The 457,107-nt window shown below is 66.2% G+C and carries 407 protein-coding genes, 7 pseudogenes and 1 riboswitch (2 of these 415 cut by a window edge); of the genes and pseudogenes, 197 read left to right on the forward strand and 217 right to left on the reverse strand.

Annotated features, from left to right (window positions below):
- The 4 genes from KCG34_RS10000 to KCG34_RS10015 form a co-directional block, all read right to left on the reverse strand.
- On the reverse strand, positions 1–2,010 hold the 5' portion of the coding sequence (locus KCG34_RS10000; protein WP_211940216.1) for an ATP-dependent helicase. 1,404 nt of this gene lie to the left of the window's left edge; the window shows 2,010 of its 3,414 coding nt (coding positions 1–2,010); the start codon lies at positions 2,008–2,010; its stop codon lies off the left edge, out of view.
- 9 nt (positions 2,011–2,019) lie between these two features.
- Positions 2,020–2,661 (reverse strand): hypothetical protein, encoded by a 642-nt coding sequence (locus KCG34_RS10005; protein WP_211940217.1) that lies wholly within the window; start codon positions 2,659–2,661, stop codon positions 2,020–2,022.
- The gene (locus KCG34_RS10010; RefSeq protein WP_211940218.1) at positions 2,658–3,449 is read right to left on the reverse strand and encodes a sigma-70 RNA polymerase sigma factor region 4 domain-containing protein; all 792 of its coding nucleotides are present in this window, start codon (positions 3,447–3,449) and stop codon (positions 2,658–2,660) included. The genes KCG34_RS10005 and KCG34_RS10010 overlap by 4 nt, the downstream gene beginning before the upstream one ends.
- 364 nt (positions 3,450–3,813) lie before the next feature.
- Entirely contained in the window at positions 3,814–4,752 is a 939-nt protein-coding gene (locus tag KCG34_RS10015) for a sensor histidine kinase (RefSeq protein WP_211940219.1), read from the reverse strand.
- Between the two features lie 543 nt (positions 4,753–5,295).
- Between KCG34_RS10015 and KCG34_RS10020 the strand changes: the two genes are divergently transcribed.
- Positions 5,296–8,922 carry a beta strand repeat-containing protein gene (locus KCG34_RS10020; RefSeq protein ID WP_211940220.1) on the forward strand — a complete coding sequence of 1,209 codons (3,627 nt, stop codon included), beginning with the start codon at positions 5,296–5,298 and terminating at the stop codon, positions 8,920–8,922.
- A gap of 205 nt (positions 8,923–9,127) precedes the next feature.
- Here KCG34_RS10020 and KCG34_RS10025 read toward each other — a convergent pair whose 3' ends face one another.
- Genes KCG34_RS10025 through KCG34_RS10035 form a run of 3 tightly spaced genes read right to left on the reverse strand, consistent with a single transcriptional unit; the run spans position 9,128 to position 11,175 of the window.
- Positions 9,128–10,045: a ferritin family protein gene (locus KCG34_RS10025; RefSeq protein ID WP_211940221.1), complete on the reverse strand. Its 918-nt coding sequence runs from the start codon at positions 10,043–10,045 to the stop codon at positions 9,128–9,130.
- An 18-nt stretch (positions 10,046–10,063) separates the two neighbouring features.
- Positions 10,064–10,831 carry a methanethiol S-methyltransferase gene (mddA, locus tag KCG34_RS10030; protein WP_211940222.1) on the reverse strand — a complete coding sequence of 256 codons (768 nt, stop codon included), beginning with the start codon at positions 10,829–10,831 and terminating at the stop codon, positions 10,064–10,066.
- 59 nt (positions 10,832–10,890) lie between these two features.
- Positions 10,891–11,175 (reverse strand): DUF4242 domain-containing protein, encoded by a 285-nt coding sequence (locus KCG34_RS10035; protein ID WP_211940223.1) that lies wholly within the window; start codon positions 11,173–11,175, stop codon positions 10,891–10,893.
- 108 nt (positions 11,176–11,283) lie between these two features.
- Between KCG34_RS10035 and KCG34_RS10040 the strand changes: the two genes are divergently transcribed.
- Entirely contained in the window at positions 11,284–12,264 is a 981-nt protein-coding gene (locus tag KCG34_RS10040; protein WP_211940224.1) for a LysR substrate-binding domain-containing protein, read from the forward strand.
- Positions 12,265–12,386: 122 nt separating this feature from the next.
- On the opposite strand, the gene KCG34_RS10050 is transcribed toward KCG34_RS10040, so the two are convergent.
- Positions 12,387–12,719: a winged helix-turn-helix transcriptional regulator gene (locus tag KCG34_RS10050; RefSeq protein ID WP_211940225.1), complete on the reverse strand. Its 333-nt coding sequence runs from the start codon at positions 12,717–12,719 to the stop codon at positions 12,387–12,389.
- Positions 12,720–12,838: 119 nt separating this feature from the next.
- On the opposite strand from KCG34_RS10050, the gene KCG34_RS10055 reads away from it, so the two are divergent.
- A complete protein-coding gene (locus KCG34_RS10055; protein ID WP_211940226.1) occupies positions 12,839–13,948 on the forward strand; it encodes an oxidoreductase in 1,110 nt (369 codons plus the stop codon).
- Between the two features lie 299 nt (positions 13,949–14,247).
- Here the strand turns inward: KCG34_RS10055 and KCG34_RS10060 are convergent, their stop codons facing one another.
- Positions 14,248–14,445 carry a hypothetical protein gene (locus KCG34_RS10060; protein ID WP_211940227.1) on the reverse strand — a complete coding sequence of 66 codons (198 nt, stop codon included), beginning with the start codon at positions 14,443–14,445 and terminating at the stop codon, positions 14,248–14,250.
- Positions 14,446–14,752: 307 nt separating this feature from the next.
- On the opposite strand from KCG34_RS10060, the gene KCG34_RS10065 reads away from it, so the two are divergent.
- Entirely contained in the window at positions 14,753–15,463 is a 711-nt protein-coding gene (locus KCG34_RS10065; protein WP_211940228.1) for an alpha/beta fold hydrolase, read from the forward strand.
- A gap of 390 nt (positions 15,464–15,853) precedes the next feature.
- Here the strand turns inward: KCG34_RS10065 and KCG34_RS10070 are convergent, their stop codons facing one another.
- Both KCG34_RS10070 and KCG34_RS10075 read right to left on the reverse strand, forming a co-directional pair.
- A complete protein-coding gene (locus tag KCG34_RS10070) occupies positions 15,854–16,297 on the reverse strand; it encodes a response regulator (RefSeq protein WP_249138284.1) in 444 nt (147 codons plus the stop codon).
- Positions 16,281–18,773, reverse strand: a complete 2,493-nt coding sequence (locus tag KCG34_RS10075) for a PAS domain S-box protein (protein WP_211940229.1) — start codon at positions 18,771–18,773, stop codon at positions 16,281–16,283. Before KCG34_RS10075 ends, KCG34_RS10070 begins: the two co-directional genes overlap by 17 nt.
- Before the next feature lie 423 nt (positions 18,774–19,196).
- On the opposite strand from KCG34_RS10075, the gene KCG34_RS10080 reads away from it, so the two are divergent.
- A complete protein-coding gene (locus tag KCG34_RS10080) occupies positions 19,197–19,427 on the forward strand; it encodes a hypothetical protein (RefSeq protein WP_211940230.1) in 231 nt (76 codons plus the stop codon).
- Positions 19,428–19,760: 333 nt separating this feature from the next.
- Here KCG34_RS10080 and KCG34_RS10085 read toward each other — a convergent pair whose 3' ends face one another.
- The 3 genes from KCG34_RS10085 to KCG34_RS10095 all read right to left on the reverse strand — a co-directional run bounded on the left by KCG34_RS10085 (position 19,761) and on the right by KCG34_RS10095 (position 21,886).
- Entirely contained in the window at positions 19,761–20,258 is a 498-nt protein-coding gene (locus KCG34_RS10085; RefSeq protein WP_211940231.1) for a YybH family protein, read from the reverse strand.
- A gap of 118 nt (positions 20,259–20,376) precedes the next feature.
- Entirely contained in the window at positions 20,377–21,117 is a 741-nt protein-coding gene (locus KCG34_RS10090; protein WP_211940232.1) for a hypothetical protein, read from the reverse strand.
- A gap of 406 nt (positions 21,118–21,523) precedes the next feature.
- A complete protein-coding gene (locus tag KCG34_RS10095) occupies positions 21,524–21,886 on the reverse strand; it encodes a winged helix-turn-helix transcriptional regulator (protein ID WP_249138285.1) in 363 nt (120 codons plus the stop codon).
- 95 nt (positions 21,887–21,981) lie between these two features.
- Between KCG34_RS10095 and KCG34_RS10100 the strand changes: the two genes are divergently transcribed.
- The gene (locus tag KCG34_RS10100; protein ID WP_211940234.1) at positions 21,982–22,998 is read left to right on the forward strand and encodes a zinc-binding alcohol dehydrogenase family protein; all 1,017 of its coding nucleotides are present in this window, start codon (positions 21,982–21,984) and stop codon (positions 22,996–22,998) included.
- Positions 22,999–23,102: 104 nt separating this feature from the next.
- Complete coding sequence (locus KCG34_RS10105) at positions 23,103–23,540, forward strand: GlcG/HbpS family heme-binding protein (protein WP_211940235.1); 438 nt, start codon at positions 23,103–23,105, stop codon at positions 23,538–23,540.
- A gap of 215 nt (positions 23,541–23,755) precedes the next feature.
- Here the strand turns inward: KCG34_RS10105 and KCG34_RS10110 are convergent, their stop codons facing one another.
- Positions 23,756–24,136, reverse strand: a complete 381-nt coding sequence (locus KCG34_RS10110) for a hypothetical protein (RefSeq protein ID WP_211940236.1) — start codon at positions 24,134–24,136, stop codon at positions 23,756–23,758.
- Between the two features lie 107 nt (positions 24,137–24,243).
- A complete protein-coding gene (locus KCG34_RS10115; RefSeq protein ID WP_211940237.1) occupies positions 24,244–24,516 on the reverse strand; it encodes a PadR family transcriptional regulator in 273 nt (90 codons plus the stop codon).
- Positions 24,517–24,907: 391 nt separating this feature from the next.
- Here KCG34_RS10115 and KCG34_RS10120 point away from each other — a divergent pair, with 391 nt between their 5' ends.
- Both KCG34_RS10120 and KCG34_RS10125 read left to right on the forward strand, forming a co-directional pair.
- Entirely contained in the window at positions 24,908–25,777 is an 870-nt protein-coding gene (locus KCG34_RS10120; protein ID WP_211940238.1) for an alpha/beta fold hydrolase, read from the forward strand.
- A 263-nt stretch (positions 25,778–26,040) separates the two neighbouring features.
- On the forward strand, positions 26,041–26,511 hold the full coding sequence (locus KCG34_RS10125) for a hypothetical protein (RefSeq protein WP_211940239.1): 471 nt from the start codon (positions 26,041–26,043) through the stop codon (positions 26,509–26,511).
- A 261-nt stretch (positions 26,512–26,772) separates the two neighbouring features.
- Here the strand turns inward: KCG34_RS10125 and KCG34_RS10130 are convergent, their stop codons facing one another.
- The 4 genes from KCG34_RS10130 to KCG34_RS10145 form a co-directional block, all read right to left on the reverse strand.
- A complete protein-coding gene (locus KCG34_RS10130; RefSeq protein WP_211940240.1) occupies positions 26,773–27,552 on the reverse strand; it encodes a DUF805 domain-containing protein in 780 nt (259 codons plus the stop codon).
- A 55-nt stretch (positions 27,553–27,607) separates the two neighbouring features.
- Positions 27,608–28,315, reverse strand: a complete 708-nt coding sequence (locus tag KCG34_RS10135; RefSeq protein WP_249138286.1) for a 2-hydroxychromene-2-carboxylate isomerase — start codon at positions 28,313–28,315, stop codon at positions 27,608–27,610.
- On the reverse strand, positions 28,236–28,439 hold the full coding sequence (locus tag KCG34_RS26115; protein WP_367576027.1) for a glutathione S-transferase family protein: 204 nt from the start codon (positions 28,437–28,439) through the stop codon (positions 28,236–28,238). Before KCG34_RS26115 ends, KCG34_RS10135 begins: the two co-directional genes overlap by 80 nt.
- An 864-nt stretch (positions 28,440–29,303) precedes the next feature.
- On the reverse strand, positions 29,304–31,547 hold the full coding sequence (locus KCG34_RS10145) for a TonB-dependent receptor (protein ID WP_211940241.1): 2,244 nt from the start codon (positions 31,545–31,547) through the stop codon (positions 29,304–29,306).
- Between the two features lie 570 nt (positions 31,548–32,117).
- On the opposite strand from KCG34_RS10145, the gene ribB reads away from it, so the two are divergent.
- Together ribB and KCG34_RS10155 are read left to right on the forward strand one after the other, a co-directional pair.
- On the forward strand, positions 32,118–33,326 hold the full coding sequence (gene ribB, locus KCG34_RS10150; protein WP_211940242.1) for a 3,4-dihydroxy-2-butanone-4-phosphate synthase: 1,209 nt from the start codon (positions 32,118–32,120) through the stop codon (positions 33,324–33,326).
- On the forward strand, positions 33,323–33,820 hold the full coding sequence (locus KCG34_RS10155; protein WP_211940243.1) for a flavin reductase family protein: 498 nt from the start codon (positions 33,323–33,325) through the stop codon (positions 33,818–33,820). The genes ribB and KCG34_RS10155 overlap by 4 nt, the downstream gene beginning before the upstream one ends.
- A gap of 67 nt (positions 33,821–33,887) precedes the next feature.
- On the opposite strand, the gene KCG34_RS10160 is transcribed toward KCG34_RS10155, so the two are convergent.
- From KCG34_RS10160 to KCG34_RS10195, 8 genes are all read right to left on the reverse strand, one after another.
- On the reverse strand, positions 33,888–34,568 hold the full coding sequence (locus KCG34_RS10160; protein WP_211940244.1) for a hypothetical protein: 681 nt from the start codon (positions 34,566–34,568) through the stop codon (positions 33,888–33,890).
- A gap of 10 nt (positions 34,569–34,578) precedes the next feature.
- Entirely contained in the window at positions 34,579–35,400 is an 822-nt protein-coding gene (locus KCG34_RS10165) for an SDR family oxidoreductase (RefSeq protein ID WP_211940245.1), read from the reverse strand.
- A 121-nt stretch (positions 35,401–35,521) separates the two neighbouring features.
- A complete protein-coding gene (locus KCG34_RS10170) occupies positions 35,522–36,298 on the reverse strand; it encodes an IclR family transcriptional regulator (RefSeq protein ID WP_249138287.1) in 777 nt (258 codons plus the stop codon).
- Between the two features lie 27 nt (positions 36,299–36,325).
- Positions 36,326–37,135, reverse strand: a complete 810-nt coding sequence (locus KCG34_RS10175; protein WP_249138288.1) for a DUF8021 domain-containing protein — start codon at positions 37,133–37,135, stop codon at positions 36,326–36,328.
- Between the two features lie 26 nt (positions 37,136–37,161).
- Positions 37,162–38,418 (reverse strand): acyl-CoA dehydrogenase family protein, encoded by a 1,257-nt coding sequence (locus KCG34_RS10180; RefSeq protein ID WP_249138289.1) that lies wholly within the window; start codon positions 38,416–38,418, stop codon positions 37,162–37,164.
- Between the two features lie 5 nt (positions 38,419–38,423).
- Complete coding sequence (locus KCG34_RS10185; protein WP_211940247.1) at positions 38,424–39,329, reverse strand: SDR family oxidoreductase; 906 nt, start codon at positions 39,327–39,329, stop codon at positions 38,424–38,426.
- An 81-nt stretch (positions 39,330–39,410) separates the two neighbouring features.
- Positions 39,411–40,520 (reverse strand): LLM class flavin-dependent oxidoreductase, encoded by a 1,110-nt coding sequence (locus tag KCG34_RS10190; RefSeq protein ID WP_211940248.1) that lies wholly within the window; start codon positions 40,518–40,520, stop codon positions 39,411–39,413.
- Positions 40,521–40,574: 54 nt separating this feature from the next.
- Positions 40,575–41,885, reverse strand: a complete 1,311-nt coding sequence (locus tag KCG34_RS10195) for a GntR family transcriptional regulator (RefSeq protein WP_211940249.1) — start codon at positions 41,883–41,885, stop codon at positions 40,575–40,577.
- 561 nt (positions 41,886–42,446) lie between these two features.
- On the opposite strand from KCG34_RS10195, the gene KCG34_RS10200 reads away from it, so the two are divergent.
- Together KCG34_RS10200 and KCG34_RS10205 are read left to right on the forward strand one after the other, a co-directional pair.
- Positions 42,447–43,919, forward strand: coding sequence for a carotenoid oxygenase family protein (locus KCG34_RS10200; RefSeq protein WP_249138290.1), 1,473 nt, complete (start codon positions 42,447–42,449; stop codon positions 43,917–43,919).
- A gap of 1 nt (position 43,920) precedes the next feature.
- Complete coding sequence (locus KCG34_RS10205) at positions 43,921–44,694, forward strand: SDR family oxidoreductase (protein ID WP_211940250.1); 774 nt, start codon at positions 43,921–43,923, stop codon at positions 44,692–44,694.
- A gap of 127 nt (positions 44,695–44,821) precedes the next feature.
- Here the strand turns inward: KCG34_RS10205 and KCG34_RS10210 are convergent, their stop codons facing one another.
- The 5 genes from KCG34_RS10210 to KCG34_RS10230 all read right to left on the reverse strand — a co-directional run bounded on the left by KCG34_RS10210 (position 44,822) and on the right by KCG34_RS10230 (position 52,004).
- Positions 44,822–45,958, reverse strand: coding sequence for a GntR family transcriptional regulator (locus KCG34_RS10210; RefSeq protein ID WP_249138329.1), 1,137 nt, complete (start codon positions 45,956–45,958; stop codon positions 44,822–44,824).
- 164 nt (positions 45,959–46,122) lie between these two features.
- Positions 46,123–47,370 (reverse strand): MFS transporter, encoded by a 1,248-nt coding sequence (locus KCG34_RS10215; protein WP_249138291.1) that lies wholly within the window; start codon positions 47,368–47,370, stop codon positions 46,123–46,125.
- A gap of 206 nt (positions 47,371–47,576) precedes the next feature.
- Positions 47,577–47,999, reverse strand: a complete 423-nt coding sequence (locus KCG34_RS10220) for a nuclear transport factor 2 family protein (RefSeq protein WP_211940252.1) — start codon at positions 47,997–47,999, stop codon at positions 47,577–47,579.
- Positions 48,000–48,107: 108 nt separating this feature from the next.
- A complete protein-coding gene (locus tag KCG34_RS10225; protein WP_249138292.1) occupies positions 48,108–50,423 on the reverse strand; it encodes a TonB-dependent receptor in 2,316 nt (771 codons plus the stop codon).
- Between the two features lie 660 nt (positions 50,424–51,083).
- Positions 51,084–52,004, reverse strand: a complete 921-nt coding sequence (locus KCG34_RS10230) for an alpha/beta hydrolase (RefSeq protein WP_211940253.1) — start codon at positions 52,002–52,004, stop codon at positions 51,084–51,086.
- Between the two features lie 182 nt (positions 52,005–52,186).
- Between KCG34_RS10230 and KCG34_RS26120 the strand changes: the two are divergent.
- Positions 52,187–52,534 (forward strand): annotated as a pseudogene (locus KCG34_RS26120) (VOC family protein); the annotation flags it as partial.
- A 21-nt stretch (positions 52,535–52,555) separates the two neighbouring features.
- Here KCG34_RS26120 and KCG34_RS10240 read toward each other — a convergent pair.
- From KCG34_RS10240 to KCG34_RS10250, 3 genes are all read right to left on the reverse strand, one after another.
- Complete coding sequence (locus KCG34_RS10240) at positions 52,556–53,335, reverse strand: site-specific integrase (protein ID WP_211940254.1); 780 nt, start codon at positions 53,333–53,335, stop codon at positions 52,556–52,558.
- A 171-nt stretch (positions 53,336–53,506) separates the two neighbouring features.
- Complete coding sequence (locus KCG34_RS10245; RefSeq protein ID WP_211940255.1) at positions 53,507–54,328, reverse strand: DUF8021 domain-containing protein; 822 nt, start codon at positions 54,326–54,328, stop codon at positions 53,507–53,509.
- 77 nt (positions 54,329–54,405) lie between these two features.
- A complete protein-coding gene (locus KCG34_RS10250) occupies positions 54,406–55,890 on the reverse strand; it encodes a carotenoid oxygenase family protein (RefSeq protein ID WP_249138293.1) in 1,485 nt (494 codons plus the stop codon).
- 187 nt (positions 55,891–56,077) lie between these two features.
- Between KCG34_RS10250 and KCG34_RS10255 the strand changes: the two genes are divergently transcribed.
- Complete coding sequence (locus KCG34_RS10255; protein WP_211940256.1) at positions 56,078–57,100, forward strand: GntR family transcriptional regulator; 1,023 nt, start codon at positions 56,078–56,080, stop codon at positions 57,098–57,100.
- Between the two features lie 41 nt (positions 57,101–57,141).
- Here KCG34_RS10255 and KCG34_RS10260 read toward each other — a convergent pair whose 3' ends face one another.
- The 6 genes from KCG34_RS10260 to KCG34_RS10285 all read right to left on the reverse strand — a co-directional run bounded on the left by KCG34_RS10260 (position 57,142) and on the right by KCG34_RS10285 (position 63,516).
- The gene (locus KCG34_RS10260; protein ID WP_211940257.1) at positions 57,142–58,635 is read right to left on the reverse strand and encodes an FCD domain-containing protein; all 1,494 of its coding nucleotides are present in this window, start codon (positions 58,633–58,635) and stop codon (positions 57,142–57,144) included.
- Between the two features lie 200 nt (positions 58,636–58,835).
- Positions 58,836–60,059, reverse strand: a complete 1,224-nt coding sequence (locus KCG34_RS10265) for an acyl-CoA dehydrogenase family protein (protein WP_249138294.1) — start codon at positions 60,057–60,059, stop codon at positions 58,836–58,838.
- A gap of 471 nt (positions 60,060–60,530) precedes the next feature.
- Positions 60,531–60,770, reverse strand: coding sequence for a response regulator (locus tag KCG34_RS26125; RefSeq protein ID WP_367576034.1), 240 nt, complete (start codon positions 60,768–60,770; stop codon positions 60,531–60,533).
- Positions 60,771–60,878: 108 nt separating this feature from the next.
- Complete coding sequence (locus KCG34_RS10275) at positions 60,879–62,177, reverse strand: MFS transporter (protein ID WP_211940260.1); 1,299 nt, start codon at positions 62,175–62,177, stop codon at positions 60,879–60,881.
- Positions 62,178–62,212: 35 nt separating this feature from the next.
- Positions 62,213–63,013, reverse strand: coding sequence for an SDR family NAD(P)-dependent oxidoreductase (locus tag KCG34_RS10280; protein WP_211940261.1), 801 nt, complete (start codon positions 63,011–63,013; stop codon positions 62,213–62,215).
- A gap of 119 nt (positions 63,014–63,132) precedes the next feature.
- Positions 63,133–63,516, reverse strand: a complete 384-nt coding sequence (locus KCG34_RS10285; protein ID WP_211940262.1) for a nuclear transport factor 2 family protein — start codon at positions 63,514–63,516, stop codon at positions 63,133–63,135.
- A 328-nt stretch (positions 63,517–63,844) separates the two neighbouring features.
- Between KCG34_RS10285 and KCG34_RS10290 the strand changes: the two genes are divergently transcribed.
- Positions 63,845–65,317: an aldehyde dehydrogenase family protein gene (locus KCG34_RS10290; RefSeq protein ID WP_211940263.1), complete on the forward strand. Its 1,473-nt coding sequence runs from the start codon at positions 63,845–63,847 to the stop codon at positions 65,315–65,317.
- Positions 65,318–65,662: 345 nt separating this feature from the next.
- Here KCG34_RS10290 and KCG34_RS10295 read toward each other — a convergent pair whose 3' ends face one another.
- Positions 65,663–66,556, reverse strand: coding sequence for an acetoacetate decarboxylase family protein (locus KCG34_RS10295; protein ID WP_211940264.1), 894 nt, complete (start codon positions 66,554–66,556; stop codon positions 65,663–65,665).
- 2 nt (positions 66,557–66,558) lie between these two features.
- A complete protein-coding gene (locus KCG34_RS10300; RefSeq protein ID WP_211940265.1) occupies positions 66,559–67,785 on the reverse strand; it encodes an MFS transporter in 1,227 nt (408 codons plus the stop codon).
- Between the two features lie 347 nt (positions 67,786–68,132).
- On the opposite strand from KCG34_RS10300, the gene KCG34_RS10305 reads away from it, so the two are divergent.
- Positions 68,133–68,705: a TetR/AcrR family transcriptional regulator gene (locus KCG34_RS10305; protein ID WP_211940266.1), complete on the forward strand. Its 573-nt coding sequence runs from the start codon at positions 68,133–68,135 to the stop codon at positions 68,703–68,705.
- A gap of 104 nt (positions 68,706–68,809) precedes the next feature.
- Here the strand turns inward: KCG34_RS10305 and KCG34_RS10310 are convergent, their stop codons facing one another.
- The 3 genes from KCG34_RS10310 to KCG34_RS10320 form a co-directional block, all read right to left on the reverse strand.
- Positions 68,810–69,481, reverse strand: coding sequence for a 4Fe-4S dicluster domain-containing protein (locus KCG34_RS10310; RefSeq protein ID WP_211940267.1), 672 nt, complete (start codon positions 69,479–69,481; stop codon positions 68,810–68,812).
- A gap of 173 nt (positions 69,482–69,654) precedes the next feature.
- Positions 69,655–72,648, reverse strand: a complete 2,994-nt coding sequence (locus KCG34_RS10315) for a molybdopterin-dependent oxidoreductase (RefSeq protein ID WP_211940268.1) — start codon at positions 72,646–72,648, stop codon at positions 69,655–69,657.
- A 99-nt stretch (positions 72,649–72,747) separates the two neighbouring features.
- On the reverse strand, positions 72,748–73,734 hold the full coding sequence (locus KCG34_RS10320; protein WP_211940269.1) for a VOC family protein: 987 nt from the start codon (positions 73,732–73,734) through the stop codon (positions 72,748–72,750).
- Positions 73,735–73,940: 206 nt separating this feature from the next.
- Here KCG34_RS10320 and KCG34_RS10325 point away from each other — a divergent pair, with 206 nt between their 5' ends.
- Positions 73,941–74,795: a fumarylacetoacetate hydrolase family protein gene (locus tag KCG34_RS10325; RefSeq protein WP_211940270.1), complete on the forward strand. Its 855-nt coding sequence runs from the start codon at positions 73,941–73,943 to the stop codon at positions 74,793–74,795.
- Between the two features lie 465 nt (positions 74,796–75,260).
- On the opposite strand, the gene KCG34_RS10330 is transcribed toward KCG34_RS10325, so the two are convergent.
- Together KCG34_RS10330 and KCG34_RS10335 are read right to left on the reverse strand one after the other, a co-directional pair.
- The gene (locus KCG34_RS10330; RefSeq protein ID WP_211940271.1) at positions 75,261–76,655 is read right to left on the reverse strand and encodes a HAMP domain-containing sensor histidine kinase; all 1,395 of its coding nucleotides are present in this window, start codon (positions 76,653–76,655) and stop codon (positions 75,261–75,263) included.
- The gene (locus tag KCG34_RS10335) at positions 76,652–77,338 is read right to left on the reverse strand and encodes a response regulator transcription factor (protein WP_211940272.1); all 687 of its coding nucleotides are present in this window, start codon (positions 77,336–77,338) and stop codon (positions 76,652–76,654) included. The genes KCG34_RS10330 and KCG34_RS10335 overlap by 4 nt, the downstream gene beginning before the upstream one ends.
- Before the next feature lie 181 nt (positions 77,339–77,519).
- Between KCG34_RS10335 and KCG34_RS10340 the strand changes: the two genes are divergently transcribed.
- From KCG34_RS10340 to KCG34_RS26130, 4 genes are all read left to right on the forward strand, one after another.
- Entirely contained in the window at positions 77,520–78,941 is a 1,422-nt protein-coding gene (locus tag KCG34_RS10340; RefSeq protein WP_211940273.1) for an efflux transporter outer membrane subunit, read from the forward strand.
- The gene (locus tag KCG34_RS10345; protein WP_211940274.1) at positions 78,938–80,023 is read left to right on the forward strand and encodes an efflux RND transporter periplasmic adaptor subunit; all 1,086 of its coding nucleotides are present in this window, start codon (positions 78,938–78,940) and stop codon (positions 80,021–80,023) included. The genes KCG34_RS10340 and KCG34_RS10345 overlap by 4 nt, the downstream gene beginning before the upstream one ends.
- Positions 80,020–83,142, forward strand: coding sequence for an efflux RND transporter permease subunit (locus KCG34_RS10350; protein WP_211940275.1), 3,123 nt, complete (start codon positions 80,020–80,022; stop codon positions 83,140–83,142). The genes KCG34_RS10345 and KCG34_RS10350 overlap by 4 nt, the downstream gene beginning before the upstream one ends.
- A gap of 370 nt (positions 83,143–83,512) precedes the next feature.
- Positions 83,513–83,806 (forward strand): fumarylacetoacetate hydrolase family protein, encoded by a 294-nt coding sequence (locus KCG34_RS26130; RefSeq protein ID WP_367576035.1) that lies wholly within the window; start codon positions 83,513–83,515, stop codon positions 83,804–83,806.
- Here the strand turns inward: KCG34_RS26130 and KCG34_RS10360 are convergent.
- The 9 genes from KCG34_RS10360 to KCG34_RS10400 form a co-directional block, all read right to left on the reverse strand.
- Positions 83,734–85,326, reverse strand: coding sequence for a tannase/feruloyl esterase family alpha/beta hydrolase (locus tag KCG34_RS10360; protein WP_211940277.1), 1,593 nt, complete (start codon positions 85,324–85,326; stop codon positions 83,734–83,736). The two genes, KCG34_RS26130 and KCG34_RS10360, sit on opposite strands and share 73 nt — an antisense overlap.
- Before the next feature lie 68 nt (positions 85,327–85,394).
- Entirely contained in the window at positions 85,395–86,069 is a 675-nt protein-coding gene (locus tag KCG34_RS10365) for a nuclear transport factor 2 family protein (RefSeq protein ID WP_211940278.1), read from the reverse strand.
- Positions 86,062–86,613 (reverse strand): gluconokinase, encoded by a 552-nt coding sequence (locus tag KCG34_RS10370; RefSeq protein ID WP_211940279.1) that lies wholly within the window; start codon positions 86,611–86,613, stop codon positions 86,062–86,064. The genes KCG34_RS10365 and KCG34_RS10370 overlap by 8 nt, the downstream gene beginning before the upstream one ends.
- On the reverse strand, positions 86,610–87,491 hold the full coding sequence (locus KCG34_RS10375) for an NAD(P)-dependent oxidoreductase (protein ID WP_211940280.1): 882 nt from the start codon (positions 87,489–87,491) through the stop codon (positions 86,610–86,612). Before KCG34_RS10375 ends, KCG34_RS10370 begins: the two co-directional genes overlap by 4 nt.
- Positions 87,488–88,555 (reverse strand): LacI family DNA-binding transcriptional regulator, encoded by a 1,068-nt coding sequence (locus KCG34_RS10380; protein WP_211940281.1) that lies wholly within the window; start codon positions 88,553–88,555, stop codon positions 87,488–87,490. The genes KCG34_RS10375 and KCG34_RS10380 overlap by 4 nt, the downstream gene beginning before the upstream one ends.
- The gene (locus KCG34_RS10385) at positions 88,552–89,448 is read right to left on the reverse strand and encodes an SMP-30/gluconolactonase/LRE family protein (protein WP_249138295.1); all 897 of its coding nucleotides are present in this window, start codon (positions 89,446–89,448) and stop codon (positions 88,552–88,554) included. The genes KCG34_RS10380 and KCG34_RS10385 overlap by 4 nt, the downstream gene beginning before the upstream one ends.
- Before the next feature lie 5 nt (positions 89,449–89,453).
- Positions 89,454–89,798, reverse strand: a complete 345-nt coding sequence (locus tag KCG34_RS10390) for a hypothetical protein (protein ID WP_211940282.1) — start codon at positions 89,796–89,798, stop codon at positions 89,454–89,456.
- Complete coding sequence (locus KCG34_RS10395; RefSeq protein ID WP_211940283.1) at positions 89,795–90,925, reverse strand: L-idonate 5-dehydrogenase; 1,131 nt, start codon at positions 90,923–90,925, stop codon at positions 89,795–89,797. The genes KCG34_RS10390 and KCG34_RS10395 overlap by 4 nt, the downstream gene beginning before the upstream one ends.
- A complete protein-coding gene (locus KCG34_RS10400; protein ID WP_211940284.1) occupies positions 90,900–91,757 on the reverse strand; it encodes a cytochrome b561 domain-containing protein in 858 nt (285 codons plus the stop codon). The genes KCG34_RS10395 and KCG34_RS10400 overlap by 26 nt, the downstream gene beginning before the upstream one ends.
- 102 nt (positions 91,758–91,859) lie before the next feature.
- Between KCG34_RS10400 and KCG34_RS10405 the strand changes: the two genes are divergently transcribed.
- The 10 genes from KCG34_RS10405 to KCG34_RS10450 all read left to right on the forward strand — a co-directional run bounded on the left by KCG34_RS10405 (position 91,860) and on the right by KCG34_RS10450 (position 103,288).
- On the forward strand, positions 91,860–93,089 hold the full coding sequence (locus KCG34_RS10405; protein WP_211940285.1) for an MFS transporter: 1,230 nt from the start codon (positions 91,860–91,862) through the stop codon (positions 93,087–93,089).
- Between the two features lie 160 nt (positions 93,090–93,249).
- Positions 93,250–93,414, forward strand: coding sequence for a hypothetical protein (locus KCG34_RS10410; RefSeq protein WP_211940286.1), 165 nt, complete (start codon positions 93,250–93,252; stop codon positions 93,412–93,414).
- A gap of 10 nt (positions 93,415–93,424) precedes the next feature.
- Entirely contained in the window at positions 93,425–94,399 is a 975-nt protein-coding gene (locus KCG34_RS10415; RefSeq protein ID WP_211940287.1) for an SMP-30/gluconolactonase/LRE family protein, read from the forward strand.
- 26 nt (positions 94,400–94,425) lie between these two features.
- Entirely contained in the window at positions 94,426–95,187 is a 762-nt protein-coding gene (locus KCG34_RS10420) for an SDR family oxidoreductase (protein WP_211940288.1), read from the forward strand.
- A 4-nt stretch (positions 95,188–95,191) separates the two neighbouring features.
- Positions 95,192–96,130 (forward strand): 2-hydroxyacid dehydrogenase, encoded by a 939-nt coding sequence (locus KCG34_RS10425; RefSeq protein WP_211940289.1) that lies wholly within the window; start codon positions 95,192–95,194, stop codon positions 96,128–96,130.
- Between the two features lie 12 nt (positions 96,131–96,142).
- Entirely contained in the window at positions 96,143–96,886 is a 744-nt protein-coding gene (locus tag KCG34_RS10430; RefSeq protein ID WP_211940290.1) for an SDR family oxidoreductase, read from the forward strand.
- Positions 96,887–96,941: 55 nt separating this feature from the next.
- Positions 96,942–99,152, forward strand: coding sequence for a beta-glucosidase (locus KCG34_RS10435; protein WP_211940291.1), 2,211 nt, complete (start codon positions 96,942–96,944; stop codon positions 99,150–99,152).
- A gap of 290 nt (positions 99,153–99,442) precedes the next feature.
- Positions 99,443–101,698 carry a TonB-dependent receptor gene (locus KCG34_RS10440; RefSeq protein WP_211940292.1) on the forward strand — a complete coding sequence of 752 codons (2,256 nt, stop codon included), beginning with the start codon at positions 99,443–99,445 and terminating at the stop codon, positions 101,696–101,698.
- Positions 101,699–102,037: 339 nt separating this feature from the next.
- Entirely contained in the window at positions 102,038–102,247 is a 210-nt protein-coding gene (locus KCG34_RS26135) for a hypothetical protein (protein ID WP_367576036.1), read from the forward strand.
- A 135-nt stretch (positions 102,248–102,382) separates the two neighbouring features.
- The gene (locus KCG34_RS10450; RefSeq protein WP_211940293.1) at positions 102,383–103,288 is read left to right on the forward strand and encodes an SGNH/GDSL hydrolase family protein; all 906 of its coding nucleotides are present in this window, start codon (positions 102,383–102,385) and stop codon (positions 103,286–103,288) included.
- A gap of 301 nt (positions 103,289–103,589) precedes the next feature.
- On the opposite strand, the gene KCG34_RS10455 is transcribed toward KCG34_RS10450, so the two are convergent.
- From KCG34_RS10455 to KCG34_RS10465, 3 genes are all read right to left on the reverse strand, one after another.
- On the reverse strand, positions 103,590–105,056 hold the full coding sequence (locus KCG34_RS10455) for an MFS transporter (protein ID WP_211940294.1): 1,467 nt from the start codon (positions 105,054–105,056) through the stop codon (positions 103,590–103,592).
- A 42-nt stretch (positions 105,057–105,098) separates the two neighbouring features.
- Entirely contained in the window at positions 105,099–106,283 is a 1,185-nt protein-coding gene (locus KCG34_RS10460; RefSeq protein WP_211940295.1) for a hypothetical protein, read from the reverse strand.
- A gap of 68 nt (positions 106,284–106,351) precedes the next feature.
- Entirely contained in the window at positions 106,352–107,629 is a 1,278-nt protein-coding gene (locus KCG34_RS10465; RefSeq protein ID WP_211940296.1) for an aminotransferase class III-fold pyridoxal phosphate-dependent enzyme, read from the reverse strand.
- A gap of 258 nt (positions 107,630–107,887) precedes the next feature.
- Here KCG34_RS10465 and KCG34_RS10470 point away from each other — a divergent pair, with 258 nt between their 5' ends.
- Together KCG34_RS10470 and KCG34_RS10475 are read left to right on the forward strand one after the other, a co-directional pair.
- Positions 107,888–109,120, forward strand: coding sequence for a four-carbon acid sugar kinase family protein (locus KCG34_RS10470; protein WP_211940297.1), 1,233 nt, complete (start codon positions 107,888–107,890; stop codon positions 109,118–109,120).
- A 15-nt stretch (positions 109,121–109,135) separates the two neighbouring features.
- On the forward strand, positions 109,136–109,783 hold the full coding sequence (locus KCG34_RS10475) for a class II aldolase/adducin family protein (protein WP_211940298.1): 648 nt from the start codon (positions 109,136–109,138) through the stop codon (positions 109,781–109,783).
- Positions 109,784–109,798: 15 nt separating this feature from the next.
- Here KCG34_RS10475 and KCG34_RS10480 read toward each other — a convergent pair whose 3' ends face one another.
- Positions 109,799–110,548: a TetR/AcrR family transcriptional regulator gene (locus KCG34_RS10480; protein ID WP_211940299.1), complete on the reverse strand. Its 750-nt coding sequence runs from the start codon at positions 110,546–110,548 to the stop codon at positions 109,799–109,801.
- Between the two features lie 352 nt (positions 110,549–110,900).
- Here KCG34_RS10480 and KCG34_RS10485 point away from each other — a divergent pair, with 352 nt between their 5' ends.
- On the forward strand, positions 110,901–112,202 hold the full coding sequence (locus KCG34_RS10485) for a cytochrome P450 (RefSeq protein ID WP_211940300.1): 1,302 nt from the start codon (positions 110,901–110,903) through the stop codon (positions 112,200–112,202).
- 359 nt (positions 112,203–112,561) lie between these two features.
- Positions 112,562–114,922: a TonB-dependent receptor gene (locus KCG34_RS10490; protein WP_211940301.1), complete on the forward strand. Its 2,361-nt coding sequence runs from the start codon at positions 112,562–112,564 to the stop codon at positions 114,920–114,922.
- Between the two features lie 376 nt (positions 114,923–115,298).
- Here the strand turns inward: KCG34_RS10490 and KCG34_RS10495 are convergent, their stop codons facing one another.
- The 4 genes from KCG34_RS10495 to KCG34_RS10510 all read right to left on the reverse strand — a co-directional run bounded on the left by KCG34_RS10495 (position 115,299) and on the right by KCG34_RS10510 (position 121,051).
- Positions 115,299–116,585, reverse strand: a complete 1,287-nt coding sequence (locus KCG34_RS10495) for an MFS transporter (protein WP_211940302.1) — start codon at positions 116,583–116,585, stop codon at positions 115,299–115,301.
- Positions 116,582–118,774, reverse strand: coding sequence for a TonB-dependent receptor (locus tag KCG34_RS10500; RefSeq protein ID WP_211940303.1), 2,193 nt, complete (start codon positions 118,772–118,774; stop codon positions 116,582–116,584). Before KCG34_RS10500 ends, KCG34_RS10495 begins: the two co-directional genes overlap by 4 nt.
- Before the next feature lie 251 nt (positions 118,775–119,025).
- On the reverse strand, positions 119,026–119,478 hold the full coding sequence (locus tag KCG34_RS10505; RefSeq protein WP_211940304.1) for a response regulator: 453 nt from the start codon (positions 119,476–119,478) through the stop codon (positions 119,026–119,028).
- 112 nt (positions 119,479–119,590) lie between these two features.
- Entirely contained in the window at positions 119,591–121,051 is a 1,461-nt protein-coding gene (locus KCG34_RS10510) for an aldehyde dehydrogenase family protein (RefSeq protein ID WP_211940305.1), read from the reverse strand.
- A 194-nt stretch (positions 121,052–121,245) separates the two neighbouring features.
- Between KCG34_RS10510 and KCG34_RS10515 the strand changes: the two genes are divergently transcribed.
- The 6 genes from KCG34_RS10515 (at position 121,246) to KCG34_RS10540 (ending at position 126,972) form a co-directional block, all read left to right on the forward strand.
- Entirely contained in the window at positions 121,246–122,100 is an 855-nt protein-coding gene (locus KCG34_RS10515; protein ID WP_211940306.1) for a fumarylacetoacetate hydrolase family protein, read from the forward strand.
- A gap of 24 nt (positions 122,101–122,124) precedes the next feature.
- The gene (locus KCG34_RS10520; RefSeq protein WP_211940307.1) at positions 122,125–122,892 is read left to right on the forward strand and encodes an IclR family transcriptional regulator; all 768 of its coding nucleotides are present in this window, start codon (positions 122,125–122,127) and stop codon (positions 122,890–122,892) included.
- A 25-nt stretch (positions 122,893–122,917) separates the two neighbouring features.
- A complete protein-coding gene (locus KCG34_RS10525; RefSeq protein ID WP_211940308.1) occupies positions 122,918–123,688 on the forward strand; it encodes an SDR family NAD(P)-dependent oxidoreductase in 771 nt (256 codons plus the stop codon).
- 1 nt (position 123,689) lies between these two features.
- On the forward strand, positions 123,690–124,448 hold the full coding sequence (locus KCG34_RS10530) for a glucose 1-dehydrogenase (RefSeq protein WP_211940309.1): 759 nt from the start codon (positions 123,690–123,692) through the stop codon (positions 124,446–124,448).
- Between the two features lie 17 nt (positions 124,449–124,465).
- Positions 124,466–125,308, forward strand: a complete 843-nt coding sequence (locus KCG34_RS10535) for a VOC family protein (RefSeq protein WP_211940310.1) — start codon at positions 124,466–124,468, stop codon at positions 125,306–125,308.
- Between the two features lie 80 nt (positions 125,309–125,388).
- Complete coding sequence (locus KCG34_RS10540; RefSeq protein ID WP_376788219.1) at positions 125,389–126,972, forward strand: bifunctional 3-(3-hydroxy-phenyl)propionate/3-hydroxycinnamic acid hydroxylase; 1,584 nt, start codon at positions 125,389–125,391, stop codon at positions 126,970–126,972.
- A 17-nt stretch (positions 126,973–126,989) separates the two neighbouring features.
- Here KCG34_RS10540 and KCG34_RS10545 read toward each other — a convergent pair whose 3' ends face one another.
- From KCG34_RS10545 to KCG34_RS26140, 4 genes are all read right to left on the reverse strand, one after another.
- Complete coding sequence (locus tag KCG34_RS10545; RefSeq protein WP_211940312.1) at positions 126,990–127,544, reverse strand: VOC family protein; 555 nt, start codon at positions 127,542–127,544, stop codon at positions 126,990–126,992.
- Complete coding sequence (locus tag KCG34_RS10550; protein ID WP_367576028.1) at positions 127,537–129,228, reverse strand: thiamine pyrophosphate-binding protein; 1,692 nt, start codon at positions 129,226–129,228, stop codon at positions 127,537–127,539. Before KCG34_RS10550 ends, KCG34_RS10545 begins: the two co-directional genes overlap by 8 nt.
- Before the next feature lie 126 nt (positions 129,229–129,354).
- The gene (locus tag KCG34_RS10555) at positions 129,355–130,032 is read right to left on the reverse strand and encodes a fumarylacetoacetate hydrolase family protein (protein ID WP_211940314.1); all 678 of its coding nucleotides are present in this window, start codon (positions 130,030–130,032) and stop codon (positions 129,355–129,357) included.
- A complete protein-coding gene (locus KCG34_RS26140) occupies positions 129,950–130,246 on the reverse strand; it encodes an Rv2993c-like domain-containing protein (protein ID WP_211940315.1) in 297 nt (98 codons plus the stop codon). Before KCG34_RS26140 ends, KCG34_RS10555 begins: the two co-directional genes overlap by 83 nt.
- A gap of 118 nt (positions 130,247–130,364) precedes the next feature.
- Here KCG34_RS26140 and KCG34_RS10565 point away from each other — a divergent pair, with 118 nt between their 5' ends.
- From KCG34_RS10565 to KCG34_RS25845, 10 genes and pseudogenes are all read left to right on the forward strand, one after another.
- Positions 130,365–131,021 (forward strand): TetR/AcrR family transcriptional regulator, encoded by a 657-nt coding sequence (locus KCG34_RS10565; RefSeq protein WP_211940316.1) that lies wholly within the window; start codon positions 130,365–130,367, stop codon positions 131,019–131,021.
- 126 nt (positions 131,022–131,147) lie between these two features.
- Positions 131,148–131,678 (forward strand): FAD-dependent monooxygenase, encoded by a 531-nt coding sequence (locus tag KCG34_RS10570; protein ID WP_249138296.1) that lies wholly within the window; start codon positions 131,148–131,150, stop codon positions 131,676–131,678.
- A 53-nt stretch (positions 131,679–131,731) separates the two neighbouring features.
- Positions 131,732–134,026 (forward strand): TonB-dependent receptor, encoded by a 2,295-nt coding sequence (locus KCG34_RS10575; protein WP_211940318.1) that lies wholly within the window; start codon positions 131,732–131,734, stop codon positions 134,024–134,026.
- A gap of 139 nt (positions 134,027–134,165) precedes the next feature.
- Positions 134,166–134,510, forward strand: coding sequence for an acetoacetate decarboxylase family protein (locus tag KCG34_RS10580; protein ID WP_249138330.1), 345 nt, complete (start codon positions 134,166–134,168; stop codon positions 134,508–134,510).
- 496 nt (positions 134,511–135,006) lie between these two features.
- Positions 135,007–135,864: a VOC family protein gene (locus KCG34_RS10585; protein WP_211940320.1), complete on the forward strand. Its 858-nt coding sequence runs from the start codon at positions 135,007–135,009 to the stop codon at positions 135,862–135,864.
- Between the two features lie 29 nt (positions 135,865–135,893).
- Positions 135,894–136,742 (forward strand): fumarylacetoacetate hydrolase family protein, encoded by an 849-nt coding sequence (locus KCG34_RS10590; protein WP_211940321.1) that lies wholly within the window; start codon positions 135,894–135,896, stop codon positions 136,740–136,742.
- Between the two features lie 343 nt (positions 136,743–137,085).
- A pseudogene (locus KCG34_RS26010) lies at positions 137,086–137,748 on the forward strand (aldehyde dehydrogenase family protein).
- Positions 137,738–138,439, forward strand: a pseudogene (locus KCG34_RS26015) (aldehyde dehydrogenase family protein). Before KCG34_RS26010 ends, KCG34_RS26015 begins: the two co-directional pseudogenes overlap by 11 nt.
- Positions 138,440–138,635: 196 nt before the next feature.
- Positions 138,636–139,190 carry a riboflavin kinase gene (locus KCG34_RS10600; RefSeq protein WP_211940322.1) on the forward strand — a complete coding sequence of 185 codons (555 nt, stop codon included), beginning with the start codon at positions 138,636–138,638 and terminating at the stop codon, positions 139,188–139,190.
- A 165-nt stretch (positions 139,191–139,355) separates the two neighbouring features.
- A pseudogene (locus tag KCG34_RS25845) lies at positions 139,356–139,974 on the forward strand (transposase); the annotation flags it as partial.
- A 375-nt stretch (positions 139,975–140,349) separates the two neighbouring features.
- Here the strand turns inward: KCG34_RS25845 and KCG34_RS10615 are convergent.
- Both KCG34_RS10615 and KCG34_RS10620 read right to left on the reverse strand, forming a co-directional pair.
- A complete protein-coding gene (locus KCG34_RS10615) occupies positions 140,350–140,772 on the reverse strand; it encodes a GlcG/HbpS family heme-binding protein (protein ID WP_211940324.1) in 423 nt (140 codons plus the stop codon).
- A 180-nt stretch (positions 140,773–140,952) separates the two neighbouring features.
- The gene (locus KCG34_RS10620) at positions 140,953–141,660 is read right to left on the reverse strand and encodes a MerR family transcriptional regulator (protein WP_211940325.1); all 708 of its coding nucleotides are present in this window, start codon (positions 141,658–141,660) and stop codon (positions 140,953–140,955) included.
- A gap of 338 nt (positions 141,661–141,998) precedes the next feature.
- Between KCG34_RS10620 and KCG34_RS10625 the strand changes: the two genes are divergently transcribed.
- From KCG34_RS10625 to KCG34_RS26145, 11 genes are all read left to right on the forward strand, one after another.
- Positions 141,999–143,546, forward strand: a complete 1,548-nt coding sequence (locus tag KCG34_RS10625; protein WP_211940326.1) for a gamma-glutamyltransferase — start codon at positions 141,999–142,001, stop codon at positions 143,544–143,546.
- 99 nt (positions 143,547–143,645) lie between these two features.
- Positions 143,646–144,194, forward strand: coding sequence for a MarR family winged helix-turn-helix transcriptional regulator (locus tag KCG34_RS10630; protein ID WP_211940327.1), 549 nt, complete (start codon positions 143,646–143,648; stop codon positions 144,192–144,194).
- Between the two features lie 16 nt (positions 144,195–144,210).
- A complete protein-coding gene (locus KCG34_RS10635; protein WP_211940328.1) occupies positions 144,211–145,665 on the forward strand; it encodes an amidohydrolase family protein in 1,455 nt (484 codons plus the stop codon).
- Positions 145,666–145,783: 118 nt separating this feature from the next.
- On the forward strand, positions 145,784–146,605 hold the full coding sequence (locus KCG34_RS10640) for an MBL fold metallo-hydrolase (RefSeq protein WP_211940329.1): 822 nt from the start codon (positions 145,784–145,786) through the stop codon (positions 146,603–146,605).
- Positions 146,606–146,770: 165 nt separating this feature from the next.
- Positions 146,771–147,145 carry a winged helix-turn-helix transcriptional regulator gene (locus KCG34_RS10645; protein ID WP_211940330.1) on the forward strand — a complete coding sequence of 125 codons (375 nt, stop codon included), beginning with the start codon at positions 146,771–146,773 and terminating at the stop codon, positions 147,143–147,145.
- 79 nt (positions 147,146–147,224) lie between these two features.
- Positions 147,225–148,367: a CDGSH iron-sulfur domain-containing protein gene (locus KCG34_RS10650; RefSeq protein WP_211940331.1), complete on the forward strand. Its 1,143-nt coding sequence runs from the start codon at positions 147,225–147,227 to the stop codon at positions 148,365–148,367.
- 83 nt (positions 148,368–148,450) lie between these two features.
- Positions 148,451–149,221, forward strand: coding sequence for a type 1 glutamine amidotransferase domain-containing protein (locus tag KCG34_RS10655; protein ID WP_211940332.1), 771 nt, complete (start codon positions 148,451–148,453; stop codon positions 149,219–149,221).
- Positions 149,222–149,478: 257 nt separating this feature from the next.
- On the forward strand, positions 149,479–149,826 hold the full coding sequence (locus KCG34_RS10660) for a YciI family protein (RefSeq protein ID WP_211940333.1): 348 nt from the start codon (positions 149,479–149,481) through the stop codon (positions 149,824–149,826).
- Between the two features lie 44 nt (positions 149,827–149,870).
- Complete coding sequence (locus KCG34_RS10665) at positions 149,871–151,052, forward strand: RNA polymerase sigma factor (RefSeq protein ID WP_249138297.1); 1,182 nt, start codon at positions 149,871–149,873, stop codon at positions 151,050–151,052.
- 107 nt (positions 151,053–151,159) lie between these two features.
- Entirely contained in the window at positions 151,160–151,615 is a 456-nt protein-coding gene (locus tag KCG34_RS10670) for an ester cyclase (protein WP_211940335.1), read from the forward strand.
- Between the two features lie 520 nt (positions 151,616–152,135).
- Positions 152,136–152,474 carry a MerR family transcriptional regulator gene (locus KCG34_RS26145; protein ID WP_367576037.1) on the forward strand — a complete coding sequence of 113 codons (339 nt, stop codon included), beginning with the start codon at positions 152,136–152,138 and terminating at the stop codon, positions 152,472–152,474.
- Here the strand turns inward: KCG34_RS26145 and KCG34_RS10680 are convergent.
- The 4 genes from KCG34_RS10680 to KCG34_RS10695 form a co-directional block, all read right to left on the reverse strand.
- Positions 152,440–153,372, reverse strand: a complete 933-nt coding sequence (locus tag KCG34_RS10680) for a LysR family transcriptional regulator (RefSeq protein WP_211940337.1) — start codon at positions 153,370–153,372, stop codon at positions 152,440–152,442. The two genes, KCG34_RS26145 and KCG34_RS10680, sit on opposite strands and share 35 nt — an antisense overlap.
- A gap of 102 nt (positions 153,373–153,474) precedes the next feature.
- Positions 153,475–153,954 carry a VOC family protein gene (locus tag KCG34_RS10685; RefSeq protein ID WP_211940338.1) on the reverse strand — a complete coding sequence of 160 codons (480 nt, stop codon included), beginning with the start codon at positions 153,952–153,954 and terminating at the stop codon, positions 153,475–153,477.
- Positions 153,947–154,984 carry a WD40/YVTN/BNR-like repeat-containing protein gene (locus tag KCG34_RS10690; RefSeq protein ID WP_211940339.1) on the reverse strand — a complete coding sequence of 346 codons (1,038 nt, stop codon included), beginning with the start codon at positions 154,982–154,984 and terminating at the stop codon, positions 153,947–153,949. Before KCG34_RS10690 ends, KCG34_RS10685 begins: the two co-directional genes overlap by 8 nt.
- A gap of 58 nt (positions 154,985–155,042) precedes the next feature.
- Positions 155,043–156,545, reverse strand: a complete 1,503-nt coding sequence (locus KCG34_RS10695) for an aldehyde dehydrogenase family protein (RefSeq protein WP_249138298.1) — start codon at positions 156,543–156,545, stop codon at positions 155,043–155,045.
- Positions 156,546–156,711: 166 nt separating this feature from the next.
- On the opposite strand from KCG34_RS10695, the gene KCG34_RS10700 reads away from it, so the two are divergent.
- From KCG34_RS10700 to KCG34_RS10750, 11 genes are all read left to right on the forward strand, one after another.
- Positions 156,712–157,533 (forward strand): 2-keto-4-pentenoate hydratase, encoded by an 822-nt coding sequence (locus tag KCG34_RS10700; protein WP_211940341.1) that lies wholly within the window; start codon positions 156,712–156,714, stop codon positions 157,531–157,533.
- On the forward strand, positions 157,518–158,315 hold the full coding sequence (locus KCG34_RS10705; RefSeq protein WP_211940342.1) for an SDR family NAD(P)-dependent oxidoreductase: 798 nt from the start codon (positions 157,518–157,520) through the stop codon (positions 158,313–158,315). The genes KCG34_RS10700 and KCG34_RS10705 overlap by 16 nt, the downstream gene beginning before the upstream one ends.
- A 12-nt stretch (positions 158,316–158,327) precedes the next feature.
- The gene (locus KCG34_RS10710; protein ID WP_211940343.1) at positions 158,328–159,758 is read left to right on the forward strand and encodes an NAD-dependent succinate-semialdehyde dehydrogenase; all 1,431 of its coding nucleotides are present in this window, start codon (positions 158,328–158,330) and stop codon (positions 159,756–159,758) included.
- 142 nt (positions 159,759–159,900) lie between these two features.
- Positions 159,901–160,509, forward strand: a complete 609-nt coding sequence (locus KCG34_RS10715; protein ID WP_211940344.1) for an amino acid synthesis family protein — start codon at positions 159,901–159,903, stop codon at positions 160,507–160,509.
- A 14-nt stretch (positions 160,510–160,523) separates the two neighbouring features.
- Positions 160,524–161,447 carry an alpha/beta fold hydrolase gene (locus tag KCG34_RS10720; protein WP_211940345.1) on the forward strand — a complete coding sequence of 308 codons (924 nt, stop codon included), beginning with the start codon at positions 160,524–160,526 and terminating at the stop codon, positions 161,445–161,447.
- The gene (locus KCG34_RS10725; RefSeq protein WP_211940346.1) at positions 161,444–162,817 is read left to right on the forward strand and encodes an aminotransferase; all 1,374 of its coding nucleotides are present in this window, start codon (positions 161,444–161,446) and stop codon (positions 162,815–162,817) included. Before KCG34_RS10720 ends, KCG34_RS10725 begins: the two co-directional genes overlap by 4 nt.
- A complete protein-coding gene (locus KCG34_RS10730) occupies positions 162,814–164,370 on the forward strand; it encodes an acetolactate synthase large subunit (RefSeq protein WP_211940347.1) in 1,557 nt (518 codons plus the stop codon). Before KCG34_RS10725 ends, KCG34_RS10730 begins: the two co-directional genes overlap by 4 nt.
- 4 nt (positions 164,371–164,374) lie before the next feature.
- Complete coding sequence (locus KCG34_RS10735; RefSeq protein WP_211940348.1) at positions 164,375–165,568, forward strand: MFS transporter; 1,194 nt, start codon at positions 164,375–164,377, stop codon at positions 165,566–165,568.
- A complete protein-coding gene (locus KCG34_RS10740; protein WP_211940349.1) occupies positions 165,565–166,383 on the forward strand; it encodes an SDR family NAD(P)-dependent oxidoreductase in 819 nt (272 codons plus the stop codon). Before KCG34_RS10735 ends, KCG34_RS10740 begins: the two co-directional genes overlap by 4 nt.
- Before the next feature lie 25 nt (positions 166,384–166,408).
- A complete protein-coding gene (locus tag KCG34_RS10745) occupies positions 166,409–166,969 on the forward strand; it encodes a cytochrome b (RefSeq protein WP_249138299.1) in 561 nt (186 codons plus the stop codon).
- Between the two features lie 28 nt (positions 166,970–166,997).
- A complete protein-coding gene (locus tag KCG34_RS10750) occupies positions 166,998–167,627 on the forward strand; it encodes a trimeric intracellular cation channel family protein (RefSeq protein ID WP_249138300.1) in 630 nt (209 codons plus the stop codon).
- 25 nt (positions 167,628–167,652) lie between these two features.
- Here the strand turns inward: KCG34_RS10750 and KCG34_RS10755 are convergent, their stop codons facing one another.
- The 6 genes from KCG34_RS10755 to KCG34_RS10780 all read right to left on the reverse strand — a co-directional run bounded on the left by KCG34_RS10755 (position 167,653) and on the right by KCG34_RS10780 (position 173,797).
- Positions 167,653–168,066 carry a carboxymuconolactone decarboxylase family protein gene (locus tag KCG34_RS10755; RefSeq protein ID WP_211940350.1) on the reverse strand — a complete coding sequence of 138 codons (414 nt, stop codon included), beginning with the start codon at positions 168,064–168,066 and terminating at the stop codon, positions 167,653–167,655.
- Between the two features lie 245 nt (positions 168,067–168,311).
- The gene (locus KCG34_RS10760; RefSeq protein WP_211940351.1) at positions 168,312–170,699 is read right to left on the reverse strand and encodes a TonB-dependent receptor; all 2,388 of its coding nucleotides are present in this window, start codon (positions 170,697–170,699) and stop codon (positions 168,312–168,314) included.
- A gap of 483 nt (positions 170,700–171,182) precedes the next feature.
- Positions 171,183–171,881, reverse strand: a complete 699-nt coding sequence (locus KCG34_RS10765; RefSeq protein ID WP_211940352.1) for an IS6 family transposase — start codon at positions 171,879–171,881, stop codon at positions 171,183–171,185.
- Between the two features lie 169 nt (positions 171,882–172,050).
- Positions 172,051–172,485: a type II toxin-antitoxin system VapC family toxin gene (locus KCG34_RS10770; RefSeq protein WP_211940353.1), complete on the reverse strand. Its 435-nt coding sequence runs from the start codon at positions 172,483–172,485 to the stop codon at positions 172,051–172,053.
- A gap of 112 nt (positions 172,486–172,597) precedes the next feature.
- Positions 172,598–172,873, reverse strand: coding sequence for a hypothetical protein (locus KCG34_RS10775; RefSeq protein WP_211940354.1), 276 nt, complete (start codon positions 172,871–172,873; stop codon positions 172,598–172,600).
- 240 nt (positions 172,874–173,113) lie between these two features.
- Entirely contained in the window at positions 173,114–173,797 is a 684-nt protein-coding gene (locus KCG34_RS10780) for a TetR/AcrR family transcriptional regulator (RefSeq protein ID WP_211940355.1), read from the reverse strand.
- An 83-nt stretch (positions 173,798–173,880) separates the two neighbouring features.
- On the opposite strand from KCG34_RS10780, the gene KCG34_RS10785 reads away from it, so the two are divergent.
- The 5 genes from KCG34_RS10785 to KCG34_RS10805 all read left to right on the forward strand — a co-directional run bounded on the left by KCG34_RS10785 (position 173,881) and on the right by KCG34_RS10805 (position 180,294).
- Positions 173,881–175,332 (forward strand): flavin monoamine oxidase family protein, encoded by a 1,452-nt coding sequence (locus KCG34_RS10785; protein WP_211940356.1) that lies wholly within the window; start codon positions 173,881–173,883, stop codon positions 175,330–175,332.
- A 32-nt stretch (positions 175,333–175,364) separates the two neighbouring features.
- Positions 175,365–175,745 (forward strand): c-type cytochrome, encoded by a 381-nt coding sequence (locus KCG34_RS10790; RefSeq protein ID WP_211940357.1) that lies wholly within the window; start codon positions 175,365–175,367, stop codon positions 175,743–175,745.
- A 92-nt stretch (positions 175,746–175,837) separates the two neighbouring features.
- Positions 175,838–178,123, forward strand: coding sequence for a TonB-dependent receptor (locus tag KCG34_RS10795; RefSeq protein WP_211940358.1), 2,286 nt, complete (start codon positions 175,838–175,840; stop codon positions 178,121–178,123).
- A gap of 30 nt (positions 178,124–178,153) precedes the next feature.
- A complete protein-coding gene (locus KCG34_RS10800; RefSeq protein WP_211940359.1) occupies positions 178,154–178,573 on the forward strand; it encodes a hypothetical protein in 420 nt (139 codons plus the stop codon).
- Between the two features lie 56 nt (positions 178,574–178,629).
- The gene (locus KCG34_RS10805) at positions 178,630–180,294 is read left to right on the forward strand and encodes an acyl-CoA dehydrogenase family protein (protein ID WP_249138301.1); all 1,665 of its coding nucleotides are present in this window, start codon (positions 178,630–178,632) and stop codon (positions 180,292–180,294) included.
- A 264-nt stretch (positions 180,295–180,558) separates the two neighbouring features.
- On the opposite strand, the gene KCG34_RS26150 is transcribed toward KCG34_RS10805, so the two are convergent.
- Both KCG34_RS26150 and KCG34_RS10815 read right to left on the reverse strand, forming a co-directional pair.
- A complete protein-coding gene (locus KCG34_RS26150) occupies positions 180,559–180,885 on the reverse strand; it encodes a nuclear transport factor 2 family protein (protein ID WP_211940360.1) in 327 nt (108 codons plus the stop codon).
- A gap of 297 nt (positions 180,886–181,182) precedes the next feature.
- On the reverse strand, positions 181,183–182,055 hold the full coding sequence (locus KCG34_RS10815; RefSeq protein WP_211940361.1) for an alpha/beta fold hydrolase: 873 nt from the start codon (positions 182,053–182,055) through the stop codon (positions 181,183–181,185).
- A gap of 215 nt (positions 182,056–182,270) precedes the next feature.
- On the opposite strand from KCG34_RS10815, the gene KCG34_RS26155 reads away from it, so the two are divergent.
- Positions 182,271–182,906 (forward strand): Ros/MucR family transcriptional regulator, encoded by a 636-nt coding sequence (locus KCG34_RS26155; protein WP_211940362.1) that lies wholly within the window; start codon positions 182,271–182,273, stop codon positions 182,904–182,906.
- 70 nt (positions 182,907–182,976) lie between these two features.
- Here KCG34_RS26155 and KCG34_RS10825 read toward each other — a convergent pair whose 3' ends face one another.
- From KCG34_RS10825 to KCG34_RS10835, 3 genes are all read right to left on the reverse strand, one after another.
- Positions 182,977–183,432 carry a response regulator gene (locus tag KCG34_RS10825; RefSeq protein ID WP_249138302.1) on the reverse strand — a complete coding sequence of 152 codons (456 nt, stop codon included), beginning with the start codon at positions 183,430–183,432 and terminating at the stop codon, positions 182,977–182,979.
- Positions 183,433–183,602: 170 nt separating this feature from the next.
- Positions 183,603–184,040 carry a DUF3617 domain-containing protein gene (locus KCG34_RS10830; protein ID WP_211940364.1) on the reverse strand — a complete coding sequence of 146 codons (438 nt, stop codon included), beginning with the start codon at positions 184,038–184,040 and terminating at the stop codon, positions 183,603–183,605.
- A gap of 152 nt (positions 184,041–184,192) precedes the next feature.
- Positions 184,193–184,339 carry a hypothetical protein gene (locus KCG34_RS10835; RefSeq protein WP_211940365.1) on the reverse strand — a complete coding sequence of 49 codons (147 nt, stop codon included), beginning with the start codon at positions 184,337–184,339 and terminating at the stop codon, positions 184,193–184,195.
- A 92-nt stretch (positions 184,340–184,431) separates the two neighbouring features.
- Between KCG34_RS10835 and KCG34_RS10840 the strand changes: the two genes are divergently transcribed.
- Positions 184,432–185,187 carry an SOS response-associated peptidase family protein gene (locus KCG34_RS10840; protein WP_211940366.1) on the forward strand — a complete coding sequence of 252 codons (756 nt, stop codon included), beginning with the start codon at positions 184,432–184,434 and terminating at the stop codon, positions 185,185–185,187.
- On the opposite strand, the gene KCG34_RS10845 is transcribed toward KCG34_RS10840, so the two are convergent.
- The 3 genes from KCG34_RS10845 to KCG34_RS10855 all read right to left on the reverse strand — a co-directional run bounded on the left by KCG34_RS10845 (position 185,188) and on the right by KCG34_RS10855 (position 187,154).
- Positions 185,188–185,523 carry a hypothetical protein gene (locus KCG34_RS10845; protein WP_211940367.1) on the reverse strand — a complete coding sequence of 112 codons (336 nt, stop codon included), beginning with the start codon at positions 185,521–185,523 and terminating at the stop codon, positions 185,188–185,190. It lies immediately after the preceding gene.
- A gap of 27 nt (positions 185,524–185,550) precedes the next feature.
- Complete coding sequence (locus tag KCG34_RS10850; protein WP_211940368.1) at positions 185,551–186,102, reverse strand: hypothetical protein; 552 nt, start codon at positions 186,100–186,102, stop codon at positions 185,551–185,553.
- A gap of 143 nt (positions 186,103–186,245) precedes the next feature.
- Entirely contained in the window at positions 186,246–187,154 is a 909-nt protein-coding gene (locus KCG34_RS10855) for a 3'-5' exonuclease (RefSeq protein WP_446686565.1), read from the reverse strand.
- 129 nt (positions 187,155–187,283) lie between these two features.
- Here KCG34_RS10855 and KCG34_RS10860 point away from each other — a divergent pair, with 129 nt between their 5' ends.
- Both KCG34_RS10860 and ctrA read left to right on the forward strand, forming a co-directional pair.
- Complete coding sequence (locus KCG34_RS10860) at positions 187,284–188,153, forward strand: S1/P1 nuclease (RefSeq protein ID WP_211940369.1); 870 nt, start codon at positions 187,284–187,286, stop codon at positions 188,151–188,153.
- 372 nt (positions 188,154–188,525) lie between these two features.
- The gene (gene ctrA, locus KCG34_RS10865; protein WP_211940370.1) at positions 188,526–189,227 is read left to right on the forward strand and encodes a response regulator transcription factor CtrA; all 702 of its coding nucleotides are present in this window, start codon (positions 188,526–188,528) and stop codon (positions 189,225–189,227) included.
- A gap of 607 nt (positions 189,228–189,834) precedes the next feature.
- Here the strand turns inward: ctrA and KCG34_RS10870 are convergent.
- On the reverse strand, positions 189,835–191,463 hold the full coding sequence (locus tag KCG34_RS10870; RefSeq protein WP_211940371.1) for an ABC-F family ATP-binding cassette domain-containing protein: 1,629 nt from the start codon (positions 191,461–191,463) through the stop codon (positions 189,835–189,837).
- A gap of 135 nt (positions 191,464–191,598) precedes the next feature.
- On the opposite strand from KCG34_RS10870, the gene KCG34_RS10875 reads away from it, so the two are divergent.
- Positions 191,599–191,835, forward strand: a complete 237-nt coding sequence (locus tag KCG34_RS10875) for a hypothetical protein (RefSeq protein WP_211940372.1) — start codon at positions 191,599–191,601, stop codon at positions 191,833–191,835.
- A 212-nt stretch (positions 191,836–192,047) separates the two neighbouring features.
- Here KCG34_RS10875 and KCG34_RS10880 read toward each other — a convergent pair whose 3' ends face one another.
- The 3 genes and pseudogenes from KCG34_RS10880 to KCG34_RS26160 all read right to left on the reverse strand — a co-directional run.
- Positions 192,048–193,397 carry an amidohydrolase family protein gene (locus tag KCG34_RS10880; protein ID WP_211940373.1) on the reverse strand — a complete coding sequence of 450 codons (1,350 nt, stop codon included), beginning with the start codon at positions 193,395–193,397 and terminating at the stop codon, positions 192,048–192,050.
- A 48-nt stretch (positions 193,398–193,445) separates the two neighbouring features.
- Positions 193,446–193,955 carry a TetR/AcrR family transcriptional regulator gene (locus tag KCG34_RS10885; RefSeq protein WP_249138303.1) on the reverse strand — a complete coding sequence of 170 codons (510 nt, stop codon included), beginning with the start codon at positions 193,953–193,955 and terminating at the stop codon, positions 193,446–193,448.
- Between the two features lie 15 nt (positions 193,956–193,970).
- A pseudogene (locus KCG34_RS26160) lies at positions 193,971–194,072 on the reverse strand (TetR family transcriptional regulator); the annotation flags it as partial.
- A 232-nt stretch (positions 194,073–194,304) separates the two neighbouring features.
- Here KCG34_RS26160 and KCG34_RS10890 point away from each other — a divergent pair.
- Entirely contained in the window at positions 194,305–195,048 is a 744-nt protein-coding gene (locus tag KCG34_RS10890; RefSeq protein WP_211940792.1) for a FadR/GntR family transcriptional regulator, read from the forward strand.
- A 103-nt stretch (positions 195,049–195,151) separates the two neighbouring features.
- Complete coding sequence (gene araD1, locus KCG34_RS10895; RefSeq protein WP_211940375.1) at positions 195,152–196,144, forward strand: AraD1 family protein; 993 nt, start codon at positions 195,152–195,154, stop codon at positions 196,142–196,144.
- A gap of 15 nt (positions 196,145–196,159) precedes the next feature.
- On the opposite strand, the gene KCG34_RS10900 is transcribed toward araD1, so the two are convergent.
- Positions 196,160–197,476: a sugar MFS transporter gene (locus tag KCG34_RS10900; protein ID WP_211940376.1), complete on the reverse strand. Its 1,317-nt coding sequence runs from the start codon at positions 197,474–197,476 to the stop codon at positions 196,160–196,162.
- Positions 197,477–197,600: 124 nt separating this feature from the next.
- On the opposite strand from KCG34_RS10900, the gene KCG34_RS10905 reads away from it, so the two are divergent.
- The gene (locus KCG34_RS10905) at positions 197,601–198,731 is read left to right on the forward strand and encodes an aldose epimerase family protein (protein ID WP_211940377.1); all 1,131 of its coding nucleotides are present in this window, start codon (positions 197,601–197,603) and stop codon (positions 198,729–198,731) included.
- The gene (locus tag KCG34_RS10910; protein WP_211940378.1) at positions 198,728–200,533 is read left to right on the forward strand and encodes an IlvD/Edd family dehydratase; all 1,806 of its coding nucleotides are present in this window, start codon (positions 198,728–198,730) and stop codon (positions 200,531–200,533) included. The genes KCG34_RS10905 and KCG34_RS10910 overlap by 4 nt, the downstream gene beginning before the upstream one ends.
- A gap of 122 nt (positions 200,534–200,655) precedes the next feature.
- On the opposite strand, the gene KCG34_RS10915 is transcribed toward KCG34_RS10910, so the two are convergent.
- Positions 200,656–203,181: a glycoside hydrolase family 3 C-terminal domain-containing protein gene (locus tag KCG34_RS10915; protein WP_249138304.1), complete on the reverse strand. Its 2,526-nt coding sequence runs from the start codon at positions 203,179–203,181 to the stop codon at positions 200,656–200,658.
- Positions 203,182–203,378: 197 nt separating this feature from the next.
- Positions 203,379–205,304, reverse strand: a complete 1,926-nt coding sequence (locus tag KCG34_RS10920; protein WP_211940379.1) for a sialate O-acetylesterase — start codon at positions 205,302–205,304, stop codon at positions 203,379–203,381.
- 385 nt (positions 205,305–205,689) lie between these two features.
- Between KCG34_RS10920 and KCG34_RS10925 the strand changes: the two genes are divergently transcribed.
- A complete protein-coding gene (locus tag KCG34_RS10925) occupies positions 205,690–208,362 on the forward strand; it encodes a glycoside hydrolase family 2 protein (RefSeq protein WP_249138305.1) in 2,673 nt (890 codons plus the stop codon).
- Here the strand turns inward: KCG34_RS10925 and KCG34_RS10930 are convergent.
- The 3 genes and pseudogenes from KCG34_RS10930 to KCG34_RS10935 all read right to left on the reverse strand — a co-directional run bounded on the left by KCG34_RS10930 (position 208,292) and on the right by KCG34_RS10935 (position 211,561).
- A complete protein-coding gene (locus tag KCG34_RS10930; protein ID WP_256440781.1) occupies positions 208,292–209,998 on the reverse strand; it encodes a glycoside hydrolase family 97 catalytic domain-containing protein in 1,707 nt (568 codons plus the stop codon). The two genes, KCG34_RS10925 and KCG34_RS10930, sit on opposite strands and share 71 nt — an antisense overlap.
- Positions 209,999–210,020: 22 nt before the next feature.
- Positions 210,021–210,275, reverse strand: a pseudogene (locus tag KCG34_RS26165) (hypothetical protein); the annotation flags it as partial.
- Between the two features lie 155 nt (positions 210,276–210,430).
- Positions 210,431–211,561, reverse strand: coding sequence for an SGNH/GDSL hydrolase family protein (locus KCG34_RS10935; RefSeq protein WP_211940380.1), 1,131 nt, complete (start codon positions 211,559–211,561; stop codon positions 210,431–210,433).
- Positions 211,562–211,725: 164 nt separating this feature from the next.
- Between KCG34_RS10935 and KCG34_RS10940 the strand changes: the two genes are divergently transcribed.
- Positions 211,726–213,294, forward strand: coding sequence for an alpha-L-fucosidase (locus KCG34_RS10940; protein WP_211940795.1), 1,569 nt, complete (start codon positions 211,726–211,728; stop codon positions 213,292–213,294).
- A gap of 25 nt (positions 213,295–213,319) precedes the next feature.
- Here the strand turns inward: KCG34_RS10940 and KCG34_RS10945 are convergent, their stop codons facing one another.
- Together KCG34_RS10945 and KCG34_RS10950 are read right to left on the reverse strand one after the other, a co-directional pair.
- Complete coding sequence (locus KCG34_RS10945; protein WP_211940381.1) at positions 213,320–214,897, reverse strand: alpha-N-arabinofuranosidase; 1,578 nt, start codon at positions 214,895–214,897, stop codon at positions 213,320–213,322.
- Between the two features lie 41 nt (positions 214,898–214,938).
- Entirely contained in the window at positions 214,939–217,377 is a 2,439-nt protein-coding gene (locus tag KCG34_RS10950; RefSeq protein ID WP_211940382.1) for a glycoside hydrolase family 2 TIM barrel-domain containing protein, read from the reverse strand.
- 265 nt (positions 217,378–217,642) lie between these two features.
- On the opposite strand from KCG34_RS10950, the gene KCG34_RS10955 reads away from it, so the two are divergent.
- A complete protein-coding gene (locus KCG34_RS10955; RefSeq protein ID WP_211940383.1) occupies positions 217,643–219,874 on the forward strand; it encodes a WD40/YVTN/BNR-like repeat-containing protein in 2,232 nt (743 codons plus the stop codon).
- A 29-nt stretch (positions 219,875–219,903) separates the two neighbouring features.
- On the opposite strand, the gene KCG34_RS10960 is transcribed toward KCG34_RS10955, so the two are convergent.
- The 3 genes from KCG34_RS10960 to KCG34_RS10970 form a co-directional block, all read right to left on the reverse strand.
- Positions 219,904–220,665 carry a FadR/GntR family transcriptional regulator gene (locus KCG34_RS10960; RefSeq protein WP_211940384.1) on the reverse strand — a complete coding sequence of 254 codons (762 nt, stop codon included), beginning with the start codon at positions 220,663–220,665 and terminating at the stop codon, positions 219,904–219,906.
- Positions 220,666–220,759: 94 nt separating this feature from the next.
- The gene (locus tag KCG34_RS10965) at positions 220,760–222,268 is read right to left on the reverse strand and encodes a tryptophan halogenase family protein (RefSeq protein ID WP_211940385.1); all 1,509 of its coding nucleotides are present in this window, start codon (positions 222,266–222,268) and stop codon (positions 220,760–220,762) included.
- Positions 222,269–222,351: 83 nt separating this feature from the next.
- Complete coding sequence (locus KCG34_RS10970) at positions 222,352–225,714, reverse strand: TonB-dependent receptor (protein ID WP_211940386.1); 3,363 nt, start codon at positions 225,712–225,714, stop codon at positions 222,352–222,354.
- Positions 225,715–226,123: 409 nt separating this feature from the next.
- On the opposite strand from KCG34_RS10970, the gene KCG34_RS10975 reads away from it, so the two are divergent.
- On the forward strand, positions 226,124–226,711 hold the full coding sequence (locus tag KCG34_RS10975) for a recombinase family protein (RefSeq protein WP_211940387.1): 588 nt from the start codon (positions 226,124–226,126) through the stop codon (positions 226,709–226,711).
- A 120-nt stretch (positions 226,712–226,831) separates the two neighbouring features.
- Complete coding sequence (locus KCG34_RS10980) at positions 226,832–227,866, forward strand: FadR/GntR family transcriptional regulator (RefSeq protein ID WP_211940388.1); 1,035 nt, start codon at positions 226,832–226,834, stop codon at positions 227,864–227,866.
- A gap of 35 nt (positions 227,867–227,901) precedes the next feature.
- On the opposite strand, the gene KCG34_RS10985 is transcribed toward KCG34_RS10980, so the two are convergent.
- Both KCG34_RS10985 and KCG34_RS10990 read right to left on the reverse strand, forming a co-directional pair.
- On the reverse strand, positions 227,902–228,324 hold the full coding sequence (locus tag KCG34_RS10985) for a LytR/AlgR family response regulator transcription factor (protein ID WP_211940389.1): 423 nt from the start codon (positions 228,322–228,324) through the stop codon (positions 227,902–227,904).
- 61 nt (positions 228,325–228,385) lie between these two features.
- Positions 228,386–230,695 (reverse strand): glycoside hydrolase family 31 protein, encoded by a 2,310-nt coding sequence (locus KCG34_RS10990; RefSeq protein ID WP_211940390.1) that lies wholly within the window; start codon positions 230,693–230,695, stop codon positions 228,386–228,388.
- Positions 230,696–230,899: 204 nt separating this feature from the next.
- On the opposite strand from KCG34_RS10990, the gene KCG34_RS10995 reads away from it, so the two are divergent.
- The 6 genes from KCG34_RS10995 to KCG34_RS11020 all read left to right on the forward strand — a co-directional run bounded on the left by KCG34_RS10995 (position 230,900) and on the right by KCG34_RS11020 (position 242,085).
- A complete protein-coding gene (locus tag KCG34_RS10995; RefSeq protein WP_376788220.1) occupies positions 230,900–232,882 on the forward strand; it encodes an MGH1-like glycoside hydrolase domain-containing protein in 1,983 nt (660 codons plus the stop codon).
- Positions 232,883–233,115: 233 nt separating this feature from the next.
- On the forward strand, positions 233,116–235,092 hold the full coding sequence (locus KCG34_RS11000) for a beta-galactosidase (protein WP_249138307.1): 1,977 nt from the start codon (positions 233,116–233,118) through the stop codon (positions 235,090–235,092).
- Positions 235,093–235,210: 118 nt separating this feature from the next.
- Complete coding sequence (locus KCG34_RS11005; protein ID WP_211940796.1) at positions 235,211–237,451, forward strand: glycoside hydrolase family 3 C-terminal domain-containing protein; 2,241 nt, start codon at positions 235,211–235,213, stop codon at positions 237,449–237,451.
- Between the two features lie 690 nt (positions 237,452–238,141).
- The gene (locus KCG34_RS11010) at positions 238,142–239,395 is read left to right on the forward strand and encodes a glycoside hydrolase family 27 protein (protein ID WP_367576030.1); all 1,254 of its coding nucleotides are present in this window, start codon (positions 238,142–238,144) and stop codon (positions 239,393–239,395) included.
- 40 nt (positions 239,396–239,435) lie between these two features.
- Positions 239,436–241,031 carry a GH39 family glycosyl hydrolase gene (locus tag KCG34_RS11015; protein WP_249138308.1) on the forward strand — a complete coding sequence of 532 codons (1,596 nt, stop codon included), beginning with the start codon at positions 239,436–239,438 and terminating at the stop codon, positions 241,029–241,031.
- 259 nt (positions 241,032–241,290) lie between these two features.
- Positions 241,291–242,085, forward strand: coding sequence for a polysaccharide deacetylase family protein (locus tag KCG34_RS11020; RefSeq protein ID WP_249138309.1), 795 nt, complete (start codon positions 241,291–241,293; stop codon positions 242,083–242,085).
- Positions 242,086–242,459: 374 nt separating this feature from the next.
- Here the strand turns inward: KCG34_RS11020 and KCG34_RS11025 are convergent, their stop codons facing one another.
- From KCG34_RS11025 to KCG34_RS11060, 8 genes are all read right to left on the reverse strand, one after another.
- On the reverse strand, positions 242,460–242,852 hold the full coding sequence (locus tag KCG34_RS11025) for a DoxX family protein (RefSeq protein WP_211940395.1): 393 nt from the start codon (positions 242,850–242,852) through the stop codon (positions 242,460–242,462).
- 17 nt (positions 242,853–242,869) lie between these two features.
- Entirely contained in the window at positions 242,870–243,898 is a 1,029-nt protein-coding gene (dmpG, locus tag KCG34_RS11030) for a 4-hydroxy-2-oxovalerate aldolase (protein ID WP_211940396.1), read from the reverse strand.
- On the reverse strand, positions 243,895–244,830 hold the full coding sequence (locus KCG34_RS11035; RefSeq protein WP_211940397.1) for an acetaldehyde dehydrogenase (acetylating): 936 nt from the start codon (positions 244,828–244,830) through the stop codon (positions 243,895–243,897). Before KCG34_RS11035 ends, dmpG begins: the two co-directional genes overlap by 4 nt.
- Entirely contained in the window at positions 244,827–245,627 is an 801-nt protein-coding gene (locus tag KCG34_RS11040) for a 2-keto-4-pentenoate hydratase (RefSeq protein ID WP_211940398.1), read from the reverse strand. The genes KCG34_RS11035 and KCG34_RS11040 overlap by 4 nt, the downstream gene beginning before the upstream one ends.
- A 3-nt stretch (positions 245,628–245,630) precedes the next feature.
- Entirely contained in the window at positions 245,631–246,464 is an 834-nt protein-coding gene (locus tag KCG34_RS11045) for an alpha/beta fold hydrolase (RefSeq protein ID WP_211940399.1), read from the reverse strand.
- A gap of 33 nt (positions 246,465–246,497) precedes the next feature.
- Positions 246,498–247,376, reverse strand: coding sequence for a VOC family protein (locus tag KCG34_RS11050; protein WP_211940400.1), 879 nt, complete (start codon positions 247,374–247,376; stop codon positions 246,498–246,500).
- Between the two features lie 11 nt (positions 247,377–247,387).
- On the reverse strand, positions 247,388–247,837 hold the full coding sequence (locus KCG34_RS11055) for a flavin reductase family protein (RefSeq protein WP_211940401.1): 450 nt from the start codon (positions 247,835–247,837) through the stop codon (positions 247,388–247,390).
- A 92-nt stretch (positions 247,838–247,929) separates the two neighbouring features.
- Positions 247,930–249,138 (reverse strand): acyl-CoA dehydrogenase family protein, encoded by a 1,209-nt coding sequence (locus KCG34_RS11060; RefSeq protein ID WP_211940402.1) that lies wholly within the window; start codon positions 249,136–249,138, stop codon positions 247,930–247,932.
- Between the two features lie 123 nt (positions 249,139–249,261).
- Between KCG34_RS11060 and KCG34_RS11065 the strand changes: the two genes are divergently transcribed.
- On the forward strand, positions 249,262–250,218 hold the full coding sequence (locus tag KCG34_RS11065; protein ID WP_211940403.1) for a LysR family transcriptional regulator: 957 nt from the start codon (positions 249,262–249,264) through the stop codon (positions 250,216–250,218).
- A 248-nt stretch (positions 250,219–250,466) separates the two neighbouring features.
- On the opposite strand, the gene KCG34_RS11070 is transcribed toward KCG34_RS11065, so the two are convergent.
- Positions 250,467–251,063 carry a TetR/AcrR family transcriptional regulator gene (locus KCG34_RS11070; RefSeq protein WP_211940404.1) on the reverse strand — a complete coding sequence of 199 codons (597 nt, stop codon included), beginning with the start codon at positions 251,061–251,063 and terminating at the stop codon, positions 250,467–250,469.
- A 153-nt stretch (positions 251,064–251,216) separates the two neighbouring features.
- Here KCG34_RS11070 and KCG34_RS11075 point away from each other — a divergent pair, with 153 nt between their 5' ends.
- The 5 genes from KCG34_RS11075 to KCG34_RS11095 all read left to right on the forward strand — a co-directional run bounded on the left by KCG34_RS11075 (position 251,217) and on the right by KCG34_RS11095 (position 256,977).
- Entirely contained in the window at positions 251,217–252,611 is a 1,395-nt protein-coding gene (locus KCG34_RS11075; RefSeq protein WP_211940405.1) for an efflux transporter outer membrane subunit, read from the forward strand.
- A 40-nt stretch (positions 252,612–252,651) separates the two neighbouring features.
- Positions 252,652–253,755, forward strand: a complete 1,104-nt coding sequence (locus KCG34_RS11080) for an HlyD family secretion protein (protein ID WP_211940406.1) — start codon at positions 252,652–252,654, stop codon at positions 253,753–253,755.
- An 18-nt stretch (positions 253,756–253,773) separates the two neighbouring features.
- Positions 253,774–255,318 carry a DHA2 family efflux MFS transporter permease subunit gene (locus KCG34_RS11085; RefSeq protein WP_211940407.1) on the forward strand — a complete coding sequence of 515 codons (1,545 nt, stop codon included), beginning with the start codon at positions 253,774–253,776 and terminating at the stop codon, positions 255,316–255,318.
- 237 nt (positions 255,319–255,555) lie between these two features.
- The gene (locus tag KCG34_RS11090; protein WP_211940408.1) at positions 255,556–256,215 is read left to right on the forward strand and encodes a TetR/AcrR family transcriptional regulator; all 660 of its coding nucleotides are present in this window, start codon (positions 255,556–255,558) and stop codon (positions 256,213–256,215) included.
- Between the two features lie 297 nt (positions 256,216–256,512).
- A complete protein-coding gene (locus tag KCG34_RS11095; protein ID WP_211940409.1) occupies positions 256,513–256,977 on the forward strand; it encodes a hypothetical protein in 465 nt (154 codons plus the stop codon).
- A 116-nt stretch (positions 256,978–257,093) separates the two neighbouring features.
- Here KCG34_RS11095 and KCG34_RS26170 read toward each other — a convergent pair whose 3' ends face one another.
- Together KCG34_RS26170 and KCG34_RS11105 are read right to left on the reverse strand one after the other, a co-directional pair.
- On the reverse strand, positions 257,094–257,399 hold the full coding sequence (locus tag KCG34_RS26170; RefSeq protein WP_211940410.1) for a type II toxin-antitoxin system RelE/ParE family toxin: 306 nt from the start codon (positions 257,397–257,399) through the stop codon (positions 257,094–257,096).
- 3 nt (positions 257,400–257,402) lie between these two features.
- Complete coding sequence (locus tag KCG34_RS11105; protein ID WP_211940411.1) at positions 257,403–257,684, reverse strand: type II toxin-antitoxin system ParD family antitoxin; 282 nt, start codon at positions 257,682–257,684, stop codon at positions 257,403–257,405.
- 377 nt (positions 257,685–258,061) lie between these two features.
- On the opposite strand from KCG34_RS11105, the gene KCG34_RS11110 reads away from it, so the two are divergent.
- The 3 genes from KCG34_RS11110 to KCG34_RS11120 all read left to right on the forward strand — a co-directional run bounded on the left by KCG34_RS11110 (position 258,062) and on the right by KCG34_RS11120 (position 261,793).
- On the forward strand, positions 258,062–259,447 hold the full coding sequence (locus KCG34_RS11110) for a peptide MFS transporter (protein WP_211940412.1): 1,386 nt from the start codon (positions 258,062–258,064) through the stop codon (positions 259,445–259,447).
- 311 nt (positions 259,448–259,758) lie between these two features.
- Positions 259,759–260,385, forward strand: a complete 627-nt coding sequence (locus KCG34_RS11115) for a PAS domain-containing protein (RefSeq protein WP_211940413.1) — start codon at positions 259,759–259,761, stop codon at positions 260,383–260,385.
- A gap of 730 nt (positions 260,386–261,115) precedes the next feature.
- Positions 261,116–261,793, forward strand: coding sequence for an SDR family NAD(P)-dependent oxidoreductase (locus tag KCG34_RS11120; protein WP_211940414.1), 678 nt, complete (start codon positions 261,116–261,118; stop codon positions 261,791–261,793).
- A 266-nt stretch (positions 261,794–262,059) separates the two neighbouring features.
- Here KCG34_RS11120 and KCG34_RS11125 read toward each other — a convergent pair whose 3' ends face one another.
- Positions 262,060–262,875 carry an SDR family NAD(P)-dependent oxidoreductase gene (locus KCG34_RS11125; protein ID WP_211940415.1) on the reverse strand — a complete coding sequence of 272 codons (816 nt, stop codon included), beginning with the start codon at positions 262,873–262,875 and terminating at the stop codon, positions 262,060–262,062.
- Positions 262,872–264,167, reverse strand: a complete 1,296-nt coding sequence (locus KCG34_RS11130) for an acyl-CoA dehydrogenase family protein (protein WP_211940416.1) — start codon at positions 264,165–264,167, stop codon at positions 262,872–262,874. Before KCG34_RS11130 ends, KCG34_RS11125 begins: the two co-directional genes overlap by 4 nt.
- 80 nt (positions 264,168–264,247) lie before the next feature.
- On the opposite strand from KCG34_RS11130, the gene KCG34_RS11135 reads away from it, so the two are divergent.
- Complete coding sequence (locus KCG34_RS11135) at positions 264,248–264,802, forward strand: nuclear transport factor 2 family protein (RefSeq protein WP_211940417.1); 555 nt, start codon at positions 264,248–264,250, stop codon at positions 264,800–264,802.
- On the opposite strand, the gene KCG34_RS11140 is transcribed toward KCG34_RS11135, so the two are convergent.
- The 7 genes from KCG34_RS11140 to KCG34_RS11170 form a co-directional block, all read right to left on the reverse strand.
- Positions 264,771–266,249: a class I adenylate-forming enzyme family protein gene (locus KCG34_RS11140; RefSeq protein ID WP_211940418.1), complete on the reverse strand. Its 1,479-nt coding sequence runs from the start codon at positions 266,247–266,249 to the stop codon at positions 264,771–264,773. The two genes, KCG34_RS11135 and KCG34_RS11140, sit on opposite strands and share 32 nt — an antisense overlap.
- 2 nt (positions 266,250–266,251) lie before the next feature.
- Positions 266,252–266,560: a hypothetical protein gene (locus KCG34_RS11145; protein ID WP_211940419.1), complete on the reverse strand. Its 309-nt coding sequence runs from the start codon at positions 266,558–266,560 to the stop codon at positions 266,252–266,254.
- Between the two features lie 18 nt (positions 266,561–266,578).
- The gene (locus tag KCG34_RS11150) at positions 266,579–267,484 is read right to left on the reverse strand and encodes a TIGR03619 family F420-dependent LLM class oxidoreductase (protein WP_211940420.1); all 906 of its coding nucleotides are present in this window, start codon (positions 267,482–267,484) and stop codon (positions 266,579–266,581) included.
- A gap of 64 nt (positions 267,485–267,548) precedes the next feature.
- Positions 267,549–267,950, reverse strand: coding sequence for a Zn-ribbon domain-containing OB-fold protein (locus KCG34_RS11155; RefSeq protein ID WP_211940421.1), 402 nt, complete (start codon positions 267,948–267,950; stop codon positions 267,549–267,551).
- On the reverse strand, positions 267,950–269,158 hold the full coding sequence (locus KCG34_RS11160; protein WP_211940422.1) for a thiolase C-terminal domain-containing protein: 1,209 nt from the start codon (positions 269,156–269,158) through the stop codon (positions 267,950–267,952). Before KCG34_RS11160 ends, KCG34_RS11155 begins: the two co-directional genes overlap by 1 nt.
- Positions 269,155–270,384: a CaiB/BaiF CoA transferase family protein gene (locus KCG34_RS11165; protein WP_211940423.1), complete on the reverse strand. Its 1,230-nt coding sequence runs from the start codon at positions 270,382–270,384 to the stop codon at positions 269,155–269,157. The genes KCG34_RS11160 and KCG34_RS11165 overlap by 4 nt, the downstream gene beginning before the upstream one ends.
- A 2-nt stretch (positions 270,385–270,386) precedes the next feature.
- A complete protein-coding gene (locus tag KCG34_RS11170) occupies positions 270,387–271,700 on the reverse strand; it encodes a CaiB/BaiF CoA transferase family protein (RefSeq protein WP_211940424.1) in 1,314 nt (437 codons plus the stop codon).
- Positions 271,701–271,945: 245 nt separating this feature from the next.
- Here KCG34_RS11170 and KCG34_RS11175 point away from each other — a divergent pair, with 245 nt between their 5' ends.
- Positions 271,946–272,743, forward strand: coding sequence for a FadR/GntR family transcriptional regulator (locus tag KCG34_RS11175; protein WP_211940425.1), 798 nt, complete (start codon positions 271,946–271,948; stop codon positions 272,741–272,743).
- Here KCG34_RS11175 and KCG34_RS11180 read toward each other — a convergent pair.
- The 10 genes from KCG34_RS11180 to KCG34_RS11225 form a co-directional block, all read right to left on the reverse strand.
- Positions 272,694–274,058, reverse strand: a complete 1,365-nt coding sequence (locus KCG34_RS11180; protein ID WP_211940426.1) for a spinster family MFS transporter — start codon at positions 274,056–274,058, stop codon at positions 272,694–272,696. The genes KCG34_RS11175 and KCG34_RS11180 overlap by 50 nt on opposite strands.
- 164 nt (positions 274,059–274,222) lie before the next feature.
- On the reverse strand, positions 274,223–276,529 hold the full coding sequence (locus KCG34_RS11185; protein ID WP_211940427.1) for a TonB-dependent receptor: 2,307 nt from the start codon (positions 276,527–276,529) through the stop codon (positions 274,223–274,225).
- 214 nt (positions 276,530–276,743) lie between these two features.
- Positions 276,744–277,523 carry an SDR family NAD(P)-dependent oxidoreductase gene (locus KCG34_RS11190; protein ID WP_211940428.1) on the reverse strand — a complete coding sequence of 260 codons (780 nt, stop codon included), beginning with the start codon at positions 277,521–277,523 and terminating at the stop codon, positions 276,744–276,746.
- Positions 277,520–278,548, reverse strand: a complete 1,029-nt coding sequence (locus tag KCG34_RS11195) for an NADP-dependent oxidoreductase (protein ID WP_211940429.1) — start codon at positions 278,546–278,548, stop codon at positions 277,520–277,522. Before KCG34_RS11195 ends, KCG34_RS11190 begins: the two co-directional genes overlap by 4 nt.
- Before the next feature lie 27 nt (positions 278,549–278,575).
- Complete coding sequence (locus tag KCG34_RS11200) at positions 278,576–279,652, reverse strand: phosphotransferase family protein (RefSeq protein ID WP_211940430.1); 1,077 nt, start codon at positions 279,650–279,652, stop codon at positions 278,576–278,578.
- An 8-nt stretch (positions 279,653–279,660) separates the two neighbouring features.
- Positions 279,661–280,404 (reverse strand): SDR family NAD(P)-dependent oxidoreductase, encoded by a 744-nt coding sequence (locus KCG34_RS11205; RefSeq protein ID WP_211940431.1) that lies wholly within the window; start codon positions 280,402–280,404, stop codon positions 279,661–279,663.
- Positions 280,405–280,484: 80 nt separating this feature from the next.
- Positions 280,485–281,660, reverse strand: coding sequence for an amidohydrolase family protein (locus KCG34_RS11210; protein WP_211940432.1), 1,176 nt, complete (start codon positions 281,658–281,660; stop codon positions 280,485–280,487).
- 136 nt (positions 281,661–281,796) lie between these two features.
- A complete protein-coding gene (locus KCG34_RS11215) occupies positions 281,797–283,017 on the reverse strand; it encodes an acyl-CoA dehydrogenase family protein (protein ID WP_211940433.1) in 1,221 nt (406 codons plus the stop codon).
- Positions 283,018–283,020: 3 nt separating this feature from the next.
- Entirely contained in the window at positions 283,021–284,163 is a 1,143-nt protein-coding gene (locus KCG34_RS11220) for a thiolase family protein (RefSeq protein WP_211940434.1), read from the reverse strand.
- 40 nt (positions 284,164–284,203) lie between these two features.
- Positions 284,204–284,614, reverse strand: coding sequence for a Zn-ribbon domain-containing OB-fold protein (locus tag KCG34_RS11225; RefSeq protein ID WP_211940435.1), 411 nt, complete (start codon positions 284,612–284,614; stop codon positions 284,204–284,206).
- Positions 284,615–284,846: 232 nt separating this feature from the next.
- On the opposite strand from KCG34_RS11225, the gene cofE reads away from it, so the two are divergent.
- Genes cofE through KCG34_RS11265 form a run of 8 tightly spaced genes read left to right on the forward strand, consistent with a single transcriptional unit; the run spans position 284,847 to position 292,909 of the window.
- Positions 284,847–286,286, forward strand: coding sequence for a coenzyme F420-0:L-glutamate ligase (gene cofE, locus KCG34_RS11230; RefSeq protein ID WP_211940436.1), 1,440 nt, complete (start codon positions 284,847–284,849; stop codon positions 286,284–286,286).
- Positions 286,283–287,263 (forward strand): 2-phospho-L-lactate transferase, encoded by a 981-nt coding sequence (gene cofD / locus KCG34_RS11235; RefSeq protein WP_211940437.1) that lies wholly within the window; start codon positions 286,283–286,285, stop codon positions 287,261–287,263. Before cofE ends, cofD begins: the two co-directional genes overlap by 4 nt.
- A complete protein-coding gene (gene cofC / locus KCG34_RS11240) occupies positions 287,260–287,910 on the forward strand; it encodes a 2-phospho-L-lactate guanylyltransferase (RefSeq protein WP_211940438.1) in 651 nt (216 codons plus the stop codon). Before cofD ends, cofC begins: the two co-directional genes overlap by 4 nt.
- Positions 287,907–288,632, forward strand: coding sequence for a DUF2889 domain-containing protein (locus KCG34_RS11245; protein WP_211940439.1), 726 nt, complete (start codon positions 287,907–287,909; stop codon positions 288,630–288,632). The genes cofC and KCG34_RS11245 overlap by 4 nt, the downstream gene beginning before the upstream one ends.
- Positions 288,633–288,649: 17 nt before the next feature.
- Positions 288,650–289,495, forward strand: a complete 846-nt coding sequence (locus KCG34_RS11250) for an enoyl-CoA hydratase-related protein (protein ID WP_211940440.1) — start codon at positions 288,650–288,652, stop codon at positions 289,493–289,495.
- Complete coding sequence (locus KCG34_RS11255) at positions 289,492–290,481, forward strand: enoyl-CoA hydratase/isomerase family protein (protein ID WP_211940441.1); 990 nt, start codon at positions 289,492–289,494, stop codon at positions 290,479–290,481. The genes KCG34_RS11250 and KCG34_RS11255 overlap by 4 nt, the downstream gene beginning before the upstream one ends.
- A complete protein-coding gene (locus KCG34_RS11260) occupies positions 290,478–291,506 on the forward strand; it encodes a CoA transferase (RefSeq protein WP_211940442.1) in 1,029 nt (342 codons plus the stop codon). Before KCG34_RS11255 ends, KCG34_RS11260 begins: the two co-directional genes overlap by 4 nt.
- Entirely contained in the window at positions 291,503–292,909 is a 1,407-nt protein-coding gene (locus KCG34_RS11265; RefSeq protein ID WP_211940443.1) for an amidohydrolase family protein, read from the forward strand. The genes KCG34_RS11260 and KCG34_RS11265 overlap by 4 nt, the downstream gene beginning before the upstream one ends.
- Positions 292,910–293,141: 232 nt before the next feature.
- Here the strand turns inward: KCG34_RS11265 and KCG34_RS11270 are convergent, their stop codons facing one another.
- Complete coding sequence (locus tag KCG34_RS11270) at positions 293,142–293,714, reverse strand: TetR family transcriptional regulator C-terminal domain-containing protein (RefSeq protein WP_211940444.1); 573 nt, start codon at positions 293,712–293,714, stop codon at positions 293,142–293,144.
- A gap of 282 nt (positions 293,715–293,996) precedes the next feature.
- Here KCG34_RS11270 and KCG34_RS11275 point away from each other — a divergent pair, with 282 nt between their 5' ends.
- From KCG34_RS11275 to KCG34_RS26020, 6 genes are all read left to right on the forward strand, one after another.
- Positions 293,997–295,502, forward strand: coding sequence for an aldehyde dehydrogenase family protein (locus tag KCG34_RS11275; RefSeq protein WP_211940445.1), 1,506 nt, complete (start codon positions 293,997–293,999; stop codon positions 295,500–295,502).
- A gap of 66 nt (positions 295,503–295,568) precedes the next feature.
- Positions 295,569–296,057 carry a nuclear transport factor 2 family protein gene (locus KCG34_RS11280; protein WP_211940446.1) on the forward strand — a complete coding sequence of 163 codons (489 nt, stop codon included), beginning with the start codon at positions 295,569–295,571 and terminating at the stop codon, positions 296,055–296,057.
- Between the two features lie 81 nt (positions 296,058–296,138).
- The gene (locus KCG34_RS11285; RefSeq protein WP_211940447.1) at positions 296,139–298,646 is read left to right on the forward strand and encodes a TonB-dependent receptor; all 2,508 of its coding nucleotides are present in this window, start codon (positions 296,139–296,141) and stop codon (positions 298,644–298,646) included.
- A gap of 13 nt (positions 298,647–298,659) precedes the next feature.
- Entirely contained in the window at positions 298,660–299,877 is a 1,218-nt protein-coding gene (locus tag KCG34_RS11290) for an aromatic ring-hydroxylating oxygenase subunit alpha (protein ID WP_211940448.1), read from the forward strand.
- 22 nt (positions 299,878–299,899) lie between these two features.
- Positions 299,900–300,211, forward strand: a complete 312-nt coding sequence (locus KCG34_RS11295) for an NIPSNAP family protein (RefSeq protein WP_211940449.1) — start codon at positions 299,900–299,902, stop codon at positions 300,209–300,211.
- 7 nt (positions 300,212–300,218) lie between these two features.
- On the forward strand, positions 300,219–300,350 hold the full coding sequence (locus KCG34_RS26020) for a hypothetical protein (protein WP_256440789.1): 132 nt from the start codon (positions 300,219–300,221) through the stop codon (positions 300,348–300,350).
- 95 nt (positions 300,351–300,445) lie between these two features.
- On the opposite strand, the gene KCG34_RS11300 is transcribed toward KCG34_RS26020, so the two are convergent.
- The 10 genes from KCG34_RS11300 to KCG34_RS11345 form a co-directional block, all read right to left on the reverse strand.
- Positions 300,446–300,835 carry a response regulator gene (locus KCG34_RS11300; RefSeq protein WP_211940450.1) on the reverse strand — a complete coding sequence of 130 codons (390 nt, stop codon included), beginning with the start codon at positions 300,833–300,835 and terminating at the stop codon, positions 300,446–300,448.
- A gap of 108 nt (positions 300,836–300,943) precedes the next feature.
- Positions 300,944–301,954: an alpha-ketoacid dehydrogenase subunit beta gene (locus tag KCG34_RS11305; RefSeq protein ID WP_211940451.1), complete on the reverse strand. Its 1,011-nt coding sequence runs from the start codon at positions 301,952–301,954 to the stop codon at positions 300,944–300,946.
- Between the two features lie 15 nt (positions 301,955–301,969).
- Positions 301,970–302,941 (reverse strand): thiamine pyrophosphate-dependent dehydrogenase E1 component subunit alpha, encoded by a 972-nt coding sequence (locus KCG34_RS11310; RefSeq protein ID WP_211940452.1) that lies wholly within the window; start codon positions 302,939–302,941, stop codon positions 301,970–301,972.
- Positions 302,942–302,954: 13 nt separating this feature from the next.
- The gene (locus tag KCG34_RS11315) at positions 302,955–303,725 is read right to left on the reverse strand and encodes a ThuA domain-containing protein (RefSeq protein WP_211940453.1); all 771 of its coding nucleotides are present in this window, start codon (positions 303,723–303,725) and stop codon (positions 302,955–302,957) included.
- 8 nt (positions 303,726–303,733) lie between these two features.
- Positions 303,734–304,495, reverse strand: a complete 762-nt coding sequence (locus KCG34_RS11320) for an SDR family NAD(P)-dependent oxidoreductase (RefSeq protein ID WP_211940454.1) — start codon at positions 304,493–304,495, stop codon at positions 303,734–303,736.
- Positions 304,496–304,652: 157 nt separating this feature from the next.
- Positions 304,653–305,768 carry an acetoin dehydrogenase dihydrolipoyllysine-residue acetyltransferase subunit gene (locus tag KCG34_RS11325; RefSeq protein WP_211940455.1) on the reverse strand — a complete coding sequence of 372 codons (1,116 nt, stop codon included), beginning with the start codon at positions 305,766–305,768 and terminating at the stop codon, positions 304,653–304,655.
- 59 nt (positions 305,769–305,827) lie between these two features.
- Complete coding sequence (locus tag KCG34_RS11330; protein WP_211940456.1) at positions 305,828–306,235, reverse strand: nuclear transport factor 2 family protein; 408 nt, start codon at positions 306,233–306,235, stop codon at positions 305,828–305,830.
- Positions 306,216–307,259 carry a thioredoxin-disulfide reductase gene (gene trxB, locus KCG34_RS11335; RefSeq protein WP_211940457.1) on the reverse strand — a complete coding sequence of 348 codons (1,044 nt, stop codon included), beginning with the start codon at positions 307,257–307,259 and terminating at the stop codon, positions 306,216–306,218. The genes KCG34_RS11330 and trxB overlap by 20 nt, the downstream gene beginning before the upstream one ends.
- A complete protein-coding gene (locus KCG34_RS11340; protein WP_211940458.1) occupies positions 307,252–308,052 on the reverse strand; it encodes an SDR family NAD(P)-dependent oxidoreductase in 801 nt (266 codons plus the stop codon). The genes trxB and KCG34_RS11340 overlap by 8 nt, the downstream gene beginning before the upstream one ends.
- A gap of 150 nt (positions 308,053–308,202) precedes the next feature.
- The gene (locus KCG34_RS11345; protein ID WP_211940459.1) at positions 308,203–309,027 is read right to left on the reverse strand and encodes a TetR/AcrR family transcriptional regulator; all 825 of its coding nucleotides are present in this window, start codon (positions 309,025–309,027) and stop codon (positions 308,203–308,205) included.
- Between the two features lie 95 nt (positions 309,028–309,122).
- Here KCG34_RS11345 and KCG34_RS11350 point away from each other — a divergent pair, with 95 nt between their 5' ends.
- Together KCG34_RS11350 and KCG34_RS11355 are read left to right on the forward strand one after the other, a co-directional pair.
- On the forward strand, positions 309,123–309,713 hold the full coding sequence (locus tag KCG34_RS11350) for a nuclear transport factor 2 family protein (protein WP_211940460.1): 591 nt from the start codon (positions 309,123–309,125) through the stop codon (positions 309,711–309,713).
- A 47-nt stretch (positions 309,714–309,760) separates the two neighbouring features.
- Positions 309,761–310,357, forward strand: a complete 597-nt coding sequence (locus tag KCG34_RS11355; RefSeq protein WP_211940461.1) for a carboxymuconolactone decarboxylase family protein — start codon at positions 309,761–309,763, stop codon at positions 310,355–310,357.
- Between the two features lie 68 nt (positions 310,358–310,425).
- Here the strand turns inward: KCG34_RS11355 and KCG34_RS11360 are convergent, their stop codons facing one another.
- On the reverse strand, positions 310,426–311,661 hold the full coding sequence (locus tag KCG34_RS11360) for a cytochrome P450 (protein WP_211940462.1): 1,236 nt from the start codon (positions 311,659–311,661) through the stop codon (positions 310,426–310,428).
- Between the two features lie 120 nt (positions 311,662–311,781).
- Here KCG34_RS11360 and KCG34_RS11365 point away from each other — a divergent pair, with 120 nt between their 5' ends.
- The 7 genes from KCG34_RS11365 to KCG34_RS11395 all read left to right on the forward strand — a co-directional run bounded on the left by KCG34_RS11365 (position 311,782) and on the right by KCG34_RS11395 (position 320,969).
- Positions 311,782–312,192, forward strand: a complete 411-nt coding sequence (locus KCG34_RS11365) for a putative quinol monooxygenase (protein ID WP_211940463.1) — start codon at positions 311,782–311,784, stop codon at positions 312,190–312,192.
- 49 nt (positions 312,193–312,241) lie between these two features.
- Positions 312,242–312,976, forward strand: coding sequence for a glucose 1-dehydrogenase (locus KCG34_RS11370; protein ID WP_211940464.1), 735 nt, complete (start codon positions 312,242–312,244; stop codon positions 312,974–312,976).
- Between the two features lie 13 nt (positions 312,977–312,989).
- A complete protein-coding gene (locus tag KCG34_RS11375; protein WP_211940465.1) occupies positions 312,990–314,390 on the forward strand; it encodes an aromatic ring-hydroxylating oxygenase subunit alpha in 1,401 nt (466 codons plus the stop codon).
- Positions 314,391–314,664: 274 nt separating this feature from the next.
- Positions 314,665–316,890, forward strand: a complete 2,226-nt coding sequence (locus KCG34_RS11380; protein ID WP_211940466.1) for a TonB-dependent receptor — start codon at positions 314,665–314,667, stop codon at positions 316,888–316,890.
- A 681-nt stretch (positions 316,891–317,571) separates the two neighbouring features.
- Positions 317,572–319,788, forward strand: coding sequence for a hybrid sensor histidine kinase/response regulator (locus KCG34_RS11385; protein WP_211940467.1), 2,217 nt, complete (start codon positions 317,572–317,574; stop codon positions 319,786–319,788).
- 287 nt (positions 319,789–320,075) lie between these two features.
- Positions 320,076–320,294: a carboxymuconolactone decarboxylase family protein gene (locus KCG34_RS11390; protein WP_249138337.1), complete on the forward strand. Its 219-nt coding sequence runs from the start codon at positions 320,076–320,078 to the stop codon at positions 320,292–320,294.
- A gap of 144 nt (positions 320,295–320,438) precedes the next feature.
- Entirely contained in the window at positions 320,439–320,969 is a 531-nt protein-coding gene (locus KCG34_RS11395) for a helix-turn-helix domain-containing protein (RefSeq protein WP_211940468.1), read from the forward strand.
- Here the strand turns inward: KCG34_RS11395 and KCG34_RS11400 are convergent.
- The 14 genes from KCG34_RS11400 to KCG34_RS11465 form a co-directional block, all read right to left on the reverse strand.
- Positions 320,886–322,733 carry a DUF3363 domain-containing protein gene (locus KCG34_RS11400; RefSeq protein ID WP_211940469.1) on the reverse strand — a complete coding sequence of 616 codons (1,848 nt, stop codon included), beginning with the start codon at positions 322,731–322,733 and terminating at the stop codon, positions 320,886–320,888. The genes KCG34_RS11395 and KCG34_RS11400 overlap by 84 nt on opposite strands.
- Positions 322,734–323,175: 442 nt before the next feature.
- Positions 323,176–324,018, reverse strand: a complete 843-nt coding sequence (locus KCG34_RS11405; RefSeq protein ID WP_211940470.1) for a lytic transglycosylase domain-containing protein — start codon at positions 324,016–324,018, stop codon at positions 323,176–323,178.
- A 1-nt stretch (position 324,019) separates the two neighbouring features.
- Positions 324,020–324,535, reverse strand: a complete 516-nt coding sequence (locus KCG34_RS11410) for a S26 family signal peptidase (RefSeq protein ID WP_249138310.1) — start codon at positions 324,533–324,535, stop codon at positions 324,020–324,022.
- Complete coding sequence (locus tag KCG34_RS11415) at positions 324,532–325,008, reverse strand: DUF2840 domain-containing protein (RefSeq protein ID WP_211940471.1); 477 nt, start codon at positions 325,006–325,008, stop codon at positions 324,532–324,534. The genes KCG34_RS11410 and KCG34_RS11415 overlap by 4 nt, the downstream gene beginning before the upstream one ends.
- Positions 325,005–326,063, reverse strand: coding sequence for a replication initiator protein A (locus tag KCG34_RS11420; protein ID WP_446686566.1), 1,059 nt, complete (start codon positions 326,061–326,063; stop codon positions 325,005–325,007). The genes KCG34_RS11415 and KCG34_RS11420 overlap by 4 nt, the downstream gene beginning before the upstream one ends.
- A 10-nt stretch (positions 326,064–326,073) precedes the next feature.
- Entirely contained in the window at positions 326,074–326,361 is a 288-nt protein-coding gene (locus KCG34_RS11425) for a helix-turn-helix transcriptional regulator (protein WP_211940472.1), read from the reverse strand.
- A gap of 133 nt (positions 326,362–326,494) precedes the next feature.
- On the reverse strand, positions 326,495–326,989 hold the full coding sequence (locus tag KCG34_RS11430; RefSeq protein ID WP_211940473.1) for a DUF2285 domain-containing protein: 495 nt from the start codon (positions 326,987–326,989) through the stop codon (positions 326,495–326,497).
- 61 nt (positions 326,990–327,050) lie between these two features.
- On the reverse strand, positions 327,051–327,242 hold the full coding sequence (locus tag KCG34_RS11435; protein ID WP_211940474.1) for a transcriptional regulator domain-containing protein: 192 nt from the start codon (positions 327,240–327,242) through the stop codon (positions 327,051–327,053).
- 188 nt (positions 327,243–327,430) lie between these two features.
- Positions 327,431–327,754 (reverse strand): DUF736 domain-containing protein, encoded by a 324-nt coding sequence (locus KCG34_RS11440; RefSeq protein ID WP_211940475.1) that lies wholly within the window; start codon positions 327,752–327,754, stop codon positions 327,431–327,433.
- A gap of 596 nt (positions 327,755–328,350) precedes the next feature.
- Positions 328,351–328,851 (reverse strand): hypothetical protein, encoded by a 501-nt coding sequence (locus KCG34_RS11445; protein WP_211940476.1) that lies wholly within the window; start codon positions 328,849–328,851, stop codon positions 328,351–328,353.
- A 429-nt stretch (positions 328,852–329,280) separates the two neighbouring features.
- Entirely contained in the window at positions 329,281–330,222 is a 942-nt protein-coding gene (locus KCG34_RS11450; RefSeq protein ID WP_211940477.1) for a DUF2493 domain-containing protein, read from the reverse strand.
- 311 nt (positions 330,223–330,533) lie between these two features.
- Complete coding sequence (locus tag KCG34_RS11455) at positions 330,534–331,589, reverse strand: DUF7146 domain-containing protein (RefSeq protein ID WP_211940478.1); 1,056 nt, start codon at positions 331,587–331,589, stop codon at positions 330,534–330,536.
- Positions 331,590–331,661: 72 nt separating this feature from the next.
- Positions 331,662–333,734, reverse strand: a complete 2,073-nt coding sequence (locus KCG34_RS11460; protein ID WP_211940479.1) for a ParB/RepB/Spo0J family partition protein — start codon at positions 333,732–333,734, stop codon at positions 331,662–331,664.
- Between the two features lie 148 nt (positions 333,735–333,882).
- Positions 333,883–335,085, reverse strand: a complete 1,203-nt coding sequence (locus KCG34_RS11465) for a DUF932 domain-containing protein (RefSeq protein WP_211940480.1) — start codon at positions 335,083–335,085, stop codon at positions 333,883–333,885.
- A gap of 327 nt (positions 335,086–335,412) precedes the next feature.
- On the opposite strand from KCG34_RS11465, the gene KCG34_RS11470 reads away from it, so the two are divergent.
- The 4 genes and pseudogenes from KCG34_RS11470 to KCG34_RS26175 form a co-directional block, all read left to right on the forward strand.
- Positions 335,413–335,850, forward strand: a complete 438-nt coding sequence (locus KCG34_RS11470) for a helix-turn-helix domain-containing protein (protein ID WP_249138311.1) — start codon at positions 335,413–335,415, stop codon at positions 335,848–335,850.
- Positions 335,847–336,176, forward strand: coding sequence for a HipA domain-containing protein (locus KCG34_RS11475; RefSeq protein ID WP_211940481.1), 330 nt, complete (start codon positions 335,847–335,849; stop codon positions 336,174–336,176). The genes KCG34_RS11470 and KCG34_RS11475 overlap by 4 nt, the downstream gene beginning before the upstream one ends.
- A gap of 176 nt (positions 336,177–336,352) precedes the next feature.
- Positions 336,353–336,862 (forward strand): helix-turn-helix domain-containing protein, encoded by a 510-nt coding sequence (locus KCG34_RS11480; RefSeq protein WP_211940482.1) that lies wholly within the window; start codon positions 336,353–336,355, stop codon positions 336,860–336,862.
- Between the two features lie 455 nt (positions 336,863–337,317).
- Positions 337,318–337,695 (forward strand): annotated as a pseudogene (locus tag KCG34_RS26175) (tyrosine-type recombinase/integrase); the annotation flags it as partial.
- A gap of 276 nt (positions 337,696–337,971) precedes the next feature.
- Here the strand turns inward: KCG34_RS26175 and KCG34_RS11490 are convergent.
- A complete protein-coding gene (locus KCG34_RS11490) occupies positions 337,972–339,384 on the reverse strand; it encodes an HlyD family type I secretion periplasmic adaptor subunit (RefSeq protein WP_211940483.1) in 1,413 nt (470 codons plus the stop codon).
- Positions 339,381–341,153 carry a type I secretion system permease/ATPase gene (locus KCG34_RS11495; RefSeq protein WP_211940484.1) on the reverse strand — a complete coding sequence of 591 codons (1,773 nt, stop codon included), beginning with the start codon at positions 341,151–341,153 and terminating at the stop codon, positions 339,381–339,383. Before KCG34_RS11495 ends, KCG34_RS11490 begins: the two co-directional genes overlap by 4 nt.
- Positions 341,154–341,466: 313 nt before the next feature.
- Between KCG34_RS11495 and KCG34_RS11500 the strand changes: the two genes are divergently transcribed.
- The 7 genes from KCG34_RS11500 (at position 341,467) to KCG34_RS11530 (ending at position 350,000) form a co-directional block, all read left to right on the forward strand.
- Positions 341,467–341,994, forward strand: a complete 528-nt coding sequence (locus tag KCG34_RS11500) for a hypothetical protein (protein ID WP_211940485.1) — start codon at positions 341,467–341,469, stop codon at positions 341,992–341,994.
- A complete protein-coding gene (locus tag KCG34_RS11505; RefSeq protein WP_211940486.1) occupies positions 341,991–343,544 on the forward strand; it encodes a TolC family protein in 1,554 nt (517 codons plus the stop codon). Before KCG34_RS11500 ends, KCG34_RS11505 begins: the two co-directional genes overlap by 4 nt.
- 48 nt (positions 343,545–343,592) lie before the next feature.
- Positions 343,593–343,683, forward strand: a riboswitch (glycine riboswitch).
- 115 nt (positions 343,684–343,798) lie between these two features.
- On the forward strand, positions 343,799–345,181 hold the full coding sequence (locus KCG34_RS11510) for an L-serine ammonia-lyase (protein ID WP_211940487.1): 1,383 nt from the start codon (positions 343,799–343,801) through the stop codon (positions 345,179–345,181).
- 354 nt (positions 345,182–345,535) lie between these two features.
- Complete coding sequence (locus KCG34_RS11515) at positions 345,536–347,419, forward strand: methyl-accepting chemotaxis protein (protein WP_211940488.1); 1,884 nt, start codon at positions 345,536–345,538, stop codon at positions 347,417–347,419.
- 93 nt (positions 347,420–347,512) lie between these two features.
- Complete coding sequence (locus tag KCG34_RS11520; protein WP_211940489.1) at positions 347,513–347,938, forward strand: CHRD domain-containing protein; 426 nt, start codon at positions 347,513–347,515, stop codon at positions 347,936–347,938.
- Positions 347,939–348,029: 91 nt separating this feature from the next.
- Positions 348,030–348,311: a hypothetical protein gene (locus tag KCG34_RS11525; RefSeq protein ID WP_211940490.1), complete on the forward strand. Its 282-nt coding sequence runs from the start codon at positions 348,030–348,032 to the stop codon at positions 348,309–348,311.
- A gap of 219 nt (positions 348,312–348,530) precedes the next feature.
- A complete protein-coding gene (locus tag KCG34_RS11530; protein WP_211940491.1) occupies positions 348,531–350,000 on the forward strand; it encodes a Do family serine endopeptidase in 1,470 nt (489 codons plus the stop codon).
- Here the strand turns inward: KCG34_RS11530 and KCG34_RS11535 are convergent.
- Both KCG34_RS11535 and KCG34_RS11540 read right to left on the reverse strand, forming a co-directional pair.
- Positions 349,997–351,070 (reverse strand): SO2930 family diheme c-type cytochrome, encoded by a 1,074-nt coding sequence (locus tag KCG34_RS11535; RefSeq protein ID WP_249138313.1) that lies wholly within the window; start codon positions 351,068–351,070, stop codon positions 349,997–349,999. The genes KCG34_RS11530 and KCG34_RS11535 overlap by 4 nt on opposite strands.
- A 10-nt stretch (positions 351,071–351,080) precedes the next feature.
- Complete coding sequence (locus KCG34_RS11540) at positions 351,081–352,304, reverse strand: parallel beta-helix domain-containing protein (protein WP_211940492.1); 1,224 nt, start codon at positions 352,302–352,304, stop codon at positions 351,081–351,083.
- Positions 352,305–352,560: 256 nt separating this feature from the next.
- Here KCG34_RS11540 and KCG34_RS11545 point away from each other — a divergent pair, with 256 nt between their 5' ends.
- The 7 genes from KCG34_RS11545 (at position 352,561) to KCG34_RS11575 (ending at position 360,183) form a co-directional block, all read left to right on the forward strand.
- Entirely contained in the window at positions 352,561–352,905 is a 345-nt protein-coding gene (locus KCG34_RS11545) for a DUF805 domain-containing protein (RefSeq protein WP_249138314.1), read from the forward strand.
- A 93-nt stretch (positions 352,906–352,998) separates the two neighbouring features.
- A complete protein-coding gene (locus tag KCG34_RS11550; protein WP_211940494.1) occupies positions 352,999–354,555 on the forward strand; it encodes a D-aminopeptidase in 1,557 nt (518 codons plus the stop codon).
- 109 nt (positions 354,556–354,664) lie between these two features.
- A complete protein-coding gene (locus KCG34_RS11555; protein ID WP_305825982.1) occupies positions 354,665–355,687 on the forward strand; it encodes a sulfate ABC transporter substrate-binding protein in 1,023 nt (340 codons plus the stop codon).
- Positions 355,688–355,693: 6 nt separating this feature from the next.
- Positions 355,694–356,569 (forward strand): sulfate ABC transporter permease subunit CysT, encoded by an 876-nt coding sequence (cysT, locus tag KCG34_RS11560; protein WP_211940495.1) that lies wholly within the window; start codon positions 355,694–355,696, stop codon positions 356,567–356,569.
- The gene (gene cysW, locus KCG34_RS11565; RefSeq protein WP_211940496.1) at positions 356,566–357,402 is read left to right on the forward strand and encodes a sulfate ABC transporter permease subunit CysW; all 837 of its coding nucleotides are present in this window, start codon (positions 356,566–356,568) and stop codon (positions 357,400–357,402) included. Before cysT ends, cysW begins: the two co-directional genes overlap by 4 nt.
- A complete protein-coding gene (locus KCG34_RS11570) occupies positions 357,368–358,468 on the forward strand; it encodes a sulfate/molybdate ABC transporter ATP-binding protein (RefSeq protein WP_211940497.1) in 1,101 nt (366 codons plus the stop codon). Before cysW ends, KCG34_RS11570 begins: the two co-directional genes overlap by 35 nt.
- Positions 358,469–358,659: 191 nt before the next feature.
- Positions 358,660–360,183, forward strand: coding sequence for a hypothetical protein (locus tag KCG34_RS11575; RefSeq protein WP_211940498.1), 1,524 nt, complete (start codon positions 358,660–358,662; stop codon positions 360,181–360,183).
- 88 nt (positions 360,184–360,271) lie between these two features.
- Here KCG34_RS11575 and KCG34_RS11580 read toward each other — a convergent pair whose 3' ends face one another.
- The 4 genes from KCG34_RS11580 to KCG34_RS11595 form a co-directional block, all read right to left on the reverse strand.
- Positions 360,272–361,033 carry a Coq4 family protein gene (locus KCG34_RS11580; protein ID WP_249138315.1) on the reverse strand — a complete coding sequence of 254 codons (762 nt, stop codon included), beginning with the start codon at positions 361,031–361,033 and terminating at the stop codon, positions 360,272–360,274.
- Positions 361,034–361,063: 30 nt separating this feature from the next.
- On the reverse strand, positions 361,064–361,702 hold the full coding sequence (locus KCG34_RS11585) for a TetR/AcrR family transcriptional regulator (RefSeq protein WP_211940499.1): 639 nt from the start codon (positions 361,700–361,702) through the stop codon (positions 361,064–361,066).
- Between the two features lie 134 nt (positions 361,703–361,836).
- Positions 361,837–362,043: a hypothetical protein gene (locus KCG34_RS11590; protein WP_211940500.1), complete on the reverse strand. Its 207-nt coding sequence runs from the start codon at positions 362,041–362,043 to the stop codon at positions 361,837–361,839.
- A gap of 108 nt (positions 362,044–362,151) precedes the next feature.
- A complete protein-coding gene (locus tag KCG34_RS11595; protein WP_211940501.1) occupies positions 362,152–363,831 on the reverse strand; it encodes a SulP family inorganic anion transporter in 1,680 nt (559 codons plus the stop codon).
- A gap of 109 nt (positions 363,832–363,940) precedes the next feature.
- On the opposite strand from KCG34_RS11595, the gene KCG34_RS11600 reads away from it, so the two are divergent.
- Both KCG34_RS11600 and KCG34_RS11605 read left to right on the forward strand, forming a co-directional pair.
- Positions 363,941–365,665, forward strand: coding sequence for a tetratricopeptide repeat protein (locus KCG34_RS11600; protein WP_211940502.1), 1,725 nt, complete (start codon positions 363,941–363,943; stop codon positions 365,663–365,665).
- Positions 365,666–365,682: 17 nt separating this feature from the next.
- The gene (locus KCG34_RS11605; protein ID WP_211940503.1) at positions 365,683–367,149 is read left to right on the forward strand and encodes a cobyric acid synthase; all 1,467 of its coding nucleotides are present in this window, start codon (positions 365,683–365,685) and stop codon (positions 367,147–367,149) included.
- 233 nt (positions 367,150–367,382) lie between these two features.
- Here the strand turns inward: KCG34_RS11605 and KCG34_RS11610 are convergent, their stop codons facing one another.
- Both KCG34_RS11610 and purU read right to left on the reverse strand, forming a co-directional pair.
- Positions 367,383–368,261: an aldo/keto reductase family oxidoreductase gene (locus KCG34_RS11610; protein WP_211940504.1), complete on the reverse strand. Its 879-nt coding sequence runs from the start codon at positions 368,259–368,261 to the stop codon at positions 367,383–367,385.
- Between the two features lie 783 nt (positions 368,262–369,044).
- Positions 369,045–369,923 carry a formyltetrahydrofolate deformylase gene (gene purU / locus KCG34_RS11615; RefSeq protein ID WP_211940505.1) on the reverse strand — a complete coding sequence of 293 codons (879 nt, stop codon included), beginning with the start codon at positions 369,921–369,923 and terminating at the stop codon, positions 369,045–369,047.
- A 159-nt stretch (positions 369,924–370,082) separates the two neighbouring features.
- On the opposite strand from purU, the gene KCG34_RS11620 reads away from it, so the two are divergent.
- From KCG34_RS11620 to KCG34_RS11635, 4 genes are read left to right on the forward strand one after another with little or no spacing between them, the layout of a single operon-like run.
- Positions 370,083–371,339 carry a sarcosine oxidase subunit beta family protein gene (locus KCG34_RS11620; protein WP_211940506.1) on the forward strand — a complete coding sequence of 419 codons (1,257 nt, stop codon included), beginning with the start codon at positions 370,083–370,085 and terminating at the stop codon, positions 371,337–371,339.
- On the forward strand, positions 371,339–371,596 hold the full coding sequence (locus KCG34_RS11625; RefSeq protein ID WP_211940507.1) for a sarcosine oxidase subunit delta: 258 nt from the start codon (positions 371,339–371,341) through the stop codon (positions 371,594–371,596). The genes KCG34_RS11620 and KCG34_RS11625 overlap by 1 nt, the downstream gene beginning before the upstream one ends.
- Before the next feature lie 8 nt (positions 371,597–371,604).
- On the forward strand, positions 371,605–374,610 hold the full coding sequence (locus KCG34_RS11630) for a 2Fe-2S iron-sulfur cluster-binding protein (RefSeq protein ID WP_211940508.1): 3,006 nt from the start codon (positions 371,605–371,607) through the stop codon (positions 374,608–374,610).
- Positions 374,603–375,094 (forward strand): sarcosine oxidase subunit gamma family protein, encoded by a 492-nt coding sequence (locus KCG34_RS11635; RefSeq protein WP_211940509.1) that lies wholly within the window; start codon positions 374,603–374,605, stop codon positions 375,092–375,094. The genes KCG34_RS11630 and KCG34_RS11635 overlap by 8 nt, the downstream gene beginning before the upstream one ends.
- Here the strand turns inward: KCG34_RS11635 and KCG34_RS11640 are convergent.
- Positions 375,091–375,924 (reverse strand): sulfite exporter TauE/SafE family protein, encoded by an 834-nt coding sequence (locus KCG34_RS11640; RefSeq protein WP_446686567.1) that lies wholly within the window; start codon positions 375,922–375,924, stop codon positions 375,091–375,093. The genes KCG34_RS11635 and KCG34_RS11640 overlap by 4 nt on opposite strands.
- 57 nt (positions 375,925–375,981) lie before the next feature.
- Between KCG34_RS11640 and KCG34_RS11645 the strand changes: the two genes are divergently transcribed.
- From KCG34_RS11645 to KCG34_RS11655, 3 genes are read left to right on the forward strand one after another with little or no spacing between them, the layout of a single operon-like run.
- On the forward strand, positions 375,982–376,455 hold the full coding sequence (locus KCG34_RS11645; protein WP_211940510.1) for a DsrE family protein: 474 nt from the start codon (positions 375,982–375,984) through the stop codon (positions 376,453–376,455).
- Positions 376,456–376,471: 16 nt separating this feature from the next.
- On the forward strand, positions 376,472–377,338 hold the full coding sequence (locus tag KCG34_RS11650) for a c-type cytochrome (RefSeq protein ID WP_211940511.1): 867 nt from the start codon (positions 376,472–376,474) through the stop codon (positions 377,336–377,338).
- Positions 377,339–377,342: 4 nt separating this feature from the next.
- On the forward strand, positions 377,343–378,977 hold the full coding sequence (locus tag KCG34_RS11655; protein WP_211940512.1) for a gluzincin family metallopeptidase: 1,635 nt from the start codon (positions 377,343–377,345) through the stop codon (positions 378,975–378,977).
- A gap of 3 nt (positions 378,978–378,980) precedes the next feature.
- On the opposite strand, the gene KCG34_RS11660 is transcribed toward KCG34_RS11655, so the two are convergent.
- The gene (locus KCG34_RS11660; RefSeq protein WP_211940513.1) at positions 378,981–380,669 is read right to left on the reverse strand and encodes an amidohydrolase; all 1,689 of its coding nucleotides are present in this window, start codon (positions 380,667–380,669) and stop codon (positions 378,981–378,983) included.
- A gap of 152 nt (positions 380,670–380,821) precedes the next feature.
- On the opposite strand from KCG34_RS11660, the gene KCG34_RS11665 reads away from it, so the two are divergent.
- Positions 380,822–381,592 (forward strand): VOC family protein, encoded by a 771-nt coding sequence (locus KCG34_RS11665; protein WP_211940514.1) that lies wholly within the window; start codon positions 380,822–380,824, stop codon positions 381,590–381,592.
- 21 nt (positions 381,593–381,613) lie between these two features.
- On the opposite strand, the gene KCG34_RS11670 is transcribed toward KCG34_RS11665, so the two are convergent.
- The 5 genes from KCG34_RS11670 to KCG34_RS11690 all read right to left on the reverse strand — a co-directional run bounded on the left by KCG34_RS11670 (position 381,614) and on the right by KCG34_RS11690 (position 385,937).
- Entirely contained in the window at positions 381,614–381,841 is a 228-nt protein-coding gene (locus tag KCG34_RS11670; RefSeq protein ID WP_211940515.1) for a hypothetical protein, read from the reverse strand.
- Positions 381,842–381,932: 91 nt separating this feature from the next.
- Positions 381,933–382,655, reverse strand: a complete 723-nt coding sequence (locus KCG34_RS11675; protein WP_376788217.1) for a 2OG-Fe(II) oxygenase — start codon at positions 382,653–382,655, stop codon at positions 381,933–381,935.
- A 93-nt stretch (positions 382,656–382,748) separates the two neighbouring features.
- Entirely contained in the window at positions 382,749–383,198 is a 450-nt protein-coding gene (locus tag KCG34_RS11680) for a DUF4148 domain-containing protein (protein WP_211940516.1), read from the reverse strand.
- A 156-nt stretch (positions 383,199–383,354) separates the two neighbouring features.
- A complete protein-coding gene (locus KCG34_RS11685; RefSeq protein WP_211940517.1) occupies positions 383,355–385,397 on the reverse strand; it encodes an amidohydrolase family protein in 2,043 nt (680 codons plus the stop codon).
- A gap of 63 nt (positions 385,398–385,460) precedes the next feature.
- Positions 385,461–385,937 carry a glutathione peroxidase gene (locus KCG34_RS11690; RefSeq protein ID WP_211940518.1) on the reverse strand — a complete coding sequence of 159 codons (477 nt, stop codon included), beginning with the start codon at positions 385,935–385,937 and terminating at the stop codon, positions 385,461–385,463.
- A gap of 152 nt (positions 385,938–386,089) precedes the next feature.
- On the opposite strand from KCG34_RS11690, the gene KCG34_RS11695 reads away from it, so the two are divergent.
- Complete coding sequence (locus tag KCG34_RS11695; protein WP_211940519.1) at positions 386,090–387,106, forward strand: aldo/keto reductase; 1,017 nt, start codon at positions 386,090–386,092, stop codon at positions 387,104–387,106.
- A 175-nt stretch (positions 387,107–387,281) separates the two neighbouring features.
- Here the strand turns inward: KCG34_RS11695 and KCG34_RS11700 are convergent, their stop codons facing one another.
- From KCG34_RS11700 to lepB, 5 genes are all read right to left on the reverse strand, one after another.
- Positions 387,282–388,118 carry a class I SAM-dependent methyltransferase gene (locus tag KCG34_RS11700; RefSeq protein ID WP_211940520.1) on the reverse strand — a complete coding sequence of 279 codons (837 nt, stop codon included), beginning with the start codon at positions 388,116–388,118 and terminating at the stop codon, positions 387,282–387,284.
- An 18-nt stretch (positions 388,119–388,136) separates the two neighbouring features.
- Complete coding sequence (locus KCG34_RS11705; RefSeq protein ID WP_211940521.1) at positions 388,137–388,853, reverse strand: SDR family NAD(P)-dependent oxidoreductase; 717 nt, start codon at positions 388,851–388,853, stop codon at positions 388,137–388,139.
- A gap of 25 nt (positions 388,854–388,878) precedes the next feature.
- Positions 388,879–389,709, reverse strand: coding sequence for a helix-turn-helix domain-containing protein (locus tag KCG34_RS11710; protein ID WP_211940522.1), 831 nt, complete (start codon positions 389,707–389,709; stop codon positions 388,879–388,881).
- Between the two features lie 66 nt (positions 389,710–389,775).
- Positions 389,776–390,141: a nuclear transport factor 2 family protein gene (locus KCG34_RS11715; protein ID WP_211940523.1), complete on the reverse strand. Its 366-nt coding sequence runs from the start codon at positions 390,139–390,141 to the stop codon at positions 389,776–389,778.
- Positions 390,142–390,262: 121 nt separating this feature from the next.
- Positions 390,263–391,393 (reverse strand): signal peptidase I, encoded by a 1,131-nt coding sequence (gene lepB / locus KCG34_RS11720; protein ID WP_211940524.1) that lies wholly within the window; start codon positions 391,391–391,393, stop codon positions 390,263–390,265.
- Between the two features lie 231 nt (positions 391,394–391,624).
- Between lepB and KCG34_RS11725 the strand changes: the two genes are divergently transcribed.
- Complete coding sequence (locus tag KCG34_RS11725; protein WP_211940525.1) at positions 391,625–391,852, forward strand: hypothetical protein; 228 nt, start codon at positions 391,625–391,627, stop codon at positions 391,850–391,852.
- A 122-nt stretch (positions 391,853–391,974) separates the two neighbouring features.
- On the opposite strand, the gene KCG34_RS11730 is transcribed toward KCG34_RS11725, so the two are convergent.
- Both KCG34_RS11730 and KCG34_RS11735 read right to left on the reverse strand, forming a co-directional pair.
- Positions 391,975–393,378 carry an amino acid permease gene (locus tag KCG34_RS11730; protein WP_211940526.1) on the reverse strand — a complete coding sequence of 468 codons (1,404 nt, stop codon included), beginning with the start codon at positions 393,376–393,378 and terminating at the stop codon, positions 391,975–391,977.
- Positions 393,379–393,438: 60 nt separating this feature from the next.
- A complete protein-coding gene (locus KCG34_RS11735; RefSeq protein ID WP_211940527.1) occupies positions 393,439–394,353 on the reverse strand; it encodes a LysR substrate-binding domain-containing protein in 915 nt (304 codons plus the stop codon).
- 99 nt (positions 394,354–394,452) lie between these two features.
- Between KCG34_RS11735 and KCG34_RS11740 the strand changes: the two genes are divergently transcribed.
- The 10 genes from KCG34_RS11740 to KCG34_RS11785 all read left to right on the forward strand — a co-directional run bounded on the left by KCG34_RS11740 (position 394,453) and on the right by KCG34_RS11785 (position 404,829).
- Positions 394,453–395,472: a 2-oxoadipate dioxygenase/decarboxylase family protein gene (locus KCG34_RS11740; RefSeq protein WP_211940528.1), complete on the forward strand. Its 1,020-nt coding sequence runs from the start codon at positions 394,453–394,455 to the stop codon at positions 395,470–395,472.
- Between the two features lie 5 nt (positions 395,473–395,477).
- Positions 395,478–396,899, forward strand: coding sequence for an FAD-binding oxidoreductase (locus KCG34_RS11745; protein WP_211940529.1), 1,422 nt, complete (start codon positions 395,478–395,480; stop codon positions 396,897–396,899).
- A gap of 299 nt (positions 396,900–397,198) precedes the next feature.
- Entirely contained in the window at positions 397,199–398,248 is a 1,050-nt protein-coding gene (locus KCG34_RS11750; protein WP_211940530.1) for a sterol desaturase family protein, read from the forward strand.
- 73 nt (positions 398,249–398,321) lie between these two features.
- Entirely contained in the window at positions 398,322–398,927 is a 606-nt protein-coding gene (locus KCG34_RS11755; RefSeq protein WP_211940531.1) for an RNA polymerase sigma factor, read from the forward strand.
- 11 nt (positions 398,928–398,938) lie between these two features.
- Positions 398,939–399,625: a S8 family serine peptidase gene (locus tag KCG34_RS11760; protein ID WP_211940532.1), complete on the forward strand. Its 687-nt coding sequence runs from the start codon at positions 398,939–398,941 to the stop codon at positions 399,623–399,625.
- Positions 399,625–400,881 carry a S8 family peptidase gene (locus tag KCG34_RS11765; RefSeq protein ID WP_211940533.1) on the forward strand — a complete coding sequence of 419 codons (1,257 nt, stop codon included), beginning with the start codon at positions 399,625–399,627 and terminating at the stop codon, positions 400,879–400,881. The genes KCG34_RS11760 and KCG34_RS11765 overlap by 1 nt, the downstream gene beginning before the upstream one ends.
- A gap of 25 nt (positions 400,882–400,906) precedes the next feature.
- Positions 400,907–401,578, forward strand: coding sequence for a TorF family putative porin (locus tag KCG34_RS11770; RefSeq protein WP_211940534.1), 672 nt, complete (start codon positions 400,907–400,909; stop codon positions 401,576–401,578).
- A 299-nt stretch (positions 401,579–401,877) separates the two neighbouring features.
- Positions 401,878–402,996, forward strand: coding sequence for a TIGR03118 family protein (locus tag KCG34_RS11775; protein WP_211940535.1), 1,119 nt, complete (start codon positions 401,878–401,880; stop codon positions 402,994–402,996).
- Positions 402,997–403,135: 139 nt separating this feature from the next.
- Positions 403,136–403,699 (forward strand): C39 family peptidase, encoded by a 564-nt coding sequence (locus KCG34_RS11780; RefSeq protein ID WP_211940536.1) that lies wholly within the window; start codon positions 403,136–403,138, stop codon positions 403,697–403,699.
- On the forward strand, positions 403,696–404,829 hold the full coding sequence (locus tag KCG34_RS11785) for a hypothetical protein (protein WP_211940537.1): 1,134 nt from the start codon (positions 403,696–403,698) through the stop codon (positions 404,827–404,829). The genes KCG34_RS11780 and KCG34_RS11785 overlap by 4 nt, the downstream gene beginning before the upstream one ends.
- Before the next feature lie 12 nt (positions 404,830–404,841).
- Here the strand turns inward: KCG34_RS11785 and KCG34_RS11790 are convergent, their stop codons facing one another.
- From KCG34_RS11790 to KCG34_RS11800, 3 genes are read right to left on the reverse strand one after another with little or no spacing between them, the layout of a single operon-like run.
- A complete protein-coding gene (locus KCG34_RS11790; protein WP_211940538.1) occupies positions 404,842–405,063 on the reverse strand; it encodes a hypothetical protein in 222 nt (73 codons plus the stop codon).
- Positions 405,064–405,122: 59 nt separating this feature from the next.
- Positions 405,123–406,598 carry an efflux transporter outer membrane subunit gene (locus KCG34_RS11795; RefSeq protein ID WP_211940539.1) on the reverse strand — a complete coding sequence of 492 codons (1,476 nt, stop codon included), beginning with the start codon at positions 406,596–406,598 and terminating at the stop codon, positions 405,123–405,125.
- Positions 406,599–406,637: 39 nt separating this feature from the next.
- Positions 406,638–408,251, reverse strand: coding sequence for a DHA2 family efflux MFS transporter permease subunit (locus tag KCG34_RS11800; RefSeq protein ID WP_211940540.1), 1,614 nt, complete (start codon positions 408,249–408,251; stop codon positions 406,638–406,640).
- A gap of 62 nt (positions 408,252–408,313) precedes the next feature.
- Here KCG34_RS11800 and KCG34_RS11805 point away from each other — a divergent pair, with 62 nt between their 5' ends.
- From KCG34_RS11805 to KCG34_RS11825, 5 genes are read left to right on the forward strand one after another with little or no spacing between them, the layout of a single operon-like run.
- Positions 408,314–408,907, forward strand: a complete 594-nt coding sequence (locus tag KCG34_RS11805; RefSeq protein ID WP_211940541.1) for a TetR/AcrR family transcriptional regulator — start codon at positions 408,314–408,316, stop codon at positions 408,905–408,907.
- Positions 408,904–409,353 (forward strand): PaaI family thioesterase, encoded by a 450-nt coding sequence (locus KCG34_RS11810; RefSeq protein WP_211940542.1) that lies wholly within the window; start codon positions 408,904–408,906, stop codon positions 409,351–409,353. The genes KCG34_RS11805 and KCG34_RS11810 overlap by 4 nt, the downstream gene beginning before the upstream one ends.
- Entirely contained in the window at positions 409,350–410,483 is a 1,134-nt protein-coding gene (locus KCG34_RS11815) for an HlyD family secretion protein (protein ID WP_211940543.1), read from the forward strand. Before KCG34_RS11810 ends, KCG34_RS11815 begins: the two co-directional genes overlap by 4 nt.
- 35 nt (positions 410,484–410,518) lie before the next feature.
- Positions 410,519–411,103, forward strand: a complete 585-nt coding sequence (locus tag KCG34_RS11820; protein WP_211940544.1) for a 2-hydroxychromene-2-carboxylate isomerase — start codon at positions 410,519–410,521, stop codon at positions 411,101–411,103.
- A complete protein-coding gene (locus KCG34_RS11825; protein WP_211940545.1) occupies positions 411,100–411,795 on the forward strand; it encodes an SDR family NAD(P)-dependent oxidoreductase in 696 nt (231 codons plus the stop codon). Before KCG34_RS11820 ends, KCG34_RS11825 begins: the two co-directional genes overlap by 4 nt.
- A gap of 3 nt (positions 411,796–411,798) precedes the next feature.
- Here KCG34_RS11825 and KCG34_RS11830 read toward each other — a convergent pair whose 3' ends face one another.
- Entirely contained in the window at positions 411,799–414,063 is a 2,265-nt protein-coding gene (locus KCG34_RS11830) for a DUF3772 domain-containing protein (RefSeq protein WP_249138338.1), read from the reverse strand.
- 132 nt (positions 414,064–414,195) lie between these two features.
- Entirely contained in the window at positions 414,196–414,474 is a 279-nt protein-coding gene (locus KCG34_RS11835; protein ID WP_211940547.1) for a metal/formaldehyde-sensitive transcriptional repressor, read from the reverse strand.
- Positions 414,475–414,645: 171 nt separating this feature from the next.
- Between KCG34_RS11835 and KCG34_RS11840 the strand changes: the two genes are divergently transcribed.
- Complete coding sequence (locus KCG34_RS11840) at positions 414,646–415,587, forward strand: hypothetical protein (RefSeq protein ID WP_211940548.1); 942 nt, start codon at positions 414,646–414,648, stop codon at positions 415,585–415,587.
- Between the two features lie 6 nt (positions 415,588–415,593).
- Here the strand turns inward: KCG34_RS11840 and KCG34_RS11845 are convergent, their stop codons facing one another.
- The 4 genes from KCG34_RS11845 to KCG34_RS11860 all read right to left on the reverse strand — a co-directional run bounded on the left by KCG34_RS11845 (position 415,594) and on the right by KCG34_RS11860 (position 420,183).
- Positions 415,594–416,967, reverse strand: coding sequence for a M28 family peptidase (locus KCG34_RS11845; RefSeq protein ID WP_211940549.1), 1,374 nt, complete (start codon positions 416,965–416,967; stop codon positions 415,594–415,596).
- Positions 416,968–417,019: 52 nt separating this feature from the next.
- On the reverse strand, positions 417,020–418,612 hold the full coding sequence (locus tag KCG34_RS11850) for a cisplatin damage response ATP-dependent DNA ligase (protein WP_211940550.1): 1,593 nt from the start codon (positions 418,610–418,612) through the stop codon (positions 417,020–417,022).
- Complete coding sequence (locus tag KCG34_RS11855; RefSeq protein ID WP_211940551.1) at positions 418,612–419,631, reverse strand: ligase-associated DNA damage response exonuclease; 1,020 nt, start codon at positions 419,629–419,631, stop codon at positions 418,612–418,614. The genes KCG34_RS11850 and KCG34_RS11855 overlap by 1 nt, the downstream gene beginning before the upstream one ends.
- Positions 419,632–419,709: 78 nt before the next feature.
- Positions 419,710–420,183, reverse strand: coding sequence for a DUF983 domain-containing protein (locus KCG34_RS11860; RefSeq protein ID WP_211940552.1), 474 nt, complete (start codon positions 420,181–420,183; stop codon positions 419,710–419,712).
- An 84-nt stretch (positions 420,184–420,267) separates the two neighbouring features.
- Here KCG34_RS11860 and KCG34_RS11865 point away from each other — a divergent pair, with 84 nt between their 5' ends.
- On the forward strand, positions 420,268–421,650 hold the full coding sequence (locus KCG34_RS11865; protein ID WP_211940553.1) for an aminotransferase-like domain-containing protein: 1,383 nt from the start codon (positions 420,268–420,270) through the stop codon (positions 421,648–421,650).
- A gap of 1 nt (position 421,651) precedes the next feature.
- Here the strand turns inward: KCG34_RS11865 and KCG34_RS11870 are convergent, their stop codons facing one another.
- Complete coding sequence (locus tag KCG34_RS11870) at positions 421,652–422,476, reverse strand: alpha/beta fold hydrolase (protein ID WP_211940807.1); 825 nt, start codon at positions 422,474–422,476, stop codon at positions 421,652–421,654.
- Between the two features lie 253 nt (positions 422,477–422,729).
- On the opposite strand from KCG34_RS11870, the gene KCG34_RS11875 reads away from it, so the two are divergent.
- From KCG34_RS11875 to KCG34_RS11890, 4 genes are all read left to right on the forward strand, one after another.
- A complete protein-coding gene (locus KCG34_RS11875) occupies positions 422,730–423,275 on the forward strand; it encodes a DinB family protein (RefSeq protein WP_211940554.1) in 546 nt (181 codons plus the stop codon).
- Entirely contained in the window at positions 423,272–424,153 is an 882-nt protein-coding gene (locus tag KCG34_RS11880) for an alpha/beta hydrolase (RefSeq protein ID WP_211940555.1), read from the forward strand. Before KCG34_RS11875 ends, KCG34_RS11880 begins: the two co-directional genes overlap by 4 nt.
- 91 nt (positions 424,154–424,244) lie before the next feature.
- Positions 424,245–424,655, forward strand: a complete 411-nt coding sequence (locus KCG34_RS11885) for a nuclear transport factor 2 family protein (protein WP_211940556.1) — start codon at positions 424,245–424,247, stop codon at positions 424,653–424,655.
- Positions 424,656–424,659: 4 nt separating this feature from the next.
- Positions 424,660–425,004, forward strand: coding sequence for a putative quinol monooxygenase (locus KCG34_RS11890; RefSeq protein WP_211940557.1), 345 nt, complete (start codon positions 424,660–424,662; stop codon positions 425,002–425,004).
- On the opposite strand, the gene KCG34_RS11895 is transcribed toward KCG34_RS11890, so the two are convergent.
- Positions 425,001–426,143: a thiolase family protein gene (locus KCG34_RS11895; protein ID WP_211940558.1), complete on the reverse strand. Its 1,143-nt coding sequence runs from the start codon at positions 426,141–426,143 to the stop codon at positions 425,001–425,003. The two genes, KCG34_RS11890 and KCG34_RS11895, sit on opposite strands and share 4 nt — an antisense overlap.
- A gap of 15 nt (positions 426,144–426,158) precedes the next feature.
- A complete protein-coding gene (locus tag KCG34_RS11900) occupies positions 426,159–426,572 on the reverse strand; it encodes a Zn-ribbon domain-containing OB-fold protein (RefSeq protein ID WP_211940559.1) in 414 nt (137 codons plus the stop codon).
- A gap of 150 nt (positions 426,573–426,722) precedes the next feature.
- On the opposite strand from KCG34_RS11900, the gene KCG34_RS11905 reads away from it, so the two are divergent.
- The gene (locus KCG34_RS11905) at positions 426,723–428,303 is read left to right on the forward strand and encodes a fatty acid--CoA ligase (RefSeq protein WP_211940560.1); all 1,581 of its coding nucleotides are present in this window, start codon (positions 426,723–426,725) and stop codon (positions 428,301–428,303) included.
- A gap of 12 nt (positions 428,304–428,315) precedes the next feature.
- On the opposite strand, the gene KCG34_RS11910 is transcribed toward KCG34_RS11905, so the two are convergent.
- From KCG34_RS11910 to KCG34_RS11960, 11 genes are all read right to left on the reverse strand, one after another.
- A complete protein-coding gene (locus KCG34_RS11910; RefSeq protein ID WP_211940561.1) occupies positions 428,316–430,499 on the reverse strand; it encodes a molybdopterin-containing oxidoreductase family protein in 2,184 nt (727 codons plus the stop codon).
- Complete coding sequence (locus tag KCG34_RS11915) at positions 430,496–431,302, reverse strand: ThuA domain-containing protein (RefSeq protein WP_211940562.1); 807 nt, start codon at positions 431,300–431,302, stop codon at positions 430,496–430,498. Before KCG34_RS11915 ends, KCG34_RS11910 begins: the two co-directional genes overlap by 4 nt.
- A 10-nt stretch (positions 431,303–431,312) precedes the next feature.
- Positions 431,313–432,317, reverse strand: a complete 1,005-nt coding sequence (locus KCG34_RS11920) for an NADP-dependent oxidoreductase (RefSeq protein WP_211940563.1) — start codon at positions 432,315–432,317, stop codon at positions 431,313–431,315.
- Positions 432,318–432,334: 17 nt separating this feature from the next.
- Positions 432,335–433,114 carry a glucose 1-dehydrogenase gene (locus tag KCG34_RS11925; RefSeq protein ID WP_211940564.1) on the reverse strand — a complete coding sequence of 260 codons (780 nt, stop codon included), beginning with the start codon at positions 433,112–433,114 and terminating at the stop codon, positions 432,335–432,337.
- Positions 433,111–433,647 (reverse strand): VOC family protein, encoded by a 537-nt coding sequence (locus KCG34_RS11930; protein ID WP_211940565.1) that lies wholly within the window; start codon positions 433,645–433,647, stop codon positions 433,111–433,113. The genes KCG34_RS11925 and KCG34_RS11930 overlap by 4 nt, the downstream gene beginning before the upstream one ends.
- A complete protein-coding gene (locus KCG34_RS11935; protein ID WP_211940566.1) occupies positions 433,644–434,861 on the reverse strand; it encodes an aromatic ring-hydroxylating oxygenase subunit alpha in 1,218 nt (405 codons plus the stop codon). Before KCG34_RS11935 ends, KCG34_RS11930 begins: the two co-directional genes overlap by 4 nt.
- 33 nt (positions 434,862–434,894) lie before the next feature.
- Positions 434,895–435,905, reverse strand: coding sequence for an alpha-ketoacid dehydrogenase subunit beta (locus tag KCG34_RS11940; RefSeq protein ID WP_211940567.1), 1,011 nt, complete (start codon positions 435,903–435,905; stop codon positions 434,895–434,897).
- 15 nt (positions 435,906–435,920) lie between these two features.
- Complete coding sequence (locus tag KCG34_RS11945) at positions 435,921–436,892, reverse strand: thiamine pyrophosphate-dependent dehydrogenase E1 component subunit alpha (protein WP_211940452.1); 972 nt, start codon at positions 436,890–436,892, stop codon at positions 435,921–435,923.
- Between the two features lie 13 nt (positions 436,893–436,905).
- Positions 436,906–437,688, reverse strand: a complete 783-nt coding sequence (locus tag KCG34_RS11950; protein ID WP_211940568.1) for an SDR family NAD(P)-dependent oxidoreductase — start codon at positions 437,686–437,688, stop codon at positions 436,906–436,908.
- Entirely contained in the window at positions 437,685–438,383 is a 699-nt protein-coding gene (locus tag KCG34_RS11955) for an SDR family NAD(P)-dependent oxidoreductase (RefSeq protein ID WP_211940569.1), read from the reverse strand. The genes KCG34_RS11950 and KCG34_RS11955 overlap by 4 nt, the downstream gene beginning before the upstream one ends.
- A gap of 75 nt (positions 438,384–438,458) precedes the next feature.
- On the reverse strand, positions 438,459–440,825 hold the full coding sequence (locus KCG34_RS11960) for a TonB-dependent receptor (RefSeq protein ID WP_211940570.1): 2,367 nt from the start codon (positions 440,823–440,825) through the stop codon (positions 438,459–438,461).
- A 238-nt stretch (positions 440,826–441,063) separates the two neighbouring features.
- Here KCG34_RS11960 and KCG34_RS11965 point away from each other — a divergent pair, with 238 nt between their 5' ends.
- Genes KCG34_RS11965 through KCG34_RS11975 form a run of 3 tightly spaced genes read left to right on the forward strand, consistent with a single transcriptional unit; the run spans position 441,064 to position 443,509 of the window.
- Positions 441,064–441,831, forward strand: a complete 768-nt coding sequence (locus tag KCG34_RS11965) for an SDR family oxidoreductase (protein WP_211940571.1) — start codon at positions 441,064–441,066, stop codon at positions 441,829–441,831.
- Between the two features lie 11 nt (positions 441,832–441,842).
- A complete protein-coding gene (locus KCG34_RS11970) occupies positions 441,843–443,132 on the forward strand; it encodes a cytochrome P450 (protein WP_211940572.1) in 1,290 nt (429 codons plus the stop codon).
- Positions 443,133–443,140: 8 nt separating this feature from the next.
- The gene (locus KCG34_RS11975) at positions 443,141–443,509 is read left to right on the forward strand and encodes a limonene-1,2-epoxide hydrolase family protein (protein ID WP_211940573.1); all 369 of its coding nucleotides are present in this window, start codon (positions 443,141–443,143) and stop codon (positions 443,507–443,509) included.
- Between the two features lie 6 nt (positions 443,510–443,515).
- Here KCG34_RS11975 and KCG34_RS11980 read toward each other — a convergent pair whose 3' ends face one another.
- Genes KCG34_RS11980 through KCG34_RS11990 form a run of 3 tightly spaced genes read right to left on the reverse strand, consistent with a single transcriptional unit; the run spans position 443,516 to position 445,363 of the window.
- The gene (locus KCG34_RS11980) at positions 443,516–443,824 is read right to left on the reverse strand and encodes an NIPSNAP family protein (protein ID WP_211940574.1); all 309 of its coding nucleotides are present in this window, start codon (positions 443,822–443,824) and stop codon (positions 443,516–443,518) included.
- Positions 443,821–444,591, reverse strand: coding sequence for a ThuA domain-containing protein (locus tag KCG34_RS11985; RefSeq protein WP_211940575.1), 771 nt, complete (start codon positions 444,589–444,591; stop codon positions 443,821–443,823). The genes KCG34_RS11980 and KCG34_RS11985 overlap by 4 nt, the downstream gene beginning before the upstream one ends.
- Before the next feature lie 10 nt (positions 444,592–444,601).
- A complete protein-coding gene (locus tag KCG34_RS11990; protein ID WP_211940576.1) occupies positions 444,602–445,363 on the reverse strand; it encodes an SDR family NAD(P)-dependent oxidoreductase in 762 nt (253 codons plus the stop codon).
- A gap of 134 nt (positions 445,364–445,497) precedes the next feature.
- Between KCG34_RS11990 and KCG34_RS11995 the strand changes: the two genes are divergently transcribed.
- Positions 445,498–446,706 carry an acyl-CoA dehydrogenase family protein gene (locus KCG34_RS11995; RefSeq protein WP_211940577.1) on the forward strand — a complete coding sequence of 403 codons (1,209 nt, stop codon included), beginning with the start codon at positions 445,498–445,500 and terminating at the stop codon, positions 446,704–446,706.
- A gap of 72 nt (positions 446,707–446,778) precedes the next feature.
- The gene (locus KCG34_RS12000) at positions 446,779–447,444 is read left to right on the forward strand and encodes a TetR/AcrR family transcriptional regulator (RefSeq protein ID WP_211940578.1); all 666 of its coding nucleotides are present in this window, start codon (positions 446,779–446,781) and stop codon (positions 447,442–447,444) included.
- Positions 447,445–447,457: 13 nt separating this feature from the next.
- On the opposite strand, the gene KCG34_RS12005 is transcribed toward KCG34_RS12000, so the two are convergent.
- Complete coding sequence (locus KCG34_RS12005; protein ID WP_211940579.1) at positions 447,458–448,579, reverse strand: acetoin dehydrogenase dihydrolipoyllysine-residue acetyltransferase subunit; 1,122 nt, start codon at positions 448,577–448,579, stop codon at positions 447,458–447,460.
- Positions 448,580–448,616: 37 nt separating this feature from the next.
- Positions 448,617–449,939, reverse strand: coding sequence for an aromatic ring-hydroxylating oxygenase subunit alpha (locus tag KCG34_RS12010; protein ID WP_211940580.1), 1,323 nt, complete (start codon positions 449,937–449,939; stop codon positions 448,617–448,619).
- A 199-nt stretch (positions 449,940–450,138) separates the two neighbouring features.
- On the opposite strand from KCG34_RS12010, the gene KCG34_RS12015 reads away from it, so the two are divergent.
- A complete protein-coding gene (locus KCG34_RS12015; RefSeq protein WP_211940581.1) occupies positions 450,139–450,948 on the forward strand; it encodes an SDR family NAD(P)-dependent oxidoreductase in 810 nt (269 codons plus the stop codon).
- Between the two features lie 8 nt (positions 450,949–450,956).
- Positions 450,957–451,793: an enoyl-CoA hydratase-related protein gene (locus tag KCG34_RS12020; RefSeq protein WP_211940582.1), complete on the forward strand. Its 837-nt coding sequence runs from the start codon at positions 450,957–450,959 to the stop codon at positions 451,791–451,793.
- A gap of 346 nt (positions 451,794–452,139) precedes the next feature.
- Here the strand turns inward: KCG34_RS12020 and KCG34_RS12025 are convergent, their stop codons facing one another.
- Together KCG34_RS12025 and KCG34_RS12030 are read right to left on the reverse strand one after the other, a co-directional pair.
- Complete coding sequence (locus KCG34_RS12025; protein WP_249138316.1) at positions 452,140–453,027, reverse strand: copper resistance protein B; 888 nt, start codon at positions 453,025–453,027, stop codon at positions 452,140–452,142.
- Between the two features lie 62 nt (positions 453,028–453,089).
- The gene (locus KCG34_RS12030) at positions 453,090–454,901 is read right to left on the reverse strand and encodes a copper resistance system multicopper oxidase (RefSeq protein WP_211940584.1); all 1,812 of its coding nucleotides are present in this window, start codon (positions 454,899–454,901) and stop codon (positions 453,090–453,092) included.
- Between the two features lie 197 nt (positions 454,902–455,098).
- On the opposite strand from KCG34_RS12030, the gene copC reads away from it, so the two are divergent.
- The 5 genes from copC to KCG34_RS12055 all read left to right on the forward strand — a co-directional run.
- Positions 455,099–455,461: a copper homeostasis periplasmic binding protein CopC gene (gene copC / locus KCG34_RS12035; protein WP_211940585.1), complete on the forward strand. Its 363-nt coding sequence runs from the start codon at positions 455,099–455,101 to the stop codon at positions 455,459–455,461.
- 4 nt (positions 455,462–455,465) lie between these two features.
- Positions 455,466–456,377: a copper homeostasis membrane protein CopD gene (gene copD / locus KCG34_RS12040; protein ID WP_211940586.1), complete on the forward strand. Its 912-nt coding sequence runs from the start codon at positions 455,466–455,468 to the stop codon at positions 456,375–456,377.
- Between the two features lie 62 nt (positions 456,378–456,439).
- On the forward strand, positions 456,440–456,757 hold the full coding sequence (locus KCG34_RS12045; RefSeq protein WP_211940587.1) for a copper-binding protein: 318 nt from the start codon (positions 456,440–456,442) through the stop codon (positions 456,755–456,757).
- 47 nt (positions 456,758–456,804) lie between these two features.
- On the forward strand, positions 456,805–457,095 hold the full coding sequence (locus KCG34_RS12050) for a hypothetical protein (RefSeq protein WP_211940588.1): 291 nt from the start codon (positions 456,805–456,807) through the stop codon (positions 457,093–457,095).
- Positions 457,092–457,107, forward strand: the 5' end (the start) of a protein-coding gene (locus tag KCG34_RS12055; RefSeq protein WP_211940589.1) for a Spy/CpxP family protein refolding chaperone. 425 nt of this gene lie beyond the right edge of the window; only the first 16 of its 441 coding nucleotides appear in the window; the start codon lies at positions 457,092–457,094; its stop codon lies off the right edge, out of view. The genes KCG34_RS12050 and KCG34_RS12055 overlap by 4 nt, the downstream gene beginning before the upstream one ends.

A 457,107-nucleotide genomic window follows, 5' to 3' on the forward strand; every position in this document is an offset into this window, starting at 1 on the left:
CAGCGTCTGCAATCCGCTCCGTCCAGCATCAGAAAGTTCGGGTAGGCTGGTGAGGTCTGCGAGCGCCTTCAGGGCCGGCCGGTCGCCGCCAGCCAAAGCCCCGACAAGCTTGGAGACGTCGTTCAGCGGGATGGAGTACCGTGGCTTGGCCGCGAGACGCACAAGACCCGCCCCGAAGGGATCACCTACCAGGCTTAGCAGCGCCAAGAGGTCCCGCACCTCTTCTCTCTCGAACAGGCTTCCCAGGTGTAGAACCGGTATCCCCCGGGCTTCCAGCCCAGCGGCGATGGCGTTGAGGCGCGCGTTCGAGCGGCACAGGACGGCCTGGTCGCGGAGGCGCACGCCGGCCGTCTCCAGTTCCCGCACTGCAGCCGCCACGCCTTCAGTCTCGTCGTCCTGGGTCTGAAAGACCCGCAGTTCAGGGCTGACACCGCTCGGGCCGGCACGCGCGGTCAGCTTAAGCGGCAACATGCCCAGCGACGCGCTCATCTTCGGGGCGAAGGTGACGAAGGTGTCCACCACCTCCTTGGACGAGCGGTAGTTCACCTCCAACTGGTCGATCACCGCACCGGGGTAGTCTTGAGCGAAGCCGGTCATGTTCGCCGGAGAGGCACCGCGGAAGCGATAGATCGACTGACGCGCGTCGCCCACCACCCAGAGGCGCTTGCCATCGCCGGCGACCGCCTTCACGAGGCGCGCGCTGGCGCGGTTTATGTCCTGATATTCGTCGACGAGAACGTGGCGGTGCCGGAGGCGGACCATGGTCCGCACAGTCTCATCCGCCTCCAGCAGCCGCGTGGGTCTGGCGATCAGATCGCCAAAATCCACCCCACCGCTTTTCGCAAGCGCCGCCTCGTAGAGCTCGTAGACTCGGGCGACTTCCAGGGCTTTGGCCGCGACCTGAAGGGCGTCTTCATCCTCGCCGGCGGCCTCGCGCATGGCTTCGCACAGGCGGCGGTACTCCACGGGCCCCACCATTTCGTCCTTAGCGCTGGAGATCGCAGTCAGCATTTCCCGCAGGATGAGTTCGGGATCCCAGAGGTTGCGGTAGTGGGCCAAGGCCAACGTCGGCAGGATTTCTTCCAGCACGGCGATCGCGTCACTGCGGTCGAACAGGGGTGGGTCCGCCGAGAGAGCGAGTTTCTCATGATGCCGCCGCGCGAGATCCAGGCCGAACCCATGGAAGGTGCCGATCCAGATCTGGGCCGCGGCCTGTGGCGCCGCTTTCGCCAAGCGCTCTGAGAGTTCGCCGGCCGCCCGGTTGGAGAACGTCAGGACAAGGATGGAGGCCGGATCGACGTTCTCGTCCAGCAACGACTGGACCCGCCGGACAAGAGTGCGGGTTTTGCCGGTCCCCGGCCCAGCCTCCAGCAGGAACGGTGAGCCACGGTGGGCGACCGCCCGGTCCTGACTGGCGTCGGCCGTGACGGTCGGCGCTACGACGTCGTCTTCGACCGAGCCGGCCGGCGGCAACAGCAGGGCGTCGAACATCTGCTGCCGGACAAGGTCCAGCGGAAGCTGGGTGGCCGTCGAGACCACGCGGGCGCCCTCGCCGGCCTGATGACGATCGCGGGCCGCTGGACGAGGCAGCAGGAATTCGCGCGCGAACACATTGGCCTGGAGTTCGCGCCGTTCGTGGGCGCCGTAGTCCTCGACCTTTTGGAGGCCGACGGGCGCGGCCTCCTGGCTCTGGGTGGGATCGACGTCGCGCTCGCGACACACGGCTGACTCTGCATGTAAGGCCGCGTGACCGATCTCATGGCCGACGAGCACGGCGCGGTCGCCGTCGCTCCCCGCGTTCGACGCCATGATGACGCCAGCCTGTTCGTCGAAAAGCGCCCGCGCCCCGTCCAGGGCCGAAGCATCCGGCGCGAGCCAGACCAGCTCCAGGTCGAGCAGCTCTATTGCGGCATCGATGAGCGCCAGCGGCTTCGACGGATCGGCTCCGGCCGCCACCGCACGCTCGTGCAGGTCTTGGGCGGCAACGCGGACCGGTTCGAAGGAATCCAAGTCGGCCGCTCACAAGCCGAGGAGAAAAGCCGTTTGTTCAGGGCTAAGCCCCGAACCGTGAACGGCTTCCTCAAAGGTTTCCTTCTCCGCCGCCTCGGGCGTCACATCCGATTTGTATCGTCGTCGGCCCGCCATCGCCCTTGGCGCGCCGACGTAGTCGCGAAAGTCGTCGTTGGCGGCGTTCAGGGCGTGGGCCGCGGCGACAAGAAAACCTGGCGTCATGGTCTCCGGACGGATTCTCCTGTCGCGCAGCTTCATGACAAAGACGGTGTTGGCGTTCAGCGCCCGTGCGACCGCACGCATGCCGGCCTTGTCCAGACCTGCGAAAGGGTCGATCGGGGCCGGCGCATCGGACGCCGCCCGGGTGGCGGCCGGCTCTTGGGTTTGGACGAACAGGCCGTTCTGAAAACGGCTGATCGCACGCTCAAGAGCCATGTCGTCGTCGTCCGTGCGCGTGATGACGGCGTCTTCAACAGCGCGCAGCCGGGCTTCGATCACTAGGTCGATGGCGAGCTCGGTCAGCTCGCGGGCATACTGCGGATAGTCGCGCGCATAAGCCTCGACGTCGTCGGCGTCCGGCTGGGGATGCGCCAGGGTGAATTGGTAAAGCACGTCTTCAAGAGCGTGCCCGCGGGTGGCAGCTTGGATCATTGGTCCTCCTTGGCCTGGGCGCGCAGTTTCGCTTCAGCGCTCGCCAGCCAGTTCTGAATGGTCCGGCGCGTTACACCGAGTTTCTGCGCAATAGTGGCTTCCTTGGGTTTGATGGAGTCGATCCTGTAGCCCATCGCCTGCAGGACGACCGCGTCCCGTTCGTTGGGCGTCAGGATCTTCAGCGACCGCTCGAGATCTTGAGCGTTCAGCGCGCTTTCCTGAAGGGCCGGCGTCTGCGTGAGTTCCTTCGCCCGTTGCGTCACGTCGTCCGCTCGAGCGGGCTCTTCGGTGTCGGACTCGGCGTCCTCGGGAAGCTGGGTGTTGCGTTTGAAGTCGCGATCCTCGGCGCGGCGCACCGTGCTGCGCAACTTCTTGAGCGCATCGGCGAAATTGACCTCATAATAGTCCAGTCGATCAGGGATCTCGCCCGAACCGTCGCTGAGCATCAAGTCACAGAAGTCGCTCAGCGCGTCGTCGCGCAGCTTTTTGGCGTTCGCGTAGACCCCATCGGGCATGGCCCGCTTCAGGCGCGCTTGGCACCGGATGAACAGCGGGCGGATGAGAGCGTTGCGTTCGTCTTCCGCGCCCCTTCGGTGGGCGTCACGGACCAAGTACAGCAGGGCTTCGTCGCTCATCGAGTCCGGCGACTTCAGATCGCCGTTCCGCGCTCGAGCGAGACGGGTTCCAGTGGGCAGCCGAAGGAGGACTTCAATCTCCTGCTCCACCTCGGGACGCCGGGAATAGAGCTCCCCGGTCTTGATATGGCGCTTCGTCAGCGGCTGAACCATTTCGTCCCCTTGTCGCGGACCTGTCTCTGAGGAGCCGCGGGGGCTCTCAGGGTCGTATCGCGCCAGGCTGCGAAAATCGGAAAAGCACGGTGAAATTATTTTGGAATTGGTCTCGCGCAGCCAACCCCGAGCATAGAGCCTAGATTCGCTCATTGCGAGAAATGGCAGGCCGCAACGCCGACCTTCCGAGTATCAGCAAGAGGTCAAAGCCCACCGACTCGTGGCGCGGCCGCGATGTCAGCTATGTGGAATCAAACGCTGCTGTGGGCTGCGCAGCGGCAATGTCCGGAAATGCTATCGATTGCCTCAAAGATTCATGAAATCCTTGCAGGCGTCCGCCGTGCAGGATCTTTGTTTTTCCTGTTCAAGTTTCCTCTGCACGCCGGACAAGCTCCGAACCTAAAGCATCCGCGGCCTTTCGGTCTGTTGGTGGAATCTGAATCTCACACACGAGTCCGTCCGCTTCGAAGCGGCGCTCCACCTTTCCGCCTTGCGGCACGAGCGCAACTTCAGCGAGCTTGGCGCCGAACCCGTGCCGCGAAGGCGGTTCGACTCTGGGGCCGCCAATCTCGCGCCAGGTAACGTGCGCACTTTCGTCCGCCAGCCGCCAGTTCAAAATGACCGCGCCCCCCGGCGCCGACAAGGCGCCATATTTAACGGCGTTGGTCGCCAGTTCGTGGAACAACAGACCGAGCCCTGTCGCCAGGTCACCGTCCAGCGGAAATTTCGAGGCCCCCTCGATCCGGAATCTCGCGAGATCGAAGGGCTCGAGAACCAACCCGATCACGGAGCCCAGATCCGCCACTGCGTCATCGGTCGCCAGAAGCGCTTCCTGAGCACGGAGCAGAGCCCGCAAACGGCCGTTGATGACCCGCTCGGCCTCGGCGGCGGAACTAGCGGCGCGAGCGCTCTGGCTCACGATCGCCATGATCACGAACAGCGCGTTGCGATTGCGATGGGCCAACTCGCGAACAACGGTTTCGAGGCGCGCTTGGGCCTCGTTCTGGCGCCGCTGACTGATCTTCAGCAGACGCACGCTGTCGGCCAGTCCTTGGGCGGTCGCGATGGCGAGCCCTCCAGTGGTCCAAAAGCCGACAAAGGCCCAGACGGGTCCGACGCCCGATGGCGGCGGCAGCAGCACAGCCGTCAGGCTCGCGATCGCCAGGCAGGTGACGCCGCTCACGGCGCCGCCGCTCGCCGTCGCTAGGATCAGGACGGGGAAGAAAGGATAGAACCGATAGGGCTCGCCGGCGGCTTGGCTCAGCACCAGGCGCAGAACTAATCCGGCCGCGCCGAAGCCCACCCCCGTAAGGAGAGATTCCCAGGGGCGCAACGTCCTTTCAGGTAGCCACGCTCGCCAAGCCAATGTGCGCCTCCCGCCCAAGGCCACCAAACCACAACACATCTTGTTGAACCGCGAAAGCCGACAGTGATCCCTGCCTGCTCGCCGTTGTCAGCGGTTTCGAGCATTGGGCGTCAGGACTGTCGGCCCTGCCATCACGAAGCTGAGACGTGTGGCAGCCGACGAATCCCTCTGACCATTACGACCGCTATCCGGGCCAAGGCCATACACTTCCCTCCAGCGTCGCGCCGGGGTCCAGCAGTACGACCGCTTCGAAGAAGCAGGCTCAGCTTTTGGCTCACCGTTCCCAAAGACCACTTGGAGCGAGACCTAGCTCAGCGAAGTCGACAGGGCGTTTCCTGCCGATGGTCAATTTGCGCCGCCGAGGATCGCCAGCTTTACGATAGCTGCGCGCGATTGACTCGCGCCTTGCTATGCGAGCTTCATACAAGCCGTCGGTGATAATTCTCTAAAGCTTTGCCTTAGATTGAGCTGGGGACGGCGATGTCTGACGTGGCTGTGACGGGCGCCGCGGGCGCTAACGGAACCGATGGCGCGACACCTGGAGCCGATGGCGGCGCCGGCGATCCTGGGATCGGCGCCGTTGCGACCAACACCACCTCGACGGACCTGGCCAATTCCGCCGAAGCGAACGGCGGTGCTGGCGGAGACGGCGGGAACGGCGCCGCGGGAACAACGGATCCCAGTACCGGCGCCTTTACGGGTCCCGGCGGGGCGGCTGGCGCCGGCGGGGATGGAGGATCGGCTACAGCGACCACGATCACTTCGGCCGCCTCCTCGCAACTGGCCGCGGCGCGCAGCACCGCGATCGGGGGCGAAGCAGGCGCTGCAGGCGTCGCCGGTCCCGGCGCACCGGCCGGGGCGGCGTCGACGGACGGCGAAGGCGGCGCGGCCCTCGGGACAAGCCAGGCCAGCAACCGCCTTGGCGACGCCTATGCTCACTCTACGGTAACCGGTGGCGATGGCGGACCGGTAAGCGATTGGACTCAGCGGCCAGCAACGGGCGGCGCGGGCGGCGGCGCCACAGCGTCCGCGACCGTATCGAGCGGCGCCTCCGCCGCCGGCCTGGCGTTCGCAAAGGGCGGAAACGGCGGTGTTAGTCCGACCACCGGCGCGGCGGTGACCGGTGGCAATGGCGGCGGCGCCGCAGCAGCGGCGATGGGAACCGGCGCCAGCGTCTCAGTGGTCGCCCACGCCGTGGGCGGTCGGGGTGGCGATGCCTACGGGGTCGGAAATGGCGCCTCGGAAAGCACGACGGCCTCGGGCGGCGCGGGTGGCGGCGCCACAGCCCAGGCCAGCGCTTTCTCCACTGGCGCAGGGGCCGCATCCGCGACGGCGATCGCCCAGGGCGGGGCTGGTGCAGACGGGGGCTGGGACTTTTACGACAGTCATGGACCGGTCGGCCAAGGCGGTACCGGCGCTTCCGTCACCCTGACCAATGCTGTAACGGGCGAGACAAAGGCCGGTCGGCTTACATTGAACCAGACCGCCATTGGTGGAGACGGCGGAAATGGGATTCGCGGCACAGCGGGCGCCGCAGGATCGGCGACCTCCGCTCTGACTTTCGACGACACCCTGAACGCGACCCAAAGCAACCAAGTCCACGCCTCAAGCACGGCCCAGGGCGGCAACGCTGGCGATAGCTCAATCCAGTACAACTACGCCGATCCAGGTGGGACTTCCGCTGGCGGCGCAGCCGATGCATCCGTTGCGGTCAACGCCGCCCACCTCGCCACTGCCTCCGCAACGGCTGTCGGTGGCGGCGGCAGCGCCGCCGTCGATCTAACTCCATCTCCGAACGGGGTCCAGGTCGGTGGCGCGGGGGGGAACGCAACGGCGAGCGCTGTCTCGACGGCGGCGGACTCGACCGTATCAGCCAGCGCCTTCGGAGGCGCAGGAGGCTTCGCTCAAGGCGACTCGGTCGCCGGGGCCGGCGGCGACGCAACCGCCTCGGCCGTCGGAAGCTCGACCGGATCCCACACCACAACCGTCTCGGCAATCGCAACGGGCGGCGCCGGCGGGGCCAGTTACGGCGGCGACGGCAGTGTCAGTGGTCATTCTGGCGGCGGAGCCGGAGGGAAGGCCACCTTGATCGATGCGGCAAGCGGCTCCACCTTCGGTGGGACCTTGGTGCTGAATCAACTGGCGACAGGCGGCAACGGGGGGGCGGCGAACTTCTCCTACTTGGGCCCTGCGACGGCCAACCCTGGATCGGCCGGCACGGCAACATCGATCCTGACGGATGATGATACCGCGAACACGGGAAAGAGCGCGGTGATCAGCGCCACAAGCGCCGCCGTAGGCGGTTCCGGCGGCGGCATCAGCGGCGGGCCGGAGGGCGCCGCCGGCGGCTATGCCGACAGCGAACTTGACCTGAAGGGTGTGGGTCAGGTCAGCGGATCCTCAACGGCCACTGGCGGAAATGGCGGCGACGCGTCGCCCTACAATGCCGGCGTTTCCCAAGGCGGGAACGGCGGCGCGGCGCTGGCGCGAGACGGTGTCCTGGGCGCGGGAAACACCACTGCCGCCGCCACGTCCGATGGCGGGACCGCAGGCGCAGCCAGCATAGGTGACGGCGGCGTGGGCGGCGACGCCTTCGCCTCGGCCTCGGCGCGGAGCGGCCTTGCGCACGCAACCGCCAGCGCCATCGCGACCTCCGTCGGCGGGACGGGCGGCGCGGGAGCCGGGCTGGGCTATTTTGGCGGCGCCGGGGGCGGCGCAGGCGCTCACGCCTACGCCCGCAGTTCAGGGGTCGATGGAGAAGCGGACGCCACCGCCAGCGCCACCGGCGGCGCCGGGGGCGAGGGCCTGGCCACGACCGACGTCGCCTTTGGCGGTGACGGTCACGGCGCCTATCTGGTCGATGCTGTCAGCGGCTTCACCAACGCGGGCACGCTACGCTTGACCCAGAAGGCGACCGGCGGCGAAGGCGGCGATGCGAATGGCGCCAGCGGCCAGGCCAGCAATGTCGATGTGGCCGGCGACGGCGGCCAAGCCGTCTCAGAGGAGACCTTCGACGATACCGCGCAACCCTTCCAGAGCACGTCTGTCTACGCTGCAAGCGTCGCGACCGGCGGCGATGGGGGTTTGGCCTATGGCGGATTTGAAAGCGAAGGCGGCTCTGGCGGCGTGGCGATTTCCAACCTGAACATCAAGGCGAGCGGGTTCTTGTCGGCCCGATCGATCGCGCAGGGCGGCTCAGGGCGGACCAACTTCGACCTCGGCGCCGCGCCGGCCGGCGCCGGTGGAACGGCGACATCCAACGTCACCGCGCAGAGCGCCGGGGAGGTCGAGGCCTTCTCGCAGGCGATCGGCGGCTATGGCCTGCAGTCCGGCGCCGCGATGGCGACCGACGATGCGACAGGCGCTTCCGGAACGGTGGAATCGTCGGCCAGAGCCCTGCGCGCAGGCGGCCTGATCCCCTCCGTCAGCGCCGACACCTCCGCCGTGGTCGATGGGGCGAGCGATACGATCGCCAAGGCCGCCATAGGCGCCGCCGCCGCGACCTTCGTCACCGGCCTCCAAGGCGTGGCGCTGGTGTCCGGCGAACCTAGCGCCGGCGCCAAATCGGTGCTGGAGGCCAATAGCGCTATCGCCGCCGCCTTCGGCTCGACTCCGACCTATTTCGCCATCGGCGAGCTGGGAGGCGCGCACTCGGTGGCGGGTTCAGACGCCCAGACCGTGACGAGCGAGATCGATGTCACGGTGAACTCCGCCGGGCGACACTTGATACTGGGTCTCTTTGATCCGACAGCGGTGGGCGCCGGCTTCTCTAGCCTGAGTGTCCAGCTCTGGGTGAACGGATCCGAACTCTTCGACGCAACGTACACCAACGCTGCCGACGCTGTGACCGGTATGACCGACGAGGCCCAAGACCTGGGCGCCACGTCGACAGGTGACATTTCAATCAGGGCCGTTTTGAGCCTCACGGGCTCTGGCGCCGAGGGCGGCTTCGACGTGGGCCTGCTGATTGGCGATCAAGGTGCAAACGCAAGCGTGCAACGCTTTGCCCAGGCCGCAGCGGGATTTGGGAGTTCCGGCCTTGCAGGGGCCAGCACACAAACCCACTCGAACCCGCCCATGCACGCGGTTTTGGCCGTACCGGCCTAGTTCTTCGCGATCGCCACCGGCGCGCCTCTTGTAGCCGGGCATGCCTTCTGGGGGATCACCACATTCACTGACCCGGTTACGACCGCTCTCGGGTAGCAAGCACGGCTTTAGACCGCATCCCGCTGATGACCGCACCTGGCGATTACACCGCTGGGCCGCCGTCGCAACAGGCAAGTCCTGCTCATCGGAACAGTCGAGCTGAGGATTAGTGCAGGACAAAAGCGCCGGCAGCCGCTTCCACGCGCGAGCGGATCGGCGCGCCCAGATCGTCAAGGGCGGCCAGGAAGTTCGCGTTGCTCATCGCCGTCCCCAAAAATGTCCAGCAGAGCGCACGATGCTGGCTTCGGACAAACTGAGCGCGCTGGTCGGCGTCCAGGACGCGTCTGGCCGCCCGCTCGAAGGCGGCGAGATCCAACTCCGCCTGCTGCGCGAAGCCGGCGTCGAAGAAGGCGCCGATCTCGAAATACTCATCCACCGCCCGATTGATCGCCTCAGGGTCGCAATCCGCCGCGAGCGCCCTCAGCATCAGCCGGTCGAGCTCGGCGTGCTGCGCCTCCTCGGCCCAGTGGTGCTTGAGGAGATTCTTGAACTGCGGATCCAGCGCCTCGTTCCCTTCGACGCTCCCGACATAGTGCCCCTGCGACATCCACTCGAGCCCCAAGACCGCGATAGTCACAGCTAGCGGGCTGTGAGCCAGGAAGGCGCGGGCGATGTCGTCGGCCGGACCGATCAATTCACAATCACCGCCGAAGCCTTCATCGAACTCCTTGAGGAAGCGCCGGAACAATTCGCGGTGCTTGTTCTCCTCACGGACGAACTGGCGCAGGGCCGGGGCGCGATAGGGGTCCTCGTCCAGTTTCTCGGCCGCCTGGCCGGAGACGAACGGCACGATGGCCCGTTCGAGCAGTTCGAAGAGGGCTAGATACTCGCGAGCCCGGATGTGGTTCAGCTTCAGCTTCTCGTCCGGCGACAGGAAGGCGAGATCCTCGGTTCGCGCGAAGGTCTCCGGCAGGAAGGGCCTGGAGAAGTCGAGGCGGCGCTCGCCCCCGATCAGGTCGTCCACCCGCCAGTTGACGCTGTGCGACCGCTCAAGAAGCTCCTGGTAGCTGAGATGGTCTGACATTGGGACAACCCTCTCCGATTATCGGGCGCGCGGCGCGTCCAGGCCGCGCGGCGCGCCCGGCGCCCGCAGTCGGGGAAACAGCATGCCAACGCTTTGCCGATAGACGAGGTAGCGTTGGCCGAAATGGGCGACGAGGTCGCGCTCCTCAAACCAGATGCCAACCAGGATGTAGCCTGTCGTTGCTATGGCGAACACCAGGTGGCCGAGGCTCATGCGCGGCGCGGCCCAAAAGGCCAGGATGAAGCCGAGATAGAGCGGGTGGCGGATCCAGCGATAGAATAGCGGAGTGACAAAAGCCATCTCCTCGGGCGTCTGCTTCAGCATCCGCGCAAAGCCCTGGCTGAGGCCGAAGAGCTGAAAATGGCTGATCAGGAAGGTGCTGGCCAGCAACAGCGCCCAGCCCGCCCACGACACGGCGAGCAGCATCGCCGACCAGACCGGAGCCTCGACCGACCAGACCAGCGCGGGCATCGGTCGCCACTGCCAGACGAGGAGCCCGAGCGCCAGGCTCGCGCAGAGCACGAAGGTGCTGCGCTCGGCCTCGGCAGGGATGACTTTCGTCCAGGCCCGCTTGAAGGTCGGCCGCGCCATCACCGTATGCTGAAGGGCGAAGAGGCTCAGCAAGGCCGCATCGACGGCCAGGGCGGCGAGAAGGCCGCTGGCGGGCCCGGAATCGATGGTCTTGGGCACGCCGACGCCCTCAACGAAGGCGATGGCGTACACGAACACAGCGAGGAAGAAGACGTAGACGCAGGCGCTGTAAAGCGCCAGGAGCAAGCTTCTCATGGCGAAGGCCTCTTGGGCTGGCAGGTTATGGTCGAACGCGGATGCGCTCGCCTTCAGGGTCAGTTGTTGGCGGTCAGCGGATCAATGACCTGCGGCACCTCGGTGATACGGGTGACCGGTATGCCGCTGAGCTCCGCGTGCCGGAGGATCGGTTCCTCGCTCTCGGCGAGATAGATGCAGAAGGTCTTGTCTCCGGCGACATAGCTGTGCTGCCACTGGATGGCGCCGCCTACCTGCTCGATCGCCCGGTTGGACGCCCGCGCCGCGCCGCAGAGTTCGACGATCGACATGCCGCCAATGCCGGGAATGTCGCGCTCGATCAGGTACCGCTTCAGTTGAGCCATTGGCTCGCCCCGTCGATGTTCTGTTGAGCCGGCATTGTCACGCCGCCGGGTCGACGCGCCAAGCTAAATGATCTTGTTGTAGATAAAGCCCACCTTTAGCATCGCCCCATGACAGCCACCCCGCACCTGAAATCCTTGCAGGCGCTGGAACTCGCAGTCCGCACCGGATCGCTGCGAGCGGCGGCCGGCGCCCTGGCGATCACGCCCGCTGCGGTCGGTCAGCGGATCAAGGCGCTGGAAGACTATCTCGGCATCGATCTGCTCACGCGCGCGCGCTCCGGCCTGAAACCAACGCCCGCTCTCGCCGGCGCCTTGCCGCATCTGGCGGCGGCGTTTCACGAACTCGAGGCGGTATCGGCGCTGCTCGACCTGCAGCGCGGACAGGAGATTCACATCGCAGCGGCTTCCGACTTCGCCGAGCTCTGGCTGAAGCCGCGCCTCGCCGCGTTCAGGTCCGAACAGCCGAACACGCTCTTCTGCGTCAATGGCGAGGGCGAGGTGGCGCTAAGACTCGGCCCTGTCGATTGCGAGATCAGTTTTGGCCCGCCTCGCGAAAGCGGCGACCGGCTTTTCGGCGATTTCGTGCTGCCGATCTCCTCTCCGGAGAACACGGCGAGGATCACCCGCCTGAAACCGCAGGACCGGCTCGAGGGCTTCCCCCTGCTGCATCTCGACTTCTACAAGGACGATCCCTCGGCGCCAAACTGGTCCAAATGGATCGCAGCCCACCGATTGAGGCGCACTGCGCCGGAACGCGGCATCCGGTTTCAGAGGATCACGCCCGTGCTGGAGGCCGTGCTGGCGGACGCCGGACTGGCCATCTGCGGCGCCGCCCTGATCGCGCCCCTGATCGACGATGGTCGGTTGTCACTGCCCTTTCCGGTCTCCACGGGCACATGGACCGAACACGCCTTCCACGCCCGCTTCCGCCCGGACGCCCTGTCGCGCCCGCAGGTCAAGCGATTTCGGGATTGGCTGCTGAGCCAGGCGACGGCCACCGGGGCCTGGCTGCAGCACCGGTTCGGCCGGCATGGGCGGTCTGGCCAGCTCGTGTTGAAGCCGGATCGTACCGATCCGAATGTCCGTTAACATGGAATTGGCCTATCGATGGGCCGTCCTTTGCAATGTCCTCACTTGGCGAGCCAGGCCCGCTGTCTACGGGAGAAGATGGACCGGGAACGGTGGTTGAGAGCCAGGCCCGAGGCCGACACTCAATCAGCGCATGGCGCCGGACCGGCTTTTGGTGGCGGCCTATGAGCCGCCCATTCCAAGAGCGCGTCGAGCGCCGGGCACATCGCCTGGCCCCACGGGGTGAGCCGATATTCCACCTTCGGCGGCACCTGCGGATAGACCACCCGCTCGACGATGCCGTCGCGTTCCAGATCGCGAAGTTGCTGGATGAGCATCTTCTGGGAGACCCCGGGGATCGCGCGCTCCAGCTCCGAGAACCGCAGCACCGCGCGATCGAACAGGTGGAAGATGATGACCATCTTCCAACGCCCTTCCAGCATCCGGAACGCCGCCTCCACGCCCGTGGCGGCCATATCCGGCGTCACGTCTTCTAGCTTACCTGTAGGTGAGTATCCTACTTTTTTGTCGGTTCTTGTCATGTGAGCAGTATAGCGCCAGATCGAGGGCTCAAGCCAATATGGAGCGCGGGTCGATGACCGTGAAGCTTCCCCTCCCGATCGCCAGATACTTCCAGGCGGCCAATGGCGACGACGCCGATCTTGTGGCGGCGGGCTTCGCGGCCGACGCCCGCGTCCGCGACGAAGGGCGTGACCACCTTGGACGCGACGCCGTCCGCGCATGGGCGGATGACGCGCGCCGGCGGTATCGATTCCAGGCCGAGCCGCGGAGCCTCGAGCCCGGACCGGACGGGGGCGTGGTGACCGCCCACCTCACGGGCGACTTCCCTGGCGCGCCCGCCGATCTCCGCTATCGCTTCACCCTGACCGGCGACGAGATCGCCAGCCTGGAAATCACGCTGCGCCCGCCGGAGGCGGAGTTCTGCGGCCGGCGCGTGCTCGTCACCGGCGGCGTCCAGGGCATCGGCGCCGCGGTCGTGAGCCGGCTGCGCAGGGCGAGGGCGAGCGTTTTCACGACCGCCCGCACCGCACCGCATGACCTGGAGGAGCCGGATGGGTTCGTCGCCGCGGACCTCAGCGCGCCGGAGGGCGTAGCGCGTGTCGCCGAGGCCGCGATGCGGCGGCTCGGCGGCCTGGATGTGCTGATCCACAACGTCGGCGGATCATCAGCGCCGGGCGGCGGATACGCCGCCCTGACGGACGACCACTGGACCGATGCGCTGAACGCGAACCTGCTGTCAGCCGTGCGCCTGGACCGGGCGCTGCTGCCGACGATGATCGACCAGGGCTATGGCGTCATCGTCCACGTCTCGTCCATTCAGCGCGTGCTTCCGCTTTACCAGTCCACCCTCGCCTATGCAGCCGCCAAGGCGGCGCTCAGCAACTACAGCAAGGCCTTGTCGAATGAGGTCGGCCCTCAAGGCGTCCGCGTGGTCCGCGTCTCGCCGGGTTTCACCGAGACCGACGCGGCGAGCCGCATGATCGAGCGCCTGGCGCGGGCGGAGGGCGTGGAGACCGGCGCTGCGCGCGAAGGGTTGATGCGATCGCTCGGAGGGATCCCGATCGGCCGACCGAACCGCCCCGAGGAGGTCGCCGACCTGATCGCCTTCCTCGCCAGCGACCGCGCCAGCGCCGTGCACGGGGCGGAATACATCATCGACGGGGGCACGGTTCCCACGGTCTGAGGGCGCGAAAAGCAGACCTTTCAGGATCCGCACGGAGTCACAAATCCCTGTCTGGAATGTCGGGTTTGGAGAAACAAACGTGGCGTTAGTGCGGTCCCGCCAACGACAGGAATTGGCGGGACCCCGGAACTGGAAGGTTTGCAGTCCCCGACGGGCTGGCCCGTCGGAGCAAACAAGGCGAGTTTCGTTCCAGGTCGAGTGGGCGCAACGGCGTCAGCGTACGTGAGACGACTGGCTGGGCAAGCGACATGGTCGCTGTCGCGTTGATCGTGGCGACGGTCTTGCGTGGCGTCTGGGGCCTAGGGCAACCCAAACGGCGCCGAAAAAACCCCAGAGAAACGAGCGACAAGCTGACCTTCGCGCCAGATTTCCGCCCCGCCCCGTGGATCAAGTCGACCGACATAGTCGATGGCGGCGTCATCGTCAGGGAAGGTCGCATCCTCAAGCTGGATGCAGGGCGGCTCGATGACCAAGAGGCGAAGCTGATAAACTGGCATCTGACGGGCGCCTGGGTGGAGACCCAACACATTCTCCTCGTTGTTGAAGATCCCGCATTGATCCTGCGCAAACGGGCTGGGGCGACGATAGCAATTGGCGAGACGTGTTCGCCAGGCGAAAGGGCAAGAAGCGTCCCAAGCGGATACTGGGACCGCTCCGGAAACGAGACCTTCAGGCGACGGCGGCCGGCGATCAGGTCCGACCCCGCTCGTTCGAGTCCGAATTCTGGATGGATCGCCAGCATTCGTCGCGGCAGGCGGAAAACTCATGATATGACTGCTGGCGCTGGCGGGCAGGAGGCGGGCGATGACGACTTTCGTGTTGGTCACAGGGGCCTGGCACGGCAGCTGGTGCTGGAAGCGTGTGCGCGATGCGCTGATCGCCCAGGGACACGCCGTCTTCACCCCAACCCTGACCGGCTTGTGCGAGCGGAGTCATCTGCTGTCGCGCGATGTCGACCTTCATACGCACATCAACGATGTCACCAATCTGATCCGCTGGGAGGAGCTGACGGACGTTGTCCTGGTAGGTCACTCCTATGGGGGTTGCGTGATCAGCGGAGTCGCGGATCGGATGGGCGAGAGGATCGCGGCGCTCATCTACCTGGACGCGTTCGTGCTGGAAAACGGCCAGTCGCTACACGACGTCTTGCCGGTGGAACATCGTCATGGCCAGCTGGTGGCCGCCGAGACGTTCGGCGACGGATGGCGCGTACCGCCTATCCCAGCGGAGGTCTTCAACGTCAACGCCACCGACCGAAGCTGGGTCGACGCCCAATGCACCGATCAGCCACTGGCCTGCTTCCAGCAGAAGCTGCGTCTGGACAACAGCGCTCCTGCCGCGCGGTCGATCCACTACATCTACGCATCGGATTGGGAGGCGACGCCATTCACCGGCTTCTACGAGCGCGCCAAGGTGCGGGGTTGGTCGACGAGTGAGATCGCCTGCGGCCACGACATCATGCTCGACCGGCCGGAGGAACTGACGGCGGCGCTGTTGCGGGCGGCTGCCTGCTGAAAGTGTGATAGGTCCGTTCGCCTTCGGAGCGGGCGCCAACGTCGTTACCCGCGCTATCCTTCATCTCACCGTCCCCGCACGCCCTGGCTATGACCGCAATGCGGAAGCAAGCTCGGCTGTAAGTCGCCTAGCCAGTATGTCTCCTACTGGCGAAACTGACGGGCGACCTTACCGGCCGGGGCCCCATAGAGGAATTAGTCGTACCAGTCGAACAAGGCGCCAAGTGAACTGCTGGGCATCATCAGCGCCGCGTTGGACTTGCGTTCGACGCCACCTACCGGCGGTAAGGCTTCGACAATGACCTTCATGGGGCGCCTACCGCGACGTCGATCCCGAAGGCCAATCGACGTCCTTCGAGATCGTCAACCTGCGACGTCCGTAGCGCTGAGATCAAATGAGTTGGCTCTGCGACCCCGTTTCCGGGTTGGACGCCGGCGCCGACCTCGGGGGCCGCAGCAGCCTCGCGACCCGCAGCAACAGGGTCTGGTCTTCGAATGGCTTGGTCAGGAAGTCTCGCGCGCCCAGGGAGATGGCGCGCTTGACGTCGGCCGCCTGGTTGCGGGCGGTCAGCACCATGGTCGGGGTCTTGGCCAGGAGCCCGCTCGCCTTCATCTGCTCCAGCACCTTAAAGCCGTCCATCACCGGCATATTGATGTCGAGCACCAGGGCGTCGGGCCGGGTTTCGGCCAGCCGCTCCAGCCCTCCGCGGCCGTTGCGGGCGTAGAAGGTCTGATAGCCGCTCACCTCAAGCCGCGTGGTGATCAGATCCACCATCAGCGGCTCGTCATCGACCACCAGCACGCGTTTAGGGCGCGCTTCAGCAACCATGCTCATGCCGGAACTCTGATACGGGCTGCGGCCCGAACGCCGCTTCGGAAACGGCCTGCAGGAAGTCACGCGTCTCAATCGGCTTGCGGACCACGCCGTCGAAGCCGGCGGCCAGGTAGCCGCTGACGTCCGCGTCGGCGGTGAAGCAGAGCACCGGCACGGTCTGGTTGGGGCCCTCAGCCACTCTCAGCCGCTCCAGCGTCGCCGGGCCGTCGAGCCCCGGCATGCGGACGTCGAGCAGGATCACGTCCAACGGCGTCCATGCGGCGGCTTCCAGGGCGGCGAGCCCGTCGGCGGCTTCGCTGACCTCGGCGCCGATGACTTCCAGGGTCGCGCGCGCCAGGTCGCGATTCGATGGGTTATCGTCGACCACCAGCACCCGCACACCAAGCAGCGACTCGGCCCCTGCGGTCGAGTCGACCCTGTCGATCGTCGATACGTCGGGGATCGGGGCCCTGATCCAGAAGCGGAAGCACGAGCCTTCGCCGAGGGTCGAGGTCACGTCGATACCTCCACCCATGGCTTCGGACAGCCCCCGGCAGATGGCCAGGCCGAGACCCGTGCCGCCGTGACGGCGGGTCGTGGAGCTGTCCAGCTGGGTGAAGCGCTGGAACAGGCGGCCGCGATCCTCCTCGTTCATACCCGGTCCGGTGTCGCGCACGCTGACCTCGAGCTCATCGCCAGCGTGCGCCACGCTGATGGTCACCCCGCCGCGATCGGTGAACTTGACGGCATTGCCGATCAGATTGACGAGGATCTGGCTGAGCCGCTCGGGGTCGAGCAGAAGCAGGCGCGGAAGCCCATCCTGCAGTGCGAGCGACAGGTCCAGCCCCTTGTCCGCAGCCAGGGATTCGAACATGGCGATCACGTTTGCGACCACATCGGCGGGGACTACGGCGCGGGGCGTCAGCTTGTATTGGCCGGCCTCGATCTTGGAATAGTCGAGGATGTCGTTGACGATCGCGAGCAAGGCCCGCCCGGCGCCGCCGACGCGCTCCGCCAATCCGCGGTCGGCGTCGGTCAGCCCGCCGCTATCGAGCAGGAGCTTATTGAACCCGATGACCGCGGTCAGGGGGGTGCGGATCTCGTGGCTCATGTTGGCCAGGAATTCGGTCTTGGCCGCCGAGGCCGCCTCGGCCGCCTGTGTCGCCTCTTCCAGCGCCTGCTCCTGGGCCACCTGGGCCGAGATGTCTCGGACCACGTCGACGAACAGCGGCTGGTCGTCTTCGCTTGTCAGGAGCGAAGGGCTCGATTCCAGCCAGATCCAGCGGCCGTCTGCGTGGCGCCCCCGCCAGCGCACGCGAAGGCCGCTTTCTCCCGCCGCCGTGCGCGCGAACACCTTCTGCAGGCCGGGCAAATCGTCCGGATGGGCGAAGTCCGCCGTATTGCGGCCGAGAGCGCCCTCGACCGTCCAGCCGGTCATGGCCGTGCAAGCGGCGGAGACGAAGGTCGGGCGTCCGCGCATGTCCGAGGTCACGATCATGTCGGTCGTGTTCTCGGCCATCAGCTGATAGCGCGCCTCGGCCTCCATGCGCTTGGTCAGGTCCAGGACCTGGGCGATGTAGTGCTTGGGTTCGCCGGAACGTTCGCGCACCAGTGAGACGGAAAGGCTGACCCAGACCATGCGGCCATCCTTGCGGATGTAGCGCTTGTCCATCTGGTAAAGCTCGATCTCGCCAGCCGTCAGCTTGGCCAGCTGGCCCAGGTCGCGATCCAGGTCGTCCGGATGGGTGAGGTGCTGGAAATCGAGATCCAGCATCTCCGCTTCCTCATAGCCGACCAGGGCGGTGAAGGCCGCATTGACCTTGATGAAGCGTCCGTCGAGGCCGACCAGGGCTTTGGCGATGGGGGCGTAGCGAAAGCCGTTTTCGAAAAGCTCGGTCTGGGCCCTGGCGTGCGCCTCGCTGGCTCGAAGCGAGATTTCCAGCCGCCGGCGGGCCTCGGTCTCGCGCTGCAAGGCTTCGTAGGCGAGTTGCTTGGACAGCGCCGCCGCCAGCGAGCGCGCCAGAAGCGAGAGTACTTCCACGTCATCGGGCGTGAAGTGGTCGGGCTTTGCCGACAGCGCCTTCAGAACCCCGACTGCGCGTCCATGCGTCAACAGGGGCGCGCAAACCATCGACCGGGCGCCGACCTTGTCGCAAGCGTCCTTGTTGACCCGAGGATCGGACCGGGAATCGCGGCACAGCAGGGTCCGCTGTTGTTCGACGCACAGACCAGAGAAGCTGTCCGCTCGCGGCAGCCGCAGGTTCAGATTCCGGCGAAGATGCGCGCTGGTCGCGCGATAGACCATGTCCTGGCCTTCGACGAGCTCGACGACTACGCCCTCGGCGTTGGTGAAGCGGGGAACACGCTCGACCACCGCGGCCATGAAGCCGTCCAGGTCGAAGTCGAAATCGGCGAGCCAGGTCTGGGTCTCGCTGATCGCTTCGAGCCGCATCAGCCGCTGCATCGCCGAGGCCTGGGTAGACCCTGGCTGGCCCATTTCCTTGCCTCTGACCTGCAACGGCGACATCAAAACCACGCTCACTCGTGTCCGAGACCAGACAATCGCAGATGACGGCTTAGCCTAGCGTGAACACGTTGCGATCGATTCGCGACTTGGCGTCGCACCGTTCGCCAAATTCGAGTATCCCCCACTCAGTGAGGGGGCAGCGCGATGCATTGGAACATCAGCGCCGGTGCCACCGCCGCGCCCGTGTCGAGTTGGCCGACGGCGAAGCGGTCGATTGCTGCCAAGGCGCAGCGCCGAACGGATCGAACGTTGGCGGCTCCGTTTTGCGGCGCGCGATCTCGAGCTCGTTTCCCACGGCGTCGTAGCAGCCGGTTGGCGCAAGGGCGTCAGCGTAGGTGAGACGCCGGGCTGGGCAAGCGATGTGGTCGCTCTCGCGTTGTCGGAACGATGGTCTTGCGCGGCGCCCGGGACCTATGGCGATCCAAACGGCGCCGAAACAACCCCGGAGAAACGAGCGACAAGCTGACCTTCGCGCCAGATTTCCGCCCCGCCCCGCGGATCAAGTCGACCGACATAGTCGATGGCAGCGTCATCGTCAGGGAAGGTCGCATTCTCAAGCTGGATGCAGGACGGCTGGCTGACCAAGAGGCGAAGCTGATAAACTGGCATCTGACGGGCGCGTAGGTGGAGATCGGACGCATACTCCTCGCTGTTGAAGATCCCGCATTGATCCTGCGCAAACGGCCCGGGGGGACGATGGCGATTGGCGAGATCTGCTCGCAAGGCGAAAGGCGAGGTGCGCTACCCCGGGGCCGTTGGGACTGGCGCGGTTTTGCGCCGTCGACCCGGTTCCCGGCTCCGCGGCCGTCGAGGAGCGACTATCCCCGCGGAAACCGGCGGTCGAGAATGAATCAGACCGGACCGCCGTATCGCGAAGCTGATCCGTCCATACCCGGATGGCTCAGCGGGCCGCGGGTTCTCGGACGCTGGTTTAGCGAGGGCGGACGGGCCGAGCCGCTACTTCCTATGCGGCTTCTCCATGGGCGCGACCATCGACCAAGTCACCCGCCACACGCCATCCGCCTTGCGCTTGAAACCAGCCAGGAAGTTCATTTTCTCGATCATCGGCGCGCCGTCCGCTGATGTGAACTCCTGGTTCGCTGTGCAGCGATAGACCGCAAGTTCGCCGCTGTCGGCCACGTCTACGGTTTCGTCGACTACCGTCACGCGCCAACTTGGCTCATATTTCATCACCATCGCCAGTCCGGCCCGGTCGGCGTCAGCGCCGAAGGATGACGGCCGGCCAGCCTCCATCGACACCATGTCGGGCGCGTCGAACTTGGTCGCCTCACCGGCATCGTGCGCGTTAATTCCCGCAATCATCCGGGCAACGTCCGCTCGGATGACGGCGGCGATCGCCGCTTTGTCGTCCGGCGGCGCGGCTGAGGCTGCGGCCGCCCAACCGAAAGAGGCCGCCAGGCCCAGGGCGGCGGCGACAAGGACGGCGCGGGACATGGGTTTCTCCAGTCTTTGACAGGCAACTTAGGCGTGCGGAGGGATGCGAGCCAGAGGGTGTAAGTGCTTTCCGCTCGGTGCAGGGTCTCGCCAAGGCACGCAAATCTGCGCTCGATGCTTATCGCACAGACTGGACCCAAAAGTGTACCCAAGCTTCATTCGTGCCAATGACCTGCGCGATGACCATCGCTCCGATAGTGATCGGTACACCCGTCGCGAAGGTTGGGTGCAGTTTACGAATACGGAGACTATCGGCGGCGACGAAGCCGAGAACCATTACTGCCCAAACCGTCAGAAACTGCCAATTGTATTCGAATGGAAGCACGCCTATCAGCGCGAGCCTCACGATCGCGTTGGGCAAGATGCTTAACGTCGCCAACAGCATGAGGCGCTTGTGAACGGCGGCTCTATTGCGTTGCATTATGGCCACCGCGAAGAGCCCACCAAACAACAGCATTTGGGTGGTTTCCAGCGCCACCACGTTCAGCCGCTGTAGCATGTCCGGCGTTTGCCGAAGAATGGCTCGTTCGGCCGGTATTAGGGTCGAAACACAGCCGGTCGGCACAAGCAGGAACGCAAGAGCAATGGCTACAACGCCCAACTTCTTGTGCCAGGCAAGCCGGCGCGAGGTAATCAGCAAAGACTGCAGCAGGAAGATCGCCATCCAGCTAGCCATCAACGCTGCGTGGAAGATAAGCAGCGGGGTCAGCGGCGCGAACATCCCGGGAAACGCATTCGGCATGAAATAGTGCGGGCTGAAGCCGGCAATCGTCAGTAACGCGAGCAGGATCGCCGAAATTGTGAAGTATCGTCTCTCGCGGCGCAGGTCGGGCGTTCCCTCTGGCATCGCATCTCCCATGCTAAACGATCACAAACCTTGCGTTATCGCGCCAGCACAGCCGAGCGCGAGTGCACTCTACCGATTGGCGTCGACGACGCCAGAGCAGGGGGTTCTCCAGCCCCCAGCACTAAGGAAATGACATCGACAACGCCGGTGGTGGAGCGTTCGACGTGACCTGCCCCCCGCCGGTCGCCGCCCGTAAATACTCACCCTTCCCGACCCATCGGCTTATGACTGCAATGTGGAAGCAAGCTCGGCTTTAGACCGGCAGTACGGCATGTCGGCTTGTGGCGAGCCTTGTCGGCCTCTGCAAACAGCAGGCTTTGCCGCTGATCCGCCTCTTCCGGACGGAGATCGCGACGGGCTCGGCCTCGGGCGATATTTGGCCGGAGCGTCGTTGCACCGATCGCCTGACCGCTCGAACTCATGCAGCCTTTCGGGACGGCTTTGCGAACCGATGGATATTCGCGTCGCCCCACGTCTTCAGCGCCTGCAGGACCGGGGTCATGCTGCGCCCGAGCTCGGAAAGGCTGTATTCCACCTTTGGAGGCACCTGGGCGTACACGGTCCGCTCGATCAGCCCGTCCATCTCCAATTCGCGCAACTGGTTGGTCAGCGTGCGCTGCGTCGCGCCCGGAATCTGACGCCGCAGTTCGTTGAAGCGGGCGGTCCCGTTCAGCAGGTGGAAGAGGATCACGCACTTCCATTTGCCGTCGATGAGGCTGATGGCGGCCTCGACGGCGCAACCAGGCGCGCAGTCGAAGTTCGAGTGGCGCGGCTTGACCAAGACGGTATCCTTTTCGACACTATAGGCAGATTTTGTGCGTATCGCAGGATGAAGCGATACCGAATACATTCGCTCCAAGCAAGCAGGAGCGCGAGATGAAAGCCGTTGGCTACAAGATCCCCGGGCCGATCGATGCGGAAGCGTCCCTGGTGGATATCGACCTTACGGAGCCCTCGCCGACCGGGCGCGACATCCTCGTCGAGGTGAAGGCTGTGTCGGTGAACCCCGTCGACTACAAGGTCCGGCGCAGCGCGCCGCCAAACGGCGGCGATGACTGGAAGGTGCTCGGCTGGGACGCGGCCGGCGTCGTGCGCGCCGTAGGCCCCAGCGCTACGCTGTTCCAGCCGGGCGATGCGGTGTTCTACGCCGGCTCGATCACGCGTCAGGGGACCAACGCCGAGCTTCACCTGGTCGATGAGCGCATCGTCGGCAGCAAGCCGCGTTCGCTCGACTGGGCTGAAGCCGCCGCGCTGCCGCTGACGGCGCTGACCTCGTGGGAAGCGTTCTTCGACCGGCTCGATGTGACCAGGCCCGTCCCGGGCGGCGCGCCGGCTATCCTGATCATCGGCGGCGCGGGCGGCGTGGGCTCGATCGCGATCCAGATCGCCCGGCAGCGCACCGATCTGACCGTGATCGCGACCGCCTCGCGACCCGAGACGCAGGACTGGGTCCGCGCGCTCGGCGCCCACTACGTCATCGACCACAGCCAGCCGCTGGCCCCGCAGGTCGAGGCGCTCGGCCTCGGCGCGCCCGCCTTCGTGTTCTCAACGACCCAGACCGCGGCGCATGTTCAGGACGTCGCCGAGCTGATCGCGCCGCAGGGCCGCTTCGGCCTGATCGACGACCCGGCTGGGTTCGACATCATGCTCTTCAAGCGGAAGGCGGTCTCGATCCATCACGAGCTGATGTTCACCCGTCCGATCTACCAGACGCCGGACATGGGGGAACAGGGCCGGATCCTGAACGAGGTCAGCCAACTGGTCGACGACGGCAAGCTGCGCACGACCCTCACCGAGCGGCTGTCGCCCATCAACGCCGCCAATCTCAAGCACGCGCATGCGCTGATCGAGAGCGGCAAGGCGCGCGGCAAGATCGTCCTCGAGGGTTTCTGAGCAACCGATCGCATCGACGACTTCCCCCCACTCTATCCCCGAAATCCACCAACGCCCGAATCCAGAAAGGCATGGGCGTTCGCTTCCCGAAGAAAGGAAAGGTCATGAGCACCAAGTCCATCCCCACCGCCTCCATCAACCGCGAAACCGCCGTCGCCCTGATCGAGGCCGCACTGGCCGCGGCTCGCGAGATCGGTATCGAGGCGGCGGTCGCCGTCACGGACGCCACGGGCCATCTTCGCGCGTTCGAGCGGACCGACGGCGCGCCGTTCCTGACCGCTTCCGTAGCGGTCGATAAGGCCTGGACCTCCGCTTCGTTCGGCTTCCCGACGCATGTCTGGAATGACTACGTCACGAACGATCCCAAGGTCGCGCCGCTCGCCCATCTGCCGCGCATGGTCGCGGTCGGCGGCGGCTATCCGATCACCGAGGACGGCAAGCTGATCGGCGGCATCGGCATCTCCGGCGGCAACTATCAGCAGGATCAGGACGCCGCCGTCATAGCCCTTCGCAAGCTCGGCTTCGAAGTCGCCGACGCCTGACTGCCCCCTCGCAACGTCCGGCTCCGGGAAGCTGACTCTGCTGAGGCCGCCCTCCCAGGAGGGCGGCTTCTGGCGAGCGGCACTCGGCCATACGAAGGGCGAGCTCCGGCACCGAACCTCGCGGCAGAGTCTGACCCACTGCTGCCATTCGCTGGGGCGTGAACGGCGGGCCAGCTAAGGGGTCACAACGATGATCCGGGGCCTATATGCGGCGGCTAGAGACCGAAGTACCAGACCGGAAATAGCGCCGCGGCGATCGTGGCGGCCTGGATCGCCAGGATGGTCAACGCCGCCCGCACGTTCTTACGCAGCCACTTGAGGACGAAGAAGCCCAGCACCGGCAGCTCCCCTGCGATGAGCAGCTGAAACAGGTGCGCGACGGCGCCCTCGTCCGGCTCCCGCGCCGCGCCGACTACGGCGATCCTCCCGAGCACGAGCGAGGCGGCGGCGAGGGACATCAGGACGGGGATGAATGCGCTTGGCCGTCTCGCCAAGGCCATGACACTTGCCGGATAAGCAGCCATCGAGACGGTCTCCAATCCAGAGAGGTTGAAAAGGCGCTCGGCGAACGCGGCGCCGAGAACGTCCAGCAGCACGTGCGATCCCAGCGCCTCGCCTTCCAGGAGGCGTACAAATTCGACACCAAACCGCGCACGCCAGGCCGGGGGATAGAGCCTCGCCAGCCCCTGGGCCGTACGTCGCCTCATGCGATCCCGAGCCTCTGCTCACCGGCGGCGACGAAGCGCCGGAGGGTCGACATTTTAGCGACGAAGGCTGCGCGCCCCGCCGTCGTCAGACGATAGGGCCTGCGGCGGTCTTCCATCGGCAGGGCCTCGATCCAGCCTTGCTTCTCCAGCCGCACGATGGCCCCGTAGAGGGTACCGGGTCCAAGTCGGCTGCCGCACATCTGTTCGATGTCGTCGAGCATGGCGTGGCCGTGCTTGGCGCCCGCCGCAAGGCTGGCGAGCACGAGCATCGGCGGATCCGAGTAGTGACCAGGGTCGACCATCTTTGCTACGTTTCGCGTACTACGCATGACGTAGTATTATTATCAGGAGTTGCCATCCTTGCAAGGCCAAGGGGCTCAAGGATCACAGGCGGTCGTGCCGACCGGCGCTGAGCGTATCGTGTCGGTGCGCGGCGAGATCACCGGCTGCGGCCGGCGCAGCGCCTGGAGCTGGGACCAAGACGCGCGACGGCGACTTGGAGATTCGTTGCGGCCCCGGACCATTGATGACGTACACTCCCCCCGCCAATTTCGCTGGCCGCGCCTTGTCTCGCGCGATGAGCGCCGTGATCAAAGCCCAGTCGCTTATGGCAAGGCCTAAGGAGGTACGAATCTGACTCAGTCGATCGTCAGCGAGGTGATGGTGCGCACGGCCGACATCACGCTCTCGGGTCTTGCCAGCCGCGCACAGGGCTCCGCCCGCGGCCTGATCCTCGCACTGCACGGCGGCGGCTATTCGGCGGGCTATTGGCATTGCCCTGTCGAGGAGGGACGCTACTCATTGCTGAATCTCGGCTCCCACCTCGGTTTTCACGTCCTGGCCGTCGATCGGCCGGGTTACGGCGCTGCACACGATTTAGACCCGGCGCGCATCGACAACAAATCCCAGGTCTCGTTTCTGTTTGACGTCATCGACTGTTGGAAGGGAGAGCTTGGGTTTGACGGACCCGTCTTCGTCATCGGCCATTCGATCGGCGCCATTCTCACTCTGCTGATGGCCGCCGACCCGCGCAGCGCGCGCCTGGGTGGCGTGGACGTGCTCGGCGTTCCTCTGGCCTATCCGCCCAGTTCTGGTGGCGATGAGGTCACTTCCTGGACCATGGCTGGCGCCCATTTGCCGGCGCTCAGCGATGAACTGCACAAATGGCTGCTGTTCGGCCCCGATGACAGCTATTCGGCCGAAGCGTTCGCCAACGACCACACCCTGTTGCAGCCCATGCCCTTGGCGGAATATCGCGACGCCCTGGCCATGCCGGCGGCCTGGCCCGAAATCCTGCCGACCATCCGCATCCCGGTGCAATTGACGGCCGCTGAGCATGAAGTCATGCAAGTGACGGGGCGGGAGGCGCTTGACATGGCTGAGTCTTTAATGCGCGACAGCCCCAACGCCCGCTTTCACCTCCAGCCCAGGTCCGGACACAACGCCAGCTCTCATCACATTGCGCGCGCCTATCACATGCGAGCCATCGCATTTTTCGAGGAATGCATCGCCCTGAAGATGGCGGGTTAGGCAGCCGGTCGAAGGCGATCCCCGAACGCCGCAAAGGGCCAAGGCCGCTCCGTTTGGACTTGATCGGGCACCTTGTTCGAAAACCGATCGGTTGACGGCTCCAAGACGCGCAATTCGCCGGCGGAGATGCGTTGCGATATGTCCGCTATCGAGATCTGCGGATGGCTCCGGCCCGTCGAAGCCAATGACAGGTTCTGGCGAGGCACTGGCGGGGGATCCCAGACGGCGGCTTGACCCAGGGAGGCGGCTCTGAGGGTCGATAAATGGGTCTGTTGGACGGCGGATCTATCAGCCGGCACAATAGGACAATGGCCCGAGGATTTTCCCACCTGCTTCCCAGTCTTTCGTTCATGCTCTTCAACGCGGACATGATCTATCCGCTGGCTGTGGCGGCGCTCGCGACCCTGGCCGCACTCGCACTCAGAAGAGTAAGGAATTCCCTGCGCGACCGCTGGGCGTTGATCGCGTTCCTGGCGGTGCCAGCACTATGGGCGGCCTTGATCCCATGGTCAGCATTGTTTTTGGACGCAATGGATGTGAGGTATGCAAGCCCGAAGTGGGCGTTTTGGCCTGTTTCGGCAGTATTGTTCGGATGGCCGATTGTTGCCGCGGCCCTGGTCATCCGTACGCGAGGCTCTCGCGATCTGAGTGCGCTGTTTGTTATTTTGAACATTCCTGGCTGGCTGCTCGGCTGCTTCGTCAGCTCGATGGCAATCAGCGGCGACTGGATTTAGCGAGGCGGAGGCCCGCCCCCTTCACGAGGTGAAAAAGAACTTTCGTTGATGGCTTCCCTGCCAGTCGGGAGGACCGCTATGCGGAAGCAGGCGCTGCTTTGGGGCCATCCTTCGGCAGGGCGGCTTATGGCGAGCGGCTGGCTGGGCGAGGTGAACGGCGAGTTGTCGCGGGGGCGCCGCCGGCGAACATCGACCCAACTGCGCAGTTCGAAACGGCCGGTTCTGGCGCTGATCCGCCCAGAACCGCAGCCTTGAGCTGCCTTAGGCGACCGTTGCGGAGCCAAGATCTTCGAAGGTTACCCCAGTGATCCCCTTTGGTGAGGGGCCATACCGATTGGGGCCCAAGGATCCCTCAAGAAAGCCGCACTCAATGCCCTGCCACATCCAGCCGATGATCGGAATGAAGCCCAGGAGCGCCCACGCTCCGGATTTGCCGCGGTCGTGCCAGCGCCTGACAACGAAAGTCAAACTAACCCAGAAAGCTAGAGCCAGGACACCCAGGAGAATCAACATCACGATCAAGGCGAGCGAGGCTAAGCCCAATGATGAGGATGCACCCTCACCGTGCTGACGTAGCCCTTCACTCAGGGCGCGGCACAAATACGCAACAAGTTGGGAGGCGATGATGCAGCCAATTTGACTGAGCCAATAACTCAATCGCGGAACGCGCCCTTCGAAGCTGAATAGCAGCCCAATGAAGCTGGAAGTGCTCGAACCAGACTGGCGTTCAAGTCCGGGATCGCCAGCCGCCTTCGGCGGTGCGTCAGGCGATGCAATACCTCGTCGTCCGAATCCCGATGTCGAAGGCATATCGATGGGTCCGCAGTTGATCTCCGCCAGCTTGATTGGGAATGATTTCACAACCCTGAAAAGAATGCGGTAAATTTTCACCGACGGTTTGAAAGCGAGGATGAACGGCAACTTTCCGGGAGGAACCTCGCGACAGCCCACCACCCTCCCCTGCCGGCCCGTATGTCCGCTTCCTGGAAGCTGGCGCTGGCGTAGCCCGCCTGATCGGGACGACAGGAAATTGGCGATCATTTCCGTTCGCGATGACGGAGTTCGGCCGAGGACCACAGGAGCAAGTGAAGCTCCGTTAGGATGCTCTCGCCACGGATTCCTGGAGGGCGAGCCGCACGATCGGCAGCTGGTCGTTCCCAAAATAGAGGTCCGTCTTGTTGATGAAGATGGATGGAGATCCGAAGCCGCCGCGGTCGATAACCTCCTGGGTGTTTGCCCGCAGCCTCAGCTTGACCTCATCTTGCTCAGACCGGCGCAGCAGCGCCGCCCCGTCAAAGCCAGCGGCGTCGGCGACCTGTGTCAGGACCTCGGCGTCGTCCAGATTCATCTTATCGCCGAAATAGGCGTTGAAAGCCGCTTCAGCGAAGCGGAACAGCGCGGCCTGATCGTCTTCCAGCGCGCAGCAGGCGCGCATCGCCCGGACCGATTTCAGCGGATGGTGACGCGAAGGAAAGTTCATCGGAACCTCCGCCAGGCGCGCCCAGTCCTTAAGCCATTTGAAGGTGTTGCGGTGCTTGGGATTGTCGGCGTCAGCGCGGCCAGCATAGACGGTCGGGTTCACCGCGTTGAAGACCCCCCCGACGAGGAACGGCCGCCAGACGATGCTCGCGCCTGTTTCCAGGGCGATGGGTTGGATGTTGTGGAAAGCGAGCCTGGTCCACGGAGAGGAAAGGTCGAAGAAGAACTCGATCTCAGCCAACGGGTCAGTCCTTCTTGATGCCGAACAAGATTTCCCGGGTCGTGGCGTCGGCTTGCGGGTTGCGGTTGATCCGATCGCGACCAAAATCCATGCCTCTCCGCAGGCCGGGCCGGACCTTCAACACATCATACCAACGGCGGATGTTCGGGAAGTCGTCTATGGCGATCTCCTGCGCCTTATAGGTCTGGATCCAGGGAAAGCAGGCCATATCGGCGATGGTATAGTCTGCCCCAGCGATGTAGGCGCCAGTCTGCGCAAGCGGACCGTCGCCGCCGCAGGCTCAAGTTCGAACAAGAGCGCCAGATACCTGTTCGATCGATGGGCTGAAGTACGACACCAGGGAAACAAAGTCGCGGCCGCCGTCATCGACCTAGAAATCAGAACTCGGGCGTCAACCTCCAAAGTCGGCTGGATTTTTGTTCTTGCGCCTCGAAAAGGCCGCCGCATCGGTCGCCGGACTCGCCCGCGCCGCCGAGCCGCCGACGCGCCGAACCTGTAAGGCAAGCATTCCAAGGAAAAGCGGGCGATGGCCGCGCGGGCCTACCTTCGTCAACTCGTCCGCTGCGTGGGTCGTCTGAGGCCCTGATTTGTCCTGATCCTGACGTTACTGCTCCTCTATTGCGTGAACCTCGCGCACATCGCACCACGGGAGATGAGCTTGGGCCGAGCCCGCGACCACAGAACCGACGAGCGAACCGGCGAGCGGCCGCTCGCGCACCTCGGCAGCTTCCGGGGTGTGCTGCAGGTCGCCGCTAGCAGCGGCCATGGCAAGCTTACCCGGACCGATGGCGAAAGCCTGGTCTTCTGCTGGAGTGACCTGCAACGCGGGGGCAGGCGGCCGACAGATATCGTGGGCGTTTACGGCGCTCAGCAGGAGCACGCGGGGTCGTCCCCAGTCGCTGAGCAGGCCATCGAACTTGGGCGTAGCCCACGCGCGAGCGGGCTACGCCTTGTTCGAAGCCACCCCGTTGCGCCTGAGGCCGACGGGGCGCCCTCGACCTAGACCGCGTAGATCGAGGGGGAGAGACAGATGCCGGCGGCCGAAAGCCACCGCGATGGGATCCCGTACTGTTCAGAAGTTCACGTTCAGCACGATCCCAAAGGTTCGCGGATCATTGTACCTCGGCTGGTATTGATAGGATGGCCCCGACGAGTCGAGAATGATTTTGGTGAAGTAGCGAAGATTGCTGAGGTTGCGCACATAGGCGCTGACAGAAAAGCGGTCGTTCGGCGTCCATGTGGCATTCAAGTTGCCGGTCACGGCGGAATCGATGTGCACCAAGGGCTGTTGGCCGTTGGCTTGCTCCGCGGCGTTGAGGTGCCCGCCATGACCCGAGGAATACAGCACCTCTGCGCGCAACCTCAGCGTTGAATCGCCCGGCAGCGTAAAGACGTGCTGGTACGCAAACGACGCGCTGACCGGAATGGGCGCCACCGACCCCCACGCGCCGCTGTCGGTTACCTCATCCTCCGCCACGAAGCGGGCGAAGAGGGGCGGCTTGTTGAAATAGAGCGATTTGATCGCACTGAAGTTCAGGCTCAGCAAATCCGCCGGCGTAATCTTGTAGCGCGCCTCGATTTCCACGCCGTAGGATTTCATTGGCGAAGCCAATGGCGCGAATGCCGGCGGCCCGGCGCCTTCGTTTACGTTGATTGCCCCAGACTGGAACGCGCCATAGGTGGAATAGAACACATCCCCGTTCACCTGCAGTTTATCGTCCAGGAACCGGTTTTTTGAGCCAATTTCGTAGCTCGTGAGCGTCTCAGCCTTGAGCTCTATAGGGCAAGGCGGGGTGAGGCTGATCGATGCGGGACAGGATGCCGCCACCACCACGTCGCCCGGCGAGAAACCCGTCGAGACCGAAGCGTACAGCAGGTTGGTCGGCGCGAGGTCGTGCTCCAAACGCAGCTTGTAGGTCACATTGTTGAATTTGCGCTTGCCTGCGGCGCCCGACAAAACAAAGGGCGGCGGCAGCGGAGTGTTCGGCGGGAAGAGGAACGGGCCAAGTTGATATATTTCCCCGGTCGACACCGTGGTGTGGTCGTAGCGCACACCGGCCGTGATGCGCGTCGTCTCAGTTACCGGATAGGTTGCCTGTGCAAAAACGCCTAACGCTTCCGTCTGCTTAGTCTCATCGACCCCAAACGCCATTTGGCCGTTGAAATTGGAGATATTGGAATTGACTAAGTCATTTTTATAGTACGCGATGCCCGCCTGCCAGATCAACTTGGAGCCCGGACTGGACGACAGGCGCAGCTCTTGAGTCAGAAAATTGTCTTTCGGTGTGCTCAGGGGCTGAGTCCCAACACCGAGGGGGGTCACGCTGTTTATCACGCCGGCCTGCTTCCAGGTCCGGTATGCTGGCTGATAGGTCAGGGTCCCAAACCCGAGGTTGACATTGAGCTCAGCCCAATATTGCCGGAAGTTATTGTTGACTTTTCCCACAGGCACATCGACATACGTCACCGCCCCCGGGACGAGCGACGCGCCGATTTCATGGCCACCGTTGTGGTCGACATTGTCCTGCAGGGCCGCACCGGCCAGAAGCGAAACGTTGTCGTTAGGCTTGTACAATACTTTTATTCTGGCATCGCTGTTGCGAATGGCGCCCCCCAAAGGGTCGATGTAGCCATCGCGTTTGTAGAGATTGCCGCTCACGCGGATGGCCAACTGATCGCTGACGATCGGCAGGTTCACCACGGCGGTGTAGTGCTGCAGATTGAAGTTGCCGGCTTCGAGCGTCGCGCTGCCGCCGAGATCCTTCAGATTGGGATTGCGCGTGGTTATGGCGACTAGACCGGATGTGGCGCTGCGGCCGTAAAGCGTGCCTTGCGGGCCGCGCACGACTTCCACCCGGTCGATGTCATAATCGCCGCCAATGCCGCTGTAGACGCCGTCCACGTAAACCGCCGCCGCGGACGCCGTGGAGGTGGTGGAACCGCCCGCCCCGATGTTTGACGGGATGCCCCGAATGACCAGGCCGGCGGCCGGCGTGTCGGTTCCGCCCCCGACGACACCAGCCGTGGCGCTAGCCGCGCCACCGGTGATGCCCGGCACGTCTTCCAGAATCGCTTGCAGCGTGAATCTGCCTTCTTTGACCAGATCCTGGCCCGCGCGCACCGTGACCGAGGCGCTCGTCTTCTGCACGTTCTCGACCCGGCGCTCGGCGGTGACGACGATTTCGCCGAGCGCGGCGGGTGCGGTCGCAGCCGGTGCGTTTTGCGCATCGGCCGTGGCCGGGGCAAGCGCCGATACGACCCCGAGCGTCACCGCAAAAAGCGATGTGGAGCAGAGAATTTGGGTCTCAACAGACATATGCCCCCCTTGGATCAGCCGGTTTGATCATCGGCCTGTGGGGTCAATCTGCCAGGTAGCGGCGTCTAATCCAGACGGCATTATTCACGGGCGACGGGGATCGAGCCGATGTAGGGGCGACATGCGCCCAAGACACAGTGATGCCCACCGACCCCGGGAAAGCGAAGGGATCCCGGCCTGGCTCCGCTTCCTGCGATGGATATTTGCGCATAGCCCGTGCACAGATCGGTTCCAGGCGCGCCTATGGCTTGTTCAAAGGAAAATACTTTCGGCTGGCTCATCCGATGAGTCTGCGCCACGTTCGGCTTGGCCCCCGAGCAGCGCCCTCCCCCTTCGTCTGGTCTAGCCCGGCCCGGTTGGACTGGCCCGGAAAAACGCCACACATTGCCTTATGATGACAATTATCGCACAATGACGTAGCCGCCCGGGAACGGTCGAGCCGCAGGTTGGGCCGCCTCTCTGCAAGAAGCATAGTGACGCCCGTTCCAAACAGATGCGGTCCCGCTCGGCTTCGATGGGGATTACTGAGCAGTCGCCGCCTCTAGTTCAGGGACCGCCGGAGAATATTCCATGTCAGTCCAAACCTTAGCGGTGAACGATCTGGACGGCCCGGGCCTCGGCGCTTGCAAGGATGAGTTCACGTCGCTTGCCACGCCCGAAGAGATCATCAACGAGGCGCGCAAGGGCCGCATGTTCGTCCTGGTCGACGATGAGGATCGGGAGAATGAGGGCGACCTCGTCATTCCCGCTCAGATGGCGACGCCCGAGGCGATCAAATTCATGGCCAAGCATGGCCGCGGGTTGATCTGTCTGGCGCTGACCCGCTCCCGCTGCGACCAGCTTGGGCTCGAACTGATGACGCGCAATAATGGCACGCGGCATGAAACGGCCTTCACAGTCTCGATCGAAGCGCGGGAGGGCGTGACAACCGGCATTTCGGCCGGGGACCGGGCGCGCACCATAGCGGTGGCGGTCGACGCGGCGAAAACCCGTGCCGACATCGTCACGCCAGGCCACGTGTTTCCATTGATGGCGCGCGAGGGCGGGGTTCTGGTGCGCGCAGGCCACACCGAGGCATCGGTTGATATCGCACGCCTGGCCGGCCTGAACGCCTCAGGGGTCATCTGTGAAATCATGAATGAGGACGGCTCGATGGCGCGGCTTCCGCAGCTCATCCCGTTCGCCCGGGAACACCGATTGAAGATCGGTACGATCCGCGACCTCATCGCCTATCGCAGGCGTGTCGACCATCTGGTCGAATGCGTGTCCAGCACCTCGTTCACTTCCGAGCATGGGGGCGAATGCCGCCTCCTGACGTATCGCAACACGATCGACGGAACGGACAACTTCGTCCTTCAGAAGGGCGTCGTGTCCCCGGGCAGGCCGACCCTCGTGCGAATGCACACCGCGTCGCTACTCTCTGATCTGCTCGGTGAAGAGGGCGCCCGCAGCAGGGCTATACCGCGCGCCATGAAGCAGATCGCACGGGCGGGGCACGGGCTTATCGTGCTCATGGCGCCTCGGACCGACGCCGGCCTCAGCCTGTTGAGCGCACGTCCCGCTGACCTGGACTTGGATCGCCGCACTTGCGGGATCAGCGCGCAGATTCTCGCCGATTTAGGTGTCCATGACATGGTCCTGTTGACCAGCTCCGATCACCTCCAGCCGGTGGGACTCGACGGTTATGGGCTAACGATTGTCCGCAACCAGCCGTTCGGCCCTGACGAACCGTTTGCGACGGCTCCCCAGGAGATGGAATTCGAAGGACTGCTAGGGTGAAAATAGATTCCGCACAATTTCGCACTGTCATGGGCCATTACCCAACAGGCGTCAGCGTGGTCACCAGCACGACGGCAGAGGGCGAGCCCATCGGAATGACGGTGGGCACCTTCACCTCCGTGTCTTTGGATCCGCCGTTGATTGGTTTCTTTCCCGACAAGCGCTCCACGAGCTGGCCAAAAATCGCCGCGACAGGCCGTTTCTGCGTGAACATCCTGGCGCAAGACCAGGAATTGATTTGCCGCAAATTCTCCGGCGGAGATCGGGACCGATTTTCTGACGTCGTCCATCGGCTCACCGCAAATGGCATGCCGATCCTCGACGGCGCAGTGGCCTGGATCGATTGCGACCTCTATTCGGTACAGGAAGCCGGCGATCATTTCTTCGTGCTTGGCGAGGTCAGGGCGATCACCGCCGAGCGGGCCGAGTCTCCGCTGATCTTTCTGCGTGGGAAATTTGGACGGGTCATCGACATCGAGGCTATTTCGGCCTAGGCGTCCCTCACGACAGCCGTTGGCTGACCACCTCGCCGGAGGTAGCTGAACGGATAGACGGCGGGTATCAACGTCGCGGCGCGCCAATGAGAGCGAGATCGTAGACCGCCCCCATAGGCCCGATGTCCGGGAGCGGCGCCCCTGCCGTGGCTTGGTCGATCGCCTGCAGCATTGGACCGACATAGGCGTTGATCCGCTCGCGGGTGATGTCGCCGGAAAAGCTGTACATCCGCGTGGCGGAAAGCGCCCTCGCCAAGCGCCGCGCGAGTCCGTCGTAGGAGCTATCTGCGCTGTCGTAGAACACCAGGCCGACGCTGATTGCGGAATCTTGAAGCTCAGCACGCAGAGCTTCGGTCATGCCGATGATCGAGCGCTGCAATACGAGCTGCGGGGTAGCGATCTCTGGCGGCCCCAGCGCCCCGGACGGTGTCACGACGACGATCGTACCCCGCCCTTCCCGGCGAAACCGCCGCCCCGCGCCGGTGAGCAGGCCAAAGGCTCGTCGAAGTGGAACGAGCACCTGCGCTTGCCAGTCGGTGTCGGCAAGCCCCTGGCTGGCGTCGCCTGCGCCCACGATCAAAAGAAAGGCTTCGAGCGGTCCCTCGGCGTCTTCGAGTCCGCGGCGCAGGGCCGAAACATCCGTTTCATCTCCGCGTATTGAAAGGCGTTCCGCCGGCGTGGGCAGCGCCGCGAGCAGCGAGGCGAGCGAAGCGTCGTGGTCTTCGAGCGCGGCATACAGAGTGGTCATCGTGGTCGCCTCAAGTAAAAGCCAGCAAGGCATCGCGTCGGCGGACCAGCGTTTGCATGACATTTTGGTCGGTGAATATATAGGTTTCGTCGGCCTCGATCCCCGCCTTCACCATCTTGCCGACCTCGAGGGGATCGCGACCCTGGGCCAGAACTGTCTTGGCGAAAGCCTCCATCCTTTCCAATTCGTCCTCATCTTGCGCATTCTTCCCGAACGTCGCCGGGCGCATGCGTTCATGATCGAAGATGTTGGTGTTGACGGCCGCCGGGCATAAGATAGAGACGCTGACATTCTGCCCCCGAAGGTCTCGCCGGAGCCCCTCCATCAGGGCTACGACGCCGAACTTGGCCGTCGAATAGATGCCGCCATCATTAGCCACGACCAGCCCGCCCATCGAAGATGTTGCGACGATGTGGGCCGGCTGACCGTGCGCCAGCAGATGCGGGAGAAAGGTCTCTACGCCCAAGAGGGCCCCATCGAGATTGACCGACATGATCCAGTTCCAATCGGCGTCACTGCTCTCAAGCATGGATCCGAGCACGCCAACGCCGGCGTTCAAGCAGAGGACATGCAAATCTCCGAACCGTTCCTCCACGAGGCGCCTGGCGGCGCCCCATTGGCCGCGGTCGGAGACATCGAGCGGTACGAAGGTGGCCCGGCCGGCCATAGTCCCCAGCGCCTGTTGGGCCCGTTCCATATGGTCTGCGCGCACGTCGGTGACGATCACCTGAAGCCCGGCTTCCATCAGCACCTGGGCGATTCCAAAGCCAATGCCGCTGGCGCCTCCGGTAACGAGAGCAACGCGGCCGGGCTTGATGGGATGGTTATGCATGTGCCTGATCCATCCTGGGATTGACGGCTGCGGAAGGCGTCGCCCCGACTAGACTGACTGGGCAGGTCAAACCAGGGGCGCCGATAACGATGGGTGTGTGATCCGCGAAAAAAGAGGCGGCTCAGCTCGCTGAAGCTGTAGCGCGACAGCCCATCTGTGCCGCAGATTCGACCAGCCTCGAGCCTATAGTGGCGATCAACGCCGTATTGTCCGAGCTGCTCGGGAGCGACAGGCTGAGGCTCCCAGCTATGCCGCCGTCGTCGTGCTTCAAGGGGACCGACACGATCAGAAAGCCTGGATCGGTATCGTCGATGCTGGCGGCGTAACCGAGGGCGCGGATCGTTCGCATTCGACGCTTGATCTCCAACCACTCGGTATCGTCGCCGGAGGTTTTCTGAAACATGGCGCGGACCGCCCGCACTTCCAGAAAGGCCAAGATTGCGAAGGCCGGGGGACCGCAGAACAGTGGCGCCAACCGTCCCCTCGCAAAGGTTCCCTCAGGGAAAGGCGTTACCCCGAGGCGATGCTCGTGCATCGTCATGACGTGATCGCGATAGATCCGGCTGATGAAGATCATGCCGGGCCCTTGATATTCGCAGGACAGCTCGGCGAAGGTCGGCTCCGCCGCGCGCAGCAAGGGATCGGAGATCCGCAACTGGCGGTCGTAGTGGACGATTCCGGGGCCCAGGAGATAGCACCCCGGCCTGGCGCTAAAGATCAGACCCGCCGCGACGAGACTGCGAAAATAGCGATAGATGGTGCTCTCAGACTGCCCCAGCGCGATGCAGGCGTCATCCACTGTCCACTCCGGCCGTTCGGGCGTGAACAGATCCATCACCGACAAGGTCTTGTCGGAACTGGTCCCGGGCTTGCCGCCGCGCACTCGATCCTGGGTCACGGCTGCGCAGACACGCGGTGAAATCCGCTATCCAAGCCGGGGCGCGCCCTTGTCGGCCCAGCCAGAGGAGCCGCCCAGGGGCAGGATTTCCCGTATCTCGTCGACAATGCGAAGCTCCCCGTCCACGACCTTGAACAGCCCGAGCATATACATCGAGCCCGCGTCCGGCCTAGGGTGGTCTGGGATTGGGTGGAAATCCACGACGACGAAGCTGCCAGCGACCCCGAGCTCTGTGTCCAGGACCGGATAGCGCCGTTCGCGCGCGCGCGGTCTCGCGGCGCGCGTATCATTCAACGCCGAGGCGCAGGTGTGCACCTTGCCGTCCGGCGACAAGAGCGTACGCAAGGTGTTCGTCGTCTTGGCGCCGTTGTCATACTTGTCGCAACGGTAATTGAAGCGGGGGATGAGGCCGTCACTCTGCTCCAATCCTTCCCAATACCTGTCCGCTGCGTCACGCAAACCGTCACGATCAACCCGGCGGTGCGGGGGAACCACAGCGGAGTAGATGATGTCCGGCTTCAGCAACTGTTCGACGTCGGCGAAATGCCCTTTCGGATCCGAACTGATGATGGCCTCGGCGTCCGTCAGGGCTCCCTCCTCCACCCGGAGACGCTGGGCGAACGGGCGGGCTTGATTGTCGAGAAACGCGACGCCCATGGCCACCACCTGGCCGGTCGTCGCGTCGGCGAAGCGCTGGATGCCTTCAAAGCGCGGCGCTCGCTCCCATAAGCCTTCGCCAGCGTCGAGCGAAGCGCCGTTCTCGGTATAGCGAAAGTCGGACGCCAGGTTGAGCGCCGCGGGAGCGCCGTCCGCGACCGCAGCCAGATAGACATCCATTTGCCCGAGCAGCTGATCCCTATCCATCATGCGATGCCAACGGGGGGCTGTCCGAAGTGGATCCGGCCATAGTTGATGGCCGCGCTGTCAGACTGGTGGGCCAGATGGCCGCGCAGCACGCCGACGTTGCGCCAATAGCGGCCGAGCATGGCGTCCCTCTTTGACGCCGATGAACCCGCGGTGCGGAACATGATGTCTACGGCCTCGTGGGCGAGATGGATGCTCTGGAGGATGACCAGCGCCAGGCGACGCGCATCGTCGTCGGCGCATGGGGCGCCGGTTGCGCAGGTGCGCTCGGCTATCTCCATGTAGTCAGCCGCGGTCTGGAGCAAGGCCGCCCGCGCCGTATCGACCAATGCGCGGCACCGGCCGTAGTTCAACTGATACTCGGCCAGCTGGAGACGAGGCGCGCCGGTCGGACCCGTGGCCTTTCGAGCCAAGAAGGTCTCCTCGTACAGATCGAGCGCGCCCTCGGCCGCGCCTACGACGACCGATGCAGATTCCAGGATGATGAAGGGTCGCGCAGGACCGTGGAAGAGCGGGGCGTCGGCATAGGCTTCAGGCGGCAAGACCCGGTCTTGCCCGGGGTAAGGCTTGGCGCGGTGCTCGGGCACGAACACGTCCTTCATAACGACCCGATCCGACCCGGTGCCCTGCATCCCGATCACATCCCAGTTGCGGACGATTTCGTAGTCGCTCCGGTCAAATAGGCCCATACGCATCGCGGGGGCGCCAGACGCCGGTTCCGCCACCATGAAGGCCAGCAGGATATGGGTGGCGTGGGCGCAGCCCGAGGCATAGTCCCAGGCTCCGCTGACCCGGAACCCCCCGGGAACGGCGTGGCCCACGCCCTGCGGCGCGGCGACCTCGGGTGCTCGAAACTCGCCGCTCGCGCCATAGGCTTCGCGTTGCGCGTCCAGGGGATAACTAGCCAGTTGGTGCACGTGGCCCAGCACCAGTGAAAGCACCCAGGCCGTCTCCGGGCAGCCGCGCGCAACGGCGGTCACAAGGCGGACATAGGTCGGCAGGTCGAACCCATAGCCGCCGAAGACGCGCGGCTGGATGACCCGGAAAAAGCCGGCGTCGACCAGAGCCTGGTGGGTTTCCGCGGAGATGTTCCCGGTCGCCTCAGCCGCCGCCTGGCGCTCCCGCAAGACCTGCCGCATGGCGTCGGCCCGGCCAACCATCTGCGCTGGTGTCAGTTCGGGTTCCGGCGGCGCGATCGCCGGGAGCGTTGCACTGTCACGTCGTGCGGCCGTCTCTTTCACGATGCTTTCTTCCATGAGAGCTACCAACCCCTTGCGGTGAGGACCTCGATCGCCTGCATGGCGGCGGCGGTCTGTCTGCGGCGCGCGTCTTCGAGCATCTTCCGCCCCGGATCGATCTGCTGGGGCGGCGGACAGGCGGCCAGGATGTCGTTGAAATGATCGGCCAGTTCCTCGCGAAATTCCGAATGCGAGATGATGTAGCCGCGGTTTTGGAGGATTCCCTCGACGACGGCCTCACCGACCTCGCGCGGGTCCATCCCGGAGTCCTCTGCAGGCTTGACCGGCCCCCCGGACGGCGCCGCAACGGACATCCCTGTCTGGAACCGGCGCTGCCGGTTTTCTCCGGACGCGAGCATCCGACTGCGGGTCAGCCCCGGATAAAGCACCGACACGCCAATCCCGCGGGATGCCAGCGTGAGGCGCAGGGAGTCGCTCATGCCCCGCACCGCGTACTTGGAGGCGGCGTAGATGTAGTTGTTCGCCGTGGGCAGCAGGCCTGCCATCGACGATGTGGTGACGATGTGACCCTCCCCCTGACGAAGCATGGCCGGGAGAAAGGCCATGAGACCGTTGATTGGGCCGCCTAGATTTACGGATAGCACCCAATCCCAGTCTTCATAGGTCATGGTGTCGATCGACGGGTTTACGCCGACGCCAGCGTTGTTCACCAAAATATCGCATCGGCCAAACGCATCGAGCGTCCGCTTGGCGGCCTCGGCCATCTGGGCGCGGTCGATGACATCAACCGACAGGGTCATGACATCCTCGCGCTCCCCCAGGTGGGCGCGCGCCTCGCCAAGATGGTCTTCGCGCAGATCGGCGATCACCACCTTGACGCCCCTGTCGAGCAGGGCCTCGACGATCCCAAAGCCAATGCCGCTGGCTCCGCCGGTGACGAAAGCCACCTTCCCCGACAGATTCCGCATCGAATGTCCTCTTCCCGTCCTGCCATGTGATGGGCTGGATGCGCCGGCCAGTGGCGATCTGGCCGGCGCAGGTCTGGCGGACTAGGCGGCCTGCAACTTGTGCGCTCCGCCATCGAGCGTGTTTTGGCAAGGCCAACTCTTGACCTCGTCAAGGCATTTCTCGGCGAAAAGGCGCATGTTACGCTCCGCCTCTTCCCGCGGCATGCCGCCGAAGTGGAAGTGCGGGAAGAAGCCTTGAAGCTTGGCTTCCTTGTTTATCCTATCCAGGATTTCGAGGATTTCAGTGGGATTTCCGGCCGGCATGACGGTACCCATCTTGTCGGCCATCTCGTCGATCTTCTCGGGCGCGATCCTCATGCTCTTGTAGAACTCATTGCCCTTCGACGTGCCGAAGTCGTCGTCCGCCATGCCGTAGTTCTTCACGGCGGCCCGGAAATTCACCCGGTGGTATTTGCAGGACATTTCCTTGGCGCGGTCACTGCTCTCGTCAACGAAGATTGTACCTGAAAGAAGAGGGCTGGGCGCCGTCCGGCCAGCCCCGTGGGTTTCATTCCACACTTGGTCGTAGGTGGCGAAGTCGACGCCCAGGTTTGGGCGCGGCTCGGGATTGATGATCAAAATGCCCATCCCGAGTTCGGCTACGGTGCGCACGGACTCCGGCGAGCCGGCGGAGCCGAAGATGCGCCCTTCGAAGCTCCCGTAAGGACGCGGGCGCAGTTCGCGGCGCGGCTGCTGTGTAATCGCGCCCCCCTCGATCACGCCGGTCTCGAGCGCGCCGATGATCAGTTCCGCGTATTCGCGGTAGAGCTGCCTGGTCTGATTGATGTCGACCCGCATGCCCTCGTATTCCATCTTGCCGAGGCCGCGGCCGAAACCGAGTAGCAGCCGGCCCTCGGTAATGTTGTCGAGCCAGAGCGCCTGCTCGGCGACCCGAACCGGGTCGTTCCACGGAAGCACGACGACCTGGGTTCCCAGTTTTACGCGCTTCGTCTTCCCGGCCAGGTAAGCCAGCGCCTGCAGCGGCGAAGGAGAAATAGAATAATCGGTGAAGTGGTGCTCCGTGACCCAAATCGACTCGAACCCTAGATTTTCCGCTTGGAGCGCCATTTCCAGATCCTGCTTCAGGAACTGGGTGTCATTCAGGCGGGGTCCGCTCTGATGTTGGAATCCGGTGGCGTAGCCTACGTGCATCTTGTCCTCCCGAGTTCGCTCGCGTGCGACCCACGCCGCCATAAAAGACGTATATTACCGTGATACGACAATCAATGACGTTTTTGCGGTCGGCTTGGAGAAGAAGGCTTCACTGAGGAAGGCCAATCCGCTGGCCCGTGATCGTTGTGCGCTTGCCGCGGCCTGGACGCAGTTCGCGCGAAACGCCTCGAGGATCGGGCGGCTCAACACGAGAAACTGCCGGTTCATTGCGTCGAGAAGCGCCGGATCCCGGGGCAGGTGGGCCGACGGGTAGCCGCGCACGCTCTGTACGAAAAGGTGCAGGATGGGATTTGCCGCGACCGATTCGATGGCCTCCTCGACCGCAAAGACTCGCGGCAACACTTTGCTGGCATCGCGCCCATTGAGCGCGTCCTCCAGCTGGTCGAGCGCTCGAGCCACCTCTTCGCACCTGTCCGGCGAAGTCCTGGCCGCCGCCAGCGAAACGATTTCGATGCTCAACCGCTGGAACACGAGCATGACCGCCTGCGGATCCACGCCGCTACTGGCGAAGAGACAGGACACTAGACGAGCCACGCTTCCAGTCCGCGGCGCCTGACTCACCAAGCCGTGACCGCGCCCGCAGAAGGTCTCGGCGGCGCCCGCGCTTTCAAGGATCCGCACCGCTTGACGAAAGACGTCTCGGTCAACGCCATAGCGGAAGCAAAGATCTTCTTCCGACCCGAGGCGATGGCCGCGAGTCCACTCCTCGGCCGAGCATTCGAGGAGCATGCGTTTTGCGATCTCCTGCGCCCGCGAACACCGGCCATCCTCCGGAATGAGCAGAGGCCGAAAAGCCGCCCTCCCGTCGACGCTCCGAATCATCCGCTGCAACGAGCTGACGACGCCGTCGAAAAAATCCAGCACGGCCAAATGCTGCCGTTCAGCCGGTCTCCCATGCCGCGCCTCAGGCCCCTCCAGTTCTTCGCGAACATGTCCAAGCGCCTTCTCGGCTTCACCGAGTTGGGCTTCGGTTACGCCAAAAAAAAGAGCGAATCTGACGAGAACGTCGGCCGTGCGACGGGGGTCGATCTCGAGAATTCGAAGCCCACCCCGCGGCCCCCGGACCATCCGTGCGGTGCCGCGCACTTCAAGTATCCTGACGGCCTCGCGTATCACGGCCCGCCCGATCCCAAAACGTTCCGCCAGGGCTTGTTCAGAGCCGCACGAGAGTCCGCGCGGCCATCCGTTTGCGATCAGGCTCTCCTCGATGCGTCTGGCGACCCGACAGGCTCCCTTTTCCGCTCCATCCCGCCTTTCGCCAATGACATCGCCAAGGAGACTGTCGTCATTGGCGGCAGTGAGGATGGACGGGGCGGGCTCCAGAGGGAGGGCGTCTGTCATCATGCCGGAAACATGCTCCCATATTCCGATTATGACAATCCACGCCTTTTCTGCGCGCCCCTTTGGAGGGCGGCGGCTGGCGGGCTCGTAGGGTCGGAACCGCGGAGCCGTGGCGACAGCCGGCGCTTTATTGGCCTTGGCGCTGGCCATTCGACCGGCGCGCTCTCATTCAAGTCGCGCCGAAGGTCGCTTCGAGCCGGCGCGGCGCAGATCGACGGTGGTCGCGCGCCGGGAAAGGCTCTCACGGGCTCGGTGGCGGGCGCCAGGGAGGGCGGGATCGGTTACAAAAGTCGGCTTGCCGAAGCACCGATCGACTTCGGGGCCTGACGTCGCAGGTGCGGTCCGCCGGACGGCCAACTTGCGGGCCACGAATTCCGCGCCCGAGAAGTCGCGGCGCTGGCCCGCCACGCCCCTATGCGCAGCTCCCAAGCTTCACGGAGACAACCCGCACGAACAGTCGGGCGTCGACGGCGGGAAATGTTGAAGCTGGTTACCAGGGAGCAATGACCGCAAACTCAAATTCAGAGCAATGCGACAGCGCTTGGCCCAGACAAAGGAGTCCCGATGATGAATATCCGATTCCCGAACAATGATTTCACGAGCTTCGAAGCGCCTATGCGCGCAGAGATCGATTTGGACGGCCTAGAGGTCGTGCAGGGGGCGGTTCCGCAACATCTTGATGGCGGCTTTTTTCGCCTGATTGGGGACAGGAAGTGGCCGTCATTTGTCGAAAACGATGTCTTCATGCTCAATGAAGACGGCATGGCATCCTGCTTCTATTTCAAGGACGGCAGGGTCAATTTCCGCATGCGGTACGTTCGCACGCCCCGCTTCGTTGCGGAGGAAAAGGCAGGGCGGGCGCTATTCGGCCAATATCGTAATCCCTTCTCCGACGATTCCTCGGTAGCCGGCCTCAGCCGCGGCACCGCGAACGTCACGATGTTGGTGCACGGCGGCAAACTTCTTGCGATGAAGGAGGACAGCCCTGCGATCGAGATGAATCCCTTCACACTTGAAACGATTGGAGAGTATGACTGGGATGGTAAGGTAACCGCTACGGCGATCACCGCTCACCCCAAAATTGATTCTCGAACCGGCGAGCTGGTGTTCTTCGGATATTGCGCTGCCGGTCCAGCCACGACCGATATCGCGTACTATGAAGCCGATAGCAATGGGCGCATCATTCACGAGGCGTGGTTTCACGCCCCCTACACCTGCATGGTCCACGACATCATGGTCACGCAGAACTATGTCGTCTTCCCTATCACTCCGCTTCGCCACGAACTGGAATGGATCCAGCGGCACGAGCCGGCCTTCAAGTGGGATTACACCAAGGAGGTCTATCTCGGGGTGCTGCCGCGCAAAGGACGTGGCGATCAGATCCGATGGTTCAAAGGTCCTAATCAATGCCATGGCCACACCATCGGCGCTTATGATGACGGGCGCTACATCTATGCCGACAACACGTTCAGCAAGCGGTCCTTCTTCCGCTTCTTCCCGAACATCGACGGTTCGCAGATCGAGCCGGCCCACACCATGCCCTACGCCAAGCGCGTCGTGATCGACATGGAAGGCCAGGGGGATGGCTTCACCGAGCAGCCGCTCTTCGAATATCCGGGCGAGCTTCCCCGCATCGACACCCGCTTCGAAACCGTGCCATACAGCTTCGCCACGATGAACCTGCTCGACGTTCCCGGCCAGGAACGCGTCGGTGGCGGCTTCCAGTGGATCGCGACCCTGGACGTTAGTGGCAAGGGTCCATCCAAGATCCTCTACGCCGGGCACAATTGTTCGATTGGTGAGCCGCAGTTCGTTCCTGCTCACGACGAGGCGGCGGAAGGCGAGGGCTACATCATGGCTGTCGTCGGTCGGCACGAGCAAATGCGAAGCGAACTGCTCATCCTTGATGCGAGCGACATCAACGCACCGCCCGTGGCGACGGTGGCTCTCCCGTTCCGTCTCCGAAGCACCGGTCACGGATACTGGTACGGGGGACGGCAACTGCGCGGAGAAACCAATCTCTTGGGAGCATGGTGAGATGGCTGACCTGAACGGAAAGGTCGCGCTGGTCACCGGCGCGAGCCGGGGCATTGGCCGAGAGATCGCTATCCGCCTTGCTGGCGACGGCGCAACCGTGGCGATCCACTACGGGGCAAACCTTGGGGCGGCTCAAGACGTGCTGAAGACAATCGAGGACGCAGGAGGACGAGCGTTCCTCCTGCAGGCTGAGCTCGACGTGTCGGACGGCCTGTTCACAGAGACATTCGAGGAATTTGATCGCGGTTTGGCGAAATGTTCCGGTCAGACCGGGCTCGACATTCTGGTCAACAACGCCGGACAGATCATGTTCGGCTCGGTCGAAAGGTTGCGCCCGGCCGAGTTCGACAGGGCCTTTGCCGTCGACGTGAAAGCGCCCTTCTTTCTCACGCAGGCGGCATTACCGCGCCTGCGTGATGGAGGTCGCATCATTAATATTTCGTCCGCGACCTCGCGTATCGTGAACCCTGATGTGGTTTCCTATGCGATGGCCAAGGGCGCGCTCGAGGTGTTCAGCAAGACGGCAGCCCTGCACCTCGGCGCCCGCGGCATAACCGTGAATTCCGTGGCGCCCGGCCCAACCGCGACCGCCGAATTTCTACGCCTCACGGAAAGCAATCCCGACTTCGTGGAGCAAGCCAAAGCTCAGTCCGCGCTTCGCCGCTTGGGGACGCCGGCGGACATCGCCAACATTGTCGCCTTCCTTGCGAGCGAGGAAGGCGGGTGGATCACGGGGCAGCTGATCGACGCGACCGGCGGAACGTTCCTTGGCTGACCGGCGCCCCCTAGAGCACGGTGCGGCAAGGCGGAATCGCCTTGCCGCACCGTGCTCTAGAATCAAATGTTCGAGCGCGTTGCGACCGCAAATCCGGTCTCCGCTTTTGCACAAAGCGCTCTAAGGTTCAGGTCAGCCTGTTGAGACACTCGACCTTATGGGCCTGGGCGACTGCAGCTGCAACCCCATCCCGGGCAAGCAGCGCCGAAACCACCTTGAGCGTCGTCGTTCGATATACAGAGCGCCCTTGCTCGCTTTCGGGATCGATCGAGGACCACCAGATCGAATAGCTCCCGGTGCAGCGCAGCAGAATGTCGATGAGGGGCTCATCGATAAATCCGAACAGGCTCTCCTCTGCCTGTTGGATTACTTTTGTCGTGACGCGGGCGTCGGACTCGAGCAGGCGCTGTATGTCCCCTAAACGGCCCAGCTGACTATCGGTGGCCTGCTCGGCGGCCATAGAAACAACCTCGGCGCTCAACATCTTGAAAAGATGCGTCGCATCACCCGGCGTGACTCGGGTCGCGGTGAAGTAGCAGATTATCAGTCGACAAAGGGCGGAGGGTTCTGGTGTACGCACCATAAGTCCCTTGCCACGTCCAGCTAGGGATTCAGCTATCCCCTCGAATTCCAGAACCCGCACCGCCTGGCGCATCGCATTACGATCGGCGCTGTAGCGGTCGCAGAGATCGAATTCCGATCCTAGACGATGATCAGTCGCGTCTCGGCCGTGCAAATCCTTCATAAGCAACCTGAGGACCTGCGCGGCTCGAGAACGTGCACTCTTAGCAGCTGCGCTTTGTAAAACATGACCTGCAGGACCCTCGCGGGCAAATTGGTCAACTGCTGAGATCAGGACTTCCAGGAAATCGATGAGCCCTGGACCTTCACAAGTTTCGGATCCTGGGCCCGTCAGCCTCGCATGAACCGTGTGCAGGATCGTCCGGCAGGCGCTTCCCTGGTGGAGCTCGCGGAAACGGGACATGATGTAACGATGGATCGCTTCGAGCACGACCGGCATGGTCGGCGCCAGCACCAACAGCCCCCCATTGGGCCCTCGCCGCATCTGCGCCGTTCCGCGACTCTCCAGAATCCGAACGGCTTCGCGCATTACGACGCGGCAAACCCCGAACCTTGTCGCTAATTGCGTCTCAGAGCCGTAGATGATCCCCGTTGGCCAGCCGCGGCCGATAAGATCCTCCTCGGTCTGCGCTGCGATCACACAGGCTGCTTTCGTGTTCGCAGCGGACGCGCCCACGATCACCTCGAACAATGGATTTCCGGCCTGCGAGTGAAGATCAGTAGGGCCCTCATCAGCATGCGAGCCCTTGGACGCCAGTGGAACGCTATTCACGACCCCTCTCCCTGACCGCCGGCCCCTTCTTGAATTTTACCGCTGGACCAAGCGCTATCTGTTCTGTTCAAGCCTCAACGACTTGGGTAGCGCGGCAGGGTCGACGCAAGGACAATCGCGAGGAGAAGCGCTCCTACCATCACCGGCGACGTGGAGGTGTAATTGCCCCATTTGTCGCGCAGGACGCCGAGGACGACAGGCCCTACACCCAACGACAATGTGGTGAAGCCGACCGCCACGCCGAATATCGTCGAGGCGTTGGCCAGTCCGAAATAGCGGCTGGTGAACATCGGAAGCAGGCCGGCCACGGCGGCGAAGCCCGCCCCCATCAGCGTAAATCCCAGGACGACCCCCCATTCCCAGGGCGTCAGTGCCGCTAAAAAGCCAACCAGCGGCAGGGCAAAGACAATCGCGAGCATTCCCGGATGCGGCAATCGATCCGCGGCTGCGCCAGCGATCAACGCGCTGAAGGGGCCGACAAGAGAATAGAGCGTTAGCGCCACGGTGGCTGTCGCAGAGGAAACACCGCGTTCTTCCCCCCAGGGAAGAAAGTGGCTCGCCAAGCCGCCGCACGCAGCGCAGACGAGAGTCGATGCAAGGATCACCGTCCAGAATGTCCGGCTGGCAAACGCAGCCATCGGCGTCACGTCCCTGCCCGCCGGGATCGGCATGCCCTCCTTAGGGGGAGGGCTCGACTGCGGCGCCTCCTTCAAGAAAAAGAAAGAGACGGGCAAGGCGATAAAGACAACCAGACTGGCAAGCGCCAGATAGGCGCCCCGCCAACCGATATCGTGAATCAGAACGCGCGCGAGCACCAGCAGCAGGGCCGTGAAAATCGCGACCGAACCGCCCAGGACCGCGCTCAGCGCCGTGCCGCGGCTTCGGTCGAACCAGCTCGAAACGACTTTGGCGAGCGCGACCGGGCCGCACGTTGCCGCCACCGGCCCCATCACGGCCGAGACCACGTAAAGCAAAGCGACGCTGCCATTAAGGAAGGACATCGCGGCCAACGTCGCCGCCCAGGCTATCAGCCCGGGCAGCAAGACCTTTCGTACGCCCAGCTTGTCGATCAAGCGGCCTACCAACGGGCCGAAAAGGACGCCCGTGAGACCGGAGACCAACATGGCCTGCGGAAAAATAGCGGCGCTCCATTGGAACTGCCGAGAGACGGGCTCAAGGAAGAGCGGAAAAGTTCCTATGAAAACAGGCGCAAAACTGAATCCCATACAGATCGAGCAGGCGATTGCGACGGTCATCGCTTGGCGGCTCGCCTCGCTAGGTGCAGGACTTTCCTGAGGCGCCAACCGATCATCGCCGGACATCAGGCGAATTGGTTCCTTCACTCGATGCATCCTGGGGCTGATCCCGTCATTTCCACTCCCATCTATCGGCCTTCCCAAGGCGTGAACGCTTCACAGGGTTAGGTCATCGGAACGGGTTAGACCGGACGGACGACAAGAGCGCGGTCGCCAATTGCTGATTGCGATCTCAGAGTCGCAGAGTGCGAGAATCAGCGTGGCTTTGGCCATCAGGCATCTCGCTTGCCCGCAAGATCGGGGTCCCAATCCGCGTAGTCCCAGTGCTCGGCCGCCTTGCCGTCCTCCATGCGCCACAGGTCGAACCAGAACGAGACGAAGGTCACGCCGGTGCCGTCGCCTTTGTCACGATGCACAGGCTGCATCATCATCACATAGTCTTCCTCGGCGATCACCAAAGGCTCCCCCGCGAACTTAAGAACCCCGAACATCTCCCGCGCCTTCTGCGTATGTGGGAAGCGCATCACCGATTCCGGGCCGTTGGCGAAGTTCGGATTGTGCTGGATATAGTTCTCGGTCATCAGCGCGCGCGTCTCGGGGGTGTCGCTCGTCGCCGGATTGAACAACCGGCTCATCAGCCGCTTCACAACCTCCTTATTAGCCTGTAGCCGCGCGGCATTGTCGTTTGTGCTCATTCGGTCACTCTTGAAGGTTCCTTCCCAGCCCACATCGACCCTATGCTTGGCGTCACCCAACTACCGCGGCGTCGCCCAAGCAGGCCGCCGAGCTCGACGTTCTGGACGTCAGAAGTGGCCTGTCAGCACAGCGCCGAAGGTGCGCGGATCCGACAAATTCCCGTCGGCCTGCAACGGCGTGATTGATTGCAGGTTCACATAGGTTTTGAAGCGATAATCGGTCAGGTTCCTGACGTAGGCCGTGACTGAATAGCGGTGGTCGGCAGATGTCCAAGTGGCGCTGGCGTTCGCCTGGAAGAAGTCGTTCTGGCGCACATAGGCCCTGCCGCCCTGCGCGGCCAAGGCCGCGGACAGGACAAATGTGTCATAAGCAGAGCGATAGGTGCCCTCCGCGTGGAAGTCGAGGTTCGCGCCACTGGTCAGGCGGAAATTGTGGTCGTACAGGCCGGTCACGTTGACCGGAGCGAAGCCGAACAAGCCAGCGCCCGACTCCGCCGCAGCGAAGGCTGGCGGGCGATCGTGGAACCTGGATTCGACGTGACTGGCGTTCAGGCCGAACTTGTCATCCGGCGTGGCTTGGAACTGCACTTCCAGTTCCTGGCCCGTCAACCGCATCGGCACGTTGAACAAGAAGCCGCTGGCAGGGTTCCTCGCGTCGAGCTGGATACTGATCTGATAGCCGCCATAGTCATAGTAGAAGACATTGGCGTTCACCTGCAAGCGCCCATCCAAGAAGCGGTTCTTGCTGCCGATCTCGTAGGCGACAAGTTTCTCCGCCTGATAAACGTTCACCGTCGGCAGACCGCCTGCACCGGTTCCGATCTGGAGGTCGCCTGGCAGAAATGCACTAGATACTGACGCATACAGCAGGCTTGCGGGGGCAACATCATATTCAAGCCGCGCCTTGAAAGTGTCGTTATTGAATACGCGACGGCCGGCATCGCCGCCTACGGAGGCGGAGACCCGATTTTCCGGCAGGCCCGCGATTGGCGATCCTGGTGCATCGGCTGCGCAGCCGGAAGCCGGCCCCACCGGGGTGTTGCAGAGCCCGTTCAGGTTTTGGGTGTAAACCTCCTCGGTCTTCACGATCGTCTTGTCGTGGCGCAGACCGCCGGTGAAACGAAGCGCCGGGGTGATGCTGAACGTGCCTTCGGCGAACACACCAAAGTTGGATGTCTTGCGCCCCACCTCTGCGTCGAACAGCAGCCCGCCGGAAGACTGCCATGTGTTGAGGTTGCTGGTTACGAGTTCGTTCTCGTAATAGAACAACCCCGTTTGCCAGTTCAGCCTCGACGAACCGAGCGACGCAAGGCGCAATTCCTGGGTCAGGAAATGGTCCTTGGGTGATTTTACCCCCTGCTTGATTATCGCGCCCCCCGGGCCGACGAGGTAGACGGTCGCATCCTGCTTCCATGTGCGATACGCTGGCAGGTAGGTCAGCCGAACGCCGCCGACATCCCAGTCTGCCTGCGCCCACACCTGTCGAAACCGGGTCTTGGACGAGCCTATCGTGACGGGATTGAACGATACCGTATTGGGCGCCACGAAATTGGTGCTCAGCCCGCCGTTGTTGAACTGCCGATCTTGAAAAGCGCCGCCCACCAGCAGTGAGAAGGTGTCGATCGGTTTGAACCGCAGTTTCGCCTTGCCCTCGTCCTGGTTTACGGCGCCGTACCCGCGCGATGCGTCGGGTCCGTCGCGCTCATAATGGTTGCCGGCCACGCGCAGCGCCAGCTTGTCGTCGACAATCGGGACGTTCACCGCCCCCGTCACGTGGATGAGATCCAGGTTGCCACCTTCCACAGAAAGGTCGGCGGACGTACGCCCCAGTTGCGGGTCGCGGGTGTGAATGGCGACTAGGCCAGCGGTGGCGCTGCGACCGTAAAGCGTTCCCTGCGGCCCGCGAAGCACTTCCACCCGATCAATGTCGTAGCCGCCGCCAAGGCCCGAATAGACGTCATCAACATAGACCGCAGTCGCCGTGACGCCGGGAATGCTCTGGCCGCTCACGGGCCCGTTGGATGCAATCCCACGGATGGTGATGCCGGAGGCAGGACTGTCGTTGCCGGTCGGGTAACGGGACACGCCCTCGGATTCGCCGCCGGAAACGTTCGGCACCGTTTCCAGAATGTTGTTCAACGTAAACTTGCCACGTTGAAGCAGATCTTCGCCGCGCTGTACGGTGACAGCGGCGGCAGTCTTCTGAACGTTGGTGCTGCGGCGTTCCGCCGTCACGATTATTTCCGAAAGCTGCACGCTTCCGCCGTTCGTTTCCTGCGGAGCGGCCGCCTTTTCCGATGGCGATGCGGCTGTTGTTTGCGCGTGGGCGGACGATGCCGACAGCGCCAAGGACGTCGCAAGAGCCCCCGCCGCGATGCTGGGCCAAGCCATGTCCGCCCGCGAAAAGTGATAGCTTCCGTTCATACCCCCCACCAGATTAGTTTTTTTCAACAGACGCGTCGGATCCGCCGGCGCGTTCCGCGCCTGCAAACGCAGGCATTCTCTTCAGTCGCTCCCGGCAAGGCCCACGCTTTGTTCAAATTCGTCGTCGGACGGCCAGATGGAACAAAGCGGGCGGCTATCCTTGTTGTGCTGCGCCCGAGACCGTTTACTCGTGTGCAGACTAGATCTGCCCGGCGCGCCGAAACCAGTGTTAGGAATTCCGGATCTTCCGCTCGGCGCTGCCGTGACAAGACGCGAGAGGTCGGCGGCGCACGCTCTCCTACAGAACGTTGCTGCGCCGGGCTTCACGCCGATGCATTCTGATCGGTACGGGCAATCGCCAGGCCCAAACTTCCCGCGACTGACCGCATAGCCCTGCAATCATCGGCGCTTGCGGAAAGACCCCCTGGTTGAAACCGCTGACCTGCAATGACCGACACGTTAGTTTTGTTGCAGGCCCAGGTTATGCGTGACTGTTCTCGAACGTCAGCGGCGCGGATGAGGCGGCAAACTCGCAGCGACTACGACAGCCAGGATAAGTGCTCCGATGACAATCGGCGAGCCGGGCGAATGGGCGCCCCATTTGTCGCGCACTACACCAAGCACCAAAGGCCCGACGCGCCGTGACGATGACGCCGGCGCTCATTCGCCTTCGAGGCATTGTCCGAGGAAGCTGTCGATACGGGCATTGGCGGGTTGGGCGGACGGATGTAGTGTTTCGATAAACGCATGGTCCGCGCCCGGATACAGCGCGATCTCGGCCTCGTTGCCGGCGGCGAGCCAACGGCAGTACATGAACATCGAGTCATCCAACATGGCGTCAAGGGTCCCGACGGTGAAAAGCGCTGGCGGAAGGCCCCGCAGATCCGCGTACAGGGGCGAGAGCTCCGGCGAGCGCAGCTGAGCGGCCCGAGGGGCGTAAGCCTCGACAATCCTCGCGATGTCTGAAGCCTTCAAAGCACCGGTCGTCGCTGAAGCCTGGCTCGGCGTCATGGATGAATCGTAGACGCCAAAACTGAGCGCCGCCCCGTGAAACCGTGCAAGAAGCCCACGGTCCCGCAGCCGGAGCAGGGTGGCCACCGCCAACAGCGCGCCGGCCGATTCCCCCGCGATCAACAGCGGCTCCGCGCCGAACCGGTCCTTGGCGTGCTCCAAGAGCCACAGAGCCGCGGCCTCGCAATCGTCCCAGGCCGCGGGATAAGGGTTTTCCGGCGCCAGCCGGTATTCGACGCTGACACAGGTCACCCCCACCGTATCGGCGATCCGCTCGAGCATATTGTCCTGACCAGCGGCGCCGCCAAGCATGAAGCCGCCGCCGTGAATGTGCAGCAAGACGCCCCTAGGCTGGGAGCACGGCACGACATGCAATGACACATTGGGGCCGACGGCGACGTCATAGGCGCGCGGCGAAGGGGGCGGCGTTGGCATGAAGCCGCCGCCGCGCGCCTTCTCCAGCCCAATCTCCCAGATGCTGCGCAGGCTCCCCAGGCGCCGGGCCATATCCGCGTTGAAGGCCGCGACCTCAGCTGGAACGGCCTCTGGCGCAAATATGTCCTCATGCATCTGTATCACTCGTCAGTTGCTTGGAACTTTTCGAGCGGACAGGGTCCCCTCTCCGCCACCTAAAGGGCTCCAGCCCCGGCAAACGAGTAGGGGGTATTCTCGGCCGTCGTTTTGCCGGCGCTCGCCTTGTCGCCCCCCGGCTCAAGAACGTCATTGACGACAAATATTATCACATTATAATAATGCCCGTCGAATATCGGGCTCCCGGCCCGAGGTCCGTCGCTCTCGCAACGGTCGGTGACATTCCATTGAAGAAGACTACATCCCCTCTGCGCGCCAGCCTGCACCACTTGGCGCTTCAATCGCCCGACCCCGAAACCTTGGCCGCGTTCTATGCCAGGGCGTTGGGATTGCAGATCAAAGCCGGCCCCCGCGAATGGTTGGGTCAGGCGAAGGCTCGGCGACTGTTGTTCCAGGCGGGGCGCGCCAAGACACTCGGCTTTGCGGCCTATGCCACTGAGGAACCTGCCGTTCTGGATGCGCTTGGTGAGCGCATTGGGACCGCAGGCGTTCAAACCGAAGCCTCGCCGACGGACCTTTTCGAGGACGCGCTATGTGTCCGGGATCCGGACGGAAACCGCTTCGTCTTCGGGACGCCGCGCCAGTCTGTCGGTTCCGTTCTCCAACAGGTGGGTGGCGAAGGAACGGCGCAAGGTGTGCACCCTTACCCGCTTGGCCAGGCCGGCGGCCGCGGCGGCCGAGCGGCAGGCGCCGTTCAAAACCTGAATGTCGATGGGCTTGCTCTCGTCACGGCCGGGAAACAGCCAGAGCTTGGGACGCGCCAGCCGCCAGTGGCTGCGCAGGATGCCCAGGAGCTGCGCCGAGAGCATCACATATCGGTCCTTGCCGCCCTTGCCCTGTTCGACGCGGATCACCATCCGGCTGCTGTCGATGTCGCCGACCTTCAGGCCGACGGCCTCGGACGCCCGCAGTCCGGCGGCATAGGCCGTGGTCAGCGCCACCCGCGTCTTCAGGCTCGGCACGGCTTCCAAAAACCGCACCACCTCGTCGGCGCTCAACACCACCGGCAGCTTGCGCGGCTCGCGGGCGTGGGCGATCCGCTCCGGGATCTCTCCGTGGCCAAGGGTGACGCCGTAGAAGAAACGCAGCGCACAAACCGTCTGGTTCAGCGCTGGCCACGAAATGCCGGTCGAGACCAGGTGCACCTGGAAGGCGCGCACATCCTCCAGACCCAGCCGATCGGGCGAACGGCCGAAATGCCGGCTGAACTTCGAGACCGCGTGCAGGTAGGATCGCTGCGTCGCCGGCGAGAGGTTGCGGACCGTCATGTCCTCGACCATGCGCCGGCGTAGAGGGCTCATCTCGGCCATCTGCGATGCTCCTGTCAGAAGGGTTGGCTCGACACCAAATCCTCTCAGACAGGGGCCTTCCCCCAAACGCTCACGACACTCCCGCGCTAGCGGGTTCGTTCAATCCACTTCGTCAACACGGCCTAGAGCGGCGCTCTGATTCCATCAGCGCAGAAACCGCTCTAGCCAGCCTCACCAGGGACTGGGCGCTCCGAACGGCAACTTCTCGCTGATCTCGTCTATGCAACGGATTTCGCCGTCCACGACCTTGAAGATCGCCATCATGTAATGGGTCATCGGCGGAAACCCGAGGGTGTTGGGACCAAAGTCGACCAACACCAGGCTGGCCGCCACTCCCAACCCGACATCAAGCACCGGGAATCGTCGGCTTCGAGGCGACGGGCGGGCGGGCCGCGTCGCCGTGAGGCTGCTGGCGCACGTCAACACCGCCGCCTCGGGCGAGAGCAAAATGCTGAGATTGTTTGTGATTTTCTTGCCGTTGTCGAACCGCTCGCAGCGATAGGCGAACGGGGGAATGCTGCCGTCGCTCTCCTGCAAACCGGTCCAATAGGAATCGGCGATTGCCCTCAACCTGTCACGGTCGACCGCACGGACCGGAGGCACCGGAGCGTCGTAAAGCACGTCGGGCCGGAAAAGCTGATCCACGTCGGCGAAATGGCCTTTGGTGACACTGCTGAGCAAGGTCTCCACTTCGCTGATACGACCGTCCTGGACCTGGAGCCGCACCGCGTAGGGACGCGGGCCTTCGGTGCCCATCGCTACGCCCAGCATGACGACGCCGCCTTGATCCGAATCCATGAATATCTGCAAGGCCGGAAAGTCGATCACCTCGGGCAGGACGTCTGTCGGCACGGGCTTGGCGTTGAGCGAAGCCCGCGCCGCAGGGGCCAAGGGCGCATAGGTCGGATCGCGCCGCACCACGCTTTCGAGATAGCGGTCGGCGAGCCGGCGCAGGGCTGTGTCTTCTGCGCCGGCGAAGCCAGAGAGAATCATCGCATTCGCCTCGAGACGTAGGGGTGAAGTGGGAAACGACGAGCCGATCCGAACCTTGCGCTCTATGCCACGAGACGTCAGTCCGGCAGACGCGAACCGGGGATCCAGGCGGCATGGATTCCGCTCCGCAAGGTGACAGGCACGCGGATGCGGGCCAAAGGTCCTTTGGCCAGGTCCATGGAGTCGAGCACCACGATTTCGCTCGTGCGCGTCGGCACGCGGTTCACGATGCAGACGAGATAACCCTCGCCTTCAGGCGCGTCCTCGGACCGCGGCAGGAACACCGGATCCTGCAAGGTGCACTCCGGGCCGGCAAACCATTCCTCCGATTCCCCCGACTTCACGTCGTATCGATGCAGGGTGTTGAACATCACCGGCATGGGCCGTCCTTGTTCGTCCGTGGCCAGGCGGGTGCGATCCAGCCCCGGCATCCAGACAAAGCGGTGCTCGCGCATCGCATAGCGTTCATCGATGTGGGGACCTTCGCCAAAATGGCCGTCTGCGAGAACCGTCCGGCTGGACTGATCCAGACGAAGTTCATCCGAATTGTAGTCGATCACGTAGCGGACCAACTTCATCCGCACGGCGCCCGGCTCGGTCGCACGACCGTCCTTATCCGGGAACATCGGGCCAAAGGCGTTGCCGTCCCCTTCGACGAAATCGAAGCAGATCTTTCCACCCTGCTCAAAGGCGTTGATAGTATGCCCGGTGAAGCTTGGCTGCGCGCGGAACCACTTGGTTTCACCAGCTGAGCCGTAGCGCGGCATGACGCCGAAGATCTGATCCATCTCCGGCTCAAATTGAAAATGCTCGCCGCCCCGCTTCAGGCGTTCGACGTCGCTCGAGTAGGGCATGATCGGAAAGATCGTATAGTTTTGCGTCGCCGCGCAGTCGTGGATCATTGCCGCGCAGGGCGCCTCCATCCACGCCCTGTGAACCACGCGGCCTTCGCGATCGACCACGTAGTAGGCCAGGTCGCGGGTGCACTCGCCGTTGGCCGCGTAGCCGAAGCCGATCATCTCTCCAGATACCGGATCAAACTTCGGATGAGCCGTCCAGGTTTTGCTGTCGATGGCGCCACCCGCGCGCCAGGGTCCCCTGGTGTCGAGCGTCACCGGATCGAGCGCGTAGGCGGGCCCATCCTCTTTTGAGGCGAGCAGCATTCCCGCGTGGAGATACACCGCCGTGTTGGCGGTGGTGCGGTCCCGGCCCGCCACGCTCGGATCGTCGCGAAACGGATTGCGATAATGCGGAAACAGCGACCGGCGAGCTGCTCGCTCCAGCAGGAAGCGTTCAGTGCGCACGTAACGCGATCGGAAATCGACGTGTCCGTCTCGGAAACGCAGCGCGCGGACCATGCCGTCGCCGTGGGCGCTCGCGTCCATGGGCGAAACATAGGTGTCCTCAGGGGGGAACTGCTGATCCGGCACGGCCTGCACGAAGAGCCCGTCGATCGACTTCGGGATTTCACCTTCAACGACTTCCAGGTCAAAAACCTCCCCCTCGAAACGGGACGGAGTGTCGATACCGCGGCTCATAATCGGCGGGAACAACTTGGTCATGGGATAACCTCGGTCTGAACCCGGTGGACCATAACGGCCCGATCGAAGGAAACTATGTTGTTATTTTCATCGAGACGCAGGGCCGCGCTATCGGCGAGGCGTTGCCAAATCAGGTCATGCCCCCGACAATGCGGGCTGCAAGCTTCGCCGCGAATTCTTGACCGCGCCGCGAGAACAGGAGCTGTTCGTGTCCGCCCTTTCCGCAAGGTCACCTGCCAGACATGTCGCGACGACCGGCCACCGCGCTTCTGCGCCTCACCCGATCGCCGACGCCGGTTCAAAGGCCGCAAGCGCCGTCGCGATCGCGCGCCAACTCGAACAACGCTTCATCCTCGACGGCTGGTCGAAGGGACGCTGCTATGGTCGTGAAGACGAGCTGGCGGCGCAGTTCGGGGTAAGCCGCAATCGCGTGCGTGAAGCTGCTCGCATTCTGGAGCTTCGCGGCACCGCGCGTATGCGCAGGGGGCGGATGGGCGGCCTGCAGACCTCGACCCCGCCTGCGGATCTCGTACGGGACATGGTCTGGGGCTATTGCAGGTTCGCCCGGCTCCCGGCCCGGCCATTGGCCGCCGCGGGGCGCCTGGAGCCGACCCTGCCCCCCAAGCTCGGGGCGAACCGCATTCTCGCTTTTTACGGGTATTGTCTCGAGGTGCTGGATCGACCCGGAGCGCTCGAACTCAGTTCCTCCACTCCGCCTGCCTTGGGTTCGACGCGAGTCGGCCAGATCGTGCATGATCTGATGCTTCGCCGGCAGGCTGGCGGGTGGCTCGCGGGACAGGTGCTGGCCAGCGAAGCCGGGCTTTGCGAGCAATATCAGGTAGATCGAGGCGTGATGCGTCAGGCGCTCCGCGTGCTCGAAGCCGCCGGCGTAGCCGTGAGCATTCCAGGTCGCGGACATGGCCTCATGGCGCTAGCAGCGACGCCAGACAGCCTCTGTCAACTCATCTGCTGCCATTTCAGCGCCATGCAGGTCTCCCTCCAGGAAATCCAGGAGGCCGTCGAGTGGCTGAACGAAGAGGCAGCCTCCCAAGCGGACCGTGGTTCTCGGACCGAGCCGGTCCCCCAGGATCATTACCACGCTGCGCCCCATCCCGCGCTGGGATTGCTCCGGCGCAGCCTGGGCGCGCTGGCTGCATGGAACATGCAGAAGAGCAGCCTCGCTCCCCGAGAGATGCAGGCGTACGCGGAACCTATGGGCCTATGGGCCTAGAATGGCAGTGTAGCGTTCGCCCGCGAACGCCAAAATGCGCCTCAGCCAATCTCGCGCAATTGGTTGAACTCGCTTTGCGAGCGGAGGGATGCGCGAAGCGCGAGCAGCTTATCGTACTGACGCTCCATAGCCCTGGCGGAATCGCGGGAACGGATCGCGTCATAGACCTTAGCCGTATGATCGGCATAGAGCGCGGCGATCGGCGGGGGCGCGATGACTTCCCCGACCAAATTCCACGACAGATAAGCCTTGGCGCCATCGAGGAAAGCGCTGAGAAACGCGCTCTTCGCTGCGCCGTGCTGAAACCGTTCGAACCTCTGCAAGGCTCCGATCGGAACGCTCGTGCGCAGAGCGGCCAGGTCCATCAACAGGGCGTTGACGAGCTGCACCTCATCCGAGCCGATACGTCTCGCGGCCATGCCGGCGATCTCCATTTCGAGCGCCTCGACGAGCCGCTCGACCTCCCCGACGGCGATGGCCCGGCTCGCAATGAAGCTGCACAGCTGGCGACTGAGCGGAGCGGTGCTCGGACGTCGGCTGACCAAGCCCCTGCCGCGGCCCGCCCGAGCGTCGGCGATTTCCGAGGCCTCCATTATGCGGATGGCTTGGCGGACAACGCTCTTGTCCACCCCAAAGCGGTCGCAGAGGTCGAATTCGTTGCCCAACAAGATGCCCTGCGCCCAGGACTCCGCATCCTTTCCTCGCATCAACTCGCGAACAACGGCGGCGGCGAGCCTTTGCTCATTGGCCAAGCCGCTGATGCCAAAGGGACGCTGCCTACGGTCCAGGCAGGCCATGCCGACCTGGTGCAGCAGCACACGAAGCCTGCTGGGGGCCGTCGAGGGCTTCCGACCGGCTTCTTGAGCGAGCTTGGCGGTGACCCCTTGCAAGTCGCGGGACGTCGCACGCGAACCGAACGGCTCGGTAAGAAACGGCGTCAGACAATCGACGAGAATTCCCAGCAGCTTTGAGCCGCTCTTCTCGATCAATTCTGAGCACATGGCTCGAGGATCGAAGATGTCCTTTTCAGCATGGCGCGCAAGCAGCGACTGCAAGGGCTTGCATCCACCCCGCAGGAAGAGCAGCCGTCCCGCCGTCAGGTGTAACGTCACCCAGGCGCGAACAATCGCGCCTGGAGCAACGGCTGTCAGACTGGCGTAGTCCAGCAAGGCTTGATGCAGATGGTGGACCGATGGCCGGAGGATTTCCAGGCCGCCTTGCGGACCGCGCTTCATGCGCGCACAGCCGCGCCCCTCCAGAATTCGCACCGCCTCGCGCATGACATCACGGCCGACCCGGCACTGACTGGTGAGTTCCGGCTCCGAGCCGAAGATGCGCCCGACGGGCCAGCCCGCCAGGATGAAGCGTTCCTCCAGGTGGCGGGCCAGCAGCAGCGGAAGCTTCGAACGAGCGTCGTCATTTCCGACCACACTGGCGCAAAGATCGGAAATCTCGCTGCTGTCGGGGCCGTCCATAGGCGCGTACGAATCCCGAACGAGGAAGCGAGTGTGAAAATTGATGATGCTGGCGCTCATCCACTATCGCCGATGAGCAGATTCAAGCTGATGAGCTTGCAAGGGCGACAGCGTCACGGACAGATCATCACTCACGCTAGCCTTTCCTCCTCCCCCCGATTTTTTATCTATTACCGACCCCGGGGTGGCAGGAGGCTAAAACACTGCGATCCGCTGGTGAAGTCCTTGCGATCGCCTAGGGCGATTGGGCGCACTCGCCGCTAGGCGAGCTTCGCCTCCTTTTCCGCCTTGGCCACACCCGGAACGGCCGCAGCGAAACTTGCGAAAGGCGCATGCCCCAGCAACTGACGCCCGCTGATTTCCGCGGCCGGATCCAATCGGGTCGAACCGTGGGTGAGGGCCACTCGGGCGTCCCGCACAAACCGCTGAATGGGATTGCTCAGACTGACGGTCGATGAGCCGAGCGCAATCTGCATCATGTCGAGGGCGGCGCCGCAGACGTTCCCTGCATGGACGAAATCCATCATGATTTCGGCTTCCTCTGCTGGGGAAAAGGCCTCGCCCCCGTTGGCTTTGCGGTCGATATAGGCTGCGCGTTCGAAGATCAGAGCCTGAGCCGCGTTGATCATTGCCTTGACCTTGCCGGCCACGACTTGCACCGACGGCGCATCGGCGACCTTCTCGTAAGGCAAGTTGAACGGCTTGCGCGCCCGGGCCTGCTCCACAAAGCAATCGAAGGCGCCCCGAGCCATGCCCACGGTGATGGCCATCGTTTCCATGGCGACGATCAACATCAGACCGAGGGCATCGAGCTTGTAACCCTGGCCGCCGAAGCGCTGACGCAGGCCATCGAGACGCTGCGGCAATTCGGCGAGAGGAACGACACGCGATGCCGGCACGAACACGTCCTCATCGACGGCGACACTATTGCTGGAGGAACCGGACATGCCCATGACCTGCCAGTCGTCGATAATCCGGTACTGCCCCTTCTCCAGAAGAACCATCAGCCGGGTTGGGACACCAGGCGTCTCCTCGACCTCAACGCCGACGACCATGAACGCGGCGTGTTTGCATCCGCTGCCGAAAGCCCACTTGCCGCCCGCCTCAATGATATAGCCGCCGTCGATTGGGCGGCCCTTCTGGATCCGGTCAGAGAACAGCGATGCGCTGGCCACGACGGGTCCGGGCCATTGCGAGGCGCGGCCATAGACGGCGGCAACGGTCTCGTCGGGGAACGTTAGCATCACCCGCGCGAATCCGGAGGCGATCATCACGATCCAAGCTGCAGAGCCATCGCCCTGCGCGACGTTGGCGACAATCTCTGCCAGGTCCCTTGCTCCCAAGGCGTAGCCGCCATGCTCGAGGGGCGCCGAAACCTGGAACACGCCCGTCTCGTGCATCGCCGCAAGGGTCGCTGGCGGCAGGCACCCAATGCGCTCGCCTTCGGACGCATGCTGGCGGATCAGCGGGATCAGGTCGCGCATACGGTCCCTGATGAGTCGGCCTTCAGGACTTGAATGGACGGATTCGTGCATCGGGGAAGCTGAGGCCATAGACTTTATCCCATTCAGGTTTCTTTAGAGACTGGCCAGGCGCGCCGCGCCCAACGTTCGGTGCGCGCCCTGCCGGGAGAGGCGGGGCACGATGTAGCTGCAGCCGCCGCAGCCTGGGTCGCCCAGGGGGCCAATAGCTGAGCGCATCGCAAAGTGAGAGGCAAGGCAACGACATTGCTTCAGCGCCCCCCCTGATCTCGGGGCGAAACCCCCGCGTTGCTTGTCTAGCGAACTATCCGAAGCGCCCGGACCGCTCACGCTCCAAGACGTGAGGGAAATTCATATGCAGGGCGTTCAACTGTTCCCAAGCAAGATCCACGAGCCAGCTTGAAAGGAACGGCTCCCCAAGGAGGGGTATGTCCGGTGGGAGATTCGGCCTTTCAACGCATCCGGACATGACGATTACCTCCATGTGCCATGATGGGCTCGCACAGACATCGCCAGGTCCATTCCGTTGAGTTCCCCTGGCATGTTCACGTCGGTGCAGACGAGTTTAATACCAGGGTTATCCTTCAGCGCGGCTAGCCCAGCAGCGGTGCCAAACGCCTCAACCACCCGGAAACCCGCCTTCTCGAGCGATTCGACCGCGTGGCTTCTGACCAAGAAGTCGTCGTCAACAACAAGAATATGATGAGACGGCATAGACTGACTCTGCAATCTCGTGCTCCTCCCTGCCCGACTGCGATACGGTTTGAACGGACGCCATCCTAGTGTGGACAGACGCGGCCCGAAAACCAGACGGCGCTTTCACTATTTATGTGCGTTCCCGGCAGGGGTTGGCCGTGGTCTCAGCGCGTCTGGGCGGGCGCTCTGCGCGAACCGGTATCTCGGCAGCGCCAAGCCGATCAGCACCGCTGCGGCGGTCGCGACGACCAAGCTGGGCAGGGCTGGCCGATAGGACCCGAAGGCATCGCGGGCCACCCCGAGCACAACCGGTCCCAGCCCCATCGCCAAAGTGCAGAGGCCGAGGATGAGGCCGAATATCTGGCCCGAATGCCCAAGACCGAAATAGCGGGTGGTCAGAAAGGGGGTCAGCCCCGTTATTGCGCTGAACCCCACGCCCAGGAGTACGAGCGCGGGGATGATCATGTCAGGCGGTCCGAACAACGCGAGGCAGAAACCAGCCACTGGGAGCAGAAGAAAGACAGACAGTAATCGCGGGTCGGCAACCCGATCAGCGAGTGCGCCCGCAAGCAATGGTCCGGTTGCTCCGGCCAATGAAAAGGCGGACAGGGCCATCGTCGCCACGCCCTCGCCGAGGCCGCGCTCGGCGCACCAAGCGACGAAATGCCCTACGAAGCTGTTGATGGCGCCGCAGACGAGCACGGCGAAGCCGACCACGATCCAGAACTCCCGCGACCTTAGGGCCTGGCCACTTGTGTAGCCGCCTTCGACGGAAGGCCCGAGGGCCGCAGTGGCCGCGCCTGCCGCCTTCGATCGCCCAGGCAGCAATACCGCCAGCGATACGGCCAGCGGCGCCACAAGCAGAACGATCGTGCCCCCTAATACCCCATAGGCCTTGCGCCATTCCATCACGCCGAGCAGCCAGTGCGCGGCGGTCACCGCCGCCGCGGTGCCAATCGCGGGCCCGATGCTCATGACGAAGCCCAAGGCCACGCCCCGAGCTCGTTGGACGTGTTCTGAGACAAGCTTGGTCAAAGCGACCGGACCGCAGGCGCTGCTGGCGACGCCAAGAACCATGCTGATAAGGTAAAGCTGAACAATGCTGTGGGTCAGAAAGGACATCGAAAACAATGCGGCCCCCCAACACGCCATACCCCATACCAGCACGGTGCGGACACCGACCTTGTCGATGAGGGCTCCGATCGCCGGGCCGGCCAGAGCGCCCGACAAGCCGCATACGACGAGGGCTTGAGGAAAGGTTGCCGCACCCCAGCCAAGCTCTTGCGACACCGGGCGCAGGAACAGCGGGAAGGTGCCAATGAAGAAGGCGGCTACGCCAAACGCCATGCACAGCCCACTCACCGCCACGAGGGCCAGGGTTTTGGCCGAGGAGGGCTGCGCAGCCACATCATGCAATTTACTCATAAGGGCCTCTCGATCGTGAGTCCCGGCCGAGGTTGTTACACCCCGCCATCCGCCACGATATTGATTCCAGTGATGTAGTCGGCCTGGCGACTGGCAAGGAATGCGACCGTCGCGGCGATGTCGTCTCCCCGCCCGATGCGCCCGACGGATTGGCCGAAAACCTCGAGCGCGATCTTGCGCTCGACGGGCCTCCAATCCTCTCCGAGGCCCTGCACGCGTGCTATTCCAAGCAATTCGTTCTGCGAGCCGGGCGAGTGAATGACGCCACAGCTGATCGAGTTGGAAGTGACGCCTGTCCCCGCTAGGGAACGTGACAGGCTCCGCGAAAGGTTGATCTCCGCGGCCTTTGCCGCCTGGTAATCAGGAAACAGCGGCGGCTGGTGCAGAGCGATCGCGCTCGAGATCTGAATGCAGCGGCCCCAACCCCGCTCCACCATCCCTGGGACAAGGGCATCAATCAGCCGCGCGGATGCTACGACGTTCAAGGCGTAGGTTTCGGCCCAGGTCTCGGCGCCCTGGCCAGTCCAGCCGTCGTGGGTCCAGCCTTTCGGACGGCCGCCGGCATTGTTCACCAGGATATCGACTCCCCCGACGTCCGCCTCGATGGCGTCCAGCATGGGCCGCACTGCTTCTTCGGCCGTCAGATCCGCCGTAACCATGATGGCCGCGCCGCCGCGGGACTCGATTTCGCGGCGCACGGCTTCAGTTCGAGCCGCGTCGCGGCCATGCACCACCACGGTCGCGCCTTCGGCAGCTAGGAGGCGAGCGATCGCCTCGCCGATACCCGAACTGCTGCCCGTGACGAGAACGCGCTTACCCTCGAGTCCTAAATCCATGAGTTCCCCTCGTGCTCCCTCGCCTCGACCCCGCACAACTTCAGCGATGAAGGACGTAAGGCGATCGACTATGCCGCGCCGCCTCTCGAGGGCGGCCGGTCCGATTGCAACACCAGGCCCTACGGCTCCAGCGGCGCCGCGTCCCAATGTTCGGCCAACTTGCCGTTCTCGATCCGCCACATGTCGAACCAGTAGGAATTGTAGAACTCGCCCGGGCGCGTGGGGTGCGGAACCTTGCGCGGCAGCATCATCACGACGAGGTCGCCCTCCGCGACCAACACCGGCCTGCCTGCCGGGCGCATCTCGTCGCGCGCGGTCTGGGCGCGTTCCGACTTGGTGAAATCGATGATGGCCTGCCTGCCGGACGGGATGTTCGGATTATGCTGTATGTATGATTCCGTAATAAAATCCGCCACTTGGTCAGATTTGTTAGGATCGACCAGGAGCTCCATGAAACGAGCAACGGCCTGTTTGTTAGCCTCCAGAATGCTCTTTTCGTCCATGGCGTCTCTCCCACTCTTTCTGTCGATACACTACGGACCTTTTCCGGAGCCCCAAACCAGACGACGGAATTTGGCGGCCCGAGAGATGCTGCAGCCGCCGATTTGGATCGCCGCCGCGCGCCCTCAGACGCGAACACCGGCGCGGAGAATCCGAACAAGGCGCCGGACGAGCTGGCCAATTCCGCCCGCTGGTTTCCAGCGCGCGCGGCTTCCATTCTGCGGCAAGTTGCGACCTCGCCCCGCGGCCTGCGTCAAGCACGGCCGCCGGTTTGGCGTCGGAGGCATCCAATTCCGCCTCGTGAATAACTCGATCCCGTTGGAGATAACGATGAACAACGCCGCCAGCCTCCTGGCTCCCGAAACCTGGTCAGAGAAGTTGTTTGACGGGACTTGGCGGCAAGCCACGGGGACCATTGCGGTTCACGAACCGGCCACGGGCGAGGTGCTCGGCCTGGTGGGCCTTTCCGATCCGGCAAGCCTCGGCGCGATCGCGGAAAGGGCCATGCGGGCTCAAGCCGCCTGGGCGGACACGCCGGCCGAGGAACGCGCCACGATCATGCGTCGCGCCGCCGATCTGTTCGAGCAGGAGCGTGATCAGCTCATCGGTATGATCATGCGCGAGACGGGGGGGGTGCGTGGCAAGGCCGAAACGGAGCTGGCTGGGACCATAGGCGAGCTGATCCATTCAGCTGCGCTGTTGATTGCGCCCGAGGGCCAGATACTCGCCCACCCCGACCGCTCTAAGCTGAGTTTTGCTCGGCGCGTGCCGCTCGGCCTCGTCGGCGTGATCACGCCGTGGAACTTTCCGATGCTCCTGGCCATGCGGTCGGTCGCGCCTGCCGTGGCGCTAGGCAACGCTGTGATTCTCAAGCCCGATCCCCAGACACCGATCGTGGGCGGCGCCGTGATCGCGCGCATCTTCGAAGAGGCCGGGGTGCCCCCGGGGGTGTTCAGCGTCGTCAACGGCGGAGCCGACGTCGGCGAGGCCTTGATCACGACGCCCGAGACGCGGCTGATCACCTTCACCGGATCCACGACGGTCGGCCGTCGTGTGGGCGAACTGAGTGGCCTCCACTTGAAGAAGGTCGGTCTCGAACTGGGTGGCAAGAGTCCCTTCATCGTCCTGGACGATGCCGACCTCGAAGCCGCCGCCTCGGCCGGCGCCTGGGGGTCGTTCCTGCACCAGGGCCAAATCTGCATGGCCAGCGGGCGACACATCGTGCATCGCAAGGTCCTCGACGACTATCTGGAAATCCTCAGCCGAAAGGCGCGGCAGTTGAAAGTCGGCAATCCGCTTCTTTCAACCGACATCGCGATCGGGCCGATCATCAACGCCAAGCAGCTGGCGCGCGTGGACGAAATCGTGCGGAACTCCGTAGCGGCAGGCGCCAACCTGGTGACGGGCGGGACTTTTGAGGGCCCCTTCTACCATCCGACCGTTCTCAGCAACGTGAATCCCCAAGTTCCCGCATATCATCTCGAAATCTTCGGGCCGGTCGCGCCCGTCGTGGCGGCGGAGGATGAGGATGACGCGATCCGGATCGCCAACGACACCGAATACGGCCTTTCCAGCGCCATCCAAACCGGTTCGCTCGAGCGCGGTCTGAAGCTGGCTCGGCGCATCAAGGCCGGCATGGTGCACATCAACGACCAGACGATCTCCGATCTGCCGGGCATTCCGTTCGGCGGCATGGGACAGTCCGGCAATGGCTCGCGGTTTGGCAGCACCACCAATTGGGAAGAATTCACCCAGTGGCAGTGGATGACCGCTGGAGGGGAACCGGCGCGGTACCCGTTCTGATGCGGTCGGGGGCCCGCCCCGAACATCCGACCACCGGCGCGCAAACGAAGCTTGGACAGGCGTGGCGCACGGTTCCTCGCAGCTAACCTGAGGCATGAGAGGAATCGTACTGGAGCCGCGGATCACCGATCCGCGGCTCATTTTCCTCTACGGGCTGATTTGAACGCTCCATTTCGAGACGGATTCGAATCCGACCCGCGCCAACATGAACCGCGTTTTCACGGCCCGCGCGAAAGGTCACATCCAAAAAATGGCCGGCCCTGGGATCCAATCCGAGAGCCGGCCAAGACGCCGGCGACGGGAGGGAGGCGCCGGGATCCCTATCTCGAAAAGCTCAGGCGGCGGTCATGCCGGCTCGATCGCTCGCATGCCGTTCATTGAAATGCCGATCCCCGGGCCACTGAAGGCCACCATTTCGGCGTCGACGAATTCCAGGATAGGCAGGTCCGACATGCCGTTGACGACGTGGAACGACAGCGGCATCTGTTCGAAGGTTGCTCGCGTCCAGCGCAGCGAGCCCTTTGCGTTCCACTTGCGGAACTCGAACTCGTCGAAGTTGATGTTCTGAGCCCTGACTGCGGTACCCGGCAGCGGCGCCGCCGTTGTGACGTAGGCCAGGTCCGCGCCATCGCATCCGCCGGGGCTCGTACTGGGCATATATTTGTAATAGAGCTGCGCACCGCCACCCGAGCCAGGCAGCTTCCTGTCCGGAGCGACTTCTTCGACCATTTCGTTCAGCTCGATCTCGAAGAAGGTATGGCCGAACCAGGACGCCTGGCATGCCGCCGAGCCCCTTTCCTTGTCCCGGACGATCTCGGTGAAATCGGCGTATAGCTTGGAGAAGCCCAGTTCCTCTCGCCCCGTGGTGATCGCCTCAGGCTGGCCTTCCCACAGGACGGGGCAGAAGGCGCCGTCGTGGCGCTCGGTCTTTCCCTGGTAGGTGACGGGGAAATCGACCGCCAGGATGCCGTAGCCGCGGCCTGCCAGCCAATACAGGTTCTTGAACCAAGCGCAGGAGACAGAGACTATCGGATCCCCGCGCAGGGAAAAGCCGGGCGGAAGCAGCGCCCCCAGCTTGGCGGCGTCGGTGCGGTAGGCGACCTTCATCCATTCCGCGCTCATCGTGCCCGCCTCCTCGCGGGTCCACATCCGGCCTTCCGGGTGCTGGCGCGGACCTGGCGCGGGCCCGAACACAACGGGCATGCGGTAGCGGGCCCCGGACTTGAACACGAACGTCATTGTCACTCTCCTGGATCGCGAGGGGATCGGCTGGACACCGCAGCCGCCGAGAGCGCGATCAAGCCTCCTACGCCGCAAAGAGCGGCGTAGAACAAGACCGCCGGGGGCGTGCCGCCGAACAGGCTCGAGAGCTGGATGACGCTGATGGGGCTGAGGAACTGCCCGAGGAAGAAGGCGGCTTGCCAGATTCCCGAGCCGCGGCCGCGCTGGTCGAGGCGCAATCCCGTCAGCGCCGAGGTCAACAGGGTCGGCAGGTATATCCCGCAGCCGAGCCCGTTGATGGCCGCTCCCAAGACGATGGCGAAATAGGTAGGCCCAAGGGCGATCAGGACAAAGCCAACCGCCGCGACCATGAAGGCGATCAGCAGCTTGAGCGCCACGCCTACCTTCGCCAGCATCCGGAAAGCGACCGAACCGACCGGCACACCGACGGCGGCCAGGGCCGCGCCCATGCCGATCTGCGCCGGGGAAGCGTAGCCCCGTGAGGTCATGATGAACGAGAACTGGATCACCACCACATAGAAGGCCATCGAGCCGAACGCCGTCACAGCCGAGCTCAGGAGCAGACGACGCCAGGCCAGCCCACCGCCATCGGGCCCAGTCGCCCTTGCCGCCCCGTCAGCGTGCGCCGGCGCCCGCACCGGCTCCCAGGTCAGGGACAGCACGAGTACCGCCAGAAGGAACGGCAAGGCGTAGACCACGAAGGGCGCCCGCCAGCTGATCTCCCCCAGAGCCCCGCCGAGCGCGAGGACACCCACCGCGACCAGATTGGCCGAGCCCATCTGCGCGGCGAACCACCGCTCTCTGCTTGCGCCCTGAAAGTAGTCTCCGAGCAGCGCCGTGGACGCTGTAATCACCGCCGCCTCAGCCGCCCCGACCCCGCAGCGGCTCACCAGGATCAGGGGCAGCGAGTCCAGGAACAGCGGCGCCATCCCGAACACACCGTAGGCTGCCAAAGCGACAAGCAGGACCGGCCGGCGTCCGACCTTGTCGGCGAGATGTCCCAACGGCGCGGCAAGCACGGCCACGAACAAGGCCGGAAGCGCGATCGTGAACTGGATCAGGTCAGAGGCGTGGCCGACCCGGGAGAAATGCGTCGCCATCCGTGGCAGGACCGGCGATATCAGAGACGTCGCGATTACAGCCAACCAGGCAGTGGCCACGAGGGACCATCCCTGCGCCCATCCTGCCGCGCGCTCTGCCGCGACAGAGGGGCCACCTTCGCTCAATCGGGTAGCCGCTGTGGGCATCAACGTCCGGCTCGTCGGTCTAGAGCGCGTCGCGCTCGGTTTCCTCGCGTCCCGGACCATCCGCCAAGCCCGTCATCGACGAACGGGACTTGACCATATGGTCGGATTTGAACGATCTAGTCACTATTGAACCCGCGAACTGTCAAGGCAAAATTTCGTCCGGCGCCCCACAAGTCGCCGGTGCGATCCCTTCAGCGGCGCTTTGGCGCACGCTAGAGTCGGACGATCTACGAGGAGAGTCGTCGTTGAAAACTCCAACCCGATCCAATCCTGCCGCGGCGTCGCCGAGGCTGGAACGCAGGCGGGCCCGCACGCGCGGCGCGTTGATGAGCGCCGCTGAGCAGTTGCTCTCCGTGCGGCCTGCGGAAGCCGTAAACGTTGACGAGATCGCGGCGCTCGCTGACGTCGCTAAGGGGACCTTTTACAACTACTTCACCGACAAGGACGCGCTCGTGCGCGAGGTCGAGGAGGCGGTTCGCGAGGAGCTCGAACAACGCATCGCCCAAACGAACGACGGCATCGAGGACTGCGCCGAACGGGTCGCACGCGCCTTCGCCGCAATGCTCAATTGGGCGCTGGCGGATCCGACCAAAGCTCGCACGCTGCTGCGAATGACGCCGCATTTCGCCGACCCGAACGCCCCGAGTAATTCCGGCGTGAGGGGCGACGTGCATGCCGGCGTCGCAGCAGGCCGTTTTACAGGGATCGCCGACGAAGCCGGAATTGTGTTGGTGCTCAGCGTGCTGACAGGCGGCGTGAACCGCGCCCTGGACCTCGTCCAGAAGAAGAAGGTGCGGGTGCTCGGCGAAAGTTTGGCCCAAGCCCTTCTGGTCGCCCTGGGCCTTCCCCGCGGGGACGCCGAGGCGGTCGCCAGCCGCGCCATGGCGCTTGTCCGTTAGAGCGCTTTCCGGCGAAGTGGATACCGGTTCGACGCCAGAAAGCGCGCCAAAACGAAAATCTACAGCGGGGCTCTGATCCTATCAGAGCGCCGCTCTAATTCGCCTCAGGCGAGCCGGGCAAGCCCGAGGTATTCGCTCCGTTCAAGGGTCAGCGTGGCCGGCAAACCGGTCGCCGTGCGGCCTTGAGCGAGGCGGACCTCATATTCACCGGCTCCAGGGTCGAGGCTTTCGAACTTGTAGTCGCCAAACACGTCGGTCTTGGTGGTCTGCAGCAGCATTCCATTCAGCCATAGCTCGAGTTCGACGCCTTGGGCGCATTCCTCGACGCCGTTGCGATCCTCGGCCAGGGAGCCGCCGATGAAGGCCTTATCGACACGATCGAAGTGACGATAGTAGATCCGGGCCTTGGTCCCGAGCTCGGGCCGTAGGGTTCGCAGGCCGCCCCGCGCCGCCCGCTCGGCCATCGCCGCGTCCTCGACCTTGACCGCCTCGAGGGCGCCTGTCGGACAGACCTGCGAAACCCGCGGCTCCTTCCAGCCTTGGTCGAGCAGGTGCGCCTCGAAGATCCAGTTCTGCGGAAGCTGCAGTTCGTCGTTCCAATGAATATGCCCGTACGGGCACATGCCGACGATGTCTTTGCGCCCCTTCGCTCGGACGGGATCTATGATCACGATGCCATCAGCCCGCTTGGTGACCACGTCGGCGGTTTCGGCATTCATGCAGGGGCCGTCGTCACAGTGATTGCAGGCGACCGGATAATGCGAGGCGTCGATCATCGGGGCCGCGCCGCGCTCCTGGCGCTCCACGCGGAACCAGCGGGCGCCTTTGGCGGGTTGCGGGGCGGCATAGCCAGGAAAATCGTTCCCCCCGTGCTCGTCCTTCACAGCCAAAAAGCAGTTGTTGCAGTTGTTGCAGCGATCGACATCTACGATGAGGTTCCACTTCTTCACTATGCGAATTCCTGCTGGCCTTCGGACGCGGCGACGCCTTGTGGACGCTCCCACTTCTCGATCTGCACCAGGCAGAGCGAGCCGGCCGAAGCGACCGTGCCGCGCGCCTGCATCCGATCTGGCGACAGCAGGTTCATGCTGCCGCCAAGGTCGGGCGTTCCCGGGCCGTCGATCGGCTCGTATCGCGCCGAGGATTCGTAGGAATGGGCGACACCGGGCGCCAAGCGCTCAGTTACATCTGCCGCGCAGATCACCGATCCTCGGCCGTTGAACACGCGGACGAGGTCGTGATGGGCGATCCCCCGCGTATCCGCGTCCCGCCTCGCCATGCGGACGATGTGATAGTAATGGCCGTCTCTGAGCACGCGATGGTCGAGCACGTCGTTGATCGCGCTCGACTTGCCATCTTGCGCCGTATGGAAGCTGAAGCGCTGGTGAGCGATGAGCAGCTGCAAGGGATACTTGGCGTAAAGCGCGGCTGCGTGAGGTCCTTCGAAGGCGCGGGTGTATTGCAGAACCGGTGGCCGGTCTTCGTTTCCTTGCAGCCGCTTCAGAGAGTTCGGCACGAATTCGAACTTGCCTGACTGGGTCTGCAGGCCATGGAGGAACTGGCCGCTGTAGCCGGCCGGCAGCGGATACGGTTCGGGGATGTCCTTGGGCCGACCTTCGTAGAACCACCGCATGTCGACGCCGGTTTTTCGTTGTTCGGTTTCCGGGGGAACGACGAAGTAGCCTTTCCTGAGAAATTTCTTCCAGGAAATGTGCTTGGGCAGGTCGGTCGACTTGTATACCCGCTGGACCCAATCCTCCTCGGAGCTGCCCTCCGAATAATAGGAGCCGAGGCCGAGCCGCTTACAGATGTCCCAGAAGATCTGGTAGTCGGACTTGGATTCGCCCAACGGCTCGATGCACTTGTGCTGCAGCGCAATGACCCGATGGTTCAGCTGAGCCATCCAGTGCAGGCCAAAGCCGCCGGAATTTGACCACTCACCGATGTCGAAGCGTTCGAACTGGGTGCAGGCCGGCAGGATCACGTCGGCGAACTGGGTCTCGCCCTCCATCCAGATCGCTTGCGAGACGACGCACTCCAGCTCCGGTGACTGGTACATCTGCTCGAAGCGCGACGAGCCGTTGATTGTGCTCATGTAGGAGGCGCCGTACTTGTAGAGCATGTGCACCTTGGAATAGCCGGGCGCCGGATAGAAGAACGGCCGCATCTGGTTTTCGGCCGCCATCGGCTCGAGAAAGTATCCCTCGGCGAAGCCATCCAGGATCGCCCCGGGCAGGCGCTGGCGCGGAATGGCCTGCTGGACTGGATTGACGGAGGGCAGGTGCGGCATCCGCACGTAGTTGTTGGTCGCCGACCCGGTCGCCATCAACTCACCCGAGATGCCGCCTTCGCCATACCCCGGGAAGTAGAATTCCAGGTCCACCGGCGCGCCGTTCGACAGGTTGCCGAAGTTGACGCCGGGCTTTCCCCACCCCTGCATGGCCATCAGCATCACCATGGCGCGCGCCCACTGGATGCCGGACGCATTGCGGCACGCCCCGCCGAAACCTCCGCCATTCACCCCGCAACCCAGATAGGTCTTCTTGCGACCCCACTCGCGGGCGAGCGCCCTCACCTCTCGGGCCGAGATGCCGGTCTCGGCCGCCTGCCATTCCGGGGTCTTGTCGACTCCGTCCGTGACGCCCAGGACGTACGCCTTCCACTCGTCGAAGCCAGTGGTGCGGTTCTCCACGAACCACCGGTCGTAGAGCCCCTCCTTCATCCACACGTTCATGATGGCGAGCGCCATCGCCGTATCCGTGCCGGGCCGGATCGGTAACCATTTGCCCCCGACGAACGAGGCGGTCGGGCAGTAATGGGGATTGATGTGCACGGTCTTGATGCCGAGCTCTTTGGCCCAGAGCCGGCGTTCGCTCGCCTCGGTGCCGCCGTAGGCGCCAAACTGCGACTCCGGGTCCGACGACCAATAGATCATCAGTTCACAGTTCTGCAGCGCGTCCTCCAAGGTGCCGTAGCCCCCGGTGGCGCCCAGACGCATGCTGTTGCCGTAATGGTGCATGGCGCCCCAGTACCAGCCTTCCCAGGAGTCGGGATTCAGCACCACACGGGTCACGCCGATCGCGTTCCCGAAACGCATCATGGCGCTCAGGTAGTAGCCGACGTTGCCCCACTGGTGATGCGAGGGGTGGGCAAGCGCAATCGACCCGGGACCGTGCGCCTGCTTCTGTCGCACGATCTCGTTGGAAACGATTTCCAGGGCTTCGTCCCAGCTTATGCGAACGTAACCCGACTTTCCCCGGTTCTGCGGGTTGCGCTCCCCGTTCGGGTCGAAGTCCATCCGTTTCATCGGGTGGAGCAGACGCTTGTCCGAATAGACATTGGCTTTCATCGACAAGGCGTGAGGCGCCACTAAGGCCTTCTTTCGCGGAGCGAAAGTGCGTCCCCTCGCCGTCAAGGTCCAACCGCAACGGTCGTCTTCCGTGAACTCGATGATGTTGGTGCGGACGATCCTGCCGTCCTTGACGTAGACGTGCAGCGGGCCGCCGTTGGTCATCTGGGTGTAGCGCGTTGAACCGTCGCGCATCGCCTCGCCATAGCGCCAGGCATCGGTCTCGAGCTTGTTGGCCAGCTGCATGAACCAGGCGATCGCCTCGTCGTCGCCCATGAGAAACACACGGAAGTTTTTCCCTGCGTGGACGGTCTCCGCGTAGTTGACCGGGGGGGTCAGGAGCGTCACGGCGGTGTCGACGTCCTTGAACATCATCGTGACATCCGCACGGGGATGCGGACCACGGCGTGAGGCCACCCTGCCGCCCTGGAAGATGTAGTGGCGGGCGATCGAATTGTCCTTCAACCCGATCTGGACCACGCAGTCCCGCTTCCCCAGATGGGCTCGGAAACTCGGGCTCGACTTCGCCTTCATGCGGAACAAGTGCGTCAGGCCGACCAGCGTAGCCTTCAGCCTTAGGCTCTTCATATCCATGCTTGCATCCTTTGCTGGAGCGTTCGAACGCATCCAGCCGCGGCCTCGGCTGCTACCAGGTCGGAGATGACCGGACGTCGGTCGCGGCGCATCTGGTCCTCAGGCGTGGCTTCCAATGACCCGGTCCAGTTCATCAGGGGGGGCGTCCGTCAGACCGGGGATCGGAGGCATATGCATGCCCCACTGGACATTCAACAGTTGCGCGAGGGACCCGATCCCGCCCCCGTCCGCGGCGCGCATCTTGTCGCCATCCGTCCAGTGCTCGATCTCGTGGCCCCACGGATCGAGCCAGTAGTCGAACACCTGGCTGCCGAGGACATGGCGGCCGACGCCCCAGTATGGCTTGTGTCCAGCCCGCTCGAGGTAGTCGTGCCCGACCATCAGATCGTCCAAGTCGCGGACCTCGAACGCCGCGTGCATGAATGCGGGCGCGTGCGGGGCCTGGAACAAGAAGAGGGTGTGATGGTCACAAGGCTCTTCACCCCGATCGCATCGCATGAAGCCCCCGATCGTCACTCCAGGCGCCGGCTGAATTTCGTCAGACGTGATCAGGCCGAAGCGCTCCTTGTACCAGGCTTCAGACCTGCGGAAGTCCTTCACCGCCAAAACGACATGGCCCAGGCGCAAGACGTGGGCCGGGCCTCGTTCCAGGCGACGAACCTCGCCGATCCTTGGATATTCGCCGTTCTGGTTCCAGGGGCCGTTCGCTGTGGGTGAGATGATCGGGGCCATCTGTTGGCCGGCGACCACGTCGACCGTGAAACCGTCCGGGTCGGTGAGACGCACCCGAAAACCCCCACCCGGGGATTCGAGGGCTTCGACCGGAACACGGTCGTGCGCAGCCAGGCGATCCAGGTCAGCGCGGTCCTTCACCCAGATGCCGTATCCCGCAAAGCCCGGATCGCCCTGTTCGGTGGCATGAATGAAGGGCCCGGCCTGCGCCCCGCGCATGTAGATGGGCCCGCCCTCGGGCATGCCGGGTTTGGCGTCCGCCATCCCGAAATCCAGCAGGAACCGGCGCATCAAATTGAGATCGGGCGCTCGAAAGCGCACGAACGCAACGTCGATAGCCTTGGTGATGCTCATTTTCAGCTGATCCCTAACGGTTCCTTCCCCGGTCGGCGAACCGCCGCGCGGGCCGGCTTCGCGCTGCGGAACCACGCATCGACGGGCAGGCGACCAGGCGACGTCGTCCTATTTTGGACTATACGGTCATGAATGAACGATGTAGTCAATCTCCAACTGGCTGGCGCGCAGGGCGCTCGCCTCGGGAGAAGCACTCAGGATCTGTCATGAAACTTGCCCGGTTCACCCACGCCGGCGTCACTTCGATCGGCAAGATCGAAGGCGATCGGATCATCGACCTTGCAGCCATCTTGGGGCGTCGCGGCGCTTCGATGCGGGCCCTGCTCACCGACTTTCCGACGCTGAAGCCCCAGCTCGAGCAGACGAGCGCGCCGAGTCTGCCTCTGTCCGAGGTCCGGCTCGAGGCGCCCATTGATGATCCCCAAAAATTTCTGGCGATCGGCATGAACTACAAGGCCCACGCCGATGAAGCCGCGGCGGCAGGCATTCCGACGCCAAAGAGCCAATTTTGGTTCAACAAGCAGGTCAGCTGCATCACCGGACCCTACGACGACGTCGTTGCCCCGAAGGACTCCGAGCAGGTCGACTACGAGGCCGAACTCGCCTTCGTCATCGGCAAGCGCTGCCGGCATGTCCGTCGCGAGAACGCCCGTGAGGTCATCGCCGGATACATGGTGTGCAACGACGTGACAGCGCGCGACTGGCAGTTCCGGTCGCCCACCTACACCCTTGGCAAGTCATTCGACACGCACGGGCCGGTCGGGCCTTGGCTCACCACCGACGACGAGATCGCCGATCCCCTCGCGCTGGAGCTGAGCCTGACCGTCAACGGCGAGGAACGCCAGCGCTCCTCCACCGGCGACATGATCTACAACATCTACGAACAGATCGAATACCTTTCGACCGTCATGACCCTGGAGCCGGGCGATCTGATCACGACGGGCACTCCATCAGGTGTCGGCATCGCGCTGGACAAGTTCCTCAAGCCCGGGGACGAGGTCCGTGTCGAGATCAGCGAGCTTGGCCATATCTGTAACCGCATCGTCGCCGAGGAGTCATGAGGGAGAGCGTGAGGGGCCTCGCTCTTGTTCAGTCCCGCCTGGCCACGCCGCCGGAGCCCCTGGCTCTCCAGCCATCAAGCAGCAACAAAGTCCGTTCGATCCGCCCGACCTCCGACGGCACGAGATCGAGCCCGGCCGGCCAGCCGTCTCGAGCAAAGTGATCGCAAACCCAGCGTACAGCAAGAAAGCCCGCATTGCGCCTGCGCGTCGCTAAGCGGTTAGATCATTCCCCGGCTCGGGGCCCCCCCGTTCGAGGCCCGCGTCAGCGCAGTATCGTGAGAGGCGATATGCAGCAGGGTCACGTCGAAATCTATGTGTCGGACTTCGACGCATGCTCTCGTTCTAAGACCTTGGGTTAGAGCTACGCCTGCTCGGAAAGGGCGAGCGCGTCGGTGCTCGAACCTGCGCCATTTGCTGCGCGTTTGCACCTGCTTCGCCGGCCAACACGCAGACGATGTGCGCCAGTCACCTGGCGCGCGTGCGCGCTCTGGTGCTCAGGGCCTTCGCGGCCGCGCGCTCCTCAGCCAGACGTCGCAGGAGGGCTGGAAGTGGGCGGTCCCCTCGCTCGACTATCCCCACGGCCAGGGCCTGCGGCGGACCTACCCGCCGGAGGTCGTCCGCTACGGTACGTCGCGGTATTTCGATAACGATCCTCAGTCCCGCGCCGTTGGCGCCCGCCTCCGCTCGGACCTCGCCGGCATGGTGCTCCACCGCTTCCCGGGCGAGCGCGAGGCCAAGCCCGAAACCGTCCGTGGCGTCCTTTTCGCCCTCCAGGCGCTTGAAGGGTTCGAAGATCTCCTCTCGCGTCGCCTCCGGCACGCCGGGGCCTTGATCGATAACCTCGATCCTGAGGCGTTCGCCGCGCAGGCTCGTTTGGACCACGACCTCTCCGTCCGGCGGCGAGTACTTCAGGGCGTTACGGATCACGTTCTCGAACGCGCGGTAAAGCAGTTCGCCATCTGCAAAAGTCACGAAGGGCGCTTCCCCCGCGAGACGGACATGGCAGCCCCTGACCTGCGCCTCGAAATTCGCGTCCTCGACAATGGCGGCCAGAAGGTCGAGCAGATCGATGGTTTCGGTCGCCGTCAAAGATTCACCTGCTCGCAGGCGCGCAAGGGTCAGAAGCTCGCTCAGCAAGCTTTCAAGCCTGTCAGCTTCACGTTCGACCCGAGCGAGCATCTCGGTTTGACGGTCCGGCGATTGCCGCAGAAGGCCGATCGCCACGTGCAGGCGCGCCAGCGGCGAGCGGAGCTCGTGCGAGACGTTGTGCAACAGCCGCTGTTGGGCGAGCCAGAGGAGCTGGAGCTGCGCAGCCATGCCGTCGAACTCGCGAGCCAGGTCGGCGATCTCGTCGCGACGCCGGCCGATCTGGGGCACGACGCGGGTCGCGAGTTGGCCAGCCGCAACAGCGCGGAACCCTTGGCTCAGATGCGCCAGGGGCAGCGCCAGGTACCAGGCGACCGCGGCGCTGAAGACGAAACTCACCGCGGCGCCGATCAGGAGCGGGGTCGTCTGAACCACCCGCGGCCCCGCCACAGCGAGCAGATATTGACCGCCGTCAGGCGCCGTGAGCCGCTCGGCGCCGCCGGCGAGCACCAGGCGGCCGTCGCCGCCGACAAGCCGCCCGGCGAGATCGTAGAGGGCGAGCGGACCTCCCGTCTTGCGCTGGTCTTCGAGCAGGGGCCGGGCCGCATCCAAGCCGTCCGTTTCGATGATGCGTCGCGCCGCGCTGGCCAGCGCGGCGGCTCCGCCCGGGTCTCCCTGGGTCGCCTTGAGCAGACTGGCGCCGATAAGAAACGAGCAGCCGGTGGCGAGCCAAAAGGCCAGGAACAGCTTCCAGAAGAGACGGCCAGGCTTCATGAGCTCACGAGCTGATAGCCCTGGCCGCGAACGCTCAAGATCCATGACCCGCCATCACCGTGGGCGCCCAGCTTCTGGCGGATGCTGCTGATGTGGACGTCGATCCGTCGGTCATAGGGCGTAAGCGGTCGCCCCAGGGCGTTGAGCGATAGCTGATCCTTGCTGACGAGTTGCCCCGCGTGGCGCGCCAGCTCCTCCAGCAGGCTGAACTCGGTGCCGGTGAGTTCGAGGGGCTTGCCGCGCCACTCCGCCCGGCGGCTCGCCGGCCACAGTTTCAGCCTGCCGCTGGCGATGGGGGCGTTCGCGCCCGGCTCCTGGTGGGCGGAGACACGTCGCAGGATTGCACGGATGCGCGCCACCAGCTCGCCAGGGGAACAGGGCTTCGGCACATAGTCGTCGGCGCCGAGATCCAGGCCGGCGATGCGATCGATCTCGTCGCCGCGCGCGGTCAGGAGCAGGACGGGCACCTTGCTCGCCCGGCGGATCCGCCGCAGCACCTCGATGCCCGACAGGCGCGGCAGCATCACGTCCACGACCACCAGGTCATAAAGTCCGGACAAGGCCTCGGCCTCTCCCCGCTCGCCGTCGTGGGCCGCGTCGACGCCGAAGCCCTCGCGATCGAGGAACTCGGACAGCATGGCCGTCAACTCGCGGTCGTCGTCGATCAGCAGGATCTTCGGCATTCTCACGGCTGAAGCTGGGCTCAACAGGGCCTTCTCTAGCGTCGCGGCGGGGCTCGGCGCCGCAGGCTTTACGCTCCTTAACACAACTTTTTCCCAGCTTTACTCCCCCGGCGCCCCCTCCAACACGCGGGTGGGCTAAGCGAAGCCTTGGATATGAACGTCAAAGTGTCGGAGCGCCACCTTGGTTCGCCTGCGCCTGCTCGCGCCAATTTTCGCTTTGCTCGCCGGAGCGTGCACGGTGGGGCCGGACTACCGTCGCCCGCAGCTTCGAGTAGAGCGCGCATGGCGGGCGCCGTTCCCGCATGGCGCGAGGAGCAATCGGCTGATCGGGTGGTGGGCCCGTTTCGACGACGCGGTCCTGACGACTTTGCAGGCGCGCGCCGAGCAGGACAGCCCGAGCCTTGACCAGGCCGTCGCCCGCATCGACGAGGCGCGCGCCACCCTCGCCGCCAAGCGCGCGCAGAACCGACCAAGCCTCACCGGCTCCGCCTCCTACACACGAGAGAGCGATCAGGTTTCCGTCGGCGCGGCCTCGCCCCAGCTGGCGGAAAGCGGCCTTCAGGGGGGCTCGGACGCAAGCTGGGAGCTCGACCTCTTCGGCAAGGTCCGACACAACGCCCAGGCGGCGAAAGCGCGCGTCCAGGCGCGGATCGACGACTGGAACGACGCCCGCGTCTCGCTCGCCGCGGAAGTCGGTGACGACTATGTCCAGTACCGCGGCTGCGAGCAGCTGGCCGAGGTCCTTCGCGAGCAGTCGGAGTCCCAGGAGGCCACCGCTCGCCTGACGCGGATCAGCGCCGACGCCGGCTTCCAGGCGTCCTCCGACGCCGCGCTCGCGGAGGCGGCCGCAGCGAGCGTCCGGGCCTCTTACACCGACCAGCTCGGTCAGTGTGACCTGCTGGTCAAGAGCCTGGTCTCGCTAACGAGCCTGGACGAGCCGGAACTGCGGAAGCTGTTGCAGGCCCGCTCGAAGATCCTGCCGTCGCCACCGACGCTCGACGTCGAGAGCGTGCCGGCCGACCTGGTGCGCCAGCGCCCCGACGTCGGCTCGAGCGAACGCGAGCTCGCGGCCACGAGCGCGGAGATCGGCGCAGCGGTCGCCGACCTCTATCCCAGCCTCACGCTCTCGGGGTCCATCACCGCGGTCTCCGGCCTGCAGCAGTGGTCGATCGGCCCATCGCTATCGCTGCCGATCTTCGACGGGGGCCAGCGCCGCGCGAACGTTCGCTCCGCCCGCGCGAGCTACGCCTACCAGCTCGCCGCCTACCGCAAGGTCGTGCGCGGCGCGATCCTCGACGTCGAGCAGGCGCTGGTGCGGCTCGACGTCGCCCGCCGAAGCGAGGGCGACGCCGAACGGGCCGCCACCGGCTACCGAGCCACCTTCGTCGCCACCGACCAGCTGCGCCGCGCCGGCGGGGCCAGCATGCTCGATCAAGAGACCGCCCGCCGCAACGCGCTTGACGCGCAGGAGACCCTGATCAGCGTCCGAGTCACGGAAATCCGCCAGTGGATCGCCCTCTACAAGGCGCTCGGCGGCGGCTGGGACGCCCATGTCACACAGCCCCTTGCGAGGGGCCACCTCACCGAAGAGCATCAGCCTTGAACGCCCCCCTCCTGCGCGTGGCGCTGCGCTGCGCCGCCATCCTGTCCGCCGCGACCTTGGGCGCCTGCAGTGCTCCCGCCCAGGTCGCTCCTACGCAGGCGCCCAGCCTGACGGTCGAAGTCGTAAGGCCGGAGCGCCTGACCTGGCCGCGCGAGGTCGCCGCCAGCGGCGGTCTCCAGCCGTGGCAGGAGGCGATGATCAGCGCCGAAACCGGGCCCTTGCGGATCACGAGCCTGCAGGCCGACGTCGGAAGCCGGGTGAGACGAGGCGCCGTGCTGGCGACCCTCTCCCGCGACAGTTTGCTCGCCGAGCGCGATCGCCTGCGCGCGCAGCTCGCCCAGGCCCAGGCCAGCCTCGCCCAAGCGGACAGCGACGTGGCGCGCGCCGCCGAGGTGAGGACGAGCGGGGCCTTGTCCTCACAGCAGATTCAGAAATACGAGGTGACGCAGCAGACCTCCCGGGCCACCGTGGCCGAGCAGCGCGCGCAGCTGCGCAGCATCGAGATCCAGCTCGGCCAGACCAACGTGCTGGCGGTGGACGACGGCGTGGTCTCGTCGCGATCGGCGCTGCTCGGCAAGGTGGTGAATTCCGGCGACGAGCTTTTCCGGCTCGTCCGCCAGGCGCGCATCGAATGGCAAGCCGAGCTCGATGCGCGGCAACTCGCCCAGGTCAGCGCTGGCCAGCCGGCGCGCGTCACCCTTCCCGGCGGGCAGCAGGTGGCCGGCGTCGTGCGGCTAGTCTCTCCCACCTTGAGCAATGCGACCAGCCGGGGGATCGCCTATGTTCAGCTTCCGGCGCAGTCGCCGGCGCGAGCCGGCATGTACGGAAGCGGCGTCATCGACGTCGGGACCGGCGACGTCCTGACCCTGCCCGACACCGCCTTGGTGCTCCGCGACGGACGCGCCTACATCTTCGTGGCGACGCCCGACCAGCACGTGCGGCAGTTCCAGGTGAGCGCAGGGGCGCGGCGCAACGGCCGTGTCGAGGTCGCCGGCGTCACCGCAGACGCGCGGGTCGTGAAGAGCGGCGGCGCCTTCCTCAGCGACGGAATGACCGTGCGCATCAGCGGAGCGGCGAAATGAACGTCTCGGCGCTGTCGATCAAGCATCCGGTCCCGGCCGTCCTGCTTTTCATCCTCCTGACTGTGTTCGGGATCGTGGGCTTCCACCGACTGCAAATCCAGCAGTTCCCGGACATGGACCAGCCGACGGTCAACATCAGCGCCGCCCTGGACGGGGCCGCGCCCGAACAGCTGGAGACGGAGGTGGCGCGCAAGATCGAGGACAAGCTGACCTCGCTTCGGCAACTCGATCACGTCACGACCACGATCAGCGAAGGCGCCGTCAACATCAGCGTGAGCTTCACGATCGATAAGGACTCCAATGAGGCGGTGCAGGAGGTCCGCAACGCCGTCGACAGCGCGCGCAACGAGCTGCCCTCGGCCTTGCAGACGCCGACGGTGTCGAAGGTCACGGCCAGCAACTCGGCCATGCTGACCTATACGATCACCTCCAAGACCCGCGGCGAGGAGGAGCTCTCCTGGTTCGTCGACAACGACGTGACCAAGGCGCTGCAATCGGTGGCGGGCGTCTCGAGCGTCACGCGGATCGGGGGCGTCCAAAGGGAGGTCCATGTCGATCTCGATCCTGCCCTGATGGGCGGGCTGGGCGTGAGCGCCTCCGACGTCAGCGCCAAGCTGAAAGCGATGGAAAGCGATCACTCCGGCGGCCAGGGCGAGGTGGGAGCCGGCCGTCAGTCGCTACGGACCTTGGGCGCCGTGCACGACGCGCAGGACCTGGCCGCCGTAAGCATTCCGACGGCGGCCGGCCAGATGGTGCGGCTCGATCAGATCGCCGCGATCCGCGACTCTCACCTTGAGCGCAGCTCACGCGCCTTCCGCGACGGCCGCGAAGTCATCGGCTTCTCGGTGAAGCGCTCGCTTGGATTTGGCGACGCCGCCGTGGCCAAGCAGGTGCGCGCCGCGATGCAGGCGTTCGTCGCTCAACACCCCGACGTGCAGATCGTCGAAGCCAGCAATACGGTTACGCCGATCATCGACAACTACACAGGCTCCATGCACCTGCTCGTCGAGGGCGCAGTGCTCGCCGTGATCGTCGTGTGGTGCTTTCTACGCGATTGGCGCGCGACGCTGATCTCCGCCACCGCCCTGCCGCTGTCTATCATCCCGACCTTCGGCGTGATGTACCTGTGCGGCTTCAGTCTGAACATGGTGACCCTGCTCTCGATCGCCCTGGTCATCGGCATCCTCGTCGACGACGCCATCGTCGAGGTCGAGAACATCGAGCGCCACCTGCGGATGGGCAAGACAGCCTACCAGGCGGCGATGGAGGCCGCCGACGAGATCGGTCTGGCCGTGATCGCCACCACGCTCACCCTCGTCGCCGTGTTTCTGCCGACCGCCTTCATGGGCGGCATTCCCGGGAAGATCTTCCGCGAGTTCGGCGTCACGGCCTCGGTCGCCGTGCTCGCGTCGCTGTTGGTGGCGCGCCTGCTCACGCCCATGATGGCGGCCTATTTTCTACACGCCACGAAGCACCACGACCGGGACGGCGCGGTGAAGCGCCGATACCTCGCCGCCATCGGGACGACGCTGCGCCATCGCAAGACCACCGTTCTGCTGGCGGGCCTCTTCCTCGTGGTGTCGCTGACGATAGCGCCGCTGCTGCCGACCGGGTTCATGCCCGCCCAGGACAACGCCCAGACGCGCGTTACGCTCAAGCTCCCTCCGGGAAGCACCCTCGAGCAGACCACCGAAGCGACCAGCCAGGCCGCCCGCCTCATCCGCCAGGTTCCCGAGACGCGCCACATCTTCGCCGACATCGGCAGGGGGACGAGCGGCGCCGGCGCTGACGCGACTTCGACCAGCGATCTCGGCAGCGCCACGCTCACCGTCGATCTCGCGCCCCGCGGCGAGCGCCGGCTCAAGCAATCGGGGGTGGAGCAGAAGATCCGCGAAGCTCTGCAATCGCTTCCCGGCGCGCGCGTGAACGTCGGCGGGTCCGGCAACGGCGAGGTTCTGCAGATCGTGCTGGCCAGCGACGACGGCGGCCTGCTGGATCGCACGGCGGCGAAGCTGGAGCAGGAAATCCGCGGGCAGCTGCACGGCATCGGCAATGTGACCTCCAGCGCTTCGCTGCAGCGACCGGAAATCCAGATCCGCCCCGACTCTGCGCGCGCCGCCGCGCTCGGCGTCACAAGCTCGGACATCGGCGACGCCCTGCGGCTCGGGACCTACGGCGACTATTCGGCTTCCCTGCCCAAGCTCAACCTTTCCGATCGTCAGATCGATGTCCGGGTGCGGATGGATCCGGCACTGCGCGCCGATCCCGACGCCATAGGCCAGCTGCGCGTCAACGGAACCAAGGGCCAGGTGGCGCTCGCCTCGCTCGGCGACATCGGGTTCGGCAGCGGTGCGTCCGAGATCGACCGCATCGACCGGACGCGGCAGGTCACCCTGTCCGTCGAGCTGAACGGCCGCGCCCTCGGCGAGGTGATGCGCGAGGCTATGCAGCTTCCGACACTCAGGTCCCTGCCGACCGGCGTCAAGCTTGTCCAGCAGGGCGAACTGCAACGCAGTTCCGAGTTGATGGGCAGCTTCGCGCTAGCAATGGGCATCGGCATTTTCTGCATCTATGCCGTCTTGGCTCTGCTGTTCCATGACTTCCTCCAGCCCGCGACCATCCTGTCGGCGCTGCCGCTCTCCCTCGGGGGCGCACTTTTCGCCCTGCTGGTCGGCCGGATGAGCTTCTCCATGCCTGCGGTGATCGGGCTGCTGATGCTGATGGGGATCGTCACCAAGAATTCGATCCTGCTCGTCGAATACGCGATCATGGCCCGGCGAAGCCGCGGCCTCTCGCGCGTAGCGGCGCTGATCGACGCCTGCCACAAGAGGGCGCGGCCGATCGTGATGACCACCGTCGCCATGGGCGCCGGCATGGCTCCCACGGCCATCGGTTTCGGGGCGGACCCGAGCTTTCGTCAACCGATGGCGGTCGTCGTGATCGGCGGCCTGCTCACCTCGACCCTGCTCAGCCTGCTCGTCGTGCCGGTGATCTTCACCTTTGTCGACGACCTTGAGGTGCGGCTGCGAAAGATGGGGGCCTCGCTGCTGACGCATGGATCGCAGGCCGTCGACCGCAAGGCCCCCCGCAGATATATGAGCGGAACTGAGCGCGGATGACGCACAGCGCTCTCGGCTTTCGGCCGGACAGTTGGAGCAGGCTCCCCAGGTCGCAGCGCGTCGCAGCCGCTCTGGCGATCGTCGCGCTGCACCTTGTTCTGCTCATGGCGATCCTGTCGCAGGCCGCCCCGCCGCCGCCTGCGCCGCGCATGGATGCGAACCCTCGTCCCGCCGCCTGCGTCGGATCACGCGCAGCCGGCGGCCGAGGTCCGCCGGCCCCTTCTGCCCAAAGCCGAGACCACCGCCGATTCCGCGGCGCCGGCCGCCGGACGCGCCAGCGCGCGGCTGCGATCAATGCCGCACGAGCCAAGACGGTCGCGGGCGCTTTCATGGCCGTGGCGCGGTTAAACGGCCTTGGGTGCGGCGCGGCGTGCGCGGCCTCAACGATCAGGAGTGCCCCGAAGGAATCCGAGCAGGTCGACTAGAGGCCGAACTCGCCTTCGTCATCGGCAAGCGCTGCCGGCATGTGTGTCGCGAGAACGCCCGTGAGGTCATCGCCGGATACATGGCGTGCAACGACGTGACCGCGCGCGACTGGCAGTGCACCGCCTCGCAGATCGCCTCGGCGATGTCGAGCCGTGTCCAGATCGGTCACCCCACCTTGGGCTTTGTTCTCGTGCAGACAAAACTGTCGGCTTGGTCAGCCGGTCCCACACCCTTGTAGCGGTCAGTCGCCGGATAGGCGCACAGAGGCCGAGTCATTGGCGGCTGCTTCGGCTCCGGCGCACCAAGCGGCCCCGGAAGTCGGGCGGCGATCAAGCGGTCTGGAGCCTTGCTGCTCGAGGCCCATTGGTCGATCGCCGCCAAGGTGTCGATGGACGAAGGCCCTTCGCCGCCCGAGCAGTGGTTCATGCCCGGGATCATGAACAGGCGCAGTTGGGTCTGCGTCTGCTTGGCCGTGATGCTCTTGGACAGGGTCCCGTAGAACGCCACGGTGTTGTTGGCCGGGATCAGCCCGTCAGTCCAGCCGTGGCTCAAGAGCAGCTTGCCGCCGCGGGCGAAGAACGGTCCGAGGCCCCTAGGATCCACGTCCAGAATCTTGGCTCCGTAGTCCCGAGCCCGGGCGGAATCGGTCCCGTAGTCGAAGCTCCGGAAATCCCAGCCCTTCTCGGATCCGAACACCAGGGCGCGCATATAGCTGGTCGCAATTGGGAAGGGTTCGGGTCCGGACATCAACGCACTGAGCTCCAGTTCGCTGCCGGCAGGCCAGCCGCTCAAGAGCCGCTTGCCGGTTTTCGGGTCGCGCACGCCGCCGTAGACGGCGCGCAAGGTCTGCACCTGCTCAGCGGTAAGGCAGTCGGCGGCATCGCCAGCCTTGCACTGGACCACGGCCGGATCGAACTTGCAGGCCTGGGGATTGGAAGCGATGCCGTCCTTGAGCCCATCCTTGTCATCGCACTTCGCGATGTAGGCCTTGTGCGCCACAGCCAGCTTGGCCAGCGTGAGCTTCGCCCCAGGCGACCGCACCGCCTGGTAACCGGTCCACAGGCTCTGGGTCATCAGGCCGGTCATCGGGTTGGCGGGAGCCATGGCCGAGATGGCGTCGTAGTCCTCGGGGAAGCGGAAGGCCTCCATCAGCCCTTGCCGCCCGCCGGTGGAGCACGAGTTCCACAGGGACATCCTCGGCCCGGATCCATAGAAGTCGCTTACGGCGGCCTTGGCGGCGACGGTCATGTCGTGGACGGCACGGTAACCGAAGTCGATCAGCTTCTCGGGATGGCCTGCGGCCCAGTCCCCCGTCAAGGCATTGCCGACGTGGCCGGTGTCGGTGGCCGCCACGGCGTAACCCCGCGACAAGGGCTCGCCCAGCTGAAAGTAGCTGATCGACCCGGCCCATCCCCCGTTGCCGATGCCCACGAACTTGCCGTTCCAACCCGAGGCCGGCATCCAGACCTCGACTTTGATGTCGGAATCCGGGCTCGGCTTCAGGGTCGCCTCGATTCGGCAGAAGGCGGGCAGGTTCGCGAAGCCGGTCGCGGCGACGCCTGGCGGCGCCTCGGGTAGGGCGGCGGGCTTAAAGCCGCCGGCTGGCACCAGGGTCGCCGCCGTCACCTTGCCCTGGGGCAGAGCCTGCCCCGCCATCTGGGCGCAGTCCTTGGCGGCCGCCGGGCTGGCGATCGCCAGCAAGCCGCCGAACGTCATCACCGCCCCGGCCAGCAGCCTCGCCCTGCCGTTTACAGCCATCGTCATCTCTTCCAAAAAAGCTTTTGCTTTGCCCTAGGCTATTTCGACCCGTCGCCACGCGAGGCCGCTTAGGCGGGCTGCTCGTCACGCCGACATCGCTGTTCTTTGATAGCCCAACCCGCGCCGGTCCACGTCTCAAACGGCTCTGGACACGGCGGAATGGAATCTTGGACTGACGACGGTGTATAGGGATTGTGGTAGGTTGTGTCTTGAACATCGGGATGGGTGATCGCCATAGATCGGGCCATCGATAAGTCATTCACCCAGCCATCAGAGAACGAGCATTTGGCCGTCCTGAACCAATGCAGGCGCCATATCTGCCAGCGCCCGTCATCAAAGACGAAGTCGCAAGCATAAGCGCCAAAAGACCAAAGTGCGACCGGAGGGCCGCCATCAGGAGGTGTGACGGCTTCGATGCCCGGAGATCTCCAAACCCCCTTTGCGGTAAGTCCGTCTCCGGCAACCTCGATCATCGGTGTCGCGAGATAATGAATGAGAAGGTTGCCTTCGAGCGCCATCACGAACTTGTCTTGGTACAGCCGGCGTACCGCCTCCGCTCCAACATAGACACCGCCATCGCCGATCTCGACCGACACGTCTGGCCTGTGCATAGCGAAGAGCGCGACATGGCTCCCAATGTTTTTGGGAGTATGATTGACGGTATAGCGACCCATGAGGTTCTGAATATCGGTCACGGACCGAAGCCTAAAAAGCTCGTGTTTGATGGCTTCGAGCTCATTCATGATAGGAGCACTGCATATCGGTGTAGCCGTCTGGTTTGCGGAGGGAGCCGATTCCGAGATCCGGCACGGCGCTCAAGACGGCGCGCACCTGCGACGGCGTGTCCATCAAACCGTCGATCAAGACCGCGAACTCATCCGGTGTCGGCAGTTCGAGCGTGGCCAGTTGGCTATCCAACAGGCTCGCCGGCATGAAGTGGTCACGGCCAAGCATCCGCCCAACCAAATCCCCATATGGAACGATCGGAAGAACGAACAGGACATGGCCGCACCGCATTCTGATCAAATCGCGATAACGGCGGCGTAGCGCCGAGCAGGAGGCCACCCCGCCTCCCTCCGCCGCCAGGAGAGCGGCCGATACCTTCTCAAGAAATGGGCGGCGATCGTCATCCGTCAATGAGATCCCAGCCGACATCTTCGCGACATTAGCTGGGGGGTGGCAATCGTCACCTTCAATGAACGTACGACCGATCCGGTTCGCCAGATCTCTGGCAAGGGTCGACTTCCCGCAGCCGCTCACCCCCATGACAACGATCGGGGTGCTCATACCCGGCTGCCGGCCGCAAGATCGAACAACCGCATATATTCGGCGCTGTCGGCTGGCCCGAATCCGCCCGCCACGAGCATGCGATGCAGATCCGCGATCATTGACGTGACCGGCATCGGTATGCGCCGCGCCAGCGATGCCGCCTGCACGGTTTCGAGATCCTTGAGCATGTTGTCAATGCGTCCAGTAGGCGAATAGTCACGGTGCGCCATCTTCGCCATGAATTCCTGCAGGATACGCGAGTCCGCGCGACCGCCGGCGAGAGCCGCCGGGATCATGGCTGCATCTACGCCATGCGCCTCGGCGAACCGCACTGCTTCGGCAACGGCGAGGAACGATGCCGCGCACAACACCTGATTGATTGACTTAACCGTCTGGCCGGCGCCGGGCGCTCCAAAATGCGTTATGTTCTTCGACAGGAATGACAGGACCGAACGCGCCCGTTCGACATCCTGTTCATCGCCTCCGACCATCAACGTAAGCTCACCCCGAGCCGCAGCTGGCGCGCCCCCCGAAAGCGGGGCGTCGACCCAGCCCATCCCGCAGTCGCGACGCAGCCGTTCAGCCATCTGTGCGGTTCGGCCGGCATCGATGCTCGACATGTCGATCAGAAGCTTTTCGCTCGATCCGACGGACACGAAACCATCGTCGCCGAAAACGACACTTTCCACGATATCTGCCGTGTTGAGGCTTGTTATAACGAAGTCGCACGCCGCGACGGCCGCCTCGGCCGAGGCGGCGGCAGTCGCCCCCATCGCGGCGAGAGCGCTGATACGATCTTGCGACTTGTCATGGACGTACACGTCGCATTGCTGCTCGATGAGACGGTGCGCGATCGCTGAACCCATCACGCCAATCCCGATAACGGCAATCTTCATTCCGTGGTGTCCCTGATCGACGCGCGGTCAATGATATTCAAGCCGACATCAATCGATTGCGGTTCGTCCTCGATCTCGCCACCAAGAAGATCGAGCAGAAGATGACCCGCGCGCTTTCCGAGCGCATGGAAGTCGACTTGAATCGTGGTCAGCGGCGGGTTGATCACGCGGCCGATTTCGAAGTCACCGAACCCTAGGACCGACAACTGCCCCGGCACATCGACACCGCGCCGCTGGCATTCGGTCACGACGCCGACGGCGGAGAGATCCGAGACGGCAAAGACCGCCTCGAGCGCAGGTTCCCGATCGAGCAAGATGCCGATCGCCTCCACGCCGTGATCATAGGAAACAGGCGCAGCTCCATGTCGCAGGACGAGCTCGGTTGAAATGCCGTGAGCGCGTAGTTCTTCCTCGAACCCCTGGATACGCGCTTCGCCACGATAATCGCCTTGATCGCGATCAGGGCGGCTGGCGACGGCGCCGATTCGTCGGAAGCCACGGGAAATAAGGTGACGCGCGGCAACCCGGCCGACCTGATGGTTCGAGAAGCCGACGGCGTGCTGGATCGGCTCGCTCGAAAGGTCGGCGAGTTCGATGACCGGTACATCCGCCATCATCAGCATCCTGGCGACCGATCGCCTATGCTTCGCGCCCGTCAGCAAAATGGCCTCAGGCCGACGTTCGAGCAGAGCTGTCAGCTGACGCTCTTCTTCTCCGAGATCGTAGTCGGTGTATGAGATCAGAAGATGATAATCCTTTTCGCGCAATACCTCCGTGAGACCGTGCGCAACCATCGAGAAGTTGGCATTTGTCAGCGTCGGGAGGACCAGCGCGATGAAGCCTGTCCGCCGGCTCGCCAGGGATCCTGCGGTTCGATCCGGTACATAGCCGAGATCGGTGATCGCCTTTTTTACCCGATCGCGCGTTGCCGGCAGCACAAGGTCGGGTTCGCTGAGAACGCGGGTCACGGTCATGCGGGAAACACCCGCGAGCCGCGCCACATCACGAATAGTGGGTCGCTGCGGCCCGCGTGCTTTCCTGGCGCTGCCCGTATCGTTGCTCATGGCCGCTGAATGCCCCTCCTGTTGAGATAGATGGCATACACCGACGTCGAGGCGCATATGAACAGACGGCTGTTCGCTCGGCCGCCGAAGGTCAGATTGGAGACAACTTCCGGCACAAGGATCTTGCCCAGCAGGCGACCATCCGGCGAAATGCAGTGCACGCCGTCGGCGGCGCTGGTCCAGATGTTGTCGTCCTCATCGAGCCGGAATCCGTCCGCAGCGCCAGGCGATACGACGTGGAAGACGTCGCCACCGCTAAGCTTCCCCCCCTCCCCCACAGAGAAGCGTCTGATGTGACGCTTCGCGTCGGGGTCAAACATCGCGGCGGTGTCGGCGACGTACAACAGGGTCTCATCCGCCGAGAAGGCAAGCCCGTTTGGGCCCGCGAAGTCGTCTGCGGCAACGTCCAGGCGGCCGCTTTCGGGATCCAGCCGGTAGAGGTTGCAGGGTAGCTCCTGCGGCGCGCGCGCCCCCTCATAGTCCATCTTGATCCCGTAGTGAGGATCGCTGAACCAGATTGTTCCGTCGGATTTGACGACAACGTCGTTGGGAGAATTGAGGCGCTTTCCCTCGTAGCGATCCGCAAGCACGGTGACGGAACCATCGTGCTCCGTTCGTGTGATCGCGCGAAGCCCGTGCGAGCAACTGATCAACCGGCCTTGCCGATCACGATAGTGACCGTTCTCGAAATGAGAGGGCGCTCGATAGACGGATACCCCACCGTCTTCGATCCAGCGCATGACGGCATTGTTCGGGATGTCGCTGAACAGCAGCATGCCCGCATCCCCGAACCAGACCGGCCCCTCGGTCCAGCGGAAGCCGGTCGCGAGACGCTCCAGGGGCGCGTTGTGCAATACATAGGTCGCAAAGACCGGATCGAGCGTTTCGAACATCGTCGTCAGACACCCACCAGCGTCTGATCGACGAGATTCCCCTCGCTCATGACGTGGTAAAAACGCCCTTCGAACATTTCGAGAATTTCGAGGGTGACAACTCGCGCCTTTGCCCGAATGTCCGAGGCCAGCGCAGTCTCCACCGCCTTCATCGAGGGATAGTCGATCTGCTGAATCATCACGATCGGCAGCGCATCGTCATCAGCTTTGTCGACCCGGAGCAACCGGACGTTGCTCGCCTCAGGAAATTGCTTCCACAGAGGCGCGAGGCGCTGCTGGATCTCGGAGAAGAATCGTTCCTCATACCCGGGCTTGATGCGGCCTTCGAAAATGGCGGTCCGCGTGATCATTGCGCATCTCCCGAGATGGCGAGGTGGAGTTTGACCACGCGCGAACGGTCACCCGCGCGCTCGAACGCCGTGACCGCGTCTTCAAGCGGGAATGTTCCCGACAGTATTGCGGTAACGTCGATCGCGCCGGAGACGATGAGATCGACGGCCGTGCGGAATTCGTGATTGGCGCGGAATGAGCCGATCAGATCAATCTCGCGCGACTGCAGTATGTTGACTGGAACCGGATGATCGCCGGGGGGCATCATGCCAAGCTGAACGATGGTTCCGCCGCGCCGGACGATCTTGAACAGTGAGGCCAGCGCGGCGGGCGCGCCCGATGCCTCGAAGGCCACATCGAAATAGCCGCCGGCGGCCTCATAGCCCGACAGGCCGTCCGGGTTGGTTCGAACATTGACGGTCGACGAGGCGCCCATCAGCTCACGCGCGACGCGGAGCGCTGCATCTTCCATGTCGGTGGCTACCACTTCGGTCGCACCCGCGAACACAGCGGATCGCATCGTCAGCAACCCAATGGGCCCTGATCCCGTCACGATCGCGCGCTTCCCCATCATCGATCCTGCCCGGGCGACGGCATGAAGGCCCACGGAAAGCGGCTCAGCGACGGATAGCTTGAGGAGGTCGGTATCGGACGGCACGGGGATGATCTGATCCCGGCGCAGAACGAGGTGTTCGGCGAAGCCGCCCTGGACGTGGGGAAAGCGGCCGGCGGAGCCGAGAAAAAACATGTTCTCACAAAGGTTGTTCCGACCGCCGCGGCAGCGCGCGCACGTCAGGCACGGCCGGCTCGGATCGAGGGCGGCCTTCATGCCGACCTCAAGCCCGGTCACCTCTGCGCCCCACTCGACGACCGTTCCCGAAATTTCATGCCCCAGCGCCATCGGCTCGCGCACCGCGAAGTCGCCCACCGCGCCGCGATGAAAGTAGTGCATGTCGGATCCGCAGATTCCGCCGAAGGCGACCGCGACTCTCACCTCATCAGGAGCAAGCGGCCGATCCTCGCGTGTTTCGATCCGCAGGTCCTTCTTCCCGTGACAAACCGCCGCACGCATCGCTCCACTCCTTGATAGGACCGTTCCCATAGCCATTCCATCCATCGCTTCAACCGTGCGGCTGATGTTGCGCATTAGCCGTTCGTCCGTTTGACGCCTGCTCAGGGCGGAACTCCCGGCGCCTCACCCCGAAGCCGATAGGACGGACAGTGTTGCCGGGATGGACCGGATCAGCTCCCCAGATCGCCTGGTACGTGTCGATGCACAGACCAAGGCGCTGCCAGATCGCAAAACACAGCGCGGCGACGATCCACCAAAGGCCGATGACGAGCCACATCCACCGTGGCGCGTCAACGAGGATCAGACCCATGACTGCGGTGGCCCAGCTGAGAAGAACAGCAACATATCCACCGGCCTTGTGAACGTGTTCGAATACGATCCGCCTCCGCGTCATGTCATAATGATCCCCACGTTCGGCCGCGCGACCAGTCGCAACATCCGCTGGTGCGCCTTTCGAGCCTCGGAGGAGGCCTGACAGGATCTGTAGCCCGCCGAGAGTGACGACCGTCCAGCCAGCCGCGACGTGCAGCAACATCAGCAAGCCGGTTGGTCGCGGCAAATCCCAAACGAGCCAAATTGCGCCCAACGCCAGGACATAGCCGAGTGCCTGGAGCAGCCTATGCCAGTTCCACCAGGTCTTATTATCAAGTTCCTTCGGCCAATTCTGGCTGGGAAGGACCTTGAAAAAGCGAGCGACGAGGATGCCGATTGGCATAGCAACAACCCAGCCGGCCACCATCAGACGCGCGTGCCAGGCTATCGGCATTGCGAGATGGTGATGCAAATCGCCGCTCCAGGGACGCATGAGCCAATGCACGACCGGGTCGGCGCCACAGGTCAAAAGAGCGCCGATCAGCGCGGCGGCCGCAGCCGCGACAATCCCGATCGGAATACGATACGCTTTCACGATACTCTCGCAGGCGCCGAGCCGCTTGATCGCGGCATGTGACCGAGCACATCTTGCCGCGGCGGCCCCGCGCTGTAAACAGGCTTGCGGGAAAGGATCGCTATGAAAAAACTGTCTACGACGGAGAACCATCTCCTTGTGCTGCTCGCCTGTGCCGAGGCGGCCTTGCTGCTCGACCGCTTGGCGGTGGGCTTTCTGGCGCCGTTCCTGATTCCCGATCTGAAGCTGTCCAACCTTCAGCTCGGGCTTCTGTCCTCGCTCTTCTCGCTGAGCTTCGCTGTGTCCGGGTACTTGGTGAGCTCCCTAGCGGATCGATTCGGGCGGCGGTGGACCTGGATCACCGCCCTTATCCTTCTGTTCTCGGCAGCCTCTGCCGCTTGTGGGACCAGCAACAGCTTCACGTCATTGGCGGCGGCACGCATCGTGCTTGGAACGCTTGAGGGCCCCTTTCTGCCAATTGCACTCGCAGTCATGCGCGAGCGCTCGTCGCCGGCCCGAAGAAGCTTCAATCTTGCCTTCGTCCAGAATGTGGGCGCCTTCCTGCTTGCGCAGCTTGCCGGTCCGATCATCCTCATCGGGCTAGCCGTGCATCACGGGTGGAGAGCCGCGTTTTTGTTCACAGCCGTTCCGGGTGTGGGCATCGCGGCGGTGATGTTCATGATGCGCCGCAATGTCGCGCAGGGAGTACGGCCCCTCGCGCAGACGGGCGTCGCTACAACCACAGCCGAGGCGGCTTGGGACCGCAACGTGTGGGTCTGCGTCGGCATCGCCGCGTGCATGGGATCGTGGATCCTGCTGCAAATGACGTTTCTGCCGAAATACCTCGTTCAGGCAGGTTTGACGCCGACGCATATGTCACTCGTCATGAGCCTGCTAGGGGTAGGTGGCTGCGCCGCCTCGATTACCCTGCCGCCGTTGTCAGACCGTCTCGGTCGGCGCTACGCGTTGCGTATCGGCATCGCACTCGGGCTTATCGGCCCGCTCGTCGCGCTCACCGTTCATGCACCGCTGGTGCTCTCCGTCGGCATTCTTGTGGGCTCGATCGGCCTAGGCTGCGCTCCACTTTATACGTCGATTATCCCGGCCGATAGTAGCGGTCATGCGTCGACTGCTCGCGCGATGGCCATGGTTGCAGGGTCGTCGGCGATATTCGGCGGCGTGATTGCGCCATCGATCGGCGGCATACTCGCGGACCGGTTTGGCTTAAGCGCGATCCTGGTCCTGGCCGATGTGCTCGCGGGGTTGGGACTCCTCCTGACGCTCTGGCTCAGGCGGCCGATCGTCACTGACACCGTCGAAGCAGCCGTCACTCTACAAGCCACCACGTCCTAGGCTGAGGCTCGATCAAAACCTCAGGGCGATGGCGGTTGCAGGCGCCGCGACCGACATGTCGGCGAAGCGCCGCAAACATTCCCTCTTGCAATGTCGGACCGACGCGCCGTATGTGAACGTGCACATCGCGGTAACGGCCGCATTTATGGGAGGGGCAGATATGTCACTGCTGCTCATGGAACACGCGCTCGGGCGTTCGGTCGGCGCTGCGAGCCAGTATATCAACAACGCCGAGGATAAGGTGCGGGCGCAGGGCGCGGTGCTAGGCGGGACTTTCCTGGGCAATGTGCCCACCTTCGGCGCCCGTCTCGGCCTCAAGTTCTGAGCCGGCGGCGATGGTTCCTCGACGCGGTTCGGTTCTGGCGGCGATGGCAGCGGGCTTTGCGCTCGCTGCCGCCATCCTCATACCGCCCCCGGCAAAGGCTGGTGGATCTGCATCCGTCGAGCCGCTGACGCCGGCCGGTGCAAAGCTGTTCCCGGCGGATGCGGCACTGCAGCAGGTGTGGCGGGATCAGCTCGGTTTCTTCGAGGGGCCAGCCTGGGATCGGCGCGCGGGTCAATTCGTCTTCTCCGACATTCCGGGCAACAGACTGTATCGGTGGAACGGAAGAGGTGCTCCGCAAGCGTGGCTGAGCGGCATCCAGACTTCGCACGACGGTGCAATCCTCGATCCTGAGCGCAATCGCTATATGGTGGGCCCCAATGGATCGGTCGTGACCGATGATGGCGGACTGATCTTTTGCGTTTTCGGTGGTAATCGGATCGAGCGCGCGGACCTCATCACAGGAAAGCGAACGACGCTTGCAGCGTCGTCTCACCGCGGACCAAAATTTACTCGCCCGAACGACATCGTGCTCGCCCCCAACGGCGGGGTGCTCTTCACGGCCGACGAAGGCTTGTTCCGGCTGGTTGCTGGGCATGTTAAGCTCGTCGAGGGTGGCATCCACCCGAACGGCCTCGCCTTCTCCCCAGATCATAAGCGTTTCTATATGACCGAGCATCCCGATCGGATCATGCGCTATGACGTCGATCCCTCCGGACATCTAACCGGGCGAACCGAGTTCGTGCGAATGACCGGCGATATGTCTTTCGGTTTCGTCGACGGCCTCAAGACCGACAAGTCCGGCCGGGTATTCGCGGTCGGGCCGGGTGGTATCTGGATCTTCTCGGTCGACGGCGAGCACATCGCGACGATCCACGCGCCGTATAAGCGATTTTCCAATCTGGCGTTTGGGGGCGCCGATGGCAGGACCTTGCTGCTGACCGCCCCCGAAGGCGTCTACACGCTGCGCGAGGCTCCCGATCTCTAGCCCCTTGTTGTTGTGGAGGTAGCTCTTTGTCGCTTTTCGATCTCTCTGGCCGCACGGCTCTCATTACGGGCTCGAGCCAGGGCATCGGTTTCGCGCTTGCCCAAGGACTGGCGGCAGCCGGTGCGGCAATCATTCTCAACGGTCGATCAGAAGAAGCTCTTACCGCAGCGGCGAAGCAGCTTCAGGATCAAGGCGCTTCTGTCCGCACCATGATTGCGGATGTCACCGACGCCTTGGCGATTCGCGCAGCGGTGGATCGCCTCGAGGCGGACGGCATCGATATCGACATCCTCATCAACAACGCCGGTATCCAGCGGCGCAAGCCGCTGGAGGAGTTCGAGATCGAAACGTGGTCGGAGTTGATGCGCACCAATCTCGACAGCGTCTTCTATGTCAGCCAGGCGGTCGCCCGCCACATGATCGCCAGAGGTCGCGGCAAGATCATCAACATCGGCAGCGTTCAATGCGAGCTCGCCCGTCCCACGATCGCACCCTACACGGCCTCGAAGGGCGCAGTTAAGAATCTCACGAAAGGCATGTGCGCCGACTGGGCCAAGTATGGTCTTCAGATCAACGCAATCGGGCCTGGCTATTTCGCCACGCCGCTGAACCGCGCACTCGTCGAAGACCCTAAATTCGACAGCTGGCTGAAAAGTCGGACGCCAGCCGGCCGCTGGGGCAATGTCGAAGAGCTTCACGGCGCCGCCGTGTTCCTCGCGTCCGACGCATCCAACTTTGTCAACGGCCAGACCATTTACGTCGATGGCGGCATTTTGTCGGTGATTTGAGAACATGGAGAGCAAGCCCGTTCTGCTCCAGCTTTGCCCGTTCGCGGCGGACTTGGAGCAGCGCCTGACCCGCCGCTTCGAGGTTCACCGCTGGTTCGAGGAGACCGACCCCGCCGGTTGGTTGGCCCGTTATGGATCGACCGTTCGCGCCGTGGCGACCGGGGGGCATATGGGGATCAGCAACGATCTCATGGCTGCGCTTCCGGCGCTCGGCATTGTCGCAATCAACGGTGTCGGATTCGACAAGGTCGATCTGGATACGGCGCGTGCGCGTGGCGTCAGGGTGACGACGACACCTGATGTGCTGACGGACGACGTCGCCGATCTCGCGGTCGGTCTGATCATCGCCCAATTCCGGGCGATACCGGCGGGGGACGCGCATGTGCGCCAAGGCGCCTGGCCCGCCGGGGACCGGCCGCTCGGGCGGAAAGTGACCGGCGCTCGGTTCGGCATCTTCGGATTGGGCCGGATCGGGCTTGCGATCGCTCGCCGCCTCGCCCCGTTCGGAGCGATCGCGTATATGGATCAGGTCGAGAAGCCGGAACCCTACCGGTTCGTGCCGAGCTTGGTCGACCTCGCACGTGAGAGCGATGTGCTGATCCTGGCGAGCGCAGCCAATGCGAGCACCTTCAATATTGTCGATGCGGAGGTAATTGAAGCTCTCGGTCCCGATGGTGTCCTGGTGAACGTCGCTCGCGGGTCGCTGGTAGACGAAGAGGCGCTGATCGCAGCGCTCACGAACGGAACGATCGCAGGCGCGGCGCTCGACGTGTTTGCTCGAGAGCCGGACGTCCCCGAAAGGCTTCGTGGTTGTGACCGAGTCGTTATGACACCCCACATTGCGAGCGGCACGCGCGAGACACGCCGGAACATGGCGAACATCGTCGTGGGGAACGTCGAAGCCTTTCTCGACGGTGGGCAGCTCACCGGCGCATTGGTCTGATCTCCTACGGCCATGTCGGGAGTCGCAATCATTACTGGGGCGGGCAGCGGCATCGGCCGTTCGGTCGCACATTCACTTGCGGCGAGAGACTATCGGCTGGTGCTGGCCGGGCGACGTAGGCAGGCGCTCGATGAGACGGCTGGTTTTCTGCAGGGGGTGGAAACGCTCACCATACCAACCGATGTCACTGATGTTGCGTCGGTCGACGCGCTGCTCGAGGCCACGATCGCACGCTTTGCTCGCGTCGATCTATTGTTCAACAATGCCGGCGTCGGTGCGCCGGCGGCTCCGCCGGACCAAATCGATCCCGATCAATGGCGTCATGTCATCGACGTCAACCTGACCGGAGCCTTCCTTTGCACGCGAGCCGCCTTTCGCGTGATGAAGGAACAGAGTCCCCAAGGGGGCCGCATCATCAATAATGGATCGGTCTCCGCACACAGCCCCCGTCCCGGGTCGGCGGCCTATACCGCAAGCAAGCACGCAATCACGGGACTGACCAAAGCGACGTCCTTGGATGGACGATGCTTCAACATCGCCTGCGGGCAGATCGACATCGGTAACGCGGCGACGGATATGGCCGACCGGATGTCGCGAGGCGTTGAGCAGGCGGATGGCAGTATTCGCACGGAGCCGGTTACGGATGTAGCGCACATCGGTGAAGGCGTTGCTTACATGGCCTCTCTACCGCTGGATGCAAATGTTCAGTTCATGACGCTGATGGCCACGACAATGCCGTATATCGGGCGTGGATAAATTGATGCCAGAGGAGCCTCGTGCAGCGCCCGGGTCCCGCCTGAGCCGCAGGGAGATGCTGGTCTCGGCGAGCGGCGCCGTTCTCGCCGCCTGCTCAGCCGGCCCCGCGCTAGCCGCCGACAGCATAGGATCCGAGCGAGACATCGACCGTCGTGCGGCGGCGATCGTCGCCAAGATGACGCAGGATGAGCGTTTTCAGCTTCTGAGCGGCGGAGTGGGCTTCGCCAACCCGCTCGTGCACATTGCCAAGCCAGAGGGTTCGCTCGGAACATCTGGCTTCATTCGGGGGATACCGCGTCTCGGCATCCCGAGCCTGCACGAGACCGATGGCACGCTGGGCGTTGCGAACCGCGGCAACAAGCGACCCGGCGACGTCGCGACCCAATTGCCCTCAGGACTGGCGATCGGAGCGACCTTCGATCCGGAACTCGCTCGCGCGGCCGGCATGGTGCTCGGCGCCGAGGCCCGCGCCAAGGGCTTCAACGTCGTTCTTGGCGGCATGGCTCAGTTGATCCGCGAACCGCGTGGTGGTCGCAACTTCGAGAGCCCTGGCGAGGATCCGTTGCTCGTCGGCCGAATCAGCGGCGCCATGATCGCAGGCACGCAATCCCAACGGGTTGCCGCCACCACCAAGCATCTCGCCGTGAACGTGCAAGAGACCGGCCGCAGCGTTCAGAATGCGGTCATCGATCCCGATGCGCTACGCGAATCCGACATGCTCGCGTTCGGGATTGCAATCGAGGAAGGTCGGCCTGCTGCGATCATGGCGGCCTATAATCGCATCAACGGGCAATGGAGCACCGAGAGCAGCCTCCTCGCTGACGTCGTGAAAGGCGAGTGGGGCTATCGTGGGTGGATCATGTCGGACTGGGGGGCAACCCACAGTGCGGCGCCATCAGCGCTGGCCGGGCTCGATCAGGAGTCCGGGCACGAGTTCGACGAGCAGCAATGGTTCGGCAAGCCCCTGCGCGAGGCCGTTGCAGCGGGCGTGGCGCCGCAGGCCCGTATTGATGACATGAACCACCGCATCATCCGGAGCCTCATCGCGACCGGCGTCTACGATGATCCTCCGCGCCCCGGTGGATCGATCGACTGGGAGGCGCACGCAGCCATCACCGAGCGGATCGAGCAGGCGGGCATTGTCCTGCTGAAGAACGAGGGAGGTTGCCTCCCCCTCCCCCGCATTGGAACGGTGCTGCTCGTCGGCGGACATGCCGACAAAGGCGTCCTCTCGGGCGGTGGTTCAGCGCAGGTGGCCCCCAAAGGCGGGATCGCCTACCGTGAGAAGGTGGGTACAGGTCTCGTCGCCGACGCGAGCGAGATGATCTATACACCGTCGGTACCGCTTGAGGCCTTCACGGCTGAAATGCCGGGACTTCGCTTCGCTTTCGACGACGGAAGCGACATCGCCCGTGTCACCACGGCCGCGCAGGCGGCTGATTTCGCGATCGTCTTTGCGGTCAAGCCATCTGCCGAAGCCCTCGACAGTCCTGACCTTGATCTTCCCTTTGGCCAGAACGACCTCATCGCCGCGGTCGCGGCGGCGAACCGTCGCACGACGGTGGTGTTGGAGACAGGCAACGCGGTGCTCATGCCGTGGCTTGATCAGGTCCGCTCCGTCGTCGCCGCGTGGTTCCCGGGTCAGCGAGGGGCGCAAGCGCTGGCCGCGATCGTATCCGGCCGGGTTTCGCCGTCTGGGCGAACGCCGATCAGCTGGCCGGCCTCGCTCGGCGAATTGCCGCGGCCCGTGCTACCGGGTTGGAGTCCGGACGTCGGGGTCGATCTCGCGGTCGGAAAGCGGCCCCAACCGTTCGATATCCACTATACTGAAGGATCGGACGTCGGATACCGATGGTACGAAAGAAGTAATCGCAAACCACTTTTCCCGTTCGGGCATGGGCTTACTTATTCGAAGTTCCGTTACTCGGACCTGGCCGTTGAGACAGACCGCGGCCGACTTCAGGTCAGCGTGACAATAGAGAATCGTGGCCGACGGTCGGCAACGGAGGTTCCACAGGTCTACGCGGCCGCCCCAGGTCGCACGCATCGGCTGGTGGGCTGGGAGCGCGTCACGCTCGCCCCAGGCCAAAAGCGAAAGGCTCGGATCAAGGCTGACGGCCGCGTCCTCGCTTCGCGGTTCAAAGGTAAATGGCAGCTAATCCCAGGCGACTATGGAATATTTGTGGGGCCGTCCGCAGGTATGCCTCTGTTGGCGAGCGTGCTCAAAGCTCACGATGCTGCCAAGCTGGCCTTGCTTCAACGGTAGTCCCCAGAGCCGCATCGAGGAGCTCTTGCCCTGGGCTTACGCGCCCAAGGCCGCCGCCGACGCGGGCCCGACCTAAACCTCGCCAACACCAGCCGCTCCGTGTGCTTGCGGCGCCGCTTACGGCGAGGCCACGCGACCTGGCTAGCAAGCTGATTTCGCTCGTCTGAATTGGACAATGTGGTGCGCACTCATCCGCTCCAGGTTGACACCACCGGCATATTGGGTTTTATCGATGTGCACGTGCACATTTTTGGTCGCAGCGTCGCAAACGGCGCGCACGGGGAGGAATCATGGAATTGAATTCGCAAGCGCGGGGGCTGACGCGAGCCGCCCTCTGGGGTCAGACTAGCATTGTCGCTTTGGCGATGGCCACTTGCGCTGGCTATGCGACTGGCGCGAACGCGCAGGCCGCCCCAAAAAGCGAAGCAACTCAGCTTGGCGAAATCGTGGTGACGGCCCAGCGCCGCTCGGAGTCGATCCTAAAAACGCCCGTTTCTATTACTGCGGTTACGGGAGAGGCTTTGCGCGCATCCGGCGCGAATACGGCGAGCCAGCTTGGCGATTTGGTTCCCAATCTTCAGATCACCAAGAGCGTCAGCCTGCAGATCTCCATACGTGGGGTCTCGAACGAGAACTCACTGCAATCGGGCGATCCGTCGGCCGCGTTCAACGTGGATGGCGTGTACATCGCACGGCCCCAGGCGCAGGGGGCCAAGTTCTTCGATCTTGAGCGCATCGAAGTCCTCCGCGGGCCTCAGGGAACGCTCTATGGACGGAACGCAACCGGCGGCGCGATCAATCTGATTCCCAATAAGCCTGTCGATCACCTCGAAGCTTCTGCGTCGGCGGAGATTGGTAATTTCAACACGTTTCGGACAACGGCCGTCATCAATGCCCCGGTCAACGACTTCCTGGACCTACGCGCCGCGTTCGCGTCGAACAAACACGACAGCTATCTTGTCGCAGGTCCCGCCACCATCACGGGCCACAACAGCAGGCTAGGTAGCGACGAAGACGACGTGGAGGCCCGCCTTCAAGCGCTAATCAAGTTCTCTCCGGGCGTTACGCTCCGCATCAGCGTGGACGGCGCGAACGACACGGCGTTGCCACCCATGCAGGTGCCTGTGACCAACTTTTTCCAGGGTGTGAACCCCATATTCGGGCCCGGCACCTGGTTCGATTCAAGTTCAAAGGCTCAGCGGACCGTCAATTGGGATCCGAGTTTCACAGGGCGCAACAGCGCGCGCGATCGCGGAACCCTTGCCGAGTTCAATGCAGATCTCGGATTTGCTGCGCTTACCTATCTTGGAGCATATCGAAGCTTCAAGTATTACAAAGACGAGCCCGTCTATTTCCTCAGCTTGGGTGAGGCAAATCGGGGCCAGCTGTTCAACAATAACGAGAGCTCGCACGAGCTACGGCTCGCGTCGAAGCCCGGTCGCCGCTTGACGTGGGTCGCAGGCCTCTATCGTTTCCAAGAACACTCAACGGGCGTCACGGAATTCTTACCGCCGTTGCCATTGCCGCTAACGTCGCCGCCGTACAACTACCGGCTATTCTACGCAAACGCGAAAGCGGATTCTACGGCTGTATTCGGTCAGGCAACGTTTTCTCTCACTGATTCCCTGCGCGTGACCGGCGGCCTGCGTTACACTAAGGATGGAAAATCGTCAAATTCTCCGACGACGAGCCAAGTGGGGCCGATTTACAATCCCACAACCGACATCTCTGTGGCAAATATCGCGTCGAAATCATACAGCAAAGTAAACTGGAAGGCGGGTCTGGAGTACGACGTGGCGCCCGGCGTGATGCTGTATGGGGACGTGTCTACGGGGTACAAAGCGGGCGGGTACAACTCCGGATGTCTCGCGACGACACCAGGTTGTAATAATGTGCAAACAGAAAGCGCTCTGTTCTACGCACCTGAGGAGCTCACCGCCTACGAGGCCGGCGCGAAGGGCCGGTTCTTCGATAATAAGGTGCGGGCGTCGCTGACGGGGTTTTACTACGACTACAGGAATATGCAACTCCAAGGCATTTCTCCAGCGACTGCGCAAGTGACGACCACCAACGCTGCCACCGCCACCATCTATGGCGCAGAACTCGAAGGCGTCTGGGCGCCTACGCGAGTAGACAAAATCGACTTCGCGCTCACTCTGCTTCACGCCAAATATGACAGTTACCAGATCAACGCTTTGACCAATTGGGCCGGCTTCGATCTCGACCGATCCCCATCTTACTCGATTATGGTCGGATACAATCACACATTCGACCTGCCAAACGGCGCCGACGTTGTTGCGGGCATCGACACCCGGGCCAATGCCTCCTCGATCATAAGCAACTTCAATGCTGCTGTGCAGTACAAAATGCCATCATACACCCGGACGAACGTTGTTCTAACCTACAATTCTCCCGAGCACCAGTGGTACGTGCAGGGATACGCCAACAACCTGGAGGACAATGTTCGGCCGGGCGGCATCGTTCTTGGCGCAGCATTTCTGTCCGACCCGCGCACCTACGGGATACGCGTTGGAGCCAAGTTCTAATCATGATGCAGTCGTCCCGGAGTCCTGAGCATGGCCTTCCTAGCGGCGTTGGCCGTGACTGGGGTGTCTGGTCAGGCGCCGGGATCGACGCCAGCGGTGGGGCCGGTCGCAGAGGGTCTTCGCTGTCGTGTTCGAACATGCCCATAAAGCTGGTGGCTGCCGCAACGGTTCCGATCGGGCTCCGACTAGAGCGATGTCCATTCAAGCTGGATCACCGTCGGGCGAGGCGAGTACGCGTTTCCAGAGATCCATCATGCAGAATTGGATTCTGGTCGTCGATGACGACTTCTTAGTCAGGCTCACCACTCCGAAATCCTTGAGGACGCTGGCTTCGCAGTAATTGAGGCATGCGACGTTGCAAGCGCGCCGGATGTACTGAAAGACAAATCCGGCATTTGCCTTATCTTCACTGACATGAACATGCTGGCCAAACTAGATGGGGCCGATCTTGTGAGATTTTTGCAAAGGCACTACCAGAACACTCGGGTAATCTTGATGTCTGGGAACATCAAAAAGTCCTGTTCAGCCGAAATGCCTTTTCTTAAATAGCCGTTTGGTTCTCACACCTCGTAGAGCTCGCTCGGACAGAATTGGGAGCTCTTATATGAGAGAGGGGCCGCGAACGTTCCTGACCGGCTGAGCGGTTCGATGAGCTCGGATTGCACAAGATAAGGAGGAAAGCAGATGAGAGCGCTGGTGGCGTCGATCCTCGCGAGCGTGACCATCGGAGTTGGGGCCGCCGCAGGTCAGACAGTCGCCCCATTGGGCATGGTCGAAAATCCATGTGTCGCGCCTGTGCCGATCCCCCCCAGATTGGGGGAAATGATGAGCCGAATGCTGGAGCCAGCTCAGCCCTTGGATCCGGCGTTCCCGGCGGCGCTCGCGGCTAGCCCCGAGATGGTGGAATATCAAAAGCAGGACGCTGAGCGGGCTAAGCGCGATTGGCCCAACCTGTGTCGCTACGCAGAGGATGATGCAATGGTACGAGCATCCGCTCGCCCGATCGACGTCGTCTTCCTAGGTGATTCCATAACTGAGATTTGGTCGAGTGCAGACCCTCGCTTTTTTTCCAACGGAATTGTGAACCGCGGCATCGGCGGGCAGACGAGCTCGCAGATGTTGCTGCGGTTTCACGCCGATGTCGTTTCTCTCAAGCCGAAGATCGTTCACATCCTTGCAGGCACCAACGACATCGCTGGGAACACTGGGCCGACGAGCGTTCAGAACTACGAGAACAATATCACGGCAATGGTTGAAATGGCGCGAGCGAATGGAATACGCGTGGTCATCGGCAGCATTCCGCCAGCCGCGGCGTTTGCTTGGCGGCCCTCCGTTCAGCCGCGACCCCGCATCGCAGAATTGAACGCCTGGCTTGCACGATTTGCCAGACAAAATCGGATCACCTTCATTGATTATCATGCCGTTCTGACTGAACCTGACGGTTCCATGCTATCCAAACTGACGAATGACGGTGTTCATCCCAACAGGGATGGATATGCGCGGATGAAGCCAATTCTGCTCCAGGCGCTCACGACGCTGCATCGTAGCCAGCACACGGAGCGACCTCGGCACCACGCGCGTCGGCCTTGATTACCTTCAATCTTATCTTGCCGTTCGGCAGTTACCCCATAGGGCCTCGGGGCGAGGTGATAGGTGCGAGCGACTATAGCGGGGGCGACGACGAGGCTTGAGCAGTCGCAGGCTTCAGAACGCTCCAGGCTCCATTGCCAAAATAGCTATGCTGCCGAGACTTGCAGGTGCGGGATGGGCGTCGCGCAAGCTATTGAACTAAGACAGCTTTTCTAGCATCACGTTTTGGCGCCGGTGTTACTGAAAGACCATCTGTGCGCCCATGGCTTTCTCGCCTGGGTATCGGTTGCGGAACCGGTGGTCAGACCGTGGTCGGTTCGCGAATGGGCGCTGCTTCGAGGCCGGCGGGGTCGGCGCCTACGTGTTCGGTCGGTGTACGGACCGGGGCCAGCATCAGCGACCCAATCAGCAGCAGGCCCGCCAGGGGCACGTAGCCCATCTGCTGCGAATGGAAGCCGAGCGTCGCGGCGCCCACCAGCATCGGGGCCAGCCAGGCGGTGGCGCGTCCTGAAAGCGCGAACAGGCCGAAGAAGGCAGTAGTTCGGCCGGGCGGGGCCAGCTCAGCCATGAAGGTGCGGCTGGACGCCAGCGCGGAGACGGAAAAGACGCCGACCCCGAAATCGCAGGCGATGAACAGCCACTCGGGCCAGGTGTTGAAGAGGGGCAGCGGCCAGGGGCGGCCGTTGAGGGCCGGGTCATAGGCCATGAAGAAGATGTGATCCTTGCCGACGCCGATCTCACCGATGATGCAGAGAAGGCACCCGGAGAGGGTGAAGAGCAGCGAGCGCTTGCAACCCAGCCAAGGGTCCAGCCAGCCGGCCACCAGGCCGCCGACGGCGGCGAAGACGCTGCCAGCGATGCCCTCGACCAGGAGCTGGGTCGGGCCCCAACCCAGGACGCCCGCGGCGAAGACGCCGGTGAAGGCGAAGACGCCGCCCATGGCGTCCATGAAGATCATCCGGGCGATGAGGAATTTCCTCGCCTCGCGCGCTTCCTTGAGCAGGGTCAGCATGCCGCGCAGGTCGGCCAGGCCCTGGCGGATGGCCTGCCGCGTGGTCAGCGAACTGGCCGGAGCGTCCCGAGTGAAGAGCATCAGGGGGATGAGGCTTAGCACCATCATCACCGCGCAGAGCGGTCCGGTGAAGCGTTCCGGCTCGTGACGGGCGGCGTTGAGACCAAGCAGAGGCTTGTCGGGGACGAAGGGCAGGTGGACGGCGCCTGGCAGGACGAAGGCCCACAGCACGATGATCATCAGGACGACCGCCGCGCCGTTGCCCAAGGTCAGCGATAGGCCCGAGGCGCGGGCCCATTCGTCGCGCCGCGCCGCATGCACCAGCAGCGAGTTGTGGACCACTTCCGCCAGGGTGAAGGTGACCCCGACGATGGCGAGGATGGTGGCGGTCGCGGTGATATCCAGGCCGCCGGGCCTGGCCAGCCACAGGAGGGCCCCCAGGGGTACGGACAGCAGCGAGGCCCACACCAACAGGTGCTTGCGGCGGCCGACGTGATCGATGGTCGTACCAAGAAGGGGCGCCATGAGGGCGGCGGCGAGGCCCGCTCCCTGTCCGAGGTTCGCGATGATCGCCTGGCCTTTGACCGGATCGCTGACCAGCACCGACGCCAGGTAGGGCACGAAGATGTAGATAGCGATCAGGATGGTATAGGAACTGCGCCCGGATTCCACGAAGGCCCAGCTGACGGCGCTTTTGGACAGTGGTGGGTGGCGTCGATCGGCCGGTGCGCCAAGATCAGCCGGGGCGCGTTGCATCAAATTTCCCTCGGATGCCGGTTGAGCATGGCGCGGACGCGGCTAGCCCGCGCGCCGGGAGACGGCGGAGACCACTACCGCCACGGCCGCCAGAGTGAACAGGACGGCGGTGGCAATGAGGGCGGGACCGATGTTTCTCTCGGTGGCGAAGGCCCCGGCGACGAAGGGGCCAAGGCTGCTGCCCAACAAGGCGGCCGCGGGGCTGTACATCGGCGCATGACGCGCCGGATCGGCGGCGAGCAGCAGGGGAAGCGCCAGAACCAGCGCTACGACCCAGATCAAGCCTAGCGCCATGGTGGCGGCCAGGAACACGCCCTGGGAAGGCAGCCATGCAAAGGCCGTGATAACCACAAGGAAGGCGATGGCCGTGGTCATCAGGCCCGCCACTGGTTTGATCCGGTGGCCGATGCCAACCATCAGGGCGGCCCCGATCACCTGCACGGCGAGGGAGGCGGCGATGCCCAAGGAGATAAGGCCTTCAGCGATGTGATGGGTGCGAGCAATGGGTTCGACATAGACCCACAGGCCAACGATGCCCGCCATCATAAGGACGATGGCGGCCAGGCCCGACATGCTGGAGAGCTGGAGGCTTGTGGCGTTCCGAACCTCCGGCGGCAACTCCGGCAACTGGCGCGGAACCAGCAGCAGCAGCGGGAGGGCAAGGGCGGCCGCTCCGCCGATGATCCAAAGGCCACTATTGGCCCCAAGCGAGGGGCCGACGGTGATCGGAATGAGTGCTGCCACAGAGCCCTGGCTGACCGCTTGAGAGCCTAGGAAGATGGCGTTGATCCGGCTGGCGTCCTGGCGCCGCGTGATCAGGCCGGTGGCCAGCCAGACCAACACCCCGCCGGCCACACCGCACAGCGCTCGGCTTAGGACGAAGGCCAGGCCACTGGCGAACAGGCCGGCGCCGTTGCCCAGCGCCAGCAGGAGGGCGCCCCCCAGCCCCCAAAGCCGCAGCCTCTGATGGGGAATCCGGGCCGCCATCCATGCCGACACGGCCCCCAGGGCCAAAGTTTCGACCATAGCGGCCTGCCCCATCGCCGGGAGCGAGAGCCGTCCGGCCCTCTGCAGGGCGCCCAGGACGACGGGCTGGATTCCCAGTAACAGAAGGCCGATGCAACCCAGGGCGACGGTGGCTACGACGGCGGCGGTGGAAATCGGCGCAGTCGATTGCGGCGCCGCGAGACCATCTGGCGTCATCATTTCCTGCACGATGCCAGACAAGGTCAAATCGGCCGCAAAATCTCTTTCGGGCGCCATGTCCGCCTCTTTCCGTTGGCTGCCGCGTCGCCTCAGCGGTTGGCGGCTGCGGCGAGCAGCCGTTCGTTGGGGCCGAGCGTCAGCCGTGCAGCGTTCAGAGCAGCGAAGGCCTTGTCCGCCGCCTTGAGCGTGATCTCGATGTGCTCGTCGGTCATGGCGGTGTTGAGGAACATGTTGTGCCAGGGATGCAGGTAGACGCCTTCTTTCAGCATCTCCGCGCACCAGAAGAAGCCGGCGCGGAAATCGGGATCGTCCGTGAAGGTCATAAGCGGCATCGTCACCGGGCCGGACTGTTCGAAGCCGACGCCGTGGCGAGCAGCCACCTCATCCAGTCCAGTGCGCAGGCGATTGCCGGTTTCGGTGATGGTCTTGAGATAGCCGCCTTCCTTGATCCGCTCCATCACCACCAGACCGGCGGCCATGGGCGCTGACGCAAACCAGAAGGAGCCGGTCACGAAGACGGATTCGATGCCGTACCGCGCCCGCGCGCCACCCAGGACTACCGAGATGCAGTGGCCGTTAGCGATCGCTTTGCCCCAGGCCGACAGGTCCGGCGGCGCGCCGAGGTCGTCCCAGATGCCGTCCGCAACAACGCGGAAGCCGCTGCGTACCTCGTCGGTGATCAGCATGGCGCCTGACGCATCGCAAATCGCCCGGGCGGCGCGAGCGTAATCGGCGGTCGGAAGCTGCTGCTTCAGGAAGGCATGCTGGTTGACGGGGGTGCCGATGATGGCCGCCAGGTCATTTCCGGCTTCGGTCGCCGCCGCCCGCAGGCTCTCGACGTCGTTGTAGTCGAACCAGATCTGGTGGCCGCGCTCGGCCTCCGTCGTGCCGGCCGGAACGGGCGTGCACCATGGCGAAGTGCCGTGATAGGAGCCGTGGGCACGCAGGATCACTCTGCGGCCAGTGGCGGCGCGGGCGGCCATGACCGCGGCGGTGGTGGCGTCCGTGCCGTTCTTGCAGAACAACGCCCATTCGGCGTGCGACACTTGGTCGACCATGGCCTCGGCGAGGCGCACAAGATGGGGCGAGGGGCCGGTCATCACATCGCCGACCCGCAGTTGGGCGATGTAGGCGTCGTCGATCTCGCGGTCACCATAGCCGAAGAGGTTGGGCCCGAAGGCGCACATGTAGTCGATGTAGCCGACGCCATCGACGTCCCAGATCATCGCACCCTCGGCGCGGGAGAAGAACTGCGGGTAAGCTTCGGGAAGCATCTGAGTCGACAGATGTCCATACATGCCATTTGGCAGCACAGCCTTTGCGCGCGCGCGCCAGGCCCAATCCTGTGAATGTAGAGCGTCCGACATGCTTCCTCGCCTCAAGGTGAGGGGTGACGCTAACAGCGCATCTCGCCCAGTTCAACCCGATATTCGGCAACTGTCTATTTTCAGGCGCACACGCGGCCCGCGTGGCGCAAAATTTGTCGATGAGATTAGATGCTTGTCGATTTATGCGTTTTGGCCTACCGAGCTTACGAAGGTTGACGCCGAGTGCGGGCCTGGCAATGAGGGAGGGCATCGAAGGTGCTTGAGCTGGCGGTCCTGGCGGACGACCTCACTGGCGGCATGATCGTCGCCGCCAAGCTGGAGGCGGCCGGCGTCGTCTGCCCGCTGGTCACTAACGTCGCCCAGCTCGATGCACTTCCTGGTGACCTTCAAGCGGTTGTCCTGGCGCGGAAGATGCGCCTCATTCCAGCCGAGGCTGCGCAGAAGGAGGCGCGGGCGGCCGCAGCGGCCTTCGCGCGCCGCGGCGCACGGACGATCTTTTACAAGTACAGCGCGCTCTTCGATTCAACGGACCGGGGCAATATCGGGCCGGTGGCCGAGGCGCTTACGGCGGTGACCGGAGCGGCGCGGACGCTGTTCTGTCCGGCGTATGTGGACCTAGGTGTCACCCTCTACCAGGGGCATATGTTCGCCGGCCCGATGCTGATTTCGGAAACGCCCAAGCGCTTTGACCCGATGACCCCGGCGACAACCTCCAACGTGGTGGCCAAGCTGCGCGGACAGACAACCTGGCCAGTCGGTCTCGTCGACCATCGGATGCTGGCGCAAGGCGCAGCCGCGGTCTCGGCGCGGCTCGAGGTCCAGTCGGACATTCCCTTCTGGGTGATGGACGCCATTGACGAGGCGGACGTAGCCACCATCGCGGCCCTTTCGCGCGACTGGAAGTTTGTCACTGGCGCCGACTCCCTGCCGCCGGCCATTCTACGGGACCGCCGAGGTGAGGCCGCGCCACAACCGGGCAGCGGCCGTCGGCTGCTGCCCCCCGCGTCGGGACACGAGGCGGTGATTGCGGGCAGCTGCGGCCAGGCGACCCAACTGCAGCTTGACGCCTTCGCCAAGACGCATCCCGTCTGGCAGGTCGACCTGGCCCGGGACGGTGACACGCCAGGGATGGCGGATGCTATCGTCGGCTGGGCCGCCGAGCGGCTCGCCGCCGGACCGGTAGCCATCGCCACCACCACGGACAAGGACGGCGTCGCGGCGGCCCAGGCCGCCTTCGGCCACGAGGGCGCTTCGGAGCGGGCCGATCGGCTGCTCGGCCAAGTGGCCGCCCGCTTGCGCGAGCTGGGCGTCGGCAAGTTCGTGATCGCCGGCGGCGAGACGTCCGGCGCCATCCTCAACGCCCTGGATGTAGGCCGGCTCGAAGTCGGCGGATACGACGAGCTGCTGGGGGGCTATTGTCACGCGCCCGGTGCGCGACCGACATCGTTCGTCCTGAAGCCCGGCGGCATGGGCGACACGCTCTTCTTCTTCACGGCGCTGGATCGCCTGCGCGAAGCCGAGCACGGATAGGCGGGAGAGGCCAGGATGACGACGGGATCGGAAGCGGCGGCGCGCACCGAACTGGTGCAGGCCTACAAGGAGGTCGTGGGCCTTGGCCTGACCGAGCTTTCCTCGGGCAATATTAGCGTGCGATTCGGCGAGGGGATGCTGATCTCGCCGACCGGCGCCAGCGGCGACACCATCACCGAAGACAGCCTTGTATATGTCGGCCCCGATGGCGGCTGGGAAGCGGGTCGGCGGCCCTCAAGCGAATGGCAGCTGCACGCGCGCGTCTATCGTGAGAACGCCGACACCAACGCCATTGTCCATACCCACTCGGACTACTGCGTGGCCGTGGCCTGCCACTGCAAGCCGCTGCCGGGCTTTCACTACATGGTCGGGGTGTTCGGCGGCGATGACGTGCCCTGTGTGCCCTACAACACCTTCGGCAGCGAAGAGCTGGCGCGCGACGTGGCCCTGGCCTTGCGCGCCCGCACCGCCTGCCTGATGGGCAACCACGGCGCCACCGCCCGCGGCAAACACCTGGATGCGGCGGTCAAGGGCGCCCACAGGCTGGAAATCTCCTGCCGCCACTACATCCATTCCCTGGCCATCGGCGAGCCGCGGCTGCTGACGCCGGAGGAATGGGCGGACTTCCATCGCCGCATCGGCAATTCAGGATACGCGAAGTAACGCGAAGGCTCAGCGTCAGGCCGGCTGGCGAGCACGGGCTCGTCGGCGTCGTACGGGCATTTGTTCAGGCTGGGCCGGGTGGCTTCCGGGGTCCGATTGCGACTGCGGCGCGCGCAAGGCGATCGTGTCCGGCAGGTACGTCGACATGTAGGCGAGCGTGGCTCGGATGCCCTCTCTTGCGTATTCGGGCGTGATGTAACCGTGCTTGGCGAAGGAAACGGCCCAAATCCCGTCGTGGATCGCATAGCCGACAGCGGACTTGAAGGCCGGATCGCGGACGTAGGGCATGACGAAGTAGCGATCCATCAACCGGTAAGTGCCAGCCGCCGAGGAGTCCATGTCCTGGAAATCAAGTTTGCGGATGTCGGATTGTAGCGCCGTGCCCATGAACAGCTTTCGGGCTGCCAAGCTGGCATTGAAATACTCGACCACCCGCCAATAGCGGGCCGTGACAAAATCCTGCCATCGTTCGATCGCTTCGAGGTCGAGTGGCGCATTCAGCGCCTCATGCATCTTGTGCAGGTATCGCTCGGCGAGGGCGAGGAAGACCGACTCCTTGGTCGGGAAGAAGTGGTAGGCGGAGGTCGGCGGCACCTTGGCGGCGTTGGCGACATCGTAGAGGCCGATGTCGCTGATCTCCCGGTCCTGAAGCAGGGCGTCCGCCGCATCGAGCAGGGCGTTGACGCGGATGAGGCTGCGCTTCTGCGCGGGCTTTCGCGCCGATCCAACGGTGGGCGCGGCGGTTTCTTCGGCGGCCCTGGCCATCTGCCCCTGCATCTTCCCTTGTCGGCCTCGATGACGTTGTATCGCGGAGACCTGCGCGACGCACAAGACTCGGGCTCCCACGGCTCCAAGTCAATGATTGACGAATTATGCCACTCCACACAGCGCCCGCTCCGTGCGTCATCCCGACGGACGTGGCGCTGGATCTGCGGATGAATTTTTGTACTCGACAAATATCCTATTTATGGCTCACAAGCCTGAAGGTCACCCCTTAACGCAGTTATCCGGTTCGCCCCAGGCTCGGCCAAAGTCGTGCCGCCTACGAAAATCCGGCCCCTTGGCCGGGGGATCGGCGATCCGGCGTCTTAAGGCGGAGGAGCCAGGGAGCCGTTTGATGTCCACGTCCACTGCGCCACCCGAAGCTAGGGTGATCACAGTCCAGTCGCTGTCGACGCTCGAGGACTACGGTTACGTTGGAGGGCGCGAAAGCTTACAGGGCTTCTACGCCCGCGCCTATGCCCCCGGCGCGCCCCGCTTCCTGCGCAGCGATGACGGTTCCCTTGCGGTGTTTCGCCACGCAGATGTCCGGGCGATGGGGTCGATGCCGCAGCTGGCGGCGCTGGCGCCGGCGGTGCTGTTTCCGGGCGCCTTTGACGGGCCTGACGCCGCGGCTCCGGCTGGCTTCGCCATCGCCGACCTCATCAAGAACCAACTGTTCACTACCAACGCGCCGCTTAATCCGGCGCTGCGCCGCGTCCTGCTGAAACAGATCGGCCCCAAGCCGGCGGCATCTCATGCCGAGCGGACTCGTGCGATCGCCGTCTCAATCCTAAGAGGTCTGCCGTCCGACACGCCTGTCGACCTTGTCCGCGACATCGCCGAGCCGCTGACCGGCCGTTACTGGGGCTCCCTGATGGACATGTCCGATGTTGAGGCGGTGGGAGCTGCGATTCAGGCCCGCCGCATGTCACCAATGCTCAGCCTCAAGCGGTCTCCGGAGTCTCAGTTCGCCGCCAACGAAGCGGCCAAGGCATATAGGGTAATCGTTGAGGAGGCGGGTAGGCGGGCCCAGGAGAAGGGCGGCTGTCCGTTCGTCAACTGCATGGCCGAGGATCTGGCCGTGATCGACATTCAGGACGACCCGCGCTACGGCGGCCTTGTGCCCAAGACTATCGGCGCCTTCCTGGCTGGCAATCTTTTCGATGGCTTCCACACCGCCGCGCTCGCCGCCGCCAACTCTCTCCATGTTCTGCTGCAACATCCGGAAGCGCTCGACGAAGTGCGGCGCGATCCCACCAGGGCGGCGGCCGCGGTAGGTGAGGCGCTCCGGATCGAATCGCCGGTCATCCACCTCAACCGCATAATCTCCGAGGATCTGCACTACGAGGACACCATCGTCCCGAAGGGTACGCGGGTCCTTTTGATGTGGGGCGCAGCCAACCACGACCCCGAGGCCTTCAAGGATCCCCACATATTCGACCTGAAGCGCTCGCAACAGGGCGCCACGACGTTCGGCGGCGGCGCACATCTCTGCCCCGGCCGCTTCTCCGCACTAGTGATCGCACGCTCGCTCCTGGAGGCGGTGCTGGAAACCGGCATCGAGGTGCGTCCCGTACCGGGCGCTGAGCGGTGGTTGGACAATCTCGCCATGTCTCAACTTGAGACCTTCCCAGTGGTGTTGAAGCCGGCGGCCTAGAGCCGGCCTCTCGGGACACTCTCCAGGGCGGTGACGTTTTCAGGGCGCGGGGAATCCATCTCGGCGCGCGTTTCGCCGACCACAAGTCGAATTTTGACGGTTTGTTGGAAGCGGACCTCGGCCAAGCCGCAGCCCTTATAGCTGTTTTTGCTGGGAAAATTGGAAATCAGTCACGGCGCCTCGAATTGCAGCTCCATATTGTAAATTCGATACATCTCGTATCATATCGCCTCTCAGCGCGCAGATTCTGTTGTCTTTATCGGGATTCTGCGCACTGATGAGCGGGTGAATTCGGCGAACGTCGAAATCCGCGTCGCAAAGGGCGGCTTCGGACGCCAGATCTGGGGGAGACCTGCGAGATGATAATCACTGAAGGATTTGCCGGCCGTCGGGCCGCGCTGTTTGCGGCGGCGGGCGCCGCGGCGTTGCTGGGAGGCGTCGGGTTAGCTCACGCGGCCGACCAGCAGCCGGCGCAAGGCGCCCCAACCCAGGTGCAGGAGGTGGTGGTCACCGCCCAGCGCCGTAGCCAGAACCTTCAGGAAGTGCCGGTCTCCGTGCAGGCTCTGTCTAGTAACGACCTGAGGGCGGCGGGGGTGAAGGGCACGCAGGACCTCGGCCAGATCACCCCGAACGTGACGATCATCAGCCCGATCGGCGAGGGCAACCAGCCGCTCATCACCATCCGCGGTATTGGCCTTAACGACTTCGACACCAACAATGCCGGACCGAACGGCGTGTATGTCGACGACGTCTATATCAGCGCGCCGTCAGCCCAGTCCTTCGCCCTGTTTGACCTGGGGCAAGTGCAGGTGCTGAAAGGGCCGCAGGGCACCCTCTACGGCCGCAATACGAGCGGCGGTGCGGTTGTCTTCACTTCCAACCGCCCCACCGGCCACTACACCGGCGATCTCTATCTGGAGTACGGCAAATACAACACGTTGCAGATCGAAGGCGCCGTCGGCGGACCGATCACCGACAACCTCTCCGCCCGCGCGGCGCTGGTCGTGAACCACTCCGACGGCTACGTGAAGAACGCCTATACCGGTGGAAGCCCGATCGACAACGTCGACAACCAGGCAGCCCGGCTGCAGCTACAGTATCAGCCGAACGACAATCTGAAGGTCTATTTCGAGACCACCAATGGCTGGGTCCGCAATCGTCCGGAGCCCTATGGCCACATCGGCGTCTACGTGCCGGGCACGCAGGGCGATGCTTCGCCCACCTTCTGCACGCCGGCGCAGGCGATGGCCGGCGGCTGCGTCGACCTCTTCGGCTTCGGCACCTCGTCACAGCGGTCGGGATCGTTCAACCGGCTGCAGGACCTGACGAACTTCGCCTCGATTAATCAGTTCCGTGTCGACTACAATCTGGGTCCCGCGACGCTGACCTCGATCACCTCTTATCAGTACGACAAGAAGTTCCACCCAGAAGAAACGGACGCCAGTCCGAACAACCTGCTTAACGCCACCTACGGGGTGAAATCCGACACCTATACGCAGGAAGTCCGCCTCGCGCACAATTCCGACGCCTTCAACTGGGTCTTCGGCGGTTTCTACTTGCACGAGGACCTGCGCCAGGATCAGCCCCTCGACCTGTTTGGGGACGGTGACCTGTTCGGCGCGTTCGGCGTCCCGGCGGGCCCGGGCAATTTCGACGGCATCGCACAGCGCTCCTACGACCGCAGCAAACAGGTCATCGACAGCGCCGCGCTGTTTGGCCAGGGTGACTATACCTGGGACAAGCTCACCCTGACCATGGGCGCGCGTTACACCTGGGAAAAGAAGACCTTCGACTACAACGGTTCCACCCAGTACCAGGACGGCGGACGGGGCCACTACGGCCCCTTGCAGAGCTTCATCAGTTCGCGCCAGTCGCAGACCAATTCGAACGTGACCTGGCGGTTTGCCCTGAAGTATCACTTCACGCCCCAGGTCCAGGGCTACGCCAGCGCCTCCACCGGATTCAAGAGCGGGGGCTTCAACGGCAGCTTCCTCAGCAACGACCCGCAGCAGGCGCTCTTCCAGCTGACGCCGATCAAGCCTGAAACGGTGACCGCCTATGAAGTTGGTCTGAAGACGACACTTTTCGACCGCCGCCTGAAGCTCAACTCCGCGATCTTCTACAACGACTACAAAAACGAGCAGATCTTCGCGGCCGTCCCGCAGACGCTGACCACCGGCACGGGCCAGACCATCGTCAGCACCACCCAGTTGCTGACCAATGCAAAGAAGGCGCACACCTCTGGCGTCGAGATCCAGGTGGTGGCCGTGCCGATTCATGGCCTGACCATCGACCTGGAGCCCGCGTGGCTGGAGGCGCGCCTTGACGAGGCCGGCCTGCCGCTCTTCTCGGGGGCCACCTCGCTGAACGGCAAAACGTTGGCCAATGCGCCGAAGTTCACCTTCTCCGGCACCATCGCCTACAAGATCGATCTGGCGAGCGGCGACGACGTTGCGATCCGATGGAACTCGAACTACCGCAGCCACACTTGGTTCGACACCACCAACGACCCGTACATCCAGCAGGATCCGTACTGGGTGCACAACTTCAGCATTGATTACGAGGCCCACCAGGGCTGGAAGGCGGGCCTGTTCATTCGCAACGTCGCCGATGAGAAATACAGCCTGACCTCGACCGATCTTTCCAACCCGTTCGGCGTGCTGGAGCCGGTCTATGGGCAACCCCGCATGTATGGCGTCGCCCTCAGTTACCATTTCTGATTCAGACACAGAGTCCGACCGGCTCTGGAAGGGGTTTTGGAGCCGGCGGGCAGTGCGACAGATAGCGGTGTTTTTGTCCTACCCCTCCCGCCTTGCGCCGGCCGAGCCTGAATGGCTCGGGCCGGCGCCCTCTTTTATGCGGTGGTGCAGTCGGGCCGTTAGAACATGAGATCGGCATTGGCTGATCTCTAATAATGAATCGCGCTCATCGCTTCAAAAGTTGGAGCGGGTTGCGCGCGGAAAGCCGGTATCCACTTTTCCTCAATCCAGTGTTCCCAGGCGCAAAAGCGCTCATCCGTGATTTTCAAAACGGGCTCTGAGGCATCGCACTCTTCGCCAAGGCAATGCGCAAGCAGAACCCGGTCTGGTCTTTGATCTATCCGCGTGAGTTATTTTGGCCGAGACTTATTTTAGCGGCGACTGGCGCCGTTTCATTGAGTAGCAAGGCTGTGACGCCACCAATGATAGCCAGAAAAATGGCGATCACTAGTGGCGCTTTGAGGCTGAAATAGTCTGCCGCCGCGCCGGCCAGCGACGGGCCGACAAAACCGCCAATGCACTGGCCCAGGCCCATGACGAGCGCTGTCGATCGCGCGGCTCTGCTGACGCCAACGCTTTCCTGCGGCACGGTCCCCATAAAGAGGGGAAACATCCCGAGCGCCAAGCATCCGAAAAAGATCAGCCCGATCATCACCGGAGCATCCGGACGCGCCAAGGCGGCCAATGGCGCTATTGCGCCCAAAACACCGAACAGCACAATTGTGGGTCTACGCCCGAAACGATCGGAAAGCATCGGGACCAAGACCGCCGAGACAGCCCCCGCCGCCCCAATCGTCGCCATGGCGAAGCTCATCATTCGAGGTGATAGATGAAGAAAATTTACTAGGTATAGAGGCAAAAAGCTCAACAGCAACACGAACCAGCCAATCATTGCGCCGGCAACAATACAGCAAATCCAAACATTTCTAACCGACAGAATTTTCAATATATCGTTTCGGCCATCCGGTTGGGTTGGCGACGCGGCCGCAGGCTCTTTCAAGATGACGAGCAGCGAGGCTGCGATGACCAATCCGGGCAACCCGGCCAGAAAGAACGCGGCGCGCCAGTTCAGTGTCGTCGCCAGCCCAACCACCAGGATGGGACCAAGCAGGGAGCCAAACAGTTGGGCGCCGAAATTCTGCACGACACCCATGTTGAATCCGCGGCGCGACGGCGTTGAATTCGCCGCCATGATTGACTGCGAGAGCGGGATGACTGGACCTTCCGCCAAACCCACGGTAAGGCGCGCCAACAGGAGCGTGGCGAAATTCCTGGCCAACCCGCTCAGGAACGAGCACACGGCGAACAGGGCGTAGGCCAGGATCAGGTAGGGCTTGCGCCGCCCGGTCCGATCGGAAAGTCCGCCGATCAAATAGGCGGCGATCGACCAGGTGACCAGCACCGCGGACGAGAGCATGCCGATCTCTGCGTTGTTCAGGCGCAGATCCTTGGCCACGAACGGCGACAGGTAGAACAGGGCCTGGGCGTCGAGCGCAGCCACGCCCCCGCCCAGGCTGAGCACCAGCAGCAGCCGGTTTTCATAGGTGTTGAATCTGCGCCCGCCCTGGTCGCGGGCGGGCCGCGCCGGGCCTGTCTCGGCGCGGCCCAGATCGACGTGGTTCATTGGAAGGAACGTTGAAGGGTGAGGAACACCGTGCGGGGCCGCGCCGGCTGGCCGACCACCATCCCAGCGGTGTTGTACTGGCTGAATTTGTTCAGATAATAGGCCTGGTTCGTCAGGTTCTTGACCTCAAGGTTCGCCTTCCACTTATGGTCGGCGGTTTCAAACAACAGGTGCGCGTCCAGGACGCCGTAGGCCTTCTGTAGCGTCAAGGGCGAATTGGCCGCATCGCTGTAGGTCTTGGACTGCCAGGTCCAGTCCAGACGCGGCGTGATGACACCGATCGGCGTGGTGAACGACTGCTGGGCGCCGATGTTGAATTTGGTTTCCGGCACGAATGGCGCCAGGTCGCCCTTCGCCGGACCGCCCGCGAGCCCGGCCGCGGCGCCGAGATCAATGATGTCGTAGTTCAGATAGTCATAAGAGGCGTTGATCAGCATGCCTTTGATCGGCGCCGCCTGAACCTCCAACTCGGCGCCGTTGATGTGCACCTTGCCAGCGTTGGACACCGTAGAGCCGGCGGCGCCGTTGCTGAACACCGGGATGCTGAGCTGAAGGTTGGTGTAGTCACTGAAGTAGCCGTCCACATTGACGCGCAGGCGCCGCTCGAACCATTCGCTCTTCACGCCCGCTTCGTAGGAGACCAGGTCCTCCGCGGCGAAGGGGTGGACGTCACTGATGCCGGATGGCCGCGGGTTGATGCCGCCGCCCTTGAAGCCGGTGGCGTATTGCACATAGGCCATCAGGTCCGGCGTGAACTTGTATTGCAGCGAGAAACGATAGTCGTTGCGGTCGGTCGATGCCTTCGATTGCGGATTGTGCTCGAAACCCGGGATGGTCGCGCCGGCGGGCACGGCGCCGAAGATCGAGGTCAGATAGCGGTTGAAGGTGTAGAGCTTTTCTTCGGAGGTATGGCGAATGCCAGCCTCGACGTTCAGCTTGTCGGTCAGGTGATAGACGCCATGCAGGAAGATCGACTTATCGCTATCGTGAACCGGGTCCTTGCCATAGAAGGCGAATGAAAATTCGGGCAGATAGATGAAATCGTTCAGCTCCGTATGGGCGTCGTAATAGTATAGACCCGTCACCCAATCGAGCCGGTTGTGGAACGCCTTCCCCAGGACCTGCAGTTCTTCGCTGAATTGATTGTGCTCCGGCTTGAAATAATTGTCGTCCGCCTGGATCGGCGCGTTGCTCCAAATTTCGGTGAATTCCCCATTGTACTTTCGGTAAGCTAGCGTGTTCTTGACCTGAACGCCCCAGGGCGTCCGCCAATTCAGGGCATGGGATACGCCCCAGGAAAAAACGTTGTTGACCGCCGGGAACGAAACGCCGGTCTTCTGGTCCGTATAGGAGGTATAGGTGCTGAGGTTGTTGGTGATGAAGCGGCTGTCATAGGCGATGCCGTAGCCGGAATTGGCGGCGGTCAGGCCGGTCGCCGCCGTGTTGACGGCCAGCAACTTTTCCGCCGACGGTTCGCCGCGATCGTCGTCCATGTCCGCCGAGAACGTCATCTCCAGGGAAGGGCTGACGATCCAGCGCAGGTCCGCGCGCGCCACCTTGGCGTCATCGCCGCCCTCCGACCCGACCTTGCAGTCGCCCACCTTGGTCGCCTTGATCGTTCCCGCCGTAGCAGGATGGGCGCAGGCGTAGTCGATGCGGTCGACATAGCCGTCGATCGAATTGACGCCGCCGGCAATCCGCAGGAACAAGGTGTCCGGGATCAGCGTAGCGTCATAGGCGCCCTTGGCCATGCGCCGATTGTAGCTGCCGTAGCCGGCTTGGATGTAACCGCTCTCCGACCCGCGCGGCTGGGGCGTGAAGATGCGCACGGCGCCGCCCTCGTTGCTCTTGCCGAACAGCGTGCCCTGCGGCCCCCGCAGCACTTCCACACGGTCTACGTCGCTCAGATCGGCCAGCGAGCCGAAAATCGTGCCCTGATAGACGTCATTGATATAGAAGCCGACGCCCGGCTCGAAAGCCGGCAGGAAATCGCCCTGGCCTACGCCCCGCACGAAGGCGATTACGGACTTCCCATATCCGCCAAAGCTTTGATTGAGCGAGACGCTGGGGACACTACGGGAAAGATCGGCGAGGCTGCTGACACCCTGGTTGCTGAGCTGCTGGCCAGTCAGGGCGGAAATCGCCACCGGCGCGTCCTGCAGCCGCTCGCCCGAGTGGCGCGCCGTCACCACGACCTCCTGCAGGGCGGTTGTGGATTGAGGCTGCCCGGAGTCCGCCCCGGCGGCCGCGGCCGCAGACGTGACGAGACAGGCGAGCCCTCCGGTCAATATGCTGAACGACAGGCGCTTCTTTAACGCCGCGCCGCAGCGAGTCATATTCTTCACAGGCATCATCATCCCCCTGATTTTCTTGGACTAATGGTTTAAGGCCGGATCGGCCGGACAGTCCGGGCGCGATCCGGACCGGCTAGTGGTCAAAATCACACTGAGTCCGCCGCGGCGAAGCCGACGGCCATGGCTGGTGCTGGCTGAGGCTTAGGCTCACGCGATCCCGCCGCTAGCCTTCTTTCCACGGCGAACAAACGACGGAGCGCCTCCACGATTTCGGGAGGCCCAACTGGCTTACGGAGGAATTCCGACCGCTCAACGCCCTCAGATCGAAAGCGCGCCTCCGCCGTTCCAGAGATGTAAACAACATGCAGATGGGGGTTGGCGGCCCGGGCTCTGCGTGCGATCTCAAAGCCGTCGGGGCCTATTCCTAAATCGATGTCCGTCACCAGGGCTGACCATCCCGTGGCTCTGTCCACTGCGTCCAACGCAGCGGCGGCGCAGTCGACGCCGACGACATCGAATCCACTATCCTTCAAGGTTTCGCAGTTGGCGAAGTTTAGAATGAGATCATCGTCAACAATTAGGACACCGAAAGGCCTCATGACGCCTATTCTCCGTCTATGATCAAAATCAAGACCTCAAGTTCGTCGTAAGCGGTGGCTTGCTTTCGCCGGCAATGGCTCCTAGTGGGTTCTGCCGGTTAGATTCTCACCACTAGAATGGGTAGGCGACCTGCGCCCCGCCCAGGGTGGTCCACTGCCATTCGGTGAACTCGTCCCATGCGGTCAGGCTGCCAAAGCGCGAGCCGTTGCCCGACTGCTTCATGCCGCCCATGGGTATTTCGGCGCGGTCGTTGACCGTCTGGTCGTTGACGTGGACCTGGCCCGCCCGGAGACGCCGCGCCATGCGCAAACCGCGATCCAAGGAGCCGGTCTGGACGGCCGCGGCGAGGCCATATTCGGTGTCATTGGCTATGGCGACCGCATGATCGTCGTCCTCGGCGATCACCACGACCGCCACCGGCCCGAAGATCTCTTCCTGATAGGCGCGCATATCCGGGCGCACGCCAGCCAGGACCGTCGGCCGATAGAAGCGGCCTTCCGGAGCCCCGCCGGCGACAACGGTGGCCCCGGCGGCGGCGGCCTCGCGGATGATGTTGTCGATCTTGTGGAGCTGCCGCTCGTTGATGATCGGGCCGATCGCGGTCTGCGGATCGAGGGGATCGCCCAGCTTCAGCCGCCGAGCCCGCGCCGCGAGCCGCTCGACATAGGCGTCCGCCACCGACCGCAGCACCACATGGCGTCCGGCGGCCATGCAGATCTGGCCTTGATGGAAGAACGAAGCGAACGCTCCGGCCGAGGCGGCCAGGTCCAGGTCGCAATCATCCAGAATGATCAGGGGGCTTTTGCCGCCAAGTTCGAGCGCAACCTTCTTCAAGGCCCGCCCGCCGAGTTCGCCCACGCGTCGGCCCACCGCGGTCGATCCGGTGAACGTAACCATGCGAACCGCCGGCGCAGCCAACAGCGCCTCGCCGACCTCGGCGCCGCCCGGCAGAACGCTCAGGACGCCCGGAGGCAGGCCGGCCGTTTCGAAGATCCGCGCCAACAAAACTCCGCCCGTGACGGGTGTGTGCGGATCGGGCTTGAGCACCACGGCGTTGCCGAGCGCCAGAGCGGGCGCGACCGAACGCATGGCCAGCAGGAGCGGAAAATTCCAGGGTGTGATGACGCCGACCACGCCCAGCGGCGTACGCTGCGCCATGCTGAGCCGATCGCCATCGGGAGACGGAAGCACTACGCCAGGCGGCTCCAGAGCCACTGCCGCCGAATGACGGAGCTCCTGTCCGGCGCCCTGGAGTTCGAACTGACATTTGGCGACCACGCCGCCGGTCTCGCGCCCCAGCCAGGAAAGGATCTCAGGCGCATTCTGCCGCAGCGAGTCCGCCGCGGCGTGCAGGATCTCGCCCCGCCGATCCGCTGACCAGGTCCCCCAATCCGCCTGGGCCTGGGCGGCGTGCTCGGCGACGGACGCGACCCGTTCGGCGGGCGCGACGCCTATGTCGCCGAGCCCCCGGCCGGAGGCCGGCTCAGTGACCGCCAGGACAGTCGGCGATTTGCGCCATTCACCGTCGAAATAGCAGCCGGACCAGCGCTCGCCCTGCAAAAGGTCGCCCATGCGCCCTCCCCCTTTCGGTAAGCGGACTCTCCCGGCCGCTCCTCGTCGTTAGTCGCAGAAATCTGGATTATCGTCAACCTATTTTTTCAATTTTCCTAGAATACGCTATTTTTGTCGTTTTTGGTTTGACCCAGATCGCAGGCCTGCTACTCAATAGGCTCAACCCACCAGCATCACGGGTGACGGGGAGCTGAATGCGTCTGGCCAGTTTCAAATACGGAAGCACATCCAGTTGGGGCTTGGTCGCCGAGACGCATGCGCTCGATGTCGGGACTGTGTTGGCGAACCGCTTTGCAGACCTGCGGGCGATGATCGCCGGCCGCGGCTATGATGACGTCGCCGCCGCCGCGCCGTCGGCGCGACACATCCCCCTGGCCGAAATCGCCTGGCGCCCTCCCGTGCCCAATCCCGACAAGATCATCTGCGTCGGATTGAACTACGAGGATCACCGCCGCGAGACGGGCCGCCCAGAGGCGAAGCATCCCGCGATATTCGTCAGGTTCTCAAACAGCCAGATCGGCCACCTGACCCCCATCACTCGTCCGCATGTGTCGGAAAATCTGGACTATGAGGGCGAACTGGCGGTCGTGATCGGCGAAGCTGGGCGATATATCCCCGCAGATCGCGCCATGCGTCACGTGGCCGGGTATGCCTGCTATAACGACGCCACCGTGCGAGACTGGCAATTCCACACGCATCAGTTCACGCCGGGCAAGAACTTCCCGGGCACGGGCGCCTTCGGCCCCGTCTTGGTGACCCCGGATGAACTCGGCGACCTCGACGAACTCAGATTGACCACCAAGGTCAACGGCGTCATCAAGCAGGATGCGCGCCTTGGCGAGATGATTTTTCCGATCGCCGAGCTGATTTCCTATTGTTCCAGCTTTACGCAGCTGGAGCCGGGCGACGTAATCCTGACCGGCACGCCTGGCGGCGTCGGAGCCAAACGCCAGCCGCCGTCGTACCTCATGCCGGGAGACGTCGTCGAGATCGAGATTTCCAAAGTCGGCGTGTTGACGAATCCTATCGTCGCAGAGGCGGAGGCCTGATCCCAGATGTCTGCCCCGGAGAAAATGCTGGCCGTGCTTGGGCTGTTCTCGATCGAGCGGCCCGTGTGGACCGCGGAAGAAGCCGCCGACGTGCTGAGCGTCTCGCTCAGCAGCGCCTATCGATACTTCGCCCTGCTGGGCGAAGCCGGTCTGGTGACCACCATCGCCACAGGGCGCTACACCCTGGGTCCCAGCATCAGCCAGTGGGACCGGCAGATCCAACTGACGGACCCGCTGCTGACCGCGGCCAGGCCGGTGATGCAGGATCTGGTCGGCTACGCCCCGCCTGGCTCTGCGGTGTTGCTCTGCCGCTATTTCGGCGATCGAGTGCTCTGCGTCTTCAACGTGTTCAGCGAAGGCCCGCAATCGCTCGTAAGCTATGAGCGGGGCCGGCCGATGCCCTTGTTCCGCGGAGCGACCTCGAAAGCGATCCTGGCCAATCTTCCGCACCGTGCATTGCGGCGGCTGCAGGAGGAACATGCCGGCGAAATCGCCGCGGCGGGCCTCGGCGAGGATTGGCCGACCTTCCGCACGAACCTGGCCGCCCTGCGCAAGGCCGGCGCCGTCGTCACCCGTCAGGAGGTTGACCGCGACCGCGTCGGGATCGCCGCGCCCATCCTCAAGGACGATCGCCACGCGCTGGGAAGCCTCAGCTTTGTCGTGCGAGACAGCACCACCGACGCCTCCCAGATCCGCCGCCTCAGCGCCATAGTGATTGCGGCCGCCGGCGACATCGAAGCGGCGCTGCGCAACCCTGAACAAGCGCAGTCGCCCGCCGCGGCGCGAGCCTGAACACAATAAGCAACGGGAGGGCTAGGTGCGGTTGCTTGCGGAAAAAATCGTGTTCGTGACCGGCGGATCTAGCGGGATCGGCAGGGCCATCTGCCTGGCGGCCGCGCAGGCCGGCGCCCGCCTGGTGATCAATGCCGACCTCCGCGAAAGCCCGCGGGAAGGCGGCGCCTCGACGCACGAACTGGTGCGGCAGGCCGGCGCCGACGCGCTCTTTGCCGAGGTGGACGTGAGCAACCGCCGCTCGGTCGAGGCGGCGCTCGGCCAGGCCGAGGCGGCTGGCGGGGCGGACGTGGTGGTGTGCAACGCCGGCGTCGCGCTGGTCGAAGACCTGCTCGCCCTGTCGGAGGATGCCTATCGCCGGATTGTGGCTGTCAATATCGACGGCGCCTTCTTCACCGCGCAGGCGGGCGCTCGCCAGATGGTCCGGCTCGGCAAGGCCGGCAGCATCATCCTGATGTCCAGCATGGGCGGCATACGCGGCGCAGCGGCGACGCCGGTCTATTCCTCGACCAAGGCGGCGCTTCGCCTGATGGCGGCCTCGATGGCCGACGCCCTGGGTCCGCAAGCCATACGCGTCAACGCCATTTGCCCCGGCGTGATCGACACGGAACTGGCGAGCATTCAGGGCCCGAACTTCAGGGAGGCGATGGCGGGCATGGTGCAGCGCACGCCATTGCGCCGCAGCGGCATGCCCAGCGAGATCGCCGACGTCGCCGTGTGGCTGGCTTCGGATCGCGCCAGCTTCGTCAGCGGCGCCTCGATCCCGGTCGACGGCGGCTTGAGCGCGGTGCTTTGACATGGCGGGACAGTTTGAAGGCAAGGTGGTTCTGGTCACCGGCGGCGGACGGGGCATCGGCCGGGCCGCCGCCCTGCTGTTCGCGGCCGAAGGCGGCCGGGTGGTGGTTTCGGATATCGACGAAGCTGCGGCAAACGACACCGTGGACCTGATCCGCAGACGGCAAGCCGAGGGCCTTGCGATCGCATGCGATGTTTCGGACGCCGACAGCTGCGCCAGGCTCGTCTCGGGCTCGCTCGAGCATTACGGCCGCCTGGACGTCGCGTTCAACAACGCCGGCGTCGCCGATCGACCGAGTCTGGCGGCCGAGGTCAGCGAGGCCGAATGGGGCCGGGTGCTGCGGATCAACCTGACCGGGGTCTTCCTGTCGATGAAGCACGAAATCCCCGCCCTGCTGCAGAGCGGCGGCGGCGCCATCGTCAACACGGCCTCGGTCGCGGGTCTCGTGGGCGCGCCCTTGGCCGCCGCCTATTGCGCGGCCAAGCACGGCGTGATCGGTCTGACCCGGGCGGCGGCGCTGGACTACATCGGTCAGGGCATCCGCATCAACGCGCTCTGCCCCGGCGCCACCGACACCGACATGTTGCGCAACGTCACCGCCGACCCGGCTGTGAAACAGCACATCCTCGGCACCGTCCCCATCAAGCGCGTGGCCTCAGCTGAAGAAATCGCCAGGACGGCCGTGTTTCTGGCGTCAGACGCCTCCAGCTACCTCGTCGGCCAAGCCTTGGCCGTGGACGGCGGCGTCACGGTCCAATGATGAAGGCCAATGATCCCATGCCCCATCTGCTGCGCCACGTCCGCCTCGACCACATTGCGCTCACCTCCCCTGATCCCGAGGCCCTGGCGATGTTCTACGGGCGCGCCCTGGACATGGCGGTGGAGCGCAGAGGCGGCGAATTCCTGGCCTTTGGCCCCGATCGGAAAGTCGTGTTCAAGGCTGGGGCCGCCGGCGACGCGGCGTATTCGGCCTATGCGTTTCCTGACGCCCAATCCCTCGGCGTCTATAGAGCCACAATCGAAGACAGGGGAGTCGAGACGCTGGCCTCGCCCAGCTCCCAGTTTGGTGCGGACGCCTTCGCCGTGGCCGATCCAGACGGCGCGGTCATCGTGTTCGGGGCCAGACAGCAAGCCTCCCGGTACCTGCGCCAATCCGGCCGCCTGCGCGGGCGACTGCAGCACTTCGTCACCGCCACGACGGCGATCGATCCTGTCGCCACCTTCTATCGCGACAGCCTGGGCTTCATCGTGTCCGACGAGGTCCGCGACGATGAGGGCGGCCTGCGCTCCATCTTCCTGCGCACGGACGCCGAGCATCACAGCCGCGCCATCTTCCTGTCACGGCGCACCGGGCTTGACCACCACTGCTACGAGGCCGGCGACTGGGCGCTGCTGCGCGACTGGGGCGACCGGATGGCCGACGCCCAGACGCCCCTGCACTGGGGACCCGGACGGCACGGACCGGGCCACAACCTGTTCTTCATGGTCCGCGATCCGGACGGCAACTGGATCGAAGTGTCCGCCGAACTCGACCTCATGCAAGAGGGCGCCCCAGCCGGCGTCTGGCGGCATGAGGCCCGGACGCTCAATTCCTGGGGCCAGGCGTTCCTGCGGTCCTGATCGCGCCGCCCTGCCCCATCATCGACAGACACCAAGGACTGGTCGTGAGTTCGCTGCCCGCGGATACCCATTTTCCGATCGTGATCGTCGGAGCCGGCCCGACCGGCCTGACGCTGGCGAACCTGCTCGGCCGGTACGGCGCCACTGCTGCACTGGTCGAGCGCAACGCCACAACGGTGCAGCAGCCCCGCGCGGTCTCCATCGATGATGAGGCCATGCGGATCATGCAGGCCGCCGGCTTGGCCGAAGCGGTCCAGGCTGAGGTCGCGTCCGGCTACGGGTCCCATTACCTGTCCGCCCGCGGCCGCTGCTTTGCGGCGGTCGAACCGACCTCGACAGAATACGGCTTCGAAAAGCGCAACGCATTCCACCAGCCGATGCTGGAAGCCACCCTGCGCCACGGGCTGACGCGTTTCGGCGCCGTGACCCCGCTCTTCGAGCACAACGTCATCGACGTCGGCCAGGACGGCGACCGCGCCTGGATCCAAGTCACGGGTCCGGATGGATCGAGCTCCCGGATCTTGTGCGACTACCTGGTGGCCTGCGACGGCGGCAGCAGCTTCATCCGCAAACAGCTCGGCATCGAATTGGTGGGCCTGTCCTATGCCGAGCGCTGGCTGATCATCGACATCGCCGGCACGCGCAACCGTTTCCGCCATACCCAGGTGTTTTGCGATCCCAGACGTCCGGGGATCTCGCTTCCAGGTCCTGGGGGCACGCGCCGCTTCGAACTCATGATCAAGGCCGGCGAAGACGAACAGGCCTTGCTCCAGCCCTCCAGCGTCGCCGCGCTGCTGGCCGCCTATGGTGAACCGGACCCGATCATCAAGCGTGTGCAACCCTATACCTTCCATGCCAGGGTCGCCGAGCGCTGGCGCGAGGGCCGCATATTCCTGGCGGGCGACGCCGCCCACCTGACGCCGCCCTTCGCCGGCCAGGGGATGAACAGCGGCTTGCGCGATGCGCAGAACCTGGCGTGGAAACTCGCCATGGTGACCAAGGGCGAACTCCCGGCTGAGTTGCTCGACACCTATGTGTCGGAAAGGCCGGACCATGCGCGCGACCTGATCCAGCTGGCCGTGTGGATGGGACGAGTGATGGCCCCCAGGTCGTGGCTGCACGCCAAATCCATGGAATGGGGCTTCCGCCTGCTCGGTCTGTTTCCGGCGGCCAAGGCCTATATCGCGGAGATGCGCTACAAGCCCAAGCATCACTTCCATGCGGGTTTCATCCGGCCGGACGGGCGTCCGAAAGAGATTTCCCTGGTCGGGCGGCTGCTGCCGCAGCCGCTCGTCGAGCGCCCCGACCGCAGCCGCGTCCGGCTAGATGAGATATTGGGTCCTGGCTTCGCCCTGGTCGCCTATGACGCCGATCCTGAACGGGTATTCGGGACGCTGGATCTCGCCGCCATCGAGGCTTGCGGCGTCAATCCAGTCGGCCTTACCCCCTGCGGCTATAACCCCAGCCAAGGCGACCTCGTCTGCGTCCGCAATACGCAGCAGCACGGTTCTGCGCTGGCCCCTTACCAGGGATGGCTGCTGCTGGTTCGCCCTGACCGCACCGTAGCGGCCGCCTGCCGCGCCGACCAGGCGGGCCGCCTCCACGAAATGCTGAAAGACCTGCTCGGCGAGCGGACGCCGGCGGCGACCGCGATCGCCGCCTGAGCCGTCGGGACGATCGCTCAGGCCGGTTTGAGCTCCATCAGCGAGCGCACGGGATCAGCGCCATCCCAGCCGCACGCGGCGCTATGCATGACGGCGAATTGGGCTTCGAGTGCGGCGTTCGCCTCCAGCAATTCGATCATGCCCGGAAGCGCGCCGAACGTGTCGAAATAGGCGACGCGCCCTCCGGAAGGGACCCGGGCGGTGAACGCCAGCTCGTAGCCTCGGTCGCTCATGGCGGCCATGGCCTGTTCCATGTCGCGGGCGGCTAGGCCGAAATGGTGAAAGCCATAGCCGGTGCGATCGAGCATTTCGCGATAGACTGAAGGCTCCTTATCGCAGGGTTGGATTAGCTCGATCTGCATGTGCCCGGCGAAACCCAGCGCGATGTCGCAGACCGCGGTGGCGGGCGCCCCCCGGTACATCGGCTCCTCGCCGGCGAAGCGCGAAACGGTGAACCAGGGGCCGACGCCGAGATCCGCCGTCCAGCGGGCCATGGCCTCGGCCAGGTTCGGCACAACGTAGCCCATCTGGATCACGCCATCGTCCGGCTGGCCGAACAACAGGTCAGGCATCGGCGTCCTCCGCGGCAAAAGGCTCACCGCCCATGATCACGCGCTCCTCGGGCGGGATGGGATCGATCGCGACCATGACCTCGATACAGGCCGGCCGGTCGCGCGACAGGGCTTGGCTCAAGGCCTCATCCAAGGCTTCGGCGGTCTCGACGCGGTAGTGGTCGGCGCCGAAGGCGGCGGCGGCCTGGGCGTAGCTGCCGTTCTCGAGGCGCGTATTGGTGATGCGGTTCGGTCCGACGGCGAACTGCTGGAAATGAAGCGTAGCGCCCCAACTCTGGTTGTTCATTACGACCACCACCAGGGGTATCCCATGGCGAACGGCAGTGTCGAATTCGGCGAGGCTGTAACCCACAGCACCGTCGCCGGTGACGAGAATCGTCCGCTGACCGCGTCGGCCCGCCGCCCATTGCGCGCCCAGGGCCACGCCAAAGCCCACGCCCATAGAGCCCAGATAGCCGTGACACAAGAAACCAGCCGGCTTGGCCTTGGATATCACCTCGCTGAACCAGAGATAGGTCAGCGCGCCGTCCGCTACGACCACCGTCTTAGGGCCTATGTGGCGGCCCACCGCGGCGGAGGCGGTGTAGGGGTGCAACCGGCCTGTGGTGGTCGCGGCGGCCGCGACCCGTCTGGCCCGTTCGGCGATGTGTTCCTGAACCCTTGTTCGCCAGCCGTCCCAGTTCGGCCAGCTTCGCAGGGGCGCCGCCTCGGCAAGCGCGTCCAGCGTCGCCCCAACGTCTGCCGCCACGCCCTGGGCGATCGCCTGCAGTCGCCCCAGTTCCCGCGCATCGGGATCGACCTGGATGATCTCCGCATCGTGCGGGAGCAAGGCGCCCGATCCGTGCGCGGTGTTCAGGCCGAAGCGCACGCCTAGCATGAGCACGGCGTCGGGCCGCAGTCCGTGCAATCCCTGGACAAGCCCGCCATTCATGGAGTCCGGCAGCCCCGATAGCAGGTGCAGGGCCTCGTAGTCGGCGAAGGCGGGAATCCCGCTGGCCGAGGTGAAGCGCTCGAGAGAAATAGCCGCCGACGAACGGCTGGCCTCGGACCCCAGAACCACGACAGGCCGCTGGGCCTTGCCCAGCTGGTCCATTGCGGCGTCAAGGTCACGGCGCGCGGGCCCGGCGCCAAGGCTCAGCTGCTCGATGCCGGGCAGATTCAAGTCGCCGACTTCGACCATCTCGGTCAGCACGTCCCACGGAATGTCGAGCAGGACCGGCCCGCGCGGCGGCGTCAGCGCCACCCGGATCGCCTGGGCCACCAGGCGCGGGAGGTGGTCGGCCTGCAACACGCGATGCGCCCACTTGGTCACGGGCTTCGCCATGGCGATCTGGTCGATCCCGGCCTGCAGGGTGTTGGTCTCGTCGTCGCGGCGTGGCCCGGACCCGGCGATGTAGAGCACCGGCGTGCGGTCCAGCCAGGCGTTGGCGATCGAAGTCAGTCCGTTGGTGAACCCCCCGCCGGCCGTGAGCAGGGCGACGCCCAGCCCGCCTGAGACCCTGGCGAGACCCTCGGCGGCATGGCCCGCCGCCGCCTCGTGGCGCGTGTCGATCACAGGGCGCCGGTGGTCCAGCAGAGCTTGGAACAGAGTATCGATGTGGGCGCCGTGGAGTCCGAAAACGGCGTCAGCCCCAGCCGCCATGAGGGTTCGGACAACGAGTTCGCCTCCTGTCACCGACGCCATACCCAACCTCTCCCCCTGCCTACTCGGAATTTTAAATTACCCCATATAGACAATTTCTCCATATATGTTTTATCCATTTTATCTTATTTTGCGAAAAATGATAAAATCCTATGGAGTGGCGCTGACTTAATTCTGGGCTACGACGAAGCGATTTTCGATGTATCCCAGCCCCGTCACGGCGACTCTCACGACGTCGCCCGGCTTCATGAACGTGCCAGTCGCGATCCCCACGTGGGCGGGCGTACCGGTCGCGAGAATATCGCCCGGCTCTAAGGTCATCACGGTCGATAGGTATTCGATCTGCGTCCAGATGTCGTAGATCATGTCGCCGGTGGAGGTTCTCTGCCGCACCTCGCCATTCAGCAGCAAGGTCAGTTCCAGGTCGTGCGGATCGCTCACCTCGTCGTCCGTGGTGATCCAGGGTCCGATGGGGCCGTGGGTGTCGAAGGACTTGCCGAGCGTGAAGGTCGGGGAGCGGAACTGCCAGTCCCGGGCGGTGACGTCATTGCAGACCAGATATCCGGCCACGACACTGCGCGCCTCGGCGCGCGACACATGCCGGCAGCGGCGGCCGATCACCACACCGAGTTCGGCCTCGTAGTCCACCTGCTGTGACACGGCGGGGATCTCGACGTCGCCGTAGGGGCCGTTGATGCAGCTGACCTGCTTGTTGAACCAGAGCTGGCTGGTGGGCCTGGGAAGGCCAGCGGCGGCGGCCTCGTCAGCGTGGGCCTTGTAGTTTATGCCAATAGCCAGGAATTTCTGAGGATCGCTGATCGGCGCCTCCAGCCTGACCTCGCTCAAGGGGTAGAGCGCGCCGCGCGCCGCGCGCCGCTTCTAGTTCGCTTCGCCGCGCAGGCAACTGCTCCAGCAGCGCGCGCATGGAAGCGCCGACATCCGGTAGGTGGGAGAGATCCACCACGGCGTCGCCCTCGAGCCTGCCGTTGCGGGTCCCGCCGTTTCGGGTGAAGCGAACAAGCCTCATGAATTCCTCATCCTTTTGTCGCTCGCCGCCCATGGGCGGCGCTCCAGCCAGGTCCTGTCCGGCTCGCGGAAATCGCCGACTTGACTAAGTCGTCCAAACCTGACTGACTAGTCAAGCGCGCACTTGAATGGCGAACAACCAGGACCTAGGGATGAACGAACGCGTATTGAGGCCACCCCCCTCCGCGCCCGGAAACCGCCAGCGCCAGAGGACGCACACCGCGCTCCTGGCCGCAGGCCAGAGACTGTTCGCCGAACGCCCGGTCGAGGGCGTGACGATCGACGACATCGTCGATGCGGCCGAGGTCGGGAAAGGCAGTTTTTACAATCACTTCCCGGACAAGAGCGCCTTCGCCAAGGCGATCTTCGAGCTTGTCCAGGGCGATGTGGAATTCCATATCTATTCGGCCAACCAGGAAATCGCCGATCCGCCGTCACGCATCGCCCGCGCCCTGTGCGTGGTGATGCGCTACGCGCTGGATCACCCGGATCGCGTTCAGACCATGCTCAACCTCGCTGAGCGGCACACCGACCCGGAAGCGCCGCTGAACGCCGGGGTCAGCGACGACGTCCGCCGCGGCATGGACTTGGGCCGACTGGGCGCGATCGGGATCGAGGCGGGGGTCCTGGTCGTCCTGGGTCTGACCATGGTCAGCGTCCAGCACATCATGTCGGGGGAAGCCTCGGGCTCGGCTCGCGATCTGGCCGCCGCCATGGCCGCGGCGGCGCTGCGGGCGCTCGGCCTGGACGTCGCCGAAGCCGCCGCCATCGGGCGCGACGCCGCTGACGGCGTGCTCGGAGGCCGTTGAGATGAGTCTCGTCAGGATTCGCGGCGTGGCCTATGGGCGCTTTTCCGCGCCGGAGCTCGACGAGATGCGGCGGTTGCTGGCCTCGCCGGCCAAGGCATGTGCGCCGGCATCCGGGACGCGGCGAACTTGGCCTGGAAATTCGCGGCGGTGATCGGTGGGGCCGACCCCCGATTGCTGGACAGCTACCAGCAGGAACGCGAACCCCACGTGCGCGCCGTGATCGAAACGGCCATCGCCATGGGCCGGGTGGTGTGCATGCTCGACGAGACGGCCGCCCGGGAGCGCGACCACGAGATGGTCGCCCGCAAGCAACGCGGCGAACAGGATCTGTCCGTGGCCTATCCCGGCCTTAAAGGCTGGCGTTCTGGCCATGGCCCGGCTGCGGGCAGGCTCCTGCCGCAGCCGGTCGCCCAGGGACGGCGGCTCGATGACGAACTGGGCCTCGGGGCTGCCCTGATCGGGCGCGACCTGCCCGATGCTGCGAGCGTCCGCCGGCTTGATCTGGACGAGTCGGTTCTGGCGCCGTTGGCGCCGCCCCGGGCGCGCTGGCTAGGTGAGGTCGATGCGCAGGCGGTGCTGGTGCAGCCAGACCGCTACGTTTTCGGAACCGGCCCCCCGGAGGCTCTGCTCGACAGGTGGCGCATGGCGGTGAGGTAGCTGGAGCCACGATCAATTCAATCAAGAAGCGGACGTTCATAGGGGGTCCAGAAATGACGAGATATCTGGCTGGCACGAGCATGCTCGCGCTGGCGACGGCCACGCTTTGCTCAAGCGCCGCAGCTCAAACCCAAGGCGCCGCAGCTCCGCCGCCGGCGGGGACCGGCATTGGGGAAGTAGTCGTCACGGCCCAGCGGCGCTCGGAGTCGCTGCAAAAGGCCGCCCTGCCGGTGACCGCCCTCACAGGCCAGGCTCTGGAGCGCGCCGGCGTGACCCAGCCGCAGGATCTGTCCAATCTGGTTCCGGCGCTCAAGCTCAACGCCGTGGGCGCCGGCGGCGCCCAGGTAACCATCCGCGGCGTCGGCAATTTTCCGGGCAATCCCTACGCGGAGCCAGCCGTCGCGATGAACCTGGACGGCGTCTATCTCGCGCGCAGTTCCGCCCCGGACGGGCTTTTCTACGATCTTGACCGCGTGGAGGTGCTGAAAGGCCCGCAGGGCACGCTGTACGGCCGCAACGCGACGGCGGGCGCGATCAACATCGTCACCAAAAAGCCGGTGGATCGCTACGCCGCCTCGGGGTCGCTGGAGCTGGGCGACTACAACCTGCGACGGGGCGTGCTGGCGCTCAATGCGCCGCTTTCGGACCAGATCGCGGTGCGCGTCTCCGGGACCATCGTTCGCCGCGACGGATATCTGACCGACGGCTACAGCGACGATCAAAGCGAGGCCGGCCGCATCCAGTTGAAATACACGCCGAGCGAACGGCTGTCGGTGCTGCTGGCCGCCGACTACGAACACCTGGGCGGCAAGGGACCCGGGCTCGTCCCCGCGCCGTTCCTGCAACCCTCCAATCCCTTCACGGGGCCGACGCAGAGTGGCGTAAACGCCATCCTTCGGGGCGCCTCCCTGGCCATCTCCGGCGGGACCAATCCGAGCCTGCTGCCCGCGATCGGCGACGACGGCTTCGTGCGCAATCACAACTGGGGCGTTTCCGCCACCGTCTCCTATGCCTTCGACGGCGCCGACATCACTGTGATCCCGGCGTTCCGCAACGATCAGGACACCTACAAGCACTACGGCGCCGGCTTTCCCGTCTCGTCAGACGAGAACGCCAAGGACAGTTCGCTGGAACTGCGCCTGGCGTCGCACGATCAGCATGCGCCGCTCAAATGGCTCCTGGGCGGATATTTCTTCAATGAAGACCTGCGCTTCAATCTCCTGGCCGACCAAGGCGTGGCGTTCAACAGCACCCAGCCGGATCTGCATACCCGCAGCTATTCGGCGTTCGGCCAGGTCACCTATTCCCTCACGAGCGCCCTGCGCCTGACGGGCGGCCTGCGCTATACCCAGGAAGACAAGAGCCAAAGCGGCCGCAATGGCGGACCCCCGCCGACCGCGCCGGCGGAGTACCCGGGCGGACCGTCCGCCTTCTATGCGGCCGTGTGTCAGCCTTACGTCCCCGCCACCGGCGCGTGCTACGCCCCGCTGACGGGCAAGCTTGATCAGGACAAGCTGACCTGGAAGGCGGGCGTCGAATACGATCTGACGGCCCACTCGCTGCTCTATGCCAACGTCGCGACGGGATTCAAGGCGGGCGGCTTCTTCGGCTCCCTGCCGCCCAACACCTATCGGCCTGAGACCCTGACCGCCTATACCGTCGGCTCAAAGAACCGGTTTTTCAACAATACGCTCCAGGTCAATGGCGAGGCGTTTTACTGGGGCTATGACAACCAGCAGGTCACCCACCTCGGACCGATCCGGCCAGGCGGCTTCAACCTGATCACCGAAAACGCCGGTCGGGCGGAGATCTACGGCGTCGAGGCCGATCTGGTCTGGGAGCCGACCACCCGCGACAGCATCTCGGTCGATGTCCAACAGCTGAACGCCCACTACACCGCCTTCACCTACACCCAAACCACCGCCACCGGCCCAGCGCAGACCGACTGTCCGTTCACGGCCGTATCGGGCCAGGCGGCGGTGGTCGTGAATTGTTCGGGGCGCACCCTGCCGCAATCGCCGAGGTGGACAGCGAATCTTTCGTATCGGCACACCTTCTTCCTGGCTGACGGCGACAAGCTCGAAGCCATGATCGGAACACGACTGGAAAGCCGATACTACGTCGGTGAGGAATACCTGCCTGGCGAATTGCAGGACGCCTATTCTTCGTCGAACGCCAGCCTGACCTGGCGCTCATCGGACGGCCACTACTGGGTGACCGCCTATATCGACAACATGGAAGACGCGGCGGTGAAGACCACATCGTTCGTCCAACCCGTCCTCGGCATCGCCTTCGTCGGCCTTCGGCCGCCCCGGACCTTCGGGGCCCGGCTGGGCTTCGACTTCTGATTTCTGAAACGGCTCTGGAGACAAGGACTATGACCATTGAATTTCAGCCTGGCGCTCGTTACCGGATGCCCGCCGTGTTCGGCCCTGCCCCCGCCAAAAGCCCGGCGGCAGGATGTGGACCGCCGAAGAGACTGGCGTGATGAACGCCGAGTGGCTGGCGGTGCGCTACCTGACCGATCTGGCCAAGCTGGAGCGGTTGCTGCCGCCTGGGTTTTCGTTGCGAGGCGAGCCTGTGGTCTCGGTTTCCTGCGCGTGGTTCAAGAACCTCTACTGGCTGGCTGGAGGCGGCTGCGGCGTCGTCGCGGTCGACTTCCCGGTCAGCAATCGCGGCAAGACCGAAACTCTCGACGGCTTGTTCTGTCCGGTCCTGTGGGAGGGCGCACCCGACGCCATCACAACGGACCGTGAGAACTTGCTTTTCGCCAATATTCCGGAGATCGAGTGGAACCGTTGGGCTGGAACGGCCTCCTGTGAAACCGCTTAGTTCGACCATCGGTTCTTCGAGATCGAACGGTCCGACCGCACCGAAGACCACGGCGAAAAGACATTGCCCGGGGCTCGCGGCGGGGCAGCCATGGACTACAATTTCCCGCAGGCCACCCGGTTGCGATCAGGCTCTCCTCGATGCGCGTGGCAACCCGGCACGCTCCCTTTTCCATACCCGCCCTTCGTTCGCCGACGACGTCGCCAAGAATTGCTGTCGTCGTTCGCCCTCCGCGCCGGGGGAGCATGTAGGAGGTGCGTTCAGGCTTAAGGGGAAGGCAAGCGGCTCTCGCCATGTCAGAAAAATGCTAATATATTCTTATTTTGACAATAGATGCCTATTGTAGGATTGATGCGTGTCCGTGAACCGAAGCTTCCTTGTGGGTCGCCCGCCCGTCGAAGGGGTGCGCTGTCCAAAGGGGAAGAAGGGACACTTTAACGCCAACAATTTGGAATTGACGCCGCGGCCTTGGTCGCCGCCCTGAAGGCCATGTGAAATGCCCGAAGAACGAAAGACGCCCGCGCTCCGCGCCACCCTGCATCATCTGGCGCTGTGTTCCCCGGAGCCTGCGGCCCTGGCCGACTTCTATGGCAGGGCGCTCGGGCTGCAGATCGAGGCTCGGCAAGACGGCTGGTTCGGTCAAGCGAAGGACCGTCGCCTGTTTTTCCTCCCCGGCCCGTCCAAGACGCTCAGCTTCGCCGCCTTCGCGGTTGACGACGCGGCGGACCTCGCAGCGCTAAGAATGCGCGTTGCGGACGCGGGCCTCCAGACTGAGCTCTCGCCCACCGACCTGTTCGAAGACGCCCTTTGCGTGAGGGATCCGGACGGAAACCGCTTCGTCTTCGGAACACCGGGCAAGTCGCCTGACGCCCTGCAGGCCCCGGGGGCGGCGGCGCGCGAGGCCCGGCTGCAGCACGTCGTCTTCGCTAGCCGGGACTCCGCGAGGCTGGCGCAGTACTATCAAGGCGTCTTCGGCTTTGAGCTTTCTGATGTGGTGGTGGACCAAGAGGGCGGCGTGCGCACGTCCTTCCTGCGTTGCAGCCATGAACACCACAGCCTTGCGGTCTTCCAGGCGTCTGGAAATCGCCTCGATCATCACTGCTATGAGGCCGGCGACTGGGGCCTGATCCGCGACTGGGGCGACCACATGGCGCAGGAACGGATCCCCCTCACTTGGGGCCCTGGGCGGCATGGGCCAGGCAACAACCTCTTCATATTCGTGCACGACCGCGACGGGAACTGGATTGAGATATCGGCTGAGCTGGAGATCGTGCAGCCAGACCGTTCCGTGGGGGCCTGGCCGCATGAAGAGCGCACCTTGAACAGTTGGGGCCAAGGCCTGCTACGCAGTTAGCTGCTAGCCTCTATAATAGGAACACCGTTATGAAATATGCGAGCTTTGAGGCTGCGGGACTCTCATCATGGGGACTCGTCGAGGGCGAGGACATCGTCGATGTCGGCGAGATCCTTCGCGATCATGTAGCGGATCTCAAGGACCTGATCGCCCAGGAAGCCTACGGACAAGCTCTTAGGGCCAGGGCGAGCGCCGCACGGCGGCCCCTTTCTACGGTCACGCTGCGACCGGTCGTGTCCAAACCTGCCAAGATCTTCTGCGTGGGGCACAACTACGAGACCCATCGGCAGGAAACAGGTCGCGCCATGGTCGGACATCCGTCCATCTTCCTGCGGTTCGCCGACACCCTCACTGCCCATGGCGCGCCCATCCTCCGCCCGAAAGAGTCCGCCAGCCTCGACTATGAAGGGGAACTTGCGGTGATCATCGGCCAGGGCGGTCGCCGGATTTCCGAGGCCGACGCCCTGCGGCACGTGGCCGGCTTCACCTGCGCCAATGACGCTTCGGTGCGCGACTGGCAATGGCACACCCAGCAGTTCACGCCAGGGAAGAACTTCCCCGGCACGGCGCCGCTCGGCCCGTGGATGATCACACCGGATGAGATCGCCGATCTGCAGGCCGTGACCGTGACGACCAGCCTCAATGGCGAGGTCATGCAGCATGCCAGCGTGGCGGACATGATCTTCCCGATCCCGGTGATCATCGCGTATCTCTCCACCTTCACTTCGCTCTCTCCCGGTGACGTGATCTTGACCGGCACGCCTGGAGGCGTCGGCGCCAAACGTAAACCGCCGGTATGGATGAAGCCTGGCGATATCGTCGAGGTGGGCATTGCGGGGGTTGGGCGGCTGGTCAACTTTGTGTGTGACGAAGCCTGACCCTAGGATCTGCGCTTTCTCAAACGCGGCCGCAAGGCAGCCCAGTCCTCCTCGGCCCGCCAATTCAGCCCTCTGATTTACCAAGGCCCATTGGCGTCCTCTCCACCGGAAATTCGCGACAGCGTCGATCCCGAGCGTGTGAGCGGGGTCGAGCGCGATCACCGCTTCGCATCAGAGGTTTTCGCATCGGGGCCCACGCATAGGCCTGATCCGATTGGAGAGAACGATGAGCATCGCCGTCAGTCTCCTGGCTTCCGAAACATGGTCCGAATAGTCGTTCGATGGCGCTTGGCGTCCCACCGAGACGACAATCTCGGTTCGTGAGCCCGCCACGGGCGACGAACTGGGACACGTGGGTCTTTCCGTTCCCGCATCCCTCGCCGCCATCGCCGAAAACGCCATGAACGCCCAGTCGATGTGGGCCCAAACGCCAGCCGAAGAGCGCGCCGCCATCATGCGCCGGGCAGCCGAACTTTTCGAGCAAGAGCGTGGTGCGCTCTTGAGCATGATCGTGCGGGAGACGGGCGGCGTGCATGGCAAGGCCGAAACCGAGTTGGCTGGCACGATCGGCGAATTGGTCCATTCCGACGCGTTGCTCATTGCGCCGGAAGGCCAGATGCTGCCCCATCCTAACCCCTCCAAACTAAGCCTTGCCTGACGCGTGCCGCTCGGCCTCGTCGGCGTCATCACCCCGTGGAACTTTCCGTTGCTGCTGGCCATGCGATCCATTGCACCCGCACTCGCACAGGGGAACGCCGTGATCCTAAAACCTGACCCGCAGACCCCGATCGTCGGAGGCGCCGTCATCGCGCGCATCTTCGAGAAGGCCGGCCTGCCCGCCCGGCTTTTCAGCGTCGTCAACGGCGCCGCCGAGGTCGGCGAGGCTTTGGTCGTCCTGCCCGAGATCAGGCTCATCACCTTTACCGGTTCCACCGCGGTCTGCCGCCGTGTCGGCGAGCTCGCCGGGCGGAACCCCAAGAAGGTTGGCCTCGAAATTGGGCGGTAAGAGCCCCTTCATTGCCCTGGAAGACGCCGATCTTGAAGCCGCGGCTTCGGCGGGCGCCTGGGGCTCGTTCCTGCATAAGGATCAGATCTGCATGGCCAGCGGCCGACACATCGTTCTCCGCAAGGTGCTCGACGATTACCTGGAAATCCCCAGCCGAAAGGCGCAGCAGCTGAAGGTTGGCGATCCCTATCGAGAAAAGGATGTGGATATCAGTCCGATCATAGACGCCAAGCAGCTAGCTCGCGTCGATGGAATTGTGTGCAGCTCCGTGGCGGCCGGCCAGCGTGATCACGGGCGGGACCTTCGAGGGTTCCTTCTATCGACCCACCGTGCTCAGCAATGAAACCCCCAAGTTCCCGCCTATCACCTGGAGATTTTCGGCCCGGTTGCGCCTGTGGTGGCGGCGGAAGATGAGGAAGACGCCATCCGTATCGCCAACGACACTGAATATGGGCTCTCCAGCGCCATACAGACCGGCTCGCTTGAGCGAGGCCTGAGGATCGCCCGCCGCATTAAGGCCGGCATGGTGCATATCAACGACCAGACGATCTCCGATTTGCCCGGCGTTCCCTTCGGCGGGATGGGGCAGTCGCGAAATGGCTCGCGCTTCGGCCGCACCTCAAACTGGGAAGAGTTTATCCAGTGGCAGTGGATGACCGCCAGCGCGGAACCGGCGCGGCATCCGTTCTGACCCGTTGGGTTAGCCATAAAAAAAGCAAGCGACGGGGCCGCCCGCCGGAACCCGACAGGCGGCCTTCGCCTGTGGCGCCATTCGGCATATCAAGCGCTGCGCCGGCCCCATCGGTTTACGCCATCAATTTTCATATATTGACATATTTGGTATTTTTTTGATATCCAGAGGGTGATGTTGCTGGAGGACCGTGTGCATGCCTGCATCGATAGCGCGTAGGCGCCCATCTTCCGGCAGGGAGCCCGCGGGCCTTGCAATATTCCCCGCAAGAGAGACGCCCGATCAGTGCGTTGATCTGTCGGGTTTTGTCCACAGCAGCGATGAGAGACCGGCCGGAGTCGGCTCGAGGCAAGATTCTCGGCACAACTCGACTTTCGAAGGCGTCGTTATTCACGGGGAGAAGATTGGACGAACAATCGGATTTCCCACGGCTAATATCGCCTTGCAAGGCGCCTGTCCGGCGCAAGGCATCTACGCTGCGCGTGTAGAGCTACAAGATGGTCGTACCTATCTTAGCGTCGCCTACTATGGTAACCGCCCTACTCTCGACGGTCGCGGAAAATTCTTAGAGGTATTCCTGTTTAATTTCTGCGAGGACATCTACGGCGACCGCTTACGCGTCGAATTGGTGCGCCACATTCGCGGGGACAAGAAATTCAATTCGATTGATGAAATGGCCATTCAGATCGAATCCGACTGTGATCGTGCGTTACAAATCCTAGGCGGCGTGGACGAATTTGATCAAGCATAGGCCGGCGGCGAAGCTGGCGATTGATCTGAAGTTGGCGGCGGTCTTTTCGGAACCGACCTGTTAAGGCGGCCGGGCCGAAATCGGTCCGTCCTGTCCCCGTTCAGGTTGCCTGGTCGCATGGCTGGCGACCAACGCCGTCGCGGTGACGACTAAATTTGAATCAGGATCGAGCGCACCCAGGACCGCTTCGGCCTATGGCCTGAGCGGCTGGCGGCCGACGCGCCTACGGGTTGGCCGAGAACCTGGCCTGGCTGGTCCATGACCGCGGGATCGAGCCGCACATTCCGGTCTTCGATAAATCGCCGCGGCGGGATGAGCCCCATGAGCGGGCCGACTTCTCGTTCGACCACAATGCCGACGCCTACATCTGCCCGGCCGGCAAGCAGCTGCGCCAGCGCCAGAAGGCCTATCGCACGCCACGCCCCTTGGTCGATGAAAACGGCATGCTGCGCTACCGCGCCAGTAAGCTCGACTGAGACCCTGCGCGCTGAAGCCGCGGTGCTACCCGAACGCACCCGCCCGCACGATTCTGCGCTCCATCCAGAAGGGCGCCCGCGACATGGTGCGCGACATCGCCGGAACCGACGCCTACGTCATCTCATGTCGCGAGCAGAAGAAGGTCGAAATGTTGTTCGCGCACCTCAAACGCATCCTGAGGCTCGATCGGCTGCGCCTGCGAGGCCCAACGGCGCCAGAGACAAGTTCCTCCTCGCGGCCACGCGGCCCAAACCTCCGCAAGCTCGCCAAGCTGATCCAGCCGATACCCCAGGCTACGACCGCCTGAGAGGTGACGGGCCGTCCGCAACAGTCCGGCCAACGCCATCCGCTCCGCCGCCAGCCGACTTCTTCAACACAATCCGCCATCAGCCTCCGTTCGGGCTGGCGCGGATTTCGGACATTACACGCGCCGGTGGACGCCGAAATAGTCGCGCGCCAGAGCTTCAGACGGGTCATCCAACGGCGCTGCTTCGCCCTGAGTCATGTCAAAAAACAGGTCGCGACGAGAGCCGCAGCTACAGTGAACTGAAGTGCGCTCTAAATTTCGGCCTTCTGGCGGCCGGCCAAAACGCTTGCCCAATCCGCTGCGAACGAACCCGCGCCTGGGACGGCTGACGTCGCGGATCTCCGGCAATGGGCAGCTTAAACTCAAAATCGATACTCACGCCCCTGAAGAACGCGGGTGCTCAACGGCCGAGAACGCGGCAAGCCCGGCGTTTGCGATTTCATCATCGATGTCCGTCGCGGCGCCCGAAACGCCGATCGCGCCGGCGCAGTCGCCGTCGACGATCACGGAAACCCCTCCCGCGAGGGCCAGCGCCTCGCCGGATTGCAAGCTTCCTTGCTTCGCTAAGAGTTCGAGCGCCCGGGTCGGCACGCCGAGCATTGAAGCTGTCTTTGCTTTACGGATCGCGAGATCGACCGTGTGCGCCCGCGCGCCGTCCAGGCGTTGGAAGTGGATTAGGGCGCCTGAATCATCGACGACTGCGATGGCCACGCGTGCGCCGAGCCGCTTCGCAGTCCGCCGGCATCCCGCGGCCATGGCCTCGGCTTCGGCGAGTTCCAGTGAGGATTTGGTCCGCATCGCAGTTCTCCCGAACGGCGCCGCGGCGCCATGACGCCGCCTCTGCGGCCCATGACGTCCAATTGTATCATACTTGGCCGTTCGCGAGAAAGTCGTTATATGCGACTTGACGCGCGGCCCGGTCCCGCGCTTACAAACAATGTGGAGGAGGTCGTCGGACGTCACCGTCTCGAACCGGCGTCAGTCCCGACACTGTAACCGTTCCTTGGCCTCGTGCAGGCGGCCGAGATAGACGAGTTCGGGCTCGCCGATCGGCAGGTTTGGACCAAGGTCGGGATCGGAGGCGGCGGCCGTCCAGGCGGCGCTGCACCTTTCGACGATCTCGGGATCGCCGCCCGCCGAGGCGTGGGCCGCCGCCACCCATCGGCGGAACAGGCGCTGAGCCTCGGCCGACGCCGGATCGGCGTCGGCGGCGCACAACGCCTTCAACTCGGCGATCAGCGCGGCCCAGAGGCCGAGGCTGCGGGTTTCGACCACCTTCCACTGGGCGTCGTCCAGATGCGCCGCGTAGAAGGCGTTCAGGCGCTCGTGCCAACGCGGCCCCTTCGGCGGGGCTCGCGCCGCGAGGGCGGCGATGTCCTCCGGACGCGGCGCCTTGCCTCCTCGCATCGCCGCTCGCGCGGCGTCCACCAAGGCGATCGCCCGATCGAGCCTGCGCCGCTCTTCGCACAGCTCGGCATGGTGGTCTTCCAGCGCCGCCCAGAGCGGCTCGGCCGGCCCCGTAAGGAGCTGGGCGATCTGAGCGAGCGTCAGACCGAGCGCCTTCAGAGCGACGATCTGTCGGACCTGGCCGAGCTCCGCAGGTCCATAGACCCGATAGCCGTTGAGCGCGCGGCGAGGCCGCACCATTCCGCGCCGTTCATAGACCTTCAACGCCTTGATGCTCACACCGAGCTCGCGCGCGGCTTCGGCGGGGCTCAGATTCGGGCCCTCTTCAGTTGGGCCATTGACCTGGCCCCTGGGGACAGGAGGCATTGGACGGGCTCTTCCAAATGGAGGGGCAGATGAAGACGTTCCGAGCCTTGTTCTTAGCCTGTGTTGTCGCGTCCGTGCAGCCGGCGTTCGCGGCCGACCTGTCTCCCGGCCGTTGGCCGGCAGCGGAGCGGGCCCGCCTCGAGCAGATGGAGCTCAGGCCTTACCCCGCGGGTGCGCGCCTCATCGGAGGGCGATCCGAGCTGGTATCGGCGACCCTGTCGCCCATCGCCGTGCACGCCGGAATGGAGGCGTTGCGCCAAGGAGGGACGGCGGCCGACGCCGCCATCGCCACGGCCCTGACCCAGGTCTCGACCAGCCTTGGCTCGGTCGTCTCGTATGGCGGGGTGGCCGAACTCGTCTACTACGAAGCGTCCACGGGGCGTGTGTACGTGATGGACGCCGGCTGGACCAGCTACGCCGGCGAGACGGATCCCGCGTCCATCCCGAACATGGACCTCAGCCTGATCAAGCCCGGCGCTGCCGGCGGAGCTGGCGCGCAGGGCCGCAAGACGCTGGTTCCCGGCTTCATGGCCGGCATGGAGGCCGCGCACCTGAGGTTCGGCCGACTGCCGTTCCGGACCCTGTTCGATCCGGCGATCTGGTACGCCGAGCATGGGGTGGTCGTCTCGCCGCTGCTCTCCAGCTTCTTCCAGGCCGAGCAACCGGTCCTCGCGCGCACTGAAGAGGGGCGAGGTTTTCTGGCCCAGGCCGGCGGCTCGATGCCGAAGGTGGGTGACCGCTTCATGCAGCCAGACGTTGCGCGTCTGCTCCGCGGCGTCGCGGAACAGGGCTCCGACTACATGTATCGCGGCCCCTGGGCGGAAGACTTCGTGCGCATCGTTCGGCGCGAGGGCGGCGCGGCAACACTCGAGGATCTCGCGCGCTATCGGCCGGTGTGGGAGAGGCCGCTATCAACCCGGTTCGCCGCCGCCCAGGTCTATGCGCCAGGCGACAGCAACGTGAGCGCCTGCGCCATTCTGGAGAGCCTCAACCTGCTCAACGCCGAGCACGTAGGGCGGCTCGGGTCCTACGGGGCCGACCCGCTGGCCTTTGCGGCGTTAGCCAAGACGCTCCGGCTGGCCGAGTTGGGCCATGCGCCCGGCTATGCGGAGGGCGCGCGCGGCGGCGAAGGGTGCCGGACGCGGACGCAGCCGACTTACGCCAAAGCGACGGCTCCGCGGATCGATGAATTATCCGAGCGACTGCCGGGCGGGGCGGACCCGGGCCACCACAGCGACTCCGTGGTCGTGGTCGACCGATGGGGCAACGTCGCCGCCCTCGTGCACTCGATCAACGCGGTGATGTGGGGCGACACGGGCATCGTCGTGGACGGCGTGCCGATCAGCGGGGCGGCGGCGATCTACCAGGCGCGTCTCGCCGCGGTCCCGCCGGGCGGCCACATCGCCTCGGACATGGCCCCGGTCATCGCGATCGAGCAGGGCAAGCCGGTGCTGGCGATCGCGGCGATCGGCGTCTCCCTCGTCCCCGAGACCGTCCGCATCGCTGGGTCGATCCTCTCGGGCGCCGACCCGAAGTCGGTGGCGGCAGCCCCGCCGCTGCTGGCGAACATCGACACTCGGTACGACAGGCCGCTGAAGGCGCGGCCGGAACTCGTTCCCCAGGGCGCCTACCCGCCAGCCTTCTCGGCGGAACTTGCGGACCAGGACCTTTCGGTGACCGAGGTCTCCCCGCGGAGGCTCGACGCCCTCCGCGGAACGGCTGCATTCGCCGTGATCGATCATGGGCGCCGCCAAACAGCCGAGGCGCCCGGCGTGGTCGTGTTCGGGGAGGGCCGGTAGGTCGCAGGGTCCGTAAGCCTGCATATCGACGCCGCAAGCTGGGCATTGACAACGCCGCCATTTATTTCATTTTTGAATAGTTCCAGTGCGAAGCATCCAATGTCCTCAAAACTCGACCGCATCGAAGCCCGACTGGCTGATTTGGCCCAGGCGCACGCAGACGCGCCGCTGCGAGATGTCGCCTTGCTGCGGGCGCTCAACCACGTGAGCGGCGATTTCCTTGCGCGCATGCGGGCGGCGCTGAAGCCCTACGGTCTGACGGATTGGAGCTTCCGCACCCTGATCATGTTGCCGCGCGTCGGCGATGCGGACGCGACACCGGTCTCGATGGCCGATCTCGCCCTGCTGACCGGCGAGTCGGCGCCGAACCTGACCCGCATCTGCGACGAGCTGGTCAGGCAGGGCCTGGCGGTGCGTCAGCCTTCGCCCGAGGACCGGCGCAAGGTGTGCCTGGCGCGCACGCCCAAGGCCGACGCCGCGCTTGAGGCGACCGCGCCGGACGTCTGGGGCCGTCTCGAATGGGTGATGCAGGTCCTGACCGACGAGGAGAAGGCCCTGATGACGGGCCTGCTGAAACGCCTAGCCGAGCGGCTCGAGACCGAGGCCGGACAGGGCTCGCGACGGCGTCCGCCGGCCGCGGTCGCATAGGGGGGAACGGTCCATCATGCGGAAGACGCCGCCGCGCCGCACCCTCCTCGCCTTCGCGCTCCTGACCCTCGCCCCTGCGGCTGCCGTGTCCGCACCGGCCGGCGGCGCCGATCTGGTGATCGAACACGTCACCGTCGTGCCGATGACGGATGGCGGCGCGGAGATCCGGGATCAGACTGTGGTCATCCGCGACGGCCGCATCGCCGAGATCGGTCCAAGTACTGCGAAGCGTCTGAACGCGCCGGGCCGTCATGTGGACGGATCGCACGAATGGCTGATCCCGGGCCTGACCGACGCCCATGCGCACCTCGAGAACGACCGGATATTGCGGCTGGTCCTGCACGCACCGGACCTGCCGGCGGGGGCGACCAAGGACGAGGACGTATTTCTGCCCTACGTCGCCAACGGCGTGACCCAGGTCGTCGACCTGTCGGCCACGTCCGAGACCTTCGCCCAGCGGGCCGCGATCGACAACGGCCGGGTGCTCGGGCCGCATATCGTGACGGCCGCCATGATCGATGGCGCCGCGCCGGTCTGGCCGATCGGCATGACCCGCGCCGCCGCCGACCCGGAGGCCGGCCGCCGAGCGGTGCGCGACGCGGCGAAAGAGGGCTATGACCTGATCAAGGTCTACAGCCGGCTCGACCTCCCGACGTTCACGGCGATCGTCGACGAAGCGCGCAAGCAACATCTGCCCGTCGTAGGCCACATCCCCGCGCGCGAGCAGGGCTTGACGGAGCGCTTCTTCCAGCCCGGCTACACGGTGGTGGCGCACGCGGAGGAGTTCGCCCAGCAGACGGCCGCGCCCGACGAGGCGGCCATCGCCCGCTACGTCGATATGGCTAAGCGCAACGGGACGGGCCTGATCGCCACCCTGACGCTCGACGAGCGGATCCTGGAGGAAATGCGCGATCCCTCATCGCTGGAGAGACGACCCGAGCTTGCCGCCTTGAATCCGCTGTGGCGTGAGCTCGTGCTGAAGCACAATCCCTACGTGGGCCAGAGCTCGCCCGCCGCGATCGCGCGCATCGAGAAGATCGTCGCCTTCAACCGAAAGCTGGTCGCGGTGTTCGAAGCCGCCGGCGTTCCGGTGTTGGCGGGAACCGACTCCCCCGTGCCGGGCGTCGTTCCGGGCTATTCATTGCCCGACGAGCTGGAGGCTCTGACCGTCTCCGGCCTGACGCCGAAGCAGGCGCTTGAGAGCGCCACGCGCCGGCCGAACCAATGGCTGGGCTCGGCGAAGAACCGAGGCGTCGTCGCGGTCGGCGCGCAGGCCGACCTCCTGCTGCTGGGCGCCGATCCCCTGGCGGACATCCGCAACGTCCGCCGCATCGAGGCCGTGATCGTGGGCGGCGGTCTGCATTCGCGCGCTGAGCTCGACGAAAAAATCGCCGCGCTGAGGGCCCGGCACGCATTTGCTGGAACGAACAGCCTGCCCGCGTCGGCCCCGGCGGCATCGACGCCGGATTGAGCTGCCCTGCCAAACCTGTTGTCACGGGCTAGCAGGGAATATCGAAGTTTTGCGTTGGATTAGTACAGCCTTACGGAAGATGCGTCACCGTCAACAGCAATGAAGAGGCAATCCTCTCATGTCGCCAAAAATTCACACCTATTCGGCCGCAGAGAGCGCATTCTACGTGAACAGCTTCCTCATCGAGGGGCACGACAGTGTCATTGTGATCGATACTCAATTCCTTGTCTCGTCGGCTCGCGACCTGCGCAAGCAGCTTGACGCGCTCGAGAAGCCGTTGGCCGCGGTGATCATCTCGCATCCCCATCCGGACCACTACAACGGTCTTCCCGTTCTCTTGGAAGGGCTGCCCCCGACACCGGTCTACGCTACTCGCGCTACAATAGACGCAATCCAAGAGACCCAACCTGCCAAGCGAGCGGCTTGGACCCCAATATACGGGGACGATTACCCGAAGGCGGACGCGCTTCCGAACAAAGTCGTAGGAGCCGATGATCGCCTTACGATCGCCGGTGTTGAGCTTCGCATGATTGACCTGGGGCCCGGCGAGTCATCAGACATCACGGTCATCCATCTGCCAGGAGCGGACGCATTGCTCGCATCGGACCTGATCTACAACAATTGCCATCCTTGGCTCGCTGAAGCGCGTACCGAGGCATGGTTGCGGCAGATCGACGAGATCGAGCAGCGTTTCGGCGATGTCAGCCAGGTGCACGCCGGGCACGGACCGGCGGGAGGGCCCGAACTGTTTGAGGACCAGCGCAAATACATTCAGGAGTTCCGGAATGTTGTCGCGCGATTTGCGCACACTCCGAGCCTGGACGCCTCGGCCATGGCGGAAATCCGCTCTGAAACGACCCGCAATCGAGCAAGCTGGCCCCTCGACTTGCTGATCGACATGAATGCGACGGCGATCTTTGCGGAACTCACGGGAGGCTGAGCTTCCCCCACAATGGGCGTCCGCAAGGCTGTGCATCCGATCCTGCCGGTCAATACCCGCCTGATTGAGCCGTCTAGTCGAACTCGGAGCCGGGCACGAACCATTTGGTGCGTTGAGGCGGTCTCCTGAGCACATTATCAAGCAGAGAAGGTGCGTTGGAAATATATGGCCAAACGTCTTGCAAAGCGCTTCGGTTGTCCCGTGGAGTTCGCGCTCGATGTGCTTGGGGGCAAATGGAAAATCGTAATCCTGTCAAATCTGAAACAAGGTCCGTTGCGGTATGGAGAGCTGCGAGCCCTGATCCCGACGCTCAGCGACAAGATGTTGACGCAGCGGCTGAAGGAGCTGGAAGAGCTCGGTCTGGTCGTTCGAGACAGCGGCTTGGTCGCTGGAGGCTACGCCCTGTCGCCAAAGGGCGAGTCGCTCGCGCCGGTCTTACAGGCGCTCTACGACTGGGGCCTCGAGGCGGGGCCGTCGATGGGAGCGCTGTTCTCCCGCCCCTTTTTGAGCGCGGGCGCCGCTTCGCAATCGGACGGGTAGATGCTGGCGGGCGCCAACCCTCGACAACCAAAGGGACTTACCCGCCCTTGGAGGGTGGACGAACGGCTGAGACCCAAGAATGACCATCGAATCGACACCTCCGGAGATCGCTACCGGCCAGGAGCTGGAAATACGCTTCGACAGCAATCTATGCATCCACGCGCGTTTTTGCGTTCTGAGCGCGCCGGACGTGTTCAAGGCGAACACGCCCGGGGAATGGATCTACCCCGACGCTATGAATGCGCCGGCGCTGGCGGCCGTGGCGCGCAATTGTCCCTCCGGCGCCATCACCTACCGCGCCGCAGATCCGGTTCTCGAGGAGCCCTGCCCGCCCGTCAATTTGCTCCGAATTCGGCAGGACGGACCTTATGCGTTCAACGCGCAAATCGTTTTGGCCGGCGAGACGGAGCCCTCGACACGGCGCACGCTCTGCCGTTGCGGCGCGTCGAACAACAAGCCCTACTGCGACGGCAGCCACGTGCGGGTCGGCTTCGAGGCGACCGGCGAACCTCCGGCCGGCGACCGAAGGCCGTTGTCTCCCCGCGATGGTCCTCTCGAAGTCACCCCGCTCAGGGACGGGCCGCTGGAGGTGCGCGGGCCGCTGGAGATGGTCAGCGGCACAGGGCGCACATTCGCCACTTCGGTTCATTGCCTGCTTTGTCGATGCGGCTGCTCGTCATCCAAGCCGTACTGCGATGGAACGCACGCATCCAACGGGTTCACGGACCGAAACGGCTGCGAGACCCTGGCGGCGTCATCTGTCGATCCGGCTCCGAGCCTCGCCGAATGGGCCGGCGGCCGCGAGGCGTTCGTCCGGCTGACGGAGGCCTTCTACGCAAAGGTCCCGAACGATCCGCTGCTGGCCCTGGTCTTCGCGCATATGCCGCGCGACCATGCCGTGCATGTCGCCGATTTCATCGCAGAGGTGTTCGGCGGACCCACCGAATACAGCGGCTCGGGCGGCAGCCACACCGGTATGATCCGCAAGCATCTCGGCCGCGCGATCACCGACGATCATCGGCGGCGCTGGGTCGAATTGATGATCGCGACAGCCGACGAGGCCGGGCTTCCCACCGACCCGGCCTTTCGCGACGCATTTGTCGCCTATCTCGAATGGGGTTCGCGTTTGGCCGTGATCAACTCCGCGCCCGGTGTCCCGCCGCCGGAAGGCGATTGGCCGATGCCGGCTTGGGGCTGGGGGCCGCCGCGCGGCCCAGGCTGATGCGAGCGCGCCGCCCATGAGGCCCAGTCAGCCGACGACAAACTCGGCGCCGAACGTCGCTTCATTTTAGATGGAGAAATATTTTGAGCATCAGGGACCCGAACCTGGTCAATCCGAAGGCCCGCAAGAAGGTGGGGATCGTCATCTCCAACCCGGCGATCGCTTCGACCACGGGCTGGCCAGTGGGCTTCTGGTGGAGCGAACTTTCGCACCCCTATTTCGAGTTCACCGAGAAGGGCTACGAGGTCGAGATCTTCTCGCCAGATGGCGGCAAGTGCGAAGCGGACGCGATGAGCGATCCGCGTGATCCGTCCGGCTATTCAGAGACGGACCTCATCAGCATGGGCTTTATACTCACGCCCCGGCTGGCGACACTGGTGGATCAGACGACTCCTGTCGAGAGGTTGGATGCCGACACCTTCGACGCGATCGTCGTCGCGGGCGGCCAGTCGCCGATGTTCACGTTCGAACGGGCCACAGCGCTCCAGAATAAATTCGTGGAGTTCTACGAGGCCGGAAAGGTTGCGGCCGCCCTTTGCCACGGAACGGCGATCCTCCGGTACGCGCGACTGTCCAGCGGCGAGCCACTGGTGAAGGGCAAAACCGTCACCGGCTTTGCGAACGTCGAGGAAGATTTCGCAGACAATGCGGTCTGGAGCATGGGCCTCCTTTCCCGCGACAAGCGCGTCATGCCCTGGCGCATCGAAGATGAGCTGAAGAAGCTCGGAGCGAACTATATTCAGGCTGGGCTCTGGCGCGGGTTCGCAGTGCGCGACGGCAACCTCATCACGGGCCAGCAAAACTTCTCTGGCGCGGAGACAGCCGCCAAGGTGATCGAAGCGCTGGGCGAATAGAACAGGTTGTCGGCGGGCCAGCGCATCGACCTCTCCGAACCGCGCGGCGAACCTTCAGCAGAGAACGATCTTCGGCAATTCGGGCCCCCGACCCGTGGCGCACCCTGGGGGGCGGCAAGCTCGTCACAGCCCAGCGGCATACTCCGCAGACCGCCGGCCTTAAAAAATTTCTGGCCTCGGTGTCGATTTGCGAGGGAGCGTCCGTCTTTGGTCTGTTGGCGGCGCAGCAGCGTTGTCCCAAACTCCATGAGGTCCCGATGCAATACGCTCTGTTGATTTACCAGAATGAAGTCGCCGCCGGCCTGGAACCCGGAAACCCAGCGCTGAACGCGATCGTGGCGCGCCACATGGCCTTTTCGAGTGAGCTTGGCACGAAGCGCATCGGCGGCTCGGGCCTGAAGACGACGGCCAGCGCGACGACGGTGAGGACGCAGAATGGCGCCCGCAGCGTGCACGACGGTCCGTTCGCAGAAACGCGAGAACAACTCGGCGGGTTTTATCTCATCGACGCAGCCGATCTGGATGAAGCGATCGAGATCGCGGGCAAGGTGCCTTTGGCCGGCGATGGCGCGATCGAAATCCGTCCTCTCCTGGGCGCAGGTTGAGCCGGGCGGCTCTTGAGAGCGCGGTGCGGACCGCAGGCGCGCGAGTGCTCGCCGCGTTAACGGCCCGTTACCGCGATCTCGACCTGGCGGAAGACGCGTTCGCCGAGGCGTGTCTGCGGGCGGCGCGAACTTGGCCCGAACGGGGCCATCCGCGTAATGCCGCCGCTTGGCTCTACCGTGTGGCCGACCGTGTCGCGATCGACATGTTGCGGGCGCGCAAGGCGCGCCAACGGATAAAGCCCGACGCCGGCGAGCCCGCGACAGCGGCGGAGGATCCCATGAGCGACGAGGACCTCTTGATCCCAGACGAACGGCTGCGGCTCATCTTTGTCTGTTGCCATCCGGCGCTCAGCCGAGAGGCCCGTGTGGCGCTGACCCTCAGGATGGTGTGCGGTCTCGCAACCGAGGAAATCGCCCAGGCCTTTCTCGTGCCCGTCGCGACGATGGCGCAGCGCATCGTGCGCGCGAAGAATAAGGTCGCGGAGGCACGGATTCCCTTCGAGATCCCCCGCCCCGACGCCTGGCCGGCGCGGCTAGATTCTGTGCTTTCCACCTTGGAGGTCGCCTACGCCAGCGCCCATGCGGACGCGGCGGGCGCAGGCCGCAGGGCGGGCTTCGCTGCCGAGATCCTCGAGCTGACGCGGGTCCTGGCCGATCTACTCCCGGCGGAGGAGGACGCCCTGGCTCTGGCGGCCCTCGTTCGCTATGCCGAGGCGCGCCGGCCCGCACGCCTCGACGACGCCGGGGCGATGGCGCCTCTCACTGAGCAGGACCCGACGCAGTGGAATCGGACGCTCATCGACGAGGCCGACGCCTACCTGCGGCGCGCCGCCGAGCTCGGACCTTCCGGACCCCGGACGCTGCAGGCGGCGATCCATAGCGCCTGGTGCGGACGTCGCACGATCCTCGATCCGGCGCCCTGGCGGACCGTCCTCAACCTCTATGACACCCTTCTACGGCTGCGCGACGATCCCTTTGTCAGGCTCAATCGCGCGGTGGCGCTCGCGGAGGTGGTAAGCCCTGAAGCCGCGCTTTGCGAAGTCGACGCCCTTGATGGCGCGCAGCTTGCGGCGTTCCCCCCATATCATGCCGTTCGCGCCGATCTCCTCGCGCGCAGCGGCCGCACGGCGGACGCGAGGGCCGCGTACGACGCGCTCCTGGCGTTGCCGACATCCCCCGCGGAGCGGCTTTGGCTCGAACGCAAGCGCGAGAGCCTGGCCGGCTGACGCAAATTATTTTCCAGCGCCTGTCGATCGAAGGTCAGGCGGCCGTCTCTTAGGTCAGAAGGCGCGGCCTTCGGTCGAACAACTAGAGCCGAGCGAGGACAATGAGAATGCAATCCACGAACGAGGAACGCAATCAGACGACCATCCGTAGGCTTATTGAGGAAGTTATCAACCAAGGTCGTCTCGACCTCTGCGACCAGTATCTCGCCGCAGATCGGATCGATCATGAAACCTACGGCTTGCCGGAGGGCATGAGCAACGGCCACGACGGGTTCAAGCGCGTGCTCGGCGTCTTCATCGAGGCCTTCCCCGACCTCCACCTCTCGATCAAGTTCATGATCTCGGATGGCGAGAGGCTCGCCGTCTATCTGAAGACCAGCGGCACCCACCTCGGGCCGTTCATGGGCGCGCCTGCGACCGGCAAGCGCTTCGAAGCGAGCGGCGTCGATATTTTCGCTTTCAATGCCGAGGGCCTCGTGTCGCAGCACTGGGGGGCATTTGATACCCTCGGCGTCATGCTGCAGCTCGGACTGTTCCCCGGGCCAACGGCCGTGGCGGCGTAGTTGCGCGCGCATCTCACCACTTCCGGAGGTTGGCGGACCGGGGTGGTGAGGGGCCACCGCAACAGCCACGCCTGAAGCAAAGGACAAGCCGACCCGGTCATGCGTGGCGGTCCTATTATCGAGCCCGAAAGCTGCCCGCGACGATGACCTGCTCACCGAACTGCACTGCTGGCGCGAACTGATGCATCGAGGCGCAACAGATTTCGTCTTATGCCGCCCTCTTGCGAGTGGGCGATCCCTTCTGGCCGAATCCAGAACATTGCAGCGCTGATCAATTGTTGATATTTTTCGACTATGTCTCTATTTCTGCCATATTCATGATATTTTGCAACCAGAGGCGCGAGTGAGGCTTCGACGTTGACGTCCGCTATCCCGCCTCAATCACATTCAGCGGGACGGAGACGTCTTCGTCAGAGGTCTAATTTCAAAAATAGGTCAAAAGAATACGGAAATCAGAAGCGGAGCCATAATGAGCTTAGATGACACTGGGAGCCTGACAGTCACTTTGAGTCTATCGGAAATGATAACCACGCCCATCAACATTGCGTGCCAACAGCTCGATATCACACAGAGGGCGGCCCGGTTCTACGAAGAGAAAGGGCTAATCAGTTCGGTTCGGATGTGGTCAGGTCGCACCTATACAAGGGAGCAATACAATCGGCTTGCCATAATTGGTCGATGCCGTCGCGCGGGTCTCCCCCTCGCGGACATTCCCGCCGCCCTCGCTGTCTACGAGGGATCGGAAACGAACTTCCACGTCAAACGGGCGATGATTGGCAAACTAGAAAAGCAACTCGACCGCTTGGTGGCTCAAATCGATGCCCTCAAATGCGAAATCGCGCATCTTGAGAGCTTGTGAGGCTACTAACTGCGCGTCGCGTCATCAGGCCGTTCGCCTCGCCCCCAATCTCGCTCTGCAGAAAATCCACGAAAACCTTCACCTTGGACAGCACGTAGTGCCCTTTCGGGAACATCACGTAGAGCGGCAGGCGATGGGAGACCAGGTGGGGCAGGACCAGTTCCAGGCGTCCCGCGGCAAGGTCGTCCTCGATCAGGAAGCGTGGAAGATAGGCCAAACCCATCCCCGCAAGCATCGCCTCGCGCGTCACACGAACGCTGTTCGACGTCAGGGGGCCACGGCTGACAGCGATCACCTGGTCATTTGAGAGCCGCCATTCGCCGGGCCGGGACAGGTGGTTCTCGATCAGGCACTGGTGCTCTTTCAACTCGGCCGGCGTGGCCGGACGGCCGTGGCTGTCCAGGTATTCGGTCGAAGCGGCGAGCGCCATCTCGAAATCGCACAGCTTCACGGCCTCGAGTTCGGTGTCGTAGGGCTCGTCGACCCAGAAGGCGACGTCGAAGCGGCCGCGCAGCAGGTCGGCCTTGCTGTCGGACAGGTTCAGATAGACCCGCACGTCAGGATAGCGTTTCAGGAACGACGGAATGACCTCGGTCACGCGGAATAGAGACGAGACCACCGGCGCGGTGATCTTGAGTTCGCCCCGCGGCCGGGACGTCATGCCGGCCAGGACCTGGTTAGCCTCGTTGACCTCGTCGACGATCCGCGCGCACCGGTCGTAGATCTGCCGCCCCGCTGGCGTCAGAGCGATCGTGCGGGTGGTGCGGTCGAGGAGCTTCAGCCCGACACTGCTTTCGAGCCGCGCGATCTGCCGGCTGACGGCGGCCTTGGAAAGGCCCATGGCTTCTGCAGCGGCCGAGAAACTGCCGCTGTCCACCACCGCCGCGAAGGACATCATCGCGACGGCGTTATCGACATCTAACTTTTCATCCATGGGCGCATGGATCGTGGATTTTTGCAGATTGTCAACGATCGCTGTCGGAAGCCCGCCACCGGCGCGTTATGCTTCGACCAGCGGCGTCAGCGCGATCGGCTCGGCCTGACCCTCATTGTGGTTCAGTTCCGCTCGCGCCTTACCCCCTTCCTGCGGGGTGAGTTGAGCGAACACCTCCAGCATGTGATCGTCCGGATCGAGGAAATAGATGCCGATGGAGACGCCGTGGTCCAGGATTTCCTGGATCCGAACCTTCTTCTCGATCAGCCGCGCATAGACGCGCCGAAGCTCGTCGATGTCGCCGCCGCAGTCGAGTTCGAGGCCGAAATGTTCGAACTCCTTGCCGCGGGAAGCGCCTGGCTCGCCGGGAAAGACAGCCAGGTCGTGGTCGCTTTCACCGAAGCTGAGGAATATTCCCCCGGCATAGGGACCGGACGCCGCCCGAGCCGTGATCGTCATGCCCAGCACATCGCAGTACCAGGCCGCGGACGCCTCGGGGTCCTTCACGAACAACACAAGGTGGGCGAGACGCTTGATCTTAGGCATGGACATCGGGGTTGGCTCCGCCACTGGCCGGCGACCCGGGCAGCCAGGTCAAGTCGGTGATTTCGCTGAACTCACGCCATTCCTTGCGCCAGCTGAGGCCGCCGTCGAGACTGCGATAGAGATCGCCGAACTTGGTGCCGGCCAGAACCAGGTTGGGATCGGCTTGATTGACGCCGATCGCCCAGAGACAGGAGTTGGGCTGCACCGGGAACGGCGCGTTTTCCCAGGTCTCGCCGCCGTCCCGCGAGCGCAGGAACAGGGCCGTGGAGCCGGGCGTGCCGTCGCCGATGCCGAGAAACAGCTCGCCCTGGGCTCCAGGCTTTTGCACAAGAACCCGGGAATAGTAGATACCCCAGCTGTCCTTCACGTCGCGCCGGCGCCAGGTCTGTCCGTCGTCGGTCGAAATGAAGATCGAGGTGACCGAAACCACCACGATCCGCTTCTGAGCGCCGGGGAGGACGACCACGCTGTGGATGTCCGAGTTGCCCCGAGCCGGCGGGAACCGACCGTCGATCCGCTCCCATTCGTCACCGCCGTCGCGCGTGCGGAACAGGCCGCCCTCCTCGACCCCGACCCAGACATCGCGCGGGTCTTCAGGATCCACGGCCATGGCCAGCATGCGCGGGCGGCTGACGCCTGCGCATTTCGGCGGCATCAAAAGGGTTGTCTGCTCCCAGGTCCGGCCGGCGTCGGCGGAGCGGTAGAAGGCGGCGCGAGACGGGGAACCGGTGCCGGCGTACATGATCTTTGGATCGCTCGGCCCGGCGACCAGCTTCCAGATGGCGACGTCGTTGAGGACGCTGTCGATCCGGTTCCAAGTGACGCCGCAGTCCTCACTTTTGAACAGGCCGCGTTCGGCGCCGGCGAATACGGCTTCAGGGTTCTGCGGGTCCGCCAACAGGCAGCGGACGCAGTCGTCGTATTCCAGGTCCTGATTGATCGTCAGCCGGTGCCAGGTTTCGCCGTCGTTATGGCTGCGGATGACGGCCTGCCCATCCGTCGACACCAGCAAGGTGCGTTGCGGTTCCATTCGCCCTCCCACTTCCCTCTTCTGGCCGGCGGCAAATCGCTGGCCGCCGGCGGCTTCGTCAGGACAGATTGATCCAGACGCTCTTGGTCTCGCTGTAGAGTTCCATGGCCTGGCGGCCATGCTCCCGGCCCCAGCCGGACTGCTTGAACCCGCCGAACGGCGTGGCCGGATCGATGAGGTTGAAGCAGTTCACCCAGACTGTTCCGGCCTTGATGGCCCGGGCCAACCTGTGGGCGGTCTTGATGTCGCTGGTCCACACGCCCGCAGACAGGCCGTATTCGGAATCGTTGGCCTGACGGACGAGATCTTCCGGATCGCGCCAGGAAAGTACGCTCAGGACCGGCCCGAAGATCTCTTCGCGGACGATACGCATCTGCGGCGCAGCGCCAGTGAAGATGGTCGGTTCGAAGAAATAGCCGCGGTCGAAGCCCTTGGGCCGGGCGCCGCCCGCCACCAGCTGGGCGCCTTCCTTAGCCCCGATATCGACATAGCTGCTGACGCGATCCCATTGCTCCTGGGAAACCAGAGGGCCGAAGGTGGTTTCCGGATCGAGGCCGTCGCCAATCTTGAGTTTGGCCGCGCGCCTGGAGACCGCCTCGACCAAGGCGTCGTGACAGGTTTCGTGGACGTAGAGGCGCGAGCCGGCGGTGCAAGTCTGCCCCTGATTGAAGAAAATGCCCTGGGCGATCGCGTCGGCGGCGGCCTCCAGGTCCGCATCTGGCGAGACGATCTGGGGCGACTTGCCGCCAAGCTCCAGCGAAACCTTCTTCAGATTGCCGGCCGAGGCGCGGACGATGGCCTTGCCGACCTCGGTCGAGCCGGTGAAGGCGATCTTGTCCACGCCGGGGTGATCGACCAGGGCGGCGCCCGCCTCGCCAAATCCGGGCGCGACGTTGAGCACGCCCGGCGGAAAGCCCGCCTCCAAAGCCAGTTCGCCCAGACGGAGCGCCGTCAAGGGCGTCTGTTCCGCAGGCTTGAGCACGACGGCGCAGCCGGCGGCCAGCGCCGGCGCCACCTTCCACGCCGCCATCGAAAGCGGATAGTTCCAGGGCACGATCAACCCTGCGACGCCAATCGGCTCGCGGGTCGTGTAGTTGAGGATTTCAAGACCGCCGCGCGGCGAGACCGGCAGGGTTTCTCCGCCGAACTTGGTCGGCCAGCCGGCGAAATACCGGAAGGTCTTGATCGAGCCCTCGACCTCGACGGCCCGGGTCAGGGTGGCGGGCTTGCCGTTATCCAGGCATTCCAGCACGGCGAGTTCGTGCGCGTCCCGCTCGATCAGGTCCGCCAAGCGATAAAGAAGCCGCGAGCGCTCCATCGCGGTCATCTTGCGCCAGCCCGAACTTTCGAACGCCTGGCGGGCCGCCTGCACCGCCAGATCGATGTCGGCCTTGGCGGCGCGGGCCACTTCGGCGAGAGGCTCGCCGGTCGCCGGGTTGTAGGTCAGGAAGGTTTCGCCCGACTGCGCATCCAGCCGTTCTGCGCCGATCAGCAGGCGCTGCGGCCCCTGACGCACGCCGGCCCGGATCCGGTCGGCGGTTTCGAGCACGGAAGCCGTCAATTTCACGCTCCTGCAATGGCGAACGGTCGGCCCGCCCGCGGTCTGGATCCACCCTATAGCGCCACCTCGTTTAAGAAACAATCGCTGATTTCTGTTTATATAGTTGCGTTTTCGAGACAATGAAGACATATCTGGACCACCAAAGGGCAGGCGCGCCGGAGCGACCGTGATCTCCACTCATCTTTTCGAGCTGACGGCGCTGGTCGTCGACGCTCACGGGACGGCCCGGCCGGTTGCGCCCGCCTTGCGGCGCGCGGCGCAGTTCGACCTGCAGGATGGCTATGCCGTGCAAGCCGATGTCTGGAAGCTGCGCGGGCGCCGGACCGCCGGCTACAAGATCGGGCTGACCAGCCCCCCCGCCCAGAAGGCGTTCGAGACCACCGAGCCGATCGTCGGCACACTGGCCGACCCGGATCTCGTTCGCAGCCCAGCCACGATTGCGGCCGGCGCCTTCCCCCTGTTCGCCGAAGCCGAAATCGCCTTCCTGATCGGCGCCGACTTTCCCCCTGCTGCCGCTCCCTTCAGCGAGGCCGATGTCCTGGCGCGCATCGAAAACGCTCATGCCAGTATCGAGCTGTGCCGCTCCCGCTATGGATGGGAGGACGTGAGCCTCGCCGAGCTCGTCGCCGACAACAGCAATGCCGCTCTCCTGGCGATCGGCGAGCCGCTGCGCGACTGGCGGTCCGCCGACCTCACCTGCGCGCCGGTCACGCTGCGCCGCAAGGGCCACGACGACATACGCGGCTCGACCGCCGCCGTCCTCGGCGACCCGCGCCGCGCAATCACCTGGCTCGCAAACTGGCTGGCGCAGCGCGGCGAGAGCCTGACGGCCGGGCAAGTCGTCGCCAGCGGCAGCTGCACCGGCGTAACCCCATTGGGCGAAATCGAAGAACTCGTGGCCGACTTTGGTCTGCTGGGCCAAGCTCGCGTGACCATCGGCCCGGACGAGACGAACAGAGCAGGAGCATCAGCATGGACCTCGGCCTGAAGGGCAAGGTGGCGATCGTCACCGGCGGCAGCGTCGGCATCGGCGCGGAGACGGCTCGCAAGCTGGCCGGCGAGGGCGCGCGCGTCGTCATCGCCGCGCGCACGCGCACGACCTTGGAGCAGGCGGCGGAAAAGATCCGCGCCGAGACCGGTGGCGAGGTCGTCGCGATCCCGGTGGACACCAGCGACAATCTCTCCGCCCGCCAGCTCGTCGATGAGACCGTCCGGCAGTTCGGCGGCGTGGACATCCTGGTCAATTGCGCCGCCCATCCAGGCGGCCTTGTCCGCAATTCCCTGGACGAGGCCGACGAGGACAACCTCCTGCTCGACCTCAACATCAAGCTCGTCGGCTATTTTCGCATGTGCAAGGCCTGCGCGCCGCACATGCGCAAGGCGGGATGGGGGCGCATCGTCAATGTCGGCGGCCTGACCGCCCGCTCCACCGAAGCGCTGAGCGGCCTGCGCAACACCGCCCTGGTGCATCTGACCAAGACCCTCTCGGACCAGCTGGGCCCGGACGGGATCACGGTCAACATCGTCCACCCGGGCGTGACGCGGACCGAACACGTCGAGACCTGGTTCGCGGAAATGGCCGCAAAGGAAGGCATTTCCTACGAGGCCTTCGTGCAACGGGAGGCCGCCGATCCGGCCGCCATCCGCCGGATGCTCGAGCCTGAGGAAGTGGCCGACGTGATCGTGTTCCTGGCCTCGCGCCGCGCCAGCGGACTGACCGGCGAATCCATCGCGGTGGACGGCGGCCTCTCGCGCGCCGTGTTCCTCTGACGGCTGAAGGTCATGATCGAACTTATGCATGAGGCCTGCCTGGTCGATGGCCGCTGGGTCACGGGCGAGGACTGGCTGGAGGTGGACGATCCGGCCAGCGGCCGCATCATCGGCCGGGTCCCCAACTTCGGCGCCGAAGCCGCGCGATGCGCCATCGAGGCCGCCCGAGCGGCCCAGCCGGCCTGGGCGGCGACACCGGCGGCCGAGCGCGCCAGGGTCCTGCGCCGCCTGGCGAACCTGATCGAGGAGCGCGTCGAGGAACTCGCGGCGTTGCTCACCCTCGAGCAGGGCAAGCCGCTGGCCGAAGCCAGGGCCGAGGTCCGCTCGGCCGCGGCGTTCTTCGAATGGTTCGCCGAAGAAGGCCGGCGCGCCTATGGCGACATCATCCCCTCCCCGTCGCGCGACCGGCGGCTGCTGGTGATCAAGCAGGCCATCGGCGTCGTCGCCGCCATAACCCCCTGGAATTTTCCGATCAGCATGCCGGCCCGCAAGGTTGCGCCCGCCCTGGCGGCGGGATGCGCCATTGTGCTCAAGCCGGCGGTCCAGACGCCGTTCTCGGCCCTGGCCCTCGGCGCCCTGGCACAGGAGGCGGGCCTCCCAGCCGGCCTTTTCAGCGTCGTCACCGGAGATCCGCAGGCGATCGGACTTGAGCTGACCACCCATCCCGCGGTCGCCAAGGTCAGCTTCACCGGATCGACCGCGACGGGCGCCAAGATCTTCACTCAGTCCGCAGGCGGCATTAAGCGGCTGGGTCTGGAGCTTGGCGGCAACGCGCCCTTCATCGTCTTCGCCGACGCCGACCTCGACGCCGCCGTGGCCGGCGCCCTGGAGTCCAAGTTCCGCAACGCCGGCCAGACCTGCGTCTGCGCCAACCGCTTCTATGTCGAGGCGCCCGTCTACGACGCCTTCGTCGAGCGCCTGGCCACGGCCGCCGCCGCGCTCAAGGCCGGGCCGGGACAGGAGGCCGACAGTCGCATCGGGCCGCTGATCGATGAGCGCGCCGTCGCCAAGGTCGAGCGCCTGGTCGCCGGCGCCGTCGAACAGGGCGCCAGCCTGGTGGTCGGCGGCGCCCGGGATGCGGCCGGCCCACGCTTCTTTCAGCCGACCGTGCTCTGCGACGTCTCGCGCGACATGGCGGTCGTGCAGGAGGAGATCTTTGGACCGGTCGCGCCCGTCCTTCGCTTCCACACCGAAGCCGAGGCCGTGGCCCTGGCCAATGATTCTCCCGTCGGCCTCGCCGCCTACATCTATTCGCGGGATGTCAGCCGCATCTGGCGCGTCGCCGAGGCCCTGGAAACCGGGATGGTGGGCGCGAACACCGGGCTGATTTCCACCGAAGCAGCGCCTTTTGGCGGGGTGAAGGCGTCCGGCCTCGGGCGAGAGGGGTCCCGCTACGGGCTCGAGGACTATCTCGAGATCAAGTACCTCTGCCTGGCCGTGTGATGTCGCGGATCAATGCGGAGGGGCTCGTCCAAATTGTTCCGTTTAATCAACTATTGAATTGAACGGCACTTATTGTTGTGCAAATGATAGCCCAAGCGCCGACGTCGAAGAGACGCCGCACCTAGATCCAGAGAGGAGCGCAATGCCCAATCGGCCTGCGAATTTCCACGGCCTGCATATCCGCAAGTGGTATGCCTTCGAGGAGGAGACCCTGGCGCTCGAGACCGGGCGGCTGGCCGATGGCGAGCCCCTCTTGAAGCTCGTCATAGCCGCGGCCATCGACAATCCTCACGCCGGCGCCTTCGTGGAGTCGTTCGAAGAGGTGATCGCCCAGTCCGCCTATCTGGGCGAGGCGTTCGCCCAGCGCCTGCAGGCCCGCTTGGACGGCAGGGCGGTGCAGAGCTACGGCAAGGCCGCGCTCGTGGGGGTCAACTGCGAATACGAGCATGGCAATGCGTTTCTGACCACGACCTTCGCAGAGCCGGTCCGCGCCGCGGTGGGTGGCGGCATGTCCTGGGTCCCCTCTTCGGGAAAGCGCGGCGGACCCGGAACGGCGATCGACATACCGCTGGCGCACAAGGACGCGCTCTATGTCCGATCGCACTACGACACCGTCTCGGTGACCTTCACCGACTCTCCGGGTCCGGACGAGGTGGTGATCGCCGTCGCGGTCGCGACCCGCGGACGACTTCATGCTCGCCTGGGCGGCTTGCGCCACGCGGAAATCGTCGGCCAGGACGGCCTGCACTGACGGGGATGATGGGCATGAACCAGCCGGCCGCCGACGGCCCGCCGCCACCGGCGGCCCCTCTTGCGAACGAACGAACGCGCTTCGTACAGGTGAACGGTCTGCAGCTTTGCATTCGCGAATGGGGCGAAGCCGGCCGGCCGGCTATGGTCCTGCTTCACGGCCTGCGCGGCTTTTCCGCCACCTGGCGGACGCTGGCCCAGGCCCTGTCCCCGACCTGGCGGCTGGTCGCCATCGACCAGCGGGGCCGCGGCGAGAGTGACTGGGACCCTGAGGCCAACTACTATACCGACGCCTATCTGGCCGACCTCGAAGCCGTGGTCGACGGGCTCGGGCTGGAGCGCTTCGTGCTGGTGGGCCACTCGATGGGAGGGACCACCGCCTATGTCTATGCGGCACGCCACCCCTCGCGCGTGGCGGCCCTGGTTATCGAGGACATCGCCCCGGGCTCATCGGCCAAGGGCGCCGGCGCCGAGCGGATCATGCGCGAAATGTCGTCGCTTCCTGCCTCCTTCGAGACCTGGACCGACGCCCGCGCCTACTGGCGTAGCGCGCGCCCCAGCCTCGGAGAAGAGGCGCTGGAGCAACGCCTGGCCGAAAGCCTGCGCGAGGACGGAAGCGGCAGGATCACCTGGCGCTATGACGCCGCCGGCATCAGCCGCGTCCGGCTCAATCCGGACCCGGCGCGCACGGTCGATCTCTGGCCGGTCGTCGAGGCGTTGCAGGTTCCGACGCTCATCCTTCGCGGCGGCCAGTCCGACTTCTGCCCCGAGGCGACCGTCGGCGAGATGATCCGGCGCAACCCGCAGATATCCTCCGTCACCATTCCCGGCGCCAGCCACTACGTCCACGACGACGCGCCGGATCCCTTCCTTCAGCATCTCCGAAGCTTCCTTGATCACCTCGGAGCCCAGAACAGCTCAGGAGCCGTTGCGCCATGACCCTCGACATCCAGACCGCGGGCCAGATCGACCGCGCCAGCTTCTTCCACCCCTTCACCTCGGTCGCTGACCTGATGCGAGACGGTCCGACCATCATGGTCGAGGGCCAGGGCGTGCGCGTCACCGACATTCATGGGCGCGAATACCTCGACGGCATGGCGGGCCTCTGGTGCGTCAACATGGGCTACGGCCATCCGGCGATCACCGAGGCGATCGCCGCCCAGAGCCGGAAGCTTTCCTACTTCCACGCCTTCAACAGCATGTCGACCGACGTGGCCATCGAGTGCGCCGAGGAGGTGCTCAAGCGCGCGCCTGTCCCCATGGCCAGGGTGTTCTTCGGGGTGTCAGGCAGCGACGCCAACGAAACCCAGCTGAAACTGATCTGGTACTACAACAACCTGCGGGGGCTGCCGAAAAAGAAGAAGATCATCGCCCGCAAGTATGGCTATCACGGCTCGGGGGTCGCTACGGCCAGCCTAACCGGGCTGCCGAGCATGCACGGCCTGTTCGACCTGCCCCAGGGCCCGTTCCTGCATGTCTCGAGCCCACATTACTATCGCAACGCCCCGGACGGCGTGTCAGAGCGGGAATTCTCGCGACAATTGGCCGCCGAGCTGGAGGCCTTGATCGCGCGCGAGGGGGCCGACACCATCGCCGCCTTCTTCGCCGAGCCCGTGATGGGCGCCGGCGGCCTGATCGCCCCTCCCGAGGGCTATTTCGAGGCCATCGTTCCGATCCTTCGCGCACACGATATCCTGCTGGTCATGGACGAGGTGGTCTCGGGCTTCGGCCGCCTCGGGACCTATTGGGGCAGCCAGGCGATCGGCGTCGAGCCCGACCTGATCACCGCGGCCAAGGGCATTACCAGCGGCTATTTCCCGATGTCGGCCTGCCTGGTCTCGCCGAAGATCTGGGATGTCATCGAAAAGGGCTCGGAGACTGCGGGGCTGTTCGGGCACGGCTATACCTATTCGGCCCACCCGGTCGGCGCCGCCGCCGCCCTGGCGACCATGAAGGCGATCGACGAGCAGAAGGTCGTCGCCAATGTCGCCGAACTCGCCCCCTATCTTCACGAGTCGCTGAAGCGAGCCCTGGGCGACCACGCCCATGTCGGCGAGATTCGCGGCCGCGGGTTCATGGTGGGGATTGAGCTGGTGGCTGACCGCGCGACCAAGGCGCCCTTCAAGCCCGAGCTGCGCACAGGCCGCCAGGTGCTGAAGGCGGCGGCCGAGCGTGGCCTGATCACCCGAGCCCTCGGAGACACCCTGGTCTTCGCCCCGCCGCTGGTGTTCACCCGAAAGGACATCGACGAGCTGGTCTCCAAATTCAGTGCGGCGATCGAGGCTGTCGAGCCGAGCTGGCTGACATGACCGAGACGATGAACGGGGCGGTCGCCCTGCTCCGCACCGCCGAAGCGCTCGGCGCCCAGGTCTGCTTCGCCAATCCCGGCACGACCGAGCTGGTCCTGGTTCGGGCGTTGGAGGAAGTGACCGCGATCCGGCCGGTGCTCGGCTTGTTCGAAGGGGTCTGCACCGGCGCGGCGGACGGCTATGCCCGGGTGAGCGGCCGCCCAGCCCTGACCTTGTTGCACCTGGGCCCCGGTTTCGCCAATGGCGTCGCCAACCTGCACAACGCCCGCCGCGCCCACTCGGCGATCATCAACATCATCGGCGACCATGCCACCTGGCACCTGCCCTTCGATGCGCCGCTGACCTCAGACATCGAGTCCCTCGCCTCGCCGGTGTCGGGCGCGGTGATCAGGCTGAACTCCGCCGCGCACGTCGCCAGCGACGTCGCCGCCGCTTTCCGCAAGGCGGCTTCCCCGCCTGGCGCGATCGTCACCCTGATCGCGCCGACCGACGTGATGGAAGGGTCCGCGCCCGAGGTCGTCGCCGCCCCGTCGCCAGACCTGCGGCCGGCGGCCCAGGTCCCTGAGGGCCAGGTCGCCGCCTGCGCCCAGCTCATGGCCAAACCGGGGCCCCTTGTGCTTCTGATCGGCGGCGCCGCCCTCGGTGAACGGGGCCTTCGCGCCGCCGCGCGCATCCAAGAGGCCAGCGGCGCCAGGCTGCTCATGGAGCCCTATCCCGCGATCGTGGATCTGGGCGGCGATCTCCCGCACCTGGAGCGCCTGGCCTATTTCCCCGACGATGTCATTCGCCAGCTCGGTGACGCGAAGGTGATCCTGGCGGGGGCTCGCGAGCCGATAAGCTATTTCGGCTACGAGGGCCAGCCGAGTCAGCTCGTTCACGCCGACCGACTGACTGAGCTCGCCTCGCCAGAGGACGACACCGTTCTCGCGCTCGAGCAGCTGGCCGACAAGCTGGGCGCCGCGAAGACGGGCCCGGCGCCGCGCGCCCCAGCGCCGGCCGCCCCGCCCCCAGGCTTTTCGCCGGCGGCGATCGTCGAAGCGCTGATCGCGCTGATGCCGGAAGGGACGATCGTCTCGCTCGAAGGCTCCACGCTCGGCGGGCCCTTCCTGCAGCAGGCGCACCGGGCGCGGCGACACCGGGTGATGACCAATACCGGCGGCGCAATTGGCCAAGGCCTGCCCTGCGCCGTGGGCGCCGCCATAGCCTGCCCCGAGGCGCGCGTGATCTCGCTGCAATCGGACGGGAGCGCGCACTATACGCTCCAGGCCCTCTGGACCATGGCCCGGGAAGGCCTGCCGATCACCGTGATCATCGCGGCCAATCATCGGTACGGCATCCTTCAGACGGAGTTGCGCCGCTCAGGCGCGGACCTGGACCAGCCCGTGCTCGACCGGCTCACACAGCTGGATCAGCCCAGGGCTGACTGGGTCGCCCTGGCGCAGGGCTACGGCGTGCAAGCCGTCCGGGCGGCAGACGCCGAGTCGTTCCGGGCGGCGCTTCAACAAGGCCTCGATTTAGCCGGTCCGTTCCTGATCCAGGCGGAGCTACCTTAAGCCCATGGACGCCACACTCCCACCTCGCACCGCGCAGCACGACCAGCCTCACAAGCGGGCCGCCCTCGCTTCAGCCATGGCCCTTGGCGTCCTGGGCGCCCTGATCATCTGGATGGTTCCCGGCTTCATGAGCCTGCTGCCGGGCCTTGCGCCGCTGACCGACCAGCAGCTCGGCTATGTCTCGGCCTGGGACCTGAACGTCATGGCCCTGGCGATCGGCGCCAGTGCGCTTTTGCTGCACAGGGTCGATTGGCGCTGGCTGGTGGCCCTGAGCCTGGTCTTCATCGCCGCCGGCAACCTCGCCACAGGTTTCGCCCACACCTATCTGAGCATTGTGCTCGCGCGGGTCGTCGCCGGCGTTGGCGAGGGGCTCGCCATCGGCGTGTCGTTCGCCGCGCTCGGCCGCGCGGCCAATCCGGACCGGGCCTTCAGCATCTACCTTGTGGTCGGCGCCCTCATCAGCTCGGCCCTGCTGTGGCGCCTGCCCGCCCTGCAGAGCCGCTTCGGCTCGTCGGCCCTCTTCCTGGGGGTCGCCGCGATAGCCCTCCTGCTTGGAGTGACGCTACGCTGGTTCCCGGACGGAAGGCTCGCCGGCCGGGCCGGCGAAGCCGGCGCCCGCATCGACCGCCGCCTGGCGATCGCCGGCCTCGCCGGCGTGTTCTTCTACTTCATGGCCCAAGGCGCCATGTGGGGCTACCTTGAGCAGATCGGCCAGGCCCATCACCTGCGGGCGGACGACATCAGCCGGGCCCTGGCCATCGCCAATTTCGCCGGCATCGGCGGCGCAGCCTCGGCGAGCTTCCTGCCCAAGCGGCTCGGGCGCGGCCTCCCCCTGCTGGTCAGCGGCGCCGTGTCCATTGTCAGTTTCCAGATGCTGCAGGGCGGCGTCAGCGGAGTGGTCCTGCTGGCGGCCTCCGTGCTTCTCACATTCGCCTGGAACCTGTCGCAGCCGCTTCTGTCGGGCCTCTGCGCCGATGCGGACCCGGAGGGGCGCGTCGTCGCCGCCATGGGCAGCATCCAGACCCTGGGCTTCGGCTTTGGGCCTGCCGCCGCGGCCATGCTGTTGCAGCACGGGGACTTCGGGCCGGTGATCTGGGGCAGCAGCCTGGTGCTGGCCTTCGGCGTCGCCATCATCCTTGGCGGTCTGCGCCGGCCGGTTGGCGCAATCGGCGCAAATCAGGCGCCAGTCCGGCTATGACCGATTTAGCCGCTCCACCGGGGGCGACTGTCCCTCCCGTCGCCATCGTCACCGGCGCCAGCGCCGGCCTTGGCCTCGCCATCGCCCGCCGGCTCGCCCAGGACGGACATCGCCTGGCGCTGGCGGCGCGGCGCATCGGCCCATTGCAGGCGGCAGCCGAGGAAATCGGCGCGGCCGGCCCCTGCGGCGAAGCCACCTGCCTCGCCCTGCCGGCCGACGTAACCGACCAAGGGCAGGTCGATGGGCTGGTCGGCGAAACCCTCGCCCGGTTCGCTCGCATCGACGTGCTGGTCAACTGCGCCGCCAATCCGTCCGGGGTGACAGGCCCGGTCGAGCAGATCGACGCCGAGGCCGTGCTGCAGGACCTCAACACCAAGGTCGTCGGCTATCTGCGCTGCGCCAAGGCGGTCGCGCCGGCCATGAAGCGGCAGGGCGCCGGTCGGATCGTCAATATCGGCGGCCTGACCGGCCGCTCGTCCGAAACCTTGAGCGGTCTGCGCAACGTCGCCGTGTCGCACCTGACAAAGACCCTCTCCGACCAGCTCGGACCGTTCGGGATCACGGTCAACGCGGTGCATCCTGGGATCGTGCGGACGCCGCATCTGGACGAACTGTTTCAGGAGCAGGCAGACGCGGCCGGGCGCTCGCCGGGAGAGATCGAGGCCGAGTTCGTCGCCAGGATCCCGCTGCGGCGCGTGCTCGATCCGGCCGATATCGCCTCGGCCGTAGCGTTCCTGATCTCACCGGCGGCCGCCGCGATCACCGGCGAATCCCTGACCGTGGACGGCGGCTTCTCGCGCGGCGTCTACCTCTGAATCGAGCAGGCAAAAGAGCAAGCACGTGAAGGCCACCATCACCCCAACCATCGACAAGTACCCAAGGTCGATGCGGATCGTGCATTGGCTGAGGGCCCTGCTGATCTTCGGCCAGATCTGGGCCGGGTGGACCATGGTCTCGCTGCCAGACAAGGTTCCGGCCAAGTTCGACCTTTTCTACCCCTTCCATAAGTCGTTCGGCATCCTGATCCTGATCCTCGCCTTCACGCAGCTCGCTCTGCGCGCGCGAACGGTGCTGCCAAAGCCGCCAGCGAGCCTGCCGAGGTCCGAGGCTGCGCTTTCCAAAGTCGTGCACACGACGATCTATGTGCTTCTGATCCTGGTCCCGCTCGCAGGCTACGCCATGTCCAGTTCGTTCACCCAAAGCGATGGCGTGTTCTTCTTCGGCCTCTACCTGCCCGAACTGCTGCCGAAGAACGACAAGGCTTTCGAGGTCTACCGGCTGATCCACCGGGTGCTCGCCTATTCGCTGTTGGCGCTGGTGGTTCTGCATATCCTGGGGGCCCTGAAACATCGCTTTGTCGATCGGGACAAGGCCAACGACGTCCTCCAGCGGATGGTGTGAGGGTCGGGCCAGGAGCTAGACTGCGCCTATGGCGACCACGGCTGTCACGCCCATCCTGATGCCTGCCCTTGAGTGGATGAACTATATCGGCATCGCCGTCTTCGCTGCGTCCGGCGCCCTGGTGGCGGCCGACCGCCGCCAAACCTTGCTGACCTTCGCCTTTTTCGCCGTCGCGACTGCGGTGGGCGGCGGCACCGTTCGCGACCTCCTGATCGCCGCCCCGGTATTCTGGATCCGAGAGAACGCCACCCTCTTGATCTGCTTTTCGATGGCGCTGGCGGTGTGGTTGACCCCCGCCCGCTTCTGGGGCGGACGGGCTCTTGTGTGGCTCGACGCCGTGGGCCTTGCCGCCTACGCCGCCTACGGAGCGGCCAAGGCGCTCGCATTCGGCGTCGTGCCCGTTCCGGCCTTCGCGCTCGGGGTGCTCACCGCGTGCCTTGGCGGGATCGTTCGAGACGTGCTGGCCGGCGAACCGTCCATCCTGATGAAGCCGGAGCTCTACGTGACGGCGGCGGCGCTTTCGTCGGGCGTCATGGTCTTTCTAAGCTTGGCTGGCGCCCCCTCTTGGATCGCGGCAACCAGTGCGGCGGCGCTCGGCTTCGCCCTTCGCGCCGGCGCCCTCGTCTGGCGCTGGGGATTGCCGACTTATCGTACGTAGCGACGCCAAGCCGCCGCACCCCGGTTCAGATCCCCATTTCCTCAAAAACGCTCGCCGCCACCCGAAATGCATCCATGGCCGCAGGTACGCCGCAATAGATTGCAGTTTGCAAAAACACTTCCTGAATGTCGGATTTCGTCAGCCCGTTATTTAGGCTCCCCCGCACGTGGATCTTGAGTTCGTGCGGCCGATTGAGGGCGACAAGAAGACCCAGGTTGATGATTGATCGTTGCATCCGGTCGAGACCTGGTCGATTCCAGATTCCATCCCAGCACCACTCCGTCGTCAGAACTTGCATGGGCCAGTCGAATTCAGTGGCTCCATCCAGAGACGCCCGAACATAGCGTTCGCCCAACACCTCGCGCCTGGTAGACAACCCTCGCTGAAAGCTGTCCGAAGCGGCTGGGGCTTCTGGTTCGGTACTGCATTTGGCGCTCATTGGATCGTCCCGTTTTCCAAGGGCGCAATTGAAGCGCCCTGCCCATCCCCAGTCGCCCTCACCTCATCATTGGGGCATGCACCACAGGTGCGTGCCGCTCGGTTCGGCTGCGTGTTTCCTTTTGAGCCCTTTGGCTAGCGTCTGGGAAACGCACCTGCAGTGCATGACCTCGGCGGCGAGAAAGGAAAGGGACCTGCGGGGCGACTCGCAGGTCCTGCGAAGTGGCGTTGGGACTCGCCTTCGCGTCAGTTGCCGAACGACCGCTGGAAGCTGATGCCGATCGTCCTCGGCCGCAACGTCTCCACGCGGCGGAAGGTCGACCAGATCTGGCCCAGCGTGTCGATGCGGGTCAGCACCGGCCGGGTGTCGAGCAGGTTGTCGACATATAGGGTGGCCTCCCATGGCGACTTGTTTCGCAGCGTCAGTCTGGCGCCGACCAGGCTGTAGCTCGGCTTCACCGGCTCGGAGTAGTCGTCGAGGCGGTCACCCACATAGTTCCACTGCACCCGGAAGGTGTCGTCGGTTCCAGCGACGCTGAAGTTGGTGTCGACAGCGACATTGGCTGTCCATTTCGGCACATCGAGCAGCGGGGCGCCGGGCTTGATGCCGGTCCCGGGCGCTGACGAGGTGATCGTCGCATCGGTGTAGCCAAAGCCGCCGGAAAGGTTCAGCCATGAGTTCAGGCGCGCCACGGATTCGACTTCGGCCCCACGGGATCGGGCGTTGCCGGCGTTGGCCGTAAAGCTGAAGCCGCAATTGGGCAGACTGATCCGCTGTTGAACCTGACTCCACTCGATGTCGTAGACAGAGGCGTTGAGTGTCAGGCGGTTGTCGAACAGGCGATTCTTCGAGCCGAGCTCATAACTCCACAGACTATCAGGCCGATAGGTGCTCGGGGGGTTGGTGAGACCGATGGCCGCCAGGTCCTGGGCGCATCGCGACACCGGGATCGGCGAACTGGCGCCCCCGATCCGGAAGCCTTCGGCGGCCGAGAAATAGAGCTCCGAGGCCGGGACCGGCTTGTAGGAGAGCAGCACCTTGGGGGTGAAGCCCGTGCCGGAGGACGAGCCTGTCAGCGGAACGCCGGTCAGCGCGGAGCCGCCGCCGTAGAAAAGGCCGTCATTGTTGCGCACGAAGCTGGAGGAATAGCCGAAATACCGCCCGCCGACGGTGAGGGTGACGTTGTCGAGGATCTTGTAGTCCGCCTGGCCGAAGACCGATTCTTCCGAAATATGGTTGCGGATCTGGTTGTAGGCCAGCAGATCGCCCCAGGGCCACCCGCCGGACCCGAACACGGCGACGCCCAGCTGCTGGTAGGCGGGGAAGGTCGCCGAATAGCCGGGCACGTCGAACCGGTGCTGAGCGTCGCTGGTCGTGTGCTTGTAGAAGGCGCCGACCGTCCAAGTCAGAGGCCCATTGCCGCTGGAGCTGGCGCGCAGCTCTTCGGAGAAATTGTCCAGCCGGTTGTTCTCATGGATTGGGGCCGGGTAAGGCTGGACCGTCGCGGGAAAGGCGGAATTCGCGAACAGGTCGCCGACCGAGGCGAGCGAACCGTTCGCGAGCACCCGCTGGGCCGGCAAGAAGTTCGCGTCGTTGAGATTATAGTAGCCGAAGAAGTAGGTCATGGCATCCGACCAGTCCTCGGTATTCGAAATCTGCCGATGGGCATAGCCTGTGGCCGACAGGACGGTGAACTTGTGGAAGTCGTATTTCGCCGTCAGATCGTAGATTTCAAATTCGTCGGCATAGGGTTCGCTGATGTTGAACGGGCGGCGCTGATCCAGCGTTCCCGGCACGGAGTCATAGGAATTTTTGCCGCCCTGATCGATCTTCTGGTAGAAGACGCCGGGCTGGACATAGAAATCCGGGTTGATCTGGAAGCGCAGCGCCCCTCTGAGGCCCAGGACTTTTTCGGTATTGACGCCTTTATAGGTACGGATCGGACCTGTTCCGAGCCGATTGGGCAAGGTGACGCCCGATAGGGGAGTCGCCCCGGGGTCGCCGGGCGTGGCCGCAGGTCCGGTGATCGCCCCGCCCGCGTCGAAATTGCCGACCAGCCGGTTGATGTAGCCATCATAGTCGCGATAGCTGCCGACCAGGCGCAAGGCCACGCGATCGCCGATGGGAATGTTGACCATTCCCTTCACCTCGCCGTTGAGCCCGCCATGGTCGGTGTAGGAGGTGTCCGCCTTTACGTCGGCCGTGAAGCGCCCCAGCACAGGCTGCTTGGTCAGGATGCGGACAGCGCCGCCCATCGCGCCCGAACCGTAGAGCGTCCCTTGCGGTCCTCGTAGGATCTCAACGCGCTCGATGTCGAACAGGTCAGGATCGAGGTTGGATTGCTGATAGGACGTCTCGGAGTCGGAAGAAGCTCCAGAGATCGCCAGGTCGTCGAGGTAGTAGCCGACCGTCGAGGAAATCCCCGCGTTCGATGAAATGCCGCGCAGTTCCAGCTGCTGTCGTCCGGGACCGGCGGAGCGGAACGCCAACGAGGGCACGCCGCTGGCCAGGTCCTCGAAATTCATCACGCCGCGCCGTTCGAGCTGCTGGCCGGTCACGGCGGTGATGCTCATCGGCACGTTCTGCAACGTCTCCGACCGTTTCTGCGCCGTGACGATGACCTCCTCCACCATGAGAGGCTTGCTCGCCGCCGCCCCCGCGCCCGGCTGGGCCGCAGGCGGCGCCCCTTGGGCCTGGGCCGCGATAGGCAGCAGGGACGCCGCGAGGAACAACCACGCAGGCAAATCATGTCGGTGGTGGCGAACGCCGCTCCCTTCTCCGGTTCTCTGCATTCCAACTTCCCCATTTCGGCGCCGACCTTTGTCGGGGCGACCGGTTCGATATGGCCGCAATGGAGAGCGAGCTCCCCGCCGTGGCGCCCTTTCGCAAGGACGGGGGCACCGTAGTCAGATTTTTCGTCGGTTGCAATAATTCATCTATTACCTTGTTTGCGGCTCATTGTTGCGTATACGCAACTCCCGCCATTCACTCTGCCGGCGCGCGGCCTGATCGCGGTCGCGCGGAACCCTGCTTCGGAGTTGCCAAGCTGGTCGCTTGAAAGGGAACTGACACGTTAAGTCAGCCGGACCGAAATCGCCCCCTCCCCTGTCCCGGCTTCAGGCCGCCTGGGTCGCGATCGCCCACTCCCGGTGAGCCCGGGCTCGCAGGGCCCGCAGTCCGCGTCGGGAGATCAAGTGGGGCTTGAGATTAAAGGTATTGTAGACGGCGGCCTGGCTGGCGAGGAAGCGTTGGGCTGAGCCCTGGCTTTTGAACTTCTGCTTCTTTCGCTCTCGTCGTCGAATGACCAGGTGGGAATTTTCCGCCCGATTGTTCTCCCCCATGCCGCCCGGCAGATGCCGCGCGTTGAGATTCAAGGCTTTGGTCGCCGCGCGATACGCGGCCAGCTTGTCTGTGGTGATGCTCTCGGGATGGATCCCCTGGTTCTTCAACAGGCGTCGCAGCAGTTTCAGGGCGGCGTGCTTGTTGCGCCGCTTCTGCACCAGTACGTCAAGCACCTCGCCCTCGTCGTCCACAGCGCGCCACAGATACATGCGCCGCCCGGCGATCTTCACCACCATTTCGTCCAAATGCCAGCGGCCCGTCGGCGGCGATCGTCGGCGTCGCAGGTTCGCAGCGATCAGCGGACCGAACTTGTTCACCCAACAGCGCACCGCCTCCCGACTAACCTCGATCCCGCGCTGGGCCAGCAACTCCTCGACATCGCGGATGCTGAGCGTGAAGCGGAAATAGAGCCACACCGCCTGGCGGATCACGTCCGGCGGAAACCGGTGGCGCTTGAAGGAAATAGGTTTCATCGACTCCGCCTGCCCTCCCGACCGGTCAGGCTGCCCAAACCGCGGTCGAGTTTCCTCGTTCGTTCCAATTGCGGAGACAAGTTAGCGTTAGACTACCAGCACCGATCGAGGCTTGAGGGCTCCGCGAAGTCGAACCGAGCATCGCCCTTCAAGGCTCTGTCATTCGCCCCTATGGCGTCCGATAGAGCAACAGCCCCGATCCCGGCAGCAGCTGGTCGAAGAGATCGAAGTCGACGATGTTCGCGGTCAGGATCGCACACCCCATCTCACGGGCCTGCAAGAAAAGCAGAGCGTCGTTGAGGAGTTCCAGGCCCGAAGGGCGGCCGCCAAGCCGTGCCGCCATGCCGGCGAGCATGCCGGCCTCGCCGCAGGTGCGGGACGAGGGTGGTGTCAATCGGTGGGTCGGAATGTCGTCGATCGCATCGCCTACGGCGGACAGCGTCCTTCGCGTGCCCGAGTGGTTGGGATCGAGGCGACCGAAGAGATGGGTCAGTTCGGTTAGGACGACGGTCGAGTGATTCACGATGCGAAGCTGCAAAAGATTGTCCACCTCGACTGGCGTCTTTCCCTGCAGGACATCCAGATAGACGCAGGTGTCGAGCAAGAGCTCAGCGCCTGGCCCCGGTGCGCCAACCCATGGCAAATCAGTTTCCGGCCGGCGAGCCAGTGGGCTGGATTTTCGCTGCGGCTTGATCCGGCGTAGCGAGCCTGCGCGATCAAAGCCCAAGGTCTAGATCGCTGCTGATCGAACCCTTGCGCGCTACGAGCTTGGCGCCGAAATCGTCCTCGAGCGCCACCTTGGCGAGGGCGTATTCCACCAGATCCGTGGTCGAGGCGATGCCGGTCCGCGCCTTCGCCTGGTCGAGGAGATGTTGCGGGACGCGGGCCCCGACGTGGCTGTTTTCGCCGCGCAGCAGCCCCGCCTCCTTCGCAGCCGCCACCACGGACTCACGACGACGAACAACGAATTCAGTTATCGGGGAAGCGGACATGGAGACACCTTTCAGCGTTCAACATAATCCCATCTTTGTTTTACGGCAAGGCCCCTCAGCCATCCCTCCCTGGCCGACCGCAATGACCGGATTCGGGAAGCCGACGCTTCTGTGGGGGCCCAACTCGGGACGACAGCAACTGGCGACGGCCGGCCGGCTCAAGCCAGCAACGCACGGTGTTCAGCCCCGCCGTGCTAGACCCCACTGCCCCCGTCCAAGGGCGCCCTGGTCGCTACACGCTTAACCCGCCGCGTCAGAGGCCAGCTCCGGCACGACGACGCCGATCATGCTCACCGCGAGGTCGATCATCCGCTCGAGCGGAACCGCCCTTTCCCCACGCGTGCCGTAGAGCACCGTCGTGCCTTCCGACAACAAGGCTACAAACTGCACGAGATCGCGGACCGCCACCGGGTCAGCACTCGGACAGGCGCGCTGGAGGGCGGTGGCGATATTGTCCATGATCTCGTCGTAGAGATCGTCCACCGCCTCACGCACGACCTCGTCGTGCAGGGACATCGCCCACAGCTCGCGATACACCCGAACCGTATCGTCGGCGACAGCGTCCAGCATCAGCCAGCGCAGCATCGCCCCAAGGTCCGTTCCCGGCGCCAGCGGCGAGTCCTCCAGGGCGGCCCGCAGGCGATCGGAATAGCGGCTGACCAGCCGCTCGATCAGGGCGCGCAGCAATTCGAGCTTGCTGGGGAAGTGGTAGGACAGGTTGCCTGGCGCGATGGCCGCTGCTTCCGCCACGCGGCGCGTGGTGAAGCCGGCATAGCCGTGCTGCATCAAGACGGCCTCGGCGCTGTCGAGAATGCGATCGATGGTGGCGCCTCTTTCGCCGGCCGAAACCGGCGCTGCGCCTTGCCCTCCACCTTTCCGGGCGCGGCGGATTGGCCCTGCCTTTCCAATGGAATCGTCAGCCATGGCCGTAGTCTACAACACCACGCTTGACAGTCTAGGGCGATCGCCCTAATTGATTAGGGCAAATGACCTAATCGGAGGGGCGATTGTCCAGCAAGGACCGGGTAACCCGCAACAACGTTTCGCGCCGCCTGTTCATGGGCCAGGCTGCGATGACCACCGCCGGGGCCGGCCTGCTCGCCGCGCCGGCCGTAGCGGCCGAGACCACCGGGGCGCACAAGGCGCGTCGCGCGCGCCAGACCGACTACGACGTCATCGTCGTCGGCGGCGGGTTCTCGGGCGTCACGGCCTCGCGCGACCTGCAGAAGAACGGCCTGAAAACCCTGCTCCTTGAGGCCAAGAGCCGCCTGGGCGGGCGCACCTTCGACACCCAGTTCCGCGGCCATCACATCGAGCTCGGCGGGACCTGGGTGCACTGGACCCAGCCGGCGGTGTGGTCGGAGATCACCCGTTACGGCATGGCGGTCGAGGAGACGCCGGGCGCAGTCCCCGAACAGGCGGTGGTCGTCGACGGCGCCGGCCGTACGGCCTTCGAAGTCACAAGCCGGATCGAGGAGATCGCGACGGGCGTCGGCGCCTATTTCGCTGAGGCCGCAACCGTCTGGGACCGGCCCTACGATTCCAAACATTGCTGGGCGCAGATCGCGAGTCGCGACGCCATGACCGCGGCCGACCGCCTGAAGGCGGTGTCGCTGACGCCGCTGCAGCGCGGGTTCGTCGTACCGGTCGTCGAATCCATGGCCCACTGCCCGATCGACCAGGCGTCCTATGTGGAGATGATGCGCTGGTACGCCCTCGGCCTGAACAGCTGGGGCGTGACCTTGGATGCGGTCGCCCGCTACAAGCTGATCGACGGCACGGGCGCCCTGGCCCGGCGCATCGCCGCCGACGGCAAGGTCGAGATCCGCCTCGGAAGCTCCGTTCGCCGCATCGAGCAGGTGCGCGACGGGGTGATCGTCACGCCGCGAAGCGGCAAGCCTGTGACCGCCCGCGCGGTGGTGCTGGCCTTGCCGCCGCGCGTGCTCAAGACCATCGAGTTCGCCCCGGCGCTGTCCGACGGCAAGCTGGCCGCGTCGCGGAGCGGCTACACTCCGTCGGGCATCAAGGTCTATGCCGAGGTCAAGGGTCGGCTCGGCAAGGTCCAGTGGGCGGCTTCCGGAACCCAGGGGCCGGGCACCTTCTTCACCTACAAGGAACTCGACAACTCGACCCTCATCGTCGGGTTCTCGCCCCGCGCCGACGCCTTCGACGGCAATGACGAGGCGGCGGTGCAGGCGGTCCTGCGCCAGTTCGATCCCAACCTCGAAGTGCTCGGCTGCACCAGCTACGCCTGGGGCAAGGACCCGTTCGCGCTCGGCACCTTCTCCGGCTTCGCGCCGGGCGGGATGACCAAATATTTCGATGAATTGGCCCGCCCCGAGGGCCGGATCTACATGGCCGGCGGCGATGTCGGCGACAACGGCTGGCGCAACTTCATCGACGGGGCCATCGCCCGCGGCGCCATCATCGCCCGCCAGGTCAGCGAGGTGCTGATCTGATGCCGGCCCTCACGACAAAGCAATTTGCGTTGGTGGCGAGCCTTGCCGGCGCCCTTCTGGCGGCGACTTCCGGCGCGCAGGCGAACCCGAGCTGCGACGCCCGCCCCGGGGCGGACATCTATTCCGCAAAGTGCGCGACCTGCCATTCCATCGTCAAGGACCAGCCGGGCACGGTCGGCCCCAGCCTCTGGGGCGTCATCGGCCGACGGCCCGCCAGCGAGCGCGGCTTCGCCTATTCGGCGGCCATGTCCGCCCGCAAGGACCGCTGGAGCCCGGCCGTGATCGACTGGTTCCTGACCGACCCGCCGGGCCGTGTGCCCGGGACCTACATGGCTTTCTCCGGGCTGAAGGACGCCGCCGCCCGCGCCGCGGTGATCTGCTTCCTGGGGACCACCAGCGCGCACCTGAAGTGACCTGACGGCGTCCGCCCCGCGCCGAGCGAACGGGCGTGAGCCGCAGAAAACCAATCCAACAAATCGGGCCGAACGGCTCGGGGAGGCTGACCGTGACCAAATCCTGCCTGCTGCGCGGCGCAACGCCGTTGGCGACGCTATTGATGCTGGGCGTCGCGCACGCCGCTTTCGCCCAGACCGCGGCGCCAGCGAGCGGATCGCCCGCGGGCGCCGACACTGTGAGCGAAGTCGTGGTCACCGCCCAGAAGCGGACCGAGCGGCTGCAGGACGTGCCGGTCGCGGTCTCGGCCCTGTCCGGCGCTCAGCTGAGCAACCAGCACGTCGCCAAGGTCGACGACATCACCTCGTTCGTCCCCTCGCTGCAGGCCACTTCGCCCGATGGCGAGGGCACGCCGATCTTCGCCCTGCGCGGGGTCTCGATGTCGGACTACAGCCTCAGCCAGGATGGCCCGGTCGCCACCTATTTCGACGAGACCTACGCCAGCGCCTTTGCCCTCCTCGGCATTCGCATGTTCGACCTGCAGCGGGTGGAGGTGCTGAAAGGGCCGCAAGGCACGCTCTACGGCAAGAACACAACGGGCGGCGCGATCAACATCATCTCCAACAAGCCGACCTTCACCCCCAGCGGCGACTTCAGCGTCGGCTATGGAAACTACAATCACTGGCAGGCATCGGGCGACGTCAACGGCCCGCTCCTGGGCGACAAGCTCGCCGGCCGCTTCGCCTTCACCGCCGAAAAGGCGAACGGGTGGATGAGCGACGCCCTGCCGGGCAAGCCGAAGCTCGATGCCCTCGACGGCTACGCCGGTCGCCTGAGCCTGCTGGCCCGGCCGACCAGCAATTCGGAGTTCACCTTGAGGATCGCGGGCAGCTGGCAGAACCCGATCAACTACGGGATCAAGGGCGAGCCGCTGGACTCAACCGGCATCGGCGGGCCGGTCTACAACCTGTTCGGCCTTCAGGGCTATGTTCCGCCCGCGAACCTGGGCCCCGATACGGTCCAGAACGCCGAGACCGCCCGACGGCTCGCCGAGACCTGGTCGGCCTCGCTGCACGGCGACATCCAGCTGCCGCATCACCTGGCCCTGACGACGATCACCGCGTGGGACTGGGGCAAGCTGTTCATACCGGAAGCCTCTGACGGCGCGCCCAACCAGGCCCTGCAGATCAGCTATTTCGCCCGCGCCCGGCAGTTCGCCCAGGACCTGCGGCTGACCTCGAACTTCACCGGGCCGTTCGACTTCATGCTCGGCGCCTATTTCAACCGCGAGGAAATCTACAACGCGACGATGAACACGCTCTACGCCGACATCGACGTCAACGGCGACGGGGTGATCAACGCCCAGGACTGCCTGGCCGGCTTCCCGGTCGCCTGCAGGGTCGGCAACAGCTTCACCCAGATCAAGACCAGCACCGCCGTCTATACGGACATGAAGTACAGGCTCACCGACCACATCACGTTGCGCGGCGGCCTGCGCTACACACGCGACGACGGCCGTCTGGGCGGCTTCGAGTCCCAGTTCCAGGACGTTCAGGGGAACTTCCTGGGCTATCTGGTCCAGCCCAGCGACGTTGCGGCGGAAGGCGCGAACCGCTTCAAGCGGAGCAATGTCTCGGGCAAGGCCGGCGTCGACTACAAGACCTCGAGCGGCCAGCTGTTTTATCTGAGTTTCAGCCGGGGCTATCGCGGCGACGCCTTCAACGCCCAGGGCTTCTTCTCCCCGGCGGAAGTCACTGTCGCCAAGCCGGAGACGCTCAGCGACATCGAAGGCGGCGCCAAGCTGCAGCTATTCGATCGGCGCATGACGCTGAACCTGTCGGCCTACCACTACGACTACCAGAATATGCAGTTCATCAACGTCACGCCGACTTTGCTGCAGCAATTGGTGAACCTGCCCAAGGCGACGGTCGATGGGGGCGAGCTCGAGTTGACCGCCCGCCCTACCCATGCGCTCAGCCTGCACCTCGGGCTGGGGGTGCTCAGCTCCGAAATCCAAGAGGGGCAGTTGCTGGGCCAGGACCTCAAGGGCCATCAACTGGCCAACGCGCCCAAGATCAACACGACGATCGGGGCCGACTGGACTATCGCCGACCTCAGCGCCGGCACGCTGGCCCTGCATGGCGATTCTGTGATCACCTCGAAGCAGTATTTTGACGTCTTCAACGGCGAGGCCCAGGCGCAGAAGGCCTATGGCCTGGTCAACGGCAATCTCGGTTTCAGGTCATCCGACCACCGTTGGGGCGTCAGCCTCTGGGCCAAGAACCTGCTGGACCAGCACTACTACAACTCGATCATCAAGGTTCAGTCGTTCAACCTGAACTACATGCACGTTGGCACGCCGCGCATGTTCGGCGCCAACCTCGACTACTCGTTCTGACACCCAACAACACCAACAGGGAGGTCACAGATGTCCGACCAGCCTATTTCCAAGTTCATGCTCACGACCAAGGGCGCCATCAATCTCGTTTTCGGGGCGGGTATGGTCGCGGCGCCGGCCCAATTGCTTCACCTGTACGGCATGAGCCTCGATCCGTCGGGCGTGTTCCTGGCCCACCTGTTCGGCGCGGGCCTGCTGGAGATCGGCGCGGTTCAGGTCCTGGCCCGCAATACGCCGCGGGGCGCGCTGAAATCGGCGCTGGTGGGCGCGGTCGCCGTGTTCGACCTGATCGGCCTCGGCCTGGCCGTCCCGGGCATGCTCGCCGGGGTGATGAACACGATGGGCTGGGCCGACGTGGGCCTCTACGCCTTCGCCGGCTTCGGCTTTGCGCTGGCCTGGCTGAAGGAATGCCGGACACCGTCCGCAGCCTCGGCCGCGCCGGCGCACTGAGTTCTCGCGGTAGGGCGTTGGTGGAACAATAACGTGGTTTCGATCGGACCCTAGCCGTGGAACGGACAGCGATGGACTGGCGCACTCACGAGATCGAAAATCAGGTCAACGAACTGGTCGACTACGACCTCTTCTCCACCGACGCGGCATTGGTCGAGGCCGTTGCCCGCGTGGGCGGGGACTGGTTCGCCAACACCCTGGGCGACTACGGCGCCGAGCTCGGCCGGACGGAGACCTGGCGGATGGCGGCGGACGCCAATCGCTTGACGCCTGAACTCGAGCGATATGACGCTCGCGGCCGGCGGATCGACCAGGTGTCCTTTCATCCGAGCTGGCACGCGATCTTGGAGCTCTATCGCAACCGAGGGCTCGTCTCCCTCCCGTTCCGCGATGAGCTGCGCGGGCGTTGGGGCGCCTGGGTGGCGGGTTTCTACCTGCATGGCCAGATCGAGGCGGGAACCCTCTGTCCGGCCACCATGACCCAGGCGGCGATTCCGTTGCTGCAGAAGGAGCCGGCCTTGTGGGCGACCGTCGGCGACAAGCTCTACAGCGACCGCTACGACCCGCGCGACCTGCCGATCCGCGACAAGGCCTCGATCTGGATCGGCATGGGCATGACCGAGAAGCAGGGCGGTTCTGACGTGCGGTCCAACACCACCGCGGCGACGCCGGTCGGCGTCGGCGGGCGCGGCGGCGAATACCTGTTGCGCGGCCACAAATGGTTCTTTTCCGTTCCCACCTCTGACGCCCATCTGGTCGTGGCCAAGACGCCGGACGGCTCGCCCTCCTGCTTCTTCGTCCCGCGCTACCGCCCCGACGGCTCGCGCAACGCCATTCGCGTCCAGCGCCTGAAGGAAAAGGTCGGCAACCGCAGCAACGCCTCCAGCGAAGTGGAGTTCGAGGACGCCTGGGGCGTGCTGATGGGTGAGCCCGGCCGCGGCATCCCCACCATTATCGAGATGGCCGGCTATACGCGCTTGAACTGCGTGGTCGGCAGCGCCGCGATGCTACGGCAGGCGTTGGTGCAGGCGCTGGCCTATACCCGCAAGCGCCGGGCCTTCGGACGCGCGCTTGCAGACCAGCCACTGATGCGCGCGGTGCTCGCGGACCTGGCCCTGGAGAGCGAAGCGGCCCTGGTGCTGGCCATGCGCCTGGCCGAAGCGTTCGAGGCCGGGGATGATCCGGCCCAGCGCGCCTGGAAGCGCATCATGACGCCGGCGGCCAAGTTTTGGGTCTGCAAGCGCGCTGTCGAGGCGTGCGGCGAGGCGATGGAGGCCCTGGGCGGCAACGGCTATGTGGAGCCCGGCGTGATGGGCCGGTTCTATCGTGAGGCGCCGGTCAACTCGATCTGGGAGGGATCGGGCAACGTCATGTGCCTGGACGTCATCCGTGCGATGGCGCGTGAGCCGGAATCCGCCACGGCCCTGCTGGACGACCTCGCCCCCTCGGGCGGCGGCGAGGCGCCCATCCGCGCGGAGCTGGCAGCGCTCAGGGACCTTTTGACCGGCGATCCGGAGGTGCTGGAGGGGCGCGGAAGGCGCATCGCCCAGCGCCTAGTCCTGGTCGCTCAAGCGGCCCTGCTACGCGAGCGTGCGCCGAGCTTCGTCGCCGACGGCTTCATCGCCACCCGCTTCGCGCCCGACTGGGGCCGGGTGATCGGCGGCATCGATCCAGCCGGGCTCGACGTGGAGCCGCTGCTCGCCCGCGCCTTTCCAACGTGACGGAATCATCATTGTCAGGATCGCGGCCACTGCCCCGGTAGCTTGCCAACGGCGGAGACCCGAAAAGGCGCCCCCTAACTACGCCCCCGGTCATGACCGCTCTGGAGCAAGTCGCCTGAATCCGACCGAGCAGTTGCTATGACAGGTATTGGCGAGCCCCGCCGGGACTGTCGGCGAAGATGCGCCACAAGCGGTGACCTTGATGAATGCTGCTGGGTCGCGCAGGAAGAGCAGGAAGGTTTGTTGGCCAGTCCCCGGCAAGCATCATTCGGCACGTGTGGGCGTGCCCTGATGAAAGACCAACTGCCACCGATCGCCGATCAGCATCCAAATAGAGCTTCTCAACGAGCGGGCATCTGGGACGCCTTCTCGTGTCCTGACATGGCTATAAGTCAACAGGACCACACCCTTGGCGAGGGGTCTAAGTTCATATCCGTCATTCGCCATCTCCGCCCACGCGCCGACGTTCTCTGCGGCTAAGGCCGAAATTACGGATTCCTTATGATAAATTTGACCAGACGCCGAATTCGAGAAAATCGTCCGACAAGATCCCGGGAAGTACTTGCGGTGAATGGCGCATCGCAGGATCAATAATTTTCTGCTCCAACGATATAAGCAACTCGAGTGTCCCTGGCGCTGTCATAACCTTCTCCACCATCTCCGACCGCATTGTCTTGGGGAGTTCTGCGACCTTAGGCGTCACAGTCAAGTCGGCCGAAAAGGCGGCTCAGCGCCATCCTCCGCCGAGCGTTACGACGGCTTCCAGGGAACTGGCCCAGCCGTAGGGTTGCCATGTCCAACGACGACATCTGGCGAGCAGGCGTAGGTCGGCCTAACCTAGCTTGGCGCGGACAAACGACCCGGCCGCCACTGGGCGTTCTGGCAGGCCTAGCCGGCGAGAAATGCGTCCGCCGCGCGCATGAAATCGTCGAGCCTATCGTGGTGGACCCAATGACCTGCCCCTTCGAAATTCACCAGGCGGGCGTTCTGGAAATGCTGGATGCGGCCGTCCAGGACCGGATCCGAGGCCCAGGACTCCGACCCGCGCACCAGCAGCACGGGCGCTGTGATGCACCTCCACAGGCGATGCTGATCTTCGTGCGACAGCCCGCCAACGTCCCCGCCCCAACGCACATGATTGTCGAACTTCCAGGAATAGGTCCCGTCCTCGTTCTGGTGCGCCCCATAGACCGTCAGATGGCGCGCCTGCTCGTCGCTGAGGTGGGGGTTTTCCTCCGCCATGCGGGCGACGGCGTCTTCGAGCGTGGCGTATTTGCGCGGCGTTCGGCCGGACGTCTCCCGCCGGTCCTTCACCCAGGTGCGCAGGCGCTGGTCGACGGTGACCTCGGCCATCTTTTCGATCATCTGCGGCGACGGGCCCAGCCCCTCGATGGCGATCACCTTGCTGATCTTGTCGGGGAAGGCGCCGCAATAGTTCAGCGCCACGCCGGCTCCGAGGGAATGAGCGATGATGGTCACCGGCGCCAATTGCTTCTGATGAACCAACTGGGCGAGGTCATAGAAGTAGGCCGGCTGGTCGTATCCGCCGCCGACGGCCCAGGCGCTGTCACCGTGGCCCCTGAGGTCCGGGGCAATGACATGATAGCGACCCCGCAGCCGGTCCGCGACCCAGTCCCAGTTGCGGCAATGGTCGCGTCCGCCATGCAGCAGCAGCAGGGGCGGCGCGCCCTCGTTGCCCCAGTCGACATAGTGCAGTCGCAGGCGCTGGGAAAAATAGAAGTGGGACGTTGGACCTTCCATCGCAGCCTCCAGAAAGCTGGTGGGTCCTACATCATCCGTCGCCCGCGCTCCATTCTGGTCGAGCGCCGCTCAAGCTGGGCCAGCGGCGATCGGCCTTTAGGCGGAACTCCGGGGGAGCAGCTACGGCCCCCTCTCGGTCGATGGCGACACCCGCAACCTGGCCGCCCCACTCGACTCAGCTATGATCCGCGCTCCCCAACCTTGAGGCTCTGACGATGGCCGACGAACCTGCCGAACTGATCGAACTCACCGCCTCGATTGTCGCGGCCTACGTCGGCAATCATCGGGTTCATCCGGCCGAGCTTTCCAGCATCGTGAAAAGCACCTTCGCCGCCCTGGCCCGCGCTGACAAACCGGCTGAGCCCGAAACCGTCGCCCTGACGCCTGCGGTGTCGATCCGCAAAAGCATCGCCGGTGAGCGGATCATCTGCCTCGATTGCGGAAAGTCGTTCGCCTCTATCAAACGCCACCTAAACTCGGCGCACGGGCTGACGCCGCAGACCTACAAGGCGCGTTGGGGCCTCGCGAAGGACTACCCGATGGTCGCGCCGACCTATAGCGAGGCACGCTCTAAGTTGGCGAAGGATATGGGGCTTGGCCAAGGCGGCCGCGGCGCCCCCCCTGCGCCTGTCCTTGCTCCCAAAGCGCCTGAACCTCCAACAAAAGCCGCCGCTCCCGCTGAAAAGATCGAAGCTGTTGCTGCCGCCAAAGCCCCGGCGACAAAGCGGCAACCTGGCGAGCCGGTCAAACCAGCTCGCAAGACGCTCAAAATGAAATTCGAAGACGTTGTGACCAAGGAAGGCGTGAGTGGGGGCAATCCGATCAAGCCGAAGGACGAGACCTTCACCTGATTCAGACCGCGCGCGCCTTTCGCCTTCGGCCTGCGTATAAAGCCGTACGGGGCTGTAACGGTGAAGCGCCCTAAACAGCCTGCTGGAAATCGGTGGCTCGCGGCCTGGCCGAGCCGGCTGCATAGGATCGGCCAGGACTAGGCTGCCAAAGCCCATCCGGCGCCCGGCGACAGGCGCCGATGACCCGGACCAGCTTGGCCAAATCGATGGGCTTGGTGAGATGGCCGTCGGCGCCGGCCTGGCCCGACCGCTCGAAGTCTTCCGGAGCGCCATGCGAGGTCGCGCAATGGATCGCGTACGGCCGACGGAACCCGTCGCGCTCAAATTCGCGGATCCGGCGCGTGGCGGCCAGTCCATCCATGCTGGGCATACCGACGACCATCAGGAAGAGGTCGAACTCGCTCGCCATGACGGCGCGCGTGGTTTCGAGTCCATCGCAGACCACCTTCGCCTCATGGCCAAGGGACCGGAGGATCAGTGCGAACGTACTGGAAAGCCACCTCGAGGCCTGCCGCGCCGCCGGCATGAGCGACCACATCTCCAAGCCTATCGAGCCTGCGGATTTGCTGGAAAAGACCCTCCGCTGGTCTTCCGATCGCGGCAGCGGCTCGGAAGGCTAAAGTCTCGGTCGACGGCGTCTTGGGCCTGTGCGGCGCGAAGGGCTTTGGCCGATGCCGGTTCGGGCGGCTTCGGCGCCTAGGGCTTGGCCATCGGGCAGTCGGCGCTGACGCGATGGGCGTCGATGCTCGCCGCCCCATCGATGGGAAGACTCGCAAAGATGGTGTGCAGCTTGGCCTTCAGATGGAAGCTTTCCGGCGTGTAGGTCCCAGAGATGCCAACGCTCATGCGAAGGCCGTTCTTGTCGACGCACTGGCCGGCCAGATTGACCGAGCCGCCGCCGACCGCACGGTGATCGTAGGTGCAGCTGTAGTGGCGGTTGGTGGGGCCGGTCAGATAGGCTTCGACCTGGGCCGGGGTGATGCATTTGCGGTCAGTGCTGTCCTGGCTGATCAGCAGTTCGGAGTGGTTCCGGCTTTCCCAATAGCCCGGCAGAATCGTGTTCTCCGCCAGGGCTGGCGCGGCCAGGCCGAGGACGGGCGCCAACATCAGGGCGAGCAATCGAAAACGGATCACGAGCAACTCCGGATCAGCGCAACAACCGACCTTGAGCTCCGAGCACGTTCACAATGGGGCGCGGAAGTGTCTGATCCTGGGCTTAAGCCTGGCGGGGATCCGGTCCCCGCGCTTCGCGGCCCAGCCGCGGGCGGTCCGCCCGTGGGGGCGCCCTACTCCTCGCCGTTGAAATCCGCCCCCTTCTGGATGGTCAGCGCAATCTGTTCTGCAGGCGTCGGTTGGCGGGCCGCCATGACAACAACCGCGCCGGCCGCGGCCGCAGCCATGGCCAAGGCGCAGGCGAAGCCGACCTGCGCCATCCGCAATCTTTGAAGCCGAGTCGTGGGTTGCAAAGCGCGCGTTCGCCCAACAAGCTTGATCGACCCTGAGATCCTGCGTCGGAGACCGGCCGGTGTGCAATCTTTATGCGATCATGCGAGCCAGGGCCGAGGCGGCGCGCCTGGCCCGGGCCATGACGGACCGCAACAATAACCAGCCGCCGATGCCCGGCGTCTATCCCGACTATCTGGCGCCCGTAATTCTCAAGACCGCAGACGGATCGCGCGAGATGCGCAATCTGCGTTGGGGCATGCCGAGCTCAAAGCAGGCGCTGTACAAGGCCGCCAGCGACCGTGCGGACAAGCTGCGAGCCAAGGGCAAGGAGGTCGATTTCACCGAGCTCTTGAAGATGGAGCCCGACAAGGGAACCACGAACGTCCGCAACACCAGCAACGCCCAGGGAAAGACCAATGCGCATTGGCGGCCCTGGCTTGGCCCCGCCAATCGCTGCCTGGTTCCCTTCACCTCCTTCGCCGAGCCCGACCAGGACCATGAGCGAACCCGCAAGAACATCTGGTTCGCCCTGGATGACAGTCGACCGTTGGCGTTCTTCGCCGGCATCTGGACGCCGCATGCGTGCGTGCGGATGATCAGCAAAGGTTGGGAGGAGATCGAGGCCTTCGGCTTTTTGACCACGGACTCGGCCGAACCGGTGAAGACCTATCACGCCAAGGCCATGCCGGTGATCCTCACCGAGGAGGCCGAGCGGGACCTTTGGATGAGCGGCGCGCCCTGGGATGAGGTGAAACACCTGCAGCGCCCGCTGCCGGACGGGGCCTTGAAGATCGTGGCGGTCGGATCCCGGCAGGACGACGCCGTTCCGGCCTGATCAAGCCTGAGGGGCTGGCGGCGGCCAGGTCCAGTCGCCGTCATAGGCGTGCGGAAACACTGCGACCTCGCGGGATCCGCACCCATCCTCTCCGGTGCAGGCGAGCCTTGGCGCGAGTGCGGCGATCTTGAGATCCAGGCGCTCGGCGAAAATCGCCTGCAGTCTTGGCGGCGTCCATTCGACGACCCGCGGGCAGGCCTTGCAGCAGATCGCCAGCGACCAGCCGTTCTGCAGGAAGGTGCGCACGGTGTCCGCGCCGACCTGTCGGGCATGGAAGCCCGCGATCATCTTCGCCGGGGGGCGTTTGAGCGTCGAGGGCGGATCTGTCTTGGCCATGAGCGACTGCCTGACGAGGGTCTTTCTTTATCGGCCGCGCCGGGCTTTGCCGACGCGAACGGTCGCCCGGCATTCTGGGTTGGGGCACTTGCGCCGGAGACCAGCCTGAACCTGGTCCAGGGTCGCGCCGAGGCCGAAGGTGGTGATGGTTTCGGCCGGCGAGAGCACCCGCTTCCAGGCGCAGGGCCGGCATTCCGCGCCGATGCGGCCTGGACCAATGATGATCTCGGCGACGGTTATGGTCGCCGTCCCTGTGGGCATTGGGTCCTTCCCTGGCGGCCACTCCGCCGCCAGAACCTCAAAGATTCCGCGGCGCGGGACCTTGGCCTGGAAATCGACCACGCCCTGGCATCCCAGGCGGCGACACTGGGGATGCTTGTTCCAGAGGCTGGTGCGTGGTCCGAGCGTCCAGCCCACCAGGTCCAGATCGACCAGCATGGTCAGGCCGCAGGTCCGACAGCGCGAGATGACCTCCCATCCCGCCTGCTGCATGTCCCAGACGGTCTCCACCGTGCGCCGCCATTCGGCGAGGGGAATGCGGTCAAGGTTCTTGGCGCCCATGGCAGGGATGTTCTGCATAAGTTCCACGGCCGGGCAAGCCCATCGTGGGGATGATCGGGCAATTGATTGAGGCCAACGCCCGTACGCGGTCCGCTTGATCCGAGCCCGAGGTGATCGACCCGCATGGAGCAATGGCGGAGATAAGCGCCTACGGCGACAGATCAGATCCGGTCGGAGAAGCGATCGTGCGCCTCGATGCGGCGCACCGGCAGATGGATCTCGCCGCGGTAGATCTCGGCCTGGAGAAAGTTCAGCTCAGCCTCACGGTCGGCGTCGGCGACATCAATGTACCAAGCCTTCGGCGAAGCCGTCCCCTCCCCGTTCCAACGGTAGCCGCGCGCCTTGAGGATCTCCTTCAGGTCAAAAGGCGAGTTCACCGCCCAGATCCGCCAGGTTGGGCGGCGCGCATGCTCGAGCAGCTTGGCGAAAGCCAACTGGCCGCTCCGCGGCAAGGGGCGCGACAGCAGTTCTATGGCGGCGAGGCAATCCTGTTCAGCGCGATGCTTGTCGTAGAAGAAGCCGGCGCCTGTGGCGAGGTAGGGTAGCTTTACGCCTTCGAAGCCCTCGCTCGCCCAGTCGACCTCGGTCATGGAACAGGCCCAGGGCTTGGTGTTGAAGGTCTCGCAGAAGCGCTCCAGGAAGCGGCGGTCGAAGGCGGCGTTGTGCGCCACCACGATCGCCGCGGGCGCCGCACAGCGGGTGACTTCGGCCGGATCTATGGCCTGGCCGGCCACCATTTCGTTGGTGATGCCCGTGATCGCCGTGACCTCGGGCGGGATCGGCTTTGAGGGCTCCCGCAGCGCGCGAAAGACCTCGCCGACCGCGAAGATCCGGCCGTCCAGCCCATAGGTGAACGGGACCATGGCCAGTTCGATGATCTCATCGCTCTGGGGATCGAGGCCGGTGGTTTCGACATCCACGAACAGGCCCTGCCGGGTCCTCGAGCCATCCGGCTCGATCAGGGTCCGCCGTGGCTGCAGCTTTCGGAGCACCCGGTAGCGGCCGCTCTTCTCCAGCCTGGCCGCCAGGCGCTCAAGCTCGGCGGAGTCAATGTCATCATCCAGTTCCAAAGGCGCACTCCAGCCTCGTCACCATCTCGCCGCGGATAAACCACGCGGCGGGACTTTCTCACAGACTACGGATGAGGTTCGGCGCGTCACGGTCGCGCGGTCTTCAAATTTGGGGCCTAGGGTCATGGGATGAGAGTTGTCAGCGCCCTATTCGCCGCCTGCTCCCTGATCGCCACGGCCGGCCGCGCCGCTGCATGGGGAGAGCTTGGCCACAGGGTCACCGGATTGATCGCCTATCGCCATCTCACACCGGCAGCGCGCGCCAGGGTCGATGCGATCATGGCCGCCGACACCGATCCGCTGACTCCGCGGGATTTCGCCGGCCGGACCAACTGGGCAGACAAATATCGCAGCGCCCACCGCGAGACCGCGGCCTGGCACTTCGCCGACATCGAGATCGACCACCCCGACCTGAAAGCGGCCTGCTACGGCTTTGCACCGCTGGCCCCAGGACAACTGGCGAGCCAAGGCCCGGCGCAGGCTTGCGTCGTCGCCAAGATCGAGCAGTTCACCGCGGAATTGCGCAGTCCATCGACTTCTCCGAACGAGCGGTTGCTCGCCTTGAAATTCCTCATCCATTTCGTCGGCGACCTTCACCAGCCGCTGCATGCGGCCGACCATATGGACAAGGGCGGCAACTGCATCGGCCTGGACCCGGCCCCAGACGGCCACGCCGCCAATCTGCACGCCTATTGGGACACCGGGGCGGTCGGGTCGCTGGGCGGCTCGGCGGAGGCGATCGCCGCCGAACTTGATGATCGGACGAGCCCGGAGCGGGTCGGGACATGGTCGGCTGGCGATCCGCGCGCCTGGGCGATGGAAACGTTCAAGATCGCGCAGCGCGATGCTTACGCGCTGCCGACCAGGCCAACCTGCAGCGACCATGGCGCTAAGGCCCTCACTGAGACCTATCAGGCCATGGCCAAGCGGGATGTCGCCCTGCAGCTGGAAAAGGCTGGCGTGCGCATGGCGGCCCTGCTGAACCGGGCGCTGCACTGAGGCCTCGCGAACAAAAAAGGCCGCGCTTTGCAGCGCGGCCAGTTCATAGGGAGGAAACGCCCAGGAAGGGCAGGCGCGTCAGGGACGCGCCACGTCCATAGACTTATGTTGCGCCGCACAATCGTTCAAGGGCTCGATAGCGATTTCCTTTAAGGTATTGGCCTAGCGGCTCTGCCGCATCGCACACTCGCTGGGGTTCGGCCGCACCATCGCTCTGGTCGCCGAACCCCTTCAACCGCGTAATTCGGTCGCGGCGAGATTCATAATTAATCAAGCCTGAACCGGCCCTAATGAACCAGGGGTCGCCGAAGCGGTCTCGATTGACCTGGGCGACGGCAGCTCCAGGGACGCCGGAAGTGCGAGGAAGACCAGATGCGCGTTCTGATGATCGAAGACGATAGCGCGACCGCCCAGAGCATCGAGCTGATGCTCAAGGCGGAGGGCTTCAACGTCTATGCGACAGACCTCGGTGAAGAAGGCGTCGACCTCGGCAAGATCTATGACTACGACCTGATCCTCCTGGACCTGAACCTGCCCGACATGAGCGGTATGGAGGTGCTGCGCACCCTGCGCGTGGCCAAGATCCACACCCCGATCATGATCCTGTCCGGTTCGACCGAGATCGACACCAAGGTGCGCATCTTTTCAGGCGGCGCCGACGACTATCTGACCAAGCCGTTCCACAAGGATGAACTGGTGGCCCGGATCCACGCCGTCGTGCGTCGCTCAAAGGGCCATGCCCAGTCCGTGATCAAAACGGGCTCCATCATCGTCAATCTCGACGCCAAGACCGTCGAGGTGAGCGGCAGCCGCGTGCATCTGACCGGCAAGGAATACCAAGTGATGGAGCTCCTGGCCCTGCGCAAGGGCACGACCATGACCAAGGAGATGATCCTCAATCACCTCTATGGCGGCATGGACGAGCCGGAAATGAAGATTATCGACGTCTTCATCTGCAAGCTGCGCAAGAAGCTCGCCGACGCCAGCGGGGGCGCGCATCACATCGAAACCGTCTGGGGTCGCGGCTACACGCTGCGCGATCCCGATGAGGCGGCGACCAGCTCAGCGGCGTAGGGGCGCCCCGCCGCCGAATTCGGGCCCGGGTGGCGACCGCTCGCTCGCGGTAGAGTCTAATCCTTTCGAGAGGCGGCGCGCCCGCGTTCGCGGACATTTGAATTGGCCGCCTCGAAGCTGTGCTATCGTGGCGACCATGCACACCTTCGAATTCCGCGTTGACCAGCCGGACCGAGAGCCCCTGTTGAAGTCACGCGCCCTGGAAGACGAGGCCCAAGCACTAGCCTATGCGCGCCAACTCCTGAGAGATTGGCCAGACTGCGCCAGGATCGATGTGATGCAGAATGGCGAACTGGTGAACAGGCTCCGGCCGGCGAGGCCCTGAAGAGGGGTCGCCTCCAGTCGCGGAGGGTCCTCAGCATGGGGTCCGGTTCGTCCCGAATGGGTGTGGTGAGCCGATCATCAGGCTCGTGGACGGACCGGTGCGATAAGCGGACGCCTGGCTGGTCTTCGGAAAAGCTGCGCCGACACCGCTGAGATCGCCGCCCAGCCGAAATCTTCAACGAAATCCGCCAAGACCGGAGGTTCGATCCGCACCGGGACCTTGCCGTTCCAAGGGACGGCGCCGACGACTTTCTGCTCTCGTCGAGCCGTCCCTTCACGCCGCCTAGCCCGCCGGGTGCAGCCCCGGCGCTTCCTGGCCCGTGCGGGTGACATATTCGGTATAGCCGCCGCCGTACTGATGGACGCCCTCGGGGGTCAGTTCCAGCACGCGGTTGGACAGGGCCGCCAGGAAGTGGCGGTCGTGCGAGACGAAGAGCATGGTCCCCTCAAAGTCCGCCAGGGTCCCGACAAGCATCTCCTTGGTCGCCATGTCGAGGTGGTTGGTCGGTTCGTCGAGCACCAAAAGGTTCGGCGGATCGAACAGCATCTTGGCCATGACCAGGCGCGCCTTCTCGCCGCCTGACAAGACGCGGCAGGGCTTTTCCACATCGTCGCCGGAGAAGCCGAAGCACCCCGCCAGGGTGCGCAGCGCGCCCTGGCCCGCCTGCGGGAACCAGCCGTCCAGAGACTCGAAGATCGTCTCTTCGCCGTCCAGCAGATCCATGGAGTGCTGGGCGAAATAGCCCATCTTGACGCTGGCGCCGATGCTGACGGCGCCCTGGTCGGGCGCAGCCGCGCCGGCTGCGAGTTTCAACAGGGTCGATTTGCCCGCGCCGTTGGCGCCCAGGACGCACCATCGCTCCTTGCGGCGCACCAGGAAGTCGAGGCCTTGGTAGATCGGCTGGGCGCCATAGCCCTTATGGACATTGCGCATGCTGATCACATCATCGCCTGACCGCGGCGGGCTCTTGAACTCGAACTGGACCGACTGGCGACGGCGCGGCGCCTCGACGCGTTCGATCTTGTCGAGCTTCTTCACCCGGCTCTGGACCTGGGCGGCGTGCGAGGCGCGCGCCTTGAACCGCTCGATGAATTTGATTTCCTTGGCCAGCATGGCCTGCTGGCGCTCGTATTGCGCCTGGCGTTGCTGTTCGCTGAGCGCGCGCTGCTGTTCATAGAAGTCGAGATCGCCCGAATAGGTGATCAGCGAGCCGCCATCGATCTCCACCACCTTGCCGATGATGCGGTTCATGAAGGCGCGGTCGTGCGAGGTCATCAGCAGAGCGCCGTCATAGGTCTTGAGGAAGGCCTCAAGCCAGATCAGGCTTTCCAGGTCGAGGTGGTTGCTGGGTTCGTCCAGCAGCATGCCGTCGGGCCGCATCAACAGGATGCGGGCCAGGGCCACGCGCATCTTCCAGCCGCCGGACAGCAGACCGACATCGCCATCCATGCGTTCCTGGCTGAAGCTCAGGCCGGCCAGCACCTCGCGCGCTCGCGCTTCCAGCGCATAGCCGTCCAGTTCCTCGAAACGCCCCTGCACCTCGCCGTAACGCTCGAGGATAGCGTCCAATTCGTCGGCGCGGTCCGGATCGACCATGGCGGCTTCGAGCTCGGCCATTTCGACAGCCAGCGCGCTGACGGGACCAACGCCGTCCATCACCGCGGCGACCGCGCTCTGGCCCGACATTTCGCCGACGTCCTGGCTGAAATAGCCGATCGTCATGCCGGGATCGATCGCGACCAGTCCGTCATCGGACTGCTCCTGACCGGTGATCATGCGGAACAAGGTGGTCTTGCCAGCGCCGTTCGGGCCGACAAGCCCGACCTTTTCGCCCTTTTGAACGCCCATCGAGGCGTCGATGAACAGGATCTGGTGGCCGTTCTGCTTGGAGATGTTGTCGAGGCGGATCATGGGGCGGTCTGCTAGCTCGGAGGCGCGGAGAAAGCTAGCGTCAGCCCATGGGCGACTAGCCGGAGAGGTCAAAGACCCTGTTGTGGCCCTGCCATGGCCATGGGAGGGTGCCGTAATTGCTGGGAGGACTAACCAATGCGCTCAACGATCGCCGCCGTAATCTCTGTCGCCCTCTTGATGGGCGCGCCTGGCCTCAGCCTCGCCGCCGGCCCTTACAAACTGGACGATAAGGGCAAGTGTCACGACGCCAGCGGAAAGTTTGCGAAGGCGGAGAACTGCAAGGTCGCCCATATCTACAAGCTGGACGCCAAAGGAAAATGTCGCGACGAGGCCGGCAAATTCGCCAAAGCCGCCCTGTGCAAGGCCGGCTGAGCGGTCCCGGTCGGAGACCTCCAGGTTACGAAACGCCGACCGGTTTGAGCATCATGACGGCGTGAACGTTCGCGCTGGCATGCCGAGCGGGATGTCTGCATCGGAGGAACTGGCGCTGCCTTAGACGGTCCGCCGGCATGGCGGCTAGTGGCGAGCGGCCGGCTGGGCCCGGCCAAAGGCGAGTTGGCGCGCGCGAATTTGCGGCCCCTTGGCTAACCGCCGCCCCAAATGATCCGTCCCTCGCGAATTGTGGTGCGCACCCGGCTAAAGGCCGTCGCATCCTTGGCCGGATCCCCGTCCAACACGACGAGGTCCGCGTCCATTCCTGGGGCGAGCCGACCTTTCCGGTCGGCGAACCCGAACCGCTCGGCGGGCGCGGTCGTCAGCGACTTCAGGATCATCCGCCAGTCCAGCGCGCGAGAGAGCAGTTGGAACTCCTCGGTCGTATCGTACGCGTCGATATAGCCGACATCGGTGCCGAAGAGGATCTGACCGCCGGCGGCGGCGTAGTCCCTGACCTCCGACACGATCCGGTCGAAGGTCGCCGCGAAGGCTTCCGGCGGTACGCCGCCCTCCTTTTTCATCTCGACGTCGAACAGCATGAGCGTTGGGATCAGGGCCATGTTGTGGGCGCGCATTCGAGCGATCATCTCGGGCGGCCAGGGCCCTTGGTCTATGCCGCCCTCCATGGCCGTCGTGTGGGCCAGCACGTCGACGCCAGAGTCGATCGCGACGTTGATCCCGGCGAAGTTCGAGGGGTGGGCGAAGGCGGGCTTGCCGCGCCTGTGCGCCACGGCGACCACGGCCTTGGCGATGTCGGTCCGCATGGGCAGGACGCCGATCTTGCCGCCCACGATGGCGCCGGCGAAGATTTTCACGCCGTCGGTCCCCCGGTCGAGCTGGCTCCTGGCGCGCGCCGCCGCTGCTTCGGGGCTGGAGACCTCCTCGTCCTGCCAGCCATGGGCCTTGAGGTATGCGCGGACGTAGATCGGCGTACCCCCTTCCGGGAAGAACGGGTCGCCGACAGTCAATATCTTCGGTCCCGCGATTTCTCCGGACTCGATACGGCGGCGGAGGGCCAGGGTATTGGCCGTGGCCGAGGCGATGTCGAACACCGTGGTGAAACCCCAGCGGTTCAGCATCTGGTCAAGGCCGCCTTGAAGCCTCGCTGCCGGGGCCTTGTCGGCGCCCAGAAGTTCGGTGGGCATGATGTGAACATGGCTGTTCCAGAAACCCGCCGCGACGACCTCGCCCGTGGCGTCGATCACCCGCGCCGAGCCTGGGACCCGCACCTCATCGGCCGGGCCGACGGCTGCGATCTTGCCGCCTCGAATGAGGATGGTTCCGTCGGAGATTGGCGCCGCATCCGGCGAGGGATAGATCCGGGCGTGCTCGAGCGCGGTTTCGACAGCCTGAGCACAAGCCGGCGAAGCATTTAGGCTGATCGCAAAGATTAGGCACGACAGGACGCGCCCCAAATGCAGTTGGCGATGCTGAACCAGGCGGGGCCGCCAGGAAATTGCCGACCAGAGATCTGGAACCGGGCCCAGGACGTTGTTCATGGAACCTTCCCGTACTTCCCAAGTGATGGGTTCGATCGATGAGGGGCGTCATTTGCGATGCTGGGCGGCGCCGTGGGCGCCACGCCCGCCCGGCGCGCCGTACGGGTCGATCTTGAACAATGCGAGGCCTCGCTCGCAGGCCGCCGTGAAGCTATGGCGAAAATAGGCTTCATCGCCAAAGCGTCCGGCTCGCTGCATGGTGACATAACCTTGCGCCAGGGCGGCGAGCGTCAGCGCCGCATCGAGCGGCTCGACTGGGGCGAACCGGCCTGTGTCTATGGCCTGCTTGATCCGCGCCACGATCATGCTGATCGCCGGTGATCGGCCATTCAAGAAGTCTTCGGGGTATTTGCGCGCGCCACGCGCCGGGAGGAGAAAGGCGGCGTCGAACCGGTGCGGATCCGCAAGGGCGAAGTCCAGATAGGCCGAAAACAGCCGCCGCAGCCATTCGAGCGGATCCTCGGCCTCGATCGCGCCGACCCGGGCTTCCCAGGCGGCGAAGCCGTCCAGCATGAGGGCGTCCAGAAGCGCGTCCTTGTCCGCGAAATGGCGGTACATCGCCATAGGCGACAGGCCCGCATGCCGCGCCACCGCCCTCACAGAGAGACCGCCAAGGCCCTCTCGCTCGAAAATCTCCCTGGCGGCTGCGAAAAGTCGGTCTCGAGTCATTTGCATACACCGTACACATCGAGGTGTACGCTGTAAACACTTGCAGCAAGGGCCACAACCTTAAGGCCGCTACCGGGGAGCGGGCACAGCTGTAGATCGCGCCCCGCTGACGACAGCAACTGGCGATCAGGCATGATTCACTCTGTCGTCGACGCGCCGAATTGTCTGACTATGCTGGCCGCTATTCGGAAAGCGCGAGGCGTCGGTGGAGAAGGCGATATTGAACGACCACAAGTCATTGACCAAGCCCATCGTCAAGCGGCGCAAACCTGTGAAAGCGAGCGGCTCGGGCGAGCGGCTGCATGGCGCGATCGCCAGAACTCTGGGCGTGGCGATCGTGTCGGGCGTGTACAAGCCGGGGGAAGTGCTCGACAACGAGATTCACTCCAGCGAGCAGTTGCACGTTTCGCGCACCGCCTATCGCGAGGCGGTGCGCATGCTGGCCGCCAAGGGCCTGGTGGAGAGTCGGCCCAAGACCGGCACCAGGGTCAGCGATCAGAAGCGCTGGAGTCTGCTGGATCCGGACGTGCTCGCCTGGTTCTTCGAAAGCGGGGAGCCTAGCCCCAGCTTTCTGCGCGACATCTTCGAACTGCGCATGGTGGTGGAGCCCGCGGCCGCAGCTCTGGCCGCCGAGCGGCGCACGCCGGACGATCTCAGCCGAATGCGCCGAGCGCTGCAGGAGATGGAGCGGCACGGCCTGGCGGTCGAGGACGGTCAGGTCGCCGACCGCCATTTCCACGACGCGGTCATCGAGGCCACTTACAACGCTCCGCTGATCACCCTGGCGAGCGGTATCGGCGCGGCCGTTCGCTGGACAACCATCTTCAAGCAGCGCCGGCGCAAGCTGCCGCGCGATCCCCTCCCCGACCACTGGCGGGTGTTCGACGCCATCGCCGCCGGCGGCCCGGACGCCGCGCGCGATGCGATGCGCGACCTCATCGCCCTGGCTCAGGAGGATACCCGGTTCGGGCTCGAACGCTGATCGGAATGTCGGCAAGCTTGTTTCGTTTATTTGTATGAGTATTATCAGTCAGGAATAGGCGAAACTTGGTGATCGACGGCGGCGGAGAGCGGGAAAGACGACCATGAGCCTGCATTTGCTGCAGCTTCGCGCCGAGAGCGGCGACCGCCGCCTCGCCGTCGCGCACGATGATGGAGCCGCCAGGCTGATCGTCGGCTACGCCACCCTCTACGACTTGGCCCAGGCTGCTCTGGCGACCAACCAGCCCCTGGCTGCTCTCGCCGCCGGACACGCCAACGGGGCTGAGATCGACCTGGGGCGCGAGCTGACAGAAGGCCGGATACTGGCCCCGATCGACCATCCTGATCCGGCGCACCTGGTGCTGAGCGGCACCGGCCTGACCCATCTGGGCTCGGCCGAAGGCCGTGACAAGATGCACAAGGCCGCCGCGGGAGAGCAAGAAACGGACTCAATGCGCATGTTCCGCATGGGCCTGGAAGGCGGCAAGCCGGCCGCCGGCGAGATCGGTGTCCAGCCGGAGTGGTTCTACAAGGGCGACGGCTCGTCGATCGTCGCCCCCGAGGCGCCGCTGCGCTCCCCCGACTTCGCCCTGGACGGCAGCGAAGAGCCGGAGATCGCGGGGATCTACCTGATCGATGCGGCTGGAAAACCCGTGCGCTTGGGCTATTGCCTGGCCAACGAATTCTCCGACCACGTCACCGAGCGGGGCAACTATCTGTGGCTGGCGCACTCGAAGCTGCGTCCAGCGGCCCTGGGGCCTGAGCTGCTGACCGGCGCCCTGCCGGCGTCGGTCAAAGGGACGAGCAGCATCCGGCGCGGCGGCGAGGTGGTGTGGAGCCGCCCGTTCCGCTCGGGCGAAGCGCATATGAGCCACAGCCTGGCCAATCTCGAGCGCCACCACTTCAAATATGCTGGCTTCCGCCGCCCTGGCGATGTGCACGTCCACTTCTTCGGCACGGCCACCCTCTCGTTCGCCGACGGCGTCCGCACGGAACACGGCGACCTATTCGAGATCGAGGCCGCGCCGTTCCGCCTGCCGCTGAGAAACGCCCTGGCCAGGGCCGATGCGGTTGAGGTGAGCGTCAGGGCGCTCTGACCCCGCAGCCGCCCGTCAGGCTTCTGCGTCCAGGGCCACCTCGGCCAGGGCGTGGGTCGGCTTGGAGCCCCAGAGGGCGTAGAACAGCACGTAAAGTTCGCAAAGAGCCGTCACGACGAAAGCCGTCTGTATGCCATAGTTATCGGCGATGGCGCCCTGGATGAACACCAGCGCGCCGCCGGCGATCGACATGATCAGCAGGCCCGAGCCTTCCTCGGTCAGCGGGCCGAGGCCCCGGATGGCGAGGGCGAATATCGTGGGGAACATGATCGAATGGAACAGCCCCACCACGATCAGCGCATACATCGCCGCCGGTCCGTGGAGGATAGTGGCGGCGAGCGCTGAGAGGAGGGCGCCAAGCGCGAAGAAAGCCAGCACCCGGTCCGGCGCGAAATTGCGCATGATCCAGGCTCCGGCGAAGCGACCGACCATCATGCCGCCCCAGACGAAGGTCAGGTAGAAGGCCGCCTTCTCATGGGTGATGTTGGCGACGCTGGGCTGCGAGGCGAAGTTGATGAACAGGTTGCCCACCCCGATCTCGGCCAGCACATAAAGGAAGATCGCGCCGCAACCGAGAATAAGGTTGCGGTGGCTCCAGAGCGACAGGTTCCGGCGCTGCTCGGCGTTGGTGCGTTGGGTGGCCGCGCCCAGCGCGGGCAGGTGAGCCCGAGCGATGACCACGGCGAGCGCCGCGAGCACCAGTGCGACGATGAAATAAGGCAGCTCGGTCGCCTGCGCATCGGCCATACGTTGAGCATGGGAAAGTTGGACGCCCTCGGCGGAAGTACCCGCCGTGGTGCGGCTGAGGATCAGGTAGCGCCCGAAGACGACCGCCAGAACGTCGCCGGTCGTATTGAAGGCCTGCACCAGCGTGAGGCGCGCTTCGGAGGATTCGGGCGGGCCGATCACCGCGACATAGGGATTGGCTGCAACCTGCAAGAGTGCGATGCCGCAGGAGACGGTGAACAGCGAGACGAGCGTGACCCCATAGGAAGGCAGGCTGGCGGCAAGGATCATCCCGGCCGAACCCATCGTCATCACCGCCAGCCCGATCACCAGCGCACGCTGATAACCGATCCGTTCGATCAGCTTCGCGGCAGGAAGCGAGGCCACGAGATAGCCGACGAACCAGGTCGATTCGATCAACGTCGTCTGCGTGTAGTTCAGCTCGAACACGCTCCTGAGGTGCGGCAGCAGCGTGTTGTTGATGACCGTGATGAAGCCCCACATGAAAAACAGGCTGGCCAGCAACGCCAGCGCCGGCCGGTAGGATCGCGCAGAGCCGGGCTCGACCGGGGGCCTGGGTGATGTGCTGACGACGCTGACGGCCATGCCGTGATCCTCCCGAAGGTCCGATTTACCCTTGCGCTCTGCGTCGAAGGATCGTTATTTGTCTGAGTATAAGACCGTTCGTGGCCCGTCAATCACACTAAAACGATTACGCCGTGGAGCCGCAGTGAAAGCCCCCCACCTCTTCGCCGCCGCCATTTTCGCCGCAACCGGCGCCCATGCCGCCGAAGCCAGCCGTGAAAGCTTCGGCGCCCTGCCGGACGGTGCGGCGGTCCAGGCCGTCACCCTGAAGAACGCCCACGGCGTCTCAGTGCGCGTCATCGCCTATGGCGCGACGATCCAGTCGCTGAAACTGCCGGACCGCCGCGGCAAGATCGCCGACGTGGTGCTGGCCTATCCGGACATGACCGGCTACCTGGCCAAGCCGCAGTATTTCGGGGCCACGGTCGGCCGCTACGCCAATCGCATCGCCGGCGCAGCCTTCACGCTCGACGGCCAGCACTATGCGCTGACCCGCAACGAGGGTCAGAACAGCCTGCATGGCGGGGCCAAGGGCTTCGACAAGCAGCTCTGGACCATCACCGCGGTCCAGAGCGGTCCGGCCGCCAGCGTCACCCTGACCCGCACCAGCCCCGACGGCGAGGAAGGCTATCCGGGGACGCTGAAGGCCAGCATCACCTACGCCCTCGACGAGCAGAACCAGCTGACCACCACCTACGCCGCCACCACGGACAAGCCGACCGTGGTCAATATGGTCAATCACAGCCTGTTCAACCTGGCAGGAGCCGCCAGTGGACATGACGCGCTGGACGAGGTTCTGACCTTGGCCGCCGACGCCTACACCCCCGTGGACGCCGCCCTGATTCCCACAGGAGAACTTCGCCCGGTCGCCGGCACCCCGTTCGATTTCCGCAAGGCCCGGCGCATCGGCGAACGCATACGTGATGCAGCTGATCCGCAAATCGCCATCGGCCGCGGCTACGACCACAACTTCGTGCTGCGCGGGGGCGTCACGCCAAAGCCGCACTTCGCCGCCCGGCTCACCGATCCGGCTTCAGGCCGCACGATGGAGCTGTGGACCACCGAGCCCGGCGTCCAGGTCTATTCGGGCAACTTCCTCGACGCGACCGCAGCGGGATCAGGCCAGACCCTCTATCGCCAGGGCGACGGGATCGCGCTGGAGTTGCAGCATTTCCCCGACTCCCCGAACCATCCGGCGTTTCCGACCACACGGCTCGATCCCGGCCAGACCTATCGCCAGGTCTCCATCTATCGTTTCGGCGTCCGAGCTAAATGACCCGCAAGCCTCCACCGGCGCCCATCAAGTTGCGCTCGCGCGCCTGGTTCGACAATCCCGCCAATGTCGACATGACCGCGCTCTATCTGGAACGCTACCTCAATTTCGGCTTGACGCTGGAAGAGCTGCAGTCAGGCAAGCCGATCATCGGCATCGCCCAGACCGGATCGGACCTTTCACCCTGCAATCGTCATCACCTGGTGCTGGCTGAGCGCATCCGTGAGGGCATTCGCACCGCCGGCGGAATCGCGATCGAATTTCCCGTGCACCCCATCCAGGAGACCGGCAAACGCCCGACCGCGGGCCTGGACCGCAACCTGGCCTATCTCGGCCTCGTGGAGGTGCTCTACGGCTATCCCATAGACGGGGTGGTGCTGACCACCGGCTGCGACAAAACCACGCCGGCCTGCCTGATGGCCGCGGCCACGGTGAACATCCCCGCCATTTCGCTCTCAGTCGGCCCCATGCTGAACGGATGGTTCAAGGGCCAGCGCACTGGCTCGGGCACTATCGTCTGGAAGGCTCGGGAGTTGCTGGCCGCCGGCGAGCTCGATTATCAGGGCTTCATTCAACTCGTGTCGTCCTCAGCGCCCTCGACCGGCTTTTGCAACACCATGGGCACGGCCACGACCATGAACTCCCTGGCCGAGGCGCTGGGCATGTCGCTGCCGGGCTCGGCGGCGATTCCGGCCCCCTATCGCGACCGGCAGGAGGCCGCCTATCGTACCGGCCTTCGGATCGTCGACATGGTGCGCGAGGACCTGAAGCCGTCGGACATCCTGACTCGCGATGCTTTCCTGAACGCCATCGTGGTCACTTCCGCCATCGGCGGCTCGACCAACGCCCCGATCCACCTGACGGCCCTGGCGCGACATGCCGGGGTCGAACTCGACCTGGACGACTGGCAGACGCAGGGATTGGAGGTTCCGCTGCTGGTCAACCTGCAACCGGCCGGCGAATATCTGGGCGAGGACTTCTACCGCGCCGGCGGCGTGCCGGCGGTGGTGCGCGAACTGATGGGCCAGGGCCTGATCCGCGAACACGCGATCACCGCCAACGGACGCACCCTGGGCGACAATTGCCGCGAGGCGGCGATCCAGGACGACAAGGTGATCCGCCCTTTCGCCGAACCCATCAAGCCCCGCGCCGGCTTCATGGTCCTGCGCGGCAACCTGTTCGACAGCGCCATCATGAAGCTGAGCGTGATCTCCTCCGAATTTCGCCAGCGCTATCTTAGCAATCCGGATGATCCCGACGCGATGGAAGGCCGCGCGGTCGTGTTCGACGGGCCCGAGGACTATCACCACCGCATCGACGATCCTACGCTGGGGATCGACGAGACCTGCATCCTAGTCATGCGCGGCGCCGGCCCAGTCGGCTATCCGGGCTCCGCCGAAGTGGTCAACATGCGGCCGCCGGCCTATCTGCTGGCCAAGGGGCTTCATGCCCTGCCCTGCCTTGGGGACGGGCGCCAGTCGGGGACGTCCGGATCGCCCTCGATCCTCAACGCTGCGCCCGAGGCGGCCGCGATGGGGGTCCTGGCGCTGCTCCATACGGGGGATCGCATCCGCATCGATCTGAGACGGCGGCGGGTCGACCTGGATGTTTCAGAGGCCGTCCTGGAGCAGCGCCGCGCCGAACTTGCCAACGCCGGCGGTTATGCTTTCCCGGAAAGCCAGACCCCCTGGCAGGAGCTCCAGCGCGCCAACGTCGGCCAGCTGGATACCGGCGCCGTGCTCGAGCCAGCGGTGAAATACCAACGGATCGCCCAGACCATGGGCATTCCGCGCGACAACCATTGAGCTTTGCCTGGTGCTGCGGCCGATCCCGCCGGGCGGCAGGAGCCTCGGGCATTGCACAAACCGCTTGGAAGTCGGGAACACTATCGCTTGCCGATCCCTGGGATATCCCCTTCGCGGCGGGTTCAACGCTTCAACGCCATTCGCCCATTTATCGTCAAGGTCATCTCAACCCCTGCCGCCTCGCCCGGCTGGCCGCCACCGATGAACAGATGGTAGACGCCTGGCTCGATCGCGCGTTCGCCGTGCGCATCGACCAGGCTGAGATCGCGCGGATCGAGATCAAAACTAGCCTCATGCGATTGGCCCGCCGCTAGATGCAGGCGCTGAAAGCCGATGAGCGCGCGCTTCAAGCCGCCGGCGTCGGCCGGAGGCGTCATATAGACCTGCGCCACCTCGTCGCCGGCGCGGGCGCTGATATTAGCCACCGTCACCTTGACCCGTACCGGTTGACCCGCCTGGATCGTCTGATCCGGCGACGGTCCGCTGTAACTGAAGCGCGAATAGGATAGGCCGTAGCCGAACGGAAAAAGCGGCGTCCCGTTGAAATAGCGATAGGTGCGACCGGCCATTCGGTAGTCGATGAACGCCGGAAGATCGCGCGCTGACTGGTAGAATGTCACCGGAAGGCGCCCGGAAGGATTGTTGCGACCGCTGAGCGTCTCAGCGATCGCAGTACCGCCCGCCTCACCCGGGTACCAGGCGGTCAGAACCGCGTCGGCATGGGCCTTGGCCCAGTTCAGCGCCACCGCGCCGCCGGACATCAACACAACGATGACCGGCTTGCCGCTGGCCTTCGCCGTTTCCAGGAGCTTTTGTTGTGGCGCGGGCAAATCGAGAGAGGTGCGGTCGCCGCCGGCGAAGCCCGGCGCGTCGAACCCCAACTCTTCGCCCTCAACATCAGGGGACAGGCCGACGAAGGCGACGATGGCGTCGGCGCCGTCTATCGCCGCCGCGGCCTCATCCAGCTGTGCACCCTGGGGCGCCATCCATTGTAGGCGAAGGCCGCTGTCAGCACCGACATGGGCGAACTCCAGGCGAAGCCTTTGTGGGCGTTTTTCGTCAAAGTGCAGAACCGCGCCCGCTTCAACCGGCTGTTCGTTGATGAACAGGCGGACCTGATCGTGGACGCAGTTCCAGCACTGATCCAGGCGGACGTTCATTCGGTAGTCGCCAGCCGCAGGCGGGATAAAATAGCCTTTCCAGCGCACACTATAAGCGGCCTTCTCAAGGCCAGCCGCCGGCGCGGCCCGGTCCAGGTCAAAGTCGAGGGTGCGGTCGACGCGAACAACCCGCGGATTTCCAGAAAAGGTGGGGTTGTCGAAATACTCGCCGACCAGGCCAGCCGCGCCGCCGGGTCCAGCGCCTGTTTGCAAAGCTGTCTCGGGAATGTTGGCGTAGGAATTCTCGGCCAATGGCGCGCCTTGAGCATAAGCCACGGTTGGGAATAGGCCGCGCAGGCCTGCTAGGGGCGTCACCGGATTGACGGCCACGCCGTGGTAATTGCCTTCCAGGACCTCGACGGCGTCCGCATCGGGGCCGATGACGGCCAGGCGGGCAGACGTCTTCAATGGCAGGACGCCGTTGTTTTTCAAAAGCACGATCGATTCCCTGGCCGCCTCCAGCGCCAGCTGAGCGGCGCGCCGGGTGTGGATCTGGTCGGCGCCGATCGCGGCGTACAGATCGACACTCCCATCCATGCCCAGGCGGCGCCTGGCGGCGAACAAGCGGCCCAGCGACAGGTCCAGGTCGGAATCATTGATCAATCCGGACTTCAAGGCTTCGTCGAGCGAGCCGTATTCCCATCCGCAATCCAGATCCGTTCCAGCGCGCAAGGCCTTCGCTGACGCCTCCGCCGTGGTGGCGGCGAAGAAATGGGCGTGGGCCATGTCATCGACCGCGCCGCAATCGGAGGCGACAAATCCGGTGAACCCCCACGCGGTGCGCAGGTGGCGTTGTAACAACATGTCGTTGCCGCAAGCCGGAGCGCCTTCGATGCTATTGTAGGCGCACATCACCGACTGGACCTTGCCCTCGACCACGGCCCGGCGGAAGGCCGGCAAATAGGTGGTCTCCAGGTCATAGGGCGAGACGTCGACGTCGAAGCCGTGGCGTCCGGACTCGGGCCCACTGTGGACAGCCAGGTGCTTGGCGGTCGCAATCGCCTTCGGATGGTCGGGATCGGAGCCCTGTATTCCACCGATGAAGGCGACAGCCAACTTACCCGTCAGGTACGGGTCTTCGCCGTAGGTTTCCTGTCCCCTCCCCCAGCGCGGGTCGCGAAAGATGTTGATGTTCGGCGCAAAGAGGTTGAGCCCCCCATAGAGCCCGTGGTCACCCTTGCCCACCGTGTTGAACTTCGCTCGGGCCTCGGTGGACACCACGTCACCGACTTGGCGCACCAGGTCGCGGTCCCAGGTCGCTGCAAGTCCTATCGCTTGGGGAAAAACTGTAGCCTGGCCATTGCGGGCGAGACCGTGCAGCCCCTCGCTCCACCAATCGTAGGCTGAAAGATTGAGGCGGGGGATCGCTGGCGCGGAATTTCGCATCTGCGAGATCTTTTCAGCCGCCGTCATAGACGAGACGGTCGGCGGCTCAGCGAAGGCAGGTGCGCATGCTGTTGCGATCAGAGCGGAGATCAGAATTCGCAAGATTGGCCTCGGGGGAAGGTTAGAGAGAGTGGACCGCCACGGTGCGGCCAAGGAAGCTCGAGGCCCGATCCATCCGGCCTGACCTGGGCCGGCGGCAGGGGCTATCCTGCCGCCGTTGGACTGACGGCACCATCCGGTAGCTTCCGAGGGGGCGCGGGCCCTACGCAATTGCATGGTGATGATCCCTCGGCGCGGTGCTAAGTGATCGCGATCTCGAATGGCCCAGCCGGAAGCCCGGCTCCCTCGTAGAGGGTGCAGACGGGACCGTCGCCCCAACAATACCGCACGCGCTTTGGCTCTAGGCCCTCGGGCGCTGCGAGCAGGACCGCGTCGCCGTCGATGTGCGCCTCGACAAAGCGACAGGAGGCTTGATCCTGACCGCACAGCTCGAAGCCATGGGGGGCGCCGCTGTAGGAGACCAGTCCGTGTTCGTCGCCCTTGAACGTCACTCGGACCTCTGCGCCTTCGCGCCGGGCAGAGATGGGCTGCGGGCCCGAAGGGGAGATTGCTTCTCCGTAGATCAGGCTGCGTGCGGCCCGCGACAGTCGCTTTCCGACCTCCTGCTTGTTCGGCGGATGCAGTTCGTCGTTCATGCCGACGTCGATGGCGACGGCGAGCGCCGCCCGAGGATCGGCGGCGACCGCACGGCGCTGGGCCTCGCGAACATCCGCCCAGTTCGAAGCGGCCGGCTGGGTCGGGGCCGGGCCGAAGTTCGGCAGCTGGACGATCAGGAACGGGAGGTCGGAGCCGAACCGGCGGCGCCAGTCGCCCATCAGATTAGTCAGCAACCCCTGATAGGTCCCGGGCGCATCGGCGTTCGCCTCGCCCTGATACCAAAGCACACCTTTCAAACCGAAGGACCCTAGCGGGGCGATCATGGCGTTGTAGGTTGCGCTCGGTCCTACGATCGGGCTCCAGGACGGACTGGGCGGGGCGCCGTAGGTCTCGGGGACGAATTTCCAGATCCACTGGCCGCCGAGCGACATGGACCCGCCGTCCTTGAAGCGCAGCACCATCTTTTCAGTCGGCCCCTGCAATCCGGGCCCGCCCCAACCGGCCGAGAGTACATTCACTACGATCACGTTTTTGCCGGCGTGCAGGACGCGCGGCGCAATGGCGTACGTGCGATCGGCGCCCCAGCCGAACGACGCGCCGACCGCCTTTCCGTTAACCCAGGTGAAATCCTCCTCCTGGATGGCGCCGAGTGAGAGGTCTGCCGGCAGGGCGGCCTGAGCGGCCGTGAGCGTCACCTCGCGGCGAAACCACAGCATGCCGTTGTGGTTGGCGAGTTCCGGCTCGCCCCAGGCCTTCCAGTCTCGCAAGGGTTCGGGCGCGGGGCGCCAGTCGCGCAGGTCCGTCTCCGGCCGCCAGGGCATGGAAGCGACGCCGGCGCGCGCCGTCCACCAAGCCTGCCAGTTCTTCGCCTGAGCCTCCACGCCTGAGGCAGGATCTCGCGCATAGATCGAGAGCGTGCCCAACGTGTCGTGGAAGCCGCCGGCCCGTTCCAACCCGTCTTCGCCCATCCATGTCTCGATGCGCGATCCGCCCCATGAGGCGTGGATCAGGCCGATCGGCGCCTTGACCGTCTGCTCGAGGTCGCGGGCGAAATACCAACAGGCCGCCGAGAAGTCCGCGACCGTTTGCGGTGTGGCCGCGCGCCAAACCGGCCGCGTCTCGAATTCGGGGCGCGGCGCAGCCGCGGTCGCCTTGGCGACGGTGAGAAGGCGAATATTCGAATCGTCGGCGCGCGAGACCTCCCAGCCGGAATTCAACGTTCGGCTCACGGGGAGCTCCATGTTGGATTGACCAGAGCAGAGAAAGACGTCGCCCATCACGACGTCCGAGAGCGTCTCCCTGGCCACGGCCGTCACAGCCGTCAGCACGTGGGGCCCGCCTGCGGGTAGCGCGGGAAGCGTCGCATGCCAGGCGCCCGAAGCATCGGCAGTGGCCGTCGTCGCCTTGTCGTCGATGCCAACGGAAACCGTCTGGCCGGGACCGGCCTGCCCAAACACGGCGATGGGCCGGTCGCGCTGCAGCACGACATGGTCCTGGAACACCGAGGCCAGCAACGGAGCAGCGTCCTTCGCCCGCGCCGCCGAGGACCCAAACGCGGTCAGGCCCAACGATATCGCCACGACGAAGAGTGGCTTTGCCAATAGCATCTACGGTCCTCCCTCGCGCCGCCATTCACCCGGGTGGGACAGCGGAGCCTCGCCTCGCGCGGCTGGTCGCCCCCGCGCCACCGCCCGCGGCTTGGCGTTTTGTGACCGGTACCATAGTTTTCACATACAGCGAGAGGATGCGCAGAAAAATTTTCGCGGGCGGCCCGCGAACCCCAGCAAAGACGCGATCCCAAGCGTGACAATTATAAATGGGAGCGGTACCAGTTTCGTGCAGAGAGGAATAGGCGATGCTCCTGGTCCAGGCCCGAACGACTGCCGTCACCGTTTTCGTGGCCGTTCCGACGAATGACGACCTGCTCGCCCGTGATGGGCATAGGTGTGGTCAATGATCGGTTCGCAGCGGGATGGCGAATCGCGTCGCGAAAGCAAGACGCTTCGGAAGCGTGCATGGGCGATCGCGGCCATCGCCATCGCCTTGTCGGCGCTGTCGGCCATGCCAGCCTCGGCGCAAGGATCTGCGCAAAGGGCCGTCGAGGCCGTCGCGGGCGCCGGGCGCGTTCGCCTGAACTTCAACGCCGACTGGCGATTCAGGCTCGGCGACGTCAGGGGCGCGCAGCAGCCAAGCTTCGAGGACGCCGGCTGGGACCGGATCGGTCTGCCGCACAGCTTCAGCATCCCCTACTTCCAGTCGCCAGACTTCTATGCCGGCCCGGGCTGGTACCGGAAAATCTTCGACCTGCCGCGCCTTCCCCATGGCCGGCGGCTGTCGCTTGAGTTCGAAGGCGCTTTCCAGAAGGCCGAGGTGTTTGTGAACGGCGTCGCGGTGGGCTCGCACAGGGGCGGCTACACTGGCTTTCCGGTGGACATCACGGCGGCCGTGAAGCCTGGCCGCAACGTCGTCGCTGTGCGGGTGGACAATCAATGGGACCCAACGCTCGCGCCCCGGGCAGGCGAACATGTGTTCAGTGGCGGGCTCTATCGCGACGTCTGGCTCGTGGCCAACGACGCGGTGCATGTTCCGTGGACCGGCACGCGTATCACCACCCCGCAACTGACGGCGGCGTCTGGCCTGGTCGCGGCCGAAACCGAGGTCCGCAACGACGCTCCCGAACCAGCGCACGTCAGGGTGCGGACCAGGATTGTCGATTGCGTTGGCCATGCGGTAGCGACGCTCCCGGATCGCGTGGTCATAGCGCCCGCGAACGCGACCGTCATAGCCGAACAGCTTTCCGGGCCCATCAAGCGCCCCAAGCTGTGGAGTCCGGAAACGCCGAATCTCTATCACGCAGAGACCCGTCTGATGGTGTCGGGGAGGATCAGGGATGTGTTCCAGACCGAGTTCGGCTTCCGGTGGTTTTCCTGGACCGCCGACCGCGGCTTCTTCCTGAATGGCGAGCATCGTTACTTTCGCGGGGCCAATGTGCACCAGGACCAGGCCGGCTGGGGCGACGCCGTCACCAACGGCGCCATCGACCGGGATGTCCAGTTGATGAAGGACGCTGGCTTCGACTTCATTCGCGGCTCGCACTATCCCCACGATCCCCACTTCGCCGAAGCCACCGATCACATCGGCCTGCTCTTCTTGTCGGAGGCGCCGTTCTGGGGCACGGGCGGCTTCAAGAGCGACTGGGGCGGGTCCGCCTATCCGACCGATCCAAAAGACCGCGCCGCCTTCGACCAGAGCGTCAAACAGCAGTTGGCCGAAATGATCCGGATCAACCGCAATCATCCTTCCATCGTGCTCTGGGGCATGGACAACGAAGTCTTCTTCTCCGCCCCCGAGACCATGCCGGACGTGCGGCGGCTGCTGGCCGAGGAGGTCGCCCTGGCGCACAAGCTTGATCCCACCCGGCCCGCCGCCGTCGACGGCGCCCAGCGCGGCGAGATCGACCATATCGGCGATGTCGCCGGGTACAACGGCGACGGTGCGGTGCTATTTCCGAACCCGGGCGTTGCGAACTTTGTGGCCGAATACGACTCGACCATGACGAACCGGCCAGGCGAGTATGAGCCGGGCTGGGGTGACCTCGTGCACACGCCGGGCGCGGATCCGGCACGACCTTACTCCTGGCGGTTCCCCTGGCGATCGGGTGAGGTGATCTGGTCCGGCTTCGACCATGGCTCGATCGCCGGCAGGCGGTTCGCCTCGATGGGGATCGTCGACTATTCGCGGCTGCCGAAGCGGGCCTGGTACTGGTATCGCAACGCCTATCGTGGGGTCGCCCCGCCGGGGTGGCCGCAGCCGGGAAAGGCCGCCGCCCTGAATCTCGCGGCCAGCGCCCCGGTCCTGACGCACGCGGATGGAACCGACGATGTGCAACTCGTCGTCACGGTCGTGGACGCTCAGGGCCAGCCACTGTCAAACAGCCCCCCCGTCCATCTTGCCATCGAGGCCGGCCCCGGCGAGCTGCCGACCGGTCGCGCTATAGATTTCACGCCGGACGGTGATATCCCGATCCGCGACGGGAAGGCGGCGATCGCCATGCGCAGCTGGCAGGCGGGCGTCAGCCGGATCCGGGCCACTTCGCCCGGCCTCGAGGACGCCGTGCTCTCTCTTCGCACGACCGACGGCCCCCCCTTCGTCCCCGGCGCAACCCCGCTCGCGGGCGATCGCCCCTATACGCCGACGGACCACGTCTCAGCGGAGCGACCGGAAGAGACGTTCGGCCTCCACAACCCGACCGCCGCCAGTTCGAGCGCCCCCGGCCATCCCTCGAGCCTCGCAAACGACAATGATGACAAGACCGCATGGCTCGCCGCCGCAGGTGATCCCTCACCGTCGCTTACGGTCGATCCGGAGCGGATCGTGCAATATCGCCGTATCCGCCTCATCTTCCCGCAGGCGGCCGGCTACGGCGTGAAGGCTGAGGTCAAAGGCCTGGACGGACGCTGGCGCACCTTGGCCGAGCAGCCCCTGGGCGGCGAGGCGCGACGCGAGCTCGAAATCACGACGGCGCGGCTCATCGGCGGACCTGTGCGGCTGACCATCAGGGCGCCCGAGAACGCGCCCGCCGGCATGGCCGAGGTCCGTCTCGTCGGCGTGCTCCAGGATCATTGATCCGCTCTGGCTCGCGCGGGCTTCCGCCGCTGCTCCCCGAACGGAGCTGGCGGCCGGATCCCCCTTCCCTCGCATAGGCCGGCTGGTTGAGCCCTCCCTGCCGGCCCATCGGCGTGAACACGATGACGCCGCCCCCCGCAGCCTTCATGGCCAGCGGCAGGTGATCGGAAGCGGTCACGGCCTTCAGCTTAGTATCGACACTGTCCGGATCGGCGCCGTCGGCCCATAGCCGGGCGGAATGCTGGCCCTGGCCGAGGAAGGAGAGCGGGATATCGACCGTGCGCCCATCCTCGTTTGCCATCGCGCCGACATACCAGACATCCCCCTTGCGCCGGTCCAGGGCGACATAGGTTTCCGGCGTGGCGCCGATGAACCGCGTCTCTTCCCACGCCGTCGGCACGATTTTGAGGAAGTCGAAGCCGGGCGCGCCCGCATAGGCGTCCGGGTTGTCGGCCATCATCTGCAGCGGGCTGTCGTAGACGACATACTTGGCCAGGGCTTGGCCGCGTGTCGTCTGCGTCATCGGCATGACCTCGTGAACGGCGAAGGTCTCGGGCGTGCTATTGCGAAAGCCCCCCGGCGTATAGTCCATGGGGCCCAGCAACATCCGCGTATAGGCCAGCCGCACATTGTGCCCCGGCGTCACGAGCCACGAAAACTTGTTGTATTCGGCGCCGAGAACGCCGTCTTGCGTGATGAAATTCGCGTAGGTGCGCGCGAGCCCCCCAGGCGGATAGGCGGCGTGCAGATCTAACAGCAGATGCCGCTTGGCCGTTTCTCGCGCCATGTCATGGTGGAAATTCACTATCTCCTGGTCGTCTCGCATCGTGAAGTCGACCGTGACGCCCTTGATCCCCCAGCGCTGCTGGGTGTCGAGCACCTCGACCATGCGCGGTTGGACGTGGCGCCAGTGAGCCCACAGGACCAGGCCGACATGCCGGTCAGCCGCATATTTCACCAGCGCCGGCATGTCGATCGCCGGGTCAGCCCGAGTGATGTCGGTCTTGGGACCGGCGTCGCTGCAGGGCGTGGAGCCATGGGCCCAGCCAGCGTCGATCAGGACGTACGGGAAGCCGAAAGCCGCGGCAAAGTCGAAGAAGCGCTCGTAGCCTTCCAAGCTGGGCTTTTCGCCCGCCGTCGGCCCCGACCACCAGTCCCAGGCCACTTTTCCGGGTTTGACCCAGGAGAATTCGCCCTGCGGCGGCGTGGACAGGTCGCCGATCAATGGCGAGGGAATGAGGTCCCCTGCCCGGTCGCCCATCATGATCTCGCGCCAGGGGCTGGTTAGCCCGTCGCGGGCGCCGACCGCCACAACTGCAGTCGCGGGCAGAGGCCTCCCTCGCAGGTCGAATCCAGACGCGACCGGTTCGAGGCCGCCCGCATAGCCAGGCAGGTTCGACTGCGCGATTGCGAAATGAGTGCGGCCGCTGGCCGAGGCGCACGCCGCGGGCAGGTCGTAGAGCTTGTCAGCCTTGAGCTCGGAGATTTTCAGCTCGCTCCACATGACCTCATGGAGCCATTGAACTCGCTGATCTCGCATGGCGCCTGGTTGGGAAACAGCAAGCCGATCGCCTCCCGCCTGACAGCATAGGCGGGCCGCCTGGCAGGACATAGCGGAAGGCGACGCCGTCATCATAGACCCTGGCCCCGATGGAGAGTGTGCGGCGGAGGCCTGAGGTCTCGCGATAGGTCACGGCGACGGCGTTGTAGGCGTCCAGCGCCCGGTCGGCCTTGGTGGCGATCAGCGGCAAGGCCGGCCGGCGTCTCTCCGTGCGGATCTCGCCCCGGGACAGCGCGCCGAAGGGGCGGCCTGGGACAGCACCAAGCCGAGCGGCGATGGGGCGATGATTTCCTCGCCCTTTCAATAGACCGAGTAGGACGCGCCATCCTCCGATAATTTGAATTCGATACACTTGTCCGGCGAGCTGACGGCTAGGGCCGAGACGGCCGCGCGCGAGAATAAACAGGCCCTGGATCGTCCTTATACAGATTTATCGGGTCGGCCGGACGACGGCCGGGTTGGCTTGCGGGGTCGTCTTCCGAACGAGCCCCAATGAAAATTTGCTGGTCAGCGCCCAGCAGCGGCCCACACCTCCGGATGGGCATCGACATAGGCGGATATTGCGTTGGAGATGACGGCGTCGTCCGCCGTTGACGGATGGTATTGGCAGGCGCTCAGCGACAGGCCGCTGACGGGGACCAGGGCGATGCTGCGCTCGCCGCCACGCCTCAGGCGCTCAACCACGCGGCTCACCTCGCTCCGGATCTCTCCGTCCGCCAAATCGGTCGCCCAGAGGACGAAATAGGCCCTGGGATATCGCACCCGCAGGCTTTCCACGAAACCGGCATAACTCGTCTCGTAATCGGCGCGGAGTTGATTGCGGTCAGCCCACTTCTCCCCCGCATGGAGCGGGGTGCTGAAATCGTTGGTCCCGAGCGCGATCACCACGAGCTGTGGACGCCAGGCCGGATCGGCCCATCGCGCCTTGCTGTCGAACAGCGTGAAAGGATAGGCCTGCGGCAGGGTATCGGCGGCGAACCCATTATAGTTGCGCACGATCCCGCGCCCGGAGATGGCGTTCACCTGATAGTCGGCGCCGTAGCGGCTCGCGATGCGTGGCGCGATCCCCTGCGAGGTGTCAGTGGTGCTCCAAACCTGGTCGGGGCCGCAGTCCCGCCTGGAGGCGGTGTTCCCGTAGCCCACTGTGTGGGAATCGCCGATGAATTCGACCTGTCGGGTCGCCTGGCGCAAAGGCGATGGCTTTGTCCCGGCCTCGGCCCAGAAGCCGCCGAACTCGGTCGGCCCCGCCTGGCTCTCGCTCACCACCTGCGCACGCACCCTGTGGCGGCCCGGCGCAAAGCCCTGGACGCGGTAGGTTCCCGGGTGCGGCCTGGTCAGCAGAACCGACGCCTCGCCGTCCACCGTGATCCGGAGATTCACCTCGCCGGCCCCCACGCGCAGGTCCACTGCGGCGCCGTCGAAACCGGTCTCGAAATAGGTGCCGGGCCACTGGCGGACCCAGGTCGAAGGGCCCCGCCGGAGCGCCCGCCCCATCACATGGACCGGCAAAGGCGCCGTTTGCGGGGCCTCATCAGCCAGGGCGCCGACCTCGATCGCGGCTCGGGCCTCGCCAGCGGAAGCGAGCAGCCCGAGGCTCAACGCCATCCCGAAAATGCGCTCGGCGCGCTCCGCGGTCACGAACCTGAACATGCTTTGCCGCCACCCCCGCCGTCGTTTTGGTAGCGCTATCATTTTTCATCTGACTGAGCTATGCAAGGCGCAAAGTCTCTGGGAGGAGATCACTCTTGAACCTGTCACGCCGTAGCCTCATCGCCGCAACAACCGCCGGACTGGCTGCACCGATGCTGCCTGCATCGGGCGGCGCAGAGCCGGTCGGGCCCTTCCGGGCCGACTGGCATTCGCTCGCGGACAGCTACCGCATTCCGCAATGGTTCGGCGACGCCAAGTTCGGCATCTGGGCTCACTGGAGCGCCCAGTGCGTGCCGGAACGCGGCGACTGGTATGCCCGGCAGATGTATATGCAGGGCAACGAGATCTACGAGGAGCACGTCAAGCGCTACGGCCATCCCAGCCAGTTCGGCTTTATGCAGTTCGACAATATGTGGAAGGTCGACGAGTGGGATCCGGATCGACTGATGAGGCTCTACAAAGCGGCGGGCGCGAAATACTTTGTGTCCCTCGCCTGCCACCACGACAATTTCGACACCTTCAACTCAACTCACCATCGCTGGAATGCGGTGAACTTCGGTCCCAAGCGCGACATCGTTGGCGAGTGGGCCAAGGCGGCGCGCCGCCACGGGCTGCGTTTCGGCGTCTCCAACCACGCCTCGCACGCCTGGCATTGGCTGCAGGTCGCCTATGGCTACGACGCCGTCGGGCCGATGAAAGGCGTTCGCTATGACGCCTACCGGCTGCGCAGGCAGGACGGCGCCGGGCAATGGTGGGCGGGTCTGGACCCGCAGGAGCTCTATACCGGCCCCAGCATGGTGATCCCGGACGGCGTCGACACCATCGAGGCGATGAACGCCTGGCACGGCGCCCATGACGGCCAGTGGATCGAGACTCCGCCGCCTCAGAACCCCGCTTTCGTCAAGAACTGGCTGGCCCGGTGCAATCAGCTGACCGACCGCTACCAGCCCGACTATGTCTATTTCGACGACACCGGACTGCCGCTCGGCCAGGCCGGTCTGGACGCGGTGGCCCACTACTACAACGCGGACTGGAAGCGCCGCGCCGGAGCCATGGAGGCGGTGGTCACCGGCAAGCAACTCGATCCGCTGCAGCTCAAGGGAATCGTCCAGGACGTGGAACGCGGCTTCGCCGACGACCTCAAGCCGCAGCCCTGGCAGACCTGCACCTGCATCGGCAGCTGGCACTATGACCGGCGTATTTTCGAGCGGCACGGCTATGTGCCGGCCAAGGCCGTCATCCAGCGGCTGTGCGATACGGTCTCAAAGAACGGCAACCTGCTGCTCAGCATCCCTGTGCGGGGCAATGGCGCGATCGACGAGGATGAGCGTAAGATCCTGGAGGACCTGGCCGCCTGGATGGCCGTCAACGGCGAGGCGATCTTCGCCACACGCCCCTGGCGCGTCTATGGCGACGGTCCGACCAAGGTGTCCGGCGGCAGCTTCGGCGAACAGGGATTCAAGGGCTTCACCGCCGCCGATGTCCGGTACACGACCAAGGGCCAGACGCTCTACGCCCACGTCCTGGACCAGCCCCGGGAGAGCGTGGTCCTGGCCGCCCTGGCCGATGGAGCACGTGGCCAGGTTCAGCGGATCGAACTACTCGGCCAGGCCGGGCCGCTCGATTACCAGCGCGGGCCCCAGGGCCTGACCGTGCGCTTGCCTCAGAGCCGGCCGACCTTCACGCCGACCCTGAAGATCCTCGGCGAGGGCCTGGTGTGACCAGGCCCATCGCAAGGCAAGGCCGCTAGCGCAGATCCAGCACAACCACCGACTTGGCCGGCAGGTCGACCATCAGGACGTCGCCGGCCAGCCTTGCGGCCTTGAACGGCTGCGGGCGCACCCGGTCAGGCCGACCAAAGGTGTTGGCGGCGTCCATCTGCGGCGCGGTCAGGACGCGCCCGTCGAGCTGGCGGCCGAAAGCGCCTTCCAGCCGCACCTCGGCATGGACAGCGCTTTCCGGGTTTGGATTGACCAGGGCCAGATGGATGGAGCCGTCTGGACTGCGCCCAGCGGAAGCGTCGACCCCCGGCACGCTGATCCCGCCGTGGACGTAGGGCGGCGACTGAATTTCGACCGGCAGTTCGGCCGCATCCTGGAACGGCCGATAGAGGTCGAAGACATGATAGCTGGGCGTCAGCACCATCTGGTCGCCCTTGGTCAGGATCATGGCCTGCAGGACGTTCACCGTCTGGGCGATTTCCGCCATCCGCACGCGGTCGGCGTGGCGATGGAAGATGTTCAGGGTCAGAGCCGCGGTGACGGCGTCGCGCAGGGTGTTCTGCTGTTGCAGGAAGGCGGGGTTGGTCCCGGGTTCCGGGTCGTACCAATTGCCCCATTCGTCGACCACCAGAGCGACGCGCTTTTCGGGGTCGTATCGGTCCATGACCGCGCTGTGACGCGTGATGAAGTCATCCATCCTCAGCGCATGGGCGATGGTCGAGATCCAGGCCGTCTCGTCGAAGCCCGTGGCCGATCCCTTATGCTCCCAGCTGTCGCTGGGGATCGTGTAGTAGTGAAGGGTGTAACCGTCGATCTGCTTGCCCGCGCTGGCCATGACGGTTTCGGTCCAATGAAGGTCGTCCGGTTGGCCGCCGCTGGCGATGATCTTCGCCTTGTCGTCATCGGGCATGCGCAGAAACATCGCCCTCTGGCGAACCTGGTCGGCATAATATTCCGGACGCATGTTCCCGCCGCAGCCCCAGGGCTCGTTGCCGATGGCGAACCAGGCCAGGGGCCAGGGACCCCTGCGGCCGTTGGCTCGGCGCTGCTCGGCCAAGGTCGAACGGCTCGGTGAGGTGATGTACTCGACTTCGTCGGCCATTTCGCCTGGCGCGCCTGTGCCCAGGTTGCCGTTCACGTAGACCTGGGCGCCGATCATCTGGGCGAGGTCCATGAATTCGTGCAGGCCGACCGCATTCGGCTCCTCGACCAAGCCCCAGCCGTTCAGCGTCACCGGCCGCTTGTCGCGCGGGCCAATCCCGTCACGCCAATGATAGCTGTCCGCGAAACAGCCGCCAGGCCAGCGCAGCACAGGGACATTGAGGGCTTTCAGCGCCGCCACCACATCGTTGCGAAAGCCGCGGGTGTTGGGGATCTTCGAATCCGGCCCAACCCAGAGGCCGCCATAGACCCCATCACCCAGGTGTTCGGAGAACTGTCCGTAGATGTCGCGGGCGATCTTTGGGCCCGGACGGTCCGCGTGCAGCACCAGACTGGCTTGGGCCGGCGCCGCCTCCACAGCGTGGGCCGGCGCCGATGCCGCCCCGACCATCGTCGCCACCGCGCAGGCGGCCAGCCAGGCGCGGAATCGAACCGACCGCATCGATGGCCGCAAAATGGAATTCATGTCGTCTATCCTTTGACTTAGCGATCTTCTGCGGGCGGGGGCGGGTCGGCCTCGATCGCCAGCGTGGCTGGGGGAAGACCGGCGCCAGTCACCTCGACCTGGACGGCGCCCGGCTTGTCGCCCGCACGAACGACGGCGACGGCGCGGCCGTGATAGGTGGATCGCTTGCCGCTCTGAAAGCTCTCGAGGGCGACGGGGTCGCCATTCCCGACCCCGGCGAGCACACCTGCGCCAAGCACCTTGAAACTCAGCCCGACATCGTTCTTGCGCGCCCAGACCGGACGCCCCTGGGCGTCGACGAGTTCCGCCGTCACATAGGCGAGATCCTCGCCATCGGCCTTGATCCTCGGCCGATCGACCGCCAGGCGGACGGCGGACAGGGCGCCGGCGGTCTGCAGCACCCACTGCGACGCCGGCTTACCGTTCACATAGCCGACCGCCTTCAGTTCGCCGGGCTCGAACCGGGCCCAGAAGGTCGCCTTGTATTCGGTCGCCTTGGAGGTGGGCTTGCGTCCGAGGCTTCGGCCGTTGACAAAGAGTTCGACCTCCTCGTTCTCCGAAAACACCGCCACCTTGTGCGGCATGTAGTCGGCCGGCAGCCCGAAGCCCTCCCATGCCGGAACCAGGTCGTCCTGCACCCAGTTGCGCAGGGCTGCAGGCCCACCCGACGCCTTGTCGGGCATCGAGCCCAGGGCGTCCGGCCATTCGACGAAGGCGGAGGTCGGCGTCAGATGCGTCTTCCACAACACCTGCCTGTAGTAGGCGGACGGCCTCAGATGGCCTGTCGCGTCGATCTCGCCCGACATGGCCAGCTGCCACGGATAGGGGCCGATGCCGAAATGATCGTTGAAACCGGTCCAGCCAATACTCGCCTCGCCCAGATAGTCGAAGCCGGTCCAGACGAAGTCGCCGACGACCCAGGGCATGGTCTCGACCGCGCTCCAGTAGTCGAAGGCCTGGCCTGAAAACGATTCCGAGCCGTACATCACCCGCGCGGGGGCCGTGGCATGATCCCAGGCGTAGCGCTCGGGAAAATAGTTGTAGCCGACCACGTCGAGCGCCCGGATGAAGTCGTCGGTTCCGGGCGCGAACTGGTTGACGGCCGAAGTCACCGGACGGGTCGGATCGAGCTGGTGGATCAGATCCGAGAGCGCCATGGCCGTATCGCGCCCGGATGGCTGGGACAGCTCCGGAATCTCGTTGCCGATGCTCCACATGATCACGCTGGGATGGTTGCGCCCCGCAGCAACCATGCTCCCGACGTCGCCCTTCCAGTTGTCCTTGAAGAAGCGGCCGTAGTCCTTGTCCTTCTTGCCGACCGTCCAGGCGTCGAAGGCTTCATCGATCACCAGCATGCCGAGGCGGTCGGCCGCTTCGAGCGTGGCCGCGCTCGGCGGGTTGTGCGCGCTGCGGATCGCGTTGTAACCGGCGGCCTTCATCAGTTCGAGCTTGCGCTCGTCGGCGCGCGGGAGCGAAATCCCGCCCAGCATGTAGCTGTCGCTGTGGATGGCCCCGCCTCTCAGGCGCACCTGTTCGCCATTGATCAGCAGACCGCGCTCGGCGTCGAAGCTGAGGCTGCGCACGCCAAACCGCGTGCGCCGCCGGTCGATGAGCGCGCCGTCGACGACGAGGTCTTGAACCAGTGTGTAGAGCGCTGGCGACGCTGGCGACCAAAGCGCTGGGCGGTCCAGGGTCACAGCCTGGTCGATCGCCGTGTTTGCGCCCGCCGTCAGCGTGGCGGAGGCTTGGCCACGTCCGACCTCCCGCCCCTGGCTGTCGATGACGATGCTGTCGAGCCGAACCTGTGCAGGCTCCTTGCGCGCGTTTGCGATGATGGTGCGGGCGCGGACTTCAGCTCTGGCGCTTGAGACCGAAGGTGTCGAGATCGTGGGGCCATCCGGGTCGATATGGACCCTGTCCAGGATCTCGAGCCTGGCCGGCCGGATAATGCCTGAGCCCGAGTACCACCGCGACGAGGGCTGCTCGTTGTGAACCCGGACGGCGATGGTGTTGGCGCCGGGCTTCACCTTGTCGCTGATGTCGAGGGTGAAGGCGGTATAGCCGTTCGCATGGCGGCCGACGCTGGCGCCGTTCACCCAGATCTGCGCGTCCATATAGACCGCCTCGAAGCGGAGCAGCACGGTGCGGTCACGAACGTCGCGCGGCAGGTCGACAAGGTGGCGATACCAGCCGACACCGCCATCGGTGTAGGCGACTGAGGCGCCGCCCGGCGCATCCTTGTCGAACGGATGGGCCTGTCCCGGCGGGTCCTCGATCGACCAATCGTGAGGAACGCTCACCCGCCGCCATTCATGGTCGTCGAACCCCGGGCGTTCCGCCAGCTTTGGGTCCCCCAGGAAAAATCGCCAGTCCGTGGTCAGGGCGATGGTCTTGGACGCGGCAGGAGAGGCCAAGGCGAGCGCGAGGCTCGCCAGGGCGATCGATACGGCGCGCATCCAAGCGCCAGGGCGGAAAAATGCGGATCGCCTTCTCTCGAGTTTACGCTCTCGAACTCCAGCGCGGTCGATCCTCATAAGTGTCTCGATCAATTTTATCCGATTTGTCGTACATTTCAATATCCACGGCTGGTCGCCGTAGCAAGGCATTTCGACCAATAATCCGACTAGCCCTCTTGCAACGCTTCGCGTGTTTGCTGTATTAATCATACAAAATGAACATTGCACCAAGCTGCCACAATGCGCGGGCGCCGGAGGAAACTGGATGTTCAAACCGATCGCTGGCGCGCGTCTCGCGATGTTCGCCGCAGCGTTGGTCCTGGCGGGTTCGGCCAAGGCCGACCCGGCGATCCAGGCCTACAGCTGGCGGACCGTTCCGTTCGGCGGCGGCGGGTTCGTGGATGGCTTCGTCTATCACCCCAAGGCCAAGAACGTGCTCTATGCGCGAACCGACGTCGGCGGCGCGTACCGATACGACTTCTCTGCGCGGCGTTGGATCCCGCTGCTCGACGGCCTGAGCCACAGCGACGGCGACCTCGAGGGCGCGCTCAGCATGGCCGTCGACCCTAACGCGCCAAACAAACTCTATCTGGCTTGCGGGCTCTATCTCGGCGACTGGGCCCGCAACGCGGCGGTGCTGCGCTCTGACGATCAGGGCGCAACCTGGAGCAAGACCGAACTGCCGTTCAAACTCGGAGGCAACGCCGACGGACGGGGCGCAGGCGAGCGTCTGCAAGTCGATCCGAACGCGGGCCAGACCTTGTTCCTGGGGTCGAACCAGAATGGATTGTGGAAGAGCGCCGATGGCGGCCAAAGCTTCGCCAAGGTGTCAGGCTATCCTAGCGCCGACGTCACCCTGGTGCTGATCGACCCGGCCTCGGGCGCCGCGAACGCGCCCTCCCGCACGCTCTATGTCGGCGCCGGCGACAGCTCGGGCCACCTCTACGTCAGCCACGACGGCGGCGCGAGCTTTGGGCTTGTTCCCGGCGCGCCCGCCCAGACGCCCCAGCACGCAGTGATCGGGCCGGACGGTTTCCTCTATGTCGCCTTCTCCGCCGGGGACGGCAAGGGAAAGGGCGACATCAACCCCAGCGGCATCGCCGTCGGCGGCGTCTGGAAGATGGACCTGAAGAGCGGCGCCTGGACCGAAATCAGCCCCATTCGCCCTGTGCTGGGCTCTCGCCAGTTCGGCTATTCCGGGATCGACGTTGATCCCGCGCATCCGGGCACGGTGGTCGTCTCCACCATCGACCGCTGGTGGCCCGAGCCCGACGACATTTTTCTGTCGCGCGACGGCGGCGCGCACTGGATGGGGCTAAGCTCGCAGTCGCATCACGACCTGACCCGGTTTCCGTGGCTGAGCAAGGATGGCGCGGTCAACGATCCGGGTCGTCACAAGATGGGGTCGTGGACCTCGGACGTCAAAATCAACCCGTTCAATCCGGACGAGATGATCTACGGCACCGGCGGCGGCCTGTGGATGACACGCAACCTTTCCGCCGCCGGTTCGGGCAAGCCGGTCGAATTTGACTTCGCCGACGACAATCTCGAGGAGACAGCGACCATTGCGATGGTCTCGCCGCCCGCCGGCTCGACCTTGCTCGCGGCCTTCGGCGACGTGGCCGGGGCGGCCTGGGACGACGTGACCAAGTCGCCGCCGATCGCCACGGTGTTCAAGCCCAACGAATCCAATCGGTCCGTCGATGTGGCGTGGCTCAATCCCGCCGTCGTAGCGCGCACGACCGACGGCAAGCCCTACGGCTACTACTCCGAGGACGGCGCCTTGACCTGGAAGCCCTTCCCCTCTGCTCCGCCCTACGCCCCCCAGGACGCCAAGGGCGAATGGCGCACCATGGGACCCGTGGCCGTCTCCGCTGGCGGGACCGCCTTCGTCGTGACCGTGCCGCATGACAAGGCCTACTTCTCAGCCGACAAGGGCAAGACCTGGACGCCGTCCGCCGGCTGGCCGGACGATCTCGATGGCCGCCTCGTCCCGGTCGCGGACAAGGCCGCCGATAAGGTGTTCTATGCTCACGACCGCGCCGGCGGCCGGGTGATGGCCAGCAGCGACGGCGGAGCGAGCTTCAAGCCGATCGTCACGGGACTTCCGGCTGTGGCCTACTGGGACACCGCCGAGCTCGCCACGACGCCAGGCCGCCTGCGCGACCTGTGGCTGGCGGCGCCGTTCGGTCTGTTGCATTCCGCAGGCGCCAGCAAGCCGATGGCTAACCTGCAAGGGGTGGATTCGGCCGTGTCGGTGGCCTTCGGAAAGGCGGCGCCCGGGCAGGCCTACCCGGCCGTGTTCATCGTCGGCAAGGTCAAGGGTCAGGACGGGCTCTGGCGCTCCGACGACGAGGGCAAGACCTGGGTGCGCATCAACGACGACGCCCACCAATTCGCCAGCGCCGGCCCCCTGGCGGGTGACCCGCTGGAATACGGCACAGTCTACGTCGGGGTGGGCGGTCGCGGCGTGATGATGGGCGTGAAGACCCAGTAGGCCCGGATCTGTGAGGGCCGTGTCCCAGTTCAGGAGGCCGCAGCGCTGCGGCGCCTGGTGGTTCGCGACTGATGCGCAGGTTCGCCCGCGCTTTGCGGCAACAGCGACAAGACATCCAGCATCATTCGCTGCATGCCTAAGTAGGCGCCCTCTGCGTCACCAGCGAGGATCGCTTCTGCGGTTTGCTCATGCTGCCCCAAGGTGATAGCCGGATCCTTGATCCTATACGTATGGCGCATCGACACGCGCAGCGCGGTGTTGACCAGTTCGCGCAGCTCACGAAAGAACGGATTGCCGGACGCCTCCAGCACCGCGACATGGAAGGCGACATCGGCGGCGATCCGGTCGCCGTGCCCGGTGATCGAGGTCCGCATGCCATCAATGGCTTTGGTGATCGCAGCCCGCCCGGCCGCATCGGCGCGCCGGGCCGCCATGGCAGCAGCGTGCGGCTCGAAGGCCAGCCGGGCTTCGGCGAAAGCGATCAGGAGATCGACCGAAAACTCCCGATTGAGCAGCCACCTGAGCACGTCGGGGTCCAGGAGATTCCAACGGCTCTCAGGCTCGATCACCGTGCCTTGCCGCGGCCGGGCGCTGAGCAGGCCTTTGGCTGAGAGGATCTTGACCACCTCGCGGATGATGTTGCGGCTGACGCCGAGCCGCTTGGCCAACTCGCCTTCAGTCGGGAAACCGTCGCGGAACTCGCCGGCGATGATGGAGCGACCGACGGACTCCGCCAGGTCGTAGGTCAGGCTGCCCCCGCGCCTTCCCTGCTCGAATACGTCGTCGGCCATCTTGTACGCGGTCCTGATCGATAGGCGGACATAGTGACAGGCCGACGCAGGTTCGCAAAGCGCCGCCGGCGGCCTGGCTGGACATGGCCGCGACTTAGCCGGCCGGCGCCGTTTGCGGCGCCTTGCAGTGACGATCGATGAAATCCTGATGCGAAGTCACCGCCTGCGCCGAACGCGCGATCTCTTCGCGGCGCAATTCCATGCCCTTGCGGATCTGCTCCAGTGGATAGAGGTCAGCCGATCGGTTGTAGCGCGCCGGAATGGCGCCGTTACCCAACAGGATGGCGAGCCAGCTCGGCTCCATATAGGACTCCGCATCGCCCAGCGGGACTTGTCCGCTGGCGTTCCAGACATCAAGCTTGTGCCGAAGGCTGTCGGGTATCTCTACGTCGCGGCACGCCGCCCAGAATGGCTCGGAACGGCGCGACAGATAATAGTGCGCAATGATGAAGTCCCGGATGCGTTCGATTTCGCGTGTGGAGAGCCGGTTATATTCGTCGCGCAGAACGGGGTCGATCACGCGCCCAGGGAAATACTGGATCAGCTTCAAGACTCCCATGACGATTAACTGCAGCCCAGTGGATTCCAGGGGCTCGAGAAAGCTGGAGGCAAAGCCAATCCCTACACAATTGCGGTTCCAGAACTGCTTGCGATGCCCGGAGGTAAAGCGGAACAGCCGCGGCTCAGCAAGCGGATCGCCGCCGATACTCCCGAGCAAGGAGTCGCGCGCCGCCTCGTCGCTCCAGAAATCCGAACTATAGACCATGCCATTGCCGCTACGATGTTGCAGCGGGATAGCCCAACGCCACCCCCCGGCGTGCGCAGTGGACCGAGTGAACGGCATGAGCGCGCCGGTGCGTTTCGATGGCGCCGCGACGGCGCTGTTGCAAAGCAACCAGCGTGACCAGTCAACAAAAGGCGTGTGCAAAGCCTTTCCCAACAATGCAGACGCGAAACCCGTGCAATCCAGGAACAGGTCCCCGGAAATCGATACGCCATTGGCAAGGTGGATGGCGGTGATATCGCCGGATTCACCATCAAGATCGAAGTGCGTCATCTTGCCTTCGATACGCTGCACGCCCAGTTCGGTCGCCACGTCCCGCAGAAAGCGGGCGTACAATGCAGCATCAAAATGATAGGCATGGTGATAGCGCGAATTCTGCGGATCGCTCGGGGTGAAATTGTTGTTTTTCGCAACGGCGTAGGCGAACGAATAGTCATCGATCGGGTGGTCGTCGCCCGATCGCCGCAGTCTCAGCCAATAGTGGTGGGTCGACACGCCTTCGACCGCGTGGCCATAGTCGCTGAACGCGTGGAAATGCCGGTTTCCGGTGACTCCCCAGTCGCAGAATTCAATACCCAGCTTGAAGGTGCCCTGGGTTCTGCGAATAAAGTCGCATTCGTCGATGCCGAGCAGAGCGTTGCATTGCGCCAGGACCGGGACTGTCGCCTCACCGACGCCGATGATGCCGATTTCCTCGGATTCGACGAGGGTAATGCGCGTTTGATGCCGATTCGACTTCCTGGCCAGCAGCGCGGCTGCAATCCACCCCGCCGCGCCGCCACCCAGAATGACAATATCCTGTTGATGGCCGCTGTTCATAAACTACCTTGCTATGAACGTTACAGTGTATTCGCAAAAGAAAAGGGCGCTTCTCGATGAAGCGCCCTTCCCTGTCACGACCGTCAGAAGCGCGCCCGCACGGTTAGATCGTAGCGTCGATCGCTGACGTTAAAGTCGTACGGCTTGAACACGCCCGGCACAGGCTCCTGAAGGGTTTTAGAAACCGTGTTGAGAAGGTTGTCCGCGTTGAACGAAACAGAAACCTTGTCGTTCACCTTGTAGTCGAAACCCAGATCCAGGTAACCGGCCGCCGCCATATAGGCTGGAACCATGTTGTACACGGGATAGGAATGGGTCGAGTCAAAATTGGTAGGGCTGGTGTTGAGCGTGTAAGGATTGCCGCCGCTCGTCGCATAGGACAGCGGATTCACGTTGGTCGACAGCAACGCCTTGTCACGCCAGTTGTACGCCAGACGGAAATTGACGTTACCGCGGCTGTACAGCAGCTGCAGATTGTAGGCCCACTTCGACAATCCGGCATAAGGCAGCTTCGGGTAGGTCTGCGGCACCGTGCCGTCGGGATTGAGGCCCCCGTTGGCCGTCGGCGGACTCAACACGCTGTTGGCCTGCTGAGCAGGGTTGGCGCTGTCGATGTAGGTTACGTTGCCTTCGACGCCCAGCCCTGCAAACCATCCCGGCAGCTCGTCAAAGAACTTGCGGCCACCGATCTCAAAGCCCTTGATATCGCCCTTCTTCGGCGAGGTTCTGTTCTGCAGATAGAGCCATGGAAGATCAAGGGTCGTCGGCGTGCCGACCGTGCTCTGCCCATTGGCGAACGCCAAGGCCGGAACGGGCAGATTTTTTTGGATGAACGAATAGAACAGCGGCTCATCCTTGATCTGCTTGGCGAAGAGATCGACGTAGAAGAAGCTGGATGACGACGGATAGAATTCGAACGCCAGATCTTCGCTGGTGATCATGGTCGGTTTCAGATTCGCGCCGCCTCCATTGCTGGAAAAGCCGGTGAGAATCGAAGGCGCCTGAGAATTGGTGGGGTTGGAAAGCGACCTCGTGCTGATCGAACCGCCCGCGCGAATGTCATTAAGATTCGGCGGAGCAGACGAAAGCGAGGCTGCACCACGAATGCTGAACTTGTCGGAGGGGCTGAACTTGATGTTGAATGCGGGTAGAACGCGTGTGTAATCATAGTTGCGGGTCTGCAGGGCATAAGCTTGAGTGAACCCATACAGCGTCGGGAACACCGGGTTCGAACCTGGCGCGGCTTTCGACGCGTTGAACCATGCCGTGCTGTCCGCCTGGGTCAGCGCAAGGTTCGAACTGTTCGGCGTCGAGAGCAGACCAGCCGCATGCAACGAATCGTGGAATACACGAACGCCGATATTGCCCGAGAACGCCGGAATGAATCCGATATGATCATGCGCGAACGCGGCCTCGACATAGGCGGCCACATTGTTGATGCGGCTATCGGTCTTGTTCAGACCCTGGTCGATATACTGGTTCCAATACTGAGCAGCGGTTCCGTTGGAGATTGTGCCGTTATACGTCTTGAGCAAATGGTACCAGTCATAGCTCTGCATAAGCGATGGGCTGGCCACCAGAAGTTGCGTCGGAACAGCCACTTGGCCACCGAAGAAGTTCGGAAAGGTGGCGATTTGGAAATCCGTTTGACGGACATTCGGGTTGTTGAAGTATTGAATATTTCCCGGCCCAAACGTTCCGGTATGCGACCCGCCCCACGGACTCGACAGCCACGACTGACCCAGCGGCGCCCAATAGGTCCCCGTGAAGTTGTCGTCTTCAGTGCGCTCGGCGGCGCGAGCGCCAACCGTAATCTTGCGCAGCAATCCATCGTCGCTGACCCTGTATTCAAGGTCGAGATGGAAAGCCGCCATGGTCCCCTCATTTTTGGGAGTATGATAGCCCATCTGAGCGAAGTAGGCCGAACTCGGATCGAGCACGGCGGCCGTGGGCAAGCTAGACAACACTGGCAGCGACCCCGTTAGGTCAACGTTCATCGAACTGACCTGCTGGCTGGTCTGATTAACGCCAACATACATCATCTTCCCGGTCGAGCCGGAACTGACATATTGCGCACCGCCACGCACCGCCACCCGGTCCCCCGGGGTCCAAACGAAGCTCTGCGAAATATCCAGGGTGGAATTCCGGGTGTGCGATGTCGACGCCCCGCCGCTGGGGTTCAGCGTGGCGGCGGGGCCGCATTGCGCCAATACGGCGGCGCCCGGCGACCAGTCCCACTGAATCGATGACGCTGGCGCGCCATAGGAAGCGCCGCAATCGAGCTGGTACTGGGGGGGTAACCAGCCGACACCGATGGTCGTGTTCGAGAACGGCACCGAATCGCCGGTGGATCCGACCGTGAGCGTTCCCTTCCGGAAGGCGCCGTCACCATCATATTGAACCGGGCTGCCAACCGCAGGCATAAGTTCAGCCGCCGCCGATGGACTCGCCCCCACGGAACCGCTGTTCCCCTGGCTATCTTCGACATATTGCGAGTAGAACACAGTGTTGGTCAGCGTCAGGTCCGAATTCGGCTTCCATTGAATGGCCTGATAAGCGCCGTACCTGTCGCGCTTGTTCCGGGTATTGCTCCAGGTGAACCCGCTGGGAACAAAAGCCAGATGATCGGCCCGCGTGGAGGTCGGCGCATATTCGCCAAACATGGCGCCGACCTGCAGGTCGCTGCTCTGCTGGTTCAGGCTGCTGTAGGCGAGATCCCACAACACGCCGATTTCGCCGATGCCGGTATCGAAGCGCTTGGAGTAGAGGGCGGAAAGGCGGGGCGACCCCTTGCGAGCCAGGGTTGGGTAGCTGGCGCCCGCGGTGACGTTGAACTGGGTATCCTTGAAATCGAACGGCAGATGCGTACGAAGGTCGATCGAGGAGGCGCCCCCTTCGATGATGTCGGCGCGCATCGCCTTGTAAACATCGACCCCGGCCATCAATTCGGGCGTGATTTCGTTCCAGCTGATGGCGCTTGCGCCGTTGGCGCTGAACGCCTGCTGCCCGTTTAGCGTGCTCGCATTGAAAGGAAGACCGCGCACGGTGATGCCCGTACCTTCGATCTGGAACTGGGTGTTGCCGCCGTTGGCCGCAACGAAGCGCGAGATTGACACACCCGATACGCGCTGAAGAACTTCGGTGATCGAATTGTCGGGCAGCTTGCCCGCCTCGTCGGCGACCACCGAATCGACGATCGTGTCGGAAGTCTTCTTGATCTCGATCGCCGTTTGCAGCGCCTTGCGGCGGGCGGTGACGACCACCTCCCCAGTTGTCGTGGAAGGCTTGCCCTGATTGGCCACGGGAGACCCGTCCTGCGCCGGCTGCGCGGAGTCAGGGGCCTGCCCAGAGGCCGTCTGCGCCGCGGCCGGAACGGCCAGGACGCACAGTACGCCGACCGAAGCCCCCGCTTCGAGCAGACGCCGCCAGCGTGTCCAATGTTTCACGATCACCCCTCCCCAGGATCGACACGCCGAATCTCGGCGGTCGCTCTTTTGTGAAATAAGACCTTGGCCCCACCCTCAGGATGTGAGCGGTAACATTAATCCCATAAATGGGAGGAGATCGTCAATCCCATTTCCGCGCGAAGCCCCGGAGGCGGCGATTCCAAGCCCGTCAGATTGGCAGTTGCAACATTGCTAGGATTTATCCCATTATTAAGCGACGAGCGCGCCGCCGTTGAAGTTGACGCTGGGGGAAGCCGGGCCGAAGGGAAGATCGCTGGGCCTGTCGCACCCCCTGCGTCACCAAAGTCGTCCGCGGTGGGGGGAAACGATGGAAAATTTTACGTCTTGTCGCTCGGCTCCCGTGGAGTTGGGGCTTGACGCGGCCGCAGCGCACGCTGGTTACGAGCCGGTGATTACGCGCGCTCAGGCTGCGACCCGGATCGGTTATGCCGGCCTGTCGAAGGCGGGCTCAGGCGGTCTTGCCGGGGCGGTGGCCATGCTTCGAGCCGCCGGTTGCGCGCGCATCTTCGAGGAGCGCTCACCAGGCGGACGCTGGAACCGGCCCGCCCTGGACGGCGCCCTGAGGGCCCTGCAGCCGGGTGACACGCTTGTGGCGCCGAGCCTCGACCACCTCTCCCGATCCATGAACGATCTGCTTCTGATCCTCTCGCGGGTGGAAGCCGCGGGGGCCGGCTTCCGCTCGATCGACGAGGAGATCGACACCACCAGCGGCGCCGGCCGGCTGATGATGAAGATGCTCGGATCCCTCACTCAGTTCAGCCGCGCCAAACTGCATGAGCGAACCGAGCCGGGATTGCGCACAGCTCAGGCGGAAGGGCGGCGCGGACGACCGCCGAAGTTCAAGCAGGAACAGGCTGACGAGATCCTGGCCCTGCTCGCTAGCGGACTTACGGCCGCAGAGGTTGCGCGCCGCTATGGCGTGCACAGGGCCACTATCTGTCGCCTGGAAGAACTGGCGGCCCGCAAGGCGCTTTAGCGCGCATGCGCGACCAATAGGACACGGCTAGCCTGAGGCGATGCCCTTGGCCCGCTCATTTTGTTGCAAAGCGGACTGGCCCTGTTGCGAGCGGGCTGGGCGGTGGGCGCGGCGGCGGTGATGATCGGCCGACTGGGTCATTGCGTCGGCGGAGAGTGCAGCCACACGTTCCAGGCGATCTCGCGCAACAACCATTCGCCTGACACGGGTATGAACGAGCGTGGTCAATTCCAGAGGTGTCTGCGCCAGGAAGAAGCCGCGCCGCCGGATTCGCCCGAAGCTGGGGGCGCCGGTCTGCGCCGGCCGGGCAAGGCCATAGACGGCGCGGTAGGACGCGGACAGGGCCTGATGCGTTCAGTCGTTGAAAAGATCGGCCGCGCCATAGTCGGCGGCGAACTCGCCGCCGACGACTTCACCACCGAAGGCGAGTCGGCAAGACGCCTGGGTGTCAGTCGGAACCTTCTTCGCGAGGCGGTCAAGATCCTGACCGCAAAGGGCCTCCTGACCGCACGCCCCCGTCATGGAACCTCGGTCGAGCCGGAAGGCCGCTGGAACCTGCTCGATCCGGATATTATGCGATGGATGCTCGGCCGCGAAATCTCCGTCGAGTTGATGATCTCATTCACCGAGGTGCGTCTCGCCGCAGAGCCGATCGCCGCCTGGCTGGCGGCGAGCCGGTTCGACAGGACCGCCTATGACGGGGTAGCCAAGGCCGTGGAGCGGATAGAGCACGCCGCGAGCGGGCGAGGCGATCTCGTCACCTCCGACGTCGCGTTCCACGTGGCCGTGTTGGACGCATCGGGCAATCCCTTTTTCCGCCAATTGAGCGCGCTGGTCGAAACCGCGGTGAGGGCTACGATAGAACTGACCTGGGAGGCGCGGGCTTCGGCCCAGGCGCTCCACCGGTACGACCGGATCGCCGACGCCATTTTCATCCATGACGCGACGGCCGCGCATGAGGCCATGCGCGCTTTAGTCAGCGACAATCTAGCGATTCTCAAGGCGCTCCGCGCCAGCCGCCACGAAGGCGAGGAGCAGGCGCTTCGACCCGCGCGCGCAACCGGCCTCCGCGGAAGGTCTGCGAACCCGGTTCCGGAACCGGCCGCAAGCCAGACGCAAGCCCCGCGCCAACGCCGTCAATCGGCCGTCAGTTGAATAGGCCCTGGGCCTGGGCTCTGCGAGGCGCGACCCTAAAGGCAGCGGCCGAGCTTTTGTTTGAATTCGTGTCGATATTTCCGTGACAAGCGCAGGCGCGCGCCGGACTCCATCACGACCTCGAACTCGCCGTGGGACATGGCCTCCAGCTCTTTGATTCGTTCCAGGTTGATGATGATTGATCGGTGGATGCGGGCGAAGCCGGACGGAGACAGCTGGGCCGCGACCTGATGCAGCGCCGACCGGTGGAGGATCTCCCGATCGCCGAGGTGCAGGTTCACATAGACGTCCGCCGCCTCGATCCACTCAATATCCCCAGCATCGACGAAGCGGACAACACCGCCGGCCTTGATCGCCAGGCGTTCCCGCGACGCCTCAGAGCGGGAGGCCGCTTGCGCCACATTCGGCCCCACGCGCGGCGGCTCGCCATGCAGGACGCGCGCCTTGACCCGCGCCATCGCCTGCAGGAACCGGGCGTCGCTGAAGGGAATTATGAAATTTCAAGAAATGGTCCGGCCATCAGGGGCCGCACGCCGGCAGGGAAATTTCTGACGCCCGGCCCGAATAGACCACCGCCACGGCCGGCGCTTCGGGGCGTGCGCCGCAGACCACCTTCAGGCCCTGAGTCAGGCTCATCCCGGGGAAGCTTCCGCGGCGAGCCCCGATCTCGAGCACCCGGCGACTGTCGCGCCAGGTTAAACGCACCAAGGCGTAGCGGCCCTGTTGATATCCGAAGCCGTCGCCCTCATCGTCGTAGAGTTCAAATTTCCCGTCGCGGCCGGGATAGACCCGGATTTCGAGCGGCGCCTCGGACGGCGCGTCGGCGTAGGGCTTGACCGGTCCGATCGGCAGTATGGCGCCCGCCGGCACATGTAGCGGAATCCGGTCGAGGTCTGCGGCGACTGACACGCGCCGGCCGCCGCCCACGCGGCGTCCGGTCCAGAAATCATACCAGTCGGTTCCCTCCGGCAGGTAGACCGAACGCTCGCGCGCGCCCGCCTGCATCACGGGGCTGACCAGGAGGCCTTTTCCGAACATGTACTGATCAGAAACCTCAAGCGCGCGGCTGTCATGACGGAAATCCATGGCCAGGGCCCGCATGAACGTGCTCCGGTTTTGCGTCACGTCCCAGGACAGCGAATAGATGTACGGCAGAAGCCGATAGCGCATTTGATCGTAGCTGAGCAGGATCTTCTGCACGCCGGCTGGAAACGCCCATAGTTCCTTGCCCGGGCCGGTTCCGTGCACCCGGAACATGGGGTTGAAGACCGAAAACGCGTACCAGCGGGTGAAAAGTTCGGCGTATCCTTGGCTCTGCGGATCGCCGCCAACGAAGCCGCCGATGTCGGCCGACCAGTAGGGTATGCCGCTCAGGCTGAAATTCAGGGCCGCGGGAATCTGGCGGCGGAATGTCTCCCAGTCGCCCTGGGTGTCGCCGGACCAGGTTATGGCGGCGTTGCGCTGCTGGCCGGCGAACGCGGAGCGGGTGAGGATCACCGGCCGCCGGCCGCCCATGTCCCGCCGCGCGCCCCCGTACACGGCGCTCGTATGCATAAGCGGATAGGCGTTGTAGACCTCACGTCCCGGCCCCGCGGCCGTGGCGACGTCGCGCATCTCTCCCCAATGGCCGCCAAGCTCGGCCTCACTGGCGTCCAACCACCAGGCGTCGAAGCCGAGATTTCCGAGGCTGCGCTGAATTTGCGCCCAGTAGATCGATCGGCCGGCGGCCGAGAACGGATCGTACCAGCGACCTTGTCCAGCCGGATAGACGTTGGGATACGGGGTGGGATAGGCCGCTCCGGCCCGTTCAAGTTCGGCCAGGTTCGCGGTGGACGGGTCGAAGCGAGCCCACACCGAGATCGCCGCATGCACGTGCTCTGCGTGCAGCGCCGCCACCATCGCCCCCGGGGCAGGGTAGCGGGCCGGATCGAACGCGTGATCGCCCCATTGGCCAGGCCGCCAATATTGCCAGTCTTGTACGACGACATCGAGCGGCGCCCCCAGCGCGCGATAGCGCGCGGCCACGTCCAACAGCTCGGCTTGGGTGGCATAGTGTTCTTTCGACTGCCAAAGGCCGAACATCCAACGCGGCATCAGTGGCGCATCACCGGTGAGCCTACGATATCCTGCGACCACATCGTCCAGCTCGGGGCCATAGATGAAGTCGTAGTCGATCCCTTCGCCGGCCTCCGAACGGATCACAAGAGGAGGCTCTGCAGGCCGCCCGACATCGACGTCGGTCACGGAGGCGTTGTTCCAGAGCAGACCGAAGCCGCGCGGCGAGACCATCATGGGGACGGCGACGTCGCGGTTCTGCTGCTGCAGCCGCACGCTCGCGCCCGAATAGTCGAGCAGGCCGTTCTGGTGCTGGCCGAGGCCATAGAGCGGCGTGGCGGTCTCGAAAGCCTGGGTCACAGGCCCGGTCCCCGCGGCGGAAATGTGCCGGGCGTCGCCGCCTTCGCCCAATAGCACTGTTCCCGCCCCGTCGAGGAAGGTCAGTGCGGCGTCCGATTTGCGGATCCGGACCCGGATAAGGCGGGTCTTCAAGACCCAGGCGTCTGCGGTCTCCTCGCTCGTCCAGGGGGTCCGGGCCGGCGATCCAACCACCCAACTGTCGTAGGGGTTCACCCAAGCCGCCGACCGTGCAAACCGGACATGCACGATCCGGTCAGTCCAGGGCTCGACTGAAAGCACGCCGGCGGCCGTCCGGACCTGAAGGCCGGTCGCCGTCTTCATGGCGGTCGTCGCCTGCGCCGCAGCCATGCCGCCGAAGGCGGACAAGCTCACCGCCAGGACGATCGACGCAGCCCTACTGTTGGCGCGGCCCATGCTTTCCCTCAATCACATATATTTGTCTGAGTATAAAGCCTCAGCTGCGCGGTCAACCCTGGTTGGGTCATTGACGAAGGGATCGCGGCCCAATAGCCGTCGCCCATGCCTCCGACCCCGCAACCGGTCAAAAGCCTTGCGCCTGAGCCTGGTCCGAGCATCTCCCGCCGGATCGCTCTGGCTCTCTGCGCCGTCGTCACGCATCTGAGCGCCCATTCCGCCTCGGCGGCCGCGTCGGGGCCGCTCGACGAGCGCGCGATTCTGGCGGACCGCTTCGGCGCCGACGCCCCTTGGTACGCCGGGAACATCCCACTCTTCGAGGCGTCGGACCGCACAATCGAAGAGGTCTATTACTATCGCTGGAAAGTCTTTCGGGCGCACCAACGAGACCTCGGGCCAGACGGCTACATCACCACCGAGTTCCTCGACGATGTGAGCTGGCAGCGCCAGCCTTTCGCCAGCCTGAACGACGCCACCGCCTTCCACATCCACGAAGGGCGCTGGTTACGCGATCGACGCTACGTCCACGACTACATCGACTTCATGTACGACGGCGGCGGAAATGACCGCCATTTCAGCGAGCCGATCGCGGCGGCCGTCTACGACAATTTCCTCGTCGATCTCGACCGCCCGGCGGCCCTGCGGCACCTGGATGCGATGAAGCACGTATACCGGCTTTGGGACGATCACTTCGACTTCGACAAAGGGCTTTACTGGATCGAGCCGCTCGCCGACGCGACCGAGTACACGATCGCGTCCATCGATGCTTCGGGCGGAAAGGACGGCTTCACCGGCGGCCAAGCCTTTCGGCCCTCGATCAACGGCTACATGTACGCAAACGCCCGCGCGATCGCGCGGCTCTCCGCGCTGGCGGGCGACGAAAAAGACGCCGGCATGTTCGACGCCCGCGCCGACGCGCTGCGCGGGCGCGTGGTCGACAGCCTGTGGAACGACAAGCTTGGGCACTTCGTCGATCGCTACAAGGTCGACAATGCCTTCGTTCATTATTGGGGGCCGATCCGCGGGCGCGAGTTGGTCGGCTACTTGCCATGGACCTTCGAACTGGCGCCGGACGATGCGACGCGCGCCGCCGCCTGGGCGCACCTGCTTTCGCCGGCCGAATTGGGTGGAAAGGCGGGCCCGCGCACCGTCGAACCCTCCTACCCGAACTACCTGCGCCAGTTCCGTTACGATTGGCAGACCGGGCTTCGGGAATGCCAGTGGAATGGGCCTTCCTGGCCGTTTCAGACCACCCAGGCGCTCACCGGCCTGGCCAATCTCCTGCACGACTATCACCAGAGCGTCGTGGGTCGGGCCGACTACTTGCGGCTCCTGCATCAATATGCGGCGCTTCACTTCCAGGACGGGCGGCTCGACCTGGAAGAGGACTACGACCCCGACACCGGCCGGCCGATTGTCGGCCTTCCGCGCAGCCATCACTACAATCACTCCGGCTTCGCCGACCTCATCATAACCGGCTTGGCCGGTCTGCACCCCCGCGCGGACGACGTGCTGGAGGTCGATCCGCTCGTCCCGGCCGACCCGCCCGGAGCGGCTTATTTCGCCCTGCAGGATGCGCCCTACCATGGCCATCTTGTCACGATCGTCTTTGACGCGACCGGCGCGCGATACCATCGCGGACCCGGCCTCTTTCTCTATGCGGACGGTCGGCTGCTCGCGCACGCCGACCGTCTGTCCCACCTCACGGCGCATCTCCCCTCCCGGCCGGCGGCCCCAATCATCAGGCGCTTGGACCTCGCCATGAACCTCGTCGGCGACGACTATCCAAGGCCAAGCGCGTCGACCAACAACGATCCCGCCTCCCTGCATCAGTCGCTCGATGGCCGAGTCTGGTTTTTCAGCGACGTGGCGAACGGCTGGACGACGGCCGGCTCGACTGCCGTGGAAAATTGGTTCGCCGTCGACTTCGGTCGCCCTACCGCCATATCCGCCGCCGAACTCTATTTCGGCGGCGATGCAAGGGCCTTCGCCGCGCCAGGCGCATACAGGATCGAGGTCCTGCGAAACGGCCGCTGGGTGGAGCCAAGACAGGTCTCGTATTCCCCCGCCGTCGAAAACGGAGCGACCAACCTGCAATGGGTTCAGACTGTGGCGAGCGCCATACGGGTCGTCATGAAATCTGCGCCTGGCCGCGCGGTCCGGCTTGTCGAGTTCAAGGTATTCTGAAGCGCACGGCGCGCCGCGCCACCATTCCGTGGGAACGGCTCAGCCCAGGGCGGGCGCTGCCCCTTGCCGAGGGCGGTCGGCCTGCTGTATTTGTCTTACAAATTCGCTGCTGTCTTCCGTGCAGCCCGATCCGGTTCTAGGGGGGACAGCAAACCATGAGGCTCAAATCGATAATCGCCTCAGCGGCAGCGGTCCTCGCCATCTCCTCCGGTTCGGCGAACGGGCAAAGCGCCGTGGGACACCCCGACTGGCCTGGCTCCGGTCAGCTGTTCGTGGGGACCTGCTATCAGCCGATCGACCGCACGCGCGAGCAGGTCCGCGACGATGTCGCGCTCATGAAGAAGGCGGGCTTTACGGTCGTGCGCATGGGCGACTTGTCGTGGGACTATTTCGAGCCGGCCGAAGGCGTGTTCGACTTCAAGTCGTTCGACTATGTCATGGACGAGATGCACGCGGCCGGCATCAAGGTCGTCCTCGACATCAGCGGCCTGCCGGCGCCGCAATGGCTGCACCACAAGTATCCTGGGGTGGATGTGGTGACCCAGAACGGCGAGCGGTTGAATGCGGCCGAGCGCTACATGGAGGACATCAGCGACCCGGACTACCGCCGGCTGGTCACCGAATTCGCCGACGCCCTGACAAAGCACTACGCCCATCATCCGGCCTTGTTCGCGATCGGCTTCGACAACGAGATCGGCAACGGCTTCATGTCCTATTCGCAAGCCGATCGCGCCCGCTTCGTCGATTGGCTAAAGAATAGGTACGGAACCCTTGAGGCGCTGAACAAGGCCTGGGCGACGCAGCGCTGGTCGCGGCGCATCGATTCCTGGGACGAGGTGCAACTCCCTTACGGCGACGGGCCGGGACCGTTCGAACGTTTCCTCGATCTGCATCGCTACTGGTCGGACGTGACGATCGACGCGCTCAAGAATCTGGAGGCGGTCCGGAAAAAGAACGTCCCCGACAAGCCCGCCATCTCGAACCTGTGGGACACCGCCGGGCGCAAGGGGTTCGACCTTCTGTCGACCCATCGGCAATACGTCAGCTACGGCGCGATGGGCTTCTACCCAGGAGACCCCTCGGACTCCAGCTGGGAGGCCCGGATGATGCAGGGCGCGCTCTCCACGCCCATCTGGTTCAACGAGTTCACCGCCGGTGGCGGGGGTTACTATGGCGCGAAGGGCCGATCGCGCATGTGGGCCTATGTGGGCCTGATCGACGGGGCTCAGGCGCTGCTCGCCTGGACCTTCAATTCGCATCAGGGCGGCGAGGAGCAGGCGCTTTTCGGCCTGCTCGACCACGACAACACACCGTCGTGGAAGCTCGGCGAGTTCGCCCAGATCGCGTCGGAGTTCAAGACGCTGGAGAAGATGGGCTTCCCCCGACAGATGAAGCCGTCAGTCGCCATCGCCTACTCCTTCGACACTAATATCGCCTCAGCCCCGAATGGGCCGTCCAATACGGTTCGGCAGTACATCACGACGCCTTACTGGACGCAGCAGCACGAGGCGTTCCGGCCGCTGTTCCGCGACAATATCGACGCCGCGGTGATCAATATCGGCCACGAGGATCTCGGCCGATACAAGTTGGTCGTCGTGCCGGGCGACTATCTGATGGATAAGGCGAGCGCCGACGCCCTGAGACGTTACGTCAGCGCGGGCGGCACGGTGGTGATGACGGCGTTCTCGGCCAAGGTGAACGAAAACAACCAGTGGTTCGACACGCCTCTTCCTGGGCGGCTGAGCGACGTGTTCGGCCTGAAGACGAACGAGTTCTACAATGCGGACGCTCCGCTCGTCGTCACGATGAACGGAGAGGAAATCAGGGGGAGCAACACCTTCTATGAGGTGCTCGAACCGTCCACCGCGCAGGTGCTGGCGAGGTTCTCGAACCTCGAGGGGGCGGTTCCCGCCATAACGGCCAATCGGTTCGGCAAGGGACGGGCGATCTATGTGGCGACGACCGCCCAGGCGCCGATCATGGAGGCGCTTTACCGCAGCCTCTATACGGACCTCGCGATCGCGCCCGGTCCAAAAACGCCTGACGGGGTCTACGCCCGGGTGGTCGACGGCCGCACGCTCTATGTAAATACGACCCCCCGGGCCAAGGATGTGCAGCTTGACGCTCCGATGGCGGGGGTCCTGACCGGTCGCACATGGACTGGCCGGCTTCACCTGGGCGCCTATGGGGTCGATCTGCTGCAGAAGTAACGGCGCTGGGCTGGCAGAAGCCTTGTCCGTCGTCAAGGCGGCGCGCTGCGCCAAACCAGTCACTGAAAAATCCGGGCCGTGGAGGCCCTCGGCTCCATTGTGCGGGAAACACGTCCTGATGAAACGAAGCAATCCTCTCCTCGCCGCCGCCGTGGGCCTCGTTGTGATGGCGCTGTCGTTTGGCAGGGCTTGCGCGGAATCGCCTGCACCACCCTGGCTCGAACCCTCGCTATCTGCGGACGCGCGCGCGGACGCCGCGGTTGCGGCGATGACCCAAGCGGAGAAGCTGCAGCTGGTGTTCGGTTTCTTCTCCACCGACGCCAGCTGGATGACCAGCGACGTCAAGCACTTCGTGCGCCCGAAGGAGGGCCTGCCCTACTCGGCGGGTTATGTGCCCGGCATTCCCCGTCTCGGCATCCCCGCGCAATGGGAGACCGATGCCGGCCTGGGCGTCGCGACACAGCTGTCGCCGACGCCGCGCGAGCGGACGGCGCTGCCCTCGGGCCTGGCCACGGCGGCGACCTGGAACCTGGACACGGCCTTCGCCGGCGGCGCGATGATAGGCGACGAAGCGCGCCGGTCCGGCTTCAACGTGCAGCTGGCAGGCGGCATGGACCTGGTGCGCGAGCCGCGTAACGGCCGAAACTTCGAGTACGGCGGCGAAGATCCGCTGCTCGCCGGGCTGATCAGCGGAGCCGAGATCCGGGGCGTCCAGTCGAACCACATCATCTCGACCATGAAGCACTATGCGTTCAACGCCCAGGAAACGAACCGCAACCACATCGACGCTGCGATCGACGACCAAGCCGCGCGCCAATCCGACCTCCTGGCCTTCCAGATCGCCTATGAGATGGGTCGTCCCGGTGCGGTCATGTGCGCCTACAACCGCGTCAACGGCGTCTATTCCTGCGAAAACGCTTGGCTGCTCGGCCAAGTCTTGAAGACGGACTGGGGCTTCAAGGGCTATGTCATGTCCGACTGGGGGGCCGTCCATTCCACCGTGGAGGCGGCCAACGCCGGGCTCGACCAGGAATCGGGCTGGGCGTTCGACAAGTCGCCCTATTTCGCCGCGGCCCTGGCTGAGGCGGTCAACAACGGCCACATCAGCCAGCAGCGCCTCGACGACATGGCGCATCGTATCCTGTGGGCCATGTTCGCCAACGGCCTGGTCGATGATCCGGTCCGTGGCGATCAGTCGAAGACGATCGACTATGCCGCCCATGCCCAGGTCAGCCTGTCCGACGCCGAAGAGGGCTTAGTCCTGCTGAAGAACGGCGGGCTGTTGCCGCTGGCGAAGTCGGCCAAGTCCATCGCGGTGATCGGCGGCCACGCCGATTTCGGCGTGCCCTCCGGCGGCGGCTCCTCGCAGGTCTATGCCGCGGGCGCCCGACGCTTCGACAGCGCCGCGGGACCGATGGTGTTCTATGGCTCCTCGCCGATGAAGGCGATTGCGGCGCGAACTTCGGCCAAGGTTGTTTACGACGACGGGCGGAATCCCGACTCCGCTGCTCGCGCCGCCCACAGCGCCGACATCGCCATTGTCTTCGTCACCCAATGGACCACCGAGGGCCTCGACGCCGCCGGCCTCGAACTGCCCGACCGCCAGGACGCCCTTATTGATAAGGTGGCGAAGGCCAACCGGAAGACCATCGTCGTGCTCGAGACCGGCGGCCCGGTGATCATGCCCTGGCTGAACCGTGTCGGCGCCGTGGTCGAGGCCTGGTACCCGGGCTCCGCTGGCGGCGAAGCCATCGCCCGCGTCCTTGCTGGCGAGGTCAACCCCTCGGGCCGACTGCCAGTCACCTTTCCCGCATCGCTGGCCCAGACCCCGCGCCCAATCCTGGACGGCGACCCCAAGCTAGACGCCCTGGACGAGTCCCACCCCCACGTGGACTACCGTATCGAAGGCGCGGCTGTGGGCTACAAGTGGTTCGACAAAAAGGGACTGAAGCCGCTGTTCCCGTTCGGCTGGGGTCTTAGCTATTCGACCTTCGCCACCACCGGACTTGAGGCGAGGGTCGAGAGCAAGGGCGCCAAGGTCTCGGTCACCGTGAAGAACACCGGCAAGGTCGCCGGCCGGACTGTCGTCCAGATCTACGCCGCACCGCGTGCGGACCGGGGCTGGGAGGCGCCCAAGCGGCTCGCCGCCTTCGCCAAGACCGAGCTTCTCCCCGGGCAAAGCCGGCGGCTCACGCTCGCGATCGACCCGCGGCTGCTCGCGACTTGGGACCCGGCAAGCCGGACGTGGAACATCGAGGCCGGCGACTATCAGATCATGACCGGCGACTCCGCGAGCGATATCACCGGCGCGACGACGGTGCGCCTCGAGCATCGGAGGCTCGATGTGAGGGAGCGATGAGATGGCGCTAAGGTTCCGCGCCGGCGGAGTCGCCCAGCAAAAATCGCCAATCGGGTTCGGCGCGACGGTTCCGCATGCGACCGGAGCAGCCGAGGCGACCTGGAGTTCGCCAGAATGAAAGCCTGAGCCAATCACAACTAAGCCAGGGCGTGGTTATGGATCGGCGCCTTTCATCCGGGGCGCGGATCTGAGCCTCCAGCGCTGTCGCCCTTCACAGCATGCCGGCCTTTGCATGATTTGTATTACAAGACTATCCCAAACTGCAGCGAGTCAAAGAGCAAGGCCAGGGTTACAAACCCCGGTCTCGTGAGCGCTTGTAAGGGGCCCTCCTGCATGGGGAAGGCGCATCTCCAGGTCAAACCCTGCCGCCTGATTCCGCCCGCGCTCGCTTTGCCCTGCAGGACCGCCGCCTCAATCCACTTCCTGGCTTGCGCATCGTATTGTTCGCCGATATTTGTCGGACAAATACCATAATTGCGGAGGGGCTTGATGCTGAAGTGGTTTCGAGGCCTTGCATGCCCTGCCGGCCTTGCGAGCGTAGCATTGGCTTGCGCGCACGTTTCGATCGGCACGGCCCAAGCCGCCCAGCCAGTGGCCATTGCGCCGCCCATGGGCTGGAACAGCTGGGACGCCTACGGCTTCACCATCAATGAGGGGCAGTTCAAGGCCAACGCCGAGACGCTGGAGCAGTTGAAGCGCTACGGCTGGCGTTACGCTGTGATCGACGAGGGCTGGTACATGCGCAATCCGTCCGGCGACAAGCTGGAGACGCGCGACTACCAGATGGACGGGCACGGCCTGCTGATCCCGGACTCGCAGCGTTTCCCATCGTCCGCGGATGGCCAAGGTTTCAAGCCCCTCGCCGACTGGATTCATGCACGAGGTCTGAAATTCGGCCTTCACATCGTCCGCGGCATTCCAAAGCAGGCCGTCGAGAATAATCTGCCAATCGCAGGATCGGACTTCAGGGCGCAGGACGCCGCAGACAAGGCCGCCACCTGCGGCTGGGATGACGGCGACTATGGCGTGGCGGACAATCCGGCCGGGCAGGCCTACTACGACTCCATGCTCCGCCAGTACGCAGAATGGGGCCTCGACTTCCTGAAGGTCGACTGCATCTCCGACCACCCTTACCGATCGAGCGAGATCCGCCAGATCGCCGAAGCCATCCGCAAGTCCGGACGGCCCATCGTGCTCAGCCTGTCTCCCGGGCCGACGCAACTTTCCCATGCGAAGGAGGTGCGCGAGCAGGCCCAGATGTGGCGGATCGCCAATGATCTCTGGGATGGATGGAGCTTCACCCACGACCATCCGGAAGACGATTTTCCCAACGGCGTGCGACCCTTCTTCGACTATCTCGCCGCTTGGAACAGCTGGACCGGTCACGGGGGTTGGCCGGATGCCGACATGTTGCCGGTCGGGTCGCTGCGCCCCCATCCGGGACTGGGCGAGCCGCGCCAATCACGCCTGACCGCCGACGAAGCCCGAACCCTGTTCAGTCTTTGGGCGATCGCCCGCTCTCCGATGATCCTGGGATCCAATTTGACGCAGCTCGACGCGGACACCCGCATGCTGGTGAACAACGCCGCAGTCGCCGATCTGAATCAGCGGGCGGGCGCAGGCCGGCCGGTCCTTGCGCCCGGCTTCGACAAGGACAAGCTGCGGGTCTGGGTCTCGACGCCTGGAGGCTCGATGCGGCCGGACACAGTGGCCGTCTTCAACCTGACCAACGAACCGCTGACCGTGAAAGCGCCTTGGACTGATCTCGGGCTTTCAGCCGGGCGTTTGCATCTGCGCGATCTCTGGACCGGTGAGCGGCTCGCAGCGTCGGCCGAAGCCGACCTCGTGGTGGCGCCCCACGGCGTCAAGCTCCTGAAGGTCGCGCAGTTTGTGGAGGCGCGCCGATCGCCCGCCCGATCCCCACACAAGCCTGAAGGCCGCTAGGCAGGCCTTTTCGATAATTCAAGCTTTACGGAACAGTCCGATGCGTTCGACCAAGCTGAATATGCTCTGCTGCACGGCTGGATTGTTCCTGGCCATCCTAACACCCCCGGCTTGGGCGGGCCCGATCCCTGCGCAGTCGCCACGATTGATCGAGGTCGACCTCGCTAAGGCTGGAGCGCCAGTCGACCGCTTCTTCGACCTGTCGGTGGGGTCAGACTTTCCCGGCACGCTGATCCGGCCGGACAGCCAGGCGCAGTTGAAGACCGCTGTAGACGAACTCGGCTTCCGCTATATTCGCTTCCACGCCATCTTCCACGACGTGCTGGGCACGGTGAAGCTGGTGGACGGCCGCTCTGTCTACGACTGGACCGGGATCGACCAGCTCTATGACGCGCTCCTCGCAAAGGGGATCAAGCCGTTCGTCGAGCTCGGCTTCACGCCCCAGGCGATGGCGACATCGCAAAACAGCATCTTCTATTGGCACGGTAATACCTCCCGCCCCGCCCCGGCCGCTTGGCATGATCTGGTCGATGCTTTCGCCAAGCATCTGGAGCGCCGCTACGGCGCCGCCGAGGTCAGAGACTGGTATTTTGAGGTCTGGAACGAACCCAACCTCTCCGGCTTTTTCGAGGGCGGCGGCCAGAAAGACTATTTCGAGCTCTACGACCTGACCGCCATGACCCTGAAGGCGGTCGATCCCGCTTTGCGCGTCGGGGGACCGGCGACGGCGGGCGCCGCCTGGGTTCCTGAATTCCTGGACCATGCGGCCAAGACGGGCGCGCCGGTGGATTTCGTCACCACTCACACCTATGGCGTTGATAGCGGATTTCTCGACGAGAATGGCCAGGGCGACACCAAGCTCACGCCCTCGCCCGACGCGATCGTCGGCGACGTCCGGCGCGTTCGCGAGCAGATCTCGGCATCGCCATTTCCCAAATTGCCGCTCTATTTCAGCGAATGGAGCACCAGCTACTCGCCGCGCGACGCCGTGCACGATTCCTACATCAGCGCGCCCTATGTCCTGGACAAGCTGAGGCGGGTTCAGGGATTGGCCCAAGGCATGAGCTACTGGACCTATTCAGATCTGTTCGAGGAGCCCGGCCCCCAGAATGCCCCGTTCGAAGGCGGGTTCGGCCTGATGAATCCGCAAGGGATTCGAAAGCCGGTCTGGTTCGCCTACAAATACCTGCACGCCCTGCAGGGCAGAACCATTTCCACTGCCGACAATCGGACCTTCGTTGCGACCGACGGGCGCAATACCGAAGTCCTGCTCTGGGATTGGAGCCAGCCGGAACAGAAGCTCAGCAACAGGTCATTCTTCACCAAGATCCTGCCTGCGACCCGGGTGCAACCGGCCCATCTCCGGTTCGAGCACCTGGCAGCTGGACAATATAGGCTCGAGGTTCGCCGGACCGGTTTCAAAGCCAACGACGCCTACACTGCATATCTGGAGATGGGCGCGCCGAAGCGCCTCACGCCAGAACAGACCCGGGCGCTCCAAATACAGACGAGGGACACGCCGCAAATCGAGCGTTCTTTCCGGGTGGGCAAAGACGGCCGGTTGAACTTCGTCCTGCCTTTGCGGAGCAACGATATTGCGCTCGTCACCTTGGAGGCTGATCACCGACGCAAGTAGGTCCCGCTGACGTCCGCAATCGCCGAGCATCCAGGCACGGGCCGACGCCCGGTCTTCGCCCTGGATGGCCTCGATGACGAAGCCAGAGTGCAGCGGTTCGGGCATATCGCGCGTGAACCGCGAAAGATCAGCCGCACCGTCGGCGTGAGAGCCGAATCGGCGTGGTAGCGTTAAGCGAACGCCCTCGGTGAGCCCCTGGCGGTCCGCCACGATAGCGGCATCACAACCAGAACTACGACGGGCTCGACGGGGAATGATGATGAAGATGCTTCTGGCGCTCGCGCTGAGCTTGGTCTGTAGCGTGTCGGGTGCATCGGCGACGCAATGGCCGAACGGGGCCAAGGCGGCCGTGGTGCTGACCTACGACGACGCGCTGGAGTCCCAGCTCGACCACGCCGTGCCGGCGCTGGACGCGGCGGGATTCAAGGCGACCTTCTTCCTCGCCGGCGTGAAGCTGGCCGACGTTGAGCGCTGGCGCGCCGCGGCCGCCGAGGGCCACGAGCTCGCCAACCACACCATCTTCCACCCCTGTCCCGCCTCCAGCTCTTCCTCTGATCGCCGCTACACATCCGAGGCCTATACGCCCGAGAGCATGCTGAAGGAGATTGAGCAGCAGAACGTTCTTCTAACCGCGCTGGACGGTAAGCCGACGCACGGGTTCGCGTCGCCTTGCGGCCAGACCATGGCGGGCGGCGATGATTATCTGGAGGCGCTCAGGACCGCGAAGCTGGTGACCTATGTGCGCGGGGTCTACACCTCGCCCGATGATCTGCGCGCCGATGTCGGCCGAATCGATCCGATGCACGTTCCCTCGCGGGGGTTCCCTGAGGGGGTCGCCGGCGCGCAGCTGATCGATTTCGCCAAGCAGGCGGAAGCCGGCGGCGGTATGGCGGTCTACCTTTTCCACGGTGTCGGCGGAGACTATCTGCAGGTATCCGACGCCGCACACCGCCAGTTGATCGCCTGGCTCGCCGTCCACCGCAATGAGGTCTGGGTGACCACCCTGCAGGGCGCACTGGACTGGGCCAAAGCGCATCCGAGCCCGTCGCGATAGGCGGCTGCCGCGAGCAAACCGCTCCGAAGACGCTACCGGGTCGAGGTTCTCGACTTGCCTGCAGACGCACGTGTCCACCCGAGCCACGCACTGGTTCACCGCGGGCGGAGCGCACCCTTGAGAAGGGACGTCGAGACCGTGGTGTTTGCAAGTGCGACGGCGCCGTGAGGCGACCACTGGCGAGTGGCCGATTTGCGGCGACCTCGACGCGACCCTTTTTCAGAGTGGAGTGAGCCAGACGGGGCGCTCTCAGCAACAATGGGACGGCGCCGTCCCACACCTTTTCGATAGGCTCGTTGAGCCTGCGAGGTCCCAGAGGCGCGACCAGGCCAAACTCGGCGCAGCGCCCGCGGATAGGCTAAACCGCAACGGCGCTAGGGATTGATGCGCCGCTCCAGCGGCCTGAGCGACCAGGCTGCGAGCGCCAGCAGCAGCGCCAGAACCACCACGTGCATGAGGTCGCCATGCAGCGGACCTGCCTGAGCGGCGAACGCGCCCGCGCAAACTCCCAGCAGGATGATAGCCCCGGCGAAAGCGGTTCGCGGCCAGAACAGGAGCAGGGCGCCCGCGACCTCGACCAGGCCGGTGAAGATGCGAAAGCCTTGCCCCAGGCCGATGACGCCGAACTCGGCGACCATCTTCGGATGCCCCGCCAGCTTGGCCGCCGCCGCCAAAAGGAAGACCGCCGCAAGCATGAACCTGAGCGCCCAGGCGCCCGCCGCACTCAGTCGTCGCCAGCGCTTCGGGGGTTCATTGACCTCAACCATTCGTGCCTCGCTTAGGTTCAGGCCTGTTCCCGCTGACGAGCCAGGTCGAGGGCCACATCCACAATCATATCCTCCTGGCCGCCGACCATCCGGCGCCGTCCGAGCTCGAGCAGGATCGCGCGCACATCCAGGCCATGGATCTCTGCGGCCTTTTCGGCATGGCGCAGGAAGCTCGAATAGACACCAGCATAACCCAGGCTCAGGGTTTCGCGGTCGACCCGGACGGGACGGTCCTGCAGCGGGCGAACCAGGTCCTCGGCCGCGTCCATCAGGGCGAAGAGGTTCGTTCCATGGCTCCAGCCGTAGACATCGGCGGCGGCGATGAAGACCTCCAGCGGCGCATTGCCCGCCCCGGCTCCCATGCCCGCCAAGGAGGCGTCTATGCGAACGGCGCCGTTCTGGACCGCGACGATGGAGTTGGCGACGCCGAGGCTGAGATTGTGATGGGCGTGGACGCCGCGTTCGGTTTCGGATTTCAGCACCTGGTCGTAGGCTTGGAAGCGCGCGGCCACCCCGTCCATGGTCAGGGCGCCGCCGGAGTCGGTGACATAGACGCAGTGCGCGCCATAGCTCTCCATCAATTGGGCTTGACGGGCCAAGGCTTCCGGAGGGCTCATATGGCTCATCATCAAAAACCCGGACACGTCCATGCCAAGGCTTCGCGCGGCCTCGATGTGCTGCCTGGCGACGTCCGCTTCGGTGCAATGGGTGGCGATGCGCACCGACCGCACGCCAAGCTCGTAGGCCCGTTTCAGATCGTGGACCGTGCCAATTCCCGGCAACAGCAGCGTGGTCAGCACCGAATGGGTCAAAACCTCGCCGACCGCCTCGATCCAGGCCCAGTCGGTGCAAGCCCCGAAGCCGTAGTTGAACGACGAGCCCGCAAGGCCGTCGCCGTGGGCGACTTCGATCGCGTCCACCTTGGCCGCATCAAGCGCCTTGGCGATCGACCTGACCTGGTCGAGCGAATATTTGTGCCGGATCGCATGCATGCCGTCACGCAGGGTGACGTCCTGGATATAGAGATGGCGGGTCGGCGCGCTCATGCCGCCTCCTTGGTCATGCGATGAGCGACCTTCTCGGCGGTCCTCAGCGCCGCCGAGGTCATGATGTCGAGGTTGCCGGCATAGGCCGGCAGGTAGTGCGCCGCCCCTTCAACCTCGAGGAATGCGGAGACCTTCAGGCCGGCGAAGGCCTCCCCCATCTCCGGAATGAGCAGCCGATCGTTGTTGCCGATGCGCTCGAACTGGACCTTCTGTTTGAGCCGATAACCGGGAACATAGCCCTGCACCTCCGCCACCATGGCCAGGATCGAGGCCTCGACGGCGTCCTCGGCGGCGTCGTCGCAAAGACAATAGACCGTATCGCGCATGATCAGCGGCGGCTCGGCCGGGTTGAGGATGATCACCGCCTTGCCGCGCCGCGCCCCGCCGACGACCTCGATGGCGCGGGAGGTCGTTTCGGTGAACTCATCAATGTTGGCGCGCGTCCCTGGCCCCGCCGATTTTGACGCGATGGAGGCTACGATCTCGCCGTAAATGACCGGGCTGACCCGGTTCACGGCGGCGACGATCGGGATCGTCGCCTGGCCGCCACAGGTGACCATGTTGACGTTCGGCGCTTCGAGATTGGCGTCCCCGTTGACCGACGGGACGGTGTAGGGACCAATCGCCGCCGGTGTCAGGTCGATCACCCGTTTTCCGTAGCGCCGCAGGACAGCGTCATGGCTTGCATGAGCGCCGGCCGAGGTCGCGTCGAAGACGATGCCGATATCGGCGAACTGCGGCATGGCCAGAAGGCCGCCAATGCCTTCGGCGGTCGTGGGTACGCTCAGCCGGGCTGCGCGCGCCAGGCCGTCCGAGGCGGGGTCCACCCCCACCATCGCCGCCATCTCGAGGACATCGGACAGGCGCATGATCTTGATCATCAGGTCGGTTCCGATATTGCCGGACCCGATGACAGCGACCTTGGTCTTCAAGGCTTGGCCCTCAGCCAAAGGGGTTTGAAGCCGTCGATCTCGACGACGTAGTCGCCGGGCGCGAGCGGAACCATCGGTCCCAGCGCCCCGGCCAGGACGATCTCACCCGCTTTCAACGGCTCGCCAAAGTCGATGGCCGTGCGGGCGAGCCAGGCGAGCGCGTTCAATGGATCGCCCAAGGTGGCCGCGCCGCGGCCCGTGGAAATCTCGGCGCCGTCCCGGATCATCCGCATGGTGCGGGACGGCAGGTCGAGTTCCGGCGTGAACGGGATCCAGGGTCCGGCGACAAACCCGCCGCAGGAGGCGTTGTCGGCGACCGTATCGACGATGTTGATGTCCCATCCGGCGATGGCGCTGTCGACGATTTCCGCGGCGACGGCGACAGCCTCCACCGCACGTCCCACCTCTGCAGCGCTCGCCGGGCGCTCGCTGATGTCCGCCCCGAGCTTGAAGGCGAATTCCGCTTCGATCCGGGGCGCGATCAGCTGAGAGGCGGAAATCTCCGCGCCCATCCCACCAAAATCCATGAAGTCGAACAGGACGCCGAAGTCCGGCTGGTCGACGCCCAACTGCTTCTGCACGGCCTGCGACGTCAGCCCGATCTTGCGGCCGACGATCTGCGCGCCCTGAGCGAGCGTGCGTCGAACGTTGACGAGTTGGACCGCATAGGCGGCGGCGATGTCCTTCTCCGGCAAGGCGTTCCGGACCGCCGGGATCGCAAGACGCCCCGCACGGGCCGCAAACAGGCGGTTGGCGACATCCTGGATCGCCGAGTTGAGTTCAAGGGCAAGAGACAAGGGTCAGCTCTCCAGGAAGGCGGCCACGGTGCGATTGAACTCGTCGGCCTTTTCCCATTGCGCCCAGTGGCCGCATTTCGGCATCACCAGGAAGCGCGCGTTCGGGATCTGACGCGCCAGGATCAAGCCCTGGTCCATCGGGTTCACCCGGTCCTCGCGGCCCCAGATGATCAGGGTCTCGTGTGGCAGCCGGTCGAGGCGTTCGCGCCAAAGGTCCTCGATGGGGGCCATGCTGGGGCCGACCCTGAGGGGCATGAACTCCGCAGTCTCGGGATCGAGCGCCCGGTCCAGGCGCTCCTGCAGCAATTCGTCCGTGACCGAGGCGGGATCGAACACCAGATATTTGAGGAATTGCCTCAGCCGCTCCATCGACGGCCCCGGGGGCGTGTAGAAAGTGACCAGCGAGATGATCCCGTCGCTCGGCTGCTTCTCGAACAGCGAATAGCCGCCGCCCGGCCCCATCAGCACGAGGCGGTCGACCTTGTCGGGAAAATCGACCGCGGTCTTCAGGCTGGCCGCTCCGCCTAGCGAATTGCCGATCAGGTGGGCCTTGCCCAGCCCGAGCGCATCGATGAAGCCCGCGAGCACCTTGGCGTAGTAGCCCCAGAGCGGCGCGGAGATCTTCAGCTTGGTCGACTGGCCGTAGCCCGGCAGGTCGATGGCGATCACCCGGTAGCGGTCCGCAAATGCCGCCATATTGCGGGAGAAATTGCTGAGGCCGGACGAGCCGGGGCCGCCGCCGTGAACGAAGATCAAGGCCGGCCCGGCCCCGGCTTCGTTGTAGTGAACTCTAAGCCCGTCGAATTCGACGAAGCGGCTGGCGATGTCAGCGGCCATCTGAAGCTCCGGATGTGAATTGGAGAAGGAGCGTCAAAGACGCTTGTGACCCCAGCTCGAGATCTTGTCGTGCCGGGCCATGCTCCAGATCGGCGCGTCGACTTCGATGGCGTCGTAGCCGTACTCGAGCTCGAAGCCCGACGGCGTGGAGACGTAGAAAGACACCATCTTGTCGTTGGAATGTCGGCCCAGGGTCTGGGTCAGGGTGGTGTTGGTGGAGGCTAGGCGATCGAGCGCAAAGCCAACCTGATCGAGGGTCTCCACCTGCACCATCAGGTGGTGCAGGCGCTTGGGCGGGGTCATCGGCAGGGGCGCGATGGCCAGGGTGTGGTGGCGCGGATTGCAGAAGTAGAATTCGAGGTCGATGTGGGAGTCCGGACCCATGGCCATGCGGATCATGTCTGATTGGCGGAACCCGAGCAGGTCCAGATAGAAGCCGCGGGTCGCCGCCAGGTCGACGGTGGCGAGCGCCAGATGCCCCAGGCCCTGCTGGCCAGTGACGAAGCGCGCGCCGGTTGGGGAGACGAAAGGCGAGTGGGACAGCTGGGTCGGGCCATAGTACAGTTCCACGCCAAGGCCTTGCGGGTCACGACAGCGGACCAGCCCCAGAACCCCCCGCTCCGCCAGCAGCCCGGCGTCGGCCTCCTCCACCGCCACGCCGCCCTCGACAAGCCGGCGGCGAAGCGCTGCGAGTTCGGCCGGCCCCGCCACTTCAAGGCCGATCCAGGCGAGGTCGTCCTTTTCGCCAGGTTCAAGCGCGATGCGCCAGGCATAGTCGTCAAGTCTCAGACGCTGCACGCCCCCCGGCGACGCCGGGCCCTGCATCGCCCCTAGGAACTCGCACGCCCAACTCGTCCAGGCGTCCGGATTGCTCACATTCAGGCCGAGATAGCCGAGAGCGATCACCGACATGGGCTTTCCTTTCAGGTTCGGGCCGAGGGCGGAGCATCGGGGCGTCGCAGCCCGGTGAAGGCCCCGTGCGCGCAGACGAGAGGTTGGGCTTCCGCCGTGAGGCGGATCTCGCGGACGTCCGCGATCAGGAGGCTGTGGGTCGAATGCTCGAACCGTCGATTGACGACGCAGGTCATGCTGGCGACGCCGCCCTGAAGCACAGGCGCGCCCCAGGCATTGAAATCCCAGTCGCCTTCGGAGAAGCGCCGATCAGCTGGAAGGCCGCCAGCGAAGCTTCGAGCAAGCTGCGACTGGTCTTCCGCCAGCAGGTTCACACCGAACGCGACGCCCTCCAGAAGTTCAGCATTGAGGCTGGCCGAGCGATTGATCGCGGCGACGATCGACGGGGGATCGAGCGAGAGCGACATGACCGACGTGGCCGTCATGCCGCGGGGTCCCTGCGAAGTCAGGGCGCTGATCACGCACACCGTCGAGGCTTGACGGCGCATGGCTGCGCGGAACTGCGACTGCAAGCCCTGCTCGCCAAGCGCCTCGGCCTGATCCGAAACGGCGCTCACAGCGTGAAGTCGGTCGTGAAGCCGCCGAGCTGCACCAAGCCAGCATTGAGCGAACCCTTATCCGGATTCAGGAAGGCGTGGTTGGAGGCGGCGTGGGAGTCACGGAAGAAGCGCTGCATCGGGTTGTCCAGCTTGAGCCCGCGCGCGCCGCTGGCCTTGAACAGCAGTTCGACCGCCTTCTGCGCCTCCTTGGCGATCCATTGCGCGTCCCACTTGTTCTTGACCCGCAGCTCCACGGGGATCTCGGCTCCCGCATCGATCAAGGCGTCGAGTTCGGCGAAGTTTGCGTCCAGGCGGGTGTGCAGTCCCCGAATGATCGCTTCCGCCTCGGCCAGTCGGTGGCGGACGAAGGGCTCCTCCATCGCCTTTGCGCCGTCATAGGCGCCGAGGCGCTGCTTCATATCTTCGCGGAAAGCTTCGAGGGCGCCGTCCGCCATGCCGATGGTCACGATCGACAGGCTGTAGGCGAAGATCACGCCGAACGGATACTTGTAGTTCCTCGACGCAAACGCAGCCCGGCCAGGATCGGTCATCATGAAGGAATGCAGGAACTGGTGCGTGCGGTGTTCCGGCACGAAGGCGTCCTTGACGATGATGTCGTTGCTGCCGGTGCCTTTCAGGCCGAGGACGTGCCAGACGTCGGCCACTTCGTAGTCTGGGCGCGGGACCAGGAAGGCGCGGACGTCCGGGGGCCCGGTGACGCCGTCGCCCCGTGGAACAATGCCGCCGAGGATGACCCACGAGCAGTGGTCGGACCCGCTCGACCATGACCAGCGACCGCTGAGCCGATAGCCGCCGTCGACGGGCGTGATCTTGCCGAAGGGCGCATAGGACGAAGACGCCCGGGCGTCGGGATCCTGGCCCCAGAGGTCTTCGGCCATCTGCGGATCCAGCAGCGCCACTTCCCAATTGTGGACCGTGACCAGGCAGAGGCACCAGGCGCTGGACGGGCAGCCCTTGGCCAGTTCCATGACCACCTTGAACAGGGTCATAGGCGGCAGCTCGAAGCCGCCGTATTTCGCCGGTTGCAGGATCTTATAGAAGCCGGCGTCCACGAAATCCTGCAGCGTCTCGGGCAAGAGCGCCCGGTTTTCCTCGGTTCGCGCCGCCCGCTCGCGCAGCACTGGCGTCAGCTTGCGCGCTCGGTCCAGGAGCTCGGCTTGGGTCGGGGCGGTTGGGGCGGCGAACGCGACCACTGGGGACATCAAGAGCTCCTCCCGAAAGGCGTTTTGTCTTTCGAGCAGCTAATCCGACGCCAGGACTCACGGGAACTTTTGAATTGTGATCTAAATCATCATATTTTTTGATGGTTGGCTGTGAGGGCTTGGATGGACGATCTGGAGCGCAGGCTCAGGGCGACCAATCTCAATCTTTTGCCGATCCTTCGGGCTGTGCTGAGGCATCGGAACCTGACCCGCGCGGCCGAGGCGCTGAACATCACCCAATCCGCCGTCAGCAATAGCCTACGGCAACTGCGGGCCCATTTTGGCGACGAGCTGCTGCTGCGCGAGGGCCGTCGTCTGCGCCTGACCGAGAAGGCCAAGCAGCTGATCGAACCGCTCGACGCGGCGCTGGGCGCCGTCGGGCAGGTGATGGCGGCGCCGAGTTTCGATCCGGCGACCTCGACCCGCCGTTTCCGCGTCGCGACAGCCGACTACGTGACAGCGATCACGGCGCCGGAAATGGCCGCCCTAATGAGCCGCGAGGCCCCAGGCGTGGCGGTGCAGATGATCACGGCCCGGGGCCGATCGGCGGGGGATCTGCACGCCGGCGACATCGACATGATCATTTCACCGCGGCAGGTCATCGAGGCGCTGAGCTATCAAGCCCCCGCTTTGGCGCGAGAACTGTCCCTGGAGCCTCTTGGGCGCGAGCCTTTCGTCTGCCTGGCCCGCAAGGACGATGAAGCGTTCGCCGCCGGTCTGACAGTCGAAGCCTATCTGGCGCGTCCGCACGCGAGTTTCCATCTCGACCTTGTCGCCCACGCCAGCCTCGAACACGGCTATCTGATCGAACACGGCGTCGAGCAGTTCAATCGCGTACTCACCTCCGACTTCACCGTGCTTCCACTGATCGCCGCCCGATCGGACTGTCTGGTCTTGGCCCCGCGCAGTCTTGCGCGCCTGTTCGCCAGCAGCCTGCCGCTGCAGTTCGCCCCCTCCCCCCTTCCGATCCCCGACCTCGAACTGGTGATGGTGTGGCCTCGGCGGCGGTCGGCGGAACCGGAACTGGCCTGGTTGCGCGGACTGTTGAAACGCTGCGCGGCGGCCTCGTTGGCCGACTGAAATCGGCGCCGATCATCACAAAGCGTGAGGGTTGACGTAGGCGATATCCGGTTCCCTTGGCCCCAATCCCCGGCGCCTCGACAATCTCGACGCGTGAGCTCGCGCTCGCAGGAAGTCCGGCTTTCGCCGCCCGCATGGCGATCGGGACCGGCGCATTGCATGAACATGAAGGCGGCGGCGAATTGGTGCTGTTCCTAGCTTACGCAACGCCGCCCGCAGTCCTTGTGCGGATCGCGAGCGCCGCGCTTCTAAGGCGCATAGGCCCTCAGGAACGCCTCAACGCCGTCCTTGACCGCAGCGTCGATCTGCCCGGCGGTGATCGTGGTGTCGCCGTGCAGGCGCCGTTCGAGAATATCGGCCTCGACCAGGCCGCGGTAGTGCAGGGCCACAGTGTAAGGCGCCGCCCGGCGTAGGCGCCCGGCCGCCATCTCCTGCTCGAAAGCGGCGGCCAGCCTGCGCCAGTGGGGCACGATGGCCTGCGCGCGAAAAACATCGCCCAGGCCGGAGCGCTCCGCCTCGGTCATCAAGGCGCGCTCGACTCCGACCATGTCCGGTGTCAGGCGCGCCTCCAGGTACCCCCGGCCAAACGCGATCAGGCGCTCACGAAGGTCGCCCGCGCCCGTGAGGTGCTCGAACGCCTCGTCGGAGCGTGAGGCCATGGCCTGCTGCAGCGCCGCGGTAAACAGCTCCTCCTTGGATTTGAAATAGCTGTACAGCGTCGCCTTGGAGCCGCCCACGCGATCCGAGATCTCTGACATGGTGGTGCGCTCGAAGCCGTTCTCCTTGAACACCTGCCAGGCCGAGTCCGTGATGGCCTTGCGCCGCGCGTCCGTTTTTACCCGCAATTCGATCTCTCCGCCTATTTCTGAACTCGACCGTACACTTTTCGCTTGACGGCGGAAAGGGCCCTTTGTAACTAAACCAGACTGTTCGGTTTAAGAAAGGGTCAGGCTATGGCGTCACTCCCCGGTTTAGGTAAAAGAACGGCCCGGCTGGCGATGCTCGCAGGCGCGGCCGCCACGGTTCTCTCAGGCTGCGCGGCCATTCCCCGGCTCGGGGCCGCGCCGCAGATGAAGCCCGCATCGGCCTACGCCGCCGCCGAGAGCTTCAAGGCCCCGGCCACGCAATGGCCGAACGATCGCTGGTGGGCGGCGTATCGGGATCCTCAGCTCGATGAGCTGATCGAAGCGGCGCTGACCGGTTCGCCCGACCTTGCGGCGGCCCGGGCGCGGGTTCGCCAGGCCGACGCCCTGGCCGAACAGGTCGAATCGACCCTCGGGCCGCAGCTCAACGCCGTGGCCATGGCCGGCGAATCCAAGCTGAGCTACAACAACGGCCTGCCCCCGGCGATCGTCACCCATGGGTGGCGCGATGCGGGCCTGGCCGGCCTCAATCTCAACTGGCAGATCGATTTCTTCGGCAAGAACCGCGCTCTGCTCGCCGGCGCCGTCTCCGAAAAGGAGGCCGCCCAGGCCGAGGCGGCCGCCGCCCGCCTGACCCTCTCGACCGCCATCGCCGGGGCCTATGCCGACCTGGCGCAGCTCTACGAGGACCGGGACGCGACCCAGGATGCGCTCAAGGTGCGCTCGGAAAGCCAGACGCTTATCGACCAGCGGGTCGCCCAGGGCCTCGAGACCCAGGCCACCAGCGAGCGGACCCATGCCGACCGCGCCTCCGCCGAGGCCGAACTGGCGGCGATCGATGAATCCATCGGCCTGACCAAGAACCGCATCGCTACGCTGGTGGGAAAGGGCCCGGATATCGGCCTTTCGATCGAGCGTCCGCATCCGGGCGCGATCCGCGCCTTCGGCCTGCCCGCCAACCTGCAGGCGGAGCTGATCGGCCGCCGCCCCGACGTCGTCGCCGCGCGCCTGGCGGCCGAGGCCGCTGGCCATCGAGTCAAGGCGGCCAAGGCGGATTTCTATCCCAACGTGAACCTCGCCGCCTTCGCCGGCTATGAATCGTTGGGCCTCGCCAACCTCGCCAAGTCCGGATCGCAGTTCGGAACCGTCGGGCCGGCCGTGACCTTGCCGATCTTCGAGTCGGGCCGGCTGCAGGGCGCCTATCGGGGCGCCCTGGGCCAGTACGACGCGGCGGTGGCGATCTACGATCAGGCGGTCACCCACGCCCTGGCCGAGGTGGCCGACAGCGCGATCAGCGCCCGGGCGCTCGATGCGCGCCTCGGCAAGAGCCGCGAGGCGCTCGCCGCGGCGCAGAACGCCTATCACCTGGCCAGCCAGCGCTACGACCGCGGCCTTGGGACCTATCTCGAGGTCCTCGCCGCCGAGGATGCGCTGGTCATGAACCAGCGCGCCGTCGCCGACCTCGAAATGCGGGCCTTCACCCTGGACGTGGCCCTGATCCGCGCCCTCGGCGGCGGCTACCGCGCCTGATCCCTTCCTGCCTCCCCAATCCCCTCAAGGAACTCTCGCCATGGACCAGTCCGTTCGCACCCTGACGCCCGAAATCGAAGTCGAGGCCACGGCCGCCGGCTCGGGCGCCCGCAAGAAGCTCTTAATCGCCTTGGCCGGCGTCGTCGCCCTCGCCGGCGCCGGCTACGCCGCCTTCGACATAACCGTGGCCGCCAAGCACGCCGCCACCGACAACGCCTATGTGGACGCCGAAACCGCTGAAGTGACCGCGCTGACCAGCGGACCTGTCGCCGACGTGCGCGTGGTCGACACCCAGGCGGTGAAGAAGGGCGATATCCTGGTAGTGCTGGACGACGCCGATCGCCGTCTGGAGCTGGAGCAGGCCAAGGCCGCCCTGGGCCAGGCCCTGCGCAAGATGCAGAGCATCCAGGCCAATAGCGGCTCGCTGAGCGGCCAGATTGCGGCCCGCCAGGCGGACCTGATCCGCGCCAAGGCCGAACTGCAGCGCGCCCAGGTGGAATACGACCGCCGCCACCCACTGGCCGGCACCGGCGCCATCTCCGGCGAGGAAATGACCACGGTGAAGACCAACCTGGAGGCCGCCCAGGCTGCCTTTGAGCAGGCGCAGGCCAATCTGCGCGCCGCGCAAGGGGCGCACGAGGCCAACGACGCCCTGATCCAGGGCGCTCCGCTGGACCAGAACCCGGAAGTCGCCGCCGCCCGCGCCCGCGTCGACCAGGCTGAGGTCGCGCTCTCGCGCACCGTCGTGCGCGCCCCGGTGGACGGCATAGTCACCAAGCGCACCGTGCAGGTGGGCCAGATGGTGCAGCCGGGCGCCCTCTTGATGACCGTGGTGCCGGTCCAGGCGGCCTATGTGACGGCCAACTTCAAGGAGGTGCAGCTGAAGAAGGTGCGCGTCGGCCAGAAGGCCGAGCTGACCAGCGACCTCTACGGCAAGGACGTGGTGTATCACGGCCGGGTGGTGGGCTTCTCCGGCGGCACCGGCGCGGCCACAGCCATCGTTCCGGCCCAGAACGCCACCGGCAACTGGATCAAGGTCGTGCAGCGGCTGCCCGTGCGCATCGCCCTCGACCCTCGCGAGCTGGCCGCCCACCCCCTGAAGGTCGGCCTGTCGATGGACGCCGACATCAACCTCGCCGACTAAGCGCCGGGAAACTTCGTCATGAAAACCTTGCATGCCCACAGGGCGGAGCCGGCGGCTCCGCTCACAGGCTTCCCCTTGCTCGTGACCGCCATTCTGATCGGCCTTGGCAATTTCCTGGTGGTGCTCGACACCACCATCGCCAACGTCTCGGTGCCGACCATCGCCGGCAATCTGGGGGTCTCCTCCAGCCAGGGCACCTGGGTCATCACCTCCTACGCCGTCGCGGAGGCGATCACCGTGCCGCTGACCGGCTGGCTCGCCGGCAAGTTCGGCGCCCAGCGCGTGTTCATCACCTGCTATCTCGGCTTCGCCGTTGTCTCGCTACTCTGCGGTCTGTCCAGCTCGCTCGGCATGCTGCTCGGCATGCGCGTGCTGCTGGGGCTGGTCGGCGGCCCGATCATGCCGTTATCGCAGATGCTGCTGCTGCGCACCTTCCCGAAGGAGAAGGCGACGCTCGCCACCGTCATCTGGGCCATGACCACCCTGGTGGGGCCGGTGGCAGGCCCGATCCTGGGCGGCATCATCTGCGACTCGATCGGCTGGTCGTGGATATTCTTCATCAAGGTGCCGGTGGCCCTCGCGGGCGGACTTTCCCTGCTGTTCCTGATGCGCGGCCAACCGGACCCGACCCGGCCGGCGTCGATCGACAAGGTGGGCCTGGGCCTCCTGGTCCTGTGGGTGGGCGCGCTGCAGATCATGCTGGACGAAGGCCGCAACCAGGACTGGTTCAACTCGCCGGAGATCTGCGTGCTGGGCGTGATCGCCGCCATCGGCTTCGCCGCCTTCCTGATCTGGGAGCTGACGGAGAGGAATCCGATCGTCGACCTGAGGATCTTCCGTCATCGCGGCTTCGTCGCCGCCGCCACGACCTATGCCGTGGGCTTTGGCGCCTTCTTCGCCAGCATCGTGCTGCTGCCGCTCTGGCTGCAGTCCAACATGGGCTACACGGCGACCTGGGCCGGCTACGCCACCGGCATCATGGGCATCTTCGCGGTGGTGTCCGCGCCCCTGGTCGGCAAGGCGGTGGAGAAGATCGACGCCCGGCTGATCGTATCGCTCGGCATCCTGGGCCTCGGCCTGATCATGGTCTGGCGAATGGGTTTCAACCCGGACGTCACCTTCTTGCAGATGGCCTGGCCGACCCTGCTCACCGGGCCCTTCATGGTGATGTTCTTCGTGCCCGTGACCGGCCTCGCCATGGCCAGCGTCGGCCATGACGAACAGGCCAATGCCGCGGGCCTGTCGAACTTCATGCGCACGCTGGCCGGCGCCTTCGCCACCTCGCTGGTGCAGACCGGCTGGCAGAACGCAACCCGCAAGAACCAGACCGAGCTGGCGGGCGTGCTGCATTATGGCCGCGAGCTGATCGACGGCGCCGTGCGCCTAGGGGCGCCGCACGACAGCGCCACGGCCGTGCTGACGCAGGTGATCGAGGGGCAGAGCGTTACGCTGGCGACGCTCAACATGTTCGCCACCATCGCGATCTGCTTCGGCTTCGCCGCGACGCTCATCTGGATCGCGCCCAAACCCCAGGGGCCGATCGACACCAGCGGCGCGCACTGAGAACAGACTCGGTTCAGCGGAGCGGATACCGCCTACGATGAGAAATCCAAGGCCTTCGAAAACATATCCTGAAGGCGACCGCTTCGTCTTCGACTGCCATCTCATGCTTATCTATGAAAGGTGTTCCTGTGTCCAAAGCAATGGAAGCCATAGTCGGCTGGGCTTCGCTGTTGGCGTTAGCATCAATGATCGCCGTCATCGTCATTTTGTTCTTTGTGTAGGTCCGAAGTTCAAGCCATGTTGCATCAACAATCGAAACAAGACCAGATAGGCGCCACCGCACTACGCAAGAGTGGTCGCGCGACGCGCCAAGCCTCCGAGGCCACAGTCCGACGCATCGTTGAAGTGGCCGCCCTTCTGTTCGTCGAAAAGGGCTATGGCGTATCCATGGACCAGATCGCGGCCAGCGCCAGCGTCGGCAAGCAGACCTTGTATCGCCGCTTCGGCTCCAAAGAGGCGCTGTTTCTGGCGGTGATCGACCGCGAGGTACAGCGACTGGCCGCCGCGGCTCGATTCGAGGCGGCGAAGGGCGCCGGCCCGCTGGACGCCCTGAAGGAATGCTGCCGCTTCCTGCTCGACTTCATGCTGCATCCGGACATGGTCCGGCTGCATCGGATCTTCGCCGCCGAGGCCGAGCGCTTCCCCAACATTGGCGCGTATCTCGAAAACTGCATGGCGCCGTTCATAGCGGTCCTGCAGCGGCTGATGTGGTCCGCGACCGCGGCAGGGCATTTGCGAAAATTCGGGTCGGGCGTGCTCGTCACTCACCTTGAGGGAGCAATCGTCGGCTGGCCGATCCGGCAGGCGATGCTGGGGCTGGATCCGCTCGCCGAGCCCGCCGCCCGCGACGCGTACTTCGAAACCGCGTGGGACCTATTCCTCGGGGGAGCGGAATAGCTGGCCCTGGCGGCTGGAGCCCCCGCTCGCCAGGAATCCGGCCGCTTCCCCTACTCGCCGTTGTTATGACTGCCTTGGAGGAGCAAGCGCAGCGCTAAAGCAGTCCCGCCGATGACCGCAGATGGCGATGCCTGGCGGGATCCGGCGGATGGCGATTTCGCGTAGGAACGCCTCGGCGCCTCGCCGTGCAAGCTTATCCGACACATTCGACGTGGACCTGTCGCGGCGGCGCCGTATCGTCGAGTCCTAGGACTATCAGCGGCCATATCGGGGCCGTGTGGCGCGCACTTGGGGAGCATGACGTTGACGGAGGGGTTGGCGGGAGGATGGACCATCGAGAAGCTCAAAGCCCGCAGCCCTGAGGAGCGTTACACTGTTTGGCGAAACGCGCTGCGCAAAGGCACGCCCGAAGCGCTCCAACTCGCCCGCGCAATTGAAGGCTCAGGTCTCGACTACGCCGAGAAAGGCGGCATCAGCATGTCGGACCCGCGGGTGCTCGAGATGCGAGACATCATTGAATCAGCCGATGGCCGGAAAGCTTGCATTCAAGCTACTGCCGCCGGCCTACCCGCGCTTGCGGGTGTCGAACCGTTGATCGTGGCCAAGATGGGCAATCGATACGGTGCCTTCAGCCAGATGACGGTGACCGCAGGCTCGCTAGTTGGCGAGATCATGCCGTCGCTTGGATACCGCATCTCAGGGCAACGAAAGATGCCAGACGGCTCGGTCGCACAGACCGCAGCCTTTTGGATTTTGAAATAGCCCCGCTTCTTGGTTCGCCCTCGCCAAGACCGCTTCGGGGGATCAAGCGCAGCCTTAGCGCGTGTCGGCGTTTCGACCGCTTTTGGCGAGCGGCGGGTTCAAGGATGGTCGCTTGGTCACTCGCCGGATCCGAGGTCAAAGAGGTCTTTTAGTCGCCTGACTCCGTGCACTATGCGAACAACTACCGCGCTGGATCCTTCTACGCGGTACAGCGCAAGGTAATCGCCCACGACAAGCGCCCGAGCGTCTGGCGCAATCTCGGGGCGCGCTGCCCCAAGTTTCGGATGTTCGGCCAAAGCTTGGCACCGGGCAACAATCCGGTCGATGAGACGGTCGGCCGCCGCAGGATTGTCCAACGCGACATGCAGCCAAATATCATCCAGGTCGGCGTTGGCTCGCGGCGTAATGACGACGCGGGCCACGCGTCAGAGATTGGCTGCTTTGTGAGCCGCCAAACGCGCGCGTCCGCGGCGCTTGATATCTTCGGCGTCCAGAGGCTGGCCATCGCCGCTGTCGATGCCCTCTCGCCAGAGCCTTCGCAATTCTTCAACGGCGACCTCCCGCCCCTGGCGAATTTGCTTCCACGCGCGGAGCGCGTCACGAACCACTTCGCTCGTGGACGCGTACTCGCCAGTCGCGATGGCTCGGCGAATGTCTGCTGCGAATTCAGGTGTAAGCGCGATGCTCAGCTTCTCGACGGTCGCCATGAGGTTCCCTCTTCGGTACGACCAGGTCTTACCACGGGCGGCCCGATGAGTCACCTTCTGGCCGTGTCGCTGGGCTTGGGTTTTGTCCGCCCCTGCCGGTCGGGATGACCGCAATCTGGAAACTGGCGCTGCCGTGGCCCGCCACCCGGAGGGGCTGCTATTGGCGAGGCCCGGCCATGCCAACCGTGATTTTCAGCGCCGAGTCCGTCCACGACGTGCGATCCTTCTGAGAACCTGGCAACGTCGGCCCTTCAGGCGGGCGCAATCCTGAACATATTTGACTTGGGCGCGTGCGAACCTAGGCGATCGCACGGGACTGTGGTTGCTTTGGGCGTCGCCGCCTGACCCTCTGCGGCGGTTCCGGGGGGAGCCGATCGATGACCACCCTTGATCTCGCGCCTTCTGGCGCTGGTGCGCCGCGCGTCGCCACCGATTGCTTCGGCCACCCAAAGGGGCTGCTCTACCTAGCCTTCGCCGAAACTTGGGAACGGTTCTCGTATTCCGGCATGCAGGCGCTGCTGGTGCTCTATATGGTCGAGCAACTGCTGCTGCCTGGACACGTGGAACATGTTGCGGGGTTCGCCGCGTTCCGAGCGAGTGTGTTAGCGGTCACCGGCCCGTTGACGCCGGCGGCGACGGCCTCGGTGATCTTCGGGCTCTATACTGGCCTAGTCTATGTGACGCCGCTGATCGGAGGCTTCCTGGCCGACCGCTGGTTCGGGCGCACGGCGATGGTCACGGCCGGCGCCATCCTGATGGCTATAGGCCACTTCCTGATGGCCTTCGAGGCCTCGTTCCTCCTGGCCCTGGCCTGCCTAATCGTGGGCGTGGGCGGGTTCAAGGGCAATATCTCGACCCAGGTGGGCGCGCTCTACGCCGAGGGCGACCACCGGCGGGCCCAGGCCTTCCAGGTGTTCTACATGGGGATCAATGTCGGCCTGATTTTCGCGCCCCTGGTCTGCGGCACGTTGGGCGAACGGGTCGGCTGGCATTGGGGCTTCGGCGCCGCCGGGGTGGGCATGTTGGTTGGCCTCGCGATCTATCTTTCCGGCCGCCGCTGGCTGCCGCCCGAGCCCGTCAGGGGCGCGAGCGACGAGCGGATCAAACCTCCGGCCCTGTCCCGCGAGGAGTGGCTGCGCACTGTCGCCCTGGTCGGACTGCTGCCGATCCTGGCTGGCGCAACGCTTGGCAACTACCAGATTTTCAACACCTACCTTGTCTGGGCCAAGGACAGCTATGACCTGTCCCTATTCGGTCAGGCCATGCCCGTGACCTGGCTGCTCTCCTTCGGCGGCTTCACTTCGGTCGGTCTGATCGCCCTTTCAGTGACCTTCTGGAACTGGTGGGGACGACGCTGGCGCGAGCCCAGCGAGCTTGGCAAGATCGCCATCGGCGCAGCGATCATGGCCCTGGCGCCCCTCATCCTGTCCGCCGCGGCCATTCGGGCGCAGGACGGCCACAAGGTCTCGCTGGGCTGGGCTGTGGCCTTCGAACTGGTCAACGATCTCGGCTACGCCAATCTGGTGCCGGTGAGCTATGCGCTGTTCACGCGCCTGGCCCCGCCCCAGATCGCCGGGACCATGGTGGCGGTGTGCCTACTGCAGTTCTTCTTGGTCAACTTGATGGTTGGGGCGCTGGGGACGCTGCTGGCTCCGCTGGGGGGGCCGGCCTTCTGGCTGCTACATGCCGCCATTGTCGGCGGGGCGGCGGCAGTGTTCATGCTGTTGTGGCGCATCTTCGGCGCGCGGCTCGCAGTGAGTTGATGGCATCATTCCCGCCTCCTGAGCGTGCGAGTCCTTGGGACGGGGTTGTCAGACTAACCCCTTCGGGTCAGGTCGCAGGCCGAGCGATCGATTAGCCAGTGTGCGCCGGTTGTGATCGGCATGACTCGATCTGTGAGCAGGAGCGGGACCCCTTTAGCGGCGATCGGAAAATCGCCGTCGTATTGCGCGCTACTGAATGTAATTGTGGGCGAGGTGGCGATCGTGCCGACGCCCTAAGAGCCGATCTCGCTCGACATGGCAGAGTTGATCTACATCAAAGTGCACAGGGCGGCGACGACCGACGCTGCGGTGTGAACCGCGCCAAGGACGCCATCTTCGTCGCCCAGGCCCTGCTCGATGAGCTGGGCGCAGATGCGTGTCGGATCGCCGCGGAGCGAGCGGCGGCGTTGGTACGCGACGGAGATACCACAGACGCCCATTTCTGGAGTCAGGTTGCGGCCGCCGCCAGGGTGTTGTCAGCGTCGCCGAGACCGCAGCTTCCGCCCGCGCGGCGCCGTCAGATCATGGTCCAAGATCGCCAGTTCCGTCAGAGCTTCAAAGTGAGCCCCAACGCCTATCTGCTGCTGACGTCCGACCTGGTCATCGCAGACGCCAATCCCGCCTATATGAAGGCCACGATGACGACCGAGGAAATCCGCGGCTACGGATTGTTCGAGATCTTTCCTGACAATCCGGCGGCGCCCGAGGCGAACGCCGTCCTCAATCTCAGGGGCTCTCTGGAGCGGGTGCTCAGGACCGGGAAGGCCGATCTCATGGCCGTTCAAAGGTACGACGTCCGCGGCCTCGACCGTCTGTTCGAAGAGCGCTGGTGGGAACCATCCAACTGTCCGATCCCGAATGACGACGGGCGGCCGGAACTCATTCTGCACCATGTGCGCGATGTCACGGCCCACGCGAGTCCCGCGATTCGGATCTAGGGGCCAGTTCAGCAGCAGGGCCAGGCGCTTAGGTGTGGGCTGGTCAGCGGACGCTCGAGCTGAGCGGCGTCGACGCCAAGCGGCGACTTTACGCCCTCCACCAGCAGCCGGACGCTGCGGTGACGACGTTGGATGACCACGATCACCTGGCCGGGCATGGGTTCTATCAGCCCAAGGTCACATTGGACCCAGGATCGTCATTTTTTAACGGGCTTGAGGTAGATTTATACCCGTTCACAGCCCTCCGAGGGATGGACAGAAAGCCTTCGCCGGCGCGCCCCGTTGGCGGGGGCTTTCTTTTTCAAAGCGGCGCCTGCCCGTATGGGCGTCAGGAAACCGAGAGGCCCAAAAGGCTCGGGCCTCCATGTCAGTATCAAGCCGACTGGCCAGATTCCAGCAACGCGGGCCGACACCCACCTTTAAGGTCCGTTTTGGGGTAGCTAGCTCGACAATTGCCACGAGTTTCGAGGCCACTGCCATTGGCGAAGCGCCGTCGCCACTATCTGCGTTGCCGTCCCGCGGCCAATTTGCCTAGGATCTCGCAGCAGCGAAGCATCAGGCGCGCGCTCAACGGAAGCATAACCTTCCGCTCCTCGTTGCGTCTTCATGAAGAAGCCGCCTACAACATTTCAACGCCAATGAATGCGCTCGGACAGCCCCCCGTCGTCAGTACCCACAAGGTTGTGTCCCATCGTGCTGAGCGACCGGCGTCAAGATTGAGAGAGGCTCCATGCAGGACAAGGTCGTTGTGGTCACTGGCGCTTTTGGAGCGCTCGGACGGGTTGTGATCGCCGATGCAGCCGCCCGCGGAGCCAAGGTCGCAGCCCTCGATTTTGCACCAGCGGCGCCCCTCGGCCTAGCGTCGCACCTCGCGGTCGGCGGCGTGGATCTGTCGGAGCCGGAGGGAGCGGCGAAGGCCATCGGCGCAGTCGTGGACCACTTCGGCCGCATGGACGCTTTGATCAATGTCGCCGGCGGCTTCGTCTGGCAAACCGTGGCCGAAGGCGACGCCGCCACATGGTCGCGCCTTTACGCCATGAACGTCGCGACCACTTTCAACGCCTGCAAGGCGGCCCTGCCCCATCTGGTCAAGAGCGGCGGACGGATCGTCAATGTCGGGGCATATGCGGCGTTGAAGGCCGACACAGGGATGGGGGCCTACGCAGCCTCAAAGTCCGGCGTACACCGCCTGACGGAAGCCCTGGCGGCCGAGTACAAGGGCATGGTTGCGGTCAACGCCGTGCTGCCTTCGATCATCGACACCCCGGCCAACCGGGCCGACATGCCGCAAGCCGACGCTTCGAAGTGGGTTTCTCCGCAAGACCTGGCCTCTGTGATATTGTTCCTCGCCTCGGATGCGGCGCGGGCGGTGACCGGCGCCCTTGTGCCCGTCACCGGCGGCGTTTGATCGAACGAACACTCGGGCCCGGGCGGACAGACAATCGCAAAAGCTGTTCGGCGGCCTTCAAGGCGGTTCGGTCAGCGCGGCCAATTTGTGCGCACCTCAGAGCGGTGGCTGCGCCATCGCGTTGGGCGGCAACTGGACAAGTCATCTTACATCGCCGGGGCAATGACTTCAAAGGCCGCCGGTCCAGAGCATATTCATGAAAATCGCAGCGAATCTCCTCGCAGCGCCGTCTTGACTGATGGTGGGCCAATCGCACCCGCCGGCGGCTACCAGGCGGTCCAGCCGCCATCGACCAGGAGATCGGCGCCGGTCATATAGGCCGAGGCGTCGCTGGCCAAGAACACGGCCGGCCCGCCGATTTCGCACCAGCGCCCTGTGCGCTCCATCGGCGTCCTCTGACCACTACGGGCGACAAAATTCGGATGGGCCTGCTCGATCTCCGGCCACGGAAACACGCCAGGACTCAATGAATTCACCCGAACGCCGTCGGGGGCGAGCCGGCAGGCGAGGTAACGGGTCAGTGCGATCATGCCGCCCTTCGACGCCGCGTATTGCGGCGGACTATCGAAGCCGGAGTCGCCATAAGTGGCGAAACTCGGGCTGCGATGGCCATAGATCGAGGCGATGTTGATCACCGAGGCCTGGCCGACAGCGCGGGCGGCGGCCTTCAGCGCAGGCAGGGCGGCTTGCACGTTCTCGTTCACCGCGGTGATTCCGCTGGCCAGGGTGGCGGCGAAGGCGTCGGCGCGACTCGCGTCGGCCGTCGTGGGCAGGCCGGTGACCGCGTTGTTGACCAGCACGTCCAGCCGCTTCAGCGTTGCGAAGAAGCTGGCCGCCGCGGCATGGTCCAGCACGTCGAAGGCGGCCACCTGGACTGACAGCCCCTCCTCAGCCAGCTCGTCCGCAAAGGCTTCGAGCTTGGCCTTGCTGCGCCCGTTCAGGATCACATGCGCCCCGGCGCGGGCCAGCGCCACCGCCATGGCCGAGCCCAGATGCCCTGCCGCGCCGGTGACCAGGGCCGTGCGCCCGGAAAGGCCGAAGATTTGGGCGTGGGTTGGAAAAGACGCCAGCCTGGGGCTCATGCCAGCTCCGCCTCGGCCATCTCTTCGAGCTCCGGATACTTCTCCATCGATCGCTCCCGCTCAGCGATCAGGTCGTAGGCCGGGAACAGAGCGTTGGTCGGCGCATAGTCGCGCAGGACCTGCTTGGCCACCGTCACCTTGTGCACCTCGGTCGGGCCGTCCGCCAGACCCATCACGAACGACGAAACCACCTGGCTCACGAACGGCATCTCGTCGGAAACACCGATCGAGCCATGGATCTGCAGCGCCCGGGCGGCGATGTCGTGCAGGACCTTGGGCATGGCCGCCTTCACCGCGGCGATGTCCTTCCTGACCTTGCGATAGTCCTGCAGCTTGTCGATCCGCCAGGCGGTCTCCAGCACCAGAAGGCGGAACTGTCTGAGCTCGATCCAGCTGTCGGCGATCTTCTCCTGCACCATCTGCTTGTCCGACAGCCGCTCGCCGGCGGTGAAGCGCGACAGGGCCCGTTCGCACATCATGTCCAGCGCCTTCTGGGCCTGGCCGATGGTGCGCATGGCGTGATGAATGCGCCCGCCGCCCAGCCGCGTCTGGGCCACCGCGAACCCTTCGCCGCGTTCGCCCAGGAGGTGATCGGCTGGGATGCGCACATTGGTGTAGCGGACATAGGCATGGCTCGGCACCTTCTCGCCGAAGTGGCCGACATTGCGCACGATCTCGATCCCGGGCGCGTCGGCGGGGACGATGAACATCGACATGCGCCGGTGCGGCGCCGCCTCGGGATCGGTGACCGCCATCACGATCAGGAAATCGGCGAAACGCGCGTTGGACGAGAACCACTTCTCGCCATTGATCACCCAGCCCCCAGCGTCCCGCTCGGCGCGGCAGGTGAACACCAGGGGATCGGCGCCGCCGTGGGGCTCGGTCATGGAGAAGCACGAGACGATCTCGTTATCGAGCAGCGGCTTTAAGTACTTCGCCTTCTGCTCGGCCGTCCCATAGTGGGCGAGAATCTCGGCGTTGCCGGTGTCGGGGGCCTGACAGCCAAACACGACCGGGGCGAAGTGCGAGCGGCCGAGGATCTCGTTCAAGAGGGCCAGCTTGACCTGGCCGTAGCCCGGCCCGCCCAGTTCCGGGCCCAGGTGGCAGGCCCACAGGCCCTGTTCCTTCACCTGCGCCTGCAGCGGCCGGACCAGGCGGGCATTCTCCGGATTCTTGACGTCGTAGATGCTGTCCAGCCGGTGATCGAGGGGTTCGACCTCCTCCTTGACGAAGGCGGCGGCCCAGTCCAGCCGGGCTTGAAAATCGGGGTCGGTCTCAAAATCCCAGGCCATGCGTTCCTCTCCTTGTTGCCGCCAATTTATGATTATGATCATGATTGTCTAGCGCAAAAGCGGACCCAAGGGAGGAACCCATGGACGATCACGAGAAAGCCGCCTTGCGCGCCCTCGGCGACCGGGTCGAGATCGCCGAGGTGATCATGCGCTACTGCCGGGCCATCGACCGGGGCGACGAGGCGATGCTCAGAACCTGCTTCCACCCCGATTCAACCCACCGCCACGGCGGGTTCACCGGCCCTTCCAGCGACTTCTGCGCCCACGCCATGGCCGTGGTGGCGGCCGTCGAGCTGACCCATCACCAGCTCGGCCAGATCTCGATCGACCTCGACGGCGATTTGGCCCATGCGGAGACCTACTTCACCGCCTACCATCGCTTCGGCGCAAACCCGCCCCCGGGCGGCCGCCCGCACGAAGACCGCATCGTCGGCGGCCGCTACCTCGATCGCCTGGAACGCAGAGCCGGCGCCTGGCGTATCGCCCGCCGGCATGGGGTGAGCGAGTGGCGGCGCTATGAAGCCGCCGCCGACCGCGGGTTCTTCGACGAACCGGCGGAGTGGCGGGGGCGACGGGACAAGGGGGATTCGGTGTATGTGGGGCTCAGGCGAACTGACCCTTCAACGCCCGCCTGAGCAGCTTGCCGGTCTCGTTGTAAGGCAAAGCATCCTGAAAGCGGATTTCCTCCGGCGCCTTGGTCGAGCGCAGGCGTTCGCGGACGAAAGCCTTCAAGGCTTCGGGATCGGGATCGCCCCGCGGAACGACCACGGCCACCACCCGCTCGCCCCACTGGTCGCTGGGGGCGCCCAGGACGGCGGCGTCGGCGACGGCGGGGTGGGCGCGCAGCACGTCCTCGACCTCGCCGGGGGAGATGTTCTCGCCGCCGCGCACGATCACATCGTCCAGCCGCCCCTCGAGGAACAGATAGCCGCCCGCGTCGATGAAGCCGGCGTCGCGGGTGTGAAACCAGCCCTCCGCGTCGGTCAACTTCCTGCCGACATATTCGCCGCTGATCTGGTCGCCGCGCACGCAGACCTCGCCCGAGACGCCGGCCGGGACCGGGGCGCCTGTGGGATCCCGGATCTCGACCTCCAGACCCGGCAGGGGGCGGCCGACCGAGGACAGGCGCCTTAAGGCGACAGGATCGCCGGCGCGGGCGGCGTGGTGGTCCTCAGGGCCCAGGACCGAGATGGTCGAGCTGGTCTCGGTCAGGCCATAGGCGTTGACGAAATCGACTTGCGGCATCAGACGCAAAGCGCGCTGGATCACGGGCGGCGGCATGCGCCCGCCGCCATAGGACAGGGCCTTCAGGGCCGGCAGGGGCTCTCCCCGCGCCTCCAAGACGTCGAGGATGCGGCCCAGCATGGTCGGCACCACCATGGCGTGGGTGACGGCCTCGGCGGCGGCGGCCTCCACCCACGCCTCGGGGCTGAACGCCGGCAAATGGACGATGCGCCGCCCGGCGAAGATGTTGGTCAGGACCGCCGAAATCCCGGCGATATGATAGGGCGGTACGCTCACCAGCGCCGCCTCGCCCTGGGCCGCGCCCATGAACTCGACGGTGGAGAGTACGTAGGCGGTCAGGTGCTCATGGCGCAGGATGGCGGCCTTGGGCTCGCCGGTGGTCCCGCTGGTGAACAGCAGGACGGCGATGTCGGGGTCGAACTCGGGCGGGGCGATGGCCTGGTTCGCGGGGTCGGCGCAAACGGCGGCGAAGGCGGCGCGCGGGACGATGGTCACGCCGGGTGCGCCCTCCACCCGCGCGATCATGTCCTCGTCGACCACGGCGATGGAGGGGGCCGTGCGGGCCAGGATGCGCGTAAGATCGGCGTCGGCCAGGCGATAGTTCAGGGGCGCAAACGCCTTGCCGGCGAACGCGGCGGCGAAGACCAGAAGTGGCAGCGCGGGCGAATTCTGGCCGATCTGAACGACAGTTGCGCCCGGCTGGGCCGCAAGCCAGGCCCCGCCAGCCCGGGCGCGGGCCAGAAGGTCGGCATAGCTGACCGCGCTGGCCAGCGGGCCTGCCGCGTGACGCTCACCCAGGCCGTCGGCGGCCATCTCCAAGAGCAGTCCGGTGTGCATGGTCAGTCCGAAGCTGGAAGTTTCTTGGCTTCCTTGATCGTGAGCAGCCGCCCGTCGGCGGAGAAGGCTCCGCCGCCGGACTTACTGCACAGGACCTCAAGACCGCTCGTCTCGTCCGCATAGCGCTTGCCGACCGCAGCCCCGCCATCGAAGCCCTCGGCCGCCGCCAGGCCCTCAGCTCGCACGTCGGCCGCGCCCAGCATGGCTTGGCCGCCGCATTCCAGGGTCACCCCCGCGTTTGGCGGCCGCACCACCACCGCCTCGGCCGTGCAGACGGCGCTCTTCCAGCGCGATCCGGGTTTCAGGTCCATTGGGTCGAACTCCAGGTCTCAGACGGCCGCAAGGCCAAGGTCGCGGGCGACGCGCTCCAGGCCGGCGACCTTGTCGGCGAGGGGGATCGTGTCGTCGTTCGGCCAGATATTGGGCCCCCACAGCACCAGATTGTCGAATCCCGCGGCGAAGAAACGCTCGATCAAGTCCGGGTCGGGGCTCTGGGGCCGGACATAGTAGTCGAAGGGCCGGCGGGCCGTGCCTCGCGCCTGCCGCTCCTTCTCGATCACCTCGCGCAAGGCCTCGGCCTCGTCCAGGGCGACCATGGCCGAGTTGATCCAGGCGTCGGCCACCTCGGCCACGCGGCGCAGGGCCGGGCCGGTATTGCCGCCGCAGACCAGGGGCACCTTCACCGGGTGCGGGGTGATCTGCAGGCTATCGAAGCGGAAATGCTTGCCCTCGTGGGCGAAGAAACCGCCGGCCCAGGCCTTCTTCAGGACCTCGATGATCTCGTCGAGGCGCGAGCCGCGCTCATTGAAGGGAATGCCGACCGCATCGAACTCCTCCTTCAGCCAGCCGGCGCCGGTTCCCAGGAGGAACCGCCCGCCGGACACGTCGTGGGCGGTGGCCGTATGCCGGGCCAAGAGCAGCGGGTGGTTCATCGGCGCGATGCAGATCGCGGTGCCGATCTTGAGCCGCTTGGTCGCCCCGGCCACCGCGCCCAGGAGGAACCAGGGGTCATAGATGCGCACCTGCTCGCCCAGGATCGCCTTGTCCCGGGCGTCGTTCTTGTCGGCGGGGGTTTCCTTGCGCGAGGGGTGATGACCGTCATAGCGCTCGGGGATCACATAGTGTTCGCCGAACCACAGGCCCTCGAAGCCCAGCCGCTCGGCGTGGACGGCGAGATTCAAGAGGTCGGTGGGCGTGTAGTCGTAGGTGGTGATGCCGATGGTGCGCCGGGTCACTTTGGGCTCCTGCAAGCGAATTCAAAGCTCTTCCCCATCGATGGGGAAGCGGTCTTGAGAACCCTCACGCCACGCGCCACTGCGGCAGCACGACGCCGGGCTCCAGGGTCTGGAACCAGACCTGCATCGGCTGGCCCTCGGCCAGCTCCGGCGCACCGTCCAGCCGGCCCATCAGCCGCACGTCCGGCGCGTCGTCCAACTGCACCACCACCAGGGTGTAGGGCGTCGGAAAGGCTGGATGCACCTGGTGCGTGACCAGGGTCCAGGTATGCAGGCGGCCGGTCCCTCTCGCCTCGCGCCAGCCGGTGTTCCAGCCGCCGCAATGGGGACAGTGCTCCGTCGGCGGGTGCAGGCCGCGGTCGCAATCCGCGCAGGCTCTGAAGACCAGCCGCTGCTCGGCCGCGGCGGCGAAAAACCCCTCGGTCTCGCGGTCGGCGACAAAGGGCAGGATCATCTCGGCGCCCATCACGCGGCCCTCCGGAACACGACGCTGGAGCCCACCGGCAGGGGCCCGCCGGTGCAGAGACAGAGCTCGGCCCCCTCGATCTGCATATCGGCCTCGCCGCGCAGCTGGCGCACCGCCTGGACGATGTGGTTCATGCCGTGGACATAGGCCTCGGACATGTGCCCGCCGCCGGTGTTGATCGGCAGGGAGCCGCCCCGCCTGATCGCGCCGCTCTCGACGAACGGCCCCGCCTCGCCCTTGCCGCAGAAACCGTAGGCCTCGAGCTGCAACAGCACGCTGATGGTGAAGCAGTCGTAGATCTGGGCGATGTCCATATCCTGCGGCCCGACGCCGGCGCGCTTCCACAAGACCTCGCCGCCCTTGCGCCCGCCGAGCTCGGTCATGTCGTGGCGGGTGGTGACCGGGAACATCATCCCGGCCCGATGGTCCTGCGGCTCCCCGCCGGCGACGGCGCGGATCAGGACCGGCGGCTTCTTAAGGTCCTTGGCCCGCTCGGCGCTGGTGATCACCACCGCGCAGGCCCCGTCCGACTCCAGGCAGAAGTCGAACAGCCGAAGCGGCGTCGAGATCATCCGCGAGGCCAGGTAATCGTCGAGGCTCATGGCCTTGTCGTGCATGATCGCGTGCGGCGTCGCATTGGCGTGCTCGCGGCAGGTCATGGCCACCGCCCCCAGCTGCGCAGGTGTGGTGCCGTATTCCAGCATGTGCCGGCGGGTCATCAGGGCGAAGGTCTGGCCAGCGGTCATCAGGCCATAAGGGACGTAGTACTCGTCATAGGTCCCGCCGCCGCCCGCCTCCTGATGCCCGGCCCGCTTGCCGCCCGAGCCCAGCCGGGTCTCGGAGCGCCCGTTCAGCGAGCGGAAAGCGATCACCGTCTTGGCCTGGCCCGACAGGATCGCCCCCATGGCCAGGCCCATCATCATGCAGGGCGCAACCCCGCCCGGCCCGGTGTCGGCCCAATAGGCCAGGTTGCTGGCGCCGAGGGCCGCGGCCAGGGTGTAGGGCGTCACCACGTCGTCGCCGCAACGGACGATGCCGTCGACGTCCTCGACGCTCAGCCCCGCCTCGGCCAGGGCCTTCAGCGAGGCCTCGGTGGCCAGGGACAGGACGCTGCGCCCGGAATTCCTGCTGAACGCCGTCTGGCCGATGCCGGCCACCGCGCACTTGTCGCGCCCCGCGAAGGCGGTCTCGTCGTCGATCCGGCTCATGACCCGGCCTCCGATTTCAAGATCTCGGCGTTGTGCTCCCCGAGCTTGGGCGCCGGCGTGCGCGCCACCTCGCAGAAGGACGAGAAGCGGTAGATCGGCCCCGGATAGGCCACCTCGCCCACCCCCTCATGCTCGACCCTGGCGAAGAAATCGCGGGCGATCAGGTGCTCGTCGTGGAACAGGTCCTCGGGGGCGTTCAGGACCCCGATCGGCAGGCCGGCGGCCTGACCCTCGCGGTACATCTCCTCGGCCGTGTGCACCAGGAAGAAGCACTCGACCACCTCCTGCACCAGGTGGAAATTGTCCTGGCGGAACTTGACGTCCTGGTATTCCGGCTCGGTCAGCATGGCCGCCATGCCCTTGGAGTCCATCCAGTCGACCAGGCTCTTCCACGCCTTGGGCTCGGCCAGGATCAGGGCGAAATAGACATAGCGGTCGTCGGCGCAGCGGAACAAGGCCGGCTGGGTCGGCGAGGGCTGGGCGTGGCGGCAGGTCTGCCGATGCACATGCACTCGCGGATAGAACCAGTAGGGATTGGCCAGCTCGACATTCACCGCGCAGGCCTCGTGCATGGAAATGTCCAGAAGATCGCCGCGGCCGGTCTTCTGGCGTTCCAGGAGGGCCAGCATGATCCCGATCTGCGCGAAACTGGCCACGGTATGATAGGCCTGATCGCCGCCGGGGCGGATCGGGGGGATGGTGTGGTCGTCATAGCCGCAGCTGTTCAGCGGCCCGCCGGCCGCCAGGGCCACGATGTCCGAGGACTTGTAGTCCTTCCACGGCCCGGTGAGGCCAAAAGCGGTCACCGCGGCGATGATCAGCTTCGGATGGGCCTCGAGGATCGCCTCCAGGTCCAGCCCTGCCGCCGCCAGGGCGTGGGGCTGCAGGGTGCAGATGAAGACGTCGGCGTCGGCCAGGAGGTCCTGAAGCGCCGCCAGCCCCGCCGGGGTGCGCACGTCGGCGGTGACGCTCTTCTTGTTGGAATTGTAGAACCAGAACTTCAGGCTGGTCTCCGGCCCCTCGGCGCCCTTGGCCCAAGGGCCTGCGGCGCGGGTCGGCGAGCCTTCCGGCCCCTCCAGCTTGACCACCTCGGCGCCCAGCTGGGCCAAGAGCAGGCCGGTGAACTCCCCGCCGGGATCCTCGGCCAGCTCGACCACCTTCAGCCCGGTCAGGGGATTGGGCAGGCCCGCGGTGCGCGCGGCGAAACTCAGATGCTCGGCGCCCATGGTCAAAGCGCTCCTTCCATCACCAGGTCCTGGTACTCGTCTTCCGCAACGCCCAGGAGCTCCTTGAACACATAGGCGTTGTCCTCGCCCAGGAGCGGGCCGGACCGCCAGTTCTCCTGCAGCGTCTCGCGGAACCGGATCGGCGTGCCCTCGAAGCGGGCCTCGCCGATCACCGGGTGATCCATCTCGAAGAACAGGCCGCGGCCGGCGATCTGCGGGTCGTGGTCGTTGGTGTCCTCGGCCGTCTGCACCGCGCCCGCGGCGACGCCCGCGGCCTGCAGCCGGCGCATCAGGCCGTAGCGGTCCTGGCCTTTCGTCCAGTCGGCCATGTGCGCATCCAGCGCGTCCTGATTGGCGAACCGCGCCGCCTGGCTCGCAAACCGCGGATCGGCGGTCCAATCCGCCCCGATCTCGGCCGCCAGGGCCGCCCATTCAGCGTCATTGAACACCGCGATGGCGATCCAGCGGTCCTGGCCCTCACAGGGATAGACCCCGTGCGGCGCAGCGTTCGGATGCTCCAGCCGGTTGCCGGTCGGATAGTCGCCCCCGCGGGTCGAGCGGCCGTTGACCGACACCTCCAGCAAGACCGGGCCCAAAAGATTGATCCCGGCCTCCACCGCCGCCACGTCGATCTCGGCCCCCTGGCCGGTCAGGCCCCGGTGATAGATCGCGGTCAAGAGCGCCGAGGCGTTGAAGAAGGCCGCCTCGTTGTCCATGTAGCTCAGCCCCCAGCCCGAGGGCTCCTCGCCCGGCAGGCCGCTGATGTGCGAAAGCCCGCAGACAGCCTGCACCACCGGGCCATAGCTGCGGTACTCGGCATGCGGCCCCGAATGGCCGAAGCCGCTCATGCGGGCATAGATTACGTCTGGCGAGATCTGGTTCAGCCGCTCGTAGGTCAGGCCCCAGCGCTCCATCACCCCCGGCGCGAAATTCTCCGTCACCACGCTCGAGGCGGCGATCAGCCGGTCGGCCAGGGCGCGGCCCTTGGGCGAACGCATGTTGATGGTCACGCCCAGCTTGTTGCGGTTGTAGTTGTTGAACAGTCCGCCCTTGTTGGGATCGGGATTGGCGTCCTCCTCGCCATAGGTGCGCGCCTCGCCCTTGTAGATCGGCAGGCGCCGCGGCATGTCCAGCCGGTTGCGGTCCTCGATGCGGATCACCTCTGCGCCGAAATCGGCCAACAGGCGCGTGGCGCAGGCGCCCACCCCCATCCAGCAGAAGTCGGCCACGCGCACCCCGGCCAGCGGCCCCCGCCGCGCGCCGGGCCGGCGGGACGCGCCCGCCGCCGGCAGTTTCACCCTTGTCGATTCGAGCATCACGCCTTGCGCACCCTCGCCGCTTCCAATGTGGCGAACCGCCGCTTCCGGCCGGTTTTCCGCCACCTCCCTAACCTGGATCAGGTCAAATCCGTTATAATCATTATTATGAACTTGCCGCCGATCCTGTCAATGTCACTATGCTGACGGCCACGGGTTTATGCTGATAAACTCGACTCGCCTGGCAATTGCGGGCAGTGAGTCGCCGCCCTGGGCGCGTTTTGGAGGGGGAGATTTCGACCGACATGCCGCTGCGTGCGAAACCGTCGTCCGCGCCGAACGAGAGCGCTTCGCAAACCACAAGGACGCCCCCCACCTTTGCGACGCCCCGCCGCGCCTCCAAGACCTCCGAGATCGTCGCCCTGGAGATCGTGCGCAACATCGTCGAGCAGGACCTCAAGCCTGGCGACCGCCTGCCGCTGGAAGCGGAGATGCTGAAGCAGTATCGCGTCAGTCGCTCGTCCCTGCGCGAGGCCCTACGCCTGCTGGAAGTCCAGGGCCTGATCGCCATCCGTCCCGGCCCTGGCGCAGGCACGGTGGTGGGCAGCGTACATCCGGGCAACCTGGCCCGGACCCTGACCCTCTACCTGCACATGGCCGGCTCGACCTACGATAAGCTCCTGGACGCCTGGATGGCGGCCGAGCCCGTGCTGGCGGGGCTGGCGGCCAAGAACCCCGACCGGGCCAAGGTGCGCGAGATGATGGGGCCCTTCGTCTCCAAGGACCACGCCGAGCACGGCAAGTGGGCCATCGCCGAGGGCCTCGACTTTCACGACCGCATCGCCACCCTGGCCGACAATCCGGTCCTGGCCCTGGCCCTGCAGTCGATCAGCTACATCTCGACCGAGCAGGTCCTGACCAATCCCGAGCGCAGTCAGCTCGAGGAGCAGATCGTCCATGACCACAGCGAACTGGCCGAGGCGATCATCGCCGGCAAGCCGGACAAGGCGGAAAAGTTGATGGCCGAGCACATCCAACATGTGGTGGAGGACTTCAAGGCCTACTGGCCGCGGCGCGTGGGTGAGAAGATCCAGTGGCGATAGGCTGAGGCCGCTCGTTCGCTGGCTCTGCTTCCGCGCGGTGAAGGGGCGAAAGCTCCCGCGGCAGGTAGAGGCTGGAGAGCAAGAACAGCAGCGCCGACACGGTCGCCGGGATCGCCACGGTCGGCAGGGCCCAGCGCAGCGAGGCCGCGCCGAGGCCGTAGTGGTGGGCCAAAACGTCGCTCAGCGCGCCGATGCTGACGGGGCCTAGCCCGAGGCCGATCACGTTCACCACCAGCACCAGCATGGCCGAGGTGAAGGCGCGCATGTCGGCCGGGACCAGCGACTGCGACATGGCGTTGGCCGGGGCCATATAGACATTGACCATGGCCGCCGGGACGATCGCCGCCGCCAGCGACAGGGTCAGGCTGGGGGTCAAGTACTGCAAGAGCGCGAAGGGTGCGGTCAGAACGGCGGCGATCGCCGGAATGCGCATGAACCAGCGCACGTCGCGCCGGGCCAGGCTGTTGGCCAGGGCGCCGCCCAGGAAGGTCCCCGCCGCGCCGGAAAGCCCGATGATCAGCGACAGGGCGGCGGCTATGTGCGCCAGGGGCATGTGGTGCAGGCGGCTGTAGAAGGGCGCGTTCCAGGCCTGCATCGCCGTCTGGCCCCAGGCCTGCAGCCCTTCGGCCAGGCACAGGTAGCGGAAGGAGCGAAAGCGCCACAGGATCGCCAGCGAGGCCCAGACGCTGCGCCCCTTGACTCCCGACGCGCCGTCGAAGCGGCCACGTTGAGGCTCTTTCAGAAAAAGGGCGACCAGCGGCGCCAGGACGAGGCCGCCCAGGCCTATGGCGGCGAAGGCGCCCCGCCAGCCGATAGCGGCGGTCAGCTGGCCGCCAAGGTATACGCCCAACATGCCGCCGAGCGGCATGGACAGGCCCCAGACGGCCATGGCCAGGGCCCGCTTTTGGCGGGGGAAATAGTCCGAAATCAGCGAGTGCGAGGCCGGCACGCAACCGGCCTCCCCCACCGCCACCCCGATGCGGCAGGCGCTGAGGCTGACGAACCCAGTGGCCAGGCTGCTGGCGGCGGTCATCAAGGTCCAGATCGCCAGGGCCGCGGTCAGCACGTACTTGCGGGCGATGCGGTCGGCGAGCCAGGCCACCGGCAGGGCGCCGGTGGTGTAGAAGATGGCGAAGGACAGCCCGGTCAGGCTGCCGAGCTCGGTGTCGGTCAGGCCCAGGTCGCGCTTCAGCGCCACCTGCATGATCGACAGGATCGAGCGGTCGACATAGTTGAACAGGGCCACCACGAACAGGATCGCCAGCGCGAACCAACCGTAGCGGGCGGAGAGGGTCTTGGGTCGATTTCCACCCATAGCCCTAACCTATTCCGCTCATCCCGGCGAAGGCCGGGATCCAGATCACAGAGCGCCTGGCGTCCGGGCGTTCGCCTCCAGAAAAGTCCTGCACTGACTGAGCCTTACGATCTGGATCCCGGCCTTCGCCGGGATGAGCGGTGAAAATAGGATCCGCAGATACCCTAGAACTTGTAGGTCAGGGTCGCGCCGATCTCGCGCGGCGGATTGACGGTGCCGCGGTCGACCTCTCGCAAGCCCGCCAAATATTCCGCCGTTTTCAAGTAGTAGAAATAGTAGTTCGACGGCGCGGTCATGAACCCGGTATTGGTCAGGTTCTTCCCCCAGATCTGCAGCTTCCACTGGCCGCCGGTCGGCTCGTAGATCAGCGAACCGTTGATCAGCCCGCGCTTCTCGGTGAAGTTCTTGGCGATCGGTTGGGCGGCGTTGACGGGACTGACCTGGGTGTGGCCCGACCATTCGCCGTCCGCATGGGCGGTCAGGTCACCCAGTCCCCCCAGGTCCCAGCGGTACTGCACAAAAAGGTGCACGTCGTTCTTGGGCACGAACGGCACGGTTCCGCCGCTGCAATTGACCCCGCCGGCCGCGCAGCCGCGGAACTGGGTGTAGATCGCTTCGGTATAGGCGTAGTTCAAGCCGATCTGCGCATTGTGGAACGGCGTCCAGGTGCTTTCGACCTCGACCCCGCGCACGCGCTCGCTGCCGGCGTTGGTGTCAGTCAGAACCGGGCCGATCAGGGATCGCACCTGCAGGTCCTTAGTGTCTGCCTGGTAGATCGCCGTATTCAGCGAGACCCGATGGTCGAACAGCTGCACCTTGGCGCCCAGCTCATAGCTGATGCTGCGCTCGGGGTTCAGCGGGATCACCGCCTTGGCCGGGCTGGTGCTGGTCAGCGACCAGCCGCCGCCTTTGAATCCGGTCGAAGCGCTGGCGTAGAACAGCGTGTTGTGGAACGGCTTGTATTCCAGGATCGCGCGCGGGGTGAAGGCGGTCCATTCGTGCTCCATGCCCTCGGCGTTGAAGGCCGCGCCATAGAAGGCCGAGGCGCCGATGTGGTCGGTGTAGTTCTTCTTGTCTTCGTAGGTCACCCGGCCGCCGACGGTCAGGGCGACCTGGTCGGTGAAGTGGAACTTGCCTTCTGCGAACGGGGCCACGGTCAGGACGTGGGCGTCGCCGACCGCGGTCTGGTTCTGCAACGTCCCCTTGGTCAGCACCCCCAAGAACTGGCCCGGAATGGTCCCGTTGAAGCCGAAGGTGATCGCCTTCTTCAGGTTCTCGAAGCCGTAGTAGAGGCCCGCGACGTATTCCAGCCGCCGCCCGGTGGGCGAGGTCAGGCGGAATTCCTGGCTGAATTCGAACTCGCGGCTGGCGTTGATGCTGTTGTTGTTGGCCGGCAGCGGGCCGCTGTCGCCGTCGTCGACATATTTGGCGTCCAGCGAGCGGTAGCTGGTGATCGAGGTCAGATCGCCGAACGAATGGCTCCAGTCGGCGCGGACCTGGGCGGCGAAGATGTCCCGCTTGTTGGTCCCGTCCACGTCCTGGAAGCTGGCCCAGGGGCTGGTCGAGATCGCCTGGGCGGCGGCGACCACCGAGCCCTGGCCGAAGAAGTGATAGCCGGCCGCCGCCTCGTCCTCGTGGATGTAGGAGACCATGGCCTGGAGCTTCAGGTCGTCTGTCGGCCGCCACAGGAAGGTCGGGCGGATGGCGAAGCTCTTCTGGTCGCTGAGATTATGGCCGGTGACATAGTTGTGCATGTACCCGCCGACATCCTTGACGCTGTAGGCGAGGCGCGCGGCGGCGTCGGGGCTGACGGCCAGGTTGAAGAAGCCCTGGGTCTCGAAGCCCGGTGAATCCGGCACGCCCGACCCGGTATAGGTCTCGACCGTCAGGTTGGTCTCACCGCCGGTCTGGCCCAGCTTGGGCATGTTGTCGGTGATCTGCAGCGCCCCGCCGACCACGTTGCGGCCGAAGGTGGTGCCCTGCGGGCCGCGCAGCACGGCGATCTGGCTGACGTCGAAGAAGTCGGCGTCGAACGAGGCCAGGGTGCCGTAGTAGATGTCGTCGATGAACACCGCCACCGGCAGCTCCAGCGCCGGGGCGTCGTTGGTGGTGGTCTGGCCGCGGATCTGCAGGTTGGCCGTGCTCGGCCCCTTGGTGGAGACGAAGGTCGCGCCGGGCACCATGGCCGGCAGGTCGACGAAGTTGCCGATATGGGCCTCCTGGACCACCTTGCCGGACATCGCCGTCACGGCGATCGGCACCCGGCTCAGCGCTTCCTCGCGCCGGGTCGCGGTGACCACGATCTCGCCGGCCGTCTCGGTTGGAGCCGCAGCGGGCGCCGGGGCGGCGGCCTGCTGCGCCTGAGCGAGGCCCGGCGCGACGCCGAGACCAGCCGCCAAGCCCAGCACGGCCAGGGCGGCGCCACCGCGCACGCCGCGCTCGGCCACAAATTGTTTCCGTCGATCGGTCATGCCGTTCCCCCTTCTGTTTCGACGGCGCAAGGCGTGGCGGCCGTCTTGTTGGCGGGGCGGTCCCGTTCTCGTCACGAAAGGCCGGGCCGTTCCGCACCAGATCGGCGCGTCCGACACCTGAAAGGCCGGGCTGATGACGGGGCGGGCTCCTCCCCCTGGAATGATTATCGTTGTTATTATTCTCGCATAATCATCATCATGATTATGCTGAATGTCAAGAGCGCCCGACCGGCTCGCTAACGGGCAGGCTGTAGTTCAGCCCCAGCCGCCCGCCATCGGCATAGACGGTCTGGCCGGTGACGAAGGCGGCGCCGTGGCTGGCCAGGAAGGCGGCCACTGAGGCGATCTCTTCCGGTAAGCCCAGGCGTCCCAGCGGCGTGCGCTCCAGCGGCGCGCGGGCGCCCTCGCCGGTCAGGCCGAAGCTCGCCGCCATCTCGGTGACGATGGTGCCCGGCCCCACCGCGTTGACCCGGATGTTCCAGGGCGCCAGCGCGATGGCGCAGTTGCGGGTGAGCTGATTCAGCCCGCCCTTGGAGACGCAATAGCTGAGGGATTGCGGCCCGTTCAGCACCGCATTGATCGAGGAGATGTTGACCACCGCCCCGCCGCGTCCCTGCTCGCGCATACGCCGGGCCGCGGCCTGGGTCAGCAGGAACGGCGCCCTCAGGTTGATCGCCATCACCCGGTCGAAATCGGCCGCCGAAACCTCGAAGAAGTCGGCCCGCGGCGCGATTCCGGCATTGTTGATGAGGATTTCCACCCCGCCGAAGGCGGAGACACAGGCCTCGACGACCTCGTCCGCCGCCTCGGGCCGGGACAGGTCGGCGGCGAACAAGGCGGCCTCGAACCCGGCCGATCCGAGGTCCGCGACGGCCGCCGCCCCGGCCTCGCGGTCCTGGTCGACCACCAGGACCTGAGCGCCCTCCTCCGCCAGGCGCCGGGCGCAGGCGCGGCCGATGCCCCGCGCCGCGCCGGTGACGATCGCCGGCCTCACGGCTCACCGACCTTCAGCATCTGCTTGCCGAAATTGCCGCCTTCGAACAGGCCCATCAGGGCGGCAGGCGCGTGCTCGAAGCCTTCGCGCACGTCGGCCTTGAACTTGAGGTCGCCCTTGCGGATCCAGTCCAAAAGCCGCGCCTCGGCCAGGGGGATCTCGCGCTCGTAGTGGCCGAGCAAAAAGCCCTGGATGGTCGCGCCGGTGAAGACCACATTGAAATAGTTGCGCGGCCCCGGCGGCATTTGCGACGGGTCGCGGGCGTCGAAATTGTAGCGGGATATGCCGCCGCAGATCACGACGCGCGCGCCGACGCTGAGCCGCGCCAGGGCGTCGTTGAGGATCTCGCCCCCGACATTGTCCCAGAAGACGTCGATGCCCTTGGGACACAGGTCTCTCAATCGCGACCGGACATTCTCCGACTTGTAGTCGATCGCCCCGTCGAACCCGAGTTCCTGGGTCAGCCAGGCGCACTTCTCCGCCCCGCCGGCGATGCCGATCACCCGGCAGCCGGCCAGCTTGCCGAGCTGGCCGACCAGCGAGCCGGTGGCGCCGGCCGCGCCGCTGATCACCAGCGCATCGCCAGGCTTGGGCTTGCCGACATGGACCAGGCCCAGATAGGCGGTCGCCCCAGTGGTGCCCAGAAGGCTCATCGCCGCTGGCGGCGCCACGCCCTCGGGCAGCACCTTCAGCTCGGAAGCCGGCATCACCGCATGATCCCGCCAGCCGATCGGCCCCTCGACCAGGTCGCCCGCGCGAAGGCCGCCGTCACGCGATTCCAGCACCACGCCCACCCCGCGCCCCGGCATGACATCGCCGATCTGAACCGGATCGCGATAGCCGGCGACGTTTTCCATCCAGCTCTTTTGCGCCGGGTCGAAGCTCAGATAGAGGGTCTTGACCAGGGCCTCTCCCTCGTCAGGCTCCCTGATCGGCGCCTCGGCGTATTCGAAGTCCGAGGCTAGGAGCGGGCGCCCGATGGGCCGAGCCGCGACCCGCCACTGGCGGTGGGTTTGGGCGGTCATGTCAGCGCCTTTCGTGTTTTCGGAAAATCAGGCCGCCCCGCCCTCCTGGGCGAAGCGCCAGGCGGCCTCGGCCAGGGGACGCACCCGGGCCGCCTGCTCGGCGGCGCCGGCCGCGGCGGCCGTGCCGTCCCGCGCCCGCCCGACGATGCCCTGGACGATCGCGGCCACGCGGAAGAGGTTGTAGGCCTTGTGGAAGTTCAGGTTTTCGACCGGCGCCCGGCCGATCCGCTCGCAATAGAGCGCGACATAGGCCTCCAGGCTGGGAACCCCCAGCGCCTCCAGATTGGCGCCCAGGAGCGTGCCGCGCGCGTCGTTGCCCGCCGGCCGGTACCACTCCATGCCGTGGTACATCAGATCGCCCAGGGGGTGGCCGGTGGTGGAAAGCTCCCAGTCCAGAACCGCGACGATGCGCGGCTCTGTGGGATGAACCAGCACATTGTGGAACGAGAAGTCGCCGTGGATCAGCCGCGTCTCCTCTTCCACTGGAGCGGCGGTCGGCAGCCAGGCGATCAGCTTGTCCATGGCCGGGATGTCGGCGGTCTTGGAGGCTTCGTACTGCTGCGACCAGCGGCTGATCTGGCGCAGGAAGTAGTTGCCGCCGCGGCCGAAATCGCCGAGGCCGATGGCGGCGTGGTCCAGGCTGTGCAGCCGGGCCAGGGTCGCGTTCATGGAGTCGAACACCGCCGCCCGTTCGTCGCAGCTCAGGTCCGGCATGGTCACGTCCAGGAACACCCGCCCCGGCACATGGCGCATGACATAGAAGGCGGTGCCGAGGACGGCGTCGTCCTCGCACAGGTCCAGGGGCTCAGGGACCGGAAAACCGGTCTCCCACAGGGCCCGCATCACCCGATACTCCCGGTCCACCGCGTGGGCCGATTTCAGCAGCACGCCCGGCGGCTTACGCCGCAACACGTATTTCGCGTCCGGCGTGGTCAAGAGATAGGTCGGGTTCGACTGGCCGCCTTCGAATTGGCGCACGCGCAGCGGCCCGGCATAGCCCGGCGCGCAATCGCCCAGGAACTGGGCCAGCCGCGCCTCGTCGATCCGGTGCTGGGTCTTCACCTCGACCGTCTCGCCCAGGTATTTGCGCGGTCCCTCGGCCATGGCGCGGCTCAGTAGTTGCCGCCATCGAGGCGGATGATCGCCCCGGTGGTGAAGCTGGACCGCTCGCTGGCCAGATAGAGGGCGGTGGTGGCGATCTCCTCGGGCCGGCCGATGCGCCGCAGCGCGGCCGTCGAGTTCTTGTCCGCCTCTTCGCGCCAGCTCTTGGCGATGTCGGTCCAGAACGGGCCGCACATGATGGCGTTGACCCGGACCTTGGGCCCGAACTCCATGGCATGGCACTGGGTCAGGATGTTCAGCGCCGACTTGGCCCCCGAATAGACCGGATAGGTGCGGCTCGGCGAGACGGCGGCGGTTGAGGAGACGTTGACGATCGCCCCGCTTCCCGCCGCGAACATGCGCTCGCCCACCAGGGCCGAGAGGCGGAACGGCCCCTTGAAATTGACCCCGACGGTCTTGTCGAACAGCTCCTCGCTGAGCTCGGCCGAGGAGGGCGCGGTCGGGGCGATGCCGGCGTTGTTGACCAGCACATCGATCTTGCCGAACCGGCCATAGGCAGCGTCGACCAGCCCCGGGATCTCGTCCCACTTGCCCACATGGCAGCCATAGGCCAGCGCCCGTCGGCCCATGGCCTCGATCTCGCCGGCCGCCGCCTCGCAGGCCTCAAGCTTGCGGCTGGTTATGATCACGTCGGCCCCGTGCCGGGCGAAGGCCCGGGCGATCTCCAGGCCCAGCCCCCGGCTGCCGCCGGTGACCAGGGCCACCTTGCCGGTCATGTCGAACTCGTCGGTCAATCAGACCTCCTGCAGGATTTGGCCGGCGCACAAAGCCCGCTCACCCCCGTGGAAACAGGGATGAGCGGCAGGGAGGGACCTCAATCCAGGTGGTAGATCCGCGCCGCGTTGCCGTGGACGATCTTGGCGATGTCCTCGCGGGCTACGCCCTCGAACGCCTTTTCCATGTACTTGGCCGGCTCTTCGGCCGAGGTGGCCGGGCCCGGGCTCATGCTGGTCGGGTGCGGGAAGTCGGTCTCGTAGAGGATGTTGTCGGCGCCCAGGGTGTCGATGGCGGGTTTGAGCGTCTCGCGCTCGAACCAGAACGAGCCGTAGATCTGGCGCTTGAAGAACTCGCTGGGCTTCAGCTTGAACTCGGGGTTCTCCTTGTGCGCCCCGCAGTTCAGCCACTGATAGTCCAGGCTGGCCAAGAGGTACGGGATCCAGCCCACCCCGCTCTCCACCACCACGAAGTTGAGGTTGGGGAAGCGGTGGCAGACCCCGCCGCAGGCGATCTGCGAGATCACCGCCGCCAGGTCCAGCGAGAACAGGGCGCCCATCGAGGCGAAGGCGGCGTGGCGGCCGACGCTCTCGTGCATCATGTCGAAGTACCACATGTCCCCGGCGCCGACGTGGAAGTTGATCGGCAGGCCGAGGTCCTGGGCGCAGGCCCACAGCGGGTCCCATTGCGGATCGGTCAGCTTGGGCAGGTTGAAGGCGTCCGGCTCGCCGCACATGACCACGCCCTTGTGGCCCTGCTTGGCGCAGCGGGTCATTTCCTTGATCGTCGCCGGGATATCCCAGAAGGGCAGCGCCGCCTGCGGGATCAGCCGCTTCTTGTCCTCGCTGGCCCACTCGGTCAGCCAGTCGTTGTAGGCCTGCACGCACAGCAGCATCAGCTCCTGGTCGCCCAGGCCCAGATAGCGCCCGGCGCCGAAGCCGGCGACATTGGGATAGAGGATCTGGGCGTAGATGCCGTACTCGTCCATCCGCTTCAGCCGCGGACCGGCGGCGTAGAGCGCCGGGTCCACCTGCTCGAGCTTCTGCGGCCGCTTGGGCGGGTATTCGTGCCAGCCGGCCATGGCCGCCCCGGCCGCCGCGCCCGTGCGCTCGCCGCCGAAGAACCAGGCGTCCTCGTTCATGTTGGGGTCCCATTTCACGTGCGGGACCTTGTCGCCGTACTTCTTTACCGACAGGCGCGACGTCCACAGGTCATAGGGCTCGATGACGTGGGTGTCGGTGTCGATGACTTTGAAATCCTTGACGATCGCGTTCATGGGCCTCCTCCGGCGCACTCTTGGGGGCGTGTTCGTCGGCTGCGGTCCGGCGAGCCCGGCCCCGTTCCGATCCGTTTGGTTTCGCGGGTCTATTTATGACGATGATTATCAGTTATTGCAATGGCAAAATCATGCCCTAGAGCCCGAGAACGACCCGGGCCAGGATGTTGTGCTGGATCTCCTGCGAGCCGCCGTAGATGGTCGCAGCGCGGCTGTTGAGATAGCGGGCGGTGGGGGTCGTGGCGTAGTCCGGCCCGATCGGCGGTTCGTTGGCGTCGAAGCCCAGGGCGTGGCGCTGGTCCGCGGTCGCGTAGTGGCCCAGGGCCTCGAGCGCCAGTTCGGTCGCCCGCTGCAAGAGCTGGCTGACCGTCAGCTTCAGCACCGAGGCGCTGGCGTCGCCGACCTTCTTGCCCGCCGAAAGCTGGGCGGCGACCTGCCCTTCGGCATAGTCCAGGGCCTCGATCTCCATCTTCAGGGTCAAAAGCCGCCGGCGGAAATCCGGGCTGTCCGCCCAGAAGCTGCCCTCGCCCGCCTGCTCGGCCTCGGCGATCCGCCGCGCCTGGCGCACCAGCTTCTGCAGCCGGCTGGCCATTGTTCCGCCGCCGCGTTCAAATTCCAGCAGGTACTTGGCGACGGTCCAGCCCTGGTTCTCTTCGCCCACGCGGTTGGCCACCGGGATGCGCACGTCGTCCAGGAACACCTGGTTGACCTCGTGCTCGCCGGAAATCGACAGGATCGGCCGCACCGTGATCCCGGGCGTGTCCATCGGCGCCAGCATGAAGCTGATCCCCGCCTGCGGCTTGCCCTCGGCCTTGGTCCGCACCAGCAGGAAGATCCAGTTGGCGAAATGGGCGTGAGTGGTCCAGATTTTCGACCCGTTGACCACATAGTGGTCGCCATCCCGCACCGCCCGGGTCTGCAGCGAGGCCAGGTCCGAGCCCGATTGCGGCTCGGAATAGCCCTGGCACCAGTAGTGCTCGCCGGACAGCAGCCTGGGCAGGAAATAAGCCTTCTGCTCGGGCGTGCCGAAGCCCATCAAGACCGGCCCGCACAGCTGCAGCCCCATGCCGGCCAGCACGGGCGCGTCGGCCTTGGCGCACTCGTCGGCGAAGACGTGCTGCTGCAGCGGGCTCCAGCCCGGCCCGCCATATTGCTTGGGCCAGGACGGCGCGATCCAGCCGCGCTCATAGAGGATCCGGTGCCACTGCCGCACCAGCTCGCCATCAGCGAACACTCCGGCCTGGCGGGCTGTGGCGGCCCTCAGCTCCGGCGTCAGCTTCTCGTCCAGAAACGCCCGGACCTCGGCGCGGAAGGCGTCGATGTCGACCGCCGCCGGACTGTCGATTGATCCGTCCATGGCTCAGGCTTCCAAGATCGCCACGGCCGAGATGCCGGGCGCGCCATAGACCTGGCTGTAGCCGATGCGGGCGCCCTCGACCTGGCGGCCCTCCGCCCGGCCCCTCAGCTGCTGCACGTTCTCATAGACCTGGCGCAGGCCGGATGCGCCGATCGGCTCGCCGCAGGCCAGGCACCCGCCGTCGGTGTTCACCGGCAAGCGCCCGCCGATGCGGGTGGCGCCCTGGTGAATCAGCTTCTCCTGCTCGCCGTGCGCGCAAAAGCCGTTCTCGGCCATGTGCATGACCTCGGCCCCGCTCTCGGTGTCCTGGATCTGGGCCACGTCCACGTCGCCGGGGCCCAGCCCCGCCATCTCGAAGGCGGCCTTGGAGGCGATCTCGGTCGGCGAGGGCCCCCGCTCGATCTCCAGCGACGGCGAGAACACCTCGAACGAGCCTGCGACCCGCGTGCGCACCGCGGCGCTGCGCATCTTCGGCCCTTTCAGGCCCAGCTCGCGCATCTTGCGCTCGGAGGCCAGCACCATGGCCGTGCCGCCCTCGGCCGGCGAGCAGAACATGAACTTGGTCAGGGGGTCCGAGACCATCTCGCTGGAGAGGATGTGGTTCAGCCCCACCGGCTCGCGCCGCCAGGCGTGCGGCGCCTTGGCCCCGTTCTCGAACGCCTTCTCCGCCACCATCCCCAGGGTCTCGGCGGTGACGCCGTAAAGGCTCATATAGCGCTGGATCTTCATGGCGAAGAATTGGGTGGTCAGCATCATCCCCGCCTCGCCGTACCAGCGCGGCAGGCCCGAGGCCTCGGGGTCGGCGTTGAAGGCGCCGCGCGGATGCTTGTCGAACCCGACCACGACGCCGAGGTCGAACTCGCCCGACTTGATCGCCCAGTAACCGGACAAGAGCGCCGAGCCGCCAGTGGCGCAGCCGTTGGCGACATTGATGAACTGCACCCCGGTCAGGCCCAGCCGCGGCAGGAGGGCGTCCGCATTGCCCGAGGCCGAGGAGCCGCCGAAGGCGAACTGGATGTCGCTCCAGGCCACCCCCGCATCGGCCAGCGCCTCCTGAACGGCGAACAGGCCCTGGTCGAGTCCGGTCCTGCCGTCGTGCCGGCCGAAGGGGTGGATGCCCGCGCCGATGATATGGACGTCGCCCATGGGTTTCCCGCCTTTCTTGATTGTGTGGTGGAGGCCGGCGTCAGGCCGGCTCGAAGCCGTAGAGCATCACCGCCGTTCCGTCGGGATCCTGGCGGAAGGGGATCAGGGTGAAGCGCACCGGCATGCCGATCTTCAGCGCCGAGAGGTCGTCGGTCTTGATGTGGCTCTCGACGATGATCTGGCCGGGCAGCTCCACATAGCCGACGGCGTAGGGCTCGAACGGCGCCGTATCGCCGGCGCCGAGATAGGGCGTCTTGGGCCGGAAGCGCTGGACCGTGTAGGACCAGAGCCTCCCCTCTGAGGCCAGCTCGACCGGCTCGTAGTCTTCGCCCTGCGCCCCTTGCGGCAAGGGAAAGGCCAGCTTGCCATCGCCCTTGCGCCGCCCGCCCAGCAAATGCGGAACGCCATCGACCTTGCGATAGAGCCCCTCCGCTAAAGGCCTGCAATTCATTGTTTCCTCGACGTATTTAAGCGCTTTGGCCTGCCCGGAGCAGGTTTTGCCAACCGTTCTCAGATGCATAGTTGATCATAATTATCATCAGAGTCTATAGTCATTCGACCTCACCGGCGAAAGCGGGATCAGGGCGGCGCAGATCGCCCCTCACGACCGAGCCGGCATTTCCGATAGACACGAGCCCCGCAAAGAGGCTGGCTGGGGCCGCAATCCTTGGGTGGAGCGCCGCGTGACGAGTATTGCGATCCTGGGAGGCACAGGCGCCCTGGGCGGCGCCCTCGCCCTGCGGTTGGCCAAGGCTGGACACAGGGTGTTGATCGGCTCGCGCGATGCGGCGAAGGCGCAGGCCTTTGCCGAGACCCTGCACGCGGCTCACCCCTCAGCCCAGGTCCGCGGTTTCGACCTGAAGGCGGCCGCGGCCGAGGGCGAGATCTGCGTCCTCACCGTGCCCTATGCCGCCCACCCCGACACCCTGGCCCAGGTGCGCCAGCACGTCGCCGGCAAGATCGTCGTCGACGCCACCGTGCCGCTGCGCCCGCCCAAGGTCGGCACGGTGCAGCTGCCGCCGGCGGGGGCCGCCGCGGTCGAGGCCCAGGCGGCCCTGGGCCCCGAGGCGCGGGTGGTCTCGGCCCTGCAGAACATCGGCGCGGAAAAGCTCGCCGCAGGCCAGGCGGTGGATGGCGACGTCCTGGTGGCTAGCGACGACAACGAGGCGGCGGCCACGGTCTGCGCCCTCCTGGCGGAGATCGGCCTAAGGGCCTGGCACGTCGGCCCCCTGGCCAATTCCGCCGCGGCCGAGGCCATGACTTCGGTGCTGATCCAGATCAACCGCCGCTACAAACGCGTCCAGGCCGGACTGCGCATCACCGGCAAGGCCAAGGAGGCCGAGGCGGGCGCCGGCTCGCCAGGCGTCTCGGTCACGCCCTTGAGGGGCCTGCCCCTCTTGCAGCCGGGCGATAACCTCGCCGGTCTGATCGAAGCGGCCATCACCGCAGCCGGCCTCGCGCCGGAAGACGGCGACGTGGTGGTGGTGGCGCAGAAGGCGGTGTCCAAGGTCGAGGGCCGCGCCGTGAGGCTTGACGAGGTCGCCGTGACCGAGCGCGGCCGCGCTCTGGCCGCAGAGAGCGAAAAGCCCGCCCCCCTGGCCGAGCTGATCGCCGGCGAGGCGGCCGAGGTCATGCGGGTCAAGCCGGGCCTGATCGTCACCCGCCACCGCACCGGCATGGTCGCCGCCAACGCCGGCATCGACGCCTCCAACCTGGCCGACCCGGCCGGGCCGGAGATGGCGCTGTTGTGGCCGGAGAACCCCGACGCCAGCGCCGCTGCGCTGCGCCGTGCGCTGGAAGACCGCTTTGGCGTACGCCTGGCGGTGATCGTCAGCGACAGCCTGGGCCGGGCCTGGCGCATGGGCACGGCCGGGACCGCCATCGGAACCTCCGGGATGAGACCGGTGCGCGATCGCAGAGGCGAGACCGACCTGTTCGGGCGGGTGTTGCAGGCCACTGTGGTCGCCGTCGGCGACGAGATCGCCGCCGCCGCCTCCCTGGTGATCGGCGAGGCGGCCGAGGGCATCCCTGCCGCCCTGGTCCGCGGCGCGGTCTACGAACCCTGCGAAGAGACCGGCTCGGCCGACCTGATCCGCCCGCTCGACCAGGACCTGTTCCGATGAGGGCCGCCGGCCACATCGTCGCCCTGTGCGGCGGGGTCGGCGGGGCCAAGCTGGCCTTTGGCCTTGCGCAGGTGCTGGACCCGCAAGACCTGACGGTGATCGTCAATACCGGCGACGACTTCGAGCACCTGGGCCTTTCGATTTCCCCCGACATCGACACGGTGATCTACACCCTGGCGGGCCTGGCCGACCGGGAGCGCGGCTGGGGCCTTGCCGGGGAGACCTGGGCCTTCATGGACCAGCTGAAGCGCCTGGGCGGCGAGCGCTGGTTCAACCTCGGCGACCGTGACCTCGCCCTCCACCTCGAGCGCACCCGCCGCCTGGCCGCCGGCGAGAGCCTGTCCCAGGTCACCGTCGCCCTCGCCCACCGCCTGGGCGTGGACTGCGCCATCGTCCCCATGTCGGACCAGCCTGTGCGCACCCGGGTGGACACCGACCAGGGTGAACTTGCCTTCCAGCACTATTTCGTGCGCGAACAGTGCCGCCCGGCCGTGCGCGCCATCCGCTTCGCCGGCGCGGCTGAGGCCCATCTCTCGCCCGCCGCGCGCGAGGCCCTGGCGCGGGCGGACCTCGCCGCCGTCCTGGTCTGTCCGTCCAATCCCTATCTCAGCATCGACCCGATCCTGGCCGTGCCCGGCATGACCGAGGCCATCGCCTGGTCCGGAGCGCCGGTCGTCGCGGTCTGTCCCATCGTCGGCGGCCAGGCGATCAAGGGCCCCTCGGCCAAGATGATGCGCGAACTGGGTTTGGAGCCCGGCCCCCTGACCGTGGCTCGCCACTATCAGGGCCTGATCGACGGCCTGCTGCTCGACGAGATCGACGCCGCTTCGGCCGTCGCCGTCGAGGCCCTCGGCCTGGCCGCCGCCGTCGCCCCCACGGTGATGCGCAGCGACCAGGATCGCATCGCCCTTGCGGGCCACGCCCTCGCCTTCGCCGAGGGCCTGGCCACGCCGCCCGGCCGGAGGGTCAGGGCATGACCCAGGTGGTGATCGCCGTCCGCGGCGGGCCTGGCGCGAAAAGCCGCCTCGCCCCCCTGCTTACGCCGGCGGAGCGCGAGCGCCTGACGGGGCTGATGCTGGAGGACATGCTGGCCGCGGCCCGCCGGGCCAAAGGCGTGCGCAACATCTTCGTGGTCACCCCCACCCCCGCCATCGCCACCCTGGCCCGCCGCCTCGGGGCTGAGGTCATCCGCCAGGATGCTCCAAACGGTCTCAACGCGGCCTTCGAGCAGGCGCTTGGCGTGATCGGCGATCGCGCGCCCTATTCGGCCATCGCTCTTCTGATGGGCGATCTGCCGCTGATCGAGCCCAACGAGATCGAAGCCGCCATCGCCCTCAGCCAGACCCACGCCGTGGTCCTGGCCCCGGCGGCGACCGATGGCGGAACCGGCGCCCTGATCCTGCGCGCCGGCGCCCGCATCGAACTGATGTTCGGGCCGCAAAGCTTCCAGCGGCATCGGGCCGCCGCCCGACTGGCGGGCCTCTCCACCGGCGTTGTGGAAGCTTCGGGCCTCAGCCGCGACCTTGATCGGCCCGAGGACCTCGCCGCCCTCGCCGCCTCCCCCTCCCAGGGTCGCGCCGCGCGCTTCCTGCGCCAGCGCCTTTCCGGGCGCATCGCCCCGTGAACGGCGCCTTCCGTCGCGCTGTCCTCATCGAGATGGGTGAGCGCCGGATCGAGGCCCGCCTGGAAGACGACTTTCACCGCTTCGCCCTGACCCTGGACCACGACGGCCGAGAGGTGCGCCGCGCCGAGGGGCTGGCGGAGCGATTCCCCTGGTCGACCTGCATCGACGCGCCCGGCGCGCTGGCGGCGCTTGAGGGCGCGAAGGTCGGCGCCTCACCCGCCGAGCTCTTCCGCCACGCCGACCCGCGCCTGCAGTGCACTCACCTGTTCGAACTTTCCGCCCTTGCCCTGGCGGCGGCGCGGGACGGCCCCGGGCGGCGGCTGTTCGAGGCCGAGGTCAGCGACCCCGACGGTGGGGTCCGCATCGCGCGGCTGTGGCGGGACGGCGCCCTGGCGCTGGAATGGCGGCTGGAGGGTGAGCTGATCACCAGCCCGCCCGAATATGCCGGACGCGCCCCCGGCGCTTTCACCGCCAAGGCCCTCACCGCCTTGCCGATCGCTGAGGCCGAACAGCTACTGATCCTGCGCCGTGTGGTCCAGACCGCCCAGGCCCGCGGCTTCGACGTCGACGCCTTCAAGACCGCCGCCGAAATGAACCGTCCGCCGCAGTGCTTCTCGCTGCAGCCGAGCCGGGCGCCCCAAGCCCTGCGCCAGCGCGGCTCCGTGCGAAACTGGCCCGATCGGGCGAGCCTTACAGCCTCGCTCGCCGAGCCAAACCCATAGCCGAGGGAGGCCCCGCCATGTCCGACACCCTGATCCTGATCGACGAGCCGCGGCCCTTCGTGCGGCGGCTGACCCTGAACCGGCCGGACAAGCGCAACGCCCTTTCCAACGCCCTGCGCGCCGAACTGTTCGCCGCCCTCGAGGCCGCCGACCGCGACCCCGAGGTCAGGGTCACCATCCTGCGCGGCGCCGGAGCCTGTTTCTCCGCCGGCTACGACCTCTCGCCCGAGGGCGCGCGCCAGCCCCTGCCCTTCCACACCGCCGCCGGCCCCGGCCAGTGGGCGCGCCACGTGGTCGAGGGCTGTTTCCGTGTCTGGGACCTGGCCAAGCCGGTGATCGCCCAGGTGCACGGCTGGTGCCTGGCCGGCGGCTCCGAACTCGCCACCGCCTGCGACCTCGTCTATGTCGCCGAGGACGCCCAGATCGGCTACCCGCCTGTTCGTATGATGAGCCCGCCCGACAACCAGTTCCACGCCTTCCTCTGCGGCTTGCGCCCCGCCATGGAGATGATGCTGACCGGCGACGCCATCGACGGCGTTGAAGCCGTCCGCGTCGGCTTCGCCAACCGCGCCTTCCCCGCCGAACGCCTGGAAGACGAGGTCCTGGTCATGGCCGAGCGCGTGGCCAAGATCCATCCCGACGTACAGCAGATGAACAAGCGCTCCGTCCATCGGGCCATGGAGCAGATGGGGCTGCGCGCAGCCTTGCGCGCCGGCGCCGAGATCCAGGCCCTGGCCCTGACCACCCCGGCCTCCAAGGAGACCTTCGCCCGCTTCAAGACCAGCGTCAAAGACGCCCTCGACGCCCGCGACAAGGCCTTTGGCGACTACAGGACAGGCGGCGATCGCCGTTGCGGCCCATGAGCGTTACGGGCGTTCTCGCCGACCTTGTGGAACTGGGCGGCGCCGGGCTGGAGATCGTCGATCTCGGGCCGCACGCCCCCGTGCTCGAGCATAGGCCCGGGATGGTGACGATCGGCGTTGGTCGCTCGGGCCGGCTGCCAACGCGCGGCCTCGAAGCCTTCGATATGCTGCTCTGCGACGATCCTGCCGCACCCGCGCCCTGGGTGGGGCTGGCGCCTGATCTGCTGACCGGCGCCCTCGCGGCCGTCGAGCGGCAGGTCCAGGCGCAGCCGACCGCCGCCACCGTCGCCGCCCAGGTGCTGCGGCTGACGCTGAGCCTGGGCTTCGACGAGGCGCTGATCCTGGAATCGCTGGCTTATTCGATGCTGCTGGCCTCCCGGGGGTTCAAGGCCTGGCGCAAGGCCACCCCCCCGCGCCAGCGCCAAGAGCCCGATGCGTCCAGGGTGCTGATCGAGGCGACGCCCGAAGCGGTCCGCCTCACCCTCAATCGCCCCTGGTCGCACAACGCCTTCGATGCGCGGATGCGCGACGAACTGGCGGCGGCGCTGGAGTTCGCGCTCCACCATCCCGACCAGCCGCCGGTGGTCCTGGCGGGCGCCGGCCCGAGCTTCAGCGCCGGCGGCGATCTCGATGAATTCGGCGCCGCCGCTGACGTCGGCGCGGCCCATCTGATCCGCAGCCTGCGCTCGCCGGTCCGCCTCCTACATGCGCTCGGCCCGCGTGTGACGGTAAAGGCGCACGGCGCCTGCATCGGAGCCGGAATCGAACTGGCCGCCGCCGCGGCGAGCCTCGTCGCCATGCCGGGCGCCCGCTTCCATCTGCCCGAAGTGACGATGGGCCTGATCCCCGGAGCCGGCGGCACGGCCTCGATCCCGCGCCGCATCGGCCGCCACCGCGCCGCCTATATGGCCATCAGCGGCCAGCCGATCCTCCCGGACATGGCGCTCGCCTGGGGGCTCGTCAATCGTGTGGAGACGGCCCCGTGAGCGCCGCTGCGCCGGCCCATCAGGCGCTCGCTGCGGAGATCGCCAGTCTGACGGCCCGCCTCGGCCGCCGGGTCGAGGTCGCCAGCCTGGGCGTCACCGATAGAGCCGACGAACTTGCGCTCGGCCCGGCTGGCGATCTTGTCTCGCCGAACCGCGCCTGCCGACTGGTGCGCGCCCGAGATGGTTGGGTCGCCGTCAATCTCGCCCGCGAAGAAGACCGGGAATTGATCCCCGCCTGGCTTGCGATCGAATTGGGCGACCTCGAGCGCCACGGGATCGAGGCGCTGACGCTGGAGCGCTGTGCGGCGGACCTGGCCGCCGGCGCCGCCGACCTCGGCCTGCCAGTGGCGATCGTGGGCGAGGTGACGGCGCAAACGATCGAGGCGCAGCGGCTACGGATGGCTCCCCCAGGCGCCCCGCGACAGACCTCCCTCAAGGTGGTCGACGCCTCTTCCCTTTGGGCCGGGCCGCTATGCGGCGCGGTGCTTGCAGCGGCGGGGGCTGAAGTCACCAAGATCGAAAGCCAGTCCCGCCCCGATCCTACACCGATGTCGACACCTGGGCTGGATCGACGGTTGAACGGCGGCAAACGACGGGTGGCGCTCGACTTTAGAGACGCCGACCACCGTGAGCGGTTGCGCTCGCAAGTGCGGGCCGCCGATGTCCTGATCACGAGCGCCAGACCTCGCGCCCTGATCGGGCTTGGGCTCGATCCGGCGGTGATCTTCGCTGACAATCCACGACTGGTCTGGGTCGCGGTGACCGGCTACGGCTGGGCCGACCCGCCGCCGGGTCGCGTCGCGTTCGGAGACGACGCGGCCGCGGCCGGCGGCCTTGTGGCCTGGACCCAAGAGGGCGAACCCCGCTTTCTGGGCGACGCCCTGGCCGATCCCCTTACGGGCCTCGCCGCTGTGGTGGGCGCACTCAAAGGCCTCGCTGAGGGCGGCGGAATCCTGGTAGACGCCGCCCTGGCGCGGTGCGCCGCCGGAGCCGCGGCCTTGCTGCCCCCAACGAGGGCCGCATGAGCCGCCGGCTGGTGATCCGGAACGTGACGATCGATCGCCGCCACGGACTGGATGTCGCCGTGGAGGATGGCAGGATCATCGATATTGCGCCCGACCTGCCCGGAGCCTCGGAGGAAATCGAAGGCCGCGGCGGGCGCCTGCTGCCGGGCCTTTGCGATCACCACATCCACCTCATGGCCTTGGCCGCCAAGCAGGCCTCGGTCGATCTGAGCCAAGCGCGCGATCTCCCGGGCGTCGCCGGTCGCATCGCCGAGGCGGCCGCCTCGAGCCCCCCCGGCGCGTGGATCCGATCCCTTGGCTATCACGAGCGCATCGGCGGCGAGCTGACCCGCGCCGACTTGGATCGGCTGGCTCCGCGCCATCGCCTGCGCATGCAGCACCAGTCCGGCGCCCTGTGGATGCTCAACAGCCTGGCCCTGGCGGCGCTCCCCCAAGGCCCGCTCCCGCCATGCGTGGAATGCGATAGCCGGGGCGCGCCCACGGGACGGATCTGGCGCGGCGACCGCTGGCTGCGGGAGCAGATCGGCGCTGAGCCGCCGCCCCTGGCCCCGGTCGGGCGGATGCTCGCCGCCAAGGGCGTAACGCACCTGACCGACGCCAGCGTGACCACCGACGAAACAGCCGCCGACCTGCTCGCCGAGGCGCACCGCAGGGGCGAGTTGCCCCAGCATCTGACGCTGATGAGCGGCGGCCGCCTGGCTGCGCCGCAGGACGCCGCCTTCGCCGTCGGGCCGGTCAAGATCCTGCTGGACGATCATAACCTGCCCGACCTTGGCCATTTTGCGGAACGGATCGCCGGCGCGCGCGATCAAGGTCGGCGTGTGGCCGTGCATTGCGTGACGGCCGGCGAAATGGCCCTAACCCTCGCCGCCTTCGAGATCGCGGGCGCCCAGAGCGGCGACCGGATCGAACACGGCGGCGTCATCCCAGCCGCCGCCATTCCCTTAATCAGGGCTATGGGCCTGACCGTAGTGACCCAGCCGGTCTTCGTGCGCGAACGGGGCGACCGTTACTGGGCGGAGGTGAGCGAGCGCGACCAGGCGGACCTCTACCGCTGTGCTTCGCTACTGAACGCCGGCGTGCCGGTCGCCGGCAGCTCGGACGCGCCCTATGCCTCGGCCGACCCCTGGGCCGGAATGGCGGCCGCGGTCGAGCGCCGCACGGCCAGCGGCATGCCCTTGGGTGAGGGCGAACAGATCGGCTGGAGCGCCGCGGTGGATCTCTATCTGGGGTCGCCGCAAATGCCGGGAGGCCGGCGGCGGCGCGTCAAGCCTGGCGCCCCGGCCGATCTCTGCCTCATGCGGCCCTTGACGGCTGCAGACGCGCATCCGGACGCGGCCATGGTGGCCGCTACGCTCATCGCCGGTGAGATTGCATATCTTGCTGAAAACATCCCGATCTAGGCGAGGAAGGCGAGGCGCCCGCGCGCGGCCGGCCCGCCTCATAAGCTGACGCCCAGGGTCCGCTGTGGATCGATACGCCCATCCGAGCCCGCCCTTAAAGTAACCGATGGCATCGGCGGCGGTCAGCTGAACCGCTCCCGCTGCGCCCAGGCTCGCCAGGTCTGCAAGGCGGAACGTGAGCGCGGCGCTCGGCTCTGCGCCCGTTGCAAAGCGGACTAGGGCGCGAGCCTGCCTAGGCGGCCCCCACCTTGAGCGGCTCGGGCTTGAGGTGGGGGCGCAACTCCGCCTGCATGTACTCCACCTGTCGCTCGACGGTCCAATCCTGCGGGTCATAGACCGCCTGCACGGCCAGTCCCATGATTGAGACCAGGATTCGCCGGGCCAGGGCCGGCCGGTCGACGCCCTCGTAGAGGCCGCCGTGACGGTCGAGAGAGTCCAGGATCTTCAGGATGTCGCCCCGCGTGCGCCGCACGCAATCGCGCTGGATCGCCGCCACCTCGTGGTCGGCCGTGGCCTTGGCCCAGAAGGCGAACCAGATTTTCCAGTTTGTGCGGCGCTCCTCATCCAAGGGCAGCAGCGCGGCGATATAGCCCTTCAGGTCGTCCGCCCCCGGCCCCATGGCGTGGTCGGCCCGCGCCGTCGCCGATTCGATGGAGTGACGATAGGTGAACAGCAAAAGCTCGCGCTTGTTGTGGAAATAGTGCGAGACGATGGCTGTGCTGCAGCCCGCGGCCTGGGCGACATCGCGGATCGTCACGGCCTCGAGCCCGGCCTGGGCGATCAGCTTCGAGGCGACCGCAGCCACCTCCCTGCGACGAAATTCATGATCAACAATTAGCGGCACAGCGTTGACACCAACTTATGACAGTGGTTATATATAACGGCTGACACATAACAGACTTTGTCGGCGGAGGAAACCGCATGGACTGCAAAACGGCCGCCTGAGGCGGAATGGCGGAGCCCCGAATCGGGTCGCCGCCGGCGAACTTCCACACGTAAGCCAATTTCATAGGCGCGGGTCAAAGGCTCGCGGCGCGCCCGACGCGCTGCGAGATGGAAAAGCCGCGCCCCGATCCCAGGAGAGATCATGACCGCGGCTCCGGCCTTTGCTGAGGCGCTGAACGCCTATCCCTTGTCCGCCGCCGGCCGGGCCTTCCTGCAGGCCGGGGAATTCGGCCATGTCATCGAGGGGCGCGTCGAGGCCTCCGCCGGCGGCCGGTCGATGGCGCTGATCGACCCCGCCACGGGACAAGCCTTCGCCGAGTGCGCGATGGGCGATGCGGCGGACGTGGACCGGGCGGTGCGGTCTGCGCGGCAGGCGTTCGAAGACGGCCGCTGGCGCAATCTCGACGCCCAGGAGAAGGAGCGTCGCCTGCACCGGCTGGCCGACCTCCTGGAACAGAACCGCGCCGTGCTCTCCGATCTCGACGTGGTCGACGGCGGGGTGGTCCAGACCTATTCGGCCTTCATCGTCCAGTTCGGCATCGACACCACGCGCTACTATGCCGGATGGCCGACCAAGCTTGAGGGCGCCATGCCTGCCGCCCCGCCCGACTGCGTGGTGCAGCAACTGCGCGAACCGGTCGGGGTCTGCGGGGTGATCACCCCCTGGAACGGCCCTTCGGCCGCCCCCTGCGGCATCGTCCCCGCCCTCGCCTGCGGCAACAGCGTGGTGCTGAAGCCCGCCGAGCAGACGCCGTTGACCGCGATCCTGGTCGCCAAGCTGTGCCTGGAGGCCGGCATTCCCCCTGGCGTGGTCAATGTGGTCCAGGGCGCCGGCGAGGTGGTGGGGGCGGCCCTGGTCGAGCATCCGCAAGTGGACGCGATCAGCTTCACCGGCTCTGTGGACACCGGCCGGCGCATCCAGGCCGCGGCGGCGCCGAGCCTGAAACGCCTTAGTCTCGAATTGGGCGGCAAGAGCCCTCAGTTGGTGTTTGAAGACGCCGACCTGGAGGCCGCCGCCACCGCGGTCACCGGCGCCGTCTGGGGGCATTCCGGCCAGGTTTGCACGGCCGGAACCCGGGTGCTGGTCCAACGCCGCATCCACGACGCCTTCGTCGAAGCGATGGTCCAGCGCTCGCGGGAGATCCGCCTGGGCTCGGGCTTCGCCGCCGAAACCCAGATGGGCCCGCTGATCTCGCAGCAGCAGCTCGAGCGGGTGATGGGCTATGTCGCCGCCGGACGGCGCGAGGGCGCCAGGGTCGTGCTGGGCGGCGAGCGGCATGGGACGCGCGGCTATTTCCACCAGCCGACCATCTTCGCCGGCGTCGACAACAGCATGACCATCGCCCGCGAGGAGATCTTCGGGCCGGTGATGGCGGTGATCGCGTTCGACACCGAGGACGAAGCCTTCGCCATCGCCAACGACAGCGATTTCGGCCTTTCGGCGGGGGTCTGGACCCGCGATCTTTCGCGCGCCCACCGCGCCATCCAGGCGCTGAAGGCCGGCACGGTCTGGGTCAACACCTATCAGCGGGTCAATCCGTCGATCCCCTATGGCGGGATCAAGCAATCCGGCTATGGGCGCCACCTCGGCCACGCTTCGCTGGACCACTATACCAACCTCAAGTCGGCCTGGCTCAAGATCAGATGAGCTGATCTGGACCATACAGAAGCAGATCCGCCCGAAAAGCGGCCGCATCAACCAGGGAGAAGCAAGATGTCTTTGGAGCGGATCGTCCTTGAACTCAAGGCGCGCACCGAAATCCTGGAGACCATGTACGCCTATTGCCGGCATGCTGACAATCTCGACCCGGAGGGCATGGTCGCCCTGTTCACCGAGGACTGTATCGCCAACTTCGTCCCCGGCGGCGAGGAGACCATCCTGAAGGGCAAGGGCGCCTTGCGCAAAATGCTCTCCGACGCCCTGGGCGTGACGGTCAGCGGCAGCCACCACATCAGCAACGCCGAGCTGATCTTTGACGGGCCGGAACGGGCGACGCTGCACTGCTACATGTATTCCTGGCAGCGTTTCACAGGGTTTCCCGTGACCGCCGACTGCCACCGCTGGGGCCGCTACGAGAACCGCTTCCTCCTCACGCCGACCGGCTGGCGCATGGACCGGCTGAAGCTGATCTCGGCCGGGGAATATGGCGGGGCGCGCATCGGCGAACAGCTCGGCCGCCCCTTCCCGCCCCAGTTCCCATAGCCGCTTTCGACCACTGGCGTCGACCGGATCGCAGCCGCTCGCCGGCTCATAACAATGCAAAAAATCGGGGGAGTGAATTTGATGAATAGCCTGCAACCCGCGGCCCGCCGCCGCGCCAAGACGATGCTTTTGCTGGCCTCCTGCGCCGCAGCGGCCCTGGCGGTCGCGCCACAGGTTCGCGCGGCGGCGGCGGCGGACGCGGCCGCCGCGCCCAACTCGCTGGAAGAGGTCATCGTCACCGCGCGCAAGAAGGACGAGAACATCCAGAACGTGCCGGTGGCGGTCACCGCCCTGCCAGCCAAGGTCTTGGATCGCTACGCCCTGACCTCGGTGGAAAAGATCGCCGCCACCACGCCGGAGCTCAAGGTCGTGCGCGGCAACAGCGGCAGCGGCGCCGACATCAGCCTGCGCGGGGTGGGCACCAGCTTCACCAGCGTCGGGCTGGAGCAGTCGGTCGCCGTGGACGTCGATGGCGTCTATTACGGCCAGGGCCGGGTGATCAACGAAGCCCTGTTCGACATGAAGCAGGTCGAGGTGCTGAAAGGCCCCCAGGCCCTGTTCTTCGGCAAGAACGCCACCGCCGGGGTGATCTCCTTCACCACCGCCGACCCGACCCCGACGCTGACCGGCATGCTGCGGGCCAGCTATGAATTCACCGCCAACCAGCCGACCATCGAGGGCTACCTCTCCGGACCGATCACGGATCGGCTGAGCGTGCGCCTGGCGATCCAGTATTCCGACATGCTGGGCGGTTATGTGAAGAACCTGGCCCCGGCGACCACCTACACCACGCTCGACGTCTCCAACGGCTTCGCCGCCAGCGTGCACAATGTGCCGGCGCCGACGCGGGACGCGCCGCAGGAAAAGGACCTGGTCGGCCGCTTCACCGCTAAGTACCGCGTCTCGGACGCGCTCACCGACACGGTCAAGGCTACGCTCGACCAGTACCGTGTGGTCGACGCCACCTGGAACTCGCTGACCTTCTTCTGCCCGCTGGGCGCGCGCCAGACTGACCCCGGCGAGCCCTGCGGCAAGAATTACAACGTCTATCAGAACCCGCTGCCGCCCGAGATCGCCAGGACCAACTCCATCGCCGGCCGCCACGGCGGGCAGCTCTACCAGGACTATGACAGCGAAGCGGTCTCCAACGACCTGAAGTACGAAGGCTCCAAGCTGAGCCTCGACTGGGTCACCGGCTTCCACCACTTCATCAACTATTTCCTTGGCGACTACGATCTGACCGGCGCGGTGAATGCGCCGGCCGGCACCTGGGGCATCGAGAAGTCGGAATACCAGGCCTTCTCGACCGAACTGCGCGGCCAGACCAAGTTCGCCGGCCCGGTCAACCTGATGGGCGGGTTCCTCTATCAATCGACCCAGCTCAATTTCAATCAGTTCGTGATCTTCCCCGGCGGCCTGTCGGACCTGTCGCTGCACACCAACGACGAATACGCCACGGTCGAAAAGCGCTCGCGCACCAACGGCCAGACCTGGTCCGGGTTCGGCCAGGTGATCTGGGACATCGCCCACGACTGGAACTTCACCGCCGGCGCCCGCTACACGCACGAGACCAAGGATTCCTACTTCATCCAGCCCTATGTGGTCGCGCCGTACCAGGGCGTCTTCCGGCAATACGATCCGACCAACCCGGCGAGCTTCATCGGCGCAAACCAGAGCTTCGACAACACAGCGCCCGAAGCGGCGCTGACCTGGAAGCCCAGGTCCAACCTGACCCTCTATGCAGCCTACAAGACCGGCTACAAGTCAGGCGGTTTCTCCGGCAGCGCCCTGAACAGCGCCATCGCCAACACCACCGAGAAAGAGCTCGCGTTCAAGCCGGAAACGGTCAAGGGCTTCGAGGGTGGGGTGAAATCGACTCTGCTGAACGGCGCCCTGCGACTGAACGCCGACGCCTACGACTACACCTACGACAACTTCCAGGTCGACTTCTTCGACTCCGTCCACATCGACTACGTCACCAAGAACGTCGGCAAGCTGGAGACGCGCGGCTTCGAGGTCCAGGCCGACTGGGCGCCGGAGCAGGTGCAGGGCCTCCTGATCAACGGCGCCCTGGCCTACAACAACGCCTTCTACAAGAGCTTCCCCGACGCCCCCTGCTATGGCGGCGAGACCATCGCCGAGGGCTGTTCGCTGGAGGCCAATACCCACTCGAGCTCGTTCGGCCAGCTGGTGCAGAACCTGACCGGGGTCACCGCCGGCCAGGCGCCCATGTGGACCGGGACCTTGGGGGTCAATTACGAGCGCGACCTGCCCGGGAACCTGAAATTCGGAGTCTCCGGCAACGCCCAGTTCTCCTCCAGCTACCACCTCAGCCAGTTCGGCTACGCCTTCGACCATCAGGCCGCCTACGCCACCTTCGACGCCAGCCTGCGGCTCGGCGACCAGAAGGGACGCTGGGAGGTGGCGCTGATCGGCAAGAACCTGACCGACCAGTTCATCCTGACCAGCGGCCTCGACGTGCCCAGCACCGGCAGCGGCACCGGCACAGCCAACGGGGTCCATTCCGACCTCGGCGGAACGCCCATGCTGCCGCGTACGATCGCGCTCCAGTTCACCACTCGTTTCTGACGCGGAGGATCCGATGACCACGCCCCTCGCCGCCACCGTGCCGAACCCCACGCCGGCCGAGCGCAACGCCGAGCTGATGCGCGAGCTGGAGCGGCGCATGGTCGCCCACCTGGCCGCAGGGGGCACCACCGACATGGCGCCCAGCCCCATGCGCAATCCGGGACGGGCCTATACCGACCCGCTGCGCCTGGAGGCGGAAAAGCGCGAGCTGTTCCACAAGCTGCCGCTGCTGGCCGGCTTCTCGCGCGACATCGAAAAGCCGGGCGACGTGATGCTGTTCGACGCGGCCGGGCCGGCGATCATGATCGTGCGCACCCGCTCCGGCGAGGCCAAGGCCTTCCTCAACATGTGCACCCACAGGGGCGCGAAGCTGGTGCGCGAGTGCTCACGGCGCAACCTGATCACCTGCCCGTTCCACGCCTGGAGTTTCGACCTGGAAGGCCGCCTGGTCGCCATGCCCGGCGACGCTTCGTTCGAAGGCGTGGACCGAACCACCCGCGGCCTGATCCCTGTGCCGGTGGGGGAATGGCGCGGCCTGATCTTCGTCAAGGCCCACCCCGGCGAGGAGGTGATCGACGTCGAGCGCTGGCTGGGCGATCTGGCGCCGATCATGGAAGGGCTGGAGCTGGACAAGGCCGGCCCGGTCAAGCTCAGCCAGGTCGAGGTGGACTGCAATTGGAAGTTCGCCCTCGACACCTACGGCGAGGGCTACCACTTCTCGGCTCTGCACCCGGCCACCTTCGGAACCGAGACCTGCTCCAACACCATCCTCTACCAGCAGTTCGGCCTGCACTACCGGGTCAACTTCGTTCACAAGAGCTATCTGGACTTGGTCGACAAGGACGAGCGGGACTGGCCGGCCACGCCCTATGGCGGCAGCCATCTTTTGTTCCCCAACACCATCCTCTATTCCGCGCCGATGGAGGGCGGCGGGCGCATGATCGGCCTCTATCGGCTGTTCCCGGGCGAGGGACCTGGCAGTTCGGTGACGCTGATGTCCACCTATCGCGCCGCCGACGCGCCGGAAAGCACGCCGGACGAAGCCTTCGCCCAGGCGCACGACTATATCGAGCAGGTGGTCCGCACCGAGGACTACAGCGTCTCCAAGGACGGCCAGCGCAACCTGGAGCACGCGCCGGAAGGCTTCGAGCTGATCTATGGCCGCAACGAGGCGGCGATCCAGAACAACCACCGCAACATAGCCCGCCTGATCGGCCTCCCTGTCGAGTGACGCGCCCACGGAGACGCATTCCATGTCCGTCTATTTGCATGTCACCCTGGAGATCCGCAGCAAGGGCCTGCCGGATTTCCTGAAAGCGATGGAGGAGACCGCCGTCCCCTTCCTGGAGAAGCAAGGCTGGCGCCTCGCCGGGGCCTTCATCCAAAGCAGCGGCCGGCTCGGGACCGTGATCGACCTCTGGGAGCTGGACGACTACCAGCACTATGACCGCGCCCTCGCCGCGTTCAGGTCCGATCCCAGCTTCACCGCCTTCAAGGCGTTAGTGGACGAGACGGTGCTGAACGAAACGGTCGTGTTCGCCGCAAAGGCCCCCTACATGCGCTGAGCGTCAGATGGCGGCGCTTGTCCGAAGCACTTCGGTCGCTCTCGCCGCCCACGCCCTTGCGGCCTGCCTCGACAGCAAAGCGCCTCCGGTGTTCCGCACGCTTCTGCCGACCGGAACGCCCGCCGTGGAGAACGCGTAACTCTTTGGCCTCCAGGCCTCCAAGGAGGCTTCTTCGACCAGCCTCAGAGAAAGCGTCAGCCTTGGTCGATGCCGGCTTGCGGTGGGCCTCGTCCGTCAATTTCCCGGGGCCCGGCGAGGTTTACGGCGGAAAGCGCGGCGCAGCGCCTCCACGATTTCACATGGCCGAACTGGCTTTTGGAGGAATTCCGAGCGGTCAACGCCCTCGGACCGAAAGCGCGCCTCCGCTGTCCCAGAGATGTAGACGACAGGAAGATGAGGATTGGCGGCCCGCGCTCTACGGGCGACTTCAAAGCCGTCAGCGCCTGCTCCCAGATCAATATCGGTCACCAAGGCTGAGAAGTCGATGGCTCTGCCCACCGCCTCGAGGGCGGCCGCGGCGCAGTGGACGCCGACGACGTCAAATCCGCAGTCCTTCAATGTTTCGCAGTTGGCGAAGTTCAAAATGAGATCGTCGTCAACAATCAACACGCGGAAGGGCCTCATGGCGCCAATCTCCGTCTATGACAAATCTCGAAATCCCGAGTCAGTCGTAAGTGGTTCGCTCGCTTTAGCTGGGAATGTCTTTGTTGGCTTTTCCGTCGGCTTCTATTGTCAGGCGTAGTTCAGCACCGCTCTTGCGGCCTTCTCGATGCGCTGCGGCGAGGGCAGGTATTCATCTTCCAGGCTCGGCGCGAACGGCACGGGCGTGTGCGGACAGGTGACCTGCTTGATCGGCGCCTTGAGGAACTTGAAGCCCTGGTCGGCCACCATGCCGGCGATGTCCGAGGCCATGGAGCAGCGCGGCGGGCTCTCGTCGATCACCACCAGGCGGCCGGTCTTTTCGACGCTCTCCAGGATGGTGTCCTCGTCCAGCGGCGAGGTCGTGCGCGGGTCGACCACCTCGGCCAGGACCCCGTCCTTGGCCAGCGCCTCGGCCACGGCGAGCGCGCGGGGAACCATGGCCCCCAGCGCCACCAGGGTCAGGTCCCGGCCCTCCCGCGCCACGTTCGCCTCGCCGAAGGGGATGCGATAGGCCTCATCGGGCACCTCGCCCTCCGAGCCGAACAGGAACTTGGATTCCAGGAAAATCACCGGATCGTCGTCGCGGATCGCCTGGATCAGCAGGCCCTTGGCGTCGTACGGATTGGACGGCATCACCACCTTCAGGCCGGGCACGGCGGTGAACAGCGGGTGCAGGGTCTGGCTGTGCTGGGCCGCGGCGCGGAAGCCGGCGCCCGCGGTGGCGCGGATCACCACCGGCGTCTTGGCCTTGCCGCCGAACATGTACCGGAACTTGGCGATCTGGTTGTAGATCTGGTCGAAACAGACACCGACAAAGTCGACGAACATGATCTCGGCCACAGGCCTGAGCCCCGTCAGCGCCGCCCCGCCCGCAGCGCCGATGATCGCGCTTTCGGAGATCGGCGTGTCGAACACGCGCTCAGGCCCGAATTCGTGATACAGGCCCTTCATCTGCCCGAACACGCTGCCGATCCCGCCGGCCTCGCCGGAGGCTCCCTGGCCGCCGGCCACGTCCTCGCCGAGGACGATGACACGGGGATCGCGCTGCATCTCGAGGCGAACCGCCTCGTTGATGGCCTGGAGATAGGTCTTCTTGGGCATACTGGCTCTCCGGCTTCAGGCGTATTTCAGGTAGACGTCGCGGGTCAGGTCGCGGCCCGGATCGGGGAACGGCGCGGCCAGGGCGACCTGGACGGCGTCCTCGATCTCGGCCAGCACCGCCGCCTCGACGGCGTCGAGTTCGTCCTGGCTCAAGAGGCCCGCCTCGGTCACGCCGAAGCGAAAGCGGGGCAAGGCGTCCGCGGCGCGAGCCTCGGCCAGTTCTTCCGGCGTGCGATAGGCCTGGGGATCGCCGACGAAGTGGCCCAGAAAGCGCTTGCAGCGCGATTCCAGGGCGTAGGGGCCCCGGCCCGAGCGCGCATGTTCCAGCGCCCGCCCCATGGCCTCGCGCACAGCGAAGAAGTCCATGCCGTCGACCACTTCGCACGGCAGGCCGAAGCTCTGCACCCGGTCGGCGATCGAAGGCGCGCCGACCGCGTAGCTGGAGGCTGTGTGCTCGCCGTAGCCATTGTTCTCGAAGACGAAGATGGCGGGCACCTGCAGCACCACCGCCATGTTCAGGGCCTCGAACACGGTGCCCTGGTTCGAGGCGCCGTCGCCGGAGAAGGCCACGGCCACCTTGCCGGTCTTGCCCACCTTCTGGGTCAGGGCCGCGCCGACCGCGATCGGCGGGCTGCCGCCGACGATGGCGTTGGCGCCCAGCATGCCCTTGGACATGTCGGCGATATGCATCGAGCCGCCCTTGCCGCCGCAGAGGCCGCCGGCCTTGCCCATGATCTCGAGCATCATGCCCTTCACATCGCAGCCCTTGGCGATGCAATGGCCGTGGCCCCGGTGGGTCGAGCCGATCCAGTCCTCGTCGGAGAGGTCGAAGCAGACACCCACGCCCGAGGCCTCCTGGCCCAGATAGACGTGGGCGAAGCCGGGGATGTTGCCGAGGGCGAACTCCTTGTCGACCCGCTCCTCGAAGGCGCGGATGGTGAACATCAGGCGATAGGCGCGCTTCAGGTCGTCGCGGCTGAGCTGCATGGGCTGTCCCCTCTCATGTGGAGGCTTCCTGACTGAGGGCGGGCGCCTTGGCCCAGGCGAGACCGCGGCGCAGTAGGTCGTAGAACACCGGCAGCGCCCAGGCCCCCTTCTCCGGAACCGGATAGAAATCGATCAGGGGCCGCATGTCGTAGTGGCCGCGGCAGTGGCCCAGCGTGAGGTAGAGCACAGCGCCCTCGCCGACCCCGTGAATGTAGAAGACCGGGCGCCTGGCCTTTTCCCACCGCGACTCGACAAAGCCGGTCGCCTCGCCCTCGAACTCGGTGTCGAGCAGCACGTGCAGGTCGCCATAGCATTCCGACAGATAGAGCTCATCGTCGGCGTCGAACGGTTCGACGCCCTGGACCAGCGGATGGTCCGGATCGGCCACGCTAACCCGGTAGGGGGCGATGGGCGGATGGGCGATGAACATCGAGCCGAGCGTCCGCATGAAATGAGGCGCCCAGCGCGGGCTGTCGACGAGCCCACTCGACAGGAACCGCAGGATCGAATTGGTGCCGTGCAGGGCGTACCAGCGGCCCCCGTTTTCCAGCCACGCCCGCAGAGCCTCCTGCTCGGCGAGACTTGGCGTCACATCGCAGGTGTAGCTGACCAGGAGGTCCGCCGCCCGGATCGCTTCGATGTTCGAATAGTCCTCGAACACCCGGACCCGAACACGATCGTCCTCGGCCAGCAGCTTGAGGATCTCCAGCCGGGCGAAGTCGATGTCGTGAAACTTGCCACCGGCGATCAGCACACAGTCGACGCGGCGCTTCAGGTCGGCCATGGCGCGGCCTAGTACTGGACGCGCTTGGTGAGCCCGCCATCGATGACCAGATTGGTCCCGGTCATGAACGGCGACGCCGGCGAGGCGACAAAGGCGATGGCCCGCGCGACCTCTTCAGCGTCGCCGAGCCGGCCCATGGGGATGGCGTTCAACGTCCGCTCGTAGACCGGCGGCATATGGGTCTTGATCGCATCCCAGGCGCCGCCGTCGATATAGGTCGGCCCCGGCGAGACGGTGTTCACCCGGATTCCCTTGGGCGCCAGCTGCTGGCTGAGCGCCGAAGCGTAGTTGATCACGGCCGCCTTGGTCGCGTTGTAGGCTTGGGGGCCGAAAAACTCCTCCAGGGCCGCGGTCGTGCCTAAGGCGACGATCGAACCGGCCTTCGACTTTTCGAGATAGGGCATCGCGGCCTCAACCCCGCGATAGGTCGCCATCAGGTCGAGATCGAACACCGCCTTCCAGCTTTCCTCTGTGGCTGGGCCGCCACCGGCCGAGGCGAACGAGATAAAGATGTCGCAGCCGCCCAATTGGTCCGCGGCGCGGGCCACCCACGCGCGGTAGGCCGCATTGTCGGTCATGTCGACGGCCTCGCCGAAGGCCCGCGCGCCCATGGGGCGCAGAACTGAGACCGTCGCCGCGACCGCCACCCCGTCGCGCGCGCAGATCGAAACGTCGCAGCCCTCGGCCGCAAGCACCTGCGCCGTCGCCCTGCCGATGCCCTTGCTGGCGCCCGCGAGCACAGCCTTCAGGCCTTTCAGACCCAGGTCCATGAGCATGTCCTCCTCGAAGGGCCTCGCCGTGGAGCGTCAGGCGACCTTCTGTGCCGAGGCACTTTAGAGTCGCCCGACCACGTCTCCAACAAAAAAAGCATCAGTGCTGCAGATTTTTGGCCAACACCTGTATGCGCGCTCGTCGGCCCCGGGCGCTTCAGCCCGCAATGGCCTCGCAGAGCAGCTGGTTGACCTCGCTCGCAGCTTCCAGATGCGGCAGATGCCCCGCAGCGTCGATCCAGACCAGACGGAAGCCTTCCGGCAGCAAGGCCGGTTCAACCGGGCCGACGATCCGATCGCCGTGTGACGAGATCACCAGGGCGTTCGGAATCTTGGGAAGATCGGCGCACAGCCGCGCGAGGTCCGAGCCCTCGACCAGCCGATCCCGGATCAGGCCGAGGGCCTGCTCTACCCCGTCCAGGCGCTTGAACTTCAGCAGATCCTCGACCATCGCCTTGGTCACCAGAGCCGGTTCGGCGACGAGCAGTTCCAGGTGAGGCTTCAAGTCCCTCGCGCGCTCGGCTTCGATGACGCCGGTGAGGAACGCTTCCGAGACCGGCGTCCCCGAGAGACCGGCCGGAGCGATCAGGCTGACCGAGGCGGCGAGACCGGGCCGATCTGCTGCAAGCCGCGCGATCACGGCGGCCCCCAATGAATGCCCCACCAGATGGGCGCGACCCACCCCGAGCGCGTCGAGCGCCGCGCCTATGCCCTCAGCCAGCGTCTTCAACGAACCGTCGCCGACGTCCCTGGACGAAGCGCCATGCCCGGGCAGGTCAATGGCGATCACGGGCGTGGAGGCGGCGAGCGCCTCGATGTTGAACAGCCAGCCGTTCATGTCGCCCGCAAAACCATGCACGAACACGGCCGGCGTCCCCTCGCCCACCCCGGCGCTGCCGACGGCCAATCGCAGCGCGCCCGCTTCGACATGACTGATGGCCAATCCGCCGCCTTCGGCCCCCTCGCCCTGCGGAACAAAGCTCGACTGGAAATCGGCGACGAAGGCGTCGACCTCGGCGTCGGAGACGTCCGCCTCAGCCAGCACCGCGATCAGGGCGCCCACGGGCAAAGTCGCGCCGGGTGCGGCGAGGATGCGCCGTAGCGTGCCCGAGGCCGGGCTTTCGCAAACATTGTTGATCTTGGCGGTTTCGATATCGACGAGTTCCTCGCCCTCGCCGACGGCGGCGCCCTCGGCGCGCCACCATTCAACGATGGTCCCCTCCTGCATCGAAAGGCCCCATTTGGGCATTCGGATCGGCGTGACGGCCGGCATGATCGCTCCCTTTGATCGCATTGGTTCGAAGGCCGGGCCAGCCGGAGCCGGCGACGCGCCTAGTTCGAGGCGTCGCTGTGAAGCACGGTGTAGGCGCGCTCGGCGAACAGCCAGGCGCCATCCTGCTTGATCAGCTGGTCCTGGTAGACGCCCATGACGTTCACGGCAGAGCCTTTGTGATCGATCAGAATCTCGCGCGTGTAGACCCGGACGTCCGCGCGCAGACCATCGAGCCGAAGATAGCCGGGCGCACAGTAGAAGCCGACCAAGGCGTATGCCTCCATCGCCTTGAGCCAGGCGGACTGGATCTGCGGCCTGCCGCGGAATTCCGCGCCCAGCAAACGCCAGACCCCATCCTCGGCCCAGTTGGCGATCCAGGCTTCACTGTCACGACGGAACACGGCGTCGCCATAGGCCTCGATGCGCTCGCGAACGGCCAGACGGTCTTCAATCGATCCAAGCGACATGGGCGTCTCCCGGCGTTGGCCCGCTTCCGATTTCCTGGGCTTCCTGGTGGCTGATCGGGTGGTGGGCCTTCTTGTGATCTTCTTCCGCAAGAAAACGCACCGCTTCCAATGCGGCCATGCAGCCCATGCCGGCGGCGGTCACCGCCTGGCGATAGACGTCGTCGGTGACGTCGCCCGCGGCCCAGACGCCGGGGATGGCGGTCGCCGCCGTGCCCGGAACCACTTTCAGATAGCCGCCGGCGTTGGTCTCCAGCTGGCCAGCGAACAGCTCGGAGGAGGGGGCGTGGCCGATGGCGACGAACACCCCGTCGCAGGCGATCTCGCTGAGGGCGCCGGTGCCCACGTTCTTCAGGCGGACGCCGGTGACGCCCAGGGGCTCCTTGGTCCCCAGGATCTCGTCGATGGCGCTGTCCCACACCACCTCGATCTTCGGATGGGCGAACAGGCGCTGCTGCAGGATGCGCTCGGCGCGGAACTCGTCGCGGCGGTGCACCACCGTCACCTTGGCGGCGAAGTTGGTCAGGAACAGCGCCTCCTCGACCGCAGTGTTGCCGCCACCAACGACGACTACGTTCTTGCCCCGATAGAAGAAGCCGTCGCAGGTGGCGCAGGCCGAGACGCCGAAGCCCTGGAAGGTCTGCTCGGTGGGCAGGCCGAGCCACTTGGCCTGGGCGCCAGTGGCGATGATCAGGGTCTCGGCCAGAAACACCGCGCCGCTGTCGCACTCCAGGCGGAACGGACGGGCCGACAGATCCGCTTTCAGCACGATGTCGGCGACGAACTCGGTCCCCACGTGCTCGGCCTGGGCCTTCATCTGGTCCATCAGCCAGGGGCCCTGGATCACATCGGAAAAGCCGGGATAGTTCTCGACATCGGTGGTGATGGTCAGTTGCCCGCCCGGCTGGATGCCCGCGATCAAGACCGGCTCCAGCATGGCTCTCGCGGCGTAGATGGCGGCGGTGTAGCCGGCGGGACCGGACCCGATGATGGCGCAGCGGACTTTGCGGTCCGCCAGATCAGGCATGCGCCGTCGCCGCCTGCTGGATCGAGGCGGCGACCTCCTCGCGGGTTGGATTGCGCCGCAGCGTCAGCCCGCCGTTCACCTGCAGGTTCTGACCGGTCATGAAACATTCGTCGGAGGCCAGGAACACGACAGCCGCCGCCACATCCTCCGACGTCCCGATTCGCCCGAGCGGATAGCTGGGCAGGAACGCCTCGACCAGGCCCGGTATGGCCGTCGCGGTCGCCGTCATCGGCGTATCCGTCAGGCCTGGCGAGATGGAGTTGGCCCGCACGCCGCGCTCGCCGAATTCGTGGGCGATGCAGCGAATGATGTGGTCCGTCCCCGCCTTGGTCCCCATATAGGCGGCGTGGTCGTTCAGCATGATGGTGGCGGTCGCCGAGCTGATCTGGACCAGGCTGCCCCCGCCGAGCTCCGCCATGGCGGCCACCATGGCCTGGTAGAAGAAGACCGTCCCGACGAACTGCAGATCGGCGATCTTGCGCAAGTCGGCTTCAGTCATGTCCAGGAATGTTGACAGATATCCCCAACCCGTCGCATTGACAGCAATGTCGATACGACCGAACTCGGCTTTCGCTGTGTCGGCCAGCGCAAAGGAGTCTGCGCGCTGGGTTATGTCGCATCGCGCCGCCACGCCGCCGATTTCAGCGGCCAGGGCTTCCAGCGCCTCAAGTCGACGGCCCGCCACCAGGACGCGCGCGCCTTCCCGCGCCAACCGCCGGGCTATGACCTGACCCATGTTGTTCGCGCCGGCGGCGCCGAGCACGACGGCGGACTTGCCCTGAAGGCGTTCCATCCCGTTTCCCCCAATAGCCGGTCAGTTTCGACATCCATGCCCGCGAGCCGCCGCAAGGTCTCCGCCCGGCGCGCCGCGATACAGCCTCGGGAGATATTTTATGCAGCAGTGCTGCTTGTCAAGCGCGGCCTTAAGCTTGCTGAGAGATCGTCATTGTGGGGAGAGGAGGTCCGCGGCCTGCTTGATCAGGGACAAGGCCTGGATGCGCCGCTCTTCGTCGAGAACCGCAGCGGTGTCACGGACCGGCAAGCGTTCGACACTTGGGCGCTCTTCGAGCACTTCGACGCCATGCGTCTTCCAGTAGGTGATGATGACCTCCGTCAGCATCTCGATCAATTCCCGCTGGCGGGCCGATCCTGCTGAGCTGAAGCGGAAGATGGCGAGCCCCTCCATGAACACCATGGTGAAGTCGCGCGCCCGGCGAAACGCCGCGTCGCCGTAGGCCGCAAGCTCAGGATACATCCTCTTGGCGGCGGCCACGGAAGCCTCGTCATTTTCGACCCCGAACTGCTCTAGCAGCACCCGAAGCTCCGGATTGGTCCTAGCGGTCGCCTCCAGCTCCTGCTTGGCCACGTGCAGCGGATCCTGAGTGACCTCCCAGAGCGCATTGACACCGGCCTCGATCCGGGCCGAAGGCCCTGAAGCCTGGGATATCAGGGAAAAGTACCGGCGCCGCCACTCAGCCAGCAGGTGGTCGATCGCCGCCCGGAGCAGGTCATCGAGCGTCGGGAAGTAGTATTGGATTCGGCCCCGGGTCATGCGCGAGCGGCGGGCGATCACCGACATGTTGGTTCCGCTCCAGCCATGTTCGGCGAAGCAGGCGACCGTCGCATCCAGGATCGCCCGGCGGGCGACATCGCTCTTCTCGCTGCCTTCTCCTTCGCCCGGCGCCGAATGAGGCTGGACGAGGCCGCCAGGCGACTGGCCGTATGACCTGGCGTTGCGGCGAACAGGTCCGGATTTGCTGGCGCTCATCATGCCTCCCAAGGCCGGCGTCGGCTCAAGTCGATCGACTTAAGGGACCGATCCATACCAACGCAACGATTTCGCGCTGAAAGCGAAGGTCGCACTTGAGCCTCGCCGATAAATCTGCATCAATGCTGCTTAATTGTCCGCAAAAATTTTACTTAGGCGAAGAAGGGAGAGTCGGCTTGGATTCGGGGGGGCTCCAGCGGCTGTTGGACGAGGCGGAATGCCGGACGCTGTTGATGCGCTATGGCCCCGCCGTGGACTGGCGTGACCGAACTGAGCTTGACCGCCTTTTTTGGCCAGACGCCGACGTCGATCTGGGAGTCTTCAAGGGTCTCGGCGCTGAAACGCCGGAATTCCTGATCCAGAACGCGGGCCAATCGTTGCGGCGCTGGCATGTCAGCAGCAGCCTGAGCCTTAAGGTCGATGGCGAAAGCGCCTATGCCGAAAGCTATGCTGTGACCCATGCCATCACCGGCGACGGGTCCGCCGAAATGGCGTCGCACCTGTTCTTGGGCCGCTACCTCGACCGGCTTGAGAAGCGCGGCGGCGAGTGGCGCATAGCGTCGCGCCGCTACCTTCTGCATGGCCAGGTCAGCGACGCCTACGTGGACAATCCGGCCCTGGCGCAGATGACCAAGGCGGACGACCTGGGCCCGGCCCATCCGCTGTTTTCCCGAAATCGCGCCTGACCGCCAGGCCCCGCGTGGCGTGAGCGCCCATCCAATCAGGAGGATCGATGACCCGGATCACCAAGGTGCCCGTCTCTGAATGGGATGAAGAACTCAGGACGATGGTGGCGGCCGATGAGGCCACTTCGGTCGAACAGGGTATGTACAGGGTGCTGGCGCATACGCCGGAACTCGGTAAGGCCGTCGCCGTGTTCGGTGGGAGCGTCTTTGGCAGCCGCACGCTGCCGCGGCGCCTGATTGAACTCGTGCGGCTGCGCATCGCCTTTCACAATCAATGCCGCAGCTGCATGGCGCTTCGCTATCACTCGGCCATCGACGACGGGCTGACGGAAGGCGCCGTCTGCTCGCTCGAAAAGCCGCAAGAGGCGGCCGACCTCAGCGAGGCCGAAAAGGCGGCGCTGCTCTATGCCGATCGCTCGGCGATCGATCACTTTTCGATCGGCGACGCCGATTTCGATGCGCTACGCAAGCAATTCACCGAAGCCGAGATCGTCGAGCTCGGGGTGTTCATCGCCTTCTTCATCGGCTTTGGCCGCCTGTCGGCCGCCTGGAGCATGACCGAGGACCTGCCGGAGGGCTACCAGGCCAGCGGCGAACAGATCCTGGCGCCATGGGCGCAGGAAGCGGTGCTGGTTCGGGGCTGAACCGGCGCCTTATTGCGGGCGCTGCCGCAGAGGCGCTCCCTGATGGGAGCGCCTCATTTTTTCGGCGTTCATCTGACTGGGTCAAACGAGACGTTCAGCGATCCCAGCGCGCGCAGGACGAAGCCCGGGACGTGCTCGAACGTGTTCTTGCCGGGCGTGAGCCGCAGATTCGGCAGGCGATCGAGGAGGGCCGCGAAGGCGATATTCTGCTCCAGCCGCGACAGGCCGGCGCCCGGACAGTGGTGCTCGCCCTGGCTGAAGGCCATGTGCCGGATCGCATTGGACCGGTCGAGGTCCAGCCGGTCGGGGTCCTTGAACACCGACGGATCCCGGTTCGCCGCCGCGAAGCGTAGATGCACCATGGCGCCTTTCGGTATCGGCACGCCGCGGATCTCGGTGTCGCGGGTCACGGTCCGATAGAGCCCTTGGGTCGGCGATTCCAGGCGCAGGACCTCCTCGGTGAAAACGCGGATCCTGCTCGTGTCGCTCTTGAGGCGCTCGTAGATCGCCGGCTCTCTCAGCATGAGCCACAGGCCGGAGGTGAGCGAAAAGGTCGTGGTCTCGTTCCCGCCGATATAGAGATGATCGAGCATGGAGATGATCTCGGCGTCCTCGAGCGGCCGGTCCCCATCGAATTTCGCATTGACGAGATGGCTGATGATATCGTCCTTCGGCGCGCGGCGACGCTCGTCGATATGCGACTTGAGATAGGCCTGGAAGGCCACGCCATGCTCCGCAACCCAGATCTCCTGTTCCAGGCTCAGCCCCCGCGCAAACGGCGCGGCCCAGGCGGCTGACCAGACCTTGAGCTGTGGGATGTCTTCGAGCGGCAGGCCCAGCAGCGCCGTGATGACCATGGTCGGAAGGGGCTCGGCGAAGGCGCTGACGAAATTGATCTCGCCGTCCTGCTGGAAGCCGTCGATGAGGTCATCGACGATCTTTTCGATCAATGGCCGAGCGCGCTCGAGCGACTCACCCAGAAAGAAGTGATCGACCAGCGCCCGGTACTTCTTGTGCTCTGGCGGATCGACGGCGAGGGGAAACTGCTTCGGCCACCCCCGCTCTGTGTAGATAGCCCGCGCCTCCGGATATTGCAGGAGAGATTCTCCGCCGTACTTCTCGCGCTCGTTAGAGAAGGTGTCATTGTCGCGCACCACAGCGGCGATGTCCTCATATCGCGTCAGCACGAACATGTTCAAGTCCGGCGTCTTGTACACCGGAGCCGCCACGCGGAGCTGGGTGTAGGTCTCGTACCAGGTCTTGTGGGCGTCTGGGCCGAACAGGTCCGGTGTGGGCGACTTCATGGCGTTCCCTCAGAAATTTTGTCGCAATCGCAACAATCGCTTGTCAAGCAGCACTGCTGCATGAAACATATGACCTCAATGAAGCCCGGTCAAACGAGAACCGGACAGGGAGGGCGTATAGTGGCGACCATCATCGCGCATATACGTGTGAAGCCTGGTCGAGAGGCGGCTTTCGAGCAGACGGCCCGAACGATGTTCGCGGCCTCGCATGGCAATGAGAAAGCGCTCAGGCGCTACGAGTACTGGCGCTCCCAAGAGCCGGGGAAATACTACTGCCTGCTCGCGTTCGACGACTATGTCGGATTCATGATTCATCAGTCCAGCCCACACCATGAGGCGGCCGCTGCGCCCCTGATGGACCTGATTGCTGAGCTTCGGCTGGAATGGATCGATCCCGTTCAGGGCGCCTCGCCGTTGCCGGCCACCCACGCGCGGCCGCTGCCGCCGGACGCCGGTCCCGTCATGCGCCGCTATGCCGAGATGATGCCGGTCGCGACAGCTGACTGGTGGGATCCGTTGCGCGAAGCCTGACAGCGCCGGCGATCGCCGGGCCAGACAACAAAGAAGGAGGAAGCCGCAGATGGGACGAGTCGCAGGCAAGGTCGCGCTGATCACCGGCGGCGCGCGCGGACAGGGGGCCGCCCATGCGCGACGCCTTTCCGAGGAGGGGGCCAAGGTGGTGATCAGCGATATCCGGGACCAGGAGGGCCATGCCCTGGCGGCCGCTTTGGACGCCGAATACCTGACCCATGACGTCGGCTCGGATTCATCCTGGCGCGAGACCATGGAAACCGTGCGCGCCCGCTACGGTCGCCTGGACGTGCTTGTGAACAATGCCGGCATCGCCATCATGGCGGGGCTGGCGGAGACCGACGCCGCCCTGTTCGAGCGAACCGTCCGCGTGAACCAGCTCGGCGTATTCCTCGGTATCAAGTACGGCGCGGAGCTGATGAAGGCCACACGCGGCGGCTCGATCATCAACATCTCTTCGATCACCGCCCTGAAGTCGGAGCCTCGCTATATCGCGTATACCTCGACCAAATGGGCTGTCCGGGGCCTGACCCGCGCCGCCGCGCTCGAACTCGCCCCCCTCGGAATCCGCGTCAATACGATCTTTCCGGGCATCATCGACACACCGATGCTGACCGACTCTGTGCCAGGCCTGGATGTCGCCCAGTTCGGGGCTGCAAACACGCCCCTGGGCAGGGTCGGCGTGCCGGACGATGTCGCCTCCGCGATCGTCTTCCTCGCCTCCGACGAAAGCAGCTTCATCACCGGCGCCGAATTGGCGGTCGACGGGGGCGTCTGCGCCTGAGGAGACCGGACAGATGCATCAAGCGCCCCTCCAGTATCGTCCCGACCGTCACCCGTCGGAATCCTATGATGACATCTTGAACCGCGACACGCGGCCGGTTCCAGATTTCCTGCGCCAGGGCCCGACCCCCGATCTGGGGAGCGCGCCCGTTCCGGCTGCGAACTACTTCAGCCCCGAATATTTCGCGAAGGAGGTTGAATGTCTCTGGCCGAGGGTCTGGCAGATGGCCTGCCGGGAGGAGGAGATCGCCAATGTCGGCGACGTCCAACTCTACGATATCGTGGGCAAATCCTTCATCATCGCCCGCACTGCGCCCGACGAGATCAAGGCCTTCTACAATTCGTGCCTTCACCGGGGCCGTAAGCTGGCGACCCTGAGCGGCTGCAAGCCGGAATTCCGCTGCCCCTTTCACGGCTTCACCTGGAACCTCGACGGCAGCTTCAAGGAGAACCCCATCGCCTGGGATTTTCCCCAGTGGCGAGACCGGGCGATGAACCTGCCTGAAGCCAAGGTCGATACCTGGGGCGGCTTCGTGTTCATCAACCTGGACCCCGAGGCTCAGCCCCTGGCCTCCGTGCTGGGACCGTTGGCGGAGCATTTCGAAGGCTACGGCTACGCTGATCGTTACAAGGTGGTCCACGTCGCCAAGGTGGTCCGTTGCAATTGGAAGGTGCTCGCCGAGGCTTTCATGGAGAGCCACCACTCGATCGCCACCCACCCGCAGATTCTGCCCTTCCTTGCTGACGCCAACAGCCAGTACGACGTCCTGACCGACTTCGTCTCACGACAGTTCTCGGCCGGCGGGGTTCCCAGTCCTTTCGTGGCCGAACGCAACTATTCCGCGGCAGACATTGTCTACGCGATGCGCTCGACCAGCGGCGGCGCGCGGCGCCGCGGCCAATCCGACGGGAATGTCCAAGTCCCCGCCGGCGTCTCCGCCCGCGCCTACGCCGCCGAACAGGCGCGGCAGGAGCTCTCCGCCGAGGACGGATGGGACTATTCCGCCGCCTCGGACGCCGAGATGGTCGACGCCCTGCTCTACAACGTCTGGCCGCATATGAGTTTCTGGGCCGGCTATGCGCCGAACCTGGTCTATCGCTGGCGGCCCGACGGCCTGGATCCCGAACGCGCGATCATGGACGTCATGATCCTCAAGCGGGCTCCGAAAGACGGCCCGCGGCCGCCACCCGCCGGCGTCCACGAACTGGGCGTCGATGAGCCCTGGAGCGATGCGCCCGAGCTTGGCCCGCTCGTCGGCATCTTCGAACAGGACATGGGCAACCTGCCCTTCGTGCAGGAAGGCCTGCGCGCCTCAGGCACGGGGCAGGTGCATTTCGGCCTCTACTCTGAACTGCGCATCCGCAAGCTGCACCAGATGATCGATCGCTTCATCGCGGCCGGCGAGCGCACCTGAACCAACACGATCCGGGCGGAAAACCGCCGGACTTCACACGGGGAATACCATGGGCATGCTCTTCACTGACCGCGCCGGACGCAAATGGGTCCGGCCCAGCCGCCATGCGCCTTCAGTCGTTGGCGCGCTGGGTTGCTTTCTTCTGTTGAACCTGGGAACGCCAGCGTTTGCGGACACAGCTGCGCCCGTCGCGGCGACCGCGCCAGACACGCTGGGGGAAGTTGTCGTCACGGCGCGCAAGCAATCCGAGAGCCTGCAGAAGGCCCCCCTTACCGTGACCGCGGTCTCCGGCGCCGAACTCGCCCGGTTTGGCTATGACAAGCCTGAAGATGTCACGAGCCGCATCCCGTCGCTGAACGTGTCGTGCTGTGGGTCGGGCTCCGGCGCACAGGTCAGCCTGCGGGGGGTCGGCTCGTCCTATCTATCGGCTGCGTTCGACTCGGCGGTGGCGCTCGATTTCGACGGGGTGGTCGTCAGCAGCATGCGTGTCCTGCAATCGGGTTTCTTCGACATGCAGCAGATCGAAGTCCTCAAAGGGCCCCAGTCTCTCTACTTCGGCAAGAGCGCCTCGGCTGGCGTGCTGTCCTTCAAGTCCGCCGACCCGACCAATCATTGGGAATACGGCGGCAAAGCTTCCTATGAGTTCGAGCAACGGGGCGAAACGCTCGAATCTTACGTGTCCGGCCCGTTGACGGACAATCTGGGCCTGCGCCTGGCCGCTCAATACAACAATATCGACGAGGTCCTGCACAACTCGGCGCCGGGGGTCGCCCATCCGGACCGCGGAGAGACCAACGCCAACGTCCGCGCGACCCTGCAGTGGAAGCCGAGCGATTCCTTTTCCGCAAACCTCAAACTCAATTTCGTCCACCACGATGCCGACGGCAGCATCCGCAACTCCGTCGTGGCCTGCGGAAAGAACGGGGTCGCCGATCCCATCAGCCTGGCCGGCGGCGCGTTTCTCATCCCCGCAGGGTACAACTGCGACACCTCAGGCAATCACTACGTCCTGCCCGACATAGCTCCGCCGCTGGCGATCAAGGCGCCGCTTGGGAAGGATTTCAACAACGGCGTGCCGTACGCCAATTCCGACATCTACTTCGGTCGGCTGAAATTCGACTGGAAGCTCGGCGAGCACCTCACGCTCGCCTCAGTCACCGGCTATCTTGACCAGCAATCCGTCGACTTTGACGCCTTCAGCTATGGCGGCGTGCTCAATGGGGCCAGCTTTGGGACCGGCGCCGGACTGGCCTACAACAACCTGCGCCAGTTCAGCCAGGAGGTGCGGCTGGCCAGCAGCTTCAGCGGGCCGCTGAACTTCATGGTCGGCGCCTTCTACGAGCAGCGCCATATCGAGTTCAACACTTCGCAAAATGCGATCAACATCGCGGCGTTGGCTGGCCCGGACCCGGTCACGGGCTATACATCCGACTGGTACAAGGAACACCTCACCCATACCGACGCGATATCGGCCTTCGGCAGCGTGAACTATGACATTACAAGCCAACTGAAGCTATCAGGCGGGGTTCGCTGGACCCACGAGAAGAAGGATCAGGAGATTTCTGTTCCGTACGACAGCATCATCCTGACCAGTTTGTATGGGTTTGCGCCGAGCGGTTTCGCCGCTGCGCCGATCTATTACAAGGACAGCAACGTCTCGCCGGAGGTTTCGCTCAGCTACCAGCCGACGAAGGACCTCAACTTCTATGCGGCGTACAAGGAGGGTTACAAATCCGGCGGCATCGACAATAGCGCCCTGCCCTCCAACGCCCTGATCGGCCTGTCCAGTCCGGACGCCGCCGTCCGCGCCGCGACGGCCGCCGCCCTCGTCTACAAGGCGGAAACTGCAAAGGGCGGCGAGATCGGGGTGAAGTCGCAATGGTTCGGCCGCACCCTCACGCTCAACGCCTCGATCTACGACTATGTCTTCCAGAACCTGCAACTGCAGATCTTTGATGGCGTGGCCGTTCAGTTCCACACCACCAACGCCGGCGAGCTGACCTCTCGCGGCGCGGACCTGGATTTCAGATGGCTGACCCCGATCGACGGCCTGAGCTTCTTTGGCGCACTGGCCTATACGGACGCGACCTACACCAAGTCCTTCGTGCCGGACCCCGTCAGCGGCGCCGACCTGAAGGGGCGCGCATCGTCAGGGGCCCCGAAATGGTCTGGCAACGTCGCCGCGAACTACCATGCGCCGGTGGGAAACAGCTACAGGTTCGACCTCACGGGTAATCTGCAGTTCAAGACCAGCTACTACACCCGTGACGGCAGCCCGTCGGACTATGTGCAGGGCTCATCTGCGACCTTCGACCTGGCAAGTTCCATCGGCCCGGACAGCGGTCGCTGGGCGCTGGCGCTGGTCGGCACGAACCTGACGGACAAGCGAACGGTGACCTCCAGCGGTCCGCGGCCGTTCCTGCCGGCAAGCGGGGACGACGTGATCCTCAACCTGAGCGAAGGGCGCAAGGTCTTTGTCCAGGCGTCGTTCAAATTCTAGGAAGGGAGGCCAGTCGCCACAGGCTGAAATCGCGATGCGGTTTGGTCGGGGCCTAACCGGTGCTGGCTCAGCTGAGTTCAGTCATGGTACTTGGCCGAAAGACTTGAGGCTGACGATGCCAAGTAAAATCGGCATCAACTCCGTGCGGCCGACCTCCCCGGTCGCGGTCAACCTTTGGCCGGGCTCAGGCTCGACCGCCTATTTTTACATGCCGTCGGCATTGAGGCCTGCAGGAAGGCTGTATCGGCAAGTTGAGGCTGGCGAACGGCTAGAGCGGTGTGGCTGCAGAACCCTTCGGTAGCAAGGTCCGCTCTAGGGAAACAAACGCGACCTTAGGCGGGACGGGGGATGACCGCAAATGGCGCCCCCTGCTCCTGAGGACCTCTTATGCCCCTCCTGCACACTACCCGCCCAACGCCATGAGAGAATCAAGACCTTCGCCTAGATTGTGTCGGCCCAAGGCCGTCGCGGCTGCGGCGATGGTCGAACCGGAGCACCTCGCCCGAGACGGATTTAAGGATTCTGCTGAGCCCGAAGCGTTCAGCAAGGAACGATCGACCTGCGGCGGATTGACCAGCCTCCCAACTGATATTCTCTTTTTAAGCTGCACATTCGAAAACGGATTCAATTTCATAGAGACAGAAGTGGCAGCCGTGGCGCCTTCATCGCAAACCGAATGCCATGAGCGTTGACAAGGACGGTCGCAGAGCCGCTCCCGACGCGCCGTTCAATATCGCGACCAGCGTCGAGTTGGCCCTGGTCAGCACGTCAGGACGGCTGACTTTCGCCGTCCTATACGCCCTAGCCTCAGGCTTTTTGCAGGCGTGGTGGATTTCGGCCGCCTGGCTGGTTCTCGTGGTCGCCTGGGAGCTGCTCATCCGCCCCGCCCTGGACCGACGGGTTCTCGCCTTGTCCTCAAAGGCGGCGATGAACGCCTATGCAGCGGTCAATCTGGTGGGCTCCGCGCTCTTCGCCGCCATGGGGCTGATGGGGCTCGCGAACGGTTCGCCGGCAGGAATCGCACTGGCGGCGACCTGGCTGACCGGAAGCTTCATTAGCATATTCACCTATTTCGCCGCGGATCGTCGGATCTTGCTCGGCTGCCTTGCGCCTCCGCTTGCGGTGATGCTGGCGGGCCCCTTCCTTGCGCACGGCGTCAGTTCGCAGGCGATCATGATCGCGCTTCTGATCCTGGCCTCGCTGGTGTCCGCTCGTGGCTATGCGCTGGACCATCGCACGCTGACACGCACCCTCGCAGATCGGCAGATGGCGTTCATCGACGTCGAGCGGAAGCTGGCGGTGGCGATTGAGGCTTCAGGCGACGGGCTGTTCGACCTCGACCTGCAACGCGACGAAGTGCGGTTCAGCGCGACTTGGGCGGCCATGCTGGGCTACGGTCCGGGTGAATTGCCCGACCCCGATCCCGGCTGGCGACGGCATGTCCATCCCGAGGATCTGCCCTTGGTCGAGCAGGCTTATGCGGCTCACTTCCGAGGCGAAATCCCACACACGACCATCGAGCACAGAATGATCTGCCGCGACGGCCAGGCGAAATGGGTCCTGGCGCGTGGGCGTTTGACGGAGTGGACGCCGGATGGGGCGCCGGCCCGGGTGGTCGGCACCATGATGGATCTGACCGCACGCAAAACGCTCGAGGGTGATCTGGAAGCGGCGCGGGACGCCGCCGAGGCCGCCAACAAATCCAAAGGCGCCTTTCTCGCCAATATGAGCCACGAGATTCGCACCCCGCTGAACGGCGTCATCGGCACCGCCGGGGCCTTGTCCCGCCGCCCTCTGCCCGCCGATCAGCGGGAAATGGTCGACCTGATTGTGGCCTCCGCGCAAACCCTCGACCGCCTGTTGTCGGATGTCCTCGACCAGGCCAAGATCGACGCCGGCCAATTCCAGCTGGCGATGGCGCCGTTCGATCTCCAGCGGGAGATTGAAGTCGCGGCCGAACTGATGCGGGCGCGGGCCGATGAGAAAGGCGTCACCTTCACGGTCCAATATGGACCGTCAGCGCGTGGACTGTTTCAAGGCGACGCCGTCCGCCTTCGCCAGATCATCACCAATCTGGCGTCGAACGCCGTTAAGTTCACCGCCAACGGTGAAGTTCGTATCGATGTTGCGGTCGAACAATCGCCTGTAGCCGATGCTCCGGAAGCCCTCGTCATCAAGGTCGCCGACACGGGCATCGGCTTCGACGCCGAGGTCGCCTCGCGGCTGTTCACGCGTTTCACCCAGGCCGACAGTTCGATCTCGAAACGCTTCGGCGGCACGGGCCTGGGTCTGGCCATCTGCAAAGCGCTGACGGAGTTGATGCAAGGCAGGATCGACGTCGCCTCCGAACTCGGCGTCGGAACCCTCTTCACGGTTGAGATACCGCTGCGTCGGGTTCTGCCGCTGGCCGACTACGATCGCGGGCGGACCGGTGCTGTACAAAACAACGAACCTTTGTCGATCGAGGAACTCGAGGGCCTTCGCATTCTCTTGGCCGAAGATCATCCCATCAATCAAAGGGTAGCGCTGATGATCCTGGAACCCATGGGCGCCAGGGTCACCGTGGCCTGTGATGGTCGCCAGGCGCTGGACGCCTATGCGCCCGATCGCTTCGATCTCGTTCTCATGGACATGCAGATGCCGGTGATGGACGGCTTGGCCGCCGTGCGTGAAATTCGTCGGGTCGAGCGAGACCAGGATCGCGGCAGAATCCCCATCGCCATGCTGACGGCGAACGCGATGGAACAGCACACGGTAATGGCGCGTGAGGCCGGCGCAGATCACCTGATCGCAAAGCCGGTGACGCCCGACGGGCTGCTCGCCGGGATCCTGCTGACGCTGAACGGCGCTGATACGGCCAAGGACACCCGGGTCGCACCGACCGCTGGCTATACCTGAAGCATCTTGTCGGCTCAGTACTAAAGGCGCGCACCAGATCATCACAGGGTTGGACTTCCCCGGATCGGCCCACGCCCCGAAGGCCCCGCCAGTTTAGGCATGCTCGGAGCGAGTTCGCCCACGATCAAGCGAAGCGTGACTGGCAGCGCATCTCGGCCGTCACCGGCCTGCATCAGCGTCTGCTGATCACCGCATCTCCCCGCTCGGCATGAAAGCTATCTGAAAGCCGGGTCGTCTCCCCCGCGCTGCAGCACTTCACCGATGGCCTGCTCTTTCATGAGGTCTGGCTGCGACCGGGCCTTACCCCCAGGGATCGCAGCCTGGCGATGATGATCGCACTGGCGGCGCTCGGACAGTCGAACTTCCTGCCGGTCTATCTGGGTCGCGCCATCGAACACCGGCTGACGCAGGAGGAGTTCGGCGGGGCGCCGGCCCATGTCGCCTTCTATGCGGGCTGGGGCGCGGCCATTCAGGCGGCGATTACCGCAAAAGCCCTGTTTACATGATCAAGCGGGCTCGCCCTCGACGCTTGCCCCAGCCCCAGGATCCGACCTCGTTCAGTGTTCCCGCTGCCGCCAACCAGAAATTTGGGAGGTCCCGAGCACGCCAACCGTCGAGTCTCCACGAGCAGCATCTGCCAGGGAGCCTCCATGCCGGCCAAGCGCGAAATTCACCCCATCGACCACCATGTCGGCCGCCAACTCCGAAGGCTGCGCAAGGCGCGCGGCGTTAGCCAGACCGACCTGGCGACCGCCCTCGCCATCTCGTTTCAGCAGATCCAGAAATACGAAACCGGCGCCAACCGGATGAGCGCCTCGGTCCTGGTCGAGATCGCCCTGACGCTGAGGGCGCCGATCACGGCGCTGTTCGAGGGATTGCCCGAATTGGCCGCCCTGGACACAGGCGAAGGCGGCGCGGACCTGGCCGTTGACCTTCTGGCCTCCCCCTTCGGCCGCAACGTTGCGGCGCAGTTCCCGAGGCTGCCCCTCACGGTCCAGGAACGCATCGCCGCACTGCTCCACGCCCTCGCCCCGCCACCACCGCCCATAGGGATCGGCTACCCTGATTGGACCATGCCGCCCCGACGCTCGCACCGCTCAAAGCTCGAGGCCGAGATCCCTGCCGAGACGCCAGGCGACCCCGCCGCCGACCTCGATCGATCCGACGACCTCCCGCCCTAGCCGCCGCTCGATCACGGGCCGCCAGGGGACCAGCGTGAATTCATAGGCGTTCTCGACGACGGCGAACTTCCCGGACGCCAGCTCGACGGCGCCGGTGAAGCGGCCGCGAAAGTCCTCGCCCGCTGCGAGGCGACGGAAGGGCACGGCCTTCTCCACCGCCAGGGTCGCGCCCTCTCGGTCCAACTCCCGGTCTCGCAAGGTCGCCAGCAAGCCCGCCCGAAAGCGGATGCCGCCATCGGCGTCGCGCCAGGCCAGCCCCTGATCGACAAGCCGATCGGTCCGTCTTACCAGCGCTTGCTCGACCTCCGCTCCAAATCCCAGCGACGCCAAGACCAGACGGCGGCGGGCGACCAGTTCGCGATCCAGCCAGGTCGCGCCGTCAGCCGTCACCTGCTGATCGAGATCGAAGGCGGAGAGCACGCGCATGGCTGACTGGCGTCCGCGGCGAGCATCCAAGGCCTGGGCTTGCTGTTCGAAATCCTCGGGAATCGCCCAACGGTCCTCGCTGAGCCGCTCGACGATCCCGGCCCGTCGCAGGGCCTCTAGTCTGCGCACGTGGCTTTCGACGAAGTCTCCGGGATCGCCTGCGGGGTTGCTGAGCTCGCCGCCCTCAATCATCTGTCGATGCCGGCTTGGCTGATAGAAGCCAGTCTCGCCCGCAAGCTCGGCGATAGTCCGGTCGCCTGCCCTTACCTGAGCCTTGGGACCGATTTCGACGATCGCCCCGATCCGGACCTCATCGGCGTCGACTGAGCCCACATGATGTATACGTCCATCGACGCCATCGACGATCAAGGCGAGTCGGTCGCCGAGTTCGTCGGTCAGGTCCTTGCCGATCACTCGGCCGATGATCGGCTTATCGCCGGCGTCCAGTTCGAACGACGCCGTAGCCCGCGTCACGCCGCTGGCTCCCAAGGCGCGGTGGATCGCTCTGATGATGTCCCCACGCTCGCCAAGCTCGCGCAGGGTGGGCTCGAGCCTCTCCGACAGAACCCACACCCCGGGCTCGACTTCCGTCGCCAGTCCCAGCCGGCGAAGCACGCCAAGCCTGGCTAGCCTCAGGCTGCGATCGATCATGCCCTCTGCATCCCCGCCCTGGCGAAAATCCAGAACATCGCCCGAAGCAGCGTCCAGCATCGCTCGATCGATGCGGGTTACGCGCTCGGCGTCCACCTCAGCGCGGAGCTTGGTCTTGAGTTCGAGTTCAGTCTCTGGACCGAGCTCAAGGGTCGCTCGTTCCTGAGCCCGATACCGGAGACCATCGGTGATGTAGTCCTGGGCGATGACAAGGTCGGCGCCCCGATCGTCCTTGCCTCGGATGACCACGTGGCTGTGCGGATGACCGGTGTTGAAATGGTCGACCGCGACCCAGTCGAGCCGGGTCCCAAGATCCCTTTCCATCTGCGCCATGACATCGCGCGTGAAGGCCTCCAGATCCGCGAGCCGGTCGGCATCGTCGGGCGCGATGATGAACCGGAACTGGTGGCGATCGCCCTCGCCTCGCTCGACGAACGCGCGGCCATCCCCCCCTTCGCCGCCGGGGCCATAGAGGCGCCCACGTTCGCCGTCACGCGTCGTCCCATCACGCTGCAGGTAGCGAAGGTGGGCCTGCGCCGCGCGGCTGGCCGCCTTCAGCCTGACGATGCGCGCCTTGACGATGACCCGCCGGAATCGACCGGACGGTCCGCGGGTCGCTGCCTCGCGCTTTAGGCGGGTCGCGATCGCCTGGCCGCGGCCGATCCTCGAACAGCGTCCCTTCACCATTCGCGATCGTCCATGCGGCCCTGAGGCGCCATCGCCGCGCGCGCCAGCCTTGGACGCGGCGGTTAGCACCTGGGCGATGAATCCTTTCGGCCGACGATAGCCGCTCTGGCCTCGGTCACGGATGCGACCTGGCCTCAGGCGCAACGCTCGCTCCTCGTCGGAGCCGCTCATGACTTCCTGCCCGAGCCTAGCCTCGGCGAAGCTGTTGGCGTCGCCCAACTGATTGAATTTCCGATCAGATCTCCGATCCTGGCGCCGCGCCGGCAAGCCGCGGGCCCAAATCCAGTGTGCAGACAAGGACTTACGGGCGGCGCGAGGCGGCCTTTAATCTTGCCCTCCACGACCCCTGAAATTCGCGGGGATTCAACAGGAAGCCGAATAGACGAGATGCTGCGCAAAGACGCTCTGGCATACGAAAGCCCGCGTCGGACGCTGGTCGTCATCATTGAGCGGGCCTCCTATCCCGTGGAGGCGCAAAAAGTGGGCTTCGCAGCGCATCGGCACGGCTTTCAGCGCGCAAGCTTGCCGTGTCCCGACGGGCCGTCAAAAAGCTCAGACCAGCACGGTCAGAGTTCAGCGCTGGAGACCCCGGCGCTGCAAACAATCTGCGGATAGGGCGCTTCCCAGCTTGTTCATTCGCCGTCCATTCCGCGCCGCCCGCCCCGTCCAAAGGTGGCGACCCCACGCGCGCGGAAATGCCGGCCGACGACCTGGTGCGTACAAGGAGACCCCATTCCTGCGGCGAGGCCCGACGCATCTCAATCCAAGAAATGTCGCCGATGTCGATCAAGGCGGCGAGGCGCTCAAGGTAGCGGACCGTCTCGTCTGGCAGAGGCCTTGCTCCCGACCGGAAGGCTTCCCATCGCGCCGGCCCGGCATTGTAAGCGGCCAGAAATCCAGGCGAGCCATAGCGATCGAACAGCTGGCGCAGATAGGCCGCCCCGGCCAGGACGTTGTCGCGAACATTGAACGGATCGGCGCCCAGGCCGAGTTCGGCGCGCAGGTCGGCGAAGGTTGTCGGCGTCACCTGCATAAGGCCGATGGCGCCGGCGGACGACACGGCGCGTGCATCGCCGGCGCTCTCCACGTGCATGACGGCCCGCAGCAGAGGGATCGGCGCCTGGAACCGCCGCGAGGCTTCGGCGATGGCGAGCGAAGCTGCGCCTGCGCCAGATATCGGCGGTGAAGCTGCGCCGATCTCGCACGCCGCTACCGCGATAGCCGGGGCGGCCAGCAGCCAAAGCGCAGCGAGCAGAACGGACCGGAAGGGAGGGGTGGGACCCATGTCAGGCGCCTCTTCGGATCCAGATCGGGCGCGCGCGGCCGATGATGTTGCGAGCCGAAACCGGGCCGAAGTAGCGCCCGTCGAGGGAGTCGCGAACCGATCGATTGAGCAGGAACACCTGGCCCTGGCTGAGGGCGATGCAGCCCTGCCAGACTGGCAAGGTCCGCCCCATTCGATCCCGCGCCAGGGCCCATGCAGCGGCTTTCGCATCGACGCTCACCAGGGCGCCGATCCGGCAGACGGTTTGCCCAGGGCCGGCGGCGATGGTCTTCACCAGCGGCACGCCGACCGGCAGATAGCGGCGGTTCGCCAGAAAGGTCGCAAGGCCCGCTGGCGGGTCGAACACGACGAAATCTCCGACCGTCGGGCGCGCCATGGGATCGACCTGGTAGAGCCCGATCGGAACGCTGGCGCTCGCATTCCACAGCAGGAGGGGCTTTGGGTGGAACCACAGCCCGACGCTCATGAGACCGGCGCCGGCTGTGGTCATGGCCAGCCGCATTTGAACCGTCTTCATGGCGTGATGACCCGTCGGCCGATCCAGGCGGCGTGGCGGCACGGGGTGTAGTCTCGGGGCTCATCGCCCGCGGCGAGGCGCGCATGGACGTGCCGCCAATGGTCCGGACAGGCGTCCTTGGGATCGACGCCGAGCGCTTCGACCTGGTCGACGGCGGCGAGCACGCGCTGGACCTTGGGCCAGCCGTGAACGCGCAGCAGGCTGACGCCGCCTGGGTCCACCCAGGGGACGGTCACGATCGCTTCGCCCGGCGCGGGGGCGATCAGGATGTCGATGCGCGAGATGGCGGCGCCAAAGTCGTTCGCGGCCCAGCGCACGACGGCGAAGACGTCACCCGGCGCGAACCAGAGCGCACGCCGACGACGGTCCAGCATCTCTTCCTGAACAGAACGGCCGAAGCGGATCCAGCGCTCGATGCGCTCAGGGACCTGGAGCAACTCGACCCGGGTGAGATGTGAAGCGGCCGGTTTCAAGGCGCGCCATCCTCGTCGGAGGGCCTAGGCGATGGCGACAGGCGCGCTCTACTGAGCCGGCCAGAACGGCGAAGAACGTAAGGGTTAGACTCTTTGTTAGAGTCTAGGTTAGCGCGCCGAATTTGTGTGGCGACTCTGGGCGTTAGGCCCCGTTCGGGTTCCTGATGGCACGATAGGGTGGTTCCCGATAGCACGCGAGCTGGAGTTCCCGATGGCACGAGGCCATCCACAGGCGCAGCGGACTGAGCCGGCTCGAAGGCCAGGAAGAACCGCCGCGCCGCATCGACCTCGATGAACAGCTGATAGCCTGGGAGGGGCTGGCGCCTGACGATCTCGCGCAGCTCGAAAGCGAAGCGCTTGAACGGTGACAGCGCACCGGATTTCTGATGCAGGTGGACAAGGTCGAAGCGCCAGCCCTGCGCCTGGCGCCCGCCATGTTTGCGCACGAGCCGATAGAGCCAGCGCTCGAGTCCACTGGTCAGGGCGAAGTAGGTGCGATCGATGGTGAGCACCAGGCGCTCATCAAGCACGGCGCCGTAGAACCAGTCCGGAAGGATCAGTTCGACGCCGAGCGGGCGCCCGGCGCGGTCGAGCCGTTCCGTCCATTCGTTGAGCCACGAGAAGCGGTGCAGGCGCCGTCCCTCCGCCTGGCGAATGGAGGTGGCGATGGTGGTGGACTGCAGGCGATCGAACGCCGCCTTGATGCGGACGTAGTCGCGCACGGAGGATCGGCGGCCGATGAAGCGGAGAATCTCGTATGGCGTGGCGGTCATCAGCCGCGACGTCGCAAGGCCCTGGTCGCGCGCCTCGACGATCTGCGAGGCCGCCCAGATCAGGACATCGGCGTCCCAGATGGTGGCCATGCCATGTTCGGGCACCGCCTCGACGCGGATCACGACTGGGCCGCTGCGAAAGTCGATCGGCTGCAGGCGCGGCGTCTTGGCCAGGGAGAAGAACGGATAGGCCATCAGGTCCTGAAGGTCGCGCGGCGCAGGCGTCCCCGGACGAGGCGTGAAGCGGCGCAGCGGTTCGGCGGGGGGCAGGAAGTTGCGCACGGGGGGCGTCTCAGCGGACCACAAGACCGCGGAGCGAGGCCGACCCCGGCGTTTGCGGCTTAGCCGGCAGGACGCGCTGGCCGGTCTCGTCCGAAGTCGAGGATTTGGCGCCGCGGTCGACCCAGGCCTGCAGATCCTCGATGCGGTAGACCACCCGACCGCCGATCTTCGAATAGCGGGGGCCGGTGCCATAGGTGCGATGCTTTTCGAGCGTGCGCCCGGAAAGACCTAAAAAGCGCGCCGCCTCAGGCGTGCGCAGGCAGCGCGGCGGGATGCCGGGAATGGCGCCATTGGACATGAAGCGAGCCTTCGGTGTTTGACGGCGCCGCAAGGGGGCGCGCGGCGTTCGAGGGCGAGATTGGCGTAGCAGGCTGACCGCGAGGCGGGTCGAAAAAAGCCCTGCCGGCTTTCGACCCGGCGAAGGCGACATTTCAAACGGCCAGCAGCCTGCGATAACCGCCGGCCACCATGGCCTGGCCGTCACGGATCAGGCGCGCGGTGCGGCTTTTCAGGTGGTGGTCGTCGAAGGCCGCGCCGGGCGGGACCGCCGAGCGGCCGAACAGGGCTGCGGCGATATCGCGCCGGCGCGCGCCTGAGGCCCTGGCGTCGAGCGCCCGCAGCATCAGGACGAGGCGCTGGCGCTGGAGTTCGGTCAGTCCATCCTTGGGCCCAGCGGCGCTTCGCGCCGTCAGCGCACGCCAGAGGCGCGCGGCGCTAGCCAGGCGGACCGTGAAATGGTCATCCAAGGCGATGACCACGGCGATCGGCTGGCTGGCTGCAAGACCGGCCGGCGCCACGGCGACCACGGGATCGGACCGCTCGCCGAAGGTCAGATAGCGGCCGTCCGCCGCGATACGGTCATCGAGCGGCGCAAGGCTGGCCAGGCGAAGCGCAGCAAGCCCGGCGGGATCGCCCGCGAGCCGCACGGTGCGAGGGTTCGCCTCGGCGCGCCAGACGACGCCGGCGTCGGCGAAGGCCAGGGCCGGGTCAGCCGGGAAATCGCAGGCCCCAGGCCTCGCAGAGATTATCGGCGGCGCCGGCCAAGCCGCGCGCACTGGCGCGCCAGGCTTGGCGATAGCCTGGATTGCGACGCAGAAATTCCCAGGCGAGGCCGCACGCCGGCAGGGCGCGGAGCCGCTGGTAGACCGCCGCGTCCTGCCAATCCGTAGGGGTCGTCACGGGACGCCTCGCCAAAAGCGCGCCCTGGTTGAGCGCCGGGCGAGGTTCGCCACACACGGCGTGGACGAGTAGCCGGCCGAGCCCGAACAGGTGTTCGGCCTTACCGAACACCCGCCGCCCCAGCGGCGGCGCTATTGCGTTCAGTTGGCAGGGAGGGCGCCCGCTCCTGGGAGCGGGCGCCCATGTCGTCAGTCCTTGTTGGACTTGGAGGGGCGGGACCAGATCAGGTTGTGGGTCTCGCCGGTCTCGTCCGCGAACAGGTTGGCGAAGATGGGTCCGGTGAAGCTCGGATCGTCCAGCTTCAGGCCGAGATAGTCGCGGCCCTCGTTGGAGCGCTTGCTCCAGGCGGCGCCGATCTCGGCCCGGCCGACGAACACACGGTGGGTGGGGGCGCTGTCGCCTGAGCGGCTGGTTTCCGGAACGATGCGCACGCCCTTGGCCTGGACACTGAGGGTGACGATTTCGCCGGTGTACTGGTCGCCGGACTTGGTGAAGGTGCCGATGGTCGCCATGGTAGGTCTCCTTGAGGTTTGTCCCGAGCGCCGCGCCCATCGCGGCCTCGATGGCGATCGAAGGACCGAAGGCGATCGGCGCCGCACCCCAGGCCCGCCTGCGGGCGAAAGGGGCCGCAGCGACAGCGAAGGGGGCCGGGCGGACGGGATTCTTGGCCCGCGAGGAATGGGCGAAGCCCAGGGGAAGAATCTCGTCCGCCCGGCGTTGCGGTCCCAGCCGATCGAGGCGAAGCCGGCCTTCGGTCAGATCAGGCCATCCAGAGGCGGCGGGATGCGCGCATCCGGGTCTGCCGATCCAGGGCCACGCTGTCGACGCGCTCGACGCCCGGGCAAGGCCTAACGGCCACTTGGCGCGCGCTCGGCGGCTGCCGCGTGCAGATAGGACGGTGCTGCATTCTTCGGTTCTGCCGGCCGCGGGATCGCCGCGGCCCTTACCCTCGGATTATCGGTGCGCCGGGTCCGCCATCAGCTCGGGCTTACAATGCTCGAACAGGCTGCGTCCTGGTCGCAGGCGGCGGGCCGACCTTGCGGCGCCATCACCCTCAGCCGGCACAGCCTAAGCCCGCCGCCCAATGCGACTTGGTCTGGTCCGCCCCTCAGCGTCCAAAATGGCCAGACGAACCAAGCGCCCGTCGTGAGGGGGCTGTCGCTCTCCATGACGCCAACCGCATCCGGGCGGCCGCGCCGGTGGCGATCGCCCCCAAGGCGGCGAACAGCGCACGCCAGACGGCGCCGGAGGCGTACGGCGCAAAGCTCCGGCCGGCGAACCAACCCGCGAGGACCGCGGATGACATAAAGATGAGGGCGGCGATCAGGCGCAGACCGAGCCAGGGCGCCGAGCCATAGGCAAGGCGGATCAAAGCCAGGCCGAAGACGCCCGCAGCCAGGCCGATCGCCATGGCGCCAATTGGGCCAAAGCCGGCGTGCAAAGCCGCGGCGGCGGCGCTGAGCCCGATGAAGAACGGCGCCGCATAGACAGCGAGGTTGAAGACGATCCAGGCGACGGCGCCGAGCCCCGCCATGCAGGCGAGCAGATTGAACAGGGTCATGGTGGAGGTTCTTTGCAAAAGCGGGACGAGCCGCGCCTCCACCACCACCGCGGCGCAAGACGAGTCTCGCCTGACGCCGGTTTGGGCGCAATCGGCGAAGGCGGTGCTCGCGGAGGCTGGTGGGGCGGGACGTGCGCCGGGGGAGCGTTGGCCAGGCGCGCGCCGACGAACGAAAGATCGACGGCGGATCGTCCTCGCGCGCCATGGCGCCTGGGTGTTGGAGGGACGCATGAAGCCCGGGGAAGGCAGAGCTATGCCGGCGCTTCCATCCCGCGAGACGCACCTGATCAAGAAGGCGGTGGACGATCGCCATCCAGGTGATCGAAGAGCGTCCGAGCCCCTTTCCATCCTTCTCCGACATGGCCGAGATGAAGGCATTGCTCGCCGAGCGCTCGCCGTCCGAAGTCGAGCTCATGACCTATAGGCGCTCGGCCGCGATTGCGATGTCTGGCCGAGCGCCGTGACCTGCGGCGCCCTTTAGGCGCCGCCTCGCCTGCGAAAGTCGAACACCGGCACGCCGAGCTTCCTGGCCTTGTCGGCGAGGTTGTCCTGGATGCCGCCGCCAGGGAAGACCACCACCCCGATCGGGCTTTGCGCCAGGACCACATCGTTGCGTTTCATTGGCGCGGCGCGTTTGGAGTGCGTCTTGAAATCCGGCCGGAAGGCGACTTCGACGACGCCCCGCGTCGCGGCCCATTTGGCGGCGATCAATTCGGCGCCGGTGGAAGCGCCCCCGTGCAGGAGCACCATGTCGGGATGCTTGGCATGCACCCGGTCCAGCACGCTCCAGATCAGGTGGTGATCGTTGCAGTCGGCTCCGCCGGAGAACGCGATCCGCGGTCCCTGCGGCAGCATGATCTCGGTCTCGGCGCGGCGGCGAGCGGCCAGGAAATCGCGGCTGTCGATCATGGCGGCGGTCAGCGTGCTGCGGGTCACGAGCGAACCCGCGCGGGGGCGCCAGGCCGAGCCGGTGTGCGCTTCGAAGTGCTGGATCGCCAGTTCGCGCATGGACTCGAGGGCGTTGCGCCGGTCGATCAGGCCCCGTCCCTCGTCGAGGAGGTCTTCGAGTTCGACCGAGCGAACTTCCGAGCCGTCCTGCTCCGACTGGCTGCGCTTTTGCGCATGCTCGTTCTGGTCCAGGCGGCGTTCGAGCCGATCGACCGTTCGATGAAACAGATTGACGGCGGACCAGAGGAGTTCGCCAAGATCCGTCTCCAGGCTGGTGTCGACGCAAGCCGTGACCAGGGCGTCGAAGATGTCGCTGATCGCCGCCTGAACAGTCTTTTCGTCCGGTACGCCCGCCGCATGGCCGGAAGTGTTTGAGTTCAGCCCGAACAGCTGCGCGCGATCGAGCACGGCGGCCGTTTGTGAAACCTCGTGCTCCGGCTCCTGATCGATGAAGTCCAGGGGATCGTCCATAGTGCTTGCCCTTCGCGTCTGGCCGCGCCCATCGCGGCCGTTTGCGGCGCGGCGAAGAGCGGGGGCGCAGTGAACCGGCACCCCCGGCCACGGGCCGGTGGCCGGCGGCCGGAGCGGCAGCGAAGGACGGCGTAGCCGCGCCATTTTGCCTGGCGATGCAAAGGCGGCCCTCTTTCGGCCGCCGGCGGAAAATGGCGCGGCGCAGCCGTTGCCGGACCGCTGCGCCTCCGCTCCGATCGCAAGCTCAAAGAAAGGCAGCATGGGGCGGTCGGGCGCGATGGCCAGCCTTATCGCCGCCAGGCCGGACGCGGTCAGCCCGAAATCAGGTGCGGCGCAGCAAAACGGTTCAGGTCGGCCGGGTCGATCTGGGTGGCAAGATGGGCATGGAGTCCCTTCGCGCCATGCCGGGCGAGATCGGCGTTGAAATCATCGAGCGCGGGCTCAAGGACGAGCACACCGATTCCAGCCTTTTGCGCGCGCAAGGCCAGACGATCCGTGGCCAGGAAGCCCGCCGAATCGGCGTCGCGGGCGATGTAGAGGCGCTTCAGGCCAGGCGACCACTCGACCAGCGCGAGATGGTTGGCTGACAAGGCCGCGGCCATGGGCATGCGGGGAAGGACTTGCCGCAGAGACAGGACGGTCTCGATTCCCTCGCCAACGGCCATAACCTCATGGGCCAGGCCGAAACGAACAGCGTTGCCAAGCAGACGGCCCATGGCCCGGCGCGGTGATGGCACGTCGGCCTTGTCCTTCGTGCGCCAGTCGAGCCAGGTCCGGTGAACACCGCAAATCTGGCCCTCCAGATCGGTCACCGCGGCGATCATCGCCGGCGTCACCCGCCGCTCGCCCGGGAGGGCCTCGCCAGGTTCCGCGACGCGCCAGCACCGTGGATGGAACCGCAGGCTCGCGCAGCCCCGCAGATCAAGTATCCCGCGCCCTCGCAGATAGTCGGCCGCAAGCGTGCCTTGGATCGGCCCCGCCATGGCGAAGAGCCGTCGGCTCGCCGCCGAGCGATCCTTGGCCACGCTTGCGTACCCGCTCGCCTCTGTGATCGGCGTTGGTTCTGCTTCGCCAAGGAACCTTCGGGCTTCGGCCAGGACCTCGTGAAGGCTCGCCAGGGCGAGCCGCCGGCCGATCAGATCGAGCAGATCGCCATGCTCGCCGGTCGCCGCGTCGGTCCACTTGCCGGCCGGCGCGCCGTCATGCGTCTTGTGCAGCCGAACATAGAGGCTGCGCCCCGGTGAATTGGCGACATCGCCGACCACCCAATAGGCGCCTGCCCGCCGGCCCTTGGAGAGGTAACAGCGGCACACCGCCTCGGCGCGATCCGCCAGACGCTTCGAAAGTTCGGCTGCGCTGTCAATCATGAGCCGGCCCTCAAAATAAACTGGGCCCGCCGGCGGCGGCGGGCCCAGGGAATAGTCCGGATGCTCTGTCGGCTATTCCGCCGCGATCGGGGGGGCTTCGATCGGGACCTCGGCATCATCACCGGCTGCTACGGCTTCGACCATGGCCGTTTCGCGGCCGTCGGCCGCCATCTCTTCGACCGGCACGGCCAGGGCCACCCGGACCCAGGCCGGCGCGCGGCCGGGGGTGCGAAGCGGCTCCGGCAGCCAGCCGAGGCCAGCGAGCAGGCCCTCGGCCGCCTCCGCCATATCTGTCTTCTTCAGCGGCTCGATCCGGCTGGCCGCCGCCGCGCCGCAGGCCTCGGCCACTGCGCCGAGGATGCGGGCCTTGGAGACACGGCCCAGGAAGGAGGAGACGGTCGGCGCCCAGCCGGCGGCGACCATGTCGAGATCCAGGGCCTCGGCCAGGCGATCGGCATGGGCGAGCGCGCGGGGTTTGCGATTATAGACCTCGTAGACGGCGTTGACCGATTGGGCGACGCAGTGGGCGAACAGGGCCTGACGGCTGTCGCTGTCGAAGGCCTGGAGCGCGCCCCAGAGATGTTCGGCCTCGGTCGGCAGCGCCTGAACCCAGGCCTTGCGCCGCGTCTCGATGGCGACCGCGGCCGAACAGTCCGCAAGGTCCGGCGCCTGGGCGGAAAAGGTCGTGTGTTTGACGTCCAGTTCCAGGCAGCTGTCCTGGCCATAGCGGTAAAAAAGCTTGAGGCACAGGGCGTGCAGCGCCGCGAGGAAGGCGACGTCCGGGTTGGCGCCGAGGGCTTCGCGAAGCGCCACTGTGCGGTGAGCGGTCAGTTCGGTCAGTAGCCGGTCGGGGATCGGCCGGACGCCCTCATCCTCTTCGGCATCGACTGCGCTGGCCGGCGGCGCTACGCCTTGCTGATCGCCTTGGCCGTCCTCATCTTCGGCGGCGCCGCCGACCGCGGCCACCGGCGGCTCATCCTCGGGACGAACATAGCCGCGCTCGACCCGCAAGGCGCCAGAACCGTCGATGCTGACGAAGGCGCCGGCGATGGCGATGTCCGCGGGATCGAAGGTGGCGGGCCGTTCGTCGAACGCCGCCAGCGCCGCCTCCAGTTCGCCCAGCCGCTCATCGACTTCGGGCGGCAGGTCTTCGGTGTCCGCCCACTTCGCCTCCAGTTCGTCGAGTTCGGTCTGCAGGGCTGTCCGCGCGGCCTCTTCCTCTTCGGTGAGCGGCGGTACCTCGCCCCGCAAGGACCGCAGACCGAAGGTGCGGTCGTAGGGCAGGTCTGATGCGACCTCGATCCACCGCCACCCCTCGGCGCGGACGGCGTTGGCCTCCCGGTCGAGCTTCTCGGCGACCAGGCGGTCCAGCAGGGCCGCATCCTGCAGCCAGCCGCCGTCATCACGTTCGAAGAGGTCGCGCAGGATGTCGCCGCCGGCCTCCAGATAGGCTTCAGGCCCTATGAACAGCACCCGCTTGTCGCCGAAGCGGACCGCGCCCTCCGTGAGGATGCGCCGGATCATATAGCCCGGCATGCCGTGGGATTGGCGAAGGCGGTCGAACACCTCCTCCTGGCGCTGATGGTCGGCGCTGACCGTGAAGGCCATCAGCTGCTCGAGGGTCATGCCGTCTTCGGCATAGACCTCCAAAAGCTTCGGCGAGACAGAGGCCAGGCGCAGACGTTGCTTGACCACGGCTGCGGTCGTGAAGAACGCCGCCGCAATGTCCTCCTCGGATTGGCCCTTTTCCCGCAGCGCCAGGAACGCCCTGAACTGATCCAGCGGATGCAGTGGCGCGCGCTGCACGTTCTCGGCCAGGCTGTCTTCCTCTGCGACGCCACCTTCCCGCACGACGCAAGGCACCGGCGCCGTCTTGGCCAGCCGCTTCTGCTTGACCAGCAGCTCCAGCGCCCGGTAGCGCCGACCACCCGCCGGCACCTCGAACTTGCCGGTCTCCTGGCCGTCGGCGCCGACGACGGCGCGCACGGTCAGGCTTTGCAGCAAGGTCCGCCGGGCGATGTCCTCGGCCAGCTCCTCGATGGAGACGCCGGCCTTGATGCGCCGCACGTTCGACTGGGACAGCACCAGCTTGTTGAACGGAATGTCCCGCGAGGCGGAGAGGACGATCTTGGAGGATTGGGTCATGGACTTCGAGCTCCACGACGGGCGGCCGGGAGACCTCTCTCGGCCTTTCGAACCCGTCACAGAGCTCAGCCCACCCTTTCCTCTCGAAGGCTGCAGCCGCAACGGACCTTGGCCGCGGGATCTGCTGGCGAGTCCCGCGGCGCCGGTGTCAGCGAACGCAGGCGAGAAGCTTGCCGGCCCGCCCTTCCAGCTCCAGACGATCATCCTGGTGTGGCTTGGTCCGAGCGAACGCGGTGATGCCCTGCACGAAATCGAACACAGACTCGGGCGGGCGTCCCTCCTCCTTCAGGACGGTGGCGATGACCTTGTCCGCTTCACCCTTGGAGAAGCCACGGGTGCGTAGGAAAGTCTTACGCTCCTCGTCCTTGCGCGCCACGATGCGGTCCCGGGCTGCGCGGATGCCTTCGACGAACGGCGTCGTCGAGGCGTTGGCGAAGCGCTCCAGCGCCGGCTCGGCCTCATGGGCGAAGCGGCTGGCGGCGAACTTGCTGTGGCGGATGGAGATCTCCTCAAAGCCCTCGGCGCCCCAGATGTTGCGGTTCATGCAGACCCCGCGCAGGTAGAAGGTCGCCATGCCGAGGGTCTTGGAACCGACCTCGGAGTTCCAGCAATAGAAGCCCCGGAAATAGAGATCCGGCTCGCCGTTCGAGAGGCGCCCAGCCTCGATCGGGTGGGTGTCGTCCACCAGGAACAGGAAGACGTCGCGGTCGCTGGCGTAGAGGGTGGTGTTGTCCTTGGTCACCTCGACGAACGGATTGTGGGTCATCGAAGACCAGTCGAGGACGCCCGGCACCTTCCAGCGGGTTTCACCGGCGCCATCGCCGGCGAGTTTCATCACCGCGCCGACCAGCTCATGGTCCCAAATGCGGCCATAGTCCGGCCCGGTGACGGCGCGAAGCTCGGTCCGCCCGTCCGCCATCTCCAGGGTCTTCACCAGCTCCGCCCGGTTGGAAAGCAGGCCGTGCTGGAGGTTGATGCCGGCCAGTGCTGCGGGCAGTTCGCGCAGATAGCCGGACGGCGCGCCGGCCAGGCCACAAAGCTGGCCGAACGACCAATGGGTGGGCGCGAGGGGCTCAGGCGCGCCCGGTGCGATGAGGGTCAGCCCCTCGGGGTTGTCGCCGGCCGCTTCGACGCGGAGGCTCGTCGCTTCGATGGTGCGGACGGCCGCGCGTTCGGCGCGCGATCGCACCGCCTGATAGAGGTCGGTGAGCGAGAGATAGCGCTCATCGTCCGGCCGCGAAAACCATTCGGATGAGACCCGACCGATCCGCTGCCCGCGGCTGATATCGACCTTGAAGCCGCTCTGGACGGGCGCGCCTTCGCCCCACAGGGCCCTGTCGTCGTAGGTCATGGTTATACTCCCTAATGACGGGCGGCCGAGAGCCTCTCTCTCGAGCCCAAACCTCGTCGCTGGGAACCCAGCCGCCCTCCTCTCGCCCCAGATCAGCGCCACCGCCTTGCCCGATCGCCCCAGGGCGTGCAGCAGCCCGGGGCGAAGCCCTGCAAAAGGAAAATGAAGACCGCCAGGAGCCGCGCATGCGCGGCGGGAAGCGTCGACGGTCGGCCAGCGGCGGCCCAAAGGCCGCCCGAAGGGTCGAACCCGCAGGAGGAGCAACGCGACGGGACCGAGCGCGACCGCTGGACGATCACCGTATAAGATCGGGCGTCATCGCCGAGCGTGGAATTGCGCCTGTTGTTTGAGGCGCGCGCACCTTTGCGAAGGCCCCTTCATAATGTAAACATCTGTTTGCGTAAACATCATTTGGCGCAAAGGGATGTTTACATGCCAACGCCTCATCATCCGCCTCTCGCGGTCCGCCGCGCGCTGCGCAAGCTTGGCGGGGACATCAAGGACGCCCGCAAACGGCGGGGTCTTACCGCTGAGATCGTCGCCGAACGAGCCTTCACCACGCGCCCCACGCTGCAGAAGATCGAGGCGGGCGAAGAAGGGGTTGCGATCGGCATCTATGCTTCCGTCCTCAATGCGCTCGGCCTTCTCGACCATCTGGGCCAGATCGCCGATCCGTCGCTCGACCTGGTCGGTCAGCAGCTGGCCGCCGGCGCATTGCCGATCCGCGTCCGGCGCCGATCGCTCCGGCCAGGCTCCAAGTCATGACGGACATCGAAGTTCACCTCGATCGCCGCGGTGTTCCGATGCGCGTCGGCACGCTTCGTCGCACGCCTCGCCGGGGCGGCGAGACGGTCGTGTTCGAGTATCACCCCGATGGGCTGGCCGATCCTGACGGTTTCTCGCTCGAGCCCGCCCTGGCGATTGGCCCGGGCCCATTTGTTCCGGCCGCAGGACAGAGCTTCTTCGGCTCGATCGGCGACTCGGCTCCAGACACATGGGGTCGCCGCGTCATGCAGCGGGCTGAGCGCCGCAGGGCGGAGATCGAGGGCCGGCCGATCCGGACGCTCAGCGGCAGGCCTGGGGGCCCTTGAGCCAAGCCCCGGCTCGCGCAGGTCCGGGAAATGAAAGGCGCCCCCCAGACCTAGGTGAACTTTCCCGCCGACAGCGCCAGCTCCAGCGGCCAACGACGGGGCGCAGGTGACTGCGCAAGTCTGGGGCAGACGCCCTCAAGGGTCTCGCCCCGCCATTCCCCGCCCTTGGCGCCAGATTGCACGATGCCGAGTTGGCTCGACTTGAGGTGAGCCAAAGCCTGCGCATCATTCCAAAGCGGATGACCGCAGCTTCAGTAGCGGGGGCTTATGCAGCCCACGATCGGGTCCGCCACGCAGGACAAGAGGGCGTCGCCATGGCCCAGGCTAAGCCGGAACACGGCGCCGTAATTGGTGTAAGGACCGAGGCTCGCATCGACCATGCATTCGCGGACAGGGCCCTGATCACCGCGCTGGCCGCCGCGGCGCTGCTGGGGCTCGATGTCAAAACGCTGCGAGCGCTCACAGATGCTGAGGTCATTCGCGCTGTAACCGTCAATAGAGTTCGCCGCTACTCGGAAGCGGAGATCCGTCGCTATCTGATCGAAGGACCGTCAGCACCGTGTCCGTCTACAAACCGCACACGAGCCCCCACTTCCAATACGACTTCCAGCTCAAGGGTCGTCGGTATTTCGGAACTACGGGCGAAACGTCTCGCCGCAAAGCAGAGACCTTCGAAGCGGAGCTGAAGCGGCGCGTCCGCCTCGGCGAGCCCTTGGACAAGCCGGTCCCGACGTTCGATGTGGCGGCGGCCCGCTGGTTTTTGGAGGTCGGCCAGCATAACGCCAGCGCCAACGATGCGGAGCGGCGGCTTGCGACGGCGTCATCGCTGCTTGGCGGCCACAGACTGCTGACGGAAATCGACGGCGACCTTCTCGCCCACGCGGTCCGCAAACGCCGCGGTCAGACCACCCGCCGAGGCCGCAAGCCATCGAACAAGACCGTCAATGACGATGTCGTGCGCGCTGTGCGCCCAGTGCTCCGGCGCGCTGGACGGGTGTGGGGCGTTCGCAACCTGCCCGAGATTGATTGGGGCTCGCTGCTCCTGCCCGAGCCGAAGCCCAAGTCGCGCGAGTTTAGCCCGGCGGAGATGGAGGCCTTTCTGACGGCCCTCCCCGAGCACTGGCGCGACTTCGCCGCCTTCATGTCGCGTTACGGCTGCCGCTTAGGCGAGATGTTCTTCAGCCTTGCCGATCTTGATCTGCAGGGCGGCCGCGTCACCTTGCGGGAGCGGAAGAACGACGAGGACCATGTCATCCCGCTCCTCCCGGAGGATGTGAGCATGCTGGCCGCGCGGGCCAGCCGCGCACGAGCCTTGTCCAACCGCTTCGACACGGTCTGGTTTCGGGAGCTCAAGGGCGGTCGGCTGAAGGCGCTCACCTATTATGGCGCGCTGGCTGCGCTGCATAAGGCGCTCGCCGCCGCAGGCTTAAAATCAACCGGACGCCGGGCGCGTGTCCATGACCTGCGTCACCATGCCGGCACGGCCATGCTCCGGGCGACGAACAATCTTCGCACGGCTCAGCGCCTCCTCGGCCATTCGAGCATCCAGTCGACGCTTCGCTATGCCCATGCCTCGGAGACGGATTTGCGCGAGGCCCTTGAAAAGGTGGCATTGCAAAAGTCCCGGCCCAGTCCCGATCCAGGATTTTCGGAACCCATTCAAACTATTGATAAAAATGATCAAGCGGGACGCTCGCCAAAAGCTTTTAAGTCCGTTGCGTCTACCAATTCCGCCACGCCCGCGCGGCCTGAGGCTATAGCGGGCCGCGTCGGGTGGGCCAACGGTTTCCGCGGGCTACTGCTCCTTCATCCCGTGCCGGAAGGCTTCGGTGATTGGCTCTGCCAGGTAGCTGAGCGCTGTGCGCCGCCCGGTATTGATGCCGACCTCGACCGGCAGGCCGGGGATCAGGCGCATCTCGGGATAGTCCTTGAGCGCCTTGGCGTCGACCGACAGCATCACCGCGAAATAGGGCTGCCCCTTTTCATCGACCAGCCGGTCGGCGGAGACGGTCTCCACCGTTCCCGTGATCACCGGCAGGCGCCGCTGGTGATAGGAGCTGAAGTTGATCCGCGCGGTCATGCCCTTGGTCACCCGGTCCGCGTCCTCGGGCCGCACGCGGGCCGAGACATCCAGGGTGTCGTTCTGCGGCACGATCTCCATCACCGTCTCGCCGGGCTTGATCACCGCGCCGACCGTATGGACCGCGAGCCCCACCACGGTCCCGTCGACAGGCGCCGTAAGGGTGGTGTGGGTGACGGTGTCCTGGGCGGCGTGCAACCGGTCGATGGCGTCGAACTTGCGCGTCTCCACATCGCGCAGGTCCTTGACCACGTCGCTCAGCTTCTGGTCCTTGAGGGTGATGCCCTGCAGGCGGTTTTCGCCGTTGCCAGCCTCCATCTGGGCGATGCGGCCGGCCAGCTGGCCATCCTGGCCGTCCAGGTCGGCGGCTTGGCGCTGCAAGGCCAGCAGGCGGCTGATCGGGACGTAGCCCTGGTTGTACAGCCCCTCGACCGCGTTGAGTTCCTGCTTGATCAGGGCGCTCTGCTTCTGCACCGCCACCCGCTCGGCCTTCATGCCGTCGATGGTGCGGTCGTTCTCAGCGGTGCGCTGGCCATAAACGCCGATCTGCTGGCTCAGCGAGGCGTTGCGCACCTTGAAGGCGTTGACTTCGCCGGCCATGGCGGCGGCCACGGCCGGATCGGACCGGCGGGCCATCAACTCGGGCGGGAAGGCGATCGCCGATTTGCCGTCGCGTTCGGCCTCCAGCCGCGCCTCCTCGGCGGTCAGGGCGTCGACCTGGCCCTGCAGCACCGACAGGTTGGCCTTGGCCAGGACATCATCCAGCAGCATCAGGGTCTGGCCGGACTTCACCACCTGGCCCTCGCTGACCAGAATCTGTTTCACGGTTCCGCCCTGCAGGTGCTGGATGGTCTTGCGGTGGGTCTTCACGACCACCTCGCCGTGAGCAAGGATGGCGCTCTGCAGCGGGGCGAAAGCAGCCCAGGCGAAGGCGAGCAGCAGGAAAACCAGAAGGATCCGTCCCTGGCCGATCACGGCGCCTGTACGCATGAAGCCGAGATCTTCCCCCGTCATAACCGGGGCTTCGTCCTGCGAGGGATCCAGGCCGAACAACCGCAGGGTCCTGCGCCAGGCGGACGATCCGCCAGACGTGGATGCGGACAAGGGAGGCGCGGGCTCGGCGCTCATTCGGCCGCTCCCTTCTTGGACTCTCCCGCATCGGGCCGGGGACGGGTGAACACAGCGCCCTGGAACGGCGCGGGCGAAGGTTGGGGCGCGACGGGAGCGAACTGGGGCATGACCTCCTGCACAGGCCCAAACGCGGCCATGGCTCCGTTGGGATGCATGACCAGGATCTTGTCCACATTGACCAGCACGTTCGGCCGGTGGGCCACCACCACCACAGTCACGCCCATCTGCTTCAGCTGGACCAGGGTCGCCACCAGCGCCTGCTCGCCGATGCTGTCCAGATTGGCGTTGGGCTCGTCCAGCACCACCAGACGCGGGTCGCCGTAGAGGGCGCGGGCTAGGCCGATGCGCTGGCGCTGGCCGCCTGACAGGAAGTGGCCGGCCTCGCCGATCTCGGTCTCGTAGCCCTTGGGCAGGGCCAGGATCATGTCGTGGGCGTGGGCCAGCTGGGCGGCGCGCACGACGGAGTCGGGATCGGGTTCGGTCATGCGGGCGATATTCTCGCGCACCGTGCCTCCGAACAGCTCCACGTCCTGCGGCAGATAGCCGATGTAGGGGCTGAGCGCGGCTCGCGGCCAGGCGAAGATGTCGGCGCCGTCCAGGCGCACCGAACCGCTGGAGCAGGGCCAGGCCCCGACCAGCAGCCGGGCCAGGGTCGACTTGCCCGAAGCCGAGGGGCCGATCAGGCCCATGGCTTCGCCCGGCGCAAGCTCGAAATTGACCCCGGCGACGACGATGCGCCGGGTTGCCGGCACTACGTACTGAACGCCGCTGGCGCGCAGGCGCCCCTCCGGCGGCGGCAGGGGCATGCCCTCCTCGCGCTGCGGGGCGTTGTTCAGAAGGTCGTTCAGCCGGGTCTGGGTCAGGCGCAGGCCGACGATGGTCTTCCAGCTGGAAATCAGGATCTCGATCGGCGAGACGGCGCGCGCGCCGATGATGGTGGCGCCGATCATCACGCCGCTGCTGGCGTGGTACTCCAGAATCAGGACCGCGCCGACCGTCATCAGGGCGATCTGCAACAGCACCCGGATCGACTTCGACACCGCGGCGAGCCTGGCGTCGCGCTCCGAGGCGGCTGCGTTCAGCCGAAGGCCGGCCAGCCACTGCTGGCGCCAGCGGGAAATGAAGGCGCCGGACATGCCCATGCCTTCCAGAACCTCGGCGTTCTGGATGCCGGCCTCAGCGAAATTCTGGGCGCGCAGGTTCTGGTTCAGCGCCTGAGTCAGGGGCCGGTTGGTGACGGCGTTGTTGAGGAAGGCGATGCCGGTCAAGACCAGGCCGCCGACCAGCACCACCACCAGGTAGGCCCAGTGCAGGAAGAACAGCACGACGAGGTAGATCAACAGGAACGGCACGTCCATCAGGGCGCCGCTGGTCGGACCGCCGATGAAGCCGCGTACCGTGTCGACGTCGCGCGCGCCGTTGCGATAGGCGGCCGAGCCGACCTGGGAATTCATCGCGATCATGGCGCGCAGCACCCGGTCCGACAGGGCGTCGGCCACCTGCATGCCGGTGCGGAACAGGAGCCGCCGGCGCAGGGAATCCAGAACGCCGCCGACGGCGATGGCCAGGGTCGCGGCTATGGCCAGCAGATAGAGGGTCGCCTCGCTGCGGCTGGTCAGCACGCGGTCGAACACCTCGAGCATGAAAAACGAGCTGCTGAGCGCCAGGATCGCCATGACCGCGCTGAAGGCCAGGGCGAACCCGAACGCCCGCTTGTGCGTGCTCAGGACCTCCAGAACTGGATCGGCTTTGACGCTGGCTGCCACGCTGATCGGGTCTCCCTGGCGAGCTTTTAGGGCGCATTCGGCGGAACCGCCGCTTGGACACGGACAGGAACGGCGAACCCGGCATGTCGTCAAGCGACTTCTGACGCGGCAAGATCACGCCGGCTCACGTCATCGTGCGGTCATAATCATGCCGATCGAATATTCGTCGCCCTGCGAGCGCGGCGAAAGTGCAAAGCTTGCTTTCCCGCTGTGAGCAGCGCAATCGCCTATTCACTGGCCGCAGCGTTTGGGGTTGCATATACCTGGAATTTCTGGTTTGGCCGCGGCCCAGAGCCGTGAGGGGAGATGCGAAATGCCGGTGGCCCTGGTTGCTGATCTGCACCTGCCGTCGTGGCTGGGCCACCCGGTCGAACTGCACCGGCGGCCCGCCCCTCCCGGAGTTCCCGAAGACGCCCGCCAGCGGTTCGGCCCGTGGACGCTGAACGTTAAGCACGACCGCTTCACCGGCCAGGTCAGCTGTGTCCTGAGCGCCCCGCGGATGAGCTTCGACCGCGCCGCCGTCACCTTCCAGTTCTCGCCGCACACAGAGACCTACGACGCCGTATACCGTGTCGACACCGGCCCAGCCTTTTCCTGGCGTCTCAGCGCCATGGCCCTGGCCTCACATGGGGTGAAGCTCGAAACGGACGATCCGACCAATCCCAGCGGCGGGCGGGTGATCCTGCCCTATAGCGCGGTGGTCGGCGGCAAGACCGTGTGGATCCGCCCCTCTGACAAGAAGCGGGCCTGGCCTTTCCGCATCGATGATCTCGCGCCGGCCGTCGCCGCAGCCAAGACCGCCGGTTGCGGCGCTGGGTTCGTGGGCGCTGTCGCCGAATGAACCCGCCTGGGCGAGGCTGGGCCGCGCCCCTCTCGGCAGCCCTCCTGTCGGCCCTGGCCGCCGCGGGCGCGGCGCGGGCGGAAACCCTGGCCGACGCCATCGCCCTGGCCTACCAGACCAACCCCGCCCTGCTGGCCGGCCGCGCGGACCTGCGCGCGCTGGACGAGCGCTTCGTCCAGGCCCGCGCCCAGCTCGGGCCAACGGTCCAGCTCAGTGCGTCGGGGGACCGCAACGCCTCCAAGGTGCGGGAGTCGAGCCTGTTTTCAAATGGCCTAGTAAAAAGCCGCTACTACGGCATCGACAGCGAATCCCTGCGCATCGTCCTCAGCCAGCCGCTCTACACCGGCGGCCAGGCCGGGATGGAGATCCGCGCCAGCGAGGCCGACGTGCTGGCCGGCCGCCAGGTCCTGCGCCAGCAGGAAGCCACCATCCTCGGCCAGGTGATCACGGCCTATGCCGACGTGCTGCTGAACCGTGACCTGGTCACCATCGCCCAGCAGAACATCGACATCCTGCGCGACCAGGACAAGGAGATCGAGGCCAAGTTTGCGGTCAGGGAAGTCACCGCCACCGACCGCGCCCTGACCCAGGCCCGCCTGATCGCCGCCCAGGTCGACCTGTCCCGCGCCCGCGCCAATCTCCAGGACGCCGAGGCCGCCTATGTGGCGGCCGTTGGCCAGCAGCCGGGGCAATTGGAGCCCCTGCCCGACCTGCCCGGCCTGCCGCAGACCGTCGACGCCGCCTTCGACGCCGCCGACACGCTGAACCCCCAGGTCCAGGCGGCCCAGTTCACCGAGATGGCGTCGCGCCTGCGCGTCGCCGAGGCCAAGGCGGCCGACGGGGTCCAGGTCAGCATCGGCGGCAGCTATTCGCGCGAGCCCCTGGCTCCCTACCTGCGCGATCAGCGGATCATTTCCTATGACGCCACCTTCCAGGTCTCGAAAAACCTCTACACCGCCGGGACCCACGACTCCCGGGTCCGCCAGGCGCTGGAGGACAACAACCGCGACAACCTGAAAATCGCCGACGCCCGCCGCCAGGTGGTGATGAACCTGGCCAAGGCCTGGAACGACCTGGCGCTTCGCCGCTCGATCCTGATCAAGCTGCACGACCAGCTGGACCAGGAGGCCAAGTCCTACCAGGGCTCGAAACTGGAGGCGCGCATCGGCATCCGCACCACCTTCGACACCCTCAACGCCGAGCAGGAATACCAGGCGACCAAGGTCTCGCTGTTCCAGACCTTTCACGACGAGTACCTGACCCGGGTGGCGGTGCTGGCGGCGATGGGCCTTTTGCAGGGCGAGGATATCGACCCTTCGATCAAGCCCTACCGACCCGAGGCCTCGTTCAAGAAGGTCTCGGCCAGGGCGGCCCTGCCCTGGGAGGGCCTGGTGCAGGCGCTGGACGGCGCCGCCGGCCCCTGGCCCAAGCGGGAGCCCGCCTCGCGCGACGTGCTCGGCGTCAACCGCCCGTCCGCCACCGACGGCCTACCGGCGCCGCCGCGGTGGAGCGATCTCGCCGCCTATCTGGCGCCGCCAGCGTTCAAGTGAGCCGTCGCCTCACGCCGTTGACACCGGCTTTCGCCTGACCGACCTTCGCGCGCCGTTACGGGAGAGACCGGCCCAAAAAGCCGGCGCCGAAGGAGCAACCGCCCCGGAAACTCTCAGGCAAAAGGACCGTTCGGCGAACGAACTTCTGGAGAGTGGCGCCCCTGAGCGTCCGCCGACGGGATAACGATCTCAGGCAAACCGACAGAAGGGGCGCTGTTTAGGGCCGGGCATCCGGCCCGGATTTGGGACGCGCCATGCCAGAAGCCTCCGCCCGGCCGCAGCTTTCGCCCTCGCTCAGCGTGCGCGACCTGTTCACCATCGGGGTCGGCCCGTCGAGCTCGCATACGGTCGGGCCGATGCGCGCCGCCCGCGCCTTCGCCGCCGTCGCCACGGCCGGCGCCAAGCCCCAGCGGGTGCTATGCGAGCTCTACGGCTCCCTGGCCCTGACCGGGAAGGGCCACGCCACCGATGTCGCTGTGCTGTTGGGCCTGGCGGGCCACACGCCGGAGGAGGTCGATCCCGACGCCATCCCGCTGCTGGTGGCCGCGATCCGCAGTTCGGAAGTTTTGCCCCTGGCCGGCCAGCAGCCCATCGTTTTCAAGGAAGAGACCGACCTTCTGTTCCGCCGCGGCGAGTTCCTGCCCGGACACGCCAACGCTGTGCGCTTCACCGCCTTCTTCGAGCGCGGCGAGCCATTGTCGCGGGTCTATTTCTCGGTCGGCGGCGGGGCTGTCGTGGAAGAGGGCCAGTCGGCCGCACGGGCCAATCTGACCCTGCCGCACGCCTTCGCCTCGGCCGCCGAATTGCTGGAGATCGGCGAGCGCACCGGGCTTTCCATTGCGGATATCGTCTGGGCCAACGAGGAGGCCTTCCGCCCGCGCGCCGAGACCGAAGCCTTCATCGACCAGGTTCGCGTGGCCATGTTCGCATCCATCGACCGTGGTTGCCGGCAGGAGGGGCTGCTGCCCGGCGCGCTCAAGGTCCGCCGGCGGGCCCAGACCCTGCGCCAGGCTCTCCTGGCCCGCGGCCCGCGGCCGGACCCGGCCGCGGTGTTCGAGTGGGTCAGCCTCTACGCCCTGGCGGTGAACGAGGAAAACGCCGCCGGCGGTCGGGTGGTCACCGCGCCGACCAACGGAGCGGCCGGCATCCTGCCGGCGGTGCTGAAATACTACGAGGCCTTCGCCGCCGCCCCGACCAAGGCCGGCTCGCAGGCGTTCCTGATGACCGCCTCGGCGATCGGCTTCCTCTACAAGACCAACGCCTCGATCTCGGCCGCCGAGATGGGCTGCCAGGGCGAGGTGGGGGTCGCCTGCTCCATGGCCGCCGCCGGCCTGACCGCCGCCCTGGGCGGCAGCAACGCCCAGGTGGAGAACGCCGCCGAGATCGGCATGGAGCACAATCTGGGCCTGACCTGCGACCCGATCGGCGGGCTGGTGCAGATCCCCTGCATCGAGCGCAACACCATGGGGGCGGTGAAGGCGATCAACGCCGCCTACCTGGCCCTGCAGGGCGACGGTCAGCACGTGGTCTCGCTGGACGCAGTGATCGAGACCATGCGCCAGACCGGTGAAGACATGCGCTCGAAGTACAAGGAGACCAGCCTGGGGGGACTGGCGGTCAACGTTGTCGAATGCTGAGTTTGCGGCTGGGGCCGCGTTGACTTGTTCAGTACCCAAACAAATTCACTCGGTTTTGGAATGCAGATTCCAATATTTTGAGGAACTGGGCGGCGGAAGCCTGCGCTTCGCGCCGCGCGTCGCTTTGCGCCTTGATCTTGAATGCGACCCAACGTCGCAATTTACACCATAAAACACTACCATAAGAATGCATATGCGAGGAAAACCCCGTCAGAACAACCCCAGCAATGCTTGAGGGAAATTTACCGTAAACCTTTTCTTCGGCCGCCCCGATTTAGGTACCTGGCGACCCGACGAGCCCGCTCCCAGCCCGCTTCGCCGCCTCGGACCAGACCCCTATCGGCAGGAACATCCATGTCACTCAAGGACGCCCGCATTTCGCGCAAGCTGACCATCGCTTTCGCCGTCGTCGTTGCGACGGTCAGCGCCGCGGGCCTGGCGACCTGGTCGGGAATGGCCTCGATCAGCAAGGCGACCGCAGAGAACCAGGCCTCTTACGACCGACTCGATTCCCTCAACCGCACGCTTTCCGCGCTGGTCGAAGAGCAAAACGCCGTCCGCGGCTACGTGGCCACCCTGGACCCTTCCTTCCTGCCACGGATCAAGGGCTTCCATGAAGACTTCGCCAAGGCCCTGGACGAGTTGAAGGCCAAGATCGACAACGCCGACGAGAAGGCCGACGCCGAGTCTATCGCCGCCGCGGTGGCTATCTTCGAGGCCGATTGCCAGACCCAGATCGGCGACGCCGGCGCGCCCGCCACGCTCGACAAGGCCCGCGGCGAGATCAAGACCATCGGCCGCCTGACCGACACCCGCAAATTCGTCAAAGCCATCTTCGATCGCGAGCATGCCCAACTCGCCGCGCGCTCGGCCGCCCAGGCCCGCGCCTTCGCTACCGGCACGACCATGCTGGCGCTGGGCGGCATGGCCGCTATCGGCCTGTCGCTCTTCATGGCCTGGCTGCTGACGGATATGATCGCCAAGCCGGTCGCCGCCATGACCCAGGTCATGCGGCGGCTCGCGAGCGGAGACACCGCGCTCGAAGTGCCGGCCCAGGATCGCCGCGACGAGGTCGGCGAGATGGCCCAGGCCGTCACCGTATTCCGCGACGCCGCCATCGCCAAGGAGCGGCTGGAGGCCGAGAGCATCGCCTTGCGCGACCAGTCGGAAGCCGAGCGCCGGCAAGCCGAGGCCGCCCGCGAAGCCAACGCCCGCGAGCAGGCACAGGTGGTCGAGGCCCTCGCCAGCGGCCTGGAACGCCTGGCCGGCGGGGACCTGACCTATCGCCTGAACGCCCAGTTCGCCCCCGCCTATCGCAAGGTCCAGGGGGACTTCAACGCCGCCATGGAGACCCTGCAGGACGCCATGGGCGTGATCGTGGCCAACGCAGACGGCATCCGCTCGGGCTCCAACGAGATCACCAGCGCTTCCGACGACCTGGCCCGCCGTACCGAACACCAGGCCGCCACCCTGGAGGAGACCGCCGCCGCCCTGGACGAGGTCACCGCCACCGTGCGCAAGACCGCCGACAGCGCCCGCGACGCCCACCAGCTGGTCTCCGACGCCGAGCAGGACGCCGAAAAGTCGCACCTGGTCGTCGGTGACGCCGTGGCCGCAATGGGGCAGATCGAGGAGTCCTCGCGCGAGATCTCCAAGATCGTCGGCATTATCGACGAGATCGCCTTCCAGACCAACCTCCTGGCTCTGAACGCAGGCGTCGAGGCCGCCCGCGCCGGCGAGGCTGGCCGCGGCTTTGCGGTCGTGGCCCAGGAAGTGCGCGCCCTGGCCCAGCGCTCAGCCGACGCGGCCAAGGAGATCAAGGGCCTGATCAGCGATTCGTCGCGCCATGTCGACACCGGCGCCGGCCTGGTGGGCCGCACGGGCGAGGCGCTCAAGCGGATCGTCGAGCGGGTGAAATCGATCAACGGGCTGGTCGCCCAGATCGCCGCCTCGGCCCAGGAGCAGGCCTCGGGCCTGACCCAGGTCAACACCGCAGTCAACCAGATGGACCAGGTGACCCAGCAGAACGCGGCCATGGTCGAGGAGGCCACCGCCGCCAGCCACAGGCTGCGCCAGGGTGTCGACGAGCTTTCCAGCCTGATCCGCAAGTTCGAGGTCGGCGCGGCCGCCACCCAAGCCCCTGTTCGCAGCTCGCCCCGCGGCGCCGCTCCGGCACGCCGCCGCGCCGCCGGCGGAGCCGCAGTAGCCGTGGCCACCAGCGAGTGGGAAGAGTTCTAAGCGCACCGCCAATTCCGCGGCCACGTTTGCAATCCGTCCGGGTTTCGTTTTCGATCGCCTCCACAAGAAGGGGAAACACCCGGGAGGACGGACATGCGAACCAAACTTTTTGGCGCGGCCATTGCGGCGCTACTGCTGACGGCGGGAACGGCGGGCGCGGCCACCCTGACCTTTTCAGCGCCTCTGAAGGGGGGCGACGAGGTTCCCGCCAACGCCACCACCGGCTCGGGCCAGGTCGAGGCCAGCCTGGACACCGACGCCAAGGTGCTGAGCTACAAAGTCACCTATTCCGGCCTGACCGGGGCGGCGACCATGGCCCACTTCCACGGCCCGGCGGCAGCCGGCGCCAATGCGCCGCCGGTGATCACCATGATGAGCCTGAACAGTCCCATAACCGGGTCGGCCAAGCTGACCGATGCGCAGGTCGCCGACCTGAAGGCCGGGAAGTGGTACTTCAACGTCCACACCCAAGCCCATCCCGGCGGCGAGATCAGGGGGCAGCTGAAAGCGGCGCCTTAGCCCCGGGATCGGCGGCGGGCGCAACGCGACGCCGGCCAGCGCGTTGATGAGGGTAGAGCTCGGGGGCCAACCCGCCGAAAGGCTCGAAGCCATGAAGCTCACCACCCTGACCGCCGCAGCCTTGCTGTTCGCCGCGCCTGCCGCCTTCGCCCAGACAACGACCGCCACGTCCGGCGCCGTGAACCCTCCGGCCGTAGCGCAGACGCCGCCGGCCGCTGAGGCGACCAGCCCGACCGCGACGCCGGCCCCGACCGCCAGCGATGTCGCCACTCAGACCGTGGCCAATGCGCCCATTCCAGATACGCAGGCCACGCGCGCCAAGTACCCACCGCTGAGCCATGCCGGTAAGGCTACCGACCCAGCCGGCAACTGAACCCGCTTCGCGCCGCTCCGCCAACCGCGGAGCGGCGTAAATCGCGGCGGGACTGCGGCGAACGGCGCCCTAGATTGATCACAAACCCCGCCTAACCATGCTGGCGGGGGGCGAATCTGAGCGTCGAGCAAACTTGCGCGCCGACATGTTCGCCAAAATCTGCCGACTTCAGCCGCGGCTGCGACGCTCTGCCAACACTGGGCGAGGTCACAACCCGACATGAAGAAGACGCAGTTCATCGCCGGCGCCGCCGTCGGCGCGGTCGCCACCGTGCTGGCCGGCGCGGGCGGCTATTGGGCGCGGGGCGCCGAAGCCGCGACCGCCGGCGAGCCGGCGGCTCTGGCCAGCGCTTCCCCGTCCTCCTTCGCCGACATCGTGCAGAAGGTGTCCCCGGCCGTGGTCTCGATCGATGTGGAGGGCAAGGCCAAGCGCGACCCGGCCGCCTTCCGCGGCCAGGCGCCCCAGCTGCCGTTCGGCTTCGAGTTCCGCCAGCTGGTTCCCGAGGATCCGGAAGGCGCGCCGGCGCCCAAGATGCGCGCCACCGGCTCAGGCTTTCTGATCTCCTCCGACGGCTACATCGTCACCAACAACCACGTGATCGACGGCGCAGACGACATCAAGGTGCGCCTGACCGACGGGCGCGAACTGAAGGCCCACCTTGTCGGCCGCGACGCCGCCACCGACATCGCCGTGGTCAAGGTCGAGGGGCACGACTTCACCTATGTCAGCTTCGAGGATCGCGCCAAGCCGCGCGTCGGCGATTGGGTGGTGGCCGTGGGCAACCCCTTCGGCCTGGGCGGCACGGCTACAGCCGGCATCGTCTCGGCCCTGGGCCGCAAGAACGTCAGCGATTCCAACTATGTCGACTACATGCAGATCGACGCCCCGATCAACCGCGGCAATTCCGGCGGCCCGACCTTCGACGTTCAAGGCCGGGTGGTTGGCGTCAACACCGCGATCTTTTCTCCGTCCGGCGGCTCGGTGGGCATCGGCTTCGACATTCCCGCAGACGTGGCGGCCCAGGTCAGCAAGCAGCTTATCAGTGGGGGCAAGGTTGTGCGCGGCTATATCGGCGCCGCTATCCAGGACGTGACCCCCGAGATCGCCGACAGCCTGGGCCTGGCCCAGCCCAAGGGCGCCCTCGTGGCCGAACTGACCCCCGGCGGCCCCTCGCAGCGCGCCGGCCTGCAGCCCGGCGATGTGGTGCAGAAGATCAACGGCCGCGAGGTCGCCTCGGCCTCCGACCTGACGCGTCAGGTGGCGCTCGCTAGCGCGGGAGAGACCCTGAAGCTGGACGTACTGCGTAACGGGCGCGTCCAGGCTATCGACGTGCATTCGGGGATCCGTCCCAGCGAAGCCCAGTTGGCCAGCAACGACACGCCGGACGAGGCAGGCGCCGGCGGCGCCGAGCCGGCCTCCTCCAAGGTCCTAGGCATGCGGCTGGAGCCCAACGCCTCGGGAGGTGTGACCATCGACGGCGTCGGCCGCGGTTCCGACGCGGCGGACAAGGGGCTTCAAGCCGGCGACGTGATCCTGTCGGCCGCCGGACGCCCCACCGCAACCCCAGCAGACCTGTCCGCGGCCGTCGCGCAGCAGAAGCGCGAGGGGCGCAAGGCGGTGCTGCTGATGGTCCAGCGCGATGGGCGCCGCTCTTTCGTACCGCTGAGCCTCAGCGAGGCCAAGGGCTAAGGCTTGTCCGGCTTCATCTGGGCGATATAGGCGCGGATGAGGTCCAGGCCCTCGTCATGGACCACGCTTCGGCCGATCTGGGGCATCATCACCCCCGGCTCGGTCGAGGCCATACGGTAGGCCAGGATCGACTTGTCCGGACGGCCGGGATCGATGGCGACCTCCAGGTCGCCTGAGCCGCGCCCAGCCGCCACCGGCCGCTTGCCGACGCCCAGGCGATGGATGTCCTGCTCCTCGAGCGTCAGATAGAGACCGCTGTTGCTGGCCAGGCCCGCGAGGCTGTGGCAGTGGCCACAATTGACGTCGAGATAGGCGCGCGCTCGGGCCGCCACCGGCTGGGCAGGGTCGTCCCAACGCGGCGTCGCCAGGATCGGACCTGACGGAAGACCCGTGAGCAGCCCCGCCTTGGCCCAGGTCTGCAGCTGGCCGCCGGCCGGGGTCTCAATGGCCAGATTGCGCGCCTTTGGCCCGATCGGGGTGATCGCGCCGTTGCTCGAATGGCATTCCTTGCACTGGTTCACATTTGGCACGGCGTAGTCGATCTGGCGCGGCCGGCCCGCGGCGTCGATGAAGCTGACCGGCTCGCGCAAGCCGGCGCGCTTCAAGACGGCCTCGGTCTGTTCGGCGTTCCAGACATAGGTCAGGGCGGTCCAGCCGGCCTGGCGATGGATCAAAAGCCGTGTCTCGATCAGGCGCACGTCCTGGTCGGGCCGGCGGAAATCGGCGGGATAGGCGAAGGTCTTCACCAGCACCGAACCCACCGGCAAGTCCAGCAGGCCCGCTCCCTGGTAGCGGGCGACGGCGCCTGGCGGCAAGTAGAGGTAACGGCTCTTGGCCGCGTAGTCGCTGAACAGCGGCGTCGCCAGGCCGTAGGGCGTGACGCGGGCGCTGGGAACCCGGGCGTGGGCGTCAGCGAACAGGTGATAGTCGGAAAGCCGCGGCGCCGGCGTCTCGTCCATCAGCCGCGCCAGGTCGACGGCCGGCCGCCCATCGGCCTTGCCGCGCGACATGGGGCTGAACACCAGGAGGCAGGCAAGGGCGAGGCCGCCCAGAACTCTACCGAAACCCATGGCCGCGCCGTCAGCCGCCCTGGCCAGCCGGCAGAGTGACGGGCGCTGGCTCCGGCAGCGGCGCCGAGCCTAGGTTGGGCGTCACCTCCGGATTGGCGCTGGTGATCGGCGTTCCCTGGGTGACCAGGCGCAGGTTGGCCACCGGGCCGTCGGCGATGTGGAATTGAGCGGGGATGGTCTCGGGATTTCCGCCCGGATGGGTGTAGGTCACCACCCCGTCCCAGACCACCGGCGGCAGGGTCCCGCCCAGGGCCTTGGCCAGCTCGGCCCCGCCGGGGAAAGCCGGCGCCCAGCCGTTCTTGCCCATGCGGTTGCCGTGGATCGATATCTCCCGCGGCAGGGGATTGTAGGCCGGGTCGGTGAAGGGCTGCACATAGGCTACCAAGAGCACCCCCACCGTGGCGTTGCCGTCGATATTGTTGGCGAATACGTGGATGTCGCGATTGGCCATCACCATCACCCCGGTGCCGGTCGGCACGCCGGCCACGATATTGCCCTTGGGCGCGAAGTTGGGCGTGTCGTTGTCGATCGAGGCGTTGTTGAACACCTTGGTCGAATGCCCGCCCATCTGCGGCAGGCCCGGCAGGTCGAACACCAGGATGCCGCCGGCGTTGTGGGTGGCGAGGTTGTCGCGCACCTCGGCGTCGTAGCAGTTCTCGATCTCGATCCCAGCGACGTTGAACTCGGCGCGGCTGTGCTCGACCACCACGTTCCTGGACTGGCCGACATAGATGCCGGCGTCGCTGGCCCCGCGGACCAGCACGTGATCGATCAGTACGTTGGTCGAGGAGACCGGATAGACGCCATAGGCGCCGTTCGAGGACTTGGGCCCGCCGGTCCACTCCACGATCAGGTTCTTCATGGTGATGCGGTCGACGCCCTTGGCCTTGACCCCATTGCCATGGGCGTTCTGCACCGCCAGGTCGCGCACGGTAACGCCATTGGAGGTGACCAGCAGCCCCTCGGCCGAGCCCTTCTGGGCGTCGAAGGCCAGGATGGTCTTGTCGGCGCCGGCGCCGGTGACAGTGACATTGGCCACGTCCAGCGACAGGCCGTCGGCGAGATCGAAGCGGCCGGCGCCCAGGCGCACCACGTCGCCCGGCTTGGCGTCGATCAGAGCCGACTGGATGCGCTCCTGAGCGTCGGGACCCGCCGCGACGTCCAGGGTCTTGGCCAGCGCCGGCCCGGAAAGGGCGGCGCCCACGAGGGCAAATAGAATCGAAGTCCTGAACATGGTCTCCCCCTGGACGCCTCCTGTTTGTTGGTGGCTTGAACGACCGAATATCCAGAAAACCTAGCGAGCGCTATCGGAATTCATCGGCGGCGCGCCCGACGGTTGCAACCGCAAGCTTGGCTTAACCCACGGCTATGTTAGCGTCCCCATCAGTGGCGATTCAAAACAAGGGGGGACCCCACCTATGCCGCTGATGTTTCAACCCTATACGAAGTATGCGGATTTCAGCGGCCGGGCGCGCCGTATGGAATTCTGGATGTTTGCTCTTTTCCAGATGATCGTCAGCTTCGTGCTGAGCGCCATCACGGGCGGGGCCATGATGAGCGCCATCATGACCCATACGCCGCCGAGCGGCTTTGCCGGCCTGATCTTCATGCTGTGGTCCTTGTTCGCGCTGGCGAGCTTCGTCCCCAGTCTGGCTGTCGCCGTCCGGCGACTGCACGACTCCGGCAAGTCGGGCGCCTGGATCCTGGTCGCCCTGGTCCCCGTGATCGGCGGTCTCGTGCTGCTTGTCTTGTATCTGCTGGACGGGACGCCGGGCGACAACCAGTACGGCCCGGACCCCAAGGGGCGGGCTTCCCTGGCTACAGTCGCAGCCTGAACGCCTGATTGTGCGAGCCGGTCTATGGCCGGCTTGCCAAGCCATTCTGCTAGGCCATGCTGGCGGCGCCATCACCTCATGTGAGCCGCCAGCATGACTAGCCTGTCCGCACGCCTCGATCGCGCTATCGCCGAACTGCCGCGCGTTTTTCCAGGTCCAGGCGGCGCCGTGGCCGTGCTGCGCGAAGGCGAGGTTCTGCTCCGCCACGCCTGGGGTTTCGCCAACGCCGAACGGCGCATCCCCTTCACGCCGCGCACCTTGTTCCGCATGTGCTCGATCACCAAGCAGTTCACCTGCGGGGTGGTCCTGGACGCCTTTCCCGACCCGACCGTGCTGGACGCCGAGGTCCGCGCACGCCTGCCGCGGCTGGAGGAGACCGCGCCGGGCGCCCTGCACCTCTGCCATAACCAGTCCGGCCTTCGCGACTACTGGGCCGTGGCCATGCTGCACGGCGCCCCGGCCGAAAGCGGCTTCGGCGACCATGAAGCCGCCCAGGTGATCGCCGGAACCCGCTCGCTGCAGTTCACGCCGGGGACCCGCTATTCCTACGTCAACCAGAACTTCCGCCTGCTGGGCGACATCGCAGAGTCGCGGACGGGGCGCAGCTTCGCCGAACTGCTGCGCACCCGCCTGTTCGAGCCAGCGGGCATGGAGACCGCTTTCCTGGCCGCCGACACCCGGGCCATGCCGGACGGGACCGAGGGCTATGAGGGCTCGCAAGGCGCCGGCTTTCGCGCCGCCGAGAACCGCATCGTCTGGACCGGCGATGCGGGCATGGGGGCCAGCCTGGACGACATGATCGCCTGGGAGCGCCACATCGACCGCACCCGGGACAACGCGGGGTCGATCTATCGCCGCCTCTCCGCACCAGTGACCTTCGCGGACGGGTCCCCGGCGGCCTATGGCTTCGGCCTCGCCCGCGGCGAGGAATTGGGCCGCGCCGTCACCGGCCATGGCGGCGCCCTGCGCGGCTGGCGCAGCCACCGGCTCTATGCCCCGGCCGAGCGGATTTCGGTGGTGGTGATGTTAAACCACCTGTCCGACGCCCACGAAGCGGCGGTGAACCTGCTGGCCGCCGTGCTGGACGAGCCCCAGGCCAAGGTCCCGGCGGGCGACGGCGAACCAGCCTGGCTGGGCGCCTATATCGAGCCTGAGACCGGCCTTTCGGTGCGGGTCGAGACGGCGGGGCCAGGACAAGTCCGGCTGCGCTACGGCCATCGCCCCGAACTTCTGGCCCTGACCGGCGATGGCGCGGCCAGCGACGCGGCCAGCCTGCGCCATGCGCCCGACGGCCTGTGGCTCGACCGCCTGGGCGAGAACCAGAGCACCCGGCTCCTGCCCCGCGTCGGCGAGCCCTCGCGCGACGTGGCCGGCCGTTACCACTGCGCGGAGCTGGACGCGGACCTGACCGTGGTCGACGCCGGCGGCGTGCTCTACGGCGGCTTCTCCGGCTTTCTCGGCCAGGGGCGCATGGAAGTGCTCGATCCGATCGCCGCCGACCTCTGGGCCCTGCCTTGCCCCCGCGCCCTGGACCATACCCCTCCTGGAGACTGGACTTTATCCTTCCAGCGCGGCGCGGATGGGCAAGTGACCGAAGCGCAGGTGGGTTGCTGGCTAGCGAGACGCCTGCGCTACGCGCGAACAGGCTGAAACTTCGCCATTCAGAAAAACTGCATCCAATTCCCCCAAAACTCTATCGAACTAATAGAGATTCTGGCTAGCATGACCCCACCTTAGACGATCTGAAGGGGAAGAGCCCGTGCGCCACGCCAGAACCGACCGCCGCGCCGTATTGACGGCCCTGGGCGCGGCCGCCCTCGCCGGCCCGGCCCTGGCCCAGGACCGGCCGCCGATCCGGCTGCTCAATGTCAGCTACGACCCGACCCGCGAGCTCTACAAGGACATCAACGCCGCCTTCACCGGCTTTTGGAAGTCGCGCACCGGGCAGGCGGTGACCATCGACCAGAGCCACGGCGGCTCGGGCGCCCAAGCGCGGGCGGTGATCGATGGCCTGCAGGCCGACGTCGTCACCCTGGGCCTGGCCTACGACATCGACGTCATCGCCGAGAAGGCGCAGCTCCTGCCCACCAACTGGCAATCGCGCCTGCCCGACAACTCCACCCCCTACACCTCGACCATCGTGTTCCTGGTGCGCAAGGGCAATCCGGCCAAGCTGCATAGCTGGGCCGACCTGGTGCGTCCTGGTGTGACCCTGATCGCCCCCAATCCCAAAACCTCGGGCGGGGCGCGCTGGGCCTATTTGGCTGCGTGGGCCTCTGCGCTCAAAGCGCCGGGCGGCTCCGACGCCTCGGCCCGCGCCTATGTGGCCGAGTTCTACCGCCATGTGCCGGTGCTGGATTCCGGCGCCCGCGGCTCGACCGTGACCTTCGCCCAGCGCGGCCTGGGCGACGCCCTGGTCTGCTGGGAGAACGAGGCGCACCTGGCCCTGGCCGAGTTCGGCGCCGACAAGTTCGACATCGTCATCCCGCCCAATTCGATCCTGGCCGAGCCGCCCGTGGCCCTGGTGGACAAGAACGTCGACCGCAAGGGTGTGCGCACCGTCGCCGCAGGCTATCTGAACTTCCTCTACAGCCCCCTGGCCCAGGACCTGATCGGCAAGAACCACTTCCGCCCGCGCAACGGCGCGGCTGTGGCCAAGTACGCCAAGGACTTTCCCAAGATCCCGCTGGTGACCATCGACGACACCTTCGGCGGCTGGCGCAAGGCCCAGGCGACCCACTTCGCCGATGGCGGGGTGTTCGACCAGATTCACAAGGCCTGACAGACCATGGCCTTCGTCGCCGCGACCGCGGACGCCGCGCCGCCCAAAGCCGCCTGGCGCTGGCGCCAGCCCTCGGTGCTGCCGGGCTTCGGTCCGGCCCTGGGCGTGACGCTGGCCTATCTCGGCGCGATCGTGCTGATCCCCCTGCTGGCCCTGGCCCTCAAGCCGTGGCAGCTGGGCCTCGCGGGCGTTTGGCATGTGCTGACCGATCCCCGGGTCCTGGCGGCGCTGCGGCTCAGTTTCGGCGCCTCGGCCCTGGCCGCCCTGGCCAACGCGCCCATGGGCCTGGTGGTCGCCTGGGTGCTGGTGCGCTTCGAGTTTCCGGGCCGGCGGCTGCTGGACGCCCTGGTCGACCTGCCCTTCGCCTTGCCGACCGCGGTCGCCGGCATCGCCCTGACCGCGCTCTATGCGCCCACCGGCCCCTTCGGCGCGGTGGCCGCCCATCTGGGGATCAAGACCGCCTATGCGCCGGCGGGGGTGTTCATCGCCCTGCTGTTCATCGGCCTGCCCTTTGTGGTGCGCCAGTTGCAGCCGGTGCTGCAGGACCTGGACCCCGAGGTGGACGAGGCCGCCCGCACCCTGGGCGCCAATGACGGCCAGAGGTTCGCGCGCGTGATCCTGCCGGCCGTGGCCCCAGCCCTTTTGTCCGGCGTCGGCCTCGCCTTCGCCCGGGCGGTGGGCGAGTACGGCTCGGTGATCTTCATCGCCGGCAACCTGCAGATGAAGACCGAGATCGCGCCCCTGCTGATCGTGATCAAGCTGGAGCAATACGACTATGCCGGCGCCGCCGCGGTGGGCCTGGCCATGCTGGTGATCTCCTTCCTGTGCCTGGTCGCGGTCAGCGGCGCCCAGATGCTGCTGGCGCGGCGGGGGCGAGCATGAGGATGCGGGTCCATCTGCCGGGCGCGGCGCCCCTGATGCTGGCGGGCGCGGTCCTGGTCCTTGGCCTTCTGGTCGCCGCGCCCCTGGCGGTGGTGTTCGAGGAGGCGTTCCACAAGGGCCTCTCCGGCTATCTCGCCGTGTTCGGCCAGCCCGACACCTGGGCGGCGATCCGCCTGACCCTCCTGGTCGCGGCCATCGCCGTGCCGCTGAACGCCGCCTTTGGCCTCGCCGCCGCCTGGTGCGTCGCCAAGTTCGAGTTCGTCGGCAAGAGCGCCCTCCTGGCCCTGATCGACCTGCCCTTCTCCATGTCGCCGGTGGTCTCGGGCCTGGTCTGGGTGCTGCTGTTCGGGGCCCAGGGCTGGTTCGGCCAGGCGCTGGCGGACCACGGCGTGCGCATCATCTTCACCGTCACCGGCCTGGTGCTGGCGACCATCACCGTCACCCTGCCCTTCGTCGCCCGCGAGCTGATCCCGCTGATGCAGGACCAGGGAACCGATGAGGAGGCGGCGGCCGTGACCCTGGGCGCCGGCGGCCTGACCGTGTTCCGCCGGGTGACCCTGCCCAATGTCCGGTGGGCCCTGCTCTACGGGGTCCTGCTCTGCAACGCCCGCGCCATGGGCGAGTTCGGCGCCGTCTCGGTGGTGTCGGGCAAGATCCGTGGACTGACCAACACCCTGCCCCTTCATGTCGAGGCGCTCTACAATGACTACGACTTCGTTGGCGCCTTCGCGGCCGCCTCCCTCCTGGCCTCGCTCGGCCTTGTCACCCTGGGTCTCAAGAGCGCCCTCGAATGGCGATATGCCGACCAGCTCGCCCACGCCCGCCGCCGCTGAGGGACCGAGCCTGGCCCTCGACATTCGCGACATCCGCAAGTCGTTCGGCCGCTATCCGGCGCTGAACGGGGTCTCGCTGGCGGCGGGAGAGAAGGAATTCCTGGCCCTGCTCGGCCCATCTGGCTCGGGCAAGACCACGCTCCTGCGCATCCTGGCCGGGCTCGAGCGGCCCGACGCCGGCGAGGTCCGCTTCGGCGGCGAGGACTTCCTGGCCCTGCCGGCCCGCCGGCGGCGGGTGGGCATGGTGTTCCAGCATTACGCCCTGTTCCGCCACATGACCGTGGCCCAGAACATCGCGTTCGGCCTCAGCGTGCGGCCGCGCGCAGAGCGCCCCGACCGAGCCGAGATCCGCCGCCGGGTCGGCGACCTTCTGAGCCTGGTCCAGCTCGAGGGGCTGGACGGCCGCTATCCGGCGCAGCTGTCCGGCGGCCAGCGCCAGCGGGTGGCCCTGGCCAGGGCCCTGGCCATCGAGCCGCGCATGCTGCTGCTGGACGAGCCGTTCGGAGCCCTGGACGCCCAGGTGCGCCGCGACCTGCGCCGCTGGCTGCGCGAGATTCACGACCGGGCGGGGGTCACCACGGTCTTCGTCACCCACGACCAGGAGGAGGCGCTGGACCTGGCGGACCGGGTGGCGATCCTGAGGGACGGCCGCCTGGTCCAGGTCGGGGCGCCGGGCGCGCTGTACGAAAATCCAGGCGACGCCTTCGCCTTCGAATTCCTCGGCCCATCCTGTCGCCTGCCGGGCGTGGTGGAGAACGGCGCCCTGCGGATCGGCGACTGGCGCGTTGCAGCGCCCGGAACCCCTGGCGGTCCAGCCGATCTCTATTTCCGGCCCAACGAGGTCGATGTCGCCGATGCGAGCGGAACGGGCCTGCGGGCCGAAGTCCTGGCCGCGGTCACCCGCGGCTCAGAGTCGCGGCTTCATTGCCGAATCGCCGGCCAGGACCTGGAGCTGCGGCTCCGCTCGGCGAGCGTTCCGGCCAAGATCCATGACGGCGGCATCGCCGCCGTTACGCCTGCGCGCTGGAAAATCTATCCGCGCGCCACTTTGCGGGAGGGCATCTAGAGCGCTTGAAACCGACGGTGAGAACGCCCCAGGACGGGCCTTCGCACTGTGATGCATTTGTCACTCGCGGGCGGGAGCGGACTGCTGTCGCAAAAGCGTCACCGCTCCGTCGCCGGATTGTTATGCCCTGCGCATAGTCCGGCTCCCGCAAGTTCCGGCTGATCAGCCGGGGGAAGATTGGGGAACATCTGATGCGGACTAAATCGTCGCTGCTCTGCAGCGTGGCCTGCGGTGTTGTGCTCGCCGTCGGCATGGGCGCCGCCGCGCAAGCCAAGACGTCGAAGAAGCACCATCACCACGAAGCCGCCGCGCCCGCGCCGGCCGGCGCCACCGCCGAAGAGGTCAAGGCCCTGGCCGATGAAGTCGAGTCGCTGAAGGCTCGCCTCGACCAGGAGCAGATGGCTCGCGAGCAGACCGAAGCCAAGGCCCAGGCCGCCGAGGCCGAAGCCTCCGCCGCCAAGGCCGACGCCAGCGCCGCCCGCACCCAATTGGCCGAGCAGATCCAGACCCTGCCCGGCGAAGTGAAGCAGGCCGTGGTCGCCAACACGCCCAAGCCCGGCTGGTGGGGCGACACCAAGGTCGGCGCCACCGTGTTCGCCGACATCAGCGACATCAACCAGAAGACCCCGGGCGCACTCGCCGCTACCGGCACGACCGCGGCCTCCAACGGCTACCCGGCCGACAACGGCTATGGCTTCGACATCAAGCGCGCCTACCTGATCGTCGACCACAAGTTCAACGATACCTACTCGGCCAACCTGACCACCGACTTCCTGTACGATGGCACGACCAAGGCCACCCAGCTGTTCATGAAGAAGGCCTACCTGCAGGCCAAGTATTCCGACGCCCTGGTGGTTCGCGCCGGCATCACCGACATGCCCTGGGTGCCGTTCGTCGAGAACATTTACGGCTATCGCTACGTCGAGAACGTGCTGATCGACCGGCTCAAGTACGGCACCTCGGCCGACACCGGCATCACCGTCTCCGGCAACTTCGACTTCAAGCCGGTCAAGGTCGGCTACTCCCTGGGCGTGATCGACGGCAGCGGCTACAAGGCGCCGGACGTCGGCAACTTCAACCGCACCAAGAAGATGGACCTCGAAGGCCGCCTGAACGTATCCTACGAGAACTTCACCGCGGCGATCGGCGGCTACGAGGGCGACCTCGGCAAGGACGTCAACGGCGTGACGGTCAACCACACCGCCAATCGCTTCGACGCCCTCCTGGCCTATGTCGACACCCGCTTCCGCGTCGGCGGCGAGTACGTCTCGGCGAAGGACATCACCGGTGTCACCACCGCCAAGCCGGTGAAGGCGAACGCCGACGGCTATTCGGCCTTCGGCTCGTTCAACATCACCGACAAGATCGCCCTGTTCGGCCGCTACGACTGGGTGAACCCGGAACGCGACGCGACCACGGCCTCGAACAAGACCAACTCGGCCTCGCGCGACGAGTATTTCAACGTCGGTCTGTCCTACACCCCGGTCAAGGGCGTCGACGTGGCCATGGTCTACAAGCGCGACTCGGTCACCAACGGCCTGCTGGTCACCTCGAACGGCGCGGCGGCCCCAGCCTCCGTCTCCGCGGTCCAGAACTCGACCACGTTCATCACCACCGCCAATGCTTCGCCCCAGGGCAGCGGCATCATCGGCGGCCTGAACGGGGGCAACGGCGCCTACGACGAGTTCGGCATCTTCATGCGCTACCAGTTCTGATCTGGAGCGCGGGGGTCTTCGGGCCCTTGCCAAACGGGAAGGGGCGCGCCGCGGCGCGCTCCTTTTTCTTTGCCGATTGGCCGTACGGTCAAACCGCCGGGACGAAATCCCGCTGGGCGACGGGAATGGCGTCATAGCGGGTGGCCGGGGTGATGTTCAGCCGGCGGCGGGCCGCTTCCAGGGGCTCGTTCAACAGCCGCTCGTAATCCTCGCCCAGCAGCCACGCGGCCGCCTTGCCGCGCCGATAGCCCTGCCAGATGGCGGCGACATAGGGCCCTCGCCGGCCCCGGCCGGGCCTCAGCGCCGCGCTGAGCGCGATCGCCGCCCAGCCCAGCCCCTTGGTCTGGGCGTAGGAAAAGGCCACCAGGCAGGCCTCGCCCAGCCCGTCGCGGTGATAGCCGGTCAGGATGTGCCAGATGTCGTGAACGTCGCGGGTGCGGCGGCCGAACCAGGCATAGGGGTGGCGCTCCTCCTCGCGGCTGCGGTTCTGCCGGCTGACCTCGGCCAGGCCCTCGGCCGATAGGTTCTCGCTGCGCACGAAGTCGCGATAGGCCGCGCCCACCGTGCCCGGCGCGAAGCTGTCCAGCCAGGCGTCGTCCATCAGCCGACCGGCCAGCTCGGTCCGCTCATAGGCCATGCGCCCGCCCTCGCGGGTCTCGATCAGGCGGTGATAGCCGCGGGCGGCCGAGCCTGCATTCAGGGCGCGCATGATCTCGAACACCTGGCCGGTGTCCTCCTTGTCGGCCATCAGCCGGTTCAGGGCCCTCAAGGCGACGCCCCACTGGCGGCCCTGGCGCGGGCTGGCGAAGTCGGCGGCCGGAGCGGCCTCGATCGTCTGGGTCATGGCCATGGGTCTTTAGGCTCCTCTGGCGGCACGGGTTCAGTCGGCGCAGGCCGAAGCCGCGGCGCGGCCCTGGGGCGTCAAAAGGGTGTTTGTGATGATCTCGCGCATCAGAAAGCCGTGCTCGGCCTTGCTCGGCGCCTCGCCCCAGGCCGCCTGCAGCACCAGGCCCTGATAGATGGCGATCAGGGTCCGGGCGACCGCCTCGGGATCGAGGTCGTCGCGCACGTCGCCGGCCAGCTGACCTCGCTGGACCAGGCCCATGATCGCCTTGCGCACCGCCGCTACGCCCTCGACCACGCTGTCGTGGATCGCCGGGCTGCGCAGCGCCTCGGCCCAGCCTTGAATGCCCACCCGGCGCTCGTCGGCCCGCTTGGCGTCGCCCAGGCTAGGACCATAGAGCTCGACCAGCATGAACAGGCCCCGCACCGGGTCCGGCTCGCTCTGCGCCAGGGCGGTCAGGAAGGTCTCACCCTGATGCCGGTCGTCGGCCAGGGCCACCACGATGTCGTCCTTGGTGGCGAAATAGAGGTAGAGCGCCCCCTGGCTGACCCCCGCCTCGCGCACGATGTCGGCGGTGGTGGTGGCGTGGAAGCCGTCCCGCGAGAAGCAGCGCACGGCTGCAGCCAGGATCTGCTGGCGGCGGGCTTCCTTCCTCTCGTCGGTGATCTTGGGCATTGGCTCAAAATAAAACTGACTGGTCAGTCTTTTTTATCTAGAAATGCGCGAATGTCAAGGCGAGGCGCCGCAAGCCGCAGCCGCCGGTCGTCAGATCGTTTCGGAAAGCGCCTTGCCGGCGTCGCGCAGCCCGGTCAGGCGCGCCCGCTGGCCCTCTGCCGGCGGTGGGCCGACATCTCGTCCAGGGCGTGCCTGCCCTCGCTGGTCAGGACCGGCCCCTGGGCGGACTCGGTGATCCACCGGATGGTCTTGAGCGCGCTGATCCACTCCGCATGGTCCTCGATCTCGGACCATCCGCCGCGCTTGACGGCGTCCAGCATGAAGTAGGCCTTGTCGTCCATGAGCCCGCGGGTTCGTCGCTATGCCCACCGATCATGCGGGCGGGATGTCAATACCGTGACAGCCCTGTCGGCGCCAAGGGCTCGCTCGAGGAATAGCCAAGCTTGTAATCAATCGCGCGCCAGGGTCCGGATCGCCTGTTCCACGCTGGGAAAGATATGGTCGGCGCCGAGGGCCTCGGCGATCCCCAGCCTGTCGAACGCCGCCCGCGCGCGCACCGACTCCAGCCGGGCCACAGCGAAGTCCATGCCGGCCGCGCGGGCCTTGCCGATCACCTCGATCAAGGCCGCCGAGGCGGTGAAATCGATCTCGACCACGCTGGACGCCTCCAGCACCACCAGCCGCAGCCGACCCCGCCCTTCCTCGATGGCGCTCAAGAGGCCTCGGCGGAAATCGTGCGCATTTAGGAACGAGAGCGGGGCCTGAAACCCCGTCACCAGCACGCCCGTCTCGGTCTCGCCGGTCGCATGCGGCGAGGCCGGCCACCAGACCGTGCTGCCCGGCATGCGCTCGAACGGGATCGGCTGGGCGCGGGTGACGGTGAAGACGCCGTGGGCCAGGGACAGGAAGACGCCGATCGCCACCCCGGTCTGGATCGGCAGGGCCGCGATCAGGGCCATGGTCAGAAGCGCAAGCCCGAATTCGGCGCGCGTGCGGCCCCAGAGTTCGCGCAACTCGCCGACATGAAAGATCCGCTGGGCCACGAACAGCAGAACCCCACCCAGGGCCGCGACCGGGATGGCCGCCAGGACCTTCGTGCCGAAGGCCGCCAGCAGCAGCACCGCCAGCACCGCCGTCAGGCCGGCGACCTGCGAGCGCCCGCCGGACTCGGCCACCGCCGCGGTGCGGGGCGGGCTGGCGTTGACCGGAAAGGCGCCGGCAAGGCCCGACAGCGCATTGGCGACGCCGAGGCCCACATAGTCGCGGCCTATATCCGGATCGCCATCCTCGCCGGCGAAAGACCGGCTGGTGACGGCGGTCTGCATCATCACCACCAGGGCGATCAGCACAGCCAGGCCGAACAGCCGCGGCAGGTCGTCGAACACGATCGCCGGCAGGGCCGGCGCCGGGACGCCCGCCGGCACCGCGCCCAGCAGGCGCACGCCCAGCCGGTCGGCGCCCAGCGCGCCACAGGCCAAGGTCGCCGCGACCAGGGCCGCGAGCGCGCTGGGTATCCGCGCGCTGACCCGCTCGCCGAGCAGGATGGTGGCGAATACGCCCAGGCCGATGGCCACCGCCGCCGGGTTGACGCCGCCGGCCTCCGCCCACAGCCTGGCCAGGCGGTGATAGACATCGCCGGAGCCCTCCGACAGGCCCAGGATCGCCGGCGCCTGGGAGATGACGATGTGAATCGATATCCCCGCCAGGAACCCGGTGATCACCGGCCGCGACAAGAGGTCGGCGATCCAGTCCATCTTGAAGGCCCCCGCCAGGACCAGGATCAGGCCGACCAGCAGGGCAAGGGCCGCCGCCAGGGCCAGGTAGTGGGCAGACCCCACGGAGGCCATGCCCGCCAGGCTTCCGGCGAAGATCGGCGTGATGGTCGAATCCGCCCCCGCCGACAGCCGCCGGCTGGAGCCGAAGGCGGCGAAGCCCAGGCCGGCGACGATGAAGGCGAAGAAGCCGAGCTGAGGCGGCAGCCCGCCCAGCTGCGCGGTGGCGATCTGTTCGGGAATGGCGATGGCCGCCAGGGTCGCCCCGGCGATCAGGTCGCCGCCCAGTTCCGCCATCGTCACGCCCTGCAGGGCCTGGAAGACAGGCCAGGCCGGCCGAGCCTTGGGGGATTGCATCGCCATCGCCTGAGAGCCTAGCCCGCAGGCGCGGACTGCACAAACCCATGCCCGGTCCGGGTTGGCTGCGTGGCGGGGGCCGCGGTTTGCGCGCATAGTCCCCCGCGCCGTGACCGACGCATCGCCGCCGCCCGACGACGTCCCGGCCCTGCTGGCCGAGGCCCAGGCCCACCACGCCGCCATGCGGCTGGATGAGGCGGAGGCCGGCTATCGCCGTATCCTCGCGCGCGAGCCGGACCACCCGTTGGCCCTCGGCCTTCTCGGCCTGATCCTGGTGGATCGCCCCGGGCAGGAGGCCGAGGCCCAGGCCGTACTGGAACGCCACCTCGCCCGGCGCCCGAGCGACAGCGCCGGGCTCTACAGCCTGGGACGGCTCAAGGCTCGCCAAGGAGACGACGCCGGCGCCGCCGACCTGTTCCGCCGCGCCATGGCCCAGTCGCCCGGCCTCGCCCCGGCGCACAACGAGCTGGGCGTAGCGCTGAACGGGCTCGGGCGGCCGGACGAAGCCCTGGCGGCGCTGGACCAGGCGATCGCCACCGACCCGGCCTATGGCGCCGCCCACGCCAATCGCGGCGCGGTGCTGGCCGGGCTCGGCCGCTTCGGCGAGGCGACGGACGCCCAGCTCGAGGCCCTGCGCCTGGCGCCGGCGGAGCCCGTCGCCCTGCGGACCAGTCTGCTCAAGACCCTGACGCGCACCGCGGGCAAGGCCGGCCGCCTGGATGTGGCCGAGGCCGCGGCCAGGGCCGAGCACGCCGCCCACCCGCGCGATCCGGACATTGTCGAACTGCTGGCCGAGGTGCTGGAGGCCGAGGACCACGCCCGAGACGCCCTGGCCCTGCGCAACGACCATGCCCGTCAAACCGGCGCCCAGCCCGGCGGAGCGACTGATCCCGAGGCGCCCCGCATCCTGCTGCTGGGCGCCGTCGGCGGCGGCCACGTGCCTCTGCGCTATCTGCTCGATACGAGCCGCTTCGCCACCCTGGCGCTCGGCATGCTTTCGCACGGCCAGCCCGACGCGCCTCTCGGCGGGGTCGCCCTTGCGAGCCTGCAAGCGGTCGACGTGGTGTTCAACACCCTTGGCGACGCCGACCGCGACGCCGGCCAACTGGCGGCGGCGAAGCGGCTATGCGCGGCGATTGGCAAACCGGTGATCAATCCGCCCGCCGCCATCCTGAAGACCGCCCGCGATCAGGCCCCCCGCCTGTTCGCCAGGATCGAAGGCCTGGTCACGCCCGGTGTCCGCAGGGTCAGCCCGGCCGAGCTGGCGCACCTTTCGATCGAACGCCCGCTGCTGGCGCGACCAGCCGGAGACCACGGCGGCGAGAATCTGGTCCTGCTGCGGGGCGACGCCGATCGAGACGCCTATCTGGCCTCAGAGCCGCCCGACACGCTGATCCTCACGGATTTCCACGACTTCCGCTCGCCCGACGGGCTCTGGCGCAAGCACCGGATCATCTTCGTGGATCGCCGCCCCTATCCCTACCACCTGGCCATCGGGCGGGACTGGCTGGTGCACTACTGGCGGGCCGAGATGGCCCGTTCGGCGGACAAGAAAGCCGAGGAGGAGCGGTTCCTGGACGACTGGCGCGCAGTGTTCGGCCCCCGCGCCGCCGCAGCGACCGAGGAGATCGGCCGCCGCCTCAACCTCGACTATGCCGGCATGGATTGCGCCCTCCTGCCCTCGGGCGAACTCCTGCTGTTCGAGGCCAACGCCTGCATCCTGCTGCATCTGGATGAACCCGAGGCCGCCTTCCCCTACAAGCATCGCCATGTGCCGCAGATTCGCGAGGCCTTCAGCCGCCTCGTGATCGACCGCGCCGCGGGGCGTGGCTGAACAGGGAGGAACGGGCCTTGGCGGCCTTGATGATCCAGGGCTGCGGCTCGGACGTGGGCAAGTCGGTGCTGGTCGCGGGCCTCTGCCGCCTGTTCGCCAACCGCGGCCTGAAGGTGCGCCCGTTCAAGCCGCAGAACATGTCCAACAACGCCGCCGTGACCGCGGGCGGCGGCGAGATCGGCCGCGCCCAGGCCCTGCAGGCCATAGCCTGCCGCACACCGGCGACCACACGGATGAACCCGGTGCTCTTGAAGCCCCAGAGCGATGTCGGCGCCCAGCTGGTGGTGCTTGGCCGCATGCAGGGGACCTGGCGCGCCGCCGACTTCCAACGCCGCAAGCCGGAGTTGCTGGGTACCATCGTCGAAAGCTTCCGCGGCCTGGAGACCGAGGCCGACCTGGTGCTGGTCGAGGGCGCCGGCAGCCCCGCGGAGACCAATCTGCGCGCCGGCGACATCGCCAATATGGGTTTCGCCCGCGCAGCCAATGTGCCCGTGGCCCTGGTCGGCGACATCGACCGAGGCCATGTGATCGCGGCCCTGGTGGGCGCCCATGCGGTGCTGGACGAAGCCGACCGGGCGCTGATCAAGGGTTTCCTGATCAACAAGTTCCGCGGCGATGCGGCCCTGTTCGACGACGGCCGGGCCGAAATCGTGCGCCGCACAGGGTGGCGCGACCTGGGCATGGCCCCCTGGCTGTCGGCGGCGCGCAGCCTGCCGGCGGAGGATGCGGTGGTGCTGGACCGCACGGCGGGCGGGCGGCGCGCCAAGGTGCGGATCGTGGTTCCCATGCTCCCGCGCATCGCCAATTTCGACGATTTCGATCCCCTGCGCACGGAGCCCGAGGTCGAGTTCGCCTTCGTCCCGCCCGGGACCGCCCTGCCCGGCGACGCCGACCTGGTCATCCTGCCCGGGACCAAGGCGACCCTGGCCGACCTCGCCTTCCTACGCGCCCAGGGCTGGGACATCGACCTTGCGGCCCACGTCCGCCGGGGCGGGCGGGTGCTGGGGGTATGCGGCGGATACCAGATGCTGGGAAAGCGGATCACCGATCCGGAGGGCGTCGAAGGCCAACCCGGAGAGGCTGCGGGGCTAGGACTACTGGACGTGGAGACAGTGCTCACCGGCGACAAGATCACCCGCCCGGTCACTGGAACCCTCGCCGCCGCCGGCGCTCCCTTCGCCGGCTACGAGATCCACATCGGCCGCACATTCGGCGCCGACACGGCCCGCCCATTTGCTCACCTGGCCGACGGCGCGCCGGACGGGGCGACCTCGAAGGACGGCCGTATCGCCGGCCTCTACGTCCACGGCCTGTTCGACCGGCCCGAGGCGCGCGGGGCGATCCTGGCGACCCTCGGCGCAGCCTCCAACGGCCAGGATCAGGCGCAGGCCGTGGACAGCGCCCTCGACGAGCTGGCGAATGCACTGGAGATGGCGTTCGACATCCCAGCGCTCAGCGAGATCGCGGGGCTGGGCCGGGGATAGCGGAATTCTGGGGTGAGCCGGGATTGGCCTGAGCCGCCGCCAAAGCCCGCTCATCCCGGCGAATGCCGGGACCCAGATCACAAAGCTCCGAGCGCCGGATATTTCGTCACGACCGCCGACCGAAAGCCCGCGCCATAGGATCTGGGTCCCGGCATTCGCCGGGATGAGCGGTTGATATCTCAGATCATCCTGAATTCAGCAGGCTCCGTATCCCGCCCCCGGCCCTGCGTCCGCTACTCGACCCGGCTGCGCCCGATGGCGTCCAGGCGCGCCAGCACGCCTTCCGACAGGACCAACTCCGCCGCGGCGAGGTTCTCGCGCAGGTGGGCCAGGGACGAGGTGCCGGGGATCAGCAGGATGTTGGGCGAGCGGTGCAGCAGCCAGGCCAGCGCCACCTGCATCGGCGTCGCGCCGAGTTCGGCGGCGACCTCGGCCAGGGCGGAGGACTGGATCGGCGAAAACCCGCCGAGCGGGAAGAACGGCACATAGGCTATGCCCTGGGCCGCCAGGTGGTCGACCAGATCGTCGTCGCCGCGCTGCACCAGGTTGTACAGGTTCTGCACGCAGGCCACCGGCGCGATCGCCTGGGCCTCGGCGACCTGGGCGGCGGTGACGTTGCTGAGGCCGAGGTGGCGGATCAGCCCCTTCTGCTGCAGGGCGGCCAGGGCCTCGAAGCGGCGCCCGATCGAGCCCTCGCTGGGGCCATGGACCTGGCCGGTGATGCGCAGATTGACCACGTCCATCGCCTCGACGCCCAGGCGGGCCAGGTTGTCGTGCACCCCCCGGACCAGCTGATCGGGCTCCTGGGCCGGGTTCCACGACCCGTCAGGTCCACGCACCGCGCCGACCTTGGTCACCAGCATCAGGTCCTCAGGGTAGGGATGCAGGGCCTCGCGGATGATCTCGTTGACCACATGGGGGCCGTAGAAGTCGCTGGTGTCGATGTGATCGACCCCGGCCGCCACCGCCTCGCGCAGCACGGCGATAGCCTGACCGCGGTCCCTGGGCGGCCCGAACACGCCGGGCCCAGCCAGCTGCATAGCCCCGTAGCCCATGCGTTTGACGCTGCGATCCCCCAGGGCGAAGACGCCCGCGGCGGCGATGTCGGTCATGGGCGGTTCTCCTGGCGGTGGTGTCGTGCAGATAGGGCGCTCAGCACGCCCGCAAAAGGCGGGACCTATTCAAGGCAAGAGCGCGCCCCTCCACCGCTCATCCCCGCGCAGGCGGGGACCCAGGGGCCAACGCGCTGAAATCTGTGGATAAATCTGGAGCCCCGCCTTCGCGGGGATGAGCGGAAATTTGCTAGGCCATGCCTACAATCAGCTGCCAGGCCCGACTCTAATTCGATGATCATCCGGCGCGCGAACACGAATAAGACCGCTGAACCCAGCAGCCGATCCAGTCGAGTTCGCCTTCATGTGCGATCCCGAAACAGGCAGCATCAAGGTATCGCCGTCACAAGTGGCACTTCCAAACTGAAGATGGAGATGCTTCTGGCCCGGCCATCGCGCCCGGATGGCGAGATCAACCAACGGCACAAGGTCAATTGCACTGTTCCGGTCGGTGAATAGCACCTGGGCTTGATCCTCGATCACGCCACTACCGTGAACCAATAGCTTGTCGAGACAACTCGCCGTCGCCCACCCGTGGCAAACGTCATTCATTTTCAACACCGGTTGCGCGCCAGCTACGCCAGCCCGAATTTCCGAGCACTGCCCTCCGCGCTCTCGCTCGATCATGAGGGTGGTCGCGACGGTCGGCTTCTCCAGGGGCTCGGCAAACGTTGGCGCGGAGACTCCAAGAAGCCCGGTGACGAGAATCAGAGACAAAGATCCCATGGGAGACCTTTGTGGCTACGTGCAAAGGTCTGCAACAGCTAGCCGCTGCTTCACTCCCTACGCAAACACCACCGTCTTGTGCCCATTGACAATCACCCGGTGCTCCACGTGCCAGGTGACCGCGCGCGCCAGGACCGAGCATTCCACGTCCCGCCCGATCGCCACCAGATCGTCCGGGGTCTGGCGATGATCCACCCGCTGGGCGCCCTGTTCGATGATCGGGCCTTCGTCGAGGTCGGTGGTGACGTAGTGGGCGGTGGCGCCGATCAGCTTCACGCCGCGGTCCCAGGCCTGGTGATAGGGCTTGGCGCCCTTGAAGCTGGGCAGGAACGAGTGGTGGATGTTGATGCAGCGGCCGGACAGCTGGGCGCAGAGGTCCGGCGAGAGGATCTGCATGTAGCGGGCCAGCACCACGAGGTCGGCCCTCAGTTCCTCGACCAGGCCAAGGAACTGCGCCTCCTGCGCCGCCTTGGTGTCCTTGGTGATCGGCAGGTGGAAATAGGGCACGCCATTCCACTCGACGAACGAGCGCATGTCGTCGTGGTTGGACATCACGCCGACGATCTCGACCGGCAGAAGGCCGCTCTTCCAGCGGTGCATCAGGTCGTAGAGGCAGTGGCCGAACTTGGAGACGGCCAGCAGCACCCGCGGCTTGATCGAGGCGTCGTGGAACGCCCATTCCATGTGGAAGCGATCGGCGATGATCTCGAAGCCCTGGCGCAGCTTGTCCAGCGAGGGCATGCCCGGCCCGTCGGCGCGGAACACCGTGCGCATGTAGAACATGTCCTCGATGGAGTCGTTGAAGTGGTTCGACTCCAGGATCGAGGCGTCGTTGTCGGCCAGGTATCCGGACACCGCCGCGACCACGCCCTTGCGATCCGGGCACTTGAGAATGAGGATGTAGGGGCTCGCGGCCGCCGCCTTGGTCTTCGCCATTCGCTTCTATCGTTCCCCGACTACATGCCGCCCTCAGAGGGCGATGTAGGGCCGTCCGAAGGCGAATCTAATTTTCGCAGGCCATGATCTAATTTTACCGCTGGCCGCACGGTATCTGTGGCCCATCCTGGCGGCCTCGGCGAGGACAGAACCGACAAAATGAAGCGCTATTCCGCCCTCGGGCTCCTCAGGGGCGGGTTCGACGGCCACAAGTCCTGGGAGCGGGCCTGGCGCGCGCCGGAGCCCAAGGCCCGCTACGACGTGGTTGTCATCGGCGGCGGCGGCCATGGCCTGGCCACCGCCTACTACCTCGCCAGCCGTCACGGCGTGCGCAACGTGGCGGTGCTGGAGAAGGGCTGGATCGGCGGCGGCAACACCGGGCGCAACACCACCATCGTCCGCTCGAACTACCGCCTGCCGGAGATGCAGGATCTCCTGGAATTCTCGCTGAAGCTCTGGGAGGGGCTTAGCCAGGAGCTGAACTACAACCTGATGTTCAGTCAGCGCGGGGCGGTGTTCCTGGGCCATTCCGACAGCGACATGACCCTGCTGGCCCAGCGCGGCGACGCCCTGCGGTGCAATGGCATAGATGCGGAAATTCTTACCCGCGAGCAGGTGCGCCGGCTCTGCCCCCTGCTCGATTTCTCGCCCGCCGCCCGCTACCCGGTGGTGGGCGGCCTGATCCAGAAGCGCGGCGGCACGGCGCGGCACGACGCGGTGGCCTGGGGCTACGCGCGCGCTGCGGACGCCCTGGGCGTCGACATCATCCAGAACTGCGAGGTCACCGGCATCGAGGTGGAGGGCGGCAAGGCCGTGGGCGTGCAGACCAGCCGCGGCCGTATCGCCGCGGGCCGCATCGGGATCTGCGTCGCCGGCAACTCCAGCCATGTGGCGGGGTTGGCGGGCCTGAGGCTGCCGATCGAATCCCACATGCTGCAGGCCTTCGTCTCCGAGCCGGTCAAGCCGATGATCGACACGGTGATCATGTCCCAGTCGGTGCACTGCTACATCAGCCAGTCGGACAAGGGCGAGATCGTGCTGGGCGGCGACCCGGAGCTCTATCCCAGCTATTCCCAGCGCGGCATCCCGATCCGCATCGAGGAGGTGGCCGGCCAGGCCATCGGCCTGATCCCCGCCCTCTCGCGCCTGAGAATGCTGCGCTGCTGGAGCGGGGTCACCGACATGAGCTTCGACGGCGCCCCGATCATCGGCCCGACCCCGGTGGAAAACCTCTATCTCAACGGCGGCTGGTGCTATGGCGGCTTCAAGGCCACCCCAGGCTCCGGCCGGCTCTACGCCCACCTGCTGGCCACCGGCGAGCCTCACCCGATCACGGCGCCCTTCCAGCTCGACCGGTTCGAGCGCGGGGCCATGGTCGACGAGGCCGCCTCTGGCCCATTGCCGCAGTCCCGCTGATGTTCCTGATCACCTGCCCCCATTGCGGCCCCCGGTCCCAGGCCGAATTCGCCTATGAGCGCGCCGAGGAGGCTGTGGTTCGGCCGACCGACAGCCTGGAAGCGACCACCGCCGCCCTCTACACCCGCGCCAACCCGCGCGACTTCGAATGGGAGCTGTGGCGCCACGCCTATGGCTGCCGCGCCTGGATACGGATGCGCCGCCATCGGGTGACGCATGAGATCGCCGAGGTAGAACGGGTCGGGGCCGGCGCATGAGCGGGACCATGCGCGCTCCAACCGGCGGCCTCATAGACCGCAGCCGCCGGGTCCGCTTCACCTTCGATGGCCAGGCCTTCGAAGGCCATGCCGGCGACACCCTGGCCTCGGCCCTATTGGCCAACGGCGTCAGCTTGATGGGCCGCAGCTTCAAGTACCACCGCCCCCGCGGCCTGCTCGCCGCCGGGGTCGAGGAACCCAACGCCCTGGTCGGCGTCGGCGAGGGCGGCCGCTTCGAGCCCAACACCCGGGCCAGCGACCTGTTCCTCTACGACGGCCTGGAAGCGGTCAGCCAGAACCGCTGGCCCAGCCTTTCCTTCGACCTCGGCGCGGCCAATAGCCCGATCGCCCGCTTCATCCCGGCCGGCTTCTACTACAAGACCTTCATTGGCCCGCCGTGGCTGTGGAAGCTCTATGAGCACGCCATCCGCGCCGCCGCCGGCCTTGGCCGCCCGCCTAGCGAGCCCGAGGTCGACGCCTTCGAACACCGCGCCGCCTTCTGCGACGTGCTGGTGGTCGGCGCCGGCCCCGCGGGCCTGGCCGCCGCTCTCGCCGCCGCCGAGGGCGGGGCGCGGGTGATCCTGGCCGAACAGGACGCACGCCTTGGCGGCTCGCTGCTGGCTTCCGACGCCACCATCGACGGCCATGCCGCCCCGGACTGGATCGCCACCGCAGAGGCGCGCCTGGCGGCCCTCGGCGTCCGGGTGCTGAAGCGCGCCACGGCCATAGGCTACTACGACCACAACCAGCTGAGCCTGGTCGAACGCCGCGTCGAGGCCGGCCGGGCGCCGGGCCCTGCGGGCCTCGCCCAGCGGCTTTGGCATGTCCGCACCGGCCGCGTGATCCTGGCCCAGGGCGCCATCGAGCGGCCGATGCTGTTCTCGAACAACGACCGCCCCGGCGTGATGCTGGCCGGCGCGGTCCAGGCCTATGTCCGCCGCTGGGGCGTCCTGCCGGGCCGCCGCGCCGCCATCGCCACATGCAACGACGCCGCCTATCACACAGCCTTCGCCCTGGCCGAGGCCGGGGGCGAGGTCGCCGCCATCCTCGATAGCCGCGAGGCGCCCGACAGCCCGATCGTCCGCGCCGCCCGCGGGCGCTTCCCCGTCCATGCCGACGCCCGCCTGGTCGCCGCCCGCGGCAAGACCCGCGTCACCGGCGCCGAGGCCCTGATCGCCGGCCAAACCCGCACCATCGACGCCGACCTGATCTGTGTGAGCGGCGGCTTCACGCCCGTGGTCCACCTGCACATGCAGGCCGGCGGGACCCTGGACTGGAACGAGGCCGCCGGCGCCTTCACGCCCGCTTTGGCGCGGCAAGGCCAGGTTTCGGTGGGGGCCTGCGCGGGCGTCGAAGGCTTGAGCGCCGTTCTAGCTCATGGATGGGAAGCCGGCGGAGCGGCGGCCCCCTCCACCGCTTCGCGGTCCCCCTCCCCCGATGGGGGAGGAATAGTCGCTGAGGCCTCCGCCGCAATTCCTCCCCCATCGGGGGAGGGGGACCGCCCGAAGGGTGGTGGAGGGGGCCAGCCACGCGCCCAAACGAAATTCGACGGACCCACGAACACAGAAACCAACTTCGCCCCGCCCCCCGGCGCCAATCTCAAGACCTGCTTCGTCGACCCGCAGAACGACGTCACCGCCGCAGACCTCGACCTGGCCTGGCGCGAGGGTTACCGCTCGGTCGAGCACCTGAAGCGCTACACGACCCTCGGCATGGCCACCGACCAGGGCAAGACCAGCAACCTGATCGGCCTCGCCCGGCTTTCGGCCAACGAGCAGCGGCTGGTCCCGGAGGTCGGCCTGACCACCTTCCGCCCGCCCTATACGCCCACAACCTTGGCCGCCTTGGCCGGCGAGGCGACCGGCGCGCACATGGCCCCCCTGCGCCGCACCCCGCTCGACGCCATTCACGCGGCCGAGACCCCGCCCTGGCAGCCGGTCGGTTACTGGCGGCGCCCCCGCGCCTATCCACGCTCGGGCGAAAGCCTGGCCGAGGCCGGCCTGCGTGAAGCCCGCACAGTCCGCCAGGCGGTCGGCATGATCGAGGTCTCCACCCTCGGCAAATTCGAGATCGCAGGCCCCGACGCCGCCGCCCTGATCGAGCGGGTCTGCGCTACGCCCCTCGCCAAGCTGGCGGTCGGCCGCGGCCGCTACACCTTCATGCTGCGCGAAGATGGCATGGTGGTCGACGACGGCACCGTCTGGCGCCTGGCCGAGCAACGCTGGCTGATGACCAGCTCCACCGGCGGCGGCGACCGCATGGTCGGCCACCTGTCCTATGTGCGGAAGATCCTCGATCCGGGCCTGAAGGCCGCCGTGGCCAGCGTGCAGGAGCGCTGGGGCGCCATCGCCCTGGCCGGCCCGCGCGCCAAGGCCGTGCTGGCGGCCCTGGGCGCGGAGGCGCCGGCGCACATGGGCCTCGCCCACGCCGAGATCGACGGCCTCGCGGTACTGGTCCTCGCCGCCAGCTACAGCGGCGAGCGCGCCTTCGAACTCTACGCACCCAGCCACGACCTGCCACGGCTCTGGGCGATTCTTGACGCCGCTGTACGAGCCGAAGGCGGCGCGCCCTATGGCCTGGAGGCCCTGGAACTGCTGCGCATCGAAAAGGGCCACATCGAGACCGGGGCGGAGATCGACGGTCGCCGCACGCCGGGCGACCTTGGCCTTTCCGTCCGCGCCAAGGGCGGCTTCGTCGGCGCCCCGGCCCTGGCCCGCCCGGCCCTGCACTCGCATGACCGGCAAAAGCTGGTGGGCCTGGCCTCGCTCGACGGCCCGATCCCCGAGGGCGCCATGCTCTTGACCGCCCGGGGCAGCAAGCCCGAGGGTCACGTCACCTCGGCCGGTCGCCACATCCTCGACAACGGCGCCATAGCTCTCGGCCTGCTGCGCGCCGGCCCGGAGCGCCTCGGCGAAGCGCTGCTGGCCTCGTCCCCCACCCGCGGTCGTACGGTGCGGGTCGAGGTGGCCGCGCCGCATTTCTACGACGCCGAAGGAGCGCGCTACCGTGACTGAGGCGCCCGTCACGATCGCCCGCCGCGAGCCCGAGGCCCTGCTGCGCCTGGGGTTCTGGGGCGAGCCGGGCGCCGGCCTGCCCGCGCCTTTGCGCTCGGCCGACACCCCTGACGGCCGCCTGATCTGGATAGAGCCTCAGGCCTGGATGCTGCGCGCGCCACTAGCCAGTTTGGACGCCGCCATCACCCAGCTCGAAGCCCTGGCGGGCGACGCAGGCGCGGTGATCGACATCACCGGCGGCCTCACTCGCTTCACCTTGATTGGCCCTGCCTGGCGCGAACTCCTGACTATCGGCGGGGTGTTCAACGTCGAAAACCTCGCCTTCACCGCCGGCTGCACGGCCGCCACCGTGCTGCACCACGCCGCCATCTGGATCGACGTGACCGCTGACGAGGCCGCAGACGTCTATTGCCTGCCAAGCTACGCCGAACACCTCGCCGAGCACTGGGGCGACGCCCTCGCCCGCATGGCCGCCGCGGCCTAGTTCGTGGCGCGCCAGGCGGTGTAGGCGGCGACCAGCAGGATCAGGCCCGCGAACAGCCGCCGCGCCACGGTCGCATGCTTGGCAAGCCGTTCCGCGCCGCGCAGGCCCAGGGCGCCGCCGATCAGACCGCCAAGCACGAACAGGCCGGCCATGGGCCAATCGACCAGCCCCGACACCGCATAGTTGAGCGAGGTCACCGCGCCGAACAGGGCGACCGAGACCAGCGACGAGGCCGAAGCGCAGGCCAAGGTCATGCCGGTCGCCGCCATCAGCCCCGGCACGATCAGGAACCCGCCGCCGATGCCGAAAAAGCCGGCCGCAAAGCCGGTCACCACGCCTACCGGCGCGAGCCGCGCGGCCAGGGGAAAATTCAGCCGCACGTCCGGATCGCCCTCGCTCCGCGGCCGCCGCAGCATGGACAGGGCGATCGCCGCCATGGCGAGGGCGAAGAAGACCAACAGACGCTTGCCGTCGACCGCCTTGGCCAGGCTGGACCCCAGGAACGACCCGACCAGCCCCGAGGCTGCGAACACGCCGGCGCAGGGCCAGCGCACACGGCCGCTGCGCCAATGGCCGACAACGTTCGCTGCGGCGTTGAAGGCCACCGCAGCCGCCGAGGTGCCGATCGCCACGTGCGGGTCCGTGACACCAACGAAGTACAAAAGCAGCGGCGTGGCCAGCACCGATCCGCCGCCACCGAACAAAGCCAGGAAGGCGCCCACGACCGCGCCGCTGAGCAATGCGGGCAGGGCGGCCTGGGCCAGGGCTGGCGTCAATCGCTTCGGGTCCAAATCGGCGGCGAATTGCGGAATCGCCAGCCAGCGGGGCATTGCACACCCGCCCCAATCGCGTGACAAGTCGAACAGGGCAATGACGGAGATCAAGGCATGAACCGGCGTCACATGGCCGCGACCGTTTTGCTCGGCCTTGGCGTACTGGCCGGCGCGGCCCGCGCCGGCGACGTGATGACCGACCCGGTTCCGGCCGACTACTACGCATTTCAGAAGGTGGTCTATCAGAACGATAGCGGACCTCCCGACGACCACGCCTATTTCGAGCGGCTGCTGCGCCATGTCGGGGCGCACCTGGCCGCGACCGGCGGCAAGGTCGAGATTCGCGTCGTCAGCTTCGCCGCCGGCGTAAAGCTGTTCCAGATGGCCAAGACCGACCACGAACTCGCGAGCGAGTTGGACGGGCTGAGGGCCAAGGGCGTCCGCTTCATGGTCTGCCGCAACACGATGAAGGGCATGGGCCTGCGGCCAGAAGACCTCTATGGCGTCAAGGACGCCGACGTGGTCCCGAGCGGGGTCGCAGAGATCGCCCGCCTGCAGGGCCTGGGCTTCGTCTATATCCACCCCTGACGAGCGGCGAGGCGCCTTGAGCGGACAGCGATATGGACTTCTGGTCGCCGGCGCGGTCGCACTCGCCTGTGCGGCGCTCGGCCCTGGGGTCGCGCTCATGGCGGCCCCGGCGCCGACCTCAGCGGCGGCGGCCTATGATGACGAGGTCGAACTGGGCCGCCAGATCTTCACCGATACCGGCCGCCTGGCGCCGGACTACGTCGGGAACGACCTCAAGTGCTCGAACTGCCATCTCGACGAAGGCCGCAAAGCCGACGCCGCCCCGCTGTGGGCGGCCTGGGGGCTTTACCCGCAGTACCGCGCCAAGAACGGCCACGTGAACACCTTCGCCGAGCGGATTCAGGAGTGCTTCAAGTACAGCATGAACGGCAAGCCGCCGCCGCTTGGCGGGCGCGAGGTGGTGGCGCTGGAGACCTATGCGGCCTTCCTCGCAAAGGGCCAGCCGGCCGGCGAGCACGTCCCCGGCCAGGGCTATCTGAAGCTGCCCAGACCGCCTGAAGCGCCGGACTACGCCCGTGGCCAGGCGGTGTTCCAGGCCAACTGCGTCGCCTGCCATGGCGCCGACGGCGCGGGCCAGCGCTCGGGCGACCAGGTGCTTTTCCCACCGCTCTGGGGGCCGCGTTCGTTCAACTGGGGCGCGGGCATGAGCGACATCAACAACGCCGCCGGCTTCATCAAGGCCAACATGCCCCAGGGCCAGGAGGGCAAGCTTTCGGTGCAGGAGGCCTGGGACGTGGCCGCCTTCGTCGACAGCCATCCGCGGCCGCAGGACCCGCGGTTCACCGGCTCGACCGATGAGACCCGCAAACGGTTCCACGACAATCCGCAGTCCATGTACGGGCTGACGGTGAACGGCGTGCGCCTGGGCGGGGACGGGAAGTGACGCCGTGAGGCTCGCCCTCGCGCCGCTGGCGACGGCGCTGGCCTTGGCCGCAGCGCCGCTGGCGCATGCCGCCCCCCCTCTGGCCAAGGCCGATCAGGCCTATGCCGACTGGCTGGACGCCGGCTACGCCAAGTCGACGATCGAAGCCGGGACCCTGACAAGGATCGACGGCCGCGGCCTGACTGCATGGACCCGGCTGAAGGTGGTTCGCGGACGAAGGCTGAAACGGCTGCTGGGCGAAACGGCCAAGATGAAGCTCGCCGGCGAGGACGCCCGGGCGCTGAAGCGGATGCAGGCGGCGCTCGGCGCGGCCTCGACCACCCCGCCCGCCTCGACCGAAGAGGCCTCGGAACGGCTCTGCGCCACGGCGAGCGACCAGGCCCTGGCCGAGACGCGCCTGTCGGATGCGCTCTACGCCTGCTTCGAGCGTTGGGGGAACCACGTCCCCTTCGAGGGCCGCAGCATCGCCCGCGCCACGGCGCTGGAACTGTTGCAGCAACTGGACGCCCCCGCCCGGCGCAAGGCGCTGTTCTACGCCCTTGCCCCGCTCTGGAGCCGCATCGACGCAGCCGACGAACCCACCAGCCCCTATCGCCGGCTGGTCCGCCTGGCTGCCGCCGACGCCCGCGCCCAGGGCGGCTCGGCGATCGAGCAGGCGGCCAGAACGCTCGGCGAAACGCAGGACCAGGTCGAGGCCCAGCTCACCGCCGCGCTCGAGGCCTGGCGTACAGTCAACCCCGGCCCGCCAATCGAGCCCTGGGACTATTGGCGACGCTACGCGGAAGGGCTTGCGCCGCTGGACGCCGCCATTCCCGCGGCCGCGATTCCCGAGCTCAATCGCCGCTACTACGAGGATCTCGGCTTGGACCTGACCAGGCTGGGCGTGATCAGCGATCTCGGCGTGCGCCCCGGCAAGGCGCCGCTGGCCTATGCCGACTTCGTGCGCATCGGCCGCCAGACACCCCAGGGCTGGCGGCCGGCCCGGGTCCGGGTCTCGGCCAATGTCGAGCGCGGCGGCCTGTTCGTGCTGAACGAGATCGTGCATGAGAATGGCCACGCCGCCCACATGATGGCCGTGCGCGCCCGCCCCGCCTTCTTCGACCTGGGCGACGACCTGTTCGTCGAGGCCTTCGCCGATGTCACCTCTTGGAGCGTGGCCGAGCCAGCCTGGCAACGGCGCTATCTGAACCTTGCGGCCCCGGATGGCGTTGGGCGGCGCGCGCTTCTGGCCAATGTCATGCTGGACGTAGCCTGGGGCCTGTTCGAGCTGCGCATGCTGAAGGCGCCCGACAGCGACCCGAACCAGGTCTGGACCGAGATCACCTCGACCTACCTGAACATCGTTCCCCATCCGGAGATCGCGTGGTGGGCGCTGCGCGTGCAGCTGGTCGAACAGCCCGGCTACATGATCAACTACGGCCTGGGGGCCATGGTGACCGCCGACCTGCGCGACCGCTTTCGCCGGGCAGTCGGCGATTTCGACGCCGGTAATCCGCGCTGGTATCCCTACGCCAGCGCCCACCTGCTGCGCTTCGGCGCGGCGGCCCCGACGCAGGACCTGTTGCGCGGCTTCCTCGGCCGGCCGGTCTCGATCGAGCCCCTGCTGGCCATGATCCGCAGCCTGCCGCCAGAGCGCTAAGCCCTAGCGCCGATCGTATACGATCTTGCCGCCCACAATGGTTAAGTCCACCCGGGTCTTGGCGATCTGTTCCGGCGGGATCTTGAAGATGTCATCGGACAGCACCACCAGGTCGGCCAGCTTGCCGGGCTCCAGCGAGCCTTTGACCTTTTCCTGGAATTCCGCATAGGCCGACCCCACCGTATAGGCGTGCACCGCCTCGGCCACGCTGATGCGCTGTTCGGGGACCCAGCCGCCGGGGGTCTTGCCGTCCAGGGTCCGGCGCGTCGTGGCCGCATAGACGCCCATCAGGGGCTCCAGCGGCGCCACCGCCCAGTCGGAGCCGAAAGCCAGCACCGCGCCGGCGTCCAAGAGCGAGCGCCAGGCATAGCTGGTCTTGATCCGCTCCGGCCCCAGGATGGTCTCCGCCCAGCGGCCATCGTCGATGGCGTGATAGGGCTGCATGGAAGCGATCACGTGTAGCCTGGCGAAGCGGGGGATATCCGCAGGATCGAGGTGCTGGGCGTGCTCGATGCGCAGGCGCCGGTCGGCCGGGCCATCCTCGCGCTGCAGCCGCTCGTAGAGGTCGAGGATCTCATGGTTGGCCTTGTCGCCGATGGCGTGCACGGCCAGCTGCAGTCCGGCTTGGTCCGCCCCCTTCATGTTCGCGTACATGCGGTCGGGATCGACCAACTCGCTGCTGGCTATGCCGCTGTAGCCGGGGTGGCCGACGAAGGGCTGGTTCATCCAGGCGGTGGTCGAGCCCAACGCCCCGTCGGCGAAGCCCTTCACGTCGCCCAGCCGCAGCATGGCATCGCCGAACGGCCCCGAAATCCCCGTCCCCGCCAGATCCTTCCAGTCCTGCAGTCGGCCGGCGGTATAGATGCGCACCGTCAGCTTGCCCGCTCGGTCGAACTTTTCGAACTCGCGGAAGTCTTGCGGCTCGCGCTTGTCGGTAGAGGAGTTGGCCAGGTTCTGCACGCTGGTCACCCCGTTCTTCGCCGCTTCGGCCATGGCGGCGGTCAGGGCCGCGTCCATTTCCTTCGGGGTCAGGGCCGGCATGACCCGCTCGACGAGGTCGGTGGCGGCGTCCTTCAGCACACCCGTGGGCTCGCCCTTGGCGTCGCGCACGATCTCGCCGCCGGGCGGGTCTTTGGTGCTGCGGTCGATGCCGGCGAGCTTCATGGCCAGGGCGTTGACCAGCACCATGTGCCCGTCCAGCCGCCACAAGAGGGCCGGATTGTCCGGGGTGACGTCGTCGATCAGCCGGTGGGTCGGCAGCTCGGCCGGGCTCCAGCGCTGGTGGTCCCAGTTGCCGTTCCTCAGCCAGGCTCCCTTGGGCAGGGTCTTGGCGAAGGCGGCGACGCGGGCGCGGAACTCAGCCTGGGAATTGGCGTCGCCCAGCTGCACAGAGGCCAGGCCGTCGCCGCCGTCGATGAAGTGCACGTGAGCGTCGTTGAAGCCGGGCGTAACCCGCCGTCCCTTCAGGTCGATCACCTGCGTTCCCGGCCCGACCAGGGCCTTGACCGCCGCGTCGCCACCCACCAGCAGCACCTTGTCGCCGGCTATGGCGATGGCCTGCGCTTCCGGCTGGGCGGGGTTCTCGGTCCAGACCTTGCCGCCGGTGAGGATCAGGCTCGCTGTCTGGGCGTGAGCCACAAAGCCGGTCGCCGCCAGGGCGCTAGCCAACAAGGCCCCCTTGATCCGCACCATGTCCCCCTCCGCGATTCTCATTGTTCCGGTCGCAGACAAACCCGGCCTGCAGCGCAAGGAAAGCCGGAAAAGACGGGCTGGACTCGCGCTGACATGTTGATATCAACTTATCCGCAGCGATCCTCCCGTCCCCCCAACGGAGCTTACGAGCCATGTCCGAGCCGCACGGATCCTTCACCTGGTACGAACTGATGGCCCCCGACGCCAAGGCCGCCGCCGCCTTCTACGGCGCGGTGGTGGGCTGGACGGCGCAGGAGATGCCGAGCCCCGAAGGCCCGCCCTACACTGTGCTGCAGGTCGGCGACCGCGGCGTCGCCGGCATCATGGTCACGCCGAAGGACGCGGGCGGCCCCGGCCCGGTCTGGATCGGTTATGTCTCGGTGCCCGACGTCGACGCCTATGTCGAACGGCTGAAGGCCGCCGGCGGCAGCGTTCATCGCCCGCCCTTCGACGTGCCCGGCGTCCTGCGCCTGGCCGTGGTCGCCGATCCTCAAGGGGCGGTGTTCTGCATGCATACGCCCTACAGCGACGCCCCGGCGCCGCCGGCCCTGCCCTCGGAGTCCGGATATGTCGCCTGGCGCGAACTGATGGCGGCGGACGGCGAAAAGGCCTTCGCCTTCTATTCACAGATGTTCGGCTGGACCAAGGGCGAGAGCCACGACATGGGCCCGATGGGAATCTACCAGCTGTTCGTCGACGGCGGCGAGACCGTGGGCGGCATGATGACCAAGCCGGCCAACCTGCCCAGCCCGTTCTGGAGCTTCTACTTCAACGTCGATGGCGTTCGCGCCGGCGTGGATCGCCTGAAAGCCGCAGGTGGGGTCGTGATCAACGGCCCGCACCAGGTGCCGGGCGGCCAGTGGATCGTCCAGGCCCAGGACCCTCAGGGCGCCATGTTCTGCCTGGTCAGCGCGAACGAGTAGCTCGGAGAGCGGCGCCGGGGATCATCCCCTGGCGCCGAACCTCCGCCATAGCGGCCAGGCAAGGAGACCGAACAGGATCAGCACCGCGGCCAGGGTCACCAGGCTATAGACCGGCGACGGCCCCAGGCTGCCGTGCGCCAGATCCAACAGCACCGGCCAGCGCAGGCCTGCGACCACCACCAGGGCCGTGGCCCGGATCATCATCGACAGCCAGAAATAGAGTGGGTTGCGGGTCGGCCGTGGCGGCATTGCGGGTCCTGGACAAAGCGGGGACGGACAAATTCGGCCGGAATTGAGCATCCCGCCCGCCCGCGCGCCAGCCCTTTTGCGCCGTAATCCTTCAGGTCGCGTCGTGGAAGATTATCCCCAGAGTGTGCCGCCGCCCGGACCTCAGCGCGCTGACCCCGTGGCGCAGGGTCACCCGATAGTCGCCCCGGGCGCCGCGGACCGGGCGCTGGGCGACGGCGAAGGCCACCGCATCTCCCTGGCGCAGCGGGACCACCATTGGCCGAGACTGCATCCGCGGCCGCTGCTCGGTCAGCACGAACTCGCCGCCCTCGAAGTCGGCGCCGGGTTCGTCCAGAAAAATGGCGACCTGCAACGGAAACACGTGCTCGCCATAAAGGTCCTGGTGCAGGCAGTTATAGTCGCCCGGGCCATAGCGCAGCAGCAGCGGCGTCGGGCGGGTCTGGCCGGCATCATGACACCGGGCGAGATAGCCGGCGTGTTCCGCCGGAAACCGCTGACCCAGGCCCATTCGGGCGTTCCAGCGGTCTGCGATGGGCGCCAGGCGCGGATAGAGCCGCTCGCGCAGGGCCTGGACCAGGTCCGGCAGCGGATAGGCGAAATAGCGGTACTCGCCCCGGCCAAAGCCGTGCCGCGCCATCACCACCCGGCTGCGGAAACCCGCATCCTGGTCGTAGAGCGCCGCGACGGCCCGGCATTCATTGGGCGACAACAGGGCGGGTAGGCGCGCCCAGCCTTCGCCGTCGAGGGCGGCCTCGGCGGCGGTCCAGTCAGTGACGGCGAGGCGGCGCTCGAACTCGGCAAGCAGAAGGGTCACGGCGGTCCTTGTCGGCTATGGGGTCTGGTCAGGCGAACTTCGCCCGCCAGGCCCCCGCCGTCGCCCCGCCGCTTGCGGTCGAATCGGGCGGCGCTATTTGGTGAACTCGATGTCGGTCCAGTAGTCGTCGCCGACGAAGGTGCGGTAGCCGTCGAATTCCTTGACCTTGGCGTCGGCCTGGGTCTTGGGCGTCAGGGCCAGGACTTCCTTCTCGATCGCCTGGTCGCGGGCCTGGTCGACTTCCATCATCGCCATGTTCGGGATGTGCTCGATCAGGAGTACATTGGCCTGGCCGTCCGCCGGGTTGATCTTGATTCGGATGGCGTAGGAATCGATCACCCCGTGCTTCTTGGCCACCTCTTCCCCCGGCGCCCAGAGCTTCTTCAGGCCGGTGACATAGTCGTCCACGCGGTTCGGCTCGACCTTGACCCGGGTCACGTGCCAGACGCCCTTGAGCGGCGTGTAATCGACATAGGGCTCGGCCAGAGCCGAAGTGGCGAACAGGGCCGCCCCGGCGGCCAGCATAAGAAATGTGGTCTTCATCGCGTCGTTGTCCTGTGCTGTGTTTCTAACAACCGATAAGCATTCACGGGGTGGACCATAGGCTTTCACCTAAGGTTTGTCCTGCGCGCCGCACAGCGAAGCTAGGCTTTGTCAGCCAGGAATTTTAGCCACGATCAAAAATGTTTCGCTTGGCCCTCAGTCTGCCCACTTCGGCCGTGCGGATAGCCCGCCGGCGGCGCGCAGGGCGTCGGCATCCATCACCTTGCCGTCCATCAACACCATGCGGGTATGACGCAGGTCGCCGATGTCGTGCGAGGGATCGCCCTCGACCAGCACCAGGTCGGCGTCTTTGCCCACCGCGATCGAGCCGGTGTGGCCATCGGCGCCCACCAGGTGGGCGGTGGCGAGGGTCGCGCTGGCCAGGGCCTCGGAGGGGGTGAAGCCGGCCTGGACGTAAAGCTCCAGTTCGCGCACCAGCTCCATCCCAGTCCCGTCGGTGCCGGCGACGATCGGCACACCGGCCTTGTGCATGGCGCCGACCAGGGCAACCAGCTTGGCGAAGCTCTCGCGATAGTGAGCGCGAGTCAGGTCGGGCGCCACTTCCAGCCCGCCCTGGCGGAAGCCGCGCTCCACCGTCGGCGGCAGGGTCCCGACAAAGGGCGCATAGGCGGCCGACAGTTCGCCGTTTTCCGGGACCATCAGGCTTTCCACCACCACCAGGGTCGGGTCCGAGGTGATCTTGCGCGCCGCCATCTCGGCGATCAGCGACTTCATCGGCTCGGCGTTCAGGTCCATGTCCTTGGCGTAGCGCGCCGGGCCGGCCATGCGCGCGATGCTGTTGGACTTGGTCACCACCGCGTCCGGCATGGCCTGCATGGCCACGAAATAGATGTGGGTGATCTCGTCATAGCCGTCGGCGATGGCCTCGGTCGGGCGCATCCCGGCTGGCAGGTGGCCGTGCACATGCAGGCCCAGCCGGTGCGCCTCGGCCGCCGTGGCCTTGACCAAGGCGGGATTGAAGGTGCCGTAGAACTTGATGGCCACGAAACCGTCGGCCTTGGCCTTGCGCACGATGGCCAGGGCCTCGTCCTGCGAGGTCGCCACCGAGCCGAGCTGGGCGGTGTAGGGCCCCTTCCCGTCGATCAGCACCGAGGGATAGACGTGCGGCATCAGAAGCTCGCCCTTGGCCCGGCGCTGGGCCCGGGCGATGGTCAGGGCGTTGTTGTTGCCAGGATCGCGCGCCGAGGTGATCCCCAGCGACAAGAGCAGCGGGCCAGAGGAATCGTCGCCCACGTGCTGGTGCGAGTCCCAGAGGCCGGGAACCAGGGTCTTGCCGGCGCCGTCGACGATCTGGGCGCCCGCCGGCGCCGGGGTGCTGGCCGCAGGCCCTGCGGCGGTGATCACCCCCTTGTCCACCACCACCGTCTCGTCCTCGGCGAAGTGGTCGCCGCCGACAAAGGCGCGCACATGGGTGAAGGCGATCGGCCCGGCCGGGTTCTTGGCCAGGTTTTTGGCGATGGCCGGCGAGCGGGCCGCCATGGCCCCGTCCTGTGCCTTCTCGATCGCGGTCTCCTCGCCCTCATAGCCGGCGCGCACCCATAAAAGGCCCTGGTCGACGGCGAAGAAGCGGCCCTTGGCGTCCAGCCAGATCACCACCGGCGTATTGTTCAGGCCGGTGACGGCATAGGCGGCGATGGTCTGGCGGGTCTCGCCCCGGCCCACATCCAGCGTCGTCAGCGGCTCGGCATGGGCCTGGCCGCCGGGCAGCAGGGCCAGAGAACGGCCGGGCGCGGCGGCCAGCGCCTCGACGAAATCGGCGAGCGGATCGATCGGCCCACCGAAGGCTATGTATTCCGCCGGCGCCGTGTAGGCGGCCGAGGCGCCGTCCACCGGGCTCTTCCAGCTTGCGCTCCCGCCGGCGATGTCGAAGGTCTCGGCCGCATCGCCCTGGGGCGTGAAGCCGCGCACCGCCAGGTGGTCGATCATGCCGTCGGCGCCCAGGTGCGCGCGGCTGTCGACCTCGAAGATCTGCCCACGCAGGTTCAGGCTCTCGCGGCCCATCCACGACCCGTCCGCCACTTTCCAGCGGAACGAATGACCGTGGATCCCAGCGGTGGAGACGATGGAGAAGGCCAGGGCGTCAGCCGGCGGCCTGGCAAGGTCCTCAAGCTTGGCCGGCGCCGCAGCCGCCGTGGTCGCCGCGCAGATGAGCGCGCATGCCGTGATCGCCAATTTCATAGAAAGCCCCTCGCCTTTGCGCGGCGAGGTTGACCGCTGATCGCGGCGACGGCAAGGCCCGGATCAGAGCAGCTTTTCGATGTCCGCCTCGATCGCCTCGGGTTTGGCCGAGGGGGCGTAGCGGCGCAGCACCGCCCCGTCCCGGCCGATCAGGAACTTGGTGAAGTTCCACTTGATCCCCTCCGAGCCGAAAAGCCCCTTCTTCTGCCCCTTCAGCCAGCCATAGAGCGGATGCGCCTTGGGTCCATTGACCTCGATCTTGGAGAACATGGGGAAGGTCACGTCGTAGGTCAGGCTGCAGAAGGTGGCGATCTCGCGGGCGTCGCCGGGCTCCTGGGCGCCGAACTGGTTGCAGGGAAAGCCCAGCACGGAAAAGCCGCGGTCCTTGAACTTGCGGTGGAGCGCCTCCAGCCCTTCATATTGCGGGGTGAAGCCGCAGTGGCTCGCCACATTGACGATCAGCAGCACCTGGCCGGCATAGTCGGCCAGCCGCACCGGGGCGCCGTCCAGGCTCTGGGCTTCGAAATCTTGGAGGCTCATGCGGCCAGGTCCTTTTGGGCGTTGAATCGGGGCTGAGATTGACACGCACTGTTGATCTTCACGCGCTTGTCGTCGAGTAAGGATTGAATCGAAACGCACCGGGCCGCCCAGGCGGCCGTGGCTGTCCCACGGAAAGTAAGCGAGGAAACACCATGCAGAGCAAGCGTCTGGGCAAGAGCGCCGTCTATGTGTCGTCCATCTGCATGGGCACCATGACCTTCGGCAATCAGGCCGACGAAGCCATGTCCCACCGCATCCTCGACCGCAGCTTCGAGGCGGGGATCAACTTCTACGACACGGCGGAAAATTATCCCGTGCCGCCCAAGGAAGAATGGGCCGGCCGCACCGAGGAGATCGTCGGTCGCTGGCTGAAGACCAAGAACCGTGACGCGATCATCATCGCCACCAAGGTCTGCGGCCCCAGCCACGGCTGGATCAAGGGCTCGCAGCGCGCCGGCATGACTGCGCTCGACCGGCACAACATCGTCCGCGCGGTCGAGGCCAGCCTGAAGCGGCTGGGCACCGACTATATCGACCTCTACCAGACCCACTGGCCCGACCACGGCGCCCGCTATGACGAGGCCCTGGAGGCGCTGGACGAGCTGGTGCGCGACGGCAAGGTGCGGGTGACCGGCTGCAGCAACGAGACCAGCTGGGGCCTGATGAAGAGCCTGGCGGTGTCGGACGCCAACGGCTTTCGCCGCTACGACACCATCCAGAACAATTTCAGCCTGAACAACCGCCGCTTCGAAGACGATCTGGCCCAGATCTGCCGCCACGAGGGGGTCAGCCTGATCCCCTATTCGCCCCTGGGCGGCGGGGTCTTGTCAGGCAAGTACCAGGATGGCGCGACGCCCGAGGGCGCGCGCTTCTCCAACTACCTTCAGATCGGCGGGCGACAGGCGGTGATGGCCCGACGCTATGTCAACGAGAAGAGCCTGGCCTCGACCGCGCGCTTCGCCGGCATCGCCGCCGAGGCCGGGATCTCGCCGGTGACCCTGGCCACCGCCTGGAGCAAGCAGCACGACTTCGTCGCCTCGACCATCGTCGGCGCCACCCATGAGAACCAGCTCGACGACATCTTCGCCGCCGCCGACCTGGTGCTGGAGGACGGGGTGATGAAGGCGATCGACGCGGTGTCGAAGGAGATCATGTACCCGATGGGGTGAGGTTCAGGCCGCCGTCACGGGCATTAAATCGCCGCTCATCCCGGCGAATGCCGGGACCCAGATCATAGAACTCAGTCGGCGCCAAATTGAGCTCCATGATTTTTCGGCACACTACTGTGCCATACGATCTGGGTCCCGGCATTCGCCGGGATGAGTGGACAAATATTACAGTCAGCTACTCTACCGTCGCCGTCACCACCCAGATCGCCGCCGGCATGCGCACCCCCTCGGGCGTGACATAGGGGGCGATGGCCGCGCGTACGGCGTCGGTGACCACCTCGCGCTTGTCGGGGTGCTCGCGAATGGCGCGCCCCAGCGGCCCGATGCGGAAAGCAACGGCCACGCTCTGCTCCAGGTCGCCGGACCCCACCTTGGCCTCGAACGGCTCGATGGCGACCCCGGTGAAGCCGGCCCCTTGCAGAATGCCCCGTAGCCGCTCCGGGTCGGCGAAGGCGAACGGCCCCGGCGCCAGCGGGTCCATCGGCTCCTGCGGCGGCAGAAAGGGCGCGGCGGCGATCATGGGCGCTGTCATCAGGGGGCTCTCCTGCGGCGCGCGCCAGCAGATGAAGGCCATCCGGCCGCCGCTCTTCAGATGCTTTCGGATATTGGCGAAGGCCGCCGCGGGATCCTCGAAGAACATCACCCCGAAGCGGGAGAAGACCGCGTCGAACGAACCGTGGCCCAGATCGGCGGTCTGGGCGTCGGCCTCGCGGAACTCCACCGGCCCCATGGCCCGGCTGCGCGCGACTTCGAGCATCGGCCGGGAGATGTCGACGCCGACCACCTGCCCTTCGGGCCCAACGGCCTCGGCCAGCTGCAGGCTGCTCTGGCCGCAGCCGCAGCCGATGTCCAGCACCCGTTCGCCGGCCTTTACCGCCAGGGCCTTCAGCGCCGGCGCGCCCAGGGGCTGGATCTGGCGGTCGAGGATGTCTTGCATCTCGGCCCAGGTCTCGCCCGCGCCGGTGTTCCAGTATTCGGCCTGGGCCGCATTCGCCGCCGCATCGTCGGCCATGCCGCTTCTCCCCTTTATCTATCGGACGTAGCTCGCCCCGTTGATATCTAGCACGGCGCCGGTCATGGACGGCCCGGCGTCGAGGGCGAGATAGGCGGCCAGGCTCGCCACCTCAAGCGGCTCGGCCGCGCGGCCCAGCGGAATGTCGGCGGCGACGCCCGCAGCGCCGCGCTCGGCCAGCCAGTCGGTCGCCATGTCGGTGACCACGAAACCGGGGCAGACGGCGAAGGCCAGGATCTGTTCGGCCGCATAGGCGCGGGCGATCGACTTGGTCATGGCCACCATGCCAGCCTTGGACGCGGCATAGTGCCAGTGCGCGGGCGAATCCCCGCGATAGGCGGCGCGGCTGGCGATATTGACGATGCGCCCGCCGGCGCCCCGCTCCCGCCAGTGCAGCACCGCGCGTCGGCAGAGATCGGCGCTGGCCTGCAGGTTGATCTGCATCGTCCGGCTCCAGGCGGCCCGCCAGGCCTCGTCGCTGGCTTCGGGCACGGCGTCCTCGAACACCCCGGCATTGTTGATCAGCACGTCGATGCGCCCGTCCAGCCGCTCCAGCGCCCGGTCCCACAGCCGATCAGCCGCCGCCGGATCGGCCAGGTCCGCGCCCAGCTGATCGCCCTCGTCGCGACGGCCGTGGCCGATCACGCGAGCGCTCCGCGCCGCAAGCTCGTCACGGATGGCGGCCCCGATCCCGCGGCTGGATCCGGTGACCAGGACGTGGACCCGCTCGCTCATGGCCGCTCCTTTTCGCTGCGGCTGCTTAAGCAGCAGACCCCGCGATCCGGCGCAAGGCCTCGGCGGTCTCGGCGTCGGCCGGATAGAAGGCCTCCAGCGCCAGCTCCTCCAGGGTGATGTCGCGCGGTGTGCCGAATACGGTGGTGGTGGAGAAGAACGACAACAGCCCCGCCTCGGTAGCCAGCTGCAGCTGCACTACGACCCCGCCGTGGTCGGTCGGCGCGCCCTGGTGTAGGCTGGCGACGCCGCCGGCGACCGGAAAGGCCATCAGCTCGTTCAGAAGCTCGCCCAGCACCGCGTCGCCGGTCACCGCGATCTGCCGGCGCAGGCGATCGAAGATGTGCATGCGCCATTCGGCCAGGTTGGCGATACGCGGCGCCACCCCGCCCGGATGCAGGCTGAGCCGCAGCACGTTGACCGGCGGCTCCAGCAGGCTCAAGTCGGTGACCCCGGCCAGCATCGGCTGCAACGCAGCGTTGGCCGCCACCAGGTTCCAGTGCCGATCCACCGCCAGGGCCGGAAACGGCTCGTGCCCCTTCAGCACCAGCTCGATCGCCTGGCGGGCGGCGGCCATGGCCGGATCGTCCAGGGTGCGCTCAGCGAACATCGGCGCATAACCCCCGGCCAACAGCATGGCGTTGCGCTCGCGCAGGGGCACGTCCAGCCGCTCGGCCAGGCGCATCAGCATCTCGCGGCTCGGGGTGGCGCGCCCGCTTTCCATGAAGCTCAGGTGCCGCTGCGAGATCTCCGCCTCCAGCGCGAAGTCCAGCTGGCTCATCCGCCGCCGCTGGCGCCAGAGGCGCAGGTAGTCGCCGGCCGCCAGGGGCCGCACCGCGCGGTTGTCGATAGCGCTCATGCCGAGCTCGCTCCCTCGTCCATTCCGCATATAGGCTGCTTCGCCCCTGGCGGCAGGCCGAACGCATCAGGCGCTGGCAGGGACCAGGTCCAGGAACCCCGTCACTGACTTCAGTCGCCCGCCTTCGACCACGGCGAAGTCGGTCCCCTTGATGACGCCCTCGGCGCCGGCCGGGCCCAGGGCCCAGGAGAAGCGGACCTGGTCGCCATAGCCGTCGACCTTGCCCTCGAGGCTGAAGCGGAAGCCGGGGAAGCGCTGGTGCACGGCGCCGATCATGGCCCCGATCTCGTCATGCCCCCTGGCCTGCATGATCGGGTCGAGATAGCTGGCGCTCTCGGTCCAGCCCTCGGCCAGCATGGCCTGGCGGCGGCCGGCGTCGGTCTCGTTCCAGGCGGCGATGTAGCGTTCGGCGATCTTGGCGGGGTCGGTCATGGACTTCGTCTCCATCGGTGTCTCGCGCCTGGACCGTCCAGGCCTGGCGAAACTGGCGAAGACGCCGGATGTTCTCAATTACGCGGCAGGTAATAGGCTAGGAGCAAGAGACGCCGCCTGGCTACCGCCCGGCCAACCAGCGCAGGCGCGGCTTCCCGGTCAGGGCGACGGCCAGTTCGGCCTGACCGACGAGGTTCTCCTCAGGAACGAAGCCGACGCCTTTTTCATCCGGAACATAGGCGTCGACGGCATTGTCCCAGCCGCAGTTCGATGGTCCGGTCGCCTCGAATGCCATGCCGGGGTCAAAGCGGCTGTCCAGGGAATTGTCGCGATTGTCGCCGATCGTGAAGTAGCAATGCGGCGGCACCACATAGACGCCGGTGTTTTCCGAAACCTGGTTCTTGCCGTAGGAATAGGTCCGATAGCTGCGTCCTTCCGAGGTGGTCTCCTGATAGACGTCGACAGGTACGTCAAATCCACCGCCCATGCTCTCTGTACTCGCGCCGACCTGCTTTCGATCCATCGGCCGGCCGTTCACGAACACCACGCCCGACCGAATCTGGACCCTGTCGCCCGGCAGACCGATCAGGCGCTTGATGTAATCCACCTTCGGGTCCCGCGGCAGCTTGAAGACCACGATATCCCCGCGCCGGGGCGCGCGATTGAAGATGCGACCGTGGAACAATGGCGGGCTGAACGGAAATGAATGCTTCGAGACGCCATAGGCGGCCTTGGAGACGAAGACGTAGTCGCCCACGGACAGGCTCGGCTCCATGGCGGCCGAAGGAATTGTGTAAGGCTGAAAGCCGAAAATCCTGAAGGAAAGAAGCGCCGCAAACACCGCAACGGAGCCCGAGACGGCCAGGGCCCACTCCCTGCCGGGCTTCGAGGGACGGGAAGCCGCCGTTTTCAATGGAGGGTCGCCATATTTGTTGGCGCCGACCTGGCCGCGCTTGAAGACGACCGACCAGGAGAAGATCCCACCGACGATTGGGACGGCGAAGAGCAGTATGAACCATCCGGATAGCCCAACGTCATGCAGTCGCCTGATGGAAAATATGAAGCCAGGCGCGGCCAGGACCATGACGGTGACCACGACTGTTGGCAGGAGGGGTAGCCCGGCCGCCAAGGCGACCAGCAAGGCGGCAGCAAAACAGACGAAGCTGACTAAGACAAACCATCCGTTCGCAGCGCGCGAACAGCGCCCGCGCAGCGACAGCAGGCGCCGTAAGCCCCCTTGCTCCTCAGCCATTCCCCCTCCACCTGAATCAAGCGTGACTGTATATCATAGCTTGCATCGGCGGGCGAATAGCTCGGCGCGCGCGAAAGCTGGCCGCGTGAATCGGCGATCGCGTCGCCGCGACTGTCATCAGCCTGACCCATTGCGCTGGCATGATCCGATGGCGGAATGTGCGGCGGGAATCGCCTTGCCCGGACCGCGCGCCCCGGGCCGTGAGCGCCCAGCCTGACGAAGGACCGTTTGATGAGCATTGTCTATGATATCGAAGTCGAAGTTTCCGGCCGGGAACACAAGGGCAAGACGACCCTGGTGGCCTATCTGACCAAGGTCCTGACCGAGGCCGGCGCCGAGCTGATCGTGCAGCGCGCCGACCCCCAGATCGACGAAAAGCTGGCCCTGGACGTCGTCGCCCTGCGCGAAAAGCTGGCCGGCAAGAAGATCTTCCTGCGCGAAACCGAAAGCATCTTCTGAGGCCGAGAACCCCTTCTTCCGTGTGGGGAAGGGGATGGGCTTGGGGTTGGAGCCTCGTGACGGGCGCCTGCCCCCCCGACGAGGAGGCGGGCGTCCCTGCGCGACAAAAGCCGGCAGAGACCTCAGCCGGCCTCGGCCTCCCGGGCCTTGGGCGCCGGCTGGCCGCGGCCCATCCGGAAGGCGGCGAAGAGCGCCAGCACCACGGCGACGCAGGCCAGGCCCGACAGCACCTCCGGCCGCCGGTCGGGTAGCAGCAGCATGGCCCCCATCACGCCGACGATCGCCGCTATGGCAGCATAGCTCAGCCAGGGGAACAGCCACATCTTCACCGTCAGCCGCTCGGGCGCGACCTTCTCAAGGCGGCGGCGCAGGCGGATCTGCGCCAGGGCGGTGATCGCATAGATGCTCAGCATCACCGCGCCCGAGGCGTTGACCAGGAAGGCGAAGGCTCTGTCCGGCGAGACAATCTGCAGAGTGATGGCCAGCCCCCCGGAGATGCTGGAGAACAGGATCGCGCGCGAGGGCACCTTGCGGCTGTCCAGGCGAACCAGGGCGCGCGGGGCATCGCCCTTGGCGGCCAGTGTGAACAGCACCCGCGAGGTGACATAGATCGCCGAGTTCAGGCACGACAGCACCGCTGTCAGCACCACCAGATTCATCGCCTTGGCCACCACGCCGAGGTGCATGGCGTTCAGGGCGGCGGCGAAGGGCGAACTGCCGGAATGGATCTGGTCCCACGGCACGATCATCACGATCAGGGTGATCGAGGCGACGTAGAACAAAAGGATGCGGGTGATCACCGAACCGGTCAGCCGGGCGATGGCCTTGGCCGGTTCCGGGCTCTCGGCGGCGGCGATGGTGGCGATCTCGGCCCCGCACAGGGCGAAGATCACGCTGACCACCCCGCTGATCGCCGCGGTCGGGCCGAACGGCGAAAAGCCGCGATGGCTGGTCAGGTTCGCCGCCTGGGCCACGGGGCTGTGGCTCAGCACGAAGCCGAGGCCGACCACAATGAAGCCGATGATCGCCGCTACCTTGATCGAGGCGAACCAGAACTCGAACTCGCCATAGGAGCGGGTCGACATCAGGTTGACCCCGGTGAGCGCGGCCAGGAGGCCGCAGCTGATCTGCCAAGGCTCGAGGCCCGGCAGCCAGTTGTCGTGGATCAGCTTGGCGCCGGCGATGGCCTCGATGGCCGCCGTGATCGCCCAGAAGTACCAGTACAGCCATCCGTTGGCGAAGCCGGCCCAGTTGCCCAGCCCCTCGCGGGCGTATTCGGTGAAGGCGCCGATCTTGGGATAGGCTACCGCCATCTCGCTCAGCATGCGCATGACCAGCAGCACCACCAGCCCGGCCAGGCCGTAGGAGACGATCACCGCCGGCCCGACGGTCGAGATCGAGGCGCTGGAGCCTACGAACAGGCCGGCGCCGATGATGCCGCCGATGGTGATCATGGTGACGTGGCGCGAAGCCAGGGTCTTGCCGAGTTCCGGCGCGGCCTCATGGCTCGCCTGGTTTACGCTCACGCTTTCAGCCCTCCCGGCTCGTTTGTCCGCGCTATCGACGAATATGGGGCGATGCTCAAGCTATTTCACGGCGGCTTCGGCAAGGCCATGCCCTTCGCGCGCGAGTTCGCGCTTGAGCCAGGCGCGGAAGGCGGCGAGCGGATAGTGGGCGCCGCGCGCCGCGGGCGTGGCCAGATAGTAGGCCTGCTCGCTCCTCAGCCGCTGGTCCAGCACGAGTCGCGCGCGGCCGTCCGCCAAAGCTCCGGCCACGGCGAAGATCGGCAGCACCGCAGCGCCCAGGCCGGCGAACACCGCCTCGGCCGCCATGGCGAAGGTGTCGACATGCAGCCGGGCCGGCGTCGCGGGCTCGGCCAGGCCGAACGCCTCGAACCACTCGCGCCAGGCGAAGGGGCGGGAGGTGATCTGGATCCGGGGCGCTGTGGCCACGTCTTCGGCTGAGGCCATGCGCTCGGCCAGGGCGGGCGCCGCCACCGCCGCCCGGTCCTCGTGCGCCAGAAGCTCGGTGGCCCCGCCCGGCCAGTCCGGCCCGCCGAAATGGATCGCCGCGTCCAGGGGATCGAAGGTGAAGTCGAACGGCTCCAGCCGCGTGGCGAGGCGGACGCGGATTTCGGGATAGGCCGCCTGAAAGCCGCCCAGGCGTGGCACCAGCCAGGCGGCGGCGAAGGTCGGCGGCACGCCCAGGTTCAAGACCCCGCCTCGCCCGCGCGCAGCGCGCAGGGCCTCGGTCGCCGCCTCCAGGCCCGAGAGGCTGGCCCGCACCTCCTCCAGATAGCTCAGGCCGGCCTCGGTCAGCGCCAGGCGCTTGCGCACCCGCACGAACAGGGCGACGCCCAGGGCCGCCTCCAGGCTGAGGATCTGGCGGCTGACCGCGCTCTGGGTCAGGCTGAGTTCGCCCGCCGCCCGCGACACCGTTCCGAGCCGCGCCGTGGCCTCGAAGGCCTCCAGTTGGCTGAGGTTCGGCAGGATGCGCGGCATGTTCATTCCATATCAGAATGATTTGATGCCGGAATAGCGATTTCGCACCGCGAGATCCGCCATCATAGAGCCATGGCTGGTCTCCAGAGGCGCAAGAACATGATCAAACCGTCTAAAACCGTTCTGGTTCGCCTGTTGTCGGCGGTCGTTACCGAGCGCAGTCCGGCCGAGCTGTTCGCCATGACCGCCATCCGCCCGGAGATCGCCGAAGCCGTGGGCGAAGACGCCCCCCGCGCCATAGTCGCCCAGGCCATGAACCTCGCCCTGCTGGACGATCTCCTGGGCCGCGTCCCCACGGCCCGCGCCTATGTCGAGGACCTGGTCGCCGAGGGTCGCCAACTGGTGTTCGACCACGGCGCCCTGCGCACCGTGGACCTGGCCGGCATGGGCGCCCTGCCCGCCGGCCGGGCGGCGATCGCCCGGGTGCTGGAGCCCCTCGGCTATGACATGACCGCCGTCTATCCCCTGGACCGGCTGGGCATGACCGGCCGCTCCTACACCCATATCGATTTCCCCGAGGACCTGCCGCAGTTCTTCGTCTCCGAACTGCACCCCAAGCGCTTCTCGCCCGCCTTCCAGGCCGCGGTCGCCCGCGTCACCGCCACCTCCAAGGACCCGCTATCGGCCGAGGACCTGCGCCGCCTGGCTGAGCTCAGCGCCCGCGGCGCCCTGCCCGTGGCGGAGGCTGCGGCCCTGCTGCCCAAGCTCCTCGCCTGCTTCTCGCGCCGGCATTCGACCCCATGCCTGGCCGACTACGAGACCCTGCGCGCCGAGTCGGCCGAGATGGCCTGGATCGCCACCGAAGGGAACGCCTTCAACCACGCGACCGACCGCGTGGAAAACCTGGACGAGGTCGTCGAGCGCCAGCGGACGCTGAAAAGGCCGCTGAAGGACAAGATCGAGGTGTCGCGATCGGGCCGGGTGAAGCAGACTGCGTTCAAGGCCGATGTGGTCGAACGCGACTTCCTGGATGCGGAGGGCCGATTGCTGCACAGGGATTGCCCAGGCTCGTTCTTCGAATTCATCGAACGCGATGTCGCGCCCGACGCCGGCCGCCTCGACCTCGGCTTCGACAGCGGCAACGCCCAGGGCATCTTCAAGATGACCGCGGCGGCTTGAGCCCAATGACCGCGCGCCCGTCCCTCGAGAAAGACCTCGCCGCCCTGGTGGGCGAGGCGGGCGTCGTAGCCCGGGACGACTTCGCCCGCTTCGAGCAGGGCATCCGCTATGGCGGCGCCGGGCGGGCCGCCGCGGTCGTGCGGCCGGCGAGCGTCGAGCAGGTCCGCGCCGTGGTCCGCTACGCCTACGCGGCGGGCGTGCGCCTTGTGCCCCAGGGCGCCAATACCGGCCTGGTGGCCGCCAGCACCCCGGACGAGAGCGGCGAACAGATCGTCCTCAGCCTGGAACGCCTGGCCGGGTCCCCGGTCCTGGATCCCGCCGCCCGCACCGCCGTCGTGGGAGCAGGAACCCGGCTCAGCGCCCTGAACGCCGCCGCCGAGCCGCACGGCCTATCGTTTCCCATCGACCTCGGCGCCGACCCCACGATCGGCGGCATGATCGCCACCAACACCGGCGGGGCCCGGCTGATCCGCTATGGCGACGTGCGCCACAACCTGCTGGGCCTCGAAGCGGTGATCGCCGACGAGGAGGCCAGCGTGGTCGGCGACCTGCGCGGGCTGCGGAAAAACAATTCCGGCCTGGACCTGAAGTCTCTGCTCGCCGGCTCTGGCGGCGCGCTGGCGATCGTCACGCGCGCCTGCCTGAACCTGCACCCCCTGCCGCGGCAGACCGCCACCGCTCTGGCTATCCCGGTGTCCCACGCTGTCCTGCCGGAGCTCGTCCGGCGACTGGAGGAACAGGCGGGAGAATTTCTTACCGCCGCGGAGGGCATGTCCAAGAACGCCCTGACCGCGGCCCTGCGCCATGCGCCCCAGCTGCGCAATCCCTTCGGCGGCGGCGGGCCGCCGGACTACGCCCTGCTCGTGGAGCTGTGCTCGACCGCCGGGCCGGACAGCGGCGTCGATGTCGAGCAGATCCTGATGGGCGTGCTCGGCGAATGCATGGAGGGCCCCGACGCCTTGCTGAGCGACGCCCTGGTCGGCCGCGGCGGAGAGCTGTGGGCGATCCGCCACGCCCTCCCCGCCGGCGTCGCAGCCGAGGGCCAGGTCATCGCCTTCGACCTCGCCTTTCCCCGCACCGCCCTGCCCGCCTTCCGCGCCGAGATGACCGCCGAGCTGGCGCGAGCCTGGCCGTTCCTCAAGCTTTGTGATTTCGGCCATCTGGGCGATGGCGGCGACCACTTCAACCTGGTCTGGCCCAAGGACGCGCCGCATCCTTACGACCCCGCCGTGGTCTTGCAGGTGCGCGACCTCGTCTACGACCGCGCCGTCCACGGCCACGGCGGCAGTTTCAGCGCCGAGCATGGCCTGGGCCCATACAATATCGATTACTACCGACGCTACGCGGCCCCGGCCGACCAGGCGGCGGCTGCGGGCCTGAAACGCCTCTTCGATCCCAAGGGGCTCCTGGGGCGCGTCGCGTTCTGAGCGATTAAGAGGTGGGGTGAGCCCCGCGGGCGCGGCCGCCGGTATATGGGAGGGGGACTGTGGGGCGGCGCCACGGGGCTCGATCCGTACTATGCGCCCTCAGATGTCGTCGGGCGATTTCAAACCCGAAAACTTTCTGCGGCATAGTGTCCGCAAGCATAGCCCAGGTCGTCAAGATGCCTCCCGGCAGGGTCAAGGATCGCAAAGGCGGTTCGAGTGGCGGGCGCGGCCGAAGAGGGCGACTGATCGCCGGCGCGGCTTAACCAAGGCCTTACCGCGATAAGGCTAGGCTGCCGTTCATGGCCGGTCCCGCCTCCCTGCCCCCGATCCTCACCCAGCTTGCCGCGGCGCTCGCGGCCAAGCTCAAGGTCGAGCTCGGTCTCTTGCTGGGCGTGCTGTTCAAGCCGGGCTCGTCGTTTTCGGTCTATTCCCTGGCTGCGGCCTTCCTGATCGCCACCGCCGCCATGATGCTGCAGCGTCGCGCGCGCGGACGGCGCTGGAACCTGAAGCTGATCCCCCGAGCCATGTTCCCGCGCCGCATCCTGCGCAGCGCCTCGACCAGGTCGGACCTGGGCTTCTTCATGCTGAACCTGTTCGCTCTGGGCGGGCTGATCGGCTGGGGCCTGCTGTCCTATTCGACTGTGGCGCACTGGACGGCGGGAGAGCTGACCGGCCTTTTCGGCCAAAGGTCGCCGGTCCCGCTGAACCCCTGGCTGGTGCGGGGCCTGCTGACCCTGGCCCTGTTCCTAGCCTATGAGTTCGCCTACTGGCTGGACCACTGGCTGGCCCACACCGTGCCGGTCCTGTGGGAATTTCACCGTGTCCATCACACAGCCGAGACCCTGACGCCGCTCACCGTATTTCGCGTTCATCCGGTGGACACGCTGAAGTTCTTCAACATCCTGGCCATCGTCACGGGCCTGGTGGGCGGGGCCGGCGGCTATCTGGCCGGACGGCTGACGGACGACATCAATCTCGACGGCTCGAACCTGATCCTTCTGGGCTTCATCTTCGTCACCGTGCATCTGCAGCACTCGCACGTCTGGATCGCCTTCACCGGCCGCTGGGGCCGGGTGTTCGCCAGCCCGGCGCACCACCAGATCCACCACTCGGCCGACCCGGCGCATTTCGGCAAGAACCTCGGCAGCTGCCTGGCCGTCTACGACTGGCTGTTTGGCACCCTGCGCATCCCCGCCAAGGCGCGCGAACCGATCGTGTATGGGGTCGAGGCCGGCGAGGAGGCGCCGCACACCATCACCGGCGGCCTGATCACCCCCTTCGTCCGGGCCCTAGAGAGCCTCGCGCCCAAGCCCGCCAAGGCGCCGCCAGCGATCCTTCCCGCCGAATAGCGCCGCCCGCTCGCGGATAGTTGAACCTGAACGGCGCAAGACGGAATAAAACCAAGCAGCACCGGAGCGTTGGATGCTGCAGAGGCAGAACACCGTGAAAAGCCGGCCGAGAACGGCGGCGACATCGCCTGGACCGGCCGAGGAGGCCCGGCTGATCAGCCGGATCGCCGACGGGGACGGACGCGCCTTCGACGAGCTCTACCGGATCTATCGCCCCCGGCTGACGCGGTTCCTGATCAACATGACGCGCCGCCGGCAGATGACGGAGGAGGTGCTGAACGACACCATGATGGTGGTCTGGAACCGGCCGCACAGCTTCGACGGGACCAGCAAGGTCTCGACCTGGGTGTTCGCCATCGCCTACCGCAAGGCCCTGAAGGCCCTGCATCGGAACCAGGACCCCCTCGAGGACAAGCATGCTGAGACCCGCCCCAGCCTCGAGGCCGGACCCGAGCAGCAGGTCGGCGACCAGCAGGTGCGCAAGGTGCTGTGGGACGCCATCAGCGAGCTTTCCGCCGACCACCGGGCGGTGGTGGACCTGACCTATTTTCACGAGAACGGATACCGAGAGATCGCCGAAATCATGAACTGCCCCGTCGACACCATAAAGACGCGGATGTTCCACGCGCGCCGGCACCTCAAGCGCAAGCTGGCCGGCCAGCTGGTCGACTGGCTGTGAGAGCCTGGCCCATGGGAAACGTCATCAGACTGCACGACGAAGAACACGAGCGGGTCCAGCTGTTGCTGCCCTGGTTCGTCACCTCGAGCCTGGAGCCTGCCGAACAGGCCCTGGCGGAGGCTCACATCGCCGGTTGCGCGGAATGCCAGGCGGATCTCGCCCTGGAGCGCCGGTTGTGCGCGGCGGTCGCCGACCTGCCGATCGAGGCGGAGGCGCCTGCCTGGACCCCGGCGCCCACCGCTGCGCCGCCGCGCCGCAGCGCCGTCGGCTGGCGCGGCCTGAACGTGCGGGGCTTCGGGGGACGTCGGCTGGGCGGTGGTGTCGCCCTGACGGGTCCCGGCATTCGCGCCGCCGCGCCCTGGCTCGGCTGGGCCCTGGCCGGTCCGGCCCTGGCGGCCCTGACCCTGGTGCTGGTCACCCCGCCCAGAAATCCAGAGGCCCGCTATCATACGCTGAGCGCACAGGCCACGGCGCCGACGGCCGGCAATGTGGTGGTGATCTTCCGTCCCGACGCGCGCGAACAGGACTTGCGTGCGGCGCTGAAGGCCGGCGGGGCGCGGCTGGTGGACGGCCCGACCGCGGCCGACGCCTATGTGCTGCACGTCGCCGCCACCGACCGTAGCGCGGCCATCGCCCGCCTGCGCCGCCAGCCCTCGGTCGAGCTGGCCGAGCCGATCGATTCCAGCGGCCCGCCGTGATGCGCCGCCTGCTCGCCAGCCTTGCCGCGGCCGCCGGCCTGTGGTTCGCCGCTCCCGCCACCGCCCTGCCCGCCGCGCCGGCCGCCGACGCCGCAGCCGAGGCCCAGCGGGTGCTGGTGATGCTGCGGCTGCCGCCGCCGCACTACCGCGCCAGCGGCGACTATGGCGACGCCTATGCCGACGGCCTCGGCCACAGCGCCCGCTGGCGCATCGCCAGCCGCCTGGCCCATGATCACGGCCTGACCCTGGTCAGCGACTGGCCGATGCCGCTGGTAGGGGTGGACTGTTTCGTGCTGACCGTGCCGGCGGGCCGCTCGCCGGCCGAGGCCGCCGACCAGCTGTCGCACGATCCGGCCGTGGCCTGGGCCCAGCCGATGAACCTCTATCACGCGGAAAGCGCCGGGCCTGGCGCGGGCGATCCCCTGTTCCGCGTGCAGCCGGCCGCCCGGGCCTGGCGGCTGGCCGACCTGCACCAGATCGCCACCGGCAAGAGCGTGCGGGTGGCGGTGGTCGACAGCAAGATCCAGCTCGACCATCCCGACCTGGCCGGCCAGGTCGAGCTGAGCCGCGATTTTGTCCCCGATCACCCGGCGGTCGCCGAGGCTCATGGCACCGGGATCGCCGGGGTGATCGCCGCGCGAGCCGACAACGGCGTGGGCATAGCGGGCGTTGCGCCCGAAGCGCGGCTTCTCGGCCTGCGCGCCTGCTGGCAGGCGACCGGCCAGATGATCACGAGCGGCACCGTCTGCGACAGCCTGAGCCTGGCGAAGGCGATCGACTTCGCCGTCAGCCGCCGCGCCCAGGTGATCAATCTCAGCCTCAGCGGGCCGCCCGACACCCTGCTGGGGCGCCTGCTGGACGCCGCCCTCGAGCGGGGTGTGACGGTAGTCGGCGCCTATGACGGCCGGCTGCCGCAGGGCGGCTTCCCCGCTTCGCACGCCGGTGTGGTGGCGGTCACGGACGAGTCGTCGCCAGAGCTTGCATCAGGCATATATGTGGCGCCGGGTCGCGATGTGCCGACCACGCAGCCGGGCGGACGCTGGGTGATGGTCAATGGGAGCTCCTATGCGGCGGCGCATGTCAGCGGCCTGTTCGCCTTGCTGCGCGAGCGTTCATCCCGCGCCGACACGGCCGCTGCGCTGGTCGCCGCCCGCGGCGGAACCATCGACGCCTGCGCCAGCCTGCTCAAGGCCTCGGGTCCCTGTGGCTGCGGTTGCGCTCGAGCCCCAAGCAATTCGCCTGACGCCGCCCGCTAGCCGGCGCGCCAGGGCTCTGGCGGCGGTGCTGGCGCTGGCGCCCGCGGGCCACGCGGCGGCCCAGGCGGCGTTCAGCGCCACTTTGCAATCGGACTATCAGTATCGCGGGATCTCGCTGAGCGAGGGGCGGCCGACGCTGTCCCTGAACCTCGCCTACGACCATTCCAGCGGCGCCTACGCCGGGGCCTCGGCGATCGCCGTAGACGCGGCCCACGACGGGGTCGAGATGCTGGGCTTCACCGCCTATGCCGGCTATTCGCACCGCCTGGCGCAGGGGCTGTCCTGGGAGGTAGGCGCCAGCAACACCAACGCCACCGACTATGACGCCGTCAAATATACGGTGAACTATACCGAGCTCTATGCAGGCCTCAGCAGCGAGCGCGTCAGCGCGCGTATCTACTATTCGCCGGACTATCTCGGCGAGTCGCGCAGTTCGCTCTATCTCGACCTCAACGGCTCGGTCTCGCCGGCCCCGCACTGGCGAGTTTTCGGCCATGCCGGGGTGCTGACGCCGCTCAGCGGATCGCCCTGGGGCGGCGGACGGCGGGAACTCTACGACCTGCGCGCCGGGGTCGCCGCCCAGGTCAAATCCTGCGAGTTCAGCCTCGCCTATACGGCCGCCTCGCCGCACATCTACGCCGAGCCCTTCCGGCGCGAGCGCAGCGCCCTGGTCGCCAGCGCCAGCTACTTCTTCTGATTTTTATTAACTGCATTTGAACGCTTCGCGGTCGGCTGGCAATTCACCGATTGGAAGGGGGCGTCGCCGCGCCCGGTGATGGCTGAAAAGACGACAGCGAACAGGAGGCCTCGCTAGTACCGCCCTTGGGTTTCGCCGCTTCGATGGCCGCCCTCGGCGCCTGGTTCACTTGAGTTCCTATCGCCCACAGCAGGGGCGGCGCTCGACAGCTTGCAATCGGTTTCCCATCGCGTCGTTGCGATCGCGATGAAGAGCGCCTGCGCCTTGTTCAAGACCTGAACGATGCAAGGAGGACAGACGTGAAAACCCTAGGTCTCGTAACCCTTACCCTTGCTGGCCTTTTGGCCAGCTCCGCCATGGCCGCGCCGGTCAAGCTGACCGACGCACAGATGAGCCAGGTGGTCGCCGGCACCGACTTCCAGGTGATCAAGCTGATCTCCGACCAGCCGGGCGTCGCCACCACCACAGATCCGATGCTGGTCAACTCCTGGGGCCTGGCGGCCGCGCCCGGCGGCCCCCTGTGGGTGGCCAACAACGGCACCGGCACCTCGACGGTCTACGACCCCAGCAGCTTCTCCAAGCTCGGCCTGACCGTCTACATTCCCTCGGCCAGCGGCTCCGGCTGGGGTCCGGTCACCGGCACGGTGTTCAACGGCGGCGCCGCATCGACCTTCAACGTCACCGAGAACGGCAAGACCGGAAAGAGCGTCTTCATCTTCGACTCGGAAGACGGCCTGATCACCGGCTGGGCGCCGTCGGTCGACTTCAACAACGCCGTGATCGCGGTCAACGACTCCAGTCAGGGCGCCGTGTTCAAGGGCCTCACCCTCGTGCCCATCCAGCACACCCAGTACCTTATGGCCGCCGATTTCGCGAACAACCGGGTCGACATCTTCAACACCAGCTTCCAGCAGGTCGGCTCGTTCACCGATCACTCCCTGCCGGACGGCTACGCGCCGTTCAACGTTCAGACCCTGAACGGCATGGTCTACGTCGCCTTCGCCAAGCACGGCGACGGGCTGGATGAAGCTCACGGCCATGGCCTGGGCTATGTCGACATCTACAACAACCACGGCCAGTTCGTGCGTCGCCTGGTCGCCGGCGGCGCGCTGAACGCCCCCTGGGGCCTGACCATCGCCCCGACCAGTTTCGGCCAGTTCGCCGGAGACCTCCTGGTCGGCAACTTCGGCAGCGGGATCATCGACGCCTATGACGCCACCACCGGCGCCTACAAGGGCCAGCTGAAGCAGAACGGCAAGACGATCAGCATCGAGGGCCTTTGGGCCCTGACCCAGTGGTCGGACGGCGAGATCCTGTTCTCCTCCGGCCCGGGCGACGAGAACCACGGCCTGGTAGGCGCCATCCGCCCAGCCTCGGCCGCAGCTTCATGGGCTTTCCGGACCCATGCCACCCATTGACGGCGGCGCCGGCCCCGTCGCCAAGCGCGTAGCCTCTGGCCGGCTCATCCCCCCCGTCGCCGCGATGCTTCTGCTCGCGGCGGCCAGCCCCCTCCCAGCCGCCGCCCCCATCGGCGGCTGGGAACCTGGTGTCAAGCGCGTGGCCAGCCTGACCGAGCTGCGCGAGGCCGGCGTGGTGCGCCAGCACTGGGACCTGACCTGCGGCGCGGCGGCCGTCGCCACCCTTCTGACCTATCAGCTGAACCATCCGGTCAGCGAGCGCGAGGTCACCCTCGCCATGCTGCGCCAGACCAGTCCCCAGCTCGTGCGCCAGCGGCTGGGATTTTCCCTGCTCGATCTCAAACGCTACGCCGCGGGTCAGGGCTTCGAGGCCACGGGCTACACCGGGCTGGAGGTCGCCGATCTGGCTCGCATGGCGCCCCTTATCGTGCCCATCCGCCCCCTGGGCCTGAACCACTTCGTCGTTGTGCGCGGCCGGCAGGGCGACCGGCTGCTGCTGGCCGACCCCGCCTTCGGCGACCGCACCATGTCCGTCGAAGCCTTCGAGCACCAATGGGCCAACCACATCGGCTTCACTGTCACCGATCCCAAGGATCCCAACCCAACCAACCGCATGGGCGCGCCGGGACGCCTGTTCCTGATTCCGAGCGACCAGGCCCTGCGCGCCTCGGCCGCCGCCCTTGAGGTGAGACCCAGACCGTGACCGCCAGAACCATTCTCGCCAGAGCCGCCTTGGCCAGCCTCGCCGTATTCGTGGCCGCCGCCCCGGCCCGCGCTCAGACCACCGGCGGCGCTGCCATGAGCAACCAGGATCTGCTGCAGGCGCTGCAACTGCGCGACCAGGCCATCACCGCCCTGGAGCGGCGGGTGGCGGCCCTGGAGGCCGAGCGTCGCGCCCCGCAGCCCGCGCCGATCGCCACCCTGGATCCGCCCGCCGCCCCCGCGGCCCAACCGGCCGTGGTCGCCAGCCAGGCGACGGATGACGCTGCGCTCCAGGCCCTTTCCCGCGGCCTTGTCGAGCGCGGCGCCCTGGTGCTGCCCAAGGGGATGATGGAGATCTCTCCCAGCCTCACCTACAGCCACTCGATCAGCCAGGGCCTGACCCTGGTGGACAACGCCGAAGGCGTCTCCACCGTCGACAGCCAGAGGCTGAGCGACGACGGGCTGAACGCGAGCGTGAGCGCCAAGCTGGGCCTGCCCTGGCGCAGCCAGCTGCAGCTCACCGTGCCCTACGACCTGCAGCGCGACGTCTCGGCCCTGGGCGACGGCTCGCACCGGACCACCACCGCCGCCTCGATCGGCGACGTCGAGGTCGAACTCAGCCGCCAACTGTTCGTCGAGCGCGGCTGGCGGCCGGACGTCGTGTTGGCGGGGGCCTGGCGCTTCCCGACCGGGATCGATCCCTTCCGCGGCGGGGTCGCGGGCGTGACCAACGGCGGCGGCGCGCACGAGGCCACCGTGCGCCTGACCGCGCTGAAGAGCGCCGACCCGATGGTGTTCTTCTCCACCCTATCCTACGGCCGCAGCCTTTCGGTGCACGAAAGCTACGGCCGGGTGCAGCCGGGCGAGGAGTTGAACTGGCAACTCGGCGGGCTGTTGTCCGTGAGCCCTGAGACCTCGCTGTCGATGAGCCTGGTGCAGGATTTCCGCGACCGCACCACCGTCAACGGCGCCGGAATCGCCGGCAGCGACCAGGTCTCCTCGGTGCTGCAGTTCGGCCTCGACCAGGTCCTGACCCGCAAGCTCCTGCTGGACGTGTCGCTGGGCGTGGGCGTGACCCGCGACGCGCCCAACTACACCCTGATGGTCTCGCTGCCGATCCGGCTCTACTGAGCCGGCGCCCCCTCAGTCGATCAGGACGATGCGGTCCTTGAGATAGGCGTTGATCTTGCCGAAGGCGGCGATGCAGGCCCGCGCGCTGGCGCGGTCGGCCGGCAGCAGTTCTTCCGGGATCGGATAAGGGGCGCTGAAGCTGTAGTGCAGCCGGCTCTTCTGCTCGGCCTTGACCCGGGTCGCGCGCATCTTCAGCCCCGTCAGCTTGTCATGGAGCTTCAGTTCCGAATCCATGGCCGCGCCCGCTCCCGCACTCCCGCGCGCAGGGTTAAGCGGCCGACCTTACGGCAGGATTAATGGCGAACGCCGCTATTCGCCGCCACCTGCAGCGAGGCCTCAGGCCGCCAGCCGCCGCCGAGGGCGCGATAGGCGGCCACCGCCGCCCGGGCGGCGCCGGCGCGGGCCTGGACCAGCTGGTCCGAGGCGGACAGGAGGTCGCGGTCGGCGTCGCGCACGTCGGTCAGGCTGATCACCCCGCCCTCATAGGCCTGTTCGGCCTGGTCGCGGGCGGCCTTCAGCTGGTCTATCTGGCGTGTCAGCGCCTGGGCTCGGGCCTGCTGCTGGGCGAGGTCGGTGACCGCATCCTCCACCTCCTCGGTGGCGCGCAGCACGCTCTGGCGCCAGGCCGCCAGGGCCTCGGCCTTCGCCCCCTCAGCCTCGGCCACCTCGGCGTCGATCCGGCCGAAGTCGAACAGCCGCCAGCGCAGGCCGCCGGCGATCTGGTGCTCCAGCGCCCGGCCGGCGAACAGGCTGCCGGCGTCCATGGAATCCACGCCCAATAGCCCCGAAATCGAGACCTTGGGATAGTAGTCGGCAATGGCTGCGCCAATCCCGGCGTTGGCGGCGACCAGCTTCTGCTCGGCGGCGAGCACGTCCGGGCGGCGGCGCAAAAGCTCGCCCGGCCCCTCGGCGATGGACAGGGTTGGCGCGGCCGGCAGGTCGGCCGGCGCCTCCAGCTCGGCGCGCCAGGAGCCCGGCTGGGCGTCCATCAGGACGTCGAGCCGGTTCAACTCGGCCTCGAGCCCCGAGACCAGCGGCGGGATCGAGGCGCGCACCTGTTCCAGCAACGCCTGGGCCTGGTGCTGCTCGCGCTCGGGCGAGACGCCCTGGCCGACCCGGCGGTTCAGCAGGTCCACGAGATCGGCCTGGGTCTTTTCCTGGCGGCGGGCGACGTCCAGCCGCGCCTGGAAGGCGCGGGCCTGCAGGTAGGCGTCGGCGGCGTCGGCGGTGACGCTGAGGCGGACGGCGGCAGCGCGGGCCTCGCTGGCCTTGGCGTTGGCTAGGGCGGCCTCGTGCTGGCGGCGCAGGCCGCCGAAGAGATCGATCTCCCAGCTGGCGCCGACGCCGAGCGTGGCTTCGTCGAAGTCGCGCTGGAAGCCCGGCAGATGGCCGCCGATCTCACCGATTGGGCTCTGCAGAGACTGGCCGGTGCGAGCGGCGTTTCCGCTGGCCGCGGCCTGCGGCAGGAGCGCGGCGCCCGCGGCGCGCGCCAGGGCGCGGGACTGCAGGATGCGCGCTCGGGCCTGTTCGATGTCGAGGTTCTGCGCCTGGGCCCGCTCGACCACGCGGACCAACTCTGGATCGCCGAAGGCTCGCCACCAGGTCTCCAGCTCGACCGGAGCAGAGGCGGCGGCCGGCGCGGCGGCGTGATAGGCGGCGGTCAGCTTCAAGTCCGGCCGCTGATAGTCCGGCCCGACGGCGCAGGCGCCGGCCAGGAGGGCGAGAAGCAGGGCGGGCGCGGTGCGCAGGGCTTTGCGGGCGAGGGTCATGGGAGCCTCTGAGGGGTTTGGGGAGGAGAGCATCAAGGATCAGTGGCCGTCGGCCGGCGGCGGGGCGTTCACCGGCGGGGCCTTGCAGAGCGGGACCATCACCAGGGCGGCGAGGAAGATCCACGCCATCAGGCGGAACACGTCATTGAAGGCGAGGGTCAGGGCCTGGCGGCCGACCAGGCGAGCGAATTCGCCCCGGGCGCCCAGCAGCGCCTGGCCGGGGTCGCCGCCGAACTGGGCTATGCGGGCGGCGAGCGCGGCCAGCACGTCCGGCGCATTGCGGCCGGCCTCGCCGAGCCCCTCGCCCAGCCGAGCCGCCTGGATGCGGGTATTGTCGGCCAGCCAGGTGTTGACCACGGCGATGCCGATCGCCCCGCCGAGGTTGCGCATCAGGTTGAACAGGCCCGAGGCGTAGCGCAGGTCGGGGCCTTCAAAGCCGGCCAGGGCCAGCTGAACGCTGGGCACGATGCACAGCATGATGGCGAAGCCGCGCAGCATCTGCGGGCCTATCAGATTGAAGAAGCCCCAGTCGGGGTTGAGGTGCGAAACCCACCACAGGCTGGCGGCGAACAGGGTGAGGCCGACGGTGATGACGATCCGCTGGTCGATCCGCTGAGAGGCGCGGGCGGCGATCACGGTCGAGAGCACCTGGGCGATGCCGGTGACAAACACGGTCGTGCCGATCTGCAGGCTGTCATAGCCGCGCACCCGACCGAGGAAGACCGGCAAAAGATAGGTCGCCGAATAGAGGCCGAAGCCGATGACGAGGTTGAAGACGCAGGCGAAGATGAAGTTCGGCTTGCGGAACGGTGTCAGGCGCACAATCGGCCCGCCGGAGCGGAACGAGCGCTCGAGGAACAGCACGAACCCGACGAAGGACAGCCAGGCGCCGGTGCGGATGGCCGGGTCGCCCAGCCAGTCGTTCTTGGGACCTTCCTCCAGCACATATTCCAAGCCGCCCAGGAACAGGGCCATGGCGCCGAGGTGGGCGTAGTCGATCTTCTTCAGCATCGAAAGGTTCGGCCGATCGACGCGGATTAGCAGGATCGAGGCGATGGTCACGGCGATGCCGGGCACGATGTTGACGTAGAAGATCGAGCGCCAGCCCACCGCGTCGGTCAGCCAGCCGCCGACCGTCGGCCCCAGGGTCGGAGCCAGCACCGAGACCATGCCGAGGATGGCCGGGATCATCGCCCGCTGCGGCCCTGAGAACAGGGAAAAGCCGGTGGCGAACACCGTCGGCACCATGGCCCCGCCGACGAAGCCCTGCAGCACCCGGAAAGCCACCATCGAGTGGATGTCCCAGGCCGCGCCGCAGAGCGCGCTGGAGATCGTGAACAGGCCGGCCGAGAGGGCGAACAGCCAGCGGGTCGAAAGCGCCTGGGCGAGGAAGGCCGAAAAGGGGATCATCACCAGCTCGGCCATCAGATAGCCGGTCTGCACCCAGCTGATCTCGTCCGGCCCGGCCGAGAGGCCCGCCTGCACGTCATTGAGCGAGGCGGCGACGATCTGGATGTCGATCAGGGCCATGAACTGGCCGAACGCCATCACCCCGAAGATCAGGAACTTGCGCGCGGTCGGCAGGGCCGCGGGGTCGAGCGGCAGCGGCGCGGCGCGGGCGGTTCTGGCCGCTTCCAGGGAAATGATGCTCATCTCGCCCTCTTGATATGATCAACGTAATATTATATGCATCATACAAACGGAGACCGCAAGCCATGCGCTACGACGCCGAGCACAAGCAGAAGACCCGTGAGCGGGTATTGAAGGAGGCGGCCAAGGCGATCCGCGCCGAGGGGCCGCACCAGGTGGGCGTCGCCCAGGTGATGGCCAAGGCCGGCCTGACCCACGGCGGCTTCTACGCTCACTTCTCTTCGAAGGAGGACCTGATCGCCGAAGCCATCGGGCAGATGTTCGTCGAGAGCGGCGAGAAGATGGCGGCTGAATATGCCGGCCGGACGCCCGCCGAGGCGCTGGTCGGCTATATCAATTTCTACCTGTCGCGCAGCCACCGCGACTCGCGCAGCGCCGGCTGCCCCCTGCCCTTCCTGGCGGCCGACGCTCCGCGCCTGGCCGAGCCGGCGCGTGAGCGCTTCGCCAAGGGCGTCGCCAGCCTCGAAGCCAAGCTGGCCGGCCAGCTGGCGGCGCTGGGCCATCCCAACGCGGAAGAAGAAGGCGCAGCGCTGCTGGCCCAGCTGGTCGGCGCAGTGTCGCTGGCGCGGGCCGAGCCTGACCCGGAACGCTCCGACCAGATTCTCGCCCGCTGCAGGGCGTCGGTGAAACGCCGCTTCGGCCTGGAGAACGTGAAATGAGCGACGGGAATCTCCCTCTGACCGAGCCGTTCGGCATGCGCCAGATGCAGACTGTGATGGCCGGCCGCGATCGGCCGCCGATGGTCGACACCCTGGATTTCGATCTGGTCGAGGTCGAGAAGGGCCGGGTGGTGTTCGAAGGAACGCCCAGCCGCCGGGTCTACAATCCCCTCGGCACGGTGCACGGCGGCTATGCCGCGACGCTGCTCGATTCCGCTACGGGCTGCGCGGTGCACACCCTGCTGAACGAAGGCCAGGGCTACACCACCCTCGAGCTCAAGGTCGCCTATCACAAGGCCATGACCGAACAGACCGGCCCCGTGCGGGCCGAGGGCAAGGTGGTCACCATGGGCCGCCGCGCCGCCTTCGCCGAGGCCCGGCTGACCGACGCCTCGGGCCGCCTCTACGCCACCGCCACCTCAACCCTTCTGGTGTTCGACAAATGACCGATACCGCCCTCCCCGGCGCGCCCATCGGCGTGCAAGCCCCTGCGCTGCCGCGCAAGCTGCCCTTTTCGCGCCGCACCCTGTTCTCAGTCGGCGCAGCGGCCGCGGTCGCGGTTGGCGGCGCCACATACATCGCCCTTCCGCCGGCCGCCGAGAGCACCGATGCGGCCTATGTGCAGGCCGACAGTTCGGTGGTGGCGCCCAAGGTGCGCGGCCTGATCGCCGAGGTGCTGGTGGACCACGACCAGCCGGTCAAGCGCGGCCAGCCCCTGGCTCGGATCGACCCCGAGGAGTTCGACGCCCGCGTCGCCTCGGCCGGCGCCGACCTGCTCAACGCCCAGGCGGCGGTGCAGGCGGCCAAGGCGGCCCTGGTCAGCCTGGACGCCCAGGAGCAGCTGGACCGCTCCAACGTCCGCGCAGCCCAGACCACCATCCGCGGCGCCGACGCCGTCAGCGACCGGGCCGAGGCCGACCGCAAGCGCTATGAAGCGCTGGTCGCCTCGGGCGCCGTGGCCCGGCGAGACGCCGACACCTACCGCGCCGCCGCCATCAACGCCGCGGCCGACGCCGACAAGAGCCGAGCGCTGTTGGATGTCAGCCGCAGCCAGGTCGCCGCCACCGAAGCCAAGCGCGCGACGCTCCTGGCCAACGAGGCCCAGGCCGAAGCCGCGGTGGCGCGGGCCCAGGCCGCCCTGACCCTGGCCCGCCAGGATCAGGACCATGCGGTGATCCGCGCGCCTGTCGATGGCGTGGTCGGCGACCGCCAGGTCGAGCCGGGCGACTATGTGCAGCCGGGCACGCGCCTACTGACCGTCGTGCCGCTGCGCGCCCTCTACCTCACCGCCAACTTCAAGGAGACCCAGGTCGCGCGCATGAGCGTCGGCCAGCCGGCGACGATCAAGGTCGACGCCCTGCCGGGCAAAACCCTGACCGGCGAGGTCGAGAGCCTGGCCCCCGGCTCCGGCTCGCAGTTTTCGCTGCTGCCGTTCGAGCCCGGCACGGGCAACTTCACCAAGATCGTGCAGCGAGTGCCGGTGCGCATCCGTCTCGATCCTGGCCAGGCAGGCCTGGACCGCCTGCGACCGGGCCTGTCGACCACCGTCAAGGTCCGCTTCGACCGCGCCGGCTGACCGCCTCCTCATCCCACTCGCAAAAGGCGTTCCCCATGCAAAGCGTGGACTTCTATTTCGATTTTCGCAGCCCCTACAGCTATTTGGCCAGCACCGAGCTGGGCGGGCTGAAGGCCAACATCCGTTATCAGCCGATGGATGTGCTGGCGGTGATGAAGCTGACCGGCAACAGCCCGACCACCTTCCAGTCGCCGGCCAAGGGCCGCTACGCGCGGGCGGATCTGGCCCGCTGGAGCGCGCGCTATGGCGTGCCCCTGCGGCCCAATCCGGCGATGAGCGAGATCAGTGGCCGACGGCTGCTGCGTGCGGCCCTGGCGGCGGCGGACGTCGCCCCGGCGGCGCAGGTGGCGGAAGCCCTGTTCCTGGCCATGTGGGCCGATCCGAGGCCCCTGGGCTCGGCCGCGGAGATCGCCGGCGTGCTCGCCGAGGCGGGGATCGATCCATCGGCCGTCGAACCCTTGATAGACGAACCGGCCCTGGACGAGGCGCTCGACCGCGCCGTTCGGGAGGCGGCGGATAAGGGCGTGTTTGGCGCCCCGACCTTTATCGCCGACGAGCAGATGTTCTTCGGCAACGACCGGCTGGATTTCCTCCGCCAGCATCTGGAGAGCGCACAATGAAGCCCCTGGCCCTCGTCACCGGCGTCGGCCCCGGAACCGGCTCGGCCACCGTCCGCCGGTTCGTCGCGGGCGGCTATCGCGTCGCCATGCTGGCCCGCAGCGCCGAGCGGCTCGAAGGCCTTGCGGCCGAGCTGCCCGACACCATCCCGGTCCCCTGCGACGTCGCCGACCCGGCTGGGCTGGCGGCGGCGCTGGACGCCCTGGAGGCCGAACACGGCAAGCCCAAGGTGGTCGTGCACAACGCCGTCGGCGGCGCCTTCGGCAATTTCCTGCAAATCGAGCCCGAGGTGCTGGAGGCCAATTTCCAGGTCAATGTCATGGCCCTGCTGCGCCTCGCCCGCCGCTATGCGGACGAGCTGGCCGCGGCGAATGGCGCCCTGGTTGTCACCGGCAACACCTCAGCCCAGCGCGGCAAAGCCCATTTCGCCGGCTTCGCCCCGACCAAGGCGGCCCAGCGGATCCTGGCCGAGTCTATCGCCCGCGAGATGGGACCCAAGGGCCTGCACGTGGCCTATCTGGTGATCGATGCGGTGATCGACGTGCCCTGGACCCGCCAGCGGATGCCCGACAAGCCGGACGACTTCTTTATCAAGCCCGCGGCCATCGCCGAGGAGGTGTTCCACCTGGCGCACCAGGACCGCTCGGCCTGGTCCTTTCTGGCCGAGGTGCGGCCGTTCGGCGAGACCTGGTGAGGCTCACACGGTCGGCAGGCTGACGCCGCCCTCGATGAACGCCGCCAGGATGGCGAAGTAGAGCTCGCTGCGAATACGATAGGCGTCCCGCGGACTGGCCACGTAGAAGTAGCTGTTGAGGTTGACCGTGCCGGCCGCGGCGAGCCCGTCGATATAGACGGCGGGCTCGGGCGTCTCCAGCACCTGGGGATGGGCCTTGCCAGCCTCGAGGATCAGCGCCTTGGCCTTGGGCGCCTCGGCTGCCTTGGCGATCGCCAGCGGCAGCTGGATGCGGCCGCGCGCCTCACCCAGGGTCTTGTTCTGCACCGCCTTGGTGATCAGGTCGGAATTGGGCACGATCACCGTCGAGCGGTCGAAGGCCTGGATTTCGGTCGCCCGCACGCGGATGCGCCGGATGTCCCCCTCGACGCCGCCAATATTGACCCAGTCGCCCACCTTGACCGGCCGCTCGACCAAGAGGATCACGCCGGAGACGAAGTTCTGCACGACCTGCTGCAGCCCGAAGCCTATGCCGACCGAAAGGGCGCTGGCGATCAGGGCGATCTGCTTGAAGCCGAGGCCGGTGGCGGCGAAGGCGCAGATGATGGCCAGGCAAACGCCCAGATAGCCGACCCCGGTGCTTACCGAATTGCGCAGGCCCGAATCCCAGTCGGTCACCGGCAGGTAGCGGCGAACCACCCAGGCCTGGACCAGATGCGCCAAGCCCACCCCGACCATCAGGGTGGCGAGACCGGCCGCGATCGCCGTCGGCGAAATGGTCACGCTTCCCAGGTGGACGCCGCCGCCCAGTTGGGCCAGGCGGGCGAACAGAAGCTCCCCGCTCTGCCCGAACGGTGTCAGGGCGAGGCTGGCCGCGCCGATGATGATCAGGAGCTGCAGTCCGGCGGAGAGCAAGAGGCCGATCTGGCCGATAGCCGAGGCGCGAAGGCTAAACAGGGCGAACAGCAGCCGCGCGCCGCGGCCATGCGGCTGGAACAGGCTGGCGCAGAGGTCGTCGACGAAGCGCAGCAGCAGGTAGGCCACGGCGCTGATCAGGCTGAGCCAGAAGATCTGGCCGGAGGTGAGGGCCGCAAGCGTGGTGTAGCCGGCAAACACCGCGCCCAGGGTGACGAGGATCACACCGGTCAGGATCAGCGACATCAGCGCCCAGGCCGAGGCGGCCTGGCTGGGCGCGGCGGGCTCGTCCGGCAGGGCGCGGCTGCGGCCAAAGCTGAACAGGATCAGGCCCGCCACGCCGGCATAGGCCAGGGACAGCACGCAGTTGGCGGCGATGGTCGCCGCGACGCTGGCGCCGATCACGTAGTTGAGCCGGGTCAGGAGCAGGCCGGCCGCCGCCACCAGGGCGACCACCATCAAGGGCGGCCCGATCCGGCGCGCCGCCGGATCCGGCAGGGCCAGGAGGCGCTGGCCAGGATCGGGGTCTATCGCCAGCACGCGGCCGAGCGCCAGCACCCCGCTGATCCAGGCCGCCGCGCCGACCGCGGCGCCGGCCATGGCGTCGGCCTTGGGCGACAGGAGCCCGCCCCACTGCGCGCCGAGATGCAGGCCGGCAACGGCAAGGGTCGGGGCGCCGGTGTCGATCGCCGCCACCCAGACCGCCGCTGCGGTGCGCGAGAAGCCGGGGTGGACGCTATCGCCGTTCTTGCGCCGACCCAGGCGACGCAACCAGACTCGCAAGGGAAAGGCGACCATGAGGGCGAACAGGAGCCCGGCGCCTAAGCCGATCAGGCCCTTGGGCTCGTCGGCCTCGATGGCGGCGCGCACAGCTTCGTCGGCCGCGGCGTCCAACCGGCCAAGATCGGCCCAGCCGGCCCCCGCAAGCGAATTCCAGAAGCTGGGCGAGACCGGCGAGTCGGTGCGTTGCAGCACCCGAGCGCTGAAACCGGCCCGGCGCCGCTCGGCGATCTGGTCATAGGTCGCGCCGGCGTCGGCGGCCAGGCCCTGGGCCTGTTGCACCTGGGCGACCAGGGCGGGGCGCTGGGCCAACAGGGGCGCGCGCTTTTGCTGCTCGGCCTTGGTCGGCGCGCGGCGCCCCTTGGGTCCGATCTGCGCCAGGCCGTGGTCGAGGGCGGCCAGGGCGTGCGCTCGCGCGGCGACCAGCGCCTGGGCCTGGCTCTCCAATCCTGCGGCCTGGGCGGCCATGGCCGCCAGCTGGTCGTCGCGCGAGGCGATCGGCAGGCGGTCGCGCAGATGCGCCAGGGTTTGGTGAGCGTTCCCGACGTCAAGCGGCTCTGAAGGCCCGGGCGCCGGCGCGGCCGCGCCCAGCATCACCAAGCAAACTCCCACAATCGCGAGCAGACCCGCCGGACTGCGCCTCATATCGCCGCTCCGCATGTCCCGAGCCCAAGGTCGAACACCTTGAAGCGGCAAAGGGTTGCGGCGCGGCGAGGCCTCGGGCCGTCAGGTCAGGTAGGAATGGACGATCGCCACCAGCTCCTCCGCGGCCTGAACGCGGGGGTCCGAGCGTGGGGCGTCAGGATCGACCAGGTGCTCGCGGATGTGGTCCTCAATGACCTCGCCGATGAAGCCGTCCAGGGCCCCACGGCAGGCGGTGGCCTGCTGCAGCACCCGGGCGCATTCGCTGTCGCTCTCCACCAGCCGCTCGATAGCGTCGATCTGGCCGCGCAGGCGCTTGAGGCGGTGCAGAAGCTTGGTCTTTTCGTTGGCGATGTGGGCCATGGGCGGGACTGCGTGATCCTGTGAGCCTTGTCCCCCTATAGGCTGGCCGCGCGCCAGGGGCCAGGGCGCCTCCACAGTCAAGCTTCCGGCTATGCCGGCGAAGATTTGTGGAATACGCTCCATGGCTGTGGCGGCCTTGAGAGCCGCGTGCAGCGCGGGGGCGCAGGAACCATGGCCAGCTTTTCGGTGTCGGACGCGGCTTTCGCGGGCTTCAAGTTGGTCAGGGAGCGGCCCAAGGCGTTCGGAGTCTGGGTCGCGGTCAACTGCGTGATCTCGGTCGGCTTTTCGCTGCTCACCTTCACGCAGATGGCGCCGGCCTTAGCGGCGCTGCAGACGACGGGCGCTTCCAAACCCGATCCGACGGCCAGCCTGCGGGCGCTGGGACATCTCGCACCGCTGTACGGGCTGATGATGCTGTTCACGCTCGCCTTCTATCCCGTCGTCTATGCGGCCATGGACCGGGCGGTTCTCAAGCCGGAAGACGACCGGTTCGGCTATCTGCGCTTCGGCGGGGACGAATTGCGCCAGTTCCTGCTGATGCTGCTCTATGTCGTGATCATGTTCGGCATCTACATAGCCGGCATTCTGGTCTTCGTCCTGATCGCTGCGATGACCGGGGTTGCGACCGCAGGCGCGGGCCAGGGCGGTGGCGCGATCCTGGCCGCTCTGGTCGGCATGCTGGACTTCTTCGCGGTTTTCGGCGGCCTGATCTTTGTCGCCGCACGGTTCAGCCTGGCCTCCCCCTTGACCTTCGACAAGCAGCAGGTGGACCTGTTCGGTTCATGGCGCCTGACCAAGGGCCGGGTGTGGCCGCTGATCGGCACAGCGCTTCTGGTGCTGGTCCTGACCATCATCCTCTATCTGGTGACCATGGTGCTGATCGGCGCGCTATCGTTGATCCCTGGCCTCAAGAGCAACTTCCTGCAGATGTATATCCGGCCGGACCCCAGCGTCCTCGCCGGCGGCGTGACGCCTGGCATGGTCGTTTCCTGGCTGGTTATGGCGGTGATGAACTCATTCCTGATCCCGCTGTGGCTGACGCCCCCAGCCGCCATCTATCGCAGCCTGACCGATGGCGCGCGGAGCAAGACCGTGGCCGAGGTGTTCGGCTGAGGCGGCCTATTTCGCCGGTTGCGGCGGCGGGCTGAGGAACGAGCCGGCCGCGCCGGGAAATTCGACCGGGCTCTCCCAGCCGTCCGGCGAGACCGCGGCGACGCCGAAGAACCAGTCGTCGATGATCACGTCCTTCAGCGTCGCCTCGGTTCCCGCCGCGACCGCCTTCGAGTGGCTCCAGCGCGGCTCGGTGGTGGCCCGCCACCAGACTCGATAGGCGCCCGCGCCTGGCGAAGCGCTCCAGGAAAGCTTGGTGTCGTCCGAGACCGCGCCGTCGATCTTCAGCCCTTCGGGCGGCGCCGGGGCCTGGGCCAAGGCGGCCAGGGTCACCGCGTCCAGCCGACCGACCTTGGCCAGGTAGGGGAAGTCGACCCCCGACAGCACGTCGCCATAGCGCAACCCGTTCTCGGTGCGGATGTCCTGGTGCTGCCGGTTGTAGTTCTCCCGCGTCTCTGTCACGCGCACCGCCGGATAGCCGGCCTCAAGCACCGGCACCTGGTCGCCGCCGCGCCCGTAGCGGTCCGTGCGATAGACCATGGTCACCGACAGGCCCTTCACATAGCGCGTCGCCAGCCCGTCCATGAAGCGGGCGAGGTTGCGCGAGGGCGAGTCGACCTCGCCGCCGTTGTAGCGCCGCTTGGCCGCCTGCTCCGGGGTCTCGACCGCCTTGGTCCCCTCCGAGAACACGCGCACGTGGGCGGCGTCGCGCACGCCGTTCAGCCCCTCGGTATTGCCGACGATGTCGTTGTTCAGGTCCGCCTCGACCCGCCAGCCGCGGCTCTTGGCATAGTCGGCCAAGATCTTGCCGCCATAGAGGCCCTGCTCCTCGCCCGACAGCACGGCGTAGACGATCGTGGCGCGGAACTTGTGGCGCGACAGCACCCGCGCGGCCTCCATCACCGCCGCCGTCCCCGAACCATCGTCATTGGCGCCCGGTGCGTCGGAGGTCGCGTTCATCGGGTCGCTGACCCGCGAATCCAAGTGACCGGCGATGATCACCACCCGGTCGGGGTCCTCGCTCCCGCGCTGGATGGCCAGCACGTCCATCACCTCGGTGGGATTTGGAACGCGGGTCCCGGTGACAGTCTGGGCCGGGGTCTGGATCTCCAGGCAGCCGCCGCAGTCCTTGGCCATCGCCTCGAAGCGGCTCTTCACCCAACGGCGGGCGGCGCCGATGCCGCGGGTGTCGGAACGGGTGTCGGACAGGGTGTGGCGCGTTCCGAAGCCGACCAGGGTGCCGATGGTCGCCTTCATCTGTGCAGGGCTGATCTCGCCTGCGATCTGATGCAGCAGGGGATGGTCGCCGGTCTCGGCGGCGCCGGCGGGCGCGGCGAGGGCCAGGACGGCGAGGGCGGGAGCGAAAATGCGGGGCTGGATCATGCTCCACGCTTAGCCGAGCCGGGCGCGCCGCGCCCGCAAAAAATCACACATTTCAAGGCGGTAACATCGCCTCCAGCATCTCCAGCCGGTCGGCCTCGGCGGCGGGCTTGTCCCAGCGGATGCGGTTGATGCGGGGAAAGCGCATGGCTACGCCGGACTTGTGCCGGGTCGAGCGCTGCAGGCCTTCGAAGGCGATCTCCAGCACCAGGCCGAAGCCGGCGTCGGCGCGGACCGCGCGCACCGGGCCGAAGCGCTCGACGGTATGCTCGCGCACGAAGCGGTCCAGGGCCAAGAGCTCCTCGTCGGTGAAGCCGAAATAGCTCTTGCCCACCGGGGTCAGCGCCTCGCCGCTCCAGACGCCGAAGGTGAAGTCGGAATAGTAGCTGGAGCGCTTGCCGTGGCCGCGCTGGGCGTACATCAGAACCGCGTCCACCAGGTGCGGGTCGCGTTTCCACTTGAACCAGGGCCCCTTGGGCCGGCCCGCCTCGTAGACCGAGCTGCGCCGCTTCAGCATCAGCCCCTCGGCGATCCGGGCCTCGCCCTCGGGCGGGTCGGCGCGCAGGGCGGCCAGGGTCTCCCAGCTGTCGAAGGGCTCGAGAGGCGAAAGGTCCAGCCGGTCGGAGCCGATCCGGTGGATCAGGGCTTCCAGCCTCATCCGCCGGTCCATGAACGGCAGGGCGCGCAGATCCTCCTCTCCCTCCGCCAGGAGGTCATAGGCGCGAACCCCTGCCGGATAGGCGCCCATCAGCTTCGCATCGACGCTCTTGCGGTTCAGCCGCTGCTGCAGGTCGCCGAAAGAGGCTGCACGGCCCTGGCGCATGACCAGCAGCTCGCCGTCGATCACTGCTTCGGTGTCCAGGAGCGCGACCACATCGGGGAAGGTCGCCGAAATGTCCTCGCCGGTGCGGGTGAACAGGCGCCGCACGCCCCCCTCCGAAACCGCCTGGATGCGGATGCCGTCCCACTTCCATTCGGCCACGTAGTCGGCGGGGTCCAGCTTGGGGAAATCCGCCGCTTCGTCGACCGGCTGGGCCAGCATCACGGGTCGGAAGCGGCCGGCGCCCTGCGGGTCCGGGCGTGGGCCGCGGCCTTCCAGCCAGGCGAACAGCGGCTCGTACGGCGGGGTCAGGGCGTGCCAGATCTCCTCGACCTCGCCGACCGGGACGCCGGCCATATCGGCGGCGGCCTGCTTGGCCAGCCGCGCCGAGACCCCGACGCGCAGGGCGCCGGTCATCAGCTTCAAGAGCGCCCAGCGGCCGTTGGCGTCCAGCCGGTCGAGCCAGGTCTCCAGGAGGCGCTGGACCTGGCTGCGCGAGGCGGCGCGCAGGGCCTCGACCACCTGGGACAAGCTCAACTCCTCAGCGCCGGCCTCCGTCGTGGGCCAGATCAGCGCCACGGTCTCGGCCAGGTCACCGACATAGTCGTAGGACAGGGCGAACAGGGCCGGATCTACCCGCGCCTCCACCGCCTTGCGGATGAAGGCCGGCTTGGCCGCCTCGAAGCTGAGGGCGCCGGTCAGGGCCGCCAGGCCCCAGCCGCGGTCGGGGTCCGGCGTGGTCTGCAGATAATCGCGCACCAGCACCAGCTTGGCGTGGCGCGAGGCGGTGAACGACAGCCGGTCCAAAAGCTCGGCGAAGGCGCGCATCAGCCGGCCTCGCCGCCTTCGTCGCCATAGCCGACCAGCTCCAGCGGCCGCGCGGCGATTTCGTTCAGCGCCGCCCAGCGCTCCAGTCCTTCCTCGCGCCCGTGGGTGATCCACAGCTCGCCGGGACGCAGCTCGGCTATGGTGTTCGTCAGCTCGTCCCAGTCCGCGTGGTCCGAGATCACCAGCGGCAGTTCGACGGCGCGCTGGCGGGCCCGGGCGCGCACCCGCATCCAGCCCGAAGCGAAGGCGGTCACCGGGTCGGCGAAGCGGCGGCTCCAGCGGTCGGCTATGGCCGAGGGCGGGGCGATGACGATCTCGCCCGCCAGGCCCATGCGGCCGGTCTCGGCCACCGGGACCAGCGGCCCAAGCTCGATCCCATGGCGGGCGTAGACGCCGTTGATCCCGGTCATGGCCCCGTGGACATAGACCGGCCGGTCGTGCCCCGCCTGACGCAGGCGCGCGATCAGCCGCTGGGCCTTGCCCAGGGCGTAGGCGCCGACCAGGTGGGCGCGTTCGGGGAACTGGGCCAGCGAGGCCAGGAGCTTGCCGATCTCCTCTCCGTCCGGAGGATGACGGAACACCGGCAGCCCGAAAGTCGCCTCGCTGATGAAGACGTCGCAGGGTGTGGGTTCGAAAGCGGCGCAGGTCGGGTCGGGGCGACGCTTGTAGTCGCCGGAGACGACGATGCTCATGCCCTTCCAGCGCACCACGGCCTGGGCCGAGCCTAGGATGTGGCCGGCGGGAACCAAGGTCACCTCGACCCCGTCGCGGGCGACCGGCGCGCCATAGTCGGCGGCCAGGGTCGTCTCGGCGAAGCCCTCGCCATAGCGCAGGCGCATGATGTCCAGGGTCGCGGCCGTGGCGACCACCAGGCCGTGGCCCGAGCGGGCGTGATCGGCGTGGCCGTGGGTGACCACCGCGCGGGCGACAGGCTGTGAGGGGTCGATGTAGAAGTCGCCGGGCGGGCAATAGAGACCCTCCCGCCGGGGGACCAGCAGGGCTTCGGGGCTCAGCGCCATATCAGCAGCTCGCTTGGCGTCACGCCGCAAGACATGGGCCAGTCCGGCGGCGGGCGCCAGAGGCGCGTGTCAGCAGTCTTACCCCGCCGGGCCGGCCAGATCCGTCCACTGGGCCGCCGGCCGGTTGACCACCTCGGCATGGCGGCGGTCGGAGGTGAAGCCGCCGACGCCATGGCTGCCGAGATCGTCCCAATGCCCCTCGCCGGCCTTGTGGGTGAACTGCTCGGCCACCATCCAGGCTTTCACGGGCCGCAGGGTCCCGAGACAGCCACCGATCAGGGCCGGCATGACCAGGGCGAACTGCAGCCAGACCGGCGGGTCATAGACCACCGCCGCCCACAGCCAGACCCCGATCACCAAGAGGCTGACCCCGGTGGTGACGAAGAAGGCGGGGCCGTCGGCCGGGTCGGCGAAGCCGTAGTCCAGGCCGCAATGGTCGCAGGCCTTGGCCAGCTTCAGATAGCCGGCGAACAGGCGGCCCTCGCCGCAGCGCGGGCAGCGGCAGCGCAGGCCCGCGGAGAGGGAGGTGGGGGAGTCGAAGCCGTTGGACATGGCGCAGGCCCTTCCATACAATGAAAAATTGTACGCATACAATATTTTGTGATTGTATGTTTTTGTGTGGAGAAATGCAAGGCCATGCCCCTGGACGCCGCCTCGCTGCGCTGGCTGAAGCGCCTGACCCGCGACGGCCGACCTCTGTACCTGGCCATAGCCGAGGCGCTGGAGGCGGCGGTGCGCGAGGGCGAGTTGCAGCCCGGCGACCAGTTGCCGCCGCAGCGGGCGGTGGCCGAGGCCCTGGGCATCGATTTCACCACCGTCACCCGGGCCTATGGCGCGGCGCGTGCCCGCGGGCTTCTGGAAGGCGCGGTCGGCCGCGGCACCTTCGTCCGCGGCCGGGCGGCCGAGGACGAGGCGGGGCTAGTGGACCTCAGCATGAACCTGCCGCCGCCGCCGGACGGAATATCCCTGGGTGCGCAGTTGCGGGCGGGGGTCGACGCCATACTGGCGCGAACCGACGCGGCGACCTTGATGGCCTATCACCCGGGCGCCGGGACCCTGGGCCAGAAGGCGGCCGGGGCGGCCTGGCTGGCGCCGGTTCTGGGCGATGTTCCGCCCGAGCGGCTGATGGTGGCGCCGGGCGCGCAGACGGCCCTGGCGGCGGCGCTGCAGGCCCTCGCCCGGCCGGGGGACGCCCTGATCGTCGAGCCTCTGACCTATCCGGGCCTGATCGCCATCGCCGGGCGCTACGGTCTGCGCATGATCCCCTGCCCGGTCGATGACGAAGGCTTCCAGCCCGAGGCCCTGGCGCGGCTATGCGCGGACGAACGAGCGACCGCGATCTATCTGGTCCCCACCACCCAGAACCCGACCTGCGCCACCATGGGCCTGGCCCGCCGGCGCGAAATCGCCGCCATAGCCGAGGCGGCCGGCGCCTGGCTGTTCGAGGACGACCCCTATAGCCGCCTGTTCGACGCCCCGGCCCCCGCCCTGGCCGGCCTGGCGCCGACACGTGGCGTCTATATCGCCACCCTCTCCAAGTGCCTGACGCCGGGCCTGCGCATCGCCTATCTGATGGCGCCCGCAGGCGAAGCGTCCGAGCGCTGCGCCGAGAGCCTGAGGGCGCTCGGGCTGATGGCGCCACCCCTGATGGCCGCCCTGGCCACCGCCTGGATCCGCGAAGGAACCGCCGAAGCCATCCTGGCCGGCGTGCGGCGCGAGGCCCGCGCGCGCCGGGCGATCGCCCGCGAGACTTTGCCCCGGGCCCGCGGCGCCGACGAGGCCCTGCATGTCTGGCTGGACCTGCCCGCAGGAACCGATTCCGGCCAACTCAGGCTGATGGCGCAGCAACGGGGTCTGGCCCTGGTCACCGCAGAGGCCTTCTCCGCCGGCCCGGGCCATCCGAACGGCGTGCGCGTCTCCCTGGGCGGCCCGGCCAAGCGGGCCGTGCTGGCCCAGTCGCTGCAGACCCTGGCCGGCCTGGTGGGTCGGGGGCCGGCGGCGCGGCCGATGGTGGTCTGACCTACCCCTTGATGAAGTCCAGCAAGTCGGCGTTGATCATTTCCGCATGGGTCGTACACATCCCGTGCGGCAAGCCCGGATAGACCTTCAGCGTCGCATGGCGCACCAGCTTGGCGGACAACAGCGCCGAATCCTCGATCGGCACGATCTGGTCGTCGTCGCCGTGCAGGATCAGCACCGGGCAGTCGATGGCCTTCAGGTCCTCGGTGAAATCGGTCTCGGAAAAGGCCTTGATACAGTCATACTGCGCCTTGATCCCGCCGATCATGCCCTGGCGCCACCAGTTGCCGATCACCCCTTGCGAGACCTTGGCCCCCGGGCGGTTGAAGCCATAGAACGGCCCCTCGGGCACATCGCGGTAAAACTGGGCCCGGTTGGCGGCCAGGGCGGCGCGGAATCCGTCGAACACCGCCATCGGCAGGCCGCCAGGATTGGACTCGGTCTTCAGCATGATCGGCGGCACCGCCCCGATCAGCACCGCCTTGGCCACCCGCCCGTCGCCGTACCGCGCCACATAACGGGCGACCTCGCCGCCGCCGGTGGAGTGACCGATGTGGATGGCGTCGCGCAGGCCGAGATGCGTCGCCAGCGCCGCGACATCGGCGGCGTAGGTGTCCATGTCGTTGCCGTTGTTGGTCTGGGTCGATCGCCCATGACCGCGGCGGTCGTGGGCGATCACCCGATAGCCATGGTTCAGGAAGAACATCATCTGGGCGTCCCAGTCGTCGCCGCACAGCGGCCAGCCGTGATGGAACACGATCGGCTGCCCCGATCCCCAGTCCTTGTAGAAGATCTCGGTTCCGTCCTTGGTCGTCACATGGGGCATGGCGAAGTCCTCGAGAGGGGTTGCGGGCCGCGGCTGCAGGACGCCGGCCGAAATCCATTTCATCAACGGCTCTAGCTAGGCCCTGGAGCGCGACAGGGTCATGACGAAAGCGGCGCGAGTCGCGTCCAGCCGACCGAAGCGCCAATACCGTGGCGCCGGTCGCTCAGGGATCGGTCAATCGGAAGACGCCCCCCTTGGTCTTCGGGCCGCCTCGCCGCTAGACTTCCACCGAAGCCAGAAGGCCCGTAGCCAGATGCCGAACGCTTTCCTCGTCCAGCTGTTCCAGCACAAGGCCTGGTGCGGTCGGCGTCTGGTCGAGACCCTGCGCGCCGCGCCGGGCGATGTCGACCGGACGCAGATGGCGGTCATGCTGTTCACCTTCGACCACACGGCGATCGTCGACCAGATCTTCAAGGCGCGGCTTGTGGGCGAAGAGCCCGGTTTCAGCGGCGTGGTCGCCAGCCGCCGGCCGGATCTCGACACCCTGGCCCAGACCCTCGCCGAGACCGACGCCTGGTATGTCGACTATGCCGGGCGGGTGACGGCTGCAGAACTGGACGAGACCCTAGAATTCACCTTCGTCTCAGACGGCCAGGCCGGCCGGATGACCCGCAGCGAGATCCTGGCGCACGTGCTGACGCACAGCGCCTCTCACCGCGGCGCCGTCGGCAAGATGCTGGAAAACCTTGGCCTGTCCGGCGCGCCGGACATGGTGACGACCTTCGTGCGGGAGGTGCGGGAGGGGATGGCCGACGGGCCGACCCGCAGCGGAAACGCCAGCAAGGAGGGGATATCGTGACGCCAGGCGATCGGAACGAGGTGATCCACCTGTGGCCCGCCGGCCCGCCGCGAACCATCGAGGGCGCGCCGCCCGAAAGCACCTTCCAGCCCCCGGTCGGCGTGGCGGCCGGCACGGTTATGCTGCGCAACGTCTCCAAGCCGACCCTGACCGTCTATCGCCCGGAGCCGGGCAAGGCAAACGGCTCGGCCGTGGTCGTCTGTCCCGGCGGCGGCTGGCGCATCCTGGCCTGGAAACACGAGGGAACCGACGTCGCCGAATGGTTCGCGCAACGCGGCTACACCGCCTTCCTTCTGAAATACCGTGTCTCGCCCACAGCGGCGGACCCGGCCGCCTTCGCCGCCCAGATGGCCCAGACCGACGGCCTGCTGGCCGAGCCGCTGACCGCGGCCAAGGCGCCGACGGCGATCGAGCAGATCGTGCGCGACGAGAAGCTGCGCTATGCCCGCGAAGTCGCTGCGGACGACGGCCGCCGCGCCCTTGCGATCGTGCGCGAGCGCGCCGCCGAATACGGCTTGGACCCCGACCGGGTGGGCATGATCGGCTTTTCCGCCGGCGCCTTCCTGGTCGTGGACGTGGCGATTGACCCGCAAGGCCCGCCACCGGCCTTCCTGGCGCCGATCTATGGCGGCGAGACGCGCGGGCGCCCCGTGCCGGCCGACGCCCCGCCCCTGTTCACCGTCATCGCCCACGACGACCGGCTGCTGTTCCACATGGTCGAGGGGCTCTATCTGGACTGGTCGGCGGCCGACCGCTCGTGCGAACTGCATATCTTCGCCCGCGGCGCGCACGGCTTCGGCATGGTGCGCCAGGGCCTGCCCTCCGACCGCTGGATCGACCTCCTGGGCGGCTGGCTGGCGGACAAGGGCTTCGGCTAGGAAGGGCGTCGGCGAACGCTGGGCCCATCAAAACAAACCGTCTTGATTGTTTATTCTTGTCGCCTATGGTCGGGGCAGGGAGGCTCAGACCATGGCGTTCGAAGGCAGCGATGGCGACCGCTTGGCGATCCGCGAGCGGATCGAGGCCTATAGCGACGCCGTCTTTCGGCGCGACGCCGACGCCTGGATCGGCAATTGGGCGGAGGGCTCGACCTGGAGCCTGCCCGGGATCGAGGTCTCTGGCCGCGACAACATCAAGGCGGCCTGGCAGGCCGCTATGGCGAGCTTCCCGCTCGCGGCGCTGTTCGTCCAGGTCGGATCGATCGCCGTGGAAGGCGACGCCGCCGCGGCGAGGACCTACACGCAAGAAGTCCTGACCGACCCGAACGGCGCCGTGCGTCGCATCGTCGGCGCCTACGACGACGAGCTGGTGAAACAGGATGGCCGTTGGCTGTTCCGCCGGCGCGAATACCGGATCCTGCACGACACGGCCGAGGGCTGACCTGATGCGCATTGTCATATCCGGCGAGATCGACCTGGAGCCCGGAGCCCGCGAACGCGCCCTGACGGGCGCCCGCGAGCTGATCCAGGCGGCGCTCGCAGAAAAGGGCTGCGTGCACTACGCCTGGACCGCAGATATCAATCGTCCGGGCCGAGTGCACGTTTTCGAAGAGTGGGAATCCGAGCCCGATCTCGCCGCCCACCTGGCCGGCAAGCCCTATCAGGGCATGCTGGCGCATCTGTCCGGCTGCGGCCTGATCGGGGCGGTCACGCGCAAATACCGGGTCGATCACGTCGAACCCGTTTACGACCCCGAGGGCCGACCGCGCGCCGACTTCTTTACCGGCTAAGCTTCGAGGATAGCCACGGCCGACAGGCCGGGCGCGCCGTAGACCTGGCTGTAACCGAAGCGCGGCGCCTCGACCTGGCGACCGGCGGCCCGGCCGCGCAGCTGCTGCACATTCTCATAGACCTGGCGCAGGCCAGAGGCGCCGATCGGTTCGCCGCAGGCCAGGCATCCACCATCGGTGTTGATCGGCAAGCGCCCGCCGAGGCGGGTTTCGCCGTTCCGGATCAGCCGCTCCTGTTCACCGTCGGCGCAGAGGCCGTTCTCGGCCATGTGCATCACCTCGGCCCCGCTCTCGGTATCCTGGATCTGGGCGACGCTGATGTCCGCCGGGCCGACCCCGGCCATTTCATAGGCGGCTTTCGAGGCGAGTTCGGTTGGCGAGGGCCCCCGCTCGATGTCCAGCGACGGCGAGAACACTTCGAACGAGCCGTTCACCCGGGTGCGCACCGCCGCGCCGCGCAGCTTCGGCCCGGAAAGGCCCAGCTCGCGCATCTTGCGGTCCGAGGCCAGGATCAGCGCCGCCCCGCCTTCGGCCGGCGAGCAGAACATGAACTTGGTCAGGGGATCGGAGACCATCTGGCTGGTCAGGATGGTCTCGGCGTCCACCGGCTGCTTGCGCCAGGAATGGGGGGCCTTGGCCCCGTTCTCGAACGCCTTCTCGGCCACCAGGGCCAGGGTCATCGGGCTGACCCCGTGCAGCGCCATGTAGCGGGTGATCTTGTTGGCGAAAAACTGGGTCGTCAGCATCAGGCCGGTTTCGCCGTACCAGTCCGGCAGCCCCCAGTCGGCGGGCGAGGGATTGAACGCGCCCCTGGGATGCTTGTCGAAGCCCAGCACGACACCGAGGTCGAACTCGCCCGACTTGATCGCCCAGTAGCCCGACAGGAGCGCCGAACCGCCGGTGGCGCAGCCGTTGGCGACATTGATGAACTGCACCCCGGTCAGGCCCAGCCGCGGCAGGGCGGCGTCGGCGTTGCCGGCGGCGGAGGAGCCGCCGAAGGCGAACTGCATCTGCGTCCAGTCGACACCCGCGTCGGCCAGCGCCTCGCGCACGGCGAAGACACCCTGGTCGAGGCCCGACTTGTCATCATGGCGGCCGAAGGGATGGATGCCGGCGCCGACGATATGGACGTGGGTCATGTCTGGGCTCCGGCTTCAGGCGGCTGGACGAAAGGCGTAGGTCAGGACATCGGAGCCGTCCGCGGCCTTGCGGAACGGTGTCAGCACCAGATCCATCGGCTGGCCGATTCTGAGGCTCGTGAAGTCGTCGGTCAGCAGACGGGCCTCCACGATCACCTCGCCCGGCAGCTCGACATAGCCGAGCGCGAAGGGCTTGAAGCTGCGCTCGTCGTCGTCGCCCGCGTAGGGCGGCGACTTGGGACGAAAGCGCTGCACCGTGAAGGACCAGAGCGCTCCCCGCGGAGACAGCTCCACAGGTTCGTAGAGTGCGCCTTCAGCGCCGGTGGGCATCGGGAATACGATCCGGTCGTCATCCTTGCGCCGACCGCCGATCAGGCGGGGCGCCTCGCCCATAGTGAAAAGGCCATTGGCGATCGCTACGGCGCCCATGCTTTTGTCCTCTCCGACGCCGGTTTTCTGACGCCCGGCTTGCCTGAGGACCATAGCCGACCGTATAAAAAAGTCAGCTTTGTTTTATACAGTCCGGTCAGATTGTTTTGGTCGCCCGATAAGAGGCGAAACCCGAGGGAGTGGATTTTCATGGTGGACGCCGCTGAGCTGGGCTCGCTGGGGGACGTGGTCAGGGCGCAGGCGCGTGCGCGCGGCGAGGCTGTCGCCTTTTCCTTCGAAGGCCGCAACACGAGCTTCGCCGAATTCGACCGGCATACCAATCAGGTCGCCAATGGCCTGACCGCGCTGGGCGTAGGGAACGGCGACCGAATCGCCTATCTGGGCAAGAACACCGACCGCTATTTCGAGGCCCTGTTCGGCGCTGCCAAGGCCGGCGCGATCATGGCTCCGATCAACTGGCGACTGGCGCCGCCCGAGGTCCGCTATATCGTCGGCGACGCCGCCGCCAAGGTGCTGTTCGTCGGCCCGGAGTTCATCGACCAGGCGCGCGAACTGCTGCCAGAGCTGTCCACCGTGCGCCATGTGATCGCCGTCGAAGGCGGCGCGCCGGACTGGCCCGACTTCCAGACCTGGCGCGACAGCCAGCCAGACGCCGATCCCGCGGTTCGCGTGGACTACGAGGACATCGCGATCCAGCTCTACACCTCCGGCACCACAGGCCATCCCAAGGGCGCGATGCTCTCCCACCGCGCCCTGCTCAAGCCCAGGGCCGCGCAGCTGGCCGCCGACACCGCCTGGAACCGCTGGAGCGCGGACGACGTCTCGCTGGTGGCCATGCCCGTCTTCCACATCGGCGGCACCGGCTGGGGCATCATGGGCCTCTACAACGGGGCCAAGGGAGTGATCGCGCGGGAATTCGATCCCATGCGCGTGCTCGACTTCATCGAGAACGACCGCATCTCCAAGATGTTCATGGTGCCGGCGGCGATGCAGATCGTGGTCCGCCAGCCGCGGGCGCGCGAGGTCGACTTCTCGTGCCTGAAATACCTGCTCTACGGCGCCTCGCCGATCCCGCTCGACCTGCTGAAGGAGTGCATGGAGGTGTTCGGCTGCGGCTTCGTGCAGATGTATGGCATGACCGAGACCACCGGCACCATCGTGGCCCTGCCGCCAGAGGATCACGACCCCAAGGGCAATCCGCGCATGCGCTCGGCCGGCAAGCCCTTGCCCGGGGTCGAGATCGCGATCCTCAGCGAGGACGGCCGCCGGCTCGGACCGCACGAGGTCGGCGAGATCGCCACCCGCTCGGCCGCCAATATGAGCGGCTACTGGAACCTGCCTGACGCCACCGCCAGGACCATCGACAGCGAGGGCTGGCTGCGCACCGGCGACGCCGGCTATCTGGACGAAGACGGCTATGTCTACATCCACGACCGGGTGAAGGACATGATCATCTCCGGCGGAGAGAACGTCTATCCGGCCGAGGTGGAGAACGCCATCTTCGGCCATCCGGCGGTGGCCGACGTGGCGGTGATCGGGGTGCCGGACGAGCGCTGGGGCGAAGCGGTCAAGGCGGTGGTGGTGAGAAAGCCGGGCGCCGATCCGAGCCCGACCGAGATCATCGCCTGGGCCCGCGAGCGCATCGCCGGCTACAAGGCGCCCAAGAGCATCGACTTTATCGACGCCCTGCCCCGCAACCCGTCCGGCAAGATCCTTCGGCGCGAGTTGCGCGAGCCCTACTGGGCCGGGATCGAGCGGCGGGTGAACTGAGACCAAAAGGTCTCAGATCTCGATCCGCCTCAGCCGGACCGGGATCGCACTCATGCGCGGAATGCCGGAATAGGGATCGAAGTCGCGGTCCACCGGAGTCAGGCGTCCTGTATTGGCGCCGGCGATGCGTGGGTCGTCGTCCTCGCCCGGCGCCGCGCCCCAGGCGTGGGTCATGGCCAGGCAGCCGCGGCGGACATCCGGCGCGGGCTCGACCACCCCGCGGATGGCGGCGTAGGCGCTTTCGATCTCGACAATGTCGCCGGCGGCGAGGCCCAGGGCGGCCATGTCCTCGGGGTGGATGTAAGCGGGATTGGTGGCCTGCGCCCGCTTCAGGCTGTCCATCTCATGCCAGCACGAGTTCAGGACGTCGCGTAGCCGACGCGAGATCAGGCGATAGGGGAACGGGTCATCGGCCGGCGCTTCGGCGGCGATCGCGGCCAGTTCGTCCATCATGGGCGCGGCGCCGATCTGCAGCCGTCCAGTCCAACCCTCCGGCTTCTTCGCCACCAGGGTCCGCGGGCGCTCGAACAGGCGCCCCTCGGTGGCCCGGCGGACGTCCTCGAAGGGAACGGGCGCGCCCTTCAGCAGCATGGCCCAGACCCTCTCGCTGTCGAGAGGCTCGCCGGGCGCCACCGTGGTCGCCTGGGCTGCGGCCTCTGCAGGGTCCAGCAAGCTCACCGAAGCTATGGTCAGGGGCTTGCCCAGGCGGGCCGCCAGGCCGTGGAAGACTTCCCACTCCTCAAGCACGTCCGAGCCCTCAGGCGACGCCATCAGGGGTTCGGCCCACTGGGCGTAGGGTCGCTGGAAGCCCCAGCCTGGCCCGAAGTTACCCAGCATCTCATTGAGCGCGGTCGGCGAGCAGACCTCGAGCGGAAGCGTCGGGGCGACCACGTAGTGGGCCAGCTTGCCCGTCGCCGACAGGTGCGGGTCGAAGGTGACGAGCAGATCCAGCGCCTTCATCGCCTCCACGGTGCGGAACTGGTCGGGCCAGGCCAGCACCGGATTGCCGCCGAGCACGAACAGCGCCCTCACCTGCCCCTCGCCGGGCGTCAGGATCTCTTCGGCCAGGCCGGCGGTCGGCAGGCCCGCAGCGCATTGGGCGAGGCCGCGAACCCGCAGCCTTTCGCCAAGGTCCCAGGCCTTGGCAGGGCCGGGCGAGGCGGCGATGGCCGGCGCGGGTTTGATCAGGACGCCAGGATTGGCGACTTCCTCGCCGGCCCGGCGCCAGAAGCCCTTCAAGGTCATCAGGGTCTTGACTAGGTACTCGGTCAGATTGCCTCGGCCGGCCATGTTCGGCCCGGTGCCGGCGCTGAACGCCCCGCGGCGGGCCTCGCCGATGATCAGCGCCGCGCGCCGGATAGCATCCGGATCGACATCGGCGCGCGCTGCGGCGAACTCCGGGGTGAAGGGCGAAAGCTGCTCCGAGAGCCGCTGCAGCCCATCAGCCTCGGCCTCCACGAAGTCCCGGTCGAAGCGGCCGGAGGCGATCAGTTCCCGCGCGATGGCCGCCAGGACCGCAGGGTCCTCCCCTGGCCTCACCGCCAAGTGAACATCGGCCTGGGCGGCGCAGTCGGTGCGGCGAGGGTCGATCACCACCAGCTTCATCCCGCGTTGACGGGCCTGGTGCAGCTGGCGGGCCGGGTTCATGCCGAGCCCGCCGTTCATCGAGACGATCGGGTTGGAGCCCACCAGGGTCAGCACGTCCCAGTGCTCGATGGTCGGCGTCCCGGCCAGCCAGGCGCCGTGCAGCATCAGCGAGATCGCCTTGCCCGGCTGGTCGATCGTCACGCTGGTGAAGCTCATCGGCGAGCCGATCGCTTTCAGGAAGGCGTTCGCAAAGGCCGAACTGGCGAAATTGTTGTAGCCGTGGGTGCCGATATAGAGCGCCACCGACCGCGGACCGTGGCGCGCGACCAGATCGCCGACCCGCGCCGCGATCTCGTCCATCATCGCCTGCGAACCGATCGGGGCGAAGCCGCCGTCGTCCTGTCGCTTCAGCGACTTCAACAGGCGCGATGGCGCGGTGTGATAGGCGGCGAGCTCACGCCCCTTGATGCAGGAAAAGCCATGATAGATCGGATTGTCCTTATCGCCGTAGAGCTTGGCTGGGACTCCATCCTTCATCTCCACCACCAGGGCGCATTGGGCGTGGCAGGCGCGGCAGATGGTGTGGCTGCACTCAAGGTCGAGCTTCATGCGCGCGCCTCCGCTGCGGCCCAGCGGATCGCGTTTTCGATCAGCCGGCGATAGTTCGGGTCGGCGTAGGTCGATGGGCCGTCGCCGGGTTGCAGATAGACCAAGGGGCTGTTCCGCGCCCGCTTGGTCCAGCCTACCAGGTTCGATCCGTCCGCATGCGCCCAGCCCTCGTTGGAGAACATGCGCCCAGCCACGGCCTGGCTCGCCGAATAGAAGCCGTCACGGGTGAAGGCGTGACCTGAGCGCAGGAGCGGGGTCACCAGGTCCTCGAACACCTCGAACAAATAGAGTTCGTCGGTCAGCGCGAAGCTCTGCGGCAGGCCGGACACGACGGGATGGCCGGGATCGGCGAATTCGACCGTGTGCACGACGTCGTGCCGATAGCCGGAATCGGGCCTGAGGCTCCCGAGCAGCGGCCCCGGCTTGTAGAGAAACCGGCCGCCGAGGAGTTCGGCGTATTCGGGCCAGGCCGGCCAGCCCGCAATCGCATGGTGCAGGGCGACGACGCCAATCCCCCGGTCCAGCAGGGCCAGGAACCCGGCCTTGAAGGCCTCGTCGGGCTCGACATAGGCCGGCCGGTCCGCGGCGCCGAAGTCCAGGCCCGGCATGTCGTAGAGCACCAGGGCGTCGAAGCCCTTCATGCCGTCCGGGTTCATCAGCCGTGCGGCCAGCGGCTGCTCGACCAGGGTGCAGGCGACGCCAGGCAGATCGTCGAACATCGCCATGAACGGGTCGCGCTGGTACGGGTGGCCCTTGGCGGCCACCATCACGTTCAGCGGCTGGCCATAGCGCACCACAGGCATGGCTGCGGCCTCACGCGATCTTCAAGAGCTGCTTGCCGAAATTCTCGCCGGCGAACAGCCGCATCAGGGTGCGCGGGGCGTTCTCCAGACCGTGCTGGACGTCCTCCTTGTAGCGCAGGCGCCCCTGCCGAATCCAACCGGCGATCCGCTCGCGGGCCCAGGGATATTCCGACGCATAGTCGAGGACGATGAAGCCCTCCATGTGCGCGCGCTTGAAGATCAGGTTGAAGTAGTTCTCCGGCCCCGCCGGCATCTTGCCGAGCTCGTAGCGCGAGATGCCGCCGCAGACCACGACCCGGGCATGCAGGGCCAGCTGGGCCAGCAGGTCGTTGAAGATGGAGCCGCCGACATTGTCCCACAGGATGTCGACGCCCTGGGGCGCCAGGTCCTTCAGCTGCTGGCGCACGCTCCCGGCCTTGTAGTCGACCGCCGCATCGAAGCCGAGTTCGTCCACCAGCCAGCGGCACTTGGCTTCGCCGCCGGCGACGCCGATGACGCGGCAGCCCGCAAGCTTGCCGATCTGCCCGACCACAGAGCCGGTGGCGCCCGCCGCGCCCGTCACCACCAGAGTGTCGCCGGGAAAGGGCTTGCCGATCTTGTTCAGGCCGAAGAAGGCGGTCATGCCGGTGGTGCCGAGCACACCGAGATTGGCGGTCAGCAGTTCGTCGCCAGGGACCCTGGTCAAGTCCTTGGCCGGCAAGGTCGCATAGTCCTGCCAGCCCAGCATGCCGGTCACCTTGTCGCCGACAGCGAGTCCCGGGGCGTTCGACGCGACCACTTCGCCCACGCCCGAGCCGCGCATCACCTCGCCGATCTCGGTCGGGGCGACATAGCCGCCGATGTTCTCCATCCAGCCCTTTTGCGCAGGGTCGAAGCTGAGCGCGAGGGTGCGGACCAGCGCCTCGCCCGGCGCCGGCTCACGCGGGGCCGTCTCCACCCATTTGAAGTCGTCGTCCTGCAGCGGGCGGCCGTTGGGGCGGCCGTTGATCAGCCACTGTCGATTGACGGGGGACATGGACAATTTCCTTCAGGTCAGAGCGGGCCGGACGCGGCAAGCCAGCCGCCGTCGGCCACGAGTTCGGTTCCGGTGACGAAGCTCGCCTCGTCGCTGGCCAGGAACAGGGCGCAATTGGCCATCTCAAGGCTGCTCGCCATGCGGCCGATGGGCTGCACCGAGCTGAAGAAGGCCCGCGTGCCCTCGGGGTCGCCGCTGGCGTCGAACGCCGCCTGGTTCATCGGCGTATCGATGGCGCCGGGGTGCAGCGAATTGCAGCGAATGTCGCGATAGCTGCGCGCGCAGTGCACGGCCACGGATTTGGTCAAAAGGCGCACGCCGCCCTTGGAGGCGGTGTAGGCCGCCGCCGAGGCCAGGCCGATGAAGCCGGTGATCGAGGAGACGTTGACGATAGAGCCCTTGGGGCCGCCAGGATTGGACTTCATGGCCCGGACCGCATGCTTGCAGCCCAGCATCACCCCGGTCAGGTTGACGCTCAGCACCTTGTTCCAGGTCTCGAGCTCGCAGTCCTCGATGGTCTGCGGAACGAATACCCCGGCATTGTTGATCAGCACGTCGAGGCGGCCGTGACGCTCCACGATTCCGCCGATGACCGAGGTCCATTGCGCCTCGTCGGCGACGTCGTGCAGTGCAAAATCGCCGCCCACCTCCGCAGCGACCGCCCCTCCCTTTTCAGCCTGCACGTCGGTGACGACGACGCGGGCGCCTTCCCGGGCTAACAGGCGCGCGCAGTCGGCGCCAATGCCGGAGGCCGCGCCCGTGACCAGGGCGACCTTGCCCGAAAGCCGTCCGCTCATCCGAGCCTCCTCAGAGGATCCGAGCCGTCCCAGCTGCGGGCGGCATCGCGCATCATGGCGAAGAACTCGCGCCCGCCCGGCGCAGGCTTGAGGATCTCGACCATGGTCCCGGGCCCGCCGCCGGCGTCGACATAGATGACCTCGCCGCCGCCCGGCACCTTGCCCTCCTGGCGCACGCGAGCCCCAGCCGCGGCGCAGACGCGGCGCGCCTCGGCCATGTCCTCGGTCAGGATGCAGACGTGGTGCAAGCCCTCGCGGCCCTCGTCGCGCCAGGCCTTGTAGATCGAAGGCGCATCGTTGTGCTGGCGGATCAGCTCGATCTGCAGATCGCCCCAGTAGCCGAGCGCCATTGAGAAATCGATCTCGGCCGGAACGCCGTCGACCTTCACCTCTTCGAGCTTCACGTGATCGAGGGCGAAGAACGGCCCCGCCCCCATGGTGCGGGACCAGAAGTCCAGCGCAGCGTCGAAATCGGCGGGCACATAGGCCAGTTGCATGACCTCGCCGAGGCCGGTGATCGGCGCGCGTTTCATTCCGCCGCCTCGCGAACCGGCCCGACTTCGGGGAGCGGCATGCCGATGGCCGCGGCGATGGCGCGGTGCTGGTTCTGCAAGGCCACCTCCTGTCGCCCGTAGACCACCGTGCTGCCCGGCGGCATGGCGGCGAGGTTTCGCCAGCCCTCGGCCGCGACCACATAGTCTTCGGTCTCCACCACGAAGGCGGTGGCGTCATAGGCCGCCTCGACCTCCTTGCGGTAGGCCTCGTCCCAGACGCCGCGGGGCGCATAGATGGTCTTGTGGGTGACCGTCTCGCCGACCTGCTCGCCGGGGAAGTGGCGGAAGGTCGTGTAATAGGCCTTGCCGGGCGAGACGCTGCCGGCGAACAGCACGGTGTTGGGGAAGATGTAGTGGATGCCCCCCAGCGCCACGCCCTTGCCCCACTCGCCCTCGGGCTTGTCCAGCCAGGCCTCCATGTCGCGGCTGACGAACGAGACCCGGTGATGCGGGCCATAGCGGTCATAGACGGTGATGTCATTTCGGAAGTTCGGCGCCAAGGTCTGCTTGTGCAGGGCGGCGAAGTGGTAGCCCTCGCCGTAGGTGTCCAGAGCGTATTTCCAGTTGGCCTTGACCGGTAGGACGCCGGCCTTGACGCGCTGGGCGGTGTCCAGGCGCAGGAGCTCGAGCTGAGGGCCGAAGTCGCCGAGATGGGCGTCGATATCCATGGCGGATTCCGGCGTCGCCTGGACGAAGACCAGGCCATGGCGCTCGGCGGCCGGAACCGGAATCAGGTGGTCGCGCTCGTCGACGGCGTCGCAGAAGCGCTCGCGTTCGGGGGCGGCGGCCAGCTTGCCGTCATTCGCAAAGGACCAGCCGTGGAACCAGCAGGTGAACAGCCTGGCCTGTCCCTCCGCCTCGCGCACCAGCCGCGCGCCACGATGGGTGCAGATGTTGAGGAACGCCCTCACCTCTCCGTCCCGGCCGCGGACCACGACGATCGGCACGCCGGTCTCGTCGAAGGTGCGGAACGACCCGGCGCTCGGCAGATCGGCCGAGAGGCAGGCCACCACCGGCGTTTCCCGGAACAGCTTCTGGCGCTCGGCCGCGTGCCGGGCCGGGTCGGTATAGACGGCGACGCTGTTGCGCATCGCACCATCCGCCAGGTCGCTGGTGCCGTTCCTGATGTGCCCCACGATCCGGCGGTTGATGCTTCGCCGGGTCTCCTCGATCCGCTGTTCCAGGCTGGTCATCGCGTTCCTCCCACTGGGGCGGCCCCCAAGACGTCAGGCGTAGTTCAGCACCGCTCTCGCGGCCTTCTCGATACGCTGCGGCGAGGGCAGGTATTCGTCCTCGAGGCTCGGCGCGAACGGCACGGGCGTGTGCGGGCAGGTGACCTGCTTGATCGGCGCCTTGAGGAACTTGAAGCCCTGGTCGGCCACCATGCCGGCGATGTCCGAGGCCATGGAGCAGCGCGGCGGGCTCTCGTCGATCACCACCAGGCGGCCGGTCTTTTCGACGCTCTCCAAGATCGTGTCCTCGTCCAGCGGCGAGGTCGTGCGCGGGTCGACCACCTCGGCCTGGACCCCGTCCCTGGCCAGCGCCTCGGCCACGGCGAGCGCGCGGGGAACCATGGCCCCCAGCGCCACCAGGGTCAGGTCCCGGCCCTCCCGCGCCACGTTCGCCTCGCCGAAGGGGATGCGATAGGCCTCATCGGGCACCTCACCCTCCGAGCCGAACAGGAACTTGGATTCCAGGAAAATCACCGGGTCGTCATCGCGGATCGCCTGGATCAGCAGGCCCTTGGCGTCGTACGGATTGGACGGCATCACCACCTTCAGGCCGGGCACGGCGGTGAACAGCGGGTGCAGGGTCTGGCTGTGCTGGGCCGCGGCGCGGAAGCCGGCGCCCGCGGTGGCGCGGATCACCACCGGCGTCTTGGCCTTGCCGCCGAACATGTACCGGAACTTGGCGATCTGGTTGTAGATCTGGTCGAAACAGACACCGACAAAGTCGACGAACATGATCTCGGCCACAGGCCTGAGCCCCGTCAGCGCCGCCCCGCCCGCAGCGCCGATGATCGCGCTTTCGGAGATCGGCGTGTCGAACACGCGCTCAGGCCCGAATTCGTGATACAGGCCCTTCATCTGCCCGAACACGCTGCCGATCCCGCCGGCCTCGCCGGAGGCTCCCTGGCCGCCGGCCACGTCCTCGCCGAGGACGATGACACGGGGATCGCGCTGCATCTCGAGGCGAACCGCCTCGTTGATGGCCTGGAGATAGGTCTTCTTGGGCATACTGGCTCTCCGGCTTCAGGCGTATTTCAGGTAGACGTCGCGGGTCAGGTCGCGGCCCGGATCGGGGAACGGCGCGGCCAGGGCGACCTGGACGGCGTCCTCGATCTCGGCCAGCACCGCCGCCTCGACGGCGTCGAGTTCGTCCTGGCTCAAGAGGCCCGCCTCGGTCACGCCGAAGCGAAAGCGGGGCAAGGCGTCCGCGGCGCGAGCCTCGGCCAGTTCTTCCGGCGTGCGATAGGCCTGGGGATCGCCGACGAAGTGGCCCAGAAAGCGCTTGCAGCGCGATTCCAGGGCGTAGGGGCCCCGGCCCGAGCGCGCATGTTCCAGCGCCCGCCCCATGGCCTCGCGCACAGCGAAGAAGTCCATGCCGTCGACCACTTCGCACGGCAGGCCGAAGCTCTGCACCCGGTCGGCGATCGAAGGCGCGCCGACCGCGTAGCTGGAGGCTGTGTGCTCGCCGTAGCCATTGTTCTCGAAGACGAAGATGGCGGGCACCTGCAGCACCACCGCCATGTTCAGGGCCTCGAACACGGTGCCCTGGTTCGAGGCGCCGTCGCCGGAGAAGGCCACGGCCACCTTGCCGGTCTTGCCCACCTTCTGGGTCAGGGCCGCGCCGACCGCGATCGGCGGGCTGCCGCCGACGATGGCGTTGGCGCCCAGCATGCCCTTGGACATGTCGGCGATATGCATCGAGCCGCCCTTGCCGCCGCAGAGGCCGCCGGCCTTGCCCATGATCTCGAGCATCATGCCCTTCACATCGCAGCCCTTGGCGATGCAATGGCCGTGGCCCCGGTGGGTCGAACCGATCCAGTCCTCGTCGGAGAGGTCGAAGCAGACGCCTACGCCCGAGGCCTCCTGGCCCAGATAGACGTGGGCGAAGCCGGGGATGTTGCCGAGGGCGAACTCCTTGTCGACCCGCTCCTCGAAGGCGCGGATGGTGAACATCAGGCGATAGGCGCGCTTCAGGTCGTCGCGGCTGAGCTGCATGAAAGACGTCTCCTCAATCGGCGCCGCGCCCGCCGTCCACCGTCAGCTCAGCGCCTGTGACGAAGGCGCTGCTCTCGCTGAGCAGGTAGAGGATGGCGTCGGCCATGTGTTCGGGTCTGCCGACCATGCGCAGCGGCGTGTCGGCGGCGAAGGCATCTGCCAGGTCCTGGCTGTCGCCGAACTGGTCGGTGATCATTTCGGTCCAGATCACGCCGGGATGCAGCGAGTTGACCCGGACCTTCGGGCTCATCGCCGCCCCGTCGAGCGCGGCGGCCTTGGTCATGGCGGTGATCGCGCCCTTGGTCGCGCAGTAGGCGCTGGCCTGGGGAAAGCCCACCAGCCCCATCAGCGAGGAGACGTTGACGATCGCCCCGCCGCGCCGCGCGGCGGCGTAGCTGCGGAAGGCGGCGCGAAGGCCGAGGAAGCAGCCTTCGACATTGACCCCGCAGATGCGGTCGAAGTCGTCGGCGCTGGTGTCCTCGATCGGCTTGACGAAGAAGAGGCCTGCATTGTTGACCAGCCCATAGAGGCCGCCCCGCCGCTCGGCCTCGGCCATCACCATGTCCCAATCGGCCTCTCGGGTCACGTCCTGGCGCAGGAACACGCCGGCGCCGCCCGCCTCCTCGATCAGGCGCAGCGTCTCCGCCCCGCCGGCCTCGTCGCGTCCGGTGGCGATGACGACGGCGCCTTCGCCCGCGAGGGTCAGGGCGGTCGCGCGGCCGATGCCCTTAGTGGCTCCGGTGACGACGACCACGCGGCCGTCGAACTTCCCTGCTGGTTCGACGGACCCGCTCATTGCGCGCTCCAGCCGCCATCGACCAGCAGTTCGGCGCCGGTCATGAACACCGACCGGTCGGAGGCGAGGAACAGGGCCGCCTCCGCGAGGTCGGCGAGGGAAGGTCCCTGTCCGAGCGGGGAGTCCGGACCCAGGCCCGCATGAATGCTGTTGACCCTGATCCGGTCGGGACCGAGCTCCAGCGCAGTCGCCTTGGCCAGCATGCGCAGCCCACCCTGAGCGGCGGCGTCATGCAGGCGGTCTCGAACCCCTGTTTTGGCGGCCACAGAGCCCAGCAAGGCGATGCTGCCCCCACGCCCCCGACGGCGCATGGCCGCGGCTGCCTGGCGCAGGGCGAGAAATGGACCTCTGAGATCGCCACTCACGTGGCCGCGGAAATCCTGCAGGCGGAGGGCCTGGGTGGGCGTCGGCGCCGCTGTGCTGGAGGCCACGACCAGGATGTCCAGGCCGGCGAACTCGGCCTCGGCCTTTTCGACCGCCCGCGCCCAGTCCTCGTCGCGGGCGGGATCGACCGCGAGGGCCGCGGCCGTTCCGCCCCGGGCGCGCACCGCTTGAGCGGCCCCATCCGCGACCGCGACGTCCGCAGCCGTGACCAGAACCCTGGCGCCAGCCTCGGCGAAGCGCATGGCGATCGCCTGCCGCGGCCCATCGGCCGCGCCAGCGACGATGGCGACCCGCCCTTCGAGTTCACGCACGCTACTCAATGAAAGAACCTTTCGGAAAGGCAGCCGCCGTCCCAGGGCGCGGCCCGGAACGGCGGAAAAGAGAGACTAGAAGCGGTAGCCGAGCTGGACGCCCCAAGTGAGCGGCGGGCGCGGCGTGCCGAAGGTGAAGAGGCCGGCCACCGGCAGGGCGCCGGCAAGTCCCCGATCATCCAGGAGGTTGCGCCCGAACACCGACACCCGCACCGTTCCCGCGGCCAGCGGGTGATCCCAGTTGAGGCTGGCGTCGATGATGTTGGAGGCCTGGGCCAGGGACCGCGGATCGCTCAGCGCCGGAGTGAAGGTGCAGGGCTGGGTCCCGGTGGCGCAGCCCGCGCCGCTCCAGACGCCCGTGCCCGGCGCCGCCACGATCGCGGTCTGGTGCTTGGCGATGTAGTGGTAGTCCGCCGCCACAGTCCAGTCGCCGACCGCGCTCGGGATCTTGTAGCTGAAGCCCAGATTGGCCGTGGTCTTGGGCGCCCGCCGCAGGGTCAGGTTCGAAAGGTCGTCGCGCAGCGTCGTGTAGGTCGCATCGGCCTGGTAGAAGTTGCTGTACTTTCCGTCCAGCAGGCCAAGGCCGCCGTGGATTTCCAGGTGGCGAACCGGCGTGGCCTGTACTTCGATCTCGACCCCGCGGATCTTGGCCGAGGCTGCGTTGGCCACCAGCGTCTCCTGTGGGTCGGGCGACCCTGGCGGCGTCTTGACCACCACCTCTTCCTGCTTGTTGTGGTATTCGGTGTCGAACAGGGCGATGTTCGCCACCAGCCGCCGGTCGAACCACTGGGTCTTTGCGCCCAGTTCGAAGGCGTCGACGGTCTCCGGATTATAGGGCGTGGTGCTCGAATAGATCGTCGAGGCCCGGCCGTTGAAACCGCCCGATCGATAGCCGCGCGAGTAGGAGAAGTAGGCCATGATGTCGTCGGTCGGCCGATAGTCGATCGACGCCTTGGGCGTGAATTCGCCCCAGGACTTGCCCGCATCGACGTTGAAGGCGCCGACGAAGTCGTTGTGCAGGTTCTTGTCGTCCCGCGTATAGCGGCCGCCGACGTCGAGCCGCCACTTGGGCAGGAACTCCCAGTTCACGTCGCCGAAGGCGGCGTAGGACTTGGAGTCGTGGCCGACCAGCTGCTGCCCCTGGGCCGGCAGGCCGGCCGCGGTCTGTAGCAGCAGGCCGTAGTTGGTCAGCTGGTTGAGGTCGTAGTGGCTGTCGAAATAGTAGAGGCCGCCGACATAGGTCAGACGCTTGCCGAAGTCGCCGCTGAGCCGCAGCTCCTCGCTGAACTGGTGGTACTTCTGGTCGCGAACCGTATCGAAGAAGTTGACCGAGGTGGCGTCGAAGTCCTGGGCCACGTGCTCCTTGTTGGTGCGATAGCCGGTGACCGAGGTCAGGGTCGCGCGCCCGATATGCCAATTGGCCTGGACGGTGACGTCGTCCTCGTCATTGTTCACTTCGCCGACCTTGTTGGAGAAGGTCGTGTAGAGGTCGTTCTTGTTGTTGCGGTTGCACTCGCTCTGCGGCGGCTGGAAGGGCGGGCCCAGATAGATCAGGCTGCCTTCGGGGCCGAGGGGCAGGGACGCGCAGATCAGATCGCTGCTGGTCGACAGGCTGGCCTGGTCAACCTTGCTGCGCTCGCGCTCATGCTCCAGCGTCAGGTTGATGTCGAAATTCTGGGTCGGCTTCCAAAGGAAGTCGACGCCGTAGCGCTTGATGTCCGAGGCCGGGGTGCGCTGGTTCAGGGTGACGTTGCGCTCATATCCGTCGCTCTGGCGCGACGAGAAGAACAGCTTGGTCGAGAGCTGGTCGCCGATCTGCGGCAGGTTCAGGACCGCATGGTATTCCTGGCGGCCATAGTCGCCCTGGATCGTGTCGATGCTGCCGCCAAAGACGCCGGTCGGCCGCGTGCGCTCGACCTTGACCACGCCGCCGATGGTGTTGCGCCCGAACAGCGAGCCTTGCGGACCGCGCAGCACCTCGACCGCTTGCAGGTCGAAGGCGTCGGTCAGCTGGCCGGTATTGGTGCCGATATAGACGTCGTCGATCAGCACGCCGACTGCGGGATCGAAGGATTTCTCGATGTCCTCAAAACTGATCCCCCGGATCGAGATGGCCGCCGCCGAAGGCCCGGCGTTCACCTGGTCGATGACGAGGCCCGGCGCGTGGCCGGCCAGGTCGCGCACGTCCGGCGCCGCGGCGTTCTTCAGTACGCTCGGCGCAATCGCCGTGACCGCCACCGGCGTGGTCTCGACCGATTCGCTGCGCCGCCGGGCGGTCACGATCACCGTCTCGACCTGCGCGACGGCGTCGGCCGCCGGCGCGGCGGTCGCGGGCGACGCAGTCTGCGCCTGCGCAGGCGCGCCGAACAATGCCGCCATTCCGAAGACGCCGAGCGACGCCAGCACCGAGCGCTGAGCGCTCCCCCTCTTGAAGCTACCCATAGTCGTCTCCTCCGCGCCGCCTCTGTTCTCGGCTCGGCCCGGACGTCTTCAGCGTCCTTCCAGGCTCATCCTTGCGGCTGGGTGAGACTGAGGCGGGATGACAAAAAAAGTCAAGCCTGCTTGTTATAAGCAGTCGTATCGGTTTATTTTGGCGTGACAAAGCCAAGGCCGCGCGCCCTGATGGGGCGACAACGGCTTCGGCGCAAAAAAGAAGACGACAAAGAGGGAGGCGTGACGCATGCGTCTTATGGGCAAGGTCGCCCTGATCACGGGCGGCGCCAGCGGCATCGGCGCCGCCACGGCGCGCCGCTTCGTGGAGCTCGGCGCCAGGGTGATCCTGGCGGACACCAACATCGACAAGGCCGAGTCTCTCGCTCGCAGCCTCGGCGAGGGCGCCGCGGCCTGCCGTCTGGACGTCGCCGATGAGCAGAGCTGGGCGGAAGCCATGGCGGCGGCTGAGCGGCCGTTCGGCCCCCTGACCACCCTGGTCAATTCCGCCGGAATCTCGATCCCCGCCAATGTCGAGGACGAGACCCTCGAAGGCTTCCAGCGCACCCTGGCCGTCAATCTGGAAGGCGCCTTCCTGGGCTGCAAGTACGGCGTAGAGGCACTGAAAGGCGGCGTCGGCGGCGCCATCGTCAACGTGGCCTCGACGCTTGGCGTGCGAGGCGGATCGATATTCCCGGCCTATGGCGCCTCCAAGGGCGGCCTGCGCACGCTCACCCGGTCCGTGGCCCTGCACTGCGCGGAACAGGGCTACGACATCCGCGTCAACGCGGTCCTGCCGGGCGCGATCCATACCGAGATGGTCGACGGCTACATCGCTGCGGGGATCGCCGCCGGTTCGACCCGCGAGGCGGTGATCGAAGGGTTCGCCTCGGTGCATCCGATGAAGCGCCTCGGGCGACCCGAGGAACCGGCCAACGCCATCGTCTTCCTGGCCTCCGACGAATCCAGCTTCACGACCGGGGCCGAGATTCCGGTCGATGGCGGCTATCTGGCTTGAGGAACAGCGCAATGCCCCATGATGACGCCAGCCCGCGGCCCGACATCGCCACCTGTCCGCTCACCCAGATCAACGCCTTCGATCCGGAGATTCTCCAGGACCCCTATCCCTACTTCGCGCGTCTGCGGGCCGAGGCGCCTGTGTTCCGCGACCCCATGACAGGGATCGTCTCGGTCTCGACCTACGCCTTGATCATGGAGGTCAACCGCCAGCCGCAGGTGTTCTCCAACGACTTCTCGGCGCAGCTGCGATCTGGATCAACGAGCGAGATCGACGCCGACGAACTGGCGATCCTGTCCCAGGGCTGGCCGGTGTCCAACACCATGCTGACCGCAGATCCGCCCGCCCATACCCGCTATCGCAAGCTGGCCATGAAGGCCTTCACCTACAAGCGGGTCGAGGGCATGGGCGAGTATGTCGCCCAGGTGACCAACGACCTGATCGACCAGTTCGCCGCCGATGGCCAATGCGAGTTCAAGTCCGCCTTCGCCAATCATCTGCCGATGACCGTGATCGCCGACGCGCTCGGCGCGCCGCGCTCGGACATGGATCTGTTCCACCGCTGGTCCGACGCTTTCGTCGTCCAGCTCGGTGGGATTTCGGAAAAGCCGGCCAGGCTGGAAGCGGCGCGGCGTATCGTCGAGTTCCAGCGCTATTTTGTGGACAAGATCGAGGAGAAGCGCGCCCGGCCGACTGATGACGTGATCTCCGACCTGGTCCATGCCGACCTTTCCGAGGAAGGCGACGCCCGCAAGATGGACTATTCCGAGCTGCTCTCGATCCTCCAGCAGCTGCTGGTGGCCGGCAACGAGACCACCGCCCATTCCCTGACCGCGGGCCTTTACTACCTGATCTCCAACCCGGACCAGATGGCGCGCCTGAAGGCCGATCCGTCCCTCTACCCGGGCCTGGTCGAAGAGACGCTGCGATACCTCACCCCGACCAACAATATGTGGCGCGTGGCCACTCGGGACGCTGAGATCGGTGGGTTTCCGGTCAAGGCGGGAGAGATGGTCCTGGTGCGCTACGGCTCGGGCAATCGCGACGCCGCCCATTTCTCTGACGCGGACCGCTTCGACATCGGCCGCGAGGACGCGAAGAGCCACCTCGCCTTCGGCGCCGGCATCCACACCTGCATCGGCGCCCAGCTGGCCAGAAAGGAGATGACGACGGCCTTCCCCATCCTGCTTGACCGGCTGCGCAACATCCGCTTCCAGGAAGGCCGGAACAGCTTCCGCTACAGCCCCAACATCCTGCTGCGCGGCGTGCTGGAGCTGCACATAGCTTTCGACCCGGCCTGAGGACGATCATGACCCGATCCGAGCGCGTGCGAGCCTTCATCCGCAGCTGGGAGGCCCGCGACGTGGAAGCGATCGTCGCCGCCATGACCCCGGACGCGGTCTATCACAACGTCGGCCTGCCCGAGGCCGTCGGCCACGACGCTATCCGGGCCTTCATCGCGCCCTTCCTGGCGGGTTCGCAGTCCGTCGAGTGGACCGTGCGCCACATCGCCGAAACCGCCGGCGGCGCGGTGCTGACCGAGCGGATCGACCGCTTCGTCCTCGGCGGCAAGACCCTGACCATCCCGGTGATGGGCGTATTCGAGTTTCGCGGCGAGCTGATCTGCGCCTGGCGCGACTATTTCGACGTGCCGGCCTTCCAGGCGCAGATGGCCTGACCCCGCTCAGCGGGCGTAGGGCGCCTCGTCGGCGAAGACGATCGTCTCGCTGATCACCGTCTCGTCGAGCACGGCCTTGATGGCCGCGAACCGCGGGTGCGCCAGGAACGCCTTCAGGCCCGTATCGAAGTGGTTCATGTCGTCGAGCCGCCAAAGATCGATGACTGTATTCAGGCGGCCGGTGCGCTGAACGAACGCCCCCGCCAGCATCCAGCCGCGCTCCTCAAGAATCTCGACCGCCTCGCCCATGACCTCGCAGAAGGCCGGCAGACCCGCGGCTTTCACCTCCAGGGTCACATGCAGGTGAACGCTCATCCGGCGGCTCCCTCCGCCAGCGCCGGGGCCTTGACCCAGCCGAGGCCGCGCCGCAGCAGGTCGTAGAATACCGGCAGCGCCCACGAGCCCTTTTCCGGCTCGGGATAGAAGTCGATCAACGGCTGCATGTCGTAATGGCCGCGGCAGTGGCCGAGCGTGAGGTAGAGCACCGCCCCCGCCCCCACCGTGTGGATGTAGAAAACCGGGTGCCTGGCCTTCTCCCAGCGGGATTCCACGAAGCCGGCCGCCTCGCCCTCGAACTCGGTCTCGAGGAGCACATGCAGGGCGCCGTAATATTCAGACAGGTAGAGCTCGTCGGTGGCGTCGAACGGCTCGACGCCCTCGACCAGGGGATGGCCCGGGTCCGCCACGGTGACGCGATAGGGCGCGATCGGCGGGTGGGCGACGAACATCGATCCCAGGGTCTGCATGAAGTGCGGCGCCCAGCGGGGACTGTCGACAAGGCCGTTCGACAGGAACCTCAGGATCGAGTTGGTGCCATGCAGGGCGTACCAGCGCCCGCCCCGCTCCAGCCAGGCCCGCAGGGCTTCCTGCTGGACGAGGCTGGGGGTGACGTCGCAGGTGTAGCTGACCAGGAAGTCGGCCGCCTCGATCGCTTCCAGGTTGGAGTAGTCCTCGAACACCCTGACGCGCACCCGATCGTCCTCGGCCAGGAGCTTCAGGATCTCGAGGCGGGCGAAGTCGATGTCGTGGTACTTGCCGCCGGCGATCAGGACGCAGTTCACCCGCCGTTTCACGTCGCTCATGGCTGCATCCTCAGTACTGGACGCGCTTGGTCACGCCGCCGTCGATGACGAGGTTGGTCCCGGTCATGAACGGTGTCGTCGGCGAGGCCACGAACGCGATCGCTCGTGCGACCTCCCCGCCATCGCCCAGCCGCCCCATGGGCACGGCTTTCAGCGTCTGCTCGTAAAGCGGCGTCATGTGGGTCTTGATCATGTCCCATGAGCCGCCGTCGATATAGACAGGGCCCGGTGAGACCGTGTTCACGCGGATGCCCTTGGGCGCCAGTTGCTGGCTCAGCGCCGAGGCGTAGTTGATAACCGCCGCCTTCATGGCGTTGTAGGCCTGCGGGCCAAAGAAGTCCTCCAGCGCCGCCGTGGAGGCCACGGCGACGATCGAGCCGCATTTCGACTTTTCGAGATAGGGCATGGCCGCCTCGACGCCACGGAAGGTGGCCAGGAGGTCGAGGTTGAAGACAGCCTTCCAGCTGTCCTCGCTCGCCGGCCCGCCGCCGGCGGAGGCGAAGGAGATGAAGATGTCGCAGCCGCCCAGCTGCTCCGCCGCCCGGGCGACCCAGGCCCGATAGGCGGTGTTGTCCGCCATGTCCACGGATTCGCCGAAGGCCTTGACGCCCTTCGCTTTCAGAGCGGCGACGGTGGCGTCCACCGCCTCCTGGCCGCGGGCGCAGATGGCGACATCGCAGCCCTCCGCGGCGAGCACCTCGGCCGTCGCCCGGCCGATACCTTTGCTGGCGCCCGCCAGCACCGCCTTCAGTCCCTTCAAGCCCAGATCCATGCCCTGTCCTCCTCGTTTGGCGCCTCCGAAAAAACCGGACGGCTTGTTTTTTCTAGACACGACTATAGAGTCACCAAGTCCTCGCGTCCAACCGCAAAAGCGTATTGCTGCGGGGCTTTGAGGAGGAATCCGTCATGGATCTGGCGCTCTCGCCTGGGGACCTCGCCTTTCGCGACGAGGTGCGCGCCTTCCTGGACGAGAAGTTCACGCCCGACCTCAGGGCCGAGGCCGCGCGCCAGGCCGGGGTGTTCGCCGAGGCCGACCTGAATAGCCGCTGGCACCGCATTCTCCACCAGCGCGGCTGGATCGCCCCCGCCTGGCCAAAGGCCTATGGCGGCGCGGAGTTCACGGCGGTCCAGCGCTACATCTTCGATTCCGAACTGGCCGAGGCCGGGACCCCGGCGATCCCCGCCATGGGCCTGCAGATGTGCGGGCCTGTGCTGATGGGCTACGGGACGGCCGAGCAGAAGGCCTTCTTCCTGCCGCGGATGCTTTCTGGCGAGCACTACTGGTGCCAGGGGTATTCCGAGCCCCAGGCCGGCTCGGACCTGGCGGCCCTGCAGTGCCACGCGGTGCGTGACGACGACCACTACGTGGTCAACGGGACGAAAATCTGGACTACCCATGCGCACTACGCCAACTGGATGTTCCTGCTGGTGCGCACCAAGACCGAGGGCAAGCCCCAGGCCGGGATCACCTTCCTGCTGCTGGACATGCGGACGCCCGGCCTGACCATTCAGCCCATCATCACCCTCTCCGGCGAGCACGAGGTCAACCAGGTCTTCTTCGACAATGTGCGCATCCCCATCGCCAACCGGGTCGGCGAGGAGAACCAGGGTTGGACCGTGGCCAAGTATCTGCTCGAGTTCGAGCGCGGCGGCAGCTCGTTCGCCGCCCGCCTGCGCGGGGCGCTTCGCCAGGTGAAAGCCATCGCCCAGGCGGAGGCCGCGGACCGCGGCGGCGCGCTGTGGACCGATCCGGATTTTCGCACCCGTTTCGCCCAGGTCGAGGTCGAAACCCTGGCGGTCGAATTCACCGAGCGCCGTGTGGTCTCACAGCTGTCAACCGGCGCGCCGGCTGGCGACGCCTCGGCCTCGATGCTGAAGCTGAAGGGCACCGAAACCATGCAGAAGGCGACTGAACTCGCGGTGGAGGCCATCGGCCACTACGCGGCCGCAGATCAGCGCATGGCGCTGGGCGTCGGCGCCAACGTCTCGCCGGTCGGGCCGGATCACGCGGCGACGCCCGTGGCCCGCTATCTGAACGCCCGCGCGTCGACCATTTACGGCGGATCGAGCGAGGTGCAGCGTAACATACTGGCGCGCGCCGCGTTGGGCCTGTAAGCAGCGCCGGTCAGGGCAGCCGAAAAAAGCCGGCGAGTCGGTTTTAATCGGGCTGCACACGGAGAGTGTTGAATGGACGATGCGAGCCGATCGCTCGCCAGGTTCGAACCCGAAGGCATCGCCGCCGAGGGCCAGGGGTGGCAACAGCGCAAGAGCGCACAAACGCGAGTCGCCATTCTGGAAGCGGCCATCGACTGTCTCGAACAGGTCGGCTACGCCCGCACGACGACCCAGCTGATCGCCCAGACCGCCGGAATTTCCCGCGGCGCCATGCTGCACCACTATGCGACCAAGCAGGAACTGATCGCTTCCGTGATCGGCTACACCTTCCACAAGCGCATCGGGCGGTTCGTCGAGCGGATCCACGACCTCAGCGACGAACAGCGTGTCCAGCAGGTCGCGGGGGTCGAGCTCTATTGGGAGACCCTGCTCAGCCGCGAATTCACCGCCTTCCTGGAACTGCAGGTCGCCTCGCGGACGGATGCCGAATTGCGGGAGATATTTCTGCCCAAGGCGCGCGAGTACGACCAGGTCGAGCGGCGAGAGGTGCTGCGCGCCTTCCCCGAATGGGAGGACAACCCCAACTACGGCCTGGCCATGGATTTCGTGATCGCATCCATCGAGGGCGTGCTGCTGAACCGCGACATCTGGAACAGCGAGGAGCGTTGCCAGCAGATGCGTCGCCTCGTCGCTCGCGCCCTGCTGCCTTTGCGAGCGCACCAGTTCGACGAAAAGTAGGGGCGGGCAGCGTTCAAGCCGTAGAGATCGTCTCGGCGAGCAGCCGGTTGACCTGGTCCGCCGCCTCCAGGTGCGGAAGGTGGCCGGCGGAGTCGATCCAGACAACACGGGAGCCCGGCGGCAGCAACGCCTCGTCCGCTGGACCAACGATGCGGTCCGCACGCGACGAGACGACCAGGGCGGGCCGCAGCTTGCCCAGATCGGCCCGAAGGGCGGCGAGGTCGCTTCCCTCCACCAGGCGATCCCGCACAAGGCCCAGGGCTTCCTCAACCCCGTCGAGCCGCTTGAACTTCAGGACGTCCTCGACCATCGCCTTGGTCACCAGGCCGGGATCGGCGACCAGCATCTCGAGGAATGGCTTCAGGTCGCGCGCCCGCTGGGCATCGACCACGCCGCTCAGAAATTCCTCCGAGACCGCGTTCGCCGACAGGCCGGCCGGCGCGATCAGGCTGATCGAGGCCGCAAGGCCGGGACGGTCGATCGCCAGCCGCGCCGCGACCGCCGCGCCCAGGGAATGACCGACCAGATGAGCAGCGCCAACGCCCAGGGCATCGAGCGCCGCGCCTACCGCGTCGGCCAGCACAGCCAGTGATCCGTCGCCTACATCGCGCGACGAGCCGCCATGGCCCGGCAGGTCGATGGCGATGACCGGCCCGAGCGCGCCCAGGGCCTCGATGTTGAACAGCCACCCGTTCAGATCGCCGGAAAACCCATGCAGGAGAACAATGGGCGGCCCTTCGCCCTGCCCCGCCCGGCCGATCCGCAGGGTGCGGCCGCCCGCCTCGACCGTTGAGAGGGCGAGCGCCTGAGCCGCTTCGCCGTCTTCCGCCTCCGGCACGAAATTGGCCTGGAATTCGGCGATGAAGGCGTCGATCTCAGCGTCGGGCGCCGAAGCGTCGGCCAGGACCCCGATCAATGCGCCGACCGGCAAGGTTTCTCCCGGTTGCGCCACGATCCGCCGCAGCACGCCGGAGGCCGGGCACTCGCAGACATTGTTGATCTTGGCGGTTTCGATATCGACCAGGTCGTCACCCTCCGCGACCTCGGCGCCCTCGGCGCGCCACCAGTCGACAATGGTCCCCTCCTGCATCGACAGGCCCCATTTGGGCATACGGATCGGCGTAAAGGACGGCATCTTCGGCCCTACTTCTGCAATCGAACTCTGACTGGGCTCAGCCGAACCTGGCCAGGTAGCGGTCGAGCGTGCGGTGGAAATGGCGGACGCGGATTTCCTGGTAGTCCCCAAGCTCCACCAGCCCGTTCTTCGACACCTTCAGGCCGTCCTGCACATAGGGCAGGTTGGCCATGTCCTGGTCGAACACGCCGGCCAGGGCCTGGCCAAGTTCGGTTGCAGCGGTCCACGGCTCGTCGTTTCCCAACAGGTGCATGGTCGGCGCCCGCGGCTTCTCCTGGCCCGGCGGCGTGCGGGTCAGGATCCGCACCTCCATCAGCGTATGGTCCTGGTCCGGCCAGGGCCGCCAGCGATAGACGATGTTGGGCATGAAGCCGCCCCAGGGGGCGAAGTTCGGGAACACATTGTAGGTGAAGGCGTCGAGCAGCTCCGCGTCGGTGGCGTGGCTGTGGTCGTGCCCGAACATCTGAGTGAACCGTTCGCGGTTGACCGCGGCCATGGCCGCTCGCGCGCTCATCCCCTCGGGCACCTTGACATTGAGGTCGGCTCCGCCGGCGCGGCCGTTGTACTTGAGGAATTCGTCGACGATCCACTGTTCGGACCGGCCGCTGGGGTCCAGGTGCGGCGAGAGCACGGCGAAAGGCGTGTAGGCCACATTCACGTGGTCGCCGTAGACGTTGTAACGGGTGTTGGCGTCACCGGTGAACGGCAAGATCTGGGGGTGGGTGATGACCGAGTGCCAGGCCTCCATGAAGGCCTCGGCGGTGGCCTTCCAGTTCGCCGGGATCACCTTGCCGACCCAGACCGATGTTACGCAGTCCTCGTGCCTCCACCGTTTGAAGTGCTCCGGCAGCGGGGCCAGGTATTCCTCCAGCGTAGGTCCGCCTTCGGCTTCCTTCAGGAAGATGTAGCCGCCCCAGCGCCCGACCTGCGCCTCCGGCAGTTTCATCTTCTCAGGCGCCAGATGGCCGAAGTCCCATTGGCAGGGAATCTGCTGCAGCGAGCCGTCCGTGTTCCAGGTGAAGCCGTGGAACGGGCACTTGAATTCCTTCGACCAGCCTGAATCCAGCCGCAGCTTGCGGCCCCGGTGCAGGCAGACATTGTGGAACGCGCGCACGGAGCCGTCGGCCTGCCGCGTGACCAGATAGGAGCGGCCGGCGTTCTCGTAGAGCACCACGTCACCCGGATCTGGCATCTCCTCCTCGCGCGCGGCGAACTGCCAGACGTTCGGCCACATCGCCGCGATCTCGCGCTGGAAGAACTCGGGCGAGGTGTATCGCGCGGCGGCCAGGGGCTCGGAGCCCATGTACTCGTAGGCGTCGAGCTTCATGAACTCGGGCGGCTCGACCGTGTCGGCCTTCATCAAGTCGTCCCACCCCGCGCCGGGGCAACGAGCCTGTCCGCCGACCGAGCGATCCCCATCGTGCGCCATGACCCACGCATCTCCCTATCCGTTTTGCCCGACGCTAGCAGGTCGGCTTAAAACCAACAAGCTTGATTGTTTTTTTGTCGAGGCCTAGCGTGGACCTCAAACGCGGCGCCGATCGCGGACGGGAGAAGACATGGGACGCTTGCAAGGCAAGACTGCCGTGGTGCTCGGCGCCGCGGGGGCGGGCAACATGGGCCAGACCATCGCCCGACGCTTCGCCGCAGAGGGCGCGCAGGTCGTGGTCGCAGGGCGGCGTCTCGATCCCCTTGAGGCTCTCGCCCAGGAGATTGGCGGGCGCGCGGTCGTCTGCGACATCACCGTGCGCAAGGACGTCGACACCCTTGCCCGTGCAGCGCTGGACTGGACCGGACGGCTGGATGTCGCCCTGAACGCGACCGGATGGGGCCTTCTCAAGCCGTTCCTCGAAACGACCGACGAGGACCTTGCGGCGATGACGGCCCTGCAATTCATCGGCCCGTTCCAATGGATGCAGGCCACGCTGGCGGCGATGATCGAGGCGGGCAACGGGGGATCGATCATCCAGGTCAGCTCGGCCACGGCCACTATCATGCTGAACGACCACGCCGCCTACATGGGGACCAAGGCGGGGACCGATCACTTGGTGCGGTGCGTCGCCAACGAGTTCGGGCGGTACGGAATCCGCGCCAATTCCATATCGCCCGGCCTGACCGCGACACCGATGACCGCCGAGGCCCAGGCGACACCGGGCCTCTTCGAGGCTTTCGCGCCCTGCTACCCCCTGGGCCGCGTCGGGACCAGCGACGACATCGCCGAAGCCGCGGTCTGGCTTGCGCAAGACAATTGCTTCATGACCGGCCAGAACCTGCAGGTGAACGGCGGCTTGACCCTGCGCCGCAATCCGGATCGGGACGAAATATCGGCCTCTGTGATACGGGCGATGCAGCCCAATCCAGTAAGCTAGGCCCCGCCATGCCCGACACCTTGATCCTGATCGACGAGCCGCGGCCCTTCGTGCGGCGGCTGACCCTGAACCGGCCGGACAAGCGCAACGCCCTTTCCAACGCCCTGCGCGCCGAACTGTTCGCCGCCCTCGAGGCCGCCGACCGCGACCCCGAGGTCAGGGTCACCATCCTGCGCGGCGCCGGAGCCTGTTTCTCCGCCGGCTACGACCTCTCGCCCGAGGGCGCGCGCCAGCCCCTGCCCTTCCACACCGCCGCCGGCCCCGGCCAGTGGGCGCGCCACGTGGTCGAGGGCTGTTTCCGCGTCTGGGACCTGGCCAAGCCGGTGATCGCCCAGGTGCACGGCTGGTGCCTGGCCGGCGGCTCCGAACTCGCCACCGCCTGCGACCTCGTCTATGTCGCCGAGGACGCCCAGATCGGCTACCCGCCTGTTCGTATGATGAGCCCGCCGGACAACCAGTTCCACGCCTTCCTCTGCGGCTTGCGCCCCGCCATGGAGATGATGCTGACCGGCGACGCGATCGACGGCGTTGAAGCCGTCCGCGTCGGCTTCGCCAACCGCGCCTTTCCCGCCGAACGCCTGGAAGACGAGGTCCTGGCCATGGCCGAGCGCGTGGCCAAGATCCATCCTGACGTGCAGCAGATGAACAAGCGCTCCGTCCATCGGGCCATGGAGCAGATGGGGCTGCGCGCAGCCTTGCGCGCCGGCGCCGAGATCCAGGCCCTGGCCCTGACCACCCCGGCCTCCAAGGAGACCTTCGCCCGCTTCAAGACCAGCGTCAAAGACGCCCTCGACGCCCGCGACAAGGCCTTTGGCGACTACAGGACAGGCGGCGATCACGCCTAGCTTGTCGTCCGGAAAGCTGGGCGCGGCGGTCGAAAACGACTTGCGCGTCTCAGCCGGGTCGCCGTAAGCCCGTCCATGATCGGCGGCCCTGGGCTTGGGGCCTCCTGAGCTGGATGATGTCAGGCATGAGGATCGGGATCGGCGGCGAGCACCGGCCCCCCGGCCGCGGCCACTCAGATCGGCAGAGCGACGACGAAGCGCTTCATGTCGGGGGAGCCATTGTCGTATCGAGAGCGGCCAGGGCGTGCTGCTCGAAACGAATTGCATGAACAGGGAGGGTCCCCGGGGCTTGGCGGGGCCTTGATTTCGGGGTGGCGACTGGCGATCGTTCCAGGCGCCGGCCCCGCTAGAACCATCCCCTCAGGCCAACGACAAAGGCCGCGCCGGCGGGCGCCTCGCCGACAGCGCGGAAATAGGACGCCGTCCTGCCGACCTTCCGGTCCCACGAGACGCCGACGTAGGGCGCGAACTCTCGGCGAATCTCGTAGCGCAGGCGAAGGCCCAATTCCGCGTTCGACAGGCCGGAACCGGTGCGGGTCCTGGGGTCGTCGCTGGCGGCGAAGTTGAACTCGGCGCGCGGCTGCAGAACGAGGCGCTGGGTGAGCCGAAGATCATAGGTCCCCTCGGCGCGGGCCAGCACCTGGCCCTGGGTGGAAACGAACAGTGCGCCTTCGAGATCGAACCAGTAGGGTGCGAGCGCGCGGGCTCCGAGCGTGAGATAGGTCCTGGCCCGTGGCGCGAAGTCCTGCCGCACACCCGCCTGCAGGTCGACATAGCGGCCGACCGCGCGCGAATAGAGAGCCTGCGCCTCGGCGGTCTCAAGGCTCTGCTTTGTGCTCCCGTCTCCCTCTGAACGAACGAGGAAGCGGTCGAGATCGTGGCCGGCCCAGGCCTCGCCGTCCCAACGGTAGCCGCCACCGGAGCCCGCCTGATACTCGCCGAGGTTCAGCATCACCTTGGAAAAGGCCATGCCCCCCATTTCTTCGCGGGTCATGGCGCGGGCATGGGCCATGGCCGCTGGATCGAAATAGCGGTCGGCGGCGTAGTCGCCGCTCCACGGCGGCGGGGATTGAACTGGCGGCGTCGCAGTTGAAGGCGCCGGAGCGGGCTGGGCCGGCGCGGCGGGCGCCGACATGCCCGGCATGCCGGCCATGCCGCCCTGGGCGGGCGAAGTTGTTGCGGCCGGCGGAGAAGACGGCTGCATCTTCATGCCGGCCATATCTCCCTGGCTCATGGTTTGCGCCATGGCCGGACCTGCAATGAGGAGGCTTGCTGTCAAGAATAGGGCCAGCCGGGTCATATCGCCTTCTCGTCCAGCGGACGCACGGCGAAGACCTGGAACATGCCCACGGCCATGTGCAGGAACATGTGGCAATGGAAGGCCCAATCGCCGGCGGCGGGGGTGAAATCCCAGCTGACCTTGCCAGCGGGCATGACATTGACCGTGTGCTTGCGCGGGCGATGGCCCTCCGGCCCATGCGCTAGCTCGACGAAATGACCGTGCAGATGCATCGGGTGGGACATCATGGTGTCGTTCACCAGGGTGACCCGAACCCTTTCGCCCGAGCGGAACATGAGAGGCTTTGTGGTGTCGCTGTAACGCTCGCCGTCGAGGCTCCACATGAACCGTTCCATATTGCCGGTCAGATGGATTTCAACGGTCCGGCCCGGCGCCCTCTGGTCGGGGTTGGGTTCGAGGGCGGCCAGGTCCTTGTAGACCAGCACCCGGTGGCCGACGCTTTCCAGCCCCTGCCCCGGCTCGCCAGTGCGATCCTGGGGCATGGGAGCGATCATCTCGACGCCAGGGCCGAGCTTCACCTGAGGGGCGTTGAGAGGATCGCGCATCGACATCCGCATACCGCCCATATCGCCCATCACGTCCGAGCCACGCGGCTTCGGCTGCGCCATGCCAGGCAGGACCTGGGCGGTCGCCGGCGCGGGCATCGCCATGCCGGCCATGGAGGCGCCCACCGGCTGCGAGCCCTTCTGCATAGCCGACATGTCCATGCCCATATCGCGCAGGGTGTCGATCGGCCGCGGTCGCAACGGCGGGAACTCGGCGGTCATCCCCGTACGTGGCGCCAGCACCCCCCGCGCCATGCCCGACCGGTCGACAGTCTCGGCGACGATGGCGTAGGCCCTGTCCTCGGACGGCTGGACGATGACGTCGTAGGTCTCGCCATTGGCGATCTGGAACTCGTCGACCACTACGGGTCGCACGTTCTGGCCGTCCGACGCCACCACGGTCAGCTTCAGGCCGGGGATGCGTACATTGAAGATGGTCATGGCCCCGGCCGCGACGAAGCGGAGCCGGACGCGCTCGTCAGGCTTGAACAAGCCGGTCCAGGGGGCGTTCGGACCATGGCCGTTCATCGGGTAGGTGAAGGCCGCGCCGGTCACGTCGGCGATGTCTGTCGGATCCATCAGCATCTTTGACCACTCGACCCGCTCGGCCAGGGTTTGGTCCTTGCCGGAGAAGAGGCCCGCTATGGTCTGGCGCTGATAATTGAAGACGCCGCTGTCCTGCTTCAGCTTGGCCAGGATCCGCGCTGGCGGCGTGAAGCTGTAGTCCGAGAGCATGATCACGTGCTCCCGGTCATAGGCGACCGGGTCGGACCCTTTCGGCTCGATGATGATGGGGGCGAACATGCCCTCCATCTCCTGGAAGCCGGAGTGGCTGTGGTACCAGTAGGTTCCGTTCTGGATGACGGTGAACTCGTAGACGAAGGTCGAATGCGGCGGGATTCCCGGAAAGCTGACGCCGGGCACGCCGTCCATCTGAACGGGTGTGAGCACGCCGTGCCAGTGGAGCGAGGTCTCCTCGTCCATGCGGTTTTCCACCGCGATGCGAGCGCTTTGGCCTTCCTTCAACCGAAGCAGCGGCCCGGGCATGGTTCCGTTGATCAGCACGGCCCCGCCGGGGCGGCCGTCGATGGTCACCGGCCGCCGCTCGATCACCAGCTTCAGGTCCTGCCCGGACAGCGTCGGCGGCGCCTGGGCTCCAGGGCTGGTCGTCTGGGCCCAGGCCGGCCAAAAGTTCGCCGCCGCCAGGCCGCCGCCGAGACAAGCTGCTGCGCCGAGGACGCGGCGCCGATCCATGGTCTTCATCTTGCGTTCCGTCGTGACGCCCTTCGGAGTGCAGAAAATACGCAGCAGCGCGTCGCTTTCCCTCAGCAATAACCGACAAATCGTCGAAGATGCCGATCGCGACCTTGATCGCGTTCACCCGCTCAACGTCGCCAAAGCCGCGAGGGATCAGCTTGGGCTAGCGCGTATTCCAGCAGTTTCACAACAGGACCTGATGCATGAAGCTCCACTTGATCGGCGCCGCGCTCGCCTTGACTCTAGCCGGGACCGCCACCCAGGCCTTGGCCCATGCGCACCTCGTGGCCGCTGATCCGGCGGCTAACGCCGTCGCCCCCGCGCCGAAGCAACTGACCCTGAAGTTCAGCGAGCGGCTGGAGCCCAAATTCTCGGGCCTTGCCGTGACCATGCCGCAGATGAGCGGCATGGCGGCCGCCGCGAAGGTCGAGGTTTCGCCGGACGGCAAGAGCCTGATCGCCACCCCGAGCGCGCCTCTGTCGGCCGGCGTCTACAAGGTGAGCTGGCACGCAGTGACCGCCGACACCCACCGCACCGAGGGCGCCTTCACCTTCACCGTCCGCTGAGCCCGTGGAAGCCGCGTTCGTCCTGATCCGCCTCGCGGGCTTCCTGGCCGGCGCCACGCTGTTCGGCGCGCCGATCTTCGCTCTGTACAACCCGCCGCTGGCCGAAATCGTGGCCAGCCGGCTGAAGCCCATGCTGATGACGGCGGCCTGCCTTTCGGCTGCCGCGGCGATGGCTGGCCTGGTCATGCAGACAGGACGAATGGCCGGTGACCCCGCCGCCGGCCTCGACCCCGCCACCCTGGGTGACGTCGTCAGGGGCACGGGGTTCGGCGCCTCGGTGCTCGTGCGAACCGGCGCGACCCTGCTTGCGCTCGGCCTGCTGGTCGGGCTCCGGCCCCCGCGCCAGCTCTGGACGCTGACGACCATCCTGGGCGCGGTCGGGCTGGCCACCCTGGCCCGGGCGGGACATGGCGCGGCCGACGAGGGGATCGCAGGGCTGGTGCACACGACGGCTGATATCGCCCACCTGCTCGCTGCCGGCGCCTGGCTCGGCGCACTCATGATGTTCGTCTTGGCGCTAGAGGCCCGCGGTTGCGGCGCAGCCGAGGCCCAGGTGATTCACCGTGCGCTGAAAGACTTTTCCGGAGTTGGCTCCATCGCTGTCGCTGCCATCGTCGCATCCGGCCTGGCAAACGGGTGGTTTCTGGTGGGCCTGGGCCACCTGGGCGGCCTTACAGCCTCACCATGGGGCCGGCTCCTGATCGTCAAGCTGGTGCTGTTCGCCATGATGCTGGCCTTCGCCGCGCTCAACCGCTTTCGCCTGACACCGAGGCTAGAGGCGGCAGGGTCGGATGACCCGGGCGCGGCGATCTCGGCGCTTCGCTACAGCATAGGGCTCGAATTCGCCCTGGGCGTCGGGGTTCTGGCGCTGGTGGCGGCCCTCGGGGTGCTGACGCCGCCCGTATCGGCGCCTTGAGGGATCGCGCCTGGCTCGTGCGTAATTCAGGCCAACAACACCGCGACGACAGAGATTCCCGAATGAAACTTCCCTTCGCTTTGCTTGCGCTGCTGGCCGCCGGCCCCGCCTTCGCCCAAACCATGCCGGACACGCCAGCCTCGAGCACGCAACAGCCTGCCGCCGCCACCGCCGAAGGCGTCGGCCAGATCAAGTCGATCGACGCTAAGGGCGGGACCCTGACCATTCATCACGGCCCGATCGCCGCCCTGGGTTGGCCCGCCATGACCATGACCTTCAAGGCAAGCCGCGAGGCCTTGCAGACCGCCAAGGCCGGCCAGACAGTGAAATTCACGCTGAATACCCCGGAAAACGAGGTCGTGGCGGTGCAGGCTCAATAATAAGCGATGTGCAAGCAGGGCATGAACGCCAAGGAGGCGATCGAGACATGACGCGGAACCTCGACGACTGGATCGCCGAGTTGGCCAACGCCCCTGCGGACCGGTCACTGGCCGGGCTCGAGGCGTCGGTCGAACAGAGCATCGCCGAGCGGCGACGCGAGACGCGCGCCATTGCAGCCTTGGCGCCCGTGCAGGCGGCGACCTTGGCGGTTGCGCTCGCCATGGGCGTCGCGGCCGGCGGCGTCGTGATCGGGACGGCGACCCGTGGGCAGCCTGCAGGCGTATTCGCTGCGGCTACCCTGCTTGCGCCCTCCACCTTGCTGGATGGTGAGGGATGAGCCTCGCCCGCA

Origin of the sequence: Phenylobacterium montanum (assembly GCF_018135625.1) — a bacterium.
GTDB classification, from domain to species: Bacteria; Pseudomonadota; Alphaproteobacteria; order Caulobacterales; family Caulobacteraceae; genus Poindextera; species Poindextera montana.

Excerpts from the sequence above, each read along its gene's own strand:
- KCG34_RS10165 (WP_211940245.1), bottom strand. The coding sequence starts at position 35,400 with ATGCATAACCATCCCATCAAGCCCGGCCGCGTTGCTCTCGTTACCGGA.
- KCG34_RS11750 (WP_211940530.1), top strand. The coding sequence starts at position 397,199 with ATGGCCGGTCCCGCCTCCCTGCCCCCGATCCTCACCCAGCTTGCCGCG.
- KCG34_RS11500 (WP_211940485.1), top strand. The coding sequence starts at position 341,467 with ATGCCGGTGGCCCTGGTTGCTGATCTGCACCTGCCGTCGTGGCTGGGC.
- KCG34_RS10385 (WP_249138295.1), bottom strand. The coding sequence starts at position 89,448 with ATGTTCGAAACGCTCGATCCGGTCTTTGCGACCTATGTATTGCACAAC.
- KCG34_RS11395 (WP_211940468.1), top strand. The coding sequence starts at position 320,439 with ATGCCGGCCAAGCGCGAAATTCACCCCATCGACCACCATGTCGGCCGC.
- KCG34_RS10365 (WP_211940278.1), bottom strand. The coding sequence starts at position 86,069 with ATGAATGAGCTCGAAGCCATCAAACACGAGCTTTTTAGGCTTCGGTCC.
- KCG34_RS10850 (WP_211940368.1), bottom strand. The coding sequence starts at position 186,102 with ATGCAGAACATCCCTGCCATGGGCGCCAAGAACCTTGACCGCATTCCC.
- KCG34_RS11195 (WP_211940429.1), bottom strand. The coding sequence starts at position 278,548 with ATGACCGCCCAAACCCACCGCCAGTGGCGGGTCGCGGCTCGGCCCATC.
- KCG34_RS11625 (WP_211940507.1), top strand. The coding sequence starts at position 371,339 with ATGTTCCTGATCACCTGCCCCCATTGCGGCCCCCGGTCCCAGGCCGAA.
- KCG34_RS10965 (WP_211940385.1), bottom strand. The coding sequence starts at position 222,268 with ATGAACAGCGGCCATCAACAGGATATTGTCATTCTGGGTGGCGGCGCG.
- KCG34_RS10005 (WP_211940217.1), bottom strand. The coding sequence starts at position 2,661 with ATGATCCAAGCTGCCACCCGCGGGCACGCTCTTGAAGACGTGCTTTAC.
- KCG34_RS11630 (WP_211940508.1), top strand. The coding sequence starts at position 371,605 with ATGCGCGCTCCAACCGGCGGCCTCATAGACCGCAGCCGCCGGGTCCGC.
- KCG34_RS10415 (WP_211940287.1), top strand. The coding sequence starts at position 93,425 with ATGGTTCCTCGACGCGGTTCGGTTCTGGCGGCGATGGCAGCGGGCTTT.
- KCG34_RS10650 (WP_211940331.1), top strand. The coding sequence starts at position 147,225 with ATGACCATCGAATCGACACCTCCGGAGATCGCTACCGGCCAGGAGCTG.
- KCG34_RS11795 (WP_211940539.1), bottom strand. The coding sequence starts at position 406,598 with ATGACCCTCGCCCGCAAAGCCCTGCGCACCGCGCCCGCCCTGCTTCTC.
- KCG34_RS11295 (WP_211940449.1), top strand. The coding sequence starts at position 299,900 with ATGTCCGTCTATTTGCATGTCACCCTGGAGATCCGCAGCAAGGGCCTG.
- KCG34_RS10035 (WP_211940223.1), bottom strand. The coding sequence starts at position 11,175 with ATGGCTCAACTGAAGCGGTACCTGATCGAGCGCGACATTCCCGGCATT.
- KCG34_RS10085 (WP_211940231.1), bottom strand. The coding sequence starts at position 20,258 with ATGTCCCGCGCCGTCCTTGTCGCCGCCGCCCTGGGCCTGGCGGCCTCT.
- KCG34_RS10615 (WP_211940324.1), bottom strand. The coding sequence starts at position 140,772 with ATGCGGACCAAATCCTCACTGGAACTCGCCGAAGCCGAGGCCATGGCC.
- KCG34_RS11300 (WP_211940450.1), bottom strand. The coding sequence starts at position 300,835 with ATGAGGCCCTTCCGCGTGTTGATTGTTGACGACGATCTCATTTTGAAC.
- KCG34_RS10055 (WP_211940226.1), top strand. The coding sequence starts at position 12,839 with ATGACCGTGAAGCTTCCCCTCCCGATCGCCAGATACTTCCAGGCGGCC.
- KCG34_RS11220 (WP_211940434.1), bottom strand. The coding sequence starts at position 284,163 with ATGGGCGACGTCCATATCATCGGCGCGGGCATCCACCCCTTCGGCCGG.
- KCG34_RS11890 (WP_211940557.1), top strand. The coding sequence starts at position 424,660 with ATGCGCATTGTCATATCCGGCGAGATCGACCTGGAGCCCGGAGCCCGC.
- KCG34_RS11165 (WP_211940423.1), bottom strand. The coding sequence starts at position 270,384 with ATGGGCGCCGAGCATCTGAGTTTCGCCGCGCGCACCGCGGGCCTGCCC.
- KCG34_RS11340 (WP_211940458.1), bottom strand. The coding sequence starts at position 308,052 with ATGGAACGCCTTCAGGGCAAGTCCGCCGTCGTGCTCGGCGCCGCCGGC.
- ribB (WP_211940242.1), top strand. The coding sequence starts at position 32,118 with ATGTCAGTCCAAACCTTAGCGGTGAACGATCTGGACGGCCCGGGCCTC.
- KCG34_RS11735 (WP_211940527.1), bottom strand. The coding sequence starts at position 394,353 with ATGCCGCGCATCCTGCCGAACCTCAGCCAACTGGAGGCCTTCGAGGCC.
- KCG34_RS11930 (WP_211940565.1), bottom strand. The coding sequence starts at position 433,647 with ATGAAACGCGCGCCGATCACCGGCCTCGGCGAGGTCATGCAACTGGCC.
- KCG34_RS11305 (WP_211940451.1), bottom strand. The coding sequence starts at position 301,954 with ATGCCCAAGAAGACCTATCTCCAGGCCATCAACGAGGCGGTTCGCCTC.
- KCG34_RS10900 (WP_211940376.1), bottom strand. The coding sequence starts at position 197,476 with ATGGCCGTCAGCGTCGTCAGCACATCACCCAGGCCCCCGGTCGAGCCC.
- KCG34_RS11285 (WP_211940447.1), top strand. The coding sequence starts at position 296,139 with ATGAATAGCCTGCAACCCGCGGCCCGCCGCCGCGCCAAGACGATGCTT.
- KCG34_RS11945 (WP_211940452.1), bottom strand. The coding sequence starts at position 436,892 with ATGCAGCTCAGCCGCGACGACCTGAAGCGCGCCTATCGCCTGATGTTC.
- araD1 (WP_211940375.1), top strand. The coding sequence starts at position 195,152 with ATGAGCCTGCATTTGCTGCAGCTTCGCGCCGAGAGCGGCGACCGCCGC.
- KCG34_RS11705 (WP_211940521.1), bottom strand. The coding sequence starts at position 388,853 with ATGAGCGAGCGGGTCCACGTCCTGGTCACCGGATCCAGCCGCGGGATC.
- KCG34_RS11375 (WP_211940465.1), top strand. The coding sequence starts at position 312,990 with ATGCATCAAGCGCCCCTCCAGTATCGTCCCGACCGTCACCCGTCGGAA.
- dmpG (WP_211940396.1), bottom strand. The coding sequence starts at position 243,898 with ATGAGCGCGCCGACCCGCCATCTCTATATCCAGGACGTCACCCTGCGT.
- ctrA (WP_211940370.1), top strand. The coding sequence starts at position 188,526 with ATGCGCGTTCTGATGATCGAAGACGATAGCGCGACCGCCCAGAGCATC.
- purU (WP_211940505.1), bottom strand. The coding sequence starts at position 369,923 with ATGGCGAAGACCAAGGCGGCGGCCGCGAGCCCCTACATCCTCATTCTC.
- KCG34_RS10480 (WP_211940299.1), bottom strand. The coding sequence starts at position 110,548 with ATGGCCAGGGCCGCCGAAGAAACCGCCGCGCCCACCGTTGGATCGGCG.
- KCG34_RS10670 (WP_211940335.1), top strand. The coding sequence starts at position 151,160 with ATGCAATCCACGAACGAGGAACGCAATCAGACGACCATCCGTAGGCTT.
- KCG34_RS11410 (WP_249138310.1), bottom strand. The coding sequence starts at position 324,535 with ATGAAGACGGTTCAAATGCGGCTGGCCATGACCACAGCCGGCGCCGGT.
- KCG34_RS12030 (WP_211940584.1), bottom strand. The coding sequence starts at position 454,901 with ATGAAGACCATGGATCGGCGCCGCGTCCTCGGCGCAGCAGCTTGTCTC.
- KCG34_RS11690 (WP_211940518.1), bottom strand. The coding sequence starts at position 385,937 with ATGAGCCTCCAAGATTTCGAAGCCCAGAGCCTGGACGGCGCCCCGGTG.
- KCG34_RS11840 (WP_211940548.1), top strand. The coding sequence starts at position 414,646 with ATGGCCAGCTTTTCGGTGTCGGACGCGGCTTTCGCGGGCTTCAAGTTG.
- KCG34_RS11620 (WP_211940506.1), top strand. The coding sequence starts at position 370,083 with ATGAAGCGCTATTCCGCCCTCGGGCTCCTCAGGGGCGGGTTCGACGGC.
- KCG34_RS10120 (WP_211940238.1), top strand. The coding sequence starts at position 24,908 with ATGGTGCGCACGGCCGACATCACGCTCTCGGGTCTTGCCAGCCGCGCA.
- KCG34_RS11920 (WP_211940563.1), bottom strand. The coding sequence starts at position 432,317 with ATGTCCCCCGTCAATCGACAGTGGCTGATCAACGGCCGCCCCAACGGC.
- KCG34_RS11590 (WP_211940500.1), bottom strand. The coding sequence starts at position 362,043 with ATGGACGACAAGGCCTACTTCATGCTGGACGCCGTCAAGCGCGGCGGA.
- KCG34_RS11835 (WP_211940547.1), bottom strand. The coding sequence starts at position 414,474 with ATGGCCCACATCGCCAACGAAAAGACCAAGCTTCTGCACCGCCTCAAG.
- KCG34_RS12000 (WP_211940578.1), top strand. The coding sequence starts at position 446,779 with ATGGACGATGCGAGCCGATCGCTCGCCAGGTTCGAACCCGAAGGCATC.
- KCG34_RS10530 (WP_211940309.1), top strand. The coding sequence starts at position 123,690 with ATGGCGGGACAGTTTGAAGGCAAGGTGGTTCTGGTCACCGGCGGCGGA.
- KCG34_RS10315 (WP_211940268.1), bottom strand. The coding sequence starts at position 72,648 with ATGGATATGAAGAGCCTAAGGCTGAAGGCTACGCTGGTCGGCCTGACG.
- KCG34_RS11800 (WP_211940540.1), bottom strand. The coding sequence starts at position 408,251 with ATGAGCATCATTTCCCTGGAAGCGGCCAGAACCGCCCGCGCCGCGCCG.
- KCG34_RS11145 (WP_211940419.1), bottom strand. The coding sequence starts at position 266,560 with ATGGACCTGAAACCCGGATCGCGCTGGAAGAGCGCCGTCTGCACGGCC.
- KCG34_RS10225 (WP_249138292.1), bottom strand. The coding sequence starts at position 50,423 with ATGAACGGAAGCTATCACTTTTCGCGGGCGGACATGGCTTGGCCCAGC.
- cofD (WP_211940437.1), top strand. The coding sequence starts at position 286,283 with ATGAGGGCCGCCGGCCACATCGTCGCCCTGTGCGGCGGGGTCGGCGGG.
- KCG34_RS11320 (WP_211940454.1), bottom strand. The coding sequence starts at position 304,495 with ATGGACCTGGGTCTGAAAGGCCTGAAGGCTGTGCTCGCGGGCGCCAGC.
- KCG34_RS12045 (WP_211940587.1), top strand. The coding sequence starts at position 456,440 with ATGAAACTTCCCTTCGCTTTGCTTGCGCTGCTGGCCGCCGGCCCCGCC.
- KCG34_RS11665 (WP_211940514.1), top strand. The coding sequence starts at position 380,822 with ATGTCCGAGCCGCACGGATCCTTCACCTGGTACGAACTGATGGCCCCC.
- KCG34_RS11995 (WP_211940577.1), top strand. The coding sequence starts at position 445,498 with ATGGATCTGGCGCTCTCGCCTGGGGACCTCGCCTTTCGCGACGAGGTG.
- KCG34_RS10190 (WP_211940248.1), bottom strand. The coding sequence starts at position 40,520 with ATGCACGTAGGCTACGCCACCGGATTCCAACATCAGAGCGGACCCCGC.
- KCG34_RS11465 (WP_211940480.1), bottom strand. The coding sequence starts at position 335,085 with ATGACCTACGACGACAGGGCCCTGTGGGGCGAAGGCGCGCCCGTCCAG.
- KCG34_RS11020 (WP_249138309.1), top strand. The coding sequence starts at position 241,291 with ATGAAGATGCTTCTGGCGCTCGCGCTGAGCTTGGTCTGTAGCGTGTCG.
- KCG34_RS10715 (WP_211940344.1), top strand. The coding sequence starts at position 159,901 with ATGCCCAATCGGCCTGCGAATTTCCACGGCCTGCATATCCGCAAGTGG.
- KCG34_RS10750 (WP_249138300.1), top strand. The coding sequence starts at position 166,998 with ATGGCGACCACGGCTGTCACGCCCATCCTGATGCCTGCCCTTGAGTGG.
- KCG34_RS11710 (WP_211940522.1), bottom strand. The coding sequence starts at position 389,709 with ATGAGCGCTATCGACAACCGCGCGGTGCGGCCCCTGGCGGCCGGCGAC.
- KCG34_RS11015 (WP_249138308.1), top strand. The coding sequence starts at position 239,436 with ATGCGTTCGACCAAGCTGAATATGCTCTGCTGCACGGCTGGATTGTTC.
- KCG34_RS11060 (WP_211940402.1), bottom strand. The coding sequence starts at position 249,138 with ATGTCCCCAGTGGTCGCGTTCGCCGCCCCAACCGCCCCGACCCAAGCC.
- KCG34_RS11950 (WP_211940568.1), bottom strand. The coding sequence starts at position 437,688 with ATGAGCGGGTCCGTCGAACCAGCAGGGAAGTTCGACGGCCGCGTGGTC.
- KCG34_RS11450 (WP_211940477.1), bottom strand. The coding sequence starts at position 330,222 with ATGGACGATCCCCTGGACTTCATCGATCAGGAGCCGGAGCACGAGGTT.
- KCG34_RS11845 (WP_211940549.1), bottom strand. The coding sequence starts at position 416,967 with ATGATCCAGCCCCGCATTTTCGCTCCCGCCCTCGCCGTCCTGGCCCTC.
- KCG34_RS10380 (WP_211940281.1), bottom strand. The coding sequence starts at position 88,555 with ATGAGCAACGATACGGGCAGCGCCAGGAAAGCACGCGGGCCGCAGCGA.
- KCG34_RS10465 (WP_211940296.1), bottom strand. The coding sequence starts at position 107,629 with ATGTCGGACGCTCTACATTCACAGGATTGGGCCTGGCGCGCGCGCGCA.
- KCG34_RS11640 (WP_446686567.1), bottom strand. The coding sequence starts at position 375,924 with ATGCCCCGCTGGCTGGCGATTCCGCAATTCGCCGCCGATTTGGACCCG.
- KCG34_RS11990 (WP_211940576.1), bottom strand. The coding sequence starts at position 445,363 with ATGGATCTGGGCTTGAAGGGACTGAAGGCGGTGCTGGCGGGCGCCAGC.
- KCG34_RS11515 (WP_211940488.1), top strand. The coding sequence starts at position 345,536 with ATGTCACTCAAGGACGCCCGCATTTCGCGCAAGCTGACCATCGCTTTC.
- KCG34_RS10025 (WP_211940221.1), bottom strand. The coding sequence starts at position 10,045 with ATGTCAGACCATCTCAGCTACCAGGAGCTTCTTGAGCGGTCGCACAGC.
- KCG34_RS11355 (WP_211940461.1), top strand. The coding sequence starts at position 309,761 with ATGACCCGGATCACCAAGGTGCCCGTCTCTGAATGGGATGAAGAACTC.
- KCG34_RS26115 (WP_367576027.1), bottom strand. The coding sequence starts at position 28,439 with ATGGCCTGCTTTCCCTGGATCCAGACCTATAAGGCGCAGGAGATCGCC.
- KCG34_RS10495 (WP_211940302.1), bottom strand. The coding sequence starts at position 116,585 with ATGAACCACGTCGATCTGGGCCGCGCCGAGACAGGCCCGGCGCGGCCC.
- KCG34_RS11385 (WP_211940467.1), top strand. The coding sequence starts at position 317,572 with ATGAGCGTTGACAAGGACGGTCGCAGAGCCGCTCCCGACGCGCCGTTC.
- KCG34_RS10240 (WP_211940254.1), bottom strand. The coding sequence starts at position 53,335 with ATGGCCGAGATGAGCCCTCTACGCCGGCGCATGGTCGAGGACATGACG.
- KCG34_RS11440 (WP_211940475.1), bottom strand. The coding sequence starts at position 327,754 with ATGGCGACCATCGGCACCTTCACCAAGTCCGGCGACCAGTACACCGGC.
- KCG34_RS10580 (WP_249138330.1), top strand. The coding sequence starts at position 134,166 with ATGAACGCCGAGTGGCTGGCGGTGCGCTACCTGACCGATCTGGCCAAG.
- KCG34_RS10930 (WP_256440781.1), bottom strand. The coding sequence starts at position 209,998 with ATGATGACGGCGTCGCCTTCCGCTATGTCCTGCCAGGCGGCCCGCCTA.
- KCG34_RS11370 (WP_211940464.1), top strand. The coding sequence starts at position 312,242 with ATGGGACGAGTCGCAGGCAAGGTCGCGCTGATCACCGGCGGCGCGCGC.
- KCG34_RS10285 (WP_211940262.1), bottom strand. The coding sequence starts at position 63,516 with ATGGACGAAAAGAGCATTCTGGAGGCTAACAAACAGGCCGTTGCTCGT.
- KCG34_RS11575 (WP_211940498.1), top strand. The coding sequence starts at position 358,660 with ATGCGGACTAAATCGTCGCTGCTCTGCAGCGTGGCCTGCGGTGTTGTG.
- KCG34_RS11460 (WP_211940479.1), bottom strand. The coding sequence starts at position 333,734 with ATGACCCAATCCTCCAAGATCGTCCTCTCCGCCTCGCGGGACATTCCG.
- KCG34_RS11755 (WP_211940531.1), top strand. The coding sequence starts at position 398,322 with ATGCTGCAGAGGCAGAACACCGTGAAAAGCCGGCCGAGAACGGCGGCG.
- KCG34_RS11810 (WP_211940542.1), top strand. The coding sequence starts at position 408,904 with ATGAGCGACGGGAATCTCCCTCTGACCGAGCCGTTCGGCATGCGCCAG.
- KCG34_RS11850 (WP_211940550.1), bottom strand. The coding sequence starts at position 418,612 with ATGCGCGCCTTCGCCGAGCTTTTGGACCGGCTGTCGTTCACCGCCTCG.
- KCG34_RS11475 (WP_211940481.1), top strand. The coding sequence starts at position 335,847 with ATGACGGACATCGAAGTTCACCTCGATCGCCGCGGTGTTCCGATGCGC.
- KCG34_RS10475 (WP_211940298.1), top strand. The coding sequence starts at position 109,136 with ATGACGACGGGATCGGAAGCGGCGGCGCGCACCGAACTGGTGCAGGCC.
- KCG34_RS11360 (WP_211940462.1), bottom strand. The coding sequence starts at position 311,661 with ATGAAGTCGCCCACACCGGACCTGTTCGGCCCAGACGCCCACAAGACC.
- KCG34_RS11820 (WP_211940544.1), top strand. The coding sequence starts at position 410,519 with ATGCAAAGCGTGGACTTCTATTTCGATTTTCGCAGCCCCTACAGCTAT.
- KCG34_RS10090 (WP_211940232.1), bottom strand. The coding sequence starts at position 21,117 with ATGGGAGATGCGATGCCAGAGGGAACGCCCGACCTGCGCCGCGAGAGA.
- KCG34_RS10435 (WP_211940291.1), top strand. The coding sequence starts at position 96,942 with ATGCTGGTCTCGGCGAGCGGCGCCGTTCTCGCCGCCTGCTCAGCCGGC.
- KCG34_RS11805 (WP_211940541.1), top strand. The coding sequence starts at position 408,314 with ATGCGCTACGACGCCGAGCACAAGCAGAAGACCCGTGAGCGGGTATTG.
- KCG34_RS10630 (WP_211940327.1), top strand. The coding sequence starts at position 143,646 with ATGTCCTCAAAACTCGACCGCATCGAAGCCCGACTGGCTGATTTGGCC.
- KCG34_RS10520 (WP_211940307.1), top strand. The coding sequence starts at position 122,125 with ATGCTGGCCGTGCTTGGGCTGTTCTCGATCGAGCGGCCCGTGTGGACC.
- KCG34_RS12025 (WP_249138316.1), bottom strand. The coding sequence starts at position 453,027 with ATGAGCCAGGGAGATATGGCCGGCATGAAGATGCAGCCGTCTTCTCCG.
- KCG34_RS11585 (WP_211940499.1), bottom strand. The coding sequence starts at position 361,702 with ATGCCCAAGATCACCGACGAGAGGAAGGAAGCCCGCCGCCAGCAGATC.
- KCG34_RS11125 (WP_211940415.1), bottom strand. The coding sequence starts at position 262,875 with ATGAGCCCCAGGCTGGCGTCTTTTCCAACCCACGCCCAAATCTTCGGC.
- KCG34_RS10275 (WP_211940260.1), bottom strand. The coding sequence starts at position 62,177 with ATGAGTAAATTGCATGATGTGGCTGCGCAGCCCTCCTCGGCCAAAACC.
- KCG34_RS10310 (WP_211940267.1), bottom strand. The coding sequence starts at position 69,481 with ATGATCGACGCCTCGCATTATCCGGTCGCCTGCAATCACTGTGACGAC.
- KCG34_RS11045 (WP_211940399.1), bottom strand. The coding sequence starts at position 246,464 with ATGGCCGCTGACATCGCCAGCCGCTTCGTCGAATTCGACGGGCTTAGA.
- KCG34_RS11855 (WP_211940551.1), bottom strand. The coding sequence starts at position 419,631 with ATGGCGCTGAGCCCCGAAGCCCTGCTGGTCCCCCGGCGGGAGGGTCTC.
- KCG34_RS10180 (WP_249138289.1), bottom strand. The coding sequence starts at position 38,418 with ATGGAAGAAAGCATCGTGAAAGAGACGGCCGCACGACGTGACAGTGCA.
- KCG34_RS10760 (WP_211940351.1), bottom strand. The coding sequence starts at position 170,699 with ATGGTGGAGGAGGTCATCGTCACGGCGCAGAAACGGTCGGAGACGTTG.
- KCG34_RS11725 (WP_211940525.1), top strand. The coding sequence starts at position 391,625 with ATGAGCATTGTCTATGATATCGAAGTCGAAGTTTCCGGCCGGGAACAC.
- KCG34_RS11185 (WP_211940427.1), bottom strand. The coding sequence starts at position 276,529 with ATGACCGATCGACGGAAACAATTTGTGGCCGAGCGCGGCGTGCGCGGT.
- KCG34_RS11180 (WP_211940426.1), bottom strand. The coding sequence starts at position 274,058 with ATGGGTGGAAATCGACCCAAGACCCTCTCCGCCCGCTACGGTTGGTTC.
- KCG34_RS10145 (WP_211940241.1), bottom strand. The coding sequence starts at position 31,547 with ATGTCTGTTGAGACCCAAATTCTCTGCTCCACATCGCTTTTTGCGGTG.
- KCG34_RS10175 (WP_249138288.1), bottom strand. The coding sequence starts at position 37,135 with ATGGATGTCTATCTGGCTGCGGTCGCGGACGGCGCTCCCGCGGCGCTC.
- KCG34_RS26140 (WP_211940315.1), bottom strand. The coding sequence starts at position 130,246 with ATGGGCGGCGAGCGACAAAAGGATGAGGAATTCATGAGGCTTGTTCGC.
- KCG34_RS10020 (WP_211940220.1), top strand. The coding sequence starts at position 5,296 with ATGTCTGACGTGGCTGTGACGGGCGCCGCGGGCGCTAACGGAACCGAT.
- KCG34_RS10405 (WP_211940285.1), top strand. The coding sequence starts at position 91,860 with ATGAAAAAACTGTCTACGACGGAGAACCATCTCCTTGTGCTGCTCGCC.
- KCG34_RS11570 (WP_211940497.1), top strand. The coding sequence starts at position 357,368 with ATGCCGACCAGCTCGCCCACGCCCGCCGCCGCTGAGGGACCGAGCCTG.
- KCG34_RS10060 (WP_211940227.1), bottom strand. The coding sequence starts at position 14,445 with ATGCCAGTTTATCAGCTTCGCCTCTTGGTCATCGAGCCGCCCTGCATC.
- KCG34_RS11490 (WP_211940483.1), bottom strand. The coding sequence starts at position 339,384 with ATGAGCGCCGAGCCCGCGCCTCCCTTGTCCGCATCCACGTCTGGCGGA.
- KCG34_RS10485 (WP_211940300.1), top strand. The coding sequence starts at position 110,901 with ATGTCCACGTCCACTGCGCCACCCGAAGCTAGGGTGATCACAGTCCAG.
- KCG34_RS10870 (WP_211940371.1), bottom strand. The coding sequence starts at position 191,463 with ATGATCCGCCTCGACAACATCTCCAAGCAGAACGGCCACCAGATCCTG.
- KCG34_RS10215 (WP_249138291.1), bottom strand. The coding sequence starts at position 47,370 with ATGTCCGGCGATGATCGGTTGGCGCCTCAGGAAAGTCCTGCACCTAGC.
- KCG34_RS11075 (WP_211940405.1), top strand. The coding sequence starts at position 251,217 with ATGCTCGCAGGCGCGGCCGCCACGGTTCTCTCAGGCTGCGCGGCCATT.
- KCG34_RS11700 (WP_211940520.1), bottom strand. The coding sequence starts at position 388,118 with ATGGCCGACGATGCGGCGGCGAATGCGGCCCAGGCCGAATACTGGAAC.
- KCG34_RS10450 (WP_211940293.1), top strand. The coding sequence starts at position 102,383 with ATGAGAGCGCTGGTGGCGTCGATCCTCGCGAGCGTGACCATCGGAGTT.
- KCG34_RS11960 (WP_211940570.1), bottom strand. The coding sequence starts at position 440,825 with ATGGGTAGCTTCAAGAGGGGGAGCGCTCAGCGCTCGGTGCTGGCGTCG.
- KCG34_RS10755 (WP_211940350.1), bottom strand. The coding sequence starts at position 168,066 with ATGAGCGCCAAATGCAGTACCGAACCAGAAGCCCCAGCCGCTTCGGAC.
- KCG34_RS11265 (WP_211940443.1), top strand. The coding sequence starts at position 291,503 with ATGAGCCGCCGGCTGGTGATCCGGAACGTGACGATCGATCGCCGCCAC.
- KCG34_RS11095 (WP_211940409.1), top strand. The coding sequence starts at position 256,513 with ATGACGTTGACGGAGGGGTTGGCGGGAGGATGGACCATCGAGAAGCTC.
- KCG34_RS11510 (WP_211940487.1), top strand. The coding sequence starts at position 343,799 with ATGCCAGAAGCCTCCGCCCGGCCGCAGCTTTCGCCCTCGCTCAGCGTG.
- KCG34_RS11895 (WP_211940558.1), bottom strand. The coding sequence starts at position 426,143 with ATGACCCACGTCCATATCGTCGGCGCCGGCATCCATCCCTTCGGCCGC.
- KCG34_RS10800 (WP_211940359.1), top strand. The coding sequence starts at position 178,154 with ATGTCCGACCAGCCTATTTCCAAGTTCATGCTCACGACCAAGGGCGCC.
- KCG34_RS10200 (WP_249138290.1), top strand. The coding sequence starts at position 42,447 with ATGATGAATATCCGATTCCCGAACAATGATTTCACGAGCTTCGAAGCG.
- KCG34_RS10230 (WP_211940253.1), bottom strand. The coding sequence starts at position 52,004 with ATGCATGAGGACATATTTGCGCCAGAGGCCGTTCCAGCTGAGGTCGCG.
- KCG34_RS10250 (WP_249138293.1), bottom strand. The coding sequence starts at position 55,890 with ATGACCAAGTTGTTCCCGCCGATTATGAGCCGCGGTATCGACACTCCG.
- KCG34_RS11210 (WP_211940432.1), bottom strand. The coding sequence starts at position 281,660 with ATGAACGCGATCGTCAAGGATTTCAAAGTCATCGACACCGACACCCAC.
- KCG34_RS10535 (WP_211940310.1), top strand. The coding sequence starts at position 124,466 with ATGCCCCATCTGCTGCGCCACGTCCGCCTCGACCACATTGCGCTCACC.
- KCG34_RS10390 (WP_211940282.1), bottom strand. The coding sequence starts at position 89,798 with ATGATCACGCGGACCGCCATTTTCGAAGGCCGCATCAAGCCCGGGTAT.
- KCG34_RS11875 (WP_211940554.1), top strand. The coding sequence starts at position 422,730 with ATGCCGAACGCTTTCCTCGTCCAGCTGTTCCAGCACAAGGCCTGGTGC.
- KCG34_RS10775 (WP_211940354.1), bottom strand. The coding sequence starts at position 172,873 with ATGTCCGCTTCCCCGATAACTGAATTCGTTGTTCGTCGTCGTGAGTCC.
- KCG34_RS11685 (WP_211940517.1), bottom strand. The coding sequence starts at position 385,397 with ATGAAATTGGCGATCACGGCATGCGCGCTCATCTGCGCGGCGACCACG.
- KCG34_RS10680 (WP_211940337.1), bottom strand. The coding sequence starts at position 153,372 with ATGATGTCCTTCGCGGCGGTGGTGGACAGCGGCAGTTTCTCGGCCGCT.
- KCG34_RS11595 (WP_211940501.1), bottom strand. The coding sequence starts at position 363,831 with ATGCAATCCCCCAAGGCTCGGCCGGCCTGGCCTGTCTTCCAGGCCCTG.
- KCG34_RS11080 (WP_211940406.1), top strand. The coding sequence starts at position 252,652 with ATGGACCAGTCCGTTCGCACCCTGACGCCCGAAATCGAAGTCGAGGCC.
- KCG34_RS10335 (WP_211940272.1), bottom strand. The coding sequence starts at position 77,338 with ATGCCGAAGATCCTGCTGATCGACGACGACCGCGAGTTGACGGCCATG.
- KCG34_RS10980 (WP_211940388.1), top strand. The coding sequence starts at position 226,832 with ATGATCGGCCGACTGGGTCATTGCGTCGGCGGAGAGTGCAGCCACACG.
- KCG34_RS10600 (WP_211940322.1), top strand. The coding sequence starts at position 138,636 with ATGCCTGCATCGATAGCGCGTAGGCGCCCATCTTCCGGCAGGGAGCCC.
- KCG34_RS10515 (WP_211940306.1), top strand. The coding sequence starts at position 121,246 with ATGCGTCTGGCCAGTTTCAAATACGGAAGCACATCCAGTTGGGGCTTG.
- KCG34_RS11110 (WP_211940412.1), top strand. The coding sequence starts at position 258,062 with ATGACCACCCTTGATCTCGCGCCTTCTGGCGCTGGTGCGCCGCGCGTC.
- KCG34_RS10885 (WP_249138303.1), bottom strand. The coding sequence starts at position 193,955 with ATGTACCGCCATTTCGCGGACAAGGACGCGCTTCTGGACGCCCTCATG.
- KCG34_RS10960 (WP_211940384.1), bottom strand. The coding sequence starts at position 220,665 with ATGGCCGACGACGTATTCGAGCAGGGAAGGCGCGGGGGCAGCCTGACC.
- KCG34_RS10860 (WP_211940369.1), top strand. The coding sequence starts at position 187,284 with ATGAGAGTTGTCAGCGCCCTATTCGCCGCCTGCTCCCTGATCGCCACG.
- KCG34_RS10730 (WP_211940347.1), top strand. The coding sequence starts at position 162,814 with ATGACCGAGACGATGAACGGGGCGGTCGCCCTGCTCCGCACCGCCGAA.
- KCG34_RS10245 (WP_211940255.1), bottom strand. The coding sequence starts at position 54,328 with ATGATTCTCTCTGGCTTCGCCGGCGCAGAAGACACAGCCCTGCGCCGG.
- KCG34_RS10430 (WP_211940290.1), top strand. The coding sequence starts at position 96,143 with ATGTCGGGAGTCGCAATCATTACTGGGGCGGGCAGCGGCATCGGCCGT.
- KCG34_RS10575 (WP_211940318.1), top strand. The coding sequence starts at position 131,732 with ATGACGAGATATCTGGCTGGCACGAGCATGCTCGCGCTGGCGACGGCC.
- KCG34_RS11505 (WP_211940486.1), top strand. The coding sequence starts at position 341,991 with ATGAACCCGCCTGGGCGAGGCTGGGCCGCGCCCCTCTCGGCAGCCCTC.
- KCG34_RS11765 (WP_211940533.1), top strand. The coding sequence starts at position 399,625 with ATGCGCCGCCTGCTCGCCAGCCTTGCCGCGGCCGCCGGCCTGTGGTTC.
- KCG34_RS10205 (WP_211940250.1), top strand. The coding sequence starts at position 43,921 with ATGGCTGACCTGAACGGAAAGGTCGCGCTGGTCACCGGCGCGAGCCGG.
- KCG34_RS10845 (WP_211940367.1), bottom strand. The coding sequence starts at position 185,523 with ATGGCCAAGACAGATCCGCCCTCGACGCTCAAACGCCCCCCGGCGAAG.
- KCG34_RS10195 (WP_211940249.1), bottom strand. The coding sequence starts at position 41,885 with ATGATGACAGACGCCCTCCCTCTGGAGCCCGCCCCGTCCATCCTCACT.
- KCG34_RS11925 (WP_211940564.1), bottom strand. The coding sequence starts at position 433,114 with ATGAGCGGACGGCTTTCGGGCAAGGTCGCCCTGGTCACGGGCGCGGCC.
- KCG34_RS10375 (WP_211940280.1), bottom strand. The coding sequence starts at position 87,491 with ATGAAGATTGCCGTTATCGGGATTGGCGTGATGGGTTCAGCGATCGCG.
- KCG34_RS10295 (WP_211940264.1), bottom strand. The coding sequence starts at position 66,556 with ATGACGTTCGTGTTCAAGTCCGGGGCCCGCTACCGCATGCCCGTTGTG.
- KCG34_RS10010 (WP_211940218.1), bottom strand. The coding sequence starts at position 3,449 with ATGGTTCAGCCGCTGACGAAGCGCCATATCAAGACCGGGGAGCTCTAT.
- KCG34_RS10940 (WP_211940795.1), top strand. The coding sequence starts at position 211,726 with ATGCTGCCTGCATCGGGCGGCGCAGAGCCGGTCGGGCCCTTCCGGGCC.
- KCG34_RS10130 (WP_211940240.1), bottom strand. The coding sequence starts at position 27,552 with ATGATCGCCAATTTCCTGTCGTCCCGATCAGGCGGGCTACGCCAGCGC.
- KCG34_RS11980 (WP_211940574.1), bottom strand. The coding sequence starts at position 443,824 with ATGAGCGTTCACCTGCATGTGACCCTGGAGGTGAAAGCCGCGGGTCTG.
- KCG34_RS10470 (WP_211940297.1), top strand. The coding sequence starts at position 107,888 with ATGATCGTCGCCGCCAAGCTGGAGGCGGCCGGCGTCGTCTGCCCGCTG.
- KCG34_RS11695 (WP_211940519.1), top strand. The coding sequence starts at position 386,090 with ATGCAGAGCAAGCGTCTGGGCAAGAGCGCCGTCTATGTGTCGTCCATC.
- KCG34_RS10780 (WP_211940355.1), bottom strand. The coding sequence starts at position 173,797 with ATGGCTGACGATTCCATTGGAAAGGCAGGGCCAATCCGCCGCGCCCGG.
- KCG34_RS10280 (WP_211940261.1), bottom strand. The coding sequence starts at position 63,013 with ATGGATTTAGGACTCGAGGGTAAGCGCGTTCTCGTCACGGGCAGCAGT.
- KCG34_RS11345 (WP_211940459.1), bottom strand. The coding sequence starts at position 309,027 with ATGAGCGCCAGCAAATCCGGACCTGTTCGCCGCAACGCCAGGTCATAC.
- KCG34_RS10835 (WP_211940365.1), bottom strand. The coding sequence starts at position 184,339 with ATGGCGCAGGTCGGCTTCGCCTGCGCCTTGGCCATGGCTGCGGCCGCG.
- KCG34_RS11400 (WP_211940469.1), bottom strand. The coding sequence starts at position 322,733 with ATGGTGAAGGGACGCTGTTCGAGGATCGGCCGCGGCCAGGCGATCGCG.
- KCG34_RS11610 (WP_211940504.1), bottom strand. The coding sequence starts at position 368,261 with ATGACCGACATCGCCGCCGCGGGCGTCTTCGCCCTGGGGGATCGCAGC.
- KCG34_RS26155 (WP_211940362.1), top strand. The coding sequence starts at position 182,271 with ATGGCCGACGAACCTGCCGAACTGATCGAACTCACCGCCTCGATTGTC.
- KCG34_RS10990 (WP_211940390.1), bottom strand. The coding sequence starts at position 230,695 with ATGGGCCGCGCCAACAGTAGGGCTGCGTCGATCGTCCTGGCGGTGAGC.
- KCG34_RS10545 (WP_211940312.1), bottom strand. The coding sequence starts at position 127,544 with ATGCCTGACCTGTTGTTCGGCCAGCCGGACGATGGCGTGATCCAGATG.
- KCG34_RS11315 (WP_211940453.1), bottom strand. The coding sequence starts at position 303,725 with ATGGCCGACCTGAAGCGCCGCGTCGACTGTGTGCTGATCGCCGGTGGC.
- KCG34_RS10720 (WP_211940345.1), top strand. The coding sequence starts at position 160,524 with ATGAACCAGCCGGCCGCCGACGGCCCGCCGCCACCGGCGGCCCCTCTT.
- cysW (WP_211940496.1), top strand. The coding sequence starts at position 356,566 with ATGAGGATGCGGGTCCATCTGCCGGGCGCGGCGCCCCTGATGCTGGCG.
- KCG34_RS10370 (WP_211940279.1), bottom strand. The coding sequence starts at position 86,613 with ATGAGCACCCCGATCGTTGTCATGGGGGTGAGCGGCTGCGGGAAGTCG.
- KCG34_RS10100 (WP_211940234.1), top strand. The coding sequence starts at position 21,982 with ATGAAAGCCGTTGGCTACAAGATCCCCGGGCCGATCGATGCGGAAGCG.
- mddA (WP_211940222.1), bottom strand. The coding sequence starts at position 10,831 with ATGAGAAGCTTGCTCCTGGCGCTTTACAGCGCCTGCGTCTACGTCTTC.
- KCG34_RS10550 (WP_367576028.1), bottom strand. The coding sequence starts at position 129,228 with ATGGCGTCGGTGACAGGAGGCGAACTCGTTGTCCGAACCCTCATGGCG.
- KCG34_RS11050 (WP_211940400.1), bottom strand. The coding sequence starts at position 247,376 with ATGTCGGTGATCGCTCTCGGCTATCTCGGCCTGAATGTGAGCAATCCG.
- KCG34_RS10325 (WP_211940270.1), top strand. The coding sequence starts at position 73,941 with ATGAAACTTGCCCGGTTCACCCACGCCGGCGTCACTTCGATCGGCAAG.
- KCG34_RS11330 (WP_211940456.1), bottom strand. The coding sequence starts at position 306,235 with ATGTCGCTTGGATCGATTGAAGACCGTCTGGCCGTTCGCGAGCGCATC.
- KCG34_RS11455 (WP_211940478.1), bottom strand. The coding sequence starts at position 331,589 with ATGATTGACAGCGCAGCCGAACTTTCGAAGCGTCTGGCGGATCGCGCC.
- KCG34_RS11170 (WP_211940424.1), bottom strand. The coding sequence starts at position 271,700 with ATGCTCGAATCGACAAGGGTGAAACTGCCGGCGGCGGGCGCGTCCCGC.
- KCG34_RS11290 (WP_211940448.1), top strand. The coding sequence starts at position 298,660 with ATGACCACGCCCCTCGCCGCCACCGTGCCGAACCCCACGCCGGCCGAG.
- KCG34_RS11160 (WP_211940422.1), bottom strand. The coding sequence starts at position 269,158 with ATGAGCCGGATCGACGACGAGACCGCCTTCGCGGGGCGCGACAAGTGC.
- KCG34_RS10075 (WP_211940229.1), bottom strand. The coding sequence starts at position 18,773 with ATGGGCCAGCCAGGGTCTACCCAGGCCTCGGCGATGCAGCGGCTGATG.
- KCG34_RS10490 (WP_211940301.1), top strand. The coding sequence starts at position 112,562 with ATGATAATCACTGAAGGATTTGCCGGCCGTCGGGCCGCGCTGTTTGCG.
- copC (WP_211940585.1), top strand. The coding sequence starts at position 455,099 with ATGAAGCTCCACTTGATCGGCGCCGCGCTCGCCTTGACTCTAGCCGGG.
- KCG34_RS11715 (WP_211940523.1), bottom strand. The coding sequence starts at position 390,141 with ATGACCGACCCCGCCAAGATCGCCGAACGCTACATCGCCGCCTGGAAC.
- KCG34_RS10320 (WP_211940269.1), bottom strand. The coding sequence starts at position 73,734 with ATGAGCATCACCAAGGCTATCGACGTTGCGTTCGTGCGCTTTCGAGCG.
- lepB (WP_211940524.1), bottom strand. The coding sequence starts at position 391,393 with ATGGCTGAGGAGCAAGGGGGCTTACGGCGCCTGCTGTCGCTGCGCGGG.
- KCG34_RS11865 (WP_211940553.1), top strand. The coding sequence starts at position 420,268 with ATGCCCCTGGACGCCGCCTCGCTGCGCTGGCTGAAGCGCCTGACCCGC.
- KCG34_RS11965 (WP_211940571.1), top strand. The coding sequence starts at position 441,064 with ATGCGTCTTATGGGCAAGGTCGCCCTGATCACGGGCGGCGCCAGCGGC.
- KCG34_RS11535 (WP_249138313.1), bottom strand. The coding sequence starts at position 351,070 with ATGGGTTTCGGTAGAGTTCTGGGCGGCCTCGCCCTTGCCTGCCTCCTG.
- KCG34_RS10690 (WP_211940339.1), bottom strand. The coding sequence starts at position 154,984 with ATGGAACCGCAACGCACCTTGCTGGTGTCGACGGATGGGCAGGCCGTC.
- KCG34_RS11325 (WP_211940455.1), bottom strand. The coding sequence starts at position 305,768 with ATGCCGGCCGTCACGCCGATCCGAATGCCCAAATGGGGCCTTTCGATG.
- KCG34_RS11645 (WP_211940510.1), top strand. The coding sequence starts at position 375,982 with ATGAACCGGCGTCACATGGCCGCGACCGTTTTGCTCGGCCTTGGCGTA.
- KCG34_RS10660 (WP_211940333.1), top strand. The coding sequence starts at position 149,479 with ATGCAATACGCTCTGTTGATTTACCAGAATGAAGTCGCCGCCGGCCTG.
- KCG34_RS11250 (WP_211940440.1), top strand. The coding sequence starts at position 288,650 with ATGTCCGACACCCTGATCCTGATCGACGAGCCGCGGCCCTTCGTGCGG.
- KCG34_RS10185 (WP_211940247.1), bottom strand. The coding sequence starts at position 39,329 with ATGCGGAATCTGTCGGGGAAGGTGGCTTTCGTCACCGGCGGAGCCAGC.
- KCG34_RS11905 (WP_211940560.1), top strand. The coding sequence starts at position 426,723 with ATGGTGGACGCCGCTGAGCTGGGCTCGCTGGGGGACGTGGTCAGGGCG.
- KCG34_RS11065 (WP_211940403.1), top strand. The coding sequence starts at position 249,262 with ATGGACGATCTGGAGCGCAGGCTCAGGGCGACCAATCTCAATCTTTTG.
- KCG34_RS11425 (WP_211940472.1), bottom strand. The coding sequence starts at position 326,361 with ATGTCCAATGGCGCCATTCCCGGCATCCCGCCGCGCTGCCTGCGCACG.
- KCG34_RS10585 (WP_211940320.1), top strand. The coding sequence starts at position 135,007 with ATGCCCGAAGAACGAAAGACGCCCGCGCTCCGCGCCACCCTGCATCAT.
- KCG34_RS11540 (WP_211940492.1), bottom strand. The coding sequence starts at position 352,304 with ATGTTCAGGACTTCGATTCTATTTGCCCTCGTGGGCGCCGCCCTTTCC.
- KCG34_RS10425 (WP_211940289.1), top strand. The coding sequence starts at position 95,192 with ATGGAGAGCAAGCCCGTTCTGCTCCAGCTTTGCCCGTTCGCGGCGGAC.
- KCG34_RS11135 (WP_211940417.1), top strand. The coding sequence starts at position 264,248 with ATGGACGATCACGAGAAAGCCGCCTTGCGCGCCCTCGGCGACCGGGTC.
- KCG34_RS10765 (WP_211940352.1), bottom strand. The coding sequence starts at position 171,881 with ATGAAACCTATTTCCTTCAAGCGCCACCGGTTTCCGCCGGACGTGATC.
- KCG34_RS10955 (WP_211940383.1), top strand. The coding sequence starts at position 217,643 with ATGTTCAAACCGATCGCTGGCGCGCGTCTCGCGATGTTCGCCGCAGCG.
- KCG34_RS10710 (WP_211940343.1), top strand. The coding sequence starts at position 158,328 with ATGATCGAACTTATGCATGAGGCCTGCCTGGTCGATGGCCGCTGGGTC.
- KCG34_RS11545 (WP_249138314.1), top strand. The coding sequence starts at position 352,561 with ATGTTTGCTCTTTTCCAGATGATCGTCAGCTTCGTGCTGAGCGCCATC.
- KCG34_RS10070 (WP_249138284.1), bottom strand. The coding sequence starts at position 16,297 with ATGAGCATGGTTGCTGAAGCGCGCCCTAAACGCGTGCTGGTGGTCGAT.
- KCG34_RS10330 (WP_211940271.1), bottom strand. The coding sequence starts at position 76,655 with ATGAAGCCTGGCCGTCTCTTCTGGAAGCTGTTCCTGGCCTTTTGGCTC.
- KCG34_RS10040 (WP_211940224.1), top strand. The coding sequence starts at position 11,284 with ATGACAGCCACCCCGCACCTGAAATCCTTGCAGGCGCTGGAACTCGCA.
- KCG34_RS10590 (WP_211940321.1), top strand. The coding sequence starts at position 135,894 with ATGAAATATGCGAGCTTTGAGGCTGCGGGACTCTCATCATGGGGACTC.
- KCG34_RS11005 (WP_211940796.1), top strand. The coding sequence starts at position 235,211 with ATGAAACGAAGCAATCCTCTCCTCGCCGCCGCCGTGGGCCTCGTTGTG.
- KCG34_RS10685 (WP_211940338.1), bottom strand. The coding sequence starts at position 153,954 with ATGCCTAAGATCAAGCGTCTCGCCCACCTTGTGTTGTTCGTGAAGGAC.
- KCG34_RS10305 (WP_211940266.1), top strand. The coding sequence starts at position 68,133 with ATGAGCGCCGCTGAGCAGTTGCTCTCCGTGCGGCCTGCGGAAGCCGTA.
- KCG34_RS11870 (WP_211940807.1), bottom strand. The coding sequence starts at position 422,476 with ATGCCCCATGTGACGACCAAGGACGGAACCGAGATCTTCTACAAGGAC.
- KCG34_RS10050 (WP_211940225.1), bottom strand. The coding sequence starts at position 12,719 with ATGGCCGCCACGGGCGTGGAGGCGGCGTTCCGGATGCTGGAAGGGCGT.
- KCG34_RS11520 (WP_211940489.1), top strand. The coding sequence starts at position 347,513 with ATGCGAACCAAACTTTTTGGCGCGGCCATTGCGGCGCTACTGCTGACG.
- KCG34_RS11660 (WP_211940513.1), bottom strand. The coding sequence starts at position 380,669 with ATGGTGCGGATCAAGGGGGCCTTGTTGGCTAGCGCCCTGGCGGCGACC.
- KCG34_RS10875 (WP_211940372.1), top strand. The coding sequence starts at position 191,599 with ATGCGCTCAACGATCGCCGCCGTAATCTCTGTCGCCCTCTTGATGGGC.
- KCG34_RS10950 (WP_211940382.1), bottom strand. The coding sequence starts at position 217,377 with ATGCGCGCCGTATCGATCGCCCTGGCGAGCCTCGCGCTCGCCTTGGCC.
- KCG34_RS11970 (WP_211940572.1), top strand. The coding sequence starts at position 441,843 with ATGCCCCATGATGACGCCAGCCCGCGGCCCGACATCGCCACCTGTCCG.
- cofC (WP_211940438.1), top strand. The coding sequence starts at position 287,260 with ATGACCCAGGTGGTGATCGCCGTCCGCGGCGGGCCTGGCGCGAAAAGC.
- KCG34_RS10880 (WP_211940373.1), bottom strand. The coding sequence starts at position 193,397 with ATGAACAACGTCCTGGGCCCGGTTCCAGATCTCTGGTCGGCAATTTCC.
- KCG34_RS11255 (WP_211940441.1), top strand. The coding sequence starts at position 289,492 with ATGAGCGTTACGGGCGTTCTCGCCGACCTTGTGGAACTGGGCGGCGCC.
- KCG34_RS10510 (WP_211940305.1), bottom strand. The coding sequence starts at position 121,051 with ATGGGCGACCTTTTGCAGGGCGAGCGCTGGTCCGGCTGCTATTTCGAC.
- KCG34_RS26145 (WP_367576037.1), top strand. The coding sequence starts at position 152,136 with ATGATAACCACGCCCATCAACATTGCGTGCCAACAGCTCGATATCACA.
- KCG34_RS11120 (WP_211940414.1), top strand. The coding sequence starts at position 261,116 with ATGCAGGACAAGGTCGTTGTGGTCACTGGCGCTTTTGGAGCGCTCGGA.
- KCG34_RS10260 (WP_211940257.1), bottom strand. The coding sequence starts at position 58,635 with ATGAGCGCCAGCATCATCAATTTTCACACTCGCTTCCTCGTTCGGGAT.
- KCG34_RS12005 (WP_211940579.1), bottom strand. The coding sequence starts at position 448,579 with ATGCCGTCCTTTACGCCGATCCGTATGCCCAAATGGGGCCTGTCGATG.
- KCG34_RS11915 (WP_211940562.1), bottom strand. The coding sequence starts at position 431,302 with ATGCCTGTGGTGCGCTATGGCCAGCCGCTGAACGTGATGGTGGCCGCC.
- KCG34_RS10505 (WP_211940304.1), bottom strand. The coding sequence starts at position 119,478 with ATGAGGCCTTTCGGTGTCCTAATTGTTGACGATGATCTCATTCTAAAC.
- KCG34_RS11225 (WP_211940435.1), bottom strand. The coding sequence starts at position 284,614 with ATGAATTGCAGGCCTTTAGCGGAGGGGCTCTATCGCAAGGTCGATGGC.
- KCG34_RS11745 (WP_211940529.1), top strand. The coding sequence starts at position 395,478 with ATGACCGCGCGCCCGTCCCTCGAGAAAGACCTCGCCGCCCTGGTGGGC.
- KCG34_RS11175 (WP_211940425.1), top strand. The coding sequence starts at position 271,946 with ATGCCGCTGCGTGCGAAACCGTCGTCCGCGCCGAACGAGAGCGCTTCG.
- KCG34_RS11105 (WP_211940411.1), bottom strand. The coding sequence starts at position 257,684 with ATGGCGACCGTCGAGAAGCTGAGCATCGCGCTTACACCTGAATTCGCA.
- KCG34_RS10290 (WP_211940263.1), top strand. The coding sequence starts at position 63,845 with ATGAACAACGCCGCCAGCCTCCTGGCTCCCGAAACCTGGTCAGAGAAG.
- KCG34_RS10925 (WP_249138305.1), top strand. The coding sequence starts at position 205,690 with ATGATCGGTTCGCAGCGGGATGGCGAATCGCGTCGCGAAAGCAAGACG.
- KCG34_RS10945 (WP_211940381.1), bottom strand. The coding sequence starts at position 214,897 with ATGCGGTCGGTTCGATTCCGCGCCTGGCTGGCCGCCTGCGCGGTGGCG.
- KCG34_RS11200 (WP_211940430.1), bottom strand. The coding sequence starts at position 279,652 with ATGGCCGAGGGACCGCGCAAATACCTGGGCGAGACGGTCGAGGTGAAG.
- KCG34_RS11580 (WP_249138315.1), bottom strand. The coding sequence starts at position 361,033 with ATGGCCATGACCCAGACGATCGAGGCCGCTCCGGCCGCCGACTTCGCC.
- KCG34_RS10640 (WP_211940329.1), top strand. The coding sequence starts at position 145,784 with ATGTCGCCAAAAATTCACACCTATTCGGCCGCAGAGAGCGCATTCTAC.
- KCG34_RS10815 (WP_211940361.1), bottom strand. The coding sequence starts at position 182,055 with ATGGAAGGTCCAACGTCCCACTTCTATTTTTCCCAGCGCCTGCGACTG.
- KCG34_RS10740 (WP_211940349.1), top strand. The coding sequence starts at position 165,565 with ATGACCGATTTAGCCGCTCCACCGGGGGCGACTGTCCCTCCCGTCGCC.
- KCG34_RS11130 (WP_211940416.1), bottom strand. The coding sequence starts at position 264,167 with ATGGCCTGGGATTTTGAGACCGACCCCGATTTTCAAGCCCGGCTGGAC.
- KCG34_RS10105 (WP_211940235.1), top strand. The coding sequence starts at position 23,103 with ATGAGCACCAAGTCCATCCCCACCGCCTCCATCAACCGCGAAACCGCC.
- KCG34_RS11815 (WP_211940543.1), top strand. The coding sequence starts at position 409,350 with ATGACCGATACCGCCCTCCCCGGCGCGCCCATCGGCGTGCAAGCCCCT.
- KCG34_RS11825 (WP_211940545.1), top strand. The coding sequence starts at position 411,100 with ATGAAGCCCCTGGCCCTCGTCACCGGCGTCGGCCCCGGAACCGGCTCG.
- KCG34_RS11310 (WP_211940452.1), bottom strand. The coding sequence starts at position 302,941 with ATGCAGCTCAGCCGCGACGACCTGAAGCGCGCCTATCGCCTGATGTTC.
- KCG34_RS11215 (WP_211940433.1), bottom strand. The coding sequence starts at position 283,017 with ATGGACGGATCAATCGACAGTCCGGCGGCGGTCGACATCGACGCCTTC.
- KCG34_RS10825 (WP_249138302.1), bottom strand. The coding sequence starts at position 183,432 with ATGCCGGCGGCGCGGCAGGCCTCGAGGTGGCTTTCCAGTACGTTCGCA.
- KCG34_RS10565 (WP_211940316.1), top strand. The coding sequence starts at position 130,365 with ATGAACGAACGCGTATTGAGGCCACCCCCCTCCGCGCCCGGAAACCGC.
- KCG34_RS11025 (WP_211940395.1), bottom strand. The coding sequence starts at position 242,852 with ATGGTTGAGGTCAATGAACCCCCGAAGCGCTGGCGACGACTGAGTGCG.
- KCG34_RS10645 (WP_211940330.1), top strand. The coding sequence starts at position 146,771 with ATGGCCAAACGTCTTGCAAAGCGCTTCGGTTGTCCCGTGGAGTTCGCG.
- KCG34_RS12010 (WP_211940580.1), bottom strand. The coding sequence starts at position 449,939 with ATGAAGGCCGACACGGTCGAGCCGCCCGAGTTCATGAAGCTCGACGCC.
- KCG34_RS10115 (WP_211940237.1), bottom strand. The coding sequence starts at position 24,516 with ATGCTCGTGCTCGCCAGCCTTGCGGCGGGCGCCAAGCACGGCCACGCC.
- KCG34_RS11280 (WP_211940446.1), top strand. The coding sequence starts at position 295,569 with ATGTCTTTGGAGCGGATCGTCCTTGAACTCAAGGCGCGCACCGAAATC.
- KCG34_RS10265 (WP_249138294.1), bottom strand. The coding sequence starts at position 60,059 with ATGCGCGACCTGATCCCGCTGATCCGCCAGCATGCGTCCGAAGGCGAG.
- KCG34_RS11405 (WP_211940470.1), bottom strand. The coding sequence starts at position 324,018 with ATGGGTCCCACCCCTCCCTTCCGGTCCGTTCTGCTCGCTGCGCTTTGG.
- KCG34_RS10160 (WP_211940244.1), bottom strand. The coding sequence starts at position 34,568 with ATGACCACTCTGTATGCCGCGCTCGAAGACCACGACGCTTCGCTCGCC.
- KCG34_RS11155 (WP_211940421.1), bottom strand. The coding sequence starts at position 267,950 with ATGGGCGCCGAGATGATCCTGCCCTTTGTCGCCGACCGCGAGACCGAG.
- KCG34_RS11910 (WP_211940561.1), bottom strand. The coding sequence starts at position 430,499 with ATGAAGCTCGACCTTGAGTGCAGCCACACCATCTGCCGCGCCTGCCAC.
- KCG34_RS11940 (WP_211940567.1), bottom strand. The coding sequence starts at position 435,905 with ATGCCCAAGAAGACCTATCTCCAGGCCATCAACGAGGCGGTTCGCCTC.
- KCG34_RS10985 (WP_211940389.1), bottom strand. The coding sequence starts at position 228,324 with ATGGCGCGGGTCAAGGCGCGCGTCCTGCATGGCGAGCCGCCGCGCGTG.
- KCG34_RS11550 (WP_211940494.1), top strand. The coding sequence starts at position 352,999 with ATGACTAGCCTGTCCGCACGCCTCGATCGCGCTATCGCCGAACTGCCG.
- KCG34_RS10350 (WP_211940275.1), top strand. The coding sequence starts at position 80,020 with ATGAACGTCTCGGCGCTGTCGATCAAGCATCCGGTCCCGGCCGTCCTG.
- KCG34_RS11085 (WP_211940407.1), top strand. The coding sequence starts at position 253,774 with ATGAAAACCTTGCATGCCCACAGGGCGGAGCCGGCGGCTCCGCTCACA.
- KCG34_RS10360 (WP_211940277.1), bottom strand. The coding sequence starts at position 85,326 with ATGGCTGTAAACGGCAGGGCGAGGCTGCTGGCCGGGGCGGTGATGACG.
- KCG34_RS11860 (WP_211940552.1), bottom strand. The coding sequence starts at position 420,183 with ATGTCCAACGGCTTCGACTCCCCCACCTCCCTCTCCGCGGGCCTGCGC.
- KCG34_RS11935 (WP_211940566.1), bottom strand. The coding sequence starts at position 434,861 with ATGACCAGCCTGGAACAGCGGATCGAGGAGACCCGGCGAAGCATCAAC.
- KCG34_RS12050 (WP_211940588.1), top strand. The coding sequence starts at position 456,805 with ATGACGCGGAACCTCGACGACTGGATCGCCGAGTTGGCCAACGCCCCT.
- KCG34_RS11830 (WP_249138338.1), bottom strand. The coding sequence starts at position 414,063 with ATGCTGGGCGCGGCCGCGCCGGCGCCCGGGCCTTCAGAGCCGCTTGAC.
- KCG34_RS11525 (WP_211940490.1), top strand. The coding sequence starts at position 348,030 with ATGAAGCTCACCACCCTGACCGCCGCAGCCTTGCTGTTCGCCGCGCCT.
- KCG34_RS11530 (WP_211940491.1), top strand. The coding sequence starts at position 348,531 with ATGAAGAAGACGCAGTTCATCGCCGGCGCCGCCGTCGGCGCGGTCGCC.
- KCG34_RS11985 (WP_211940575.1), bottom strand. The coding sequence starts at position 444,591 with ATGAGCGACGTGAAACGGCGGGTGAACTGCGTCCTGATCGCCGGCGGC.
- KCG34_RS11760 (WP_211940532.1), top strand. The coding sequence starts at position 398,939 with ATGGGAAACGTCATCAGACTGCACGACGAAGAACACGAGCGGGTCCAG.
- KCG34_RS11790 (WP_211940538.1), bottom strand. The coding sequence starts at position 405,063 with ATGGATTCGGAACTGAAGCTCCATGACAAGCTGACGGGGCTGAAGATG.
- KCG34_RS11680 (WP_211940516.1), bottom strand. The coding sequence starts at position 383,198 with ATGAAGACCACATTTCTTATGCTGGCCGCCGGGGCGGCCCTGTTCGCC.
- cysT (WP_211940495.1), top strand. The coding sequence starts at position 355,694 with ATGGCCTTCGTCGCCGCGACCGCGGACGCCGCGCCGCCCAAAGCCGCC.
- KCG34_RS12020 (WP_211940582.1), top strand. The coding sequence starts at position 450,957 with ATGCCCGACACCTTGATCCTGATCGACGAGCCGCGGCCCTTCGTGCGG.
- KCG34_RS11885 (WP_211940556.1), top strand. The coding sequence starts at position 424,245 with ATGGCGTTCGAAGGCAGCGATGGCGACCGCTTGGCGATCCGCGAGCGG.
- KCG34_RS11900 (WP_211940559.1), bottom strand. The coding sequence starts at position 426,572 with ATGGGCGCCGTAGCGATCGCCAATGGCCTTTTCACTATGGGCGAGGCG.
- KCG34_RS10725 (WP_211940346.1), top strand. The coding sequence starts at position 161,444 with ATGACCCTCGACATCCAGACCGCGGGCCAGATCGACCGCGCCAGCTTC.
- KCG34_RS10705 (WP_211940342.1), top strand. The coding sequence starts at position 157,518 with ATGGACCTCGGCCTGAAGGGCAAGGTGGCGATCGTCACCGGCGGCAGC.
- KCG34_RS10220 (WP_211940252.1), bottom strand. The coding sequence starts at position 47,999 with ATGAGCACAAACGACAATGCCGCGCGGCTACAGGCTAATAAGGAGGTT.
- KCG34_RS10125 (WP_211940239.1), top strand. The coding sequence starts at position 26,041 with ATGGGTCTGTTGGACGGCGGATCTATCAGCCGGCACAATAGGACAATG.
- KCG34_RS11740 (WP_211940528.1), top strand. The coding sequence starts at position 394,453 with ATGATCAAACCGTCTAAAACCGTTCTGGTTCGCCTGTTGTCGGCGGTC.
- KCG34_RS10440 (WP_211940292.1), top strand. The coding sequence starts at position 99,443 with ATGGAATTGAATTCGCAAGCGCGGGGGCTGACGCGAGCCGCCCTCTGG.
- KCG34_RS11275 (WP_211940445.1), top strand. The coding sequence starts at position 293,997 with ATGACCGCGGCTCCGGCCTTTGCTGAGGCGCTGAACGCCTATCCCTTG.
- KCG34_RS10065 (WP_211940228.1), top strand. The coding sequence starts at position 14,753 with ATGACGACTTTCGTGTTGGTCACAGGGGCCTGGCACGGCAGCTGGTGC.
- KCG34_RS26020 (WP_256440789.1), top strand. The coding sequence starts at position 300,219 with ATGGCGGCGCTTGTCCGAAGCACTTCGGTCGCTCTCGCCGCCCACGCC.
- KCG34_RS11090 (WP_211940408.1), top strand. The coding sequence starts at position 255,556 with ATGTTGCATCAACAATCGAAACAAGACCAGATAGGCGCCACCGCACTA.
- KCG34_RS10455 (WP_211940294.1), bottom strand. The coding sequence starts at position 105,056 with ATGCAACGCGCCCCGGCTGATCTTGGCGCACCGGCCGATCGACGCCAC.
- KCG34_RS26125 (WP_367576034.1), bottom strand. The coding sequence starts at position 60,770 with ATGCCGTCTCATCATATTCTTGTTGTTGACGACGACTTCTTGGTCAGA.
- KCG34_RS10910 (WP_211940378.1), top strand. The coding sequence starts at position 198,728 with ATGACCCGCAAGCCTCCACCGGCGCCCATCAAGTTGCGCTCGCGCGCC.
- KCG34_RS11670 (WP_211940515.1), bottom strand. The coding sequence starts at position 381,841 with ATGCCGCCACGGCCGACCCGCAACCCACTCTATTTCTGGCTGTCGATG.
- KCG34_RS10635 (WP_211940328.1), top strand. The coding sequence starts at position 144,211 with ATGCGGAAGACGCCGCCGCGCCGCACCCTCCTCGCCTTCGCGCTCCTG.
- KCG34_RS12015 (WP_211940581.1), top strand. The coding sequence starts at position 450,139 with ATGGGACGCTTGCAAGGCAAGACTGCCGTGGTGCTCGGCGCCGCGGGG.
- KCG34_RS10395 (WP_211940283.1), bottom strand. The coding sequence starts at position 90,925 with ATGCGCAACATCAGCCGCACGGTTGAAGCGATGGATGGAATGGCTATG.
- KCG34_RS11140 (WP_211940418.1), bottom strand. The coding sequence starts at position 266,249 with ATGCACACCGGACTGCTCTTGGAGATGGCCGCCGACGGCCTGGGTGAG.
- KCG34_RS10735 (WP_211940348.1), top strand. The coding sequence starts at position 164,375 with ATGGACGCCACACTCCCACCTCGCACCGCGCAGCACGACCAGCCTCAC.
- KCG34_RS11975 (WP_211940573.1), top strand. The coding sequence starts at position 443,141 with ATGACCCGATCCGAGCGCGTGCGAGCCTTCATCCGCAGCTGGGAGGCC.
- KCG34_RS10410 (WP_211940286.1), top strand. The coding sequence starts at position 93,250 with ATGTCACTGCTGCTCATGGAACACGCGCTCGGGCGTTCGGTCGGCGCT.
- trxB (WP_211940457.1), bottom strand. The coding sequence starts at position 307,259 with ATGCCTGATCTGGCGGACCGCAAAGTCCGCTGCGCCATCATCGGGTCC.